General features: G+C 64.6%; 302 protein-coding genes, 3 tRNA genes, 2 pseudogenes and 1 riboswitch. Of the genes and pseudogenes, 156 read left to right on the forward strand and 151 right to left on the reverse strand.

Annotated features, from left to right (window positions below):
* The 36 genes from AUL31_RS02795 to AUL31_RS02965 all read left to right on the forward strand — a co-directional run.
* Positions 1-379, forward strand: a 379-nt coding sequence (locus AUL31_RS02795; protein ID WP_457912009.1) for an EF-Tu C-terminal domain-related protein, incomplete at its 5' end; no start/stop codon positions are given.
* Positions 380-554: 175 nt separating this feature from the next.
* Entirely contained in the window at positions 555-863 is a 309-nt protein-coding gene (gene rpsJ / locus AUL31_RS02800) for a 30S ribosomal protein S10 (protein ID WP_007066362.1), read from the forward strand.
* 25 nt (positions 864-888) lie between these two features.
* The gene (rplC, locus tag AUL31_RS02805) at positions 889-1,611 is read left to right on the forward strand and encodes a 50S ribosomal protein L3 (RefSeq protein WP_039192537.1); all 723 of its coding nucleotides are present in this window, start codon (positions 889-891) and stop codon (positions 1,609-1,611) included.
* Entirely contained in the window at positions 1,611-2,234 is a 624-nt protein-coding gene (rplD, locus tag AUL31_RS02810; protein ID WP_060601014.1) for a 50S ribosomal protein L4, read from the forward strand. Before rplC ends, rplD begins: the two co-directional genes overlap by 1 nt.
* The gene (locus AUL31_RS02815) at positions 2,231-2,524 is read left to right on the forward strand and encodes a 50S ribosomal protein L23 (RefSeq protein ID WP_039192542.1); all 294 of its coding nucleotides are present in this window, start codon (positions 2,231-2,233) and stop codon (positions 2,522-2,524) included. Before rplD ends, AUL31_RS02815 begins: the two co-directional genes overlap by 4 nt.
* Positions 2,525-2,549: 25 nt before the next feature.
* Positions 2,550-3,386: a 50S ribosomal protein L2 gene (rplB, locus tag AUL31_RS02820; protein WP_060601017.1), complete on the forward strand. Its 837-nt coding sequence runs from the start codon at positions 2,550-2,552 to the stop codon at positions 3,384-3,386.
* A gap of 15 nt (positions 3,387-3,401) precedes the next feature.
* Complete coding sequence (rpsS, locus tag AUL31_RS02825) at positions 3,402-3,680, forward strand: 30S ribosomal protein S19 (RefSeq protein WP_039192548.1); 279 nt, start codon at positions 3,402-3,404, stop codon at positions 3,678-3,680.
* Between the two features lie 2 nt (positions 3,681-3,682).
* Positions 3,683-4,069: a 50S ribosomal protein L22 gene (gene rplV, locus AUL31_RS02830; protein WP_060601020.1), complete on the forward strand. Its 387-nt coding sequence runs from the start codon at positions 3,683-3,685 to the stop codon at positions 4,067-4,069.
* Positions 4,069-4,782, forward strand: coding sequence for a 30S ribosomal protein S3 (rpsC, locus tag AUL31_RS02835; protein WP_060601023.1), 714 nt, complete (start codon positions 4,069-4,071; stop codon positions 4,780-4,782). The genes rplV and rpsC overlap by 1 nt, the downstream gene beginning before the upstream one ends.
* Positions 4,783-4,807: 25 nt before the next feature.
* Complete coding sequence (gene rplP, locus AUL31_RS02840) at positions 4,808-5,221, forward strand: 50S ribosomal protein L16 (RefSeq protein WP_039192558.1); 414 nt, start codon at positions 4,808-4,810, stop codon at positions 5,219-5,221.
* A 13-nt stretch (positions 5,222-5,234) separates the two neighbouring features.
* Entirely contained in the window at positions 5,235-5,435 is a 201-nt protein-coding gene (gene rpmC, locus AUL31_RS02845; protein WP_060601027.1) for a 50S ribosomal protein L29, read from the forward strand.
* A 12-nt stretch (positions 5,436-5,447) separates the two neighbouring features.
* Positions 5,448-5,693, forward strand: coding sequence for a 30S ribosomal protein S17 (gene rpsQ / locus AUL31_RS02850; protein WP_039192566.1), 246 nt, complete (start codon positions 5,448-5,450; stop codon positions 5,691-5,693).
* Positions 5,694-5,757: 64 nt separating this feature from the next.
* Positions 5,758-6,126, forward strand: coding sequence for a 50S ribosomal protein L14 (rplN, locus tag AUL31_RS02855; protein WP_039192570.1), 369 nt, complete (start codon positions 5,758-5,760; stop codon positions 6,124-6,126).
* Between the two features lie 12 nt (positions 6,127-6,138).
* A complete protein-coding gene (gene rplX, locus AUL31_RS02860) occupies positions 6,139-6,450 on the forward strand; it encodes a 50S ribosomal protein L24 (RefSeq protein ID WP_039192573.1) in 312 nt (103 codons plus the stop codon).
* Positions 6,443-7,000 (forward strand): 50S ribosomal protein L5, encoded by a 558-nt coding sequence (gene rplE / locus AUL31_RS02865; protein WP_060601031.1) that lies wholly within the window; start codon positions 6,443-6,445, stop codon positions 6,998-7,000. The genes rplX and rplE overlap by 8 nt, the downstream gene beginning before the upstream one ends.
* 24 nt (positions 7,001-7,024) lie before the next feature.
* Positions 7,025-7,330 (forward strand): 30S ribosomal protein S14, encoded by a 306-nt coding sequence (gene rpsN / locus AUL31_RS02870; protein WP_060601036.1) that lies wholly within the window; start codon positions 7,025-7,027, stop codon positions 7,328-7,330.
* Between the two features lie 12 nt (positions 7,331-7,342).
* Entirely contained in the window at positions 7,343-7,741 is a 399-nt protein-coding gene (rpsH, locus tag AUL31_RS02875; protein ID WP_060601039.1) for a 30S ribosomal protein S8, read from the forward strand.
* Positions 7,742-7,784: 43 nt separating this feature from the next.
* Positions 7,785-8,318, forward strand: a complete 534-nt coding sequence (gene rplF, locus AUL31_RS02880; protein WP_060601042.1) for a 50S ribosomal protein L6 — start codon at positions 7,785-7,787, stop codon at positions 8,316-8,318.
* A gap of 9 nt (positions 8,319-8,327) precedes the next feature.
* On the forward strand, positions 8,328-8,690 hold the full coding sequence (rplR, locus tag AUL31_RS02885) for a 50S ribosomal protein L18 (RefSeq protein WP_060601044.1): 363 nt from the start codon (positions 8,328-8,330) through the stop codon (positions 8,688-8,690).
* A gap of 247 nt (positions 8,691-8,937) precedes the next feature.
* Positions 8,938-9,495: a 30S ribosomal protein S5 gene (rpsE, locus tag AUL31_RS02890; RefSeq protein WP_060601046.1), complete on the forward strand. Its 558-nt coding sequence runs from the start codon at positions 8,938-8,940 to the stop codon at positions 9,493-9,495.
* Between the two features lie 72 nt (positions 9,496-9,567).
* Positions 9,568-9,771, forward strand: a complete 204-nt coding sequence (gene rpmD / locus AUL31_RS02895; protein WP_060601048.1) for a 50S ribosomal protein L30 — start codon at positions 9,568-9,570, stop codon at positions 9,769-9,771.
* Between the two features lie 16 nt (positions 9,772-9,787).
* A complete protein-coding gene (gene rplO / locus AUL31_RS02900; RefSeq protein ID WP_060601051.1) occupies positions 9,788-10,258 on the forward strand; it encodes a 50S ribosomal protein L15 in 471 nt (156 codons plus the stop codon).
* A gap of 246 nt (positions 10,259-10,504) precedes the next feature.
* Positions 10,505-11,848, forward strand: a complete 1,344-nt coding sequence (gene secY / locus AUL31_RS02905; RefSeq protein WP_060601054.1) for a preprotein translocase subunit SecY — start codon at positions 10,505-10,507, stop codon at positions 11,846-11,848.
* Positions 11,845-12,447 (forward strand): adenylate kinase, encoded by a 603-nt coding sequence (locus AUL31_RS02910; RefSeq protein ID WP_060601057.1) that lies wholly within the window; start codon positions 11,845-11,847, stop codon positions 12,445-12,447. Before secY ends, AUL31_RS02910 begins: the two co-directional genes overlap by 4 nt.
* A gap of 166 nt (positions 12,448-12,613) precedes the next feature.
* Complete coding sequence (gene rpsM, locus AUL31_RS02915) at positions 12,614-12,982, forward strand: 30S ribosomal protein S13 (protein ID WP_039192604.1); 369 nt, start codon at positions 12,614-12,616, stop codon at positions 12,980-12,982.
* 106 nt (positions 12,983-13,088) lie between these two features.
* A complete protein-coding gene (gene rpsK, locus AUL31_RS02920) occupies positions 13,089-13,478 on the forward strand; it encodes a 30S ribosomal protein S11 (protein WP_060601060.1) in 390 nt (129 codons plus the stop codon).
* 132 nt (positions 13,479-13,610) lie between these two features.
* The gene (locus tag AUL31_RS02925) at positions 13,611-14,627 is read left to right on the forward strand and encodes a DNA-directed RNA polymerase subunit alpha (protein WP_039192611.1); all 1,017 of its coding nucleotides are present in this window, start codon (positions 13,611-13,613) and stop codon (positions 14,625-14,627) included.
* Positions 14,628-14,781: 154 nt separating this feature from the next.
* Positions 14,782-15,201 (forward strand): 50S ribosomal protein L17, encoded by a 420-nt coding sequence (gene rplQ / locus AUL31_RS02930; RefSeq protein WP_060601063.1) that lies wholly within the window; start codon positions 14,782-14,784, stop codon positions 15,199-15,201.
* 160 nt (positions 15,202-15,361) lie between these two features.
* Complete coding sequence (locus tag AUL31_RS02935) at positions 15,362-16,408, forward strand: NAD-dependent epimerase/dehydratase family protein (RefSeq protein WP_060601066.1); 1,047 nt, start codon at positions 15,362-15,364, stop codon at positions 16,406-16,408.
* 198 nt (positions 16,409-16,606) lie between these two features.
* The gene (locus AUL31_RS20195) at positions 16,607-16,783 is read left to right on the forward strand and encodes a hypothetical protein (RefSeq protein ID WP_156417281.1); all 177 of its coding nucleotides are present in this window, start codon (positions 16,607-16,609) and stop codon (positions 16,781-16,783) included.
* Between the two features lie 212 nt (positions 16,784-16,995).
* Positions 16,996-18,315 (forward strand): DegQ family serine endoprotease, encoded by a 1,320-nt coding sequence (locus AUL31_RS02940; RefSeq protein ID WP_082646770.1) that lies wholly within the window; start codon positions 16,996-16,998, stop codon positions 18,313-18,315.
* 24 nt (positions 18,316-18,339) lie between these two features.
* On the forward strand, positions 18,340-19,704 hold the full coding sequence (locus AUL31_RS02945) for a replication-associated recombination protein A (RefSeq protein ID WP_060601073.1): 1,365 nt from the start codon (positions 18,340-18,342) through the stop codon (positions 19,702-19,704).
* Positions 19,701-20,084, forward strand: coding sequence for a fluoride efflux transporter CrcB (crcB, locus tag AUL31_RS02950; RefSeq protein ID WP_409359932.1), 384 nt, complete (start codon positions 19,701-19,703; stop codon positions 20,082-20,084). Before AUL31_RS02945 ends, crcB begins: the two co-directional genes overlap by 4 nt.
* Positions 20,085-20,136: 52 nt before the next feature.
* A complete protein-coding gene (locus tag AUL31_RS02955) occupies positions 20,137-21,123 on the forward strand; it encodes an RluA family pseudouridine synthase (RefSeq protein ID WP_060601076.1) in 987 nt (328 codons plus the stop codon).
* Positions 21,123-21,830, forward strand: a complete 708-nt coding sequence (locus AUL31_RS02960) for an HAD-IA family hydrolase (protein WP_060601079.1) — start codon at positions 21,123-21,125, stop codon at positions 21,828-21,830. Before AUL31_RS02955 ends, AUL31_RS02960 begins: the two co-directional genes overlap by 1 nt.
* A 9-nt stretch (positions 21,831-21,839) precedes the next feature.
* Positions 21,840-22,598 (forward strand): ATP12 family chaperone protein, encoded by a 759-nt coding sequence (locus tag AUL31_RS02965; protein WP_073468983.1) that lies wholly within the window; start codon positions 21,840-21,842, stop codon positions 22,596-22,598.
* Here AUL31_RS02965 and AUL31_RS02970 read toward each other — a convergent pair.
* Genes AUL31_RS02970 through lipB form a run of 4 tightly spaced genes read right to left on the reverse strand, consistent with a single transcriptional unit; the run spans position 22,574 to position 25,358 of the window.
* Positions 22,574-23,356, reverse strand: a complete 783-nt coding sequence (locus AUL31_RS02970; protein WP_060601082.1) for a molybdopterin-dependent oxidoreductase — start codon at positions 23,354-23,356, stop codon at positions 22,574-22,576. The two genes, AUL31_RS02965 and AUL31_RS02970, sit on opposite strands and share 25 nt — an antisense overlap.
* The gene (locus tag AUL31_RS02975) at positions 23,353-24,165 is read right to left on the reverse strand and encodes a cytochrome b/b6 domain-containing protein (RefSeq protein WP_060601085.1); all 813 of its coding nucleotides are present in this window, start codon (positions 24,163-24,165) and stop codon (positions 23,353-23,355) included. Before AUL31_RS02975 ends, AUL31_RS02970 begins: the two co-directional genes overlap by 4 nt.
* An 18-nt stretch (positions 24,166-24,183) precedes the next feature.
* Complete coding sequence (locus AUL31_RS02980) at positions 24,184-24,624, reverse strand: YaiI/YqxD family protein (protein WP_060601089.1); 441 nt, start codon at positions 24,622-24,624, stop codon at positions 24,184-24,186.
* Positions 24,621-25,358, reverse strand: a complete 738-nt coding sequence (gene lipB / locus AUL31_RS02985; RefSeq protein WP_060601092.1) for a lipoyl(octanoyl) transferase LipB — start codon at positions 25,356-25,358, stop codon at positions 24,621-24,623. Before lipB ends, AUL31_RS02980 begins: the two co-directional genes overlap by 4 nt.
* Positions 25,359-25,521: 163 nt before the next feature.
* Between lipB and AUL31_RS02990 the strand changes: the two genes are divergently transcribed.
* Together AUL31_RS02990 and AUL31_RS02995 are read left to right on the forward strand one after the other, a co-directional pair.
* Positions 25,522-25,606: transfer RNA gene (locus AUL31_RS02990), tRNA-Leu, on the forward strand.
* A gap of 189 nt (positions 25,607-25,795) precedes the next feature.
* Positions 25,796-27,256 (forward strand): PAS domain-containing protein, encoded by a 1,461-nt coding sequence (locus AUL31_RS02995; RefSeq protein WP_060601097.1) that lies wholly within the window; start codon positions 25,796-25,798, stop codon positions 27,254-27,256.
* 3 nt (positions 27,257-27,259) lie between these two features.
* On the opposite strand, the gene AUL31_RS03000 is transcribed toward AUL31_RS02995, so the two are convergent.
* The 3 genes from AUL31_RS03000 to AUL31_RS03010 all read right to left on the reverse strand — a co-directional run bounded on the left by AUL31_RS03000 (position 27,260) and on the right by AUL31_RS03010 (position 28,949).
* On the reverse strand, positions 27,260-27,559 hold the full coding sequence (locus AUL31_RS03000) for a DUF982 domain-containing protein (RefSeq protein ID WP_060601100.1): 300 nt from the start codon (positions 27,557-27,559) through the stop codon (positions 27,260-27,262).
* A 152-nt stretch (positions 27,560-27,711) separates the two neighbouring features.
* A complete protein-coding gene (locus AUL31_RS03005) occupies positions 27,712-28,413 on the reverse strand; it encodes an anti-sigma factor (protein WP_060601102.1) in 702 nt (233 codons plus the stop codon).
* A complete protein-coding gene (locus AUL31_RS03010; RefSeq protein WP_200801661.1) occupies positions 28,410-28,949 on the reverse strand; it encodes a sigma-70 family RNA polymerase sigma factor in 540 nt (179 codons plus the stop codon). The genes AUL31_RS03005 and AUL31_RS03010 overlap by 4 nt, the downstream gene beginning before the upstream one ends.
* Before the next feature lie 177 nt (positions 28,950-29,126).
* Between AUL31_RS03010 and AUL31_RS03015 the strand changes: the two genes are divergently transcribed.
* Positions 29,127-29,732, forward strand: coding sequence for a fasciclin domain-containing protein (locus AUL31_RS03015; RefSeq protein WP_409359935.1), 606 nt, complete (start codon positions 29,127-29,129; stop codon positions 29,730-29,732).
* A 40-nt stretch (positions 29,733-29,772) separates the two neighbouring features.
* Here AUL31_RS03015 and AUL31_RS03020 read toward each other — a convergent pair whose 3' ends face one another.
* Positions 29,773-30,162, reverse strand: coding sequence for a hypothetical protein (locus AUL31_RS03020; RefSeq protein WP_060601109.1), 390 nt, complete (start codon positions 30,160-30,162; stop codon positions 29,773-29,775).
* A gap of 177 nt (positions 30,163-30,339) precedes the next feature.
* Here AUL31_RS03020 and AUL31_RS20200 point away from each other — a divergent pair, with 177 nt between their 5' ends.
* Positions 30,340-30,501, forward strand: coding sequence for a Thivi_2564 family membrane protein (locus tag AUL31_RS20200; protein ID WP_143190113.1), 162 nt, complete (start codon positions 30,340-30,342; stop codon positions 30,499-30,501).
* Positions 30,502-30,544: 43 nt separating this feature from the next.
* Here the strand turns inward: AUL31_RS20200 and AUL31_RS03025 are convergent, their stop codons facing one another.
* Together AUL31_RS03025 and AUL31_RS03030 are read right to left on the reverse strand one after the other, a co-directional pair.
* The gene (locus AUL31_RS03025; protein WP_060601112.1) at positions 30,545-31,546 is read right to left on the reverse strand and encodes a 4-hydroxyproline epimerase; all 1,002 of its coding nucleotides are present in this window, start codon (positions 31,544-31,546) and stop codon (positions 30,545-30,547) included.
* Between the two features lie 4 nt (positions 31,547-31,550).
* Positions 31,551-32,855 carry an NAD(P)/FAD-dependent oxidoreductase gene (locus tag AUL31_RS03030; RefSeq protein WP_244489300.1) on the reverse strand — a complete coding sequence of 435 codons (1,305 nt, stop codon included), beginning with the start codon at positions 32,853-32,855 and terminating at the stop codon, positions 31,551-31,553.
* A 124-nt stretch (positions 32,856-32,979) separates the two neighbouring features.
* Here AUL31_RS03030 and AUL31_RS03035 point away from each other — a divergent pair, with 124 nt between their 5' ends.
* Positions 32,980-34,326 carry a methylmalonyl-CoA mutase family protein gene (locus AUL31_RS03035; RefSeq protein ID WP_159439783.1) on the forward strand — a complete coding sequence of 449 codons (1,347 nt, stop codon included), beginning with the start codon at positions 32,980-32,982 and terminating at the stop codon, positions 34,324-34,326.
* The gene (gene scpA, locus AUL31_RS03040) at positions 34,323-36,485 is read left to right on the forward strand and encodes a methylmalonyl-CoA mutase (RefSeq protein WP_060601119.1); all 2,163 of its coding nucleotides are present in this window, start codon (positions 34,323-34,325) and stop codon (positions 36,483-36,485) included. The genes AUL31_RS03035 and scpA overlap by 4 nt, the downstream gene beginning before the upstream one ends.
* A gap of 7 nt (positions 36,486-36,492) precedes the next feature.
* Here scpA and cysG read toward each other — a convergent pair whose 3' ends face one another.
* Complete coding sequence (cysG, locus tag AUL31_RS03045) at positions 36,493-37,992, reverse strand: siroheme synthase CysG (protein WP_244489301.1); 1,500 nt, start codon at positions 37,990-37,992, stop codon at positions 36,493-36,495.
* Between the two features lie 282 nt (positions 37,993-38,274).
* Here cysG and AUL31_RS03050 point away from each other — a divergent pair, with 282 nt between their 5' ends.
* The 4 genes from AUL31_RS03050 to AUL31_RS03065 all read left to right on the forward strand — a co-directional run bounded on the left by AUL31_RS03050 (position 38,275) and on the right by AUL31_RS03065 (position 41,878).
* Positions 38,275-39,141: a siderophore ABC transporter substrate-binding protein gene (locus AUL31_RS03050; RefSeq protein WP_082646771.1), complete on the forward strand. Its 867-nt coding sequence runs from the start codon at positions 38,275-38,277 to the stop codon at positions 39,139-39,141.
* Between the two features lie 70 nt (positions 39,142-39,211).
* Positions 39,212-40,156: an ABC transporter permease gene (locus AUL31_RS03055; protein ID WP_060601800.1), complete on the forward strand. Its 945-nt coding sequence runs from the start codon at positions 39,212-39,214 to the stop codon at positions 40,154-40,156.
* Positions 40,157-40,202: 46 nt separating this feature from the next.
* Complete coding sequence (locus AUL31_RS03060; RefSeq protein ID WP_060601802.1) at positions 40,203-41,123, forward strand: iron chelate uptake ABC transporter family permease subunit; 921 nt, start codon at positions 40,203-40,205, stop codon at positions 41,121-41,123.
* Positions 41,120-41,878, forward strand: a complete 759-nt coding sequence (locus AUL31_RS03065; RefSeq protein WP_060601125.1) for an iron ABC transporter ATP-binding protein — start codon at positions 41,120-41,122, stop codon at positions 41,876-41,878. Before AUL31_RS03060 ends, AUL31_RS03065 begins: the two co-directional genes overlap by 4 nt.
* Positions 41,879-41,932: 54 nt before the next feature.
* Here AUL31_RS03065 and AUL31_RS03070 read toward each other — a convergent pair whose 3' ends face one another.
* Genes AUL31_RS03070 through AUL31_RS03080 form a run of 3 tightly spaced genes read right to left on the reverse strand, consistent with a single transcriptional unit; the run spans position 41,933 to position 45,267 of the window.
* Positions 41,933-42,679 carry an SDR family NAD(P)-dependent oxidoreductase gene (locus AUL31_RS03070; RefSeq protein WP_060601127.1) on the reverse strand — a complete coding sequence of 249 codons (747 nt, stop codon included), beginning with the start codon at positions 42,677-42,679 and terminating at the stop codon, positions 41,933-41,935.
* A 49-nt stretch (positions 42,680-42,728) separates the two neighbouring features.
* Positions 42,729-43,724, reverse strand: a complete 996-nt coding sequence (locus tag AUL31_RS03075) for a GntR family transcriptional regulator (RefSeq protein WP_060601131.1) — start codon at positions 43,722-43,724, stop codon at positions 42,729-42,731.
* Between the two features lie 4 nt (positions 43,725-43,728).
* A complete protein-coding gene (locus tag AUL31_RS03080; RefSeq protein WP_060601135.1) occupies positions 43,729-45,267 on the reverse strand; it encodes a UxaA family hydrolase in 1,539 nt (512 codons plus the stop codon).
* Between the two features lie 234 nt (positions 45,268-45,501).
* On the opposite strand from AUL31_RS03080, the gene AUL31_RS03085 reads away from it, so the two are divergent.
* From AUL31_RS03085 to AUL31_RS03115, 7 genes are all read left to right on the forward strand, one after another.
* Positions 45,502-46,185, forward strand: coding sequence for an amino acid ABC transporter permease (locus AUL31_RS03085; RefSeq protein WP_060601140.1), 684 nt, complete (start codon positions 45,502-45,504; stop codon positions 46,183-46,185).
* A 16-nt stretch (positions 46,186-46,201) separates the two neighbouring features.
* Positions 46,202-46,852, forward strand: a complete 651-nt coding sequence (locus AUL31_RS03090) for an amino acid ABC transporter permease (RefSeq protein ID WP_082646773.1) — start codon at positions 46,202-46,204, stop codon at positions 46,850-46,852.
* 3 nt (positions 46,853-46,855) lie between these two features.
* Positions 46,856-47,632 carry an amino acid ABC transporter ATP-binding protein gene (locus AUL31_RS03095; protein ID WP_280137889.1) on the forward strand — a complete coding sequence of 259 codons (777 nt, stop codon included), beginning with the start codon at positions 46,856-46,858 and terminating at the stop codon, positions 47,630-47,632.
* Positions 47,633-47,682: 50 nt separating this feature from the next.
* A complete protein-coding gene (locus AUL31_RS03100; protein WP_060601147.1) occupies positions 47,683-48,483 on the forward strand; it encodes a transporter substrate-binding domain-containing protein in 801 nt (266 codons plus the stop codon).
* Positions 48,484-48,602: 119 nt separating this feature from the next.
* Positions 48,603-49,532 carry a dihydrodipicolinate synthase family protein gene (locus AUL31_RS03105; RefSeq protein ID WP_060601150.1) on the forward strand — a complete coding sequence of 310 codons (930 nt, stop codon included), beginning with the start codon at positions 48,603-48,605 and terminating at the stop codon, positions 49,530-49,532.
* Positions 49,533-49,628: 96 nt separating this feature from the next.
* On the forward strand, positions 49,629-50,477 hold the full coding sequence (locus AUL31_RS03110) for a fumarylacetoacetate hydrolase family protein (RefSeq protein WP_060601153.1): 849 nt from the start codon (positions 49,629-49,631) through the stop codon (positions 50,475-50,477).
* Entirely contained in the window at positions 50,470-51,642 is a 1,173-nt protein-coding gene (locus AUL31_RS03115; RefSeq protein ID WP_060601157.1) for a fumarylacetoacetate hydrolase family protein, read from the forward strand. Before AUL31_RS03110 ends, AUL31_RS03115 begins: the two co-directional genes overlap by 8 nt.
* A 38-nt stretch (positions 51,643-51,680) precedes the next feature.
* Here AUL31_RS03115 and AUL31_RS03120 read toward each other — a convergent pair whose 3' ends face one another.
* Positions 51,681-52,241 carry a polysaccharide biosynthesis/export family protein gene (locus AUL31_RS03120; RefSeq protein ID WP_060601159.1) on the reverse strand — a complete coding sequence of 187 codons (561 nt, stop codon included), beginning with the start codon at positions 52,239-52,241 and terminating at the stop codon, positions 51,681-51,683.
* 65 nt (positions 52,242-52,306) lie between these two features.
* Positions 52,307-52,516 (reverse strand): DUF2842 domain-containing protein, encoded by a 210-nt coding sequence (locus tag AUL31_RS03125; protein WP_060601162.1) that lies wholly within the window; start codon positions 52,514-52,516, stop codon positions 52,307-52,309.
* Positions 52,517-52,656: 140 nt separating this feature from the next.
* On the opposite strand from AUL31_RS03125, the gene AUL31_RS03130 reads away from it, so the two are divergent.
* Positions 52,657-53,754: a COX15/CtaA family protein gene (locus tag AUL31_RS03130; protein WP_060601165.1), complete on the forward strand. Its 1,098-nt coding sequence runs from the start codon at positions 52,657-52,659 to the stop codon at positions 53,752-53,754.
* Here AUL31_RS03130 and argC read toward each other — a convergent pair whose 3' ends face one another.
* The 5 genes from argC to AUL31_RS03155 form a co-directional block, all read right to left on the reverse strand.
* Positions 53,755-54,675 (reverse strand): N-acetyl-gamma-glutamyl-phosphate reductase, encoded by a 921-nt coding sequence (argC, locus tag AUL31_RS03135; protein ID WP_060601169.1) that lies wholly within the window; start codon positions 54,673-54,675, stop codon positions 53,755-53,757.
* Positions 54,672-55,649 (reverse strand): agmatinase, encoded by a 978-nt coding sequence (speB, locus tag AUL31_RS03140; protein ID WP_060601803.1) that lies wholly within the window; start codon positions 55,647-55,649, stop codon positions 54,672-54,674. The genes argC and speB overlap by 4 nt, the downstream gene beginning before the upstream one ends.
* A 79-nt stretch (positions 55,650-55,728) precedes the next feature.
* The gene (gene rpsI / locus AUL31_RS03145) at positions 55,729-56,202 is read right to left on the reverse strand and encodes a 30S ribosomal protein S9 (protein WP_039196071.1); all 474 of its coding nucleotides are present in this window, start codon (positions 56,200-56,202) and stop codon (positions 55,729-55,731) included.
* On the reverse strand, positions 56,202-56,666 hold the full coding sequence (gene rplM, locus AUL31_RS03150; RefSeq protein WP_039196146.1) for a 50S ribosomal protein L13: 465 nt from the start codon (positions 56,664-56,666) through the stop codon (positions 56,202-56,204). The genes rpsI and rplM overlap by 1 nt, the downstream gene beginning before the upstream one ends.
* A gap of 224 nt (positions 56,667-56,890) precedes the next feature.
* On the reverse strand, positions 56,891-57,934 hold the full coding sequence (locus AUL31_RS03155; RefSeq protein WP_060601172.1) for an SOUL family heme-binding protein: 1,044 nt from the start codon (positions 57,932-57,934) through the stop codon (positions 56,891-56,893).
* 237 nt (positions 57,935-58,171) lie between these two features.
* Here AUL31_RS03155 and AUL31_RS03160 point away from each other — a divergent pair, with 237 nt between their 5' ends.
* Entirely contained in the window at positions 58,172-58,996 is an 825-nt protein-coding gene (locus tag AUL31_RS03160) for a polyphosphate kinase 2 family protein (protein ID WP_060601175.1), read from the forward strand.
* 19 nt (positions 58,997-59,015) lie between these two features.
* Here AUL31_RS03160 and metC read toward each other — a convergent pair whose 3' ends face one another.
* A complete protein-coding gene (gene metC, locus AUL31_RS03165) occupies positions 59,016-60,197 on the reverse strand; it encodes a cystathionine beta-lyase (RefSeq protein ID WP_060601177.1) in 1,182 nt (393 codons plus the stop codon).
* A gap of 196 nt (positions 60,198-60,393) precedes the next feature.
* Here metC and AUL31_RS03170 point away from each other — a divergent pair, with 196 nt between their 5' ends.
* The 5 genes from AUL31_RS03170 to AUL31_RS03190 all read left to right on the forward strand — a co-directional run bounded on the left by AUL31_RS03170 (position 60,394) and on the right by AUL31_RS03190 (position 66,394).
* Complete coding sequence (locus tag AUL31_RS03170; RefSeq protein WP_060601180.1) at positions 60,394-61,413, forward strand: amino acid ABC transporter substrate-binding protein; 1,020 nt, start codon at positions 60,394-60,396, stop codon at positions 61,411-61,413.
* A gap of 79 nt (positions 61,414-61,492) precedes the next feature.
* Positions 61,493-62,683 (forward strand): amino acid ABC transporter permease, encoded by a 1,191-nt coding sequence (locus tag AUL31_RS03175; RefSeq protein ID WP_060601183.1) that lies wholly within the window; start codon positions 61,493-61,495, stop codon positions 62,681-62,683.
* Between the two features lie 55 nt (positions 62,684-62,738).
* Positions 62,739-64,238 carry an amino acid ABC transporter permease gene (locus AUL31_RS03180; protein ID WP_060601186.1) on the forward strand — a complete coding sequence of 500 codons (1,500 nt, stop codon included), beginning with the start codon at positions 62,739-62,741 and terminating at the stop codon, positions 64,236-64,238.
* Between the two features lie 70 nt (positions 64,239-64,308).
* Complete coding sequence (locus AUL31_RS03185; protein WP_039196063.1) at positions 64,309-65,082, forward strand: amino acid ABC transporter ATP-binding protein; 774 nt, start codon at positions 64,309-64,311, stop codon at positions 65,080-65,082.
* Between the two features lie 142 nt (positions 65,083-65,224).
* Positions 65,225-66,394, forward strand: a complete 1,170-nt coding sequence (locus AUL31_RS03190) for an AI-2E family transporter (protein ID WP_060601189.1) — start codon at positions 65,225-65,227, stop codon at positions 66,392-66,394.
* Positions 66,395-66,464: 70 nt separating this feature from the next.
* Here AUL31_RS03190 and AUL31_RS20775 read toward each other — a convergent pair whose 3' ends face one another.
* The 3 genes from AUL31_RS20775 to AUL31_RS03205 form a co-directional block, all read right to left on the reverse strand.
* Entirely contained in the window at positions 66,465-68,279 is a 1,815-nt protein-coding gene (locus tag AUL31_RS20775; RefSeq protein ID WP_280137891.1) for an OmpA family protein, read from the reverse strand.
* 87 nt (positions 68,280-68,366) lie between these two features.
* Positions 68,367-69,539, reverse strand: a complete 1,173-nt coding sequence (locus tag AUL31_RS03200) for an FAD-dependent oxidoreductase (protein WP_060601196.1) — start codon at positions 69,537-69,539, stop codon at positions 68,367-68,369.
* Between the two features lie 4 nt (positions 69,540-69,543).
* A complete protein-coding gene (locus tag AUL31_RS03205) occupies positions 69,544-69,798 on the reverse strand; it encodes a zinc-finger domain-containing protein (RefSeq protein ID WP_060601199.1) in 255 nt (84 codons plus the stop codon).
* 153 nt (positions 69,799-69,951) lie between these two features.
* Between AUL31_RS03205 and AUL31_RS03210 the strand changes: the two genes are divergently transcribed.
* From AUL31_RS03210 to AUL31_RS03220, 3 genes are all read left to right on the forward strand, one after another.
* Positions 69,952-70,737, forward strand: a complete 786-nt coding sequence (locus tag AUL31_RS03210) for an alpha/beta fold hydrolase (protein WP_060601202.1) — start codon at positions 69,952-69,954, stop codon at positions 70,735-70,737.
* 78 nt (positions 70,738-70,815) lie between these two features.
* Positions 70,816-71,637 carry a serine O-acetyltransferase gene (cysE, locus tag AUL31_RS03215; RefSeq protein WP_060601205.1) on the forward strand — a complete coding sequence of 274 codons (822 nt, stop codon included), beginning with the start codon at positions 70,816-70,818 and terminating at the stop codon, positions 71,635-71,637.
* A gap of 97 nt (positions 71,638-71,734) precedes the next feature.
* Positions 71,735-71,950 carry a DUF3126 family protein gene (locus tag AUL31_RS03220; protein WP_143190114.1) on the forward strand — a complete coding sequence of 72 codons (216 nt, stop codon included), beginning with the start codon at positions 71,735-71,737 and terminating at the stop codon, positions 71,948-71,950.
* Between the two features lie 77 nt (positions 71,951-72,027).
* Here AUL31_RS03220 and AUL31_RS03225 read toward each other — a convergent pair whose 3' ends face one another.
* Entirely contained in the window at positions 72,028-72,627 is a 600-nt protein-coding gene (locus tag AUL31_RS03225) for a transglutaminase-like cysteine peptidase (protein ID WP_060601211.1), read from the reverse strand.
* A gap of 462 nt (positions 72,628-73,089) precedes the next feature.
* On the opposite strand from AUL31_RS03225, the gene AUL31_RS03230 reads away from it, so the two are divergent.
* Both AUL31_RS03230 and AUL31_RS03235 read left to right on the forward strand, forming a co-directional pair.
* Entirely contained in the window at positions 73,090-73,818 is a 729-nt protein-coding gene (locus AUL31_RS03230) for a rhomboid family intramembrane serine protease (protein WP_082646757.1), read from the forward strand.
* Between the two features lie 72 nt (positions 73,819-73,890).
* Positions 73,891-74,328: a CBS domain-containing protein gene (locus tag AUL31_RS03235; RefSeq protein WP_060601804.1), complete on the forward strand. Its 438-nt coding sequence runs from the start codon at positions 73,891-73,893 to the stop codon at positions 74,326-74,328.
* A 21-nt stretch (positions 74,329-74,349) separates the two neighbouring features.
* Here the strand turns inward: AUL31_RS03235 and AUL31_RS03240 are convergent, their stop codons facing one another.
* From AUL31_RS03240 to AUL31_RS03275, 8 genes are all read right to left on the reverse strand, one after another.
* Positions 74,350-75,288 carry a patatin-like phospholipase family protein gene (locus AUL31_RS03240; RefSeq protein ID WP_060601217.1) on the reverse strand — a complete coding sequence of 313 codons (939 nt, stop codon included), beginning with the start codon at positions 75,286-75,288 and terminating at the stop codon, positions 74,350-74,352.
* An 88-nt stretch (positions 75,289-75,376) separates the two neighbouring features.
* A complete protein-coding gene (locus tag AUL31_RS03245) occupies positions 75,377-76,255 on the reverse strand; it encodes an SMP-30/gluconolactonase/LRE family protein (RefSeq protein WP_060601220.1) in 879 nt (292 codons plus the stop codon).
* A gap of 39 nt (positions 76,256-76,294) precedes the next feature.
* Positions 76,295-77,251 carry a beta-keto acid cleavage family enzyme gene (locus tag AUL31_RS03250; protein ID WP_060601224.1) on the reverse strand — a complete coding sequence of 319 codons (957 nt, stop codon included), beginning with the start codon at positions 77,249-77,251 and terminating at the stop codon, positions 76,295-76,297.
* A gap of 20 nt (positions 77,252-77,271) precedes the next feature.
* Positions 77,272-78,219: a 3-hydroxyacyl-CoA dehydrogenase gene (locus AUL31_RS03255; RefSeq protein WP_060601227.1), complete on the reverse strand. Its 948-nt coding sequence runs from the start codon at positions 78,217-78,219 to the stop codon at positions 77,272-77,274.
* On the reverse strand, positions 78,219-79,004 hold the full coding sequence (locus AUL31_RS03260; protein WP_060601231.1) for an SDR family oxidoreductase: 786 nt from the start codon (positions 79,002-79,004) through the stop codon (positions 78,219-78,221). Before AUL31_RS03260 ends, AUL31_RS03255 begins: the two co-directional genes overlap by 1 nt.
* A gap of 5 nt (positions 79,005-79,009) precedes the next feature.
* Positions 79,010-81,100 (reverse strand): ABC transporter permease, encoded by a 2,091-nt coding sequence (locus AUL31_RS03265; RefSeq protein WP_060601235.1) that lies wholly within the window; start codon positions 81,098-81,100, stop codon positions 79,010-79,012.
* Entirely contained in the window at positions 81,097-82,650 is a 1,554-nt protein-coding gene (locus tag AUL31_RS03270) for a sugar ABC transporter ATP-binding protein (RefSeq protein ID WP_060601238.1), read from the reverse strand. Before AUL31_RS03270 ends, AUL31_RS03265 begins: the two co-directional genes overlap by 4 nt.
* Positions 82,647-83,738, reverse strand: coding sequence for a sugar ABC transporter substrate-binding protein (locus AUL31_RS03275; protein WP_306302601.1), 1,092 nt, complete (start codon positions 83,736-83,738; stop codon positions 82,647-82,649). The genes AUL31_RS03270 and AUL31_RS03275 overlap by 4 nt, the downstream gene beginning before the upstream one ends.
* A gap of 179 nt (positions 83,739-83,917) precedes the next feature.
* On the opposite strand from AUL31_RS03275, the gene AUL31_RS03280 reads away from it, so the two are divergent.
* A complete protein-coding gene (locus tag AUL31_RS03280; RefSeq protein ID WP_060601245.1) occupies positions 83,918-84,580 on the forward strand; it encodes a GntR family transcriptional regulator in 663 nt (220 codons plus the stop codon).
* A 15-nt stretch (positions 84,581-84,595) separates the two neighbouring features.
* Here the strand turns inward: AUL31_RS03280 and hisI are convergent, their stop codons facing one another.
* On the reverse strand, positions 84,596-85,000 hold the full coding sequence (gene hisI / locus AUL31_RS03285; RefSeq protein WP_060601248.1) for a phosphoribosyl-AMP cyclohydrolase: 405 nt from the start codon (positions 84,998-85,000) through the stop codon (positions 84,596-84,598).
* Positions 84,997-85,617 (reverse strand): GTP cyclohydrolase I FolE, encoded by a 621-nt coding sequence (gene folE / locus AUL31_RS03290; protein ID WP_060601251.1) that lies wholly within the window; start codon positions 85,615-85,617, stop codon positions 84,997-84,999. The genes hisI and folE overlap by 4 nt, the downstream gene beginning before the upstream one ends.
* A 134-nt stretch (positions 85,618-85,751) precedes the next feature.
* Between folE and AUL31_RS03295 the strand changes: the two genes are divergently transcribed.
* The 3 genes from AUL31_RS03295 to thrS all read left to right on the forward strand — a co-directional run bounded on the left by AUL31_RS03295 (position 85,752) and on the right by thrS (position 88,571).
* Positions 85,752-86,192 (forward strand): iron-sulfur cluster assembly scaffold protein, encoded by a 441-nt coding sequence (locus AUL31_RS03295; protein WP_060601255.1) that lies wholly within the window; start codon positions 85,752-85,754, stop codon positions 86,190-86,192.
* 3 nt (positions 86,193-86,195) lie between these two features.
* A complete protein-coding gene (gene yidD, locus AUL31_RS03300) occupies positions 86,196-86,489 on the forward strand; it encodes a membrane protein insertion efficiency factor YidD (RefSeq protein ID WP_060601258.1) in 294 nt (97 codons plus the stop codon).
* Between the two features lie 117 nt (positions 86,490-86,606).
* Positions 86,607-88,571, forward strand: a complete 1,965-nt coding sequence (gene thrS, locus AUL31_RS03305) for a threonine--tRNA ligase (protein WP_060601261.1) — start codon at positions 86,607-86,609, stop codon at positions 88,569-88,571.
* A gap of 18 nt (positions 88,572-88,589) precedes the next feature.
* On the opposite strand, the gene AUL31_RS03310 is transcribed toward thrS, so the two are convergent.
* Complete coding sequence (locus tag AUL31_RS03310) at positions 88,590-89,762, reverse strand: winged helix-turn-helix domain-containing protein (protein ID WP_060601263.1); 1,173 nt, start codon at positions 89,760-89,762, stop codon at positions 88,590-88,592.
* Positions 89,763-89,960: 198 nt separating this feature from the next.
* Positions 89,961-91,145: a hypothetical protein gene (locus tag AUL31_RS03315; protein WP_073468986.1), complete on the reverse strand. Its 1,185-nt coding sequence runs from the start codon at positions 91,143-91,145 to the stop codon at positions 89,961-89,963.
* Here AUL31_RS03315 and AUL31_RS20780 point away from each other — a divergent pair.
* Genes AUL31_RS20780 through AUL31_RS03325 form a run of 3 tightly spaced genes read left to right on the forward strand, consistent with a single transcriptional unit; the run spans position 91,144 to position 92,494 of the window.
* Complete coding sequence (locus tag AUL31_RS20780; RefSeq protein WP_280137892.1) at positions 91,144-91,269, forward strand: hypothetical protein; 126 nt, start codon at positions 91,144-91,146, stop codon at positions 91,267-91,269. The two genes, AUL31_RS03315 and AUL31_RS20780, sit on opposite strands and share 2 nt — an antisense overlap.
* A gap of 25 nt (positions 91,270-91,294) precedes the next feature.
* Positions 91,295-91,864, forward strand: a complete 570-nt coding sequence (locus AUL31_RS03320; RefSeq protein WP_060601267.1) for a nitroreductase family protein — start codon at positions 91,295-91,297, stop codon at positions 91,862-91,864.
* Between the two features lie 6 nt (positions 91,865-91,870).
* Positions 91,871-92,494 (forward strand): flavin reductase family protein, encoded by a 624-nt coding sequence (locus AUL31_RS03325; RefSeq protein WP_060601271.1) that lies wholly within the window; start codon positions 91,871-91,873, stop codon positions 92,492-92,494.
* On the opposite strand, the gene AUL31_RS03330 is transcribed toward AUL31_RS03325, so the two are convergent.
* Positions 92,491-93,252, reverse strand: a complete 762-nt coding sequence (locus AUL31_RS03330) for an NAD kinase (RefSeq protein ID WP_060601274.1) — start codon at positions 93,250-93,252, stop codon at positions 92,491-92,493. The two genes, AUL31_RS03325 and AUL31_RS03330, sit on opposite strands and share 4 nt — an antisense overlap.
* 59 nt (positions 93,253-93,311) lie before the next feature.
* Positions 93,312-93,929: an alpha/beta hydrolase gene (locus tag AUL31_RS03335; RefSeq protein ID WP_060601278.1), complete on the reverse strand. Its 618-nt coding sequence runs from the start codon at positions 93,927-93,929 to the stop codon at positions 93,312-93,314.
* 123 nt (positions 93,930-94,052) lie between these two features.
* Between AUL31_RS03335 and AUL31_RS03340 the strand changes: the two genes are divergently transcribed.
* The 7 genes from AUL31_RS03340 (at position 94,053) to AUL31_RS03370 (ending at position 101,609) form a co-directional block, all read left to right on the forward strand.
* Positions 94,053-94,973: a LysR family transcriptional regulator gene (locus tag AUL31_RS03340; RefSeq protein WP_060601280.1), complete on the forward strand. Its 921-nt coding sequence runs from the start codon at positions 94,053-94,055 to the stop codon at positions 94,971-94,973.
* 87 nt (positions 94,974-95,060) lie between these two features.
* Positions 95,061-95,546: a formate dehydrogenase subunit gamma gene (locus tag AUL31_RS03345; RefSeq protein WP_060601286.1), complete on the forward strand. Its 486-nt coding sequence runs from the start codon at positions 95,061-95,063 to the stop codon at positions 95,544-95,546.
* On the forward strand, positions 95,543-97,126 hold the full coding sequence (locus AUL31_RS03350; RefSeq protein WP_060601289.1) for a formate dehydrogenase beta subunit: 1,584 nt from the start codon (positions 95,543-95,545) through the stop codon (positions 97,124-97,126). The genes AUL31_RS03345 and AUL31_RS03350 overlap by 4 nt, the downstream gene beginning before the upstream one ends.
* A gap of 19 nt (positions 97,127-97,145) precedes the next feature.
* The gene (gene fdhF, locus AUL31_RS03355; protein WP_060601292.1) at positions 97,146-100,022 is read left to right on the forward strand and encodes a formate dehydrogenase subunit alpha; all 2,877 of its coding nucleotides are present in this window, start codon (positions 97,146-97,148) and stop codon (positions 100,020-100,022) included.
* Entirely contained in the window at positions 100,019-100,324 is a 306-nt protein-coding gene (locus tag AUL31_RS03360) for a formate dehydrogenase subunit delta (RefSeq protein ID WP_073468987.1), read from the forward strand. Before fdhF ends, AUL31_RS03360 begins: the two co-directional genes overlap by 4 nt.
* Before the next feature lie 74 nt (positions 100,325-100,398).
* The gene (locus tag AUL31_RS03365; protein WP_060601295.1) at positions 100,399-100,656 is read left to right on the forward strand and encodes an RNA-binding protein; all 258 of its coding nucleotides are present in this window, start codon (positions 100,399-100,401) and stop codon (positions 100,654-100,656) included.
* Positions 100,657-100,844: 188 nt separating this feature from the next.
* Entirely contained in the window at positions 100,845-101,609 is a 765-nt protein-coding gene (locus tag AUL31_RS03370; RefSeq protein WP_073468988.1) for a Crp/Fnr family transcriptional regulator, read from the forward strand.
* Between the two features lie 46 nt (positions 101,610-101,655).
* Here the strand turns inward: AUL31_RS03370 and ilvD are convergent, their stop codons facing one another.
* Positions 101,656-103,485: a dihydroxy-acid dehydratase gene (ilvD, locus tag AUL31_RS03375; RefSeq protein ID WP_060601303.1), complete on the reverse strand. Its 1,830-nt coding sequence runs from the start codon at positions 103,483-103,485 to the stop codon at positions 101,656-101,658.
* 240 nt (positions 103,486-103,725) lie between these two features.
* On the opposite strand from ilvD, the gene AUL31_RS03380 reads away from it, so the two are divergent.
* Positions 103,726-106,419 (forward strand): HAD-IC family P-type ATPase, encoded by a 2,694-nt coding sequence (locus AUL31_RS03380; RefSeq protein WP_082646776.1) that lies wholly within the window; start codon positions 103,726-103,728, stop codon positions 106,417-106,419.
* Between the two features lie 29 nt (positions 106,420-106,448).
* Positions 106,449-107,297, forward strand: a complete 849-nt coding sequence (locus tag AUL31_RS03385; protein ID WP_159439784.1) for a universal stress protein — start codon at positions 106,449-106,451, stop codon at positions 107,295-107,297.
* A gap of 15 nt (positions 107,298-107,312) precedes the next feature.
* Here the strand turns inward: AUL31_RS03385 and AUL31_RS03390 are convergent, their stop codons facing one another.
* Complete coding sequence (locus AUL31_RS03390; protein WP_143190116.1) at positions 107,313-107,873, reverse strand: hypothetical protein; 561 nt, start codon at positions 107,871-107,873, stop codon at positions 107,313-107,315.
* Between the two features lie 349 nt (positions 107,874-108,222).
* On the opposite strand from AUL31_RS03390, the gene AUL31_RS03395 reads away from it, so the two are divergent.
* The 7 genes from AUL31_RS03395 to AUL31_RS03425 all read left to right on the forward strand — a co-directional run bounded on the left by AUL31_RS03395 (position 108,223) and on the right by AUL31_RS03425 (position 119,964).
* Complete coding sequence (locus AUL31_RS03395) at positions 108,223-109,776, forward strand: phospholipase D family protein (RefSeq protein WP_073469073.1); 1,554 nt, start codon at positions 108,223-108,225, stop codon at positions 109,774-109,776.
* A 137-nt stretch (positions 109,777-109,913) separates the two neighbouring features.
* Positions 109,914-113,597, forward strand: coding sequence for a trifunctional transcriptional regulator/proline dehydrogenase/L-glutamate gamma-semialdehyde dehydrogenase (putA, locus tag AUL31_RS03400; RefSeq protein WP_073468989.1), 3,684 nt, complete (start codon positions 109,914-109,916; stop codon positions 113,595-113,597).
* Positions 113,598-113,601: 4 nt separating this feature from the next.
* Positions 113,602-114,960 carry an FAD-binding oxidoreductase gene (locus tag AUL31_RS03405; protein ID WP_060601315.1) on the forward strand — a complete coding sequence of 453 codons (1,359 nt, stop codon included), beginning with the start codon at positions 113,602-113,604 and terminating at the stop codon, positions 114,958-114,960.
* Between the two features lie 97 nt (positions 114,961-115,057).
* Positions 115,058-116,491, forward strand: a complete 1,434-nt coding sequence (locus AUL31_RS03410) for a mannose-1-phosphate guanylyltransferase/mannose-6-phosphate isomerase (RefSeq protein ID WP_060601317.1) — start codon at positions 115,058-115,060, stop codon at positions 116,489-116,491.
* A 5-nt stretch (positions 116,492-116,496) separates the two neighbouring features.
* The gene (locus tag AUL31_RS03415; protein WP_060601319.1) at positions 116,497-117,906 is read left to right on the forward strand and encodes a phosphomannomutase; all 1,410 of its coding nucleotides are present in this window, start codon (positions 116,497-116,499) and stop codon (positions 117,904-117,906) included.
* Positions 117,907-117,956: 50 nt separating this feature from the next.
* Positions 117,957-119,033 (forward strand): acyltransferase family protein, encoded by a 1,077-nt coding sequence (locus tag AUL31_RS03420; RefSeq protein ID WP_060601323.1) that lies wholly within the window; start codon positions 117,957-117,959, stop codon positions 119,031-119,033.
* A 76-nt stretch (positions 119,034-119,109) separates the two neighbouring features.
* A complete protein-coding gene (locus AUL31_RS03425; RefSeq protein ID WP_192842506.1) occupies positions 119,110-119,964 on the forward strand; it encodes a sugar phosphate isomerase/epimerase family protein in 855 nt (284 codons plus the stop codon).
* Positions 119,965-119,977: 13 nt separating this feature from the next.
* On the opposite strand, the gene AUL31_RS03430 is transcribed toward AUL31_RS03425, so the two are convergent.
* The 3 genes from AUL31_RS03430 to AUL31_RS03440 form a co-directional block, all read right to left on the reverse strand.
* On the reverse strand, positions 119,978-120,709 hold the full coding sequence (locus AUL31_RS03430) for an SDR family oxidoreductase (RefSeq protein WP_060601327.1): 732 nt from the start codon (positions 120,707-120,709) through the stop codon (positions 119,978-119,980).
* 109 nt (positions 120,710-120,818) lie between these two features.
* Positions 120,819-121,940, reverse strand: a complete 1,122-nt coding sequence (locus AUL31_RS03435; protein WP_060601811.1) for a Gfo/Idh/MocA family protein — start codon at positions 121,938-121,940, stop codon at positions 120,819-120,821.
* A 35-nt stretch (positions 121,941-121,975) separates the two neighbouring features.
* Complete coding sequence (locus AUL31_RS03440) at positions 121,976-123,034, reverse strand: sugar phosphate isomerase/epimerase family protein (protein ID WP_060601331.1); 1,059 nt, start codon at positions 123,032-123,034, stop codon at positions 121,976-121,978.
* Between the two features lie 133 nt (positions 123,035-123,167).
* Here AUL31_RS03440 and AUL31_RS03445 point away from each other — a divergent pair, with 133 nt between their 5' ends.
* The 5 genes from AUL31_RS03445 (at position 123,168) to AUL31_RS03465 (ending at position 128,730) form a co-directional block, all read left to right on the forward strand.
* Entirely contained in the window at positions 123,168-124,202 is a 1,035-nt protein-coding gene (locus tag AUL31_RS03445; RefSeq protein ID WP_060601814.1) for a LacI family DNA-binding transcriptional regulator, read from the forward strand.
* Positions 124,203-124,264: 62 nt separating this feature from the next.
* The gene (locus AUL31_RS03450; RefSeq protein ID WP_060601334.1) at positions 124,265-125,281 is read left to right on the forward strand and encodes a substrate-binding domain-containing protein; all 1,017 of its coding nucleotides are present in this window, start codon (positions 124,265-124,267) and stop codon (positions 125,279-125,281) included.
* A gap of 55 nt (positions 125,282-125,336) precedes the next feature.
* Entirely contained in the window at positions 125,337-126,833 is a 1,497-nt protein-coding gene (locus AUL31_RS03455) for a sugar ABC transporter ATP-binding protein (RefSeq protein ID WP_060601337.1), read from the forward strand.
* Positions 126,830-127,774: an ABC transporter permease gene (locus tag AUL31_RS03460; RefSeq protein ID WP_060601340.1), complete on the forward strand. Its 945-nt coding sequence runs from the start codon at positions 126,830-126,832 to the stop codon at positions 127,772-127,774. Before AUL31_RS03455 ends, AUL31_RS03460 begins: the two co-directional genes overlap by 4 nt.
* On the forward strand, positions 127,771-128,730 hold the full coding sequence (locus AUL31_RS03465; RefSeq protein WP_060601342.1) for an ABC transporter permease: 960 nt from the start codon (positions 127,771-127,773) through the stop codon (positions 128,728-128,730). Before AUL31_RS03460 ends, AUL31_RS03465 begins: the two co-directional genes overlap by 4 nt.
* 6 nt (positions 128,731-128,736) lie before the next feature.
* Here the strand turns inward: AUL31_RS03465 and AUL31_RS03470 are convergent, their stop codons facing one another.
* From AUL31_RS03470 to AUL31_RS20650, 4 genes are all read right to left on the reverse strand, one after another.
* Complete coding sequence (locus tag AUL31_RS03470) at positions 128,737-129,141, reverse strand: carboxymuconolactone decarboxylase family protein (RefSeq protein WP_060601345.1); 405 nt, start codon at positions 129,139-129,141, stop codon at positions 128,737-128,739.
* Positions 129,141-129,962, reverse strand: coding sequence for a cyclase family protein (locus AUL31_RS03475; protein ID WP_060601349.1), 822 nt, complete (start codon positions 129,960-129,962; stop codon positions 129,141-129,143). The genes AUL31_RS03470 and AUL31_RS03475 overlap by 1 nt, the downstream gene beginning before the upstream one ends.
* A 93-nt stretch (positions 129,963-130,055) precedes the next feature.
* Entirely contained in the window at positions 130,056-130,631 is a 576-nt protein-coding gene (locus AUL31_RS03480; protein ID WP_082646759.1) for a DUF3841 domain-containing protein, read from the reverse strand.
* 375 nt (positions 130,632-131,006) lie between these two features.
* The gene (locus AUL31_RS20650; protein WP_192386986.1) at positions 131,007-131,333 is read right to left on the reverse strand and encodes a hypothetical protein; all 327 of its coding nucleotides are present in this window, start codon (positions 131,331-131,333) and stop codon (positions 131,007-131,009) included.
* A gap of 238 nt (positions 131,334-131,571) precedes the next feature.
* On the opposite strand from AUL31_RS20650, the gene AUL31_RS03490 reads away from it, so the two are divergent.
* Positions 131,572-132,873 (forward strand): PQQ-dependent sugar dehydrogenase, encoded by a 1,302-nt coding sequence (locus tag AUL31_RS03490; RefSeq protein WP_060601819.1) that lies wholly within the window; start codon positions 131,572-131,574, stop codon positions 132,871-132,873.
* A gap of 23 nt (positions 132,874-132,896) precedes the next feature.
* Here AUL31_RS03490 and AUL31_RS03495 read toward each other — a convergent pair whose 3' ends face one another.
* The 8 genes from AUL31_RS03495 to AUL31_RS03525 all read right to left on the reverse strand — a co-directional run bounded on the left by AUL31_RS03495 (position 132,897) and on the right by AUL31_RS03525 (position 139,170).
* Positions 132,897-134,483 (reverse strand): gamma-glutamyltransferase family protein, encoded by a 1,587-nt coding sequence (locus AUL31_RS03495; protein WP_060601353.1) that lies wholly within the window; start codon positions 134,481-134,483, stop codon positions 132,897-132,899.
* Positions 134,477-134,617 carry a hypothetical protein gene (locus AUL31_RS20205; protein WP_156417282.1) on the reverse strand — a complete coding sequence of 47 codons (141 nt, stop codon included), beginning with the start codon at positions 134,615-134,617 and terminating at the stop codon, positions 134,477-134,479. Before AUL31_RS20205 ends, AUL31_RS03495 begins: the two co-directional genes overlap by 7 nt.
* Positions 134,618-134,951: 334 nt before the next feature.
* Positions 134,952-135,722 carry an IclR family transcriptional regulator gene (locus AUL31_RS03500; protein WP_060601356.1) on the reverse strand — a complete coding sequence of 257 codons (771 nt, stop codon included), beginning with the start codon at positions 135,720-135,722 and terminating at the stop codon, positions 134,952-134,954.
* Positions 135,723-135,748: 26 nt separating this feature from the next.
* A complete protein-coding gene (locus AUL31_RS03505) occupies positions 135,749-136,132 on the reverse strand; it encodes a RidA family protein (RefSeq protein ID WP_060601358.1) in 384 nt (127 codons plus the stop codon).
* 13 nt (positions 136,133-136,145) lie between these two features.
* The gene (locus tag AUL31_RS03510) at positions 136,146-136,916 is read right to left on the reverse strand and encodes an amino acid ABC transporter ATP-binding protein (RefSeq protein WP_060601361.1); all 771 of its coding nucleotides are present in this window, start codon (positions 136,914-136,916) and stop codon (positions 136,146-136,148) included.
* Between the two features lie 11 nt (positions 136,917-136,927).
* Positions 136,928-137,590 carry an amino acid ABC transporter permease gene (locus AUL31_RS03515; protein WP_060601364.1) on the reverse strand — a complete coding sequence of 221 codons (663 nt, stop codon included), beginning with the start codon at positions 137,588-137,590 and terminating at the stop codon, positions 136,928-136,930.
* A gap of 5 nt (positions 137,591-137,595) precedes the next feature.
* The gene (locus tag AUL31_RS03520) at positions 137,596-138,258 is read right to left on the reverse strand and encodes an amino acid ABC transporter permease (RefSeq protein ID WP_060601367.1); all 663 of its coding nucleotides are present in this window, start codon (positions 138,256-138,258) and stop codon (positions 137,596-137,598) included.
* 75 nt (positions 138,259-138,333) lie between these two features.
* Complete coding sequence (locus AUL31_RS03525) at positions 138,334-139,170, reverse strand: transporter substrate-binding domain-containing protein (RefSeq protein WP_060601370.1); 837 nt, start codon at positions 139,168-139,170, stop codon at positions 138,334-138,336.
* 111 nt (positions 139,171-139,281) lie between these two features.
* On the opposite strand from AUL31_RS03525, the pseudogene AUL31_RS03530 reads away from it, so the two are divergent.
* Positions 139,282-140,339 (forward strand): annotated as a pseudogene (locus tag AUL31_RS03530) (alanine racemase).
* Positions 140,340-140,408: 69 nt separating this feature from the next.
* On the opposite strand, the gene AUL31_RS03535 reads toward AUL31_RS03530, so the two are convergent.
* The 5 genes from AUL31_RS03535 to AUL31_RS20215 form a co-directional block, all read right to left on the reverse strand.
* Positions 140,409-140,879 carry a nuclear transport factor 2 family protein gene (locus AUL31_RS03535; RefSeq protein ID WP_060601373.1) on the reverse strand — a complete coding sequence of 157 codons (471 nt, stop codon included), beginning with the start codon at positions 140,877-140,879 and terminating at the stop codon, positions 140,409-140,411.
* 66 nt (positions 140,880-140,945) lie between these two features.
* Positions 140,946-141,434, reverse strand: coding sequence for a cyanase (gene cynS / locus AUL31_RS03540; protein WP_060601377.1), 489 nt, complete (start codon positions 141,432-141,434; stop codon positions 140,946-140,948).
* Between the two features lie 61 nt (positions 141,435-141,495).
* On the reverse strand, positions 141,496-142,413 hold the full coding sequence (locus AUL31_RS03545) for an ABC transporter ATP-binding protein (RefSeq protein ID WP_060601383.1): 918 nt from the start codon (positions 142,411-142,413) through the stop codon (positions 141,496-141,498).
* Positions 142,414-142,489: 76 nt separating this feature from the next.
* Entirely contained in the window at positions 142,490-143,329 is an 840-nt protein-coding gene (gene ntrB / locus AUL31_RS20210; RefSeq protein ID WP_060601387.1) for a nitrate ABC transporter permease, read from the reverse strand.
* Between the two features lie 3 nt (positions 143,330-143,332).
* Positions 143,333-144,712: a CmpA/NrtA family ABC transporter substrate-binding protein gene (locus tag AUL31_RS20215; protein WP_060601391.1), complete on the reverse strand. Its 1,380-nt coding sequence runs from the start codon at positions 144,710-144,712 to the stop codon at positions 143,333-143,335.
* Positions 144,713-144,867: 155 nt separating this feature from the next.
* Here AUL31_RS20215 and AUL31_RS03560 point away from each other — a divergent pair, with 155 nt between their 5' ends.
* The 3 genes from AUL31_RS03560 (at position 144,868) to uvsE (ending at position 151,222) form a co-directional block, all read left to right on the forward strand.
* Positions 144,868-146,766: a sigma 54-interacting transcriptional regulator gene (locus AUL31_RS03560; protein ID WP_244489303.1), complete on the forward strand. Its 1,899-nt coding sequence runs from the start codon at positions 144,868-144,870 to the stop codon at positions 146,764-146,766.
* A gap of 149 nt (positions 146,767-146,915) precedes the next feature.
* Positions 146,916-150,158, forward strand: a complete 3,243-nt coding sequence (locus AUL31_RS03565; protein ID WP_060601397.1) for a DEAD/DEAH box helicase — start codon at positions 146,916-146,918, stop codon at positions 150,156-150,158.
* A gap of 59 nt (positions 150,159-150,217) precedes the next feature.
* Positions 150,218-151,222 carry a UV DNA damage repair endonuclease UvsE gene (gene uvsE / locus AUL31_RS03570; RefSeq protein WP_060601400.1) on the forward strand — a complete coding sequence of 335 codons (1,005 nt, stop codon included), beginning with the start codon at positions 150,218-150,220 and terminating at the stop codon, positions 151,220-151,222.
* Between the two features lie 32 nt (positions 151,223-151,254).
* Here uvsE and AUL31_RS03575 read toward each other — a convergent pair whose 3' ends face one another.
* The 4 genes from AUL31_RS03575 to AUL31_RS03590 are packed head-to-tail and all read right to left on the reverse strand — an operon-like array spanning position 151,255 to position 156,258.
* Positions 151,255-152,814, reverse strand: coding sequence for a GMC family oxidoreductase (locus AUL31_RS03575; RefSeq protein ID WP_060601403.1), 1,560 nt, complete (start codon positions 152,812-152,814; stop codon positions 151,255-151,257).
* A complete protein-coding gene (locus AUL31_RS03580; protein WP_060601406.1) occupies positions 152,811-153,434 on the reverse strand; it encodes a gluconate 2-dehydrogenase subunit 3 family protein in 624 nt (207 codons plus the stop codon). The genes AUL31_RS03575 and AUL31_RS03580 overlap by 4 nt, the downstream gene beginning before the upstream one ends.
* Entirely contained in the window at positions 153,431-155,263 is a 1,833-nt protein-coding gene (locus AUL31_RS03585; RefSeq protein ID WP_082646762.1) for a glycoside hydrolase family 15 protein, read from the reverse strand. Before AUL31_RS03585 ends, AUL31_RS03580 begins: the two co-directional genes overlap by 4 nt.
* The gene (locus AUL31_RS03590; protein ID WP_060601410.1) at positions 155,260-156,258 is read right to left on the reverse strand and encodes an SDR family oxidoreductase; all 999 of its coding nucleotides are present in this window, start codon (positions 156,256-156,258) and stop codon (positions 155,260-155,262) included. The genes AUL31_RS03585 and AUL31_RS03590 overlap by 4 nt, the downstream gene beginning before the upstream one ends.
* A 232-nt stretch (positions 156,259-156,490) precedes the next feature.
* Between AUL31_RS03590 and AUL31_RS03595 the strand changes: the two genes are divergently transcribed.
* Positions 156,491-157,315 (forward strand): glutamine amidotransferase-related protein, encoded by an 825-nt coding sequence (locus AUL31_RS03595; RefSeq protein WP_060601413.1) that lies wholly within the window; start codon positions 156,491-156,493, stop codon positions 157,313-157,315.
* Positions 157,316-157,370: 55 nt separating this feature from the next.
* On the opposite strand, the gene AUL31_RS03600 is transcribed toward AUL31_RS03595, so the two are convergent.
* The gene (locus AUL31_RS03600) at positions 157,371-158,396 is read right to left on the reverse strand and encodes an acyltransferase family protein (RefSeq protein ID WP_060601416.1); all 1,026 of its coding nucleotides are present in this window, start codon (positions 158,394-158,396) and stop codon (positions 157,371-157,373) included.
* A 159-nt stretch (positions 158,397-158,555) separates the two neighbouring features.
* Positions 158,556-159,143 carry a hypothetical protein gene (locus tag AUL31_RS03605; RefSeq protein WP_060601420.1) on the reverse strand — a complete coding sequence of 196 codons (588 nt, stop codon included), beginning with the start codon at positions 159,141-159,143 and terminating at the stop codon, positions 158,556-158,558.
* A 213-nt stretch (positions 159,144-159,356) separates the two neighbouring features.
* Here AUL31_RS03605 and dinB point away from each other — a divergent pair, with 213 nt between their 5' ends.
* From dinB to AUL31_RS03620, 3 genes are all read left to right on the forward strand, one after another.
* Positions 159,357-160,487, forward strand: coding sequence for a DNA polymerase IV (dinB, locus tag AUL31_RS03610; RefSeq protein WP_060601423.1), 1,131 nt, complete (start codon positions 159,357-159,359; stop codon positions 160,485-160,487).
* A gap of 85 nt (positions 160,488-160,572) precedes the next feature.
* Positions 160,573-160,923, forward strand: a complete 351-nt coding sequence (locus AUL31_RS03615) for a hypothetical protein (protein ID WP_060601426.1) — start codon at positions 160,573-160,575, stop codon at positions 160,921-160,923.
* Between the two features lie 612 nt (positions 160,924-161,535).
* Positions 161,536-165,237 carry an RNA-directed DNA polymerase gene (locus tag AUL31_RS03620; protein WP_060601429.1) on the forward strand — a complete coding sequence of 1,234 codons (3,702 nt, stop codon included), beginning with the start codon at positions 161,536-161,538 and terminating at the stop codon, positions 165,235-165,237.
* Between the two features lie 124 nt (positions 165,238-165,361).
* Here AUL31_RS03620 and AUL31_RS03625 read toward each other — a convergent pair whose 3' ends face one another.
* From AUL31_RS03625 to AUL31_RS03660, 8 genes are all read right to left on the reverse strand, one after another.
* Positions 165,362-165,880, reverse strand: a complete 519-nt coding sequence (locus AUL31_RS03625; protein WP_060601432.1) for a hypothetical protein — start codon at positions 165,878-165,880, stop codon at positions 165,362-165,364.
* 294 nt (positions 165,881-166,174) lie between these two features.
* Entirely contained in the window at positions 166,175-166,789 is a 615-nt protein-coding gene (locus AUL31_RS03630) for a DUF1989 domain-containing protein (RefSeq protein ID WP_060601435.1), read from the reverse strand.
* Positions 166,786-167,760: an arginase family protein gene (locus AUL31_RS03635; protein ID WP_060601438.1), complete on the reverse strand. Its 975-nt coding sequence runs from the start codon at positions 167,758-167,760 to the stop codon at positions 166,786-166,788. Before AUL31_RS03635 ends, AUL31_RS03630 begins: the two co-directional genes overlap by 4 nt.
* Positions 167,757-168,575, reverse strand: a complete 819-nt coding sequence (locus AUL31_RS03640) for an amino acid ABC transporter ATP-binding protein (RefSeq protein WP_060601442.1) — start codon at positions 168,573-168,575, stop codon at positions 167,757-167,759. Before AUL31_RS03640 ends, AUL31_RS03635 begins: the two co-directional genes overlap by 4 nt.
* Positions 168,572-169,291 carry an amino acid ABC transporter permease gene (locus tag AUL31_RS03645; RefSeq protein ID WP_060601444.1) on the reverse strand — a complete coding sequence of 240 codons (720 nt, stop codon included), beginning with the start codon at positions 169,289-169,291 and terminating at the stop codon, positions 168,572-168,574. The genes AUL31_RS03640 and AUL31_RS03645 overlap by 4 nt, the downstream gene beginning before the upstream one ends.
* Positions 169,291-169,953: an amino acid ABC transporter permease gene (locus AUL31_RS03650; protein ID WP_060601447.1), complete on the reverse strand. Its 663-nt coding sequence runs from the start codon at positions 169,951-169,953 to the stop codon at positions 169,291-169,293. The genes AUL31_RS03645 and AUL31_RS03650 overlap by 1 nt, the downstream gene beginning before the upstream one ends.
* A gap of 59 nt (positions 169,954-170,012) precedes the next feature.
* Positions 170,013-170,867, reverse strand: coding sequence for a transporter substrate-binding domain-containing protein (locus tag AUL31_RS03655; RefSeq protein WP_060601453.1), 855 nt, complete (start codon positions 170,865-170,867; stop codon positions 170,013-170,015).
* A gap of 37 nt (positions 170,868-170,904) precedes the next feature.
* Positions 170,905-171,873, reverse strand: coding sequence for an agmatinase (locus AUL31_RS03660; protein WP_409359934.1), 969 nt, complete (start codon positions 171,871-171,873; stop codon positions 170,905-170,907).
* A 187-nt stretch (positions 171,874-172,060) separates the two neighbouring features.
* On the opposite strand from AUL31_RS03660, the gene AUL31_RS03665 reads away from it, so the two are divergent.
* The gene (locus AUL31_RS03665; RefSeq protein ID WP_060601456.1) at positions 172,061-173,035 is read left to right on the forward strand and encodes a LysR family transcriptional regulator; all 975 of its coding nucleotides are present in this window, start codon (positions 172,061-172,063) and stop codon (positions 173,033-173,035) included.
* Positions 173,036-173,127: 92 nt separating this feature from the next.
* Here AUL31_RS03665 and AUL31_RS03670 read toward each other — a convergent pair.
* Together AUL31_RS03670 and AUL31_RS03675 are read right to left on the reverse strand one after the other, a co-directional pair.
* Positions 173,128-173,202 (reverse strand) — tRNA-Val (locus AUL31_RS03670).
* 65 nt (positions 173,203-173,267) lie between these two features.
* The gene (locus AUL31_RS03675; RefSeq protein WP_060601461.1) at positions 173,268-173,981 is read right to left on the reverse strand and encodes an HAD family hydrolase; all 714 of its coding nucleotides are present in this window, start codon (positions 173,979-173,981) and stop codon (positions 173,268-173,270) included.
* Between the two features lie 158 nt (positions 173,982-174,139).
* On the opposite strand from AUL31_RS03675, the gene rpiA reads away from it, so the two are divergent.
* From rpiA to AUL31_RS03700, 5 genes are all read left to right on the forward strand, one after another.
* Positions 174,140-174,835 carry a ribose-5-phosphate isomerase RpiA gene (rpiA, locus tag AUL31_RS03680; RefSeq protein ID WP_060601464.1) on the forward strand — a complete coding sequence of 232 codons (696 nt, stop codon included), beginning with the start codon at positions 174,140-174,142 and terminating at the stop codon, positions 174,833-174,835.
* A 96-nt stretch (positions 174,836-174,931) separates the two neighbouring features.
* The gene (locus AUL31_RS03685; RefSeq protein WP_244489304.1) at positions 174,932-175,462 is read left to right on the forward strand and encodes a DUF2059 domain-containing protein; all 531 of its coding nucleotides are present in this window, start codon (positions 174,932-174,934) and stop codon (positions 175,460-175,462) included.
* An 85-nt stretch (positions 175,463-175,547) separates the two neighbouring features.
* Positions 175,548-176,942 (forward strand): glutathione-disulfide reductase, encoded by a 1,395-nt coding sequence (gor, locus tag AUL31_RS03690; protein WP_060601478.1) that lies wholly within the window; start codon positions 175,548-175,550, stop codon positions 176,940-176,942.
* Complete coding sequence (locus AUL31_RS03695; protein WP_060601481.1) at positions 176,939-177,574, forward strand: gamma-glutamylcyclotransferase family protein; 636 nt, start codon at positions 176,939-176,941, stop codon at positions 177,572-177,574. Before gor ends, AUL31_RS03695 begins: the two co-directional genes overlap by 4 nt.
* Before the next feature lie 85 nt (positions 177,575-177,659).
* Positions 177,660-179,042 (forward strand): class II 3-deoxy-7-phosphoheptulonate synthase, encoded by a 1,383-nt coding sequence (locus tag AUL31_RS03700; RefSeq protein WP_060601484.1) that lies wholly within the window; start codon positions 177,660-177,662, stop codon positions 179,040-179,042.
* 57 nt (positions 179,043-179,099) lie between these two features.
* Here the strand turns inward: AUL31_RS03700 and AUL31_RS03705 are convergent, their stop codons facing one another.
* Positions 179,100-179,750 (reverse strand): DedA family protein, encoded by a 651-nt coding sequence (locus AUL31_RS03705; RefSeq protein WP_082646766.1) that lies wholly within the window; start codon positions 179,748-179,750, stop codon positions 179,100-179,102.
* A 111-nt stretch (positions 179,751-179,861) separates the two neighbouring features.
* Here AUL31_RS03705 and AUL31_RS03710 point away from each other — a divergent pair, with 111 nt between their 5' ends.
* Together AUL31_RS03710 and gltX are read left to right on the forward strand one after the other, a co-directional pair.
* Positions 179,862-180,170: a hypothetical protein gene (locus AUL31_RS03710; protein WP_060601487.1), complete on the forward strand. Its 309-nt coding sequence runs from the start codon at positions 179,862-179,864 to the stop codon at positions 180,168-180,170.
* 36 nt (positions 180,171-180,206) lie between these two features.
* Complete coding sequence (gltX, locus tag AUL31_RS03715; RefSeq protein WP_060601490.1) at positions 180,207-181,589, forward strand: glutamate--tRNA ligase; 1,383 nt, start codon at positions 180,207-180,209, stop codon at positions 181,587-181,589.
* A 54-nt stretch (positions 181,590-181,643) separates the two neighbouring features.
* Here gltX and AUL31_RS03720 read toward each other — a convergent pair whose 3' ends face one another.
* Entirely contained in the window at positions 181,644-183,950 is a 2,307-nt protein-coding gene (locus tag AUL31_RS03720) for an NADP-dependent malic enzyme (RefSeq protein ID WP_060601493.1), read from the reverse strand.
* 233 nt (positions 183,951-184,183) lie between these two features.
* Between AUL31_RS03720 and AUL31_RS03725 the strand changes: the two genes are divergently transcribed.
* Positions 184,184-185,026 (forward strand): UDP-2,3-diacylglucosamine diphosphatase, encoded by an 843-nt coding sequence (locus AUL31_RS03725; RefSeq protein ID WP_060601496.1) that lies wholly within the window; start codon positions 184,184-184,186, stop codon positions 185,024-185,026.
* Between the two features lie 121 nt (positions 185,027-185,147).
* Positions 185,148-186,344, forward strand: a complete 1,197-nt coding sequence (locus AUL31_RS03730; RefSeq protein ID WP_060601499.1) for a glycosyltransferase family 4 protein — start codon at positions 185,148-185,150, stop codon at positions 186,342-186,344.
* Between the two features lie 39 nt (positions 186,345-186,383).
* Here the strand turns inward: AUL31_RS03730 and AUL31_RS03735 are convergent, their stop codons facing one another.
* Both AUL31_RS03735 and AUL31_RS03740 read right to left on the reverse strand, forming a co-directional pair.
* Entirely contained in the window at positions 186,384-188,078 is a 1,695-nt protein-coding gene (locus tag AUL31_RS03735) for a GMC oxidoreductase (protein ID WP_060601502.1), read from the reverse strand.
* 221 nt (positions 188,079-188,299) lie between these two features.
* On the reverse strand, positions 188,300-194,755 hold the full coding sequence (locus AUL31_RS03740; RefSeq protein ID WP_060601507.1) for a type I polyketide synthase: 6,456 nt from the start codon (positions 194,753-194,755) through the stop codon (positions 188,300-188,302).
* 286 nt (positions 194,756-195,041) lie between these two features.
* Between AUL31_RS03740 and AUL31_RS03745 the strand changes: the two genes are divergently transcribed.
* Positions 195,042-199,631, forward strand: a complete 4,590-nt coding sequence (locus tag AUL31_RS03745) for a MupA/Atu3671 family FMN-dependent luciferase-like monooxygenase (RefSeq protein WP_060601511.1) — start codon at positions 195,042-195,044, stop codon at positions 199,629-199,631.
* A complete protein-coding gene (locus AUL31_RS03750) occupies positions 199,628-200,287 on the forward strand; it encodes a 4'-phosphopantetheinyl transferase family protein (protein WP_060601514.1) in 660 nt (219 codons plus the stop codon). Before AUL31_RS03745 ends, AUL31_RS03750 begins: the two co-directional genes overlap by 4 nt.
* Before the next feature lies 1 nt (position 200,288).
* Here the strand turns inward: AUL31_RS03750 and AUL31_RS03755 are convergent, their stop codons facing one another.
* From AUL31_RS03755 to AUL31_RS03775, 5 genes are all read right to left on the reverse strand, one after another.
* Entirely contained in the window at positions 200,289-200,999 is a 711-nt protein-coding gene (locus AUL31_RS03755) for a ribonuclease activity regulator RraA (RefSeq protein ID WP_060601833.1), read from the reverse strand.
* A 20-nt stretch (positions 201,000-201,019) separates the two neighbouring features.
* Positions 201,020-202,759, reverse strand: a complete 1,740-nt coding sequence (gene araD / locus AUL31_RS03760) for an L-arabinonate dehydratase (protein WP_060601837.1) — start codon at positions 202,757-202,759, stop codon at positions 201,020-201,022.
* A gap of 20 nt (positions 202,760-202,779) precedes the next feature.
* Positions 202,780-203,649: an ABC transporter permease gene (locus AUL31_RS03765; protein WP_039193303.1), complete on the reverse strand. Its 870-nt coding sequence runs from the start codon at positions 203,647-203,649 to the stop codon at positions 202,780-202,782.
* A 5-nt stretch (positions 203,650-203,654) separates the two neighbouring features.
* Positions 203,655-204,470, reverse strand: a complete 816-nt coding sequence (locus AUL31_RS03770; RefSeq protein WP_060601517.1) for an ABC transporter ATP-binding protein — start codon at positions 204,468-204,470, stop codon at positions 203,655-203,657.
* 78 nt (positions 204,471-204,548) lie between these two features.
* Positions 204,549-205,553: an ABC transporter substrate-binding protein gene (locus AUL31_RS03775; RefSeq protein ID WP_060601521.1), complete on the reverse strand. Its 1,005-nt coding sequence runs from the start codon at positions 205,551-205,553 to the stop codon at positions 204,549-204,551.
* Positions 205,554-205,687: 134 nt separating this feature from the next.
* On the opposite strand from AUL31_RS03775, the gene AUL31_RS03780 reads away from it, so the two are divergent.
* Positions 205,688-206,434 carry a GntR family transcriptional regulator gene (locus AUL31_RS03780; protein WP_060601524.1) on the forward strand — a complete coding sequence of 249 codons (747 nt, stop codon included), beginning with the start codon at positions 205,688-205,690 and terminating at the stop codon, positions 206,432-206,434.
* Between the two features lie 16 nt (positions 206,435-206,450).
* On the opposite strand, the gene AUL31_RS03785 is transcribed toward AUL31_RS03780, so the two are convergent.
* The 3 genes from AUL31_RS03785 to AUL31_RS03795 all read right to left on the reverse strand — a co-directional run bounded on the left by AUL31_RS03785 (position 206,451) and on the right by AUL31_RS03795 (position 210,505).
* On the reverse strand, positions 206,451-207,872 hold the full coding sequence (locus AUL31_RS03785) for an undecaprenyl-phosphate glucose phosphotransferase (RefSeq protein ID WP_060601527.1): 1,422 nt from the start codon (positions 207,870-207,872) through the stop codon (positions 206,451-206,453).
* A 125-nt stretch (positions 207,873-207,997) separates the two neighbouring features.
* Positions 207,998-209,215 carry a glycosyltransferase family 2 protein gene (locus tag AUL31_RS03790; protein WP_143190117.1) on the reverse strand — a complete coding sequence of 406 codons (1,218 nt, stop codon included), beginning with the start codon at positions 209,213-209,215 and terminating at the stop codon, positions 207,998-208,000.
* Between the two features lie 312 nt (positions 209,216-209,527).
* Positions 209,528-210,505: a glycosyltransferase family 2 protein gene (locus AUL31_RS03795; RefSeq protein WP_060601534.1), complete on the reverse strand. Its 978-nt coding sequence runs from the start codon at positions 210,503-210,505 to the stop codon at positions 209,528-209,530.
* 320 nt (positions 210,506-210,825) lie between these two features.
* Between AUL31_RS03795 and AUL31_RS03800 the strand changes: the two genes are divergently transcribed.
* The 4 genes from AUL31_RS03800 to AUL31_RS03815 are packed head-to-tail and all read left to right on the forward strand — an operon-like array spanning position 210,826 to position 215,368.
* Positions 210,826-212,055, forward strand: coding sequence for a polysaccharide biosynthesis/export family protein (locus AUL31_RS03800; protein ID WP_060601536.1), 1,230 nt, complete (start codon positions 210,826-210,828; stop codon positions 212,053-212,055).
* 56 nt (positions 212,056-212,111) lie between these two features.
* On the forward strand, positions 212,112-213,653 hold the full coding sequence (locus AUL31_RS03805; protein ID WP_143190118.1) for a GumC family protein: 1,542 nt from the start codon (positions 212,112-212,114) through the stop codon (positions 213,651-213,653).
* Positions 213,654-213,664: 11 nt separating this feature from the next.
* A complete protein-coding gene (locus AUL31_RS03810; protein WP_143190119.1) occupies positions 213,665-214,474 on the forward strand; it encodes a P-loop NTPase family protein in 810 nt (269 codons plus the stop codon).
* A gap of 45 nt (positions 214,475-214,519) precedes the next feature.
* A complete protein-coding gene (locus AUL31_RS03815) occupies positions 214,520-215,368 on the forward strand; it encodes an ExeA family protein (RefSeq protein WP_060601544.1) in 849 nt (282 codons plus the stop codon).
* 170 nt (positions 215,369-215,538) lie between these two features.
* Here AUL31_RS03815 and AUL31_RS03820 read toward each other — a convergent pair whose 3' ends face one another.
* A complete protein-coding gene (locus AUL31_RS03820) occupies positions 215,539-216,903 on the reverse strand; it encodes an oligosaccharide flippase family protein (RefSeq protein ID WP_159439785.1) in 1,365 nt (454 codons plus the stop codon).
* 24 nt (positions 216,904-216,927) lie between these two features.
* Positions 216,928-218,502: an O-antigen ligase family protein gene (locus tag AUL31_RS03825; protein ID WP_143190120.1), complete on the reverse strand. Its 1,575-nt coding sequence runs from the start codon at positions 218,500-218,502 to the stop codon at positions 216,928-216,930.
* Positions 218,503-218,807: 305 nt separating this feature from the next.
* Here AUL31_RS03825 and AUL31_RS03830 point away from each other — a divergent pair, with 305 nt between their 5' ends.
* The 4 genes from AUL31_RS03830 (at position 218,808) to AUL31_RS03845 (ending at position 223,143) form a co-directional block, all read left to right on the forward strand.
* Positions 218,808-219,788, forward strand: a complete 981-nt coding sequence (locus AUL31_RS03830; RefSeq protein WP_060601553.1) for a glycosyltransferase family 2 protein — start codon at positions 218,808-218,810, stop codon at positions 219,786-219,788.
* Positions 219,789-221,324, forward strand: coding sequence for a hypothetical protein (locus AUL31_RS03835; protein WP_244489305.1), 1,536 nt, complete (start codon positions 219,789-219,791; stop codon positions 221,322-221,324).
* Between the two features lie 69 nt (positions 221,325-221,393).
* Positions 221,394-222,395: a hypothetical protein gene (locus tag AUL31_RS03840; RefSeq protein ID WP_143190121.1), complete on the forward strand. Its 1,002-nt coding sequence runs from the start codon at positions 221,394-221,396 to the stop codon at positions 222,393-222,395.
* 10 nt (positions 222,396-222,405) lie between these two features.
* Positions 222,406-223,143, forward strand: coding sequence for a hypothetical protein (locus tag AUL31_RS03845; protein ID WP_143190122.1), 738 nt, complete (start codon positions 222,406-222,408; stop codon positions 223,141-223,143).
* A gap of 141 nt (positions 223,144-223,284) precedes the next feature.
* Here the strand turns inward: AUL31_RS03845 and AUL31_RS19885 are convergent, their stop codons facing one another.
* Positions 223,285-224,979 carry an AIPR family protein gene (locus AUL31_RS19885; RefSeq protein WP_073468993.1) on the reverse strand — a complete coding sequence of 565 codons (1,695 nt, stop codon included), beginning with the start codon at positions 224,977-224,979 and terminating at the stop codon, positions 223,285-223,287.
* A 280-nt stretch (positions 224,980-225,259) separates the two neighbouring features.
* Between AUL31_RS19885 and AUL31_RS03850 the strand changes: the two genes are divergently transcribed.
* The 5 genes from AUL31_RS03850 (at position 225,260) to ilvA (ending at position 229,555) form a co-directional block, all read left to right on the forward strand.
* Positions 225,260-225,511 (forward strand): hypothetical protein, encoded by a 252-nt coding sequence (locus tag AUL31_RS03850; RefSeq protein WP_143190123.1) that lies wholly within the window; start codon positions 225,260-225,262, stop codon positions 225,509-225,511.
* Between the two features lie 153 nt (positions 225,512-225,664).
* Positions 225,665-226,117 carry a GNAT family N-acetyltransferase gene (locus tag AUL31_RS03855; protein ID WP_060601567.1) on the forward strand — a complete coding sequence of 151 codons (453 nt, stop codon included), beginning with the start codon at positions 225,665-225,667 and terminating at the stop codon, positions 226,115-226,117.
* A 154-nt stretch (positions 226,118-226,271) separates the two neighbouring features.
* Positions 226,272-226,356: transfer RNA gene (locus AUL31_RS03860), tRNA-Leu, on the forward strand.
* A gap of 29 nt (positions 226,357-226,385) precedes the next feature.
* Positions 226,386-228,221: an adenine deaminase gene (gene ade, locus AUL31_RS03865; protein WP_060601569.1), complete on the forward strand. Its 1,836-nt coding sequence runs from the start codon at positions 226,386-226,388 to the stop codon at positions 228,219-228,221.
* Between the two features lie 80 nt (positions 228,222-228,301).
* Positions 228,302-229,555 carry a threonine ammonia-lyase IlvA gene (ilvA, locus tag AUL31_RS03870; protein WP_060601572.1) on the forward strand — a complete coding sequence of 418 codons (1,254 nt, stop codon included), beginning with the start codon at positions 228,302-228,304 and terminating at the stop codon, positions 229,553-229,555.
* A 9-nt stretch (positions 229,556-229,564) separates the two neighbouring features.
* On the opposite strand, the gene AUL31_RS03875 is transcribed toward ilvA, so the two are convergent.
* The 6 genes from AUL31_RS03875 to AUL31_RS03900 all read right to left on the reverse strand — a co-directional run bounded on the left by AUL31_RS03875 (position 229,565) and on the right by AUL31_RS03900 (position 236,521).
* On the reverse strand, positions 229,565-230,578 hold the full coding sequence (locus AUL31_RS03875; RefSeq protein ID WP_073468997.1) for an alpha/beta hydrolase: 1,014 nt from the start codon (positions 230,576-230,578) through the stop codon (positions 229,565-229,567).
* Positions 230,575-232,464 (reverse strand): bifunctional 2',3'-cyclic-nucleotide 2'-phosphodiesterase/3'-nucleotidase, encoded by a 1,890-nt coding sequence (locus AUL31_RS03880; protein ID WP_060601575.1) that lies wholly within the window; start codon positions 232,462-232,464, stop codon positions 230,575-230,577. The genes AUL31_RS03875 and AUL31_RS03880 overlap by 4 nt, the downstream gene beginning before the upstream one ends.
* 10 nt (positions 232,465-232,474) lie before the next feature.
* Positions 232,475-233,053, reverse strand: coding sequence for a GNAT family N-acetyltransferase (locus tag AUL31_RS03885; RefSeq protein WP_073468999.1), 579 nt, complete (start codon positions 233,051-233,053; stop codon positions 232,475-232,477).
* A gap of 4 nt (positions 233,054-233,057) precedes the next feature.
* Entirely contained in the window at positions 233,058-233,915 is an 858-nt protein-coding gene (sseA, locus tag AUL31_RS03890; protein WP_060601579.1) for a 3-mercaptopyruvate sulfurtransferase, read from the reverse strand.
* Between the two features lie 17 nt (positions 233,916-233,932).
* Positions 233,933-234,970: a cysteine synthase A gene (locus tag AUL31_RS03895; RefSeq protein ID WP_060601582.1), complete on the reverse strand. Its 1,038-nt coding sequence runs from the start codon at positions 234,968-234,970 to the stop codon at positions 233,933-233,935.
* Positions 234,971-235,072: 102 nt separating this feature from the next.
* Positions 235,073-236,521 (reverse strand): cryptochrome/photolyase family protein, encoded by a 1,449-nt coding sequence (locus tag AUL31_RS03900; RefSeq protein WP_060601585.1) that lies wholly within the window; start codon positions 236,519-236,521, stop codon positions 235,073-235,075.
* A gap of 168 nt (positions 236,522-236,689) precedes the next feature.
* Here AUL31_RS03900 and dusA point away from each other — a divergent pair, with 168 nt between their 5' ends.
* The gene (gene dusA, locus AUL31_RS03905; RefSeq protein WP_143190124.1) at positions 236,690-237,682 is read left to right on the forward strand and encodes a tRNA dihydrouridine(20/20a) synthase DusA; all 993 of its coding nucleotides are present in this window, start codon (positions 236,690-236,692) and stop codon (positions 237,680-237,682) included.
* 40 nt (positions 237,683-237,722) lie between these two features.
* On the opposite strand, the gene AUL31_RS03910 is transcribed toward dusA, so the two are convergent.
* Positions 237,723-238,412, reverse strand: a complete 690-nt coding sequence (locus AUL31_RS03910; RefSeq protein WP_060601588.1) for a retropepsin-like aspartic protease family protein — start codon at positions 238,410-238,412, stop codon at positions 237,723-237,725.
* Positions 238,413-238,639: 227 nt separating this feature from the next.
* Here AUL31_RS03910 and AUL31_RS03915 point away from each other — a divergent pair, with 227 nt between their 5' ends.
* Positions 238,640-239,122 carry an Lrp/AsnC family transcriptional regulator gene (locus tag AUL31_RS03915; RefSeq protein ID WP_060601850.1) on the forward strand — a complete coding sequence of 161 codons (483 nt, stop codon included), beginning with the start codon at positions 238,640-238,642 and terminating at the stop codon, positions 239,120-239,122.
* Between the two features lie 14 nt (positions 239,123-239,136).
* On the opposite strand, the gene AUL31_RS03920 is transcribed toward AUL31_RS03915, so the two are convergent.
* The 9 genes from AUL31_RS03920 to moaA form a co-directional block, all read right to left on the reverse strand.
* Positions 239,137-240,006 carry an NAD(P)-dependent oxidoreductase gene (locus AUL31_RS03920; protein ID WP_060601852.1) on the reverse strand — a complete coding sequence of 290 codons (870 nt, stop codon included), beginning with the start codon at positions 240,004-240,006 and terminating at the stop codon, positions 239,137-239,139.
* A gap of 78 nt (positions 240,007-240,084) precedes the next feature.
* Positions 240,085-240,873 carry an ABC transporter permease gene (locus AUL31_RS03925; RefSeq protein WP_060601590.1) on the reverse strand — a complete coding sequence of 263 codons (789 nt, stop codon included), beginning with the start codon at positions 240,871-240,873 and terminating at the stop codon, positions 240,085-240,087.
* Positions 240,870-241,580 (reverse strand): ABC transporter permease, encoded by a 711-nt coding sequence (locus AUL31_RS03930; protein WP_060601593.1) that lies wholly within the window; start codon positions 241,578-241,580, stop codon positions 240,870-240,872. The genes AUL31_RS03925 and AUL31_RS03930 overlap by 4 nt, the downstream gene beginning before the upstream one ends.
* 60 nt (positions 241,581-241,640) lie before the next feature.
* The gene (locus AUL31_RS03935) at positions 241,641-242,438 is read right to left on the reverse strand and encodes an ABC transporter substrate-binding protein (protein WP_060601596.1); all 798 of its coding nucleotides are present in this window, start codon (positions 242,436-242,438) and stop codon (positions 241,641-241,643) included.
* Between the two features lie 101 nt (positions 242,439-242,539).
* Positions 242,540-243,154, reverse strand: coding sequence for a molybdenum cofactor guanylyltransferase (gene mobA / locus AUL31_RS03940; protein ID WP_060601598.1), 615 nt, complete (start codon positions 243,152-243,154; stop codon positions 242,540-242,542).
* On the reverse strand, positions 243,151-244,359 hold the full coding sequence (locus tag AUL31_RS03945; RefSeq protein ID WP_073469004.1) for a multidrug effflux MFS transporter: 1,209 nt from the start codon (positions 244,357-244,359) through the stop codon (positions 243,151-243,153). Before AUL31_RS03945 ends, mobA begins: the two co-directional genes overlap by 4 nt.
* Positions 244,359-245,282, reverse strand: a complete 924-nt coding sequence (locus AUL31_RS03950; RefSeq protein WP_244489306.1) for a DMT family transporter — start codon at positions 245,280-245,282, stop codon at positions 244,359-244,361. Before AUL31_RS03950 ends, AUL31_RS03945 begins: the two co-directional genes overlap by 1 nt.
* Before the next feature lie 172 nt (positions 245,283-245,454).
* Entirely contained in the window at positions 245,455-245,667 is a 213-nt protein-coding gene (locus AUL31_RS03955; protein ID WP_060601601.1) for a YMGG-like glycine zipper-containing protein, read from the reverse strand.
* Between the two features lie 146 nt (positions 245,668-245,813).
* Positions 245,814-246,809, reverse strand: a complete 996-nt coding sequence (moaA, locus tag AUL31_RS03960) for a GTP 3',8-cyclase MoaA (protein ID WP_060601605.1) — start codon at positions 246,807-246,809, stop codon at positions 245,814-245,816.
* Between the two features lie 127 nt (positions 246,810-246,936).
* Between moaA and AUL31_RS03965 the strand changes: the two genes are divergently transcribed.
* On the forward strand, positions 246,937-247,296 hold the full coding sequence (locus AUL31_RS03965; RefSeq protein ID WP_060601860.1) for a gamma-butyrobetaine hydroxylase family protein: 360 nt from the start codon (positions 246,937-246,939) through the stop codon (positions 247,294-247,296).
* On the opposite strand, the gene AUL31_RS03970 is transcribed toward AUL31_RS03965, so the two are convergent.
* The 5 genes from AUL31_RS03970 to AUL31_RS03990 form a co-directional block, all read right to left on the reverse strand.
* On the reverse strand, positions 247,286-248,035 hold the full coding sequence (locus tag AUL31_RS03970) for a peptidase (protein WP_060601608.1): 750 nt from the start codon (positions 248,033-248,035) through the stop codon (positions 247,286-247,288). The two genes, AUL31_RS03965 and AUL31_RS03970, sit on opposite strands and share 11 nt — an antisense overlap.
* A 160-nt stretch (positions 248,036-248,195) precedes the next feature.
* Positions 248,196-249,137, reverse strand: coding sequence for an alpha-E domain-containing protein (locus AUL31_RS03975; RefSeq protein WP_060601610.1), 942 nt, complete (start codon positions 249,135-249,137; stop codon positions 248,196-248,198).
* Between the two features lie 4 nt (positions 249,138-249,141).
* Positions 249,142-250,536: a circularly permuted type 2 ATP-grasp protein gene (locus AUL31_RS03980; protein ID WP_192842508.1), complete on the reverse strand. Its 1,395-nt coding sequence runs from the start codon at positions 250,534-250,536 to the stop codon at positions 249,142-249,144.
* Between the two features lie 173 nt (positions 250,537-250,709).
* Positions 250,710-251,849: a DegT/DnrJ/EryC1/StrS family aminotransferase gene (locus tag AUL31_RS03985; RefSeq protein WP_060601616.1), complete on the reverse strand. Its 1,140-nt coding sequence runs from the start codon at positions 251,847-251,849 to the stop codon at positions 250,710-250,712.
* 103 nt (positions 251,850-251,952) lie between these two features.
* Positions 251,953-253,287, reverse strand: a complete 1,335-nt coding sequence (locus AUL31_RS03990) for a PucC family protein (protein ID WP_060601620.1) — start codon at positions 253,285-253,287, stop codon at positions 251,953-251,955.
* Positions 253,288-253,429: 142 nt separating this feature from the next.
* On the opposite strand from AUL31_RS03990, the gene AUL31_RS03995 reads away from it, so the two are divergent.
* The 4 genes and pseudogenes from AUL31_RS03995 (at position 253,430) to pssA (ending at position 258,196) form a co-directional block, all read left to right on the forward strand.
* Positions 253,430-254,632, forward strand: coding sequence for a LysM peptidoglycan-binding domain-containing protein (locus AUL31_RS03995; RefSeq protein ID WP_060601623.1), 1,203 nt, complete (start codon positions 253,430-253,432; stop codon positions 254,630-254,632).
* Between the two features lie 170 nt (positions 254,633-254,802).
* Entirely contained in the window at positions 254,803-256,641 is a 1,839-nt protein-coding gene (locus tag AUL31_RS04000) for an ABCB family ABC transporter ATP-binding protein/permease (RefSeq protein ID WP_082646780.1), read from the forward strand.
* Positions 256,642-256,676: 35 nt separating this feature from the next.
* A pseudogene (locus tag AUL31_RS04005) lies at positions 256,677-257,378 on the forward strand (phosphatidylserine decarboxylase); the annotation flags it as partial.
* Positions 257,379-257,383: 5 nt separating this feature from the next.
* Complete coding sequence (pssA, locus tag AUL31_RS04010; protein WP_060601634.1) at positions 257,384-258,196, forward strand: CDP-diacylglycerol--serine O-phosphatidyltransferase; 813 nt, start codon at positions 257,384-257,386, stop codon at positions 258,194-258,196.
* A gap of 5 nt (positions 258,197-258,201) precedes the next feature.
* Here pssA and AUL31_RS04015 read toward each other — a convergent pair whose 3' ends face one another.
* From AUL31_RS04015 to rpsF, 14 genes are all read right to left on the reverse strand, one after another.
* On the reverse strand, positions 258,202-258,501 hold the full coding sequence (locus AUL31_RS04015) for a BrnA antitoxin family protein (protein WP_060601637.1): 300 nt from the start codon (positions 258,499-258,501) through the stop codon (positions 258,202-258,204).
* A complete protein-coding gene (locus AUL31_RS04020) occupies positions 258,498-258,740 on the reverse strand; it encodes a BrnT family toxin (protein ID WP_060601862.1) in 243 nt (80 codons plus the stop codon). Before AUL31_RS04020 ends, AUL31_RS04015 begins: the two co-directional genes overlap by 4 nt.
* Positions 258,741-260,251: 1,511 nt before the next feature.
* Complete coding sequence (locus tag AUL31_RS04025) at positions 260,252-260,704, reverse strand: hypothetical protein (protein ID WP_143190126.1); 453 nt, start codon at positions 260,702-260,704, stop codon at positions 260,252-260,254.
* 133 nt (positions 260,705-260,837) lie between these two features.
* Complete coding sequence (locus AUL31_RS20220) at positions 260,838-261,227, reverse strand: hypothetical protein (protein WP_073469008.1); 390 nt, start codon at positions 261,225-261,227, stop codon at positions 260,838-260,840.
* A 399-nt stretch (positions 261,228-261,626) separates the two neighbouring features.
* A complete protein-coding gene (locus tag AUL31_RS04030) occupies positions 261,627-262,367 on the reverse strand; it encodes an SDR family NAD(P)-dependent oxidoreductase (protein WP_060601644.1) in 741 nt (246 codons plus the stop codon).
* A 40-nt stretch (positions 262,368-262,407) separates the two neighbouring features.
* Entirely contained in the window at positions 262,408-263,889 is a 1,482-nt protein-coding gene (gene purF, locus AUL31_RS04035) for an amidophosphoribosyltransferase (RefSeq protein ID WP_060601647.1), read from the reverse strand.
* 219 nt (positions 263,890-264,108) lie between these two features.
* Positions 264,109-264,720 (reverse strand): CvpA family protein, encoded by a 612-nt coding sequence (locus AUL31_RS04040; RefSeq protein WP_060601651.1) that lies wholly within the window; start codon positions 264,718-264,720, stop codon positions 264,109-264,111.
* Between the two features lie 164 nt (positions 264,721-264,884).
* Positions 264,885-266,276: a DNA repair protein RadA gene (gene radA, locus AUL31_RS04045; protein ID WP_060601654.1), complete on the reverse strand. Its 1,392-nt coding sequence runs from the start codon at positions 266,274-266,276 to the stop codon at positions 264,885-264,887.
* A gap of 4 nt (positions 266,277-266,280) precedes the next feature.
* Entirely contained in the window at positions 266,281-267,411 is a 1,131-nt protein-coding gene (alr, locus tag AUL31_RS04050; protein WP_060601657.1) for an alanine racemase, read from the reverse strand.
* A 20-nt stretch (positions 267,412-267,431) separates the two neighbouring features.
* The gene (locus AUL31_RS04055; protein ID WP_060601660.1) at positions 267,432-268,919 is read right to left on the reverse strand and encodes a replicative DNA helicase; all 1,488 of its coding nucleotides are present in this window, start codon (positions 268,917-268,919) and stop codon (positions 267,432-267,434) included.
* A 279-nt stretch (positions 268,920-269,198) separates the two neighbouring features.
* Positions 269,199-269,792: a 50S ribosomal protein L9 gene (gene rplI, locus AUL31_RS04060; RefSeq protein WP_060601662.1), complete on the reverse strand. Its 594-nt coding sequence runs from the start codon at positions 269,790-269,792 to the stop codon at positions 269,199-269,201.
* A gap of 32 nt (positions 269,793-269,824) precedes the next feature.
* The gene (locus tag AUL31_RS04065; RefSeq protein ID WP_060601666.1) at positions 269,825-270,760 is read right to left on the reverse strand and encodes a DUF2232 domain-containing protein; all 936 of its coding nucleotides are present in this window, start codon (positions 270,758-270,760) and stop codon (positions 269,825-269,827) included.
* A gap of 120 nt (positions 270,761-270,880) precedes the next feature.
* Positions 270,881-271,129 carry a 30S ribosomal protein S18 gene (gene rpsR, locus AUL31_RS04070; RefSeq protein ID WP_039193423.1) on the reverse strand — a complete coding sequence of 83 codons (249 nt, stop codon included), beginning with the start codon at positions 271,127-271,129 and terminating at the stop codon, positions 270,881-270,883.
* The gene (gene rpsF / locus AUL31_RS04075) at positions 271,129-271,551 is read right to left on the reverse strand and encodes a 30S ribosomal protein S6 (RefSeq protein ID WP_060601670.1); all 423 of its coding nucleotides are present in this window, start codon (positions 271,549-271,551) and stop codon (positions 271,129-271,131) included. Before rpsF ends, rpsR begins: the two co-directional genes overlap by 1 nt.
* 329 nt (positions 271,552-271,880) lie before the next feature.
* On the opposite strand from rpsF, the gene fabD reads away from it, so the two are divergent.
* The 7 genes from fabD to gmk all read left to right on the forward strand — a co-directional run bounded on the left by fabD (position 271,881) and on the right by gmk (position 278,112).
* A complete protein-coding gene (gene fabD / locus AUL31_RS04080; RefSeq protein ID WP_060601672.1) occupies positions 271,881-272,825 on the forward strand; it encodes an ACP S-malonyltransferase in 945 nt (314 codons plus the stop codon).
* A gap of 2 nt (positions 272,826-272,827) precedes the next feature.
* Positions 272,828-273,565: a 3-oxoacyl-[acyl-carrier-protein] reductase gene (gene fabG, locus AUL31_RS04085; RefSeq protein WP_060601675.1), complete on the forward strand. Its 738-nt coding sequence runs from the start codon at positions 272,828-272,830 to the stop codon at positions 273,563-273,565.
* Positions 273,566-273,719: 154 nt separating this feature from the next.
* Positions 273,720-273,956, forward strand: a complete 237-nt coding sequence (locus AUL31_RS04090) for an acyl carrier protein (protein WP_060601679.1) — start codon at positions 273,720-273,722, stop codon at positions 273,954-273,956.
* Positions 273,957-274,032: 76 nt separating this feature from the next.
* Positions 274,033-275,295 (forward strand): beta-ketoacyl-ACP synthase II, encoded by a 1,263-nt coding sequence (gene fabF, locus AUL31_RS04095; RefSeq protein WP_060601680.1) that lies wholly within the window; start codon positions 274,033-274,035, stop codon positions 275,293-275,295.
* A gap of 124 nt (positions 275,296-275,419) precedes the next feature.
* A complete protein-coding gene (gene mltG / locus AUL31_RS04100) occupies positions 275,420-276,535 on the forward strand; it encodes an endolytic transglycosylase MltG (protein ID WP_244489307.1) in 1,116 nt (371 codons plus the stop codon).
* Positions 276,536-276,547: 12 nt separating this feature from the next.
* On the forward strand, positions 276,548-277,438 hold the full coding sequence (locus AUL31_RS04105) for a YicC/YloC family endoribonuclease (protein WP_060601682.1): 891 nt from the start codon (positions 276,548-276,550) through the stop codon (positions 277,436-277,438).
* Positions 277,435-278,112 (forward strand): guanylate kinase, encoded by a 678-nt coding sequence (gene gmk / locus AUL31_RS04110; protein ID WP_039193447.1) that lies wholly within the window; start codon positions 277,435-277,437, stop codon positions 278,110-278,112. Before AUL31_RS04105 ends, gmk begins: the two co-directional genes overlap by 4 nt.
* Positions 278,113-278,123: 11 nt before the next feature.
* On the opposite strand, the gene rsmA is transcribed toward gmk, so the two are convergent.
* The 6 genes from rsmA to AUL31_RS04140 all read right to left on the reverse strand — a co-directional run bounded on the left by rsmA (position 278,124) and on the right by AUL31_RS04140 (position 285,776).
* Positions 278,124-278,969, reverse strand: a complete 846-nt coding sequence (gene rsmA, locus AUL31_RS04115) for a 16S rRNA (adenine(1518)-N(6)/adenine(1519)-N(6))-dimethyltransferase RsmA (RefSeq protein ID WP_060601683.1) — start codon at positions 278,967-278,969, stop codon at positions 278,124-278,126.
* Positions 278,966-280,006: a 4-hydroxythreonine-4-phosphate dehydrogenase PdxA gene (gene pdxA / locus AUL31_RS04120; RefSeq protein ID WP_060601686.1), complete on the reverse strand. Its 1,041-nt coding sequence runs from the start codon at positions 280,004-280,006 to the stop codon at positions 278,966-278,968. The genes rsmA and pdxA overlap by 4 nt, the downstream gene beginning before the upstream one ends.
* Positions 280,003-280,932 carry a peptidylprolyl isomerase gene (locus AUL31_RS04125; protein WP_060601689.1) on the reverse strand — a complete coding sequence of 310 codons (930 nt, stop codon included), beginning with the start codon at positions 280,930-280,932 and terminating at the stop codon, positions 280,003-280,005. The genes pdxA and AUL31_RS04125 overlap by 4 nt, the downstream gene beginning before the upstream one ends.
* Before the next feature lie 122 nt (positions 280,933-281,054).
* Positions 281,055-283,454 (reverse strand): LPS-assembly protein LptD, encoded by a 2,400-nt coding sequence (locus AUL31_RS04130; RefSeq protein ID WP_244489308.1) that lies wholly within the window; start codon positions 283,452-283,454, stop codon positions 281,055-281,057.
* Between the two features lie 52 nt (positions 283,455-283,506).
* Positions 283,507-284,589, reverse strand: a complete 1,083-nt coding sequence (lptG, locus tag AUL31_RS04135) for an LPS export ABC transporter permease LptG (protein WP_060601695.1) — start codon at positions 284,587-284,589, stop codon at positions 283,507-283,509.
* On the reverse strand, positions 284,586-285,776 hold the full coding sequence (locus AUL31_RS04140) for an LptF/LptG family permease (protein ID WP_060601698.1): 1,191 nt from the start codon (positions 285,774-285,776) through the stop codon (positions 284,586-284,588). Before AUL31_RS04140 ends, lptG begins: the two co-directional genes overlap by 4 nt.
* Positions 285,777-286,028: 252 nt before the next feature.
* On the opposite strand from AUL31_RS04140, the gene AUL31_RS04150 reads away from it, so the two are divergent.
* Both AUL31_RS04150 and AUL31_RS04155 read left to right on the forward strand, forming a co-directional pair.
* Positions 286,029-287,525: a leucyl aminopeptidase gene (locus AUL31_RS04150; RefSeq protein ID WP_060601703.1), complete on the forward strand. Its 1,497-nt coding sequence runs from the start codon at positions 286,029-286,031 to the stop codon at positions 287,523-287,525.
* A 10-nt stretch (positions 287,526-287,535) separates the two neighbouring features.
* Positions 287,536-287,988: a DNA polymerase III subunit chi gene (locus tag AUL31_RS04155; RefSeq protein WP_060601707.1), complete on the forward strand. Its 453-nt coding sequence runs from the start codon at positions 287,536-287,538 to the stop codon at positions 287,986-287,988.
* Between the two features lie 12 nt (positions 287,989-288,000).
* Here the strand turns inward: AUL31_RS04155 and AUL31_RS04160 are convergent, their stop codons facing one another.
* On the reverse strand, positions 288,001-289,899 hold the full coding sequence (locus AUL31_RS04160; protein WP_060601709.1) for an ABC-F family ATP-binding cassette domain-containing protein: 1,899 nt from the start codon (positions 289,897-289,899) through the stop codon (positions 288,001-288,003).
* An 80-nt stretch (positions 289,900-289,979) separates the two neighbouring features.
* On the opposite strand from AUL31_RS04160, the gene AUL31_RS04165 reads away from it, so the two are divergent.
* Positions 289,980-290,669: a glutathione S-transferase family protein gene (locus tag AUL31_RS04165; protein WP_060601713.1), complete on the forward strand. Its 690-nt coding sequence runs from the start codon at positions 289,980-289,982 to the stop codon at positions 290,667-290,669.
* A 101-nt stretch (positions 290,670-290,770) separates the two neighbouring features.
* Positions 290,771-291,193, forward strand: coding sequence for a nucleoside-diphosphate kinase (gene ndk / locus AUL31_RS04170; RefSeq protein WP_060601717.1), 423 nt, complete (start codon positions 290,771-290,773; stop codon positions 291,191-291,193).
* A 58-nt stretch (positions 291,194-291,251) separates the two neighbouring features.
* Here ndk and AUL31_RS04175 read toward each other — a convergent pair whose 3' ends face one another.
* The 7 genes from AUL31_RS04175 to uvrC all read right to left on the reverse strand — a co-directional run bounded on the left by AUL31_RS04175 (position 291,252) and on the right by uvrC (position 297,752).
* Positions 291,252-292,016: an ABC transporter ATP-binding protein gene (locus AUL31_RS04175; RefSeq protein WP_060601721.1), complete on the reverse strand. Its 765-nt coding sequence runs from the start codon at positions 292,014-292,016 to the stop codon at positions 291,252-291,254.
* Entirely contained in the window at positions 292,013-292,984 is a 972-nt protein-coding gene (locus tag AUL31_RS04180) for a FecCD family ABC transporter permease (protein WP_082646783.1), read from the reverse strand. Before AUL31_RS04180 ends, AUL31_RS04175 begins: the two co-directional genes overlap by 4 nt.
* Before the next feature lie 65 nt (positions 292,985-293,049).
* Complete coding sequence (locus tag AUL31_RS20655; protein WP_082646782.1) at positions 293,050-294,084, reverse strand: ABC transporter substrate-binding protein; 1,035 nt, start codon at positions 294,082-294,084, stop codon at positions 293,050-293,052.
* A 33-nt stretch (positions 294,085-294,117) separates the two neighbouring features.
* Positions 294,118-294,310: riboswitch (cobalamin riboswitch) on the reverse strand.
* A 41-nt stretch (positions 294,311-294,351) separates the two neighbouring features.
* A complete protein-coding gene (locus AUL31_RS04190; protein ID WP_060601727.1) occupies positions 294,352-294,807 on the reverse strand; it encodes a molybdenum cofactor biosynthesis protein MoaE in 456 nt (151 codons plus the stop codon).
* Between the two features lies 1 nt (position 294,808).
* On the reverse strand, positions 294,809-295,060 hold the full coding sequence (moaD, locus tag AUL31_RS04195; protein WP_060601731.1) for a molybdopterin converting factor subunit 1: 252 nt from the start codon (positions 295,058-295,060) through the stop codon (positions 294,809-294,811).
* Between the two features lie 15 nt (positions 295,061-295,075).
* Complete coding sequence (pgsA, locus tag AUL31_RS04200) at positions 295,076-295,657, reverse strand: CDP-diacylglycerol--glycerol-3-phosphate 3-phosphatidyltransferase (RefSeq protein ID WP_060601735.1); 582 nt, start codon at positions 295,655-295,657, stop codon at positions 295,076-295,078.
* Positions 295,658-295,730: 73 nt separating this feature from the next.
* Positions 295,731-297,752 carry an excinuclease ABC subunit UvrC gene (uvrC, locus tag AUL31_RS04205; protein WP_060601740.1) on the reverse strand — a complete coding sequence of 674 codons (2,022 nt, stop codon included), beginning with the start codon at positions 297,750-297,752 and terminating at the stop codon, positions 295,731-295,733.
* 197 nt (positions 297,753-297,949) lie between these two features.
* Between uvrC and AUL31_RS04210 the strand changes: the two genes are divergently transcribed.
* Entirely contained in the window at positions 297,950-298,600 is a 651-nt protein-coding gene (locus AUL31_RS04210) for an outer membrane protein (protein ID WP_060601743.1), read from the forward strand.
* A gap of 5 nt (positions 298,601-298,605) precedes the next feature.
* Here the strand turns inward: AUL31_RS04210 and aat are convergent, their stop codons facing one another.
* The 5 genes from aat to AUL31_RS04235 all read right to left on the reverse strand — a co-directional run bounded on the left by aat (position 298,606) and on the right by AUL31_RS04235 (position 303,375).
* Positions 298,606-299,238, reverse strand: coding sequence for a leucyl/phenylalanyl-tRNA--protein transferase (gene aat, locus AUL31_RS04215; RefSeq protein WP_060601745.1), 633 nt, complete (start codon positions 299,236-299,238; stop codon positions 298,606-298,608).
* A gap of 27 nt (positions 299,239-299,265) precedes the next feature.
* Positions 299,266-300,618: an acetyl-CoA carboxylase biotin carboxylase subunit gene (accC, locus tag AUL31_RS04220; protein WP_060601748.1), complete on the reverse strand. Its 1,353-nt coding sequence runs from the start codon at positions 300,616-300,618 to the stop codon at positions 299,266-299,268.
* Positions 300,619-300,625: 7 nt separating this feature from the next.
* The gene (accB, locus tag AUL31_RS04225; RefSeq protein WP_060601752.1) at positions 300,626-301,114 is read right to left on the reverse strand and encodes an acetyl-CoA carboxylase biotin carboxyl carrier protein; all 489 of its coding nucleotides are present in this window, start codon (positions 301,112-301,114) and stop codon (positions 300,626-300,628) included.
* 80 nt (positions 301,115-301,194) lie between these two features.
* On the reverse strand, positions 301,195-301,956 hold the full coding sequence (locus AUL31_RS04230) for a DsbA family protein (protein WP_082646768.1): 762 nt from the start codon (positions 301,954-301,956) through the stop codon (positions 301,195-301,197).
* A gap of 48 nt (positions 301,957-302,004) precedes the next feature.
* Complete coding sequence (locus tag AUL31_RS04235; protein WP_060601758.1) at positions 302,005-303,375, reverse strand: M48 family metalloprotease; 1,371 nt, start codon at positions 303,373-303,375, stop codon at positions 302,005-302,007.
* Between the two features lie 108 nt (positions 303,376-303,483).
* Here AUL31_RS04235 and AUL31_RS04240 point away from each other — a divergent pair, with 108 nt between their 5' ends.
* Positions 303,484-304,656, forward strand: a complete 1,173-nt coding sequence (locus AUL31_RS04240) for a pyridoxal phosphate-dependent aminotransferase (protein ID WP_060601871.1) — start codon at positions 303,484-303,486, stop codon at positions 304,654-304,656.
* Positions 304,657-304,729: 73 nt separating this feature from the next.
* On the opposite strand, the gene AUL31_RS04245 is transcribed toward AUL31_RS04240, so the two are convergent.
* A complete protein-coding gene (locus tag AUL31_RS04245; RefSeq protein ID WP_060601761.1) occupies positions 304,730-307,474 on the reverse strand; it encodes an Rne/Rng family ribonuclease in 2,745 nt (914 codons plus the stop codon).
* A 584-nt stretch (positions 307,475-308,058) separates the two neighbouring features.
* On the opposite strand from AUL31_RS04245, the gene AUL31_RS04250 reads away from it, so the two are divergent.
* The 3 genes from AUL31_RS04250 (at position 308,059) to prfB (ending at position 312,974) form a co-directional block, all read left to right on the forward strand.
* Positions 308,059-309,126: an N-acetylmuramoyl-L-alanine amidase gene (locus AUL31_RS04250; RefSeq protein ID WP_159439787.1), complete on the forward strand. Its 1,068-nt coding sequence runs from the start codon at positions 308,059-308,061 to the stop codon at positions 309,124-309,126.
* A 214-nt stretch (positions 309,127-309,340) separates the two neighbouring features.
* Complete coding sequence (locus AUL31_RS04255; RefSeq protein ID WP_060601873.1) at positions 309,341-311,752, forward strand: penicillin-binding protein 1A; 2,412 nt, start codon at positions 309,341-309,343, stop codon at positions 311,750-311,752.
* Positions 311,753-311,845: 93 nt separating this feature from the next.
* A protein-coding gene (prfB, locus tag AUL31_RS04260) for a peptide chain release factor 2 (RefSeq protein WP_143190127.1) occupies positions 311,846-312,974 on the forward strand; the annotation gives its coding sequence in 2 pieces (ribosomal slippage) (positions 311,846-311,914 and positions 311,916-312,974; 1,128 coding nt in all).
* Positions 312,975-313,035: 61 nt separating this feature from the next.
* On the opposite strand, the gene AUL31_RS04265 is transcribed toward prfB, so the two are convergent.
* Entirely contained in the window at positions 313,036-313,509 is a 474-nt protein-coding gene (locus tag AUL31_RS04265; protein ID WP_060601769.1) for a peroxiredoxin, read from the reverse strand.
* Between the two features lie 198 nt (positions 313,510-313,707).
* Here AUL31_RS04265 and AUL31_RS04270 point away from each other — a divergent pair, with 198 nt between their 5' ends.
* On the forward strand, positions 313,708-317,064 hold the full coding sequence (locus tag AUL31_RS04270) for an AsmA-like C-terminal region-containing protein (protein ID WP_060601772.1): 3,357 nt from the start codon (positions 313,708-313,710) through the stop codon (positions 317,062-317,064).
* On the opposite strand, the gene tyrS is transcribed toward AUL31_RS04270, so the two are convergent.
* Both tyrS and AUL31_RS04280 read right to left on the reverse strand, forming a co-directional pair.
* Entirely contained in the window at positions 317,055-318,302 is a 1,248-nt protein-coding gene (gene tyrS / locus AUL31_RS04275) for a tyrosine--tRNA ligase (RefSeq protein WP_060601775.1), read from the reverse strand. The two genes, AUL31_RS04270 and tyrS, sit on opposite strands and share 10 nt — an antisense overlap.
* 51 nt (positions 318,303-318,353) lie before the next feature.
* A complete protein-coding gene (locus tag AUL31_RS04280) occupies positions 318,354-319,028 on the reverse strand; it encodes an alpha/beta hydrolase (protein ID WP_060601776.1) in 675 nt (224 codons plus the stop codon).
* A 202-nt stretch (positions 319,029-319,230) separates the two neighbouring features.
* Here AUL31_RS04280 and AUL31_RS04285 point away from each other — a divergent pair, with 202 nt between their 5' ends.
* The 4 genes from AUL31_RS04285 (at position 319,231) to sufD (ending at position 324,160) form a co-directional block, all read left to right on the forward strand.
* The gene (locus tag AUL31_RS04285; protein WP_060601780.1) at positions 319,231-320,421 is read left to right on the forward strand and encodes a cysteine desulfurase family protein; all 1,191 of its coding nucleotides are present in this window, start codon (positions 319,231-319,233) and stop codon (positions 320,419-320,421) included.
* 146 nt (positions 320,422-320,567) lie between these two features.
* Positions 320,568-322,094 (forward strand): Fe-S cluster assembly protein SufB, encoded by a 1,527-nt coding sequence (gene sufB, locus AUL31_RS04290; protein ID WP_060601784.1) that lies wholly within the window; start codon positions 320,568-320,570, stop codon positions 322,092-322,094.
* An 81-nt stretch (positions 322,095-322,175) separates the two neighbouring features.
* Positions 322,176-322,931, forward strand: coding sequence for a Fe-S cluster assembly ATPase SufC (sufC, locus tag AUL31_RS04295; RefSeq protein ID WP_060601788.1), 756 nt, complete (start codon positions 322,176-322,178; stop codon positions 322,929-322,931).
* A gap of 2 nt (positions 322,932-322,933) precedes the next feature.
* Positions 322,934-324,160, forward strand: a complete 1,227-nt coding sequence (gene sufD / locus AUL31_RS04300) for a Fe-S cluster assembly protein SufD (RefSeq protein ID WP_060601874.1) — start codon at positions 322,934-322,936, stop codon at positions 324,158-324,160.
* Positions 324,161-324,207 lie beyond the last annotated feature (47 nt).

Here is a 324,207-nt window from a genome sequence, read left to right on the forward strand (position 1 = left end):
CCAGGCCGGCGACAACATCGGCGCGCTGATCCGCGGTGTCGACCGTGAGGGCGTTGAGCGCGGCCAGGTGCTGTGCAAGCCGGGATCGGTGAAGCCGCACACGAAGTTCAAGGCCGAGGCGTACATCCTGACGAAGGAAGAGGGCGGCCGTCATACGCCGTTCTTCACGAACTACCGTCCGCAGTTCTACTTCCGCACGACGGACGTGACGGGCATCGTCACGCTTCCGGAAGGCACGGAGATGGTCATGCCGGGCGACAACGTGACGATGGACGTCGCGCTGATCGTTCCGATCGCGATGGAAGAGAAGCTGCGCTTCGCTATCCGTGAAGGCGGCCGCACCGTCGGCGCCGGCATCGTGTCCGCTATCGTCGAGTAATCGACTGAGTTTCGGGTTCGGCCCGCCGCTTTCGAGCGGTGGGCCGGCCAAAGCCCCGGCGACGGGGCGGTTGGTGCGCTGAGAGGTTCAGCGTGCTAGTTGAATTGGCTGAAGACTGACAAGCGCTCGGATAGCACCGGTTCTCCGGCAAGGCTCCGACGAGAGGACGAATGCAATGAACGGCCAGAATATCCGCATCCGCCTGAAGGCGTTCGACCATCGGGTCCTGGACGCTTCGACACGCGAGATCGTTTCGACGGCGAAGCGCACGGGCGCGAATGTGCGCGGGCCCATCCCGCTGCCGACCCGTATCGAGAAGTTCACAGTGAACCGCTCGCCCCATATCGACAAGAAGTCTCGCGAGCAGTTCGAGATGCGGACGCACAAGCGTCTCCTCGACATCGTTGACCCGACGCCGCAGACCGTCGATGCCCTCATGAAGCTCGACCTCGCCGCTGGCGTCGATGTCGAGATCAAGCTCTGATCCGAGCACGGGAAGGACTACGCCCATGCGTTCAGGTGTTATAGCACAGAAGGTCGGCATGACCCGCGTCTACAATGACGCTGGCGAGCATGTTCCGGTCACGGTTCTCAAGGTCGAGAACCTCCAGGTCGTCGCGCAGCGCACCCAGGAGAAGAACGGTTACACCGCCGTTCAGCTCGGTGCCGGTCTGGCGAAGGTAAAGAACACGTCCAAGGCCTTGCGCGGCGTTTTCGCCCAGGCCTCGGTCGAGCCCAAGCGCAAGGTCGCCGAGTTCCGGGTATCCCCCGAGAACCTCGTCGATGTCGGCGCCGAGATCACGGCAGACCACTTCGTGGCCGGCCAGCTGGTGGATGTCACCGGCACGTCGATCGGCAAGGGCTTCGCCGGCGCCATGAAGCGTCATAATTTCGGTGGTCTGCGTGCGACCCACGGCGTTTCGGTTTCGCACCGCTCGCATGGTTCGACCGGTCAGCGCCAGGATCCGGGCAAGGTCTTCAAGAACAAGAAGATGGCCGGTCACATGGGCAGCGTGCGCGTCACGACCCAGAACCTGGAAGTCGTCCGCACAGACGTCGACAAGGGCCTTATCCTCATCCGGGGCGCCGTCCCGGGTTCGAAGGGTGGCTGGATCTACATTCGTGACGCGGTCAAGGCCGCGCTTCCGGATAACGCGCCGAAGCCGGCTGCGCTTCGCTCGTCCGCTGCCAACAGCGGTACGGAAGCCACGGCTGCCGAGGGAGCCGAGTAATGGTTGACATCAAGATCAAGACCCTCAGCGGCGGCGACGCCGGCACGGTCAGCCTGGCAGAAGAGATCTTCGGCCTGGAGCCACGTGCGGACATTCTGCAGCGCATGGTGCGCTACCAGCTGGCCAAGCGCCAGCAGGGCACGCACCAGACGCTCGGTCGCGCCGAGATCGCGCGCACCGGTGCCAAGCTCTACAAGCAGAAGGGCACCGGCCGTGCACGTCACGGTTCGGCTCGCGCTCCGCAGTTCCGCGGTGGTGGCAAGGCCCACGGCCCGGTTTCCCGGAACCATGAGCACGACCTGCCGAAGAAGCTGCGCCAGCTCGCGCTGCGTCATGCGCTGTCGGCCAAGTTCAAGTCGGACAGCCTGATTGTCATCGACGATCTCAGCTCGACGGAAGGCAAGACCAAGGCGACGGCAACGCAGCTCAACGGTCTCGGCCTGCGGAATGCGCTGTTCATCGGTGGCGCCGAGCTCGACGCCAACTTCGCCCGGTCGGCTCGCGCCATCCCGAACATCGACGTACTGCCTATCCAGGGCATCAACGTCTACGACATTCTCCGTCGCCAGACGCTGGTCCTGTCCAAGGCCGCCGTCGAGGCCCTCGAGGAGCGCTTCAAATGACCGACCTGCGCCACTACGACGTCATTACGAGCCCGGTGATCACTGAAAAGTCGACACTGGTCTCCGAACAGAACCAGGTGATCTTCAATGTCCCCGGCGATGCGACCAAGCCGGAGATCAAGGCAGCTGTCGAGCAGCTGTTCGGTGTGAAGGTCAAGGCGGTGAACACCCTCGTCCGCAAGGGCAAGGTACGCCGCTTCCGGGGCCGCCCCGGCCGCCAGAGCGACCAGAAGCGTGCGATCGTTACTTTGGCCGAAGGCCAGAGCATCGACGTCTCGACCGGCCTCTGAGAGCGAGCCTTGAGGATATAGATCGATGGCATTGAAGAATTTCAAACCGGTCACGCCAAGCCAGCGCCAGCTGGTTATCGTCGACCGTTCGGGCCTCTGGAAGGGCAAGCCGGTCAAGCAATTGACGGAAGGCCTGACGCAGAAGGGCGGCCGTAACAACACCGGCCGGATCACCGCCCGTTATCAGGGCGGCGGTCACAAGCGGACCTACCGCAAGATCGACTTCAAGCGTCGCAAGCTCGACGCGGTGGCAACGGTGGAGCGGATCGAGTACGATCCCAACCGCACCGCGTTCATCGCCCTGCTGCGTTACGAAGACGGGGAAATGGCCTACATCCTGGCTCCGCAGCGTCTTGCTGCCGGCGACCAGGTCGTGTCCGGCCTCTCCGGCGTCGACGTCAAGCCGGGCAATGCGATGCCGTTGTCGGCGATGCCGGTTGGCACCATCATCCACAATGTGGAGATGAAGCCGGAGAAGGGTGGTCAGATCGCCCGTTCGGCCGGTGCCTACGCCCAGCTCGTCGGCCGCGACCAGGGCATGGCGATCCTGCGCCTCAACTCGGGCGAGCAACGTCTCGTTCCCGGTGCATGCTTTGCGACCGTCGGTGCGGTATCCAACCCGGACCACGGCAACATCAATCTGGGCAAGGCGGGTCGTGCCGTCTGGCTCGGCAAGCGTCCGCACGTTCGCGGCGTTGCCATGAACCCGGTCGACCACCCGCATGGCGGTGGTGAAGGCCGCACCTCCGGTGGCCGCCATCCGGTGACCCCGTGGGGCAAGCCGACCAAGGGCAAGCGCACGCGTCAGAACAAGTCCACGGACAAGTTCATCATGCGTTCGCGCCATCAGCGCAAGAAGTAAGGGAAGGATTTCTCTATGACACGTTCCGTCTGGAAGGGTCCGTTCGTTGATGGCTACCTGCTAAAGAAGGCAGAGAAGGCTCGGTCGGGTGGCCGCAACGAAGTGATCAAGATCTGGAGCCGCCGCTCCACCATCCTGCCGCAGTTCGTCGGATTGACCTTCGGCGTCTACAACGGCTCCAAGCACATTCCGGTCTCGGTCAACGAAGACATGGTCGGACACAAGTTCGGCGAGTTTTCACCGACCCGCACCTATTACGGCCACGGCGCCGACAAGAAGGCGAAGAGGAAGTAACCATGGGCAAGGCCAAGGCCGAGCGCGCGCTGAAGGACAACGAGGCCAGGGCGGTTGCCCGTACGCTTCGCGTCAGCCCGCAGAAACTCAATCTCGTCGCGCAGCTGATCCGCGGCAAGAAGGTCGACCGCGCCCTCGCGGACCTGACCTTCTCGCGCAAGCGGATCGCCGAGACGGTCAAGAAAACGCTGGAAAGCGCGATCGCGAACGCCGAGAACAATCATGATCTCGACATCGACGCGCTGGTCGTCGCCGAGGCTTACGTCGGCAAGTCGATCACCATGAAGCGCTTCCACGCCCGCGGTCGCGGTCGTGCGAGCCGGGTCGAGAAGCCGTTCTCGCACCTGACCATCGTGGTGCGCGAAGTGGCTGTAGAGGAGGCCGCGTAATGGGTCAGAAAGTCAATCCGACCGGCCTGCGTCTCGGCATCAACCGGACCTGGGATTCTCGCTGGTACGCCAATACCGGTGAATACGGTCAGCTGCTCCACGAGGACCTGGCGATCCGCAAGTACCTGCTCGACGAGTTGAAGCAGGCGGCGGTGTCGAAGGTCGTCATCGAGCGTCCGCACAAGAAGTGCCGCATCACGATCCACTCGGCTCGTCCGGGTATCGTCATCGGCAAGAAGGGCGCGGACATCGAGAAGCTTCGCAAGAAGCTCTCGCACCTGACCAATGCGGAAACCCACGTCAATATCGTGGAAATCCGCAAGCCTGAGACGGATGCGACGCTGGTTGCCCAGTCCATCGCCCAGCAGCTCGAGCGTCGCGTGGCTTTCCGCCGTGCGATGAAGCGGGCGGTGCAGTCCGCCATGCGTCTCGGCGCCGAAGGCATCCGCATCAACTGCAGCGGCCGTCTTGGCGGCGCAGAGATCGCGCGCATGGAGTGGTACCGCGAAGGTCGCGTTCCGCTGCATACGCTGCGTGCGGATGTTGACTACGGCACGGCCGAGGCCCATACGGCCTACGGTGTCTGTGGCGTCAAGGTGTGGATCTTCAAGGGTGAGATCCTCGAACATGATCCGCTGGCCTCCGAGCGCCGTGCGGTCGAAGGCGAAGCATCCGGTGGCGGTAACCGTCGCCGCGAGCGCGAACACGCCTGATCAACAGGTTTCGGAGTAGACTGAAATGTTGCAGCCAAAGCGCACGAAGTTCCGCAAGGCGTTCAAGGGTCGTATCCATGGCGCCTCCAAGGGTGGTTCGCTGCTCAATTTCGGCGCCTATGGTCTGAAGGCGCTGGAGCCGGAGCGGGTCACCGCCCGGCAGATCGAGGCGGCCCGCCGCGCGATCACCCGTCAGATGAAGCGTCAGGGCCGGGTGTGGATTCGCATCTTCCCCGACCTGCCGGTTACCGCAAAGCCGACCGAAGTCCGCATGGGTAAGGGCAAGGGCGCGATCGAGTACTGGGCAGCCAGGGTTGCCCCGGGCCGGATCATGTTCGAGATCGACGGCGTGCCTGAAGACATCGCCCGTGAAGCGCTCCGTCTGGGCGCCGCGAAATTGCCGATCAAGACGCGCTTCATCCAGCGCATTGCCGAGTGAGGGGAGAGCGACTATGAAAGCCTCCGATATCCGGACCAAGACATCCGACGAGCTGAATACGGAACTCGGCAATCTGAAGAAGGAGCAGTTCAATCTGCGCTTCCAACGTGCTACGGGGCAGCTCGAGAACACCGCGCGTGTGAAGGAAGTCCGTCGCGACATCGCCCGGATCAAGTCCATCGCACGCCAGAAGGCGGCCGAGAAAAAGGCCTGAAGGTAGAACACTATGCCGAAACGCGTTTTGCAGGGGACCGTGGTCTCCGATAAGAATGACAAGACGGTCGTCGTGCTCGTGGAGCGTCGCTTCACGCACCCGCTCTTCAAGAAGACCGTTCGCCGGTCCAAGAAGTACAAGGCGCACGACGAGTCCAACCAGTACAAGGTGGGCGATATCGTCTCCATCGAGGAGACGCGCCCGATCTCGCGTGACAAGACCTGGATCGTCGTCGCTAACCAAGCGGCGGCTAACTGAAGTTTTTTGCCCGGGTGAGCCGTTCATGCGCTGCTCCCCGGTCCGTTATTGAAGGCGGCCTGACATGATTCAGATGCAAACAAACCTCGATGTGGCGGATAATTCCGGCGCCCGTCGTGTCATGTGCATCAAGGTGCTGGGCGGTTCCAAGCGGAAGTACGCCTCGGTGGGCGACGTTATCGTCGTTTCCATCAAGGAGGCCATTCCGCGCGGCCGCGTTAAGAAGGGCGATGTGATGAAGGCCGTGGTGGTTCGTACCGCCAAGGACATCCGCAGAGCCGATGGTTCGGTGATCCGGTTCGACCGTAACGCCGCCGTCCTAATCGACAACAAGAAAGAGCCGGTCGGCACGCGTATCTTCGGCCCGGTCCCCCGCGAGCTTCGTGGTCGGAACCACATGAAGATCATCTCGCTGGCGCCGGAAGTGCTCTGAGGAACCGGAATCATGCAGAAGATTCGCAAAGGCGACAAGGTCGTCGTACTCACTGGCAAGGACAAGGGTCGTTCCGGTGAAGTCGTTCAGGTCATGCCCAAGGAGGACCGTGCGGTCGTCCGTGGCGTGAATATGGTCAAGCGGCATCAGCGCCAGTCCGCCTCGCAAGAGGCTGGGATCATCTCCAAGGAGGCGCCGATCCATCTTTCGAACCTGGCACTCCAGGACAAGGATGGGAAGCCGACGCGCGTGGGCTTCAAGGTCCTCGAAGACGGCCGCAAGGTTCGCGTCGCCAAGCGTTCGGGAGAACAGATCGATGGCTGAGGCCAAGTACGAACCCCGCCTGAAGGCGGTCTATCGCGACGAGATCCGCAAGGAGCTCCAGTCACAGTTCAATTATGCGAACGTGATGCAGCTTCCGCGCCTGGACAAGATCGTGATCAACATGGGTGTTGGCGAGGCCACGGGCGACTCCAAGAAGCCGTCGGTCGCCGCCGAGGACCTTGCGATGATCGCCGGCCAGAAGCCGGTCATCACCAAGGCACGCACCTCGATCGCGGGCTTCAAGGTCCGCGAAGGCATGCCGATCGGCGCCAAGGTAACGCTGCGCAAGGACCGTATGTACGAGTTCCTTGACCGGCTGATCCAGATCGCCCTTCCGCGCGTGCGGGATTTTCGGGGTCTGAACCCGAAAAGCTTTGACGGCCGTGGTAATTTTGCTATGGGCCTCAAGGAGCATATCGTGTTCCCCGAGATCAACTACGATAAGGTTGATCAGATGTGGGGCATGGACATCATCGTGTGTACGACGGCGAAGACCGACGAGGAAGCCCGGGCGCTTTTGAAGGCGTTCAACTTCCCCTTCCGCCAGTAACGGCAGGCGAAAAGGACCTAAAGAATGGCTAAGAAGAGCGCGATCGAGAAGAACAAGCGCCGCGAGCGCCTGGTGGCAAAGTTTGCCGCCAAGCGTGAGGCGCTTAAGGCGATCACCACCGATCAATCCGCAAGCATGGAAGATCGCTTCCGTGCGCAGCTGAAGCTTGCCGAGTTGCCCCGCAACTCGACCAAGGTTCGCGTGCGCAATCGCTGCGAGGTTACGGGGCGTCCGCGTGCCTACTATCGCAAATTGAAGATGTCGCGTATCGCGCTCCGGGAACTTGGCAACAACGGCCAGATCCCCGGCGTCGTGAAGTCGAGCTGGTAAGGAGAGAAGATCATGGCTCTGTCAGATCCGCTCGGCGATATGCTGACCCGTATCCGCAACGCGATCATGCGCAACAAGTCGACGGTGGCTACGCCCGCGTCGAAGCTGCGTGCTCGCGTCCTGGATGTCCTCAAGGAAGAGGGTTACATCCGCGGTTACAGCGAAACCCGGTTTGAAAACGGCACCGCCGAGTTCAACATCGAACTGAAATACTACGAGGGGGCACCTGTGATCCGTGAGATCGCGCGCGTCTCCAAGCCTGGCCGCCGCGTCTACGTGTCGTCGAAGACGATCCCGCAGGTCGCCAACGGCCTCGGCATCTCGGTCCTCTCGACGCCCAAGGGCGTTATGGCCGACCACAGCGCACGCGAACAAAATGTCGGTGGTGAGGTGCTTTGCCGCGTCTTCTGACCGGCAGGGCAACCGATCAACCGTTTAACGGACAGGTTTGACGATGTCTCGTATTGGTAAAAAGCCGGTCTCCCTTCCGAGCGGCGTTACGGCGTCCGTCGAAGGGCAGACCGTCACGGCAAAGGGACCCAAGGGCGAATTGTCCTTCGTGGTCAACGACGAGGTTCTCGTAAAGCTCGAGGACGGATCCATCCAGGTGGATCCGCGCGACAGCTCGAAGGACGCGCGTTCCAAGTGGGGCATGTCCCGTACCATGATCTCGAACATCCTTTCGGGTGTGAAGGACGGGTTCGAGAAGCGCCTCGAAATCACCGGCGTTGGCTATCGTGCCGCGATGCAGGGCAAGAACCTGCAGCTCGCGCTCGGCTTCAGCCACGACGTCGTGTATCAGGTGCCGGAAGGTATCCAGGTTGCCGTCCCCAAGCCGACGGAAATCGTGATCACCGGCATCGACAAGCAACGCGTCGGTCAGGTCGCCGCGGAGATCCGCGAGTATCGCGGCCCTGAGCCCTACAAGGGCAAGGGCGTCCGCTATGCTGGCGAGAAGATCGTCCGCAAGGAAGGCAAGAAGAAGTAAGGTCGGGTCATGGCTAGCCAGAAAGATATTTTGCGGCGCCGCGCGGCCCGCGTTCGCAGATCGCTCAAGGCGGTCGCCAACGGGCGTCCTCGCCTGTCGGTCCACCGTTCTTCGAAGAACATCTACGCCCAGGTCATCGACGATTCCGTCGGTCATACGCTGGCGGCCGCGTCCACGCTGGACACGACGCTTCGCGGTGGCCTCAAGACGGGCGCCGATGTCGAGGCTGCCAAGGCGGTCGGCAAGCTCGTTGCCGAACGTGCAAAGCAGGCCGGCATCACGGATGTCGTCTTCGATCGCGGTTCGTTCATCTATCATGGCCGCGTCAAGGCTCTCGCCGACGCTGCCCGTGAAGGTGGGTTGAACTTCTGACGCAGGGCAGGGCGCCTTCGGGCGCCGTCTTCGCTAAGATGCTATTTTCCGGCGGTCAGGGTTTTCCCGGCCGCCGGATTATGCTTTAAGCCGCTCGATTTCATCCGGCTGCGGCCTGGCGGGTATCCGCCTGGGCGCCCATCGCGACACAGATCGCGTTGCGGACGATATCGCCGGTTTCACCGGAGCCTCTCTTCAAGGGCGGCTCCATTGTCGGACGCCTCCGGAAAAGAATAAGGAACAGGATATGGCGCCTCGTAATGAACGGAACGATCGCGAAGAGCGTGATGACGGTTTCGTAGACAAGCTGGTTCACATCAACCGCGTCGCCAAGGTGGTGAAGGGTGGTCGTCGCTTCGGCTTCGCCGCACTCGTCGTCGTCGGCGATCTCAAGGGCCGTGTCGGCTTCGGCCATGGCAAGGCGCGCGAAGTGCCGGAAGCGATCCGCAAGGCGACGGAAGCCGCCAAGCGCGACATGATCTTCGTGCCGCTGCGTGACGCTCGTACGCTCCACCACGACGTGCAGGGCCGTCACGGCGCCGGCAAGGTGCTGCTGCGCACGGCCGAGGCCGGTACCGGAATCATCGCGGGTGGCCCGATGCGCGCCGTCTTCGAAGCGGTCGGCATGCACGACGTCGTCGCCAAGTCGCTCGGTTCCTCGAACCCGTACAACATGGTTCGCGCCACGTTCGACGCGCTGAAGGGCCAGATGCATCCGAAGGATGTCGCTGCCCGTCGCGGTATCAAGTATTCGACGCTGCAGGCTCGGCGTCGCGACCTGGTCGGTTCCGACAGCGAAGGCTGATGAGGCGAGGCCGCAGCGATGCGGCCACCCTCGGCAGTACGCAGGACGAACCATTGAACAAGGAGCCATGTCATGGCTGAGAACAAAGTGACCGGGAAGACGATCACCGTCGAGCAGATCGGTAGCCCGCTTCGCCGCCCCAACGACCAGCGCCAGACCCTCGTCGGCCTCGGTCTCAACAAGATGCACCGTCGCCGGACGCTGGAGGATACCCCCTCCGTTCGTGGCATGATCGCCAAGGTCAGCCACCTCGTCCGCGTCGTCGACGGCCAGTGAGCCGGGAGTAGCAGAAATGAAGCTCAACGAACTCGCCGATATCGAAGGCGCAACCCATTCCCGCAAGCGCGTGGGCCGTGGCATCGGCTCGGGCTCCGGCAAGACCGGCGGCCGTGGCGTCAAGGGTCAGAAGTCGCGCTCCGGCGTGGCCATCAACGGCTTCGAAGGCGGCCAGATGCCGCTGTATCGTCGTCTGCCGAAGCGTGGCTTCGTGAATATCTTCGCGAAGGACTACAACATCGTTTCGGTCGGCCGCATCCAGCAGGCGATCGACGCCGGCAAGCTCGATGCCAAGTCGGCAGTGGACTTCGAAGCGCTCAAGGCCGCCGGCCTGGTGCGTCGCCAGCGCGACGGTATCCGTCTGCTGGCGGACGGCGAACTGAAGGCCAAGCTGCAGATCACGGTGCAAGGCGCGTCCAAGGCCGCGGTCGAGAAGGTCGAGAAGGCGGGCGGATCCGTCACGCTGCCGGCCGTCGCCGAAGCCTGATCGGGCCCTCTTGCGTCGCGAGGCGTAACTCGCCAGATTGAGACTAAGGAAGCGGCCTCTTTGGGCCGCTTCGTCATGTGATTCCATGCCTCGTCTCCGGCTTTCGGCGACGTAACCCCAAGGGGGCGTGGGCGCATAGGCCCGGCGCGCGGCAGGAATGGCGGCGCAGAGGCTGAAGTTGGAAACCGATGCCCGCGTCGTGCCACCAACGGGCGGGCATGGGTTCTATCCGGAGATATTTTCAAGATGGCATCGGCCGCGGAACAACTTGCCGCAAACCTGAATTTCGCTGCCTTCTCCAAGGCAGAAGACCTGAAGAAGCGGATCTGGTTCACGCTCGGCGCGCTCCTGGTCTACCGCCTCGGAACCTACATCCCGATGCCCGGCATCGATCCGGAGGCGTTGGCGCAGGCGTTCCAGCAGCAATCCACCGGCATTCTCGGCGTGTTCAACATGTTCGCCGGCGGGGCCGTCGGCCGCATGGCCATCTTCGCCCTCGGCATCATGCCGTACATTTCCGCGTCGATCATCATCCAGCTCATGACCTCCGTGGTGCCCTCGCTCGAGGCGCTCAAGAAAGAGGGCGAGCAAGGCCGCAAGATCATCAACCAGTATACGCGCTACGGCACGGTCCTGCTGGCGACGGTCCAGGCCTACGGCATCGCCGTGGGGCTCCAGTCTTCCAGCAACATCGTGACCGACCCGGGGATGTTCTTCGTGGTCTCCAGCGTCATCACGCTGGTCGGCGGCACGATGTTCCTGATGTGGCTGGGCGAGCAGATCACCGCGCGCGGCATCGGCAACGGCATCTCGCTGATCATTTTCGCCGGCATCGTGGCAAACCTGCCTTCGGCCATCGCCAACCTCCTGGAGCTTGGCCGCACCGGTGCGCTGTCGAGCTTCGTGATCCTGCTGGTCATCGTGGTCGCCGTCGGCTGCATCGCCTTCATCGTGTTCTTCGAGCGGGCCCAGCGTCGCCTTCTGATCCAGTATCCGAAGCGCCAGGTCGGCAATCGCATGTTCCAGGGCGATACCTCGCATCTGCCGCTCAAGCTCAACACGGCAGGCGTCATTCCTCCGATCTTCGCGTCGTCGCTGTTGCTGCTGCCGGTCACGATCGCCAATTTCTCGGACACCAGCCAGCTACCCGGCTGGGCCACGGGGCTTGTGGCGTCGCTCGGCCATGGCCAGCCGCTCTACATGATCCTCTATGCGTCGATGATCGCCTTTTTCGCGTTCTTCTACACAGCGATCGTGTTCAATCCCAAGGACACGGCCGACAATCTGAAGAAGCATGGCGGCTTCATCCCGGGCATCCGGCCCGGTGAGCGGACGGCCGAGTACATCGATTACGTGCTGACGCGGATCACGGTGCTGGGCGCGATCTATCTTGTCGCCATCTGCCTTCTGCCGGAATTTCTGATTTCAGCGGTCGGTATTCCGTTCTATCTCGGGGGGACGTCGCTGCTGATCGTCGTCTCTGTGACGATGGATACGGTTGCGCAGGTACAGGGACACCTGCTGGCGCATCAATATGAGGGGCTCGTCAAGAAGGCGAAGCTCCGCGGGGGCAAACGGGGAAATCGATGAGACTGATTCTGCTCGGACCGCCGGGAGCCGGGAAGGGGACCCAGGCCCAGCGGTTGACGGAAGCCTACGGCATTCCACAACTCTCCACCGGGGACATGCTCCGCGAAGCCGTTGCACAGGGCACCGAGGTGGGCCGCAAGGCACAAGCCCTGATGGATGCCGGCCAGCTTGTGCCGGACGAGGTCGTCATCGGCATCGTCGCGGACCGCATCGAACAGGATGATGCGCGCAAGGGCTTTATCCTCGACGGGTTCCCGCGCACGGTCGCCCAGGCCGTTGCGCTTGAGACGATGTTGCAGGAGAAGGGGCTCAGGCTCGACCGCGTGATCGAGTTCAAGGTGGACGAGGGGCGCCTCGTCGAGCGCATCGCGCGCCGTGCCGCCGAGACCGAGGCGAAGGGGCTGCCGGTCCGCAAGGACGACAATCCGGACGTTTTCCGGCGCCGTCTGGGTGAGTTCCGGGACATGACCGCCGCGGTCGGCCCCTACTACCGGGAGCGAAACCTCGTTCACACGATCGACGGCATGGCTGCGATGGACGAGGTAACGCAGCAGATCCGCAATGCGCTGGAAGGCGATGCCGCTAACGGCACAGCCTGAAACGCCTGGGTTCGGTTGACTCCGGGCCGTCTATTTTTTATAAGCCGCCCATTCGCGAATCCTTTGCGGTCGGTGCGGTCTCATGTCTGGGGCTTGCCGATCGCTTTCGCTTATCGGCCCCCTTTAACCGGAAGGGCCGAGCGGCCCCGAAACTAGGAGTACGGACGTGGCACGTATCGCTGGCGTCAACATCCCAAGCAGCAAGCGCGTCGTCATCGCGCTTCAGTACATTCACGGCATCGGCCCGCGCTTCGCGCAGGAGATCGTGGACAAGGCCCGGCTCGCGTCGGAACGCCGCGTCAACGATCTGACCGACGCCGAAGTCCTTCAGATCCGCGAGATCATCGACCGGGACTACCAGGTCGAGGGTGATCTGCGTCGCGAGACGTCGATGAACATCAAGCGCCTGATGGACCTCGGCTGCTACCGCGGCCTGCGTCATCGTCGCAGCCTGCCGGTTCGTGGCCAGCGCACGCATACCAATGCGCGCACCCGCAAGGGCCCGGCCAAGCCGATCGCCGGCAAGAAGAAGTAATTCTGCTGGCGCGGCGACGCTGCCGCGCCACGCTGCGGAGGGTTATCCCTTCGCGGGTGTAGCCGCTGGTATCACGGCGGTGTCGAGATCTTGAGAAAGAGAGATAATGGCCAAGGAAGCACAGCGCGTTCGTCGTCGCGAGCGCAAGAACATCACGTCCGGCGTGGCCCACGTGAATTCCTCCTTCAACAATACGCTGATCACCATCACGGATGCGCAGGGCAATGCGATTGCCTGGTCCTCCGCCGGTGCCCAGGGTTTCAAGGGCTCGCGCAAGTCGACGCCCTTCGCTGCGCAGATCGCCGCCGAAGACGCCGCCAAGAAGGCGCAGGAGCACGGCATGCGTACGTTGGAAGTCGAGGTTTCCGGGCCGGGTTCGGGTCGTGAATCCGCGCTCCGCGCGCTTCAGGCCGCCGGCTTTACCATCACGTCGATCCGCGACGTGACGCCGATACCGCACAATGGTGTTCGCCCGCGCAAGAAGCGCCGCGTCTGACGCCATATCGTGGACATGAACCGCACTGTCGATCCGGCAGTGCGGTTTTGCCCGTTTCGAGAGGGGGGATCCTTCTCACTGAGACCTATCGCCACGAATGGATGGTGGCGGGGTAGCTGAAAGGCAAGCGCGATGATCGCCAGCAACTGGCAAGACCTTACCAAGCCCAACCAGGTCGTGTTCAACAGCACGAGCAGGACAAGGGCCTCTTTGACGGCGGAGCCGCTCGAGCGCGGTTTCGGCCTGACGCTCGGCAATGCGCTGCGGCGCGTTCTCCTGTCGTCGCTGCAGGGCGCGGCCGTGACCGCGATCCAGATCGACGGCGTGCTGCACGAGTTCTCCTCGATCGCCGGCGTGCGCGAGGACGTGACGGACATCGTCCTGAACGTCAAGGAAATCAACATCGGCATGCAGGGCGAAGGCCCGAAGCGCATGGTGTTGCGCAAGTCCGGCCCCGGCGTCGTGACGGCGGGCGACATCCAGACCGTGGGTGACATCGAAATCCTCAACCCGGATCACGAAATCTGCACGCTCGACGATGGCGCCGAGATCCGCATGGAGCTGACCGTCAATACCGGCAAGGGCTATGTGCCCGCCGACCAGAACCGTGCCGAGGATGCGCCGATTGGCCTTATCCCCGTCGATGCGCTGTTCTCGCCGGTCAAGAAGGTGTCCTACAAGGTCGAGAATACCCGCGAGGGGCAGGACCTGAACAAGGACAAGCTGACGATGCAGATCGAGACCGATGGTTCGATCTCGGGTGAAGATGCCGTGGCCTACGCAGCGCGCATCCTGCAGGACCAGCTTGCCGTCTTCGTGAACTTCGAAGAGCCGCAGCGTGATGTCCGTGGCTCGGAAGAGCAGATCGCGGAACTGGCCTTCAACCCGGCCCTCCTGAAGAAGGTGGACGAGCTGGAGCTGTCGGTCCGTTCGGCGAACTGCCTGAAGAACGACAACATCGTCTATATCGGCGACCTGATCCAGAAGACCGAGGCGGAGATGCTCCGTACCCCGAACTTCGGCCGCAAGTCGCTGAACGAAATCAAGGAAGTGCTGGCCTCCATGGGCCTGCATCTCGGCATGGAAGTGCCGGCTTGGCCGCCCGAGAACATCGACGACCTGGCCAAGCGCTACGAAGATCAGTACTGATCCGGACAGGTCGCCGCCCCGATCCTCGGGGCGGCGACATTTATGACAGTGCCGGCTTCGGCCGGTGGGAACAATCATTCAAAGGCACATGCCCCGGCAAACGGGAGCGAGGATGCCGACCGCCGGGAGACCGGCCCTTCAAGGAGTCAACACCATGCGTCACGGAAACCGCGGCCGTAAACTCAACCGTACCGCTTCGCACCGCAAGGCGATGTTTGCCAACATGGCGGCCTCGCTGATCGAGCACGAGCAGATCGTCACCACGCTGCCGAAGGCCAAGGATCTTCGTCCCGTGGTTGAAAAGCTGATCACGCTCGGCAAGCGCGGCGACCTGCATGCCCGCCGCCAGGCGATCAGCCAGGTGCGCGACGAGACCGTCATCCGCAAGCTGTTCGATACGCTGGCCACCCGCTACGCCGACCGTAATGGCGGCTACACGCGCGTTCTCAAGGCTGGCTTCCGCCGCGGCGACAACGCCCCGCTGGCCGTGATCGAGTTCGTCGACCGTGATCCGGAAGCCCGTGGCGCAGCCGATCGCGCGCGCGCCGAGGCCGATGCCGGCGACGAAGCCTGATTTAAGGTCCAAACGGACCGGTTAGGAAAAAGGGCCCGGTCGGGCCCTTTTTTATTGTCCGCACGTTTACTGCCCGGACTGCGGTCGTATTCCGCCCGTTGCCGCTCTATCTGCAGGCAGACCGGTCAAGGCGACCGTGCAGCAGAGGGATTAGGCGATCATGCGCGATGGTGACGGCGATAGGATACTGGTGTCCGGTGCATCGGGGTTCATCGCCAAGCATATCGTGCTGAACCTTCTGCAGGCGGGCCACCGTGTCCGCGGCACCGTTCGCAATACCGCCAAGGGTGAGGCGCTGCGGCAGACGATGGTGCAGTATGGCGCCCCGGTGGATCGCCTCTCGATCGTCGCCGCTGACCTGACGCGCGACGAGGGGTGGGAAGAGGCCGCCGCAGGCTGCCGCGCCGTAGTCCACACCGCATCGCCCTTTCCCGTAGCGCAGCCGGGCGACAAGTTCGGCCTCGTGCCGGCGGCGCGCGACGGCACTGTACGGGTGTGCCGCGCAGCGGCAAGGCAGGGCGTGCGGCGCGTGGTGCTGACATCGTCCGTCGCATCGGTGATGTATGGTCACCCGCCACGCACGACCGCATTCGGAGAGGCGGATTTTTCCAATGTCGACAGCGATCTCATATCGCCCTACGCCGTGTCGAAGACGCTGGCCGAAAAGTCAGCGTGTGAAACCTTGGCGCAGACGCAGACCGAGCTGGTCACGATAAATCCCTCATTGGTATTCGGTCCGCTTCTCGATGGCGTCGCCGGCACATCGGCACGGATCGTGGCCATGATGATGAATGGGCGGGTGCCGGCGCTTCCCAATGTTCGATTCGGCATCGTGGATGTCCGCGATGTGGCGGACGCGCATGTCCGCGCCATCGACAATCCTGAAGCCGCCGGACGGCGCTTTCTGGTCAGCGCCGATACCGTACCCTTGCGTGAGATCTCGCAGATTTTGGCGCGTGCTTATCCGGCCTATGGGCGGCGGCTCTATAGCTGGCCCTTGCCGGATTGGGCGGTGCGTACGGCGGCGCACGTGTCGCGGCGGGCGGCGATGCTGGCAGGTGAGCTCGGCACTGCGCGCCGGTTGGACACCGCGCCTGCGCAGGACATACTGGGTATTCGCTTCCGGTCGGTGGAGACGGCGGCCGTGGATCTGGCCGCCAGCCTTATCCGCTTCGGACTGGTGACGCCGCCGTCCGGGGATAGGTAACTCAAGGTAGTTCTGACGGGGTGCCCATACTGTTGCAAACAGGTGATAGCGAGCGCCGGTCCTTCGTGCGATATGCCGTTTCGCGCGAAAAGCGATGGCTGCCGGAGCAACCATAATGCGTTCGCCCGCATTGTACCTGGCAACTGAAACCTGTCGGCACATTCGATTGCCGGCGTTTACGCGGATTAAACGACTGCCATGGACAATGTGAACTCCCAACCCACCGCTAGCGAGTTCTCGATGCGCCGCACCGTTTATGTTCTTCTGGGAGCCCTGGCTGCGTTTGCCATCCTGACAGCGAGCTACGCTACGGCGGATCTGCCCGCAGAGAATGCTGCCCTGCAGAAGTTCGAACCGGTTATCGCCGCTAATTGAGCCTCGGCGCAGCATCGAATGCAAAAGGGCCGTTTGGCCCTTTTTTCGTGCCAGTCTGTCGGCAGTAGTCAGACGTCTTCAGCGCACGATTCGGGTTGCCACCAGTGTCTTCCTTTCTTCTCCGCAGCGCCTCCGCCCTTTTTCTCTCCATCGCCTGCCTGTCCAGCGTTTCGGCACAGCCGGCAACCGTGCCCGTGCCAACGGCGTCCGGCATGTCGCAGGTTCCGCAAAGTGAGGGGCAGATCAAGCTGACCTTCGCCCCGCTGGTGAAGGAAACCGCACCAGCCGTGGTGAATGTGTATGCCGCCCGCGAGGTGGCCACACGGTCGCCCTTTGCGGGCGACCCCTTCTTCGAGCAGTTTCTGGGCCGCAGTTTCCAGGGGCGTCCACGGATGGAATCATCGCTCGGGTCCGGCGTGATCGTCGACGAGACCGGGCTGGTCGTCACCAACAATCATGTGGTCGATGGCGCCGACGAGGTGAAGATCGCGTTGGGCGATGGGCGGGAATACGCCTCCACCGTGTTGATGAAGGATGCGCGGGCCGACCTTGCCGTGCTGCGCATCGATGCGGATGAAACCTTCTCGACCATCGCATTCTCCGATTCCGACCAGATATCCATCGGCGATCTGGTGCTGGCCATCGGCAATCCGTTCGGCATCGGGCAGACGGTGACCAGCGGAATCGTTTCCGCGCTTGCGCGCACGCATGTGGGTGTCAACGATTTCGGCTATTTCATCCAGACCGATGCCGCCATCAACCCCGGAAACTCGGGTGGCCCCTTGATCGACATGCAAGGCAGGCTGATCGGCGTCAACACGGCCATCTTCAGCCGCTCGGGCGGGTCCAACGGTATCGGCTTCGCCATCCCGTCCAACATGGTGCGCGTTTTCGTGGACGCGGCAAAGCGCGGCGGCCGCTTCGAGCGGCCCTATATCGGGGCGGGCTTTGCCCCCGTGACCGGCGATATCGCCGAGGCTCTCGGCATGCCGCGCCCGACGGGCGCGCTGGTGCAGGAGGTCGTGCCCGACGGCGCTGCGGCGGATGCCGGGCTGAAGCCGGGCGACGTCGTCATGCGTATGGATGATTTCCTGATCGATGGCCCGGACGCACTCGGATACCGGCTGGCAACGATCGGGGTGGACAAGACGGCCCGGCTGACCATCCTTTCGGGCGGGCAGGAGCGCATGGTGGACCTGGCATTGCGGGTTGCGCCGGAAACCCCCGCCCGGGACGAACGCACGATCGAGGGCAACAACCCCTTCTCGGGCGCGACGGTTGCCAATCTGTCGCCGCGCGTTGCCGATGAACTGGAAATGCCGACGACCAAGCGGGGCGTTGTGGTGACCGGCATCGGGGAAGGGTCCATCGCCGCAAGGCTGCGCCTGCAGCAGCGCGACATCGTGCTGGAGGTCAACGGCGAGGCGGTCGATACGACGGAAAAGCTTGCAACCATCCTCGATATGCGCTCCAGAGGCTGGAACTATGCAATCGAGCGCAATGGGCAGAGGTTGACGCAGTCCATCCGCTGATCCACCACAGGCCAGGAGTTGAGCATGGCCGATCTTTTCGCCGGACAGGACCAGCAAGGTCGCGGGCCGCACAAGGCGCAAGCGTCCGATCCTGGCGATCGGGCCGGCAAGGGCGATGCAGGCCGGCCGCTGGCCGACAGGCTGCGCCCCGCGAGCCTGTCGGAGGTGGTCGGGCAGCCGCATTTGACGGGGCCGGACGGCGTGTTGACGCGCATGCTGGAATCGCGCTCACTCGGCTCGGTCATCTTCTGGGGCCCGCCGGGGACAGGCAAGACGACGGTGGCGCGGCTCCTGGCCCATGAGGTGGACTTCGCCTTCGAGCAGATCTCCGCCATCTTCTCCGGCGTCGCCGATTTGAAGAAAGTTTTCGAGACGGCACGGTTGCGGCGGTCCAACGGTCGGCGCACCTTGTTGTTCGTCGACGAGATCCATCGCTTCAACCGGGCCCAGCAGGATTCTTTCCTGCCCGTCATGGAAGATGGGACGGTTGTCCTGATCGGGGCGACGACCGAGAATCCATCCTTCGAGCTGAATGCGGCTCTCTTGTCGCGGGCGCGGGTGTTGACCTTCCGTCCGCATGATGCGGAGGCACTTTCGAGCTTGCTTGAGCGCGCGGAAGCCGTCGAGGGCCGGCCCCTTCCGCTGGATGAGGACGCCCGGCAATCCCTGCTTCGCATGGCCGATGGCGATGGGCGCGCGGTGCTGACCCTTGCCGAAGAGGTGTGGCGCGCGGCCAAGCCGGGCGAAACCTTCTCGGCCGATACGCTGCAGGAGATCGTGCAGCGGCGCGCGCCGATCTACGACAAGGGGCAGGACGGGCACTATAATCTGATTTCGGCGCTGCATAAGTCGGTGCGCGGGTCCGATCCGGATGCCGCCCTGTACTATCTGTGCCGCATGCTGGATGCTGGCGAAGACCCGCTTTATCTCGGCCGCCGGCTCGTGCGGATGGCCGTGGAGGATATCGGCCTTGCCGATCCGCAGGCGCTCGGCGTCGCCAACGCGGCCAAGGATGCCTACGACTATCTTGGCAGCCCGGAGGGTGAGCTGGCGCTGGCGCAGGCTACCGTCTATCTGGCGGCGGCACCGAAGTCGAATGCGGTGTACACTGCCTACAAGGCCGCGATGCGGACTGCCCGGGAGGGTGGCTCTCTGCTGCCGCCGCGCCAGATCCTGAACGCGCCGACGAAGCTGATGAAGGAAGAGGGCTACGGCACCGGCTACCGCTACGATCATGACGAGCCGGAAGCCTTTTCAGGGCAGAACTACTTTCCGCAGGAGCTGGGTCGGCAGAGCTTTTACCGGCCGGTGCCGCGTGGCGCGGAGCGCGAGATCGGCAAGCGGATGGCCGAGTGGGCCCGCCTTCGCCGTGAACGCGGCGAACCATGATCCTGCGCGACATCGCCCTGGTGGCTGCCGGTGGCGCCGTCGGGTCCGTGCTGCGCTACCTGGCCACCATTGCGGCCAGCGGCCTGTTCGGCGTGGGGTTTCCGTACGGGACCTTCCTCGTCAACGTCACCGGCTCCTTCGCCATGGGTGTGCTGATCGAGGTGATCGCACGCAGGTTCGAGGCTTCGGAAGCGCTGCGGCTGCTGATCGCAACAGGGGTGCTGGGCGGATACACGACGTTCTCGTCCTTTTCCCTCGATACGGCCGCGCTGTGGGAGCGCGGGCAGCAACTGCTGGCGGTGGTTTATGTGGCTGCTTCCCTCGGCCTCGGCGTCGCAGCCCTGTTCTGCGGTCTCTGGCTTGCAAGAAGCCTCGCCTAAGCGCGGATATTGCTCTATCGAGGGGCCGGAACGCGAATTTTAAGGATATGTCATGTCAAGCGTGGAGCAGGTCCGCGTCGACGCGGAAGAGGCCGGCCTGAGGCTCGACCGCTGGTTCAAGCTGCATTACCCGGGCCTCGGTTTCGGCCATCTGCAGAAGCTTTTGCGCTCGGGCCAGGTCCGTATCGACGGTGGCCGGGCCAAGACCGATACGCGGCTCGAGGAAGGGCAGATCATCCGGGTGCCGCCCATGCAGGGCGATGCAGCGCGGCTGAAAGTGGCGCCGCTGACGGCCAACACCATCCGCGACCGGCATGACGCGGATGTCCTGTCGCAGATGCTGATCTATGAGGACGACAAGGTCTTCGTCTTCAACAAGCCTGCCGGACTGGCCGTCCAGGGTGGATCGGGCGTGACGCGGCATGTGGACAAGATGCTGGAATCCTGGCGCAACCGCCGGGGCGAGAGGCCGCGCCTGGTGCATCGCATCGACAGGGACACGACCGGGATCCTCGTCGTGGCGCGCACGCGCACGGCGGCCGTGGCGCTGACGAAGGCCTTCCGCGAGCGGGAGACGAAAAAGGTCTACTGGGCGTTGGTGAAGGGTGTCCCTGCGCCGAAGGAAGGCCGCATCTCTACCTACCTCGCCAAGGAACAGACGCCGGACGGCGACAGGATGCGCATTGCCAAGCACGGCGACGACGGGGCCGACCATGCGTTGACGCACTACCGTGTCATTGATCAGGTGGCGCAAAGCTTTGCCTGGCTGGAGATGGAGCCATATACGGGGCGTACGCACCAGTTGCGTGTTCATGCCGCCCATATCGGTCATCCGATCCTCGGCGATCCGAAATATTTCGAGCATGACACCAATTGGGAATTTCCCGGCGGCGTGCAGAAGAAGCTGCATCTCCATGCAAGGCGCATCATCATTCCGCACCCCGACGGCGGCGTCGTAGATCAGATCGCCCCGCTGCCGCCGCACATGGTGCAGACGTGGAACCTGTTCGGCTTCGACGAGGCCGCGGAGGGGGATTGATGCGCCTGTTCCTGTTCGATTGCGACGGCACCATCGCCGACAGCTTCGCCGTCATCTGCAGCACGATGCAAGGGGCCTTTCGCGCCCGTGGGCTGGTCGCGCCCGCCGACACCGCCATACACGGCATCATCGGCCTGTCACTGGCCGAGGCGATGCAGAGATTGCGGCCGGGCTCCACGCTTGCCGAGGCGGAAGATCTGGCGGATGCCTACCGCGTGACGTTTCAGGCGGCGCGGGCGGCCGGGCAGGTGCACGAGCCCCTGTTTCCCGGCATGCGCGACCTTGTAACTCGCCTGTCGTCGGTCGACGAGAATCTCGTTGGCATGGTCACCGGCAAATCGCGCCGCGGGGTGGATTTCATTCTTGCCACGCATGGGCTTGAAGACCGCTTCCATGTGGTGCGCACCGCAGACGATTGTCCGTCCAAGCCGCACCCGGCCATGGTGCTGGAAAGCTGTGCCGAAGTCGGTGTCAGTCCGTCCGACACGGTGGTTATCGGCGATGCCGCCTTCGATATGGCGATGGCGCGCGCGGCCGGCGCCACCGGCATCGGGGTTGCCTGGGGCGCGGCGCAGCCGGATGCCCTGCGCTCCGCCGGAGCGACCGCGGTTGCAACCGATTGCAACCATCTCGGCCAGTTGCTGGATGGCTGGCGCGCGCATGACGATCCGTCGCGCTGGACACCCGCTCCGTTCGAAACTGCCTGAGCTCCTACCATGACAGACACCGCACCCAAGCCACCGGAACTCCCGCGGCGCTTCTATGAAACGGCATCGACGGCCGAGGCCGATGGGCATTGGCGCGTTCTTCTGGACGGGCGGCTTGTGCGCACGCCTGGCCGTGCGGTGCTGGCGGCGACGACCAGGGAGCTTGCCGACGCCATCGCGCAGGAATGGGCGATGCAGGGCGAGCGCATCGATCCATCGTCGATGCCGCTGACCCGGCTCCTCAACACCGCGATCGACGGCGTCGCGCCGCGCCTTGCCGAAACGCAGGGCGATCTGGCCCGCTATATCGAGACCGATCTTCTGTTCTACCGCGCCGACAGTCCCGAAAGGCTGGTGGCGCGGCAGGCCGAAGGCTGGGACCCCATCATCGACTGGGCAGGCAAGCGTGTCGGCGGACCGTTCCACATCACCTCCGGCATCATCCATGTCGCACAACCGTCGGAGACGGTCCGGGCGTTCAACGTCATGGCGCGTGCCATTGCAGACCCGCTGACGGTCGCCGCCCTGCACCAGATGACGACGTTGACCGGCTCCGTGATCCTGGCCTTTGCGGTTCTGGAAGGTCGCCTCGATGCGTCGACGGCGTTCGAGCTGGCCCATATCGACGAAGACTGGAACATCGAATTGTGGGGCGACGACGAAGAGGCGGCGCAAAGGCGCGCCTTGCGCCGTGCCGACATGGTGGCTGCGGGGCGGGCGATCGGCCTTGGAGCCATCGGAAATCAGATACCGGCAAACCAGTCGTAGCCGCGGTCTTCCCAGTATCCGCCATACCCGTCTCCGAAGCCGTCCAGGCTGGCGGCCAGCGTGATGCGGCTGACATATTTGGCCATCTTGTAACCCAACTGCCGCTCGACGCGCAGGCGCAGCGGCGCGCCGTTAGATATGGGCAGAGGCTGCCCGTTCATCGCATGCGCAAGGATCGTCTGCGGGTGGCGCGCATCGATCAGGTCGATCGACTCGTAATAGCGCACCGGACCCGCAAAACCCATTTCCAGCGTGTCGAAGCACGAGAACACCGCATAGCGCGCCCCGGATTGCACGCCCACGGCATCCAGGACGAGGCCCAGCGGAACGCCCGTCCACATGGCGATGCAGCTCCAGCCTTCCACGCAGTCGTGACGGGTGATCTGCGTGCGGTTCGGCATGTTGCGCAGCTCGGCCAGCGAATAGCTGGCGGGCCTGTCGACCAGGCCGTCGATCGTCAGCCGATAATCGGCAAAGGCGTTGGATGCCAATTGCCGGTAATCGGCGTCCTGCGGGTTGGTGACGCCGTTGGGCCGCATCGGCTGACGGATTTCGCTGGCCGGAAACTCCTGCGCCAGCGCATTGGAGTTGAGCAGCAGCCTCTGCACCCGGTATGTCAGGCCATTGGCCGAGGCCAGCACCTCGCGCATCGTGCCGCCACGCTCGACCGCGCCGTCGAAACATCCTGTCAGGGGCAGGGTGCCCAGTGTCGCCGCGCCGCCGAGAAGCAGCCGTCTGCGTCGCGGGTCGGGCGTCATGGGCGTTCTCCATCGGTGCGGTACCAGCCCGTGATCATCGAGCGCAGTTCGTTGAGCGGTCCTGCCAGAACCACCATGACCACGTGCACGACAAAAAAGGCGACCAGCACGAGCATGATCGCGAAATGCAATGTCCGGGCACTCTGCCGCCCGCCGAAAAGATCGGCCAGAAACGGCACCATCGCATTGACGCCCGGCGACATGGTCAGCCCCGTTGCGATCATCAGCGGCAGCGCCACCAGCAGGATCAGCGCATAGCTGAGTTTTTGCAGCGGGCCATAGGCGCGACGATGATGCAGGCGCAATCGCGCATGATCGGCAATGTCCTGCGGCAATGCGCGTGCATCGCCGGACTTGGGGACGATATCGCGCCACAGATGCTTGTTGAGGAGGCTCGATACCAACCAGAGGGCCAGCGCGGCAACGAGTATCCACGCAAAGAAGAAATGGACGATCCGCCCGGTGGCGAGGTCGCGGTAAGAGGGGATCGTCATCCAGCCCGGAAACGACTTCGCCGTCATCCGCCCGCCTTCGTCGACGACGCCGAGCCAGCCGGTGGTGTCGAAGCTGTGCCCGAAAATTTGCGTCACGCCGCGCAACTGGCCGCTTTCCACCACGGCTCCGATGGACAGGATGGTGTTGTCGAAGGAAAAGCCCGACTGGCGGCCGATATAAAGGTCGGGCCGCGCCATGAAGATCTGCAAGCCGGACAGAAGCAGGAAGAAAAGGGCGATAGCCCAGGCCCAATGCGTCACGCGCGTCATGGCCGCGTGGCGGTACACCAGTCCGCTATCCTTGTCCCTGGCCATGTCTGCCCCTCGATGCGGTCAGGCGCTGCGTTGCAGCACCCTGTTCAATTCCTGCCGGAAACGCGAACGATCCGCCGCCGAGAAGGCGGCATTATGGCCTTTGCTTTCTCCGGTTTCGCGCAAATGCTGGTTGAAGGCGCGATAGGAAAGCGCCGCGCCGATGCTTTCGGGGGTGAAGGGCCGGCCGTTGACGTTCAGCACCGTCGCGCCCTTGGCAAGGCTTCTGGCGGCCAGCGGTATGTCGGCCGTTATCACGACATCGCCTGGGCCGACGTTGTCGGCGATCCAGTCATCGGCCGCATCGGCGCCGGCCGGCACCGTAACCAGCCGGGCACCGGGAAATTTCGACGGCATGAGCCCGCCATTCGAAACGTAGGTGACATCCACGCCGTAACGGCCTGCGACATCCAGGATATCGTCTTTCACCGGGCAGGCGTCGGCATCGACATAGACGCTCATACCGTGGGCCCGAAAACGATCTCGAAATTGCGGCGCAGCATGGAATCCACTTCGGGCATGGACACCAACAGGCCCAGATCGGCAAGGCTGGTCACGCCGTGGCCACGAACGCCGCATGGCACGATGCCGGAGAAATGCGACAGGTCCGGATCGACATTCAGGCTGATGCCGTGAAACGTCACCCAGCGGCGGATGCGGATGCCGATGGCGGCCACCTTGTCTTCCGCCGGCGCACCGTCAGGCCCGGGCGGGCGCTCGGGGCGGGACACCCAAACGCCGACCCTGTCCTCCCGCCGCTCGCCCTTTACCTGCATGTCGGCAAGGGTTGCGATGATCCATTGCTCGAGCGCAGCGACGAAAGCCCGAACGTCGGGACGCCGGCGCTTCAGGTCCAGCATCACATAGGCAACGCGCTGGCCGGGGCCGTGATAGGTATATTCGCCGCCGCGCCCGGCATCGAAGACCGGAAACCGGTTCGGATCTGTCAAATCGTCGGCGTGCGCGCTGGTGCCCGCAGTATAAAGCGGGGGATGCTCCACCAAGAGAACGGCCTCGGGCGCCTCGCCGGCGGCGATGGCTGCCACACGTGCTTCCATCCACGCCAGCGCCTCGGGGTAGGGGGTCAAGCCTGCCCGAATCAACCAGTCCACCGGCGGCGTGCCGGAGGCGGCCGGGAAGTGGGAGCTGTGCGTCGAAAGGCGCGCCGGGGCGGATGGGGCAATGGGCTGGTCCATGCCGTCTATGTAGCGTCGAGCCGTCTTTTCCGGAAGTGTTCCAGAACATCGGCTGAAAAATCGCGGGGGCGAGCGAAATAGGCTTGTGTGCGTCACCCCGCTTTGTTACATGCCCGCCACCGGTCGCAAGATCGGCCCGCCGGTCTTGACCGGTACACGGCGTGCGGTCGTGGCGGAATTGGTAGACGCGCAGCGTTGAGGTCGCTGTGGGGCAACCCGTGGAAGTTCGAGTCTTCTCGACCGCACCAGCCTTGGCTCATTCTCCTCATCCAAATTCCCCTGGTCGTCGATTCGACATTTTCCGTAGGGTGCTAAGCATATCACTCCGGGCGGCAAAGCTGCGTTTGGTGCGACGTCTGGATAACGCCGCCTTCAACCGCTAATAACGTCCACTTTCGATGGTGCGCGACATTCGCATGCACCGGTTGCGAGGTGAGATGGATCGACAGGAAGAGAGCCGGATCGAAGGCGAGATCCACAAGGCATCGGCATCCACCGATCCGTTCGCGGCAGCGGTGCGAACGACGCGCATGCCGATGCTGATCACCGACCCGCACCAGCCCGACAACCCGATCATTTTCGTCAACGACGCCTTCAGCAAGCTGACGGGTTATGAGCGCCACGAGATTCTGGGCCGCAATTGCCGCTTCCTGCAGGGAACCGGCACCAATGCCGACGACGTCACCCGCATCCGCAACGCCGTAGCGCGGCGCGAGGCCATCGAGGTCGATCTTCTGAATTACCGCAAGGACGGATCGTCCTTCTGGAACCGGCTGCTCGTCTCTCCGGTGTTCGACGAGGACGGCAACCTCACCTATTTCTTCGCCTCCCAGTTCGACGTTTCGCCGGATCGCAGGCGCGTGTCCGAGTTGCAGAACGCGCATGGCGAGATGGAATCGGAAGTCGAGCGGCGCATGCTCGACCTGATGCAGAGCGAAAGCAGGATGCGCTTCATCCTCAACGCTGCGGGGATGGGCGTCTGGACCCTCGATCTGAAAAGTCAGCGGCTTGTCGCCTCCCGGCATTGCAAGGCGAATTTCGGTCGCGAGGGTGATGAGCCCTTCAGCTACGCGGATCTGCAGGACGCCATCGTTCCGGAAGACAGGGATCGGTGGCGCGAGACCGTGGAGGCGGCGATCGCCTCGGGCGACGAATTCGACATCGAGTATCGTATCAGGACGCGTTCGGGCGAAACGCGCTGGGTCGAGGTTCGGGGGCAGGTGAGTTCCGATATCACCGACCGGGCGACAGGCATGGCGGGAATATCGCTGGATATCACCGCGCGCAAGGAGGCGGAGGAACACCGAAAGCTCCTTGCGCGGGAATTGAACCACCGCGTCAAGAATTCCCTGGCGACGGCGCAATCGGTATTCGCGCAGTCGATGCGCTCGGCCAAGACGCTGGAAGAAGCGCAGGAAATCGCCTTCGGGCGGATGCAGGCGCTGTCCATGGCGCAGGACCTGCTGACGCAGGACGGATTTTCAGCAGCCCAGCTTGAGGATGTCGTCACTTCGGCCATCAAGCCGTTCGATGGCGGGGCGTTCCGTGTCGGGGGGCCTCGTGTGGTGCTGGGCGCGCGGTCGGTTTCGGCATTCGCGCTCGCCTTGCATGAACTGGCCACCAATGCGTCCAAATACGGGGCTCTGTCCACTGCGGACGGCACGATCGCAATCGCCTGGACTTTGGAAGACGCTGCCGATGGGCCGGTTCTGCGGTTCCACTGGAGCGAGCAGGGCGGGCCTCCGGTCCGCAAGCCGGAACGCCGTGGCTTCGGCACGCGGATCATCGAGGGCGCCTTGTCGGCCGAAATCAACGGTACCGCTTCGATAGACTTCCAAAGTGGTGGTATCGCCTTCGAGGCTGTCGCGCCCCTGAAGGATCTGACGGAAGACGCCTGACGATCAGGCCGACAGGCGCGATGGCACCTTGAGGCCGGTGGTTGCGGGGGCAATGTCGACCTCCGGCACCAACATGCCGGAATGCTCGGCAAACCGTGCAACGGATCGGCGGACCGTCTCGGCGTTGACCTGCTTGGCAAAGGCGGCCTTGCAGGCCTGTACGGCCGATACGTGTACTTCCGTTCGATGCACCGTCCGGCAATTTTGAAGCCAGGCATAAGCCTGTGTCACGGTCACGATGTCCCGCGGCACGCCGATGCCGAAGAAGACTCGAACCGGAACCTGGAAAACGTCGTATTCCATCGTTGAACCTCCCCGAATCCGCATCCCTTAAACATGGCGCAGGGCACCGAAATTTCAACGTATTCTTCCGATCGGGGCCAGCCTTAACAGGCGTGCGACAATTGCGCGCGGACTCATGCCGCAGGACTGCTACGCGTCGAAAACGCCGCTGCCTAAACCGCGTTGACCATGCCCTGGCCAAGGACCGGGCCAGTGGGCTGGCCGGTAGGAGAACCGCCGGACGGCTCGTCGGAGATGGCAAACGCGTCACCATGCGCGTCGGCGTGCAGGGCATCATCGAGGGTCATGACATAGGTCTGGCCCGCGTCGACCACACCCATGGAGCGCGGCGCGCCGCCGGCCGGGACGTACCATAGCTCTGCGGCGCGGCCGGCTTCGAGGGGCATTCTAAGCGGCGTGACTGTGGCCGAGCGACCGTCGGCGGCCAGGGTCACCACGGCAAGCGGTTCTCCCGATTGTGCCGCGATGACGGAGCTGAAGCCGGGCCCCGTAGGGCGCTCCACCGGCTGCATGACAACAAGCAGCGCCACGATGCTGGCAAAAGCGGCGGCCATGCCGCCGACCGCAAGCCAGCGCCAGACGGCCGAAACGGTGTTTCTGGCTGCCAAATGAACTTGCACGGGCCGGCGGGTCTGCTCGGCGATCCTGCTCCACAGGGCAGCCGGAGGAGCGACCGAGGGCGTCGAGGCACCCAGCGGCGCCAGGGCGCTGTTCCAGCGATCCACCTCGGCGGCAAAGGCCGGCTCGGTTTCGTAGCGGTGGCGGGCCTGCCGGCGCGCGGCATCGTCCAGCGTGCCGAGCGCGTACTCTGCCGCAAGAAAATCCTCGTCGTTGAATTCGTCCGCCGCGCTCATGGCTCCATGCACCCCCGCAGCTTCATCAGGCCTCGGCGGATGATGCTTTTCAAGGTGCCGACCGGCATCGCGGCAGCTTTCGACAGGTCATCATGGGTGCGCCCCGTCAGGAATGCAGAGCGGATGGCCCATCTTGCGCGCTCTTCCAACTGGTCCAGGCACTGATCGAGCCTCGTGAGTTCCTCGCCGAACAGCAGGATCTGGTCGGCGTCCGGCCGGTCGTCGGCGATATCGTGGGCGGCGTCCTCGGTCACTTCGGAGCGGCGGTGCGTTCTTGCAGAGCGCAGGCGGTCGATAGCGCGGTTATGCGCGATTGCCGCAAGCCAGCTGATCGCACTCGCCCGGCCCGCATCGAACTGCGCCGCTTTCCGCCATACGCTGACATATACGTCCTGCAAGGTTTCTTCCGCCTCCTGCCGCGTAGGCAAGATACGCAGGCAAATGCCGAACAGTTTCGCGCTCGTCATGCGATAGACGGTCGCAAAGGCGTCGTGATCGCCACGCCCCGTCCGCTCCAGCGCCGCCGCAAGGATCATACGTGTGTCTTGCTGGGTCATCCCCATCGGCTCCCGGTGCGGATCGCTGCGTAGGCGGCAAACTAGGGCGACTTGCCGCTTCAGGGAGTGGGCGAAGCGGCGAACTTTTTTTTCGGCATGCATCCGGCGGCAGCACGGCTTCGTATCTGCTGGCTGCAAGGAACACACAGGGAGAAAATCATGAAGACGATCCTATTTGCCGGTGTCATCGGCCTCGCCATGGGCACCGCTGCATTCGCCGAAGCCGACAAGGGCAGCTCGATGCCTGTCGAGAGCATGGCCATGTCGCAGGAAGGCGGCAGCGTAACGGTTGGCGGCGCACCGATGTATGCCAACAAGACGATCGCCGAAAATGCCGTGAACGCCTCCAACCTGACGACGCTCGTCGCCGCGGTGAAGGCAGCCGGACTGGTGGAAACGCTCGGCGGACCGGGGCCCTTTACCGTCTTCGCGCCCGACAATGCCGCGTTTGAAAAGCTTCCGGCCGGCACGGTGGAAGAGCTCGTCAAGCCCGAGAACAAGGCGCAGCTTACCAAGATCCTGACCTACCATGTCGTTCCGGCGCGTGCGACGGCCGAAGCGGCCATGGGCATGATCCGCGACGATGGCGGGGCCCACAAGGTCAAGACGGTCGAGGGCGAGGAGCTGACGCTCGGCATGGCCGGAAACGCGATCACCGTCACCGATGCCAACGGCAATGTGGCGACCGTGACGCAGGCCGACGTCCTGCAATCGAATGGCGTGGTGCATGTCATCGATACGGTGCTGATGCCGGCGATGTGATGGGTTGGCACCGGGCAGCCCCCCGCCCGGTGCCCCGGCTTCAGTTCGTGCAGCCGTCGCGCGCTTGCGCGGCGGCTGTTTCGCCGCCCTCCTGCTGGGCCGCGACATCCGCGGGCGACGTTGCGACGTTCGTGTCCGCTTCGCCCGGCTCACTGGCCATGGGCATCGTCGTACCATCCTGCACGATGCCGCTGCCCTGGCCGGTTCCGGATGTGCCGGCGGCCATGGAGCCGCCTTCCATGTTGGTCGTCGTGCCGCCGTCGGGCTGGCGCTCGGCCATCTGATCCGGCGCCTGCATCGGCGCCGTGGTCCCATCCTTGGAAATCGTTCCGGCCGTTTTTCCTGCCGTATCGTGGCAATCCGCCAAGGCGATTGCAGGCATCATGAAGAGTGCGGACGCTGCGAGGACAACGATGGATCGCGTTCTCATTTCGAACCTCCCTGTTCGATCCTGGCGCCCGATGGCAAAACTTCCCGACGGGCCAAGTGTTCCTCAACGTGTGCGACCCCTCGCCGCGCCGGGCGACTGCTCTAGATGACAAGCCTGTGAAGGCCCTTGAGCAGCAAGGGTCGGTAAGCCGCGTTGGCGGCAGGGAGTCTTAAGCGGATGGGCGTACTCATCAGTATATTGATCACGTTCCTGGTCGTGGTCCTCGTTCTTTGGCTCGTCCAGCAACTGCCGCTGGATGGCCGGATCAAGCAGATCGTCCAGGCCATCGTCATCATCATCGGGATCATTTCGCTGCTGCGATATCTCGCGGTCTTTTGACCGATCTCGGGCGCCGGGGGGATACCCTCGGCGCCCGTCTTTTTCAGATAACCTGAAACCCATGGGCGAACGGGTCCCGATCATCGATGAAGATCGTGTTGTAGCCCGTCAGACGCGCCCAGCCTGCCACCGATGGTATTATGGCGGGCTTGCCGGCAACGGTCGTTTCCCCCTCGACCCGGCCTTTGAAGAGAGAGCCTATGATGCTCTCGTGCACGAAGTCGTCACCGGGCTTCAGCTTTCCCTTGGCGGCCCATTGGGCGATTCTTGCCGAAGTGCCCGTTCCGCAGGGCGACCGGTCGATGGCCTTGTCCCCGTAGAAAACCGCATTGCGCGCATGCGCTTCGCCGTGGCGCGGCGCGCCCGTCCACAGAATGTGCGACAGGCCGGCAATCTCCGGCTTTTCCGGATGCACGAAGCTGTATTTGTCGTTCAGCGCGCGGCGCAGCGGACCGGACAGGGCCACGAGCTGCCCGGCGGTAAAGTCCGCCATGTCACGGAAGTTCTCCTGCGGATCGACGATGGCGTAGAAATTTCCGCCATAGGCGACATCCACGGTAAGCCTGCCGAGCCCCGGGCACTCCACCTCCAGCCCTTCCGAATGGAGGAAGGCCGGAACGTTGACCAGCCGCACCTCTTCCACATGGTCGCCAACCTGCCTGTAAGTGGCCACGACCAGGCCGGCCGGCGTATCGAGCCTCAGCGTGCCGGGCTCCTTCGGGGTCACCAGTCCATGCTCCAGCGCCATCGTCACCGTGCCGATGGTGCCATGGCCGCACATGGGCAGACAGCCGGATGTTTCGATGAACAGGATGGCGATATCGCAATCGGGCCGCGTCGGCGGATAGAGGATCGAGCCCGACATCATGTCGTGGCCGCGTGGCTCGAACATCAGGCCGGTGCGCACCCAGTCGAACTCGGCCAGGAAGTGGGCGCGCTTCTCGATCATGTTGGCCCCGGACAGGATGGGGCCGCCGCCGGCCACCAGCCGCACCGGATTGCCGCATGTATGCCCGTCGAGGCAGAAAAAGGAATGTCGTGCCATGTCGCTACCGTGTCTGCTTGAAGCGTCGGGGTGAGAAGGGGGCAAGGTCGATGGATGGCGCGCGGCCGGCGGCCAGCTCTGCCACGAGACGCGCTGTCGCGGCAGATTGCGTCAGGCCGAGATGTCCATGGCCGAAGGCGTGGATGATATGTCGGCCGGCGGCGGAATAGCCGATAACGGCAAGCGTATCGGGCATGGATGGCCGGAACCCCATCCAGCGCGTTCCGCCTTCCGTCCGCAGCCCCGGCAGAAACTGCGCGGCCTTGGCCAGCATGGCATCCGACCGCTTCCAGTTGGGAGGCAGGTTCAGGCCGCCCAGTTCCACCGCGCCGCCGATCCGCACGCCGCCCCCAATGGGCGTCGCGACAAAGCCATGACCGTTGAAGTAAAGTTGTCGGCGCAGGTCGAAAGCGCCGGCCGGCAATGTGGTGTTGTATCCGCGTTCCGTCTCCAGCGGCACCGCGTCGCCGAGCCAGCCGGCGAGCCGCTTCGACCAGGCGCCGGCCGCCACGACGACCGTCTTTGCGGACAGGCGCCGGTTGCCCGGCAGCGTCAGCACTGCGCCGGCCTCGGCCGGCTCGACCTTCAGCACCTCGTCCCGGCGCAGGGCGCCGCCCTCCGCCTCCAGCCTCTGTGCCAAGGCAAGGGTGAACAGGCGCGGATCGATGATCTGGCGGCCGTCCTCGGTATAGACGGCCTTCTGCCGGAAACGCGCGTGCAGCCCCGGCTGCAAGGATTCGATTTCGTCGCCGCCAACGACTTTGAAGGCGAAGCCGGCCTTTTCCTTGGCCGCCCAGTCACCTCTGGCGCTGTCGAAGGCGGATGCCCCGTCGTACAGATCGAGGGTGCCCGTCGTCATCGCATGACGGGCAAGGACCGGCTCCAGCAGGACGCGCTGCATCTCCGCCTCGGCCAGCCGCATGATCGTTGCCTGCGCGGCCAAGATTTCGGCGTGGCGGGCCGGGCGGCTGGCGGCGGCAAAGCGCAGCAGCCATGGCGCGATCCTGAGTGCGTATGCGGGGCGAATCGCCAGCGGTCCGAGCGGGTCGGCCAGCCAGCGCGGGGCCTGGCGCAGAATGCCGGGCGAAGCCAGCGGCAGAATTTCCGGAAAGGCCAGGATACCGGCATTCCCGGCGCTGGCGCCGGAAGCGGGGCCGCTTTTGTCGAGCACCAGCACCTGCCGCCCTTCGGCGCGCAGCGCCCGGCCGGCCATCAGGCCGACGACGCCGGCGCCGATCACCACGACATCCGCTGTCTCCTGATTGACCGGGCTCATGATCCGCCTTTCGATGCCTGACGCACGTTCCATGGCATGCCGCCCTGGTTGCGGCAAGGCCGGGCGCAAGGCACAACTGCGCACAGATTTCACACATGGGTCGAAAGGCTCTAATCTGGCAACCGGACTGCAGCCGCGAGCCCGTCGGGAGAGATGCGTGACGTCGTATTTGGATAGCGCCGGAGACGAGTGGCGAAGGCGGGTTGCCCGAGTGTTGGGCGACGAGGCCTTCGATGCGCTGCGCTCGCCGACCATCGAGGGCCTGATCCTGGAGCCGCTTTACGGCAAGGCGGCCGAAGCGCGGCCGCGCGCCTTCCGGCAGGCCGGCGCGGCGCCGTGGCAGATCGTCCAGCGCATAGACGATACGGACCCGGCAAGAGCGGGCGCCCAGGCGGCGGAAGATATCGCCGAGGGCGCCAATGTCCTGCGCCTTTGCCTTGCCGGCAGCGACGCGGCCTTCGGCTTCGGGCTGCCCGCATCGCAGGCGGCCGATGCCTTGGCCGGCCTGGAGCTCGACCGCCAGCCGGTCGAGATATGCAGCGCGAACGGCTATGGCCAGGATGCGGCGGAGGCCGTGCTGGCCTGCCTCGATGCCGCGCGGCTGCCGCCATCGCTGTCGAAAGTGTCGTTCCGGCTGGATGCGTCGATGGTCCATGTGCCGATGGTTGCGCGGCTTCTGGAAGCGGGTTTCCAGGGGCCGTTGGCCTGCGCATCCGGGCGTGCGCACCACAATGCCGGTGCCGACGCGGTGCAGGAGATCGCGGCGGTGCTGTCTTCCGCCGTTGCGGCCCTGCGTACCATGGAGCAGGCCGGCCTGCCGGCGGACAGGGCAGCCGAGCGCCTGACGCTGGAACTCTGTGCCGATGCCGATGTGTTCATGACGCTGGCGAAGTTCAGGGCGGTGCGGTTGTTGTGGGCCGAGATCGCCTCCGCCTGCCGCTTGCCATCGGCCTCCATCCGTGTGGATGCGGAAACCTCGTTCCGGATGCTGACCCGGCAGGACGTGGCCACCAACATGCTGCGCAACACGCTTGCCGTATTTGCCGCCGCCGTCGGCGGCGCGGATACGGTCTGCGTCCTTCCGCATACGCTGGCCTCCGGCCTGCCGGATGCCTTTGCCCGCCGCATGGCGCGCAATCTGCAGATCATCCTGATGGATGAAAGCCATCTGGCCTCGGTGGCCGATCCGGCTGCGGGGGCGGGGGCCTTCGAAAAGCTGACGGACGATCTTGCCGAGGCCGGCTGGCAGGCCTTCCAGCGTCTGGAGGCAGCGGGCGGCCTTGCGGCAGCCGGCGAAGACGGATCCTGGGCGGCCGCGCTGGCGCGCACACGGCAGCACAGGGCCGCCGCCATCGCCGACGGCCGTGCCGCCATATTGGGCGTCACCCATTACCCGGATGCTCGCGAGCGTCCGTCCGCAACCCTTGCCTCGCGGCGCAGCGCCTTTGCCTTCGATGCCTTCCGCGATGCTGCCGCCTTCGAAGCCGGGGAGACCGCGGCATGACTTCCATTCCCGACTTTTCCAAACTGTCCCGGCGCAATCCGGCGCCTGTCGATGCCGGGGGCGGGCGTGTCTGGCAGACGCCGGAGGGCATCGAGGTCAAGCCGTGCTACGGCACCGACGACCGCGCCGGGCTGGAAGCCGTGGACGGCTATCCGGGCATGCCGCCCTTTCTGCGCGGTCCATATCCGACGATGTATGTGAACCAGCCATGGACGATCCGGCAGTATGCGGGGTTCTCGACGGCGGAAGAGTCCAACGCCTTCTATCGGCGTAACCTGCAGGCCGGGCAGAAGGGCCTGTCCGTGGCCTTCGACCTTGCGACGCATCGCGGCTACGACAGCGATCATCCGCGCGTGGCCGGCGATGTCGGCATGGCGGGTGTGGCGATCGATTCCATCTACGATATGCGCACCCTGTTCGACGGCATCCCGCTCGACAAGATGAGCGTATCGATGACGATGAACGGCGCCGTCCTACCGATCCTGGCGCTGTACATCGTGGCGGGGGAAGAGCAGGGCGTTCCGCCCGAGAAGCTGTCGGGCACGATCCAGAACGATATTCTGAAGGAGTTCATGGTCCGCAATACCTACATCTACCCGCCGGCCGGGTCGATGCGGATCGTCTCCGATATTTTCGGCTACACCTCGCGGCACATGCCGCGGTTCAATTCCATATCGATTTCCGGCTATCACATGCAGGAAGCCGGGGCGACGGCCGATCTGGAGCTTGCCTACACGCTCGCCGACGGGGTCGAATATATCCGCGCCGGAATCGCCGCCGGCCTGCCGGTCGATTCCTTCGCTCCCCGCCTGTCCTTTTTCTGGGCGGTCGGCATGAACTTCTTCATGGAGGTGGCCAAGCTTCGTGCCGGCCGGCTGCTGTGGAGCCGGCTCGTCTCGCAGTTCGATCCGAAAAACGAGAAGTCGCTGGCGCTGCGCGCGCACTGCCAGACATCGGGCTGGTCGCTGACGGCGCAGGACGTGTTCAACAACGTCACGCGGACGGCGATCGAAGCGATGGCCGCCACGCAGGGGCATACCCAGTCGCTGCACACCAACTCGCTGGACGAGGCCTTGGCGCTGCCGACCGATTTTTCGGCGCGGATCGCGCGTAATACCCAGCTTCTGCTGCAACTGGAAAGCGGCACGACGCGCATCATCGACCCGTGGGGCGGCTCGGCCTATGTCGAGCGCCTGACGCAGGATCTGGCCGACAGGGCCATAGCGCATATCGACGAGGTGGAATCGCTCGGCGGGATGGCGCGCGCCATCGAAAGCGGCGTGCCGAAACTGCGGATCGAGGAGGCCGCCGCGCGCACGCAGGCGCGGATCGATTCCGGCCACCAGACGGTCGTCGGCGTCAACCGCCATGTGGTGGGCGAGGAGCAGGAGATCGAGGTGCTGAAGGTCGACAATTCGGCCGTGCGCGCCCGCCAGATCGACAAGCTGAAGCGGCTTCGCGCCGAGCGCAACGAGGCCGACGTGGCCCGATCCCTGGCGGCGCTGACCGCGGCGGCGCGAGGGCAGGGCAACCTTCTGGAACTCGCAGTCGTGGCGGCCCGCGCCAAGGCGACGGTGGGCGAGATCTCAGAAGCCCTGGAACAGGCCTGGAGCCGCCATCGCGCCGAAATCCAGGTCAACAGCGGCGTCTATGCCCGTGCCTTCGGCGAGCCGGACGCGGCGACGGTGCGCGCGACGGCGCTTGTGGAGGATTTCCGCGAGCTTGAAGGCTCCGCGCCGCGCATCCTGGTGGCCAAGATGGGGCAGGATGGGCACGATCGGGGCCAGAAGGTGATTGCGTCGGCTTTCGGCGACCTTGGCTTCGGCGTCGTCATCGGCCCGCTCTTCGCCACGCCGGACGAGGTTGCCGAACAGGCCATCGGCGAGGATGTCCATGTGGTGGGGGTTTCGTCGCTGGCGGCGGGGCACCTGACGCTTGTGCCGGAACTGCGGCAGGCACTTGCGCAGCGCGGGCGGCCGGACATCATGATCGTGGTGGGCGGGGTCATCCCCCCGCAGGACGAGCAGGCCCTACGCGACTTCGGCGCAGCGGCGATCTTTCCGCCGGGCACGCCCATCGCGCGCGCCGCCATCGAGGTGCTCGACACGCTGAAGGCGCATCACGGCTACCGGCAGAAGAAACCGTCGGACTATCTCTGATGCCGGCTTACGCGACGCGGGCGGGCAGGCGGGACATGCCCACCGGCTCGTAGCCCTCGGTAACGTTGGCCTCGCATTCGGAGAACACCCGTCCGACGCCGATCAGGATCGGGCGGTCGACGCCGACCCGTTCCACCAGCGCGCCAAGGCCGGCAAGTGTGCCGACGCCGCGCGTTTCGTCGTCGCGCGACAGGTTTGCCGCCACCGCAACCGGGGTCTCGGCCGGCAGGCCCTCTGCGATCAGCCTTTCGGAAATGCGGGGCGCCATGCGACCGCCCATGTAGAAGATCGTCGTGGCGTTGTCGTCGGCCAGCGCGTGCCAGTCGAGGTCTTCCGGCAAGCCCCCCTTGCGGGAGTGCGCCGTGACGAAACGCACCTGCTGCGCGCAGTCGCGATGCGTCAGCGAAACGCCGAAGCCGGCCGCAAGCGCGGACGCCGCGGTGATGCCGGGCACGATGCGCACCGGAATGCCTTCCTGACGCAGTTCGGCGATCTCTTCGCCCGCGCGGCCGAAGATGGAAACATCGCCGCTCTTCAGCCGTACGACATGCTTACCGGCCTTGGCGAACTGGATCATCATCCGGTTGATGTCTTCTTGCCGGCAGCTATCGCGCGAGGCGCGCTTGCCGACCAGCATGCGCTTGGCCTCGCGGCGCGCCAGCTCCAGGATGTCGTCGGATACGAGGTCGTCGAACAGGATCACATCCGCTGCCTGAAGCGCGCGCACCGCCTTGAGCGTCAGCAACTCGGCCTCACCGGGGCCGGCGCCGACAAGCGTGACCCTTCCGCCGGCCGAGGGCGAGCGTGCAAGATCCTCGACCCAGCCGCGCGCCTCTGCCTCTGCGGCATCGTCCGGGGCCTTCCGCGTGAAGGCGCTGTCGGAGAACCGCTCCCAGAAGCTGCGGCGCTGCGGCCCTGGCATCAGGCTGTCCATCACGTTGCTGCGCAGGCGCGTGGCTAGGCGCGCCCACCCGGTCAGGGACAGCGGCAGCAGGGTTTCGATCCGCCGGCGGATCGCCTGGCCCAGGATCGGCGCCGCACCATCGGTCGAGATGCCGACGACGACGGGCGAGCGGTTGACGATGGTGCCGAAACGGAACTGGCAGTAGGCGGGCTTGTCGATGACGTTGACGGGCACGCCGGCGCGATGGGCTGCGGCGGCAAAGCTTTCGGCCTCGGCCTCCGTCTCGCAGTCGGCGACGGCCAGCGCCGCGCCCTCGAAGTCGGCCTCGGCCCAGCCGCGCGCCACATGCACGATGCTGCCGCGCTCGAAGGCGGCCTCCAGCACCGAGCGCATTTCATCGGAAAGCCCGTCTTCCTCGGCGTGAAGCCTTACCGCAGCGCCGGCCGCCGCCAGCAGTTCGGCCTTCCAGGCGGCCGCATCGGAGCCGCCGGCCATGATGACGCGCTTGCCGGAAAGATCGAAGAAGACGGGCAGGGTGGCAAGATCGCCCATGCGCTGGGGGCGCTCGCGTTCCTGTCGCATGTCGTCCGTGCCTGCCGCCATTTGGATACGCCTTCCGAAAACCATGGCCAATGTCGGCGATTTGCCCGCGCGATACAAGAAAGCGGCTTTTGCCGCATGTGCCCTAGGCGGTCGATTGCCCTCAATACCCGCTCTGCCCCGGAAAATCCTTCCGACATCACGAAAGTTTAATCTTGAATTTTTCAATCATAATTTTAATGGTGCCGTCAGATTCGACCCTGAATTGAAGGAGCGTCCACCGTGCAGCCGCAACCCCGCCGCCTGTCCACCCCTCTGATCGCCGGTCTTCTGGCCGCCTGCACCATGAGCTTCGCAGTCGTCGCAAAGGCGCAGGAGACCATCTCGGTCGAGGATGCGCGCGGCACGCAGGAGGTTCCGCTGAAGCCGCAGACGGTGGTTGCGTTCGATATGGCGAGCCTGGATACGCTGGGCGCCCTGGGCGTCCAAGTTGCGGGCGTGCCGCAGGTAGTCCTGCCGGACTATTTGCAGCCCTTTGCCGAGGTCGAGAAGGTCGGTTCGCTGTTCGAGCCGGATCTGGAGGCGGTCAACGCCTTGCAGCCGGACCTCATTATCGTCGGCGGGCGCTCGGGTCCGAAGGCGGAGGCCCTGTCGGCCATCGCGCCGACGCTGGACATGACGGTCGACCAGCAGAACTTCGTCGCCAGCGCCGAGAAGAACGTGAAGACCCTTGCGACGGTGTTCGGCAAGGAGGCGCAGGCCGACGCGGCGCTGGAAAAGCTGGATGCCTCCATCGAGGCGCTCCATGCAAAGGCCGGCGAGGCCGGCAACGCACTGATCGTGCTGACGACCGGCAACAAGATGAGCGCCTATGGCAAGGGGTCGCGTTTCGGCGTGCTGCACGACACCTTCGGTTTCGAGCCTGCGGATCCCAACCTTGCCGTCGCCAACCATGGCGAGGCGATCTCGTTCGAGTATATCGCGAAGACGAACCCGGACTGGCTCTTCGTCATCGACCGCGACGCAGCCATCGGCCGTGGCGCAGCGGCGGCCATGCTCGACAACGAGCTTGTCGGTGGCACCAGCGCCTGGAAGGACGGGCAGGTCGTCTACCTGACGCCGGCCAACTGGTACCTGATCGGCGGCGGCCTGCAGGCGATGCAGCAGAACGTCGACCAGATCACGCAGGCGCTGGACAAGTCCGGCCAGTAACCGGACCATTCGCATGGCGCCCCCGGCGCCGCGCGTGACCTTCGCGATGCAACGTTATCTCTTCCCCTGCATGGTGCTGGCGGTGGCCCTTCTGGCCGCCGCCAGCCTGTTTATCGGCGTCAGCGAGGTATCCTTCCTCGATGTCCTGACCGGCCGGGCCGATGCGGCTGCGCTGGAGATCCTGGCCGTCAGCCGCCTGCCGCGCACCCTGTCTTTGCTGCTGGCAGGGGCGGCGATGGCCGTAGCCGGCCTGTTGATGCAGATGCTGGCGCGCAACCGCTTCGTCGAGCCATCGACGGCCGGCACGGTCGAGTCGGCCAGCCTCGGCCTGCTTGTGGTGCTGATTTTTGCGCCGGCCTTGCCCGTCATGGGCAAGATGCTGGTGGCCAGCCTGTTTGCCCTGGCAGGCACGGCGCTTTTCATGGCGATTCTCGCGCGCATTCCGCATCGCTCGACGCTTGTCGTGCCGCTGGTCGGCATCATGCTGGGCGGGGTCATCAATGCCGGAACGACCTTCTTCGCCTACCGCTACGATCTCATGCAGTCGCTTGGCGCGTGGACGATGGGCGATTTTTCGGGCGTACTACGCGGCCGCTACGAGTTGCTGTGGCTGGCTCTGGCGCTGACTGTGGCCGCCTATATCGCCGCCGACCGCTTCACGGTGGCGGGCCTCGGCCGCAGCTTCACAACCAATCTCGGCCTGCATTACGGCCGTGTGCTGGCGCTTGGCCTCACCATCGTCTCGCTGGTCACGGCCGTCGTCGTCGTCACGGTGGGCTCCATCCCGTTCCTGGGGCTGATCGTGCCCAACCTCGTCTCCATGGCCATCGGCGACAATGTGCGCCGTGGCCTGCCCTGGGTAGCCCTGACGGGCGCGCTCTTCGTGCTCGTCTGCGATATTGTCGGCCGCACCATCCGCGCCCCCTACGAGGTTCCGCTCGGCACCATCGTCGGTGTTCTGGGGTCTGGCCTGTTCCTGTATCTGCTGCTGAAGGACAGGAAGCGCCTTGGCTGAGCCGCTGACCAGCCGGCGCGTTTCGCCGGCGCTGATCCTGTCTCTCATGGGTGCGGCGGCGCTCGTGTGCATCGTCCTCTTCCTGACGCTCGGTGCGCGGGGAAGCTGGAGCTTCGTGCTGCCGTACCGTGGCATGCGTCTTGCCGCCCTTGTGGTCGTCGCCGCGGCTGTCTCGATTTCGACGGTCCTGTTCCAGACGGTCACCAACAATCGCATCCTCACCCCGTCCATCATGGGGTTCGATTCGCTATTCGTGCTGATCCAGACCTGCATCCTGTTCTTCTTCGGCGCCATCGCGCTGTCGGGGCTCGATCCGCGCCTGCTTTTCATGGTGCAGGTGGCGGTGATGGCGGGCTTTTCGATCCTGCTCTACAAGCTGCTCTTCTCGGGCGGCATGCGCAGCCTGCATTTGATGCTGCTGGTCGGCGTCGTCTTCGGCGTATTCTTCCGCAGCCTGTCGGGGCTCATGCAGCGGTTGATGGACCCGAACGAGTTCGTGGTGCTGCAGGATCGCCTCTTTGCCAGCTTCAATACGGTCGACCCGCAATTGCTGGGCATCTCGGCGGTCGTGCTGACCATCGTGTCCGTGCTTGCCCTGCGCAACCTGTCGGTCCTGGATGTGCTGGCGCTCGGCCGCGATACCAGCATCGGCCTCGGCGTCGACCATCGGCGGGCCGTGCGCGGCATTCTGCTGTGCGTCGCCCTTTTGGTGGCAATTTCGACGGCGCTTGTCGGGCCTGTCACCTTTTTCGGGCTGCTGGTAGCCAATCTGGCCTACCTTGCCATCCCCTCGCACCGCCACCGGCATGTCGTACCGGCAGCGGTGCTGATATCCATCATCTGCCTCGTCGGAGGTCAGATGATCGTGGAGCGCCTTTTCGCCTTCTATACGGCGCTCAGCATCGTCATCGAGTTCGCCGGCGGAATCATGTTCATCATCATGCTCTTGCGGGGTGCCGCCCGATGATCGAAACGGGACAACTCACCAAGGCCTACGGCGACGTGGCCGTGGTCGACGGGGTATCGCTGCAGATACCGGCCGGCGGCGTGACCGCCATCATCGGACCCAACGGCGCGGGCAAATCGACTTTCCTGTCGATGGTTGCGCGGCTGACGCCGATGAGCTCGGGGGTGGTGACGGTTGGCGGGCTGGACGTATCCGGTACGCCGGGCGACGTCCTGGCAAAGCGGCTGTCGATCCTCAAGCAGGACAACCAGATCGCCATGCGCCTGACCGTCCGCGACCTTGTCTCGTTCGGACGGTATCCCCATTCGAAGGGGCGGCTGACGGCCGCCGACGCCGCCAAGGTGGACGAGGCGATCGGCTTTCTGAACCTTGGCGATCTGTCCGAACGGTTCCTCGACGAATTGTCGGGCGGCCAGCGGCAGCGCGCATTCGTGGCCATGGTGCTGGCGCAGGATACCGACTATGTGCTTCTGGACGAGCCGCTCAACAATCTCGACATGAAACACGCCGTGGCGATGATGCAGCTTGTCCGCAACGCCGCCGACAAGCTCGGCAAGACGGTCGTCGTGGTGCTGCACGACATCAACTTCGCCTCCTGCTACGCCGACCATATCGTGGCCATGCGCGATGGCCGACTGGCGATGCAGGGGCCTCCGTCGGAGCTGATCACGACGGAAGCCCTTGCCAAAATCTACGACATGGAGATCCCGGTGGAGATCATCGGCGGCCGGCGCATCTGCGTCTATTTCGGCTAGGGCATCCTCGGTGAACGTCAGCTCACCGAAGACGCTTTCTTCTCAAGTAATGCTCTAGTAGACGGCGCGTCCGCCCGAAAGATCGAAGACCGCCCCGGTCGAGAACGAGCACTCCTCGGAGGCAAGCCAGGCGATCATCGCGGCCGCTTCCGACGGCTCCAGGAACCGGGCGAGGGGGATCTTGGAGAGCATGTAGTCGATATGCTCCTGGCTCATCTGGTCGAAGATCGGCGTGCGCGCCGCCGCCGGCGTGACCGCGTTGACGATGACGCCACTGCCGGCAAGTTCCTTGGCCAGCGATTTCGTGAGCCCGATCAGCCCGGCCTTGGAGGCCGAGTAGTGCGAGGCGTTGGGGTTGCCCTCCTTGCCGGCGATGGAGGCAATGTTGACGATGCGGCCATAGCCGCGCCGGACCATGCCCGGCACCACGGCACGGCTGGTCAGATAGGGCGCGACGAGGTTGACCTCGATCACCTTGCGCCAGACATCGGGGTCCAGCTCCCAGGTCTTGCCGTTGCCGCCGGTGATGCCGGCATTGTTGACCAGGATATCCAAGCTGCCGGCCTCGCGCTCCAGCGCCTCGGCCGCCTCCCTGACGGCCTCGTCGTCCGTCAGTTCCACGACCCGGCCCTCGACGCCATCGCCCAGCATCGCGACAGCCTCGTCTATGGCGGCGGCGTCGATGTCCCAGATGGCCACCCGTGCCCCGCTGTCGATGAAGCGGCGCGCCGTCGCGGCGCCAAGGCCGCGCGCCCCACCTGTCACGACGGCCACGCGCCCCTGAAGGTCGATCCTGTTCATGTCCCCTCCCGCATTTATATGACTTTTCAATCCCGCAGCGTGAATGCGGTCAATCGACGATGTAGTCAACCGCCGTCGCGCTGAACCGCCGGTGAAATTCCGCAAGGCGCTCCACACCCTTCTCGCGTGAGATCACCAGGTGGTTCAGAAGCGCGTCCGCAGCCTCCGCCGGCCGGCCTTTGGCCAGCCAGGTGACGACGGCCGAATGCTCGTCCAGGAATGCGTCCGTCCGCGGCGTACGCATGAGGATGCTCTGCATATGCTTGCCGGAGATGATGGAGGCGCGGCTGCGGCCCAAAGCTTCCAAAATTTCGCGGTTGGGACAGAAGGCGAGACAGTCGGTGTGGAGGTCCTTCTCCAACTGGTCGAGCTCGGCGATGCCAAGGTCGGGAAACCGCTGCATGGCCCGATCGAGCCTCTTGCGGATGTCATCCAGGACATCGGCCGGAAGGTGCGCCGCTGCCGCCTGCAACGCCACCGGCTCCAGCAGCTCCCGCAGTTGGTACAGGTTGCGCAGCCGCTCCTCGTTGAGGGGTACAATCCACCAATGGGCCTTTTCGCCCTTGGTCACGATGCCCGCCAGTTGCGCCTTCAACAGAATTTCACGCGCCACCGTGCGGCCGACCCCGTAATGCCGGGCCAGCGCCAGCTCGTTGACGCGGAACCGGCCGAACAGCGAGCGCTTCAGGATCTCGCGTTCGACCTCGTAGTAATACAGGTCGGCGGTGTTGGTGCGTTCATCGGCGAGTGCCTCCTCGCCGATTGCCAGATGCTCCTGCGTCAGTTCCAGGCGCAGCGGACGGTCCGCACCGCTGACCATCAGGCCGCGGCCCTGGAAGCGCGACAGAAGCCCCTCGGACTCGAGCTGCGCAAGCGCCTGCTTCACCGGCGACCGGCTGGAATTGAACAATTCGGCCAGCGGCCCTTCCAGAAGCACGGCGCCGGCCGGCAGGGTGCCGCGCTCGATGCCCGTGCGCACGGCATCGCAGATCCGCGCATAGGCCGGCCGTCTGCCCGTTCCTGTCGCCTCAGCCGCCATGCTCATCGGGTCAGGTCACGGCGCCAAGCTGCCACGGCACGAATTCATTGTCGCCGTAGTCGTAGACTTCGCTGAGCGGCTTGTCGCCGGACGCCACCGCCAGCACCTTCTCGAAGATGCGACGGCCGGCCGCCTCGATCGAATCCTCGCCGGTGACGATGCCGCCGCAGTTCACGTCCATGTCGTCGCTCATGTGCTCGTACATGTCGTTATTGGTGGCAACCTTGATGCAGGGCGCCGGCTTGAAGCCCGACACGGAGCCACGGCCGGTGGTGAAGACCACCACCTGGCAGCCGCCGGCCACCTGCCCGGTGACGGCGACGGGGTCGTAGCCCGGCGTGTCCATGAAGACGAAGCCCGTCCTGTCGATGGGCTCGGCATATTCGTAGACGGCCTCGAGCGGCATCGTGCCCCCCTTGGCCACTGCGCCGAGGGATTTTTCGAGGATCGTGGTCAAGCCGCCCGCCTTGTTGCCGTGCGACGGGTTGTTGTTCAACTCGGCCCCGTGGCGCGCCGTATACTCACGCCACCAGTCGATTCGGTCCATCAACTTCTGCGCAACTGCCGGCGATGTGGCGCGCCGGGTGAGCAGATGTTCGGCACCATAGATTTCCGGTGTCTCGCTCAAGACGGCCGTGCCGCCGTTCTCGACGATCAAATCCGCCGCATAGCCGAGCGCCGGGTTGGCCGAGATGCCGGAATACCCGTCCGAGCCACCGCACTGAAGGGCAACCTTGAGCTTGGATACCGGCTGCGGCGTTCGTGTTGCCGCATTCACCTGGGGCAGCATCTCGCGGATGATTCCGGAGGCGATCTCGACGGTCTTGCGCGTGCCACCCAGCTGCTGGATCGTCATCGTGCGCATCAACGGGCCTTCCTCAAGCCCGTATTTTTCGGTGATGAAGGAGATCTGGTTGGTCTCGCATCCGAGACCGATCATCAGGATGCCGCCGAAATTCGGGTTGCGCGCATACCCGCTCAAGGTGCGAATGAGAAACTGGTATCCCTCTGTCTGCATGTTGATGGCGCAGCCGGTGCCGTGCGTCAGCGCGACGACACCGTCGACATTGTCGAACCCGGCCAGCCCGCCGCCACGGTTGAAGTGATCGGCGATGGCGCGCGAAACGGTGGCCGAACAGTTCACGGACGAGATGATGCCGATGTAGTTGCGCGTGCCCACCTGGCCGTCGGGGCGCAGGTAACCCTCGAAGGTCCGGCGTTCGGCTTCGGGGAGGAGAGGGGTTTCGCGCGCATCCGCCGCAAAATTGTGGGCGGCGTTGGATTCCTGCATGGCAAGGTTCTGCAGGTGGACATGCTCGCCGGGGCGGATATCGCGCGAGGCGATACCGATCACCTGACCGTATTTCAACACCGGTTCGCCGGCGGCGATGGCGCGGATGGCGACCTTGTGGCCACTCGGCACGGCTTCGAGGGTGGCGATGCCCGCCCCAAGCGCAACGCCGGCTTCCAGCGCCTCGCGCGCCACCGTAACATTGTCTTTCGGGTTCAAGAGGATCGTCGGGACAATCGTGTCGATCGCTTCGGACATCACGTCACCTGGTTCTAAAATTGGTCATTGCACGCAATAGCCATTCTATGATAGCCGTCCCGAAGTCAAGTTCATTCACTCGCGCCATGCAAGTGAATTCGGGAGGGGTGAAACACTTGTCCATAGTCGAGGCGGCCTAGGGCCACGGGCAGCAGGCCCGGCGGTACACAACGCACACGCACAGTTCAGTAGTGAGATTACCTTGTGGAAGTCTTCCGCAGGGCGGGAGCTCTCATGTCTTACGAATTCGACTTCTCGTTTTTGCGGGAATACATGCCCGACATCTGGGTGGGGATCCAGCAGACGGCCTGGATGACGCTCGTTTCCATCGTGCCGGGCTTCGTCCTCGGCACCGCCGCGGCCGTGGCCCGGCTGTCCGGGCCGGCATGGGCGCGCCGCATCGTGACCATCTATGTCGAGGGCATCCGCAACACGCCGCTTGTCATCCAGGTGTTCTGGCTCTTCTTCGGGCTGGCCGTGATGGGCGCGCGGATCGGGCCTTTCAACGCCGCCGTCATAGCGCTGGTCATCAATGTCGGCGCCTATACGGCCGAGATCATGCGTGCGGGCTTCCAGTCCATTCCGCGCGGACAGCTTGAAGCGGCCTCCTGCCTCGCCATGTCGCGCAGCCAGATGTTCTTCAGCGTGCAACTGCCGCAGGCCGTGGAGCGCGTATATCCCGCGCTGGTCAGCCAGTTCATCCTGATGATGCTGGCCACCTCGATCATGTCGCAGATCTCGGCGAACGAGCTGACGGGCGTCGCCTACCAGATCCAGTCCTTCACCTTCCGCGGCTTCGAGGTCTACCTCGTCATCGCCGTCGTCTACCTGGCGCTCGCGTCGGCGCTGCGGCTGCTGTTGCACGGCGTGGCGCAGGCAGCCTTTCCGCGCCTGCGTAAACTGAAGACCCCGCTTTGAGGAGGCGCGATCCATGTTGCTCGGCCTGACTTTTCCGCAATACTGGTTTCTCGTGCAGGGCGCCGGCTGGACCATCCTCCTGTCGCTGCTGGGTTTTGTCGGCGGCACCATCGTCGGCCTTCCGGTGGCGCTTGGGCGCAGCGCCCGCAATCGCTGGGTGGCACGGGCCTTCAGCCTCTACGTGCAGCTCATCCAGGGCATACCGCTGCCGGTCATCATGTTCGTGGTCTATTTCGGCCTCAGCATCTATGGCTATTCGCTGTCGGCCCTGGTGTCGGCGGGCATCGCCATGACGCTCTATTCCAGCGCCTATCTCGGCGAAATCTGGAAAGGCTGTATCCTTTCCGTGCCGAAAACGCAGTGGGAAGCGGGCGAGTGCCTTGCCCTGACAAGCACCCAGCGCTTCGTCTACGTGATCCTGCCCCAGGCGTTGCGCATCGCCGTGCCGCCCACGGTCGGGTTTCTGGTCCAGATCGTCAAGAACACCTCCTACTCGGTGGTCATCGGCTTCTTCGACCTGACCTATTCGGCCAAGATCCTCAACAATGCGACGTTGCAGCCCTTCGTCGTCTTCACCTTCGCGGCGCTCCTGTATTTCGCGGTCTGCTATCCGCTCTCGGTCTATGCCCGCCGCTTCGAGCGCCGCCTGAACCGTTCGGAGGCCTGATCCATGAACGCACCGACACTTCCGCAAAGGGCAGACCCCATGACCGATCAGTCGGCACCGCTTGTGCGCTTTCGCGATGTGCGAAAGAGCTTCGGCTCGCTCGAGGTTCTGAAAGGCATCACGCTCGACGTCAAACCCGGCCAAGTGGTTGCGCTGATCGGCCGGAGCGGCTCGGGCAAGAGTACCGCGCTGCGCTGCATCAACGGGCTCGAGAAGATCAATTCCGGCGAGTTGACCGTCTGCGGCCGCAGCCTGCATGCCAACGACTTCGACCTGCGCGATCTGCGCAAGGATGTCGGCATCGTCTTCCAGAGCTACAATCTCTTCCCGCATCTGACGGTAGAGCAGAACGTCACCCTGGCGCCGCGCAAGGTCAACGGCGTCAAGGGCCAGGCCGCCCATGCCCTTGCGGCCGAGGTGCTGGCCGAGGTCGGCCTTTCGGACAAGGCGCAGGCCTATCCGGAGCAGTTGTCTGGCGGACAGCAGCAGCGCGTCGCCATCGCCCGGTCGCTGGCCATGCGGCCCCGCCTGATGCTTTTCGACGAGGTGACCTCGGCACTCGACCCCGAACTGACGGGCGAGGTGCTGCGCGTCATCGCGCGCCTTGCGTCCGAGGGCATGACGATGGTGCTCGTCACCCACGAAATGGCCTTCGCGCAGAAGGTCGCCGACCTCGTCGTCTTCATGCACCAGGGCAAGGTCTGGGAGACCGGCCAAGGCGACATGCTCGCAAACCCGCAGACAGAGGAGCTGCGGCAATTCATCGGCAACGGGCTTTGATCGCGGCCGACATCCATCGAACCTCAAAGTCGATTTCAGGGAGAGACCATATGATGAAGAGTTTTCTGGCCGGCGCGCTGGCCTTCGGAGTGACGCTTGCAGCCGTTGCGGCTCCGGCAAGCGCCGACACGCTGGCGGACATCAAGGCGCGCGGCAGCATCGTCGTCGCGGTAGACCTCGGCCATCCGCCCTACGGCATGCTCGACGGCACCGCGCAGCAGACCGGGTCCGACATCGAGACGGCCAAGCTTCTGGCGGAAGATCTGGGCGTCACGCTGGAAGTCGTCGCCGTTTCCGGCGCAAACCGCGTGCCCTTCCTGATCTCCAACCGCGTCGATGCCGTGATCGCGTCCTTCTCGATTACCGAAGAGCGCAAGAAGGTCATCGATTACTCGCGCCCCTATGGCGTGATCCCGGTGGTCATCGCCGCTCCGGCTTCCATGGAAATCACCGATGCTGCCGGGCTTGCCGGCCAGTCCATCGCCGTCGCGCGCGGCACCACGGCCGATATCGAGCTGACCCGCACCGTCAAGGAAGCCGGGTCCGACGCCAACATCGTGCGGTACGAGGACGAGGCGACCGCGACGACCGCCGTTGCCACGGGCCAGCAGGAACTGTTTGCCGCCGCGCTTTCCACCGCGCAGGCGCTAGCGCAGCAGAACCCGGGGCTCGACATGGAGGTGAAGCTGGAAATGGCCGCCTATCCCATGGCCATCGGGCTGCGGAAGAACGACGACGCGTTCAAGGCCTACCTGGACGAGTGGGTCGGCACCAACCTGCACAATGGCAAGCTGAACGCGATCTATGAGAAGTATTTCGGCCAGAGCCTGCCGGCCGAGATGCTCGATTAATCATACTTTTCGCTTTGCACGGCGGGCGGACCGCGTTACCACGCCACAATGGGGTGTGAACGCGCGGCCCGCCCGTTGCCACGCCGTACGATGGACGATCCCAGGGAGGGGAATTGAGAATGAGTTCTACCGCGCGCCAGCCGTTCACGGGCCTGTTCCCGGTCGCACCGACGCCGTTTCTGGAAGACGGCGCGCTGGACCTGGAAGGTCAGCGCCGCGTCATGGATTGCATGATCGACCAGGGTGTCGACGGCATCTGCATTCTTGCCAACTACTCCGAGCAGTTCCTTTTGTCGGACGATGAGCGCGAGACGCTGACCCGGCTTTGCCTGGAGCATGTGGCCGGCCGGGTGCCTGTCATGGTGACGTGCAGCCACTTCTCCACGGACATCGCGGCAGCCCGAGCCAAGAGCGCCGCAGGGCAGGGCGCCGCCATCCTGATGATGATGCCGCCGTATCATGGCGCCGCGCTGCGCGCCGACGAAAAGCACATCTTCGAGCATTTCCAGCGTGTGTCCGAAGCGGCCGGCATTCCGGTGATGGTGCAGGATGCGCCGCTGTCGGGCGTTACGCTTTCGGTGCCGTTCCTGGTGCGCATGGCGCGCGAGCTGGAACTGGTCCGCTACTTCAAGATCGAGACGCCGCAGGCGGCCGCCAAGCTGCGCGCCCTTGTCGAGGCCGGCGGCGACGTGATCGAAGGGCCGTTCGACGGCGAAGAGGCGATCACCATGATGGCGGATCTCGACGCCGGAGCCACCGGCACCATGTCGAGCGCACTGCTGCCCGACCTTCTGCGCCCGGTCTTCGACCATCACCGTGCCGGCAACCGCGCCGAGGCGGCAAAGGCGTATGCGCATGTGCTGCCCTTGGTCAATTACGAAAACCGGCAGTGCGGCCTGCGGGCGGCCAAGACCGTCATGCAGGAAGGCGGCGTCATCGGCTGCGACCGGGTGCGCCATCCGATGGAGCAGATCCACCCCGCCACGCGTGAAGGCTTGCTGGAACTCGCCCGCGAAGTGCAGCCACTGGCGCTCAGCTGGGGCAAATAGGCCTGTCGCTCGGCCGTAACCTATGTTACGGCGGACGGGTCCTGTCCAAAGCAGGTGCGGCGCTGTGCGCCCCCAGGGAAAAGAGGGATTATTTCGATGAAACTCGTACGCTTCGGCCCGGCCGGCCAGGAAAAGCCCGGCATCCTCGGTGATGACGGCGTCGTCCGCGATGTGTCGTCCATCGTGACCGACTTTACGCCGGACAACCTTTCCGATGCCGCGCTGGACAAGCTCCGCAAGGCCGATCTGGCTTCGCTGCCGGCAGCGCCCGAGGGCGTGCGCCTTGGCGCGGTGGTGCCGCGCGCCGGCAACTTCCTGTGCATCGGCCTCAACTACGTCGACCATGCGCATGAATCGAACCTGCCGATCCCGGAAGAGCCGATCGTCTTCAACAAGTCGCCCTCGTCGTTGAGCGGCCCCTTCGACCCGGTGATCGTGCCGGCCGGCTCGGAAAAGACCGACTGGGAAGTCGAGATCGCCATCGTGATCGGCAAGGATGCGTACAACGTATCGGAAGCGGATGCGCTGTCGCATGTCGCCGGTTACACGATCTGCAACGATGTGTCCGAGCGGGCATGGCAGATCGAGCGCGGCGGCCAGTGGACCAAGGGCAAGAGCGCGCCGACCTTCGGCCCTCTCGGCCCGTGGCTTGTCACGCGTGACGAGATCGCCGATCCGCAGAAGCTCGACATGTGGCTGGATGTCGACGGCCAGCGTATGCAGACGGGCAATACCTCGACCATGATCTTCACGATCGCCCACATCATCGCTTATCTCTCGAAGTTCATGAAGCTCGAGGCCGGCGACGTCATCACCACCGGCACCCCTCCCGGCGTCGGCATGGGCAAGAAGCCGCCGCGCTACCTGAAGGCCGGCGAAACGGTGGCTCTCGGCATCGAAGGTCTCGGCCGGCAGGAGCAGGCCGTGGTGGCGTACAATGGCTGACGGCGCAGCCAGCCTGCCGCCACTGCCGCAGGATGCCGGCGCGGCCGCATTGGCGGCGCGCATATGGCGGCCGGACATCGGCCCCTGCGTGGCGGCGATCCGCGATGGCGATGTGGTGGATATCTCTGCCACCTTCGCCACCATGCGCGACCTGTGCGAAAGCAAAGACCCGGCGGCCGCACTGCGCGCCGCCGCCGGCGAGACTGTCGGGCGCTTCGAGGACATCCTTTCCAACGCCCATCCCGACACGCGGGATGCGTCGCGGCCCTGGCTGATCGCCCCGATCGACCTTCAGGCCGTCAAGGCGGCCGGCGTCACCTTCGCCGTCTCGATGCTGGAGCGCGTCATCGAAGAGCGCGCCAAGGGCGACCCAACGGCAGCCCGCTCCATCCGCGAAGAGGTGGGCCGCCTGATCGGCGACGATCTGCAGGCGTTGAAGCCCGGCTCTGCGGAAGCGATGGAGCTGAAGCGCGTCCTGACCGAAAAGGGCGTCTGGAGCCAGTATCTGGAAGTCGGCATCGGCCCCGATGCCGAAATCTTCACCAAGGCGCAGATCCTGTCGTCGGTCGGCTCCAACCAGCTTGCCGGCGTGCGCCCGGACTCGGCCTGGAACAACCCGGAGCCGGAAATCGTGCTGGTGATCGCCTCGGAAGGGACGGTCGTCGGCGCCACGCTCGGCAACGACGTCAACCTGCGCGATTTCGAAGGGCGTTCGGCGCTGCTGCTGTCGAAGGCCAAGGACAACAATGCAAGCTGTGCGATCGGCCCGGTCATCCGCTTCTTCGACGCGGATTTTAACCTGGACGATATCCGCAATGCGCGCCTGGACCTGACGGTGGAAGGCCGGGAAGGCTATGTGCTGTCGGGCTTCTCGCTGATGGACAAGATCAGCCGCGATCCGGCCGATCTGGCGGCACAGACGCTCAACAGCCATCATGCCTATCCCGATGGCCTTGTCCTCTTCCTCGGCACCCTGTTCGCCCCGACGGACGATCGCGATGTGGCAGGGCAGGGCTTCACGCATAAGGAGGGCGATATCGTCGCCATCCATTCGCCGCGCCTCGGCACGCTCGTCAACGAAATCCGCGCAACGGATGCCTGCGAGCCATGGACGTTCGGCGTCAGCCACCTGATGCGCAATTTGGCGGGCCGCGGTCTGCTCTGACCATTCTGCATCGCGGCGGCCCCTGGCTGCCGCGACGCTCAGAACCGGTCGCGCACCATGATGGTGTCACCTGGAATGACGGGATCGGTAATCAGGACGCGGCCAGTCATGACCTGCCCGTTGACGGCGCGCGTCAGGTCGACGCTCGCCTGGTCGGCCGAAGGGCCGAAGCCGCCGGCGGCGGCAATGGCGTTCTGCACCGTCATCCCCGGCAGAAAGGCGTGGCGGCCCGGCCCGCCGACGCTGCCCATCACGAAGACCGGGCGATACTCCGCCACCTCGATCGCGACGCTTGGATGCAGCAGGAAGCCGTCGCGGAACCGCGCTTCGATAGCCCCCTGCAATTGGCTGGTCGTCTGCCCGCGCGCCGGCACGTTGCCGATCAGGGGCATCGAAAGATAGCCGGCCTGGTCTACCGCGTACTGGCTGGAAAGATCGTCCTCGCCATAGACGGTGATGCGCAGCCTGTCGCCGGAATCGACGTAATGCTCGCCGGTGAGGGCAGGGTGGAAGGCCGGGGCGGGCGGCTGATACGTCGTGCAGGCAGTGGCCAGCGCAGACGCGCAGAATGCCGCAGCCAATCCACCGAAACGTGCCATCTTATCCGCCGATTACAACCCTTGGTTAACTATAGTCGCATCATAGTTAACCAAACGCTAAGTCGTCAGCGGCGCGGCGGCGTCTCCATCCACTTGATGATGACCATCGCCGGCAGGATCCAGATCAGGCCCGTCAGCAGGAAGTAGAGAAGCTGCACCCAGCCGCTTGCATTGGCCAGCGTTGCCGAGGCGATGGCGGTGGCGATGATGGCGTACAGGATCACGATGACGATCAGGAGCACGGTGCCGATCAGTTTCTTCAGGCGGACGGGCATTCGGCGATCCTGTGTTGACCGCATTTTGACCGAGGCGCTGGATGGCCCGCTTGCGGCATCATCGATTTGGGTCCAAATGATCGCTTTGTGCGCCGGACGCAAGGCCGGATGTGCGACACCGTATCTGGAATGGCATCCCCATGGTCGACACGCAGGTCATCTCACGCCAACCGGCCGGCACACGCGCCGGAACCACCGGTTCCAATCGGGCGATCCGGCTTTGGCTGTATCTGGCGGCGGCGATGGTGTTTGCCCTCGTGGTGGTTGGCGGCGCGACGCGATTGACCGAATCCGGGCTTTCGATCACCGAGTGGAAGCCCATTCACGGCATTATCCCGCCGCTGTCCGCCGCCGAATGGCAGGAAGAGTTCGACCTCTATCGCCAGATACCGCAATACCAGCTCGTCAATCGCGGCATGAGCCTGGATGCGTTCAAGACGATCTTCTGGTGGGAATGGGCGCATCGCTTTCTGGCGCGGGGCGTCGGCTTCGTCTTTGCGGTCGGGCTCGCCTTCTTCTGGGCCACGGGCCGGCTCGAAAGCCGTCTGAAGCCCCGTCTTCTCGGCATTCTTGCGCTTGGTGGCCTGCAGGGCGCCATCGGCTGGTGGATGGTGGCCTCCGGCCTGACGGAGCGCACAGACGTCAGCCAGTACCGGCTGGCGGTTCATCTCACCACCGCCTGCATCATCTTCATCGCGACCCTGTGGGTTGCCGAAGGCTTGCGGCCATTGCGGGCCGATGCCACCCCGTCGCGCGGCAGCCGGCGCATGGCGCTGGCCATCGTGTTCCTCTGCCTGTTCCAGATCTATCTGGGCGGGCTCGTCGCCGGCCTCAATGCCGGCCTGGCCTACAATACCTGGCCGCTGATGGACGGCGCGGTCGTGCCGTCCGGCCTGTTCTCCATGCAGCCCGTCTGGCACAATTTCTTCGAGAATGTGAAGGCGGTGCAGTTCTTCCACCGGTTGGGGGCCTACCTGCTCCTGACGGTGGTGATCGTTCATGCCGTGCGCTGCCTGCGCGCAGCGCCGTCCGCTCACTATTCGCTGGGCGCGCTCTGGCTGGTTGGCGCCGTGCTGGCGCAGGCCGGCCTCGGCATCGCAACGCTTCTCATGCATGTGCCGATCGAATGGGCCTTGCTGCATCAGGCCGGAGCTATCGGCGTGCTGACGCTTTCGGTTATTCACGCGCGGCCGATGTTTCCGCGCGTCGGGGCGCCCGAGGGCGCTAGGGCCGGCTGATCAGCCGGCCAGCATCAGATCCATGTTCTGGACGGCGGCGCCGGAAGCCCCTTTGCCGAGATTGTCCAGCAGCGCCACGAGGTTGACGCGGCTTGCGTCCCTGGATGCAAAGACATGCAGCTTCATGCGGTCGGTGCCCGCAAGTTCCGTCGGGTCCAGCCGCTTTACGCCGGCGCTCTCGGTCAGCGACGCCACCGTTACGATATCCTGCCCCTCATAGTGCTCGGCCAGCGCCCCATGGATGGTTTCGGGCGAGACGCCCTCCAGATGCAACGGCACCTGCACCAGCATGCCCTGCGCGAAACGCCCAACCGACGGCGCGAAGATCGGGTCCCTGGGCAGCCGGCCATAGGTCCGCATCTCGGGCAGGTGCTTGTGCTGCAGGTCCAGCCCGTACAGGAAATGCGGGGAGGCGATGGCGTCCTCGCGTGTCGGATCTTCCATCTGGGCAATCATCTGTTTGCCGCCGCCCGTGTAGCCGGACACCGCGTTGACCGAAACGGGATAATCGGCCGGCAGCAGGCCGGCGTCCCGCAGCGGACGCAACAGCGCGATAGCCCCCGTCGGGTAGCAGCCGGGATTGGCGACAAGGCGCGCTTCCCGAATGCGCCCGGCCTGGTCCGGCTCCAGTTCGGCAAAGCCGTAGACCCACCCCTCGGCGGTGCGAAAAGCGGTGCTGGTATCGATCAGCCGCGTCGAACTGTTGCCGCCGAGAAGGGCGACCACATCGCGCGAGGTATCGTCGGGAAGGCACAGGATCGCGATATTGGCGGCGTGCAGCATCTCTTCGCGCAGGTCGGCATTGCGCCGCTCCGCCTCGGGGATGGAGGTCAGCTCGATATCGTCGCGGCCTGCCAGGCGCGCGCGTATCTGAAGGCCCGTGGTGCCGTGTTCGCCGTCGATGAAGATACGCGGTTTCATGCCTGCCTTACTCCGCTTTCGAGCTTTTCGGCCCTCAGGCCGAGCATATACATAGCCACCGTGGCGGCAGCAATCGCGGTCATGTCCGCGTGGTCGTAGGGCGGAGATACCTCCACCACGTCTGCGCCGACGATGGGAAGATGGCCGAGCCTGCGCAGCACCGACAGCATTCGCGCGCTGGACGGCCCTCCCGCAACGGGGGTGCCCGTGCCCGGCGCAAAGGCCACGTCCAGGCAGTCGATGTCGAAGGTCAGGTATGCGGGGCCGGAGCCGGCGCGTGCCGTAATGCGCGCGGCAATCTCGGCGGCGCTCATCTCGTCCAGCGCATCGCCATGGATGATCTCGATGCCGCAGCTTTCGGGCGCATGGGTGCGGATGCCCACCTGGATCGACCGTTGCGGGTCGACGAGGCCGGCCTCGACCGCCGCAATCAGGAACGAACCATGGTCGACGCGCTGCGATCCATCCGCCGCGATGGCGATGGGCCAGGTATCCTGATGCGCATCGAAATGGATCAAGCCAAGCGGGCCGTGCCTTTCCGCATGCGCCTGCAGCAGCGGCCAGGTGATCGAGTGGTCGCCGCCGAGCGTCAGCAGGAAGCCGGTCTTTGCCATAAGCGCCGAAGCCTCTGCGCGGATCGCTTCATGCGCGGTTTCCGGCAGGCGATAATCGAGCAGGCAGTCTCCGTAGTCGACCACGCCCATGCGTTCGAACAGGTCGATGCCGAAGGGATATTGCGGGTCGTTGTCGAAGATGATGGACGCGCGGCGGATGGCTGCCGGCCCGAAGCGCGCGCCGGGCCTGTTCGAGACCGCGCTGTCGAAAGGAATGCCCCAGACGGCGGCGTCGGTGCCCGACACGTCCTTGGTGAAGCGACGGCGCAGAAACGAGGGCACACCCGCATAGGTCGGGTCGGATGCCGCACCGAGATTGCCGGTGGCGGTAAACGCGTGGTCGATCGATTTTCCGGCCATGGCCATACTCCGCTCGCATAAAAGAAAAGGGCCGCAGTTTCCTGCGACCCTCGTAAGTCCGAAATGAAACGCGAAAATGTCAGCGCTTCGAGAACTGGAACGAACGACGGGCCTTGGCCTTGCCGTACTTCTTGCGCTCGACCGTACGGCTGTCGCGCGTCAGGAAGCCGCCCTTCTTGAGAACCGAGCGAAGGCCCGGCTCGTAGTAGGTGAGGGCGCGCGAGATGCCGTGGCGCACGGCACCGGCCTGGCCGGAAAGACCGCCGCCGGCAACCGTGGCGACAACGTCGAACTGGCCATCGCGCGCTGCGGCGACGATGGGCTGACGCAGCACCATCTGCAGCACCGGACGCGCGAAGTATTCCGAGAAGTCGCGGTTGTTGATCGTGATCTTGCCGCTGCCCGGCTTGACCCAGACGCGGGCAACCGCATCCTTGCGCTTGCCGGTCGCGTAGGCGCGGCCCTGGGCGTCAAGCTTCTGGACATGGACGGGCGCTTCCGGCTGCGCGGCCGGGCTGGCGCCGAGATCCTGGAGGGAGTTCAGATCGGCCATTATGCAGCCCTCGTGTTCTTGGCGTTGAGCGCCTTGACATCCAGCGTTTCAGGCGTCTGGGCCGTGTGCGGATGTTCCGCGCCGGCATAGACGCGCAGGTTCTTCAACTGGCGACGGCCAAGCGGGCCGCGCGGCAGCATGCGCTCGACGGCCTTCTCGAGCACGCGCTCGGGGAAGCGACCCTCGAGGATCTCGCGCGCCTTGCGCTCCTTGATGCCGCCGGCGTAGCCGGTGTGCCAGTAATAGGTCTTGTCCTGGAACTTCTTGCCCGTGAACACCACCTTGTCGGCGTTGACGATGATGACATTGTCACCGTCGTCGATGTGCGGGGTGAAGGTCGGCTTATGCTTGCCACGAAGGCGGAGTGCGACGAGCGACGCGAGGCGGCCGACGACAAGCCCTTCGGCGTCGATCAGGATCCACTTCTTCTCGACCGTCTCGTTCTTCTGCGAGAAGGTTTTCATCTCAATGCCCTTTGGAAAGGTGCGTTCGGAGGCCGGGGTCATACCCAACACACGAAAAAGGCGACCGATCGGCCGCTTTCGACGCACTCCATAACGGCAAAGCTTGCGACAATCAAGCTGCCGACGGCAAAATAAGACAGCTTCGAAACGTCCGAAACCCCCGGAAAGCCGGGGGTTTCGTTGTGAGGTATCATGACACCACGTTGAGCGGTATCATTTTATTATCAGGATTCGACCTCGATCAGAATCTCGTTCCGACGCAGGAAGCCGGGCGTCCAGGGCGGGTTGTAGAAGGCGTAGACCGGATCGCCCTTCTGCTTCAGGTTCTCGTCGGCGAGGTAGTTGTAGAGCGCCATCAGCTTCTTGCTGGCCAGCGAGGCGTTGAACACGCCGCCGAAGCGGATCGCCACCATCCGCCGCGCCGGTACCTCTTCGATGCGCACATCGTCGGTCTCCGGTGCCGGCAGGCTCGACTTGGAGTACTTGCTCGGCATGATGAAGCGGATCGCCCATCCCTTTGCCTTGCCGTCGCCTTCGGACAGCTGCTGCAGGACCGGCGTCGTCATGGCGATCTTCTTGCCGGACCGGTTATGGGCACGGATGAAGTTGTAGAGCGCCTCGAAGCCAAGGCGTCGCGCCTTCTCGTGGTAACCGCCCTTGACCGTCTCGGCGACGAGCATGGCCTCGTAATCGCGGATCTCGATGTCGCCTTCCTTGCGCACGACGTCGTAATCGGGCTCTTCGGCATGCTCGGCAATCTTGTTGCTGGCATACAGCGCCGCGCCGGCGGCAAGCACGACGCCACCCACCACCACGGCCGTCGACAGGCCGGGATTGTTGCGGACATGGTCCAGCAGGCCCTGCGGGCGGTGGCGGCGGCGCAGCGCCTGGATGTCGGATGCGGCAGGCAAGCGCAGGCTACCCAGCGCCGGCGTGATTGCCGGCAGGTAAGAGCGCAGCGTCCCTGCGCCCTCTCTTACATGGTCGCTCACCTCATGCGCGCCGGAACGCAGCGAGCGCTGGGCGCGATCGAGCTGGCTGCGTGCGTCGTCGGCGCTTGGCAGATGCAGATTGGACAGGAAATCCCAACGGCTGCGCTGATGCGGCAGGCCCGGCAGGCGGGAGACTTCGCGCTTGAGACGCTCGAACGTGCTCGGCTTGGGGTTGACCCGGTCGGCTATCTGGCCTTCGAGCTCAGCGATCCGATCTCCGATATCGCTGATGGCATCCGTCAGCCTGTCATAGGCCGTGGGCTTGTCGCGGAACATGCATAATCTCCTGCGCCTGGCTTGGTCTTTTATCGGGCAACTGCAAGCGCCCGTCACGCCGGTGGGCGTTCCGGTCCTAAACGTCGCAGGCCCCGCTTGGTTGCGACTGCGATGCGATCGTCCACACGGCAACCAAATCGCCGGAGGCGCGTTAAGGGGGCATCGGGTTTCGTGACCTGATACTCCAGCCAGACTTGAGAGCGGCCTCGTGCCGCTCTCTTTTTTCGGGGGTACGGCATGGGCACAACCTTTTCCGACGAGGCGGGCGTGCCCCGTCTCGACCGACTGGATATGAGCCAGCATCTCGACAAGGTCGCATACAGCCAGCGCAAGAAAGCCGTGCAGAAGACCTTCGTGCAGCTACAACAGGCCTACCTGAATACCGGCGACAGTGCCGTCGTCGTGTTCGAAGGGTGGGATGCCGCCGGCAAGGGCGGCACCATCAGGCGGATGTCGACGGTGATGGACCCGCGCGGCTTCAAGGTGTGGCCGATATCGGCACCGTCCGAGGCCGACAAGCAGCGTCACTATATGGCGCGCTTCTGGGAAAAGCTGCCGTCGAAAGGCGGCATCGCCGTATTCGACCGCTCCTGGTACGGCCGTGTCCTGGTCGAGCGTGTCGAGGGCTATGCCAGCGAGGGCGAGTGGCAGCGCGCCTATGACGAGATCGTCGCCTTCGAGCGGTCGTTGACGGATAGCGGCATCCGCGTCGTGAAGCTTTTTCTTTATATCACCGCCGACGAGCAGTTCGTGCGCTTCCGCGATCGCATGGAAAATCCGCTGAAGCGGTGGAAACTGAGCTACGAGGATTTTCGCAATCGCGACAAATGGTACGAATACGAGGACGCCGCCAACGACATGCTGGCGCGCACCGGCGCCGCCAATGCGCCGTGGGTTCTGGTGCCGGCCAACGACAAGCGCTACGCCCGCATCATGGCGCTGGAGGCGATCGCGGAACGCCTGTCCAGCGGGGTCGATCTGAAGCCGCGTCAGCCGCCCGATAAACTGCGCAAGCAGTTCGAGAAGATGAAGCAGGATATCGCCCCGCGTCACCGGTCGTGACGCGGGGGCGATGCCGGCGTCAGGCGCGGAGCGCCTCGACGGCCGCGAAGCCGCGCTCGATATCTTCCTGCAGGTCCGAAACGTCTTCCAGGCCGATCTGCAGCCGGATGACGGGGCCTTCGGCCGGCGCCTTCGCGGCGACACGGTCGGACAGGTCCGGCTGCAGCGCCAGGCTCTCGAAGCCGCCCCAGGAGTAACCCAGTCCAAAAAGCTCCAGGGCATCCAGGAAGGCCGCGGCCTCTTGGTTGCCGCCGCCGTCCAGCACCATCGAGAACAGCCCCGTCGAGCCGGAGAACTGCCGTTCATACAAGGCATGGCCGGCAAAGGAGGGCAGGGCCGGATGAAGCACCCGGGCAACGCCCGGACGCCCCTCCAGCCATTGCGCGATTTCCAGCGCGGAGCGGCCATGACGCTCGATCCGGGTGGGCATGGTGCGCAGGCCGCGCAGCGTCAGATAGGCATCGTCGGGGGCCGCGTTGACGCCCAGCGCCATCTGCGCCTCGCGGAGGCGCCCGTAGGTTTCGCGCGTGGCCGATACGCTGCCCAGCATCACGTCGGAATGGCCGGCCGGATACTTGGTCAGGGCATGGATGGACAGGTCCACACCGTGTTCCAACGGCCGGAAATACATGGGCGTCGCCCAGGTGTTGTCCATCATCGTCACGGCGCCGCCCGCATGGGCGATTTCGCAGGCCCGCGCCACGTCGAGCATCTCGAACGTGTTGGATCCGGGCGCCTCCAGAAACACGACCCGCGTCTCGGGCCGCATGTGCGATTCGAGGTCGTCGTCCGGATGGAAGTAGGTGATATCCACACCTGTGCGCTGCAGCATCTGTGCACAGAAGCGGCGCGTCGGCCCATAGACCGAATCTACGCAAAGTAGATGATCCCCGGCACTCAGGAACGCCAGAAGAGGTACGGTGATCGCAGCCAGGCCGGACGGCACCAGGATCGTCCCCGCCGAGCCTTCCATGACGTCCAGCGCAGCTTCCAGCGCCTCGGTCGTGGGTGTGCCGCGAAGCCCGTAAGTATATCGCTGTGCGCCCCGGCGCATGGTTTCCGTGTCGGGAAACAGCACCGTGGAAGCATGCACGACAGGGGGATGGATGAAGCCATCGTGGGTCGCCGGATCCCACCCCGCATGAGCGGCCTGCGTGTGCAGATGACGATTACGTGTTGAAGACTTCTGATTGTTGCTCAAGTTTACGTCCTTTTGATCACGGAACGTGCAGTAATTTCGAGTACACCTTTCGCTCGTGCAAAAAATGCGGCTGAAGCTTGACCTGCCAATTTTTATCGCATGTGATTGCCGTCAGTCGAAGTCATGGCGTGGATACCGCGCGGCCTTATGCTCGGCAATGATTTCGATACGTTCATATTCAAACGGAAGGTGTTCTATGAAATTGAAGCTTCTGACTGCCGCCCTCTGCCTCTCGGCACTGGGTGTCGCGGCGGGGACCGCATCCGCACAGACGCTCGCGGCCACCAAGGAGCGCGGTACGGTCCGCTGCGGCGTCAATACCGGCCTTCCGGGTTTCGGCTATCAGAAGGATGACGGCGAATGGGCCGGCCTCGATGTCGATTACTGCCGCGCCATCGCGGCCGCCATCTTCGGTGACGGCACCAAGGTAACCTTCACGCCGCTCTCGGCCGTGCAGCGTTTCCCGGCCCTTCAGAACAACGAAGTCGACGTTCTGGCCCGTAACACCACCTGGACGATGAGCCGCGATACGGCGCTCGGCCTGGATTTCGCCGGCGTCAATTACTATGACGGCCAGGGCTTCATGGTGCGCGAGGCGCTCGGCGTCAATTCGGCCCTGCAGCTTTCGGGCGCCACGGTCTGCGTGCAGAGCGGCACCACCACCGAGCTGAACCTCGCGGATTACTTCCGCGCCAACAACCTCGAGTACAATCCGGTCGTCATCGAGTCCCAGGCAGACGTCAACGCCGCCTACGACAGCGGCCGTTGCGATGCGCTGACGACGGACGCTTCCGGCCTGTATGCGTCGCGCCTCGAGCTGGGCAACCCGGACGAGCATATCGTGCTGCCGGAGATCATCTCCAAGGAGCCGCTCGGTCCTGCCGTGCGCCAGGGTGACCCGCAGTGGTTCGACGTCGTGAAGTGGGTGCACTTCGCCCTGCTGAACGCCGAAGAGTTCGGCATCACGCAGGCGAACGTCGAAGAGATGAAGACCTCCGACAACGTCGAGATCCGTCGTCTTCTCGGCACCGAGGGCACGTTCGGCGCCGATGCCGGCCTTCCGGCCGACTGGGCTGCCCAGGCCGTCAAGGCCGTCGGCAACTATGGCGAAATGTTCGAGCGCAATGTCGGCGCAGGTTCGCCACTGGGTATCGCCCGCGGCCAGAACGCGCTGTGGACCAATGGCGGCTTGCAGTACGCTCCGCCGGTTCGCTGAACCGACGGCATGACAATCGACCGCGGGCCTTCAAGGTCCGCGGTTTCTTGATTTCGCTTTAAAAATTTGACGGAACCTCATGACGGCAGACACACAGTCGTTGAAATCCGCTGAGGCTCGCGAAAGCCTTTGGACAAATCCCACGGTGCGAGGCCTGGTCATCCAGGTTCTGCTGGTCGGCGCTATTTTCGCGTTCGGCTGGTGGATCGTTCACAACACCGCGACCAACCTTCGCTCAGCCAATATCGCTTCCGGCTTCGGCTTCCTCGAGGGGAGGGCCGGTTTCGACATCTCCCAGGTGCCGATCGGCTACACGAGCGATTCCACCTACGGGCATGCCCTTCTGGTTGGTCTCGTCAACACGCTCATCGTCGCGGGGACCGGCGTCGTCTTTGCGACGATCCTGGGATTCATCGTCGGACTGGGCCGGCTGTCGCACAATTTCGTCGTGCGCAGCATGGCGACGGCCTATGTCGAGATCTTCCGCAACATACCGCCGCTGCTGGTGATCCTGTTCTGGTATTTCGGCGTGCTGGCGGTGCTGCCGCTGCCGCGCCAGGCCATCGAGTTCCCGGGCGAAGTCTACCTGTCCAATCGGGGCCTGCAGACACCCATTGCCGTCTGGGGCGATCTCGCCTGGATGACGGGGGTGGCGCTGCTGGCCGGCATCGTGCTGACGTTCATCCTGGGCCGGATATTCCGCGCGCAGCAGATGAAGACGGGCAAGCGGCGCAAGCTGTGGCCCATCGCACTCGGCCTGATCGTCGCGCTGCCGCTTGTCGTCTTCCTGGCAACCGGCATGCCGGCAACGCTGGAAACACCGACACGCGGTACCTTCAACCTGACGGGCGGCTTCCAGATCCGGCCGGAGTTCCTGGCCATCTTCCTCGCTTTGTCGGTCTATACGGCCTCCTTCATCGCGGAGATCGTGCGCGCCGGCGTGCTGGCGGTATCCAAGGGGCAAAGCGAGGCTGCGGCTTCGCTGGGGCTGCGCCGCAATCTTGCGCTGCGTCTGGTGATCGTGCCGCAGGCGCTGCGGGTCATCATCCCGCCGCTGACAAGCCAGTATCTCAACCTGACCAAGAATTCGTCGCTGGGCCTTGCGATCGGTTACCCCGATCTCGTTGCCGTCGGATCGACCGTTCTCAACCAGTCGGGCCAGTCTATCGAGGTCGTGATGATCTGGATGACGGTCTATCTCGGATTGAGCCTCACCGTGTCCATCCTGATGAACTGGTTCAACCGTCGCATGCGGCTGGTCGAACGCTGAGGAACCCCCATGAACCGCAATCATCTTCAGTTCTTCGATCGGGGGAATTAACCGCATGGAAGAACAAGTTTCCGCATATGTCGCCCGCGAGCCGAAGGCGGCACTACCGCCGCCGGGCAGCGAAAGGGGTGTGTTCGGCTGGACGCGCACGCATCTGTTCGCCACCCCGTTCGACAGCGTGCTGACCATCGTTCTGTCGTTGTTCGTCGCCTGGCTTGCCTGGAACATCTATCAGTGGGGCTTCGCCACCGCCGTCTTCACCGGGCAGGACCGTACGGCATGTCTTGCGCAGGACGGGCAGGCGGTCGGTGCCTGCTGGGCCTTCATCCGGGCCCGCTTCAGCCAGTTCGTCTACGGCCTCTATCCGGTGGACCAGCGTTGGCGCGTCGACCTGGTGTTCGCGGCTTTCGCCGTGCTTCTTGTCGCCGTCGCCATTCCGCGCGTGCCGTTCAAGAAGCTGACCGCGGTGCTGCTGCTCGCGGTGCTGCCGCCGGTGGCGCTCGTCCTGCTCACGGGCGGCCGTTTCACCCTCGGCGGCGGCGCCATCGCGCTCTTCTTCCTGGTCGCGGCGGCCATCGCCGTGGCGCAGGCCGTTGCGATAAGCCCGCTCGTCAACCGGCACGTGATGATGAAGGCGGCCAAGGTTCTGCTGGCGGTTTCGCTGGCGGCCATCCTTGCCAACTATGTCCTCAATTCCGGCCGGGTCGGCATCCTGACCTACCGCTTCTCGCAATTGTCTGCGGTTGCGCTGTTTGCCGCGCTGGGTGCGAACCTGTTGGCGTTGGCGGCGACGGCCGCGACGGCGGAGCGCAAGTCTGCGGCTGTTTCGCTGATCGTACCGCCCATCGTGGCGGCAGCCCTCACGCTGGTGCTGACCACGCATTTCGGCCTTTCCCATGTTCCCACGAACCTCTGGGGCGGCCTGCTGGTGACACTGGTGGTGGCGGTTGTCGGCATCGTCGCATCGCTGCCCATCGGTATCCTGCTGGCGCTCGGGCGGGTCTCGTCCATGCCGGCGGTGCGGCTGCTCTCGGTGATCTTCATCGAGTTCTGGCGCGGCGTTCCGCTGATCACCGTGCTGTTCATGGCCAACTTCATGTTGCCGCTGTTCATGCCGGCAGGCACGAGCTTCAACCAGCTCCTGCGTGTCCTGGTGGGTGTCGCCCTGTTCTCTGCCGCCTACATGGCGGAAGTGATCCGCGGCGGGCTCCAGGCCATTCCGAAGGGCCAGTATGAAGGCGCCGACGCAATGGCGCTGACCTACTGGCAGAAGATGCGGATGATTATCCTGCCGCAGGCGTTGCGGCTGGTGATCCCGGGTATCGTGAACACCTTCATCGGCCTGTTCAAGGATACGAGCCTTGTCTACATCATCGGTATCGCAGATCTGCTCGGTACGGTTCGGCGCGGCTTCAACGACCCGGCCTGGATAACCCCATCCACGCCGGCAACGGGCCTCGTCTTCGCCGGTTTCGTGTTCTGGTTGTTCTGCTTCGCCATGTCGCGCTACTCCATCTACATGGAAGGGCGCCTGAGTACCGGCCACAAGCACTAGCCGAATAATAGATCCAACGGCGGTCGCCCCTGCGGCCGCCGGTTTTCCCCCAATATCTCGGAGTTTCGGCATGAGCGTTGAAACAGCGGCCAAGGTGGCCACCAAGACCGGCGAAACCGCCATCGAACTCATCAATGTCAACAAGTGGTACGGCGAGTTCCATGTGCTGCGCGACATCAACCTGAAGGTCCGCACCGGCGAGCGTATCGTCGTCTGCGGCCCATCCGGTTCCGGCAAGTCCACGATGATCCGGTGCATCAACCGGCTGGAAGAACACCAGAAGGGCCAGATCATCGTCGACAATGTCGAGCTGACCAACGACCTCAAGAAGATCGACGTCGTGCGTCGCGAGGTCGGCATGGTGTTCCAGCACTTCAACCTGTTCCCGCATCTGACGATTCTGGAAAACTGCACCCTTGCCCCGATCTGGGTGCGCAAAATGCCCAAGGCCAAGGCCGAGGAAATCGCGATGCACTATCTGACCCGGGTCAAGATCCCGGATCAGGCGCATAAATATCCGGGCCAGCTTTCGGGCGGCCAGCAGCAGCGCGTGGCCATCGCCCGCTCGCTCTGCATGAGCCCCAAGGTCATGCTGTTCGACGAGCCGACCTCGGCGCTCGATCCGGAAATGATCAAGGAAGTGCTGGACGTCATGGTGGGCCTGGCCGAAGAGGGCATGACCATGATCTGCGTCACGCACGAAATGGGCTTCGCACGCCAGGTCGCGGATCGCGTCATCTTCATGGATGCCGGCCAGATCGTAGAGCAGAACGTACCGGAAGAGTTCTTCCGCAATCCGCAGCACGAGCGGACCCGGCTGTTCCTGTCGCAGATCCTGCATTAGAACCCGGCAGCAACATCGCTTTTTTCCAAGGGGTGGCGCATTGCGCCGCCCCTTTTTGCTTGCTGCCTGGCAAGAGGCGGTTGCCGGCGGAACGACCATGCCTGCGACACGTTAGCTCACCAGATCGAGGGGTGAGAATACGATGGCAGACGACAGGTCGTCAGACGAGGGCAAAACCATTGTTGCCCCGAATATCGGGCTCGTCACCAAGCAGACCGTTCAGGTGGGCCCCCGTTGGGCCGTCATCGGCATTTTTCTCATCCTCTTCGGGGGCATGCTGTACCTGACGGCAAGCTTCATCCTGCCGGTCGTGTTCGCGCTTCTGTTCGCCCTGGTGCTCAGCCCGATCGTCCGCTTCTTCCGGCGCCGGCTGAAGGTGCCCGAGCCGATTACCGCAATCTTCCTGGTGCTGGGAACGCTGGTCGGCCTGACGGCGATGTTCTACGCCCTCAGCGATCCGCTGACGCAGATCGTGCGCAACGCGCCGAGCTACGCGCAGGCCGTGGAAGAGGAAGTGTCGTCCGTCCAGCAGCAGTTCGGTCGGCTAACGCGCCTGCGCAGCGGCGTGGAGGATGCATCGGCGGTCACCGTACCGCAGGATGAGGTGCAGGGGCCGCAGCCGGAAGAGCCCCGCGAAGTGGTGGTGCGCTCGCCCACATTGCTGGATACGGCGGCCAACAGTGCGCCGCAGATGCTGGCGGGAGTTGGCTTTGCGCTGATCTTCCTGTTCTTCCTGCTGGCATCGGGAGATCTGTTCCACCAGAAACTCGTCCAGTCGATGCCGACCTTTTCGGACAAGAAGCGGGCCCTCTCCATCGCGCATGAAATCGAAAAGGAGCTGTCTCGCTACCTGTTCACCATCACGCTCATCAATATCGGACTGGGCGTTGCCGTGGGGTTCAGCCTGTGGATGGTCAACATGCCGACGCCGGCCGTTTTCGGCGCGCTGGCCACCGTCCTCAACTTCATTCCCTATATCGGCGCGATCGTCGGCATGGCGCTGGTCGGTGTCATCGCGCTGGCGGAGTTCGGCGATGTGACCGCGGCGTTGATTCCCGTGCTCGTCTATTTTGCCTGCACCTCGCTGGAAGGGCAGTTCCTGACGCCGATGATCGTCGGACGGCGGCTGGAGATGAATGCCGCTGCCGTGTTTCTTTCGGTGGCGTTCTGGGGCTGGATCTGGGGTGTCACCGGCATGTTCCTGGCGGTGCCGATCATGGTGGGCGTGAAGATCCTCGCCAGCTATGTGGACAGCCTGCAGCCGCTTGGAAACTTCCTGGCATCCGACAGGACGCCGCCTGCCCAGGAATAGAAGACATCACTCGCCGGCCGGGGGCCTTCAAGCCGCCAGGAAGGGGCCGCCGTGGCGGCCCCTACGCCATTCAACGCTGGCTGGTGACGACCGGCTTGACCAGGGGCGTTATGCGCCGAAGCGTGACGCGGCGGTTTTCCCGGTTGGGCTCCTGCGTGACGACCTTCAGCTGTTCTTCGCCATAGCCCTGCGTGATCAGGTTTTCAGGCGGGATGCCGAAATATTCCGTCAGCGCCACCGCAACGGACTCTGCGCGTCGATCCGATAGCGCAAGGTTGGCGATATTGCTGCCCACGGCGTCCGTATGTCCCTCCAGCAGGAATGACTCTGAAGGGTTCTCGTCGATCACCCGCGCAACGGCATCGGCCAGGGCCTGCAGGTTGCGAACCTCGTCCTGTTCGATATCGGCAGAGCCGAACGCGAAGTTGATCGTCGCCAGGTCGATGCGCCGTACTTTGTCGCGGATACGGGCCGAGCGCCGCACCTCGTCCACCGAATAGATGCGCTCCACCGTCTCGACCGGAGGCGCGACGATCGTATCGTAGTACAGGTCTTCGTCCGGCTGCATCACATCCACGATGTAGCGGTCTCGCGGAATGGCGACGCGCAGCGGCGGCAGGTCGGCGCCCGCGTCGTAGGCGTAGCCGGCACGCGTGTCGTCTTCCGCATAGGGATCGTAGAACAGGACGTCCTCGCGTCCGTCCGGGCTGATGCGCGAGCGCTGGATGACGTCGCCATACTCATTGGTGATCGTCACCACCTGCACGCCATTGTCGCGCACTACCGTTTCACGCGTCATTCCGCGTGGAAGCTGTTCCACATAGTAATCGCGGGAATCGCGTTGCAAGCGCTGCCGGTCGTCCGGGCGGATGAAATAGGATGCCGCGGCCCCGGCCGCCGCGCCGGCAAGGCCCGCTCCGACGATGGTCAGGATATCGCGGTTGCCCGAGCGCTGCACAACCTCCACGTCGGGCGGTAGCTGCGGCTGCGGCGCAGCCTCGATCCGCTGCCCGGCCTGCTGCGTGATCGGCTGAATCTCTACGGGTTCGATCAGGCGTTGCACACGGGCATCGCTGGCGCCGACCTCGCCGGGTGCAACGGGTGCGGTCTGGATTTCCGCATCCACCGGCTGCGGCTGCTCTGCCGGAGGTGCGGCTTCGGCCGGTGGCGGCGGCGGAGTTGCAGCTTCGGGCGCGGGCTCCTCGACGCCTGGCGGCGGTGTCGGCTGAGACGGCGGAACCGGTACGGGCTGCGTGGCGCCATCGGGGGCCGGCGCGGCATCCGGGGCGGGCTCGGGAGGTGTCGGGGCTGGCGGAGCCGTCTCTTCCGGTTGCGCCGGCACGTCGCTTTCTGTCCCTTGGTCGACCGGCAGGTCTTCCGGGTCTCCGACGGTCGCGTTCGGGTCCGCGCGTGTTTCGGATGCGGGCGGCACGGGTGAGGGGGGCGGCGGTGCAGGCTCGGCCGGAACGGGCTCCGACGGGCCGGGCTCGGCGGGTGCAGGTACCTCCAACGGGGCAGGCGGAGCCTCCTCGGCCGGCGGTGCGATCTCCTCTGGCGGTGCGGGCGGCACTTCTACCGGAGGCTGCGGGATCGGCTTGGGTTGCGGCTCTGGCTGAGGCTCCGGTTCGGGCTGGGGTGCGGGCTCCTCCACCGGCGGTGGGGCAGGCACTTCCGCCGGTGGCGGCGGGGTGATCTCGGCAGGCGGTTCCACGGGCGGCTCCTCGATCGGGGGCGCCGGCTGCGGCTCAGGCTCCGGTGGTGGCACTTCCTGCTGCGTTTCGGGGGCGGGCTCCTGAGCCATCGCGGACAGCGGGCCGGCAAGCGCCGTCGATGTCACGAGCGCTCCGATACAGGCCAGGCGGGCGGCCTTCTTGATTTTTGACACGGATCGACCTTTTTCTATCTGTCCCTTACAGATTTCGGGTGCATTGCCTGGCGGCGTTCAGAGCCGCAAGGCGCTCCCGGTCGATTGTCAGCTAGCGTTTCTTTGCGATGTTTCAAAGGCGGACCCGGGCAATTCGGGTGGCGCCCAGTCGTAGAGCCATGACAGCGATGCCGCCAGCCGGGCCGGCGGCGTCAGGCGCATGACCGCATCGCGCGCCAGCGAAACGGGGCGCGGCAGGTGGTAGACACGGTCGTGGAAGCGTACCCGCTTCAGCACGCTGGCAATGCGCGGCCGCCGCAGCGCCTCGTAGCGCGTCAAAGGCTCAGGCGCGCCATCGGCAAGGCAGGCGGCCAACACGGCCGCATCCTCGATGCCCATGGCTGCGCCCTGCGCCGCAAACGGCAGCATCCCGTGCGCCGCATCACCGACAAGCACGATGCGGTTTCCCTTCGCATAGGGGCGCTCAGGCGGAACGGCCGACATCTGCCAGCATCCGACGAAGGCGCCCCCTTGTATGGTTTCGACAAGGCCGGGGGCGGCGCGGCCCGACAGGGCGGCGGCCAGTCGGGCGGGGGAGCCGTCGTCCGGCGCCACGAAATCGGTCCGCGCGATGACGACGAGGTTACGCGAGCCCCCGGCGTGCACGGGATAGGTCACCGCGTGCCAGCGCGCGTCCAGCCAGGCCTCTATACCGCTGGTTTCGCCATTGCCCGCAGGCCGCAGAAAGCGCCAGGCCGCATACGGAGAGCGCCCGGGTGAAGAAAAGCCGAGGTCGGCCGCGACGGCAGAGCCGACGCCATCGGCCGCCACCAGAAGCTTGAACACATGTTCGTCGGCACCGAAGCGCAGGCCTACCCAAGCCTCCGTTTCGTTTAGGGCCGTCAATGTGTGTCCGAAGCTCACGCTGATCGCGGCATCGGCCAGGGCTGCATCCAGCAGCACGGAATGCAGGTCGGCGCGGTGGATGGACAGATAGGGTGTGCCATCGGCGGCCTGCACCGGCACATCAGCGAGCGTGCGGCCGGTACGCCCGTCGCGCAGCGTTACCGCGGCAGCAAGCGTCCCGCGCGCCACCAGCGCTTCCAGGCAGCCCAGCCGGGCCATGACCCGCAGCGCATTGGGCGAAAGCTGGATGCCGGCGCCAACCGGCTGGGCCGCTGCCGCGCGCTCGAATACGCGAACGCGAGAGCCGGTGCGGGCCAGGCACAGGGCTGTCGTCAGACCGGCAATGCCGGCCCCGACAATGGCGATATCGTGCAACGCCTCAGGCGGCGCGCGCGCGCGGATCTTCGTAGTAGCATCCGGCCGGCACCGTTTGGTCGTAATGCAGGGCGGCGTTGAAGCGATAGAGCGTCGAGCAGTATGGGCAGACCTTCTCGGTCTCGTCGCCCATGTCGAGATAGACGTGCGGATGGTCGAAAGGCGCCGTCGCGCCGACGCACATGAATTCCTTCACGCCGATCTCGATCGTGGCGTGTCCGGCGTCGTTCTGGAAATGGGGCGTTGCGTGCGCGGCCATGAGACCGTCTCCGTTCATTCAGCGTGTCGCGTCGGCGCGGACCATATTGGAAAGGGGCCCGGTTAGGCAATGCTTCGATTGTATCGTGCGGGGGGTAGCCTTCTGCAAAGCGGGTAGGGTAACAGGCGGACGGGATCGGCACGGGAACGCGGCATGGAAACCTTCGAGAACGATGGATTGAAATTCGCCTATCTGGACGAAGGGCCGCGTGACGGCCTGCCGATCCTGCTCGTGCATGGCTTTGCCTCGTCCGCACGCGTCAACTGGATAGAGCCGGGCTGGGTCCAGACCCTCGGCGATGCCGGCTACCGCGTCATCGCGCTGGATCATCGCGGCCACGGCGCCAGCGACAAGCCGCACGAGGCCCCGTTGTATACGCCTCCGGTCATGGCGGGAGACTGCATAGCCCTTCTGGATCATCTGTCCCTGAACAAGGCGGTATGGTTCGGCTATTCCATGGGCGCGCGCATCTCCGTCTTCGCCGCGCTGGAGCATCGGGCGCGCGTCGCGGCGCTGATCCTTGGCGGCCTCGGCTACGGCCTCGTGGAAGGCGTCGGCGACTGGGACCCGATCGCCGAGGCATTGCTGGCCCCCTCGCTGGACGATGTCACGCACGAGCGCGGCCGCATGTTCCGCAGTTTCGCCGACAGGACGCGCAGCGACAGGCTGGCGCTTGCCGCCTGCATCCAGGCCAACAGGCAGGAGCCTTCGCGCGAGGCGATCGCCGCGCTCGACGTGCCGACGCTGATCGCCGTCGGTACGAAAGACGATATCGCAGGGTCGGCCGACAAGCTGGCGCAGCTTATGCCGGATGCCAAAGCCCTTGCGCTGGAGGGGCGAGACCATATGCTGGCGGTGGGAGACCGCAACTTCAAGGCGGCGGTTTTGCGCTTTCTCGCCGAACGCGGGTTCACGCCCGATGCTTCCTCGTTTAATTGAAGCGCCTGGGCTGACGTGGACCGCGCGCCAGACTATCTATTTCCGGTGAACCGGCGTTAAGGGCATGCAGGAGCTTCTATGAGCGTCATCGGCAACAGGACACGTGAGCGCCTACAGGCGGTCGATCCGATCTGGCTGGGCATCCGCGACGAGGCGCTGGCGATCGGCGAAAGCGAACCTGCGCTCAGCGGCTTCATCTACGCGACCATCCTGAACCACGATACGCTGGAAGCCGCGCTGGCGCACCGCGTTGCCTCTCGCCTTGGCCACCCGGACGTGCCGGCCGCGCTGATCGTCCAGGCGTTCGGCCAGATGGCCGCTGCCGAACCCGCCTTTGCCGATACGCTCCGCATCGACCTGCAGGCCGTCTTCGACCGCGACCCGGCCTGCGAGCGGTATGTCGAGCCTCTGTTGTACTTCAAGGGTTTCCACGCCATCCAGGCGCACCGGCTGGCGCACTGGCTGTGGCAGCAGGGCCGGCGCGACTTCGCCTTGTACATCCAATCGCGCTCGTCCTCGGTCTTCCAGACCGACATCCACCCGGCCATGCAGATGGGACGCGGCATCTTCCTCGATCATGCGACGGGCCTTGTCGTGGGCTTCACCGCGCGGATTGGCGACAATGTCTCTATCCTGCAGGATGTGACCCTGGGCGGAACGGGCAAGGAATTCGGCGACCGGCATCCCAAGATCGGCGACGGCGTGCTCATTGGCGCCGGGGCAAAGATCCTCGGCAACATAGAGATCGGCCGTTGCTCGCGCATTGCGGCGGGCTCTGTCGTCCTGAAGGAAGTTCCGCCCAACTCCACGGTAGCGGGCGTTCCGGCCAAGATCATCGGAACATCCGGTTGCCCCGAGCCGGCGCGCAGCATGGACCAGTGCACCGGCTGCGACGACTAGTTCGTTGCCTGCCGGGGCGCGAACGCCTCGGCCCCGGTAGCCGACCCAACACAAGAATCCGTCCGGACATGCGGACCGAACAATCAAGGAGATGCCCGTGAAGGGTGATGAGATCAAGAAGCTCGAATCCTACCTGAAGAAGACCTTCAAGGGTGGCGACATCGAAGTGCGGGCGCTGCCGAAGAAGAGCGGCGATACCGCCGAAGTCTATGTCAACGACGAATTCGCCGGCCTGATCGCCAAGGATACGGACGAGGGCGAGCTCTCGTACCATTTCACCATGACCATCCTGGATATCGACCTGGAAGACTGATCCGCCCACGCGGTCACCTGCAAATAGATAAAGGGCCGTCGCGGCATCGCGGCGGCCCTTTTTGCTGCGCTCAGAAGTTAGCGGACGCTGCCGACCAGCATCATGTCGCGGTCGTCGGCGATGCCGGCCCACTTGCCCGAATTGGCTTCCGCCTGGCGCTTCAGGAAGCGGTAGGGGGTATCGGTCCAGCGCAGGACCCGCTCGTCCAGATTGTCGAGGACGTAGTCGCCGGCGTCGGTGCGCACGGTCAGTACGGCATGGCCTTCGCCGTTCGGCTGCTGAACGACGGTGATGAGCAGGGAAGAGCGCGGCAGGCCGGCCTTTTCCAGCATGTACTGCTTGAGAAGCGCGAAGTCCTCGCAGTCGCCCTCGGTGGTCGGGTACGACCAGAGCTCCGGCACACCGTGCATTTCCAGATCGGTCTTCGGCGTGATCGCCGTGTTGACCGTGTTGTTCACCTCGACGATCAGGCGCCACGTGGCGTCGTCCATGCGGGTCAACCGCACCTGCCGGTTCGGCTGGCATTGCTCGGGGTAGGACTGGCAGAACACGTAATGTCCAACCGGCTGGCTCGTCGGTCCGGTTACCGGCATGTCCGCCTTCGCAGGGGCGGTGAACACCCCGAGTACGAACCCGATTGCCACAGTGCTGATGGTCAGAAACTTGTTCACGGCCATGTCTCCCGTCTTCGGGAATGACAATGGCAGTGCCCTTTTACCGGCTTTCCAAGACGCGGGAGACAATCTGTCTCAAATCCGTGGCGGGCTGTTCAGACCTCGTGCTTGCGGCCGCCTGAAGCCGTTTCGATGCATTTCAGCGGTGTCGGTAACATCCCCGCAAGCTTAAAAGAATGCGAATTCAAACAGGTTTCCAGCCGCCATCCCCATGCCCGCAATTGCCGGGGCAAAAGTTAATGCGGGCATGCGCCGACACGGTGCCGGCGTTAACCTGTCCGGCAGCGGGCGGAGATGGCAATCGTAAATCCGGTTGCAAGGTCGCTTAACGGGGCATGATAGGCGGGTTAACAGAGGCGGGGGATAACCCCCCTGAAAGCGCCGCTTTTGCCATGAAATAAACTGGATGGCGGTGAAAACAGGCTTTATCAAAGGTTTATCCGCTCCTTCGAGGACAATTCCCGCGTGACGCCAGAGTATCGGCCCGTACGGCCATCCAATCCGCCGGCCTTCAACATACCGGGCATCGTGCTGGCCACGATTGCGCTTCTGGCCGCGATCCACTTCGTCAGGATGAACCTTTTGAGCGAAGATTCGGATTTCCGGGTGCTGCTCGACTTTGCCCTGATCCCGGCCTGTTACTCGCTGCCGATACAGGAATGCCTGTCGCGGCCGTCGGGCGCGGATCTGTGGGCGCCGTTCACGCATGCCTTCCTGCACGGAAGCTGGGGCCATCTCGGCGCCAACACGCTGTGGCTCGTCGCATTCGGCACGCCGGTTGCGCGGCGCCTGGGCAGTGGCCGCTTCGTCCTGTTTTCGCTGGCCGGCGCGCTGGGCGGCGCGGCGCTGTTCTACATCATGAACCCGGACCTCCTGCAGCCGATGATCGGCGCATCGGGCGTCGTTTCAGCCCTGATGGGCGGGGCATGTCGCTTTGCGCTGGGCGCGCCGGGCCAACTGACCTCGGGTGCGATCGCGCTTGCGCCGCGTATGACGGTGGCGCAGTCGCTATCCAACCGGACCGTCCTCATCTTCACGCTCATCTTCTTTGCCACCAATATCGCCATCGGTTCGGTCGGCTTTGGCGGTGACGGCGCATCGGTGGCCTGGGAAGCACATCTTGGCGGCTTCGCCCTCGGCTTTCTCGCTTTCGGCTTCTTCGACCCCGTCCCCTGGCGCAACACCCATCATTGATTGCCGGCGCGTCTTGCCGAAAGACCGCGCCTGGCGCACCATCCTCCGGAAAAGATCATTGTGGAGGAAACGATGACGGTCAGGCAAATACTGGAATCCAAGGGACGTTCGGTCGAAACGATCAGTCCGGACGTGACGGTGTCGGACGCGGTGGCGATCCTGTCGGAGCGGCGGATCGGCGCCCTTGTGGCCCTGTCCGAAGGTGGGCGGGTGGCCGGCATCCTTTCCGAGCGGGATATCGTCCGCGTCATCGGCCGCGACGGCCCGCAGGCCCTGGTGGGCAAGGTGGCCGACGTGATGACGACGAAGGTCGTGACCGCGCGGGAAGAGATGACCGTCGACGAGGTGATGGATCTCATGACGCGCGGACGCTTCCGCCACCTGCCCGTGTGCGAGGATGGCGTGCTGGTGGGTGTCATCTCCATCGGCGACGTCGTCAAGCGGCGGATCGAGGATGCAGAGCGCGAGGCCGAGGACATGCGCGCCTATATCCACACCGCTGCCGGTTGAAGCAGCATCGCCCCGGCGGGTTCAGCGCCGGGGCAGACTTTCCGCCAGCCGGGCGATTTCCGGCAATTGCCGCTGCGCCTCGGCATAGCCGAAGTCGATCGCCTCTCGCGCGCGGAAAAACTCCGACAAGCCGATATCCCGCACGCGGGGGTGCAGCGACAGGTCCGGCGGGTCGCCGGCCAGCCGGGCGCGCGATATGCGATCCTGGATGATACCGAAGGCGTCCACCATGGAACGGGCGATGCCCACCTTGTCGGGCTTCACCTCTTCGTCGCGCGGGGTGTCGTCGCCGCCTTTGTCGGCGCCGGCGCGCAGGCGCAGCACAGCCGCCCGCCCGAACAGGTCGTAATTCAGGTTTACCGCCACCACCAACGGCTCCTCGTAGACGCGGCACACGGCCACGGGCACGGGGTTGACGAGGGCTCCGTCCATCAGCATCCGCCCGCCGCACTTGACCGGCAGGAAAACGCCGGGCAGGGCGTAAGAGGCGCGCATGCCGGTGACGAGAGAGCCGGAGTCGATCCAGACTTCGTGCCCAGTGCGCGCTTCGGTCGCCACGCAGACAAGGCGTTTGGGAAGGCTCTCTATCTGCATGTCGGACAGGGCTTCGACCAGCCTGCGGTTCAGCCGCATGCCGCCGATCAGCCCCGCGCCGCTGATGCTGAAATCGAGGAAGCGGATGATACCGCGCCGGGTGAGAGAGCAGGCGAACTCTTCCAGCGCATCGAGCTTGCCGGCGAGATAGCAGCCGCCGACAAGCGCACCGATGGAGGTGCCGGCAATCATGCTGATCGGGATGCCGCCTTCGTCCAGTGCGCGCAGAACGCCGATATGGGCCCAGCCGCGCGCCGCGCCGCCTCCGAGGGCCAGGGCCACGCCGGTACGGGGGCGCTCCTGTACCGCAATAGGCTGGAGGCTACCTCGGAAGGGTTCGTTACGCTTGAAGACCCGTCGGAACATTCAGTGACCATGTGATTCCGTCGGCCAGTCGGCCGCTCTTGCGCGCAGATTAGTTCATCGCGCCGCCAAACGGAATTCGTGGATCCCCTTACGCCCCGAAGCGAGGCTCCGGCAGGCCGCGGACGCCGAGGTCGTGCAGCGCGAAAAGGCTGCCGCGCTGGACGCCGTCGCCGGGAAAGCGCGGCAAGGGCGGTTTCGCCATGGAGGTGACGAACAGGATATCGAGGTTCGGCCCCCCGAACATGACGCTCGTCACCTTCTTCACCGGCATGTCGACGATACGGTCCACTGCGCCGTCCGGGGTGTAGCGCACCAGCCGGCCATCATAGACGAGGGCGTTCCAGAGGCATCCTTCGGCATCCACGGTGGAGCCGTCCGCCGCGCCGCCCCTGGATGTGTCCACGCGCGCGAAGGTCCGCCGGTTGGAAGCGGTGCCCGTTTCGATGTCGTAGTCGTAGGCCCAGATCTCGCCCGTCCAGGTATCGGCGAAATAGAAGGTTTTGTCGTCCGGAGAAAAGCACGGCCCGTTGGAGCAGATGATGTCGGTGTCGATCCTATGCACGGAAAAGTCGGGGTCGAGCCGGTAGAGGGCGCCGAAGGGGCCTTCCTCCATCGTGTCCATGGAGCCGGCAAAGAACCGTCCGCGCCTGTCCACCTTGCCGTCGTTGATTCGGTTGGCGGGACTGTCCGGCTCCGGATCGTGGATCAGGTCGCAATCGCCGGACTTGAAGTCCAGCGCGTGGAAGCCTTGCTGCAGGGAAACGATCGCCCCTTCGCCATCCTTGCGCAGGGCCATCGAGCCGATCTTGCCCGGCACGTCCCAGGCGCGGATTTCGCCTCCGTCGACCGTCGTGCGGAAAACACGACCGTCGAAGCTGTCGATGAAATAGAGACGCTCCTGTTCGGCGTCCCAGAGCGGGCCTTCACCCAACGTCGTCTTGACGTCCAAAAGAACCTCGATGCGCATGTAGAACCTCCCCTTCTTCTACGCTGGCCGGCGGCCTGTTCAGAAGCCGACCTTGTCGCCGCCCTTCAATTGCAGGATCGCCCTGGCCTCGGCCGGTGTCGCGACCGAGAGGCCGAGCCCCTCGATGACCTGATGCACCATCCGCACCTGGTCCGCGCTGGACGTGGCAAGCTTGCCCTTGCCGGCCCAGAGCGAATCCTCCAGCCCGACGCGGACATTGCCGCCCATCGCGGCGGCCTGCGTTGCGATGCGTAACTGGCTGGAGCCGGCACCCAGCACCGACCAGCGGTAATTGTCGCCGAAGAGCCGGTCCGCCGTCCGCTTCATGTGCATGACATCTTCGGGGTGAGTGCCGATGCCGCCGAGCAGGCCGAACACGGACTGCACGAAGAACGGCGCCTTCACGAGGCCGCGATCGGCAAAATGGGCGAGGTTGTAGAGATGCGCGATGTCGTAGCACTCGAACTCGAAACGCGTGCCGTTGTCGTAGCAGGTCTCCAGTATGTACTCGATGTCCTTGAACGAGTTGCGGAAGACAAGGTCCCGCGTCGCCTCAAGATGCGGCTTCTCCCAGTCGAACTTGAACGTCTCGTAGCGCGGGGCGAGGTGATACAGCCCGAAATTGATCGACCCCATGTTCAGGGAAGCGACTTCCGGCTTGAAGGTGGCTGCCGGCAGCACGCGTTCTTCCACCTTCATGTACGGGCTGCCACCGGTCGTGATGTTGATGGCGGCGTCGGTGGCCTGCTTGACCCGGGGCAGGAACCTGGCGAAGGCCTCCGGCGTCTGGTCGGGCCTGCCGTTTTCCGGGTTGCGGGCATGCAGGTGCAGGATCGCCGCTCCGGCCTCGGCCGCGCCGATGGCATCCGCTGCGATCTCGTCGGGCGTGATCGGCAGATAGGGCGACATGGTCGGCGTATGGATGGCGCCGGTAACGGCACAGGTTATGATGACCTTTCCGGAAGGCATGGCGGTCGGGGCGGGGGTGGTGGACATGATCGTTTCCTCTGGTCGGGTCACTTGCCGAATTGCGCGTCGGCGGCGCGTTTGTGGGCGCGCAACGCCATAAGGCGCGCGTCGCGCCAGCGCTGCCGTTCCGACAGGCCGTCTGCGGGCAGGGCCTGCCGGCGCTCCGCTCCGATGCCGGCCGCCGTTATGCCGGCCCAGTCGGGCTGGCGGCGCATGCTTTCCGCAAGGCCGGCATACATGGGCCCGTAGCGCGCGACATAATCTTCGATGCCGCCCGGCGCATTCAGGTCTATCGTTTCGAAAGGTCCGATGAAGCTCCAGCGCAGCGCCAGGCCATCGGCAATGCCACGGTCCACATCGGCAGCGCTGGCATAGCCGCCCTCGACCAGGCGGAATGCCTCGTCCAGCAAGGCGCCCTGCAGCCGGTTCATGATGAAGCCGTCGATCTCGCGTTCCATGACCAGCGGCACCTGGCCGATGGCTCGCAGAAACTCGGCGCCGCGCTCCATCGTCCGCGCGTCCGTCCACGGCGCCGGCACCAGCTCCACCGCAGGAACCAGATAAGGCGGGTTGATGGGATGCGCCACGACGCAGCGTTGCCGACCTGCAAGCCCTTCGGAAATCGCCGAGGGCAGAAGGGCAGAGGATGACGATGCCAGTATGGCCTCCTGCGAGGCCATCTCGTCCATGAGGGCGAAGGTTTCCCGTTTTGTGTCGATGCGCTCGGGGCCGCACTCCTGCACCCAGAGTGCACCTTGCAATGCCGCCGCAAGCGTATCGCTGCCTTTAATGCCGTCGATCATGGCATCCCGGCTGAGGCCGCCAGCCAGATCGTTGCGGACGAGGTCGTCGACCACGGATGCGATATAGGCGAGTGCCTCCGGAATGGCCTTCGGCTCCGGGTCCCACAGGCGCACGCGGCATCCCGCCCGTGCGAAGGTAATGGCCCATGCGCGGCCGATCAGGCCTGCGCCGATGACTGCGACCGTCTCCATCACAGCGTCTCCACATTGCCGTCGACGTTGAAGGACATCGCCGAAAGGTTGCGGCCGGCATCCGACATCAGGAACGCGATGGACGCCGCCACATCCTGCGGCGTCACCATGCGCCTCAGCGATACGGTCTGGAGGTATTGCGCCTTCATCTCGTCGAAGGACAGGTCGAGCCGTTCTGCACGGTCGCGGATGACGCCGTCCATGCGCGGTCCTTCCACGATGCCGGGCAGTACGGCATTGACGCGGATATTGGACGGCCCGAGCTCCTTGGCGAGCGATTGGGTAAAGCCGACCACGCCCCATTTGGCGGCCGCATACGGCGTGCGGTAGGCATAGCCGTGGCGCCCGGCGGAAGACGACATGTTGACGATGGCGCCTCCGCCAGCCGCCTTGATGTGCGGAACGGCCAGGCGCGCGCACAGGAACTGGCCGGTCAGGCCGATATCCAGGCAACGCCGCCAATCCGCCACCGAGATATCCTCCACCCCGCCGGTCGGCCCGGCGATGCCGGCATTGTTGACGAGGGCGTCGAGGCCGCCGAGCGCCGACAGTGCAGCCTCGAAGAACCGCGCGACATCGCCTTCGTCGGATACGTCGGCGCGCAGGGTGGTGATGCCGGGCAGCTCCGAGCCGATCCTGCCCAGCGCTTCGTCGGATACGTCGCAAAGGGCGATGCGGCATCCCTCTGCATGCAGCAGCCGCACGGTCGCCTCGCCGATGCCGCCGGCCCCTGCCGTCACGATGACGCGCTGCCCGCCGAGACCGCTCATGATGTTCTGCGACATTCCGTTCAGCTCCGTTTTTCTCGAAGGGCGATCACGGCTGCCAGCACGACGCAGCCGAAGAAGATGGCCCGGAAGGCGTAGGGAAGGGTGGTGCCGGCCAGCAGCGTCTGCAGGGCGGTGAGCAGCAATGCGCCGCCCACCATGCCGAGGAAGTGGCCGCGACCGCCGGTGATCAGCGCGCCGCCGACGACGACGATGGCAATGGACGGCAGCAGGTAATCATCGCCCATGCCAAGGCTTGCCTGTCCGGAAAAGCCGGTCAGCAAAATGCCCACCAGCGCGGCGCAGAGCGCCGAAAGGACATAGACGCCGATAACGACGCGGCCGGTGCGGACGCCGGACAGGCGCGCCGCTTCCATGCTGTTGCCGACGGCATAGATACGCCGGCCGAAGGCCGTGCGCCCGAGCAACAGCGTGCCGGCCACCAGGAAGACCGCCAGCAGCACGAGAACCGGCGTGATCTGACCGAGGCGGCCCGTCATCAGCCAGCGCAACCAGGGCGATGCGAAGCCCGAGGGCGTGCCGTTGGAGTAGATCAGCGCAATGCCTTGCAGAATGCCGTTGGCGGCAAGCGTGACGACGATGGGCGACAGGCCCAGTGCGACGACGCCGAGCCCGTTGAGAAGCCCGATGCACGCGGCGACCAGAATCACCAGCGGCACCGCATACAAAAGGGCGACGTCGGACCCTTGCACGATGCCGGCCAGGAGGATGCCGGACAGGCCGATGGTCCACGGCACGGAAAGGTCCAGCCCACCCGTCAGGATAACGGAGCCTTGCCCGAGCGCCAGGATGACCAGGAAAGTGGACAGGACCAGAAGTGAGTTCCAGAAGCCCCAGCTCGCCAGCGTATTGCCGAGCAGGAATTGCGTGGCGATCAGCACCAGCACCAGGCAGATATAGGCCGGCAGCGCATGGCGCAGGGTGGCCCCATTGCGCCGGATGAAGCCGGGCGCGGCGATACTGTCGGACGGCGGGCGGGGCCTTGCCGCTGCGGTGGCGAAAGGCAGCCGCCGGTCGACGGTGCCGCGCCTGGATACGTGCGTGCCCGCCGCATGCGACGCGGCAATGCCACGCAGGCGCTGCAACTGGCCCAACAGGACGCTGTCGCGTGCGAACGAGCCCAGCAGAACGGCAGCCAGCAGCACCACCCCTTCGGCGATGGTGGAGTAATAGGCCGACACGTTGAGCGCCAGAAGGATGTTCACTACGATCATCAGCACGAAGGCGCCGAAGATCGTGCCGACGAGGCCGCCCTTGCCGCCGCCCAGCCGCGTACCGCCAATGACGACCGCCGCGAACATGGACAACAGCAGGGAATTGCCGACGAGCGGATCGCCCGACCCTGTCTGGGCGCTGACGAACACCCCCGCAAGTCCATAGAACCCGCCGGCGAGGACATAGGCGCCGAAGCGCACCCAGGGTACACGCACGCCGGTCGCTTCGGCTGCCGCAGGATCGCTGCCCACGGCATAGAGGGCGACGCCGAAACGGGTTTTCTTCAGCCAGAGCCAGAACAGCACTGCCACGCCCAGAAGCACCAGCGAGGCGGGGACAAGCTCGGGTACGGCATCGCCCATGTAGAGATTGCCGAGGGACGGCGACACGAAGCCGCCGGGCTGGTTGAGCACGAGCAGTGTCAGCCCCTGCACGATGAACATCGTCGACAGCGTCACCACGATGGGTTGCAGGCGCAGGAAGGCGACGAACAGCCCGTTGACGGCCCCGACGCCCATGCCGACGGCAATGCCGACAAGCGTCCACAGGAATACCGAGGCCTCCATCTGGGTGGGGTCCATGCTGGCGGCCAGCACGGCATTGACCAGCGAAACGACCGCCCCGGCCGAAAGGTCGAAGCCCCCGGACAGGACCACCAGCGTCTGCCCCATCGCTGCCAGCGCCAGCGCGGTGCCGCCGCTTGCCTGGAACGAGATGTCGAAATAGGTCATCGGACCGGGGCTGAGCCAGTCCACGAAGGCGAACAGCAGCAGGAAGACGACGAGTGCCGTCAGCGCTGCGCGGTTGCGCGACAGCCAGCGGGGGACAGAGCCCGCGGCCGCGGGACGCGCTTGCGAAAATGGTGTCGCCCGGCTCATGCGGCCTCTCCCACGCCGGCAGCCAGCAGGCTGTGCGCGCCGCCCAGCGCCGCGTTCATGATGGTGCGCTCGTCCGCCTCGTCGACACTTAGCCTTGCCGCGACGCGTCCTTCGTAAAGGACGATCATCCGGTCGCTCAGATGGACCAGTTCGGGGATCTCGGTGGAGTGGAACAGGATCGCGCCGCCGGCATCGGCAAAAGCGCGCATCAGTTCATAAAGCTGATGCTTGGTGCCGACATCGATGCCGCGCGTCGGATCGAAGAGAAGCAGGATGCGGCTTTCCGCCACCAGCCATTTGGCGATGGCGATCTTCTGCTGGTTGCCGCCGGAGAACGCGCCCGCCTCGGTGAAGGAGGCGACGGGCGAAACGTCGACGGTCGCGAACACGCGTTCCGTCGCCGTCCGCTCCGCCTCTCGGTCGATCAGGCCGCCGCGGGTAAAGCGCTCTATCACCGGCAGGCTGGCGTTGATGGTGCCGTCGAGCTTCAGGAACAGGCCTTGCGTCTTACGGTCTTCCGGCAGGAAACCGATCCGCAGAGAGGGGTGCAGCGCATCGGCGGGTGCGGAAAGATGGACCGGCTTGCCGTCCACAAGAAGGCTGCCGCCGCGCACCGGCGTTGCGCCGAAGCAGGCCGAGAACAGGTCGAGCTGGCCCATGCCCTGCAAAGCCGCAACACCGACGATTTCGCCTGGCCGCAATTGCAGGTCGATGTCCCTGAGCTTTTCACCTGCACACAGCCCCTGCGTTTCCAGCACCGGCTCCGGCAACTGCATCGCGGTCGCCTTCCGGCGGGGCGGAAACGTCTGGTCGAGGGAGCGGCCGATGATCATCTCGATCACCTCGGCGTCGGTGAATTCCGCAACGCTGCCGCTGGCGATGTGGCTCCCGTTGCGCAGGATCGTCATCGTATCGCAGAAGGCGCGCACCTCCGGCATCCGGTGGGATATGAACAGCACGGTGACGCCGCGTGAGCGGGCATCGGCGATTATGCTGCCGAGCCATTCGACATCGCTGCCTGTCAGGGCCGAGGTCGGCTCGTCTAGCAGCAGGATCGACGGTTCGCGGAAGAGTGCGCGGGCGATCTCGATCTTCTGGCGCATGGCGAGGTCCAGGCTGCCGGCTTCCGCATGCAGGTCGACACGCATGCCGAGCCTTTCAAAATGCGATTCGACGCGGTCCGCCACGGCGCGCCGGCGCAATGTGCCGAACAGGCTCGTCGGCGCGCTCGGCAGAAGCATGTTTTCGAGCACCGACAGGTCCCGGACCAGGGTCAATTCCTGGAAGGCGGTTCGGACGCCGGCCCGGTGCGCATCGCGCGGGCTGGACAGTTGTACTGTGCGGCCATCGATGGCGATGGTGCCGCTGTCCGGGGCGATCAGCCCGGACAGCAGCTTCATCGTGGTGGATTTGCCGGCGCCGTTTTCCCCCAGGAGAGCGTGGACCATGCCGCGCTCGACCCGGAAGCTGACGTCGCTGACGGCCTTCGTCGCGCCGAACGCCTTGGACACCGCGTCGAAGGAAACGGCGGGCGAGGCAGACGGGCTCATTGTTCCGGCTGGCCCACAAGGGCGGCGTTCAGGCCCACTTCCGGCGTTTCTTCCGAGAAGATGGACGCGAACCACCCGGGATTGGCAACGATGGACGGCTTGAACGCATTGCAGCCGTTCTTCATTTCGTCCCAGCTTCCCGTTTCGCAAAGCTTGACCGTCTCGTTGGTGACGATGGGCAGGGGAAGCGTCGTATGTTGCGGCACATCGGTCTTGCCGTCGAGCATCTCGACAGCCAGCTTCAGCGCGTAGGCGCCGGAATAGGGCGGCGAGGCATAGGAGATGCGGGGCGCGCCCAGGGGTGCATAGGGGCCATCGGCGCCCTCCACCTCGGTGCCCGCCGGCAGCATCTGGATGCGACCGCCGTTCGATCCTTCGCCGGCGCATGGTTTCAGCTGTTCGGCGGTGTGCCCCGCCTCAAGCTGCATCGCGTTGGCGGTATAGCAGCCGACCTGCATCCACAGGCCGTCGATACCATCCCAGTTGCGGGTTGCGAGCAGCTTGGACAGTTCGGTGCGCGCCACGGCCTGGCTCCACATGCCGACAGCCTCGCCCACCACCTTGATATCGGGAAACTTGGCGAACACTTCCTTGGCGGCCGCCGTGCGGGCCGTATCCACCGATGTGCCGGGAACGCCCGTGACCAGAACGATGTTGCCCTTGCCGCCCAGCCTGTCGGCAAGCCATTCAGCCGTGCGCCTGCCGGCCTCTGCCTGGTCGATCGTAACGTTGTAAGCGCAGGGTTCGGTGATCTCGGCATCGTAGGCGACGATCTTGACGCCCTTGGCGCAGGCATTCTTGACGACCTGGTTCAGCGCGGTCGGCGAGATCGGGTAGACGATGATGGCATCCGCGCCAGCCTGCACCATGGCGTTGATCTGCTGGATCTGCCGTTGGGCATTCGGGCCGGCAACCTGTACTTCCAGGTCCACCTTGTCCTTAAGCCCGGCAGATGCCGCCATGGCCTTGACCATGTTGGAGGCCTCTGCCTGCCAGTCGTTGCCGATGTAGCTCATCGACAGAAAGACCTTGTGCTTCTCCTGGGCGGTGGCGAAGGGCGTCATCAGGGCCGACAGGCCAAGCGCCATCGCCAGCGTCCCGCATCGGGTCGCGAACGTCATTATTTCCTCCCTGAAGCGCATGGATCGCATCTCCCTGCGATCATTCTCAACGCTCTAAATTGATATTAGATCAAAAATCGAAAGGACTTCAAGTCCGTCCTTCGAGGGGCTATCCTTGCTGCTGTGATTCATGCCGGGAGCCATTCATGTCCGCCATCCGAGACCGCGTCCTGCCTCTGCGCAAGGAAACCCTGCAGGACGGCGTTTTCCGGCGTCTGTGCGAGCTCATTCTGGAAGGGGGGATCGCACCGGCCCAATCCATTACCGTCGCCAGCCTGGCCAATGCCTTCGAGGTAAGCCCGATGCCCGTCCGGGAAGCGCTGACGCGGCTGACGGAGGCGGGCGCCCTCACGGTCATTTCCGGTCGCACCATCGGCATCCCGCAGTTGACGCGGGAGCGGCTGGACGATCTGCGCAATGTGCGGCTTGAAGTGGAGTCGGCGGCGGTGCGGTGGGCAACTGCACGCAGCAGCAAGGCCTTCCTGACGGATCTGGCCCAGCCACTCGACAGGCTTCGGCAGGCGGAGCGGACCAACGACCCGGAGCTTTACATCGCCGCCAATTACGATTTCCATTTCCGGATCTATCGACAGGCCGGTTCGCCGATCCTGCTTGGCATGATCGAAAAGCTATGGCTGCAGATCAGTCCCTATTTCCACCTGCTGCGGGAAACGGGAAATTTCCGCATCTCCAATACCTGGCACCAGGCGCTGCACGATGCGCTGGGGCGCGGCGATGCAGATGCCGCCACGGCGGCCCTGGTGGCCGATATCGATGGTGCCTATGCCGTCCTGTGCGATGCCATCTAGCGCCGCGCTGACGGCTCAGCGCAAAGCCTTCGCAAGAACCTCGGTCAACTCGCCGGACGGCTTGCCGAGTTCGACGCGCCGATAGAAGCAGGACGTGCGGCCGGTGTGGCAGGTTTCTTCCGGCCGGGCGACGCTCACCTTCAGCCAGACGGCGTCCTGGTCGCAGTCGATCCGCATTTCCTGGATGGTCTGCAGCGCGCCGGATGTCTCGCCCTTCTTCCACAGTTTCCTGCGCGAGCGGCTCCAGTAATGGGCGATGCCGGTGGCGATGGACAGGTCCAGCGCCTCGCGGTTCATGTGGGCAAGCATGAGCACATCGCCGCTGGTGCCGTCCGTCACCACCGCCGTAATCAGGCCGGCATCGTCGAAGCGCGGCATCAGCCGCGCGCCTTCTTCGCGCTCCAGGGTGGCGTCGCTCATCGGTTCAGGATCATCGACAGGAAGCGGTCGCGCTCGGACTTGTCGTCCTTGAACACGCCGTAGAACGAGCTGGTGGTGGTTATGGAGCCCTTGCTGCGGATGCCGCGCATCGACATGCACATGTGCTCCGCCTCGATCAGCACGGCAACGCCGCGCGGGGCGAGGGCGCCGTCGATGATGGCCGCGATTTCCTCGGTCATGGTTTCCTGCGTCTGCAGGCGACGCGCATACAGGTCGACGACGCGGGCCACCTTGGACAGGCCGAGAACCTGTCCATCCGGGAAATAGGCCACGTGCGCCTTGCCGATGATGGGCACCATGTGATGCTCGCAATGCGAGACGAAGTCGATATCGCGCACCAGCACCATGTCGTCGTAGCCGGACACCTCCTCGAAGGTGCGCGCAAGAATGTCGGCAGGATTGATGCAATAGCCGCCGAAAATCTCTTCATAGGCCCGCACCACACGTTGCGGCGTATCGACAAGCCCCTCGCGGCGCGGATCGTCTCCGGCCCAGCGTATCAGGGTCTGGACGGCGGCTTCCGCTTCCTCGCGCGTCGGGCGCGGGTGGCTGTCCTGGCCGGCCGACCCGGAAAACTTTCTGACGGTGGCGTCCATTCCTCAACCTTTGACCGTCGCGTCTTGTCATCTTCGGCTTTTGGAGACGCGGCTTCACTCCTATATACGGGCTCGATCCGCGGATGGGTAGATGCTCCACGCGCGGATATGTATCCGCGCTGAGATGGTGCCCCATGATCGACGATGTCTACAATACCCGCATCCTGGAACTGGCAGGCAATATCGAACGCATCGGCCGGCTGCCGGCCCCCGATGCCAGCGCGACCGCCCATTCGCGCCTGTGCGGCTCCACGGTAACCGTGGATGTCTGTCTTGAGGGCGGGGTCGTATCCGATTTCGCCCATGAGGTCCGTGCCTGCGCGCTTGGCCAGGCGTCCTCGGCTATCATGGCCAAGGTGATCGTCGGCGCGACGCCGGCCGAGCTCCGGTCGGTGCGGCAGGCCATGCAGGCCATGCTGAGCAACGGCGCGTCGCCCCCGGAGGGCCGGTTCGCCGAACTGCGCTTCCTGGAGCCGGTCAAGGATTACAGGGCGCGCCATGCCTCCACCATGCTGACCTTCGATGCCGTCGTGACCGCTCTGGACGAGATCGACGCGCGCCAACGGACCGCCTGAGCCATGGCCGCGGCGCGCGGGCGCAATTATGACGGACCGTACCGCAAGACGCCCGGCCGCCTGTTCGGCATGGGGTTCGTGCGCCTCTACCAGTTGACATTCTCGCCGCTGGTGGGCGGGCATTGCCGCCACATTCCGACCTGCTCCGAATACGCCTACGAGGCCATTGCGCGGCATGGCCTGTGGCGGGGCGGCTGGCTGTCGGCACGGCGTGTGTCCCGCTGCGGCCCCTTCGGCAAGGCCGGGCACGATCCGGTGCCGGACGATGTCTCCACGCAATGTCGCCATCATCGCTGAAGCATTTCCGTTTGCGCGACGATGGGCTAGAAGGCGGCGGTCCGGCCCGTCGGTGGCCGGCCATCGATCGATAAGCTTTCCCGCATGGTAGGCGGGGGTGAGCGGAAAGGACATGACATGATCGACCTTCAATTCCCCGATGGTTCCATACGCCAATACGCCCCGGAAACGACCGGGGCGGACATTGCGATGGGCATCTCCAAGTCGCTGGCCAAAAAGGCCGTTGCCTACGCGCTCGATGGCGAAGTGCGCGATCTTGCCGATGCCGTCGGGCAGGGCGGCAAGCTGGAGATCATCACCCGGGAAGATCCGCGCGCGCTGGAACTCATCCGCCACGACGCGGCGCATGTCATGGCCGAAGCGGTGCAGGAATTGTGGCCGGGGACGCAGGTGACGATCGGCCCGGTGATCGAGAACGGCTTCTACTACGACTTCGCGCGTGACACGCCCTTTACGCCCGATGATCTGCCGGTCATCGAAAAGAAGATGGTGGAGATCATCCGCCGCAACGCTCCCTTCACCAAGCAGGTCTGGACGCGCGACAAGGCGCGGCAGGTGTTTGCCGACAAGGGCGAGGCGTTCAAGGTCGAGCTCGTCGATGCCATCCCCGAGGGGCAGGATCTGAAGATCTACAGCCAGGGCGACTGGTTCGACCTGTGCCGTGGACCGCACATGGCCTCCACGGGCCAGATCGGCGAGAACTTCAAGCTGATGAAGGTGGCCGGCGCCTATTGGCGCGGCGATTCCAACAACCCGATGCTGACGCGCATCTACGGCACGGCCTGGGCCACGGCGGAAGAGCTGAAAGCCTATCTGCACATGCTGGAAGAGGCCGAGAAGCGCGACCATCGCCGCCTCGGCCGGGAGATGGACCTGTTCCATTTCCAGGAAGAGGGGCCCGGCGTCGTCTTCTGGCACGGCAAGGGCTGGCGCATCTTCCAGACGCTGGTTGCCTATATGCGCAGGCGGCTTGCCGGCACCTACGAAGAGGTGAATGCGCCCCAGGTGCTGGACCATTCCCTGTGGGAGACATCGGGCCACTGGGGCTGGTACCGCAACAACATGTTTGCGGTCACCGTGGCCGACGAGGAATCGGACGACGACCGGGTCTTCGCGCTCAAGCCGATGAACTGCCCGGGCCATGTCATGATCTTCAAGCATGGCCTGAAGTCATACCGCGAACTGCCCATCCGGCTGGCCGAATTCGGCTCCGTCCATCGCTATGAGCCGTCCGGCGCCCTGCATGGCCTGATGCGGGTACGCGGCTTTACGCAGGATGATGCGCATGTGTTCTGCACCGACGAGCAGCTTGCAGCCGAATGCCTGCGGATCAACGATTTGATCCTGTCGGTCTACCGCGATTTCGGCTTCGAGGAAGTCGTCGTCAAATTGTCGACGCGTCCGGACAAGCGCGTCGGCTCCGATGCGCTCTGGGATCGCGCCGAAGGCGTGATGAGCGAGGTGCTGGAAACCATCCGGATGCAGTCCGGCGGCCGCATCAAGACGGGCATTCTCGAAGGTGAGGGAGCATTTTACGGTCCGAAGTTCGAGTATACATTGAAGGACGCCATCGGGCGTGACTGGCAATGCGGCACGACCCAGGTGGATTTCAATCTGCCGGAGCGGTTCGGGGCCTTCTATATCGACCAGTCGTCCGAGAAGCGGCAACCGGTGATGATCCATCGTGCCGTGTGCGGCTCGATGGAGCGCTTCCTCGGCATCCTGATCGAAAACTTCGCCGGGCATTTCCCGCTGTGGCTCGCGCCGGTGCAGGTGGTTGTGGCAACCATCACGGACGAGGCGGACGATTATGCCCGCGAGGTGGCGCAGCGCTTCCGCCGCGCCGGGCTTCACGTCGAGACCGATTTGCGGAACGAGAAGATCAACTACAAGGTCCGCGAGCATTCGCTGGCCAAGGTGCCCGTGATCCTTGTCTGCGGACGCCGCGAGGCGGAGGAGAATACCGTCAACCTGCGTCGTCTGGGCTCTCGCGACCAGCAGTCCCTGCCGCTGGAAGAGGCGCTTGCGCGCCTGACGGAAGAGGCGGTTCCGCCGGACCTCAAGCGCGAGCGCGCCGCCTGAGGCGGCTGACGCGGCCCGTCATTCGTGATCCACGATATCGGGCCGCGTCACGCCATCCAGATCCAGCCATCCGGCAAGGGCCGACAGTTCGGTTTCCAGCGCCTCGACGGTGCCGTCCGGTGCGCCCTGCTCGACGTGGATGGCATGAACCCGCAGCATGCGGGCCTGCCGGTCGGCCTTCAGGTCCACCCGTGCCACCAGCGTATCGCCTAACAGAAACGGCAGCACGTAATAGCCGTGCTGACGCAACTCGGCGGGAACATAGATTTCGATCCGATAGCGGAAGCCGAACAGCCGTTCCGCCCGTGCCCGCTCCCAGACGATGGGGTCGAAGGGCGCCAGCAGGGCCGCCGCATCGATGCGCCGCGGCTTGCGGGCCTCCGGATCGATGTAGGCGGCCGGCCAGCCATCCACTGCCACGGGCAACAGGGCGCCATCCTCGACCAGTTCGGCAATGGCGGTGCGCGTCTCTTCCGGCCCAAGGCGAAAGTAGTCCCTGAGCTCTCCGGCAGTGGCGATGCCCAGTGCCTTCGCCGACCGCAGGATCAGCGCGCGGTGCGCTTCGGCCTCCGGCACCGGCGGCAGCGCCATGACCGCTTGCGGAATGACCCTTTCGGTCAGGTCGTAGACGCGCTCGAAGCTACGCCGCCGCGTGGCGGTGGTGATATGGCCGGCATAAAACAGCCATTCCAGGATACGCTTGGATTCGCTCCACTCCCACCAGCCGGTGCGGCTGGATTCGAACTCCGACGCCGCCATCGGACCTTCGGCGCGGATGCGCTCCAGCAGCGCCATGGCCTCGGCCCGCCGCTCGCCGGCAAACAGGCGCATGCCCTTGTAACCGGCCATCCCGCGATCGGCCCGCTCCATCCTCCAGCGCAACAGGGGGAACAGGTCCATGGGCAGCAGCGAAGCTTCGTGCGCCCAATACTCGAAAACGCGGCGCTCCCGGCGGGGGCCCCAAGCGGCGCGGTCGAAAAGCGCGCGGTCATAGGCGCCAAGGCGCGAGAAGGCGGGCAAGTAATGGGCACGCGCCAGCACGTTGACGCTGTCGATCTGGTGCAAGGCCAACCTGTCCAGCACGCGGCGCAGGTGCCCCTTTTGCACGGCGTTTGGGCGTGGCTGTGCAAAGCCCTGTGCCGCCAGGGCGATGCGCCGCGCAAGCGGCAGGCCGATGCGCTGGATGGTCATGACGTCGGCTCCGACCTTGGCGCACCCAGGCGTGCCGGCATTTGGCGCGGATTGAAGGGCGCATTGCCCCGGTCGAGCATCATGGCAGGCAGTCTTTCGTGCGGTTCGTCATGCCGACTGCGTCGGCATCGAATATGTCTCTTTTCAATGGCTTGAGGACATGAGCTTACCTTGCCACGCAGCCGGCGCGCGCGGTAGTCAGTCGCCGGAGCCCAGATCTGCATCGCCCGATGCGTCGCCGGCGGCCTCTGCCGCCGCTTCGCCTTCCAACTCCTCGAAGCTCGGCACCGGGCCGGCGGATATCTCGTCGCCGCTGCCGTCGGCCGGCGCCTGAGGCGAGGCGGTGCCGTTGGCCACCAGCTCGACCTCTTCGTTCTGGCCGGCCGCGACATTGTAGACGCGCTGGTAGATGCGGTCCTTGTTCTTGGCGACGATGAGGTATTCGCCCTCGGCCAGCACCATGGACGAGAAAGCACCGACATTCTCGCGGATGAGGTCGCCCTGCGAGGACGAGATCGACCAGGCGGTGTCGGCAAGCGCCTCGCCTCCGGCCTCGCGCACCAGCTTCAACGTCACCTCCGCCGCACGCTGCGTCAGCCGTGCGTCGGTAACGCGCGCGGTTTCCACCTTGATGTCGGCACGCGCCACCGCGTTGACCGCGCCATAGTTGGAAACGACATGATAGTCGCCGGCGTTCAGCCGCACCACGGTTCCGGGCACGACGTCCTCGGCCACCAGTCGCCGGTCCTGCGCGGTCGGCCCCTGCGTATAGATGTCGAAGGTGAGGAGCTTGGAGGTGATCGGCTCGCCGTTGCCGGTGGTGGCGCTGAGCCGCAATCCGCCCGCCTCCAGAACGACGGAATCCGTCAAACGCTTGCCGTCGAAGTCGATGCGCTTGGTCACCCCGGCGCGGCCATATCCGACATGCAGCAGGTAGGAGCCCGTCGGTACGTTGAACTGGACACTGCCGCCCCGCTGGATGCCGATCAGTTGCAGCTTGCCTTCCCGGTTGAGACGGGTGGAGAAAAGCCGCCAGACCAGGCCGTCCGGAATGGTGGCGCCATCCTCGCCCATGCGCGCATTGAACGTCAGCGCGCCGCCATGGGCAGCCTCATCGAGCTGCGGCAGGATATCGCCCGGAATGGCGGGCAGGTTGGGCACCGCATAGGACGACAGGCCGTCGGCGGGCATCGGCAGCTCGATCCGGTCCTGCGGGCCGCGTCCATTGCCGAAAGGAATGCCGAGACGTTCGTTCTGCATCGCGTCGGGAATGCCCGAGGGCGAGGCATAGGCGCCGCCGCCGTCGTCTTCCCCGCCGCCCGGGGGCGGGCCGCCCTGCGCATACGCGTTCGACGACGCCACTGCGAGCGCGACAAGCAACATGGCACTCGACTTTCTCACGCGCAGCCCTTCATCCCATTTCGCATTGGCAAAGTTTGGTCGCCCCGATATGGCTGACGATCCGGTCGGGGCGCAAGGTGCGCCTGAAAATCAGGCCGAAAAGTGATGATGGCAGAGGAAGATCGACGACGATGACGGAACTGAAGCACCATCTGGCGACGCGGCGTTCGATCTCGATCCCCGATATCAAGGCGCCGGCGCCCGAGGGTGAGGAACTCGACCAGATTCTGCGGCTCGCTGTCCGCGTGCCCGATCACGGCAAGCTTGCGCCATGGCGCCTGATTCTCATTCGCGACGACGCCTCCGCGCTGCTGGGCAAGACGATGGCCGACATCGCCGAAAGCAATGAGGGGCCGCTTTCGGAGGCGCGCCGCGCCTTCGAGCTGGACCGCTTCACCCGCGCGCCGCTCGTTATCGTCGTGGTGTCCAGAGCTGCCCCGCACTTCAAGATACCGGAATGGGAACAGGTGCTGTCCGCCGGCGCGCTGACCATGAATCTGATCCATGCGATGGGCGCGCATGGCTATGCCGCCACCTGGCTGACGGAGTGGCCGGCCTATGACGAGGGTGCCAAGGCTGCCCTTGGCATTTCGCCGGAAGAGAAGGTGGCCGGCTTCCTCTATGTAGGGACACCGGCGGACGAGCGGTCGGAGCGTCCGCGCCCCGAACTGTCGCAGATCGTTACGCTGGCGAAGGGCTGAGGCACCATGTTCTACGAGACGTCCGACAATCGCCACGGCCTCGCGCACGATCCGTTCAAGGCTATCGTGTCGCCCCGGCCCATCGGCTGGATCTCTACACGGTCGCGCATTGGTGCGGTGAATCTGTCGCCCTACAGCTTCTTCAACGCCATTTCGGACAAGCCCAAACTGGTGATGTTCTCGTCTGCCGGCATGAAGGACTCCGCCACCTTCGCGATCGAAAGCGGCGAATTCGTCTGCAATTTCGTAACGGAGCAACTGGCCGAAGCCTTGAACCGCAGTTCCGCGCCGGCGCCGCGCGGCACGAGCGAGTTTCCGTTTTCCGGTCTGACCGAGGCGCCCTGCCACCTCGTCTCGGCGCCGCGCGTTGCGGAAAGCCCTGCCGCCCTGGAATGCAAGGTGACGGAGTGGTTCCACCCGCGCGATATCGATGGCGGGCATTCCGGCAATGTGGTGGTGATCGGGCAGGTGGTCGGCATCCATCTCGACGACGCGCTGATCCGCGATGGGCGGATCGACATGGCGCTGGCCGCGCCCTTATCGCGCCTCGGCTACATGGACTATGCCGTGACGCGCGAGGTGTTCGAGATGCTCCGGCCCAAGGCGCCCGACGCCAGCGACCTCGACTAGTAGCGGAACTGCTCCGCCAGGATGCGCTCGTCCCAGCTATGGTCGCGGTCGAACAGGATCGCGCAGCTGGAGCCGCGCTCCTCGTTTATGCGGATGCGCAGGATGGACTTGACCTCGAAATGGTCGGCCACGGCGTTGACGGGCCGCTTCTCCGGTTCCAGCACCTCGATCTCCACCGTCTGCCGGTTGTGCAGCACCGCGCCGCGCCAGCGCCGCGGGCGGAACGGGCTGACGGGCGTCAACGCCAGCAGCGGCGCATCAATGGGGATGATGGGGCCGCCGGCCGACAGATTGTAGGCCGTCGAGCCGGTGGCCGTGGCCACCATGACGCCATCGCAGGCGAGTTCGTCCAGCCGGACCTTGCCGTCGATGGAAATGCGAAGCCGCGCGATCTGGAAGGATTGGCGGAACAACGCCACCTCGTTGATCGCCAACGCCTCGTAGTCGCGGCCGTTCTTGTCGCTCGCCACCATGCGAAGCGGGTGGATGGTGCTGCGAAGCGCGACGCTCAGACGCGCTTCGAGACCTTCCTCGCGGTAGGCGTTCATCAGGAAGCCGACCGTGCCCCGGTTCATGCCGTAGATGGCCTTGCCGCTGTTCATGAAGCGGTGCAGCACCTGAAGCATGAAGCCGTCGCCGCCCAGCGCCACGATCACGTCGGCCTCGTCGGCGGGCACGGCATCGTAAAGCGCGGTCAGCCGCGACAGGGCCGACTGCGCTTCCGGCGTATCGGATGCAAGGAATGCGAAGCTTGGAATGAGACCTGCCCCCGGCTCGAATCTGCGCAGCCCCTTTCGTAAGCCATCGCGCCTTCAAGTCAAAGGGCGAGAAACTCCGCCGAATGGCGAAGGTCCGCCTGCGTCAGCCCGTGCGACGCCGGCAGGTTTCGGTAGGTGACATCGGCTCCGCACGCCTTGAGATGCTCTGCAAGCATTGCCGCGTTGGCGGCGGGGATGATCGGATCCATGGCGCCCGACAGCATCAATATCCGCTTGCCCGACAGGTCGGGTGAGGGCATCTGCCGCAGCGGCACCATGGCCCGCAGCAGCACCGCGCCGGCAAGCGCCTCCGGACGCAGCAGCAGAAGCGCCGCCGCGATGTTGGCGCCGTTGGAAAAGCCGAAGGCAATCGGCGTATCCAGCCCGTAGGCCAGGCGCGACTCCGCTACGAAATCGGCCAGTTCGTTGGCCCGGAACCTCACGTCCTCCTCGTCGAAGACGCCTTCGGCAAGCCGGCGGAAAAAGCGCGGCATGCCGTTTTCGGTGACCTTGCCACGCGGCGACAACAGGGAAGAGCCGGGCGATACCGTCTGGCCGAGGTCGACAAGGTCATCCTCGTTTCCGCCTGTTCCGTGCAGCAGCAGCAAGGGGCGGCGGGTTTGGTCCTGCCCCGCACTGTATCGGTGGATGAAGCTGTCCGGTCCTGTCTGTGTCATCGTCGTCGCGCTCCGGCGTGTTCCGTCCGCCCAAAGGTAATGCCCCTTGGCGCCTGTGACATGCCCATGCCTGTTGACGGTGCTTCCACGCTTCGGGCCTTATGCGCGTCGCAAGGAGGGCGCATGCAGATCCGGACCATCGAGTATTTCGTCGCGCTGGCGCGAGAGCGGCATTTCGGCCGCGCGGCGGCTGCCTGCGGCGTAACGCAGCCGACCCTGTCGTCCGGGATCGGCGCCCTCGAAGACGAGCTCGGCGTGCGCCTGGTGTTGAGGGACCGGCGTTTTGCCGGTTTGACGGTCGAGGGCGAGGCCGCGCTGCCGTGGGCGCAACAGCTTCTGGCGGATGTTTCGGGCCTGCGCGATGCGGCAGAGACGCCGCCCGGCGGCGATGTGACCGGCTTGATGCGGCTTGGCATCATCCCGGCGGCCATGCCGGTATGCGGAGTCTTCGTTGCGGCCCTGCGCAGCCTGCATTCGGCGGTTGCGGTGCAGATCCATTCCCTGACCTCGCGTGAGATCGACCGTGCGCTCGCCGGCTACGAGATCGACGTCGGCATGACCTATCTGGACAACGAGCCGCTGCCCGACGTGATTTCGGCCACGCTGTACCGCGAGACCTATATCTTCGCCACGCCGTCCGGGGGGCCGTTGGCCGGCCGCGCCGCGATCGGCTGGGCCGAGGCGGTCGCAACGCCTCTGTGTCTTCTGGCGCCCGACATGCAGAACCGCCGTATCCTCGACGCGCATCTGGCCGGCATCGGCCTCGATGTCCGGCCGGCGGCCATGGCCAATTCCTATGCCGCCCTCCTGTCCATGGTGCGGGTTGGAGAGTTTTCCTGCATCCTGCCGCAGACCTACGCCCAGACCATTGCCTGCGATCCGGCCATCTCCACCATGCCGTTCGATCCGCCGGCGCGGCCGCAACCGGTCGGGTTGGTGGTGCCCAACCGCCATCCAAGCTCCGTGATGGCGCGGATCGCGCTGTCCTGCGGGCGGTCGGCCCATCTGCGACAGGCGCTGGCCGACATGCTCGGACCACATTGATAGACATCGTCTATCAACCAGTGACGCCGACTATTTGACTGGTTCTAAATTTGGATCGACTCTTCCACCCTGCAGGAGGAGTGCGCAATGCTGGACAGGGTAGGTGGCAATCACGGGTACGATGCCGGACGGCTGGCCGAAATACTTGCCGCCCATGCCGGTCGCAAAGGTGCGCTGCTGCCCATACTGCACGATGTGGTGGGCGAATTCGGTTTCGTGGACGACGCCATGGTGCCGGCGATTGCCGACGCGCTCAACCTGTCGCGCGCCGAAGTGCATGGTGTGGTCACCTTCTATCATGATTTCCGCCGCCGGCCTGCCGGCCGCCATGTCGTCAAGCTGTGCATCGCCGAGGCCTGCAAGTCGCGTGGAGCGGACGCGCTCGCCGAGGCCGCCGAGCGCCAGCTCGGCATACCCATGCACGCGACCGGCGGTGACGGCGCGGTAACGCTTGAGCCGGTGTACTGCCTTGGCCTATGTTCGCTGTCGCCGGCCGCCATGGTGGACGGAAAGTTGCATGCGCGCCTGACGACCGAGCGGCTGGCCACCGTGCTGGCGGAGGCCGGACTATGAGCCGCAAGCTCTTCGTGCCCGGAGATGCCGCCGCCGTCAGCGTCGGCGCCGATGAAGTTGCCAGGCGGCTAGTCGAGGCCGCCAACGGGCTGGGTATCGAAATCGTCCTGATCCGCAACGGATCGCGCGGGGCGCATTTCCTGGAGCCGCTGATCGAGGTGGAAATGCCCGGTGGCCGCATCGGCTATGGGCCGGTCACGCCGGAGGATGTAGCCGGGCTTGTGGAGGCCGGGGTCTTCGAGGGCGGGGAGCATCCCTTGCGCATCGGCCGGCCGGAGGATCATCCATTTTTGAAAGGGCAGGTGCGCAGCACCTTTGCCCTGTGCGGCATCGTCGATCCGCGATCGCAGGCCGATTACGCGGCCCATGGCGGCTGGAGGGGGCTGAAGGCGGCGCTGGCGATGCTGCCGCAGCAGCGCGTCGATACGGTGAAGGCGTCCGGCCTGCGCGGACGCGGCGGAGCCGGGTTTCCGACCGGCATCAAGTGGGAAACTGTTTTCAAAGCCGATGGCGACGAGAAATTCGTCGTCTGCAACGCCGACGAGGGCGACAGCGGCACCTTTGCCGACAGGATGCTGATGGAGGGCGACCCCTTCCGCATGGTCGAGGGCATGGCGATCTGCGGGGTCACCGTGGGCGCCCGGTACGGCTACATATACATTCGCTCCGAGTACCCTCATGCGATTGCCGCAATGGAAGGCGCCATCGCGCAAAGCCGGGAGGCTGGCTGGCTCGGCGCCGATATCGATTCTTCCGGCATCGCCTTCGACATGGAAGTCAGGGTCGGAGCGGGGGCCTATGTCTGCGGCGAGGAAACGGCGCTGCTCAACTCGATAGAGGGCAAGCGCGGGATCGTGCGGGCCAAGCCGCCGCTGCCGGCATTGCAGGGCCTGTTCGGCAAACCGACCGTCATCAACAATGTGCTGAGCCTGGCGACGGTGCCGGCGCTGTTTGCCGACGGCCCCGAAAGCTACAACGCCATGGGCATCGGCCGCTCGCGCGGGACGATGCCGGTGCAGCTTGCCGGCAATATCCGCTATGGCGGCCTTTACGAGGTGCCTTTCGGCATAACGCTCGGCGAACTGGTGCTTGGGGTAGGCGGCGGCACGGCCAGCGGGCGGCCGGTGCGCGCCGTGCAGGTGGGCGGGCCGCTGGGCGCGTACTTCCCGCCACATCTGTTCGACACGCCCTTCGACTACGAGGCTTTCGCGGCGAAGGACGGGTTGATCGGCCATGGCGGCATCACCGTTTTCGACGATACGGTCGACATGGCCCGGATGGCGCGCTTTGCGCTGGAGTTCTGCGCGGTCGAAAGTTGCGGCAAATGCACGCCCTGCCGCATCGGCGCGGTGCGCGGGCAGGAGGTGATGGACCGCATCCTTGCCGCGCGGCAGACGCTGGCGCCGGTGGGGGCGGATCTCGGCCTTCTGGCCGACCTGTGCCAGACCATGAAGTTCGGCTCGCTCTGCGCGCTCGGCGGCTTCACGCCGTATCCGGTGTCCAGCGCGATGACGCATTTTCCCGAAGATTTCGACCTGACCCTGCGGGCCTTGCCGGCATCGCTGGAAGCGGCCCGCTGACGGCAGAGGAGGCGACCCCATGTCCCTGATCCATGAAAAGGATTTTGGCACCCCGCCCAGTGCGTCGGGCCAGACCGTTTCCCTGACGATCGATGGCGTCCGCGTGACGGCCGCCGCGGGAACGTCGATCATGCGGGCGGCCTCCGAGATGGGAACCGCCATCCCGAAGCTGTGCGCGACCGACAGCCTGGAGCCATTCGGCTCATGCCGGCTCTGCCTGGTGGAGGTGGATGGCCGCATGGGCACGCCGGCCTCCTGCACGACGCCGGTTACGGAGGGCATGGTCGTGCGTACCCAGACCGAGCGCCTGAAGACGCTGCGCAAGGGGGTGATGGAGCTCTACATCTCGGACCACCCGCTGGACTGCCTAACCTGCGCGGCCAATGGCGATTGCGAGCTGCAGGACATGGCCGGGGCCGTCGGCCTGCGCGAGGTCCGGTACGGCTACGACGGCGCCAACCACGTCAAGGCGCGGAACGGCGAGGCGGACAATTTCGCCTATATGCCCAAGGACGAATCCAACCCCTATTTCACCTACGATCCGTCCAAGTGCATCGTATGCTCGCGCTGTGTACGCGCCTGCGAGGAAGTGCAGGGCACATTCGCCCTCACCATAGCCGGGCGCGGCTTCGACAGCCGCGTATCGCCCAGCCAGTCGCAGGATTTCTTCTCGTCGGAATGCGTTTCGTGCGGCGCCTGTGTCCAGGCCTGCCCGACCGCCACGCTGACGGAGCGCAAGGTTATCGAGATCGGCCAGCCGGAGCATTCGGCGATCACCACCTGCGCCTATTGCGGTGTGGGCTGCACCTTCAAGGCCGAAATGCGCGGCGAAGAGCTGGTCCGCATGGTGCCGTGGAAGGACGGCAAGGCCAATCACGGTCATTCCTGCGTCAAGGGGCGCTTCGCCTGGGGCTACGCCAACCACCGGGAGCGGATCACCACGCCGATGATCCGCGCCTCGACGGCCGATCCGTGGCAAGAGGTGAGCTGGGAAGAGGCGATCGCCTACGCCGCGTCCGAGTTTCGGCGCATCCAGGCCAGGCATGGCACGGGAAGCGTCGGCGGCATCACCTCGTCGCGCTGCACCAACGAGGAAACGTTCCTGGTGCAGAAGCTGGTGCGCGCAGGCTTCGGCAACAACAATGTCGATACGTGCGCGCGCGTCTGCCACTCTCCCACCGGTTATGGCCTGAAAACCACTTTCGGTACGTCCGCCGGCACGCAGGATTTCGATTCCGTCGACCATGCCGACGTCATCATGGTGATCGGCGCCAACCCCACCGACGGGCACCCTGTCTTCGGCTCCCGCATGAAGCGGCGGCTGCGGCAGGGCGCAAAGCTGATCGTGGTGGACCCGCGCCGGATCGACCTCGTGCGGACGCCGCATGTGGAAGCCGCTTTCCACTTGCCGCTGCGCCCCGGCACCAACGTTGCGATGCTGACGGCGATGGCCCATGTGATCGTGACCGAGGGCCTCATAGACGAGGACTATATCCGCAACCGATGCGACCTGGATGCCTTTGCCGAATGGGCGTCCTTCGTGGCGCAGGAGCGCCATTCCCCCGAAGCCGTGCAAGACCGCACCGGTGTCCCGGCGGCCGATGTGCGCCAGGCGGCGCGCCTGTACGCGACGGGCGGCAATGCCGCCATCTATTACGGGCTCGGGGTGACAGAGCACAGCCAGGGCTCCACCACCGTCATGGCGATCGCCAACCTTGCGATGGCCACCGGCAACGTCGGCAAGCCTGGCAGCGGCGTCAATCCGCTACGCGGCCAGAACAATGTGCAGGGGGCCTGCGACATGGGCTCCTTCCCGCACGAGTTTTCGGGCTACCGGCATGTTTCTGACGGCGCGGCGCGCGGCCTGTTCGAGGATGCGTGGGGCGTGCACCTCGACGCGGAGCCCGGCCTGCGCATACCCAACATGCTCGACGAAGCGGTCGCCGGCCGCTTTAAGGGGATCTACATCCAGGGCGAAGACATCCTCCAGTCCGACCCCAATACCCGCCATGTCGCCGCCGGGCTCGACGCGATGGAATGCGTCGTCGTGCAGGACCTGTTCCTCAACGAGACGGCCGTCCACGCGCATGTCTTCCTGCCCGGCTCGACCTTCCTGGAAAAGGACGGGACATTCACCAATGCGGAACGGCGCATACAACGGGTGCGCCGCGTCATGACCCCGCGCAACGGCTATGCCGACTGGGAGATCACCCAGATGCTGTCCAATGCCTTGGGCTACGAGATGTCCTACGACCATCCGTCGCGCATCATGGACGAGATCGCCGCCCTGACGCCGACGTTCCGCGGCGTGACATACGACCGGCTGGACCAGGCGGGTTCCCTGCAATGGCCGGTCAACGAGGCCGCGCCGGACGGCACGCCGACCATGCACATGGACGGTTTCGTACGCGGCAAGGGCCTGTTCGTGCTGACGGAGTACGTGCCCACGGACGAGCGGACCGGCCCCCGCTATCCGCTACTGCTGACCACCGGCCGCACCCTCAGTCAATATAATGTCGGGGCGCAGACGCGGCGCACCGAAAATGTCCGCTGGCACGAGGAGGACCTGCTCGAAATCCACCCGCACGACGCGGAAGAGCGCGGCATCAAGGACCGCGACTTCGTGCGCGTCGCCAGCCGGGCCGGGGAGACGGCCCTGCGCGCCCACATCACCGACAGGGTTGCGCCGGGTGTCGTCTACACGACGTTCCACCACCCGCTCACACAGGCCAATGTGGTGACGACCGACTATTCCGACTGGGCCACCAACTGCCCCGAATACAAGGTGACGGCGGTTCAGGTATCGCCATCCAACGGTCCGAGCGACTGGCAGGAGCGTTACGAGGCGCTCGCAAGCCGCAGCCGCAGGATTGTACCGGCGGAGCCGGCGGAATGAGCGGGCGCGCCGATACGCTGGATACGCTGGTGCGGATGGCCAACCAGATCGCGAAGTTCTTCGAAAGCCAGGGCCACGAGCCGGGCGCGCTTGGCATGGCCGACCATCTGGCCACGTTCTGGACGCCCCGCATGCGGGACGACATCCAGCGCCATGCCGAAAACGGCGGCGAGGGGCTGCTTCCGCTGGCCACTGCGGCCCTTATCATCCTGCAAAAGCGCGCCACGCCGGACCTTGCCCGTGCGCTGGAGGATGCCGGTGGCGTGTCCGTGGCGACGGAGCGCGGCAGCGACGCGGGGTAATCCTTTATAGCGGGCTTGCGGCCGGCCGGGAGCGGGTGCAGTGTCGTCCCGTCTCGGGGAGGAGACCGACCGACATGCCCATTCCCTTAAAGGCCATCCTTGTGCCACTTCTGCTTCTGTCGGCCATTCCGGCAGGGTGCCGAACCCTGACGCCCGAAGAGGTGCGCGCTGCAGACGAGGCACAATGCAGCGATTACGGCTTTCGGCGGGGCACCGACGCCTATGCCGCATGCCTGCAACGGATAGACCTTGCAAGGCGCGCGGACCGACGCGAGATGATGCGCGATCTGGATGATCCGATCGTGATCTACCGGTCGGTGTATATCCGCTAGAATTTCAGCCGAACTAGTTCAGAAGACGTATTTTGGCCAGGGCAAAAAGCGGTATATTAACCGCGGCCTTAGGCTTCTGGTTCGGGTCTTCAAGGGATGTAATATTCATCCGGGAAGCCACATGACGAGGCCGCCGCGGTAACGTTTTGTGCTTTCCGGGGCTTCGTGTTGCATGCGGAGAGGACTGGATGCATATGCTGTATCAACCGTCAGGTGCCCAGATGCTGGCGCGCAAGCTGTCCGGTATCGGCAATCTCCTGCCGGAGGACGAGGCGGCGATCGCCGCGCTGGACATGACCGTCATGAATGTCGCGGCCGGCCATCTGATCGCGGAAGAAGGCTCCAGCCCCCGCCACTGCTGCGTCATCATCGCGGGCCTGGCCTGCCGGTACAAGATCCTCGTCGACGGCAAGCGACAGATCATGTCCTTCCACACGCCGGGCGACTTTCCCGATTTCTACAGCCTCCATGTCGATGTGATGGACCATAGTCTCGCGGCGGCGACGCCCTGCCAACTCGGGCTCGTTCCGCATTCCATATTCCGGCAGTGGGTGCGACGGCACCCCCACCTGGCCAACCTGTTGTGGCGCGATACGCTGATCGACGGATCGATGTTCCGGGAATGGATCGTCAATGTCGGCCGCAGGCCGGGTCCGCGCCGCATATGCCATCTCCTGTGCGAACTGGCGGTCAGGCTGGAGAATGTCGGTCTGGCGGAGGCCGGACGCATTCCCTTTCCGCTCACGCAATCGGACCTCAGCGATGCCGTGGGCCTGTCGGTGGTGCATGTGAACCGGGTGCTTCAGGATCTGAAGTCGCAGAACATCGTGCTGTTCCACAACAAGGAGGCCGTCATCGCCGACTGGCCCAAGCTGCGGGCCATGGCGCAATTCGACGGTGCCTATCTGCATCTGAAAGATGGCGGACGGCAGTTGCGCCACTTCAAGATTTGAATGCCGGAAGCGGGCGACGGCGCACGAGGCGCCGTCGCCCGTCTGGTCAGATGTTGCGGACGGCGCCCTTGGCGGCGCTTGTCGTCATGGACGCATAGGCCCGCAGCGCAGCGGTGACACGGCGCTTGCGCGGCTCGGCCGGCTGCCAGCCGAGCTTTTCCTGTTCGGCGCGGCGATGTGCCAGTTCGTCATCGGCCACGGCCAGATGGATGCTGCGGTTGGGGATGTCAATCTCGATCCGGTCACCGTCCCGCACCAGACCGATGGTGCCGCCTTCCGCCGCCTCGGGCGAGACGTGGCCGATCGACAGGCCGGAAGAGCCGCCCGAAAAGCGTCCGTCCGTCACCAGCGCGCAGGCCTTTCCGAGGCCCTTGGACTTCAAATAGCTCGTTGGATAGAGCATTTCCTGCATGCCGGGGCCGCCGCGCGGGCCTTCGTAGCGGATCAACACCACGTCGCCAGCCTGCACCTGCTTGTTGAGGATGCCGTAGACAGCTGCGTCCTGGCTTTCGAAGATGCGTGCGGTGCCGTGGAATTTCAGGATGCTTTCATCCACGCCCGCCGTTTTGACGATGCAGCCGTACTCGGCCAGATTGCCGTACAGTACCGCCAGGCCGCCATCCTTGGAGTAGGCATGCTCGACGTTGCGGATGACACCCTTCTGGCGGTCGGTATCCAGATCGGCGAAGCGACGATCCTGGCTGAAGGCCACCTGCGTCGGCACGCCGCCCGGCGCGGCGCGGAAGAACTCGCTGACCGAACGGCTTTCGGTCCGGATGACGTCCCAGCGGTCGAGCGCGTCGGCCATGCTTTCGGCATGGACGCAGCCGACGCTGGTATCCAGGAGGCCGCCGCGATCCAGCTCACCCAGAATGCCCATGATGCCGCCGGCGTGGTGCACATCCTCCATGTGGACGTTGGCAACGGCGGGGGCCACCTTGCACAGGACGGGCACGCGCCGGGACAGGCGGTCGATGTCCTCCATGGTGAAATCCACCTCGGCTTCGTGTGCCGCCGCCAGGAGGTGAAGGACGGTGTTGGTGGAGCCGCCCATGGCGATGTCCAGCGTCATCGCGTTTTCAAAGGCGGCAAAGGTGGCGATGGAGCGCGGCAGGACCGACGCATCGTCCTGTTCGTAATAACGGCGCGCCAGATCTACCACCAGGTGGCCGGCCTCGACGAAGAGGCGGCGCCTGTCGGCATGGGTGGCCAGCGTGGACCCGTTGCCCGGCAGCGAAAGCCCGAGCGCCTCCGTCAGGCAGTTCATGGAGTTGGCGGTGAACATGCCGGAGCAGGAGCCGCAGGTGGGGCAGGCCGACCGTTCGATCGCCTGCACCTCTTCGTCGGAGATGCGGTCGTCGGCCGCGGCCACCATCGCGTCGACGAGGTCGAGCTTCTTTTCGGTGCCTTCCCGGGTCACCTTGCCGGCCTCCATCGGGCCGCCAGACACGAAGACGACCGGTATGTTCAGCCGCATGGCGGCCATCAGCATGCCGGGCGTGATCTTGTCGCAGTTGGAAATGCACACCATGGCGTCCGCGCAATGGGCGTTCACCATGTATTCGACGCTGTCGGCGATCAGCTCGCGCGAGGGCAGCGAATACAGCATGCCATCATGCCCCATCGCGATGCCGTCATCCACGGCGATCGTGTTGAACTCCTTGGCGACACCGCCGGCAAGCTCGATCTCCCGCGCGACGAGCTGGCCAAGATCCTTCAGGTGCACATGCCCCGGCACGAACTGCGTGAACGAGTTGACCACCGCGATGATCGGCTTGCCGAAATCGCTGTCCTTCATGCCGGTGGCGCGCCACAGGCCACGGGCACCGGCCATGTTGCGGCCGTGCGTGGTCGTGCGTGAGCGATATGGGGGCATTTCCCTGCTTCCTCTGCTTGACGTCTCCCGGCTCGGCGGTCTTGTGCCGCTCGATCGTGCCGGACCGTTCCACACATATGACATGGATTGGAACGAGTACAAGTTATCCGTAACGCATGTTACGCCTTCCCGCAAACGTTGGCCAGCCCATGCTTTTTTGATTTCGATCAATTCCTGCTTGCCGCGAATCGTTCATGAAGCAACCTTTGGTGGCAGATGACGGAGAGCGGGAGCGCGGACATGAGCAAAGCGCCGGATGCCGAGGCCCAGGAAAGCGCACTCGATAACGCCTATTCGATGTCGCCCACGCACGTCATGCGTGTTCTTGCCGCGCGGGCCGATGGCCTTACGGGCGAGGAGGCGCGCGAGCGTCTGGCCACGCATGGCCCGAACCGTCTGCCCGAACGGCGCCGGAAGCACCCCGCCATGCGCTTTCTGGCGCAGTTCAACAATGTGCTGATCTACTTCCTGCTTGCCGCCTCGCTTGCAGCCTTCGCGCTCAACCACGTCATAGATGGCGCGGTGATCGTGGCCGTCGTCTTCATCAATGCCGTTATCGGCTTCGTTCAGGAAGGCAAGGCAGAGAACGCGCTGGACGCGATCCGCGACATGATCGCGCCCCACGCCTTCGCCCTGCGGGACGGACGGCGGACCAAGCTGGCGGTCGCCGACCTCGTGCCGGGCGATATCGTACTGCTGGAAGCCGGAGACAAGGTGCCCGCCGACCTGCGCATCATCGAAGCGCGTGCCGCGCTTGTCGACGAGGCGGTGCTGACGGGCGAATCTGTACCGGCGCACAAATCCGCCGAGCCCGTGGCGGATGCCGCGGCGCTGGGCGACCGCGCCTCCATGCTCTACTCCGGAACGCTGATGGCAACGGGGCAGGCGCGTGCCGTCGTTGTCGGGACAGGCGGCAACACGGAGATCGGCCGGATCAGCGCGCTGATGGGGGCGGTCGAAAGCCTGCAGACGCCGCTGCTGCGCCAGATCAACCATTTCGGCACGTTGTTCACCTATTTCGCGCTGGCGCTCTCGGTGCTGCTTTTCGCCTTCGCCACGCTGGTGCGCGGCTACAACGCGGTGGACGCGCTGATGGTCGTGGTGTCCCTGGCGGTCGGCGTCGTGCCGGAGGGTCTCCCTGCGGTCATAACCATTACCCTGGCCATCGGCGTGCAGCGCATGGCGGCCCGCCACGCCATCGTGCGCCGCCTGCCGGCGGTGGAAACGCTCGGCGCGACATCCGTCATCTGCTCGGACAAGACGGGTACGCTCACCCGCAACGAGATGACCGCGCGTCATCTGGTTACTCCGGGTCTTGCGGCCGTCGTGGAAGGGGCGGGGTACCGGCCCGAAGGCCGGGTGGGCGATGGTTTCGTCGCGGTGGCGCCGCTTCCCCAAGGCGAAACCGACCTTCTTCTTTACTGCGCGGCGCTTTGTAACGATGCCGAGCTGGTCCACACGGATGGCGACTGGCGCGTTCTGGGTGATCCGATGGAAGGCGCTCTGTTGGCGCTGGCGCGCAAGGCCGGCCTGACGCCCGATGGCCTCGCCGCATGGAAGCGGCAGGATACGATCCCGTTCGATGCGGAGCATCGCTTCATGGCGACGCTGCACGCCGGGCCCGACGCAGAGCGCTGGGTGTTCGTAAAGGGTGCGCCGGAGCGCCTGCTGGCCATGGCCGCCGGCGCGGATACCGCGCGCTGGGAGGGCGAGATCGCCGACGCGGCCTCGCGTGGCGAACGCGTGCTCGGCTTTGCCGCCCGTCCAGCCTCCGCAGGAGAGACGACCCTTGCCATGGAGCGGCTGGGCGAGGGACTGACATTCGTGGGCATCGTCGGCCTGATCGATCCGCCCCGCGACGAGGCCATCACGGCCATCGCCGATTGCCGCACGGCCGGCATCACGGTCAAGATGATCACAGGCGACCATAAGGACACGGCGGCCGCCATCGCGCGGCAGTTGCATCTGGCGGACGACCCGAAGGCGATGACGGGGGCGGAACTGGATGAAGTGGCCGAAGCCGATCTTCCTTCGGTGGCGCGCTCGGTCAGCGTTTTCGCGCGGACCAATCCGGAGCACAAGCTGCGTATCGTCCGCGCCCTGCAATCCAACGGGCAGGTGGTTGCCATGACGGGCGACGGCGTTAATGACGCTCCGTCCCTCAAGCAGGCCGACGTCGGCGTGGCCATGGGCCGCAAGGGTACGGAGGCCGCCAAGGAAGCGGCGGAGATGGTGCTGGCGAACGACGATTTCGCCTCCATCGTTGCCGCCGTGCGGGAAGGGCGCACCGTCTACGACAACATCCGCAAGGTGATCGCCTGGACGCTGCCCACCAATGGCGGCGAAGTCCTGGCTGTCGTTGTCGCCCTGTTCATCGGTGCGACCTTGCCGATGTCGCCGGCGCAGATCCTGTGGATCAACATGATCCTCACCATCACACTCGGCCTCGTGCTGGCCTTCGAACCGCCGGAGCCGCGCGTGATGGATCGTCCGCCACGCTCCGCCGATGCGCCGCTCCTGTCGCCGTTCCTGCTGTGGCGGATCTGCTTTGTCTCTCTGCTCTTCACGCTTGGCGTCTTCTTCATCTTCAACTGGGCGCTCTGGCGTGGCCATGGCGTCGATATCGCCCGCACCATGGTGGTCAACCAGCTGGTGGTGATGGAAATCTTCTACCTCTTCAACGTCCGCTACCTGCATCAGGGCTCGATCAGCCTGCGCGGCATTCTCGGCACGCCCGTGCTTCTGCTCGCCTTGGCGGCGGTCACGCTGGCGCAGTTCGCATTCACTTACCTTCCGGTCATGCATGCGCTGTTTGCCAGCGCACCGGTGCCTTTTGCAGACGGGACGCTGATCCTTTTGGTCGGCATCGTTCTGTTGCTGATACTGGAAGTTGAAAAGGTGCTCATCGGCAAAACCGGATTTGGACGGGAATGACCCCGTCCGCAACAAGAGGAATCCCGTTCATGTCACCTGCGTACAAGACTGTCATGCTGACGCTCCTGCCCGAGGCGCAAGTGCGCAGCGCCGCCAGCCCCGCAACCGCGATGGCCATTGCCATCACACGGCACTTCGGCGGGCGTCTTACCATCGATTTCCTGTCGCCGCAGCCGGCCTGGATTCCGTACAGCCTGGTCACCGACATGCCGGGCCAGATGCTGGCCGAGCAGACACGCAAGCTGGAAGCGCAGGCGCATGCCAGCATCGACCTGGCGGCCTCGGCTGCGCGGCAGGCGGGCATCGATCCGGAAGCACAGTTGATCTCGCTCGATTTCCTGGCTCTGGTCGGCCGTGCGGCCCTGCGCGCCCAGTTGCAGGATGTCGTGGTGGTGGATGCCGGCGGCAGCAGCCTGCGCGACGAACGCGAGATCGTCGAGGCGCTGCTTTTCCGCAGCGGCCGTCCTGTGATCCGCGTTCCCGCCACAAGCCCAGGCACCCTGCCATCAAAGGTCCTCGTCGCCTGGGATGGCAGCGTGCCGGCCGTGCGCGCGGTGCGTGAAGCATTGCCCATGCTGCACCAGGCCGGCGACGTTCAAATCGTCACCGTGCGCGGAGAGAAGGATGTGTCCAACATCCAGCCCGCCGAAAAGCTGGTTGGCTATCTGTCGGCGCATGGCATATCGGCTTCAGAAACGGTGTTGACCGCGGCGCGCCGCAACGTCGCCGATGCGTTGCGCAACCATGCCCTGGATCAGGGAGCGGACCTTCTGGTGATGGGTGCCTATGCACATTCCCGCATGCAGCAAGCCGTTCTGGGCGGGGTCACGAGCGAACTCCTGAACGATAGCCCGATACCGCTTCTGCTGGCGCACTGACCTGCAGATGGAGGCCTATTTCCACGTTGCCGCGTACATGTTGCGCGATGCGCAATCAGCCTCCTCCCGCTGCAGCGACGGCAGGTCGCCCTGCAGTCTCTGCGGGCGGCCATTGCGCAGGTCCAGGATGGCGTCCGACACCGCCAGGCAGCGCTCGCGCGCGACATAGTACTGGAACGTGTCGGATGCGCCGAACGAGCCGCCATAGGCCCAATGCGCGAACAGCCCCAAGGCGACAAGAAGCGTTATGACGGCCGGCATGGATCCAAAGCGCGGCCGGTCCGCATCCCAATCGCTGTAGGCAGCGGTCTTTTCTGCCGCCGGCGCTGATTCCGGCTGACGGGTCGGGAGGCTCATCACAGGAACGATCGTGGCCGGCAGGGTGAAGGGGGCGCTTTCGCCCCGGCCCATGATGGCGGCTTCCAGATCGTGGCGCGCCTCGTGCAGCCGACGCTCGAACTCGATGCGTACCGAGGGGTCCGCATCGGCGTCGATTTCGCAGATCATTTCGGCCTTGCCGAGCATGCGCGCCGTGGCGACCAACTGAAGAACATGAGACCGCAGCTCAGGTGACATCGGCTCCGCGGATAAAGCGGGACCAACCGGTTCGGCATCCTTTGGGGGGCCGGACAAATGCACGGTCGAAACTCCAGATCGATATAAACGTTAATATTAATAATTTGAACGAAATTTTATAGCTGACTGTAGCCGAGAATCGTGTGCAGTTTCAACCCTCGCAAGGGGAGGGCTGCCGTTGCCTTTTGTCTCTAATGCGATAACTGAGGCATGAAAGGCTGGCAATCATGACAAAGGCGTAGGCGCGACAGCAGTTTGCGCCGGACTTCGTTGAAACGGCCCTAACAAGACTTCCGTCCCATGCGGCATTCTGCCCCATGGGGCGATATTCGGGTTCCATCGGTTCATGATGCGTTTTCTGGCCATCGCGCTTGTCGTCGTTCTGGTGTTTGCCGCGGCCTCGGTGATTGCCGCTTACGCCTTCGGTCGCTTCGCGGAGGGCGCACGCGGCGCGCCCAGCCACGCTTTGCCACGCGACGGGGCGCCGACCGTGCTGGACGCCTATGTGGATGGGCTGCGCAAGGGCCACGATGCGGAAAGCGGGCTCGTGCTCGTATCGTCCAACCTCGACGCGTTTGCCGCGCGCGCCTTGTCCGCACGCATCGCCGGGCGCAGCCTGGACCTCATGTATTATATCTGGAACGACGATCTGACCGGCCGTCTCATCCTGCGCGAGGCGCTGGCGGCGGCGGACAGGGGCGTGCGCGTGCGCCTGCTTCTGGACGATATCGGCGTATCCCTGTCCGACAAGACGTTTTTGGCTGTCGACAGTCATCCGCTGATCGAGGTGCGGCTGTTCAATCCCACCCATGCCCGCGAAAACAACATTCGCCGCGGCATCGAAATGGCGCTGCGCATGGTGAGCGTGAACCGGCGCATGCACAACAAGGCCTGGATTGCCGATGGCCAGATTGCCCTCGTGGGCGGCAGAAACATCGGCGACGAGTATTTCGATGCGGCAGAGGCGTCGAATTTCCGCGACCTGGACATTATCGCCATCGGCGAAATGGCCGGCCAGGCGGAAGTGATCTTCGACGAATACTGGAACAGCGGTCTGGCGCTGCCGGTGCGCGCCCTGGCCGAACGCAAGGCCCCGCCGCTGGACGGGCTGCGTCAGGCGTTTGGCCGGCTGGCCGATACTGCCCCCGCCAACCCTTATGTCCAGCGCCTGCGCGAGCGCCTTACCGTGGCTTCGCTGTTCGACGACGCCGACGTGCACTGGACGCAGGAGGCGCGGCTGGTATCCGACCCGGCCGAGAAGGCCGCCGGCAAAAGCGGCCGCAACGCGCTGCTGGAAGAACTGGTGCCGCTTCTGGCGTCCAGCGAGCGGCAGCTCAACATCTCGTCCCCCTACTTCATTCCGGGCGACGAGGGCACGCTGTTCTTTTCCCGGCTGGTGGAGAAGGGCGTCGACGTGACGGTGCTGACCAATTCCCTGGCGGCCACCGATGTCGCGGCGGTCCACGGCGGGTATGCGCCCTACCGCGAGCCGCTCCTGCGCAGCGGCGTAAAGCTGTTCGAGCTCAAACCCACCGCGGCCTCCGGCGGGATCAGCCTGCGCGGCTCCAGCCAGGCGAGCCTGCATACGAAGGCCTTCACCAGCGACGGAACGGCGGGCTTCGTCGGCTCTCTCAATTTCGATCCGCGCTCCGTTTCCCTGAACACCGAGATGGGCGTACTCTTTGCGGTACCGGAGCTCGTTGCCGAGATGGATCGCATCTTCGCCGAGGAAATATCGCCGGCAATGAGCTACCGCGTTACGCTGGATGGCGATGACGGCCTGATATGGAGCGCGACGGAATCGGGGGTTGCCGTCCAGCTGACGCAGGAGCCCGAAGCCAGCCTCGGCCGGCGGATACTGGCGAGGGTTGTCGGCTGGCTGCCACTGGAGTCGCAATTGTAGATACGGCAGTTCGGCCTGATGGCGCGTTCGCCGAACATAATTCGGCAATCTTGCGAAAGAACGGCATTCACCTCCGCGCGTTGCCTGATTATCTGGATACCGGCAGTGGGCGCGGCGTGCGCTCCTTGGAGACAAAGATGAGCGTAGCCAACCGGATCGCGGATCATGCGGAGCAACCCCAGCCCTTCGGCGCCTTCGATGCGCGGGTGACGGCCAATACGCCCTTGCGGCGCGCCATAACGCAGGCGACCCGACTGGCGGAACCGGAATGCCTGCCGCCGCTGCTGGATGCCGCGCGGCAGGCGCCTGCCACCGCCGAGCGCATCCGCACCCTGGCCGGGAAGCTGGTTCGCGGCCTGCGCGCCAAGGCAAGCAACAGCGGCGTACCCGGCCTTATCCACGAATACTCGCTGTCGAGCCAGGAAGGCATCGCATTGATGTGCCTTGCCGAGGCGTTGCTGCGCATTCCGGACAAGGCGACACGGGATGCGCTGATCCGCGACAAGATTTCCAGGGGGGATTGGCGCGCCCATATCGACGATGACAATTCGCTTTTCGTCAACGCGGCGACGTGGGGCCTGCTGGTCACGGGCAGGCTGACGGCCACCGTCAGCGAGGCCGGCCTTTCCCGTGCTCTGACGCGGCTTGTCGGCCGCTTCGGCGAGCCCGTCATCCGGCAGGGGCTGGATATCGCCATGCGTCTGATGGGCGAGCAGTTCGTGCGGGGCGAGACCATCGAAGAGGCGCTGAAGCGCAGCCGCGCGATGGAGCGCAAGGGCTTCCGCTACTCCTACGACATGCTGGGCGAAGCCGCGATGACGGCGGCCGATGCCGCGCGCTACCTTGCGGAATACGAAAGAGCCATCCACGCCATCGGTGCGGCCTCGGGCGGCAAGGGCGTGCAGGAAGGGCCCGGCATCTCCATCAAATTGTCGGCCCTGCATCCGCGCTATGCACGCGCCAAGGCCGAACGCGTCATGGACGAGCTCTACCCGCGCCTGGCGGCATTGGCGCTTCTGTGCAGGCGCTACGACATCGGCCTCAACATCGACGCGGAGGAGGCCGACAGGCTCGAGATTTCACTCGACCTTCTCGAAAGGCTGGCCTTCGAGCCCGAGCTCAATGGCTGGGACGGCATCGGTTTCGTGGTGCAGGCCTATGGCAAGCGCTGCCCTCTGGTCATCGACTGGCTGGTGGATCTGGGGCGGCGCAGCGGCCATCGCCTCATGGTGCGGCTGGTCAAGGGCGCCTACTGGGATGCGGAGATCAAGCGCGCGCAGGTGGACGGCTTTGCCGATTTCCCGGTCTATACGCGCAAGGTGCACACAGACGTCGCCTATATCGCGTGCGCCCGTCGGCTGCTGGCCGCGCCGGACGCTGTCTTCCCGCAGTTCGCAACCCACAATGCGCAGACGCTGGCCACCATCTACATGATGGCCGATCCGGCAAAATATGTTCGCGGCCAGTACGAGTTCCAGTGCCTGCACGGGATGGGCGAACCGCTCTACGAGGAAGTCGTCGGCCCCGAAAATCTGGACAGGCCCTGCCGCATCTATGCACCGGTCGGCACGCACGAGACGCTTCTGGCCTATCTGGTGCGCCGCCTTCTGGAGAACGGCGCCAACTCGTCTTTCGTCAATCGCATCGCCGACGAGGCGGTTCCCGTCGACGAGTTGGTGACCGATCCCGTCGACGCCGCATCCGCCATCGAACCGCTCGGCAGCACCAACCCGGCCATCCTGCTGCCGGCACGGCTGTACGGAGACCGCCGGATGAACTCCAGCGGTGTCGACCTTGCCGACGAAGCGGTGCTGGCGACGCTGGGCGAAAGGCTGAAGGCCAGTGCCTCGGAAAACTGGACGGCGCGCGCCCCCCATGGCAGCGGCACCGGCGATCTTCAGGTGGTGGCCAATCCGGCCGATCGCCGCGAAGTGGTCGGCACCGTCGAGACGGTCGATCCCGGCAAGATCGACACTCTCGTGCAACGCGCTCGCGCCGGCGCAAGCGCATGGGGGGCCCGCTCGACCGACGAGCGCGCCGCCATTCTCGACCGTGCGGCGGAGCTGTTCGAGGAGAACACCGCGCGCCTGCTTGGTATCACTGTGCGCGAGGCGGGCAAGAGCCTTCCCAACGCCGTGGCCGAGCTGCGCGAGGCGGTGGATTTCCTGCGCTACTACGCCGCCGAGATCCGTCAGCTTGGATCGCAGGCGGAATGCCGGCCACTGGGCGTCATTGCTTGCATCAGCCCCTGGAACTTTCCGCTGGCCATCTTCACCGGGCAGGTCGCGGCGGCCCTGGCCGCAGGCAATGCCGTTCTGGCCAAGCCGGCCGAAGAGACGCCCCTCGTGGCGGCCGAGGCCGTGCGCCTGATGCATGCGGCGGGCGTGCCCGACGACGCGCTGATCTTCACGCCTGGCGCGGGCGATGTCGGCGCGGCGCTGACTGCCGCCCCGGACGTGTCCGGCGTCATGTTTACCGGGTCCACGGACGTTGCCCGGCTTATCGAGGCCAGCCTTGCCGGGCGCCGCACGGCCGATGGGCGCATCGCGCCGCTGATCGCCGAGACGGGCGGACAGAATGCGATGATCGTCGATTCCTCGGCGTTGACCGAGCAGGTCGTGGGAGATGTCGTCGCCTCGGCCTTCGATAGCGCCGGACAGCGATGCTCGGCCCTGCGTATCCTGTGCGTGCAGGAAGAGGCCGCCGACCGCACCCTCGCAATGTTGCGCGGCGCCCTTGACGAACTGGCGATCGGGCGCACCGACCGCCTTTCGTCCGACATCGGCCCCGTCATCACCGACGAGGCGCGCAAGACCATCGAGGCGCATGTGCAAGCCATGCGGGACAAGGGCTACGCAGTCAGCCGCCAGACCCTGCCGCCGGAGGCGGAACACGGAACCTTCGTGGCGCCCACCATCGTCGAGATCGACGATATCGCAGCGTTGAAGCGCGAGGTGTTCGGGCCCGTCCTGCACGTCGTTCGATACCGCCGCGCCGATCTGGCCCCGCTGATCGAGGCGATCAATGCGACGGGATACGGGCTGACCTTCGGCCTGCATACGCGCATCGACGAAACCATCGAAACGGTGCTTGGCCGCATCGCCGTCGGCAACGTCTATGTCAACCGCAACGTCATCGGCGCGGTGGTCGGCGTGCAGCCCTTCGGAGGACGGGGCCTGTCCGGTACGGGGCCCAAGGCCGGCGGGCCGCTTTACCTGCGGCGGCTTCTGGCGGCGCAGCCGGAGCCCGCCTTCCGGGGGAAGGCACCGGCGCGGTTGAGCGATTATGCCAACTGGCTTGTCCAGATCGGGCAGGCGGCGGCGGCCGACAAGGTCCGGGCGCAGGCCGAGGAAACGCTTCTCGGCTATTCGACCGAACTGCCGGGGCCGGTCGGAGAGCGGAACGTCTACGATATCCATCCGCGCGGACGGGTGTTGCTTCTGGCCGAAACGGAAGAGGGGCTCGCCGTGCAGATGGGCGCGGCCTTCGCAACGGGCAATTCGGCGGCGATCCCGGCGCGCGATTTCGACAGGTTCGCCCTCGACCGCCTGCCGTTGGATCTGCAGCCCGCCTTGTTGAGGGACGGTGCCATCCCCGCCGACATCGCTGCCGTGCTGGTGGAGGGTAATGCGGAGCGCGTCGCCAATCTGCAGCGGCGCCTGACCGAAAAGGACGGGGGTATCGCCCTCGTGCAGGCGATGACGTCGGCAGAAATTGCCGAGGGTGGTTTCTATCGTCTGGAATGGCTGGTCGAGGAGCGCTCCACCAGCATCAACACGGCAGCCGCGGGCGGCAATGCCAGCCTGATGGCGATCGCCTGACCGCATGCGAGAGGCGTTCGACGAACTGTTGGCCTGCCTCGGGCCGTCCGGCTGCCTTATCGGACCGGATGTCCCGGAGGCGTCGCGCACCGACGAAAGCCGCACCGGCCGCACTCTGCCCGCCGCGCTTCTGCGGCCGGCAGATGTGGATGCGGTGTCGCAGGCCTTGGCGATCTGCCATCGGCATAGGCTTCGCGTCGTTCCGCAAGGCGGCATGACGGGCCTTGCCGGCGGCGCCAACGCTCTAGCGGGCGAGGTGGCGTTGTCGCTGGCGCGCTTCCATGGCGTCGAGGCGGTGGACGCACAGGCCGCAACCATGTGCGTGCGGGCGGGCACCGTGCTGGCCGTCGCACAGGAAGCGGCGGCGGAGGCCGGCTTCGTGTTTCCCATCGACTACGGGTCACGCGGCTCCTGCCAGATCGGCGGCCTCGTGGCAACCAATGGCGGCGGCCCGCGCGTCATCCGCTACGGCACCACGCGGGCGAACGTGCTGGGGCTGGAGGTTGTGCTGGCCGACGGGACGGTGCTGTCGCATCTGGGCGGCCAGTTGAAGGACAATACGGGCTATGACCTGAAGAGCCTCTTCGTCGGCTCGGAGGGGACGCTCGGCGTCGTCACGCGCGCCGTCTTCCGCCTGTGGCCGAAGCCCGGTGAGACCTATACCGCGCTGTGCGCGCTGCCGGATGCCAGGGCGGCAACCGCGCTTCTGGCGGCGGCCCGCTCCGCCGTGACGCTATCCGCGTTCGAGGCTTTGTGGCCAGCCTATTACGATATTGGCTGCCTGCTGGCGAAAACGCGCCCGTTCGCCGCTACGCCGGCCGTGTGCATTCTCATCGAGGCCGAGCAGCCGCTGGAGGCGCTGCTGGAAACCGCCTTCGAGGACGGGCTTGTCGAGGATGCGCTGATGGCGCGTTCCTACGCCGATGCCCGGGCATTCTGGGCGGTGCGTGAGGCGGCCGGGCTGGATGACGCGCTGCCGGGCCTGATGAACTTCGACGTCAGCATCGAGCTGCAGGCCATGCCGGCCTTTGTCGACGGCCTGACCGCGGCCATCGAAAACGTCTTTCCCGGTACGCGGAGCCTGTTCTTTGGCCATATGGGGGACGGCAACCTGCACCTGATCCTGCACCGCGACGAAATGGACGCGCCGACGGCCCACGCGCTGGACGAGCTGGTTTACGAGCGCGTGCGCGGGGAAGGGGGCTCTGTCTCGGCAGAGCATGGCATCGGAACGCTGAAGCGCGAATGGCTGGGTTTCTCACGCAGTCCCGCTGAAATCCGCACCATGCAGGCGATTAAGTCCGCGTTGGACCCTCACGAAATCATGAACCCGGGCAAGTTGTTGACGAGTTGCCAATCATAGACTTCTAGTTGATATCCGTCGGGAAAGCACATAATCACCCGGTTCCCGAGCCTCGATATCGCTTGTCTCTGCGCGCGATAGGAAACTGGAGCGTGTGATGGATTTTGATGGCGGCCTGGCAGCGAAGATCACTCCCGTCATCATGGTCGGCGGTGCCGGAACGCGGCTGTGGCCGATTTCCCGCGAGACGATGCCCAAGCAGTTCATCGCCATCATGGATGACGGCCTGTCCACCTTTCAGGGCACACTGACACGGGTAGCCGGGCCGAACTTCAATCAGCCGATCATCATAACGTCCAACGACTTCAGGTTTGTCGTAGCAGAGCAGATGCGCTCGCTGGGCGTGCAGGGCGAAATCGTTCTCGAGCCTGAACGGCGCGACTCCGCCGCCGCCGTGGCCGTTGCCGCCGTCATGGTAGAGGCACGGCAGGCCGGCTCGCTCTGCCTCGTCCTTGCAGGCGATCATGTCATCGACGACGATGCGGCTTTCGTTCACGATTGCACGATCGCTGCCTCGCAGGCCGCCACCGGCAAGATCATGACGATCGGCATCGTGCCGACATTCCCGGCTTCCGGTTATGGATATATCGCGGCCGGCAAGGCATTGGCGTCACAGAACAGTTTCGTCGTCGATCGCTTCGTCGAAAAGCCCGACGCCGAGACGGCGGCGCGCTACGTTTCGGAAGGCCTCCTCTGGAACAGCGGAAACTTCCTGTTCCGGTCGGATACGATGATTGCGGAAATGGAGCAGCGTTGCCCGGATATAATTCAGGCCGCCTCGGCCGCCGTCGCGGGGGGCAAGCGCGATCTCGACTTTCTGCGTCTCGACGCCGAGAGCTTCTCGACCTCGCCGAAGATCTCCATCGATTATGCGATCATGGAAAAGACCGATCGCGCCGGCGTGGTGAAGGCCAGTTTCGGCTGGTCCGATATCGGCGCCTGGGATTCCGTCTACGACGTCAAGAAGCACGATGATGCCGGCAACGTGATCGAGGGCCCTGTTTCGACGATCGGGGTGACGAACAGCCTGGTGATGTCGGATGGCCATTTGACGACGGTCGTCGGGCTGGACGGAGTGGTGGTGGTGACGACGCCGGATGCGGTGCTTGTCGCTTCCAAGGACCAGGCTTCAAAGGTCAAGGATCTCGTCACCCAGTTGCGCACCGAAGGCTTCGGCGAGGCGACCGACCATTTGCGGATACACCGTCCATGGGGGTGGTATCAGCGCATCGATATCGGTGACCGGTTCCAGGTCAAGCATATCTGCGTGAAGGCGGGCGGGACGCTGTCTCTGCAGCGCCACTACCATCGCGCCGAGCACTGGATCGTCGTGCGCGGCACGGCCGAGGTCACCATCGACGATACCGTCCGCTATTATCATGAAAACGAGGCCGCCTATCTGCCGATCGGCTGCGTGCACCGGCTTCGCAATCCAGGCAAGATCGATCTTCGCATCATCGAGGTGCAGGTTGGCAGCTATACCGGCGAGGACGACATCGTGCGGCTCGACGACGTGTACGCACGGACCTGACGGCCATGGCTGCAAGCGATCTCAAATTCGGGACAAGCGGGCTGCGCGGACTGGTCGTGGATCTTCAGGGTGCCGCCGCGCGCCAATGGACATCGGCCTTCCTGAGCATCGTCGACACCAGGTCGCCCGGCGACGTTCTGATCGGTCGCGATCTTCGCGATAGCAGCCCTGCCATCGCCGGCGACTGCGCGGCCGGGGCCTGTGCCGCAGGGTGGCGGCCGCTGGATGCCGGAACGCTTCCAACCCCGGCGCTCGCCATGGCTGCCATGGCGCGGGGATGCCCGGCGATCATGGTGACGGGAAGCCACATTCCCGAAGACCGTAACGGACTGAAATTCTATCTGCCGTCGGGAGAGATCACGAAGGCGGACGAAGCCGCCATACGCTCCGCATACATGGCTTCCGGCCCGTTCGTAGCGCCGGCAGAGTGCGAGTTTGCGACCGTGGACGTGGTGCAGGCCTATCTGGACCGATACCGCGCGTTCTTCGGTACGGGTGCGCTGGCCGGGCTGCAGGTCGGCGTCTACCAGCAGAGCGCCGTCGGTCGCGATATTCTTGTCGAGTTGATCGGCGCGCTTGGCGCAACGGTCGTTCCGCTTGGGCGGTCGGAGCGCTTCATTCCGATCGATACGGAAGCGCACCATCCACGCGATATCGAGCTTGTCCAAGGCTGGGCGCAAGAAGGCCGGTTCGACGCGATCGTATCCACCGACGGTGACGGTGATCGACCACTGGTTGCAGACAGCGATGGAAACTTCGTTCGCGGCGATCTGCTCGGCCTGATGACTGCGATGCATCTCGACATCGACGCCATCGTAACGCCAGTCACCTCCAGTACCGCTGTCGAGCGGTCGGGCGTTGCGCAGCGGGTGCTGAGGACGCGTGTGGGCTCCCCTTACGTGATCGAGGGCATGGAACAGCTCCGCGCAGACAATCTGCCGGGCGTACTTGGCTTCGAGGCAAATGGCGGCGTGCTGCTGGGTGGCGATCTAACCCGTGCCGGGCGGACCTTGCACGCGCTTCCGACGCGGGATGCAGTCCTGCCCATCATAGCCGCGTTGGCAGAAGCGCGGGCCAAAGGCGGATCGCTACGGCACGCGGTGGACGCCCTTTCGCCCGGCCATGCCCTGGCGGACAGGCTGGAAAATGTGGCCCCGGAAAAAAGCGCGGCCTTCCTCACACGCCTTGGTGCGGACGAAGCCTTCGCAGCGGCGCTGTTTGCCGAACAGGGCGGGACCGTCGGTGTCGATGCGATCGACGGTGTCCGCTTCGTTCTGGCCGACGGTTCCGTGGTGCATTTCCGAGCATCCGGCAACGCGCCGGAGTTGCGCTGCTATGTCGAAGCCAAGGATGCGGCTCGCGCTTCCGCGCTTCTGGCGTGGGGAATTTCTGCGGCCCAACGCCAGGTATCTTAAACCACTGATGATAAGTTCACTCTATCGTCTCAACGAGCAGGAGAGACGACGTGCAAACCATCGGCCGCGCAAAGCATAGAAACGTCAACATCCAATGGATGCGCGCGCTGGCCGCGCTGGCCGTGGCGATCTATCATATATCGCACTACATCGCCTTTGAGTTCGATGATCGACGGTTTGCCGACATCTTCGACGGAAAATTCGGCCTTCTCGGTGTTGCGATCTTCTTTGCGATCTCCGGCGCCTTGATGGCGGATCTCCTGCACCGCACGCCTCCGACGCTCTTTCTCGCCCACCGGCTGGTGCGCATCTACCCGTTGTTCATTCTGGTTTTCGTCGTCGTGGCGTTTATTCGGACGGGCGAGCTCGATGCCGATGTCCGGGCGATGTCGTTGGCGCTCGTCGGCACGCGGGTCGTGTTCGAGCTTAATATCGAATGGACCCTCGTTCTCGAGGTCTTCTTCTACGTCATCCTGTTTCTGCTGGCGGTGGCAGCAGGAGCAAGGTTCGTTGTTCCATTCGCCATCGCATGGCTTGCCGCAATCGGCGTTGCTTCGATTATCGACCCGGAGCAGATGGGCAATACCTTGTCGCCCACGCTGCTGCAGGCGTTCTTTCTGCCGGGGAACGCGGCCTTTGCCGGGGGATTGCTGATCCCGACGATCCTGCGGCAGGGGCGGGTGCAACCGATCTGGGCCGTGATCGCCCTGGGTCTGGGCGCAGTGACCATGTCGGTCGACCTTGCCTATGGCCGCATTGTCGGCTCGCTTGCCGCGGTCATCCTTGTCGCGATGGTGTATGGCGTCTCGACTAAGGAGCCGAAGCGCGGCAGTTTCGGCTGGGCCGCAGAGCGGCTCGGGGATTACAGCTATGCCCTGTATCTCATCCACGTGCCGGTAACGCATCTTGTTCTGGCCAATCTTCAGGCGACGCCGGCGGTTCTCTGGGCGGCGTGCGTCGGCGCAGCGCTCGCCGTATCGGTGCCGCTCGGTATGCTGGATATCAGCCTTTACAGACGGTTGCGCAAACATGTCGATGGCGCGAACGCACGGCGTCTTGCCGCGGTGATCTGGCTTTACGTGGCAGCCTACAGCGCGGTCGGCGTCATTTTCATTTTCAAGCAGTAGCGCATACGGGACTTGCCCATCCCCCACGACAAGCTGATGTAATGTCCGGGTTCAATGCCGCAGGAGGGGCAGGGCGATGGGCGTGAGCGGATTTGGCGTGCACACCGCGATGTGGGCGATGGAATGGAACCGCGAGGCGGCGGAGTACGCCATACCCGAGGCGGTCCGACACGGGATCGACTTTCTGGAAATCACCATGCTGGATCCGGAAGGCGTCGATACCGACCACACCAGGCGCCTGCTTGAAAAGCACGAGGTCGAATGCGTCTGCTCTCTCGGCATGCCGCTCGATCGCCTTCCGACCAACGATCCGGATGGCGCGCTGGCCTTTCTGAAACTGGCGCTGGATCGCTCTCATGCCATCGGCGCCAAGGCGATGAGCGGCGTGATCTATGGCGGTATCGGCCAGCGCACCGGCTTTCCGCCCACCGAAGCCGAAATCGATGCAACGGCGCGGGTCGTGCGCGCGGCGGCCGCTTATGCTGCAGGGCTCGGCATGGAGTATGGGCTGGAGGCGGTGAACCGCTACGAAAACCATATCCTCAACACGGCCGAGCAGGCCGTCGCCATGGTGGAGAAGGTGGGCGCGGACAACGTCTTCATCCATCTCGATACCTACCACATGAATATCGAGGAGAAGGGGCTGGCCAACGGCATCCTCAAGGCGCGTGAGCACCTGAAATATATTCATCTGTCGGCAAGCGACCGTGGCACCCCCGGCTGCGATACCGTCCAGTGGGACGAGGTCTTCGCCACCCTTGCCGCCATCGGCTTCAAGGGCGGCATGGCCATGGAAAGCTTCATCAGCGTACCGCCGCAGATCGCCAGCGCCCTGTCGGTCTGGCGTCCCGTGGCGCCCGACCGCGAGGAGGTTCTTGGCCAGGGACTGCCGTTCCTGCGCAACAAGGCACGGCAGTATGGCCTGATCTGAAACCGGGCTTCGCCTATACCCGGTCGAAATTGGTCGGCAGCACCAGAATGTCGCGGATGGTTACGGTGCGCTTGCGCGTCAGCATGTAGACGACTGCGTCGGCCACCTCGGACGGGTCGATCAGGCTGCCGGATTCCTTGGCCTTGCGCAGGTTCTCTTCCGGCCAGTCGGCCAGGAGGGCGGACACGACCGGCCCCGGCGAAACCTGGCCCACGCGGATACCGTGTGGAATCATCTGCCGGCGCATCGTCTGCACGAAGCACGTCATGGCCCATTTGGACGATGCGTAGACCGGCTCCCACCATGTGGGATAATGGCCCGCGATGGAGGAGGTGACGACGATATCGCCGGTCTTGCGCTCGATCATATGCGGCGCCACGTCGTGCACGTTCTTCATGACGGCGTTGATGTTGAGGTTCAACATCCGGTCGATCGCATCGGAGGTCGTCTCGGTCAGCTCGCCGCCGATATAGGTGCCGGCATTGCAGTACAGGATGTCGATCTGCGGCACCTTGGCGAGGATTTCCGGCACCATGGCGTTGCAGCTCGCCGGATCGAGCAGGTCCGTCACCTGCGGGATCGCATCCCCTCCAAGCCGCCCGGCCAGTTCGTGAAGACTTTCGGCGTTGCGGTCCACCAGCACCACGCGCGCGCCCTGTTCCAAAAGCGCCTCTGTCGTGGCAAGGCCGATGCCCGATGCCGCCCCGGTGATGACCGCGACCTTGCCGCCCAGTGATTCAGCCATTCCAATCCCCTCCCGAAATCCTCGCACATCCTGTGCGCCGGCTCCGACTGTATAGGTCATTCGGCCGCCTTCAACCGATACCGGTAAGGATTATCCGGAACGGGTCGATCTAGCGCCGCAGCGCGACGAAGGCGCCGTTCGACCTGGCGGATCGCACGCACGCGTCCACGAAGGCCACCCCTTCCACGCCGTCCTCGATGCCGGGCAGCACCGCATCCGGCTTTTCGCCCTTGCCCTGCGCCGCGCGGATCAGCGCCGCAGCGTCGGAGTAGATATTGGCGAACGCCTCGATATAGCCCTCCGGGTGCCCGGCCGGCACGCGTGACGCGGTGGCCGACGCGGCATCGGACCCCGCGCCGTTGCGCGTGATCAGGCGCGTCGCCTCTCCATGCCGTGTATAGCGCAGCACGTTGGGCTGCTCCTGCTGCCAGTCGAGCCCGCCCTTGTCGCCGAACAGGCGCAGGCGCAATCCGTTCTCGTGCCCCGGAGCCACCTGGCTGCACCAGAGCATGCCGCGCGCCCCGCCTTCGTACTGCAACAGGACATGGGCATTGTCGTCCAGCGCGCGGCCGTCACCGAACGACTGGAGGTCGGCCGCCAGCCGCTCGATGGCAAGCCCCGAGACATAGGACGCCAGATGAAAGGCATGCGTACCGATGTCGCCCAGTGCCCCACCGAGGCCGGCCCGCTCGGGGTCGGTACGCCATTCGGCCTGCTTGGAGCCGGCCTTTTCGACGCTGTCGGTCAGCCAGTCCTGGGCATACTCCACCTGCACCACGCGCAATCGGCCCAATGCACCCTCGGCGATCATCTGTCGCGCCTGACGGATCAGCGGGTAGGCCGAGTAGTTGTGCGTCAGCACGAACAGGGCGTTTCCACGCTCCACGGCGGCGCGCATGCGCCGTGCCTCGGCCAGCGTTCCCGTCAGCGGCTTGTCGCAGATCACGTGGATGCCGCGCTTCAGGAATTCGGTCGCGGCCGGCAGGTGCATGTGGTTGGGCGTCACGATGGCGACGGCCTCGATGCCATCCTTCAACCGTGCTTCCCTCTGCGCCATCCGGCGGAAGTCGTCATAGGTGCGGTCGGGCGCAAGTCCGAGCGCCAGGCCGCTTTCCCGTGCCTTTTCCGGGGTGGACGACAGCGCACCGGCAACCAGCGTGTACCGGCCGTCCAGCCTGGCCGCCATGCGATGGACGCCACCGATAAAGGCGCCGCTGCCGCCGCCGACCATGCCGAGGCGGATGGGGGTCGTGTCCGTGTTCAATGTCATCTCCCGAGACCGAGGATCTGTCGGTTGCGCGCGTCGTCCGTACCGGCGGCGGCGAAGTCGTCGAAGGCACGGTCGGTGACGCGAATGATATGATCGCGCACGAAGGCCGCGCCCTCGCGCGCACCGTCTTCCGGATGCTTGAGGGCGCACTCCCACTCGACGACCGCCCAGCCGTCGAAATCGTATTGCGCGAGCTTCGAGAAGACGGCGGTAAAGTCCACCTGTCCATCGCCCGGGCTGCGGAACCGCCCGGCGCGGTCTATCCAGGGCTGATAGCCGCCATAGACGCCCTGCCGGCCGGTGGGGTTGAACTCGGCATCCTTGACGTGAAACATCGAGATGCGCTCGTGGTAGATGTCGATGTTCTGCAGGTAATCCAGCCCCTGCAGCACATAGTGGGACGGATCGTAGAGCATGCGGGCCCGCTGATGGCCGCCGACCCGCTCGAGGAACATCTCATAGGAGATGCCGTCATGCAGGTCTTCGCCGGGGTGGATCTCGAAGCAGATGTCGACGCCGACATCCTCCGCATGGTCGAGGATCGGTTTCCAGCGTTGTGCCAGTTCGTCGAAGGCCGCCTCGATCAAGCCGGCGGGGCGCTGCGGCCATGGGTAAACATACGGCCAGGCCAGCGCCCCCGAGAAGGCCGCGATGGCCGGCAGGCCAAGGTTTGCCGCGGCGGACAGCGTCTTGCGGAGCTGGTCCACCGCCCACTCCTGACGCGCCTGCGGCCGGCCGCGCACGGCCTCCGGGGCAAACCCGTCGAACAGAAGATCATAGGCCGGATGCACGGCAACGAGCTGGCCCTGCAGATGGGCGGACAATTCGGTGAAAACCGTACCGTGTGCGCCCAGCCGCCCGGCAAGCTCCTGCGCGTAATCGCGCGATGTGGCCGCAAGGCCGACATCCATCAAGCGCATGTCGCCCGTCGGCACCTGCAGGCCGATATAGCCGCAATCGGCTGCCCACCCGGCAAGCCCATCGAGCGTGTCGAAGGGGGCCTCGTCCCCGACGAACTGAGCCAGGAACAGGCCGGGGCCCTTCATCGTCTTCATCTGCAACCTCCCTGCAGCGAGCCGGATTGACAGCGGCTTCTGTAATCGATTGCATGCAAGGGTCGCACAGCGCGTTTTGCTTTACAAGCAGCGCATACTCGGCATTAACGCGCTTTTGGCGGGGCGAGCGGTCATGACGGTGCGCAGGGCAAGGGCAGGCGAAGCGGGCAAACCGCCGAGGGTGCGGGATGTCGCCCGGATTGCCGGCGTTTCCACGGCCACGGTCAGCCGTACCCTGTCCAACCCCGCGCTGGTGTCCGAGGCGACCCGTCTTACGGTGGAGCAGGCGATCCGCGAGTCGGGCTACACGGTCAATCTGGCCGCGCGCAACTTGCGGCAGAACCGTACCGGCGGTGTCCTGGCGCTGGTGCCCAGCATCGCCAACCCGTTCTTCTCGCGCATTCTCGCCGGCATCGGCGCAGTGCTGCGGGCGGAGGGACTGAACCTCCTGATCGCCGATACGCGCGTCATGCCGGACGAAAGGGGAAGGCTGTTCGACCTCGCAAGCCGATCCAGGACCGACGGTCTTATCGTCCTGGACGGCTCCATCCCCCCGGACGTCCTGACTGCCGAGGCCGCACCCCCCGTGGTGCAGGCCTGCGAGTGGATCGAAGGGCTGCATGCGCCGAGTGTCAGGGCCGACAATGCTGGCGGCGCGTTCCTTGCGGTGGCGCATCTGGTGAAACTCGGCCATCGCCGGATCGGCCATCTGGAAGGGCCGCCCGACAACCGGTTGACGCAGGCGCGCACGGAAGGGCTACTGGCTGGGCTTGCGGCGAGCGGCCTTGCGCTCGATCCGCAATGGAGCCTGAGCGGCAACTTTTCGCTGGAGAGCGGGCGGGCAGCGGCCCACCGGATCGCGGCGATGCGCGATCGGCCGACCGCCGTGATCTGCGACAATGACGAGATGGCCTGCGGGTTTATTGCCGAGCTCCAGCGGTTGGGTCTGACCGTGCCGGACGATCTGTCGGTCGTGGGCTTCGACGATATCGAGTTTGCCGCCCATGTGACGCCCGCATTGACGACCATCCGCCAGCAAAGGGAAGAGATCGGCTCCGCCGCCGCGCGTCTGATGCTGGATCTGTTGGCCGGACGGGACACGAAGGCCGAGACGATCCTGTCGGTGGAACTCGTCGTCCGTGCCTCCACGGCAGCCATCCGGAGCTGATTGCATCGGCCGATGTTATCGATTACATTTCTACCCTGGGTTGGAGATCTCGGGAGGAAATCATGCTCGGTAAACTGGTCGGCGCGGCCGTATTCGGCGCGCTCATGGCAGGTGTGGCGCATGCGGAGACATTCCGCATCGGGCTGTCGAACAGCTTCGTCGGTTCGGAATGGCGAACCCAGATGATCGAAGAGGCGCAGGCTGCCGCGGCGGCCTGGAAGGACAAGGGCGTGGATGTCGAAGTCGTCGTGCAGAGCGGCGATGTCGACGTGCAGGGCCAGATCGGCCATATCCGCAACTTCATCAATCAGGGCGTGAACGCCATCATCATCAATCCGGGCAGCCCCACGGCTTTCAGCCCGGTCTTCGCGCAGGCCAAGGCGCGCGATATCCTGGTGATCGCAACCGATGCCGAGGTTGCGTCGAAGGACGCCATCTATGTCGGGATCGACCAGAAGGCTTGGGCGGCGCAGTCGGCCGAATGGCTGGCCGAGGCGCTGGGCGGCAAGGGCAACCTCGTCACCATCAACGGCATTGCCGGCAATCCGGCGAACGAAGCCCGCGTTGCCGGGTATCGCGAAGTCTTCGCGCAGCATCCCGATATCAAGATCCTGAACGAGGCGAACGCCAACTGGGACCAGGCACAGGGCCAGCAGACGATGCAGAACCTGCTTGCCACCTATCCGGACATCCAGGGCGTGTGGGTGCAGGACGGAATGGCGGACGGGGCGTGGCGCGCGATCGAGGCCGCGGGCAAGAAGGATTCCATCGCGGCCACCGGCGAGATCCGCAAGGATTTCATGACCCGCTGGGAAAGCGAGGGGCTCAATTCGGCCGCCTCCGTCAACCCTCCGGGCGTCATGGCCAGCGCACTCAACGTGGCGGTCCTGGCCTTGCAGGGCAAGGAATTCAAGGATGGCGTCTTCGGTGGCCCGAACGCCAATGCCATCTACATTCCCATTCCCTTCGTCGACAATGACAACCTTGCCGAAAACCTGAAGGCCGCCGAGGACAAGCCCGGCTACTGGTCGGTTACGGCAACGGTCACTCCGGAAGAAGCAGAGGCCTTCTTCAAGTAGGACGCGCGGGCCGGGGTCATGCCCCGGCCCGATCCCGTCGCGGCAGGGAGTTTTCATGGCGGCCATACTGGAGGCGACGCACGTCGCCAAATCCTTCGGCGCGGTCAGGGCGCTGGTCAAGGGTGATCTCGTCGTGCAGCGCGGCGAGATCCACGCTTTGCTTGGCGCCAATGGCTGCGGCAAGAGCACGCTGTGCAAGGTTATCGCAGGTGCGCTTGCCCCCAGCGGCGGAACGCTTCGCATCGACGGACAGGAGCGCAGCTTCGCCTCGCCGCGCGAGGCCGAGCGCGCCGGCGTGTCGCTGTTCTATCAGGAGCTGAGCCTCGTTCCGCAACTGTCGGTCGAGAGCAACATCTTCCTCGGGCACGAGCCGCGCCGCTTTGGTTTCGTCGACAGGGCGGCGCTGCGGCGCGAAGCGGACCAACTGATCGGCCTCTTTTCCGGCGTGGTCGGCGCCTCGCTGACCCCATCGGCGACGGTTGCGGACCTGTCGCCCGACGAGCGGCAGATCGTGGAAATCCTCAAGGTCTTCGCCACCCGGCCAAAGCTGATGATCATGGACGAGGCGACCGCCGCCCTCGATGGACGACAGGCGGCACGGCTGTTCGAGATATTGCGGGCAAAGCGCGGCGACGGTGTCTCCACCATCATGATTTCGCACCGGCTGGACGAAGTCTTCGCCGTCTGCGACCGCATCACCGTCATGCGCAACGGAGAAAGCGTAGCGGCGCTCGACGTGGCTTCCACAGATCGTGCCGCCGTCGTGCATCACATGGTGGGAGATGTCGTCCTGCCGCAAAGGCCGGCGCATGCCCCAGTCCGTACGGGCCAACCGCTTCTTGCGCTCGATGCGCTGTCCGCCGACCGGTTCCGCGATGTCTCGCTGAAGATTTGGCCGGGCGAAGTCGTCGGCCTTGCCGGGTTGCAGGGGCAGGGGCAATCGGCATTGCTGCGCAGCCTCTTCGGAGCAGAACCCGCCATCGGCGGAACTCTGACACTGGATGGCGCAGAGGTTTCCATCCGCAGGCCGGGCGATGCCGTGCGCCGCGGCATCGCCTATGTGTCGGGGGATCGTGGACGCGACGCCGCCCTGCACGGACGCTCGATCTTTGAGAACGCCGTTGCCGGCATTCTGGCGCGGGAGGGCACGCGGCTGCTGCGCCCGAAGACTTTGCGCCAGCGCGCCGAGGCGGCCGCCGGCGATCTGGGGACACGCTATGCCAGCCTGGACGCGCCCATCGGCTCGTTGTCGGGCGGCAACCAGCAGAAGATCTTCATCGCACGCTGGCTTGCCACGAGGCCGCGGCTTCTGCTGCTGGACGATCCGACCAAGGGCATCGACCTCGGCGCCAAGGCGGACCTGTTCGCGCTGATGCGGCGCCTGGCGGACGAAGGGGCCGCCATCCTGTTCTATTCGTCGGAGGATTCCGAAGTGCTCGACCAGACGGACCGCTGCCTCGTCTTCAACGGCGGCCGCGTGGTGACCGAGCTTTCCGGCTCGCGCATGACGGCGCTGGACCTGACGCGCGCCGCCTATGGGGAGGCCGCATGAGACGGCTGCTTCACAATCGCCCCTGGCTGATTACGCTGGCGGTCCTTGTCCTGCTGGCGGCGGTCAACACGGTATTGCAGCCATCCTTCGTCCAGCCGGCCGTACTGCAATCCAACCTGACGACCTTTCTTCCGCTCATCCTCGTCGCCATCGGGCAGACATACGTCATCCTGGCCGGCGATATCGACCTGTCGGTCGGCAGTATCGTGGCGCTGAGCAACGTGGTGACCGTCTCTGTCTTCGCGGCGCTCGGCAACGGACCGGACGCTATTCCCTATGGCATGGCGGCCGGCCTTGCGACGGGGCTTCTGGTCGGGCTGCTCAACGGCGTGCTCGTTTCCGTGCTGCGGCTTCAGCCCATCGTCACTACATTCGCAACCGGCATCGTTCTGGCGGGAGCTGCCATCTGGGTGCTGCCGCAAGCCGGCCTTCCCGTGCCCGACGGCTACTGGATGGTGTATTCCGGCACGGTGCTGGGCGTCCCGACCGTACTTCTGATCCTTGCGGCCGCGGCGCTCTGCGTCGCCATCCTGTCGCGCAGCGTCTTCCAGGCCCATCTTCTGGCCGTCGGCGGCAACCGCGCCGGCGCCTTCCAGACCGGCCTTTCGGTGGTGCGTCTTCGCATCCTGGCCTACGGGCTGTCCGGCCTGTTCTCGGCTGTCGCGGCCCTTTGCCTGACAGGCGAGACCGCATCGGGAGATCCGCTGCTGGGCGGCGCCCTCGCGCTGTCGGCCATCTCCGCGGTGGTCCTTGGCGGCACCGCGCTGTCGGGCGGGCAGGGCGGAGCGGTGGGCTCCATTCTCGGCGCGCTCGTGCTCGGGTTGATCGGCAACGTCATCTTCTTCGCCGGGCTGCCCTTCGAATACCAGACGCTCGTGCAGGGGCTTATCGTTCTTCTGGCCCTGGCCGGCGGCGTCGTCGTGACAAGGCGCACCGCATGACCCGCTCCCTCCGCACCATCGTCGCCGACCCGCTGTTTCTGGCCCTGTGTGCCGCCGCAGGCCTGCTGGCCATCGGCGAGATCCTTTCGCCTGGTTTCGCGCGCGGATCGCAGATCGTCAGCCTGCTGACCGTCGCGGCAATCCTCGGCATCGTCGCGGCAGGCCAGAATCTCGTCATCCTCGGCGGCCGGGAAGGCATAGATCTGTCCGTCGGGGCGATGATCTCGCTGGGCGCGGTTCTGGCCGGAAACGTGATGAACGGCAGCAACGCCGCGCTGCCCTTCGCCATTCTGGCGGCGGCGGGCGTGCCGTTCCTGATCGGCCTCGTCAATGGCTGCGGCATAACGCTGCTGCGCATCCCGCCACTGGTCATGACGCTGGGCATGACGGCCGTCATACAGGGTGCACTGGTGGTCTACTCGCAGGGTGTGCCTTCGGGCAGCGCCGCGCCCGCTTTGTCTGCCTTCGTGAACAGGCCGCTTATCTTCGGCATTCCGGGAATCCTGTTCGTGTGGGCGGCCATCGCGGTGCTCATGCTGTTCATGCTGCGCCGGACCCGCTTCGGCTTTTCGGTCTATGCCATCGGCTCCAACGAGCGCGCGGCGGCATTGACCGGCATTCCCGTACCGGCCGTTCGCATCCTGCTCTACGGCTTGTCCGGGTTCTTCGCGGGCCTGACCGGCCTGTTCGTCATCGGCTATACGGGCACGAGCTTCATCAGCGTCGGCAACCAGTATGTGCTGCCATCCATCATCGCCGTCGTCATCGGCGGCACGTCGCTTGCAGGCGGCACGGGCGGCTATCTGGGCACGGTCGCTGGCGCCGTCGTGCTGACGCTGCTGCAAAGCGTGCTCATAACGCTCAACCTCGATGTCTGGGCGCGGCAGATCATCTTCGGGCTGACGCTGCTTGCCCTGCTGCTGCTGTACGGGCGGCAGCGCGCATTGCGCGTGTAGGCCCGGTCACCGGTCCGAAACGTCGAACCGCTCGTCGACCGGCACCCCGAGCGACGTCGCCAAGGCGTTGGTGCGGCTGGCCAGCGCGATGACGGCCAGAAGCTCCCTGTGCATGTCCGGCGTCAGGCCCTTGGCCCTCGCGCCGGCCGTGTGCGAGTGCACGCAATAGCTGCATCCATGGGCCGTCGACACGGCAATATAGATCAGCTCCTTGGTGAGCGGGTCCAGCGCACCGTCGGCCATCACCCTGTCGATGCTGTCCCAGACATCGCGAAGTTCCACCGGATCGTGCGCCAAGGCACGCCAGAAGTTGTTGACATAATCCGTACCGCGTCGTGCACGGATTTCGTCGAACACCGCGACGGCTTCCGGGGCGGCATCACCATCGCCGAGCAACGGAACGACGGCCATCAGACCAGCGCCAGCACGCGGGCAGGGCCGCCTGTGCCGCCACGGTGCTTCGGTGCGCCGACCACGATGGTCGCCCCGAGGACGGGCAGCTCTTCCAGGTTGGCAAGCCCCTCGATGCCGTAGCGTCCGGCGGGCAACCAGGAATTATGCACCGCGAAGTCGGCCGAGTTTCCGGGATCGAGCGACAGCGTATCGACGCCGATGGCTGCTACGTCATGCTCCAGAAGCAGATCCGTTGCCGACTTTGCAAAGCCCGGAAAGGCGAATGCGCCGGCCTCGTCGTTGCGGAAGGCGGGCTGGCCCACCTTTGCCGCCCAGCCGGACCGCAGCGCCACGACCGCGCCTGCGGGCAGGTCGCCATTGGCACTGATCCACGCTTCGATGTCTGCTGCCTCCACCGTGGCGTTTGCCTCTTCCCGGGCCCGATCGGTGATGTCGATGATGGCCAGCGGGGCAACAAGGCTTCGCGGCTCGAGTTCATCGACGCTGGTGCCATCGGCGCTGAAGTGCAGCGGCGCATCGATATGGGTGCCGGTGTGCTCGAAGATGGTCAGCTTGTGCAGCTGATAGCCGCTGTCCTCGAACTTGACCGCCCATTCATAGGTGATGCCGGGTTTGCCGTCGAAGGTCGGGAAATCAGAATCGTATGTGTGCGTCAGGTCTACGACGCGGCCGGCCTGGGCCTGGGCCTGGGCAAGAGCGGGCCGGAGGAATGCGCCCGGCATCGCCGCGGCGGCTCCGGCGACGAGGGCGCCGCCCAGAAGCGCCCGGCGCGACAGCATCGACCGCTTCACGCCCTCCATCACACAATGATTGCACATGCCGCACATCCCCGTAACGATGAAACCAGTCGGTACGGGGATGCTAATTACAAGTTTGCTACGAGGACAAGTCGATGCGCCGCCATCGGCAGATCAGCGATACTCGAACCAGTTCTCGTCGACGACGTGCCTTTCATCGAAAAACCAGGCGGTCGCCTGAATATCATCGCTGCCCGCGACATTGAAGATGCGTTGCCAGCTATTGCGAACCCTGCTTCTGAATGGTTCGGGATAGGGACGATCGCACATTCTTATTCCGGCAGCCGTCAGATCGGCCTCGAACGCTTCGTCCTCCGCCATGCCTCGATCACGCGCACGCTCATCCGCCAGGCACCAATCGTTCAGGCACGCGTGCCAGGCGCCGAAATCGCTAAGTACAACCGTCTCGTCGGGAACTTCAAGCGAGACGAGGACATGATCGCGCAAGTGGCGGAAGTCCTTATCGTCCATACGGGGTTTCGGGCCTTTCCGCCACAGTCGCCAAGCCCAGACCGGCCACCGCGGGACGCCATCGGGTGGCGGCCCGATCCGTTCCTCCATGCGGTCGGCAAGCCATTCGTAGGCCGGCTTGAAGTCTGGGAAATCAATCAGGTCGGGCCGACCAATAAAGCGTCCCTCACGCTTCATAAAGTCTCGCCCCTTTTCGCACATGATGACGTGTATGCGCATCCGACGCCTCCCCGTCCCATGCCGATAGAGGCGCAGTGCAGGTACAGCAATCGGCCTTCCCGGATAGTCGCAGCGAGGAGAAACGAGAAGTAACAAGTCGTGAGCGACTCACAGTAGCCAGCGTTGAGGCTACGCAAACAACCCATTGAAATCATGAATTTTGAAAAGTGCGGCCTGCGTTGGATAGAATTTGTGGAAAAGCATGAGTGACGGCACCAGCGGCGGTACCTGCAGTCAGAGGGCGCAGCGACTGCGCCCTCGCTCATTTCAGCCTCAACCAGCCCGGCGCCCCATACGCGTAGCGCTCGCGTTTCGGCGCCGATCAAGATTGCATCAAGGCTGATCCGCCATCAATGCGGATGTGCGCCCTGCGGATCAATAACGCCGGCCGTCCCGGTAGTACCGGTCGTCGCGGTAGTAGCGATCGTCGCGCCGGTCATAGTCGCGCCGGTCGTAACGGCGATCGTCGACATAGCGGCGATCGTCGCGCGGGGCGGTGGCTCGGCCGATCAGCGCGCCGCCACCGGCGCCTGCCAGGCCGCCGATGATCGCGCCGTCGGTGCCGCCGATCGCATTGCCGACAAGCGCGCCGCCGGCGCCGCCGATGCCGGCGCCTGCCAGCGTCCGCTCATTGGTCGTGCAGCCGGTGATCGTCAGCGCCGCAAGCCCAAGTCCAAGCACCATTCCAAAAGTCCTGGCCATTCCAGCCTCCCTTTTTTCGGTCACGCGCCCGTCAAGGCACCATGTTCAGTTTCGAAATGTCCGAAACGCACCCTGCGTCAAGATGCGGGCAGGGCGGCAGCCGAAGAATGTGCCTTCCCCGATGTGCGCGATAACGACGAAGCGGGTCTATGAACTGCGTCGTCCTCTTCCGCATTGCGACGGCGACGATCCTGTTGTCTATGTCAGTGCCGACAACGCCGGAAAAAGGACACCGCTTGTGAGCGAGGCCACCCTCTTTGCCAGATTCGTAGCCTTGGTAGGGCAATGTGCAGTCGCCATCCGTCACTCGGGCCAGGGCCAGACGGCGCCGGTCTATGGCGCGGCTCCGGCTATTCCGCTTGCCAAGCCGCAAGGCAAGGTGCCGACGCTGAAGATGCCGACGGCCAGGGGATGGGAGGGCGACCACAAGCCCGTTGCCGCGCCGGGGTTGAAGGTCAATGCCTTTGCGCGAAAGTTGGTGCATCCGCGCAATATGCACGTTCTGCCGAATGGCGATGTCCTGGTGGCCGAATCGATGGGAGAGCAGGAGACCCCGCGTTCCCTCTTCGACCATGCCATGTCCGCAACGATGAAGCGGGCCCGTGCCGCGGGTAACAGCCCCAACCGGATCACGCTGCTGCGCGATGCCGACGGCGATGGAGTTGCCGAGGAAAGCCACGCCTATATCGAAGGGGTTCGCCAGCCATTCGGGTTCGCGCTTGTCAACGGGACGCTCTATGTCGGCGCCAGCGACGCCTTGCTGGCCTACCCCTACGTGCCCGGTTCGAACCGGATAACGGCGCCCGCCACGAAGCTGATGGACCTTATTCCCGGCGGGCACTGGACGCGCAATCTCATTGCCAGCAAGGACGGCTCGAAGCTGTATGTGGCCGTCGGCTCGTTGAGCAATATCGGCGACGAAGGCATGGCCGCGGAAGAAAACCGCGCTTGTATCCACGAATACGATCTGGCGACGGGGCAATCGCGCATCTATGCGGGTGGCTTGCGCAACCCCGTCGGCATGGCCTTCGAGCCCGAGGGCGGGCTGCTGTGGACGGTCGTCAACGAGCGCGATGGTCTCGGCGATGAAACACCGCCCGATTATCTGACCTCCGTTCGCGATGGCGCCTTCTACGGATGGCCATACTGCTACTGGAACCGCGTGGTGGACGATCGCGTGCCGCAGGACAAAGCGAAAGTCGCCTCGGCGACGCAGCCCGATTATGCGCTCGGCGGACATACGGCGTCGCTCGGGCTCTGCTGGCTTCCGGAAGGAACGTTGCCCGGCTTCCCGGCCGGCATGGCCATCGGCCAGCATGGCTCGTGGAACCGCTCGAAGCTGTCGGGCTACAAGCTGGCCTTCGTCGCTTTCGATAATGGCAAGCCCGTCGGCATGCCTCGCGACATCCTGACCGGTTTCCTGTCGCCGGATGAGAAATTCTCGTTCGGTCGCCCGGTGGGGGTGGCGCTGGCGGCCGATGGTGCGGTCCTGATGGCCGACGATGTGGGCGACGTCATCTGGCGCGTAACGGGCGCTTAAACCGCGCGGCAATACGGCCCTGGTCAGAAGGCGAGGGCGGCCCCATCCGATCGCGGATCGGTGGCCGCTTCCATAAGCCCATCGGGATGCAGCACGGCTGCGCCCGCATGGCCCATCGCATCGCTGAAATTCGCCAGAAGCTCGGTTGCGTGGCCGCGCTGACGCAGCGTTTCCACCGTCTGCGTATCGAACCGCCCTTCGAGCTTCAAGGTGGTGCTGTCCTCTCCCCATGTGCGGCCCAGAAGCCAGCGCGGCGCGGTGATGGCGGCCTGCAACGGCATGCCGTGGTGGACATGGCGGGTAAAAACCGCCGCCTGGGTCTGCGGTTGTCCTTCGCCGCCCATGGTGCCGTAAGCCATCAGGCGTCCGTCCGAAAGCTCGGCCATGGCGGGGTTCAACGTATGGAAGGGGCGTGCGCCGGGGCGGAGCTGGTTTGGCCCGGGCTGCAGCGAGAAGGCCGAACCCCTGTTCTGGAACTGAATGCCGGTTTCAGGCGCTGTCAGGCCGGAGCCGAACTCCCAGAAGACACTTTGAATGAAGCTTACGACGGTTCCTTCGCTGTCGGCGGCTCCCATCCAGATGGTATCGCCGCGTTTGGCGACATGCGGCCAAGCAAGCGCCCGGCCACGGTCCACCTGGCTTGCCAGCGCATCCAGACGATCGGGCGCCAGCCAGGTCGATGCGGCCTCCGCCATATGGTCGGGATCGCCAAGGCCGTCATTGCGCAGGATGAAAGCCTGTTTCGTGGCTTCGACCAGCAGATGGATATGGTCGGCGGAGCAGGAGGCTTCATCCCGCAGGAGCCTGTCGTAGAGAGCCAGGATCATCAGTGCCGACACGCCCTGCGTGGGTGGCGTCATGTTGTACAGGCGGCCCCACCGCGTGGTGACCGACAGGGGCTCGACCAATTCCGCGTCGAAGCGGTTGAAGTCCGCCAGTTGCAGCGGGCTTCCGGCGCGCTCGAGAAAGCGGGCGTTGGCCTCTGCGATGGCCCCCCGGTAGAAGCCGTCCAGCCCGTGCTCGGCAAGATGGCGCAAAGTGGACGCAAGCGCCTCCTGCCGCAGCCTGGAGCCGGCCGCCGGCACGGCGCCGCCCGGCAGGTAGATTTCGGCGAAGCTGTCCACATTCTTCAGTTCGTCGAGTTTCGCGGCGGTCGTCACGGCCTGGTTCTGGCTGACGGCGATGCCTTCGGCGGCATAGTCGATGGCAGGGGCCAGCAGCCGCGACAGCGGCAGGCGGCGCCCCTCGGGCATGAGGTTGAGCGCCTTTGCCCAGCCCGCGATGGTGCCCGGCACGGTAACGGCGACAAGCGCGCCACGGGTCGGTATGACGCTGCAATCCCGGTCGCGATACCATTGGGGTGTCGCACGCATGGCCGCGCGGCCACATGCCGAAATGCCGACCGGGCTTTCGCCCTTTCTTCGGACCAGCCAGAAGCCGTCACCGCCGATGCCGTTCATATGGGGATAGACGACGGCAATCGTCGCCGCCGCCGATATCATCGCCTCCACAGCCGTTCCGCCTTCGGCAAGCACGCTCTGGCCGGCCAGCGCGGCGATGCGGTGCGGCGCGGTGAACGCGCCCTTGTAGCCGAAAGAGGTGGTCAGCATGCGGGTGCTCCTGCAAGGCAATCATATACGGTCAGCGCCAGTATGGAGGCCAGCACCGGCAGTTCGGCAATGTCGAGATGCTCATCCGGACCGCCGAGATTATGCGGTGTCAAGCCAAGCACGATGGTTGGCATGCCCGCCCTGCGCCAAAACTCGAACCGCGTCGATCTAACCCACCCGCCGGATTGTCGATCGGCTGGTTCCGGCCGATCTGTTATCTCGCAGCGAAGACACAGAGGATCGGCGACGCACAAAGCCTATAAGGAGTTGCCGCAGACAGTGCCGCAGGATCTGGCGCGCCGCCTACTGGCGATCCTGTTCGAGCTTCAGCCGCATCTGGACAGCTTCAATGGCCCGCCCTCGGCTTCGCCGACACGAGGCCCGGGGGGCACAAGCGCTAGACCTTATGGAATCAGGGGGCAGTTCGGCGCCTTTCACGCGCGCGGGCCTCAAGCACCGACAGCGTGTTCAGGCGAAGGAGGGCTCGAGCGCTGTGGCGGCCGAGGCGAGCTTGGTCAGATAGTCAGCGTGGTTGCGAAGGGCATCGGCCTTCGGTGCGACAAGGCAGAGTGTGGCCGCCGCCGTGCCGTCCGGCCGGGTAATCGGCACCGCAAAGCAGTGCGTGTAGCTGTCGACGATCGAATCGAAGGTGAAGTAGCCGTCCGCGACGGCCTTATGGGCCTGCCTGGCGAACTCGTCGAGCGGGAGCCACTCCCCGGACGGCAGTTGGAAATCCTCTGCCGGCACAAAGGCGCGGATCTCTTCCTGGCTGAGGTGGCCAAGCAGAAGGCGGCCGGAGGCAGTCCACGGAATAGGCGTGCGCTCGCCGACGCTGGACGAGATGCGAAAGGGCCGCGAGCCTTCGCGCATCATCGCGACCGTGTACTTGTTGCCATCGAGGAGACAGAACTGGGCAGTCTCCTGCGTCTCGGCCGCCAGGCGGTCCAGCACCATCGAAACGCGGCTCGGCATGTCGGAATGGTGGCCGTAGGCCTGCCCGTAGAGAAACAGGCGGCGACCGAGGAAGACGCGCCCTTCGGCGTCGGCCGCTTCCAGGACGTCGAGCTTCACGAGGGCGGAAACGATCTCATAGATGGTCGATCGCGGAGCGCCCATCGCAGCCGCGATCTCGTTGGGACGGAGCGGGCGGCCTGCCTCGCGCAGAGCGTCGAGAATCTCGAAGGCCCGGTCGAGCCCACGGGCCCGCCGGTTGACGGTCTTCTCCTCGCGCAAATCCATCCCGCTCTCCGATCTCGATCCGGCGGTTATTTCCGCTTGTAGGCCACGCAGTCAATCTCGACCTTGCAATCGACCATCATGGACGACTGCACGCAGGCGCGGGCCGGCGGCGCAGCCCCGAAATACTCGGCATAGACGGCGTTGAAGCTCCAGAAATCGCGCGGGTCGTCGAGCCACACGCCGACACGCACGACATCTCCCAGGTCGTAGCCGGCCTCGGTGAGGATGGCGATCAGGTTTTGCATCGTCCTGTGCGTCTGCTGGATGATTCCGCCCGGTACGATCTCGCCGTTCTCCATGGCCACCTGGCCGGAGACGTAGAGCCAGCCATCGGCTTCCACGGCGCGGGCGAAGGGCAACGGCTTGCCGCCGGCGCCGGTCTCGCCGGCTCCATAGCGCTTGAGGGTCATATGATTTATCCTGTCAGTTGAAGCGTGAGGATTGAAGGAAAGCGGCGAGGCGCTCGGTCTTCGGAGCGGCGAACATCTCGCGCGGGTCGCCCTCTTCGCCGATGCGCCCACCGTTCATGAAGATGACGCGGCTCGACACCTCGTAGGCGAAGCGCATTTCGTGGGTCACGAGGAGCATGGTCATGCCGTCTTCGGCAAGCGAGCGTACGACCTGCAGCACCTCGGCGACGAGTTCTGGATCGAGCGCCGATGTCACCTCGTCGAACAGCATCAGGCGCGGGCTCATGGCGATGGCGCGGGCGATCGCCACCCGCTGCTGCTGGCCGCCCGACAACTTGGACGGGTACTGGTCCTTGCGGCCCAGAAGGCCGACACGATCGAGCCAGGTTTCCCCAAGTGCCTTTGCCTCGTCGCGGCCCATCTTTCGAACGAGGGTCAGGCCAAGCGTGACGTTTTCCAGCGCCGTCATGTGCGGGAAGAGGTTGAATTGCTGGAAGGCCATGCCGGTCAGCGCGCGTTGACGCGCGATCTCTTTTTCCGCCTTGCGCCGGCGCTGACCGTTTGCGGTGGTGAAGCCGATTTCCTCGCCATCGATGCGGATCGTGCCGCCCTCGAACTCTTCCAGCATGTTGATGCAGCGCAGCATCGTGGTCTTGCCGGAGCCTGACGAGCCGATGATCGAGATCACTTCGCCGGGCTTTACGTCGCAATCGACGCCCTTCAGGACCTCGACGGGGCCGTAGCTCTTCCGAAGGTCTCGTATCTCCAAAAGGTTCGCTGTCATGGGAGCGCCTTTCACGCGACGCTCACGCGGCGCTCGACATGGCGGCCGAGACGCTCGATGGCGTAGTTGACGATGAAGTAGAGGAAGCCGGCGAAGAGATAGAATTCGAGGCTGTGGAAGGCGCGGCTGATGACCTCCTGCGTGCGAAGGAGTAGCTCGGCGACGCCGATCACGGAAAGCAGCGTCGACGCCTTCACCATCTCGGCTGCCGTATTGATCAAGGGCGGCAGCGCCAGGCGCAGCGCCTGGGGCCCAAGCACGTATCGAAAGGTCTGCCCGAAAGTCAGGCCAATCGCCTTGGCAGCCTCGGTCTGCCCCTTGTGAACGGTCTGGAGTGCGCCGCGCGTGATCTCGCCCACATGCGAGGCGCAGAATAACGTCAGCGCCAGGACGCCGGCCTGGAAGGCGGTCAGGTCTAGCCCAACAGTGCCGAGGATGTAGAAACTGGCGAGAACCAGCACAAGAACCGGCGTTCCCCGGATCACATCGGTGTAGACGCGCGCCAGTAGGCGGACGAAGCGGTTGCCGTATGTAAGCGCAAGGCCAAGGCCGGTGCCGAGTACCGTGCCGCCGAGAATGGCAAGGAAGGAGATCGCGACCGTGGTGCCGAGGCCGTAGAGAAGCGGCCAGCGCGCCAGCCAGACGATCTCGAAGAAGGAGGGAGGTGCGTTCACGGGCCCTACCTCGAGACGGAGAGCCGCGCTTCGACGCGGCGCAGGATGGCGGCCAGGATCGAGCAGGTCGCGATGTAGAGGCCGCTCGCCACGATCCATGTCTCGATCACGCGGAAGGTCTCGACGTTGATCTTGCGCGCTTCGAAGGTGAGTTCGGGAACCGCAATCGCGGCGGCGAGCGAGGTGTCCTTGAAGAGGCCGATGAACGTACTCCCAAGCGCCGGCAGCACGGCGCGGATCATGACCGGCAGGATGATGCGACGGCGGATCTGTCCTTCTGTCAGGCCAATGGCGAGACCTGCTTCGCGCAGGCCCTTGGGAACGCCGATGAGGCCGCCGCGGAACACCTCGGCAAGGTAGGCGGCCGAGTAGAGCGCCAGCGCCAGTACGAAGGAGCTCTGCTTCGACAGGCGAAGCCCGAGCTGGGGTAGCGCGAAGAAGGAGAACAGGACGATGACGAGAAGCGGCAGGTTGCGGAACAGGGTGACATAGGCGCCGGCCGGCGCTGAAAGCATGCGCATCCGGCTGATCCGACCGAAGGCGAGCACAAGCCCGAGGACGCAGCCGATGCCGATTGCGACAACCGCAAGCACGAGGCTGAGGCCGAGACCCCACAGAAGGTTATCAAAGTTCCGCCAGACGGCGTCGAAGTTGAGGGTATATCCCATCGGGATCGCTCGCGTGGCGGGGACAATCGGGTCGGGGCGGTCCGGACTGGATGGCCGGACCGCCGGTTCGGACGGTTACTTGAACTCGACGGGGAAGCCGATCGCCGGGGGCGGCAGATCCTTCCCGAACCACATCTTGAAGGATGCCGCGTAGGTGTCGAACTCGACGCCGGTCATCGCCTCGTGCAGCGCGGTGTTGACGAAGTTCAGCCAGTCCTGATCGCCCTTGGCAACGGCGCAGGCATAGGTTTGCGGGCTCCAGCCGTACCCAGCGTCCTTGTATTGGCCGGGGTTCTGCGTGACGTACCAGGCGATCGACGACTGGTCGGTGGCTGCGGCGTCGGCACGGCCCGACTGGAGCGCCTGGTAGAGGAGGTCCTGCGACTCGTACTGGTCGACCTTCGCCTCGGGCAGGGCCTTGTGGACGAGCTCTTCGGCATAGACGTTCTGAAGAACGGCGATGGTCACGGACGAGCCCGCTGCCTTCAACGCATCGTAGTCGGCATACTCGCCGCTTTCCTGCAACATCAGGCCGACGCCCTCGCGGTAGTAGGGAATCGTGAAGTTGACCTGCTGGGCGCGCTCGCCGGTCACGGTCATGAACTGGCAGGTCATGTCGACCTTGCCCGTCGTGATGTTGGGGATGCGGGCGTCGGACGACTGGTTGACGAACTCGACCTTCTCCGCGTCGCCGAACAGCGCCTTGGCGACGATCTTGGCCATGTCGACGTCGAAGCCCTGGAGCGTGTCGGACGCATCCTTGAAGTGCCAGGGCGCATTGGTCGATCCGGTGCCGACCACGAGCGTCCCGCGCGCCAGAACGTCGTCCAGCTTTGCCGCCTGGGCACCCGTCGGGAGAAGGGCGACGGATGCGGTCGCCATGAGCCCAAGAACTACAGCCTTCACAGTCATTGCCATTCTCCTCGAGTCATGTCCGCTATAACGGACGTTTGACCGCAACAGCGGAATGCCTTATCAATGGTCATGCCTTGATCTTTGTCAACCGCCTTTCGGGAGAGTATGATGGGACCTGCATTCGAGACCCCGGCGGTGGTGATCGATCTCGCCATCGCGCTGCGCAACATATCCCGTGCGCAGGCTCATCTGGCCGAGCAGGGCTCGCCGTGCGTCCCCACATCAAGACCCACAAGCTGGCAAAGCTTGCAGTTGCGCAGATCGCGGCCGGGGCCGTCGGCATCACCTGCCAGAAGATCGGGGAAGTCGAAGCGCTTCTGGACGAGGCTCCCACCATCATGGACGTCTTCCTGTCATATCCGGTGCTTGGGACCGCGAAGCTGGCACGGCTGAGGACATTGGCGCGGCGCACCCGCCTTTCCACCGTGGCCGATAGCCAGGAGGTCGTCGAAGGCTTGTCTGCGGCCTTTGAGGGCGAGCCGCAATCCCTGCGCGTCCTTGTGGAATGCGACACGGGTGGAGCCCGCTGCGGCGTCCAGTCTGCCGAGGAGGCTGCCTCTTTGGCCAGGCGCATCGCGGAGGCGCCGGGGCTGGAGTTCGGCGGGCTGATGACCTATCCCGCCGCCGGCGGCCAGGCTTCGGCAACCACGTTCCTTGCGAAAGCGAAGGCGGCCATCGAACGTCAGGGGCTGGAGGTGCCTGTCGTCTCGTCCGGCGGAACGCCCGATCTTTGGGAGACGCGTGCCGATGGCATCATCACGGAGTACCGGCCCGGCACCTATGTCTACAATGATCGCTCGCTTATCGCCCGCGGTGCCGCTGCGGAGGCGAACTGCGCGCTACGGGTCGTCGCGACCGTCGTCTCAAAGCCGACGCCGCAGCGCGCGGTGATCGACGCGGGAACCAAGGTCCTGACCTCCGACCTGCTCGGTCTTGTCGGCCACGGTCTGGTCTGCGGTCTGCCGGACGTGACGATCGACCAGCTTTCCGAAGAGCACGGACGCCTGACCAGCGCAAACCCGATCCCATTGTCAGTCGGCGACAGGGTCGAGATTGTCCCCAATCACGCCTGCGTCGTCAGCAACATGGTGGACGCCGTTCATGTTCGGATGCCGGATGGCGCCATTGAACTCTGGCCCGTCACGGCGCGTGGACGCGTCACCTGAAGGACGGGGTGAGCCAAGCGCGAGGCGGCCGCTTATTCTGGATCGCCCGCAGGCGCCGATAATTATTCGTTAGAGCCCCAGTTCGGTCAGGCCGGGATAATCGTCGGGGCGCTTCTGGCCCTCCCACAGGAACAGTCGCTCTGCCTGGCTGATCTCCACGTCGTTGATCGAGGCCTCGCGGCGCTCCATCAGGCCATTCTCATCGAAGCGCCATTGCTCGTTGCCATGGCTGCGAAACCATCGGCCCTCGCCATCGCGCCATTCGTAGGCGAACCGGGCGGCGATCTGGTTGCCGTGAAATGCCCAGACTTCCTTGATCAGGCGATATTCGTGCTCGCGGTCCCATTTGCGGGTAAGGAAGGCGACGATCGCCTCGCGCCCCTGAAAGAATTCGGATCGGTTTCGCCACCAGGAGTCTTCGGTGTAGGCCAGCGAGACCTTTACGGGGTCGCGGCCGTTCCAGGCGTCTTCGGCCCGCCGCGCCTTGATGGCCGCGGTCTGCGCATCGAAAGGTGGAAGCGGCGGTCGTTGTTCAAGCACTGGTTTCCTCCGGCATTGGACGGCGCCCACCTTGCCGGCGCCGTCCGTCGCTTGTCGAGCGGGCGCTCAGTCCTGCTTGTAGCCGAGAGCGGGGAAATTGCCCTCCGGCTGATGGTAGCGGTACGGCAGGAACTTTCCGGACATGGTGATGCGCACCCGATCGCCTGCGTCGTTCGGCTCCCGCTCCATCTGAAGGTCGAAGTCGATGGCAGACATGATGCCGTCGCCGAACTCCTCGTGGATATATTCCTTCATCGTGGGGCCGAAGACCATGATCGCCTCGTGAAAGCGGTAGAGCGTCGGGTCCGTCGGCGGCACAAGGCTCTGCTCGCCTCGGTAGGGCACTTCCCCGAGCATCTTTTCTTCGGCCGGCGTAAGGCCGAACAGCGCCGCAGCCTTGGCGGCCTGCACCTTTGGCAGGCGCATCTGACCCAGCAGCGCCGTCATGATGTAGAGCTGCGAATAGCCGCCGATCTCCTCGGCGATACCCTTCCAGGTCAGGTTTTTCTCGCGCTTCACGTCGAATATCTTTTCGACCAGATCCATGCGTTTCATTGCAATGTTTCCTTTCATACTGAGCGTGTTCCGCACCCCCGGCGGGCGCGGCATGTTCTGTTCAGGAAGCCGCGCGGCCGTCGGTCTGCGCCTCGGCAGCAGCAGCGAGCGCGGGTCCCGCGTCGGCGATGGGCTGGACCACCGGCGGCGCCTTGGCGTTCCAGGAGAGGCCGCCGGCAATCTCCTGTCGGAAGGTGGCCGAGCGGGTGACCAGGAAGTCCATCAGATGGTTGCGCAGCGCGTAGTAGCCGGGTAGCCGGTGCAGGTCGTTGCGTACGCGGTCGCGCGGCAACGTGTTGTGAACGATCTCGGCGACGTGCGCGCCCGGCCCGTTCGTCATCAGCACGATCTTGTCGGCGAGATAGATCGCCTCATCGACGTCATGCGTGATCATCAGGACGGTCTGGTCGGAGGAGACGCAGATGCGCCGCACCTCGTCCTGCAGGGTGCCGCGGGTCAGAGCGTCGAGCGCCGAGAACGGCTCGTCCATGAGCAGCGTTTTCGGCTCGATCGACAGCGCGCGGGCAATGCCGACGCGTTGCTTCATGCCGCCGGACAGTTCGGCCGGCTTGCGGTTTGCCGCTTGCCCCAGCCCGACAAGCTCGATGAAGCGCATCGCGTGTTCGCGGACCTTATCCTTGCTCCATTTCGGCTGGCGGGCCGACACGGCGTAGGAGACGTTGCCCAGAACGCTCATCCAGGGCAGCAGGGCGTGGCCCTGAAAGATGACCGCGCGATCGAGCGAGGGGCCGTCGATTTCCTTGCCGTCGACGATGACGACGCCGTCCGAGGGCGCGTCGAGCCCGGCAAGGATGTTGAGAACGGTCGTCTTGCCGCACCCCGAATGGCCGATGATGCAGACGAACTCGCCACGGTCGATCGCCAGCCAGAGGTCCTCGAAGATCGTCAGTTCGCCTTCGCCTTTGCGCGGATAGCGCTTGGCGATGCCTTCGATGGAGATCAGTCTTTTGCCGGGCATGGAAGCTCCCGTCCGGGTTTGCTGTTGGGTCGCTGGGCGGCGCTTGAGCGAGAGAATGTTATTCATTGCGCTCGCCTCACTCCGGGAACGTCACGAGGCGCGCGGCGCCTGCAAGAATCTGGTCGAGGATCATGCCGATGACGCCGATCATCAGGATGGCGACGATGACGTTGACGATGGATAGGTTGTTCCATTCGTTCCAGACGAAGTAGCCGATGCCCGTTCCGCCCACGAGCATTTCGGCCGCGACGATGACCAGCCATGCAATGCCGATCGAAATCCGCATGCCGGTGACGATAGTCGGCGCAGCGGCCGGCAGGATCACCGTAAAGGCCCGCTTCAGCGGCGAGATTTCCAGCGTGCGGGCGACGTTCAGCCACTCCTTGCGGGTATTGGCGACGCCGAAGGCGGTGTTCACCAGCATCGGCCAGATCGAGCAGATGAAGATGACGAAGATCGCCGAGGTCGATGAATCCTGGATCGTGTAAAGTGCGAGCGGCATCCAGGCCAGCGGCGAGACCGGCTTCATGATCTGGATGAACGGGTTCAGCGCCTTCGACACCAGCGGCGACATGCCGATCAGGAAGCCGAGTGGCACCGCCACGATGAACGCCAGAGCGAAGCCAAGAAGAACGCGGCCGAGCGAGTAGGCGAGCTGGATGCCGATGCCCTTCGAGTTCGGGCCCCGGTCGTAGAACGGGTCGGACAGATGGCCCCAGAGCGTAGAGAAGAGGTCGACGGGCCCGGGCATGGCCGAGGCGCCCTGCGTAACCTGCGCGCCCATCAGCGCTGCATATTCGGGGTCGAGCCCCTCGGCCGCCGTGCCCCCGCCGGTACTCCAGTGCCAGAGCACCAGGAAGGTCGCGAGGATGGCAAGCGACAGGAGGCCCGCCCGCATATTCTGCGAAAGCGTCATGCGTCAGCTCCGCTTGATCGGGAAGGAGGCGAGGTAGCCCTCCGGGTCCGCCGGGTCGAATGCCTTGCCCATGACCGAGAAGGTCTTGGTGGTCTCGGCAGGCGGCGTCAGGCCGGCCTCTTCCATCAGGCGGCGGGCGTCGGTGGCGAGATAGACCTCGGAGGCGATGCCGGCATAGTCGATATCGCCCTGCACCTGACCCCAACGCTTCATCTGCGTCATGATCCAGACCGCGAAGCTCTCCCAGGGGAAAGGCTCGAAGTCGATGCGGTTCGGATCCCGCTGCACGGTGCCGAGGCCGTCGGCATAGGTGCCCGTCAACACCTGGTTCACGACCGTTTCGGGCTGGTTGAGATATTCCTGTGGCGCGATGGCGGTGGCGATCTCGGCGCGATGCTCCGGGTCTGTCGCGTAAGCCGTCGCCTCCATGATGGCGCGCAGAAGTGCGGCGTAGGTGTTCGGCGAACCCTCGACGAAGGCGCGTGAGGCCGCAAAGCCGCAGCACGGATGCCCATCCCAGATCTCCTTGGACAGCATGTGGATGAAACCGACGCCGTCATAGACTGCGCGCTGGTTCACCGGATCGGGCGCAAGGAAGCCGTCGATGTTGTCGGCACGTAGATTGGCGACCATCTCTGGCGGCGGCACGGCGCGAATGGAGACGTCGGCATCCGGGTCGATGCCGGCTTCCGCCAGATAGTAGCGCAACAGGTAGTTGTGCATCGAATAGTCGAAGGGCACTGCGAAGCGGAAGCCCTTCCAGTCTGCCGGGTCGCGACGGTCGCGTTGCTTCATGGCCAGCGTGATCGCCTGCCCGTTGATGTTCTCAACCGCCGGCATAGTGTAGGGCACGGCGTTTGCGCCGGCGCCCATGGTGATGGCGATCGGCATCGGCGCCAGCATATGGGCAGCGTCGTACTCGCCGTTCATCGTCAGGTCGCGGATCACCGCCCAGCCCGCCGTCTTCACCACGTTCACGTTAAGCCCCTGGCGCTCGTAGAAGCCCATCGGGTGCGCCATGATGATCGGTGTCGCGCAAGTGATCGGAATGAAACCGACGTTGAGGTCGGTCTTTTCGAGCGGCCCTGTCCCCTGGGCAAGAACCTCCGAAAGCATCCCGACCGGCAAGAACTGCGCGATGGCGGCCGCGGCGGTCGTGGTGCCAACTGCCTTGAGGAACGCGCGGCGCGAGCGGTCTTGCGGGAAGATGGCACGTACCAGGGCGCTTTCGACGACGCGCGTCACCCGCGCATTGCTGTCCTCTGCCACCGCTCGCGCCTCAAGGCGGAGCGCGGCGTCGTGCTCGGCATCGCTGACATGCTTTCCGCACGCGCAGCGGCCAAGCGCGGTGCCTGGAAGGAACGGACTGTCGAAGAGACCCATGAGGCAGCATCCTTGTTCGAGGCGGGGCTGTCGTCCTCGATGCAAACGCCATGCCAAGTCGGATTGCGGGCTACCGTCGGCGCGTTGGACACAGCCGACGAGAACAATCACGAAATTTCGTTTCGTAAAAATACGAAATCTCGTTAGATCAACTCATGATGCTGACACTGCCAACCGTTCCCATCTCGCTGGCCATTCTCGTCGTCGATCCGTCCCGTGACCGGGTGGTCGGCGCAAACACTTCTGCCGAACGGCTCCTTGGCGCTGCCGATGGAGCACTTCTTGATGCCCGGTTTTCCGCTTTGCATCCCGGGCAGCTCCCCGCGCTGATCGTCTTCTGCGATGCGGTGCAGACCCTCGGACACTACTGGACGCGCGGCCTTACACCCCGGCATGCAGGCGGCGGCGATATCGAGGTGGAGTATCGCGGCGATCGCATCGAGGGGCCTGACGGCCAGACGCTCATCCTGCTCACGGTGATCGACCTGAAGGAGCAGGCGCGCCACGCGACCGACGCGTCAGCCAACCGCTTCCACGACGCGGGAATCGCCGAGTGGCAGCGGATCGATCGCATCTTCCGCGATATCGAGCGTGAGAACCAGTTGATCCTTCGTGCGGCCGGTGAGGGTATCTACGGTGTCAACGCGGACGGTAAGACGACATTCCTCAACCCTGCCGCCGAAGCGCTGCTCGGTTGGCGCGCCGAGGACCTCGTCGGTCGCGATATGCATGAAACCGTGCATCACCATCATGCAGATGGCCGCCCCTACGCCAACCATGCGTGCCCGATCTACGCGGCCTTTCGCGATGGGGCGGTTCATACGGTGGACGACGAGGTCTTTTTCCGGCGCGACGGCACGTCGTTCCCGGTCGAATACACATCTACTCCGATCCGCGAGCGAGGCGTTGTCGTAGGGGCGGTGATCGTCTTCCGCGACGTGACCCAGCGCCGCCGTGCGCAGGAGGAGCTTCGCGGAGCGCTGGCCGAGAACGACCGGCTGCGGCAACGCCTCGAGATGGAGAACGCCTATCTTCAGGAGGAAATCCGCAACGAGTTCCATGATCGCGGGATCGTCGGGCGATCGGCCTCGGTCGAGATGCTGCGCCGACGCATCGGCCTCGTGGCGCCTTCCGACGCCGCTGTTCTTGTCACCGGAGAATCCGGGACCGGCAAGGAGCTCGTCGCACGCGCCATCCACGAGGCAAGCGGGCGCGGCAACCGGCCTCTCATCCGCGTCAACTGCGCCGCCGTGCCGCGCGATCTGTTCGAATCCGAGTTTTTCGGCCATGCGCGGGGCGCATTCACGGGCGCGCTCCGTGACCGCGCCGGACGTTTCGAGCTCGCAGACGGAGGCACGCTGTTTCTCGACGAGGTCGGCGAGATTCCGCTCGAGCTTCAGGGAAAGCTCCTGCGTATCCTGCAGGAGGGTCAGTACGAGCGGATCGGCGAGGAAAAGACGCGCGAGGTCGACGTACGGATCATCGCGGCGACGAACCGCGACCTGCAGGCCGAGGTTGCCGCCGGACGCTTCCGCTCCGATCTCTATTTCCGCCTGAACGTCTTTCCGATCGAACTCGTACCGCTGCGCGAGCGCTCAGAGGACATCCCGCTTCTCGTCACCCATTTTCTCGAAAGCCCGACACGCAAGGGCGGCCCCAAGGACCTGCGCATCAGCAGCGCCGACATGCAGCATCTTCTCGACTACGATTGGCCGGGCAACATTCGGGAACTGCAGAACGTGCTCGAACGGGCGATCATCCTGGCGAAGGACGGACGTCTCCTGATCGACCTTCCTGCTTCTCCGGGCCGCGCCGCGCGTATCGACGACCGCGCCGGATCGGGCAGGAATGCGATTGCAGTCGATGGAAGGCCACGGCCCGAGATCGAGCGGCTGGCTGCCGAGCGCGCCGACATCGAACAAGCGCTTCGGCTCGCCAAGGGAAAGGTTTCCGGCGCAGGCGGCGCCGCCGAACTGCTCCAGCTCCGGCCAACCACGCTGGCGTCCCGGATCAAGGCGCTCGGCATCCGAAGCTGGCAATTCAAGGATAAATGAAGAAGCCAGCTATCCCGATAAATGCAAACACCTTGCCTGAGGTCACGGGCGCGAAAGGCGCGCCTTCTGGTCGCACGCAGCAACCGATACCGCTCTCGAAGCCTTCTGCTTGACCGAGTGACACTCGGCAATCCTCGGGAGCGGGCACCATGCTGAAGAAGACATCTGTCGAGGACATCGTCGAGCACGCGGAACATCTTCAGCCGCTGAACCCCACCGCAGCCGTCGCTGCGGTTCTCCACCAACGGTATTCTTCCAAGGGCGCATCCCCACTTCTCTATGTCGCGCAGACATCGCGCCGGGCACGGGATATCGCCTCGCTGGTGTGCACGCTCGCCGCCGACAACGAGGCTGCGGCTTTCTTCCCTCGCTGGGACGGTTTCCCCGAAGAAGGGATACCGGCAAGTGTCGAAGCCTCCGGAACCCGCATGGCCGTCTTGCGCTGGCTGCTCGACCGTCGCCGGCGTCCGGGCGTCATCGTCACAACCGCAGCTTCCGTCCTTCGTCGCGTTCCGCCGCGCCGGATCTGGCGCAACCTCCATGTGGAAATTGCCGTCGGCGATACGCTTGATGTCGAGACCGCGAAGGCCAGGCTTCTGGACCTCGGTTATACGCTGGACGAGCGCGTCGACGCGCACGGCGAAATTGCCGTTCGCGGCCACGTACTGGAGGTTTTTCCAGCGGCCGCGCCGCGCCCGTGCCGGGTCGAGTACGAGGATGGACGCGTCCGGGCCATCCGGTCCTACGATCCGACGACGCAACGCTCCGTAGGTTCGACAGAAAATCTGATCGTCGATCCTGCCGGCGAATGCGTCGGCGAAGAAGCCGGAAGCCGCGCCCTGCTTCTGACCCAGGCCTATAGCGATGTCGAGACGATCTTCGACTATGTGCCTGACAGCGAAATCCTCATCGAGGAGGGTGTCGAAGATCGCGCCGCCGAATTCCTGGCAATTGCAGCCGAAGGCGAGAACAATGCCGACTTCCTCGGCAAGGACGAGTGGCAAGGCAGTCTCGCCGCGCGACTGGGCGCGGTGGTGCACGAAGGTTCCACTGAACGCGGCGAAGCTCATTTGCCTGCCTTTGCCGGCGAAGCCGATCCGTTGGAAGCCTGTTACCGCTTCGCGGCACCGCTGATCGATAAGGACTACCGCTTCGTTCTTGCAGGTCGCTCGGGCCAAATGTTCCGGTTTTGGGCGCGCCGGCTGTCCCGCAGGCTTGGGACGCCCCTTGGTGAGGCTGCCAACTGGGATGCCGTGCGCAGTGCCGCTACCGGCACCGCACATTGGCTGGCTGCGCCAATCGACGAGGGGTTCGTCAGTCACGGAGAGCGCATCGTCGTGGTTGCCTTGCGCGATCTCGTCGGCCAGAGCCTGCAGGAGCGAAGCGATGCAAGCTTCGACGCATCCACGCAGGCCGCGGAGGCATTCTCGATCGGCGACGCGATTGTCCACTTCGATCACGGGGTCGGTGTGCTCGAGGGTCTGGAAGATCTCGACGGGAGATCCGAGGCGATGCGCCTTCGCTACGCCGACAACGCAACGCTTCTCGTTCCGATGGACGAAGTGGGCGCCCTTTGGCGCTATGGCGGCAGTGGCGAGGATGCCCCGCTCGACAAGTTGAAAGGCGGCGGATGGGTCACCAAGCGTGACGCGATGATCGGCGAGGTCGGGCGCACGGCCGAAAGGATGACGGCGCTCTTGCGCGAGCGCGAGGCCATGCGCTGCGAGCCGATCCGGCCCGACCGCGTTGCCTTCGAGCATTTCTGCGCCCGCTTCCCCTATGACCCCACGCCCGACCAGGCAAAGGCCGCAAGCGACGTTCTGAGCGATCTCGCCTCGGGCCGCCCGATGGACCGGCTGTTGTGCGGCGATGTCGGTTTCGGCAAGACGGAGATTGCTCTGCGCGCGGCGGCGGCGGCCGTGTTTGCGGGGCGACAGGTTGCGGTGGTCGCACCCACCACGATCCTGGCGCGCCAGCACTTCGACGTGTTCCGCAAGCGGTTTGCCCGGCACGGACTCGAGGTCGTGCAGCTTTCCCGTATCCAGAAGCCAGCCGAGGCCCGGGCCGCAAAGGCAGCGATGGCAGATGGCACGGCCCGCATTCTGGTCGCCACGCATGCAATCTGCGGAAAGGGCGTCGATTTCGATGACCTTGCACTCGTGGTCATCGATGAGGAACAGCGCTTCGGCAGCCGCCACAAAGCGGCAATGCGCCAACTGGCAGAAAATCTGCACGTCCTTTCGATGACCGCGACGCCGATCCCCCGCACCTTGCAGGCCGGTTTTGTCGGGCTGCACGATGTCAGCGTGATCGCAACCCCGCCGACGCGCCGGCGCCCTGTGCGCACCACCAGCGTCGCCTTCGAGGATGCGACGATCCGTAATGCGCTGCGCGAGGAGCATAAGGGAGGAGGGCGCTCCTTCGTCATCTGCCCCAGGATCGAGGATATCGACACGATGGCGGAGCGGATCCGCGGCATCGTCCCGGAGCTGGAGGTGGCGGTGCTCCACGGCCGGATGAAGGCCGCCGAGGCCGACCGCGTCATGCTGGCCTTCGCAGACGGAGGGGCGGATGTGTTGGTTGCCACCAATATCGTGGAAAGCGGCATCGACATTGCCGTGGCCAACACCATTGTCGTCACGCGGCCGGACCGCTTCGGGCTGGCGCAACTCCACCAGTTGCGTGGTCGAGTTGGGCGCGGTGCGCGCCGCGGCGCGATGCTTCTTGCGACGGAACCCGGCGAAGAACCGACCGGCGCCGCACGCCAACGGCTTGAGACGCTGGAGCGGCTCAACCAGCTCGGCGCGGGCTTTGCAATCAGCGCACGCGACCTGGACCTTCGCGGTGCCGGCGAACTGCTCGGCGAAGAGCAGGCAGGGCATCTGCGCATGATCGGCGTTTCGCTCTACCGCCGGATGCTTCAGCGCTCGCTTGCGAATGCGCGGGGCGAGACCCCACAGGACGAGTGGCGTGCGCAGGTTGGCATCGGTATCGAAGGCACGGTTCCGGCAGAGCATCTGCCCGAACCCGAACTTCGTATCGAGCTTGCCTCTGCGCTCGATCGGGTCGATGACGAGCCTGGTCTGGACAGGCTGCACAGTGACACGCTGGACCGCTTTGGCCCAATGCCAGCAAGCCTGGAAACGATGTTTGCGTTGGCGGCATTGCGTCTGCGCTGCCAGACGTTGGGCATCCGCCGGCTCGACGCCGGGCCGAAAGCCGTGGCGGCGACTTTCGTGCAGGCAGATGCGGCGGCGTTGCAGAAGCGGATAAGGCTAGAGACAGACGGGCCGCTTCGCTGGTCGGACTGCAAGCTGGTTCTTGAGGTTGCCTCCCAGACGGATGCCGAACGATGGGAAGCGGTGGAGGCTCTCCTCGACCGGCTGGCCTGACATGCGGCGGGCTGCTTGGGTTTGGGCGCCGATCCTGAAATTCCGGAGACAATCCACGCATGAATGAACGAACGGCGCGGCTCGGCTTTCCCGTAAAGGTGATGGCGCGGGACGATCTGAAGAGCAACGACACGCGTCGTGCGGCCAGTGATCCGCATCTGAAGGTGTCGCTCGAATATGTCGACGCGATCCTCGATCATCTGGACCGACACGATATCCGGATGTACCGGATGTCGTCGGATCTTGCGCCCTATGCCACGCATCCGGACATGCCGCAGTTCCACGCGATGGTTGACGAAAGCCATGCCGAGCTTGCCGCGCTCGGACAGAAGGCGCGGCGGCTCGACATGCGGTTGTCGTTCCACCCATCGCAGTACATCGTGATCAACAGCCCGGACGACGCGCTCGTCGAGCGCAGCGTGCGCGACCTTCTTTCCCAGGCGCAGATGCTGGATCTCATGGAACTCGGCCCGGAAGCCGTGCTGGTTATCCATGTCGGCGGGACCTATGGCGACGTGGAAGCCGCGCGTGCACGATGGGTCGAAACCTGGCATCGGCTGCCCGAACCGGTGCGACGCCGGCTCGTTCTGGAGCATGACGACCTGCGCTTTTCCGCCGCCGACGTGCTCTGGATCCACGAGCATACCGGCGTGCGCCTCATCTTCGATCATCAGCACTTCTGGTGCCTGAACCCGGAGCGCGCCGATCTGCGGGCCACCCTTCAAGCAATCTTGCGGACATGGCCCAGCGGCCAGCAGCCGAAGGTACACTTCTCGTCCCCGCAAACGCAGATGCGAGAGCAGGAGACGATCGATCGCAAGACAGGCAAGAAGAAGATGCGGCTGACGCAGCCCGTCTTCACCGGGCATGCCGATTTCTGCAACCCGTTCGAATTTGCCAACTTCATGCGGCAGGCGGACGGCCTTCAGTTCGACGTGATGCTGGAGGCCAAGGCCAAGGATCTGGCGCTCCTTCGGCTGCGGCCCGATCTTCTGCGCTATGCGCCCGATGTCGCCAGGCGCTTTGGCCTCGAAGGAGAGCCGTTGGACCCTCCGCCTGCCTGATCGGTGCCCATTGGAAGCCCCCTCCGGCTGCCTCAGGCGCGGCCATCGGAGCGGAGGAAGGCGTCGGCGGTACGCAGGCTGAGGGCCATGATGGTCAAGGCCGGGTTGGCCGCAAGCGAGGTTGGAAACACGGAGTTGTCGGCGATCCAGAGATTGCCGATGTCGAAAGTGCGTCCGAACCGGTCGACCACGGCGTCATCACCGCTCAGGCCCATGCGGCATGTTCCGATCGTGTGCGCGGTGCGCTCGAGTACCCAGATGTCCGTTGCGCCCGCGGCCTCCCAGAGCGAGCGCATGAACGCGACTGCGTGGGCCTTCAACGCCTTTTCGTTTTCGCCATAGGAGAAGCGGATAAGCGGCTTGGCCATCCCGTTTTCGTCCCGCTCGTCCGAGAGCGTCAGGCGGTTGTCGTCGCTTGGCAGGCATTCGCCGTTGATGCCGATGCCGGCAAGATGGTTGTAGCGATGGAGATACTCTATCAGCTCGCGCCCCCACAGTCCGCGGCCGCGCGCAACCTGGTCCGCAAAGGTCTGCAGGACGACGCCAAGGCTCTGAACAAGATAGCCGCCGGCGAACTGAGCCTTTTCGGGGCGCACCATCTCTTCGGTCATCATCGACGACGGATAGCCACGATGCATGTGCATCTCGGGTTCGAAGGTTCCCCAGACCTGGGTCGCGACATGGGCGGTGTAATTGCGTCCAACCTGCCCGCTGGAATTGGCAAGGCCCGTGTGCAGCAGCAGCCGGGGCGTCTCGATGGCGCCGGCGCAGAGAAAGACGGCAGCGCAGCGCTGCCGCCGGTTGCGACCGTCTTTCGTATAGACGACGGCGCTGATGTTGCCTTGAGCGTCCCTCTCGAAGCCATGCGCCATGCACTCCGCACGGATCTCGGCCCCGTGTGCAACGGCCAGGGGCAGGTAGGTCACGTCCATAGACGACTTCGAGCCGTTGCGGCAGCCCTGGTGACAGTAACCGCATCCCACGCAGGCATGGCGTATTCCGTGCCCTTCCTGCTCGACGCGTCGGGAGACCAGCGCGGCGGGCGCATCGGCATGGCGAACGCCAAGGGCCGTACAGGCATGCGCCATCGCGCGCGCCGGTGCGTTGCGTGCCACCGGAGGGTGCGGGTAGCGTCGGCTTTCATCCCAGGGATAGCTTGCCGGCCCGGAAACGCCGATAAAGCGCTCGACATCCTCATAGTAGGGAACGAGCTCATCATAGCCGAGCGGCCAGTCCACGCCCTTGCCGGTCTCTGTCTGCAGGCGAAGATCGCGGCGGTCGACCCGTGGCACGAAGGCGCCCCAGTGCAACGTCGAGCCACCAACGCCGATGCCGCTGTTGTTGGCGCCGAATGCCTCGGGCGTCGCACCGCCGCTGATCCGCTCGCGCATCCAGTAAAGGTCTGCCGAGGCAGTCTCGTCGGCAACGAACTCGCTTTCCGGATGGCGATTGGCACCGGCTTCGAGGGCCACCACCTTCAATCCCGCCCGCGCGAGTCGGGAAAGAAGAGGCGCGCCGCCCGCTCCGGTGCCGATCACCACGGCATCGACCATGTCTTCGTCCCGGTAGCGCACCATACGATCAAGGTTCATCGCGTGCCCTCGATCTCGGCATCGGTCCAGCCTTCGAAGGCTGCGCCGCCATGCGCACCGTTTGCCTGCCCCTCGTAACCGATCGAGGCGATGGCCTGGGGATGCGCTACATAAAGCCTCACGGCATCCGAACGCAGATCCTCGAACCAGTCCGACATCTGCGCGGCGTCCAGACCGGTGGCCGCGGGGCGAACGAATGTCCCTTCCGCGATGGTGGTCAGCATACGCTGCTGCGCGGCCGTCGGCAGACCCGCGAAGCCCGATGCGCCATCCCGCCGGCTTGCGGCATCGAGCGTATCGAGCGCCAGGGCATAGGCCTTTGCGTCGTCCGGCAGGCGCTCGGTGCGCCACCCGTTACCAGCCCGCGAATGGAGGTTCATATCTATGCGCTTTGCAAGATCGAGGCCCGGTATGTCATGCGGAACCACTTGCGCCAGAACCGCACGCAGGGTGCGGTACTGCGACCCTGTCAGGCATTTGGGGGCCTCGTCGGCCAGGTCCGGCTGCGCACGATCTGCAAGGATTGCAGCAAGACGCGGCGAGACGCGGTTTTCGTCATCATGGCGCATCTGCACGTGGTCGGTCAGGCTGCGATGGTTTTCCGACAACGGCCCGCTCATTCTGCCTCCTCGCCACAAAGCGTCGACATCGCCATGATATGTGCGAGGTGGCTGAGGCCTTGCGGCATGTTGCCGAGGTAGGCGCCGGTCGCCGGGTCGATCATTTCGGAAAGCACTCCGGCGCCATGCTCCAGCGCACGGTCCAGTCCGGTCAGCCTTTGGCGCGCTTCCCCGGCCTGCCCGAGGATCGCCCAGGCCTCCACCATCCAGTATGAGCAGGCGAGGAAGCAGCCTTCCTCTTTCTCCGCGCCGGAGTAGCGGTAGTGGAACGGCCCTTTGCCGAGTTCCCGGTCGATGGCTTCGAGCGTCGCGCGAAGGCGGTCGCGGCCGTCGAAGCCGAAGCGCACGGCAAGCGCCAATGAAGCATCCAGGCGCGTCGTGCCGGGGTACATGGTGAAGGCGCCGGCCTTCTCGGACCAGCAATGCTCTTCGATCCAGGCGGCGATCCGGTCGCGTTCGCGGGTCCAGCGCTCGCGACATGTCGTGGGAAGCTGCCCGGCATCGGCCAGCTCCACCGCGCGGGCAAGTGCCTGCCAGCAGCTTATCTTCGACATCGTGTAGTGCTGGATGTCTTCCAGCTCCCAGATGCCGCTGTCCGGGGTGCGCCACAGATCGGCGCACTCGTCGGCCAGGCCGGAAAGCGTCGCGGCACTGCGGTTATCGAGTATGTTGCCGCGCTCCACGAAGCGTGACGCCGTCTCGAAAATATCGCCATAGACTCCGTGCTGGCGCTGCTTGGCGGCGACGTTTCCGGTGACGACCGGCTTGGAGCCCTGATAACCGGGCATTGCCCATTCATGGACGCCGGAGACGGGACCGCCGTCGAGCGCGTAGCAGACCTGCGTGCCGTGCTCTTCGATCTGGTCGAGCAGCCACGAGAACGCCGCCTTCGCCTCGGCTTCCGCACCGGCGGCAAGGAACGCCTTGATGGTGTAGCCGGCGTCACGCACCCAGGCGTAGCGGTAATCGTAGTTCTTCGGGCCGCCGATCTTTTCGGGAAGCGAGGTTGTCGGGGCAGCGGCGATGGCGCCCGAGGGCGAAAACAAAAGCAGTTTCAAGGCTAGCGCGCTGCGCAGGAAAGCATGGCGGTTTTCCCCGTCATAGGCGACCCGGTCGGCCCAGACCCGCCACTCATTGTCGGAAATGTCGATCCGCTCGTCGATCTCCTCGATCGATGGAACGACAAGCGGACCGTCGCTGCAGACGACGATGGCCAGCGTGCGCTTCTCACCCTCGTGCATTTCGAAGCGGCCGGACACGCATTCGTCGGACCAATCCATTTCGAGCTCCGGCGAATGCAGGAACAACCCCAGTACCGTCCCGACATTGAACACGGTCTGCTTGCCGATGGTCGAATGATAGGGATTTACCGTGTCGCCGCGACGGCCCGGCCGCATCAGAACATCGAAGGTGAGGGAACCGCTGACGCATTCGACACGGCGTGCGAGTTCGCCCCAGGGCAGGCGTCCCGCCGTGCCGCTGTTCAGCGACTCCGTCATGACCGCTTTGCCCCTGGCCGTGGTGAACACGGTCTCGAAGACGTTGCTGGCCTCGCGATAGCGCTGCTCGACCTCGAACGGCTCGTCCGGGCAGATCACGAACCGGCCGCCATTCTCGCCGTCGAGCAAGCGGTCGAAGAGCGGGGGTGAATCCATGTTCGGAACGCACCACCAGTCTATCGAGCCATCGGCCCCGGACAGCGCAACCGAACGCCCTTCGCCGATGGCTCCATAATCCTCCAGCGCCAAATACCCATCCGTGCGTTCTCCGCGGCGACGGTCTCTGAGGTTTCCGGGAAGCAAGGTGGCAACGCGCTCGAAAAAGGTCATCCACGCTTCCCCAGGGTGCCACGTGTCAGGGCCCTCAATGCCGCGCCTGCGAGCAGCAGGCCGCCGGCAGCAGCCACCTTGAGCAGGCGCACATCACGGCTCGTTATGTACTCGGAGCGAGAGCCGACGACATCTCGCGTCCTCGGCCCATCGATGCGGGCCAGCCCTTCCGCTGGCGCTGCGAGGTTGCCGTCGCGGGGCGGCATCGCATCGCCTTGCTGCGCCTGCATCATGCTCGCCGCCTTTCGGTCCGCGATGCCCGGCGCCAATGCCTGGCCGAGCGCCATCATCATCGTCGACCGCCCAACCCAGATCTCGCGCTGCGGATTGCGGACGGAAGAGTAGACGGCCTCGGCACACAGGCGCGGATCGAACAAGGGGTCCGGGATGACCTGTTCATGGCCGGTGCGATTGCGCGCCCAGGTTGGTTGCGGTGTGTTCACCCCCGGCAGGTAAACGACAGACAGGGTAATCGGCGACTTTTCGGCGATCAGTTCGCTCCGCAGCGAGTCCGTGAATCCGCCGACGGCGGCCTTTGCCGCGCAGTAGGCGGCCTGCAGGGGCGCTGCCCGTATGGCAAGGCCGGACGAGACCTGAATGATCGCGCCTTTTCCCTGACGGCGCATCTGGCGCAGCGCAGCAAGCGTGCCGTAGACCTGCGAAAGGTAGGTGGATGCCGCAACCTGCTGGTATTCCTCGGGGGTGATCTCATGAGCGGGCGCGACGACCGTAGTCATCGCATTGTTGACCCACGCGTCGATCCGCCCGAACTCGGCGATCACACGGTCGGCTGCGGCGCTGACTGCGGCTGGGTCCGCAACGTCGGCCTCTATTGTTAGAACACCGCCGCCATGGCGTTCGAACTGTCGTTTCGCCTCGTCCAAGCGGGCGGCACCACGGGCGAGAATAGCGACCTGCCAGCCGGATTTCGCAAAGCGTTCGGCAATCGCAAGCCCGATCCCGGCGCTCGCACCGGTGACAACCGCTACTTTCATTCTCTGTCTCTCCTGGAATGCGCAAGTCGGTGAAGACGATTACCGATGCGCCAGGTAGGAGGAGCGGTGATTGCCTTGCGTTGCACAACGTGGAAAGCCCGAAGACGTTTCTGTGAAATTGTGCGTTGCAGGTGCGACCAATTAGCCAGCTCGCGATATGGGGAAGGGAACCACGCCGACCGCCGCATGTTCCGCGTCACCGAGACCTGAACATAGATGCAATTGGAACACCGTGGCTCTTACTCTTCTCATCGTCGCCAGCGAAACCGCCGAGCAGCAGGAGGATCGTCGCAAGTCCTCGGGCGCTGCCTCCCATGAAACATACGCAGCGACGCTCCGGGAGCTGGAGCCCGGCGTCAGCATTCACAATTGCTCCTGCATCGACGGTTCGGACTTGCCTGACCTGAGCATCATCGACGGCGTTCTTTATGCGGGATCGCCCATAGCCATGCATAAGGAGTCGACGGAAACACGCGCAGCAGCCCGCTTTGCGACCGCTCTCTTCGACGCCGGCGTACCGGCCTTCGGATCTTGCGCAGGTCTGCAGATCGCCGCCGTCGCTTCCGGCGGAACATGCCGCCCCCGGCGGCAGGCCATGGAGGCCGGCTTCGCCCGGGGGATCACCGCGACCGAAGCGGGACGTACCCACCCCATGTTGCACGGACGCCCGATCGTATGGGATGCCCCTGCAATGCACTCCGGCATTGTCGAGGCTCTTGGCCCCGGTGGAACGGTTCTGGCGCAGACGCGAAGCACGCCGATAGAGGCCGCCGAAATCCGCTTCGGCAATGGTGTCTTCTGGGGCGTCCAGTACCATCCGGAACTGACGATCACCGAAATTGCCGGTGCCCTGCGTCGTCAGGCGCAAGACCTGGTCGAGGCAGGGATGAGCCGCAGCGAACAATCGGTAAATGACTATGCTGCCGCGCTCGAGGATCTGGACGAAGGCGGTGGACCGGACACGGCCTGGCAGATCGGGATCGACGAGGAAGTCACGATCGCAACACGGCGAACGACGGAGCTCCGTAACTTTCTGTCGCGGGTGAAGACGGCCTAGCTCGCGCGCGACGTTTGGCAATTCACCGCATGTGCCCGTTCCATGCCCGCCGGCATCACGCGCGGCGTGGAAGGTGCTGCACCACGACGTTCGGCACGCGATACAGCCAGTCCAGGCCCACGCGTCTGGCGGTAACGTAGATCGCCATGGCGACCGCTATGGCCACCACCATCGTAAACGGAACACCCCAGTAGCGCAGCAGCGGCACATGGATGGCATAGGCCGCCAGACCGGCCGCGAGAAGCGAGACGACGGGCGTATGCCCGACATAAATCGGCAACGAGTTGCGACCGAAATAGCCAAGCGTCTCCCGCACCGGCGCAAGCCGTGCGGCGTAGACCGCAACTGCGCTGGCCGTAGCCAAGGCCACCGCCGACAAAGCCGTGCGGCCTATGCCGAAGGCCATGCCATCCAGCGCCGGCAATGCCGCGAGCAACGCCGTAAAGAGACCGCCTCCGATCAGCAGCACCGGCAACGGCCTCTGGCCCAGCCATTCCACAGCTGGCGCCCCGAACCAGGCCCCGGCAAGAAAGAACGGCGCGTAGGCCAGCACATTGTGATGGGCGAAACTGGTAAGCGGCAGAAAGCCTGCAAAGGTTGCAACCGAGATGGCCGTAGCCCCGGCCAGGGCCGGCATGGCCCAGGGGCGCAGTGCCTTGGCGACAATCGCGTAAAGGGCCAGTGCCCAGATGAACCAAAGGCCGGAGCTGGGAACAAGCCAGGCCGTCAGCAGGTCGGCGTGGAGATCGCCCTCCTGCGGTGTCAGCGTGTTATCGATGGCGTAGCGATAGAAGTAGAAGCGGATCAGCGTCCAGAGCGCGAAGAGATACGCGAAAAGCAGAATGCGGCGCCGAAAGAGATCGCCCCAGCTCCGCCGAAACATGCCAGCCGCCAGAAAGCCCGAAATGCAGAAAAACAGCGGCATTCGTACCGGCTCCATCAGCGTGTTGAGCTGAACGAAGGCATAGGATGCCTGATCTTCAAGCCGCAGGTACATGGTGGAATGATACAGAACCACCAGCAGTATCGAACCGCCCTTCGCGACATCGAGCCAATCGATGCGTTCGGCATGATGAGCCATGGATTTCCTCCGTCCGAACCGCAGCGGCTGGATAAGAATGCACCATTGACTTATGATTGTGACAGAAACCTGCCGCAGTGCAATATGCCGCTTCGCGCGGGCGGTCTCCGACCTGCACACCCGGCGTTGCCGCTACGCTGAAGAGTTAAGCGCAATGGGCTATCGAAGGGGTTTTAGCTCCAGCGCGCCCCTGCGGTGCTGCTCCTGGAACCAGGAGCGTTCCGCCGACCAGGGATGCAGCGGCCATCCTGTAAAACCGAAACCATAGATGGCAATCGTCCAATCCGGATGGCGCCGTAGCAGATCGAAGGCGACGAGATAGCCGGTGCTGGGACATATCGGATCGATGGCGCCGAACGCACGCAGCGCTTCACGAGCAGCATCGTGAATGTCCTCATCCAACGTCCGCGGCCGCAGGTCGAAGGGCGCCAGGGCCAGTGTCATTTCCTGCGTCCAGCACAGACCGGATGGCCCGTCCTGCAGGAGAGGGAACGGGAAGATGACTTCGCTCGCACTGCGAAGCGCGGTCATACTGTCGAAACCGTTGTCCTTGACCCACTCCTGGGGCTGGCCGCCTCGATTCACAAGCGCAAGATGGGTCACCCGCTGGCCGGCCCACCGACCAAGGCCGGGAGCATTGTTGAATCGTACGACCATGTTGCAAGCATCGATTTCCGACGAGAGATCGGCCATGTCGGGCGCGTTTCCGACGATTGCAACGGTCATGGCGCAGTCTGTCACCGTCATATCGGTATCCGCTTGGTGTCCATTGTCGGCAACGTCGCCCGGACGGTTCGGTTGCCCATTGGGCGAAGGGATTTTCCAAGGACGCACACTTAAGTTCAGTTCCGGGGATTGCGCCGTTCGTTCGCTTTATGTTCTAATTGGTCGAGCGCTGACGTGGCTGTGGCATGCGGCATCCAGGGTTGGGAATAAAGTGCGATGGACCTCGGAAACGGGATGGTGGAGACAGTCTCGGATACCGTACCGGAGCAACAAAGCGCGCCGTCTGAACGCAAGATCATTCACATCGACATGGATGCGTTCTTCGCGTCCGTCGAGCAGCGGGACGACCCGTCCCTTCGGGGTAGGCCCGTAGCGGTGGGTGGCTCTCGCGAGCGCGGGGTCGTGGCTGCCGCAAGTTACGAAGCACGCGTCTACGGCGTCCGTTCGGCCATGCCTTCGGTGACTGCACGGCGGCGTTGCCCGGATCTGGTTTTCGTCAAGCCGAGGTTCGAGGTCTACAAGGCCGTATCCATGCAGATCAGGGCCATTTTCGCCGAGCAGACGGAATTGATAGAGCCGCTGTCACTCGACGAAGCCTATCTGGATGTCACGGACAGCCTTGCGGAAGACCAGACGGCAACCGCCGTTGCCGAAATCATTCGTCGGCGCATCCGGGAGGTTACGGGGCTGACGGCCTCGGCCGGCGTTTCCTACAACAAGTTTCTCGCCAAACTCGCTTCCGACCAGCGCAAGCCCGACGGGCTTTTCGTCATCCGCCCTTCGCAGGGCGCAGGCTACGTCGCTGCCTTGCCGGTCGGCCGGTTTCACGGGGTAGGGCCCGCCACCGCCGCACGCATGGAACGGTTGGGAATTCGTACCGGCCTGGACCTGCGCGAACGCTCGGAGGCGGAGTTGGTCCGCCATTTCGGCAAGAGCGGGCCCTATTATTACAATATCGCACGCGGCATCGACCATCGGCCCGTGCGCGCAAACCGGATCCGCAAATCTATCGGCGCGGAAAGCACCTTCTCGCGCGATCTCTACACGCAGGAAGAGCTGCGCGAGGCGCTGGCACCTATCGCGGAAAAAGTCTGGGCAGCTTGTGCCGCGCGCCAGATTCGGGGGCGCACGATGACGTTGAAGATTAAATATGCCGATTTTCATCAGATCACCCGTCGCAGCACGCTGGCCGTTCCGTTGCAGGACAGCGATGCGTTCCACAGCCTCGCCCTGCGCATGCTGGAGGAACGGCCACCCAGCGCGAAGGGTATCCGGCTTCTCGGCGTTTCCCTCTCAAGCCTGACCGATGGAGGCGAAGCCGCCGCGCCGCCGCAACTCGACCTGTTGGCCATGGTACCCGAATGAGTGGTTTTGGCCGTTATCCAATGGCGAGCCGTGGGCCCGAGCCTGTGAACGCTTTGGGTAAGGCGGCCGCCGGCCGGTCGTCGATATGGTGAAACGGACCGCAGAACCGACGACGACGCCGGATGGCCGCTACATCGTCGTACGCGGGCGGCTCTGGCGCCGTGCGAACCCGCATCTGCCCGAAGACGAACGCAGCCGGCTGGTGCATCAACTGATGAGCGCCCGCCGGGCGGTTCGGTCCGCCTTGGCGACCGGTGACAGGCAAGCGGAAAAGGCCGCTCGCGCCGAGGTTCACCAAGCCAAAACGGGGCTGGGCGAACGCGGGCCGGTCTGGTGGGAGGATGGCGCGCCGGACCTGAACCGGCATCTTGTGCGCACGACACCCTATGCCGCCTGGTTCAAAGCGCTCGACGCGCCGCCGGAGGGCAAGGGTTGAACAAGGCAGCCCAAGCGGTTTTCATCGACCGCCTTCGCATCGACTACACAGCCTGAGGTGCAATCTGTTTGACCTAAGTTCCTGCGTCCGAACTCAACCTGCCACGGCCCATGTGACCAGTAGGGGACATCAGTCGGCCGACCGCCATTGGGCGACGACATAATCCATCAGCGCGCGTAGCGTCACGAAATCCTTGGGTTCACCGGCCGGTGCGCCCTGCGTCCGGCTAGATCCACACCGATGGGAAAGCTTATGAAAAAGCTCACTGGCTGCGGAACTTGCTCACGCACGGGCTGACAGCCGTTTTGGGACCAACTCCGGACTGTCCGCTTTTGCTTTTTTGCGAAACCGAGGCAGTCATCCGCCATGCCATTGTGCCAACGCTTCGTTAAGAGCAGAAACCTGCCGTAACCGCGTCATAGCGACATAGTCTTACCGCCTCCAGACAGCAACTATATAAAGCTGCCTAGCTAGGTTTTTCACCCTGCGCCAATTGTCACCAGGAGCATGAGCCGGAATCCAGATTCGTGATTGCGATCGACCATAATCCTCCGCACTATCTGCTCGAAGATTTCGCCTGCCCACTAAGCGGTTAGGCGCCGAGGGGAATGCATGGAGCGCCTAAAACCGACACTTGAGGATGTCTCGCAAGAGTACGTCCTGATCCAGGCCTGGAAGAAGGCTTCGGCGTGGATCAGGTACCACAACTGGTTCTCGGATACGCTCGAGCTGGACTACGCCACCGCGAACCTGCCGAAGTTCCTGAGATCTATCGGCGACGAGCTGCGGACCGGGACATGGACTCCCCAGCCCCTTCGCCTTGTACCGGCACCCAAAAGCCAGAAGTGGTATGTGGCCAAGGATGGCATCTGGAAGCCTGATGATCCCCGGGAGGTGAACCTCCGGCCATTGGCCCACGTCAGTCTGCGTGACCAGGTCGCGGCCACCTCCCTTATGCTCTGCCTGGCGGATCGAGTAGAGACGCTGCAAGGTGACCCCCGCCCGTCTGAAGACAAGGAAAAAGCCTGGAGCGCCGTCATATCCTACGGCAACCGGCTCTTCTGCGATCCAGACGGGGTCGGCGGGCTACATCACCGTTGGGGTTCGTCCAAGCTCTACCGGTCTTTCTCGATCGACTATCGCAGCTTTATCGGTCGACCGGAGGAGATTGCCCGGGCGCTGGACGCCGAGGGGCGCCGAGTTGTTATTGTCACCTCAGACCTAAAGCAATTCTACGATCGGGTCCGTCCGGCGATGCTCATCGAGCAGCTGGATGGCATAAGGCGTGGAGAAGACGACCCAGACTTCTATTCGCTCGCGGCACAGGTACTGAGTTGGCGGTGGCACAAGCAGGATCTGGGAGAAGTCGACGAATATGCCGAAAAGGGCATCAAAATTCCGGGCTTCAGAAAAATCTGTCTTCCTCAAGGTCTCGTTCCCGCGGGCTTCTTCGCAAACCTTGCTCTCCTAAACTTCGATCGGCAATTGGCAGCTTGCAGGAAGACACCGATCTTCGCCGGCGCCACGCTTCGCGACACGTCGCGTTATGTCGATGATGTCCGGCTGGTTCTGACTGTCCCAAGAGAAATCTCCCTTAAAGAGATCAAGGACGCGACTTTTTCCTGGCTTCAGGATGTCCTGACCGAAACTTCTCCTGGCCTGCTGGTATCCCCCGAGAAGACCGAGGCGGTTGAATTTCGAGAGGGCAATCGGCCACTGCTTCGCCAGGGTCGAAAGATGGCCAGGATTCAGAGCGCTATCTCCGGGGGGTTCGATGCTGCCGGAGGTGAGGAAATCATCGACGCTGTGCAAAGCCTCGTTCGAGCTCAGGAGCACTATACCCAAAGCCGGAAAACCGCCAAAGAGCGATTGCTGCCGGTTCCCGACGTGCGCGACACCACGGTCGCCAGATTTTCGGCCGCGCGCTTCAGGAGCACTTTCAGGTCTCTCCGACCGCTTCTGGAAAACAGCCAGGCCGCAGAAACCGACGCAGATACGCTCGCGGACGAGACGGCCTTCCGCCGCGAAGGCATGACCCGTTCGGAGCTTGACGACGAAGCGCGCAACTTCGCATTCGCGCTTGTCCAACAATGGATGGACGATCCATCGAATGTGCGCCTTCTCAGGATCGGGCTGGATATATGGCCGTCCCCGCACGTCCTGAAGCAGGTTCTAGAACTGCTGCGCCCCTACCTTAAACGTACGCAAGGCCAGCCGCGGCTCGTTGCCTTGTATTGCCTTTCGGAACTCTTCAAGGCCGGCGCGACGGAAACTGGCTTCGTCGAGGATGACGAGTACCTCCCGAGTGCTGTCGACGTCAACGAATACCGGGCAATACTGGCGGACGAGGCCATCCTGGTGGTTTCGACCGCCACCCCAACGACCCCCTGGTACCTCCGGCAGCAGGCCCTGCTGATGTTGGCGGTGACCCGGTCCCGAATAGCGACCCAGTTCGACGATCGGCTTCGGATGCCGGAAACGCAGCTTTATCTGGAATTTCTCTCGTTCCTGAACCGGGATCGGGAGCCATCGAGCTACGATGATTTTGCTATTCTCGCGGTGATGGCACGGCGCTCAGTGCTCGACGAAAACGATGCGCGCCAATTGCTGGTCGGTAGCATTGACAGGGGTATTTTAGAGAGTATCGCCATGCGCGACCCGGCATTCGCGGCGGAACTCCGCCCGGCCTGGATTTTGGAAGCACCGGAAGGATCTCCGTCGGATGGTTGGGTACCCCTAGTACACTCGCTTTCGTCCCGACGCTTGGACAGGATCGACCTTCGTAACGAGATCGGCGTCCTCAGTTTTATGCACGCATTCGCGGCGATGATGCTGAAGGAGGATCTGCCCGAGATCATCCCGCCGTCTATCATCGAGATGAGGGTATCGGACGACCCCCGACATCCGGAGGTAATGGAGCTTCGGATCGCTACGGAGGCCAACGAGGCCGAAGGCTTCCTGCAGGTGCTTTATCAACCGCCTAGCTGGTGTGAAGCGAGCCTTCGCTGGAAATTCCAGATGGGTTACCTCGCCAGGTTTATCCTGACCGGGAACCTTGATTTCACGGAAGTCCGCACAACGTCCTGGCGAGAGACCAGAACGATCTATCGTCAGGTCAGGAGCCACTGGTTCCAACGTTCCTATGGCCTCCATAATGGGCATGAAGGTTTCGGTGACGACTGGCTGGCAATCTCTCAGACGACGGAGGATCTGCTTTATTCGATGCTGGCATGGCCCGGCTGCAGGATCGAAGACGGTGAGTGGTTAAAATACAACCACCGTCAACTTTTACTATTCATGCGTGACAAGCTGAGAACGGCCAAGCTGCAGGTAGGGGACGCCACCGGCACATTGATGTTACCTATACTGGCGCCGCTGCTGACACATCCACATGGAGATCGTCCGCTGCGCGGTTGCGTCATACAGACCATCACGCCCGAGCCGCACGAAATTACAGAGACGGATCTAACGCTTTCCGCGCCCGCGATCAGGAAGAAGCATCGCAATCATCTTTCCACGGCATTAGCGGCGGTCAAAAAGATGCTGGATCTGCGGGCGACACACCATAAGCATGAAAAGCGACTGGACTGGCTGATCCTTCCGGAGCTCGCCGTCCACCCAAAAGACATCAAGACCCACCTGATCCGGTTCGCCCGAGACTACAAGACTATTATCCTGGCTGGCCTCGCCTATGAGGTGGTGGAGCCGGGCAAGGCGCCGGTCAATTCCGCGCTGTGGATACTGCCGCAGCTGGTTGCTGGCCGTGGCCTGCAGGTCAAGACGAGACGCCAGGGAAAGCATCATCTCGCGAGGATGGAAAAGGACTGGGAAGACAAAAAGCTGATCCGCGGCTTTCGACCGGTCCAGTGGCTGGTCGGCTACAACTGGGCCGTGAATCCAGCTGCCGATCCGCTTTGGCTTACCTCTGCCGTCTGCTACGATGCGACCGATCTTAGGCTCGCGTCGGACCTCAGGGACCGATCGGACGTATTCGCCATCCCGGCCCTAAATCAGGATATCGGTACTTTCGACCAGATGGTCGCGGCGTTGCATTACCACATGTACCAAATGGTGATCGTAGCGAACAACGGCAGCTTCGGCGGCAGCAGCGCGCATGTGCCGTTCAAGGAAACCCATTTCAAACAAGTTTTCCATAGCCACGGGCAGCCACAGGCCTCAATTTCATTTTTCGAGATCGAGGACATCCCGGCAATGAAGGATCGCTTGAACCAGGCAACAAAGGTAGTATCTGCATCGCCCGTCAAGATTAAGGGCACTTGGAAATATCCGCCTGCCGGAATAGACGTACCCTAATACTTGATTGACCTAAATGGCCTCTCGGATGACCCTAACTGCATCACCTACGGCTCAGTTATACCGATGGCCGACCGCCCTTACCTTTCGAAGAACGCCCTCGACCTGCATGGCCGTTATCCGATCACGTGCGGTCTCGAAAGTTTAGGATCGATGCTCGCACATACTGGGGGATGTTGAGGTACGCGGACCACGCTGACTTCCCGAGGCGGCCTCGGAGTTTCACCTCGCTGGTCAGCGGATTTTCAGCCGGGTTTCCGCAATCTGGCACAATATGCATTGCATGGATTATCTTGTTGCATGCCTGATCAAAAGTCAGCGGGATCTCTTGGCCGCCATTCAGGATGTCTGGCTGGAGCGAGCCGCACCGCAAGGTAATAGGCTGGTGCATCGACTCTGCGGGATCGTTTCGCAGCAGGCTCATATGTTCTGCTTGAACGCGATTGGCGACCGCTGTGCCAACCAACAAATGAATAATCTCGTCGGCGAAATGATCGTCGCGCATCAGTCTGAGTGGATCATCCGCCGCGGGCGCCAGTTCAAAAAGCTGCTGGTCTCCGCTGAACACCAAAAACAGTCGGTAAACATCCCGGATGGCAATTGATGCATTCAGCTCGAAGTTCTTGTGGCCATAAGCAACCAAGATTAGGTTTCCCGTCGTTTTCCGCCGATATTGCCGACTTGCCCGTGCAGGGGGAGTCTCCGCTTTTAGCTTCCGGAAATGGAATGGTGAACGGCCGAAAATGGCGACGCGAAGCAGCCATTGCGTCCCGAGTTAGGCATCAGCAGGTGTAGGTTGTAACCTCAGCATGCAGAAGCGGCGCCCGCGTGTCACATCCGGCAAATAAGAGCCGGATGTGATGACAGCGTTGTGCCATTCGGCACTCAAACCTCTAAGATAATGCCGCAGAGTCTCGTAGGGGATGCGCGTCCGAACTCAATCGGTTGCAGCCCGTGTCACGAGTACGGGGACATCCGTCGGCCGACCGCCATTGATGGGCGTTATGTCCTGCGGACACGACGACAATGCCACCACACAATCCATCAGCGCGCGCAGCGTCACGAAATCTCCGGGCGCGCCGGCCGGTGCGCCCTGCGTCAGGCTGAAATCCGCGCCGATGGGAATGTTCATGAAAAGGTTCAGCGGCTGCGGCACCCGCGCAAGCGTGAAGCCTGCCGCATCCATGGCCTGCCGCAGATTGTCGGCGCAGCTTCGATGCGGCTCCGTGCAGCCAAGGTTGACATAACGCTGCGCATCGCAGGCCGCCATGATCGTGTCGTGGATACCGGGCGACTTGTCGGTGACGACCGCCAGTATGGGAATGCGGCGGTCGGTGACATAGACGCCGCCGGGCAGGGCGCTGAGGCGGCTGTTCTCGACGCGGCTGTGCTCCATCGACATGGCATGCGCCGGCTCTTCGGCGCTGAAGGCCCAGGTGTCGACCACCTGCGTGCCGCTTTCGTTGACGATGGTGATCTCGTCACCCGTCGACAGGCGGATGGCCAGGCCGTGGCCGGCCGGTACGGTGAACCGTTCGGGTGTGTTCGTCATGCCGGCACCGCCATGGCCCGGTCGCGCTGTTCGGCCCACCAGGGCTGGTTGCAGATGAAGCCGAGGAAGCCCGTAACGACGAGCGCCCCCAGATAGGATGTCGCCCCGGTGCCGACATCGAGCGGCGGGTTAACCTCCACAAAGTCGAAGCCGCGAATGCGATGCCGCGCCGCGATGGCCTTGAGGCTGTCCATCAATTGCGGAAAGGTGAGGCCGTCCGGCTCTGCCGAGACGCAGCCGGGCACGAGCGACATGTCCAGCGCATCGACGTCGATGGTCACGTAGACATCCGAACCTTCGGGAAGAAGCGCGGCGATGCCCTCGGCCCCAAGGCGGCGCGTCTCGCTCATGCAGACGACCCGGTTGCCCATGGCGCGCAGCTCTTCCACATGCGTGCGTGTGGTGCGCAGCCCGCGAATGCCGATCTGGGTCAGCGACAGGCAGGTATCCATGCCGGTGATGTGCCGGAAGGCATGGCTGTTGGTGCGGTCGAGATCCTCGTCGATCTCGGCAAAATCCTGGTGCGCGTCGAACTGTATGACGTGCATCGGCGTGTCGAAGGCCTCGAAGATCGGATAGGTGATCGAATGATCGCCGCCCAGCATCACCGGAAACAGGCCGGCATCCAGCATCTCGCGTACGCGGGCGGTGATCAGCTCGAAGGTGCGGCCGGGATTGGCCGGGCGAATGTCCACATCGCCGCAATCGACGATCAGCCCGCCTGTCAGCTCGGTGCCCAGATATTCCTCTCCCGTATCGGGATCGTAGAGCGGGTCGCCATAGGGAAACCGCAGCGAATGCTCGCGGATGGCGCGCGGCCCCATGCGCGAGCCCGGCAGAAAGGGCGAGCCCTCGTCGAAGGGAATGCCGAGAATGCCGATCGCGGCACCGGCGTAATCGGCAGGCGTGGTCGCGATGCGCGACCGCAGATAGCTGGGTATGCCGGTATAGGCCCGGTTGACGGTTTTCATGATGCGGCTCCTGAAGAGGCGGGGGTATGGCGGAACTGGGGGTGGAAGGCGCAAACCTTGTCGAAAAAGTCGGCCACGCGCTCATTGTCGCGCGCCTGGATGATCGTGCGCGGGTCGCCGTCGGCGATGATGCGGCCGCGATCCATGAACAGAAGGCGCGATGCGATATCGCGCGCAAAGCCCAGCTCATGCGTGACGACCAGCATGGTCATGCCGGCTTGCGCGAATTCGCGCAGCAACTGCAAAACTTCGCCGACAAGCTCGGGGTCGAGCGCCGAGGTCGGCTCGTCGAACAGCATGATCTCTGGCCCCATGGCCAGCGCCCGCGCTATGGCGACGCGCTGCTTCTGCCCGCCGGAAAGGGCGCTGGGCTTACGGTCGGCAAGCGGCGTGATGCGAAGCCTGTCGAACAGGCGTCGGGCCTCTGCCTCCGCTTCGGCGCGGTTGCGCCCGGCCACCACCATCTGCGGGCGCACCACGTTTTCCATTGCGCTCAGATGCGGCCAGAGGTTGAGCTGCTGGTAAACCATGCCGATGCGCGGGCGTATGCGGTCGATCTCGCGCGCGGTCTGTCGGCGCACCACGCCCTGCGGGTTCAACTCGCGGCCCAGAAAGCTGCCGCCCACTTCCACGAAGCCGTCATCGGGCGGATCGAGCCACAGAAGCGTGCGCAGAAGGGTGGATTTGCCGCAGCCGGACGGGCCGACAAGGCTGACGACCTGTCCGCGCGGAATGTCGAAATAGACGCTGTCCAGCGCCACGACATCGCCGAAGCGCCGCGTCAGATTGGTGGCGCGCAGGGCAGGGGCCGTCATCGCGCCGTCCTCCCTTCCAGGATAAGGTAGCGCGCCACGAGCGGCGACAGGGTGCGGTTGCCGCGCCCGGCATTGAGGCGGCGCTCCAGAAGGCCGGCCAAAAAGCCGAAAAGGCCGGTGATCAGCCAGTAGAATATCGCCACCGCGATGAACACTTCGAACGGGGCGAAGGTGTTGCCCTGCACGACGAGGCCCTGGAACGTCAGCTCCGCCACGGTGATCGACGACAGGACCGAGCTTTCCTTGATCATCGTCATGGTGCAGTTGACGACCGGGGGCACCATCGGCGCCAGCACCTGCGGCACCACGATATTGCGCGCCGCGGCAAAGGGCGACATGCCGATGGCGCGTGCCGATTCCCACTGGCCGCGCGGCAGCGACAGAACGCAGGCGCGGATGATCTCCGTGTAGTAGGCCCCCGCGAAGAGCGACAAGGCGACCGTGCCGTTGAACAAGGCCGGGCTCCGCACGCCTGCCGCTGGCAGGCCATATTGCGTCAGGAACACCAGCACGATGAAGGGTATGCCGCGCATGATCGTCACATAGGCGGCCACCAGCCAGCGCAGCGGCGCGATGGATGACAGGGCAGCGATGGCGGCCAGCGTGCCGATGGTCATGCCGGCAAGGAAGGCGATGAACGTTATTCTGAGCGTCAGCCATGCGCCTTGAGCGAACAGCGGCAGATTGTCGACGAGAATGGAAAGGTCGAGGCCCATCAGCGGCGCTCCTTTGCGAAGCGGCGTTCCAGAAGCCAGCCGACGAAGGCGAGCGTCAGGTTGATGGCAAGGAACATGAGCGCCGCCGCGACGATGGGCTCGAACGGGCGAAACCGCGCGGCGCCGATCTGCTGGGCGACGCGCAATGCCTCCACCACCGTGATGACGGCCAGAAGGGCCGTTCCCTTGACGATGACGGTGCCCTCGTTGACCAGCATCGGCGAGATGCGGCGAAGCAGTTGCGGCAGGATGATCTGCGCCCAGATGACCGGCCGCGACAGGCCAAGCGCGGTCGATGCCTCGACCTGGCCGGAGTCGATCTCGGGAAGCGAGCCGCGCATGATTTCGGAAATGAAGAAGCTGGAGTTCAGCGCGATGGCGGCGATGCCCGCAACCTCCGGCGCAAGGCGAAAGCCGGTTGCAGCCGGCAGGCCGTAATAGACCAGGAAAATCTGGATCAGGATGGGCGTGCCGCGGATGAACGACAGAAGCACCGCAATGACCATGTTGACGGGCCGGATCTTCAACGATCGGACGATGGTCAGGAGGGTGCCGCCCACAAGCGCCAGCGCAAGGGCGATGGCCGCAATGCGCAGGTTGACCAGCGCCGCCTCGCCGACGCGCGGCATGGCGGCGAACACCAGATCGATGTTGAAATTCATGAAAGGCGACCCTTGCCGAAAGGCGAGGCCCCAGGGCGGGGCCTCGACGTATCGCGATGTCAGAGAGCGTCGGGCGGCAGGTAGCCTTCGTCCGGGATTTCCATGCGGAAGCCGAACCATTTGTCCTGAAGCTCGTAGAGGCGGCCGTCGTCGCGCATCTTGTAGATGACCTGCGAGATGAAATCGCGCAGGTCCGCATCCTCGGGCCGGGTCACCCACGCCTGGTAGGTCCATTGCACGCCGGTTTCGATAGGCGCGCCCACCTCGAACGTATCGGGATGCTCTTTCACCAGGACGGCGATGGAGGGCAGGGACTGGATCACCGCATCGATTTCGCCGGAGGCAAGCGCCGTGTAGCAATCGGTGTAGGCCGTATACAGCTTCAGCTCCGCGAAGCCTTCGCCGGCGCCCTTCAGCCGCTCGTCCAGTGCCCGCGCGATGGGCTCGGCAGAGGATGCGAGCTGCGTGCCGACAATCTTTCCGGCCAGCCCGTCTTCGGTTTCGGTGGCTTCGCCCTTGCGCACCAGCACGTAAGGCTGGCCGTTGGCGATGGGCGCCGTGTAGGCGTATTTCTTGGCGCGCTCCTCGTTGATGGACACGGTGGTGGCCACGAAATCGAAATTGCCTGCCAGAAGGCCCGGCAGGATACCCTGCCACGGCAGGTCGAGCTGGTTCAGCTTGACGCCGAGCTCCTGCACGACGACGTCGAGGATATCCTTGCCGTAGCCGACGATCTGGCCGCTTTCGTCGACAAATTCGAATGGCGGAAAGGCCGCCTCCGTGCCGACGGTCACCGTGCCTGCGGCGCGGATCTTGTCGAGCGTGCCGCCGGCGGCAAAGCCGGCCATGGGGAAGGCGAGGACGAGTCCTGTCGCACCGATCAACAGGCCGAGCTGGCGTCTGGTCATGTTCATGCGCTTATGCTCCTGGCTCAGGGGATGGAAAACCGGTTCAACGGTCGAAATATCCGGCGCGGACGGCCGCGCCGATCAGGTTCACCGCAAGGCGGCCGGCAACGATCGAGGTGATGTTGTTGACGTCGCGCGCGGGGGTGATCTCGACGATATCCATGCCGACGACGCGCCCCTTGCCGACAAGGCCGTGGATGAGGCGGCGGCATTGATGGAAGGTCAGTCCGCCGGGCGCGGGGCCTTCGACGCCCGGCGCCTCGGAAGGGTCGAGGCCGTCGGCATCGATGGTGATGTAATAGCGCCCGCCGGCCGGAATGCGCGCCAGGACGGCGTCGATGCCGCCATCATGCACCTCGAAAGCCGGGATGATCTGCGCCCCGTAGGCCATGGCCGCTTCGTACTCTTCCGGCCGGCCGCTGCCCTGGGCGCGAATGCCGATCTGGAAGATCTCACCGATATGCGCCATTTCCGATGCCCTGCGGATCGGGCTGGAGAGGCCGTCGTGAACGCCGTTCACGTCGTTGCGCCAATCGATATGGGCGTCGATCTGCACGAGGGTGATCGGGTCTCCGCCAAGTTCCGACAGCGCGCGGAAGATGGGAATGGGAATACCATGGTCGCCGCCGAAGGTGATGGGCATCGCCCCCGCCTTCAGGATCTTGCGCACGGCCTCTTCGGCCCGCGCGAAATGCCCGCCGCCCGGCACTTCCAGGTCGTATGGCACGTTGCCGACATCCACCGCGCGCACCGGACGGTTGTCGTAGATCGGGCCGCCGACATCGAAATCATGCCGCTCGAGTGAGCGCGAGACACGATCCGTCATGCGACGGATGGTGTCGGGCGCGTTGATCTGGTCGTTGCTGAGCGCATCAGGCGTATAGGCGCTGCCGTGGGGAATGCCGAGAAAGGCGATGTCGGCCGCAAGGGAATCGAGGTCCGTATCCACGGTCGAGTACAGGAAACTGCCGTAGGACGTGGCAGCAGGAACCGTCAGGGGCATGGTCGTCATTTGGCTTCTCTTCGGGCAGGCGCTGAAACGAACGGTCATGCCGGCATTGCGGTGGACCGCGGTCATGATTAAGAAATAACCAGACCTATTTTTTAATCTTTCATGGGGCGCAGTCGGTGAGAAGGACGAGTTTCGAGCCGCGGTTGCAAAATCCGCAACCATGCGATGCGGAGCGAGGTGCGGGCCGATGGCTCCGCGTCTCCTGAACCCGACGCACCGGCAGATCGGTGCGCTTTCAACCATCGACTTGCGCAATATGCAGATGTTCCGGCAGGTCGCGGATGCCGGAGGGATTACCGCGGCTGTGGAGCGCTTCGGCATCGAGAAGACGGCGGCCAGCCGCGCCGTGCGCGCGCTGGAACTGCGGCTCGACGGCTCTTTATGCGCGCGCGGCCCGAAGGGATTTGCGCTCACCGATTACGGGCGGGAGGTCTATGCCGCTGCGGCCGCCATGGACGACGCTCTGGATACGGCGCGCAATCTTATCAACCGGGCGCACCAGACGCTGGAAGGAGAGGTCCGCTTTGGACTTTGCGACAATTGCCTGACGAATACGGACGCGAAGATCTCGGATGCGATCGAGCTGTTCCAGCGAATGGCCCCTTCGGTGCGTTTATCCCTGTCGATCTATCCACCCGACCAGCTCGTGCAGGCCATCGGCGACCGCGAGGTGCACCTGGGCGTGACGTCGGCGGAACATGCTACCGGCGAGACGCTGGTGGGAGAGCCGCTGTTTCTGGAAAAGACGCGGCTTTACTGCTGCCCGCAGCCGGGGGAGCCTGCACCCCATCTGCACAGGCTGGCGACGCGGGGCTATGGCGTGGTGGTGCGCCGCTTCACCAAAGAGGGGCCGGGCCGGATGTCACGGCGCATCGCCGCGGCCTGGACATGTGAGGCCAGCGGGTTGGAGGCGGTTGCGACGCTCATCAATACGGGTCGTTGCGTTGGCCTTCTGCCGGATCACTTCGTGGAGGGCACGCGAATGCGGCGCCCCTTCATCGTGGTTCCCGGCTCGGAGGAGTTGATAACCTCCACGGTGTTCTCGGTCGTGCATGAAAGAGACAGGATCGTTTCGCAGGCCGTCTCGGCCTTGCGCGACGTGCTGATCGACGTCGCGCGCAAAAGCGGCACGGCCGCGAAGGCCAGGGCGATGCTGGGCTGAGCCTCAGTTTGTTTGGCGCGATGTCTGGATGGTTTCGTGTGCGGTTTCATGGGCGGCGGCATGCGCTGCACCGCTCAAGGTTCTGCAAAATATGGTGGGCGCGACAGGGATCGAACCTGTGACCCCCTCGGTGTGAACGAGGTGCTCTCCCGCTGAGCTACGCGCCCGATGCAGCGTCCCGGTGTGTCCGGCTGCGAAGGTGCGCCGATATAGTCGGGCCGGGCCTGTCCCGTCAACCGGCTATTGCATGCTCCTGCCACAGTTTGTGCACGAGCTCCGGCGTGACGGCGGCGTAATCGTCGGCAACATGGCTTGCCTCGGCCCGTGCCTCCGCATTCGCGTCATAGCCGAACCCCAACAGGATGGACGGAATGCCGGCATTGAGGGCCGCGCTGGTATCGGTGCGCGTGTCGCCGATCATTACCGCCCGGGCAGGGTTGCCGCCGGCCTGTTCGATGGTGCCGGTGATATGGATGGCGTCGGGCTTGCGCGCCGCGAAGGTGTCGAAGCCGGCAATCGCCGCGAAACGCGCCGAAAGCCCGAGCGAATCGAGCAGCAGCCGCGCCAGCCGCTCGCTCTTGTTGGTGCACACCGCCAGCACGAACCCCGCTTGCTGCAAGCGGTCGAGCGCATCGACCGCGCCGGGGAAGGGCAGCGAATGACGGGCGATGTTAGCCTCGTAGAAGGACAGGAAGCAGGCGACCTGCTCGTCGAGCTCGTCTTCGCCGAGATCCCGGGCGGCCCAGCCATAGGCCGCCTTCAGCATGGCGCGGGAACCGTGCCCGGCAAAAGGACGCACCATATCCAGCGTGACCGGCGCCATCGCCCGGCGTGCGAGGCAATGGTTAAGGCTGCCGGTCAGGTCCGGCGCGGTGTCCACCAGCGTGCCGTCGAGATCGAATATGGCGATGGGAGGCGCAATGGGCGTGGCTGTCGAAACGGTCATAGCGGCATCAAACCTGCCTGTGCCGCGGCGTCAAGCGGAGGCAGGGCAAAGGGACGGCTTCCGCGCCTGCGGCAAACGCATTAAACGGGGCTGATTGCAGCTTGTGGCCAGCACGGGGATTCGCCGCGCCGGCGGTACCCTATACGAAGGACTGCGAAATGAGTGATGCAGCACGCCTGAAGGAAGACGCGGCACGCGCCGCGCTTGCCCATGTGGAGGGCGGGATGCGGCTTGGCCTCGGTTCCGGGTCGACGTCCGAGGCCTTCGTGCGCGTTCTGGCCGAGCAAGTCCGCGAGGGGCTGGAGATCGTCGGCGTGCCGACGTCCGAGCGCACCGCGCGCCTCTGCCGCGAAACCGGCGTGCCGCTGACCACGCTCGACGAGACACCCGAACTCGACCTTGCCATCGACGGCACGGACGAGGTCGATCCTGCCCTGCGCCTGATCAAGGGCGGTGGCGGCGCGCTCCTGCGTGAAAAGATCGTGGCCGCTGCCTCTGCGCGCATGATCGTGATCGCCGATGCGTCCAAGCAGGTCGAGACGCTGGGGGCGTTCCCGCTGCCGATCGAGGTGAACGGCTTCGGGCTGGTCGCCACCTATCTCGCCATCGAGCGGGCTGCCGGGCTTCTTGGGCTCAGCGGCGGGCTGACATTGCGCAAGACGGGGGAGGAGCCGTTCTTCACCGATGGCGGACACCTGATCATCGATGCATCTTTTGGCCGCATTCCCGATCCAGAAGCGCTGTCTGCCGCATTGTACGCGGTGCCCGGCGTTGTCGAGCACGGCCTGTTCCTCGGACTGGCGACCTCGGTAGTCCTTGCCTCCGACACTGGCATTCGCGTGCTGGAAAGGTAAGGTCTCGGCGGTCCATCGGTCGCAAGGGGCTTCCCCGGCTCCGATTTATTCATTAGTGAGCAGTCAGCTCATGTTCGAATCCATGGAGATGGAACTTTGAAAGTTCTGAAGCTGAAGTTGCGTCGGTCCATGTGCGCCGCGGCTGCCCTGCTCATACTGTCGGCCGTTCCCGCTTCCGCGCAGGAAATCAGCCCGTCGCACCTTGCAGCGGCCCGGCAGGCCGTCGACGCCATAGACACGACCGAACAGTTCGACCAGATCCTGTTGAACGCGGCGACGCAGATCAAGGCGGAGTTGATCGTCAACAACCCGAACCTGCAGTCGGAAATCTCCACGATGGTCGACGACAACGCGATCGCCTTGGCGCCGCGCCGCGCCGACCTCGAAAACGAGATCGCCCGCATCTACGCCAAGATCTTCACCGAGCAGGAACTGCGCGAGATCGGCCAGTTCTATGCTTCGGAAGCAGGCCGCAAGCTTCTGGCACAGGGCCCCGCCGCCGTCCGCGAAACGATGGGCGCAGCCGATATCTGGGCCAACGGCATCGTGCGCGATCTGCGCCAGTCGGCAGAAGCCGGCATGCGCCAGCTGGCGCCGGCCGCGGGCAACACCGCCCCGGCCCAGTAAGCCCTTCGCCGTCTCCGGCCTTTCGGTGGCGCGTGCATGGCGCGCCCCCTTCACGCTACCAGTCCCCGCAAATTGAGGGCGCCCGATGAGCCACTACGACTACGATCTCTTCGTGATGGGTGGCGGTTCGGGCGGGGTGCGGGCGGCGCGGCGCACCGCCGCGCTGGGTCGCAAGGTTGCCATTGCGGAAGAATTCCGCATGGGCGGAACCTGCGTCATCCGCGGCTGCGTCCCGAAGAAACTTCTCGTCTACGCCTCCAAATTCTCGGAAGAGTTCGAAGACGCCGCCGGCTACGGCTGGTCGGTCGGCGAAACACGATTCGACTGGGCCACGCTGATCGCCGCCAAGGATGCCGAAATCCAGCGGCTGGAAGACATCTATACCCGTAACCTCGAAAAGGCCGGCGCCGAGATCCTGAAGACCCGCGCCGTCCTTGAAGGGCCGCACGCGGTGCGCCTTCTGGAAACGGACACCGTCGTGACCGCCGAGCGCATCCTGATCGCCGTGGGCGGACGGGCGAACCCCTTTGCCGACATGCCGGGCGCAGAGCACTGCATCACCTCCAACGAGGCGTTCCACCTGAAGCGCCTGCCGGAGCGGATCGTTATCCTGGGCGGTGGCTACATCGCGGTTGAGTTCGCCAACATCTTCCACGGCCTCGGCGCGCATGTGACGCTTGTCTATCGCGGCAAGAAGATCCTTGCCGGCTTCGACGACGATCTGCGCGACGGGGTCAGCGCGGCCATGCAGCGCAAGGGCATCGACATTCGGTGCGAGGATACGCTGGTCGAAGTGCGCCAGAAGGCCGATTGCCGGTTCGAGGCGGTGTTGAAGGGCGGCGACAGGCTCGACGCCGACGAGGTGATGCTGGCGGTCGGCCGCAAACCGAACACCGAAGACCTCGGCTGCGAGAAGGCCGGGGTGACGCTGGATCACCTCGGCGCGATAGAGGTCGACGACTATTCCCGCACGAGCGCGCCATCGGTCTGGGCGCTTGGCGACGTCACCAACCGCCTGCAGTTGACGCCGGTCGCCATTCACGAGGCGATGTGCTTCGTGGATACCGAGTTTCTCGGCAAGCCGACCAAGCCGGACCTTGAAACGGTGCCGACGGCGGTGTTCTCCCAACCCGAGATCGGCACCACCGGCCTGACCGAGTGCGAGGCCGGGGAGCGGTTCCGCACTGTGGAGGTGTATACGGCGCGGTTCCGCCCGATGCGCAACATCCTGGCCGGCCGCGACGAGCAGATGATCACCAAGCTCGTCGTGGACGGGGAAAGCAGAAAGGTCGTCGGCGCGCATATTCTGGGCCCGGACGCCGGCGAACTGGCGCAGGTGCTGGGAATCTGCGTCAAGGCCGGGCTGACGAAGGACGACTTCGACCGCACCATGGCGCTACATCCGACGGCCGCCGAAGAACTCGTGACCATGTACACGCCCAGCTACATCCTGCGCGATGGCGCGGTGGAAGACGCATGAGCCTTATCCATGACGACCACCCCGACCTTGCCGCGCTGATCGGCGAGGGGCGGGTCGTCGCCTATTTCGGGTATGGCTCTCTGGTCAATCGCCGAACGCTGCGCACGCGTTTCCTGGGTATTCGTCGCGCCGAGGTGGCCGGGTGGCGGCGCTTCTGGCTGCCGCGGCCGCAGCCGGTGCCGGCGCTTCTGTCGGTGCGGCCCACAGAGGATTTCGTGACGCAGGGCGTCATCGTCTACGACCTCGCCGATCATCTGCCGCTGGTGGACGAGCGCGAGGCCGGCTACATGCGCCGCGTCGTCACAGCCGACAGGATCGTGGTGGAAGATCCGGCGCCGGGCGAGGTGCCCCTGTTCATCTACGAGGCATCTGCCGACGAGGAGACGGCATCCGAAGCGGGCGCATTCATTCTCCAATCCTATCTGGATGCCGTCATGCAGGGCTTCCACGCTCTGTACGGACGTGCGGGGCTGGAGCGCTTCGTGGATGAGACCGAAGGTTTCCGAACGGCGGTGCTGCAAGACAGGCATGCGCCGCGTTATCCACGCCCGGTAGAGCTCGAAGAGGGGGAGGCCGCCCTTTTCGATGCGCTTGTCTCGGCGCGCGGCGCTACCCATCTGCCGCTTGGCTGACACGGCCTTTTTGCCGTGACAATTCAGACCATTGGTGTTTAAACAGCCAGCTTGATGCGTAAAGCTTCCGCAGGAGAATGGGGCAATGACGAAGGATTGGACACCGGCAACCTGGCGCTCGAAGGATATCGAGCAGGTTCCCGACTATCCGGATCCGGCCGCCTTGGCCGAAACGGAGAAGCGTCTTGCCAGCTTTCCGCCCCTCGTTTTTGCAGGTGAGGCCCGCAAACTGAAGCGCTCGCTTGCCGAGGTCGCCGAGGGCCGTGGTTTCCTGCTGCAAGGCGGCGATTGTGCCGAAAGCTTCGCCGAGCATGGCGCGGACAATATCCGCGACTTCTTCCGCGCGTTCCTGCAGATGGCCGTCGTCCTGACCTTCGCCGCCTCTTCGCCCGTCGTGAAGGTGGGGCGGATCGCGGGGCAGTTCGCCAAGCCGCGCTCGTCGAACTCCGAAAGCAAGGGCGGCAAGACGCTGCCCTCCTACCGCGGCGACATCGTCAACGGCATCGAATTCGACGAGGCCTCGCGCATTCCCAGCCCGGAGCGGCAGGAAATGGCGTACCGGCAGTCTGCCGCGACGCTGAACCTTCTGCGCGCCTTCGCGCAGGGCGGTTACGCCAACCTCGATAACGTCCACCAGTGGATGCTCGGCTTCCTGTCGGGCTCGCCGCAGGCGGAGCGATACCGTGAGATCGCGGATCGGATTTCCGAGACGATGAACTTCATGCGGGCGATCGGCATCAATTCCGAAAACCATCCCGCTTTGCGCGAAACCGATTTCTTCACCAGCCACGAAGCCTTGCTTCTGGGCTACGAGGAAGCGCTGACGCGCGTCGATTCCACCAGTGGCGAGTGGTATGCCACCTCCGGCCACATGATCTGGATCGGCGACCGCACCCGGCAGCTCGAGAACGCGCATGTCGAGTATTGCCGTGGCATCCGCAACCCGATCGGGCTGAAGTGCGGGCCGAGCCTGGACCCGAGCGATCTGCTGCGGTTGATCGACCGCCTCAACCCGCAGAACGAGGCAGGCCGGCTGACGCTGATCACGCGCTTCGGACACGAGCGGGTCGAAGCGCATCTGCCCAAGCTGATCCGCGCCGTGGAAGCGGAAGGACGCAAGGTCGTGTGGTCGTGCGACCCCATGCACGGCAACACGATTACCGTGAACGACTACAAGACCCGGCCCTTCGACCGCATCCTCGCGGAGGTGCAGGCCTTCTTCAACGTGCATCAGGCCGAGGGCACGCACCCCGGCGGCATCCATGTCGAGATGACCGGCAAGGACGTGACGGAATGCACCGGCGGCGCCGCCCGGCCTGTCCTGGCGGAAGACCTGTCGGACCGTTACCACACGCATTGCGACCCCCGCCTGAATGCCAACCAGGCGCTGGAGCTTGCATTCCTGGTTGCGGAGCTGGTCAAGAAGCATCACGCGCAAGGTGAAACGCGCACGGCCGTCAATTTCTGACAGGCGGCGCCTCTGACGATCGACTACGAACCCCCGGAGCGCAGCTCCGGGGGTTCTCTATTTCTGGACGGTCTTTTCTTCGTCGGTCAGCGGGCCGACATGGCCGACGCGCGCCACGGGCTGATCCTCCTGCCGGCCTTTTCCCCACATGGGGCCGAACTGCCGCCAGCCGAGATACAGCGCCAGCGCGACGGCCAACCCTATGAGGACATACAGCACCACATGCTCCACGGTTTCGAGCCGGGCAAAGACGGAGCTGATCGAGTAGCCGAAGACGTAGCCGATGGACGTGAAGATGCAGGCCCACAGGCCGGCGCCGATGAAGTTGAGGATCAGGAAGCGTGGCACGGTGATGCTGGACAGGCCGAGGGCGATCAGCCCCGGCATGCGCAGGCCGTAGACATAGCGGTTCACGATGACGAAATAGGCGTGGAACCTGTCCACGAGGCGCAAAGCCTTGGCAAATTTGGGCTTGCGGATCCAGCGCCGGACCCAGCGATGGTTGGAGAAGTAGCGGGCGAACAGGAAGACAGCGAGATCACCCAGGAACGAGCCGACGAAGGCGAGGCTCATCATGAGTTGCAGTGAGTGGCTGCCCTTGTAGGCCAGAAAGCCGCCGATGATCGCGAAGACCTCGCCTTCGAAGAAGGTGCCGACGAAGACGATGATCAAGCCGAACCGGTCGATGAGTCCGAGGATTTCGTACAAGATGCCTCCGCATGGGTCGCGCTTTGTCACTCAAGGTATGCGCCACCTTGCTCCACCGCGCGTGGATGCTTAAGCATCTATCGTCACGGTAGACAAGGAGCCAGTTTCGCAATGCTTATTCCACCGGCGGGCGACATTGCCATGGCGGCCACCGTCGTCGGCGTTCTGTTTCTCGTCCGCTTCCTTCTGACGATCCGGCGCATCCGTGCCGGCGAGCCACGCGCGACGACGATGTGGGCCGATCTCGGACAGGTAACGCAGCCGCTGGCCTTCGGCCGCACGGCCGAGCCCGACAGGCGGCACGCGATGCGGCAATTCGTGGTCGGCGCCGTCTTCACGGCGTGCGGCCTTGCCATATCGGCATGGCTGATTGCCTCCAGCGTCCTTGCGCCCATCGTACAGCGCGGCCTGGACATTTGATTGCTTTCACCCGTACCGCGGAATAAGGCTCCGGCCATGAGTGTCATCGTTCGCTTCGCCCCGTCGCCCACGGGCTACATCCATATCGGCAATCTGCGGCCGGCCTTGTTCAACTGGCTGTTCGCCAAGGAGCGGCCGGCAGCCGCGCCGGGGCGCTTCGTTCTGCGTTTCGACGATACCGATACCGCACGATCGCGCCGGGAATATGCCGACGCCATCTTCGACGATCTCGCGTGGATCGGCATCCACCCGGACGAGGTGGTGCGGCAGTCGGACCGGCTGGCCCTCTACGACGCCGCCGCCGAGAAGCTGCGCGGCAAGGGGCTGCTGTATCCGTGCTACGAGACGGCCGATGAGCTGGAGCGTCGCCGCAAGCGATTGATGGCGCGGGGCCTGCCGCCCGTCTACGGCCGCGAGGCGCTGGCGCTGACGGCCGAGGAACGTGCCGCCTTCGAGGCACGGGGCATCCGCCCGCATTGGCGCTTTCTGCTGCCGAACTTCGCATCCAGCCCCTTCGAGACGCAGCGCACCGAGGTGCATTGGGACGATCTGGTGCGCGGGCCGCAGACGGTGGATCTGGCGTCGCTGTCGGACCCTGTATTGGTGCGGGAAGACGGGTCCTATCTCTACACGCTGCCGTCCGTCGTCGATGACGGCGCCATGGGGATCACCCATGTCATCCGCGGCGACGACCATGTGACGAACAGTGGCGTGCAGATCGCAATCTTCGAGGCGCTGGATTACGCCGTGCCGACGCTCGGCCATCATAATCTTCTGACGACGGTGGACGGCGAGGGCCTGTCCAAGCGCTCGGGCGCCTTATCCATCCGTACTCTGCGGGACGAAGGCTATGAGCCGATGGCGATCGCCTCGCTGGCCGTACTTGTGGGTGCATCCGGGTCCATCGAGCCGATGCAAAGCCTTGGTGCGCTCGGCGCGCGTGTCGACCTGTCGCAGGTGTCGTCCTCCAACGCGAAGTTCGACCCTGCGGAACTTGGGCGCCTGAACGCGGAGCTGACGCATGAGCTGTCTGCCGAGGCGGTCGCGGCCCGGCTTGCAGAGTTCGATGTCCCGCCACAGGATGCGGAAGCCTTCTGGATGGCGGTGCGCGGCAATTGCAGCAAGGTTGCCGACGCCGCGGAATGGGCACGCATCGTCTATCGCGGGCCATCGCAGATCGTGTTTTCGGGCGAGGATCTTGAGTTCCTGCGCACGGCCTTCACGCTTCTGCCGGCAGAGCCATGGGATGGCGACACCTGGCGCGTGTGGACCAATGCCGTGAAGGCCGCGACCGGCCGCAAGGGCCGGGGGCTTTTCATGCCGCTTCGCCTGGCGCTGACAGGGGTGGACCATGGCCCCGAACTGGCCGCGCTTCTGCCCGTCATCGGCCATGCCCGCACCGTGCAGCGCATTCCCTGAACAATAGGGGGGTGCAAAGGCGGGCGAGCCCGCCTTTGCCGAATTGCCTGACGGTCAGCCGCGCTTCTGGACCGCTTCGGCCACGGCGATGGCCGTCATGTTGACCACGCCGCGCGAGGTGGCCGACGGGGTCAGGATGTGCGCCGGCGAGTTGGTGCCCAGCAGGATCGGGCCGACATGCAGCGAATCCGTCATCGCCTTGACGACGTTCATGGTGATGTTGGCTGCATCCAGCGTGGGGAAGATCAGCAGATTGGCAACGCCCGTTAGCGTCGACTGCGGCATCACGCGGCTGCGCAGCTCTTCCGACAATGCGGCGTCGCCATGCATTTCTCCGTCGATTTCCAGGTTCGGCATGGCCTGCCGCACGATGGCGAGCGCCTCGCGCAGCTTGATCGCATCTTCCGTTTCACCGGTGCCGAAGTTGGAGTGCGACACCAGCGCGACCTTGGGCGCGATGTTGAAGCGGTCCAGTTCCTTGGCGGCAAGCTGGGTGAACTCGGCGATATCGGCAGCGGACGGGTCTTCCTGCACGTAGGAATCGGCAAAGAAGAGCGGGCCCGACTGCGTGATCAGCAGGCTGAGGGCCGAGATCTTCGACACGCCGGGCGTTGCGCCGATAACGTGGCGGATATCACGGATATGGCGCGAGAAGCGGCCCGCAAGACCGCAGATGAGGCCATCCGCCTCGCCGCGGGAAACCGACACCGCGCCGATGACCGTGGTGTTGGTGCGCACGATGGTGCGGGCGGTGTCCGGGTTGACGCCCAGACGGCCGACCTTGGAGAAATAATGGTCCACATAGTCGCGGTAGCGCGGGTCGTCTTCCGGGTTGACGACTTCGAAATCCTTGCCGGGACGGATGCGCAGGCCGAAACGCTCAAGGCGCGTCTGCAGGACGCTCGGACGCCCGATCAGGATGGGCTGGCAGATGTTTTCCTCCAGCAGCACCTGGGCGGCGCGCAGCACGCGCTCGTCTTCACCGTCGGAAAAGATGATGCGCTTGCCCGATTTGCGCGCCACGGCGAACACCGGCTTCATGATCAGGCCGGAGCGGAAGACGAAGCGGTTGAGCTTGTCCAGATAGGCATCCCAGTCGGAGATGGGGCGCGAGGCGACGCCGGTGGCCTCGGCGGCGCGCGCCACGGCCGGCGCGATCTTCAGGATCAGACGGGGATCGAAGGGTGAGGGGATGAGATAGTCGGGCCCGAAGACGGGCGTCTCCGAACCATAGGCCTTGGCCGCAACTTCCGACACTTCCTCTCGCGACAGTTCCGCGATGGCGTCGACGGCGGCGATCTTCATCTCTTCGTTGATCGAGGTCGCACCGCAATCCAGCGCGCCACGGAAGATGAAGGGAAAGCAGATGACGTTGTTGACCTGGTTGGGAAAGTCCGACCGCCCGGTGCAGATCATGGCATCCGGGCGCACGGCCCGCGCCAGATCGGGCATCACTTCGGGGGTGGGGTTGGCCAGCGCCATCACCAGTGGCCGCTCGGCCATCTTTTCAAGCAGCTCGGGCTTCAGGATGCCGCCGGCCGACAGGCCGAGGAAGATATCCGCGCCGCCGATCACATCGGCCAGAGTGCGGGCCTCGGTATCGCGCGCGTAGACCTCCATCCAGCGGTCCATGCGCTTTTCGCGGCCCTTGTAGACGACGCCTTCGATATCGGTGCAGGTGATGTTTTCCAGGCGCGCGCCGAGCGATACGAGCAGGTTTAGGCAGGCGAGGGCTGCCGCGCCGGCGCCCGAGGTGACGATCTTCACGTCCTCGATGGCCTTGCCGGCCAGAAGAAGCGCGTTGCGGACGGCGGCGGCCACGATGATGGCCGTTCCGTGCTGATCGTCGTGGAAGACGGGGATACCCATGCGGGCGCGAAGTCGCTCTTCCACCTCGAAGCACTCGGGGGCCTTGATATCCTCGAGGTTGATGCCGCCGAAGGTAGGCTCCAGCGCGGCCACGACATCGACCAGCCGGTCGATTTCCCTTGCGTCCACCTCGATGTCGAAGACATCGATATTGGCGAATTTCTTGAAGAGGACCGCCTTGCCCTCCATCACCGGCTTGGAGGCCAGCGGGCCGATATCGCCGAGGCCCAGAACCGCGGTTCCGTTGGACACGACGGCCACGAGGTTGGCGCGGCCGGTGTAGTCGGCTGCCAGCGAAGCGTCTTTTTCGATTTCCAGGCAGGGCGCGGCGACGCCGGGCGAATAGGCAAGCGCCAGATCGCGCTGGTTGCCGAGCGTCTTGGTGGCGCGGATCTCCAGCTTACCCGGCTGCGGATATCGATGGTAGAACAAGGCCTGTGCGTCGAGATCCCGGTTCGGCTGGTTCGGCTGGATGTCTTCTGTTCCGGGCATCGGTTCCTCGCTGTTGTATGGGCAGCCCCGCCAGGAGGCGGAAGGTCTCGTCTAGAACATCGGCGCACGCCGCGCAAAGGTCTGGGCATCCCCTACACGCATTTGTTGTGCTTCGGTCATTCGAAACAGTTTGGCATCGATCCGTGCAATGCCTGAGGTCGGCGCAGTATCATATGGATGTCATGGGAATCGGGCATTGGCTGCACTGCAGGTAAACAGGAGCTCGCAGCCCCATGGACTCCATATCGGACGTGCCTGGCGGCACCGCCGCACCCGCCACCATCGCGCGGCAGTTCCGCACGCTGTTCCTTTCCGATGTTCATCTGGGCTCGAAGGCCGCGCAGGCCGAGCTGCTGGTCGACTTCATGCGCTTTCACACCGCGCCGACCATCTATCTCGTCGGCGATATCGTCGATGGCTGGCGTCTGCGTCGTAGCTGGCACTGGCCGGCCTCGCACAACGATGTCGTGCAGAAGCTTCTGCGGCAGGCGCGCAAGGGCAGCCGCATCATCTACATACCGGGCAATCACGACGAGTTTCTGAGGCCGTTTCCCGGCGAGCATTTCGGCGGTATCGAAGTGCGCATCGACGATGTCTTCGAGGCGGCCGACGGGCGCCGATACCTCGTTATCCATGGCGACGAATTCGATGTCGTGGTGCGCAATGCGCGGCTGATCGCCTATCTGGGCGACTGGGCCTACGACGCCGCCATCGCCGTCAACCATGTCTTCAACCGCATGCGGCGCTGGGCCGGCTTTCCCTACTGGTCGTTGTCGTCCTGGGCCAAGCTGAAGGTCAAGAACGCCGTCAGCTTCATCGGCGCCTTCGAGGATGCGCTGGCTGGCGAGGCGCTGCGGCGCGGATGCCAGGGCGTGATCTGCGGTCACATCCATCATGCCGCCATCGCAGAGCGGGCCGGCATCACCTACATCAATACCGGCGACTGGGTGGAAAGCTGCACGGCCATCGGCGAACGGCACGACGGCACCTTCGAGATGATCCGCTGGACCGGCCATGGCATGCAGGGCGTCACCGGGCACGAGGCGGAACGCGCGGCCGAGCCCGTTGCGGCCTGAGGGGCCGCCTACCACCAATTGACGAAGCAAGCATTCCGAAGGCGCGCGGGCTTCCTGGCGGAAAGACGCTATACCTTGGCGTAACGCCAAATCTTCAAGTCTTTCAGCCGGGTGCTCTGGAATGCAGGTCGCGTATCTCATCAATCAATATCCCAAGACGAGCCACAGCTTCATCCGCCGCGAGATCCTGGCACTGGAAGCCGCCGGCCAGACGGTTGTGCGAACCGCAATGCGTGGATGGGACGCCGACCTTGTGGACCCGGACGACCGGGCAGAGCAGCAGCGCACCTTTTACCTGTTGAAGGACGGCGCACGGCCGCTGGCCGCGGCGATGATGCGGCTGGCCGTGAAGCGGCCCGCAAAATTCGGGCAGGCGGTCAAGCTGACGGTGGCGATGATGCGGCGCAGCGACCGCTCTGCCGCGCTCCATGCCATCACTTTGGCCGAGGCCTGCCTGCTCGTCGAGTATCTGGAGAAGGCCGGGGCAACGCATATCCATGCGCATTTCGGGACCAACTCGGCGGAAGTCGCCATGCTGGCATCCTGCCTTTCGGACATCCCCTACAGCTTCACCGTCCACGGGCCCGACGAATTCGATGCGCCGCGCTTCATGAAACTCGGTGAGAAGGTGGCGCGCGCCCGCTTCGTCGCGGCAATCAGCCATTTCTGCGCCAGCCAGATCTTCCGCTGGGCCGCCTTCGAAGACTGGGGCAAGGTGCGGATCGTCCGCTGCGGGCTCGACCCGGACTATTTCCTCGACAATCCGCCACCGCCCTCCCACCCGAGGCGGCTGGTCTGCGTCGGCCGGCTTGGCGGACAGAAGGGGCATTGGATCCTGGTACAGGCAGCTGGCCTGCTGCACCGGCAGGGCGTGGATTTCGAGCTGGTTCTCGTTGGCGACGGCGAGTTGCGAAGCGAGATCGATGGTCTCATCCGGTCGGAAGGGCTGGAGGGCGTCGTGCGCATAACCGGCTGGGCCAGCGGCGAAGAGGTGCGCGCGCAGCTTCTGGCGGCGCGGGCGATGATCCTGACAAGCTTTGCCGAAGGACTACCGGTAGTCATCATGGAAGCCTATGCGCTCGGCCGGCCGGTGCTGGCCACCGAGATCGCCGCTATCCCCGAACTGGTGAAGGAAGGGGAGACGGGCTGGCTCTTCGGCGCCGGCTCCGTCGAAGATGCCGCCGATGCGATGCGCCGCTGCCTCGAGACGCCGGATGTCGCCTGCGAGGATATGGGCCGGCGCGGACAGGCGCTGGTGCGCCAGCGCCATGATCTGTCGCGCGAGGCAGGTTACCTCGCCGAACTGTTCAGGGCCTGAAGGCCGGTTCCGAGACGGCTCCGGCAATGCCGTCGCGGCTTAAGCCGCGACGCTGCCGCGCATGTTCACCTTGCGAAATGGCGTAACCTTGCCTTCGCTTTCCGCCGAAAGGCGGTTGGCAAGGCGCACGGCAAGGGCCATGGCCGTCAGGGTGGGGTTGGCCTGACCCGAGGTCGGCAGAACCGCCGTGCTGGTGACGAACAGATTGGGCAGGTCGAAGCTGCGCAGATTGCCGTCGACGACACTGTCGCGGGCGTTGGCGCCCATGCGGACCATGCCGATCTGGTGCGTGCCGTGCCGTGCCTGGGCCATGACGGCGGCCACACGCTCTTCGCGCGGCATGCGATAGTCGATCCGGCCGAAGCCAGTCTTCTCCAGCCAGGTCTCGAACAAATCGTGCACCTTGACCACCGATTGGGCGTCCGAGCGCGGAAAACGCAGATCGATCTCCAGCCTTGGCAATCCCAGCGCATCGGTCTTGTCGGTCAGCCAGACGCGGCTGAGCGGATCGGGACTATGCTCGGAATGATAGGACAGGCCGTAGCGCCGGTTGCGATTATGCACGAACAGGCCGGGCAGGCGCTCGCGACGGCCATAGCGGCGCATTAGGAAGCCGGCGGCCTGGGCCATCGCTTCCGGCGCACCCTTCAAGACGTTCTGCAGGTGCGCCCTGATCTCGCGCGGGGCATCGGGAATGTGCCGCCGGCGGATCGCCTCGGCGACGATGAGACGGCCGACAGGTCCCAGCGCCATCACCAGATAGACGAGCGACAGGATGGGGCTGCCATGGCGCGGATCGGCCACAGGCGGCACCACCGGCCACAGAGCGGTGTTGAGGACGCCCTCTCGAAGCTGGGTCTCCATGCTGGGCACGAAGCGCCGGCGGACATAGGAACCGCTGTCGTGGACGAAGAAGTCGAAAGCCTTGTCGATATCGCCTGTCGCCATGGTGATGTCGGCGATCTCGCCGATCAGATGTCCCATGTAGTATCGGCCGAGAGGGCCATCGGGCCCGCCGAACAGGTTTGCATGCCGGCGCTGCGTCGCCAACAGAAGCCGGGCGCTTTCCAGCCCCCCGGCCGCGATGACGAGCCTGTCTACGCCGAGGCGCCGCCGTTCCCCGCCGTCGGCACGGACGATTTCCACGTCGCGCACCCGCCCATCGGGCGAAATGCCGATATCGGTGACGACGCAGCGCAGCCGGACATCGATCAGCGGGCTGCGGGCCAGAAGCTTGCGATGGGTGACATGAAGCTTCTGCTCGTTGGCCCAGCGCTCCAGCGTATCGAAGCTGAAGCTGTCGTCCGCGCAGGTGACGCCCGGGATCGGCGCGCTGTAGACGACGTCGCCGGCATCCGCGATCTGGCATGCCCGCGCGTAATGCGGGAATATATCGTCATACGAGATGGGCCAGTTCGCATTCACCAGGCCGGGCCTCGGAACGAAGTCGACCGGATCGTAGATGACGCAGCGTGCGCCCCACAGGTTGGATGTACCGCCAAGCGCACGCGCCGTCGCCACGCTCATGTCGTCGTGCCGGTCGGGCGTCGCGAAGTCCGCTTCGGCCAGCGCCTGGATGGAGTCGGACTGGCGGTGACCGCCGGATTCCAGCAGCAGGACAGGTATCTTCAGTCGCTCAAGCTCGACTGCCAATGTAATGCCGACAGGTCCGGCCCCGACGATGCAAACGCCGGAAAAGGATGTCCCAAGGCCATCGAAATCATCGTGGATCATATGGGTTTTTCCGAGTGGTTGAGATGCCGACGCCGGAAAAAGGAGGCGGGGCTTTCTCGTAAAAAGGTTAAAATAATTCTACAAAACCGCATCTAAACAGCAGGTTGGGAAAGCTTGGTTGCAACACGGTTCAAGACGTTCGCATTGAACTGGAAAATAATCCCCGCTTCAATCTCTACTTTCACGGCATCGTTACAGAGTCTTTAGGGGTAGGCGGCGGATCACTCCGCCGCCATCAGCATCCCGTCATCGTTGCCGCGCGCGGCCTCCGCTTCGGCCAGGCACTGGCGCATGCGTTGCGCCAGAACGCGCACGCAGGGCTCCAGCACCATTCCGTCATGGTCGCCCGGAACGATGGAGACGACCAGCTCGTCGACATGCGGCGTCCAACCATTGTCGTCCAGGACGATGGTGCGGCCTTCCTGCAGACGGCGGCCATCGCGCAGGCGGTAGACGACCTCCGGAACAGGACGGAACAGGTGCACCGTCCCGCCATAGGGCCGCACATTGTAGAGCTCGAGCGCACGGCGGAAGGCCGTCTCGATATTATGGTTGTGGAACTGCTCGCCGCCGGTCTCGCCGGCCGCGGCGGATTCGCGCTCGCGCTTCTCCTTTTCCCACAGCATGCGGTTGCGCCACCATTGCGAGACGAAGGACAGCTTGTTGCGCCGGATATCCTGCAACTTCATGTCGAAGCGGTCGATCTGGCTGATCGCCGGCTGCGTCGGCAAAGGCGTATCCAGCATGATGAGGCGCTCGACGGTTTCTCCCGCTTCCGTCAACTGACGCGCGATCTCGAATGCGGTGATGCCGCCACCCGAGAAGCCGCCCAGAAGGTAGGGTCCGTGCGGCTGCACCATGCGGATTTCCGCCAGTATGTCGGCGGCCGCGCCCTCGAACGTCTCGTGCGGAGCCTCCATCCCGTACAGTCCACGCGCCTGCAGCCCGTAGACGGGGCGGTCGGCGCCCAGATGCAATGCCAGATGGCGCAGGTTCAGGATGTTGCCGAACATGCCGGCGCACAGGAAGAACGGCGTTGCCTTGGGATCGCGGCCGGGATGCATGGCCACCAGATGCGTCATGCGCGTGGCGGCCGCCGTTTCCGCGCCCGGGGTTGCAGTGGCTTCCTCGCCCTCGTCGGAGATGCCCGTCCTTTCGGCGATCAACCGCGCGCAGGCCGCGATGGTGGGCGCCTCGAACAGGACCGAGATGGGGAAGTCGACGCCGTACTCCTGGCGGATCATGCGGAACAGGCGCACGGCGATCAGCGAGTGGCCGCCCATGTCGAAGAAGCTGTCGTCGACGCCGATTTCCTCGATGCCCAGCAATTCGCGCCAGAAGGCCGCAAGGCGGCGCTCCACCGAATTACGCGGCGCCACGTAATCGCGCTCCGAGGCCGGACGCTCGAAAAGCTGTGCCGGACGGGCCGGTTCCGCAGCAGGCTGCGCCGCCCGGGCGATCAGCGCGTGCAGGTCGATCGACGAGATGATCGGCTGCGTTTCCTGGGTGGCCAGCGCTCTCTGCAGAAGCTGGAACCCTTCTGCCGGCCGTATGCCCTGCGCCACCTGCGCGGCAAGTGCCGCCACGGCCGGTGACAGGGACGGGGTCGTTGCCGGCGCCAGCGGGGCGGCGGCTTCGCCGCCGGCAAAGCCGGTATCGCTGGCAAGACGCTTGATGATGAAGCGCTCGATCTCCACCACGGCGACGCCGTCGGGGCCGGCCAACGTCACGTCGAAGGCGGCATAGCCCTCACCGAGGTCGTCGGCGTCGGCCAGGCGCAGATGGCTGTAGATCTGGCGCGGCAGGGCCGCGTGAACCTTGATGCTGCCGTAGGATGCAGGCGCCCAAAGCACATCCGTCTCCCCGTAGCCGGGGATCAGCTCCATCGCGCAGCCCGTGGCGATGTCCATCAGGGCCGGATGCAGCAGCATGGCGTCGGCGCCGGCTTCCGGCGCCAGCGTCAGCTCGGCCAGCGCTTCGCCCTGGCCGAGGCCGAGCTGCTTGAGCACCCGCCAGCGCGGGCCGAAGCGGACATGGCCTTCCTGCGCGGCAACCAGCGAGCCGCCCTCCGGCGCTGCGCGCCGGTCCGGGCACCGCTCGAAGGCGGAGCGAACGTCGAGAGTGCCGGCCTTTCCGGCGCCGAAGCGCAGCGATGCCTCTGCGTGGCGCTGCCAGACCGTTCCGGCGCTCGCCGCCAGAATGGCGACGCGCCAGCCGTCCTTGCGCTTTTCCAGGCGGGTGCGCACGATCTTTTCTTCGCCGTCGGCCACGTCCAGCGGCCGCAGAAAGACGAGGTCCGATATGGTCAACTGCGACGGCAGCCCATATTCGCGCGCGGCTTCCACAATGAGTTCGATATAGCCGGTGCCCGGCAGAAGCGCCGTGCCCGATGTCAGCCGATGCTCGGACAAGAGCCAGTCGCGCTCGGGCGAAACGGTCCGCTCCAGCCAGTCGACGCCGTCGGCGTCGGCTTCCCACCGCTCGAAGAACGGGCCGTGGCGCACCGGCTGGCCGGTGGTGTCGGCGCGGGCGCGGCCCATGGCGCGTGCCGCAAGGCCGGTCTCGTCCCAGATGCCCCAGTGTACGGCCACCGTCTTGCGGTTGCTGCGGCCACGCTCGGCTTCGGCAAAGGCGTTCAGGTAGGCGTTGGCCGCAACGTAGTCCACCTGCCCGGCCGGGGCCGTATCGGTGCTCGTGGACGAGAAGAGGACAAGGAAATCCAGCGTTTCCCGGTCGAGCACGTCGGCCAGGACATTGGTGCCCAGTACCTTCGGGCTGAACACCTCTTCGATGTCCATATGCGTCTTCAGCGGGATCAGGTCATCCTTGACGAGGCCGGCGGCATGGAACACTCCGTCGATGCGCCCGAAGGCGCGGCGGGTTTCTTCCACGGCGGCGGTCATCGCTTCCTGGTTGCCGACATCGGCGGACAGGCACAGGACGTCGCCGCCTGCGGCCTCCATGGCCTCGACGGCTTCGATCAGCGTGCGCAGGCGGTCGCCCCGGGCCAGGGCATGCTTCAGGCTCGGCCATTCTTCGCGGGCAGGCAAAGCGCGGCGGCCGACCAGCGCGATGCGTGCCGCATGCCGCTCCACGAGCTGGCGGGCCAGCGCCAGCGGCAGGTCGCCGTGGCCGCCGGTGAACAGATAGACGCCGCCGGTGCGGTAGGGCACTTCGCCCGTCTCGGGCAGCTTCAGCGCCGCATGGCTGCGGCTCCAGCGCAGGCCCTTGCGCCACGCCACGATTTCGGATGCCGGCGCGCCGAGAAGCTCGTTCCACAGATCGTCGGGCGTCGTGCCGGATGCGGGTCCGGCCTCGGCCTTGCCCCGGACGAACAGGCCCCGGCGCTTTTCGGCACCGGAAGCCGCGCGCGGCAGGTCGAAATCGATGACGCGGACGGTGACGCCCGGCATCTCTTTCGGCAGGACCTGACAGGGGCCGAGAACGGTGGCCTTGTCCGGATAGGGCAGGGCCTCGTCGCCCACGCGCTGCATGCCGTTGGTGGCGACCGTCAGGTGCAGCGGGGCGGCGATGCCGGCGTCGGCCATCGCCTGCGACAGGTGCAGCAGGCTGTAGAAGCCGCATTCCTGGTTGCGGTGGAAGAAGCTGGAACCGGGGCGATGCTTTTCGCCCTGCGTCAGCAGCCACAGATGGAGCATCTCGGTGGGCAGTTCGCCATCGGCGGCGAGCCCGCTGAACAGCGCGTCATAGCCCGACCGGTCGCCTTCCGGGCACACCACGTAGGAGTCCGGTCCGCGTTTGCCGAAATTGTCGCCCTGCCGCACCGTGGCCACACGGTGTCCGAGGGCGCGCAGGCGCCCGGTGATCTCGGCGCCGACGCCGGCTTCGTCCTCGAAGACGAGCCAGAAGCGCTTCGCCATCTCGCCATCGCTTTCGATGTCGGCGACGGAACGCTTCCAGACCGGGCGGTAACCCCATTGCGACAGATCTTCCTGGCGCACCAGCGCCGGGGCGTCGGAGCCCTGCTGTTCGCGGGCGGCCGCCTCGATGAAGTAGCGGCGATGCTGGAAGGCGTAGGTCGGCAGCGAGACGCGGCGGGCGCCCGGCGCGGTCCACAGACCGTCGAAATCGCCGGCCAGGCCGGTTGCCCAGAGGCGGCCGAGGGCGGCCATCAGGCTCAGCCGGTCGTCACCCTTCTCGTCGGCATGGGGCAGGGCGTTGACGATCTGGTTGGCGTCGATCGACCCCTGCGCCTTGGCAAGCGACGACAGGGCGCGGCCAGGGCCGACCTCGACATAGATGCGGGCCTTGTCCTGCGCCAGAAGCCCCATGCCCAGCGCAAACTGCACGGTGGAGCGCAGATGGCGGCACCAGTAGAGCGGGTCGGTGGCTTCCGTGTCCGTCAGCCACGTTCCCGACAGGTTGGAAACGATGGGGATGCGCGGAGCGCCAAGACGGATCGTGCGAAGGAAAGCTTCGAAGCGCGGCAGGATCGCGTCGAGCATCCGCGAATGGGCGGCGATGTCGATGGGAACGCGCGTCGCGTCGATCCCGTCGGCGGCCAGCGACTGGCGGAACGCCTCCAGATCTTCGTTGAGGCCCGATACGACGCAGAACTGCGGCGCGTTGACCGAAGCAAGATCGAGCGCCTCGGGCAGGCGTGCCTTCAAGGCCGCCGGATCCATCGGCACGCTGAGCATGCCGCCGGGCGCGATGGTGGCGAAGAGTTCGCCGCGCAGCCGAACCAGGCGCACGGCATCGGCAAAGGAGAAGACGCCGGCAAGGCAGGCCGCCGCATTCTCGCCCATCGAATGGCCAATCAGCGCCTGCGGCTGGATGCCATGCGCCATCAGGTGCCGGCCGACGGCGATTTCGATGATGAGGATGGCGGGAAGCTGGACCGATGGCCTCAGAAGCGTCTCTGCCGCCTTCGTATCGCCGGCAGGCGCCTCGAGCCAGGCAGCGCGGATTTCGCGCGCGGCTTCCGGGGCAAGGGCGGCAAGCCCTTCCTCGACCGTGGCGCGGAAAGCCTTGTCCTCGGCGTAAAGGCGCGCCGCCATGCCGGTATGCTGTGCGCCGCCACCGGGGAACAGGAAGACCGCGCCGGCGGGGGCGTCGAGTGCCGTATGCGTGAAGGCGCGGCGCGTTTCGGCGTCGCCCAGCACCTCGATGGCGTCGCCGCGTCCACGCACGGCCACCACGCGCCGATGCTCGAACGTCTTGCGGCCGGTGGCCAGGGTAAAGGCCGTGTCTGCGAGGCTCAGCGAGGCATCCTGCTTCAGCCGCGCCGACAGGCGCGCGACGGCGCCGTCGAGCGCCTTGCGGTTGCGGGCGGAGAACACCAGAAGGCGCGGGGCGTTGTCGTTGTCGGCGGTGTCCGTACGTCCGCCGCCATGGCCGGCCGGGGCCTGCTCCAGAATGACGTGGGCATTGGTGCCGCCGACGCCGAGAGAGTTGACGGCGGCGCGCCGGGGGGCGCCCAGATCGGTCCACGCGTTGAGCCGGTCGTTGACGACGAAGGGGCTGTCGGCGAAGGGAATGGACGGGTTGGGCTTTTCGTAGTTGAGGCTGGGCGGCACCATTGCGTGCTTGACCACCAGGGCGGCCTTGATGAGGCCGACCACACCGGCCGCCGTATCGAGATGGCCGATATTGGTTTTCACCGAGCCGATGCGGCAGAAGCCGGTTTTGTCGGTGCCCTGACGGAAGGCCTGCGTCAGCGCCTCCACCTCGATCGGATCGCCGAGATAGGTGCCGGTGCCGTGGCATTCGACATAGCCGATCGTTTCGACATCCAGCCCGGAAAGAACCTGGGCCTCCACGATGGCCTCGGCCTGGCCGGAGACGCTGGGTGCGAGGTAGCCGGCCTTGGTGCCGCCGTCATTGTTGATGGCGCTGGCCTTGATGACCGCATGGATGACGTCGCCATCGGCGATGGCATCGGACAGACGCCGCAACGCGACGATGGCGACGCCGCTGCCGAACACCGTGCCGGCGGCACGATGGTCGAAGGCGCGGCAATGGCCGTCGGGCGACAGGATCTCGCCGTCCTGGAACGTATAGCCGCGGCGGTGCGGCAGCTCGATCGTCACGCCGCCGGCCAGCGCCATGTCGCACTCGCCGCTCATCAGGCTCTGGCAGGCATAGTGCACGCCGACGAGCGAGGTGGAGCAGGCGGTCTGCACATTCACGCTGGGGCCGCGCAGATCGAAGGTGAAGGAGGCGCGCGTGGACAGGAAGTCCTTGTCGTTGCCGGTGTGCCGCAGCAGGAACATGCCGGTGTCTTCCACCAGCTGCCGATTGCTGCAGACATTGAAGTAGAAATAGCTGCCCATGCCGCAGCCGGCGAAGACGCCGACGGGGCCGGCGGTGGCGTCGGGCGTGCGCCCGGCATCTTCCATCGCCTCCCAGGCGCATTCCAGGAACTGGCGATGCTGCGGGTCCATGATGGCCGCTTCCTTGGGGCTGAGCCCGAAGAAGTCCGCATCGAACTGCTCCATATCGGCAAGGTCGGCAGCGCGGGGCACGTAATTGGGGTGGTGGATGCGGTCGGGTGATTCCCCCGCCTCGATCAGCTCTTCACGGCTGAGGGTGCGGATCGATTCCACTCCGTTGCAGAGATTGTCCCAGAACTCCTGCACGTTCCTGGCGCCAGGTACGCGCAGCGCCATGCCGACAATGGCAATGTCGTTGGGTGAAATCGTCTCGTTGGCCATCTCGCTCCGCCCGCAAATGTTTAGAAAATCCATTGCGCGGCGAAAACGTCACGGTGCCGCTGGCGACAGGAGTAAGCCTTCGGGCGGTGCGCGTCATGATAGCATTTGGAAAGATCGGGCTTATGCCGAAGGGATAAAATAGCGGACCTTGCTACCGCTTCCGAAGTAGGGCCTACCGCCGACACCATCCTTCCGACGTCGCCGGAAGTGCAAATTGATCTTTCTGTCGGGGCTTGCCCATAGTCCGCAAGATATTTTCTCGAAAGTATATTCGGAGCCGATTGCGATGGCCGTATTTCAGTGTGTCCTTGTCGGGGACGAATCCCTTCTTGTCGAATGTGCCCGCCGCCTGACGGGGCGTGGCCATGCCATCGCAGCCATCGTGACCGCCTCGGGCCCCGTGCGCCAATGGGCCGAGGGCAGCGGCATCAAGGTTCTGGAGTGGGGAAGCGACCTCAGCGAGACGCTGGCTTCGCATGATTTCGACTATCTGTTCAGCATCGCCAATCTTCGCATGATCCCGCAGAGCGTGTGGCAGCGTGCCCGCCGTGGCGCCATCAACTTCCACGATGGTCCGCTGCCCCGATACGCCGGTCTGAACACGCCGAGCTGGGCGCTGCTGGCCGGTGAGGAACGCCACGGCATCACCTGGCATTCGATCACCGACGGCATCGACGAAGGCGGCATCTATGCGCGGGCCGATTTCGAGATCGCGCCCGACGATTCGGCGCTGACGCTGAACACGAAATGCTTCGAAGCCGGCCTGGCGGCCTTTGCCGACATGCTGCCGGGCCTCGAGGACGGCTCGCTGCGGCCCGTGCCGCAGGACTTTACCGACCGCCAGCTCTTCATGCGCCAGAAGCGGCCGCAACGCCTGGGCGCCATCGCCTTCGAGGACGGGGCCGAGGCCGCCTCCTGCATGGTCCGGGCGCTCAGCTTCGGCGACGGTTACCGCAACCCGCTTGCGACACCCAAGATCGTGTCCGACACGGCCATCTTCACCGTAACCGCGCTCGACATCGTCGATGGCGCATCGCGGGGCGTGCCGGGAACCGTCATGGGCTTCGAGGGCACTGCGGCCGTGATCGCGACGGCCGACCGGCCCATCCGTGTCGAAGCGCGCTGCCCGAAGGGACTGCCGATCGCCTCGGTGCTTTCGGTGGGACAGATCCTGCCGCGCATGGGCGAAGGACAGGCCGAGCGCCTGCTGGCGACCGGCGAGGAAGCCGCAGCCCACGAAGGCTTCTTCCGCAACCGCTTCGCAACGCTGATCGACCTCGACATTCCCGGCGACAGCCGCGCATCCGGCCCGGCGGACATGCGGACGCTTGCTCTGGCACCGAGCGTTACCCCGGCCGCGGTTGTCGCGTTTCTTTACCGCCTGACGGGAGAAACGAATTTCGACATCGCCCATGTCTCGGAAACCGAGCTTGCGGCCGCGCGCAGTTTCCCGGGCTTCTTCCGCGAAGCTTTGCCGCTGCGCGTACAACTTTCGGGGGATGAAACTCCGGCGGCGTTTTCCGAGCGTTTCGAGCAGCGCGCTGTCGCGCTGGTTAAGCGCGGCATCTGTGCCGCCGACCTTCCGGCCCGCACCCCCGGTGCAACCGATGCAGAGCTTTCAGTCGCTCTGTCCTATGGCATGGAGCCGGTTGCCGGCGCCGCGCTGACCTTCGCCTTCGCCAACGGTCGATCTGCCCTGATCCATGATCGCAACCGCATTGGCGACGAGGCGGCCGATACGCTTGCAGGCCGCGTTGCGGTGCTGGCCGGCTCGTTCAACGCGGTCCAGCGCATGCAGGACCTGCCGTTGATGACGTCGGAAGAGCGCAACCGCATCCTGTACGGGCTGAACGAATCGGAACGCCAGTACGACCGCACCGCCACCATGCACGGGATGATCGAGGCGCAGGTGGACCGCACACCCCATGCGCCCGCCGTCGCCGCCGGGGCAAGCGAGCTGACCTACCGCGCGCTGGACGAGCGGGCCAACCGTATCGCCCATGCGCTGCGCGCGGCCGGGGCCGGCCCAGACGTGCTGATCGGGCTGCATGTGGAGCGGGGCGTGGACCTGGTTGCCGGGGCGCTGGCCATCCACAAGGCCGGTTCCGCCTATGTGCCGCTGGACCCGCATTTCCCGGCCGAGCGCCTTGCGATGATGGTCGAGGACAGCGCGGCCCCCGTCGTGCTGACGGAGCGTGCGCTGCAGGACTCGCCGGCCTTGGCGGGTGTCCGTACGCTGGTCATCGAGGATTTGCTGGCGGGCGACTGGCCGGCCGAGCGGCCGGCTTCCGGCGTCGCCCCGCACAACCTTGCCTATGTCATCTTCACATCCGGCTCCACCGGCCGTCCCAAAGGCGTGATGGTGGAGCATCGCAACGTCGTCAATTTCCATGTCGGCATGGACGACAGGATCCAGGGCATGGACGCCGCCGGCCAGAAGGTCTGGCTGGCCGTCACCAGCCTGTCCTTCGACATTTCCGTGCTGGAGCTGTTCTGGACACTGGCGCGCGGCTTCAAGGTGGTCGTCTATCGCGGCGAAGGCGAGGGCGCATCCGCCCCGGCCCTGGCAGGCACGTCGAAGGTGCTGGATTTCGGCCTGTTCTACTGGGGCAACGACGATGGCGTCGGGCCGGCCAAGTATCGGCTGCTGCTCGAGGGGGCCCGGTTTGCCGACGAGCACGGTTTCCAGTCGATCTGGACGCCGGAGCGCCATTTCCATGCCTTCGGCGGACCGTACCCGAACCCGGCCGTCACCGGTGCGGCCGTGGCCTCGATCACCCGCAACCTGGCCATCCGCGCCGGCAGTTGCGTTCTGCCGCTGCACCATCCGCTGCGTGTGGCGGAAGAATGGGCCGTCCTCGACAATCTCAGCGACGGGCGCGTCGGCCTGGCCTTCGCGTCCGGCTGGATGCCCGAGGATTTCGCGCTGCGCCCCGAAAACGCGCCGCCGCACAACAAGAGCGCCATGCTGCGCGATGTGGATACGGTGCGCCGGCTGTGGCGCGGCGAAGCGGTGGAGTTCGACTTCGGGGCCGGCAAGGCCTCCTATGTCACGCAGCCGCGCCCGGTGCAGAAGGAACTGCCGGTCTGGATCACCACCGCCGGCAACCCCGATACCTACCGCGAAGCGGCGCGCGCCGGGGCAAACGTGCTCACCCATCTTCTCGGCCAGTCCATCGAGGAGCTTGCCGGCAAGATCCGCATCTATCGCGATACGCTGCGCGAATGCGGCCGCAACCCGGACGACTACAAGGTCACGCTGATGCTGCATACGCTGATCGGCGACAACCGGGAAAGCGTGCGTGACATGGCCCGTGGGCCGATGAAGGCCTACCTGAAAAGCGCGGCTGCCCTGATCAAGCAGTACGCCTGGGCCTTCCCGGCGTTCAAGCGGCCGGCGGGCGCCGCACAGGCGATGGATATCGACCTGCGCTCGCTGACCGAGGAAGAGACGGACGCGATCCTGGAATTCGCCTTCCAGCGCTATTTCGAGGATTCCGGCCTGTTCGGCACTATCGAGGACGGCGCCAGGCGGCTGGACGAGATATCCGCCATCGGCGTCGACGACGTCGCCTGCCTCATCGATTTCGGCGTGGCAAGCGACGCCGTGCTGGAAGGCCTCAGGCCTCTGGCCGCGCTGGTTGCCCGCAACCGGGCCGGGGGCACCGGGACCGCCGTGCCGGCCGGCGCGGAGGGCGAGGGTTTCGCCAGCCTCATCCGCCGCCACGGCGTAACGCATATGCAGTGCACGCCGTCGATGGCGCGCATGTTCCTCGATTCCGCCGACAACCGGAATGCCCTTGCCTCGGTGTGCCACCTCTTCATCGGTGGCGAGGCGTTGCACGGCTCGCTCGTCAGGGAGCTCAGCTCCATCTCGGGCGCCACCGTGGAAAACATGTACGGGCCGACGGAAACCACCATCTGGTCGTCCACCCTTACGGCCCGGGCACAGGACGGTGTCGTACCGCTGGGCCGACCTATCGCCAATACGCAGCTTTACGTGCTGGACGGCGCGGGCGAGCCCGTGCCGACCGGCACCCCGGGCGAGCTCTATATCGGCGGAGACGGGGTCACGCGCGGCTATCTCGGCCGTGCCGACCTGACAGCGGAGCGCTTCGTGCCGAACCCGTTTGCCGGTGGGCGCATGTACCGGACGGGCGATCTCGCCTGCCTGACGGCCGATGGCGTTCTCAACTTCCTCGGACGGGCCGACCATCAGGTCAAGGTGCGCGGCTATCGCATCGAGCTTGGCGAAATCGAGACGCGGCTGAATGCGCTTCCGGGCGTTGCCGAAGCGGTGGTGATCGCGCGGGAGGACCGCAAGGACGACATAAGGCTGGTTGCCTATCTGCGCTTCGACGGTGCGGCCGTGCCGGATGCGACGTTGCGGAGCGAGCTTGCGCGCGATCTGCCGGACTACATGCTGCCGGCCCACTATGTGGCCATGACGGCATTCCCCCTGACGCCGAACGCCAAGGTGGACCGCAAGCTGCTGCCAAAGCCGGAAGCGGCAGCGTCGGCAGAGCCGGCCTCGACCTACGAGGCACCGGACAACGCCGTCCAGCGCGCCGTGGTGGAAGTTTTCCAGCGTATATTGGGTGTCGAGCGCGTGGGGCTGAACGACAGTTTCTTCGCCCTTGGCGGCCACTCGCTGCTGGCGGTGCAGGCGCATCGCGAGTTGAAGGCCGGTGTTGCCCCGGCGCTGACCATCACCGATCTGTTCCGCTTCCCCACGGCCGGGGGCCTTGCCGCCCATATCAGCGGCGACAGCAAGGCGGACGAGCGCTTGAACCGGGTGGCCGATCGTGCTGCCATGCGCCGCAACGCCATGAACGAACGGCGCGCCGGCTTCGGGCGCGTGCGGGAGACGGGATGACATTTCTGCCGGGCCTGTTCGGCCCTGCCATCGCCACCGCGGAAGCCCTTCCACCCTATTCGGAGGAAGGGCTTCTGCCGTTGGAGGAGGCGTTCGTCGCCCGCGCCGTGGGCCGGCGCCGGGCCGAGTTCGCCACGGGGCGGGTTTTGGTGCGGCGGGCGCTGGCCACACTGGGCGAGGCGCCGGTGGCAATTGCGGCCGGCGCGGACAGATCCCCACGCTGGCCCGACGGCATCGTCGGCAGCATCAGCCATTCGTCGGCGCTGTGCGGGGTGGCGCTCGGCCGCAAGGCGGACGGGGTCCGTCTTGTCGGACTGGACATCGAGCTGGCCGAGCCCCTGCCGCAGGACCTTTGGGAAACCGTTCTGACACCGGCGGAGCATGAGACACTGTCCGCCATGCCTGCGGCCGAAGCCGGGCTTGCCGCCCGCGTGATCTTCAGCGCCAAGGAGTGCGTCTACAAGGCGCAGTATCCGGTAAGCGGGGTGTTGTTCGGCTTCGAGATGTTCGAGGTGGCGCTGGATATGCCGGGGGAATCGTTTCGGGCGGCCTGGCAGGGCGATGTCGGCCCGTTCAATGCGGGGCTGACATGGCATGGCCGCCTGCGCGTGGCGGGCGGCCATGTCGTCACCGGCTTTGCGGATATGACCGGCTGATTCAGCGGCCGGCCTTCGCGCGCCAATCCGCAAAGAGCGCCAGATTGGCTTCGTCCGTGGCCGGATAAAGCCCGATGATGGTATGGCCCTGCCTGACGCGCTCCGTCACGAAATCCTCATAGGCAGTCATCTCCACCGCTTCGTCGGCGATCTCGTCGGCGATCTCGGCAGGAATGATAATGACGCTGTCATCGTCTCCGACGACGATGTCGCCGGGAAACACCGGAACGTCGCCGCAGCCGATGGGAACGTCGATGTCGATGGCCTCATGCAAGGTCAGGTTGGTGGGCGAGGATGGCCGGTTGTGATAGGCCGGGATATCGAGATCGCCGATGGACGCGGCATCCCGAAAGCCGCCATCCGTCACCACGCCCGCGCCGCCGCGCATCATCAGGCGCGTGATGAGGATGTCGCCGGCGCTTGCCGCGCGCGGGTCCTTGCGGCTGTCCATCACCAGGACGCACCCTTCAGGGCATGTCTCGATGGCAAGGCGTTGCGGGTGTTTCGGATTGCGAAAGACGTTCATGGGGTTGCGGTCCTCGCGCGCCGGCATGTAGCGCAGCGTGAATGCCGGCCCCACCATGTTGCGCCCCTTCGGCTTGAGAGGGCGGACATCCTGGATCGTCTGGTTGCGCAGTCCGCGCTTGTACAACGCGGAGCAAAGCGTCGCCACCGAAACGCCCATCAGCTTCTCCCGGGTGGCCGGGTTCATCGTCGTCATGCTCGTGTCCCTCAATTGATGGCAGGTTCGGGCGTCGGGCCGCCGTAATCGGCCCGCAGGAAATCGAAGTCGCAGCCCTTGTCGGCCTGCTCGATATGCTTGGAAAACATCAGTCCGTATCCGCGGCCGTATCGCGGCTCCGGCGGCGTCCATGCCGCCCGGCGTCGGGCCAGCTCCTCGTCCGGCACGCGCATGTCCAGCCGGCGTGCGGGGATGTCCAGTTCCACCATATCTCCGGTCTCCAGCAGCGCCAGCGGCCCGCCGACATAGGCTTCCGGCGCGATATGAAGCGCACAGGCACCGAAGGATGTGCCCGACATGCGGGCGTCCGAAAGGCGCACCATGTCGCGCAGGCCAAGCTTCAAGAGGGCCTTCGGCATGGGGATCATGCCCCATTCCGGCATGCCGGGTCCGCCTTGCGGGCCGGCATTGCGCAAAACCAGCACCGTGTCCGGGGTCATCGGATAATCCGGGTCGTCGATGATGGCCTTCAGTTCCGCGTAGGAATTGGCCACCAGCGCCGGGCCGGAATGCCGATGGAATTTCGGGTCGCAGGCCGCCGGTTTGATGACTGCCCCGTCCGGGCAGAGATTTCCCTTCAGGACGGCGAGGGAGCCCTCCGCATAGACCGGTTTCGACAGCGGGCGGATGACGTCCTCATTATAGATTTTGACGGTCTCGAGCCCCTCGACCAGAGGGCGCCCCGTTACCGTGATCGCCGAGGGGTCCAGCTTGACGCCAAGCTGTTTCATCAGCGCGCGCAGGCCCCCGGCGTAGTAGAAATCCTCCATCAGGTAGGTCGTGCCGGATGGCCTGATATTGGCGATCACCGGTGTCGTCCGGCCGATGCGGTCGAGGTCGTCAAGCTCCAGCGGTATGCCGGCGCGCCGCGCCATCGCGATCAGATGGATGATCGCGTTGGTAGAGCAACCGGTGGCCATCGCAACGGTGACCGCGTTGCGCACCGCCGCCTCGGTGATGATCTTGTCGGGCGTCAAATCTTCCCAGACCATGTCGACGATACGTCGGCCGCACTGCGTGGACATGCGTTGATGGCCGGCATCGGCGGCCGGGATGGACGATGCGCCAGGCAGGGTCAGGCCCATCGCGTCGGCAATGGCCGTCATGGTGGAGGCCGTACCCATGGTCATGCAATGACCGTAGGATCGGGCAATCCCGCCCTCGATACCTGTCCACTCTTCCTTGCTGATCGTGCCGGCCCGACGCTCGTCCCAATATTTGAAGCCGTCGGTGCCGGAGCCGAGATACTTGCCGGCATAATTGCCGCGCAGCATCGGCCCGGCCGGGAGGTAGATGAAGGGTATCCCCATCGATACCGCGCCCATCACAAGGCCCGGCGTGGTCTTGTCGCAGCCGCCCATCAGCACGGCGCCGTCGACGGGGTGCGAGCGCAGCAGCTCTTCCGTCTCCATGGCCAGCATGTTCCGGTAGAGCATGGTGGTGGGCTTGACGAAATTCTCCGACAGCGACAGCGCCGGCAGCTCCATCGGAAATCCTCCGGCCTGGAGGATGCCGCGCTTCACCCACTCGACACGGTCCTTGAAATGCATGTGGCAGGGCTGGGCGTCCGACCAGGTATTGAGGATCGCGATGATTGGCCGGCCTTCCCAGTCGACCGGGTCGTAGCCCATCTGCATCGTGCGCGACCGGTGCCCGAAGGAGCGCTGATCGTCGGGCACCATCCATCTGGCGGACCGCAACTCCGCATAGGTCTTCCTGCGGCCTGTCATGTCGTTTGCGGGTGCGTCGCTCATTCCTTCATGCCCCATTTCAGGATCGTATGGCGTTCGATGGTCTGGAAGACGACGTTCTCGACGATCAGGCCGATGACGATAACGGTGAGAAGTCCGGCGAAGACGGCCGGGATATCCAGCAGGTTGCGGTTCTCGAAAATGAACCAGCCAAGCCCGCCTTGCCCGGACGAGACGCCGAAGACGAGTTCCGCCGCGATCAATGTCCGCCATGCGAAGGCCCAGCCGATCTTGAGACCGGTCATGATCGAGGGGAACGCGGCGGGCACCAGAATTCGCGTGACGTAGGCAAAGCCCGTCAGGCCATAATTGGCGCCGACCATGCGCAACGTCCGCGATACGCCCAGAAAGCCCGCATGGGTGTTCAGCGCTACGGCCCACAGCACCGAATGGACCAGAACGAACACCAGGCTCGATGCACCGAGGCCGAACCAGATCAACGCCAGCGGAAGCAGCGAGATCGCCGGCAGCGGGTTGAACATCGCCGTCATCGTTTCAAGGAAGTCCGTGCCGATGCGGGTGTTGATGGCCAGCACCGTCAGCAACGCGGCAAGCAGCGTGCCGGCGACGTAGCCCATCAGCAATATCTGCAACGTCGTCCAGATGCGGGCAGGGAGCGTGCCGTCGGCCATGCGGTCGTAAAGCGCGGTCAGCGTGTCCGACAGGGTCGGGAACAGCAGCGGGTTGTCGAGGTAGCTTGCGTAGGTCTGCCAGATCAGCGCCAGAACGAGGATCAGCAGCGTCTTGCGGACGGCGCCGATGCCCCAGACCAGCTCGACGGGGCTGAGCTTCTGCTCTACCGCCGCGACATTGGCGCCCGGTGCGCCCGGCGCGCCGGATTGCGCAAGTAAGATTTGCGGCTTGCCCATGGCGCTCACTCCGTGTGGCCGGGTTCGGAAAAGAGAAGGTCGTGGATCTCGCGCTCGAGCTGGCCGGCGCTTCCGTCCTCCACATTGGCGCCGTCGACATCGACGACCTCGGCCTTTACGCGGCCGGGGTGAGGAGACAGAAGCAGGATGCGGTTGGAGATCTTGATCGCCTCGGCGATCGAATGGGTCACGAAGATGACGGTAAACTGCGTGTCGTCCCACAGTTGCAGCAACTCGTCCTGCATCTGCCGCCTTGTCAGCGCGTCGAGCGCCGCGAAGGGCTCGTCCATCAACAGGATATCGGGCTGCATCGCCATGCCGCGGGCGATTGCCACCCGCTGCTTCATGCCGCCGGACAAGGTGTGGGGATAGCTGTCGATGGCACGCGTCAGCTTGACCTTGTCGATATAGGCGCGGGCGCGTTCCTCGGCCTCCCGGGCCGGCAGTTTGCGGGCTACCGTCAGCGGAAACATGACGTTCTCCAGCACCGTCTTCCACGGCATGAGCTGGTCGAACTCCTGGAAGACCATCATCCGGTCGGGCCCGGGCCGCGTCACTTCGCGGCCATTGATGTGGATCGAGCCGCTGACCGGCTTCATGTAGCCGCCGACTGCCTTGAGCAGGGTGGATTTACCGCAGCCCGATGGGCCCAGCAGAACGAAGCGGTCCGATTTGCGGACGTCGAAGGAAACGTTTTCCGTCGCCGTCACCAGCAGGTTCGGCGTCTTGTAGCGCAGCGTCACATCGCGGACGTCGAGCAGGGGCGCGTCCGTTTGCGCCCGAACCCTGTCCGGCTTGGCAGGTGCCACGGACTGGAGCATGGCCGGTCTCCTTGAGGATGATGGATGGTGAAGACGCCGCCGCGCTCGCCATTGCGAAGCGGCGACGGCGGGGTCGGCTCAGTTTCCGTTGAGGTCTGCCGATTCCGGCAGGTAGTAGTCCGTCCAGGCTGCCGGCATCGTCTTCAGGGTGCCGATCTTGTAGAGGTGCGAGGCGAACTGCATGGTTCCCTGCGGGTCGGTGCGGAACTCGTCCAGCATGTGCGGCTGGTTCATCATCGCCATCAGATCGTCGAGCGAGGTCTGGTCGCCCGACACCGCCTTGTAGGCTTCCAGCGCGGAGCGCGGGTCGGCCTTGATCGCCTCGATCGCCTCTTCGGTGGCTTCGCGTACGGCCTTGACGATAACCGGATTGGCCTCGGCAAAGGCCGTCGTGGTGAAAAAGGTCGCCTGGGTAAGAGAGCCGCCGATGATCTCGCGGGAATCGGTAACCGCGTGCACGCCCTCCTGTTTCAGCTCGGTGTACTGGAAGGGCGGTGCGGAGAAGTGGTTCTTCACCTCGTGTGTCGGGTTGGCGATGGCCGCCACCGCATCCGGATGGCCGAGCTGGACCGTGTTCGGATCGAACCGGCGAACCTCGTCGTCACCATATTGTTTGGCCGCCGCCATCTGGAGAAGGATGGCCTGCGTGGAAACGCCGACCGTCGGCACCGCGATCTTGTCGGTCGGACCGATATCGTCCAGCGATTGGATGCGCGGATCGTTCGACACCATGATCACCGGCTGCGCCGAGCTCGTGACGATGCCCTTCACCCGGCCTCGGGTGCGGTCCCACAGCAGGAGCAGATTGCCGGTCCCGGTATTGACGATGTCCACATTGCCGGCCAGCAGCGCATCCGTCTGCGCGCCGCCGCCTGAAAAGGTGCGCCAGGCCACGGTGACGCCGTCCAGGCCATCTTCGGCGGCGTGCTTTTCGATCAGCTTGCGCGTCTCCATCACATGGCTGGCCAGATAGAGGATACCCGGCTGCCGCGTGATCGAGATCGTCGTCTTTTCCTGGGCCGCCAATGATCCCGTCACGCCGAACGTCAGGGCGACGGCGGCAAGGCCGCGTAGCAAGTTCATGTCGATGATCCTCCCGGTTTCGGTGACTGAACACCGTTCCGCCCTCCCAGGCGCCGGTCATAGATACACTAAAACATCAGTGCATCAACCTCGAATTTGTGTTACCGGTCGGCGTCACTTGGAGGAAGGCATCCATGCGCCCATCGACCATCGTGCTCGACCGCTCACGGCAGGTCGCCGTTCAGGTCTACGAGATTCTGCGCGAGCGGATCCTAGCGGTGGAGCTGGCGCCGGGGGCGTTGCTGGTTCGGGGTGACATTCAGGAAGAGTTCGGCGTCAGCCAGACGCCCGTGCGCGATGCGCTTCTGCGCCTGCAGGAAGAGGGGCTTGTCGATATCTTTCCGCAGCACGCGACGCTCGTTTCGCGGATCGACATCGGCCATGCCCGGCAGGCGCAGTTTCTGCGGCTGTCGCTGGAGCTCGAGGCGGTCCGCCGGCTGTCGGCCGATTCGCCGGCTGAAACGGCTGCCGAACTGGCAGAGGTTCTGGAGCAGCAGGACAGGGTGGCCGACCCGTCGACCCACGACCGGTTCGATGCGCTGGACCGCGATTTCCACCGTGTGCTGTACGCGCGCAGCGGCAATCTCGGCCTGTGGCGCATGATGCGTACGCGCTCGACGCACCTCGACAGGTTGCGGCGGCTGAACCTGCCGATGCCTGGCAAGATGCAGGCTGTCCTGGAAGATCACCGCGCGATCGTGCGGGCGGTGGAGGCCGCAAACCGCTCGGGCGAGGCCGAGCAGGCGATGCGGCGTCACCTTTCGGGAACGCTCGCGATGGTGGATGCGATCAGCGACCGGTATCCCGAATTCGTCCTGAGGGACGATGAGGGCGCTGTCGTCCGACGCGCCGAACCCGGCAGGGTCGCTGCCGGGCTCTGATCGGTTGTACCGAGCCTTAGTAGGCCGATTTGGACGAGATCATTTCCACGACCGTCCGGAAGATGATGCGGATATCCAGCATGAACGACCAATTGTGGATGTACCACAAATCATGCGTCAGCCGCTCTTCCATGTGCGTCAGCGTCGGCGTTTCGCCCCGGCAGCCATTGATCTGCGCCCAGCCCGTCAGGCCCGGCTTGGCGTGGCGGCGGAACGTGTATTTCTTCAGGAGCTGGTCGTATTCCTTGTCGTGCGCCACGGCATGCGGCCGGGGCCCGACAATCGACATCTGCCCGCACAGGACGTTCCAGAACTGCGGCAGCTCGTCGATGCTCTTGGCCCGGATGAAGGCGCCGACACGCGTGATGCGGTCGTCGTTGCGCCGCGCCTGGGTGACCGTCTCGCCATCTTCCATGACGCGCATGGAGCGGAACTTGGCGATGCGGAACGCCTCGTTGTTGTAGCCGCGCCGGGACTGACGGAAGAAGACCGGGCCGCGACTGTCGATCTTGATCGCAATCGCCACCACCACGAACAGCGGCGCCAGGAAAGCCAGCGCGGCCGAGGCGAAGACGATGTCGAAGGCGCGCTTCATGGCCCGCTCGGCAAGCGTCAGCGGCCGGCGCTGGATCTCGAAGGCGATATTGTCGCCGATATGGCGCACCGGCTGCGCGATCAGGCCCGCGGCAAAGTCGTTGACGACAAGCTTGATCGGCAGGGGCAGGGCACGCAGCTCGGTCAGGAGCTGATCCATCATCGGCAGGTTGCCGGCGGGCGTGGCCACCATGACCTCGTCGACCGAGAAGCCGATGCCCGCGCTGAACGCACCCGAAAGCGCCGTGAAATCGTCGTTCGGGCAGCGCAGCACATGGTGGATCGACAGGCCGTAGCGGGCCACGTCGGCGGCCATCTTGTCGTAGTCGAAGGATTCGCCGCAGATCAGGAGCACGCGCTTCATCTGGAACAGGCCGTGCGCCATGGCCGTATGCAGATGGCGCCGCCAGACGATGCGGCTGACGGTCAGCACCGTCATCGCCAGCAGCATGAAGGCCAGCATGGACGCGCGCGAGAAGATCTCGCCGATCTTCAGGAAGAAGGCGACGCTGGCCAGGAAGGCCATGATGCCCACCCCGGCCAGGAGGATGGCCCGAAACTGCGTGCCGAACGACAGAAGCGCGGTCGGCTTGTAGAGGCCGCAGGCGCTCATGGTCAGCACGAAGGCGGCGGCCAGCGTGATGCCGACGCCGATCCACGGGGAGGGGTCGATGAGAACGCCGAAAGCCAGCCAGTGATAGGCGATCCCGGCGGTGATGCTGCTGCCGACGATCAACACGACATCCAGCACGGCGGCGACCGTGGCTATGGTGTCGTAGTTCAGCGTCCGGCCTTGCCGCCGCCTTGCGGCGAGCTTGAGGTGGGTGGTTTCGATCAGCGCCATGTCGGGCTCGCGGTGTGGGGCCGTCCGTCCGGCTGCGGTTCGCGCCTGGACGGGGCTGTCAACGGGTAATGGGTTCGATGGTCTGCGGTGGCGCGCCCTTTCGGGCGCGGCCTTGCGGTCCGGCCTCAGGGCCGGGCCTCGGTCGTGCTCTCGGCACGGTTGCGGTCTGTGCGAACCCAGCCCGCCGAATGGCGGCGCAGGATGAGCTTGTTGACGTAAAGCGGGATCTTGCCGAGCGCGTAGGTGGCGATGTGGCCGAAGGCCCGTGCCGGAAGGATAGACCGTCCGTACTTTGCCCACCCGATCAGCGAGGCCCCGACCACGAAGGCCAGGTTGAAGGCGGCCAGAAGGAAGGCGCCCACGGAGCCGGTGATCATCGCGAACAGCGCCGTAACGCCGAACATCATGATCAGGAGCAGCAGCAGAAGCGTCAGCGGCGGCACCATCATGTCGAGCGACAGGACGAGCGCCCCCGGCTGGCGCAGGATGCCCGGCTTGAAGAAGCCGGCGATCGCATTGCCCAGCATGGACAGATGGCCGTTTTCCCAGCGCGAGCGCTGCGAACGTATCCCCTGCTCGGTGCAGGGGAACTCGCTGGTCACATAGGCGTCTTCGCACAGGAACGGCGCATAGCCCTCCACTGCCAGATCGAGGCCCAGCTTCAGGTCTTCGGTCAGGTGCCCGTTCGCAAGGTCGACGGTTTCGATGGCCTTCCAAGGGAAAGCCATGCCGGTGCCCATCAACTGGTTGGGCAGCCCCAGGCGACGCAGGCCCAGCGGCCGTGCGAGGCACTTGATGACGTAGGCGAAAGCCGCAACCTGGGTTTCGATGGGCGCCCCCTTCGGGGCGGTCATCAGGTATACGGCCTGGGCCGGCTTGTCGGTCTCCGCGACCTGGCGGGCGAGCATGTCGATCGCGCCGTCGGACAGGCGGCAATCCGCATCCAGGATGATCAGGCACTCGGCGGGGTTCTTGGCGACATAGGCGACGCCGGCATCGAGCGCATAGCCCTTGCCGCGCTTCTGCGTATCGTATCGCTCCACCACCTCGACACCGGCCGCCCGTGCAATGGCGGCCGTCCTGTCTTCGCAGTTGTCGGCTACCACGACGACGCGGTCACCCTCTGCAAGTTGGGGAAGAAGCGCGGCGATGGTGCCGCCGATGTTGTCTTCCTCGTTATGTGCCGGCACAACGATCGCGACGCTGGGGCGCGGCACGGCGATGGCCCGGTTGGGCTTGCGCTTGGCGAGGATACCGGAGGCGATTTCCGTCCCGTATACGACGGTGGGAACGGCAAGTGCGCCGTTCAACGCCAGAAAAAACATGTTCAGCAATTGCGCCACGAGAGAGCCCCCGGGTCTGCCTGTTCAAGGCTTTGAAAACGAGGCAAGAATCCCAAGATGGAGGCTTTGCAACAAGCTGTCCTTCGGCATTAGGGGAGGGCCAATGCGTGCCCGTCCGTACCTATCCTTTCAGGTCGCGGATGAACCTAAAGTTGCATAGAGGGCGTATCGGAAGATGCCGGCGGTGGTAATAGGAGGCTTGCTTGCACCGCTTTTGCTGGGTTTGGCGGTGTCATGGCACCCCCCAAGGCAAGCGCCGCCGTTACGAATCGAGCATGGCGGCCAGCCACCGTGCCCCAAAGGCGTAGGGCATCACTTATATTCGATGAGTTGCCGTCTGCGACCGCGAAACCGGTTCCACTCGTAACTGGCGATACCCTGAAGTTCGGGAAATTTTCCTAGGACGAGAAAGGTCGCATGCGCCCAGTTATCGGCATTGCCTGCGCCCTGCCGCATGGCCATGCGGGCAACCTGCACAGGATAGATGCCGAGCAACAGCAGGCCGGCGGGATGCACGGTTGCCGCTGCCAATGCTGCCGCGGGTATGGCGCCGCCCCAGATGCAGGCGCGCGAGACGCTGCGCTTCCATATTCCGTGCGGCGAGCCTGCGTGCATGCGCGCCACTTCCGCAAAGGCGTGTCCGCCGCGCACGTTACGGCGCCACCATTGAGAGAAGCGCGTCATGGCGGCGTCGTGCCGCGTCATCTCCGACGCGATCCGGAAAATGCGCCATCCGGCCGTGCGCAGCCTGACGCAGAGCTCGGGCTCTTCACCCGCTATCAGGGCCGGGTTGAATCCGCCCACCGCGTCGAATGCCCTGGACCGCACCAGGAAATCGCCGCCGCATTCCTGCTGCTCGCCGGCGGGGACATTCCACTCCCGGTCGGTCATCGCATTATAGACGGACGCTTCCGGGCGGCGCTCGCGCCGGCGGCCGGCAACGATGGCGACGTCGTCGTGGGTGTCCAGGAACGCGCGGGCGTCGTCGAGCCAGCCTTCGGCAAGCTCGCAATCGCCATCCACGAACTGGACATAGCCGAGCCCCGGCGCCACGGCGGCCAGCTGGGCGCAACCGGCATTGCGGGCGCGCGCGGCGGTGAAGGGCTGTGTCATATCCAGCCGCTCGACGATCGCCCCCATCCCTTCGGCCATTTCCGGACTGCCGTCCGTCGAGCCGGAGTCTACATAGACGGTGCTGCGTATGTGGGGGCCAAGCGAGCGCAGGCAGGCAGCAAGGCGCGGGCCTTCATTGCGTCCGATGACGACGATGCCGATATCGCGGCCGCTCATATTCGTCTCCTGAAACCGATCCGGACAATCCGGATTGTGAGTCGACGCACGGCAAAGTTGCAACTACGCGGCGGGGAATTTGCTCACGGCGCAAGGATGCCCTGTCGCCATGCCCGCCAGAAGTCCGTCAGTGGAGGTGCATCGGGCCTTCGGATGCGCCGGACGGAGGGGCGTCTAATGCTAATTGCGTACGGGTAAACGGGCCGTACTTCAATTAGTTTCGCAGCAGTTAAGCAGTGCGGGAGGCCACGTGTCCACCGGCCTGCATCAAGCTCATTCAAGACCGATCATCGGGAATTCATTTCGCCCGGAGCCGCCCCATGCGATTCATGTCTTTCATTATGTCTCTTTGCCTTCTGGTTGTGGCAACCGGTGCAAAGGCCGAACCTTACAAACTCCAGCCCGGCGATACGCTCGAAGTCTGGGTAGCCCAGGACGAGCGGATGAACCGCGAGGCGATCATCAGCCCCGACGGCACGCTGTCGCTGCCGCTCGTCGGGCAGATCGCAGCCCAGGACCTGACGGTCGACCAGCTCGAGCAGGAATTGTCGCAGAAGCTTGCCGGCTTCTTCAAGGGCGAGTTGAACCTTTCGGTGATGCTGCAGCCCGGTGCCCAGCACATGCCGATGATCTACGTTGTCGGCGATGTCGACGCGCCGGGGTCGTTCCCCTACCGGCCCACGATGACGGTGCTTCACGCCGTGACGGTGGCTGGCGGCCTGTATCGCACGCCGATGGAAGCGCGCGATCAGGACCGTGCGCTGGTCGTCGAGAACCAGCTTGCCGAGACGCGGCGGCAGATTGCGGACACCACATTGCGCATTGCGCGGCTGAACGCCGAACTGGCAGGACGCCAGGAGATCGAGCTTCCCGCCGGCGCCTTGCCCGAGATGTCCGAGATCGAGCGGCAGAACCTTCTGGAACGCGAGCGGCAGGTGCTGAAAGCCAATATCGACGAGGTGAACGCCCAGCGTAATGCCCAGACGCAGCTAAGCACCCTCGGCGACTCCGGCATCGAAGCGCTCCGCCGTCGCATGGAAAGCGTCAACCGCCGCATCGACCTGGCCAATCAGCGCCTGGCATCCACCTCGGCGCTGGTCGCCAAGGGCTTGTCGCATGCCTCCGCCAAGCTGGAGCTGGAAGCGGAAGTTGCCGAGCTGAGCGAGCAGGGCGACGAGCTGCAGAACGATTTGAGCGCCCTCGAAGGCGCCAACCTGACCGAGAAGACGCGGGTTGATACCTACCTCAACGAGCGTCAGGCCCGCCTGCTTTCCGAATTGCATGACAATGAGCGCCAGCTTCAGTCGGCCAAGGCCACGCTGATCCAGGACGAGCGGGTCATGTCGATCTACACCAACAGTGAGATCTCGGAGCGTCGCGGCATCGAGGCACATTACTCGATCATGCGCTCGCAGGACGGCGACGTCAGCGAGGTGCCGGCCACCGAAACGACCCTGCTTCGGCCGGGAGACCTGGTGCGCGTGGCCTATCAGCGCAACGGCCAGCGGTCTGCGTCCATCGACGGAACCCAGGCGGGCGGCAGTAACTGACGCCCTGCCGGCGAACCCCTCATCCTTACGGCGGCCTCCCACCGATGGAGCGTGGCATGGAAAACGATATCCTCAACAACATCAGATACTATGTGGAACTGGCCCTGCGCCGTCCCCTGGCAGCAATCCTGCCCGCCATCGCAGTGGTGCTCATCGGCCTCGTGGTCGTGCTGCAATTGCCGCGCACCTATACGTCGGAGGCCATCATCGAGGTTCGCTCCAACCAGGGGCCGAACCCGCTGATCGCCTCGACCGTCGGCACCGAGCGCCTGCAGTTCATCGAGCAGCGCGTCCTGGCGCGAGACCAGCTCCTGGCCTTCGTCAATCGCCTGAACCTGTATCCCGATATCCGCAGCACCATGTCGGACTCGCGCCTGGCAGAGATGGTGCGGCGCGACATATCGATCATCCCGCTGGCGACCGAGGAATCGCAGCAATTCGTGGGGCGCTCGATCTTCCGTCTGCGGTTCTCCTACGGTGACAGGGAGCTGTCGGCCCAGGGCGCCACGGAGCTTGTGGACATGATCATCCGCGAGAACCGCAAAAGCCGCACGAACACCGCTGCCGACACATCGCAGTTCCTGGAGCGCGAAGTTGCCGCTCTGTCGAACGGCCTTGCCGAGCGCGACACGGCCTGGCGCAACTTCCTGGAGCAGAACGGCGACGCGCTGCCCAGCCGGGTCACGGCCCTCGTTGCGGAGTTGAACACCCGCGAGCAGGACCTGGCAGAGGTGAACCGCCAGATCGGCACCCTCGACGACGAGATCAGCCTTCTTGAAGCGCAGTACCGCTGGAATGCGCCTCTGGCCGACACGGCCTCCGCCGCCCGCCAGCGCCAACTGGACGAGCTGAAGGGCGAGCTGGCCGCAAAGTCCTCCGCCATGTCCGACGCCCATCCGGAAATCCGCAGCCTGCGCTCGCGCATCGAATCCCTCGAGGGGCAGATCGCCAGCGCCGCCGCCGCGACCGCCGGCACCGACCCTGCGACCCTGTCGCCGGAACTCGGCCTGATTTCCGAGCGTATCGAACTGTCGAAGCCGCGCCGCGCGGGGCTGGTGCAGCAGCAGGGCGAACTGACCTCGCGCATCGATTGGCTGAAGGCCACGATCGCCCGTGCGCCGGAAGTGGAATCGCAGATGGCGGCGCTCGAGCGTGACCGCACGGCCGCCCAGCGCAGCCTGGAAGACATGCGCTCCAAGCTTGACACCGCCCGCGTCGGCCTGCGCCTCGAGGAAGACCAGAACGTCGATCAGATCCAGGTGGTGGAAGCGCCCGAGGTGCCCCGCTACCCGAGTGCGCCCAGCCGCACCAAGATGATGCTTCTGGTGCTTGCCGCGGCCGGCGCAGCCGGCGCCGCCTGCCTGTACCTGTCCGACAAGATGGACAAGTCCATCCGCGGTGCCTTCGACCTGCGCCGCTCTCTGGAAGGGCAGTCGCTGGTGGTCATTCCCGACATGCATCCGCGGGGCGGCGGGCTGATGCGCCGTATCGGCCTGGTTTCCTCTCTTATGATCTTCGTTGTCGCCGCGGGGCTGGCCACCGGCCAGCCCGCTTCCCCGCAGCCCCGTGAACCCATCGCGCCCAGCGTCGTTGCCTGAGGACAATTTCCATGGATCGTGTGACTGAAGCACTTCAGCGGGCGCGCTCGCTTCCGGCGATGACCCCGGCTCCGCTGCCGCAGGCAAGCGGCCAGCGCGATGCGCGGGCCCACCGTGCCCAGCGTGTCAGCTCTCTTTTCCAGCTTGACGGCGGCATCGCCCAGCTCGATGGCGCCAAGGAGGTGCAGCCCCATGCGCCCGCGCCGCACCGGCTGCTTGCAGCCAATGTCATCGCCTTCGACAAGTCGGAACCGCGGACACGTGCCTACGATGTCCTGCGCAACCATCTTCTGACGCTGATCGCGGCCGACATACCGCAGGTCGTGGCCGTAACTGCGCCGACTCCCGGATGCGGCGTCACCGTCACCTGCGCCAATCTGGCCTTTTCCATTGCGCGGGCGCGCAAGCAGACCGTCGTGGTGATCGACCTGAAGCCGAAGGCGAAGGCCGGCGGCCTTGCCGAGGTGCTGAGCCTGCCGCGCGTGAAGCCGGCCGCCGACAGCACCATCGTGGACCGCGTCCGCCGCGTGCGGGCCGGGGGCGCCGTCGTCAACATGCTGACGCCTCCGGACGATGCCGATATCCCGGCCTTCGTGGACATGGTCAAGCGGGACCTGCGGCCGGACGTCCTGCTTCTGGATACACCGCCGCTCCTGGTCGGCGACGACGCGGCGCAGATCTTGCCGGTCGCGGACCTCGTGCTTCTGGTGGTCGCGGTGGGGCAGTCCTCTGTCTCCGAGCTGGAGACGTGCAAGTCGTTTTTGCCGGCGAGCGCCAAGCTCCAGGTTTTGATGAACAAGGCGCGGCCGCACGGCATGTAAGCCGGCGGCCCGAAATGCAACGGCTACCGCCAAAGGAGCCATTTCATGTATGAGTCCTATTTCGGATTGCGCGAAAAGCCATTTTCCATTCTTCCGGATCCGCGTTTTCTGTATTTCAGCCGTAACCACCAGATGGCATTTTCGATGCTGGAATACGGCATCATCAACCAGGCCGGCTTTACCGTCGTCACCGGGGCCATCGGCTCCGGCAAGACGACGCTTATCCGCCAGCTTCTGGGCTGTCTCGGGCCGGATGTGCGTACGGGCCTTATCAGCCACACGCCGCGCAACAACAGCCCGATGCTGCAGTGGATCCTGATGGCCTTCAACCAGCCCTTCGAGGAGGGCTCCTACGCGGGCCTCTACAAGCGCTACTCGGAGTTCGTTACATCCGAATACGAGCGGCACGGCCGCGTCGTGCTGATCGTCGACGAGGCGCAGAACCTCGATGCGGAACGGCTGGAAGAGCTGCGTATGCTCTCCAACGTCAACACCGACGAGATGATGATGCAGCTTATCCTGGTGGGACAGCCCGAATTGCGGGCCACCCTTCAGGGGCCGGGCATGGAGCAGTTCGCCCAGCGTGTTTCATCCGACTTCAACCTGCCGGCCTTGCAGGCGACGGAAGCGATGTTCTACTTCGATCATCGCCTGCGCGTGGCGGGCTGCGAGCGGGAGCTCTTCTCCAACGAGGCGAAGCGCATGATCCACGAGGACTCCAAGGGCGTGCCGCGCCTGATGAACGTCCTTGCCGACCGCTGCCTCGTCTATGCCTATGCGGAAGAGGCCTCCATGGTAACGCCTCGCATCGTCAACCAGGTCATCGCCGACCGCGCCCAGCACGGCGTCTTCGGCTCGCGGATCGAGGCGATGCCGGTGGCCGGTACGATCTAGCTACTGGCCTCAAGGCATCCACAGACCCTATCCAACGCAGAAGGGGCGGCCATTGGCCGCCCCTTCTGCGTTCGTGTGATCCAATCGCGTGCTGCTTGGCTTGGCTTGATTTTGCGGGGTGGTGCCGCGCGCCCTGCGCCGGAACCCTCTGGCGCCCGTGCAGCCGGCCCTCAGGCCGCCCAGCCCAGCGCCCGGGCTCCGGCCAGCACCAGATAGCCAAGCAGCAGGCCAAGGCCGACGGCGGGGATGACGACCCCTTCGAAACGCCAGTCGAACAGACGGTGGCGGATCTTGAAGGCATAGGCGATCGGCCAGGACGAGAATTGCGCGGCGACGATCGCCGCCAGCGCACCTTCGAGGCCGAACAGCGAGTGCCCGACCGGCAGTCCGACCACCAGGACGACGAGGCGGATGGCGTTCGTGCACAGATAGTAGCCCATCCGCTTGGTGGCCATGTAGCACTGCTCGGTGACGCAGAACTTCATGCCGACGAGGCCGATGGCCAGAAGCGACAGCATGGTGCCGGATTCCGCGTAGCGCGGATCGTAGAGGATCGAGACGATCAGCGGCGCGGTGACGAAAAGACCGCCGGCACAGATGCCCAGCACCGCATCGGCGCCGGCCTGGAAGGTGAAGTAGCTTTTGCGGAAAGCTGCGGCATCGGTGCGCGTCAACTCGCTGAGCGCGGGAAAGGCGACTGTGCCGGCCAGCGTGTTGACGGCTGTCTGGAAGACGCTGAGCAGAAGCGCGGCAATGGCATAAAGGCCGAGCACATGCGCATCCACGAGGCCGCCGAGGATCAGCCTGTCGCCGGTGGTGAACAGCACGCCGATCAGCGACGATACGAAGATCCAGCGTCCGAAACCGAAGATTTCGGTCCAGGACTCCTTGTCCCAGCCGATGCGGTTTGCATGGCCCGGCAGCACCAGATGGCTGGCCGCCATGCGGATGAAGGCCGCGAACAGCGAGCCCAGCACCAGCGCCCAGATCGACGGCCAGGTATAGGCCAGCGCCAGGGTGACGACGAAACCCGCCATCTGAGCGCCGAATTCCAGCTCGGTCAGGCGGCGCAGTTGCAGGTTACGCCGCGCTTCGTGGATGCGAGTGGATTCAAGCCCCTGCAGCACGGCGGCGAAGGTGCCGACCACCAGCACGAACGGCAGTCGCGGATCGACATAGACCGTGTCGGCCGCGAAGACGCCAAGCGGCGCAAGCACCGCGATGACGATCGCCAGTACGATGGCGAGGCTCCAGATGAACAGGCCACGCGCGATCTGGACGGTCCACGCCGTGTTGAGGAAGGTGGGGTCGCTGCCGCGCTTGTGTACGATGACGTTCTGGCCGATGCCGAGATCGGACAGCAGCGCCAGGGCGACGGCCAGCACACCCACGACCGCCATGACGCCGAAGGCTTCCGGCAGCAGCAGCCGGGTCAGCACCATGTTGCTGACCATGCGCACGCCGAGCGAGGCGCCGAACTGGCCCATGCTCCAGGCTCCGGCGGATGACACCCTGCGGCGGAGCGGACGTTCCATGGCTTCTGCCGTCATGCTGGTGCCTCAAGCGTCATTGGTGCGAGAAAGGGCGGTGGCCGGTGCCGCGGCGCCGCTATGTGCATAGGCGCCCGTACCGATGACGCGCATCCCCTGCGAGGCGACCGCCGTTTCACCCATCGTGGCCATGCGCACCATGCCGACACCGAAGCCGGCCATGATCCAGTAGATGAACGGGATGTAGGATACGCTGCTGACGGTGGCGATTGTCACCAGTGTCGCGGCCATGATGGCCAGCCACTGGCGTGCGGGCTCCGCCAACGCATTGCGGCGGAACGCCATCGGCAGGACGGACAGGCCCGTCAGCGCGAAGATGAGAATGAAGATCGCGAGCGTCAGCAGGCCGAATTCGAGGGCAATGGCGACATAGGTGTTCACCACGTCGATGATGCCCTGGCCCTGCCGCATCACCAGCATCTCGGGCTCGTTCAGGAATTCGGCCGCGCCGAAGATCGGGTGCCGGCCGATGATGGCCATCGAATTGTCGATGAGCTGCTGGCGATATTCGACATTGTTGTTTTCCACGGTGCCGACGAAAGGCAGGTAGCGGATGATCTTGTCGCCGAGCGGCGACATCAGGACGGGGATCAGAGCGAGCCCGCCCAGCATTGTAGCCTGCACGCCGGTCGATACGGCCTTGGGGCGCGCCAGAAGATAGACGACCAGCATGATCGCCGCGCCCACCCATGGCCCGCGCGACAGGCTGGTGACAAGGCCGATGGCAAAAGCCGCGAAGATACCCATCACCACCATGGTGCGCTTTTCCCGCGTCATCAGGGATAGCATGCAGCCCATGGCGATCATGCACATGAAGCCGAAGGCGATCGCCTCGATCGCCGGCCCGGCCGAGCGCAGCATGCCGTCTCGAAACAGGTAGAATTGCACCATCTCTGCCCCCCATCCCTGGGCGACGACATTGAAGAGCCGCCACTGACGGATGAACTCGATGACGCCGATGACGGGAAAGGACAGCGTTCCGAACACGAAGGCCATGTAACCCTTGCGGATATCGCCGACCGTCGTCATGCAACGGCTGAAGACGAAGTAGGGCACGCCGATTTCCAACACGTTGGTGATCAGGCGGCGGACCGTGTCGGTCACGGTTGCTTCGCTGTGCCGGAACGTCAGCACGGTGATGAGAAAGACGAAGCTGACGACGAGCGTATCGACGATCTTCAGGCGCGGCGGCACGGCCTGCCGCAGCAGGGCCGGCAAAAGCGGAAGCAGGATGGCGGCCGACAGGATGCGCTGGGGCGTCAGGTCGAGCAGCGTGTTGATGCCGGCGAAGCCCGGCATGCGGATCACCAGATTGGGCGCGGTGAACATCAGCACGATAAACAGATAGGGCCGTTCTTCGGGCGGCAGCTTGCGCGCCGAGACAAGGGCGATGACGAAGAGGCAGGCCCCGTAGGCAAAGAAGTTCCGAACCAGGAAGACCGCCACCGTGGCGGCGACCCAACTGCCGATCCAGACGCGGATCGTCTCGCGATCGACGATGCCGGTGGCGATCCGTGCCGCGATGGCGAACATCGCGAGCGTGCCGGCAAGGATGTATGTGACGGCTGAAATGGACTCGCCCATGGCGGGCCGCTCCTTGATGAAAAGACGCCCGCGCGCGAGCGAATACAAAATTTGTCGTAATGATTGTTAGGCCACCGCCTACCACCACCACAACACGGTCGATGGGGTATGCCATTCCACCGATGGCAGGATGCCTTCACCCGTTTGGCCAAGTCGCGCAACGGGCTGCCGGTCCGGCATAACGGGGGACAGGGCCCGCTTTCCGCCCGCTGATCCGTCGCCGCTCCGTGGTGTCCCGGTTCTCGCGGCGGATCTGTCGGGCCTCTGGTTCCTGCAACGGCCGACACCCGGAGAAGGCGCACCTTATGAAGCTCAGCGTCGTCATAGTGAATTACCGTACGCCCGGGCTGGTCCTCGATGCCGTGGCGTCGCTGCTTGACGACGACACGTTGCCGGGCGGAACGCGCATTCTGGTTGTCGATGGGGCATCCGGCGACGACTCGGTCGCACGTTTTTCTGCGGCCATCGGCGAGCGCGCATGGGCCGACCGGGTAGAGCTGCTACCCCTTACGGTGAATGGCGGTTTCGCCTTCGCCAACAACCGGGGCATCGAACATCTTCGCGCCAGGGGCCAGCTGTCCGAATACACGCTGATGCTGAACCCGGACACCTATGTACGGCCGGGTGCCGCGCGTGCCCTCGTGGACTTCATGGACGCCAATCCGCGCGCCGGAATAGCCGGCAGCCGCCTGGAGGATCCGGACGGCACGATGCAGTCCTGCGCGTTCCGGTTTCCCAATCCGCTGGGCGAGTTCGAAAGCGAAGTCCGCTTCGGTCCGGCCAGCCGTATCCTGAAACGCTTTACCAACGTTCAGCCGACCGGCGATGCGCCGCAGCGCGTCGGCTGGGTCAGCGGCGCCAGCTTCATGGTGCGGCAGGAGATGCTGGCCGAAATCGGCCTGATGAGCGAAGACTACTTCCTGTACTATGAGGAGGTGGATTTCTGCCTGCGCGCGGCCCGCGCCGGGTGGGAGTGCTGGCACGTGCCGGAAAGCCGCGTGGTGCATCTTGTCGGCCAATCCACAAACGTAACGCGCCGGACGTCGAAGCCGTCGCGCCGACCGCGCTACTGGTTCGAATCCCGCCGTCATTACTTCATGTCCAATCATGGCCGCACCTATGCGGTGCTTGCCGACCTGGCGTGGCTTTCGGGCTTCGGCCTGCGGCGCGTCAGGCGGCCGCTCAGGCGCGGCGGCGACGATGTGCCGCCGCATCTGTTCAAGGATTTCCTGCGCCACAGCGCCTTGCGGGCATCGGCCGAAGGCCGGGGAAGCCGTGGAGACTAGATGATGCTCAATCGACGCCGTTTCCTTTTTGCCGCATTCGCTTCACTCGCCGTTCCCGGCGTGTTCGAGGTCGCGCGCACGGCGCGTGCCGCACAGCGCGGGTCGGGGCTGGGCCTCAACCTTGTCGGCCTGCCGTACTGGACCACGGAGCACCCGTTCACCAACCTGGCCGCAAGCGCATCGCGCTGGCGCGTGCAGCGCGTGAACGCCCCATTCACCTGGGACGATCCGCTGCCGCCCATGACGGACGATCGCTATCCGCGAACGATCCCGCCCGGCACGTTCCTCGAATCCTTCCTGATCCACACCAAGTACCGCAGCCACCTGCCATCCAACCTGACGGTGCGATACGACGGCCGGGGCCGGATCGGCTATTATGGCGGCGCCGTGCTGCTCGACCGCGGCGAGGGCTTCGACCGCATCCGCATCAACCACACCGATGCCCCCGTCATCGCGCGCCTGTATGAGACCGATCCCGACAACCCGCTGCACAATCTGCGCCTCCTCGAGCAGGCGGACGGCGGCGGCGATCTGTTCCGCGAGGCCTTCCTGAACCGCCTCGAGGGTATGCAGGCCCTGCGCTTCATGGATTGGGGCCAGACGAACGACTCGCCGCTCCAAAGCTGGGACCAGCGGCCGAAACCCGGCATGTTCGATCTGGCCGACCGCGGCATTCCGGTGGAAACGATGGTTGCGCTGGCAAACCGGACGGGCATCGCGCCCTGGTTCACCATTCCGCATCTGGCCGATGACAACTATGCAGAGCAGATGGCGCAACTGGTGCGCGAGCAGCTCGACCCCGCACTGCCGCTCTATGTGGAGTATTCCAACGAGGTCTGGAACGAGATCTTCAAGCAGGCCGCGTATGCCCGGGAAGAGGGATTGCGCCTTGGCCTTTCGAGCGACCCGTTCGAAGCGCAGCTCAAATATCACGGCCAACGCTCCAGCGAGGTGATCTGGACCTTCCGTCGCGTCTTTGGCGCCGATGCGAAGCGCGTCAAGGGCGTATTCGCGGGGCAGGCGGAGAACCCGTGGACCGTGGATGTCGTCCTGTCGTCGCAGCAAGCGCGCGACAATGCCGACCTGATCGCGATCGCTCCGTATTTCGGCTACAGCTACGGCACGCCGGATCGCGCGAAGGATGTGTCGCAATGGTCTCTCGACCGGCTCTTCGCCGAGCTGGAAAAGGACCTGGCAGGGCGAACGCGCGACATGATGCGCGCCCAGAGCGAGACGGCCAAAAGGCTGGGCCTGCCGCTTGCGGCCTACGAAGCCGGGCAGCACCTTGCCGGCGTTGCCGGCCAGGAAAACGATGAGCGGCTTGTCGCCCTGTTCATCGCGGCCAACCGCGATCCGCGCATGGGCCAGCTCTATCGCACCTACCTCGATAGCTGGAAGGCGGCGGGCGGCGGCCTGATGGTGCTCTACACCTCCATGTACGATCCGGGAAAGTGGGGCTCGTGGGGGCTTCTGGAGCACGAGGGAGAGACGACGTCACCGAAATGGGAGGCGGTGCACGGCCATATCAATGCGTAACCCAATTTTAATGTGTTTTTTCAAGGGATTTTCAGGGCGGCGGCAATGTCGGATTTAAACGAGAGCAACATGATCTGGGCAGATTCGACAAGCGGCCGGCTGCTTGAGGTGATCGATGCGCGCATCGCGGCCATCGGGCTCGATCTTGACGGCCTTACCGTTCTGACCGACGCGCGGACCGAGGAGGATTTCGTCACCATTCTCCTGGCGGCGCGGGCCGGGGCCCGGCGTATCGTTGCGGCCGCGCCGGCCCGGGCGACCGTTCGCAGCGCCCAGGTGGAAGCGATGTTGCGGCGCCTGAACGCCGAGGAAACGCTGACCAGCGAGATCGAATTCGTGCAGGGGCTGACCGCCGATATGGCCTCCGGCGTGGATATCGTGGCTGTCGAGCGCCAATCCTCGCTCATCAAGCCGGCATTGCTGAGCCTGATGCCATCCAGGTCGGTTCTGGCGATGCTGTTCGATTGCCGCGGGGCGGTTTCGGGCGGCCTCGACGCGCGGCAGCGCGATGCCTACGACCTCAAGGTCGCCGGCGCAGACCTTGCGGACCGCGATTCCGGTGTCGCCGACTATCTGGCTCCGCTCTGCCTTCTGCAGATCGCCCAGGCCGGTGTCGATCCGATGGGCGCGCGATGCCTGCTTCTGTGCGACAACGAGATGAAAGGGCTTCTGGCAACCGGCCTGCAGGGCGCGGGCGCGGACGTCGTCATCCGGCCTTCGCTGGCCGAGGTCTCGGAAGGCTCGTTCGATTTCGTGGTTCTGGCGATGACGCCGTCGCGTGATTATCGCCTGGATCTCGCCGACGTTTCCCGGCTGCCGGACCTGATACCCGCCGGTATGGTGGTTCAGTTCTGGGGCGATATCGACCGCAGTGCGGCGCGCTACTTCTCGGTGGATATCTGGCCGCCGGTTCATCCCGGACGCGGGCAGATGGGCATCAGGCTGGCCGCGCTTGGCTCCGAGCCTGTCGTCGCCATTCGTGCACAGGCCCTGCAATCCGCCACGCTGGCGCTCAAGCGCGACTATCCGCAAGAGGGTGTCCCGCCTGAGCGGCTGGCGGCAACGGCCTGAGGCGGCGGGCGTGCGCTGGCAGCCGCATAACCCCGTATCGGGCATATTCGACATGGTGCGCGTCATTGCGATGTCGCAGCATGCGGACCGCAGGCGCGAGTTTTCGGCCCAGCTTCGCAGGCTGGGCCTTTCGCCGGAAGTGCTCCCCGACCTCGTGCACGAGGCGGTCGCCCCCGAACATCCATCCGGCATCCGGCCGCTCGGGCCCGGAGCGCGGCTGCAGGCGCACCGCGATGTCGTGGATGCCTTCCTAGCATCCGGCCGTGGCTCGCTGCTGCTGATCCAGGACGATGCCGTGTTTGCGGGCGCCGAGCGCGGCCGGATCCCGGCCGTTCTGCTGTCGCTGTCGCAACAGCGCTGGGACCTTTTCTTCGGCGAGGCGCCGGGCCTGACGGCCGGGCGGTTGTCCGTGTCTTTCCTCGCGCCGGACGGGCCTGCCGGGCAGTGCCAGGTGGTCGGTCTATCGCGGGCCGCCGCAATCGAACTTGCGGTGTTCCTGCGCGATTGGCCCCCGGGCGATCAGGCGGGTGACGCCTTCTCGGTGGAAAATGGCTACCAGGCCTTTCGACGGATGTTCCCGACGTTCACCAGCCTGGCCGCCACGCCGCGCGTGGTTGCGCGTCGCAGCCCGACCAGTGAGGCCGTTGCAACGGCACGCTCGCCGCTGATGTCGACGTTCTTAAGCCTCGGGCGGCGCGCCCGCGAGATCAAGCGTGGCCGCAAGCCGGGTCACGATCCGCGCCTGTAGTCAGCCCTCGATCATTCAGCGCCAACATTTCAACTTCGGCAAAGGCGAGATGGGATGGGACGGTGCCTAGGAGGTTTTGGTTAGCCACGCCGGGAAAGCCTACTAATTAGCCAGCAAGATTTGGAAGCAATGAACTGCGACCTAGGTAGACGATAGATCAAATATATGCTTGCTCATCGATGGATTTTTAAACAAGACGGCAAGAAACTTGTTTGGATATTCTTTTTCCAGCTCGTTGACCATAGAATTATAAACTCTTTTGCAGATCGATTCGATATCTATTTTCGGCTCATGAATAGAAAAATCATGAATCGGCTTGGATAGGAGATCGCTGCTAATATTCTTAAAAACGGACGCTGCAAGTATACGGTTGCCATGAATAAGGACTCCCCAAGGATATCCACTACGTTTGGAAACTTCTTTCTTCTTATTTTCTATCCATAAATCAATTTTGCGTTGCACAACTGTAGAGTTAAAAGCTTTGGCTCCGCTGAGCGACGGATTGAAAATAGCCTTATAAGGCGCGCGTGTAATATCACCGAAAAACCTTCCGATACCTGTTTTAAGCTGCACGGCTAGCGACGCGTCGGCAGCTGCACAGGCTAGAGCGGTTGTGACCTCGATGATGTCACAAGAGCGGTCCGAGGGAATAAAGGTATCGCTTCGCAGGAATTGATACTCGATATCCTCGATTCCCATTTCTTGCTGCAGTCTTGACTGCTGAGGATCCTGTGCGGCGAAATCGCGTCCCTCGACGCGATTTTGCAAATTGTTTGTACGTGTTACCTCGGCGCCGAAGTTATTTGGTGCCCCGTTCAACAGAATAATACGAATGGGGACACGTACTTTCCCTAGTTTCTCGTCTTGTTCTATTCTTCCGAGAGTGCTCACCGTCTGGGCGCCGTTTACGATGGATGCGCCCTGAAACTCAAATATACCAGCGGTACGCGAGGCGGCCGACCTAGGCGCTTTGAGAGAAGTTTCCGCAATGAGCGTTATGCCGTTATTATAGTACCAGAAGTGATCAGGATCGCTTGTGGCCGTTTGCCGGATTTGTTCATTTACATCGGTTGACCCCAGCGAGTGCCGTATGTTTTTTGCGACCAGCCGTCGGCCATATGTTGTCCACCAATCTTTTAACTGGAGCCCGTCGATTGATCCAACATATGCAGGGTAAGGTGTTGTGACGTGCGACCATTCATAGATATTTGCCTGAAGGTTAATTGCTTCCCCCACGGCACTGCTCGCAAGTCGAGCGTACACCTCCGACAATCCAAAAACCTGCTTACTAGCCATAGGCTCGTCGCCAAGTGCGACCCCAGCATTCAGTTCTTTAAGAATTCGGTCGAGATTTGTTGTGCCATGCGGAGCTAAAACGCTCGCGCCAGTTGAGATCAAGACAATGGAAATTGTCGCGCCTGGTGTCAGCAGCGCTTGGCTGACCTCTGCAAATCTGGCATGCAGTCTTGAGCCGAAGTGATCCATCTCATCCTCAACGAGGTCTTTAACCCCATTGGCGAATGCAGCAAGGTCTTTCGCCTCAGGCTCGCCGGTGCCTGCCTTAATCCATTTTGATTGAACAACAATTATGCGTTTATCGGCGGCTTCGTGGAACACGGCATCCAGACCGTTGTCGTCGCCGCCATCCCAGACTGCTGATGCTGCCTCTTGTTCGGAGCAACCTGTTTCGTTGAAGACCGCAAAGGCGGCTAGGCAGCGACTTAGAATTTTTACGCGTCGCTCGGGGTCATTAGGGCCGATATCGTGCAGGTCGAGGTGCTGTTCGAATAGCCCCAAAAGCTTTGATTCTGTTTGTCTTACTTTTAACGACGACATGCTTCTGACACCCCCGAATCCCTCTAACTTTGTGTATCGAAAATGATCAGAATGGAAGCGGAATCGCCTAATCAGCGCGTCGGCGATTGGCCAGCCTGCACCTTCCTGAATCTCGCTTAATTCAGTAAGCGAAGGCGATCGATCACTCCATCTGACGCGGCCGTGAAGGAACCGTGCTTATCCGGCATGGGTTGGCTTTCTGTAACAACAGACAGGAGGTGGCGTTGAGCACCCGTATCAAGGACGAAGAGCGTGTTCTGGAAATGCGGAACGTGAGTTGGTGGGCGAGACCCATCACCCCCATATCCGTTCCATCGGTGACGCAGAGCTGCGCGATCTGCTGACGCGCCTGCGCGAACGTCGCGATCGTGCGCAATCGCTGGCCGCCAAGGCTCGGCGGGATGCAAGGCGCGGTGGAGGCGGATTCGACCACTCCAACTCCGGCATGCGCCAGAAGTCCGGCCTCCTGGCGGAGGCCGTGCGCCGGGTCAATAAGGAAGCAGCAAGACGCGGGGCCGGGCAGGAGGCCTGAGCGCCCATTGCCGACGCCGGATTGCCACAGCCTCGCCTGACGGTGTATCCGGCTCTCGCTCCGGCGCCTTTGGATGAGCTCCCAACGAGGGGGCGCACACGCAGAGTGCGTCCCTTTGAAAACGGAGCCGACCCACCGGACCGTGAGGAACTCTTGAACATCGTCAATCTTGCCGACTTCCCGCATTTCGCAGACACGGTTGCAGACCGCGGCTGGAAAGCCTGGTTTGCGGATGGAAGCATGACGATCGAAGAGTATCGAAACAGGGTCGAACCGATGCTGTCGCCCAAGGGGGTTCCGTTCTGCCTCGTTGCGGAGCAAGGGTGCGTATATGCTGGCTCCGTACTCGTCATAGAGAGCGACATGGAGGAGCGGCCGCAATACGCCCCATGGATCGCGGCGTTGTGGGTCGATCCGGATCATCGCGGGAACGGTGTTGGACGACAGTTGCTGTCCGCCGCGTCCGAACACGCCTTCGATCTGGGTCATCGTTCGTGCTACCTATGCACGATACCCGATAATGACGAGTTTTATCTCGGAAGCGGATTTGAGCTTCTGGAAAGCCATGTCGATGGTCTTAACATCTTCGTCAAATCGCGGCGTTAGCGGGCCAGGGCGCGGGGCCGGGCAGGAGGCCTGAGCGCCCAATGCCGACGCCGGATTGCCACAGCCTCGCCTGACGGTGTATCCCGCTGTCGTCCAGCTCCGTCGGACGGGCGTCTCCGAAAGGGGATTCGCCCGCCGCCCTCGGAGCGGGCCGGCGGGCTTGGCGAAATGGTAGACGCAAGAGACTTAAAATCTCTCGGGGACTCCCCGTGCGGGTTCGAGTCCCGCAGCCCGCACCAGTTTCTTTGATCGAGGATCCGGAGCGCGCATGACGAGCAATCGCAGCAACCAGCCCCATTCGACGCGGCGCAGCTTTGCCGATATGGCGTCCGAACTCGTCGATGTCGCGATGGGCCGTCGCCCCGCCGACATCGTCGTGCGCAACGCCCGCTGGGTGAACGTGCATTCGGGCGAGATCATCCCCGCCACGGATATCGCCGTCAGCGGCGGGCGCTTCGCCTATTGCGGCCCCGATGCCTCGCACGCCATCGGCCCGCAAACACGGATCGTGGATGCTGGCGGGCGGTACATCGTACCGGGCCTGTGCGACGCCCACATGCATGTGGAAAGCGGCATGGTCACCGTGACGGAGTTTTGCCGTGCCGTGATCCCGCACGGCACGACATCCATGTTCATCGACCCGCACGAAATCGCCAATGTCCTCGGCCTTGCGGGCGTGCGCCTGATGCATGACGAGGCGCTGGCCCAGCCGGTGAACGTCTATGTGCAGATGCCGTCCTGCGTACCGTCCGCCCCTGGGCTCGAACTGGCTGGCGCCACCATCACGCCGGATGACGTGGCGGAAGCGATGACATGGCCGGGCATTATCGGCCTTGGCGAAGTGATGAACTTTCCGGGCGTCGCCGCCAACGATCCGACCATGGTCGGCGGTATCGCCGCCACGGTCCGTGCCGGCAAGACGGTTGGCGGGCATTACGCCTCGCCGGACCTTGGATTGCCGTTCCACGGCTATGTCGCCGGCGGCCCGCAGGACGACCATGAAGGCACGCGGATGGAGGATGCGGCCGCCCGCGTGCGCCAAGGCATGAAGGCGATGCTGCGTCTCGGCTCGGCCTGGTACGATGTGGCCGAGCAGGTGAAGGCCATCACCGAACTCGGCCTGGATAGCCGCAACTTCATCCTGTGTACCGATGACAGCCACTCCGGAACATTGGTCCATGACGGACACATGAACCGCGTCGTGCGGCACGCCATTGCGCAAGGGCTGAAGCCTGTGACCGCCATTCAGATGGCGACGCTGAACACGGCCGAGCATTTCGGGCTGGAGCGCGAGATCGGCTCCATAACACCCGGCCGCCGGGCCGACTTCCTGATCGTGTCCAACCTTGCGGAATTGTCCATCGACATGGTTTTCGCGGGCGGGCGCAAGCTGGCCGAGGCCGGACGCCTGCTAGAAGACATGCCGGCCTATGCCTATCCGGAGAGCGCACGGCAGACCGTGCGCATGAAACGCGACCTGACGGCCGATGACTTTGCCGTGCCGGCGCCGGCCGGCGCCAATTCCGTGACGGCGCGCGTTATCGGCGTGGTGGAAAACCAGGCGCCGACACGCAAGGCAGAGGCGCGCCTTGCCGTTGTGTCCGGCTTGGTCGAAAGCGATGTGGAACAGGATGTCGCTCATATCGCCCTGGTCGAGCGGCACCGCGCCACCGGCGGCGTCACCAACGCATTCGTGTCCGGCTTCCGCTACGAAGGGAGTTGCGCGCTTGCCTCCACCGTCGCGCATGACAGCCACCACATGATCGTGGTCGGCACCGACCGGGAAAACATGGCGTTGGCGGCAAACCGGCTGCGGGCCGTGGGGGGCGGGGTGGTCTTCTACGCCGACGGGCAGGAAAAGGCCCTCGTGGAGATGCCCATCGCCGGGCTGATGTCGGACGAACGCGCCGAGATCGTCGCCGAAAAGGCAACGGCCCTTCTGGAGGCGATGCGCCGGTCCGGCTGCACGCTGAACAACGCCTATATGCAGCACTCGCTGCTGGCGCTGGTGGTGATCCCCTCGCTGCGGATCTCCGATCAGGGGCTGATCGATGTGGACAGCTTTCGCAAAGTGCCGCTTTTCGTAGAGGATGAAACGGGTTGAGTGTCCGGCATCGAAGGCTTAGAGCGTAAGAACCGGGCGGTACACTCGCCGCCAGTGACAAGACAGCACTCGGATCATCCATGGACAAGCAATCATTCAGGGAGGGCGTCGCCAGGGCGGAAGATGCATTGCGTCGGCTTTTCCCCGCTACGCCCCTGCAGCGCAACGAGCATCTCTCCAAGCAGTTCGGGGCGAAGATTTACCTGAAGCGCGAGGACCTCACGCCGGTCCGGTCCTACAAGATCCGCGGTGCTTTCAATTTCATGCGCAAGCGGCTGGAAGCCGGGGAGGCCTCCGCCAAATTCTGCTGCGCGTCGGCCGGCAACCACGCGCAGGGGTTTGCCTTCGCCTGCCGCTATTTCGGGCTGAAGGGGCGCATCTTCATGCCCGTCACCACGCCGCAGCAGAAGATCGACAAGACCCGCATCTTCGGCGGCGATGCCATCGAGATCGAACTGATCGGCGACTTTTTCGACGATTGCTATGCCGCGGCGAAACGCTATTCGCAGGACAGCGGTGCCGCCATGGTGCCGCCCTTCGACCATGAGGATATCGTGGAAGGGCAGGCCAGCGTTGCGCTGGAGATCGAGCGCCAGCTCAAGGGCGAATTGCCCGACATGATCGTCATGCCGGTCGGCGGCGGGGGCCTTGCCTCCGGCGTGACGTCCTATTTTTCCGGGCCCGACGCACCCGATTTCCGCTTTGTGGAGCCGCTTGGCGCGCCCAGCCTGAAGACGAGCCTTACCGAAGGGCGCCGCATGCGCATGCCGCAGATCGACGGGTTCGTCGATGGCGCCGCCGTGGCCGAGATCGGCGCCCTCCCGTTCGAACTTCTGGGCGGCTTCCCGGCCGACCACGTGATCCTGTCGCCCGAAGGGCGGCTTTGCCAGACCATGCTGGAGATGCTCAACGTCGAGGGCATCGTGCTGGAGCCGGCCGGCGCGCTGTCCATCGACGCGCTTCGTTCCCTGCGCAACGTCATCGCGGGAAAGACGGTCGTCTTGGTGGTTTCCGGCGGAAATTTCGATTTCGAGCGTCTGCCGGACGTCAAGGAACGCGCCTTGCGCTTCGAGGGCCTGAAGAAGTACTTCGTGCTGCGGCTGGCGCAGAGGCCCGGCGCCCTGAAAGACTTCCTCAACCTGCTGGGTCCCGACGACGATATCGCCAGGTTCGAATATCTGAAGAAGTCGGCGCGCGATTTCGGTTCGATCCTTCTGGGTATCGAAACGAAGGACGCCAAAAATTTCGACGGGCTTCTGCAGCGCTTCGAGGCCGATGGCATCCGCTATCAGGACATTACCGAAAACCAGGTCATCGCCGATCTCCTGATCTGACGGGATCGCTCAGGGCAGGGATGCGATCCAGTCCGCGATGGCATCTGCCACGCGTTGGCTGGTTTGCGGCGAGCGCAGATCGCCGGCGATCAGGTGTTGCGAGGGATCGGTGGAATCATCGATCTGCAGCACCTGATGCGGGCCGCCCCACTGGTTGGCGGCCTCCAGCGTTACCGAGGCATCCACCACCTTGTCGGCCGGCGACAGGATGAAGAGCGCCGGAGTGCGGATCGAAGCGAAATCGACGGCCGCTGCCGCCTGCGCAAGTGCGGCCATGGGCAGCAGCGCCACGGTGGGGAACCCCCGCGTCCAGCCATAGGTGTCCGCTGCCTCGTCGGCGGGCTGGCTTCGTGGCGCCTCGCCATAGGTGTCGCCATGCAGGAAGGGTACGATCTGCCGCGCATACGGCATGGTCAAGAGAAAGCTCCGCCAATCGCGAACGGCGAAATTGGGCGACACCAGAACCACGCCGGCCACCCCGTCCAGCATTCCCGGCAGGCTGGCGCCGTAGGCCGTCAACGCGCCGCCGGTGGATGTTCCGATGATGACCACCTTTTCGCCGATGCGCCGACCGATGGCGACGGCCTCCGAGAGATCGTCCAGCCAGTCGCCGACGCTGGCCTCGGCCATCGCCGCTTCGTTGCGGCCGTGCCCTGCCAGCCGCGTATAGAAGAGGTTGGCGCCGAGTTTGCGGGCGATCATGTCGGGCACGGGCCGCAACTCGGCCTTGCTGGCCGAAAAGCCATGGATATACACGATGGCCAAAGGCGTCCGGGCGCGCGATGCCGGATAGGCCCAGACGATCTCCTTGGCCGCATCGGGGCGAAGATTGGGTATGTCGGCCTCTTGCGCCGCCAGCCATGCCGATATGTCGGGGCCGATATCCTGGGCCGAAAACGCGGATGTCCGTGCCACCGGCTCACGCGGGCCGAGTGTCCAGAACGCGGCCGCGCCAAGGATGACTGCCGAAACGGCAACGGCCGCCATGGCAAGGCGGCGTCTGACGGTGTGCGAAGCGATCATGGCAGCGTCATCCTGTATCGGACATAGCCTTCTTCGGTCATTCCCTGTGCCACGGGGGCAAAGCCGGCGATTTCATGCAGATGGTGGGCGGCCCCTGGCCCGGTATCGAAATTTACCCTCGCGCCGCCGGTTTCGGCAAAGCACCATATCGGGCGTTCATGGCATTCTACGGTTCCGCAATCGGCGATGTAGGCCGCAAGGATATCGCGATTGGCCGCGTGCGACGATGCGACGACCCGCTCCATGCCGAGCCCGGGGAAATGCCCGCCGCCGGACGCGCGAAAGCTGTTCGTCACCACCAGAAAGCGCTGCTCCGGCATCACCGGTTGGTCCTTGTATTGCAGGGCGCCGATGCGGCGCGAACCATCGGGCGCGGGCTTGCCGTCGATGTCGTAACGCGCCGGCACCGCAAGATTTATCCGATAGGTCAGGCCGTCTATCACATCGAAATTGTAGGGGACCGCGCCGGGGAGCAGCAGTGGCCGGACGATTCCGTCCGCCGCCATGGTGGAAAAAATGCTGGCCGACATTTCCAGCCATTCGGCCAGTTCGTCGCCGGACATGTCCACCACCTGCAACTCGTTCGGATAGCTGTAGAGGTCCGACACGTTGCGAATGGCCAGCGGACCGGCTGGGATGTCTGTGTAGTTTGCCGGGCCGCCACGGCCGCCCGCCTTGAACAGCGATGCCGCGCACAGGAGAGGCCGTTCGTCCAGCGGGCCGCCGGCGAGCATGCGTCTGGCGTGCCAAAGCTGCGCTTCGCTAACGAGTTGCAGTGCGCATGTCGGCTTCAGGACCGAAAAATACGAATGGAGCGGTGCCAGCGTCGTGCCGATGGGCTGGCGGATATAGGCAAGTGTGCCTTCATGGGCGGCTGACGCTGCATCGAGCACGGCCTTGTCGCTTTGCACCAGCGGTATCGCGCCGTCCGCGCTTCTACGGCTGATGGGATGCAGCCGGGCGGTTGCGGCCTCGACCGTCCAGCGCGTGCCCTCGCGCTTCAAGGCGAGGTCGATGGCGCCGACCTCCGACCCGCCAAAGCCGGGCATGACGCAGGGTAGGCCGTGAACAAGGCCTGCGTCCGCGTCGACGCCGGCAACGGCTGCAAAATCCTTGCCGGGAAGGCGCAAATGCTGATGCCCGGCAATGATGGCGTCGATCCCCGCCACGCCCGCAAGCGCGAGTGCCGCGTTTTCCTGCATCATGCCATCGGTCGACGGATCGATCCCCGTATGGGCCAGCGCGACGATCAGATCGGCGCCTTCGGCCCGCATACGCGGCACGACATCCCGGGCCGTGGCGACGATGTCATGGCTGACGACCACGCCGTCCAGATGATGCGCATTCCACTTCGTCACCTGCGGCGGAAGCAGGCCCAGAACGCCGATGCGGATCGGGACCCGGTCTCCGCTATACAATGTCAGATGCCGATCGAGTATGACGTGAGGAGACCAGAAAGGGCGAAATGTGCCGGCGGTTCTAAGGTTTGCGCACAGGAGCGGAAAGCCGGCATCCGCCAGAGACTGGGCAAGGAACGGCAAGCCCCAGTCGAACTCGTGATTGCCGAGGCTGGCCGCGTCGTAGCCAAGCTGCCGCATGACCGAAACCATAGGGTGGCGCCAGCCCTGTTCCGCGGCGCTCTTCTGGGCGAAATCGCCAAGCGGATTGCCTTGCAGGAAATCGCCATTGTCGAAGAGCAGGCAGTTGGCTGCGCCCTGCCGCAGTTGCGCTATGCAGCTTGCGGCGCGTGCCAGGCCCACCGAATGCGTCTCCCGGTCCACGAAGTAGTCGTACGGATAGATGCAGGCGTGCAGATCGCTCGTCGCAAGGATGCGGAGCGTGGCGCGCGCGGCGCCAGCATCGCCGGAGATAACCGCCTGCGCCATGTTACGATTTTCAGGCCACCCCTGGAGCGGCACGACCGGATGGCGATGAGAGCCCGTCGTCGTCGGCCTCCGGATCGGTGAAGCCGATGGTCACCACCTCGCGCACCGACAGCGGGCGGAAGCCCATCTTGCGGTACAAGGGCAGGGCGGCGGGATGGTCGAGCGTGTTGGTTTCCACCACCAGTCCGTTCGGCCCATCCTCGAAGCCGGCCGTGATGGCCTTGGACAGCAGGAACCGGGCAAGCCCGCGCCCACGAAACTCCGGCATCGTGGCAAAGTGGACAAGTCGCGTCTGGCGCGGGGCACGGCCGACATCCAGCTCGAACCAGCCGGCGGGCGCCCCATCGCAATACAGGACCTGCAGCCGGACATTGGGTGCATGCACCTCGCGCGCCAATTCCCGGTCGCCCAGGCAGCGCGATGTCCAGTGGTGCGGCCGCCCGACGCGGTAGAGATAGCGGTAGAAGGCAAGCGGAATGGTCCGCACGCGGAGAAGGTCCAGCCGCCCGGCATGCTCGGGCATCGGGGTCTCTGCGTCGGGAAGCGAATGCAGCACAAGCTGCGTCACTTCGGTCTTGATTGTCGTCACACCTTCACCTCGTTACGGCCGGGCCCGTCTCTACGGGCGTATCCCCATGCGAGCCCCATTCCGTCCACGACCCATCATACAGCTTCGCACCGCGGTTGCCGAGTGATTCCAGAGCCAGATTGATGACGGCCGCCGTCACGCCGGATCCGCAGGTGGTGACGACCGGAGCGTCCGGATCTATCCCCGCATCGCTGAATGCCGCGCGCAGTGCCGCCTCGTCCTTCAGCCGGCCATCGGCCTGGAGCTCGCCGAAGGGCAGCGAAGATGCGCCGGGCATGTGGCCGGAACGCACCCCTGCGCGGGGCTCCGGTGCGCTGCCGGAAAACCGTTCGGCCGAGCGCGCATCGGCAATCCGGACCGTTCCGGTGTCGACGATGCGACGCATCTCCGCAAGGCTGACGACGGCGCTGCCGGGGTCGATTGCGTCGAATTGCGCCGGCTTGGGGTGGGCCGGGCCGGATTGCGTCGGCAGGCCGGCCGCCTGCCATGCCGGCAACCCGCCATCCAGAACGCGGACGTCGCGTGCGCCGAACACACGCAGCATCCACCAGACGCGCGCGGCGGAGAAGAGGCCCATGCCGTCATAGACGACGATCCTGTCGTTGGCGGACAGACCCAGTGCGCCGGCCGCCTGCGAAAAGATGGCCGGAGACGGCAGGGTGTGCGGCAGGCTCGACTGCGGATCGACGACGGCATCCTGATCGAAGAAGACGGCACCGGGAATATGCGCGGCCTCGAACTTGGCGCGGGCATCGCGGTTTTGTGCCGGCAGGTACCAGGAGGCGTCGACAATGCGCACGTCGCCGGCGCTGGATGCCGCCGCCAGTTCCTGCGGCGATAGGAGTGTGCTGTACCGGCTCACGGTTTAGGCCCCTCGTGTCACGCAGCTTCGAACGGAATGTCGAAGCTCGGCTCTTTGCCCAACCAGTCCGGTTGCGGAAGATCCTTCGTCTTCAGGAAATCCGCATTGTAGAGTTTCGACTGGTAGCGGTTTCCGTAGTCGCAAAGCACGGTGACGATGGTGTGGCCCGGCCCCATCTCGCGCGCCATGCGGATGGCGCCGGCAATGTTGACGCCCGACGATCCGCCGAGGCAGAGCCCTTCCTCAAGTACGAGATCGAACAGGATGGGCAGGGCTTCCGCGTCCGGCACCTGGCAGACGAAGTCCGGCTCGAAGCCGTCGAGATTGGCGGTGATGCGCCCCTGGCCGATGCCTTCGGTAATGGACGAGCCTTCCGACTTCAGCTCTCCATCCTTGTAGAAGCTATAGAGGGCGGCGCCCATCGGGTCGGCAAGGCCGATGCGCACATGGCCGGAATGCCGCTTCAGGCCGGCTGCGGTTCCGGCCAGCGTGCCGCCCGTACCGACAGAGCAGATGAAACCATCGAGCTGGCCGCCGGTCTGCTGCCAGATCTCCTCTGCCGTCGTCACGATATGGCCGTCGCGATTGGCAACATTGTCGAACTGGTTGGCCCAGATGGCGCCGTCCGCATGGCTGCGCGTGATCTGCTCGGCAAGCCTGCCCGAAACCTTCACGTAGTTGTTGGGGTTGCGGTAGGGCACCGCGGGCACTTCCAGCAACTCCGCACCCATAAGGCGGAGCGCGTCTTTCTTTTCCTGTGATTGGGTGTCGGGGATCACGATCACGGTCCGGTAGCCGAGCGCGTTCGCCACCAGCGTCAGGCCGATGCCGGTATTGCCGGCAGTACCTTCCACGATGATGCCGCCCGGCTGGATCAGGCCCCTGGCTTCAGCATCGCGGATGATGAACAGGCCCGCCCGGTCCTTGATCGACTGGCCGGGGTTCATGAACTCGGCCTTGCCCCAGATCTCGCACCCCGTTTCCTCGGACGCGCGCCGCAGGCGGATCAACGGCGTATTGCCGATGGCGTCGATGACGGAAAGGTTTCGTTCCATTTGGGCTTCCGCTCGTGGTCGGCATTGCAACTCGAATCGCCGCAAGCCTAGATCATCGGACAGGTTGGCGAAACGTCTTGTGTCGTATCGGCCGGCGACCGGTTACCGTGTCGCCTGGAAGGCGGCGTTGGCGCGGTCGCGCGCCTCCTTGTGCTCCACGATCGGCCGTGGATAGGTTTTGCCCAGCGCGACGCCCGCCTTTTCCAGTGTATCGCCGTCGGCTTCCCATGGGGCGTGGATCGCCTCGTTGGGGAGGTCCGAAAGCTCGGGCACGAAGCTACGAATGTACTCGCCTTCGGGGTCGAAGTCGCGGCTCTGCTTGATCGGGTTGAAGATGCGGAAGAAGGGCTGGGCATCGGCGCCTGTCCCGGCGATCCACTGCCATTGCGATGTGTTGTTGGCCTCGTCCCCATCCACCAGCGTATCCCAGAACCAGGCTTCGCCCTCCCGCCAGTCGATGAGCAGGTCCTTCGTCAGGAACGATCCGACGATCATGCGCACGCGGTTATGCATCCACCCCATCTGCCAGAGCTGGCGCATGCCGGCATCCACGATCGGATATCCCGTCTGGCCGGTCTGCCATTTCTTCAGGTCGCCGGCGGCATTACGCCACTTCAGTTTGTTGAAGCGCGGGTTGAAGTTATCCGTCCCAAGCTTCTGGAAATGATAAAGAAGATGGTGGTTGAAGTCGCGCCAGATCAGTTCGCGGCGAAACGTTTGCCGGTCCTTGTCGGGAATGGATTTGCGGCGACGGGCGTACTCCTCGGCAACCGTCAAAGCGCGGAGCGGCGAAATCTCGCCGAAATGCAGATGCGGCGACAGGCGGGAGGTCAGGTCTTCGGACGGCTTGTTGCGCCCTTCCTCGTAACCGGCAAGCAGCTCATCGCAAAAATGCGACAACCGCTCCTGCGCCCGGGTTTCTCCCGGAGTCCATTCCGATTCGAAACCCTTTGCCCAATTGGGGGCGGTCGGCAGCAGCTTCCATGTATCGAGGCTTTCGGAGCGCGGGAAATGCTCGGGCGCTGCCAGCCTGGATGGCGGGTCGATGGGGTGGCGATAATCGTCCAGCCCGGCGCTGACCGTTTTCATGAAGGGCGTATAGACCTTGTAGAAGCCATCGCTTCCGGTCTTCACCTGATCTGGGTCGTGCAGCAGCGCAGCTTCGAAGCACTCGACATCGACATCCTCGAAGCGCGTTTCCAACTTGCCATCGACGCTGACCGCTTCGGGCCCATAGCGTCGGTTGAAGTAAAGCGCGGTGGCGCCGCTTTTCGACAGAATGTCCTCCAGCACGGCCAAGGCATCGCCACGGCGCAACACAAGGCGAGATCCGAGTTTGTCGAAGGCGGCGGACAGCTCTTTCAGCGAATGGTGCAGCCACCATTTATGGGCGCTGCCATAGGGCCGCACGGGCGCATTCTCGTCAGCCAGGATAAAAAGCGGGATGACGGGACGTCCGGATTCCGCCGCATGGGCGAGGGCCGGGTTGTCATCTAGCCGCAGATCGTGACGCAGCCACACCACGATGGGCTGCCCCTGTTCTTTTGCCATGCCGGTTGCGCTCGCTCCGATGGGTCACCAGCGGCAGGAGATAGCGCAATTCCCGCCGCATACCATGGCCATTTCGTGGAGTGGTTTCGATTGGCCGGGAGTGTTAAGGAATGGCCGAGACAGAGGCCAGACACCGGTGCTGACCGTCAGGCGCATCTGGAGTTAATCATGCGTTATGAAGAGCTTGGCGGCACCGGTGTATTCGCCGTTGCACCCATGATCGACTGGACTGACAGGCATTGCCGGTACTTTCACCGGCAGATGAGCGCGCATGCGCGGCTGTTTACCGAGATGGTGGTTGCGGACGCCGCCATCCACGGCCCACGGGCGCGGTTGCTGGAGTTCGATGCCATGGAGCATCCCGTGGTGCTGCAGCTCGGCGGTTCCGATCCGGCCAAGCTGGCCGAAGCGGCGCGCATCGGCGCGGGTTTCGGCTATGACGAAATCAACCTGAATGTCGGTTGCCCGTCCGACAGGGTGCAATCCGGCGCGTTCGGCGCATGCCTGATGCTGCAGCCCGCTCTGGTTGGCGCTTGCGTCGCGGCAATGAAGGGCGCCGTTGCCGTGCCCGTTACCGTCAAATGTCGTATCGGCGTCGACGATCAGGATCCGGAGCCTGCGCTGGATGCACTGGCCGATGCCGTTTTCGACGCCGGGGCGGATGGCCTGTGGGTGCATGCCCGCAAGGCGTGGCTGCAGGGGCTGAGCCCCAAGGAAAACCGCGAGATTCCACCCTTGGACTATGGCCGCGTCCAACGGCTTAAGGTCCGCCTGCCGGACAGGTTCATCGGCATCAATGGCGGCATCGGGCAGGTCGCAGCGGCCAAGCCTCTGCTGGACGGGCTCGATGGGGTGATGCTGGGGCGTGCCGCCTACCAGAACCCGGCCGATCTTTTGACGGTCGATCCGCTTCTGTTCGGCAAACCCGCGCCCTCGTCATCGCTGGCCGAAGTGGTGGGGAAGATGGCGGACTATGCCGGGGCGCATGTCGCGGCCGGCGGAAAGCTCTCGCATGTCACGCGGCACATGCTGGGCCTCTTCAACGGCCTTCCCGGGGCGCGGCAGTGGCGGCAGATCCTGTCCGAACGCTCGGTGCGGCCCGATGCCGGCCCCGAGCTTCTGTTCGAAGCCATGGCCGGGGTGGAACTGGCTGCAGCCTGACGCTAGCCCCGGCAAGATAGACGGGCTCTGGCCAAGCGGCTTATCTGTCGGTCAGGATCAGGCGGTCGCCGCGAAACTCCACCGAGGCAAGCTGGCCTAGAAAGCTCATGCCCAGCAGGCCGACGCCGATGGCGTCGTTTTCGGTCACCAGGGCAGATACGTTGCGCCGCTCGATAGGGCCCACCGACACGCTATCCAGCCGCACCATGGCAGCGGAGGCCACGCCGTTGGCGGTCCGCACCTGTGCGTCGTAGGACAGGCCGTCGACATCGATGCCGACACGCCTTGCGGTATCCCTGTCGAGGGCGACGGTGCTTGCACCGGTATCCACCAGCACCGGCAACTCCACCCCGTTGATGGTGGCGTCGACGCGGAAGTGGCTGTCGAAACCCCGGCCGACCGAGACCTGGAGGTTGTCGCCATTGCCGCTTGCAACGATCCGTCCGGGCATCAGGGCGCCAAGCATCCGCTCTCCGACCGAGCGGAATTCGTTGGAGTAGGCATAGACGCCCACCAGCACCACGAAGGCTATGACCCATAGAAGGGCGTTGCGGACCGCTTCCGCAAACCGCCCGCGAAAGGCCACGATGACCGTTCCACCCACTGCCGTCAGGATCGCGCCGAGATAGACGAGCTGCGCGAAGTCATCTTCGCTGAGGCCGGCGATCATACCATCGGTGTTCAGGAGCAGAAGTGCCAGCCCGATGCCCAGAAGGGCGAGGAGCAGCATAAGCACGCCGCCATTCCTCATCGGCAGGATTCCGGAAAGCCAAACTTGTGGGGCGGCCTCAAACTGGTCTCCTGCATGGCGTGATGCTCAGGCGAAGATGTAGGTTGCGCGGCCGCGTCGTGCAAACGCCAGCACCTGCAACTTGCGTAAAGTTGACCGGACATGCACAAGCTTGGCTGCGGCGGCTTGCGCCCCGCGGCGACAGTGGCATCGACAAGGCACAGAACATGGATCGGCTCGACAAGAAAATCCTTCGGCTTCTGCAGGCGGACGCAACGCTTGCCGTTGCCGATATCGCCAAACGCGTCGGGCTTTCCACCACGCCGTGCTGGCGCCGCATCCAGAAGCTGGAAGAAGAGGGCGTCATCCGGCGCCGGGTCGCGATTCTCGACCCGCAGAAGGTGAATGCCCGCGTTACGGTGTTCGTGTCCGTGCGCACCTCCTCGCACAGCAACGAATGGTTGCTGCGCTTTTCGGAAGTGGTCGCCGAGTTTCCGGAGGTCGCCGAGTTCTATCGCATGAGCGGCGATGTCGATTACCTGCTGCGCGTGGTGGTGCCCGATATTGCCGCCTATGATGCCTTCTACAAGAAGCTGATCTCAAGGATCGAGATCCGTGACGTATCGTCTTCTTTCGCGATGGAGCAGATCAAGTACACGACCGAACTGCCCCTCGATTATCTCGTGCTCGACAAGGATCAGCGCGACTAGCGCGCTGCCCCGGGCTACCGTTCCAGCCGCGCCAGCAAAGAAGACGTATCCCACCGCGCCCCGCCCATGGCGATGACTTCGGCGTAGAACTGGTCGATAAGCGCCGTTACCGGAAGCGAAGAGCCATTGGCTTTGGCCTCTTCCAGGCAGATGCCGAGATCCTTGCGCATCCATTCGGCGGCGAAGCCGAAATCGTACTTCTGCTCGATCATCGTCTTGTGGCGGTTTTCCATCTGCCAGGAGCCGGCGGCACCCTTGGAGATGACGGACACCACCTTTTCGATGTCGAGGCCGGCATTGCGGCCGAACTGGACCGCCTCTGCCAGGCCCTGGACCAGGCCGGCAATGCAGATCTGGTTCATCATCTTGGCAAGCTGGCCGGAGCCCACCGGCCCCATCAGCCCGACCATGCGGGCATAGGCGTCGATGACGGGCCTTGCATCTTCGAAGGTCTTTTCGTCGCCGCCCACCATCACGGTCAGCACGCCGTTTTCGGCACCGGCCTGGCCGCCCGAAACCGGCGCATCCAGAAAGCGGCCACCCGCCTTTTCCACGGCCTCGCCAAGCTCACGGGCAAGATGGGCGGAGGCGGTCGTATTGTCGATCAGGACCGCGCCGCCCTTCAAACCCGCAAGGATGCCATCAGCGCCATAGACGACGGAGCGGACATCGTCGTCATTGCCGACGCACATGAAAACGTAATCGGCACCCTCTGCCGCTTCGCGCGGTGTTTCGGCCGCGCGGCCGCCGAACGCGTCGGCCCATTTGCGGGCCTTTTCCACAGTGCGGTTGTAGACGGCGGTCTCGTGGCCACCCTTTCGGGCCAGATGGCCCGCCATCGGATAGCCCATGACGCCGAGGCCGATGAATGCAACTTTAGCCATGCGTTCCTTCCCATGCGACTCGCAGCTTTGCGCCAGCATGGCATGCCGGGCAGGCAGTTTCACGGCCTAATGCCCGATCTAGCGTTTCAGGTGGCGCGTCAGCCGCTTTTCCACGATCACCGTCAGGTTGCGCACCGTCTCGACGATCAGAAGGTAGATTACCGCCGCCCACACATAGGTCTGGAAATCGTAGGTCTGGCTGTAGGCCCGCCGCGTGACGCCGAACAGGTCGAAGACCGTGACGATAGCGATGATCGCGGATGTCTTCACCATCAGGATCAGCTCGTTGGCATAAGGCCGCAAAGCCACCATGAGCGCCTGCGGCAGGATCACCTTGAAGAAGGCGACGGTGCCTGAAAGCCCGAGCGATTTGGCACCTTCCCATTGGCCGGACGGAACGCTCTGGATCGCCCCGCGCAGGATTTCCGCCTGGTAGGCCGCGGTGTTGAGAACCATGGCGAAGATGGCGCAAAACCACGCGTCTCGGAAAAACCACCAAAGCCCGACCGTTTCGAAGGCCCCCCGGAAGCTGGCGAAGCCGTAATAGATCAAAAAGATCTGCGCGATGAAGGGCGTGCCGCGGAAGAAGCTGACGAAGCCGTAGGACAGCGTGCGGCTGATCCGGTTTCTGGACACGCGACCGAAGGCGATGGGCACCGACAGTGCCGCGCCGAAGATGAAGGAGATGAAGACGAACTGGATCGTGACCCAGAGCCCATCCAGATAGCGCCCACCATAACGCTCGAACAAGGTAGGGTTGTAGGCGGAATAGAGATACCAGACCAGGGCCGCCGCTGCGAGCACCCAGAACGCCAGCGCCGCGATGCCGATGAGGCCCGGTCGCTGCCGGACGGTCGAGGCGCTCATCGGGCCATCACTCCGCGGTTCGACCACCGCTCGAGCCGTGCGATGCCGGCGCCGGAAACGAAGGTGAGAATGAGAAACAGCACACAGGCCAACCCGAAGAACAGGAAGGGCTCGCGCGTGACACGCGCGGCGATGCTGGTCTGCCGCAGGATGTCGGCAAGGCCGATGACGGAGACGAGCGCGGTATCCTTCAGAAGGTTCTGCCAGCAGTTCGAAAGCCCGGGCAGGGCATGGCGGGCAAGCTGCGGAAAGGTGATCTTGTAGAAGATGGCAAAGCGATGCAGCCCAAGCGAACGCCCCGCTTCGGCCTGGCCCGCCGGTATCGCCTGGAAGGCCGATAGGAAGACTTCCGAGGCGAAGGCCGAGAAGACCATGCCCAGCGCTATCATGCCGGCAATGAAGCTGGAGATCGTCAGCGCGGGCAGGCCGGCCGCGCCAAAGGCGGAATTGATGAGCGATTGTCCGCCGTAATAGACGAGAAACAGCGTGAGCAATTCGGGCAGGCCACGGAAGATGGTCGTATAGATGTTGGCCGACAGGCGCAGGGCCGGGTCCTCGGCGCGCTTCGCCAGTGCCAGCAGGAGGCCCAACCCAAGGCCCAGCGGCAGCGTGGCCAGCGACAGGGATACGGTGATGCCGACACCGGACAGGATTTCATCACCCCAACCGGCATCGCCATAGGCAAGCAAGGAAAGAACGTCGTTCATGGAGAAACCATGTCGGCGGCAGGGCCGCGCCGGACATCATGCCCGGCGCAGCCCTGCAGCTCAGTCGCCGTAGACGTCGAAGTCGAAATACTTGGCCTGCACCTTCTGGTACTCGCCGTTCTCGCGGATGGCCACGATGGCTTCGTCGAACATGGACTTCAGCTTGTCGCTGCCCTTGCGCAGCGCAATCCCGGCGCCCTGACCGTAGATATCCTCGTTCACGGGCATCTGTGCCAGCACTTTGCAGCAGGCGCCCGCGTCGCTCTTGAGCCACTCCGAAAGAACGACGATGTCGTCCGACACCGCGTCGACGCGGCCGTTTTCGATGTCAAGCTTGTATTCTTCCGCGGTCGGGTACACCCGCACGTCGGCGTCCGGAAAGAAGAACTCCGCTGCCTGCGAGTGCGTCGTGCCGCCCTGCACGCCGATGACCTTGCCTGCGAGGGCTTCGGGGGTGGCCTCGGTCAGCTCGCTGTCCTTGGGCACAGCGATCGCGCCCGGCGTGTTGTAGTATTTGTTGGTGAAGAGCACCTGCTCCGAGCGCTCCGGCGTGATCGACATGGAAGCCACGATGGCGTCGAAGCGGCCGTTCTGCAGCGCGGGGATGATGCCGTCCCAGTCGGACGTCACGAAGGTGCAGGTAACCTGCATCTGCGTGCAGAGCGCCCGGGTGATGTCGATGTCGAATCCCTCGAGTTCACCGGCGGAATTGAGGAAGTTGAAGGGGGGATAGGCGCCCTCGGTGCCGATCCGGATTTCCGTCCAGGTCTTGTCGGCGTCCGACTCCTGGGCGCTTGCGGGGCCGGCGACGATGGCAAGAGCCGCGGTGGCCAGGAGTAGCCGGTGAATAAGGTGCATATCCCCAAAACCTCATTAAGACGTTGCAATGAGCAGCACTACTTATAAGCGTGCCGCATTATTCCGCGATACTGCCTGTTTCGTCGCAAATGGCAACCTAGTCATTCGCCCAGTGGGGGCGTCAGATGCGCGCTGGCGGTATGGAGATCGTCGGGCCGGTTGACGTTGAAGAATGGGTCTATCCCTTCGCCGGGCCGAAAGTCTTCTACGTCGAAGCCCTGCAAGTGGGCATAGTCCAGCACGGAGCGCCGACAGCCGGGCGTCTCCAGATAGACGCCGAGCCCGGACAACGCGTCCATCGGCCACAGCGAGGCCGTCGGGTGCAGCCGGCCGCCGCTGCGGGCAATGCGCACGCGCCCCGGCGACCGCGTCATACGGGCCACGAACTCCTTCGGCAGAAAGGGCGTGTCGGCCGGTGCGAAGAGGATGTGTCCAGCCTGTGGACAACCGGTGGACAGATGCGCATGCACGGCCTCCATGCCGGCCAGCGGCCCCAGCCTTTCCGGACGCAGATCCGGCGCCAGCGGCAGCCCGAACCGCTCGTACCCTTCGTTCAAGGGGCTGTTGATGAGCAGTGGATGAACCTGGCCCTCCAGACGCTCGATGACGTAGGCCAGAAGCGGTTTCCCGGCAAGTTCCACCAAGGGTTTGGGCACGTTGGATGGCTGCATGCGCGATCCTGCGCCGCCGGCAAGGATGGCGCCGGCAATGGTCATGTCCGCAGCCGCCGGAATGCAAGCACGACGCCGGCCGCGCCCAGGGCCGCCATGAGGATGGCGACGGCTGTCGGAGAATGCGCAAGGTTGGAGGCGAGGGCCGAGGCGGCGGCCCCACCGCCGATCTGCACTGCGCCAAGAAGGCCGGCCGCCGCGCCCGCGGCCTCTGGCCGGACGGATACGCCGCCGGCCGTCGAGGTGGGAACGGCAAGCCCGTTGCCGAGCCCGACAAAAAGCATCGGCAGGAACAGGGCGGCTGCCGAAAGATGACCGGACAGGAACAGCGTCAGCGGCGGCAGCGTCGACGCGAAGGTGATGATGGAGCCGACCCGCATCAACCGTTCGAGACCGAGGCGTGCCGAAAGGCGGCCCGTGATGAAATTGCCGAGTATGTAGCCCATGGAGCAGGCCATGAACCACAGGCCGTACCCTGCCGGGCTCATGCCGAGCTGATGCGAGGCGATGAACGGTGCGCCCCCGAGGAAGGTGAAGAAGACCGCCGAAACGAGCGTTGCCGTGCCCGCATAACGCCAGAAGCCCGGCGCTCCGATCAGCAGGCGGTAGGCGCCGAATTGCGCGCGCACGGGCGCGCTCGTCGCCTTCGCGGTTTCCGGAAGATAGGCCCAGATCATCGTCAGGGTCACGACGCCGAAGACGACGAGCAGCCAGAAGACGGAGTGCCAGCCGAGAAGGCTGTCCATGACACCGCCGAGCGCCGGTCCGATCAGCGGGGCGACGGCAAGGCCCATCGTGACGTAGCCGATCATGCTGGCGGCGCGGTCGCGCGGGAACAGGTCGCGCACGACAGCACGCGACAGGGCAATGCCGGTTGCGCTGCCCGCCTGGATAACCCGGCCGGCCAGAAAGGCCGCGGCGCTTTCTGCGGCAATGCAGATCAGGGTGCCGGCCAGAAACAGCACCATGCCGGCCAGCATGACGGGACGCCGCCCATACCGGTCGGACAGGGGGCCGGCGATGAGCTGCACGGCCGCGACCGTCACGAGATACAGCGACAGGCCCAGGGCCACGGTGCCGGGCGCCGCATCCAGATGCCCCGCAATGGAGGCCATCGACGGAATGAAGATGTTGATGGCCAGCGGCGAAAGCGCCGATGCCAGCATGAGCGCAAGGATGAAGCTGACCGATGGCTTGAAGGGCTGCGCCGCCGTCGGCGGCTGCGTCTGCTGGGTGGCTCTCGTATCCATCAGTGTACCTGCGCCTTGATAATCTTCACCATGCGGCGGCGTCGCTCGCGGTAGATGGTGTAGAGACCCGACAAGACCACGATGATGGAGCCGACGCTGGACCAGAAATCCGGCAACTCGCCGAAGACGAGGAAGCCGAGGATGATGGCGAAGAGAAGCGCCGTATAGCGGAACGGCGCAACGAAGCCGACATCGCCCCCGCGCAGCGCCGCTACGATCACCACATATCCTGCCGACAGCAGAAGGGCCGCCGCCGCCATCAGCGCCAGATGCGTGGCGGTGACGGGCGCGACACCGGTAAAGGGCGTCAGGACGGCCCCGAGCACCGTGATGGTTGCCGCCGTGATGGCTGCGACGGTTATCGAGGACAGGCCCTTCGGCATGCGGCGTGTGGCCAGATCGCGCGCGGCGGAGGTGACGACCGACAGGAGCACGGCGATGGAATAGATGGAGAAACCCTCCATGCCGGGACGCACGATGATGACCACGCCGATGAAGCCGATGAAGGTGGCGGTCCAGCGCCGCCAGCCCACCGACTCGCCGAGAAAGAGCGCGGCCCCGACGGTTACCACCAGCGGCAGGGCCTGGTAGATGGCCGAGGCATTGGCGATCGGCATGTTGGCCAGCGCCAGCATGAACAGGAACGTGGTTCCTGCATCGGCCAGGGTGCGGACGATCAGATACGGGTTCGTCAGTGCGGACAGCGAGGGAAGGGCCTTGCGGTGCCAGGCGATGGCGAACAGCAGCAGGCAGACCATCGCGCCCCGGATGGCGATCACCTGGGCGGCCGACATGTCCTGCATGATGATCTTGGTCAGCGTATCGTTGACGACGAACAGCGCCGTCGAGCCGATCATCATCAGGCTGGCGCGCAGATTGTCTGCGGCGCTTGCCGATTCGACGGTTTGTCTGGCGATGGACACGCGGTCACCTGGCGCGGAGGGCGGATGGAGCAGGCGCCGCGAACTCCCTCCCTGGTCATGAGTCCCCGGCGATAATCAGGCTTACTTCGCTTTTTGGGCGATGACGAGCCACCGCCAAAAAAAATGCCGCTGCAACAGGCAGCGGCATTTTCGAGCGATAGGGAAAAGACCCTTAGTAGGTGTTGCGGCCGATCAACGCGCCTGCACCTGCGCCGCCGAGGCCGCCGATGAGGGCACCCGTGCCGCCACCCACTGCATTGCCGACTGCCGCGCCGCCGACACCGCCGATTGCCGCGCCGCTGACCGTACGTTCGGTCTGCGTGCAGCCTGCGGTGATCATCACGACGGCGGCCAGCGCCAGAACCGGCTTCAAAGTCTTCTTCATCCTTACGGAACTCCTTATGGAATTTGGCTAAAGCCGCGCGTGGCGACCGTTCATCGGTTTTTAGAACGGCGGTGTCCCCCACGCGTTCCAACACGTAAACTTGTATCCCGAATGCGCGCAAAATGCGGCGATTGGGCGCGGAGCCGTCAACCGCCGGTAACGGACATCGTACGGGAAACGGCCGGTTGCCGCGTCTGCCTGTCGATCACGAAGTCATGTCCCTTGGGCTTGCGCAGGATGGCGTCGTCGATCACGCGATGAAGCAGCTCGTCGCCTTCGGACGCGCGCAACGGGCCGCGCAGGTCGGCCGCATCGTCCTGGCCGAGGCACATATACAGCGTGCCCGTGCAGGTGATGCGGACGCGGTTGCAGCTTTCGCAGAAATTATGGGTCATCGGCGTGATGAAGCCCAATCGCCCGCCGGTTTCCGCAATGTCGAAGTAGCGGGACGGCCCGCCTGTCCGGTGGTTCGACTCCGTCAGGGTAAAGCCGTGCCGGGCGGCAAGATCGTGACGCAGCATGGACAGGGGAAGGTAACTGTCGGTCCGGTCCTCGCCTATGTCGCCCATCGGCATCGTTTCGATGAGGGTCAGGCCGAGGCCGAGCCCGTGGGCCCAGCGGATCATGTCCGGAATTTCGCCCTGGTTGAAGTTCTTCAGCGCGACGGTGTTGATCTTGACGTCGATGCCGGCGCGCCGTGCTGCGGCGATGCCATCCATCACGCGGTCGAATTCACCGCGGCGGGTGATCATGCGGAACTTGTCGGGATCGAGCGTATCGAGGGAAACGTTCAGCCGGCGCACGCCGCAGGCCGCAAGCTCGTCCGCATGGGCGGCCAGTTGCGTGCCGTTGGTGGTCAGCGTCAGCTCCGACAGGGCGCCGCTATCCAGATGCCGCGACAGGCTGCGCACCAGCGACATCACGTTCTTGCGCACAAGCGGCTCGCCGCCCGTCAGCCGAAGGCGCTTGACGCCGCGCTCGACGAAGGCGGTGCACAGCCGGTCCAGCTCCTCGAGCGTCAGCAGCTCGCGGCGCGGCAGAAACTCCATATGCTCGGACATGCAGTACACGCAGCGCAGGTCGCACCGGTCCGTTACCGACACACGCAGATACGAAATCTGCCGTCCGAAAGGATCGATCATACTGCCGTTCCGGCTGGGGGTCGGCGCAAGGGCCGCTGCTGGGGACACGATGCTTCCTGTTCTTCTGCCTGTTGTCAGCAATGTGGAAGGGCGTTACCCCATGGTCAAGATCGGTACGGAGAGTTGTATGAGCGACAAGGTGGCGGCGCCAGTGAAGATTGCGGTGACACGTGATCGCCGCACGCTGAAGGTGACGGGTTCCGATGGCGTCGAGCATGCCTTCACGGCCGAGATGCTGCGTGTCCATTCCCCTTCGGCCGAGGTGCAGGGCCATTCCGCGGAGCAGAAGGTCACCGTCGGCGGCAAGCGCGACGTTGCCATAGCGGACATCCTGCCCGTCGGCCACTACGCCATCCGCATCGTCTTCGATGACCGGCACGACACCGGCATATTCACCTGGAAGTATCTTGCCGAGCTCGGGCGCGATCAGGATCGCCTGTGGCAGGTCTATCTGGATGAGCTGGCCGAAAAGGGCCTCAGCCGTTGACCTGCGCGTTCGGCAGGAAGGGAGGGAGGCGGTCGAACGCTTCCTTCAGCGCCCCGGACCAGCCATCCGAGATGGTCTGGTAATAGGGATCGCGCTCGTCGAACCGCTGGTGATACCCTGCCTCGAGCGTGCCGGACCGATAGGTCTGCAGGTCGATGGGAAGCCCGACCGAAAGGTTGGACTTGATGGTCGAATCGAATGACACCAGAAGCAGTTTGACGGCTTCCTCCAGCGACATGGAATGGTCGTAGGTGCGGACGAGGATCGGCCGTCCGTATTTGTGTTCGCCGATCTGGAAGAAGCGGTTGTCGGCACCCGCCTCGATAAAGTTGCCTTCGGGGTAGATCATGAACAGGCGCGGCGCGCCGCCCTTGATCTGGCCACCCAGAAGGAAGGTTCCGGCAAAGCGGCTATCGGCCTGCTGGCCGGACGGCGTCGTATAGGAGATGACTTCCTTGAGCGTCTCGCCCACCAGCTTGGCCGTCTGGAACATGGAGGGCTGCTCGAACAGCGAGGGGTTGCGCTGCGAGGGATGCAACCCGCGCTCTTCCAGCAGAGAGATCGCGGCCTGGGTCGTTGCCAGATTGCCGGCCGACAGAAGGCACAGGAAGCGGTCACCGGGGCGGGACCAGACCTTCATCTTGGTCACGGTGGAAATGTTGTCGACACCCGCATTGGTGCGCGTGTCCGACATGAAGACGAGACCCTGATCGAGAAGCAGGCCGACGCAATAGGTCATTCTAATACCCGTAAAAACCGGCTTCGACGCCCGAAAAAGGACCCGCCAGCCTGAACGGGCTGGACCCGGAGTATTTCAAACCACTTTAAATTCCTACAATCGCGGACGCTAAGACAACAAGAGCCGGCATGCCAGCAATCGGCAGTTATCAAACGAAAAGTCAGCTATGGAAGCGGTAGGTCCGGGCGATCTCGTCGGACAGGCGGTTGTTTTCCAGGATGAACCATTCCAGGAATTCGTGGAGGCCGCCATCGATGATGTCGCCGACGGTGGTTTCCTCCAGCCGTTTGGCGATGGACCGGGCGATCTCGTCGCAATCATGCGCCTCGCCGTAGGTGCGCGACAGATAGCTGAGGCTTTCCTCGATCAGCCGGTAGCAATAGGCAAGTGAGCGCGGCATGCGCCGGTTGAGAATCAGAAAGTCGACGATATCCACGGCCTTCAGCTCGGCGTCGTATTCCCACGCATAGGAGCGCAGCGCCGACACCGACCGCAGGATCGAGCCCCATTGATAATTGTCGAGCGAGGAGCCGACATAGGAGTGCTGCGGCAGCAGCACCCAGTATTTCACATCCAGGATGCGCGCCGTGTTATCCGCCCGCTCGAGGAAGGTGCCGATGTTGCAGAAGTCGAAGATCTCGTTGCGCAGCATGGTGCCGTAGAACGAGCCACGGATCAGCGCGCAGCGCTGCTTGATCAGTTCCAGAAGGGCCGGCAGGTCCGTGATCGGACGGGACAGCCGGTCGCGCAGCAGCATCCAGCTTTCGTTGAGCGCTTCCCAGGTCTCGCGCGTCAGGGCGGTGCGCACCATGCGCCCGTTGGTGCGCGCGGTGGCGAGAGAGTTGAGGATGCTGGACGGGTTAGCCGGATCGCGCAGCATGAACTCGGCGATCAGGTCGGGGTCGAGCACATCGTGCCGCGCCTGATAGGCATCCAGCACGCCCGCCGTGACCAGAACCGAGTTCCACTCGTCCGCATCGGCCGACAGGTTGGTCAGCGACAATCTCAGGCCCGCATCGATCAGGCGCGCCGTGTTTTCGGCGCGCTCGATATAGCGCTGCATCCAGAAAAGTCCGTTCGCGGTACGTCCCAATAGCGGCATCGGATCAGTCCTCCAGCACCCAGGTATCCTTGGTGCCGCCGCCCTGGCTGGAATTCACCACGAGAGAACCTTCCTTCAATGCAACGCGCGTGAGCCCGCCGGGTATGATCTTGACCTCGTCGCTGACCAGCACGAACGGCCTGAGGTCCACGTGGCGGGGCGCAAGGCCCGCCTCCGTCAGGATCGGCACGGTGGACAGCGCCAGCGTCGGCTGTGCGATATAGTTGGCCGGCCGCTCTCTGAGCTTGGCCGCGAAGGCTTCGCACTCCGCACGGGAGGCCGCCGGGCCTACAAGCATGCCGTAGCCGCCGGAGCCGTGCACCTCCTTGACGACGAGCTCTTCCAGATGCTCGAGAACATAGGCAAGGCTGTCTTCCTCGGCGCAGCGCCAGGTGGGCACGTTGTGCAGGATCGCGTCCCGGCCCGAATAGAATTTCACGATATCGGGCATGTAGGAATAGATCGCCTTGTCGTCGGCAATGCCCGTGCCCGGCGCGTTGGCGATGGTGATGCCGCCATTGCGGTACACATCCATGATGCCCGGCACGCCCAGTAGCGAATCCGGATTGAAGGCGAGGGGGTCCAGGAAGGCGTCGTCGACGCGGCGATACAGGACGTCGATCGGCAGATAACCCTTGGTGGTGCGCATCGCGATGCGGCCGTCGATGCATTTCAGGTCGGCGCCCTCGACCAGCTCGACGCCCATCTGGTCTGCCAGGAAGGCATGCTCGTAATAGGCCGAGTTGTGGATGCCGGGCGTCAGCACGGCGATCCGCGCCTGGCCTTCGCAGGCTGTCGGCGCAACGCGCGCCAGCGAGCGGCGTAGATGGCGCGGATAGTTTTCCACCGGCCTGACGCGGTTCTGCGCGAAAAGCTCGGGAAACATCTGCATCATCGTTTCGCGGTTCTCGATCATGTAGGACACGCCCGACGGGGTGCGGGCATTGTCTTCCAGGACGTAGAACTCGTTTTCGCCGGTGCGCACGATGTCGACGCCGATGATGTGGGTGTAGACGCCCCCGGGCGGGCTGAAACCGATCATCTGCGGCAGGAAGGCTTCATTGCCCTCTATAAGCCGGGCAGGCACGACGCCGGCCTTTACGATTTCCTGGTCGTGATAAATGTCGTGCAGGAAGGCGTTCAGCGCCTGGACCCGCTGCTCGATCCCTTCGGCCAGCGGGGCCCATTCCTTGCCCGAGATGATCCGGGGAACCATGTCGAACGGGATCAGCCGTTCGGCCGCCTCGTCCGCACCGTAGACGTTGAAGGTGATGCCGGTTCGCCGGAAGAAGCTTTCGGCCTCTCCGGCCTTGGTTGCCAGCGAGGGAGCCTCCTGCCGGGCAAACCATTTCTGAAACCGTTCATAGGGGCTGCGCACATTGCCATCTTCAACCAGCATTTCGTCGAATGGCATGCGCTGCGACTCCTCTGTCCATTCCGACCCGTAAGACAGAGAATGTCGCAGTCTGCGAAATTTCCAACCCCTGATTTGCAACGCTCATCCGTTTTCCTGATGGTGCGCGGCGAACATGGTTACGAAATTGGCAGGTTGCCCTGCGGAACGCCGCCAATTCAGGCGGTTGCGAGGGCCTGCCGGGCCGCCTCGATGATCCGGTCCTGCGTTTCACGATCCAGATAGGGATGCATCGGCAGGCTTACGACTTCCTGCGAAAGCGCATCGCTGACGGGCAATGCGCCGGCTTCGGCCGGGAAATGTCGGTAGGCGGTCTGCCTGTGCAGCGGCTTGCCGTAGTAGATCACCGTCGGAACGCCGGCCTGGCGCATGCGGGCCATGAACGTTTCACGCCGGCCATCGGCGACGCGAATGGTGTACTGGGCCCAGGTGGAGACGATACCGTCCGGTACCTCCGGGGTAACCGCAAGATCGTGCAGGCCCGCGGCATAGCGCTCGGCGACGTGCTGCCGGGCCTCGATCTCTTCCGCAAACAGCGGCAGCTTCTCCAGCAGCACCGCCGCCTGGAAGGTATCGAGCCGGCCGGTAATTCCGATGCGGACATTGTCGTACCTGTCGGTGCCCTGTCCGTGCACGCTCAGCGAGCGCATGATGGCCATCAACTCCGCATCGTTGGTCTGCACGGCCCCGCCATCGCCATAGCAGCCGAGCGGCTTGGCGGGGTAGAAGCTGGTGGCGACGACATCGGCGAAGGCGCCGGCCATCTGCCCGCCCAGCGTCGAGCCGAAGCCCTGCGCGGCGTCGGATACGAGCTTCAACTCATAGGTGTCGGCGATCGTGCGGATCGAAGGATAGTCGGCGATCTGGCCGAACAGGTCGACGGCGATGACGGCGCGCGGCTTCAGCACACCCGCATCGCGGATTTCGGCGATGGCCCTGTCCAGGCTTTCAGGATCGATGTTGTAGGTGTTTGGCAGAACGTCCACGAAGACGGGCGTCGCCCCGAGAAGCCCAACCACCTCGGCCGTGGCGGCAAAGGTGAAGCTCGGTACGAAGACGGCATCGCCGGGGCCGATGTTCCAGGCCATCAGCGGCAGCAGGAGCGCGTCGGTGCCCGAGGCGCAGCCGAGCGTGGCGTCCATCCCGCCGAAGGCCGACAACGCCGCTTCCAGCTCGGCCACATCCGGACCGAGGATGTAGGCGCCCGTATCCATGATTCTGGAAAGGCGGGCATCGATCTTGTCGCGGATGCGCTTCTGCTGGGTCGCAAGGTCGATGAAGGCGATGGGCTTTTGCATTGGGTCCGGATCCTTGCGGGTAACACGAAAGACGCCGCCGGCGTCATGGCGATGGGCTAACCGTTTTGTCGCAGCGGTCAAGTCTGCGCCGTCGCTCGATGCTTCACGTTTGTCGCTGGCCCGTGTGGCTTCGTGATGCCCGGAAGGCGCTGGTGGCGGTTTCGCCGGTCAGCCGGATCGCCTTGCGGGCCTGCAGCGCGGCCAGGGCGAACAGCAGCGCCTGGCCTGCGAAGACGACCGCATAGCCAACCACCATCCGGCCCGTCGCCAGCGCGACGAGGTCGACGCAGATGCCCGCCAGAAGGCCGCCAAGCCCGAAGGCCAGGGCCTGCGCCGCGCCCCATACGCCCATGCGCAATCCGGCCCGTCCGTCTCCGCCGCCATCGGCCATGGCCATCATCGCGCCGATGGCCGAAATGGTGAAAGCGCCAAGGCCGATGCCCAGCACCGCCGCAAGGGGGAAGATCGTTTCCCCCGTCATACCGGCGGACGGTCCCGCCGCCAGGGCCGAAAGGCATATGGCGGAAAGGACGGCCCCGCCGATGGCCGTGATGCGCAGCGTGCCTGGATAGCGCCGGCCAAGAAGCCCGCCTGCGATGGCCGTCAGCACCATGCCGCAGAAGATGCCACCATTCTGCCACGCCGACAGGCGGGTGGTTTCGGCGAGCGTCAGGCCATAGGCAAGGCCGCCGAAGGGCTCCAGCACGACGTCCTGTCCGCTGTAGCCGAGCATGGACGCAAAGACGAACAGCGCGAAACGCCGTGTGCCGGCTTCGCCCCAGACGATAGCGAGCGCTTCGCGGAAGGGGGTCGATGCGCCCTCGGCGCGTGCGGCGAGGGCGGCGCCTTCCAGTCGCCAGGCTGCCAGAAGCGCGGCCAGGAAGGCGAGGCAGCCCACCATGGCCGTCACCGCCACCAGCCGCAGCATGGAGAACGGGTCCAGCAGCCGGGAGGCAACCGCCGTCGTCAGGGCGAAGCCTGCGATCATCATGGTGAACATGGCCGTTGCCGCCGGGCCGCGCGCGGCCGGCGACACCACCGAGGCGGTCAGGGTCAGAAGCGCCGTTCCGGCAGCGCCAGCCCCTGCGCCGATGGCGGCGAATGCCATGATGCCAAGGACAAGCCCCGGCAGGGGATGGTGCTCCAGAAGGCCGGTGGCTGCCGCGGCAGCAACCCCGCCAACGGCCAGCAACGCCACACCGCCAACGATCCACGGTGCGCGCCGCATGCCCACATCCGAGCCGTGGCCGAAGCGCGGCCGCGTGAGCTGCACGGCGTAGTAAACGGCAATCATCAGGCTCGGCAGCGTCGCGGGGAGGGCCAGCTCCACCACCATGACCCGGTTGAGCGTCGACGTCGTCAGCACGACGACGGCGCCGATGGCCGTCTGTATGAGGGCCAACCGCGCGATCGTCAGCCATCCGGGCGTCATTTTCATGCATCACATCCGATCGCGCCGTCGCATCCACCCAAGGGATGTGGACTCATTCGCCTTGTTGCGACAGCCAACAATTTGTAGAAATAGGGGATCGATACGAAGTTCCCCACAAGCGGCAAGCTGACTTGCCTTCGGAGTGGTCATGAAACGGAAGAGCGGCGTCCTGTTCGCGACAGCGGCCATGGTTGGCGTCGCCGGCCTTGTGGCGGGCTATATGCATTTCGGCAATGCGCGCACCCTGCCCACCGGCCAGGTTACCCTTGCCAAGGTTTCTCCGGAGGCCCCGGCCCCGCTGGCGGGGCAGGCACCGGCCGCCACGCCGCCGGCTCAGAACGTGCCGGCGCAAGCCGCCGCGCCGGCATCGTCCAATGTTCCGTCCTTCGATGTCGTGCGGGTTGAGCCGGATGGCTCCGCCGTATTGGCCGGCCGCGCCGCGCCGGATACGGACGTGCGGATCGTTGAGGCCGGCCGCGTCATCGCAACGGCGCGCACCAATGCGCAAGGCGAGTTCGCCGTAACGCTGGATGTGCCGCTTGCAGTTGGGGAACATCAGATCCACCTGGAGACGGGTGAAGGCGAGGCGGTTCTTGCTTCCGTCGAAAGCGCCATCGTCAGCATACCCATGCCCGGCCGCGACTCCGAGTTGCTGGTGCTTCTGGAGCAGCCGGACGCGCCCTCGCGGGTGATTTCCGCTCCGAGCGCCCAGACGCCGCAGATTGCCTCGGTTGCGCCGGATGCAGGCCAGGCGGGTGCAATGGCGCCCACCGCGCCGGCGGCCGATCCGAATGCACCGGCGATCGGCGCGGTCGAGATCGAGGGAGACCAGATCTACGTTGCGGGTACCGCTTCCAAGGGCGCCAAGGTGCGTCTGTATCTGAACGACGCTTTCGTGGCCGAGGCGCCCATCGGCTCCAAGCGCGAATTTCTGGCCAGCGCCCGGCAGGCCGTGCCGGTGGGTACGCATGTCGTGCGTGCCGACGTCGTGGACAAGGCAGGCAGCGTCGTGGCGCGCGCCGAAGTGCCCTTCGAGCGGCCCGACCGCGAGCATGTCGCAGCCGTTGCCGCTTCGCCGGCGCTGCCGGGCATGTCGGCCGCCGAAAAGGCGGATGCCACGCTTGCCTCGAACGGAGAGCCGGCCGGCGGGCTGCAGGAAGTGGACGGCCGCGTCATTATCCGCAAGGGCGATACGCTCTGGCGAATTTCGCGCGAGAATTATGGCGTGGGCAGCCGCTACACGGTGATCTACCTTGCCAATGGCGACCAGATTAGAAACCCCGACCTGATCTATCCCGGGCAGGTCTTCCGCATGCCGGCCGACGAGGCCGCGCAGGCCACCGGCGGCTGACAGGCCGACGGGCTGGCGAATCTCCACGCGGGGGACCATTTAAGGGGGTGCGCAGACCGTGCCCCCTCGACCATGACCCCGAAAGTGCAGCCTTGAGCGATACACAGCAGCCTGCCGTCTCCGGCGACAGCGGCGCGACCTTCCGAACGCTTCGTAACCTCTGGCCCTATATGTGGCCGGCCGAGCGGCCGGACCTGCGGGCCCGCGTCCTTTGGGCAAGCTTCTACCTTGTCCTGGCGAAGCTTCTGACCGTCGGGGTGCCTTACTTCTACAAATGGGCAACCGACGCGCTGGACGGCGACCGGCAGGGGCTGGATTGGCTGCCGCTGGTGCTGGCCGGGGCGATCACGCTGGTCGTCGCCTATAATGTGGCGCGCGTCGTATCGGTGGGCTTCAACCAGTTGCGCGATGCGCTGTTTGCCCGCGTCGGCCAATATGCCGTGCGGCGCCTGGCCTATCAGACCTTCGTGCATATGCACGCGCTGTCGCTGCGCTTCCATCTGGAGCGGCGCACCGGCGGCCTGTCGCGCATCATCGAAAGGGGCACCAAGGGTATCGAGACGATCGTGCGCTTCACGATCCTCAATTCGGTGCCGACGCTTCTGGAATTCCTGCTGACCGCGATCATCTTCGGCGTCACCTACGGCGCTTACTACGTGCTTGTGGTTGCGCTGACCGTTGTCGCCTATTCCTGGTTTACGGTGAAGGCGAGCGACTGGCGCATCGGCATTCGCCGCGAGATGAACGACAGCGACACGGAGGCCAACACCAAGGCCATCGACTCGCTCCTCAATTTCGAGACGGTCAAGTATTTCGGCAACGAGCTGATGGAGGCCGACCGCTTCGACCGCTCCATGGCGCGTTACGAAAGTGCCGCCACCAAGACATGGACCTCGCTGGGCTGGCTCAATTTCGGGCAGGGGGTCATCTTCGCGCTCGGCATGGGGGCGGCCATGGTGATGTCGGCGCGGGAGGTGCAGGCCGGCACGCAGACGCTGGGCGATTTCGTCTTCATCAACGCGCTGCTGATGCAGCTATCCATTCCGCTCAACTTCATCGGCTTCGTCTACCGCGAAATCCGCCAGGGCCTGACGGATATGGAAGAGATGTTCAATCTGCTCTCGGTGCGCCGGGAGGTGCAGGACGATGCTGATGCGCCGCCGCTGGCGGTGGCCACCGGGGCCATCCGCTTCGAGGATGTGCGCTTTTCCTACGACCAGGGGCGCGAGATCCTCAAGGGCATCAGCTTCGAGGTGCCGCCGGGGCGCTCGGTTGCGATCGTCGGCCCATCCGGGGCGGGCAAGTCCACAATCTCGCGGCTTCTGTTCCGGTTCTACGACGTGTCGGCGGGGCGCATCACCATCGATGGGCAGGACATCGCCCATGTTCGTCAGGACAGCCTGCGGGCCGCCATCGGCATCGTCCCGCAGGATACGGTGCTGTTCAACGACACGATCGCCTACAACATTCGCTACGGGCGTGTGGATGCCACCGATGCGGAGGTGCGCCGGGCGGCCGAGCTGGCGCAGATCCACCACTTCATCCAAAGCCTCCCCGAGGGTTACGACACGATGGTCGGCGAGCGCGGGTTGAAGCTTTCGGGCGGCGAAAAGCAGCGTGTGGCCATTGCCAGAACCATATTGAAGGCACCGCCGATCCTGGTGCTGGACGAGGCCACCTCGGCGCTGGATACCCATACGGAGCAGGATATCCAGAGCGCACTCAGCCTCGTCTCTCAAGAGCGGACCACGCTGACCATCGCCCACCGCCTGTCCACCATCGTCGACGCGGATGAGATCATCGTGCTGCGGTCCGGGCAGATCGTGGAGCGCGGCACCCACCGCGCATTGCTGGCCCAGGGTGGCCTCTATGCCGAAATGTGGACGATGCAGCGCGAGGCCAGCGAGGCCGAGGAAACGCTGCGCCGCGCGCGCGAAGCGGACGCCCTCGGCGTCGTCGAAAGGCGTGCACCGGCCGACCCGCTTGAACGTACGCGCCAAGAACTCTAAACCCTGCCCACGCTGCCGCATGCAAGGAAACGCAATCCATGGACTTCCTGACGTCGATCCGCAACGCGCTGGTGCCCGTGCACAAGGCCGGCTACCCCTTCATCGCAGGCTTCTTCATTGTGGGGTTGCTGCTTGGCCTTCTGTGGGAACCGCTGTTCTGGCTGTTCCTGATCCTGACGGTCTGGTGCGCCTATTTCTTCCGCGATCCCGAGCGGGTCACGCCGCAGGCCGATCACATCGTCGTCAGCCCGGCCGATGGCCGCGTATCGCTGGTCGGCCATGTCGTGCCGCCGGCCGAGCTGCAGCTCGGCGATGAGCCGATGTTGCGCATCTCGATCTTCATGAATGTCTTCGACTGCCACATCAACCGCGCGCCGGTGCGCGGCGGCATCCTGCGGATCGCCTATCGCGAAGGCCAGTTCAAGAATGCCGAGCTGGACAAGGCCAGCGAGGTCAACGAGCGTTCGTCCATGGTGCTGGCCGGCCCCTTCGGTGACGTGGGCGTGGTGCAGATCGCCGGTGCGATCGCGCGGCGTATCGTCGGTTTCGTCCGGGCAGGCGGATCGTTGGAAGCCGGCGAGCGTTACGGCCTGATACGCTTCGGCTCGCGGCTCGACGTATACCTGCCCGATGGCACCGTGCCGCGCGTGGCAGAGGGGCAGCGCGCTGTCGCGGGCGAAACGGTGATCGCCGAGCATGGCGAAAGGCTGGCCACCTGGCCATCGCGGAGGGACTGACGCAAGTGACGCAAGAGGGCCACGACAAGCAGGACGAAACGCTCGGCGGCACGCGCTACTATTCCCGCATCCCCATCCGTCACATCGTTCCCAACGTCATAACCATCCTGTCCATATGCGCCGGCATGACCGGCATTCGCTATGCGTTCGAAGGGCGGTTCGAGCTGGCCGTGGTGCTGGTTCTCGGCGCGGCCTTCCTGGATGGGATCGATGGCCGGATCGCCCGCTTCGTCAACGGCCAGAGCCGCTTCGGCGCGGAGATGGATTCGCTGGCCGATGTCGTCAACTTCGGCGTCGCGCCCGCACTGCTGCTCTACGCCTACACGCTGCACGATGCCGGTGCCGTGGGCTGGATCGCGGCGCTGCTCTATGCCAGCGGATCGGCGCTCCGCCTGGCCCGCTTCAACACCATGCTGGACGAGCCGAACAAGCCTGCATGGAAGAGCGCCTTCTTCACCGGCGTCCCGGCTCCGGCGGGCGCTGCCCTGGCGCTGTTTCCCGTCTATCTCGGCTTCAGCGGCGACGGTACGGGCTTTCCGCAGGTGACGGCGGCGTTCTCGTCGGTCTACCTCGTCGTGGTGGGGCTGCTGATGGCAAGCCGCATACCGACCTATTCGGGCAAGACGATCGGCATGCCCGTGCGGCGAGAGCATGTTGTGCCGGCCGTTCTGGTGGTGGTTCTGTATATCGGCCTGCTGCTCAGCTTCTTCTGGGAAACGTTGACGCTGTCCGTGGTCGCCTATTTCGTGCTGATGCCCTTCGGCGTGCGGTCCTACCGCAAGGCGGAGGCGCAGCATATAGACAGGCAAAGGGTCTGATGCGCCTAGGCGGCATCATCGATCCATCTGCGCAATGCATCGTTTACCCGGGCCTGCCAGCCGGGCCCGGAAGAGCGAAGCTTGGCAACCAGGTCGTCATCCAAACGAATGGAAACGGGCGTCTTGGTCCTGGACGGGCCGCGCTTCCTTGGAATGCTATTGTGCAGCTCCGGAAATGCTTCCGAGAACATCCGCGCCTGCGAAATCTGCTCGTCGTTCGCCTCTGGGCTTTCGACAGACTCCCAATCCTCGCGGGTGTAGCCGTATTCCGCTGCATGCTTGGCATCAAAGGTTTTGCCGCTCATAAGAGCTTCCTTTCCTTCATGGACGCTGCGCGCATGGAGACAATGGATATTGCCTCGGTGCCCAGCGTGACGAAGACAACCGTCGTGGCGCCGTTCAACCTGCCAATCGCCATGTAGCGGCCATCCTTGGCAGGGAGAACTACGGCCTCCAGGAAGAACTCGGCATCGAGGTCGGCAAAGTCCATCGCGTGTTTCGCAATGTTCGCCTGCCTCTTCGGTTCATCCCCTACGATACGGATACCTGTATATACAGGTTGCATGGTTGTTCCGCAATACCCGTATATACAAGTTAGGGCCGAGGCGTGGCTCGATGTAGTTTGATAAGACTATTGTTTTCAAGTTGCCGCCTTACGCGGTAAGGGCCGGAATTTTTCGCAGATTGGATAGGGCTCGCCATGGCGGACCTTGAGCAGCGCGAGGATCGCGCCCCAGGCTACGTCAACCAGAGGCAATCATGAAGCGCCTTGGCCATCTGCAGATTGCAGCCCAGGCGGCGCGTCAGAAGATAGCGTGATTGGAAAGCGCCAGCCCAAAATGCCAGAGGCTCCGGACCGGGCGCAAACAACTCTTGCGACTGGCGCTTGGAGCAGTACGCGGCAGACATTCAGCTCTCGCCAGGTCAGCGTGATCGATTCTACCGATCCCAGAGTGCCATGCACGACAACGAAGAGTCCTTTAACTAACGGGACGGGGATTGCATCGTAATCCGAGGAAAGCGAAGAGGCGTTCGACGCCTTCATGTGATGGGCGACAATGCTGCCGGGTCTAGGCTGATACAGCCTCTGGTGGCGGAGCTTGCTATGCGTTCATACGGACTAGAGAGGCGGATATCCGGGGAGGATTCGGCGAGCCTCCTCATGCGTAATGACTCTTTGAAAGGCAGCGAGGCGAGGATCTGAAATAGCTTCAGGTCCGCAAAATATGACCGTCATCCAATCCTCATGCGGATTGAGGGTCTTCCGGCTGGAGTGCGTGGCTGCAAAGCAAGCCGCCCGCAGTGGATACGCCTCGGGTTGCCCGTACCCGAACCTCTCTCTTGAGTGCTTGAACTCCACATGTGCAGCAAGCGTCCGCCCTGCAGCGTTGCGGAGAAAAAAGATAGCATCGCTTTCAAGGCCCTTGCTGCCTACGACGCGACACGTGCAGGCACTATCCTTGCCACACCAATAATTGGCCCAGAAGGGTTGCAGGGTTGGTTTGGACTTCCAGCGGGTGGATCGTTGCTCATCCACAAGCGCGTTTGAACCGGCGTACGTCGCCTCATGTTGGGTGCCGGATAGAAGCCATGTGCGGACTGCTGCCGAGGTAAAGACGCCCGCAGCGATTGCATCGAGATATGGCTGCGCCTTTCCGGAATATGCGGGCATCACCTTTCTCCAATTGGTCACCGCTGAAATATGACGGCAGTACGGCATTCTGCTATACTGCCACCGCGAAGCTTAGGCAGTAGTCAAAACCAATAAAAGCGAGAATATCGAACTTTCGGAGGCCCAACACAGCGCCACCATCTGTTTGGCTGGCATCTTCAAAGCGTCCCATCCCATCGTGCCTCGCAGAAGCGCAATTTCAGCCTATCACCCGAGGAAGCGATCGATGTCATTAAGCATGCATCGGATATCAAAATCCAGAGAAACGCGGCGTGAAAAAGCAGCCTGCCATGGATGAATCGACAAGAAAGCTATTAGGGTATAGCGCAAGTACGCTATCCCAATACCGGCGCTGAAAGTTTGTTTGTCCCGTTGAAGATATCTTATTCTGAGCGGGGCAAGCCATTCTGCATTCTGCTATCCCAATACGAATAAGGGAGAATTGCATCCTCGATGGCATAGAAGGTTACGTCAGGGTGGTCAGCAAATTTGGCGTTGGCTCCGACAACGTGGACCTGCCTGACGAAGGCTAAGGTTCGCATCGTCCAGGTATCGTCAATTATGCCACGTTTCAGCAGTGCCGCTCGCAAAGGCCTGTACCAACGACCTTCTCTTTCGACGATACGAGAATTTAGCGTACCAAGCCCACCGCTGACTGTGATTTCAACCACAACCACCTCATTCGGAGTCGTGTTGAAGTCGAGAGCTATGATGTCCGGTGCAGAACCCCCATCGCCAGTCTCCTTCTCGTAGGGGAGATCGAACTGGCGGGAGGTAAATACCATCCCTCCAACTGTCAGGAATCCGTTTATCAGCTCTTCAACTGTTGTTTCCAACGCGTGCACTCGCTTCTAGTCGATTAGACTGCTTATATTATCGGTATCAATGAACATTCGATATGTTGCTCGCATAATGAGAGCCAAGCTACATTGCTAGCAGCTAAGGTTTTGTGCAAGGGGCTCTTTGCCGTCACACGTAGTGACTGTCTGATCGCACCTCATAAGCGCAAAGTGCAATGCCAAAGACTTCGACTAGTCGGCTCACCGTTTCCTCTCTCTGAAGGCGCCGGTCTGCGTAGATGATGAAGGTTTTGCTTGCACTGTGAAACACCACGCGGCCACGTGGATGGTCCTCGTATTCGCTAAAGGCAACCGTTTCAGGAACATCCTTTATGCGCCGTTCCTTGGCGGATAGATCCTGCCAATCGGACCACACGCTGTAGTGTCCCCTGCTAGTTAGGAACTCGCCATACACTTCGGCCTGATCGCGCGTGACCCTTTCCCATATTAGTTTGCCGTCAACAGACCAGAAAACACCGACATATCCTCCTGCTGCAACATCGTCGTCAGGTGCACTCATCCCTAGCCTCTCGCGTTCAGCGCCGCTCTGAACATGCTTTCCACCTCGGAATAGGAGGAGCTGGCGGTCAAATGCTCTCCCTCAAACGAAAATGCGCAATGAAGAGCTTTTAGGACTTCCCATCGAACTACATTTTCGTGCCGTTGTAGGCTCCGTTCACCGCAGTTATTCCGTATTGTAAATAAATGCCCCGGCCTTCATCGTTGAATTGCACTGAGCCCGAGGTTCGGCACCCAGGGGCTTTGCTCATGTTGCCGATCACACCGCGAAAATAATCTTGCGGGCATTCATCGACTGTCCGCTCCACCTGCAGGTGCTGCGGGCGCGTGCCGGGTTAGACCTTCGATTTACGACGCAGGCCCATCCGACACTCCTTTGCCGGGCTGGGCCCACGGGCGCTCAGTCGGGCATGTGGTAATTGAGAAAGCGGTTCTGCCGAACGTCGAACAGAAGCCCCGTTTGCGTCAAGTCGGGAAAGGCCAGGTGCAGCATGGTCGCCGCCACGTCTGCCGGTCGCGGCAGCGTATCGGGATCTTCGCCCGGCATGGCAAGGGCGCGCATGGCCGTACGGGTGCCACCGGGGTTCACCGAATTGACGCGCAGCGGCAGGCTGCGTGTCTCGTTCGCCCAGGAGCGGATCATCGCCTCTCCAGCGGCCTTGGTGGCGGCGTAGAGGCCCCAATAAGCCTTGGTGGAATGCGCTGCGCCGGACGACAGGAAGATGGCGCGCCCGGCATCGGACTGGCGCAGAAGCGGGTCTGTCGTGCGGATCATCCGCCATGTCGCATCCACGTTGACGCGCATGGTCTTGTCGAAGGTCTTGGCTTCGATGTGGCCGAGGGGCGCCAGTACGCCCAACGCGCCGGCATTGAGCACCAGCACGTCCAGCTTGCCCCACCGGTCGTAGATGGCGCCGCCGAGCCGGTCGATGCCTTCCATGTCGGTCAGGTCAAGCGGAACCAGCGTGGCAGACCCGCCGGCAGACTTGATCTCATCGTCCAGCTCTTCCAGGCCGCCGACCGTGCGCGCCACCGCGATGACATGCGCACCTTCCGCCGCGAGCTGCTTTGCCAGAAAATAGCCGATGCCGCGCGACGCGCCCGTTACCAGGGCAATACGCCCGTCTAGCCTGCCTGCCATTCCGGATTCCCGAAGCTGTGAAAGATCGTTGCGCGCAGCGTCAGCCGTTGCCGGCCATCACCGCAAGATGATGGACGTTGCTGGCCGGCGCCTCGCGGTCGCGCAGCCGGGTGGGATAGTCGCCGGTGAAATAATGGTCGGTGAACTGCGGGGACGCATCGTTGCGCGCCTCACCGCCGACCGCATGGTAAAGGCCATCCAGCGACAGGAAGGCGAGGGAGTCCGCCCCGATGAAGCGGCACATCGCTTCCAGCGATTCATGCTGGTTCGCAAGCAGCTTCTCGGCGTCCGGCGTGTCGATGCCATAGAAATCCGGGTAGAAGATCATCGGGCTGGCAACCCGGATATGCACCTCGGTTGCACCGGCATCGCGGATCATCTGCACGATCTTGACCGAGGTGGTGCCGCGCACGATGGAATCGTCCACCAGCACCACGCGCTTGCCCTCGATCATCGCCCGGTTGGCGGAATGCTTCAGCTTCACGCCGAAGGCGCGGATCTGCTGGGTCGGCTCGATGAAGGTGCGGCCCACATAGTGGTTGCGGATGATGCCCAGCTCGAAGGGAATGCCGCTTTCCTGTGCGAAGCCGATGGCCGCCGGCGTGCCGCCATCGGGCACCGGCACGACCACATCCGCCGCTACGGGGGCTTCCCGCGCCAGGTTCACGCCCATGGCCTTGCGCGCGGTATACACGTTGCGCCCGCCGACGACCGAGTCCGGCCGGGCGAAATAGACATATTCGAACAGGCAGAGGCGTTCCGGCGTCGGGTTTTCCGCCTTGCGGGACTCCACCGAGATGGAACCATCGGGCTGGATCTCGCAGATGACGACTTCGCCGTTCTCCACATCGCGGATGTAGCGCGCGCCGATGATATCGAGCGCACAGGTTTCCGAGCAGAAGATCGGCTTTCCGTCGAGCTCGCCCATGACCAGCGGCCGGATGCCGATGGGATCGCGCGCGGCGATCAGCTTGGTGCGCGTCAGCGCCAGCATCGAGTATCCGCCCTCTACATGGCGGATGGCATCGATGAAGCGGTCGGACGAGGAAACCTGCCGCGAACGGGCGATAAGATGCAGAACCACTTCCGTATCGGAGGTGGACTGGCAGATCGCGCCGTCGGCGATCAACTGGCGACGCAGCGTCAGCCCGTTGGTGAAATTGCCGTTATGGGCAATGGCGATGCCGCCGACTTCCAGCTCGGCAAAGAGCGGCTGCACGTTGCGCAAGGCCGTTTCGCCGGTGGTGGAATAGCGCACATGGCCGATGGCCATGTGGCCGGGCAGGCGCGCCAGCACGGCGGGGTCGGTATAATGGTCGCCCACCAGGCCCATGCGCTTTTCGGTATGAAACTGTCGACCGTCGAAGCAGACGAGGCCGGCAGCCTCCTGCCCGCGATGCTGCAGGGCATGCAGGCCCAGCGCCGTCAGCGTTGCGGCATCGGGATGGCCGAGTATGCCGAAGACGCCGCACTCCTCATGGAGAGTGTCGCCGTCGATGTCGTCGAAAGGTGTTTCGCCCATGTCAAACTCGTTCCCGAACGGAAGGCCCGATACCGCGCTTCTGCCGCGTGGCTGGCCTCCATATGGGGGCGATCACGCGAAACGCGAAACAAAAATGAAACCGGCGCGAAATTCATCGCGCCAGTCGGGTCGCTCACCCCTCCAATTGAGTCGGCTTCGGCCTCGATCTGCCCCCGCGAAGCCGCTTGACCAGCCTTGTGCCTGATGCCGGCCCGAAAATCAATTGGCCGGTGGCTGCTGGCCCCGGATCGCGTCGTCGATCGAACCGGGCTCGGCCTGCTCTGACGGAACTTCCGCGCCGCCAATATCGGTCTCGGGCGCCGGCGGCGGTCCGAGACGCTGGTTCACATATTCGACCAGGCCGTCCATGCTGCCGACCAACTGGTTGCCGAGATCGTCCAGGAAGGGCTTGGATTGCGCATCGGCGATCTGCGGATGCTGCTGGTCGGGGTTCAGCCAGTTCAAGAACACCACCGCAACCACCATCAGGAGGACGCCGCGCGCGGCACCGAACAGGAACCCGAGGATCCGGTCCACGGCTCCGACCCGGCTGTCGATGATGAAATCCGCGATATGCATGGTGATCAGCGAGACGACGATCAGCGTGATCAGGAAGATCGCCAGCGCCGTTACGCCCATCGCAACGGTGGGCTGCGAAATATACTGCTCTGTGAAGGGCGTAAGCTGCGGAAAGAAGAACCATGCGGCGGCGGCGGCCACCACCCAGCTTACGATGGACAGCACCTCGCGTGAGAAACCGCGCACCATTGCGAGGATCGCCGAAAGGAGGGTTATGACGACGAGCGCGACGTCGAGCAGGGTGATGTTCATACCGATCCTTGGCTAGAGCATTTCCGTTGAGTACGGGGTCACCGATAACGCTCTATTCTTCTGTTTGCCGCATTGTCCGACGCCGAGGCGATTCCGCTTCGGCTGGAAATGCTTTCGGCGATCTCGTTGCAACGCGTGTCTTACACTCGCGGATGCGGCGAAAATCAAGCATTCCTTTTATCCTGTCCGCTGGCAATGCGGGCGACAAGGTCGGCCAGTGCCGAGACTTCGCCGACGCGGAAGCCGCGCGGCCATTGCAGATCCTGTCCCGATTGCGGCAGCACGGCGCCGCGGAACCCCAGCTTTTCCGCTTCCTTGACCCGCTGTCCCGCATGGGCAACGGGCCGGACCGCGCCGGAAAGGCTGACTTCACCGAAATACACGCAATCGGCCGGCAAGGCGCTGCCCGACAAAGAGGAAACCAGCGCTGCCGCGACCGCCAGATCGGCCGCCGGCTCGTTGATGCGATAGCCGCCGGCGACGTTCAAATACACGTCATGCTGGCCAAGGCGCACCCCGCAATGGGCCTCCAGCACGGCCAGCACCATGGCAAGGCGCGGCTGATCCCAGCCCAGTACGGAGCGCCTGGGCGTGCCGAGCGGCGAGGGCGCCACCAGCGCCTGGATCTCCACCAGCACCGGGCGCGTTCCCTCGATGGCGGCAAACACAGCCGCGCCGGGCGCCTTGTCGTTCCGTTCGCCGAGGAACAGCTCGGAGGGGTTGGACACTTCGCGCAGGCCGCCATCGCCCATCTCGAAGACGCCGATTTCGTCGGTCGGGCCAAAGCGGTTCTTCACCGTCCGCAGGATGCGGTAGTGATGGCCGCCTTCACCCTCGAAATAGAGGACGCCGTCCACCATGTGCTCCACCACGCGCGGCCCGGCGATCTGGCCTTCCTTGGTGACGTGTCCGACCAGGATGACCGCAGTTCCGGTGGACTTGGCGTAACGGATCAGCGCCTGGGCCGCCGCGCGCACCTGCGTGACGGTGCCGGGGGCGGAATCGGCCGTGTCGGTCCAGATGGTCTGGATGGAGTCGATGATGACGAGATCGGGCCGGCCGCCTTCCGACAGCGTGGCGAGGATATCCTCGATGTTGGTTTCGGCCATAAGCTGCACCGAGGTATCGGACGCATGCAGGCGCTGCGCCCGCAGCCTTACCTGTGCCACGGCCTCTTCGCCCGAAACGTAGATCACCCCATGGCCCCGGCGCGCCAGCGCCGCAGCGGCCTGCATCAAGAGGGTCGACTTGCCGATGCCGGGATCGCCCCCCACCAGAAGCGCCGAGCCGCGCACGATGCCGCCGCCGGTGACCCGGTCCAGTTCGGCGATGCCGGATATGATGCGCGGCGCTTCCTCCGTTTGGCCGGACAGCGGAAACAGCGCCGAGACGCGGCCTTTCCGCCGCCCTGCCTTGGCAGGGCCGCCGCCGATGCCGCCGGCCTGGTTTTCCTCGACGATTGTGTTCCACTCGCCGCAGGCGTCGCACTTGCCCTGCCAGCGATTATAGACCGCACCGCAGTTCTGGCAGATGAAGCTGATCTTCGCTTTCACCATCCGCTCAGATCCAGACCCGGCGCACGCGCGCGCCGATCCCCGTGAGAAGCTCGTAGGCGATGGTGCCGGCCTGGGCCGCCACCGCGTCGACCGGAATGTTGGGGCCGAAAAACTCCACTTCGCTGCCTGGCCGCACCGCGCCTTCCGGCAGGCCGGAAATATCCACCATGCTCATATCCATGGAAATGCGGCCGACGATCGGCGCGCTATGCCCTTCGACGTGCACCGCCGGCGCCGTGCGCTGCCCCTCGACGCTGTCGCCGAATGCCGAACGCGGATAGCCGTCGGCGTAGCCAAGGCCCACGGTGGCGATGCGGGCAGTGCGCTTGAGCTTGACCGCCTCGCCATAGCCCACATGCTCGCCGCGCTTGACGTCCGCCACCTGCAGGACATGCCCGACAAGGCGCGCGACGGGCCGCAGCGCGCCGGCCGCATGCAGTGCCGTCTGGCCGCCATAGAGGCAGATGCCGGGGCGGGTCAGGTCGAAGTGGAATTGCGGGCCGCGCAGGATGGCGGCAGAGTTTGCCAGCGAGCGCGCCACGAAGGGAAAGCGATTCGCCAGTTTGCGGAAGCGGTCGAGCTGCTCGTCGGCCAGCCGGGAGCCGGGCTCGTCGGCGGCGGCAAGGTGGCTCATGACAAGCGCCAGATCCAGCTTGCCCTGTTTGGCAAGCTCGGCGGCCTTGCGGCTTTGCATGTCGGTCAGGCCAAGGCGGTGCATTCCGGTTTCGAGCTGCAGGCCGGCGACGCCGGGCAATCCGCCGTCTTCCGGCTCGCCGCCCATGGTCCACAACTCGATGTCCTCGGGCGTTGACAGGACAGGCAGCAGCCGCTCGTCGCGGCACAGGCGCGCCGCATGCCTGTCCAGACCCTGCAAAACGAAGATGCGGCAGTTCTTGCCGGGCATGGCCTCGCGGATTTCGGCGCCTTCTTCGGCCCAGGCCACGAAAAAGTCCCGGCACCCGGCACCGAACAGCGCCTTGGATGCGATGACGCCGCCGAGGCCGTAGCCGTCGGCTTTCACCGCAGCGCCGGTGCGCGCATCGGGCGCCAGCATGGCGAGGGTGCGCCAGTTGGATTTCAAAGCCCAGGAGTCGATCTCGACGAAGGGCGCACGCGGCATATCGGTATGGGACATAATGTTTCGGTCTTCCGGCGCTACTCGAAGCGTTCGGGCATATGCGACTCCTCGGCAAGATCCGAAAAGCGGGTGAATTCGGCCTGGAAGGCCAGCGGTACGGTGCCGGTGGGGCCGTGTCGCTGCTTGGCGATGATGACTTCCGCCTTGCCGCGCGCATCGTTCATCGCCTGCTGCCACTTCAGGTGCTCTTCGGTGCCGGGCTTGGGCTCCTTGTTCTGCAGGTAATATTCGTCGCGATAGACGAACATCACCACGTCGGCGTCCTGCTCGATCGAGCCGGATTCACGCAGGTCGGATAGCTGGGGCCGCTTGTCTTCGCGGGATTCGACCTGGCGCGAGAGCTGCGAGAGCGCGATGATCGGCACCGAAAGCTCCTTGGCCAGCGCCTTCAGCCCGGTGGTGATCTCGGTGATTTCCTGCACGCGGTTTTCCGACGCCCGCTTGGACGAGCCCTGCATCAGCTGGACATAGTCGATCACCATCACGTCCAGGCCGCGCTGCCGCTTCAGCCGCCGGGCGCGCGCCGCGAGCTGGGCTATGGAGATGCCGCCGGTCTGGTCGATATAGAGGGGCGCCCGTTGCATCATCTCGGTACAGGCGACCAGCTTGGCATATTCGGCATCGGTGATGTTGCCGCGCCGGATCTTGGACGAGGAAACCTCGCTCTGCTCGGAGATGATACGGGTGGCCAGCTGCTCGGCCGACATTTCCAGCGAGAAGAAGGCGACGACGCCGCCATTCTTGGCCTTGAAGGAACCGTCCGCCTGCTCTGCGGGCTCGTAGGCATTGGCGATGTTGAACGCGATGTTGGTAACAAGCGACGTCTTGCCCATCGCCGGACGGCCAGCCAGGATGACGAGGTCGGAGGGCTGCAGGCCGCCCAGCCGCCGGTCCATCTCGCGGATGCCGGTCGATATGCCCGAAAGGCCGCCATCCCTGTCCTTGGCGGCGCCGGCCATTTCGATGGCCAGCGCCATCGCGTCGGAAAAGGGCTGGAAGCCGCCATCGTACCGGCCCGTCTCGGCCAGCTCGAACAGCTTGCGCTCCGATTCCTCGATCTGCTTCTTCGGCTCCATGTCGAGGGGCGCGTCGAATGCATCGTTGACCATCTCTTCGCCGATGCGGATCAGCGAGCGGCGCAAGGCGAGATCGTAGATGCCACGGCCGTAATCGGCCGCGTTGATGATGGTGGTCGCTTCCGCCGCCAGCCGGGCGAGATACTGCGCGACGGTGATGTCGCCCACCTTGTCGTTGGCTGCCAGGAAGGTCTTGATCGTCACCGGATTGGCGATCTTGCCCATCCGGATCATCTCGGACGCCTTGCCGAAGATCTCGCGGTGCAGGGGCTCGAAGAAATGGTCCGGTTTCAGGAAATCGTGGACGATGTAATAGGCGTCGTTGTTGACCAGGATCGCGCCCAGCAGGGCCTGCTCGGCCTCCAGGTTCGAGGGCGCCTCCCTGTAGGGAAGTCCATCCTGCTCAAGCTTGCGCGCCGCATCGGCCATGCGCGGACCCCTTCGATACCATCATGATGGGACAGACACTAAAGCCATTCGCCAGCGATGACGATTGCCGTAGCGAGAGGCATGCGCCTTCTTCACCGCACAGATACAGCTTCTTTCCACAGATGTGGAAAAAATGGCGGCGACGATGCCGCGTTGCAGGCTGAACCGCCTGTGGCGTTGGGGTTTTTGCCCTGTCGCGAACGTGGAAAAGGCCGGACAGAAGCCCGGCCTTTCCTGTGGATAGCGTGTGCAGTCCCGAATCGGACGTGCGATGACGCCTCAGGCGCGCTCGTCGGCCTCGGCCTCGGCTTCGCCGTCCTCGCCGGCTTCTTCCTCGCCCTCTTCAAGGATCTCGTCCTCGTCGTCGGCGCCGTAGATGGCGTCGGCGGAGGTGAGCGTCTCACCGCGTGCCTGACGATCTGCCTCTTCCTGCGAGCGGGCGATGTTCAGCTCGACGGTGGCCTCGACCTCTGCGTGAAGGGCGATGGCAACCGTGTGCAGACCGATCAGCTTGATCGGCAGGTTCAGCTCTACCGAGTTGCGGTTGATCGAGAAGCCTTCGTTGCGGATCAGCTCCGCGATGTCGCGGGCCGAAACCGAACCGTAAAGCTGGCCCGTCTCGCCGGCCGAGCGGACGATGACGAAACGCTTGCCGTCGAGCTGCTTGGCGATAGCCTGCGCTTCCGACTTGCGCTCTTCGTTGCGGGCGATGAGCTGGGCCTTCTGGGCCTCGAAGCGCGCGCGGTTTGCCTCGTTGGAGCGCAGGGCGCGGCCGGTGGGCAGAAGATAGTTGCGGGCATAGCCGTCCTTGACGCGGACGGTTTCGCCGAGCTGGCCAAGGCGCGCGATGCGCTCAAGCAGGATGACTTCCATTGGTATGATCCTTTCGGGTGTCGAATAAGGGTTCAGGGTCTGTCTTCGGCCCCCGCTTTCGCCACATCGACAAGGCCGATGATCAGGAAGGCGAAAAGCGGGATGGAAAGAAGGAATATCGCCGCATAGGCGCTGAACAGGATCAGCCCCCGGCCCGACATGGCGCGGGTGCGGCGGTGCATGGCGGCAAGGCCGACCAAAGTGAAGGCCATACCGAAGGCGCCGCAGACGACGGCTGCCACGGTGCCGATGCTGCCGCCGAAAAAGGAGACGGCCAGCGCCACGGCAAAGATCGGCAGCGCGGCGCGCGGCAGGCCCGCCTGCGACGGGATGTCGTCCTTTGGCCGGTTCAGGCGGCCGCTGGCGCGTGTGATGACGGCGGCCAGATACAGCATGAACGTAAGCAGAGCCACCAGCAGCGCCGGCTGGATGAAGGGTATGATCCGCACCGCAAGGGCCGTCAGCTCTCGTAGCTGGGCCTCGTCCTCGGTGCTGAAGGTGCCGGATGCAGTGAAGGCGTTGGCCAGTTCGGGCCCGAATTCCTGCGCATTGAAGCCGATCATCCAGCCCAGGATCACGCAGCCCAGTATGGCCATCAGGCATATGCCCATCAGGATGCGCGACAGGGGATACCAGTCCAGCGGCGGTACGCCGGTACGCGCGTCTTCGGGGCCGGCGGGCCGGGCAAGACCGGCCAGATGCCCGATCCAGGCGGCGGGGCCGGCCATCGCGACCACCAGTGGTACGCTGACGAGCATCGAACCGCTGGACAGGATCACGGCGAGGGCCGCCACGACCACGGCGATGAAGCCGGCGCGGGAGCCCCAGCCCAGGCTGGCGATGAAAATGGGAAGCGGCGCAAGAAACGTCAGAAATGCCCCGCCCTGAGTCTGTGCGATGAGACCGGCGAACAGAAGCGCGCTGGCAAGGCCGGCGGCGAGGGATACGAGGAGGGCTTGCTTCTGCATGTCGCTGTCCTGCGTTTCGCAGTTAGGGGCAGACGCCCCAACTCGGCTTTGCGTTACGCCGCCCCTGCCGAGGGGGGAGGCGAGGCTGCGGGGCGCGGAAGGCGCCCCGCAACGATAGGCCTACTTGAGGACGTAGGGCAGAAGGCCGAGGAAGCGCGCACGCTTGATGGCGCGGGCCAGCTCGCGCTGGTTCTTCTGCGAAACGGCCGTGATCCGCGAGGGAACGATCTTGCCGCGCTCGGAGATGTAGCGCTGCAGAAGGCGGACGTCCTTGTAGTCGATCTTCGGCGAATCGCTCGCCGCGAACGGATCGGACTTGCGACGACGATGGAACGGGCGACGGGTCGGAAGCTGGGCGATGTCGACCATTATGCGGCCTCCTCAGTGCGCTCGCGGCGGGGGCGGCCACCACGGTCGCCGCCATCACGGCCATCGCGGCCGTCGCGGTCACCGCGGCGGGGACGGTCGTCGCGCTTCTGCATCATGGCGGAGGGGCTGTCTTCGTGCTCCTCGACGCGGATGGTGATGTAGCGCAGGATGTCTTCGTTGAAGCGCATCTGACGCTCCATCTCCACCACGGCGGCTGCCGGGGCGTCGATGTTGACGAGCGTGTAATACGCCTTGCGATTCTTCTTGATGCGGTAGGACAGGGTCTTCAGACCCCAGTTCTCAACCTTGCCGACCTTGCCGCCATTGGCTTCCAGCACGCCGCGATACTGCTCGACGAGGGCGTCGACCTGCTGGCTGCTGATGTCCTGGCGGGCAAGGAATACGTGCTCGTAGAGCGCCATATCGATTGCCTTTCCGTGTTTCTCTTTCGTACGCTGCCCGGCATCAGCGGCTAAGCCTCTGCGACTCCCCCTGAAAGCGGCCACGAAGTGCCGAACATGGAAAGGCGCGTCGAGTGAGACGGTCGAGAGCGGGGACACGGGAAGCGTAGGCACGAAGGCCGAGCGGCATGCGACTGCCGCCCCTTCCGTTCAGCCCCCGGCTGACGAACGGGCATTGACGGGCCGCGACTTACGCTATTTCGATGCATTCCGCAAGGCGTCGCTTGACTTGAAGCGCGCTTGCCCCGATTGGGCGGGGCCAGTCAGACAAGCCGGAGACGATAACCCTCATGAAACTCGCATTGGTATTTCCGGGGCAGGGCAGCCAGTCTGTCGGCATGGGCCGCGAACTCTACGACACTGTAGCCGAGGCGCGCGCCGTCTTCGATGAGGTCGACGAGGCCCTGGGCGAAAATCTGTCCAGGCTGATCTTCGAGGGGCCGGAGGAAACGCTGACCCTGACGGCCAATGCCCAGCCGGCGCTGATGGCGGTTTCGCTGGCCGCGATGCGCGCGCTGGAAGCGCGGGGCTTCGATCTATCGTCCGCATCCTACGTCGCGGGCCATTCCCTCGGCGAATATTCCGCGCTGGCCGCGGCGGGTTCCATCGGCATCGGCGAGACGGCGCGCCTCTTGCGCATCCGCGGCGAGGCCATGCAGGCGGCTGTGCCGGCCGGCCAGGGGGCGATGGCCGCCATCATGGGCCTGGAAGCCGATGTGCTGGACGCGATCTGCCAGGAGGCGTCGGGCACGGGCAGCGTGCAGGTTGCCAACGACAATGGCGGCGGACAGCTTGTCATTTCGGGCGACAAGGCAGCGGTGGACAGGGCCATGGCACTGGCTTCCGAGCGCGGCGCGCGGCGCGCCATCGCGCTGGCCGTTTCCGCGCCGTTCCATAGCGCCCTGATGCAACCGGCTGCCGACCGCATGGCCGAGGCGCTGCTGGGCGTCGAGATCGTGCAGCCACGGGTGCCGCTGATCGCCAACGTGCTGGCGGCGCCTTCGTCCAGCCCCGAACGCATCCGCAGCCAGCTCGTGGAGCAGGTGACAGGGCAGGTGCGCTGGCGCGAAAGCATGACCTTCCTGGCGGAGGACGGCGTCGACACCCTGTTTGAAGTCGGTGCCGGTAAAGTGCTATCGGGCCTTGCGAAGCGAATTGACAAGCGGCTCGCCGCGCAGTCGGTCGGCACTCCGGCCGATATCGATGCGGCGCTGGCGAAGCTGCAGGGAGAGTGACGATGTTCGATCTATCTGGCCGCAAGGCTCTGGTGACGGGCGCCAGCGGCGGTATCGGCGAGGCGATCGCCCGCGTCCTGCATGCGCGCGGCGCAACGGTCGGCCTGCATGGCACACGCCGCGAAAAGCTGGACCAGTTGGCCGGCGATCTCGGCGACCGGGTCCATGTGCTGCCGGCCGATCTCGGCACGCGGGAGGGGCAGACAGCCCTCGGCGAGGTTGCGGACGCGGTGATGGAAGGCGTCGACATCCTCGTCAACAATGCGGGAATCACGCGGGACGGGCTTTTCGTCCGGATGTCCGACGCAGACTGGGACGCCGTTCTGGAAGTCGACCTGACCGCGACCTTTCGACTCACGCGCGCCCTGACGCACCAGATGATGCGTCGCCGCTACGGCCGCATCGTCAACATCACCTCCATCGTCGGCGTAACGGGCAATCCCGGCCAGACGAACTACTGTGCGGCCAAGGCCGGCATGATCGGCTTCTCGAAGTCGCTGGCGCAGGAGATCGCCTCGCGCAACGTGACGGTGAACTGCATCGCGCCCGGCTTCATCGAGAGCGCCATGACCGGCAAGCTCAACGACAAGCAGAAGGACGCGATCATGGGGGCCATTCCCATGAAGCGCATGGGCACGCCCGATGACATCGCGGCCGCCGCGCTTTTCCTGGCTTCCGAGGAAGCAGCTTATATTACGGGTCAGACAATTCATGTGAATGGCGGAATGGCCATGATCTGATATGGGTGCACGGGCCGGTTCGAAGGCCCGGTTGCCCCCAGCTTTTTGGGCCCGGAGACGCCAAAACGCCAGCACTCCGCAGTCAGGCCGCTTGATTAACCGTCCGGCGGCGTCTAACGAAAACGGCGAAACCCATCTCATTAGAGGATTGAATATGAGCGATACCGCTGAACGGGTGAAGAAGATCGTCGTCGAACATCTTGGCGTCGAACAGGAGAAGGTGACGGAAAACGCCAGCTTCATCGACGACCTCGGCGCCGACAGCCTGGACACGGTCGAACTCGTCATGGCTTTCGAGGAAGAGTTCGGCGTCGAAATCCCGGACGATGCCGCCGAGACGATCCTGACGGTCGGCGACGCCGTGAAGTTCATCGAAAAGAATCAGAGCTGATTTCTTTTCAATCCATATCGGCTTCCGGCGGGCTCGATAGCCTGCCGGGCCGGCATTCTGTATCGAAGGGTACGTGATGAGGCGTGTCGTCATAACCGGTCTTGGCATGGTTTCGCCTTTGGCCAACGGTGTTGAGGAAAGCTGGAGCCGTCTTCTGGCCGGCAAAAGCGGCGCAGCCCGCGTCACGAGTTTCGAAGTCGACGATCTGGCCTGCCAGATCGCCTGCCAGATCCCCCTGGGCGACGGCACCGAGGGCACCTTCAACGCCGATCTGGTGATGGAGCCCAAGGAACAGCGCAAGGTTGACCCTTTCATCGTCTATGCCGTCGCGGCGGCGGACGAGGCGCTGAAGGATGCGGACTGGGCTCCGCAGTCCGAGGAAGACCAGGTCCGCACCGGCGTTCTGATCGGTTCGGGCATCGGCGGCCTGGAAGGCATCGTCGAGGCGGGCTACACGCTGCGCGACAAGGGCCCCCGCCGCATTTCACCGTTTTTCATTCCCGGACGCCTGATCAATCTCGCATCCGGCCATGTCTCGATCCGCCATCATCTGCGCGGTCCGAACCACTCTGTCGTCACCGCCTGCTCGACGGGCGCGCATGCCATTGGCGACGCCGCCCGGCTGATTGCCCTGGACGATGCGGATGTCATGGTTGCCGGCGGTACCGAGTCCCCGGTCTGCCGCATCGCACTGGCTGGTTTCGCGGCCTGCAAGGCGCTGTCCACCGACCGGAACGACGAGCCCACCAAGGCCTCGCGCCCCTATGATTCGGACCGCGACGGGTTCGTGATGGGCGAAGGCGCCGGCATCGTGGTGCTCGAAGAGTACGAACATGCCAAGGCGCGTGGCGCCAAGATCTATGCCGAGGTGGTCGGATACGGCCTTTCCGGTGATGCGTATCATATCACGGCTCCCTCCGAGACCGGCGAAGGGGCAGAGCGCTGCATGCGCGCCGCTCTCAAGCGGGCCGGGCTGGAGCCCTCCGCGATCGACTACATCAACTCGCATGGCACCTCCACCATGGCCGATACGATCGAGCTTGCGGCGGTCGAGCGGGTGCTGGGCGATCACGCGCCCAATGTCTCCATGTCGTCGACAAAGTCGTCCATCGGGCATCTGCTGGGTGCGGCAGGCGCGGTTGAGGCCATCTTCGCTACGCTGGCCATTCGCGACAATGTGGCGCCGCCAACATTGAACCTCGATACGCCGGCCGTGGAAACCAGGATCGACCTGGTTCCCCATGTGAAGCGCGAGCGGAAGATCGATGTCGTCCTGTCGAATTCGTTCGGCTTCGGCGGCACGAACGCGACACTCGTCCTGAAGCGCGTTACCGACTGAGAGCGGCCATCCGGAAGCGCCGCAACCATCGGGTGTGGCGCCGTCCCGTCATCCGTCTTTTGCCATATTGGCGATGTAGCACCGACCGCATCTCCGCAATCACCGACCCGAGGGCCTGTATTCCGTGAGCGATGTGACGAAGGGCGGCACGCCGAACGATTCTGTCGACACCAGACGCGGTCGCAAGGGGCGCTCCAAACGCTCGCGCGGGGCCGTCGTCGTCTTTTTGAATTTCTGCCTGAGCGTCGCCGTCATCGCGGTGATCGGCGGCGCTGCGTTGTTCTACTGGGGCAAGTTCCAGTTCGAGCGCGCGGGACCGCTGGCCGAGGAGAAGGTCGTGATGGTGCCGCGCGGCGGCGGGCTTTCCAGCATCTCGGATTCGCTCCAGTCGGCTGGTGTCGTGTCCAACGCGCTCATCTTCCAGGCCGGCGTCCGTTTTTCCGGGGCTGCGTCGCAATTGAAGGCCGGGGAGTACGCATTCGCGCCGGGCACGTCGATGCGCGGCGTGATGGAAAAGCTGGAAACGGGCCGCTCCATCATGCATTCGGTGACCATCCCCGAAGGCTGGACGGTAGCGCAGATCTACGCTCGCCTCGAGGCCGACGATACGCTGGTCGGCAATCTGCCGCCGATGCCGGGCGAGGGTACACTTCTTCCGGAAACCTATACGTTCACGCGTGGGGCAAGCCGCAGCGACATCGTCTCGCAGATGTCGGCGGCGCAGGAGCGCCTCGTCGACGAGATATGGCAGGGACGCCAGGACGGTCTTCCCGTGGAAACGGTCGAGGAGTTCGTAACCCTCGCCTCCATCGTGGAGCGGGAGACGGGCGTCGACGCGGAGCGTCCGCACGTCGCCTCCGTGTTCGTCAACCGCTTGCGTCAGGGCATGCGCCTGCAGTCCGACCCGACCTTCATCTACGGCATCTGGGGTGGCGCGGGCAAACCGTCCGGAGAGCCGCTGCGCCGTTCTCACATCCAGAGCAACACCCCCTACAATACCTACGTGATCAACGGCCTGCCGCCTGGCCCGATCGCCAATCCCGGCCGCGCCGCCCTGGAGGCCGTTGCCCACCCGCTGGATTCCGACGATCTGTATTTCGTTGCGGATGGAACCGGCGGCCATGCCTTCGCCCGGACATTGGCGGACCACAACCGCAACGTCGCGCGCTACCGCGAGTTCATGCGCCAGCAGGGCGCTGCGGCTGAAAACGCCGCCGCCGACGCCGATCTGGTCGAGTAGGAAAGGCACGACATGGGCAAGCCCGTTGCGAGCATGACGGGCTTCGCCCGCGCCGAGGCCAACCACGGCGACTGGCGCATCGTCTGGGAACTGAGGTCCGTCAACGGCAAGTCCCTCGATGTCCGCCTTCGCCTGCCGGCGGGGCTGGAAAGCCTGGAGCTCGACGCGCGCCGCAAGCCGGCCGCCTCCCTGACCCGGGGCAATATTCAGATGTCGCTGCAACTGCAGCGTGGCGCGGTGGCCCCGCAGCGCGCCATCAACCGCCAGGCGCTGATGGCCTATGTGGCGGAAGCGCGATGGCTGGTCACCGAGGGGCATGCCTCGCCGCCCACCGCCGATGGATTGCTGGCGTTGAAGGGCGTTCTGGACGCCACGCCGGACGAGGCCCCCGAAGCCGAGGCCGAGCTGGCTTCCGCCGCCCTCGAGACGCTGGACAACGCCCTGCAGGCGCTGGCCGCCGCGCGCGCTGCCGAAGGCGCGGAAATTGCCGGCGTTCTGCTGCGCCGCCTCGATGAGATGGGCGCGCTTGCGGCCGCCGCCGAGGCGGACCCGGCCCGCACGCCCGATGCCATTCGGGCACGCCTTCGCAGCCAGGTCGAGGTGCTTCTGGCGGCGACGGCAACGGTGGACGAAGGCAGGCTTGCGCAGGAGGCCGCCCTGCTGGCCACGCGCGCCGACATCCGCGAGGAACTGGACAGGCTCAACGCCCACATTGCGGCGGCGCGGGCTCTTTTGTCCGAAGGCGGCGCAATCGGACGGCGTCTCGATTTTCTATCACAGGAATTTAACCGGGAATCGAATACGCTCTGCGCGAAATCGAATGCGGCCTCGCTGACTGCCATCGGATTGCAGTTGAAGGTCGTCGTGGACCAATTCAAGGAGCAGGTTCAGAACATCGAATGAGGCCGTTGATCGACACCGAATCCCCATTGCCCATCGCGCGGCGTGGACTGATGCTCGTCATCTCTTCTCCATCGGGAGCGGGGAAGTCCACGATCGCGCGAAACCTGCTGGAGCAGGATTCGCGCTTTTCCCTGTCGGTCAGCGTCACCACCCGGACGCGCCGTGCCAGCGAAATCGACGGTGTGCATTACCACTTCATCAGCCGCGACGAATTCACGCGTCTGCAGACGGGTGACGCGCTGCTGGAATGGGCGGAAGTCCATGGCAATCTCTACGGAACGCCCAGGGACGCAGCCGAAAAGGCGATGCGGGAGGGGCGCGACATGCTCTTCGACATCGACTGGCAGGGTGCGCGGCAGCTTCAGGAGCAGGCCAAGACGGATATCGTCTCCATCTTTATCCTGCCGCCCTCCATGGCGGAACTGCGCTCGCGCCTGAACCGCCGCGCCGAGGATTCGGCCGAGACGATCCAGATGCGCCTTCGTAATGCGAAGGTGGAGATCGAGCGCTGGCGCGACTATGAGTATGTCGTCATCAATGACGATCTGGACCGGGCCTTCGGGGCCGTCTTGTCGATCGTCAACGCCGAGCGCCTGCGGCGCGACCGGCGGCCCGGCCTGTTCGACTTTACGGCAGCATTGCTGGAAGAAGCCGACAAGCTGATGGACGGCTGACCGCCAGGTTTTTAGGCTTGGGCCGCAGGGCCCTCGGCCAGATTGGCCAGTTGAACGAACTCCTCGACGCTCAACGTCTCTGCCCGGCGCCGGGGATCGATCCCCGCGCGGTCGAGCAACTCTTCTCCGCCCGCCGCCTTCAGGCTTTGGCGCAGCATCTTGCGCCTTTGTCCGAAGGCGAGGGCGGTGATCTTTTCAAGCTGTGACAGGTGGACGGGCAGGGGCTCGGCACGCGGCACGATCTGCACGACCGAAGAGGTAACCTTCGGCGGCGGCGTGAAAGCCTGAGGCGATACGTCGAACAGGATTTCCGCCCGGGTGCGCCAGCCGCACAGAACGCCGAGACGGCCGTAATGATCGTCGTTCTGCCGGGCTACGATGCGTTGGGCGACCTCGCGCTGGAACATCAGCGTCAAGGATGTCCATGGGGGCGGCCACGCTTGCGTCGTCACGAGATCCAGCAGGATCTGCGTGCCGACATTGTAGGGCAGGTTCGCAACCACCTTGAATGGACCACCGGCCAATGCGGGCAGATCCACCTGCAGTGCATCGCCCTGTACCACCGTAAGCCTGCCGGGATAGGCGTCGGCAATGGCCTGCAAGGCCGGCAGGCAGCGACTGTCCTTTTCCACCGCAATCACATGCGCCGCACCCTCTGCCAGGAGCGCGCGGGTCAGGCCGCCGGGCCCGGGGCCGATCTCGACGATCGTCGCTTCGGCCAACGGGCTTGCCTGCCGCGCTATGCGCGCCGTCAGATTGAGATCGAGAAGAAAGTTCTGGCCGAGCGCCTTGCGCGGTTCCAGGCCGTAGGTTGCCAGAACCTCGCGCAGGGGCGGCAGCGTGTCGATATGGCTCATGCGCCGGCGCTGCCCGCACGGATGGCTGCCATGCGGCTGGCCAGGGTCAGCGCGGCGATGAAGCTGGCAGTCCGCGCCTGCCCGGTGCCCGCCAGCGCGGCCGCCGTTCCGTGGTCCGGGGACGTGCGGATGATCGGAAGGCCAAGCGTGACGTTGACGGACTCGTCGAACCCGAGCGTCTTGACGGGGATGAGCGCCTGATCGTGGTACATGCACAGCGCCACATCGTAGGTGCGGCGCGCCTCTGCATGGAACATCGTGTCGGCGGGCAGCGGCCCATGGACCGTGATGCCGTCCTTGCGCAGGCGCTCGATGGCGGGTGCCACGATCTCGATGTCCTCGCGCCCCATCGTTCCCTGTTCGCCGGCGTGGGGGTTCAACCCCGCGACGGCGAGGCGCGGTTGGGCGATGCCGAAGTCGCGCTTCAGATGCCGCGCCACGATACGTCCGGTAGAAACGACAAGCTCGGTCGTCAGGGCCTTCGGCACGTCGCAAAGCGGAATATGAATGGTGACCGGTACGCTCGAGAGCTCAGGGCCAGTAAGTAGCATGACGGGCTGGACACTGTGGCCGCTGTGACGCTGGCATAATGCGGCCAGAAACTCGGTATGCCCGGGGTGGTCGAACCCGGCATCGTAGAGGGCCTTCTTTTCGATGGGCGCGGTCACCAGCGCGGCGGCGCGGCCCTCCAAGGCATAGCGGGTTGCCCGCTCGATGGATTCGATGGTGCCTGCGGCGTTGGCCGGGTTCGTCGCGCCCGGCGCGTCTTCATGGCGATTTTCCAAGGGCAGCACCGGCAAGGCCGACGGAAACACGGCAACGGCATCTTCCGGCCGGTCGATCGCGGCGATGGAGATGTCGATCCCCAGCCGTGCGGCGCGGCTTTGGAGCATGTCGACGTCGGCCACCGTGAAAAAGGGCGCGAGATTGAACAGCGCCCTGTCACGGTGACATGTCAGTACGAGATCGGGCCCGATGCCGGAAGGCTCGCCCACGGAGACCGCCAGAGGCAGCCCCGCCACGGATGGCGACGTCATCGACGGACGATCGTCGCCTGATCGCGCAGCTTCTTCAGAAGGGCCGCATCGGGTTCGGCGGCGCTGAGCGACTCCAGATCCTTGGCCTGATAGACGAGCTGCGCCGCATGGTCGTCGGAAATCTTGCGCGTGTTGCAAATGGCGATGAATTCGACGCCGCGCTCCGTTACCTGCGGACGCGTGGTGCCGCCGGCCGAAAGCCGGGTGATCTCATCCTTCCAGCGCGGGGGCAGCTCCGGCTGCGCGACGCGGCCGAGATCGCGCACGGTGACGTCGCGCAGGCCGCGTGCAAGCTGGAAGGCACTGTCACAATTCTGGAAGCGCTGGCGCATCGCATTGGCCTCCGCCGTGCGGCGGTCCTTGGAGGCGCCCTGCGGAAGCACGAATACGATCTGCTGCAACGTGTACTCGGTGGTGGTCGGCTTTTCGCCGCCCTGCTGGAGCATGCGCTGCACGACATCCTGCTCGCTCAGACGCTCGGTCTGCTGGACGTTCAGGCGGACGGCCTGGCCCCAACCCATCTGCACGCGGATATATTCCTTGAACGCATCGCCCGAAAATCCGGCCTGTCCGAACAACTGACCGAGCTGCGCGGTCGACAGATTGTTCTGCCGCGCGAAGTTGGCATAGGCCTCGTCTACCGCGCTATCCGGAATGGAAATGCCGCGACGGCGGATTTCCTGCTTTTTCACGGCCTCGTCGATCAGCTCCTTGGTGGCCGCATCGGCGGTGGCCGGTGCGCGCCGCAGCCGCAGGAAGGCCTGCCGAAGCTGGATCTGGTACGAGGTGATCGCCTGCCTGTTGACGACGACTTTCACTTCCGTCGCAGCGATCGCCGGCTTGACCGAAAGCGGAAGCGGTCCGACGGCGCCCAGGGCGGCCAGGGCCGCTACGGCGGCGCCTGCTAGAAAACGCTTCTTGATCATCGATGTCTCAGGCTCCCGTTCATCCGGTTCGGCCGCTTTTCTAAGCGCATTATGGCCGATACGAAACAGCTTTGGCAAAAGAATGATCGTCAAGCCGCCTTCGAGATCACGCTCGCGTGGCCTCAATCCTCGCCGAGACCATAATTGAAGTCGGCTTCGACCAGAGTCCGCAGGCTCAACGTAACCATCAGCCTCGATTCGGAAGAGGTGAGCTGATAGCGGTCGTCGGTGCTTTGATACTGCGCGATGAGGCTGAAGCATTCATCGGCATAGCCGACGCCGAAGGAGCGCGAGATAACGGACTCGTTCTCGATGTCGTAGCCGATGGAGCCGAAGGCACGGATCGAATCCGTCAACTGCACGCCGGCGGACGTGGTGATCTGCTGGCGGTCCTGGGGCAGGCCGTAGATCGGCTGGGCGGCGATCTGCGAGTAGACGACCGACGCGTTCACCTTGCCGTAGCTGAAGCTCGAGGACAGGTCGGTACGCCGCAATTCGAGATCGCTCTCGTCGAAGCGGCCCTGCGCGCCGAGCGTAATGCCGAAAGGTACGGTCAGGGCGACGCCCGCGACGTAATCCGAACGGTCGGTTTCCAGACCCGAATCGTAGCCGACCAGCGCCAGATTGTCCTGCGCGTAGGGGTTTTCGCCCGCCAGATGGAAAGACTGGCCGGCCACCGCATTGACGAAATATCCCGTGCCGAAGACGCCGGAATACTGGACGCCCACATTGGCGCGCGTGCCGCCCTCGATCCGGTCGTAGCCGGAGAATTTGTCATGCGAGAACAGGTTGGCGGTATTGAAGACGAGCGTCTGCGCGTCTTCGTTCGGCAGCATGCCAGCCTTGGAAGCGTCGGGACGGACGAGAAGCTGGGCAATCGGCTCGATCAGGTGGGAGGTGCGTTCCGTCTCGATGAGATAGGGGTAACGCGCCTCGATCGCCGCCGTCGCCATGCCGCGCACGCCTGTCTCGTCGATCGAGAATGCCCCGAGATCGGAATAGAGCGTACCGTAGTCGAAGCCGTCCGAGCGCATATCCGCCCGGTACACGTCGCCGCGCACATTGGCCGACGGCGTCAGCACCAGCCCGGCATCGGTGATGAAATCACGCTTCCAGTTGGCTTCCACCGTCCCGCGCGAATAATCGCCTTCCAGTGCATTCCGCCTGAACGTATCCGTCCAGTAGGGGAAGCCCATCGAGCCGTCGCAGACGCCTTCGGTGTAGAAGCCCGGCCGGCATACCAGCAGCGACGCGGGGAAGCTGTCGTCGCGGCGGATGTTGGTGATGTTGGCGTTGAGCTGGAGCTGGCCGCCATAGATCGGGTTTTCGGCGATATACTCGTAGTCGAGCGAGGGCAGGACATAGGGCTGCACCTCCTCGTTGAAGGTGTTCTGCGTCTGCACCTCGAACTTCTGGGCCCGCAGATCGAAGAAGCTCTGCGTGCCGAGGCCCGTCAGGTAGATTTCCGACGACCGGTAGACCTCGTTGAAATTGTCGATGCTGTAGACTTCGGAGAAGTTGGGATCGGTCTGCAGCAGCGCATCCCAGCCGAAGGTCCACTGTTCGTTGATGGCGAACCGACCCGTGGTGCCGATCATTCCCCGGTTTTCGGGCGGGATATCCTCGCGGAAGTTGATGCCGTCGGACCAGAAGTCGTCGAACTCTTCAGGCTTGTTCTGCGAGATGCCGGCCGCCTGCAGGGTGAAGTAGCCGTTCTCAAACGCCTGGCGATACTCGACCTCGCCAAGGAAACCCTGCTTGGAATAATAGGTGCCGGCCACCGTTGCGTCGTAGCTGTCGGACAGGGCCAGGAAGTAGGGAACCCGCACCCCGAAGCCCGTCTTGTCGGACTGGACGAAGGACGGTGCCAGAAAGCCGCTGCGCCGTTTGACGGTCGGGTCCGGCGTCGCAAAATACGGCAGATAGGCGAGGGGCGCGCCGAACAGCTCGAAGCGCGCACCGTAATACCGGATGACCTGCTCCTGCTGATCCCAGACGATGCGGCGCGCCTTCACCTGCCACAGAGGCGGCCTGTCCGGGTTTTCGCGGCAGGCTTCGCAGGCGGTGTAGACGCCGCGCTCGAATGTCGTGACCGAGCTGCTCTCGCGCACGGCCTCTGCCGCGGCAAGACGGGTATTGTCGGGTGTTTCGATGCGCAGGGCCTTGATGAACCCGTCGGCGAAGTCGTCGGTGACGTCGAGCGCGTCGGCATAGATGCGGTTGCCGCCCGGCTCTACCAGCTCGACATCGCCCGCCGCGACAAGCCGTTTCAAATTCTGGTCGTAGACGATCCGCCGCGCAACGAGCTTGTACTGCCCGTAGTCGATCTGGACGCCGCCGGAGGCGGTAACGGTCGCGGTGTCGCTGTCATAGGAAACGGTATCGGCTTCGAGGAAGAGCTGGTCGCCCTCGTTGACGTTCACGTTGACGCCAAGGCCGCCCAGCGATTCCTGCGCATGCGCAAGACCGCCATGTGCCGTGATGGCACAGAGGGCCGCGCCCGCCAGTAGCACGCCTTTCACAAACGACTGTCCCCCAGTCCCAGTGCGGCGCGAGGACCCCCTCGCTGTCATACTAACCGTCCTCCTGATGGAGCAGAACCGTTATCCCGAACAGTCCTGCCGCCACGACCGGGAACCACGCCGCAGCGACGGGCGGTACCACGGAATTACTGCCCAGCGCCTGCGCCAGAAACGTCGCGACATAAAGCACGAAGCCCGCTGCCACGCCACCGATGATCGCCGGCCCGGATTGCCCCAGCCGCGAATAACGCACCGCAACTGTGGCTGCCACAAGGGTCATCGCCATGAATAGTGCAGGTTTTGCCAACAGTGTGTAAAGACGCATGATAAAAGCGTCTGCATTGTATCCCAATTGCCGCGCCACATCGATTTTCGAGGGCAATTCCCAGACGGATATGGTGCTGGGATCGGCAAGCCGCTGCTCGATGTATTCGGGCAGAAGTGTCGTCGGAAGCGTATAGGACGGACGGCTTTCCGGCGGAAAACCGACGACGGTGACGACCGGACGGTCGATCATCCAGGCGCCGTCGCCAAGCGTCGCCCTGTCCGCATCGATGCGCTCGCGCACGATTCCGTTATCGTTGAGCACGAAGGCGGTTACGCCGCCCAGTTCGCGGCCACCATCGGTTACGGCCTTGGCCCCGATGATGGAGGAGATGCCGCCCCCATGCTGGCGCAGCCAAGGCGCGCGGTCGGCGTTTTCGTCGGCCCTGTCGCCCGCCACCATCGTCTCGATCTGGGCGGAGCGCGTCTGCGCGAGGCTGGCCAAGGGGTTGTAGAGGGCGGTGGCCGCAGCGCCGAGCAGGAACGAACCGGCAAGCAGCGGTAGCAGGATCTGCCAGATCGATATGCCGGCTGCGCGCGCGACGACGAGCTCCATTCGCCGGTTCAGGGTGACAAGCGTGAAGATCGATCCGAACAGGATGACGAAGGGGAAGGCCTGTTCGATGAAGGACGGAACGCGGAAGGCCGATATGGCCGCAAGCGTTCCGAAGCCGATATTGTCGAAGCGCCCCCGGCGGCTCAGCTCGATCAGGTCGACGAGGTAGGCCAGCGCGAAGACGATGGCGAGCGTGCCGAACACGCTCTTCATAAACAGCCGCATGAAGTACAGATTGAGCGTCAGCCGCTTCATGCCGTGCGTCCCGTATGGCGCGCCCCGCCGAACGAGCGTCGGCGCAGGGCGGCGGCAAAGTTCGATATCGCCTCCGAGATGCTGCTGACGAAGCGGGATTCCACCACGTTGACGTTGCGCGCCAGAAGGATGGTGCTGGAGATCGCCGACACCAGCGGCAGGGCAAAGACCAGCGGCACCAAAGCCGTGTTTGCCTCGACCAGCGACAGCGATACGAAGCCGAGCGCCTTCAAGATCAGCGCGCCGCCAAGCCCGATCACCATGGTAGGGCCGGTGCCCTGCCGGTTGGTGCGCGGTGGCCCGGCAACGGCCGCGGCCCACAGGGCAAAGGCGATGGGGTACAACCAGTCGCTCCAGCGCAAGGCCAGTTCCTCGATGAACCGGTTGGGGTTGGCCTGATAGAGTGGATCGCTCGGGTCCGGGTTGGTCAGCTCGCCCGTGCTGCGCTCCGACATGCGGATCCAGTCGCGGGTGGATACGGGCCGAAGATCGGCAAGGTCGAACGCGTAGGTCTGGAACTCGATCACCGAGATGGCATCGTCGTTGACGGGCTTGCGATGCAATTGGCCGTTCTTCAGCACCAGGAAGGATTCGCCGTTGAGATCGACGATGGACGCCTCCTGGGCAAAGTAGTTGACGTCGGTTGCCGGGTCGCGGCTGTCGGCCAGGAACAGCCCTTGGATGACGGGGCCGCGCATGTCCGCCACGCTGATGACGACACCGTCCTGCACACGCTCGAAGCGGCCCGGCGTCAGGAAAAGCGAGATCGCGTTGGCGTTGATCGAGCGTACGCCGTTCTGGAAGGCCTTGGACGATGCCGGGCCCAGTATGTTGGAATTGAACAGCACCAGAGCGGCGGCAACCAGCCCGAGAAGGATGATCGGCTTGGCGACCAGAAATTGCGATGCGCCGGCCGCCGAAATGACGGAACGCTCGGAATCGGTATTCAGGCCGTTCAGGGCCTGGATCGACCCGATCAGGACGGCAAAGGGCAGGACGCCGGCCGTCAGGTCGGGCAGCAGCATCAGCGCGATCCACAATATGTCGCCGACGGCGCCCAGCGTGCTGCGCACGAGGTCCACGCGCTGAAGCACCTGCACCACCCACACGACAAGGACCAGCGCCGCCAGCGAGGCCGCGCTGAAGACGGCGGCACGTCGGAGAATGTAGCGTTCCAGAAGCTTCATGGATGCCGTCAGATACCCGTGTCCGCCCGCACCGCGCGAGGCTGGCCGCAGCCCGCCCTGCGCGTGTTGCCGACCATAGTTTGTGCGAGCTTGGCTAAAGAAGGGCGAACGAACATCGTGAACAATTGATGTTTGTCCGTTTCTCTTGCAATGGCGCGCACCATTTCCAAGATAGGCCGCATAGCAGTCGGACGAACAAACATCGATTCCCCGGAACGAGAATTCCCCCAAAAAAGAATCGGGAGCATCCCCATGGCCCTCACGCCAACCATCGCCTTTTCCAAGACCCGGCCGCCGGAAGACGGGGTTCGCGTCGTCCTTACCGACGACGTTTCCGCGCTTCCCGGCCTTGTCGGCGAGGCACTGGCCGAGCAGGTCCGGCGTGCCGCCGAGGCGGCCAAGTTCAAGGCAAAGCTTCTGTCGAGCGTCGAAATCCTTGCGCCGTCCGGAAGCACGCTCGACAAGCTCGTCGTGGTCGGCATCAAGGGCGACAAGGCCGTTGGCGAAGAGGATTGGCTGAAGATCGGCGGAACGATCCTTGCCCGCACCAAGGGTGCTTCCGGCGTGTCCGTCGTGGCGACCGCGGCCAGCCCGGACGCCGTGGCCGGCATGGCGGAGGGCGCCGTGCTGCGCGCCTATGATTTCGATCTCTACAAGAGCAAAAAGTCCAAGGACGATGCCGAGGGCGAGGCGCCGAAGCAGGACGCGCCCGCTACGATCACGTTCCATGTCGGGGACGAGGAAGCATCCAGGGCTGCCTATGAGCGGCTGGAGCCGGTGGGCGAGGGCGTCATTCTGGCGCGTAACCTGGTCAACGAGCCGGCCAATATCCTGACCACGGTCGAGTATGCACGCCGCATAGAGGCGCTGCGCGATTTCGGCCTGGAGGTCGAGATCCTCGAAGAGGAGCAGCTAGCCGAGCTCAAGATGTTCGCCCTTCTGGGCGTCGCGCAAGGGTCTCCTTCGCCGGCACGCCTTGCCGTCATCCGCTGGAACGGCGGAGCTGAGGGCGAAGCCCCGGTCGCCTTCGTGGGCAAGGGCGTCGTCTTCGATACCGGCGGCATCTCCATCAAGCCGGCGGCCGGCATGGAGGATATGAAGGGCGATATGGGCGGCTCGGCTGCCGTGGTCGGGCTGATGCGCGCGCTGGCGGGCCGCAAGGCGAAGGTCAATGCGGTGGGCGTCGTCGGGCTGGTCGAAAATGCGATCGACGGCAAGGCCCAGCGGCCGGGCGACATCGTGCGCGCCATGTCGGGCACCACGATCGAAGTGCTCAACACCGACGCGGAAGGGCGGCTCGTGCTGGCCGACGCGCTCTGGTACACGCAGGATCGCTTCAAGCCCCGCTTCATGGTGAACCTGGCGACGCTGACCGGCGCGATCATCGTGGCGCTGGGCAATCATTATGCCGGGCTCTTCTCCAATGACGACACCCTGTCCGCCCAGCTATCCAGCGCCGGTGAGGTGACCGGGGAGAAGGTCTGGCGCATGCCGCTGGGCAAGGAATACGACAAGATGATCGAGGGCAAGTTCGCCGATATCCGCAATATCGGCGGCGGGCGTGCGGCCGGCTCCATCACGGCGGCGCAGTTTCTTCAGCGTTTCGTCAACGACGTGCCGTGGGCGCATCTGGATGTAGCGGGCACGGCGATGGGCTCGCCATCGAACGAGTACAGCCAGTCATGGGCATCCGGCTTCGGTGTGCGCCTGCTGGACCGTCTCGTCGCCGACAATTACGAGCAGGCATAGGCGCGCTGCCATGGCCGAGGTCCTTTTCTACCATATGACGGAAAGCCGCCTCGAGGAGGCTTTGCCCGACCTGCTTGAAAAGTGCCTCGCCCGTGGCTGGCGCGTTGTGGTGCAGACGGCCAGCGAAGAGCGCCGCGACGCGCTCGACCAGCATCTCTGGGTCTATCGGGACGACAGCTTCCTGCCGCACGGCTCCGATGCGGAGGGGGCGGCGGGGCTGCAGCCGATCCTTCTGACCTGCGATGCGGAGCAGCGGGCCAACGATCCGCATGTGCGTTTCCTGGTGGAGGGCGCGGTGCCCACCACCCTGGAACCCTATGTCCGGGGCGTATACCTGTTCGACGGCTACGATCCCGACCAGCTCGCCACCGCGCGGGAGCGGTGGAAGGTCGAGAAGGCCGCCGACCATGTCGTGACCTATTGGCAGCAGACGGCCGACCGGCGCTGGGTCAAGAAGGCCTGACGCGCAAGGCCGTCAATCGGCCATGGCCGCGTCATACTCTTCCGACATTGCCAGCCATTCCCCCTCGGCCTTCGTCAGAGTCCGCTCCGCCAGCGCCTTCTGCTTGGCCAGTTCTGCGGCCTTGGCGGGCTCTTTCGCGTAGAGCGCCGGGTCGGCAAGCTGCGCGTCGAGATCGCCGATCGTCTTCTGAAGGCGCGTCATCTGAATCTCCAGCGCGGAGATCTGCTTGCGAAGCGGTTTCAGCGCCTCGCGGCGCTCGGCGGCGTTCTTGCGCTGCTCGGCCTTGGATATCTGTGGCACGACCGGCGCCTCATCTTCGGACGCGGTCTGGCCGCTGCCGCTGCGCCGGCCGGAAAGAATCAGCTTCTTGTAGTCGTCCAGATCGCCGTCATACCGCGCGACGGTTCCGTCTCCGACGATCCAGAGCCGGTCCACCGTCGCCTCCACCATGTGGCGGTCGTGGCTGATGAGGATAACGGCTCCCGGATATTCGTTCAGTGCACGGACGAGGCTTTCGCGCGCTTCGATGTCCAGGTGGTTGGTCGGCTCGTCGAGGATCAGAAGGTTCGGGGCGTCCAGCGTGGCGAGCCCCATCAGCAGGCGGGCCTTTTCGCCGCCCGACAGCTTGTCGGCCACAGTATCCATCTTTTCCGTAGCAAGGCCCATGCGGGCCACCTTGGCGCGCACCTTCGCTTCCGGCGCATCGGGCATGGCGCGCCGCACATGCTGGACGGCGGTCTCTTCGGGCCGCAAATCGTCGATCTGATGCTGGGCGAAAAAGGCGACCTTCAGCCCCGGCGCCCGGGTGATCGTGCCATGCTGCGCCTGGAGCCGGTCGGCAAGCAGCTTGGCGAAGGTGGATTTGCCGTTGCCGTTGGCGCCCAGAAGCGCGATGCGGTCGTCGTGGTCGATCCGCAGGTCCAGCCGCTTCAGGATAGACCGGCCGGCCTGATAGCCGACGGCCACGTCTTCCATGCGGATGATGGGCGATGCCAGCGTCTTCTGTGGCGCATCGAAGGAAAACGGCACGACGTGATCTTCCACGATGGCCGCCAGGGGTTGCATGCGTTCCAGAGCCTTCAGGCGGCTCTGCGCCTGACGGGCCTTGCTGGCCTTGGCGCGGAAACGCTCGACGAAGGCCTCCATGTGCTTGCGCTCGGCCTGCTGCTTGGTGATCTGCTTCTGCAGCAGCTCCAGCTTCTCGGCGCGCTGCCGCTCGAACTGGTCGTAGGAGCCGCGATAGAAGTTAAGCTTGCGCTGGTCGAGATGGATGATGGCGTTGACGGCGTTGTTCAGGACATCGCGATCGTGGCTGATGATGAGCACGGTATAGGGATAGCGGGAAACGAAGTTTTCCAGCCAGAGCGTTCCTTCCAGGTCGAGATAGTTGGTCGGCTCGTCCAGAAGCAGCAGGTCGGGGCGCGAAAACAGCACGGCGGCCAGCGCCACGCGCATGCGCCATCCGCCCGAAAACGACGATACGGGCCGCGCCTGCGCGGCGCTGTCGAACCCGAGGCCGTCGAGGATGGCGGCGGCGCGCGCCTCTGCCGAATGGCTTTCGATATCGGCAAGGCGCGTGTGGATCTCGGCGATGCGGTGCGGGTCGGTTGCGGTGTCCGCCTCGGCCAGAAGGGAGACCCGCTCCTCGTCGGCGGCCAGCACGATCTCCAGGAGGGAGTCTTCCGTTCCCGGCGCCTCCTGCGACACCTGGCCGATGCGTGTGTTGCGCGGCACGCTGATGGAGCCGGTTTCGGCGGCGAGATCCCCGGTCACGATCCGGAAGAGGGTGGACTTGCCCGCCCCATTTCGGCCCACGAGGCCGGCTTTGGTGCCGGCCGGAATGGTCAGGCTTGCGTGGTCGATGAGCAGGCGACCGGCGACGCGGGCGGAAAGGTCTGTGATCTGAAGCATGGGCCGCTTTTGCCACGCTAAACTTCGCACGGCAATCTATGTTAAGCCGCTTCGACATTATGGAGCAGGGTGGTAACGGCATGAGCATCTTGTTGTACGAACTGGTGGGCCAGGACGAAACCCGGCCGTTTTCGCCGCATTGCTGGAAGATCCGGCTTGCGCTGCGGCACAAAGGGCTGGATTTCCAGACGGTGCCCGTGCCCTTCACCAGTGTTCGGCATATCGAAAACGGGTTCGACCGGACGGTGCCCGTGCTGCGCGACGGCAAGGATGTCGTGCAGGATTCCTTTGCAATCGCTGAATATCTGGAAGCCAATTACCCGGACGGCCGGCCCTTGTTCGGCGGCGAGATCGGGCGCGGGCTGGCACGGCTGGTGGAAAGCTGGTCGCAGCGCACGCTGCACCCCTTCGTCACCTCGGTGGCGCTGATGGACATCTATTCGCTGCTCGACGAAGCCGACAAGGAGCATTTCCGCCGCACGCGGGAAGCCTTCTTCGGCATGAAGCTGGAAGAGGTGGTACACCGCGATCCAACCCATGTCGAGGCGTTCTCGCAGGCACTCAACCCGTTGCGCGCCACGCTGAAGATACAGCCATACTTAAGCGGCCGCGAGCCGGGCTTTGCCGATCATATCGTCTTCGGCGCGTTCCAGTGGCTGCGCGTCGTATCGCCCTTCCACCCGCTGAAGCCGGATGACCGCGTGATGGAGTGGTTCGAAAGGTGCCTCGACCTGTATGACGGCGAGGGGCGGCGCGTGGCGGCCGCCTGACTTCCGCGCGTTGGGATACCCCGTCCGGCCCTTGCCGATGGCCGGCCCGCACTGTATGGAGCGGCATCTTTTCCCTGTTTTTCCACTGGAAGGAAAGCCATATGGCTATCGAACGCACGTTCTCCATGATCAAGCCGGACGCGACGCGGCGCAACCTGACGGGCGCCATCACGCAGAAGCTGGAAGAAGCCGGCCTGCGCGTCGTCGCTTCCAAGCGCGTCTGGATGAGCCAGCGTGAGGCCGAGGGCTTCTATGCAGTCCACAAGGCGCGTCCCTTCTTCGGCGAACTGGTCGAGACGATGACGTCCGGCCCGACGGTCGTGCAGGTTCTGGAGGGCGAGAACGCCATCCTGAAGAACCGCGAAATCATGGGCGCAACCAACCCGGCCGACGCCGCAGAGGGCACGATCCGCAAGTCCTTCGCGGTGTCCATCGGCGAAAATTCGGTTCACGGCTCCGACGCGCCCGAGACGGCCAGCCAGGAAATCGCCTACTGGTTCGCCCAGACCGAAATCGTCGGCTGACGGTTTCGTCCTTCCGGCATGATGAGCGCCCGTCCGGCCATGCCGGGCGGGCGTTCTGCTATCTGCGATCCAGCGGGATGAAGCGGAACACACGGTGCCCGTCGCTGGGATCGGTCAGGGTGCGGCTGCCCACCCGGAAAGTCGATGCAAGGCGCGCCTCGGTCAAAACGTCGGCCGGCCGGCCCACCGCCGCCAGCCGCCCTTTTTCCATGATGGCGAGCCGGTCGCATCCCAATGCCTGGTTAAGATCGTGCAGGGCCACGACGACCGTGACCGGCAGCGCGGAGACGAGCCGCAGCACCTCCATCTGATGATGAATGTCGAGATGGTTGGTCGGCTCGTCCAGGATCAGCAGGCGCGGGCGCTGCGCCAGTGCGCGCGCGATGTGGACGCGCTGGCGTTCGCCGCCGGACAGGGTGCTCCAGAAGCGACCGTCGAACCCGTCCAGGCCCACGGCGCTTATCGATTGCGCGACGATCTCAAGGTCTGCCGCGCTCGGCGCGGCAAAGGGCGCAAGCCAGGGCGTGCGGCCAAGTTCCACGCAATCCTGCACCGTCAGCGCTTCCTCCGTGTCGGAGGACTGGGCCACGAAGGCAAGGTTGCGCGCCAAATTCCGCCGGGTGAACCCTGCCGCAGGCCGGCCATCCAAAAGCACGCCGCTGGACGGCAGCAGCCCGGCAAGAAGGCGCAGAAGCGTCGATTTGCCAGACCCGTTCGGCCCGACGATGCCCAGCGTCTCGCCGGATGCAATGTCGATGCTGACACCATCCAGGATCGGCTTGCCGCCGGCGCTCCAGTGAAGATCTTTGGCTTCGATCTTCATTGGCGCATGCGCCTGCGCACGAGGATCAGCGCAAAGCCGGGTGCGCCGACGAGCGCAGTGACGACGCCGATCGGCACGACCTGACCGGGAATCAGCATGCGCGACATGATGTCGGCCGCGATCAGGAAGACCGCTCCCAGCAGCGCCGATGCGGGGATGAGCCTGCGGTGCCGTACACCGACGATGAAGCGTGCCGCATGGGGCACGACCAGTCCGACGAAGCCGATCGAGCCGACCAGGCTGACCATGATGGCGGTGGTAAGCGTGACTACACCGATGAGCGCGATGCGAATGCGCCGGACATCGATACCGAGCGAGGATGCCGCCTCCGAGCCGAAGGAAAAGGCGTCGAGACCCCGCGCGCACCACAGGCAGACCAGCAGCGCCAGCGCCGCGGCCGGAGCGGCCAGCGAAACGTCGGGCCAGCGCACGCCGGACAGGTTGCCCAGCAGCCAGAACATGATGCCGCGCGCCTGCTCCGCATTGGCCGAGCGCGCGATGAAGAAGGAGGTGAGGGCATTGAACAATTGCGAGCCGGCAATGCCCGCAAGAACCATCTGCGCCGGCCCGCCGCCCGCCGCGCGGGCAAGGGCGGCGACCATCAGGAACGCCAGCGCCGCGCCTGCAAAGGCCCCTGCCGAAAGGCCGATGGCGCCGGCGCCGACGCCCATGATCGTCACCGCGACGGCACCGGTGGAGGCCCCCGCCGAAACACCCAGAAGATAAGGGTCCGCCAAGGCGTTGCGCACCAGCGATTGAAGGACCACACCGGCGAGCGCCAGCCCGGCGCCGCACGCCGCGGCAACCAGCGTGCGCGGCATTCGGTAATTCCAGATGATGCCGGAATCGATGGCGTCCACCGCATGCGCGGCGCCGAATAGCTTGTTGGCAAGGACGGAGCCGACAAGCGACGGCGGCAAGGGCGTTTCCCCGATGACGATACCGGCAAGGATTGCCAGCGTCAGCATCGCGATGCCCAGGCCTGCCCAGACGATGGGCGTTGCGGGCCGCGCCCTTGCTATCCCTGCTGCCGTCACCGTGCGTCGAGCTTGGACAAGGCGTCGGCAAGGGTTTCGAGGGCCGCGATATTGCGGATGGACGGGTCCATCGCATGGGCGTCCAGCACGACGATACGATCGTTGCGGACTGCGTCCATCTGGCTGGCGACAGGGTCGGTGCGCAGGAACTCCAGCTTCTTTTCGTAGTCGTCCGCCTCGAAGCGGCGGCGGTCCATGCTGGCCAGCACGATGATGGACGGGTTGGCGCGGGCGATGGTCTCCCAGCTTACGAGGGGCCATTCCTCGTCGCTTTCGACGATGTTGCGCAGGCCGAGCGCGTCCATCATCGTTGCGGGGGGCCCTTTGCTTCCGGCCACGAACGGATCGCCCGACAGCTCGGGAGAGGAAAACCAGAACATGGCGCTGGCATCGTCCATCTTCAGGGCCTGCGCCGTTGCGATGGCTGCGCTTTCGCGGGTGCGCAGATCGGCCACCAGCGCTTTGCCGCGTTCGGGCACGGCGAGAATATCGGCCAGGTCCGTTATGCCCTGGTAGAGCGTGTCCATGGAATACAGGGCCGTCCGCGTTCCGTCGGAGCCGGCGGTGTTGTCCTTGCCGACGCAGTCGGACGGCAGGATATAGGTGGGAATGCCAAGATCGGAGAATTGTTCGCGGGTCGCAACGATGCCCTGCGGCCCGACATGCCATTCATATTGCGCGGCAACCAGCCCGGGGCGCTTGGCAACGACGCTTTCGAAGCTCGGGTCGTTGTCGGCAAGGCGCTCGACCTGAGCGTTCGCCGTCGCAAATTGCGGAAGAACGTCGGTGAACCAGACTGACGTGCCGGCAACCTTGTCCTGCAGGTCGAGCGAATAGAGAATCTCGGTAACCGCCTGGCCGACGGCGACGACGCTGTCCGGCGCGGCCTCGAACCGGATATCGACACCGCAGTTCTGCAGCGTCAGCGGATAGGTGGTCTGTGCCGCGGCCTGGCCGGAGAAGCCAAGATATGCCGCCAAAGCGAGCGAGGAAATGAGAATTCGGGCGTGAGCCCGATCGGGAGTAGCCATATCGACACCTTCCTGGGCAACCCCGCCCAGTTCGCGTTGCTGTTCGTGCCGGCAGGTCTCCTGACTGACGGGTCGATGCTTGCGCGGCCTTCCCGGGGAACCCCAGTGGCAATTCGCGCGGCGCTCACCGCCTACAGTTGCGGGGGCAGTTCCGTTTGACCGGCCAAGAGGCCAGCTACGGATTCCCATTCAATTCCTTTCGGAAACCGGCACTGGTGTCGCTACCAGACGGCGCGCACCTTCACAACCGCAATGGTGGCTGCCGGGCTACAGCCGGTGCCATCGGTCCGTTGCGGCGGCGTCGGTATCGCGGGCCTCTACCCACGCCCCCACGCTGCCATCCACGAGATGCTCGCGCTTCCAGAAAGGCGCCTCGGTCTTCATGAAATCCATGATGCAGGACGCGGCCTCGAAGGCGGCTTGCCGATGCTGGGAGGCGCAGGCAACGAAGACGATCTCCTCGCCGGGCAGGATCTTTCCGAAACGATGGATGATCGTCCAGCCGGCCAGCGGCCAGCGTTCGGCCACGGATTGCGCGATCTTGCCGATCTGCGCTTCGGCCATGCCCGGGTAATGCTCTATCTCCAGCGCGGCGAGGCGCCCGGCTTCGTCGCGGCAATAGCCGGTAAAGCTGACCAGCGCACCGAAGTCGCCGTTGGATGGCAGCGTGGACGCGGCTTGCGCAAAGTCGATGCGTTCGGCCTGGACGCGGACGAGAGCCATGTCACCCCCCCGTCATCGGTGGGAAAAAGGCCACTTCCCGAACGCTGGCCAGCGAGGCATCGTGCCGCGCATGCTCGTGGTCGAGGGCCACGCGAACGAGCTGGGGCGTCTTCAAGGCATCGGCATAATTTTCACCGCGGCTTTCCAGCCAGCCGATCAGATCGGCAACGGTGCCGATGCCGGCGGGCACGGAAACATCTTCTTCGGCCAGGCCGATACGCTCCCGGATGGATGCGAAATAGGCGAGTTTCATGGCGCGACCTCCCGGTCAGACGTCGATGTGGCGCAGGCCCGCTCGGAAATAATCATAGCCGGTATAGAGGGTGATCAGCGCCGCGATCCAGAGGAAGAGAATGCCGAGTTCGGTGACATAGGGGAAAATCTGGTCGCCGGCCGGACCTGCCAGCAGGAAGGCGATAGCCACCATCTGCGCCGCCGTCTTCCACTTGGCCAGGCGGGTTACCGGAACGCTCACCTTCAACTCGGCGAGATACTCACGCAGGCCGGATACGAGGATTTCCCGGCACAGGATCACGATGGCGGCCCAGATGCTCCAGCCGGCTATGGTGCCGTCGGCTGCCAGAACCAGAAGGGCGGCGGCCACGAGGAGCTTGTCGGCAATCGGGTCCAGCATGCGGCCGATGGTCGAGGTTTGCTGCCATATGCGTGCCAGATAGCCGTCGAGCCAGTCGGTGATGCTGGCCGTGGCGAACAGGAAGACCGCCCACCACCGCGCCGTGTCGGAGCCGTGCAGCCGCCCTTCCACGAAGAAGCACAGGACGACCAGCGGCACCGCGAGGATGCGCGCATATGTCAGGATGTTCGGCAGGTTGAGTGCCTTGGATGCCATGGTTACCGTCCGCAGTTCGATGGCCCTTTGAACCGTTCGTGGGGTCAAACGTCAAGGTATGGAAAGCCGATCTTCAGCCGCCGTTGAAATGATCGTAGACCAGCCGCGCCATCGCTTCCGAGATGCCGTCCACCTTGCGCAGATCGCTCAGGGCCGCACGGGATACCGCCTTCGCCGTTCCGAAATGCTGCAGCAGGGCGCGCTTGCGCGCCGGTCCGACACCGGCGATCTCGTCGAGCGGGTTGCGCGTCAACTCCTTGGAGCGGCGGGCCCGGTGGGTGCCAATGGCAAAGCGGTGGGCCTCGTCCCGCAGACGCTGCACGAAGTACAGGACGGGATCGCGCGGGGGCAGGGTGAAACTGTCCTGGCCCGGTATGACGAAGCGCTCACGCCCGGCGTCCCGGTCCACGCCCTTGGCGACGCCGATGGTGGTGACCTTGTCGGCAATGCCGAGCCCCTCAAGGATCTCGCGCACCGCCGAAACTTGGCCCTTGCCGCCATCGATGAGGACAAGGTCGGGCCAGGCGGGCATTTCCGCGTCGGCCGCACTTTCGGCATCGGCGGGCGGCGCCACCGGGCCGGCCTCGCCATGGTCCTTGATCAGCCTTGCGAAGCGGCGGGACATCACCTCGCGCATCATGCCGAAATCGTCTCCAGGCGTGATCTCGGTCGAGCGGATATTGAACTTGCGATACTGGTTCTTGGCGAAGCCGTCCGGCCCCGCCACGATCATCGCGCCCACGGCCTGGTTGCCCATGATGTGGGAATTGTCGAACACTTCGATGCGGCGGGGCGTGTAGGCAAGCTTGAACGTCTCGCGCAGGCCCTCCAGCAGGCGCGCCTGCGTCGACGTTTCGGCAAGGCGGCGTCCCAGCGCCTCCCGGGCGTTGACGGTGGCATGGTCGACAAGGTCGCGTTTCGCCCCGCGTGACGGCACGCTGATGCGCACGCGTCGGCCGGCGCGCGCCGACAGCGCATCGGCCAGCAACTCCTGCTCTTCAACCTCGATGGGCAGCATCACCTGCGTTGCCGGCGGCTTGTCGTCGTAGAACTGGGCCAGGAAGGCGGACAGCACCTCCGCCGGTTCGATACTCGGATCCGCCTTGGGGAAGTAGGCGCGGTTGCCCCAGTTCTGCCCCGTGCGGAAGAAGAAGACCTGGATACAGGTCAGGCCGCCTTCCTGATGCATGGCGAACACGTCGGCTTCGTCGACGCCTTGTGGATTGATTCCCTGGTGGCTCTGGATGTGGGAGAGGGCGGACAGGCGGTCGCGATAGATGGCCGCGCGCTCGAAATCCAGCTCGGCCGACGCATCCTGCATCGCCGAGCCGAGGGACTGGCGAACCTGCGTCGAGCGGCCGGACAGGAAGTCCTTCGCTTCGCCGACGAGACGAGCGTAATCAGGGATCGAGATTTCGCCCGTGCAGGGGCCGGAGCATCGCTTGATCTGGAACAGCAGGCATGGGCGGGTGCGCGTCTGGTAGACGCTGTCGGTGCATGTGCGCAAAAGGAAGGCGCGCTGCAGCGCGTTGACCGTGCGTCCCACCGCCCCGGCCGACGCGAATGGCCCGAAATACTGGCCCTTGCGGGCTTGCGCGCCCCGATGCTTCAGGATGGCGGGGGCCTCGTGATCGGCCGGCACGAAAATATACGGAAAGGATTTGTCGTCGCGCAGCAGAACGTTGAAGCGCGGGCGCAGCCTCTTGATGAGGTTCGCCTCGAGCAGCAGCGCTTCCGTCTCCGTCCGGGTGGTGACGAATTCCATGTGCGTCGTCGCCCGGATCATGCGGGCTATGCGGTTGGTATGCCCGCCGAGACGCGTATAGTTGGCCACCCGCTTGCGCAGCGAGCGCGCCTTGCCGACATAGAGCACCTCGTGCGCATGGTCGAACATGCGGTACACGCCGGGAGAGTTGGGCAGGCGGCGCGCGAAGGCGGCAATCAGGTCTGCCCCGCGAAGCCCATGATCGACCGACGAGCCGCCATCGTCCCACTGGATGGCCGGACGCACCCTAGCTTCCGAATCCGCAGGCTCCTCGGCGATCTCGTCTTCGCTTTCCGTATCGTCTTCAAGGAGTTCGTCTTCAGGCTTCATGTCGCATCTTATACCGGGCGCGTCTGGAACCCTTCATATAAGCCGCCTGTGGCACGATTGCAGCCGACGGCTGTCGCATAAGTGCCTGCCTGCGGATTTTGCCCCTGTGTCTCCCGTCTGCAATTGCGCCGGATGCCCGACATCTTAAATATTCCTTTTCGTCGAGCTTGCGTGAAGCTTGCGTGGAGTGCCTGGCGATGAACCGCCTGCCTGTCTTGATCTGCCTGATGATACTGGCCGGCCTGAGCCAGCCGGTGCTGGCGGCCGATGTCGCCGATCCTGCCGCCGACCTGGTCGATGCCGGGCCGCAGCTCTATACCTGGGTCGGTCCCTATGGCGGTGCTTTCGTGGGGTATAGCCGCGCCGATTTCGACAATCCCGGCGGCGGCACGTTCCGCGCGGACGGCTTCATCGGCGGCATCTATGCCGGCTACAACCTGCAGAGCGAACGGCTGGTCTATGGTCTGGAAGCCGATGTCGGCGCCAGCGATGTCGACGGCAGCGGAACGGCCTTCTCGACCGGCGTTCCCCTCGATGAAAGCTCAACGGCGTTCGGCTCGCTGCGCGCGCGCGTCGGCATCGCCTACGACCCGATCCTGATGTTCGCGACGGCAGGGCTTGCGGTCGCCAGCAACGAGCTTTCCTTGAATGGCTCCAGCGACAGCGCAACGCATCTCGGCTGGACGGTGGGGGCAGGCGTCGAGGCGGCCTTGCGCGACAATGTCACATCGCGGATCGAGTATCGCTACACCGACTTCCAGAGCCGCGATTACGACATCGGCAATGTCACCATCTCGTCCGGCTATGACGAGCATTCGATCCGCGCGGGCCTGGCCCTGAAGTTCTAGCCCCGTTAGCGGGGCAGGACGTCTTCCAGCGTGAGCGCGTCGTCTGCATCGAACGTGGCATCCACCTCCAGCGCCGCGGCAAGCAAGGCATGGTACCGCCGCCGCGAGATTTCGACTGCGCCGAGGCTGGCCAGATGCGCCGTCAGAAACTGCGTATCCAGCAGTACGAAACCGTCCTTGCGAAGCCGTGCGCACAGATAGGCGAGCGCGATCTTGGATGCGTCGGTGCGGCGCGAAAACATGCTTTCGCCGAAGAATGCACCGCCAAGGCTTACCCCGTAGAGGCCACCGACAAGGTCGTCGCCGTCGAAGGCTTCGACGCTGTGCGCATGCCCCATGCGGAACAGTTGCAGGTACAGATCGCGGATCGTCCGGTTGATCCAGGTTTCGGTGCGGCCGGGCTGCGGTTCCGCGCAACTGTCCACGACGGCCGGAAAGGCCGTGTCGAAGCGGATATCGAAGCGCTGGCTGCGGATGGTGCGTGCCAGCCGGCGTGCGATATGCAGGCCATCGAGCGGCAGGATGCCCCGCTCGGACGGGTCGATCCAATGGATCGACCGGTCCGTCGCGGATTCGGCCATGGGAAATATGCCGCTGGCATAAGCCCGGAGGAGAAGCTCAGGCGTGATCGAAACCATGTCGCTTGGGCTCCGGGATGGGGCGGGTCAAGCCGCTTTCGCGCCACCCGCCAGGTATTCTTCAAGCCAGTGGATATCGTAGTTCCCGGCCTGGATGTCAGGGTTGTCCACAAGCCGCTGGAACAGCGGCAGCGTGGTCTTTACGCCGTCCACGATGATCTCGTCCAGCGCACGGCGCAGACGCATCAGGCATTCCTGCCGGTTACGGCCATGCACGATCAGCTTGCCGATGAGACTGTCGTAGAAGGGTGGGATCGTATAGCCCTGATAAACGCCCGAATCGATCCGGGTGCCGATGCCGCCGGGCGCATGATAGTAGCTGATCTGGCCCGGCGAGGGGGCGAAGGTGACCGGGTCTTCCGCATTGATCCGGCACTCGATCGCGTGGCCCGAAAACGTCACCTGATCCTGTGTCAGGGACAATCCCTGGCCGGCGGCGACGCGGAGCTGCTCGTGGACGAGGTCCAGCCCGGTGATCGCCTCGGTGACCGGATGCTCCACCTGCAGGCGGGTGTTCATCTCGATGAAATAGAACTCATCGTTCTCGTACAGGAACTCGATCGTGCCGGCGCCGCGGTACTTCATCTTGCGCATGGCGCTGGCGCAGATCTCGCCGATCTCCTTGCGCTGCGAATCGGTGAGGGCAGGCGACTGGGCCTCTTCCCAGACCTTCTGGTGCCGGCGCTGAAGCGAACAGTCGCGCTCGCCCAGATGGATCGCATTGCCTTCGCCATCGCCGAAGACCTGGATTTCGATATGCCGCGGCTTGCCGAGATACTTCTCGATGTAGACGGCGTCGTCGCCGAAAGCCGCGCCGGCTTCCGAGCGGGCGGTTGCCAGCGCCATGGACAGGTCTTCCGCCGTGCGGGCAACCTTCATGCCGCGGCCACCGCCGCCGGCCGAAGCCTTGACCAGGACGGGGAAGCCGATATCGGCCGCGATCCGCATGGCTTCGCCATCGTCCGTCACCGCGCCGGGAGAGCCGGGGACAACGGGAATGCCGAGAGCCTGTGCCGTACGCTTGGCCTCGATCTTGTCGCCCATGGTGCGGATGTCGCTGGCGCGCGGACCGATGAAGGTGATGTTGTGCGCTTCCAGAATATCGGCGAACCGTGCGTTCTCCGACAGGAAGCCATAGCCCGGATGCACCGCATCCGCGCCCGAGATTTCGCAGGCCGCCAGGATCTGCGGGATGTTGAGATAGCTGTCGCGTGCCGGCGGCGGGCCGATGCAGACGCTCTCGTCGGCAAGGCGCACATGCATCGCGCCGTTGTCGGCGGTGGAATGGACGGCCACGGTCGGGATGCCGAGTTCCTTGCAGGCGCGCAGCACCCGCAAGGCGATCTCACCGCGATTGGCGATTAGAACCTTGTTGAACATGGACACCTCAGGCCACGACGACGAGGGCTTCGCCATACTCGACCGGCTGGCCGTTCTCGACGCAGATGCGCTTGACGACGCCGGCGCGCGGCGACGGGATCTGGTTCATCGTCTTCATCGCCTCGATGATCAGCAGCGTATCGCCTTCCTTGACCTGCTGGCCAACCTCGACGAAGGCCTTGGCGCCGGGCGCAGAGGCCATATAGACCGTGCCGACCATGGGCGAGGGCACCGTGCCGACTTCCGGCCCGGACGCGGCGGGCGCAGGCGCGGCGGCCGGCGCTGCAGCCTGGGGAGCCGGGGCCATCTGCTGCGGCGCATATTGTTGCGGTATGCCGGTCATGTAGCCGCCTGCCGCGACATATTCCTTCTGGCGCGAAACGCGGATGCGAAGCTCGCCCTGCTCGACCTCGATCTCGGTCAGGTCGGTATCGTTCAGGATATCGGCCAATTCGCGGATGAGGGAGCGGTCCACGGCGTTGTCTTCTTTCGACATTTCTTATCCTTGAGAAGCCCATGCAATTGTGATGTGGGCCGTATAAAGCGTTTCAGGGCGTTATGGGAAGAGCGATTGCGTCAGGAGCAGGTTGCGCTGCCGCAGGCGCGCACATTGGCGATCTTGCCGGCCAGCGCATCGGCGCCCACCGCGCCGGGCACCATTTCGTCGCCGATGACGTAGGAGGGCGTGCCGCTGATCTGCAGCGAGACGGCCATCCGGGCCGCCGCATCCAGCTCTTCCTCGATGGCGGAGTTGGCCATCGCCGCGCGGATATCGGCCTCGCCCGCGCCGAGGGCCACCGCCACTTCGATGGCGCGGTCTTCGTCGGCGGTACTGCGGGACATCAGGAGTTGCGACTGGAACTCGCCGTACTTGTCCGGGTGCAGGTTGCGGAAGGCCAGGCTGACACGGCTTGCCGCCACGGATTCGGGCCCCAGTACGGGTATCTCGTGCAGCACCACGCGCAATTGAGGGTCGGCTTCCAGAAGAGCCTGCATGTCGGCATGGGCCCGCTTGCAGTAGCCGCAATTGTAGTCGAAGAATTCGACAAGCGTGACGTCGCCTTCAGGATTGCCCAGCGTTGCGCCTTCGCGCGTCGCAAACAGCGCGTCGCCCGCCGCGGCGATGGCCTGCTTCTGGGTGTCACGGGACTGCGCATTGCGCTTCTGCTCCAGCGCGCCCATCACCTCTACCAGCACTTCCGGATTGGCCATAAGGTATTCGCGCACCGTCTCGCCGATTTCCTGCTTCTGCGCAGCATCGAAGCCCTGCGCCACGGCGGGAAGCGGAACAACGGCAAGGCTGAGCGCGGCAGCGGCCAGGAGGGGATGCAACTTCAAAGCGTTCGTCCTTGTCAGGCGCCGTGGCGGCCGGGGCCGCCGGCGCGGTCAACGTGTCTGGATGATATCCTGTGCCTGCTGCCATTGCGGCGTGCCGGGCCGGAACTTCTGCTGTGCGCGTGCCGCGAAAACCTTGGATTCGCGGAAATTGCCCGCCTGCCAATAGCCTTCGGCCGTCGCCAGCTCCGCTGCCCCGACATCTCCAGTATGGCCGTAAGCCATGGCAAGGAAGCGATAGGCGTTGTAATTGTTCGGCTCCAGGTCGAGGCCGCGGCGGATCTCGGTGATCGCCTGCTTCATCTGGGACGGGTCCCCCGAGGTCACGAGCGCCTGCCCGATGGATGCCTGCAGAAGGCCGGAGCGGCCCGGCGCCAGTTCGGCCGCACGGCGGAACTGCGTTGCCGCTTCCTTGCCGCGCCCGGCTTCCATCAGGATTTCACCCTTCACCTCGTAAAACCATGGATTGCGCGGGCTCTGCTGGATCAGCCGGTCGATCTTGGCAAGCGCGCCCGACGGCACGCCCGACAACTGGGTTGCGATGACATCGCCGTACAGGGCGGGCTGGCTGTGCAGGTCGCGGCCGAAGGTCTGCCGCACCAGCGTCGCGCCGCCGTTGTAGGCGGCGATCTTGGCGCGCGCCAGATCGTGGCGCAATTGCAGCTCGGGAGAGTCCTTGCGGTCGAAATAGGGACTTTCGCGCGCCGCCGTCTGGAGAAATCCGATGCGATCCTGCGGCGCGGGATGGGAGCTGAGATAGCGGTCGGTGCCACGGCCCGACAGCATGTTGTTGCGCAGCAGGCCGTCGAAGCTGTCGAGAAGGCCCTTCGGCGACTGGCCCGTCTTGCGCAGATAGGTCAGGGCCGACCGGTCGGCGGTGATTTCTTCCGTCCGCTGGTACGACATCAGGCCACGCCGTGCGAGGCCCCCGCCGCCCATCATGATGCCGCTGCCGGCCCCGGCCGCGGCGGAAGAGCCGCCAGCCGCACCCGCAACGGCGACGCCCGCGCCCAGAAGCCCGGCCACGACGGCGATCACCTGCGCCCGTGCAAGCTGGTCGCGCAGGCGCTCCTGGTGGCCTCCGGCCAGATGGCCGATCTCGTGTGCGATGACGCCGATGGTCTCGTTGGGCGTTTCAGAATTCAGGATTGTGCCCGTATTGATGAAGATGCGCCGCCCGGCCACGAAAGCGTTGAACGACAGATCGTTGACGAGAACGATCTCCACCCGGTTCGATTGCAGCCCGGCGGCCCTCAACAGCGGTTCGGTATAATCGCGGATCAGCCCTTCGATCTGGGCATCGCGCACGACGGGCAGGCGGCCGCGCTGCTGCGCTTCCGCAACTGGCGGCAACACAACCGTTGCCACGGCGGCCGCAAACGCGACGATGGTGCGGGTAAGGCGGCCCAGGCCCGGTTTCATGATAAATCCTGCCTCCCGGAAACGATTCGCATTTGCGGTCAGGTTCACCCCTGAGGCCGGCAAATGCAAAGTGTCGGCCATGCCAATCCGGCGATTGTGAGGCTCTTTATGCATGCGAACCCCAATCCTGCCCCCTCTGCCCGCTCGGATGTGGCGCCCTTCCGGGCCATGGACGTGCTGGCCGAGGCAAACCGGCTGAAGGCAGGCGGAGCGCCGATCATCTCGCTGGCGGTCGGCCAACCCTCGGCGCCGGCCCCGGCCGTGGCATTGTCCGCCGCACGCGACATGCTGCACCATGGCGTCGCTTCCTATACGGATGCGATGGGGCATGCGTCGCTGCGCGCCCGCATCGCCTCACACTATCGTGACGCCTACGCAGTCCAGGTGCCGGGCGAGCGCGTCATGGTGACGACGGGTTCGTCCGCCGGCTTCAACCTTGCCTTTCTGGCAGCCTTCGATCCCGGCGCGCGCATCGCGATCGCCGCCCCGGGCTATCCCGCCTATCGCAACATCATGCGCGCTTTGGGCATCGAGCCTGTCGAGATCGAGACAGGCCCCCAGGACGGTTACGTGCTGACGGCCGAAAGGCTGGTGGCGGAGCACCGCAAAAGCCCGGTGCAGGGCGTCCTCGTCGCCAGTCCGGCCAACCCGACGGGCACGGTGACGCCGCGCGCCCAATTGAAGGAATTGATAGAGTTCGCCGACCGCGAAGGCATCACCTTCATCTCAGACGAGATCTACCACGGGTTGGTGTATGGCGAGGCCGCCAGTTCGGCTCTCGAGTTTACCGACCGCGCCATCGTCATAAACTCCTTCTCGAAATATTACTGCATGACGGGCTGGCGCATCGGCTGGCTCGTGCTGCCGGAAAGCCTGCGCCGCGCGGCGGAGCGGATCGGCCAGAGCCTCTACATTTCGGCGCCGGAAGTGTCCCAGGTGGCGGCCGAAGCGGCTTTCGATGCGCGCGACGAGCTGGAAGGGGTTCGACGCATCTACGAGATCAATCGCCGGCTGATGATCGAGCGGCTGCCGCATATGGGGTTTTCGGGCATCGCGCCGATCGACGGCGCCTTCTACGCCTATGCTGCCTTGCCGCAGGGCTGGACCAGCGCCACACAATTTGCGCGCGAGCTTTTGCAGAGCGCTCACGTGGCGGTGGCGCCCGGGCTCGACTTCGACCTGGCCAAGGGTGAGGGCACGGTGCGCCTGTCCTATGCGGGCAATACGGCCGCCATGGAAGAGGCGCTGAACCGGCTGCAGGCCTTTATCGAGCGGCGATAGGCCCGCTCCTGAAACCAAAACGCCGGCCACTTGCGTGACCGGCGTTCCGATATCGTACCGATATCTGTCAGGATCAGAAGAAGCTGCGACGCGCCCACCAGCCCGTCCGCTTCGGCTTTTCGGCCGCCTCGGTCGTCTCGCCATTATTGGTCACGACGGGCTTGGCCAGCTCGGCAGGGGCCGCAGGCTCGGCGTCTTCTTCTTCGGCGGTCTCGATGGCGTCCGCCGGAGCCGACGCGACATCCTGCGGCGACACGGCGCCGTTGACGTCTTCCACGGCGGCTTCCTGCGCCGCGGCGACAGTGTCTTCGTCGATGGCGTCAGGCGCCGCATCGTCGTCGGATGCCCGGGCAAACGGCTCGTCGGCATTCTCGGCCACGATCACGCCGCTCTCGACCTCGGCAGCCAAAGTGACCGTGTCCTCGATCCGCTCCTCCGACCGGTCGCCTGCCTCGGCACCGTCCGACTCGGCACCATCCGCCGTGGAGCCTTCCGCTGCGGAATCGTCCGCTGCGGCGTCCCGGCCACGACGACCGCCCCGGCGGCCACGGCGGCGGCGCTTGCGGTCGCCACCATTATCATCTTCGGATGGCGCCTCGGCGCTTGCGTCGGACGCAACCTCGTCTTCATCGCCTTCGTCGGCGGCATCGTCTTCGCCGGAATCGTCGGCGCGGGCATTGCCCTCGGCCTGGTCGCCTTCACCGCGCCGACGCCGGCGACGGCGCTTGCGGCGGCGCGGCTCTTCGCTGGTGTCACGGGCCTCGGTCGGCTCCGGAGCATCCGGAGTATCAGGGGTTTCCTCGTCGACGATATCTTCGTCCACGGGCTCGACGGTCTGCGGCTGCACGACCTCGACACCGATCTTGCGCGGCACTTCAGCGCCGTTCTCGATGGCGACGTGGGCGTGACCGTGCCCTTCCTCGGCCTGGATGCTGATATGCAGGCCGTGGTTGCGCTCGAGTTCGTCCAGCGTGTTGCGCTTTTCGTTCAGGATGTAGAGCGCGGTGGCGGTGGGTACCTTCACGATCACGTTGTGCGTGCCGTGCTTGAGGATATGCTCCTCGATGCTGCGCAGGACATGCAGCGCCATCGACGAAGCCGAGCGGATGAAGCCGTTGCCGCCGCATGTGGGGCAGACCTGCATCGTGGATTCAAGCACGCTGGCGCGGATGCGTTGGCGGCTCATTTCCATCAGGCCGAAATGCGAGATGGTGCCGATCTGGATGCGGGCCCTGTCGTCCTTCAGGCAATCCTTGAGACGCTTTTCGACGGCGCGGTTGTTGCGCTTCTCTTCCATGTCGATGAAATCGATCACGATGAGGCCGGCGAGATCGCGCAGGCGCAACTGGCGGGCCACTTCCTCGGCCGCCTCGAGGTTGGTCTGCAGGGCAGTATCCTCGACCGAATGCTCGCGCGTCGAGCGCCCGGAATTGACGTCGATGGCAACCAGCGCCTCAGTCTGGTTGATGATGATGTAACCGCCGGACCGCAGGGTCACGTTGGGCTGCAGCATCTTGTCGAGCTGCGCTTCGATGCCTTGCCGCGCGAAGATGGGTGTGGGGTCCTGGTAGCGCTGCACCACCTTTGCCTGGCTGGGCATCAGCATGCGCATGAAGTCCTTCGCCTCGCGGTAGCCGGTGTCGCCGGCAACGAGGATCTGGTCGATATCCTTGTTATAGAGATCGCGGATCGAGCGCTTGATGAGGTTGCCTTCCTCGTACACCAGAGCCGGTGCGGTCGAGGCGAGGGTGAGCGTGCGGACATTCTCCCACAGGCGCATCAGATATTCGTAGTCGCGCTTGACCTCGGCCTTGGTGCGGTTGGCCCCCGCCGTGCGCAGGATGATGCCCATGCCGCGCGGCACCTCCAGGTCGCGGACGACCTCCTTGAGGCGCTTGCGATCCGTCACATTGGTGATCTTGCGGGAAATGCCGCCGCCACGCGCCGTGTTCGGCATCAGGACGGAGTAGCGCCCGGCCAGCGACAGGTAGGTGGTCAGCGCGGCGCCCTTGTTGCCGCGCTCTTCCTTGACGACCTGTACCAGCAGGATCTGGCGGCGCTTGATGACTTCCTGGATCTTGTACTGCTTGCGCTGCGTGCGGTGGCGCTCCGGGACTTCCTCCATCGCGTCTTCCGACCCGATCTGCTCGGGCACGGGGCGCTCGTCCTGGCTTTCGGCCTCGACGGGGGCCTCCTCGGTTTCGCGCTCGGCCGAATCGGCTGCCGCAGGCTCCGCTTCCTCGGGGGACGCAGCGGCTTCGACGGTTTCTACGGCTTCCGCAGCTTCGGCGCTCTCGGCTTCCGGCTCGGCCTTCTTGCGGGTCGTGCGGCGGCGGCGCGCCGGCGCCTTCTTGGCAGGCTCGGCCTCTTCGGCGGCGGCCGCCTCCGGCGTGTCGGAAGCGACGGGCTCGGAGACGCTGTCCTCGCCCTCGACGTCGGCTGCCTGCGCGGCCTTGCGGCTGCGGCGAGGGCGCTTTGCGCCCGACTTCGGCTCGGGCCGGGGCTCGTCCGCGTCGTCGTCTTCGGAGATGCGGGCCAGTTCCTCTTCGATCAGCGCCTGACGGTCGGCCACGGGGATCTGGTAGTAGTCGGGATGGATCTCGCTGAAGGCGAGGAAGCCGTGGCGGTTGCCGCCATACTCGACGAAAGCGGCCTGCAGCGACGGCTCAACGCGCGTCACCTTGGCAAGGTAGATGTTACCCTTAAGCTGCTTCTTGTGTTCGGATTCGAAGTCGAATTCCTCGATGCGGTTACCGCGAACGACGACGACGCGCGTCTCTTCCGGGTGGGACGCATCGATCAGCATTTTGTTGGCCATGGAAAGTGCTTTCCCGGGCGATGGCCACGCTGTCCGGTGCCGGCGGATAAGCCGGCAGGAAAGAGACAGGGCGGCGGCCCGTAACGGTCGCGGCTCGGGGGCGCAGACAGGCGGCGGACGACGGCGACCGCTGTGGCGATCCCTTTTTATCCGTCAAATGTCCGAGTTCTGCTGCCTGCACGCGTTGGCGACCTGAATTTTTTCAGCAACTGGTCGCCTGGCGGCGACCGACGAATGTCGGCGCATCGGCGGTCATGTCCGCTTGTCCGCGCCGTATGGATGCTCCACCCCGCAAGCCGGGTGGAATGGATTTGTTGCGAGACCCGCGGTCGTTGTGGCGGCTCCTTAGCCTGCATACGCGACGAAGCTGTTCTGGGGCTTCGGTCGGTTCGCGGCACGGCCTGCACGCCTGTCCTAAAGTCTCAACTTTTGCTTTTACGGCGCGCTTGCGCCAGAAACAAGAGAGCAGCCCATGAAAGTGCCAAGCCGCCACGATGACGAAATTCTGGTCATGCCTGTTCCTCGTCCTAGCGTGTCTGATGTGGTTGCCCGCCTCTGCCAATGCAACGTCGGTGGTGACGGGCATGACCTGGTCGGGCACCGCCGACCAGGCGATGCTGTCCATCGAGATGACGGAAAACCCGGGCAACGCGCTGACGATTCTCGATGCGCCCCGCCGGATCGTCCTCGATCTCGAAGACACCGTCCTGGCCGCGCCGATGCCGCCCGTGCCGGGCGGGCTGGCGGTCGTTGCCGCAAGGGATGGGCTTGCGGGCGACGGGCGCTATCGCATCGTGCTGGAGCTCTCGGAGCCTGTCCTGCCACGGCTCGACGTGGCGGGCGGCGCCGCCGGCGTCGTGTTGCGGTTGAGGCTGAGCGGCGCCAGCGAAGACGCTTTCCGCGCGGCGCTGGCGTCGACGTCGGTTCCGGTCCACGGCAGGGATGCCGCCGCCCGGCCGGCGCCCGGGCAAAAGAACTTCACGCTTGTCATTGATCCGGGCCATGGCGGCATCGACAATGGCGCGACGGGCATTGACGGGGTGCACGAGAAGGATATCAACCTGGCCTTCGCCCGCCGGCTGCGCGACGCGCTGGCGGGGCGGGACGACATCGCCGTTGTGCTGACGCGCGATGACGACCGGTTCGTGCCGCTGGCGGAACGGTCGGACATCGCCCGCAGGGCCTCGGCCGATCTGTTCATCTCGATCCACGCCGATTCGATCGGCTACCCCTCGGTGCGGGGCGCAACCGTCTACACGCTGTCGGAGCGGGCCTCCGATACGTTGGCGCGGGACGTGGCCCGCTCGGAAAACGCCGCCGATCGCTTTGCCGGTCCGGAATGGCAGCAGGATACGCCCGAGATCCACGATATCTTGATGGATCTGATGCGTCGCGAGAACGAAGTCCTGTCGGTGGGCTTTGCCGATGCCCTCATCGCCGGCCTCAAGGAAGGGCAGGTCCGCACCATCAACAACCCGAGGCGTTCGGCGGGTTTCCGGGTGCTGCGCGCCCCCGACGTGCCGTCCGTCCTGTTCGAGCTCGGCTATCTGTCGAACGCCAACGATGCCGAAGATGTGCAATCGCCACAATGGCAGGCGCGCGTGGCCGATATCCTTGCCGGGGCGGTGTTGCACTTCGCCGGCCGCGATTGAATGTGGCCTTCGCGTCACAACCGCAGGTTGGTATGATGCAAATAAACCGGTGCAGTCGAAAGAGGGCATCGCAACATCGCCCCGCCTCATTTATAAATCATCCACTTAAGACGCTGCGCGTGGCATGCCGACCGGGTTCCGGGCGGCCGGCGGGGCGGAAAAAAGCCGGAAAGCGTTCGATCGCCCGGCCAGATTTGTTTTCGGGGCTGGGCGCATGATCAGGCTGTTGGGCTATTTCTTCGGCATCGGAGCCGTCTTCGCGCTCATCGCCGCAGGGGCGGTCGCCATCTATATCGGCCGGATCGGCTCGGACCTGCCGGATTATCAGGTGCTGGCCCAGTACGAGCCGCCGGTCACCACCCGCATCCATGCCGACGACGGCAGCCTGATGGCCGAGTATGCCCGGCAGCGCCGGCTGTTCCTGCCTATCCAGGCCATCCCCACGCGCTTGAAGGATGCGTTCCTGTCGGCCGAGGACAAGAGCTTCTACGAGCATCCCGGCATCGACATCGAGGGCGTTGCGCGCGCGGCCCTGATCGTCATGCGGGGCGGCCCCATGCAGGGCGGCTCCACGATCACGCAGCAGGTGGCCAAGAACTTCCTGCTCACCAACGAGCGGTCGATGGAGCGCAAGGTCAAGGAAGCGATCCTGGCGCTGCGCATCGAACAGGCATTCTCCAAGGACAAGATCCTGGAGCTGTATCTCAACGAAATCTATCTCGGCATGGGCGCATACGGCGTCGCCGCCGCTTCGCTCGCCTATTTCGACAAGAGCGTGACCGAGCTGGAAATCCAGGAAGCGGCCTATCTGGCGGCGCTGCCCAAGGCGCCCGAGAACTACAACCCCTTCCGCAACCCCGACGATGCGCTGGGCCGGCGCAACTGGGTCATCTCGCGCATGCTCGAGAACGGCGAGATCACCAAGGCCGAAGCGGACGAGGCGTCCGCCAAGCCGCTCGGAATCAATCCGCGCCCGACGGGCACCTATCTGGCCTCGGCGGAATACTTCACCGAGGAAGTGCGCCGGCAGATCATCACCGGCTACGGCGTCGACGCACTGTACGAGGGCGGGCTTTCGGTCCGCACGACGCTGGACCCGCAGATGCAGCTCTTTGCGCGGCAGGCGCTGCAGCATGCGCTGGTGGCCTACGACCAGCGCAAGGGCTGGCGCGGTCCGGTGGAGCAGATATCGCTGACATCGGACTGGGCGGTTGCGCTCGGCGCGGTCCAGGCTTTTTCCGACGTGCCCGAATGGCGCTTGTCGGTGGTGCTGGCCACCAGCCCCGATGGTGTCACCGTCGGGCTGCAGCCCAGGCGCACCGTATCCGGCCGGCTCGGCGACGAAAGGGAGGTCGTGGACCTGTCCGCCGGCGACATGCGCTGGGCGCTTGGACGGCGCGCGGTTTCGGACGTCTTCACCACGGGCGATGTGGTCTATGTCGAGGCCAAGGCCGATGGCTCCGGCTATGTGCTCCGCCAGCCTCCCAAGGTCGAGGGCGCCCTGGTGGCGATGGACCCGCATACCGGCCGCGTGAAGGCGCTGGTGGGTGGCTTCTCCTATGCCGAATCGGAATTCAACCGGGCCACGCAGGCCTTGCGGCAGCCGGGCTCGTCCTTCAAGCCCATCGTCTACGCCGCGGCGCTCGACAATGGGTATACGCCCGCCTCGGTTGTGCTGGATGCGCCGATCTCCATTCCGGACGGCAACGGCAACATCTGGGAGCCGAAAAATTACGGCGGCAATTATGCGGGCCCGTCCACCCTGCGTCTTGGCATCGAGCGCAGCCGCAATCTGATGACCGTGCGCCTGGCGCAGGACATGGGCATGGACCTCGTGGCCGAGTATGCGCAGCGCTTCGGCGTCTACGACAAGATGGGCCAGTACCTGCCCATGGCTCTCGGATCGGGTGAAACCACCGTGATGCGCATGGTGTCCGCCTATGCGGTCATGGCCAATGGCGGCCGCTCTATCGAGCCATCCCTGATCGACCGCATCCAGGACCGGTATGGCCGCAATGTCTACCGCCACGACAACCGCCGCTGCGACAATTGCAACGACCGTGCCTGGGACAACCAGCCGGAGCCCGAGCTTGTCGACACGCGCGAGCAGGTGCTGGACCCGATGACGGCCTACCAGATCACGTCGATGATGGAAGGCGTCGTGCAGCACGGCACGGCAACCTCGGTGTCGGCCATCGGCCGTCCGGTGGCCGGCAAGACGGGCACCACCAACGATGTCAAGGATGCCTGGTTCGTCGGCTATACGCCCGACCTCGTGACCGGCGTCTACATCGGCTACGACAATCCGAGCTCGCTCGGTGACAACGCGACGGGCGGCAGCCTTGCCGCGCCGGTCTTCACCGAGTTCATGACCGAAGCGGTCAAGGATATGCCGGTGGCCGATTTCCGCATTCCGGACGGCATGACGCAGGTTTCCGTCGACCGGCGTACGGGCATGGCGGCGGCAGCCGGGGGCGCCGGCACGGTTCTGGAGGCGTTCAAGCCGGGCACCGGGCCGTCGGACGTCTACAGCGTCATCGGCGAAGGCGCTGTCGGCTCGGTCGCGCCGGGCGTATCGCAGCGCGCCCAGGAAGCCATCGTGACCGGGCAGGGCGGCCTGTTCTGACAGCGCTCGGCCTGCCGGGTTTACAGCATGGCGCGGCATGCCTATGGTCCGCCGCGTTTTCCCACCCATGAAACGAATAACGAGGGTTGAGGCGTGAGAGCCGAGATCGAGACGATCGTCGACGAAATCAAGCAGGCCATAAGCCTGCTGAGGAGGCATCTTTGACTGGGACAAGTCAGTCAAGGAACTCGAGAAGCTGAACGCCAGGGCGGAAGATCCGTCGATCTGGGACAATCCCCAGGAGGCGCAGCGCCTGATGAAGGAGCGGCAGCGCCTGGATGACGCCATCGGCGGCATCCGCAAGCTTGAGCAGGCGTTGGCCGACAACATCGAGCTGATCGCCATGGGCGAGGAGGAAGAAGACCCCTCCATCGTCGATGAGGCCGAGACCGCGATTCGCGGCATGCAGCGCGACGTTGCCCAGCGGCAGATCGAAACGCTGCTGTCCGGCGAGGCAGACAGCAACGACACCTATCTGGAAGTGCATTCCGGCGCCGGCGGAACGGAAAGCCAGGATTGGGCCTCGATGCTTTTGCGCATGTATATGCGCTGGGGCGAGCGGTCCGGCATGAAGGTCGAGGTGCTGGAAGAGAATGCCGGCGAAGAAGCGGGCATCAAGGGCGCGACCATCATTCTGAAGGGCCATAACGCCTATGGCCGCATGAAGGTGGAATCGGGCGTGCACAGGCTTGTCCGCATTTCTCCCTATGACAGCCAGGCGCGGCGGCACACATCCTTCGCTTCTGTCTGGGTGTACCCCGTGGTCGACGACTCGATCGAGATCGACGTCACGGAAGCCGATGTCCGCATCGACACCTATCGCGCCTCTGGCGCGGGCGGCCAGCACGTCAACACGACGGACTCCGCGGTGCGCATCACGCACCTGGCCACCGGCATCGTGGTGCAGTGCCAGAGCGAACGCTCGCAGCACAAGAACCGCGCCACGGCGTGGAACATGCTGCGCGCCCGTCTGTACGAGGACGAACTGAAGAAGCGGGAAGAAAAGGCCAATGCGGCTGCCGCTTCCAAGACCGAGATCGGCTGGGGGCACCAGATCCGCTCCTACGTTCTGCAGCCCTACCAGCTCGTCAAGGACCTGCGCACCGGGGTAGAGCATACGACCCCGCAGGAGGTGCTGGACGGCGATCTCGACGAGTTCATCGAGGCGGCCCTGGCCCATCGGGTCTTTGGCGGCGACGCCAAGGTGGAAGACGTCGAATAAGGCCGACCGCTCTGGTGGATCGACCGGTGTGCGGCCCGGAAAAGGGGCCGCATTTTTTATGTCATTGCCCCAGCGTGCGCGCGGCTTCCAGCACCTCGGCCGCATGGCCCTTCACCGATACTTTGGGCCAGGCCTGAACCAGCTTCGCATCGGCATCGAACAAATAGCTGGCGCGCTGCACGCCCATGCTGCGGCGCCCGTAATTGAGTTTTTCGACCCATAGTCCAAGCGCGCCGATCAGGCTGCGGTCTTCGTCCGACAGAAGGCGCACCGACAGTTTGTGCTTGTCGCGAAACCGGCAATGCTTCTGCACCGTATCCGGTGATACGCCGAGCACGGCAACGCCCGCCGCCTCGAACTCTGGAAGCAGGGCGGTGAAATCCAGTGCCTCGGTCGTGCAACCCGGCGTATCGTCCTTCGGATAGACATACAGGACGAAGGGCCGCCCCTTCAGCGTGTCGAGCGTAACGATGGCGCCATCTTCGTCCGGCAGCGAAAACTGGGGGCAGGGCGTGCCTGCGTCAATGTTGAACATCGGGAGAGCCTTCCTTTCGGCTTAAAGGCGTGAAAAACGGATTGACCTTGGAGCATGCCGGTTATGTTCTGAAAAGGGCGAAGAAAACCGCGCCGACGCCACTGACAGGGTAGGAATGAACTCGACCGCCGACGCCATGTTCCGCCATCTCGACGCTGCCGGCGTGAAGCGGCGCCGCTGCGCATGCGGATGAGGCCGATGCGCCGCATTGCCGGCGCGATCGCAAGCCTTTTCCTTCTGCTGGTCGTCGTGGTTGGCGGGCTTGTCATATTCCTGCTGGGGACGACGCCGGGCCAGGATCTGGTCCGATCCAGGGCGGAGACCGCGCTTGCCAACCTGATGGGCCCCCGCTTCGTTACCAGGCTCGGCGAGCAGACATACCAGCTACGCGGAGACGGGTCGCTTGCCGTCACGTGGAGCGACGTCAGCATGGCGCCGAAGGACGATCCGTCGTCCCGAAGCGAGATCGACCATTTCGGGGTGGCTGTCCGGCTGGTGCCGCTGATCTCCGGCGGGGGGCTGGAGTTCGGCCGCTTCGAGGTTTCGGGCGCCCGGATCGATCTGAATTCGCTGATCCTTCCGCCGACGGAAGGCGGGCGTGATGCGCCGCCGCCCAAGGAGGCCGCGCCGGCCGCCGATAGCGTCGAGGCCGATCCGCCGCGGACGCTGCTGGCCCGCACGGCCGGCGGCATCCTGCAGAATGTCGAGCGCCACCTCGGTGTTCTGCGCTCCTTCCATTTCGATACGGTGGCCTTCAACGATATCTCCATCACCGGAATTCCGAGGCTGGATGGCTCCGGCGACGAGCTGCATGTCGACTTCGCGGAACTGCGCCGCAGCGATGTGGGCGCCCTGCAACTGGTAACCCGGTTCGACCTCGACGGCCTGCCTGTCTCGATGGCCGGCGATGCCGAGTTTTCGGAAGAGACGGGCCTGCTCAGCCGCCTGAACCTTGGTTCGGGCCGCATAGCGGTGGCGGATGCGTTTCCACCGGCGCCCGAGGAAGACACCTTCGACGAGCGGCCCTTCGGCGCCGATTTCCCGCTGGAGCTGTCGATCGCGATGAGCCGCGCTTCGGCGGGCGCGCCCTTGCAGGCCGATGCCACGGTCAAGCTGGGGAAGGGCACGCTGCAACTCGGCCTCAATCGTACCGAGGTGGAGTCGGCCGAGCTCAATTTGCGGTATCGCAGCGATGCCGAGGAGATCGAGCTGCTGGCAAGCCCGATGGCATTTCGCGACGTTTCGTTTATCGCACTCGGCACGATCGAGGCAGCGCCGGCCGGGCAGGGCCTGTCGCTGGACCGGCTTGCCTTTCGGCTGCGCACGCAGGACCTGACGTCGAGCGTCGGATCGGGCGGCGAACGTCATGGCGAGCTTGCCGTCAGCGGCATCTTCGATCCGGGTGCAAAGCACCTGGAACTCAGCGAGGGGCGGCTGGAGACGGACGAAGGGGTGCTGACCGCCTCGGCCGAGTTCGGCTATGGCGCGCCGGATGCGGTGACGCGCCTCGACGTATCGTCCGACCGCATGGGCGTTGCCTCCGTCAAGGCGTTCTGGCCCTTCAACATTGCCGGCAGGGCGCGCCTGTGGGTCATCTCGCATATGGGCGACGCGGCGCTCGCCTCCAACGCGCGCATCCGCATTAACACGCGGCTGGACCGGCTGGGCAGCGCCTTCGGCAAGCTCGGTGAGGCGCGGCCCGACGAATTCACCATCGACCTCGATATCGACAATGCCGACTTGTCCACCGTCGGCGATCTGCCGGGGCTGTACAACGCCAATGGGCGGCTGGAAACACGCGGCAGCACCACGCGGGTGATGGTGGCCGATGCGATGGTGGACGGACTGCCTGCCATCACGCTTTCGGATTCCACTGTCGAGCTGTCCAAGCCGCGTACGGGCTATCGCCGCGATCTTCTGGTGGGCCTGTCCATCAAGGCTGCGGGCAGTGTGCCGCAGCTTCTGGATATCGCGGCGCGGCGGCCATTGAATGCGCTGCGTGCGCTGGATATCAAGCCGCAGCAGGCAAGCGGAACCGGTTCCGTGGTCGCCGATGCCAGGTTGCGCGTCGGGCGTTATATCGAGCCGGCGAACCAGCTCTTGAATTGGGACGTCGAAGCCAGGATCGACGGCGCAAGCCCGGGGTCGCCCATAGAAGGGCGCAACTTCGAAGGCATGACCGGCAGTTTCTCGATCAAGCCGGGCCTGGTTACCGGCCGCTTCGACGCCCGGATGGACCAGATCCCCAGTACCGTCGATCTTGTCATCCCCTTCGGTGAAGAGCGGACCGGCAGCCGCCGCATTGCCGTGGCGTTGCAGATGAACGATGAGCGCGTATCGCAGGCCGTGCCGGCGCTGGCGGGTATCATCAATGGCGATTTCACCCTGAACGCGGAGCTGTCGAACAGGCCGACACGGCTGAGCGCGGACCTGACCAACAGCGCGTTGCAGATCCCCACCGTTGCATGGAGCAAGGGCAAGGGCGTTGCCGCCAGTTTGAAGCTGTCCATGTCCGATGCCGGCGACGCGAAGCGCCTCGACGATATCCGCCTGGAAGGAGAAGGCTTTTCGGCTGTCGGCTCGGCGGTGACGGACAAGGCCGGGTTGCGCTCTGCCGACCTGTCGCAACTGGCGCTGAATGCCGGCGACTCGGCGCGCCTCAAGGCGCGTCGCACGGATGCCGGCTACGCCATCGACGTTACAGGCGAGAAGTTCGACGCCCGCGCGATCCTGCAGGATTTGAAGTCGACGGCGGGCCAGGACAGGACGGGCAAGCGCGCACGCGGATCGCTCGATATCGTCGCCAATGTCGACAGATTGGGCGGCTTCAACGGCGTGGCACTGCAAAACTTTGCAATGAACTACGCCAGCCGCAACGGACGTCTGACAGGCCTGTCCATTTCGGCCATTGCCGGTGACGGGCAGATCGCCGGCGACCTTTCCAAGCGCAACGGCCAGGACGCCATCAGCCTCAGCAGCGCCAATGTCGGCGCGCTTCTGGCGTTTTCGGGGCTTTATGCGCAGATGAAAAGCGGTGGCGCGTTGCTGGAACTGTCGGGGACGATGGACAGCGGCTATGCCGGCCGGCTGCAACTGCGCGACTTTACCATCGTGGACGAGCCGCGGCTGGAGCGCATCGTCGGCTCTACGCCCGTGCAGGGCCAATCGAGCCTGTCGCAGGCATTGGGGCAAGATCTGCGGACTAGCCAGGCCTATTTCGACCAGGCGTCGGCGCAACTGTCCTATGCCAACGGCGCGTTGCGTGTAGCCAACGGCATCGTGCGGGGGCCGGTGTTCGGCTCCAGCTTCGAAGGGCAGCTTTATGACCGGCAGAGCAGGATCGACATAACCGGCTCGTTCATGCCGGCCTACGGCATCAACCGCGTCTTCGGCGCCTTGCCGCTGGTGGGCCAGATCCTGGGCAACGGCAACGAGGGCGGGCTGATCGGAATAACCTACCGGCTGTCCGGGCCGTTCGGCGCTCCCACCCTGACGGTCAACCCGATCTCGCTGATCGCGCCCGGCATCTTCCGCCAGATCTTCTCCTACGAGTGATCCGGCCGCACCAGAACGTGCTTCTTGCGGCCGACGGACAGCTTGATGACGCCGCCGGAAAGGTCGCCATCGCCGATGCGGACCTTGTCATCGGCAACGGGCTGGTCGTTGACGCGCACGGCCCCGCCCTGGATGTGGCGGCGCGCCTCTCCGTTGGAGGCCGCAAGCCCGGCCCGCACCAGGGCCGTCAGGATGCCCACGCCTTCGGACAGCTCGTTGCCGGATACGGAGATGGTGGGCAGGTTTTCCGCAAGCGCACCTTCCTCGAAGGTGGCGCGTGCCGTTTCCTGCGCCTCCTCGGCCAGCGCACGGCCATGGCACAGGGCGGTGATCTCCGTCGCCAGGACCTTCTTGGCTTCGTTGATCTCCGATCCGCCCAGCGCCGCAAGCCGCGCGATCTCGTCCATCGGCAGTTCGGTGAACAGCTTCAGGAAGCGCTCGACGTCACCATCCTCGGTGTTGCGCCAATATTGCCAGAACTCGTACGGGCTCTTCATATCGGCGTTCAGCCAGACGGCGCCACCGGCCGTCTTGCCCATCTTGGCGCCGGAAGACGTCGTCAAGAGCGGTGAGGTGAGTGCGAAGACTTCGCCATCGGCGGTGCGACGCGTCAGCTCTATGCCGTTGACGATATTGCCCCACTGATCCGAGCCGCCCATCTGCACGCGGCATCCGAAGCGACGGTACAGCTCGACGAAGTCGTAGGCCTGCAGGATCATGTAGTTGAATTCGAGGAAGGAGAGGGACTGGTCCCTGTCCAGCCGCTGCTTGACGCTCTCGAACGACAGCATGCGGTTGACCGAGAAATGGCGTCCATAGTCGCGCAGGAAGTCGATGTACTGGAGTTCGTCCAGCCATTCCGCATTGTTGACCATGCGGGCCGGGCCATCGAAATCGAGATATTTGGCGAAGACGCCCTTGATGCCTTCGAGGTTGCGGGCGATGCCCGCCTCGTCCAGCAGCGGGCGCTGGTCGTCGCGGAAGCTCGGGTCGCCGATGCGGGTGGTGCCGCCGCCCATCAGGGCGATCGGACGGCCACCCGTCTTCTGCAACCAGCGCAGCATCATGATCTGCAGCAGATGGCCGACATGCAGCGAAGCCGCCGTTGCATCGTAGCCGATATAACCGGTCAGCCCGCCCGCAAGCGCTACCTTGTCGAGCCCTTCCATGTCGGAGCCCTGATAGATGAAGCCGCGTTCCGAAAGCGTGTTCAGGAAGTCGGACTTGAAACCGGTCATAATGAGATCATTCCAGAGTGTGGGATAAGGATGCTTGGGGCCGGGCCAGGGCTATTTGAGGCGCTTTGGCCGCGTGTCGGCAAACTCGCCGGCAAGACGCCTGTCGAGATAGTCGGAGCACTCGGCCATCAGCTCGTCGGCATGCTCGCTGAAGAAGTGGTTGGCGCCCGGCATCGTCTTCTGGGTGATGACGATGCCCTTCTGCGCCTTCAGCTTGTCGACAAGGCCCTGCACATCCTTGCCGGGGGCTACGCGGTCCTTGTCGCCATGGATGATGAGCCCGGACGACGGGCAGGGCGCCAGGAAGGAGAAGTCGTAGCTGTTGGGCTGCGGGGCAACGGAGATGAAACCCTCTATCTCCGGGCGGCGCATCAGCAACTGCATGCCGATCCAGGCGCCGAACGAGTAGCCGGCAACCCAGCAGTTCTTGGAATCGGGATGCAGCGTCTGCACCCAGTCCAGCGCGGCTGCGGCGTCGGAAAGCTCGCCCATGCCATGGTCGAACTCGCCCTGGCTGCGGCCGATGCCACGGAAGTTGAAGCGCAGCACGGTGAAGCCGCGTTGCTGAAACATGTAGAAGAGATTATAGACGATCTGGTTGTTCATCGTGCCGCCGAAACGCGGGTGCGGATGCAGCACGATGGCGATCGGGGCGTTCTTCTCCTTGGCGGCCTGGTAACGGCCTTCAAGGCGACCGGCGGGACCATTGAAGATGACTTCTGGCATAGTGTCTGGCAATCCTATCGAGCGGGCGTCGCGGGTTCGGCAGCGCCTTGACGGAGGAAACGCAGCCTCTTAGGGTCCAGCAAGTTAGAAAGATTCAAAACTGTCTGGCTCCACGGAATGCGCTATGTAGTCCTTCCGGGGCCGCAAATTCAAGAAATTTGCTCGATCACCGGCAGTTTGACTTCCAGAGGGCCGATTGACCATGCCTGCTTCGACAGGGCGCATCTATCTCGACCATAATGCGACGTCGGTGGTTTTGCCCGCGGCGCGGCAGGCCGTGCTGGATGCGATGGACATGCCCGGCAACCCGTCATCCATCCATACGGAGGGGCGCGCCGCCAGATCGGTGCTGGAGAAGGCGCGCGACGCCGTTGCCGCCCTGTGCGGCGTATCGTCCGACGGTGTCGTATTCACCAGCGGCGCAACGGAGGCGGCAACGACCGCATTGTCGCCGCTGTGGCTGATGGACGGCCGCGAATGGCGGGCCGAGGCGCTCTGTGTGCTCGACACGGACCACCCCTGCCTGCGCGGCGGCGGCCGCTTCGATGCCGGGGATGTGACCCGGCTTCCCGTCGACGCCGAAGGCATCGTGCGGCTGGATGCGCTGTCGCAATGGCTTGGCGCGCTGGCCGGCCGTCCGGCGATTCTGGCCGTGTCATGGGCCAATGGCGAAAGCGGCGTCATTCAGCCGCTTGCCGAAATCCGTGCGGCGCTGAGCGGCCACGACGTGCTTCTGGTCGCCGACGCGGTGCAACTGGCCGGGCGGCGTCCTTTGGCGCTGCATGAGGCGGGAATCGACGCGGCGGTCGTGTCGGCGCACAAGTTCGGCGGCCCCAAGGGCGTCGGGGCGCTTGTGCTTGCCGACGAGAATACCCGTCCCTATGCGCTGTTTACCGGCGGTGGGCAGGAGCGGGGGCGGCGCGGCGGCACCGAAAGCCTGCCGCTGATCGCGGGTTTCGGAGCGGCTGCGTTGAACGCGGGCCCCATGGCCGGCGGCGGATGGCCGCATGTGCGTGCCCTGCGTGACGCGCTCGAGTCTGCGCTGAGGGAGATGGCGCCGGGCATATCCATTATGGGGGCCGGGGCCGACCGCCTGCCCAATACGATCAGCTTCACCCATCCTGCGATGCGGGCGGAAACCGTCCAGATCGCTTTCGACTTGCAGGGAGTGGCCGTGTCCGCCGGCTCTGCCTGTTCGTCCGGCAAAGTCGGGGCCAGCCATGTGCTGAGGGCTATGGCCGAGGGCGGCTATCCGGCCGATCCGGCCCTCGGCGCTTTGCGCATCAGCCTTGGCCCGGATACGACGCGCGCGGATATCGACCAATTCATCAATGTAGCCAGGCGTGTCCTGGCGCGTCTTGGCGCGGCAGAGGACCGTTCCAACGCCGCGTGATCCCATGCTGTGCAGAAAAGAGGAATCTGGTATTCAACTTTTTTGCGACGATGACTATTTGAACGGTTATAAACTACCGCTATAGGCATGGCACGCCAAGACGCCGTCCACCGGGCCTTGACCCCGGCGAGAATGGAGAGACGAGAATGCCAGCAGTTCAGGAAACCATCGATCAGGTCCGCCAGATCGACGTGGACCAGTACAAATACGGCTTCGAGACGACGATCGAGATGGATCTCGCCCCCAAGGGCCTGAACGAAGATATCATCGCGTTCATCTCTGCGAAGAAAGACGAGCCCCAATGGATGCTCGACTGGCGCCTGAAGGCGTTCGAGCGTTGGAAGACGATGGAGAATCCTGGCTGGGCGCGCCTCGACTATCCGGAAATCGACTTCCAGGACATTCACTATTATGCGGCGCCGAAGTCGATGTCGGGCCCGGCCTCCCTGGATGAGGTCGACCCGGAGATTCTGCGCACATACGAAAAGCTCGGCATCCCGTTGAAAGAGCAGGAGATCCTGGCCGGCGTCCGCAGGACGGACGAGCCCTCCCGCCTCGACGAGGAGACCGGCGAGCCGATCGAAGGCGGCTATCGCAAGGTGGCCGTGGACGCGGTGTTCGATTCGGTATCCGTGGCGACTACCTTCCGCAAGGAACTGGAGAAGGCCGGCGTAATCTTCATGCCGATCTCCGAGGCCGTGCGCGAGCACCCGGAACTGGTCCAGAAGTATCTGGGCTCGGTCGTGCCCGTCGGCGACAACTTCTTTGCGGCGCTCAATTCGGCCGTCTTCACGGATGGCTCGTTCGTCTACGTGCCGCCGGGCGTCCGCTGCCCGATGGAGCTTTCCACCTATTTCCGCATCAACGAGCGCAATACCGGCCAGTTCGAGCGTACCCTCATCATTGCCGACAAGGGCTCCTACGTCTCCTATCTGGAGGGCTGCACCGCGCCGCAGCGCGACGAGAACCAGCTCCACGCCGCCGTGGTGGAACTGATCGCGCTGGACGATGCCGAGATCAAGTACTCGACGGTGCAGAACTGGTACCCGGGCGACAAGCAGGGCAAGGGCGGCATCTACAACTTCGTCACCAAGCGGGGCGATTGTCGCGGGGCCAACTCGCGCATTTCGTGGACGCAGGTCGAGACCGGTTCCGCCATCACCTGGAAGTATCCGTCCTGCATCCTGCGCGGCGACAATTCACGCGGGGAGTTCTACTCGATCGCCGTTTCGAACGGCTATCAGCAGATCGATTCGGGTACCAAGATGATCCATATCGGCAAGAACACCTCCAGCCGGATCATCTCCAAGGGCATCTCGGCCGGCAACTCGAACAACACCTATCGTGGACAGGTGTCGGCGCTGCGCAAGGCATCCAACGCCCGCAACTTCACGCAGTGCGACTCGCTGCTGATCGGCGAGGACTGTGGCGCGCACACGGTGCCCTACATCGAGGCGCGCAACTCGACAGCCCAGTTCGAGCATGAGGCGACCACCTCCAAGATCTCCGATGACCAGCTCTTCTACTGCATGCAGCGCGGCATCCCCGAGGAGGAGGCCGTGGCACTGATCGTCAATGGCTTCGTCAAGGACGTGATCCAGCAATTGCCGATGGAGTTTGCCGTCGAGGCACAGAAGCTCATCGGCATCAGCCTCGAAGGCAGCGTCGGCTAGACCGGCGCGCCTGCAACCCATCGCACCCCGCCGCAGCGCCTTAGCCGCGCGGCCCATAGACATCGAACGAAGAAGACGAACATGCTGGAAATCAAGAACCTTCACGCACGTGTTGCCGACACCGACACCGAGATCCTGCGTGGCCTCAACCTGACGGTGCAGGCCGGCGAAGTTGCCGCCATCATGGGGCCGAACGGCTCGGGCAAGTCGACCCTTTCCTACATTCTCGCCGGCCGCGACGACTACGAGGTGACGGAAGGCGACATCCTGTACAATGGCGAGTCCATCCTGGAGATGGATCCGGCCGAGCGCGCCGCTTCCGGCGTCTTCCTGGCATTCCAGTACCCGCTGGAAATCCCGGGCGTCGCCACCATGACCTTCCTGAAGACGGCATTGAACGCGCAGCGCAAGGCGCGCGACGAGAGCCAGCTTACGACGCCGGACTTCATGCGCCGCGTCAAGGAGGCCGCAAGTGCCCTGCGCATCGACGCCGACATGCTGAAGCGGCCGCTGAATGTCGGCTTCTCGGGCGGTGAAAAGAAGCGCGCTGAAATTTTGCAGATGGCCCTGCTGGAGCCCAAGCTCTGCGTTCTGGACGAGACGGATTCCGGCCTGGACATCGACGCGCTGAAGATCGTTTCCGATGGCGTCAACGCCTTGCGGCAGGCCGACCGCGCCTTCCTGGTGATCACCCACTATCAGCGCCTGCTCGAGCACATCGTGCCCGACAGCGTGCATGTGCTCTACAAGGGGCGCATCATCAAGTCGGGTGGCAAGGAACTGGCCTTGCACCTTGAAGAAGAAGGCTATTCCCAGATCATCGAAGAGGCTGCATGAGCATGTCGGCACCGATAGCGACGAAGAAGACACCCGCGGAACTGCGGCTGATCGAGCGCGCGGAAGCCGGCGGAGGCCAGCGCGAGGCCTTGGCGACGCTGCGCGAAGCGGGGCTGCCCAGCCGCCGCGTGGAGGCATGGCACTACACCGACCTGCGGGTTCTTCTGGACCGGGCCATGCAGGCCGGCGCACCGGCAGGCGAGGAAGCCGAGAGCATTCTTGCGCCTCTGCTGCCGCACAGTGTGGTCGTGGATGCCGGATCGGCCGAAGCGATCTCTCGCGATGGGCTGGCCGTATCGCCCTCGGCCCGTATCCCCGAGTGGAACCGCGCGCTTAACCATCTGGACCGCCCGCACGACACGATCCGCGTTCTCAACGCGGCGCTCGGTGCAACCGGGTCGCAGATCGACATTGCCGAAGGCGCCAACCTCGCCGACGCGGTCGAGCTTCGTGCGGCCCCCGGCGCCGCGGGTGCGCAGGCCTTTGCACGGGTGACGGTCGGCAAGGGTGCGCGCGCCACCTTCGTGGAGCGCGTATCGCCGTCCGGGCCGGGTTCGTTGTCCACCCTGGTTGCCGAGGTCGACCTGGGCGACGATGCCGATATTCTCTGGATCGTCGATCAGGAGAAGGGCAGCGGCGAAACGCATCTCGGGCAGTTGACGGTCAAGCTTGGCGCCAACTCGAAGCTGCGCCTGTTCGTTCTCAATGCAGGCGGCGCGCTGGTACGCCAGGAAGTGCATTGCGAGACGGTCGGCGAGGGTGCCGATATCCAGATCCGCGGCGTCAATCTGCTTGCCGAGGGGCAGCATGTGGATGTCACCACGACGCTGACCCACAGCGTTGCCCATACGACCGCGACGGAAATCTTCCGCAATGTGGTCATGGGCGGTCAGGGCGTTTTCCAGGGCATGATCAAGGTTGCCAAGGGCGCGCAGAAGACCGACGCGCGGCTGGCCTGCAACTCGCTGCTTCTGTCCGACGAGGGCGATTTCTTCGCCAAGCCCGAGCTGGAGATCTTCGCCGATGACGTCCAGTGCGGACATGGCGCGACGGCCGGCGAAATCGACGCCAACCACCTTTTCTACCTGATGTCGCGCGGCATCCCCCGCCGTGAGGCGCGGGCCCTGCTGGTCAAGGCTTTCGTCGACGAGGTGGTGGAAGAGATCGAGCACGAGGACGCCGTCGTGGCGCTGGAAGCGCGCATCGACCATTGGCTGGCCACGCATTGAGCCGGCGGTGCGGCGGCCTGGCCGCCGCGCCATCCATGCCTTGAAAC

This window comes from Aureimonas altamirensis (assembly GCF_001463885.1).
GTDB lineage: Bacteria > Pseudomonadota > Alphaproteobacteria > Rhizobiales > Rhizobiaceae > Aureimonas > Aureimonas altamirensis.

Coding starts and splice junctions, on each gene's coding strand:
- AUL31_RS03190 (WP_060601189.1), top strand. CDS start 65,225: ATGGCAGACGACAGGTCGTCAGACGAGGGCAAAACCATTGTTGCCCCG.
- AUL31_RS03340 (WP_060601280.1), top strand. CDS start 94,053: ATGCAGATCCGGACCATCGAGTATTTCGTCGCGCTGGCGCGAGAGCGG.
- rpsI (WP_039196071.1), bottom strand. CDS start 56,202: ATGGCCGATCTGAACTCCCTCCAGGATCTCGGCGCCAGCCCGGCCGCG.
- AUL31_RS04175 (WP_060601721.1), bottom strand. CDS start 292,016: ATGAAGATCGAAGCCAAAGATCTTCACTGGAGCGCCGGCGGCAAGCCG.
- AUL31_RS03825 (WP_143190120.1), bottom strand. CDS start 218,502: ATGGGCGAGTCCATTTCAGCCGTCACATACATCCTTGCCGGCACGCTC.
- radA (WP_060601654.1), bottom strand. CDS start 266,276: ATGGTGAAAGCGAAGATCAGCTTCATCTGCCAGAACTGCGGTGCGGTC.
- AUL31_RS02945 (WP_060601073.1), top strand. CDS start 18,340: ATGGCCGATCTTTTCGCCGGACAGGACCAGCAAGGTCGCGGGCCGCAC.
- AUL31_RS03495 (WP_060601353.1), bottom strand. CDS start 134,483: ATGCTGACCACCTCTTTCGGCTACAAGGGCGCGTTCACCGCGCCGCAC.
- fabG (WP_060601675.1), top strand. CDS start 272,828: ATGTTCGATCTATCTGGCCGCAAGGCTCTGGTGACGGGCGCCAGCGGC.
- AUL31_RS03435 (WP_060601811.1), bottom strand. CDS start 121,940: ATGGTCGGCGGCGGCAGCGGCGCCTTTATCGGTGGCGTCCATCGCATG.
- rpsF (WP_060601670.1), bottom strand. CDS start 271,551: ATGGCGCTCTACGAGCACGTATTCCTTGCCCGCCAGGACATCAGCAGC.
- AUL31_RS20780 (WP_280137892.1), top strand. CDS start 91,144: ATGGCACTCGACTTTCTCACGCGCAGCCCTTCATCCCATTTCGCATTG.
- rpmD (WP_060601048.1), top strand. CDS start 9,568: ATGGCTGAGAACAAAGTGACCGGGAAGACGATCACCGTCGAGCAGATC.
- argC (WP_060601169.1), bottom strand. CDS start 54,675: ATGAAACCGCGTATCTTCATCGACGGCGAACACGGCACCACGGGCCTT.
- AUL31_RS03440 (WP_060601331.1), bottom strand. CDS start 123,034: ATGAAGACGATGAAGGGCCCCGGCCTGTTCCTGGCTCAGTTCGTCGGG.
- AUL31_RS03360 (WP_073468987.1), top strand. CDS start 100,019: ATGAGCGGGCGCGCCGATACGCTGGATACGCTGGTGCGGATGGCCAAC.
- AUL31_RS03255 (WP_060601227.1), bottom strand. CDS start 78,219: ATGGAGACGGTCGCAGTCATCGGCGCAGGCCTGATCGGCCGCGCATGG.
- AUL31_RS04040 (WP_060601651.1), bottom strand. CDS start 264,720: ATGAACATCACCCTGCTCGACGTCGCGCTCGTCGTCATAACCCTCCTT.
- rplF (WP_060601042.1), top strand. CDS start 7,785: ATGTCTCGTATTGGTAAAAAGCCGGTCTCCCTTCCGAGCGGCGTTACG.
- araD (WP_060601837.1), bottom strand. CDS start 202,759: ATGACAGGCCGCAGGAAGACCTATGCGGAGTTGCGGTCCGCCAGATGG.
- AUL31_RS03250 (WP_060601224.1), bottom strand. CDS start 77,251: ATGTCCACCACCCCCGCCCCGACCGCCATGCCTTCCGGAAAGGTCATC.
- AUL31_RS20200 (WP_143190113.1), top strand. CDS start 30,340: ATGGGCGTACTCATCAGTATATTGATCACGTTCCTGGTCGTGGTCCTC.
- AUL31_RS04000 (WP_082646780.1), top strand. CDS start 254,803: ATGTGGCCGGCCGAGCGGCCGGACCTGCGGGCCCGCGTCCTTTGGGCA.
- AUL31_RS03080 (WP_060601135.1), bottom strand. CDS start 45,267: ATGTCCGAAGCGATCGACACGATTGTCCCGACGATCCTCTTGAACCCG.
- pgsA (WP_060601735.1), bottom strand. CDS start 295,657: ATGGCATCCAAGGCACTCAACCTGCCGAACATCCTGACATATGCGCGC.
- AUL31_RS03830 (WP_060601553.1), top strand. CDS start 218,808: ATGAAGCTCAGCGTCGTCATAGTGAATTACCGTACGCCCGGGCTGGTC.
- AUL31_RS03590 (WP_060601410.1), bottom strand. CDS start 156,258: ATGAAAGTAGCGGTTGTCACCGGTGCGAGCGCCGGGATCGGGCTTGCG.
- AUL31_RS03575 (WP_060601403.1), bottom strand. CDS start 152,814: ATGAACCTTGATCGTATGGTGCGCTACCGGGACGAAGACATGGTCGAT.
- AUL31_RS02975 (WP_060601085.1), bottom strand. CDS start 24,165: ATGGCCAGGGACAAGGATAGCGGACTGGTGTACCGCCACGCGGCCATG.
- cysG (WP_244489301.1), bottom strand. CDS start 37,992: ATGGCGGCAGGCACGGACGACATGCGACAGGAACGCGAGCGCCCCCAG.
- AUL31_RS03805 (WP_143190118.1), top strand. CDS start 212,112: ATGGAAAACGATATCCTCAACAACATCAGATACTATGTGGAACTGGCC.
- AUL31_RS03565 (WP_060601397.1), top strand. CDS start 146,916: ATGCTGAAGAAGACATCTGTCGAGGACATCGTCGAGCACGCGGAACAT.
- secY (WP_060601054.1), top strand. CDS start 10,505: ATGGCATCGGCCGCGGAACAACTTGCCGCAAACCTGAATTTCGCTGCC.
- AUL31_RS03505 (WP_060601358.1), bottom strand. CDS start 136,132: ATGACCCTCAAGCGCTATGGAGCCGGCGAGACCGGCGCCGGCGGCAAG.
- AUL31_RS03710 (WP_060601487.1), top strand. CDS start 179,862: ATGCTTATTCCACCGGCGGGCGACATTGCCATGGCGGCCACCGTCGTC.
- moaD (WP_060601731.1), bottom strand. CDS start 295,060: ATGAAACTCGCCTATTTCGCATCCATCCGGGAGCGTATCGGCCTGGCC.
- AUL31_RS04015 (WP_060601637.1), bottom strand. CDS start 258,501: ATGAGCGGCAAAACCTTTGATGCCAAGCATGCAGCGGAATACGGCTAC.
- rsmA (WP_060601683.1), bottom strand. CDS start 278,969: ATGAGCCATATCGACACGCTGCCGCCCCTGCGCGAGGTTCTGGCAACC.
- AUL31_RS03455 (WP_060601337.1), top strand. CDS start 125,337: ATGGCGGCCATACTGGAGGCGACGCACGTCGCCAAATCCTTCGGCGCG.
- AUL31_RS03775 (WP_060601521.1), bottom strand. CDS start 205,553: ATGAACTTGCTACGCGGCCTTGCCGCCGTCGCCCTGACGTTCGGCGTG.
- AUL31_RS03640 (WP_060601442.1), bottom strand. CDS start 168,575: ATGACGGCCCCTGCCCTGCGCGCCACCAATCTGACGCGGCGCTTCGGC.
- rpsK (WP_060601060.1), top strand. CDS start 13,089: ATGGCCAAGGAAGCACAGCGCGTTCGTCGTCGCGAGCGCAAGAACATC.
- AUL31_RS04160 (WP_060601709.1), bottom strand. CDS start 289,899: ATGCTTCAGATCACAGACCTTTCCGCCCGCGTCGCCGGTCGCCTGCTC.
- AUL31_RS03765 (WP_039193303.1), bottom strand. CDS start 203,649: ATGGGCAAGCCGCAAATCTTACTTGCGCAATCCGGCGCGCCGGGCGCA.
- AUL31_RS03240 (WP_060601217.1), bottom strand. CDS start 75,288: ATGTTCCGACGGGTCTTCAAGCGTAACGAACCCTTCCGAGGTAGCCTC.
- AUL31_RS03780 (WP_060601524.1), top strand. CDS start 205,688: ATGCGCCCATCGACCATCGTGCTCGACCGCTCACGGCAGGTCGCCGTT.
- uvsE (WP_060601400.1), top strand. CDS start 150,218: ATGAATGAACGAACGGCGCGGCTCGGCTTTCCCGTAAAGGTGATGGCG.
- AUL31_RS03050 (WP_082646771.1), top strand. CDS start 38,275: ATGAGCTTCGCAGTCGTCGCAAAGGCGCAGGAGACCATCTCGGTCGAG.
- ntrB (WP_060601387.1), bottom strand. CDS start 143,329: ATGACGCTTTCGCAGAATATGCGGGCGGGCCTCCTGTCGCTTGCCATC.
- AUL31_RS03210 (WP_060601202.1), top strand. CDS start 69,952: ATGGAAACCTTCGAGAACGATGGATTGAAATTCGCCTATCTGGACGAA.
- AUL31_RS20195 (WP_156417281.1), top strand. CDS start 16,607: ATGGACAATGTGAACTCCCAACCCACCGCTAGCGAGTTCTCGATGCGC.
- AUL31_RS03365 (WP_060601295.1), top strand. CDS start 100,399: ATGCCCATTCCCTTAAAGGCCATCCTTGTGCCACTTCTGCTTCTGTCG.
- ade (WP_060601569.1), top strand. CDS start 226,386: ATGACGAGCAATCGCAGCAACCAGCCCCATTCGACGCGGCGCAGCTTT.
- rpsR (WP_039193423.1), bottom strand. CDS start 271,129: ATGGTCGACATCGCCCAGCTTCCGACCCGTCGCCCGTTCCATCGTCGT.
- rpsE (WP_060601046.1), top strand. CDS start 8,938: ATGGCGCCTCGTAATGAACGGAACGATCGCGAAGAGCGTGATGACGGT.
- AUL31_RS03245 (WP_060601220.1), bottom strand. CDS start 76,255: ATGCGCATCGAGGTTCTTTTGGACGTCAAGACGACGTTGGGTGAAGGC.
- AUL31_RS03125 (WP_060601162.1), bottom strand. CDS start 52,516: ATGCCCGTCCGCCTGAAGAAACTGATCGGCACCGTGCTCCTGATCGTC.
- AUL31_RS03350 (WP_060601289.1), top strand. CDS start 95,543: ATGAGCCGCAAGCTCTTCGTGCCCGGAGATGCCGCCGCCGTCAGCGTC.
- rplI (WP_060601662.1), bottom strand. CDS start 269,792: ATGGAAGTCATCCTGCTTGAGCGCATCGCGCGCCTTGGCCAGCTCGGC.
- rpmC (WP_060601027.1), top strand. CDS start 5,235: ATGAAAGCCTCCGATATCCGGACCAAGACATCCGACGAGCTGAATACG.
- AUL31_RS03235 (WP_060601804.1), top strand. CDS start 73,891: ATGACGGTCAGGCAAATACTGGAATCCAAGGGACGTTCGGTCGAAACG.
- AUL31_RS03480 (WP_082646759.1), bottom strand. CDS start 130,631: ATGCGCATACACGTCATCATGTGCGAAAAGGGGCGAGACTTTATGAAG.
- AUL31_RS03620 (WP_060601429.1), top strand. CDS start 161,536: ATGGAGCGCCTAAAACCGACACTTGAGGATGTCTCGCAAGAGTACGTC.
- rplP (WP_039192558.1), top strand. CDS start 4,808: ATGTTGCAGCCAAAGCGCACGAAGTTCCGCAAGGCGTTCAAGGGTCGT.
- AUL31_RS04090 (WP_060601679.1), top strand. CDS start 273,720: ATGAGCGATACCGCTGAACGGGTGAAGAAGATCGTCGTCGAACATCTT.
- rplM (WP_039196146.1), bottom strand. CDS start 56,666: ATGAAAACCTTCTCGCAGAAGAACGAGACGGTCGAGAAGAAGTGGATC.
- AUL31_RS04055 (WP_060601660.1), bottom strand. CDS start 268,919: ATGGCCGATGCGGCGCGCAAGCTTGAGCAGGATGGACTTCCCTACAGG.
- AUL31_RS20655 (WP_082646782.1), bottom strand. CDS start 294,084: ATGGCTACTCCCGATCGGGCTCACGCCCGAATTCTCATTTCCTCGCTC.
- AUL31_RS03055 (WP_060601800.1), top strand. CDS start 39,212: ATGGTGCTGGCGGTGGCCCTTCTGGCCGCCGCCAGCCTGTTTATCGGC.
- sufD (WP_060601874.1), top strand. CDS start 322,934: ATGTCGGCACCGATAGCGACGAAGAAGACACCCGCGGAACTGCGGCTG.
- AUL31_RS03975 (WP_060601610.1), bottom strand. CDS start 249,137: ATGCCGCTATTGGGACGTACCGCGAACGGACTTTTCTGGATGCAGCGC.
- AUL31_RS03430 (WP_060601327.1), bottom strand. CDS start 120,709: ATGGCTGAATCACTGGGCGGCAAGGTCGCGGTCATCACCGGGGCGGCA.
- AUL31_RS03205 (WP_060601199.1), bottom strand. CDS start 69,798: ATGGCCGCGCACGCAACGCCCCATTTCCAGAACGACGCCGGACACGCC.
- AUL31_RS03580 (WP_060601406.1), bottom strand. CDS start 153,434: ATGAGCGGGCCGTTGTCGGAAAACCATCGCAGCCTGACCGACCACGTG.
- AUL31_RS03945 (WP_073469004.1), bottom strand. CDS start 244,359: ATGGATACGAGAGCCACCCAGCAGACGCAGCCGCCGACGGCGGCGCAG.
- AUL31_RS03740 (WP_060601507.1), bottom strand. CDS start 194,755: ATGGCCAACGAGACGATTTCACCCAACGACATTGCCATTGTCGGCATG.
- rplR (WP_060601044.1), top strand. CDS start 8,328: ATGGCTAGCCAGAAAGATATTTTGCGGCGCCGCGCGGCCCGCGTTCGC.
- fabF (WP_060601680.1), top strand. CDS start 274,033: ATGAGGCGTGTCGTCATAACCGGTCTTGGCATGGTTTCGCCTTTGGCC.
- folE (WP_060601251.1), bottom strand. CDS start 85,617: ATGGACGCCACCGTCAGAAAGTTTTCCGGGTCGGCCGGCCAGGACAGC.
- AUL31_RS03795 (WP_060601534.1), bottom strand. CDS start 210,505: ATGAGCGGCCGCGATATCGGCATCGTCGTCATCGGACGCAATGAAGGC.
- AUL31_RS20215 (WP_060601391.1), bottom strand. CDS start 144,712: ATGGGTCTCTTCGACAGTCCGTTCCTTCCAGGCACCGCGCTTGGCCGC.
- rplD (WP_060601014.1), top strand. CDS start 1,611: ATGGTTGACATCAAGATCAAGACCCTCAGCGGCGGCGACGCCGGCACG.
- AUL31_RS03730 (WP_060601499.1), top strand. CDS start 185,148: ATGCAGGTCGCGTATCTCATCAATCAATATCCCAAGACGAGCCACAGC.
- AUL31_RS03155 (WP_060601172.1), bottom strand. CDS start 57,934: ATGTTCCGCGACAAGCCCACGGCCTATGACAGGCTGACGGATGCCATC.
- AUL31_RS03650 (WP_060601447.1), bottom strand. CDS start 169,953: ATGAATTTCAACATCGATCTGGTGTTCGCCGCCATGCCGCGCGTCGGC.
- AUL31_RS03810 (WP_143190119.1), top strand. CDS start 213,665: ATGGATCGTGTGACTGAAGCACTTCAGCGGGCGCGCTCGCTTCCGGCG.
- AUL31_RS03180 (WP_060601186.1), top strand. CDS start 62,739: ATGGAAGAACAAGTTTCCGCATATGTCGCCCGCGAGCCGAAGGCGGCA.
- AUL31_RS20220 (WP_073469008.1), bottom strand. CDS start 261,227: ATGAGTGCACCTGACGACGATGTTGCAGCAGGAGGATATGTCGGTGTT.
- AUL31_RS03020 (WP_060601109.1), bottom strand. CDS start 30,162: ATGAGAACGCGATCCATCGTTGTCCTCGCAGCGTCCGCACTCTTCATG.
- AUL31_RS03475 (WP_060601349.1), bottom strand. CDS start 129,962: ATGTGCAATCATTGTGTGATGGAGGGCGTGAAGCGGTCGATGCTGTCG.
- AUL31_RS02925 (WP_039192611.1), top strand. CDS start 13,611: ATGATCGCCAGCAACTGGCAAGACCTTACCAAGCCCAACCAGGTCGTG.
- AUL31_RS03120 (WP_060601159.1), bottom strand. CDS start 52,241: ATGGCACGTTTCGGTGGATTGGCTGCGGCATTCTGCGCGTCTGCGCTG.
- AUL31_RS03335 (WP_060601278.1), bottom strand. CDS start 93,929: ATGACACAGACAGGACCGGACAGCTTCATCCACCGATACAGTGCGGGG.
- rplV (WP_060601020.1), top strand. CDS start 3,683: ATGGGCAAGGCCAAGGCCGAGCGCGCGCTGAAGGACAACGAGGCCAGG.
- AUL31_RS04255 (WP_060601873.1), top strand. CDS start 309,341: ATGATCAGGCTGTTGGGCTATTTCTTCGGCATCGGAGCCGTCTTCGCG.
- ilvD (WP_060601303.1), bottom strand. CDS start 103,485: ATGCCCCCATATCGCTCACGCACGACCACGCACGGCCGCAACATGGCC.
- AUL31_RS20205 (WP_156417282.1), bottom strand. CDS start 134,617: ATGCCAACCATCGTGCTTGGCTTGACACCGCATAATCTCGGCGGTCCG.
- AUL31_RS03745 (WP_060601511.1), top strand. CDS start 195,042: ATGGCCGTATTTCAGTGTGTCCTTGTCGGGGACGAATCCCTTCTTGTC.
- rplN (WP_039192570.1), top strand. CDS start 5,758: ATGATTCAGATGCAAACAAACCTCGATGTGGCGGATAATTCCGGCGCC.
- AUL31_RS03095 (WP_280137889.1), top strand. CDS start 46,856: ATGAACGCACCGACACTTCCGCAAAGGGCAGACCCCATGACCGATCAG.
- AUL31_RS04030 (WP_060601644.1), bottom strand. CDS start 262,367: ATGGCAGGCAGGCTAGACGGGCGTATTGCCCTGGTAACGGGCGCGTCG.
- AUL31_RS03160 (WP_060601175.1), top strand. CDS start 58,172: ATGGGCACAACCTTTTCCGACGAGGCGGGCGTGCCCCGTCTCGACCGA.
- AUL31_RS03130 (WP_060601165.1), top strand. CDS start 52,657: ATGGTCGACACGCAGGTCATCTCACGCCAACCGGCCGGCACACGCGCC.
- AUL31_RS03720 (WP_060601493.1), bottom strand. CDS start 183,950: ATGCCCGGAACAGAAGACATCCAGCCGAACCAGCCGAACCGGGATCTC.
- AUL31_RS04235 (WP_060601758.1), bottom strand. CDS start 303,375: ATGAAACCGGGCCTGGGCCGCCTTACCCGCACCATCGTCGCGTTTGCG.
- AUL31_RS03700 (WP_060601484.1), top strand. CDS start 177,660: ATGACGAAGGATTGGACACCGGCAACCTGGCGCTCGAAGGATATCGAG.
- rpsJ (WP_007066362.1), top strand. CDS start 555: ATGAACGGCCAGAATATCCGCATCCGCCTGAAGGCGTTCGACCATCGG.
- AUL31_RS02970 (WP_060601082.1), bottom strand. CDS start 23,356: ATGACGCCCGACCCGCGACGCAGACGGCTGCTTCTCGGCGGCGCGGCG.
- AUL31_RS03605 (WP_060601420.1), bottom strand. CDS start 159,143: ATGACGGTGACAGACTGCGCCATGACCGTTGCAATCGTCGGAAACGCG.
- gmk (WP_039193447.1), top strand. CDS start 277,435: ATGAGGCCGTTGATCGACACCGAATCCCCATTGCCCATCGCGCGGCGT.
- AUL31_RS03005 (WP_060601102.1), bottom strand. CDS start 28,413: ATGAGCGCGGCGGACGAATTCAACGACGAGGATTTTCTTGCGGCAGAG.
- AUL31_RS03425 (WP_192842506.1), top strand. CDS start 119,110: ATGGGCGTGAGCGGATTTGGCGTGCACACCGCGATGTGGGCGATGGAA.
- AUL31_RS02995 (WP_060601097.1), top strand. CDS start 25,796: ATGGATCGACAGGAAGAGAGCCGGATCGAAGGCGAGATCCACAAGGCA.
- AUL31_RS03270 (WP_060601238.1), bottom strand. CDS start 82,650: ATGAGCCCGTCTGCCTCGCCCGCCGTTTCCTTCGACGCGGTGTCCAAG.
- AUL31_RS03935 (WP_060601596.1), bottom strand. CDS start 242,438: ATGCACCTTATTCACCGGCTACTCCTGGCCACCGCGGCTCTTGCCATC.
- AUL31_RS03445 (WP_060601814.1), top strand. CDS start 123,168: ATGACGGTGCGCAGGGCAAGGGCAGGCGAAGCGGGCAAACCGCCGAGG.
- thrS (WP_060601261.1), top strand. CDS start 86,607: ATGATCGACCTTCAATTCCCCGATGGTTCCATACGCCAATACGCCCCG.
- AUL31_RS03970 (WP_060601608.1), bottom strand. CDS start 248,035: ATGACCTATTGCGTCGGCCTGCTTCTCGATCAGGGTCTCGTCTTCATG.
- AUL31_RS03545 (WP_060601383.1), bottom strand. CDS start 142,413: ATGCCCGGCAAAAGACTGATCTCCATCGAAGGCATCGCCAAGCGCTAT.
- AUL31_RS03925 (WP_060601590.1), bottom strand. CDS start 240,873: ATGAGCGCCTCGACCGTCCGGCAGCGACCGGGCCTCATCGGCATCGCG.
- AUL31_RS03915 (WP_060601850.1), top strand. CDS start 238,640: ATGGATCGGCTCGACAAGAAAATCCTTCGGCTTCTGCAGGCGGACGCA.
- sufC (WP_060601788.1), top strand. CDS start 322,176: ATGCTGGAAATCAAGAACCTTCACGCACGTGTTGCCGACACCGACACC.
- AUL31_RS04065 (WP_060601666.1), bottom strand. CDS start 270,760: ATGCAGAAGCAAGCCCTCCTCGTATCCCTCGCCGCCGGCCTTGCCAGC.
- AUL31_RS03520 (WP_060601367.1), bottom strand. CDS start 138,258: ATGGGATATACCCTCAACTTCGACGCCGTCTGGCGGAACTTTGATAAC.
- AUL31_RS03695 (WP_060601481.1), top strand. CDS start 176,939: ATGAGCCTTATCCATGACGACCACCCCGACCTTGCCGCGCTGATCGGC.
- pdxA (WP_060601686.1), bottom strand. CDS start 280,006: ATGACGTCGCCATCCGTGGCGGGGCTGCCTCTGGCGGTCTCCGTGGGC.
- AUL31_RS03770 (WP_060601517.1), bottom strand. CDS start 204,470: ATGCTCCAGTCCGTGGCACCTGCCAAGCCGGACAGGGTTCGGGCGCAA.
- AUL31_RS03075 (WP_060601131.1), bottom strand. CDS start 43,724: ATGAGCATGGCGGCTGAGGCGACAGGAACGGGCAGACGGCCGGCCTAT.
- AUL31_RS03100 (WP_060601147.1), top strand. CDS start 47,683: ATGATGAAGAGTTTTCTGGCCGGCGCGCTGGCCTTCGGAGTGACGCTT.
- AUL31_RS03965 (WP_060601860.1), top strand. CDS start 246,937: ATGAGCGACAAGGTGGCGGCGCCAGTGAAGATTGCGGTGACACGTGAT.
- AUL31_RS03115 (WP_060601157.1), top strand. CDS start 50,470: ATGGCTGACGGCGCAGCCAGCCTGCCGCCACTGCCGCAGGATGCCGGC.
- sufB (WP_060601784.1), top strand. CDS start 320,568: ATGCCAGCAGTTCAGGAAACCATCGATCAGGTCCGCCAGATCGACGTG.
- fabD (WP_060601672.1), top strand. CDS start 271,881: ATGAAACTCGCATTGGTATTTCCGGGGCAGGGCAGCCAGTCTGTCGGC.
- gltX (WP_060601490.1), top strand. CDS start 180,207: ATGAGTGTCATCGTTCGCTTCGCCCCGTCGCCCACGGGCTACATCCAT.
- AUL31_RS03675 (WP_060601461.1), bottom strand. CDS start 173,981: ATGACCGTTTCGACAGCCACGCCCATTGCGCCTCCCATCGCCATATTC.
- rpsQ (WP_039192566.1), top strand. CDS start 5,448: ATGCCGAAACGCGTTTTGCAGGGGACCGTGGTCTCCGATAAGAATGAC.
- rplE (WP_060601031.1), top strand. CDS start 6,443: ATGGCTGAGGCCAAGTACGAACCCCGCCTGAAGGCGGTCTATCGCGAC.
- AUL31_RS20650 (WP_192386986.1), bottom strand. CDS start 131,333: ATGGCCAGGACTTTTGGAATGGTGCTTGGACTTGGGCTTGCGGCGCTG.
- AUL31_RS03345 (WP_060601286.1), top strand. CDS start 95,061: ATGCTGGACAGGGTAGGTGGCAATCACGGGTACGATGCCGGACGGCTG.
- AUL31_RS03785 (WP_060601527.1), bottom strand. CDS start 207,872: ATGGCGCTGATCGAAACCACCCACCTCAAGCTCGCCGCAAGGCGGCGG.
- AUL31_RS03280 (WP_060601245.1), top strand. CDS start 83,918: ATGTCCGCCATCCGAGACCGCGTCCTGCCTCTGCGCAAGGAAACCCTG.
- AUL31_RS03525 (WP_060601370.1), bottom strand. CDS start 139,170: ATGACTGTGAAGGCTGTAGTTCTTGGGCTCATGGCGACCGCATCCGTC.
- AUL31_RS03995 (WP_060601623.1), top strand. CDS start 253,430: ATGAAACGGAAGAGCGGCGTCCTGTTCGCGACAGCGGCCATGGTTGGC.
- AUL31_RS04280 (WP_060601776.1), bottom strand. CDS start 319,028: ATGCCAGAAGTCATCTTCAATGGTCCCGCCGGTCGCCTTGAAGGCCGT.
- AUL31_RS03310 (WP_060601263.1), bottom strand. CDS start 89,762: ATGACCATCCAGCGCATCGGCCTGCCGCTTGCGCGGCGCATCGCCCTG.
- AUL31_RS19885 (WP_073468993.1), bottom strand. CDS start 224,979: ATGTCGTCGTTAAAAGTAAGACAAACAGAATCAAAGCTTTTGGGGCTA.
- AUL31_RS03170 (WP_060601180.1), top strand. CDS start 60,394: ATGAAATTGAAGCTTCTGACTGCCGCCCTCTGCCTCTCGGCACTGGGT.
- AUL31_RS03510 (WP_060601361.1), bottom strand. CDS start 136,916: ATGACAGCGAACCTTTTGGAGATACGAGACCTTCGGAAGAGCTACGGC.
- AUL31_RS03370 (WP_073468988.1), top strand. CDS start 100,845: ATGCATATGCTGTATCAACCGTCAGGTGCCCAGATGCTGGCGCGCAAG.
- yidD (WP_060601258.1), top strand. CDS start 86,196: ATGGCCGCGGCGCGCGGGCGCAATTATGACGGACCGTACCGCAAGACG.
- scpA (WP_060601119.1), top strand. CDS start 34,323: ATGACTTCCATTCCCGACTTTTCCAAACTGTCCCGGCGCAATCCGGCG.
- AUL31_RS03750 (WP_060601514.1), top strand. CDS start 199,628: ATGACATTTCTGCCGGGCCTGTTCGGCCCTGCCATCGCCACCGCGGAA.
- AUL31_RS03835 (WP_244489305.1), top strand. CDS start 219,789: ATGATGCTCAATCGACGCCGTTTCCTTTTTGCCGCATTCGCTTCACTC.
- AUL31_RS03110 (WP_060601153.1), top strand. CDS start 49,629: ATGAAACTCGTACGCTTCGGCCCGGCCGGCCAGGAAAAGCCCGGCATC.
- AUL31_RS03415 (WP_060601319.1), top strand. CDS start 116,497: ATGGCTGCAAGCGATCTCAAATTCGGGACAAGCGGGCTGCGCGGACTG.
- AUL31_RS03615 (WP_060601426.1), top strand. CDS start 160,573: ATGGTGAAACGGACCGCAGAACCGACGACGACGCCGGATGGCCGCTAC.
- accB (WP_060601752.1), bottom strand. CDS start 301,114: ATGTCGAAAGAAGACAACGCCGTGGACCGCTCCCTCATCCGCGAATTG.
- moaA (WP_060601605.1), bottom strand. CDS start 246,809: ATGATCGATCCTTTCGGACGGCAGATTTCGTATCTGCGTGTGTCGGTA.
- AUL31_RS03875 (WP_073468997.1), bottom strand. CDS start 230,578: ATGATCGCTTCGCACACCGTCAGACGCCGCCTTGCCATGGCGGCCGTT.
- AUL31_RS03460 (WP_060601340.1), top strand. CDS start 126,830: ATGAGACGGCTGCTTCACAATCGCCCCTGGCTGATTACGCTGGCGGTC.
- gor (WP_060601478.1), top strand. CDS start 175,548: ATGAGCCACTACGACTACGATCTCTTCGTGATGGGTGGCGGTTCGGGC.
- AUL31_RS02955 (WP_060601076.1), top strand. CDS start 20,137: ATGTCAAGCGTGGAGCAGGTCCGCGTCGACGCGGAAGAGGCCGGCCTG.
- rpiA (WP_060601464.1), top strand. CDS start 174,140: ATGAGTGATGCAGCACGCCTGAAGGAAGACGCGGCACGCGCCGCGCTT.
- AUL31_RS02940 (WP_082646770.1), top strand. CDS start 16,996: ATGTCGCAGGTTCCGCAAAGTGAGGGGCAGATCAAGCTGACCTTCGCC.
- cysE (WP_060601205.1), top strand. CDS start 70,816: ATGAGCGTCATCGGCAACAGGACACGTGAGCGCCTACAGGCGGTCGAT.
- AUL31_RS04140 (WP_060601698.1), bottom strand. CDS start 285,776: ATGAAGCTTCTGGAACGCTACATTCTCCGACGTGCCGCCGTCTTCAGC.
- AUL31_RS04265 (WP_060601769.1), bottom strand. CDS start 313,509: ATGTTCAACATTGACGCAGGCACGCCCTGCCCCCAGTTTTCGCTGCCG.
- AUL31_RS03315 (WP_073468986.1), bottom strand. CDS start 91,145: ATGTTGCTTGTCGCGCTCGCAGTGGCGTCGTCGAACGCGTATGCGCAG.
- AUL31_RS04250 (WP_159439787.1), top strand. CDS start 308,059: ATGACCTGGTCGGGCACCGCCGACCAGGCGATGCTGTCCATCGAGATG.
- AUL31_RS03665 (WP_060601456.1), top strand. CDS start 172,061: ATGGCTCCGCGTCTCCTGAACCCGACGCACCGGCAGATCGGTGCGCTT.
- AUL31_RS04125 (WP_060601689.1), bottom strand. CDS start 280,932: ATGATCAAGAAGCGTTTTCTAGCAGGCGCCGCCGTAGCGGCCCTGGCC.
- AUL31_RS03635 (WP_060601438.1), bottom strand. CDS start 167,760: ATGAAAACCGTCAACCGGGCCTATACCGGCATACCCAGCTATCTGCGG.
- fdhF (WP_060601292.1), top strand. CDS start 97,146: ATGTCCCTGATCCATGAAAAGGATTTTGGCACCCCGCCCAGTGCGTCG.
- AUL31_RS03585 (WP_082646762.1), bottom strand. CDS start 155,263: ATGACCTTTTTCGAGCGCGTTGCCACCTTGCTTCCCGGAAACCTCAGA.
- ilvA (WP_060601572.1), top strand. CDS start 228,302: ATGGACAAGCAATCATTCAGGGAGGGCGTCGCCAGGGCGGAAGATGCA.
- AUL31_RS03470 (WP_060601345.1), bottom strand. CDS start 129,141: ATGGCCGTCGTTCCGTTGCTCGGCGATGGTGATGCCGCCCCGGAAGCC.
- AUL31_RS03600 (WP_060601416.1), bottom strand. CDS start 158,396: ATGGCTCATCATGCCGAACGCATCGATTGGCTCGATGTCGCGAAGGGC.
- AUL31_RS03275 (WP_306302601.1), bottom strand. CDS start 83,738: ATGGCGCTTGGCCTGTCGGCCCTGATGACGCCCTTCGCCACCGCCCAG.
- AUL31_RS03985 (WP_060601616.1), bottom strand. CDS start 251,849: ATGCAAAAGCCCATCGCCTTCATCGACCTTGCGACCCAGCAGAAGCGC.
- lptG (WP_060601695.1), bottom strand. CDS start 284,589: ATGAAGCGGCTGACGCTCAATCTGTACTTCATGCGGCTGTTTATGAAG.
- AUL31_RS04210 (WP_060601743.1), top strand. CDS start 297,950: ATGAACCGCCTGCCTGTCTTGATCTGCCTGATGATACTGGCCGGCCTG.
- rpsH (WP_060601039.1), top strand. CDS start 7,343: ATGGCTCTGTCAGATCCGCTCGGCGATATGCTGACCCGTATCCGCAAC.
- AUL31_RS03295 (WP_060601255.1), top strand. CDS start 85,752: ATGATCGACGATGTCTACAATACCCGCATCCTGGAACTGGCAGGCAAT.
- ndk (WP_060601717.1), top strand. CDS start 290,771: ATGGCTATCGAACGCACGTTCTCCATGATCAAGCCGGACGCGACGCGG.
- accC (WP_060601748.1), bottom strand. CDS start 300,618: ATGTTCAACAAGGTTCTAATCGCCAATCGCGGTGAGATCGCCTTGCGG.
- AUL31_RS03910 (WP_060601588.1), bottom strand. CDS start 238,412: ATGCTGCTCCTCGCCCTTCTGGGCATCGGGCTGGCACTTCTGCTCCTG.
- AUL31_RS03815 (WP_060601544.1), top strand. CDS start 214,520: ATGTATGAGTCCTATTTCGGATTGCGCGAAAAGCCATTTTCCATTCTT.
- AUL31_RS03065 (WP_060601125.1), top strand. CDS start 41,120: ATGATCGAAACGGGACAACTCACCAAGGCCTACGGCGACGTGGCCGTG.
- speB (WP_060601803.1), bottom strand. CDS start 55,649: ATGGCCGGAAAATCGATCGACCACGCGTTTACCGCCACCGGCAATCTC.
- AUL31_RS03735 (WP_060601502.1), bottom strand. CDS start 188,078: ATGATCCACGATGATTTCGATGGCCTTGGGACATCCTTTTCCGGCGTT.
- AUL31_RS02935 (WP_060601066.1), top strand. CDS start 15,362: ATGCGCGATGGTGACGGCGATAGGATACTGGTGTCCGGTGCATCGGGG.
- AUL31_RS03820 (WP_159439785.1), bottom strand. CDS start 216,903: ATGGAACGTCCGCTCCGCCGCAGGGTGTCATCCGCCGGAGCCTGGAGC.
- dusA (WP_143190124.1), top strand. CDS start 236,690: ATGCGTTATGAAGAGCTTGGCGGCACCGGTGTATTCGCCGTTGCACCC.
- AUL31_RS03500 (WP_060601356.1), bottom strand. CDS start 135,722: ATGGATTTGCGCGAGGAGAAGACCGTCAACCGGCGGGCCCGTGGGCTC.
- AUL31_RS04180 (WP_082646783.1), bottom strand. CDS start 292,984: ATGCTGACGCTGGCAATCCTTGCCGGTATCGTCATCGGGGAAACGCCC.
- crcB (WP_409359932.1), top strand. CDS start 19,701: ATGATCCTGCGCGACATCGCCCTGGTGGCTGCCGGTGGCGCCGTCGGG.
- AUL31_RS03260 (WP_060601231.1), bottom strand. CDS start 79,004: ATGTCGCAGAACATCATGAGCGGTCTCGGCGGGCAGCGCGTCATCGTG.
- AUL31_RS02960 (WP_060601079.1), top strand. CDS start 21,123: ATGCGCCTGTTCCTGTTCGATTGCGACGGCACCATCGCCGACAGCTTC.
- dinB (WP_060601423.1), top strand. CDS start 159,357: ATGGTGGAGACAGTCTCGGATACCGTACCGGAGCAACAAAGCGCGCCG.
- cynS (WP_060601377.1), bottom strand. CDS start 141,434: ATGAAACGCATGGATCTGGTCGAAAAGATATTCGACGTGAAGCGCGAG.
- hisI (WP_060601248.1), bottom strand. CDS start 85,000: ATGAGCGACGCCACCCTGGAGCGCGAAGAAGGCGCGCGGCTGATGCCG.
- rpsS (WP_039192548.1), top strand. CDS start 3,402: ATGACACGTTCCGTCTGGAAGGGTCCGTTCGTTGATGGCTACCTGCTA.
- AUL31_RS03560 (WP_244489303.1), top strand. CDS start 144,868: ATGATGCTGACACTGCCAACCGTTCCCATCTCGCTGGCCATTCTCGTC.
- AUL31_RS03380 (WP_082646776.1), top strand. CDS start 103,726: ATGAGCAAAGCGCCGGATGCCGAGGCCCAGGAAAGCGCACTCGATAAC.
- rpsC (WP_060601023.1), top strand. CDS start 4,069: ATGGGTCAGAAAGTCAATCCGACCGGCCTGCGTCTCGGCATCAACCGG.
- AUL31_RS04240 (WP_060601871.1), top strand. CDS start 303,484: ATGCATGCGAACCCCAATCCTGCCCCCTCTGCCCGCTCGGATGTGGCG.
- tyrS (WP_060601775.1), bottom strand. CDS start 318,302: ATGACCGGTTTCAAGTCCGACTTCCTGAACACGCTTTCGGAACGCGGC.
- AUL31_RS04190 (WP_060601727.1), bottom strand. CDS start 294,807: ATGGCTCTCGTCCGCGTCCAGGCCGAACGCATCGACTTTGCGCAAGCC.
- rplQ (WP_060601063.1), top strand. CDS start 14,782: ATGCGTCACGGAAACCGCGGCCGTAAACTCAACCGTACCGCTTCGCAC.
- mobA (WP_060601598.1), bottom strand. CDS start 243,154: ATGACCATTGCCGGCGCCATCCTTGCCGGCGGCGCAGGATCGCGCATG.
- AUL31_RS04150 (WP_060601703.1), top strand. CDS start 286,029: ATGGCCCTCACGCCAACCATCGCCTTTTCCAAGACCCGGCCGCCGGAA.
- AUL31_RS03920 (WP_060601852.1), bottom strand. CDS start 240,006: ATGGCTAAAGTTGCATTCATCGGCCTCGGCGTCATGGGCTATCCGATG.
- AUL31_RS03980 (WP_192842508.1), bottom strand. CDS start 250,536: ATGCTGGTTGAAGATGGCAATGTGCGCAGCCCCTATGAACGGTTTCAG.
- rpsN (WP_060601036.1), top strand. CDS start 7,025: ATGGCTAAGAAGAGCGCGATCGAGAAGAACAAGCGCCGCGAGCGCCTG.
- AUL31_RS03450 (WP_060601334.1), top strand. CDS start 124,265: ATGCTCGGTAAACTGGTCGGCGCGGCCGTATTCGGCGCGCTCATGGCA.
- AUL31_RS03630 (WP_060601435.1), bottom strand. CDS start 166,789: ATGACGAACACACCCGAACGGTTCACCGTACCGGCCGGCCACGGCCTG.
- lipB (WP_060601092.1), bottom strand. CDS start 25,358: ATGGACCAGCCCATTGCCCCATCCGCCCCGGCGCGCCTTTCGACGCAC.
- AUL31_RS03395 (WP_073469073.1), top strand. CDS start 108,223: ATGCGTTTTCTGGCCATCGCGCTTGTCGTCGTTCTGGTGTTTGCCGCG.
- aat (WP_060601745.1), bottom strand. CDS start 299,238: ATGGTTTCGATCACGCCTGAGCTTCTCCTCCGGGCTTATGCCAGCGGC.
- AUL31_RS04270 (WP_060601772.1), top strand. CDS start 313,708: ATGCGCCGCATTGCCGGCGCGATCGCAAGCCTTTTCCTTCTGCTGGTC.
- AUL31_RS03010 (WP_200801661.1), bottom strand. CDS start 28,949: ATGATCCTTGCGGCGGCGCTGGAGCGGACGGGGCGTGGCGATCACGAC.
- AUL31_RS04155 (WP_060601707.1), top strand. CDS start 287,536: ATGGCCGAGGTCCTTTTCTACCATATGACGGAAAGCCGCCTCGAGGAG.
- AUL31_RS03800 (WP_060601536.1), top strand. CDS start 210,826: ATGCGATTCATGTCTTTCATTATGTCTCTTTGCCTTCTGGTTGTGGCA.
- rplO (WP_060601051.1), top strand. CDS start 9,788: ATGAAGCTCAACGAACTCGCCGATATCGAAGGCGCAACCCATTCCCGC.
- AUL31_RS04245 (WP_060601761.1), bottom strand. CDS start 307,474: ATGGCCAACAAAATGCTGATCGATGCGTCCCACCCGGAAGAGACGCGC.
- alr (WP_060601657.1), bottom strand. CDS start 267,411: ATGTCCCATACCGATATGCCGCGTGCGCCCTTCGTCGAGATCGACTCC.
- AUL31_RS04165 (WP_060601713.1), top strand. CDS start 289,980: ATGAGCATCTTGTTGTACGAACTGGTGGGCCAGGACGAAACCCGGCCG.
- purF (WP_060601647.1), bottom strand. CDS start 263,889: ATGGGCGAAACACCTTTCGACGACATCGACGGCGACACTCTCCATGAG.
- AUL31_RS03930 (WP_060601593.1), bottom strand. CDS start 241,580: ATGAACGACGTTCTTTCCTTGCTTGCCTATGGCGATGCCGGTTGGGGT.
- AUL31_RS03070 (WP_060601127.1), bottom strand. CDS start 42,679: ATGAACAGGATCGACCTTCAGGGGCGCGTGGCCGTCGTGACAGGTGGG.
- AUL31_RS03025 (WP_060601112.1), bottom strand. CDS start 31,546: ATGGCACGACATTCCTTTTTCTGCCTCGACGGGCATACATGCGGCAAT.
- AUL31_RS03990 (WP_060601620.1), bottom strand. CDS start 253,287: ATGAAAATGACGCCCGGATGGCTGACGATCGCGCGGTTGGCCCTCATA.
- AUL31_RS03390 (WP_143190116.1), bottom strand. CDS start 107,873: ATGTCACCTGAGCTGCGGTCTCATGTTCTTCAGTTGGTCGCCACGGCG.
- AUL31_RS03325 (WP_060601271.1), top strand. CDS start 91,871: ATGTTCTACGAGACGTCCGACAATCGCCACGGCCTCGCGCACGATCCG.
- AUL31_RS02980 (WP_060601089.1), bottom strand. CDS start 24,624: ATGAGCGTCTATGTCGATGCCGACGCCTGCCCGGTGAAAGACGATATC.
- AUL31_RS03410 (WP_060601317.1), top strand. CDS start 115,058: ATGGATTTTGATGGCGGCCTGGCAGCGAAGATCACTCCCGTCATCATG.
- AUL31_RS03900 (WP_060601585.1), bottom strand. CDS start 236,521: ATGGCAAAAGAACAGGGGCAGCCCATCGTGGTGTGGCTGCGTCACGAT.
- AUL31_RS03060 (WP_060601802.1), top strand. CDS start 40,203: ATGGGTGCGGCGGCGCTCGTGTGCATCGTCCTCTTCCTGACGCTCGGT.
- AUL31_RS04105 (WP_060601682.1), top strand. CDS start 276,548: ATGGGCAAGCCCGTTGCGAGCATGACGGGCTTCGCCCGCGCCGAGGCC.
- AUL31_RS03225 (WP_060601211.1), bottom strand. CDS start 72,627: ATGGCCGTGAACAAGTTTCTGACCATCAGCACTGTGGCAATCGGGTTC.
- AUL31_RS03660 (WP_409359934.1), bottom strand. CDS start 171,873: ATGACGACCATGCCCCTGACGGTTCCTGCTGCCACGTCCTACGGCAGT.
- AUL31_RS03465 (WP_060601342.1), top strand. CDS start 127,771: ATGACCCGCTCCCTCCGCACCATCGTCGCCGACCCGCTGTTTCTGGCC.
- AUL31_RS03085 (WP_060601140.1), top strand. CDS start 45,502: ATGTCTTACGAATTCGACTTCTCGTTTTTGCGGGAATACATGCCCGAC.
- AUL31_RS03030 (WP_244489300.1), bottom strand. CDS start 32,855: ATGGAACGTGCGTCAGGCATCGAAAGGCGGATCATGAGCCCGGTCAAT.
- AUL31_RS03000 (WP_060601100.1), bottom strand. CDS start 27,559: ATGGAATACGACGTTTTCCAGGTTCCGGTTCGAGTCTTCTTCGGCATC.
- AUL31_RS03405 (WP_060601315.1), top strand. CDS start 113,602: ATGCGAGAGGCGTTCGACGAACTGTTGGCCTGCCTCGGGCCGTCCGGC.
- AUL31_RS02910 (WP_060601057.1), top strand. CDS start 11,845: ATGAGACTGATTCTGCTCGGACCGCCGGGAGCCGGGAAGGGGACCCAG.
- AUL31_RS03105 (WP_060601150.1), top strand. CDS start 48,603: ATGAGTTCTACCGCGCGCCAGCCGTTCACGGGCCTGTTCCCGGTCGCA.
- putA (WP_073468989.1), top strand. CDS start 109,914: ATGAGCGTAGCCAACCGGATCGCGGATCATGCGGAGCAACCCCAGCCC.
- AUL31_RS03725 (WP_060601496.1), top strand. CDS start 184,184: ATGGACTCCATATCGGACGTGCCTGGCGGCACCGCCGCACCCGCCACC.
- AUL31_RS03175 (WP_060601183.1), top strand. CDS start 61,493: ATGACGGCAGACACACAGTCGTTGAAATCCGCTGAGGCTCGCGAAAGC.
- rplX (WP_039192573.1), top strand. CDS start 6,139: ATGCAGAAGATTCGCAAAGGCGACAAGGTCGTCGTACTCACTGGCAAG.
- AUL31_RS04285 (WP_060601780.1), top strand. CDS start 319,231: ATGCCTGCTTCGACAGGGCGCATCTATCTCGACCATAATGCGACGTCG.
- AUL31_RS03755 (WP_060601833.1), bottom strand. CDS start 200,999: ATGAACCCGGCCACCCGGGAGAAGCTGATGGGCGTTTCGGTGGCGACG.
- AUL31_RS03880 (WP_060601575.1), bottom strand. CDS start 232,464: ATGGCGCAGGCGGTTATCTCCGGCGATGCTGGCGCCGCGCGCGCCACG.
- AUL31_RS03645 (WP_060601444.1), bottom strand. CDS start 169,291: ATGGGCCTCGACCTTTCCATTCTCGTCGACAATCTGCCGCTGTTCGCT.
- AUL31_RS03840 (WP_143190121.1), top strand. CDS start 221,394: ATGATCTGGGCAGATTCGACAAGCGGCCGGCTGCTTGAGGTGATCGAT.
- AUL31_RS03955 (WP_060601601.1), bottom strand. CDS start 245,667: ATGAAGAAGACTTTGAAGCCGGTTCTGGCGCTGGCCGCCGTCGTGATG.
- AUL31_RS03320 (WP_060601267.1), top strand. CDS start 91,295: ATGACGGAACTGAAGCACCATCTGGCGACGCGGCGTTCGATCTCGATC.
- AUL31_RS03185 (WP_039196063.1), top strand. CDS start 64,309: ATGAGCGTTGAAACAGCGGCCAAGGTGGCCACCAAGACCGGCGAAACC.
- AUL31_RS03655 (WP_060601453.1), bottom strand. CDS start 170,867: ATGAACATGACCAGACGCCAGCTCGGCCTGTTGATCGGTGCGACAGGA.
- AUL31_RS02965 (WP_073468983.1), top strand. CDS start 21,840: ATGACAGACACCGCACCCAAGCCACCGGAACTCCCGCGGCGCTTCTAT.
- uvrC (WP_060601740.1), bottom strand. CDS start 297,752: ATGAAGCCTGAAGACGAACTCCTTGAAGACGATACGGAAAGCGAAGAC.
- rplC (WP_039192537.1), top strand. CDS start 889: ATGCGTTCAGGTGTTATAGCACAGAAGGTCGGCATGACCCGCGTCTAC.
- rplB (WP_060601017.1), top strand. CDS start 2,550: ATGGCATTGAAGAATTTCAAACCGGTCACGCCAAGCCAGCGCCAGCTG.
- AUL31_RS03895 (WP_060601582.1), bottom strand. CDS start 234,970: ATGGAACGAAACCTTTCCGTCATCGACGCCATCGGCAATACGCCGTTG.
- AUL31_RS02815 (WP_039192542.1), top strand. CDS start 2,231: ATGACCGACCTGCGCCACTACGACGTCATTACGAGCCCGGTGATCACT.
- AUL31_RS03265 (WP_060601235.1), bottom strand. CDS start 81,100: ATGAGCCGGGCGACACCATTTTCGCAAGCGCGTCCCGCGGCCGCGGGC.
- AUL31_RS03385 (WP_159439784.1), top strand. CDS start 106,449: ATGTCACCTGCGTACAAGACTGTCATGCTGACGCTCCTGCCCGAGGCG.